This window comes from Streptomyces axinellae, from assembly GCF_039532135.1.
Taxonomy (GTDB): Bacteria; Actinomycetota; Actinomycetes; order Streptomycetales; family Streptomycetaceae; genus Streptomyces; species Streptomyces axinellae.
In genome coordinates this window covers 55,917-493,779 of record NZ_BAAARJ010000002.1, presented here as the reverse complement: position 1 = coordinate 493,779, position 437,863 = coordinate 55,917, and the positions used below count along the sequence as shown (strand labels likewise).

Genomic DNA, 437,863 nt, shown 5'->3' with positions numbered 1-437,863 from the left:
CCTTGCGGTCTCGACGGAGCCTCCGGGACCACCCGCTGGAACAGTTCCCACAACTCATCCGGCACCAGCCGCTCAACGATCGAGACCACAACCGAAAGCCTACCGAGCCAAATGAGATGACGTCTTAACCAGGTTCGTGCTGCACTCGATCGCTGCGGACTGGGCTGAACTTGAGACAGAAGGGCTGCTGTGTCCCGATCCGCTGCGCCGTGTGCGGCGTCCCGTCACGTGTAGCGGTCGAGCTCTGTCAGCTGGAGGGGCCCCTCGCCCCGTGCCCACGTCAACGACCCGGGCGGACTAGTCACATGATCGGCCGGACAAGTCCTAGTCGAGTTCCTGGCCGAGGATCGAGCAGCGTATCCGATGCGGATGACCGCGCTCGGCAGGTCCGGGTCGACGGCGGGCGGGGGCGGCCTTACTGGAGTTCGCTGAAGCGTTCGGTTGCTCGGGTGCGTCCGGCGACGATGATGGTGTCGTCTGCTTCCACGACGGTTTCGGGGGTGGCGTAGGTGAAGCCTTCGCCGGGGCGTTTGATGGCGACGACGGTGATGCCGTAGCGGGAGCGGACGGCGCTGCTGGACAGGGGGAGGCCGATGATGCCGGCGGGCGGGCTGGTTTTGACCATGGCGAAGTCGTCTTCGAATTCGATGTAGTCGAGCATGCGGCCCCGTACAAGGTGAGCGACGCGCTGGCCCATGTCGTGTTCGGGGTAGACGACGTGGTGGACGCCGATTTGGGTGAGGATGCGGCCGTGGGCTTCGCTGGTGGCTTTGGCCCAGACGCTCTCGATGCCGAAGGAGATCAGCAGCGAGGCGGTGAGGATGCTGGCTTCAAGGTCGGTGCCGATGGAGACGACGGCGCGGTCGAACTCGTGGACACCCAGCTGGCGCAGGGCATCCTCCTTGGTGGAGTCGGCCCGCACGGTGTGGGTGAGGGAGCCGGAGAGGGCTTGGACGACTTCGGCGTTCTCGTCGATGCCGAGGACTTCGGTGTCTTCGTCGATGAGTTCCAGGGCCAGGGCGCGGCCGAAGCGGCCCAGGCCGATGACGACGACGGAGCCCTCCGGGCCCGTGTGCCGTTTCTTGGGGGTGGTCTTCCTAGCCAATGACGGGTCGCTCCTCGGGAAGGTCGTACAAGCGGACGCGGCTGCGCAGGGCGAGCGCGGAGGCGACGGTGATGGGGCCGAGCCGGCCGATGAACATCAAAGCGACAAGCAGCATCTGCAAGCCGGGATGCAGGTCGGCGGTGATGCCGGTGGACAGGCCAACGGTGGCGAAGGCGGAGGTGACCTCGAACAGTGACTGGTCCAGGCTGTAGTCGGTGAAGACCATGAAGGCCAGGGTGGAGATGGCGACGGCGGCCACGGACAGCAGCACCACGGTCAGGGCCTGACGCTGAAGGTCACCGTGCAAGCGGCGGTTGAAGAGGTTGACTGCGCCCTCGCCGCGGACCTCGGCGTACATGACGAAGAACAGCACGGCGAAGGTGGTGACCTTGATACCGCCGGCGGTGCCGGCGCTGGCGCCGCCGATGAACATCAGCACGTCCGTGCCCAGCCAGCTTGCGGGGTTCATCTGGGAGGTGTCGATGCTGTTGAACCCGGCGGTGCGCGGCATGACGCCCTGAAAGAACCCGGCCAGCAGTTTCCCGGGCACGTCCAGGGGGCCCAGGGTGGCGGGGTTGGACCATTCGATCGCGGTGATGAAGGCGCTGCCGCCGACCAGGAAGACACCAGAGGCCCACAGCACGATCTTGGTGTGGAGAGACCAGCCGCGCGGCTTGCGGAATCGGCGGCGCAGCTCGAACAGCACGGGGAAGCCCAGCCCACCGGCGATGACCGCCAGCGCGATGGGCACGCAGATCCATGGATCGGTTACGAAGCCCATCAAATTGTCGGAGTACAGGGCGAATCCGGCGTTGTTGAACGCCGAGACGGCGTGGAAAACGCCCAGCCACACCGCCCGCGGCCAGGACTCGTCGTAAGCGGTGGCGAACCGCAGGGCCAGCACCAGCGCGGTGACCGCCTCCAGCAGCAGGCTGGCCTTGACCACACCGGTCACGACCGCGCGGACATCACCCAGCCCTATCGTCTTGGTCTCCGCCGCGGCAGTCAGACGCGCTCTGAGGCCGATGCGGTGGGAGACAAGCAGAACCAGCAGGGAGGCGAAGGTCATGATGCCGAAGCCGCCCACCTGGATGAGCGCCACGATCACCGCCTGTCCGAACCCGCTCCAGTAGCCGGGAGTGTCCACCACGACCAGACCGGTCACACACACCGCGGAGGTCGAGGTGAACAACGCCTCCACAGCATTGGCACCGCCCGGCCCGGCCTTGGCCACCGGCAACATCAGCAGACCGGTCCCGGCCGCGATCGCCATGGCGAAGCCGGCCACGACCACCTGCGCCGGATGCCGAAGACGCGGCCACCGCCGCGTCACCACCACAAGCCCTCCGCTCCGCGGGCAGGCACCACGAATATTCGCACTGGAAGACGATAGACAACACCCACACCGTTCTCGACATCGGACCCTGCCCTCTGCCGTGTCTAGGCTTGCGTCACGCGCCCCCGAAACAGCGCCCGTCCGCCCCCCCTCACCGGTCCCTACCGGGCGCACAGGCGGCCGCGTGAAAGACCCCGACGGCGGCATGCGGCGCATCGAGTACGAGCTGTTCCTGGCCGCCGCGGTTCTGGTCACCGCCGGTGCTCTCAGCGACTCGTTGTGGCTGCCGGGCATCGGGGCATGGGTTCTGATTGCCGCTGGCCTGATCGAAATGATCTACCGGCCGTGACAGACCTCGGTGGCCGGCCCGCGCGACGCCTGCCCCTGGCCGTCATGATGTCGAGCCCCGTCGCCCCTCCTCACCTGCCGAGGGCTTGCGTAGCGCGGGACCGACACCCGGGGGCTCGCCAAGGCCGTCAGGACCGTGTCCTGGCCGGGACCCGCCGCCGCGGGCACGGTGCGGGGGCCGGGGGCGGTACTTGAGCAGGACATCCTTGACCCACCGAGCGACCTGGTCGTGGCTGCGCTTCTGCGGGGGCAGGTACGGCATCGTCTCCACCCGAGAAGCCATGTGGATGCGTGCGATCGCCGCCGCGTCTGCGCGTGCGCGAAACGAATCGGCACGGGACCCGTATTCGGGCGGTCTCTTTCTGCCTGTCGCTCTCCCACTGTGGCTGCTGCGGCCGTTGGCAGTGGCCCCGCCGAGGCCCAGCACGGCACGCCGGGGCCGAGCAGCCCGGATCGGCTGGCGCGGTGGCCACTCTCGCCTGGGGGAGTGCGAGGGAGGCGCGGATGTCTTGGGACGGTGCATCAGATGGTACGAGCGGCGGGACCGCGACAGGCGCTCTGCCCGATCCAGCCCGTGCCGCAGTCGAGGCTTCGTGATCGTCCGTGGGCCGCGCGGCGCGGCGAGAGGCGGACGCCATGCTCTGCCGACTGTGCTTCCGGGGTTGTGATGGTTCACCTGGACGGTCCGCGCCCGAGGGGCGGGCGGGTGATTCCCGGAGTGTGGCGGAGATACCCGTAAGTGACGCGTCAAAGCTGTCTGGGCCGCCGCGTGGGAGGCGTCAAGCGCGGTCAAGTCCAGCCACTGGAACGGTTGGATCGCACTGTCCGATTGCCTTTTCAATCTCTCCTAGGAGCTCGCGATGGCCGACGTGGCCTTCGTCATCGCCATTATCGCGGTGTTCGCGCTGATGGTGCTTGTCGCCAAGGGGGTGGCGAAGCTGTGACCGCCGAGAACATCGTCGGCTTGGTGGTGGCAGTCGCTCTGCTGGGCTATCTGGTCGTCGCCCTCGCCTTCCCGGAGAGGTTCTGAGCGCGCCGATGAGTCCCGTTCTTGCGGATGTGCTCCTGGTGACCGCCCTGATCGGGGCGCTCGCGCTGCTGCACCGTCCCTTCGGTGATTACATGGCCGCCGTCTACTCGTCCAAGAAGCACCTGCGGGCCGAGAAGTGGCTCTACCGATCAGTCGGTGCGAACCCTGATGCGGAGATGCGCTGGCCCGCCTACCTGCGCGGGGTGCTGGCCTTTTCGGCCGTTGGCGTGCTCTTCCTCTACGTGCTGCAGCGGGTGCAGGACAAGCTGCCGCTGTCGCTGGGGTTCAAGCCGATCACGCCGGATCAGGCGTTCAACACTGCCGCGTCCTTCGTCTCCAACACCAACTGGCAGTCGTATTCGGGCGAGGCGGCGATGGGCCACGTCACCCAGACGGCCGGGCTGGCCGTTCAGAACTTCGTCTCGGCTGCCGTCGGGATGGCGGTGGCGGTGGCGCTGGTGCGCGGCTTCGCCCGCTCCCGCACCGGGGACCTGGGCAACTTCTGGGCTGACCTCGTGCGCGGCACCGTCCGCGTCCTGATCCCGGTCGCCGTGGTCGCGGCGGTGCTCCTGGTCGCGGCGGGCGCCGTCCAGAACTTCGGCGACATCCACACACTCACCACTCTCACCGGTGACAAGCAGGCCATCAGCCCCGGCGCAGTCGCCTCGCAGGAGGCCATCAAGGATCTGGGAACCAACGGTGGTGGCTACTTCAACGCCAACTCCGCGCACCCGTTCGAGAACCCCAACGGCTTCACCAACCTGCTGGAGATCTTCCTGCTGCTGGTGATCCCGTTCTCCTTGCCGCGCGCCTTCGGCAAGATGGTCGGGAACGTCAGGCAGGGCTACGCGATCGTGGCGGCGATGGCCTTCATCTGGTGTCTCGGCGTGGTCGCCGTCACCTGGATCGAGTACGCCCACCCGGGCACCGCCTCGCAGATTGCGGGCGGGGCGATGGAGGGCAAGGAGCAGCGGTTCGGCGAGGGCCCGTCGTCGCTGTTCGCGGTTTCCACGACGATGACGTCGACCGGGTCGGTCAACTCCTTCCACGATTCCTTCAGCGGGCTTTCGGGCGGTGTGCTGCTGCTGGGCATGATGCTCGGCGAGATCGCGCCCGGCGGTGTGGGCTCGGGCCTGTACGGCATGCTGATCATGGCGATCATCGCGGTGTTCATCGCGGGTCTGATGGTCGGTCGCACTCCCGAGTACCTGGGTAAGAAGATCGGTACCCGTCAGATCAAGCTGGCGGCCTGCTACATCCTCATCACCCCGGCACTGGTGCTGATCGGCACCGCGGTCGCGATGGCTCTGCCCAACGGCAAGGAGGCCATGACCAACGTCGGGGCACACGGCTTCTCCGAGGTTCTCTACGCCTACACCTCGGCCTCCAACAACAACGGCAGCGCGTTCGCGGGCGTCGGCGCGGACACGGAGTTCTTCAACACGACGCTGGGCCTGAGCATGCTGCTGGGACGGTTCCTGCCCATGGTGTTCGTCCTGGCGCTGGCTGGTTCGCTGGCCGAGCAGGCCCCGGTCCCGGAGTCCGCGGGCACTCTGCGTACTGAGAAACCGCTGTTCACGGGCTTGCTGGTCGGAGTGATCCTGATCGTTGCCGGTCTGACGTTCTTCCCGGCCCTGGCGCTGGGGCCGCTGGCGGAGGGATTGGCGGCATGATCAACAACTCACAGAAGGCCGCCGTGAAGAAGCAGGACTCCACACCCACCGCGACGGGCACCCTCGCGCCCCACCAGGACGCACCTACCGGCCATGAGACCGAGGGACGGGTCAGCGGCGGGCTGTTCGATCCGAAGCAACTGTGGAAGTCGTTGCCGGATGCCTTCGGCAAACTCGACCCGCGGCTGATGATCAAGGCGCCCGTGATGTTCGTGGTGCTGGTCGGCTCGGTGGCCACCACCCTGCTGGCTGTCAAGGACCCGGGTGACTGGTTCGGCTGGGCCATCGCCGCCTGGCTGTGGCTGACCGTCGTCTTCGCGAGTCTGGCGGAGGCGGTGGCCGAGGGGCGCGGCAAGGCCCAGGCGGACACCCTGCGCAAGGCGAAGACCGACACGGTCGCGCGCCGGCTGTCCCAGGACGGCAAGACCGAAGTGGAGGTGCCCGGCACGCAGCTGGCAATCGGGAATCTGGTGGTTTGCGAAGCCGGCGACATCATCCCCGGCGACGGTGACGTCGTCGAAGGGGTCGCGTCGGTGGACGAGTCGGCGATCACGGGCGAGTCGGCCCCGGTCATCCGGGAGTCGGGCGGCGACCGCAGCGCCGTCACCGGCGGGACGAAGGTGCTCTCCGACCGCATCGTCGTCAAGATCACGACGAAGCCGGGTGAGACCTTCATCGACCGGATGATCAACCTGGTCGAGGGCGCCGCACGGCAGAAGACGCCCAACGAGATCGCGCTGAACATCCTGCTCGCCTCCCTGACCATCATCTTCCTGCTCGCTGTCGTCACGCTGAAGCCGTTCGCGATCTACGCCGGGGCCGACCGGCAGACCTCGCTGATCGTGCTCACCGCGCTGCTGGTCTGCCTGATTCCCACGACGATCGGTGCTCTGCTGTCCGCGATCGGCATCGCAGGCATGGACCGGCTGGTCCAGCGCAATGTCCTGGCGATGTCCGGCCGGGCAGTCGAGGCGGCCGGCGACGTCTCGACGCTGCTGCTGGACAAGACCGGCACCATCACGCTCGGAAACCGGCATGCCGCCGAGTTCGTGCCCGTCGGGGGCGTCACCGAGGCTGCGCTGGCCGATGCCGCCCAACTGTCCTCGCTGGCCGACGAGACCCCCGAGGGCCGCTCGATCGTGGTACTGGCCAAGGAGAAGTACGGACTGCGCGAGCGGCACCGGGGCGAGCTGACGCAGGCCGAGTGGGTCGCCTTCACCGCTCAGACCCGAATGAGCGGTGTCGACACCACCGAGCACGGGGCCGGACGCAAGGTCCGCAAAGGCGCGGCCGGTGCGGTCAACGCCTGGGTCACCGAGCGCGGCGGCGAACTCGCCGCGGACGTCCACGAGTTGACCGACGGCATCTCCCATGCGGGCGGCACCCCGCTGGTCGTCGCCGTCGAAGACTCACACGGCGCCCGTGTGCTGGGCATCATCCACCTCAAGGACGTGGTCAAGGAGGGAATGCGGGAGCGGTTCGAGGAACTGCGCCGGATGGGCATCAAGACCATCATGATCACGGGTGACAACCCGCTGACCGCCAAGGCGATCGCGGACGAGGCGGGCGTCGACGACTTCCTGTCCGAGGCGGCCCCCGAGGACAAGATGGCGCTGATCAGACGGGAGCAGGCGGGCGGGAAGCTTGTCGCGATGACCGGCGACGGCACGAACGACGCGCCCGCGCTGGCGCAGGCCGACGTGGGCGTAGCGATGAACACGGGTACGTCGGCCGCCAAGGAGGCCGGCAACATGGTCGACCTCGACTCCAACCCCACCAAGCTCATCGAGATCGTGCAGATCGGCAAGCAGCTGCTGATCACCCGGGGCGCGTTGACGACGTTCTCCATCGCCAACGACATCGCCAAGTATTTCGCGATCATCCCGGCGATGTTCGCCGTGGCCTACCCCTCGCTCGACAAGCTCAACATCATGGGCCTGGCCTCGCCGGAGTCCGCCATTTTGTCCGCGGTCATCTTCAATGCGCTGATCATTGTCGCGCTGGTCCCGCTCGCCCTCAGGGGCGTGCGCTACCGGCCGCTGAGCGCCGACCGGATGCTGCGGCGCAACCTCGGCGTCTACGGCCTGGGCGGACTGATCGTCCCCTTCATCGGCATCAAACTCATCGACCTGCTCATCTCTCTTATCCCCGGGATCGGCTGACTGTCATGAACAACTCCGTCAGGAGCGCCGCGCGGTTGTCGTGGGCCGCCCTGCGCATGCTGCTGGTCCTCACTGTCGTGACCGGCATCCTCTACCCGCTGGCGGTCACGGGCATCGGGCAGCTCGCCTTCCACGACAAGGCCAATGGCTCGATGGTGAAGGCCGACGGCAAGGAGGTCGGCTCGAAGCTGATCGGCCAGAGCTGGAACATCAAAGGCAGTGACAAGCCGGACCCGAAGTGGTTCCAGGGCCGCCCGTCGAACAGCGGCTACGATCCGCTGTCCACAGGCTCCAGCCAGCTCGGTGCCAGCAACCCGACGCTCGTCAAGAACGTCAAGGCGGCCAAGAAGCAGGTAGCCGAATTCAACGACGTACCGCAGTCCGCGGTACCCAAGGACGCGGTCACCGGCTCGGCCTCCGCCATCGACCCGGGTATTTCCCCGGCATACGCAGAAATCCAGGTCAAGCGGGTGGCGAAGGCGAACAGGGTGAGCTTCGAGCAGGTGAAGAAGCTGGTCGACGACCACACCGACGGCCGTACCGCGGGCTTCCTCGGGGAGCCCCAGGTCAACGTCCTCGAAGTCAACCTCGCGCTCAAGGACCTCGCGGCGAAGCGCTGAGGCGTTTTATGCGAACCGTGCGGGAACCGGCGGGCCGGGAGACACCCCTGACCGGTCGGCCCCCGCCGCCTTGAGGCCCGCACAGACCGTTCCCCCGGCGGACGACAGGAAGGACGCGCACCGTCGACCGGGTGCCGATCGTGTACGCCCCTGGCTCGTAACGGCGCTCGTGACCAACGCGCGGGTCCGCCACTACGGGGGGTGACGTACCCCTCCGACGGCACCACCGCGCTCCGGTTCGCCGCCGCGCGTCAGCCGGACATCGTCTCTCTCGACCGGGGCCTTCCGACGTGGACGGTGTCGAGGTCATCACTGGTCCTGCACGGCCGGACCCGCGTACAGGTCCTCGTCTGTCCGCCCGCCGCGCCTCCGAGGGGAAGGCCGCCGCGCTTGACGCGGGCCCCGACGACATCACCCAGCCGTTCAGCATGAACGGAATCCTGGCCCGGTTCGCGTCACCGTCAGCCGCACCCAGAACCTGCCGCCCTCGCAGGGAACGACGCCGGTCACGACGGATGACTACTTCGCCCTCGACCTGGTCGCCAAGAACGCCATGGGCCTCGGACGTCAGGTGCGCCTGATGCCTGCCGAATGGCATCGGTCCGAGATGCTGGTGACCGGCCCCTGAGTCTCGTCATGCAGGAGCAGCTGCTCCAGGAGGTCCGGGGCGCGTTGCCGGAGCAACGAGACCGATTACCTCCGGGTGTATGCGGACACGGTCGGGCACAGACTGGAAGCTGACGCGTCCCACCCCCACTACCTCATGACCGAGCCGGGGCGAGGCTGCCGCTTCGACGGGTGACCCCGCCCGGCCGCAGCCCTGACCACGTACGACAGCAGAGACGAGACGATGGCACGCGGCAAGCTTCGTATCTACCTCGGCGCCGCACCGGGCGTCGGCAAGACGTACGCGATGCTGTCCGAAGCGCACCGCCGCGTGGAGCGCGGCACCGACTGCGTGGTCGCCTTCGTGGCACGTCACGACCGGCCGCGCACCGAGGAACTGCTGCACGGTCTTGAACAGACTCCCCTCAAGGAGCTGGAATACCGAGGCAGCGTCTTCACCGAGATGGACGTGGACGCCGTCCTGGAACGCGCCCCGGCCATCGCCCTGGTCGACGAATTCGCCCACACCAACATCCCGGGCTCGCGAAACACCAAACGGTGGCAGGACATCGAGGAACTGCTCGCGGCGGGCATCGACGTGATCTCCACGATCAACATCCAGCACCTGGAGTCGCTGAGCGACGTGGTGGAGTCGATCACCGGCGTACGGCAGCAGGAGACCATCCCCGACGACGTGGTGCGGCGCGCCGACCAGATCGAACTGGTCGACATGTCGCCCCAGGCGCTACGCCGACGGCTGGCACACGGCAACATCTACAAACCCGACAGGATCGACGCGGCCCTGTCGAACTACTTCCGGCCGGGCAACCTGACCGCCCTGCGCGAGCTGGCACTGCTGTGGGTGGCCGACCGCGTGGACGAATACCTGACCGAATACCGCAGCGAGCACCACGTCGCCAAGATCTGGGGTTCACGCGAGCGGATCGTCGTCGGGCTCACCGGCGGCCCCGAGGGCAGGACGCTCATCCGCCGCGCCGCCCGCCTCGCCGAGAAGGGCGCGGGCGGCGAGGTCCTCGCGGTTCACATCGCCCGCAGCGACGGGCTCGCCCCGGCCTCCCCGGAGGAGCTGGCGGCGCAGCGCACCCTGGTGGAGGAGCTGGGCGGCACCTTCCATCACGTGCTCGGCGACGACATCCCCTCCTCGCTCCTCGACTTCGCACGCGGGGTGAACGCCACCCAGATCATCCTCGGCGTCTCCCGGCGCAAGACATGGCAGTACACCTTCGGGCCCGGCGTGAGCGCCACCGTGGCCCGGGACTCCGGGCCGGACCTGGACGTCCACATCGTCACCCACGACGCGGCGGGCAGGGGCCGCGGGCTACCTGTGGCACGCGGTGTCCGGCTGGGACGGGCGCGGATCATTTCCGGCTGGCTGCTGGGAGTGCCAGGACCCCTTCTCCTGACCCTCCTCCTCACCCACATCCGCACAGGCCCCGGGCTGACCAACGACGTCCTGCTGTTCCTGACACTCACGGTCGGATCCGCGCTGCTCGGCGGCCTGCTACCGGCCCTCGCCTCCGCAACCGCCGGCTCCCTGCTGCTGAACTGGTTCTTCACCCCGCCCGTCCACACCTGGACCATCGCGGACCCCGAGCACATCGTCGCCATCGCCGTCTTCTTCGCGGTCGCGGTCTCGGTGGCCTCCGTGGTCGACCTGGCGGCGCGGCGCACCCACCAGGCAGCCCGGCTGCGCGCCGAGTCGGAAATCCTCTCCTTCCTGACCGGAAGCGTGCTGCGCGGAGACACCAGCCTCGATGCCCTCCTGGAGCGGGTCCGTGAGACCTTCGGCATGGAAGCGGTCGCCGTGCTTGAGCGCGAGAGCGACGTCGCGCCGTGGACCTGCACAGACAGCGTAGGTCCCAGCCCCTCCATCGACCGCCCGGAGGATGCCGATGTCGACATGCCAATGGGCGACCACATGGCTCTCGCGCTCTCCGGCCGGGTCCTGCCCGCCGAGGACCGCCGCGTCCTGGCCGCCTTCGCGGCCCAGGCCGCCGTGGTCCTGGACCGACAGCGCCTGCAGTCCGAGGCCGACGAGATCAAGGAACTGGCCGAGGGCAACCGCATCCGCACCGCCCTGCTGGCCGCTATCAGCCACGACTTGCGTGCGCCCCTGGCGGGAATCAAGGCGTCGGTCTCCAGCCTGCGCTCGGACGACGTGGAATGGTCCGAGGAGGACCGAGTCGAGCTCCTGGCCACGATCGAAGAGGGCGCCGACCGCCTGGACAACCTGGTGGGCAACCTGCTGGACATCTCCCGCCTGCAAACCGGCACGGTCGTCCCGCTGATCCGCGAGGTCAACCTGGAGGAAGTGGTGCCGATGGCGCTGCGCGGCGTACCCGAGGACAGCGTGGAACTGGTACTCCCCGAGAACCTCCCGATGGTCGCCGTCGATCCGGGGCTGCTGGAGCGGACGGTCGCCAACCTCGTCGAGAACGCCGTCAAGTACAGCCCCGCCGGGGAACCAGCGCTGGTATCGGCCAGTGCCCTCGCCGACCGGGTCGAACTCCGGGTGATGGACTGTGGGCCGGGCGTTCCCGACGAGGCCAAGGAGCGCATCTTCGAGCCCTTCCAGAAATACGGGGACACCCCGCGCGGCGCCGGAATGGGCCTCGGCCTCGCGGTCGCCCGCGGCTTCGCCGAGGCCATGGGCGGCACCCTGGAAGCCGAGGACACACCCGGCAGCGGCCTGACCATGGTCCTCACCTTCCCTGCGGCGACCAGCCATGCACCGAGCTAGTGCCGCATCAGGCAACGTTCGCCCTGTTCACGACCTTGCGGAGGCGGTCGTCGGCGGCATGCTGGCTCCGCCAGATGGTGCAGCGGCGGATCATGCTGCACAGGGCGACCTCGACCGTCATGTCGTCCCAGACCCGCGGCCCGGCTTCCTCGATGGTGCGGGCAACGGTGTCGGCCAAGGGCCCGCGCACGGGGTCGCCGCTCATCGGGCGGGACTGCATCTGTACCAGCGTCAAAAGGTGCCTCCGGCAAAGGGTGGCCAGTGTTCTGATCACGAAGGTCTCTAGGCAGCGGCGTCGACGGCAAACCGCTGCGGCGCGGAAGCACGTCGCGCCGCGGAAGCGGGGCGACGACGGCCGCGGGAGGCAGTGCCGCGCTTGGGACGTTCGGCCACCGGCGCGGTGATGACGACCGGGATGCCGGAGGGGGCCTGGGCGCCGGTGATGCGGTGCAGTTCCTGCTCGCCGGAGCGGACCTGGGTGATCTGCGGGCGGATCCCGGCGTCCGACATGAGGCGGATCATGCCGCGGCGCTGATTGGGGGTGACCAGGGTGACGACGCTGCCGGACTCACCGGCACGGGCGGTGCGACCGCCGCGGTGCAGGTAGTCCTTGTGGTCGGTCGGCGGATCCACATTGACGACGAGGTCGAGGTTGTCGACGTGGATACCGCGGGCGGCGACGTTGGTGGCCACGAGCACGGTGACGTGCCCGGTCTTGAACTGCGTCAGGGTGCGGGTGCGCTGGGGCTGGGACTTCCCGCCGTGCAGCGCGGCGGCCCGTACACCGCTGTTGAGCAGGTCCTGGGTCAGCCGGTCGACGGCGTGCTTGGTGTCCAGGAACATGATCACGCGGCCGTCGCGGGCGGCGATCTCGGTGGTGGCCGTGTGCTTGTCGGCGCCGTGGACGTGCAGCACGTGGTGCTCCATCGTCGTGACCGCACCGGCCGAGGGATCCACCGAGTGCACGACCGGGTCCATCAGGTAGCGGCGCACCAGCAGATCCACGTTGCGGTCCAAAGTGGCGGAGAACAGCATGCGCTGCCCCTCGGGGCGCACCTGGTCCAGGAGTGCGGTGACCTGCGGCATGAATCCCATGTCGGCCATCTGGTCGGCCTCGTCCAACACCGTGATGCCCACCTGGTTCAGGCGGCAGTCGCCACGGTCGATGAGGTCCTTGAGCCGCCCCGGGGTCGCCACGACGACCTCGGCCCCACCGCGCAGCGCGCCGGCCTGCCTGCCGATCGACATGCCGCCCACGACCGTGGTCAGTCGAAGCCTGACAGCACGGGCGTACGGAGTGAGTGCGTCGGTCACCTGCTGGGCGAGCTCGCGGGTGGGGACCAGGATCAGCCCCAGCGGCTGGCGGGGCTCGGCGCGCTGCCCGGCAGTCCGGGAGAGAAGGGCGAGGCCGAAGGCGAGGGTCTTGCCGGAGCCGGTGCGCCCGCGGCCGAGGACGTCACGGCCGACCAGGGAGTTCGGCAGCGTCGCGCCCTGAATCGGGAAGGGGGCGGCCACACCCTGCCTGCCGAGCTCGGCCAGCAGCGGCGCGGGCATGCCGAGATCGGCGAAGCCTTCCACGGCGGGCAGAGGCGGGGTGACCGTCTTGGGCAGCGCGAACTCACCCTGCACGGCGGCGGGCCGACGGCCGTAGCCACCGGACCGGGCCGGCCGACCGGACCTGCTCCGGTTTCCGCCACCGGAATTGGCGCCGCCACCGCCATTACGGGTGCGGGCGGATCGGTCGTTTGTACGTGTGCGGTTCATGCGGAACCTTCCTCGATGCGGCGCATATCAAGGAATTCTTCCGGCGATGAGCGGCGCAGAGAATCACAAGAAATGGACCGACAGTGAAAGCGAAAGCGGATCTGGCCGACGGATAATCCAGGCGGGCGCAGGCGCTGAAAATGAGTGACGCGACGAGGAGATCTCACCCGGGGCGTCGACTGTAAATAGTGAGCGGATGCTATCCGAGCCGCCCGCAGGTGGAATCACTGCGGGAAATGCCTGCAACTGGGGCCCGCACCCCGAAGGATGCGGGCCCCAGCTGCAAAGTGCGCGTGAGCGTCAGGCGGGAACGATGTTCTCGGCCGTCGGGCCCTTCTGGCCCTGCGCGATGTCGAAGTTCACCTTCTGGCCTTCGAGCAGCTCGCGGAAGCCCTGGGCGGCGATGTTCGAGTAGTGGGCGAACACGTCAGCGCCGCCACCGTCCTGCTCGATGAAGCCGAAACCCTTTTCCGCGTTGAACCACTTCACGGTGCCAGTAGTCAAGTCAATCTCCTTTGGGGCAGTACAACGGATATCCGCACTGTGCGGACATTGTGTCGCCGCGATGATTACCCCGCCCGGAAATGACCGGTCATACAAAAGTGCCCCTACCGCAGTATGCGGCCAGGAGCACTTGAAGTTTTCGGGAACCACAACTGCAACTGAGACGACAGTAGCACGCCATGGCGGACCGCGGGTACGAACTAATCTCGCTCTACTCACTGCACTAAAAACTCTCCCTGCCCGGATCGTTAAACCCTCACTTCGCGAACACAGACATTGGTTCGCCGGAGCGCAGCGTTTCGGAAGGGTGCAGGATGCCCATTGCCGGGTTAACCATTTCGCCGCCACGCCGGGCGACGCGAAACCAGTGCCACGATGTGGCTCGCGATCTCGTCTCGGATGGGTCGTACGGCCTCGTCTTGTGCGGGCCACCGGAGCACTCTCTGTGCGGCGAGGGTTCGCCCGGCAGCGCGCGAGTGGCTCCTGGGAACGCTGATTTTCCCAGGGGCCACGTTCTTGATCACGCGAGCCCTCATGCAAGCAGCAGGGGTCGCGTTTCCATGTTCGGTCAGGCCGTGCCGGTGCAGGGCACGGGCCGGGCCGCTAGGCGCATCACCCGGTTCGCTGCTGTCTTCTGCAGCAGCCCGTACGCAAGGACAGGCAGGAGCAGGTGCGGCTTGTCGGGCAGTGCGGTGGTCAGTAGGGCGGCGCTGGCGCTGCTGTTGTTCATGCCGCAGGCGAGCGTGAGGGAAGAGGCCACGGGAGCGTCCAGGTGGAGGGCGCGGGCAGCGAGGCGTCCGAGCAGGAACGAGAAGGCGCACACCAGGGTGGGCACCGTGAGGGCCGCGGCGAACAGCAGCGGGCGCGGGTGGGCGAGGAACGAGCCCAGTGCGCCGCTGGCGTTGACGTAGGTCAGCAGCGAACCCACCATCGCGACGTGCACGACAGTCGCCACGAACTGCTCCGCCCACGGGCCCGGCAGCAGCAGTCGGCACAGCAGGCCGGCAGCGCACGGCAGTACGACCGTGGTGAACGCGAACCCGTCGTGCAGGCTCTGTCCGGCCCAGGCCAGCGTGGTGGCGTAGCCGCCGCCGAGCAGTGGGGCGAGGACTGTCACGGTCAGCGGGATGGTGAGCTGGCTGAGCAGAGTGGAGGCCAAGACCAGGCCCACCATGGTCGGTTGGTCTCCCTGCCCTTTACCGGTCCACACGGTGGCGCCGGCTGCGACCGGCATCGCGACGATCAGGATCATCGCGGTGACCAGGCCGCTGCCGCCGTCAGTATCCGGGGAGTGACGCGGCAGGAGCACTACGGGCGGGATGATCAGCAGCGGTGCCGCGAGGTGCAGGGCGAGGCCGGGCAGCAGGATGGCGGGGCGGCGCAGTATCCGCGTCAAGGACCGTGCCGGGACTTGGAGTCCGGCGGAGAAGAGGACCAGGGCCAGCAGCCAGACGGTGGTGTGCACGGGCAGCGCGTGCTGTGGCGCTGTTGGCAGGGTGTGCGGGTGGCGTAGCCAGATCCCGGGGCCCGGCAGGAGGAGCGCGGCGAGGTAGGCGGCAGACACGGCCCACCCGAGGCGCTTGCGCAGCAGGTGGGTGGCCCGCTCGGCAGGGGAGTTCATGAGCGTCATCCTGCGCGTGGCCGGTGTGGTGCGTGGGCCGGGCCGCGCGGCAGTCAGGATGCGTTCAGGTTCCGCCTGGCAGCCTCGGCGCCCATGACATCCGAACTCTCCGAGAGCTCATCCGTCCCCCACGCGAGTGCGGTGGCGCGCGGCCGCCGCCTGCGCTGGAACAAGGTGCCCGAGGTCACCGCCTACTTCTGGATCATCAAGGTGCTGTGCACCACGGTCGGCGAGACCGCTGCCGACCTCCTCAACGAGAAACTGGGACTCGGTCTGAGTGGCGTCTCGCTACTCATGAGCGTGCTGCTCGCACTCGTGCTCGTCGTCCAGTTCCGCACCAGCGCCTACCGTGCGGGGGTCTACTGGTCGGCGGTCGCCCTGATCAGCATCGTCGGCACGCTGGTCAGCGACAACCTCACCGACAACCTCGGGGTGCCGCTGGAGACCAGCACCACGGTGTTCGCCCTGTGCCTGGCCGTCGTCTTCGCCCTCTGGCACCGCAGCGAGCGGACCCTGTCCATCCACAGCATCGACACGGTGCGCCGCGAGGGATTCTATTGGCTTGCGGTGCTGTTCACCTTTGCGCTCGGCACCGCCGCCGGCGACCTGGTCGCCGAGCGGATGGCGGTGGGTTACTGGCTCTCCGCGGTGCTGTTCGCCCTGGCTATCGCCGCCGTCGCCGTCGTGCACTTCGCGCTCGGCCTGAACGCGGTGTGGAGCTTTTGGATCGCCTACGTGCTGACCCGCCCGCTGGGCGCCTCGTTGGGCGACTACCTTTCCCAGCCGGCGGGGGACGGAGGGCTCGGCCTGGGAACGGTGGTGACCAGTGTCCTGTTCCTGGCGGTGATCCTCGCCCTCGTCGTCTTCCTCGCCTTCACCCACAAGGACGTCACCGAGTCGGAGCGGCGCTCCCCCCGGGCCGCGTGAGCGTCCGTCCCTGTGCTCGCACGGTCGGTTCGGGCAGACGGGCAGACGGGCAGACGGTCATGCGGGTGGCAGTCGCACGGTGAACCGGGCTCCGGGCGTGTGCTGTTCGTCGTAGTGCACGTCGCCGCCCACGGAGCGGGCCAGGCGCCGCGCGAGCGGCAGGCCGAGGCCCGCTCCGTCGTGTCCGTCGGTGGGTTCGGCGCGTCGGCCGGGTACGAAGAGGTCCCCGGCGAAGGCGGGCGGGACGCCTGGGCCGTCGTCGGTGACGTCGATGTGCACGCCGTCGGCGTCGTGTCGGGCGTGCACCGACACCTGGGAGCGGGCGTGGCGCATGGAGTTGGCCAGCAGGGGGCTGACGATGCGTTCGAGCAGGGCCGCGCCGATGCCGGCTTGGAGGTGCGGGTCCTGGCTGGTTACGGCGAGTGTCACGTGGTCCGGGAGGTTCAGCTGGTGGACGGTCCGGCGCAGTGTGGGCAGCGTCAGGGCGGTGCCGGGGGCGGCGGGCAGGACCTCGCGGGCGTCCCGCAGCAGGGTGTCGCAGATGGTGTGCATGGACGCGGCCGCTTGTGAGATCACCAGGTGGGTGGCCCGGGTGTCGTGGGCCGTTCGGGGGCGGGTCTGCCACCAGTCGAGTTCGGCGATGATCCGGCTGAGCGGGGTGCGCAGCTCGTGGGAGAGTTCCGCGGTGAGTTGCTGCTCGTGGCGCAGCAGCGCGCGAGTGCGGTCGAGCAGTGCGTCCAACGACGTGCCCAGACGGGCGAGTTCGGCGGGCAGGTGGGCCGATCCGAAGCGCTGCCCGGTGGTGACGGCGCCCCACTGGGTGGCCTGGTCGGTCATGGCGCCGACGGGGCGCAGTGCGCGGTCGACGGCGAGGCGGGTCAGGGCGTAGGTGCAGGCGAGCATGACGGTGTCCAGGGCGAGTGAGCCGTACAGGAGGGTGTCCGCCGAACTCTGGTACGGCGTCAGATCGGCGGCCGTGACGATGCCCGTGCGGCCCGGCAGGCGCAGTGTGCACAGGCGTACCGGGCGCGGTCCGCCGGTGGTGGCACAGCCCGGTCCGCCGTTGGTGGCCAGGGTGCGGGCGGTGTGGCCGAGGGGGTTGTCGGCGGTGGCGTTGGGGGGCTGCTCGATGAGGCGGGTTCCCGCGTAGATCCATACGTTGCTGTCGAGGAGGTCGTCGTGGGCGCCTTCGTGGACCCGTATGGCGGGTCCGCTCGTGTCGACGGTGGTGGCGACGGCGGCGGCGCGGGTGCGCAGGTCGTCGTCGGCCTGGTGCTGGAGGTGCTGTCGGGCCACCATGTTGAACGCGACGGTGAGCACTGTGATCAGGAGGGCGGCGCTGGTGAGTGCCACCAGGGACAGGCGCCCGCGCAGGGTGTGGGGTGCGAGGAGCGGTGGCGCTGTCATGACAGGCGGTGGCCGATCCCGCGGGCCGTCTTGACGGTGCGCGCGCTGCCGGCCTGGCGCAGTTTGCGGCGCAGCCGGGTCAGGTACTGGTCGAGGGTGTTGTCGCTGACCCGGGCGCCGTCCGGCCAGGCGGCCCGGACCAGGTCGCGGCGTGTCACCACGTCCCCCGACGCGGCCATGAGCGCGGCCAGGAGGCGGAACTCCGTGGGTGTCAGGGCGAGTTCGCTGCCCTCGACGGTGCACCGGTGCCGCACCGCGTCCAGCGTCAGATCGCCGGCGGTGACGGCCTGTGCCGGGGTGGCGCGGCGCAGCGCCGCACGCAGCCGGGCGATGAGTTCGGCGAGGTGGAACGGCTTGGGCAGATAGTCGTCGCCGCCCGCCGAGAACCCGGACAGCCGGTCGGGCAGCCGGTGGTGGGCGGTCAGGAAGAGGACGGGGAAGGTGAGTCCGTTCGCCCGCATCGCCTGGCATACGTCGCGGCCGTCCGCGTCGGGCAGCCCGACATCGAGCACGGCGGCGGCGATGTCCGTGGAGGCCAGGCGCAGCGCGGTGGTCCCGTCCGGGGCGGGCAGGGGTTCGAACTCCTCCTCCCGCAGCCCGCGCAGCAGTACGTCGCGAAGCGCGTGATCGTCCTCAACAATCAGGATCTTGTCGGGCATGACCCTCCGCCGGATCGGCTGCCGTGTGCGGCATACGGGGGATGAACTGCTCGGGCAGCCACCAGGATGCGGCGCACAGGCACAGCCCGCTCCAGCCGATGGCGAACAGCCAGCCGCCGAGCACGTCGGTGCACCAGTGCACCGCCAGCTCGGCCCGGGTCAGGCCGACCGCGAGCCCCCACAGCGGGACCACGCCCGTCAGCAGCGCGTGGCCCCGTGGTACTCGGACGCGTAGTGCGACACTGACCACGATCGCGGCCAGGGCGGCCGTGGTGGTGTGCCCGGAAGGGAAGGACCACCCGGAGGCATGCGTCGCCCAGTCGGCATGCGGTGGCCGTGGCCGCTGCACGAGCAGCATCACGCCGTAACGCAGGGCCTGTCCCGCGGCGAGGCAGAACACCCCGAGCGCGACGGCGGCCAGCCGCTGCCGCACCGAGCGCCCGGCAAGAAGGCCCGCCAGGACGACCAGGACGTAGGGGACGACACCGGTCCCGGTCGCGGTCACCCCGCGCGCGAGAGCCACCAGATGGTCGGAGCGGTGGTGCAGGGACCAGGCCAGCACCTGGTCGTCCGGGGACAGAGGAGCGCCGTCGTGGCCGATCACGAGCATGGCCAGAAGGCCGAAGGCGGCCCAGGCGCCGAGCCCGACACTGCCCGCCAGATCCGCGGCGTCCTGCCGCTTCATGACGCCGCAAGCAGGAGCGGGCGCAGCCGGGAGGCGGCAAGGCGCCGCGCCAGCAGCGGACAGCGCCGCAGGACGAGCATGCCCGCCCAGGCGACAGCGGCCCCGACGGCGGCCCCCGCCGCGACATCGTGCGGGTAGTGCGCACCCACCCACACCCGGGACGCCGCCATGACCAGCGCCGCGACGCCGGCGAGGACGCCGAGGCGCCGGGAGACGAACCACAGCGCCACCGCAGCGGCTGCGGCGATGGCCGCGTGATTGCTCGGGAAGGACCAGTCACCTGGCGCCGGACACGCTTCCAGCGTCGCCAGATGCAGGCTCCGGCAGGGCCGGGCCTCACGCACCGCCGACTTCACCAGCAGGTCCACGGCGCAGGCCACGATCACCAGGGCCGGCACGGCCAGCGCCGTCAGTGCGGCCTCGGCGCCCGCCCGGCGCGCCCGCCACCACCCCCAGACCATGAGGACGGCGAACAGCCCGAGCCCGTATGCCGACCAGAGCGTGGCCGCTGTGTCCAGCCAGCCCGGCGCACGCCCGGCAAGATGCACCACATCCCTGTACACGGAGCCGTCGACCGACGCCCCGCCAAAGGCCGCGATCACCCCTGAACCTCCCTCACAGCGGCGGCTTTCGCGGCCCGGCGCGCGCGGTACAGCTCGGCGGCGAGCGGCAGCAGCGATACCACCACGATCAGTGCGACCAGCGGCAGCAGATAGCGGTCCACGTTGGGAACGGACGAGCCGAGGGCATACCCGGCCAATGTCAGTCCCAGCGACCAGCCAAGGCCGCCGACCACCTGCCACAGGGTGAACGTGCGCACCGGTACTCCCAGCGCCCCGGCCATGGGATTGAGGACGGTGCGCACCACCGGCACGAACCGGGCCAGGACCACCGCCTTGCCGTACCCGTAGCGCTGCAGGAGTTCCTCGGCCCGCCGCGCCCCCTCGTGCAGCCGGCGCGAGCGGCTGCGAGCAAGCAGCGCCCCGCCGCCTCTGCGGCCGAGCAGATAGCCGGTCTGCGCGCCGACCAGCGCGCCGGCGGCGGCCGCCAACAGGAGCGGGCCGAGCGGCAGATGGAGCCCGCCCTTGCTGCCGGTGGCGAGCAAGCCAGCCGTGAACAGCAGGGAGTCGCCGGGCAGGAAGACCCCGATCAGCAGGCCGGTCTCCGCAAACAGCACCACCGCCACCCCCACCACGCCGAAGGCGGACAGCAGAGACCGGGCATCCAGCACATTGACAGCGAGCTGCGACGATAGATGGATGGCTGGGGTCATCGCCGTGAGCCCTCGCATTCTGGTCATGATCGGACGAAAGCCGCGCAGCGACATCCGGCGGTCGACTACAATCCTGTAGACGGTCTACTTGACTGTAGACGATAGCGAGGTGGGGAGAGTTCCATGACGGGCACCGACAGCAACGATGAACGCCGCCCGGCGGGCGAACTCGAGGCCGCCGTCATGGCCACCCTGTGGGCAGCCGACGGCCCGCTCACCCCGGGCCAGGTGCAGAGCGACCTCGCGCGCGGGCTCGCGCGGACCACGGTGACGACGATCCTCACCCGGCTGCACGAGAAAGGCGTGGTGAGACGCGACCGCCAAGGGCGCGGCTTCGCGTACTTCCCGGTGCAGGACGCACCGGGGCTGACCGCGCGACGTATGCACACCGAACTCGACCGGGACGATGACCGCGAATCGGTCCTGGCCCGCTTCGTCGCCCAGCTCACGCCGCACGACGAGCAGCTGCTGCGCCAACTCCTCGAAGGCGAGGACTCGTGATCCCGCTCCTTCTGCTCCTGGTGCCGCTCGCGCTGCCGTTCGCGGCCCGGCCGCTGGCCCGGCACGCCGTCCAGCGTCTGGCCCCCGTCCCGGCGCTGTACGTCCTCACCACGAGCGCCCTCGTCCTGGCCGGCACCTCGGTCATCGCGCTGGGCACCCTCGTGCTCACGGGACTGCTGACCCTGCCCGGCCTGGCCGCGCTCGCCGAGCTCATCCACCCCCTGCCCGCGCCCTCGGGACTGCTCGTCCTGCCGGTGTCCGCTGCGGCCCTGGGCGCGCTCGCCGTCAGCACCTGGACACTGACCCGCTGGGCCCTGCGGCAACTGCGCGCCTTCCGTACGGCCACCCGTGAAGCCGACCACCGCCCCACCACCGGCGACCTCTGCGTCATCGAATCCCCCCACCCCGATGCGTACGCCCTGCCCGGCCGCCCGCACCGGATCGTCGTCACCACCGCGATGCTGCGCAGCCTGGACGCCGCCGAGCGCGACGCCCTCCTCGCCCACGAACGCGCCCACAACCAGGGCCGCCACCACTACCTCCTCGCCGCGGCCGAGCTCGCCGCCCACTGCCACCCCGCCCTGCGCACCACCCGCACCGCCATCCGCCTCGCCGTCGAACGTGCCGCCGACGAATCCGCTGCCCGGGCCACCGGGGACCGGCGCCTGACCGCCCGGGCCATCGCCCGCGCCGCCCTGGCCGGACACGCGGCACCCGCCGCCTCCAGTCGCCCGGACTTCGCCCCCGCGGCCACCGCCGGCCCCGTCCCGCAACGGGTCGCCGCCCTCCTCGGCCCCGTCCCGCGCCCACAACGCGCCACGCAGTGGATCGCTGTCCTGCTCGCCTGCTGCGCGGTCCTCTCCGTCACCGCTGGAACAGTCGGCTCGCTCACCTTCCACCATCAGGTCGAGGTTGCTCAGGGCGAAGAGTCGCGCTGAGTGGCGTGAGATACGATCCAGCGCCTTGCGGCGGGCAAGCTCCTCGGACAGGACGGCTCCGGTGCAACCTTCGAGGCCCGGCCCGAGGACAACCTCGGCGACCAGACGCATTTGCGAGAGCACGTCTCAGCGTCTCGTCTGCTGAGCATCTTTCACAGCCCAGGCACGCTCCGATCGCACCTTCGGTGCACGAGCCCGTTAAACGCGCGCCGCAACAACGCATCCCGACGCCTCGGCTTGAGGACCACCTGGGCGCCAGCCAGTTCCTGACGGACGGCGGGCGAGTCGAACTGCTCGCGGCCGTCCGGGTGGGGCACCGGGGCCAGCGTGACGACCTCCTCCAGGCAGCGGCGAATGTGCCCGATGAGGAAGACTCCGATGCGCTCCATTCCGAGCGCGCCGCTCAGGTACGTCCGGCCCTTGCCCTCCTCGCCGATCCGGTGGGCGACGGGCACGCACACCTCAGAGGCATCCGGTCGATGGGTTCCAGGGTGCCAGAGCTAGATCTAGACGGGTCCTGAGTGGTTGGGCACGGGGAGCAGGAGTAGAGAACGCCTGGCCGGATTACACGGTGTGTGTCAGTGATCGCGCTGTGCATTTCTGGTTCAGGCCGTGAGGCCCGTGGAGGTGAGAGCCGCAGCGAGTTCGTGGCGTGCTGGCAGCGGCAGCGCTTGCAGGGGGCGCGGGAGGTTGGGGTCTTCGGCCAGGCCGAGTTGTTCGGCTGCGGCGGACATCACGCGCAGGCTGCCGTACCGGCGGAACAGCTGCCACAGCGGCTCCAGCCTCTCGGACAATGCGGTGGCCTCGGCATCGTTTCCGGCCTGCGCGGCGCGGGTGATGGCAAGGGCAGTGGTGGGGAACAGGCCGCCGACGACCGAGTACCACGCTTCGCAGCCCGCGTTCAGTCCGTTCGCGGCGGCGAAGTCGCCGCTGGCGCCGATGGTGACGGTGTCGGGGATCAGGGCGCGCAGCGCGTCGATACGTGCCTTGGCTTGGGCAGGGTCGTCGGGCACCGGGGGGATCTTGATGGCGGCGACGTTCGGCAACTGGGCGATGCGGCCGTGGAGTTCGTCGGTGAACTTCACGTGCGTGGTGGCGGGGTTGTCGTACACGCACAGCGGGACCGAGAGTTCGCGGGTGACGTCCTCGTACAGGCCGAACACCTCGTCCTCGGTGAGGGCCTGGTAGGTCATCGGGGCAAGGAGCACTGCGGAGGCGCCTGCTTTCTGGGCGTCCTCGGCGAGTTCGAGGACCTGCTTGGTGCGCAGCGCTCCGATGCCGATCATGACCGGCACGCCATCGGCGGCTTCGACGGCGAGGGCGGCCACGCGGGCGCGCTGCTCGCGGGTGAGGTAGGCGTAGCCGCCGGTGGAGCCAAGAGCGCCGATCGATTCTACGCCTGCGGCGGCGAGGCGGGAGACGAGGGTGCTAAACGCCTGCTCGTCGATGCCGCTTTCGGTGGTGGGAGTGAGGGGGAAGGCGCTGAGGCCACGGAACATGTGAGTCTCCAAGTGGGCGGCTGGCAGGCGATGAGCCGGCTGGGGGTGTGTCAGAGGCCGAGGACGAGGCGTGGGCAGGCGGCGCGGGAGACGCAGACCATCATCGTGTCCTGCGCGGCCTGTTCCTCGCTGGTGAGGACGGAGTCGCGGTGGTCGATGAGGCCCTCCAGGACGTCCGTCTCGCAGGTGCCGCAGGTGCCTTCGCGGCAGGAGGTGGGGACCTTCACGCCGGCCTCTTCGACGGCTTCGAGGACCGAGGTGCCCGGCGCCACGGTCACCGTGATGCCCGACTTCGCCAGCTCGACCTCGAACGCTTCGTCCCGGTGCGGGGCTGGCACCTCCTTGGCGGCGAACCGCTCCAAGTGCAGGGAGCCGGCGGGCCAGGCGGCGCACCGTTCCTCGACCGCCTTGAGGAGGCCCTCGGGACCGCAGCAGTACACGAGGGTGCCGGGCCGGGGTGTGCCGAGGAGTGAGTCAAGGTCCAGGATTCCGTGCTCGTCCTGCGGGTGGACACGGATCCGGTCCGGGTAGCGCTTGACGAGTTCCTCTCGGAAGGCCATCGAGGCCCGCGAGCGCCCGCCGTACACCAACTCCCAGTCCGCGCCCTGCCGTTCTGCTTCCTCCAGCATGGGCAGGATCGGTGTGATGCCGATGCCGCCGGCGATGAAGAGGTAGCGCTCGGCAGGCACGAGGCGGAAGTTGTTGCGCGGCCCGCGCGCCCGCACCGTTGCGCCTTCGTGCAACGTGTCGTGAACGTGCCGTGAGCCGCCACGTCCGTCCTGTACGTGCAGTACGCCTATCCGCCACACGTGCAGGTCGTGGGGTGTGGAGCAGAGGGAGTACTGGCGTACGAGGCCGTCGTCGAGGAGCAGGTCCACGTGGGCGCCGGGGGTCCAGGAGGGTAGCGGAGCGCCGTCGACGCGCTGTAGTTCGAGGGCGACGACCGCGTGGGCCTCGTCGGCACGACGGGCCACCACGAGGTCGATTTCGACTTCGGTGTCGGCTGTGGTCATCAGGGTCCTCTCGGGGCTGCGCCGGTCAGGTGGCGCCGCCGTGGTGTCGCAGGGCGTGAGATGCCGGGGCGGGTCAGGACGCGGACACGTGCGGGTTGTGGGCGCATACGGCGGCGGCAACCGCGGCGTCGTCGGCCTGGCCACGTGCTTCGAGGCCCGCAATGACGCCCTCCACGTTCTCCTGCGGCTGGTTCTGGCTGAGCTTGAACTTGGCCTCTATCCGGCTGATGACCAGTTCGACCCCGACGACGGCGCGCAGCTGCCGCTCGATGAACTTCGCCGGGGCCTGGTCGACGGACCAGGGCTCGGCGTAGCCGGTCTCGTGCCGGTCGGTGAGGCGGCGGATCTGCGACTCGGTCCAGACCGGGTCGTCGTGGATCACGAGCTGCCCGTAGACGTGGGCGGTCATGTAGTTCCAGGTGGGAACCACTCGGTGGTGCTCCTGCTTGGTGGCGTACCACGACGGCGTCACGTACGCCTCGGGCCCGCGGACGATCACCAGGGCCTCGCCCTGTGCGGGTTCCTTCCATTGGTCGTTGCCGCGTGCCATGTGGCCGATGAGGGCGCCGTGCTCGCCGGTGTCGGGGGCGTACTCGAAGGGCAGCAGCGTGGACAGGAGTCCCTGTGCGGTGACGGTGACGAGGTCGGAGGCTTGCTGGTTGGTCAGCAGGTCGCGGACGGCGTCCTCGCTGGGCATGAAGTGTTCGGGGACGTACATGGTCAACCTCTCGGCACAAATAGGGAGTAATAGGACCCTCCTGCGGGCATGACGGCAGGAGGGTCCGGCGCGTGTCCGGGTCCTTGCGGTTGCCTTACAGGGGGTTGGTGCGCAGCCAGGTCAGGACCTGCTGGGCGTGTTCGTTCGGCGGGAAGATCGGGTAGAAGGCGTGCTCGATCTCGCCGTCGCGGATGACGAGGGTCAGCCGCTTGAACAGCCTCGTCCCGTCGACCTCGAAGGTGGGAAGGCCGAGGGAGTCGGCCAGTTCGAGGGCCGGGTCGGAGAGCATGTCGAAGGGGAGGGCGAGCCGTTCCACGACTTCGTGCTGGTACTCGGTGTCCTGGCTGGAGAGCCCGTACACGCGGCCGGCGCCCGCTTCGAGGAGATCTTGGAAGTGGTCCCGGAAGCCGCACGATTCGGGGGTGCAGCCGCGGGCTCCGGGGATGGTGTTCCAGCCTTCCGGCAGGTCGGTGCCGGGGCGGCCGGTGAGGGGATAGATGTAGATCACGGTGCGTCGCGGTCCGAGTGCGTCCAGCTCGATCGCCTTGCCCGCGGTGTTGTACAGGGTGACCGAGGGGGCCTTCAGGCCGGGGAGGTGGTCGGCGGCGCCGTCGTCCGCGGGCCTGGGGAGGACGGCGGGGAGTGTCACGTAGTCCTCGCCTCCGTTTCCGGTGTCCGCGGCCGGTACGACTCTGCTGCCGCGGTGAGCGGCTGCGTTCAGGTTGCTGATCAGTGTGGCGCGGCGGGCGGTCAATGCCTCGATGCGCTCGGTGAGTTCGTCGATGGAGTCGCGGTAGCTGGCCAGCGACGCAGGGCAGTCGTCTGCGTGCAGGCTTCCGGCGGCCAGGCACTCGAGGAACGGGCGGGTGCGTTCGACGGGGATTCCCAGCTGGTGGAGGGTTCTGATCTCCTGTACGAGGCGTACGTCGTCCTCGCCGTAGTCGCGGTAGCCGTTGGCGAGGCGTTCGGGTGTGATCAACCCCAGCGATTCGTAGTAGCGCACCGCTTTGGTCGTCACGTCTGCCTGACGTGCAAGTTCACCGATCTTCATGCCGCTCACCTCGCCCTCAACGCTAAACCCTGCCCCTTGGGGCAAGGTCAAGCGTCGTCCCGGTCGGCGAGGACGCGCCGGGCGTCACGGGGCGGGTTGACCGTGAGCAGTGCCGTGATGGCACCGATGATGGCGACGGCGCCGAGGACCTGGAAGGCGAGGGCGTATCCCGAGGCCGGGGAGTCCACCGCATCGACGATCTTGCCGGCCAGGTACGGGCCCACGATGCCGCCGGAACTCATCACAGCCAGGAACACGCCGAGCGTCCCGGCCAGCTGCTCCTTGGGGCAGATTTCGGAGACGGCCGCGTTGAGCAGGGGAAACACCATGGTGCCCAGCCCGTAGCCGACGGAGACGGCGGCGACGACCACACCGGGAATGCCGATCAGCGGCAGGCAGACCATGGACAGGCCGCAGATCAGCAGTCCCGCTCCCGGAATGATGCCCCGGTGGATCCGGGAGCTGACGCCTCTGGTCATCATGCGGTCGCCGAGGTACGACGTCCCGAACAGAGCGACGAGGGCGACCAGGCTCGGGAAGCCGAACATCGTCCCCGCTTCCAGGCGGGAGTAGCCGAGGCCGACTTCGAAGTAGGACGGCAGCCAGGTCAGCACGACGGAGACGAGCGTGTAGAAGGAGAACGCGGCGGCCAGGCCGCCGAGGAAGGTGGGCGTGCGGATGGCGGACCAACTGACTGTGCGCGTGCGGCCGCCCTTCTGCCTCGCGCCCTGGCCGGAGGCGTGTTCGGCGCCGTAGGGTCCGAGAGACCAGGCGGACAGCCACGTCACGACCCAGACCAGGCCGACCACGCACATCGCGAGGAACGCGGACCGCCATCCGTGGGCGGCCACCAGATACGCCAGGACGGGGGCGATGAGGATCTTCGACAGTGCTGCGGCGGACGTGATGAGCGCGCCGGGCAGTGCTCTCTTCTCCACCGGGTGCCAGGAGTAGGCGGCGGTGTGGATCAGGGCGCTCGACGGTCCTTCGAAGAGTCCCAGAAGGAGCCGGCTGGCGACCAGGACGACGAAGCTCGCTGCCACGATCATCGGCAGCAGACACAGCGCCCAGCCGATGGCGAGCGTGCCGAGGGCCCACTTCAGTGGTGCCCATCTGCCGATCGGTCCGGCCAGGAAGCCTCCTGCCGTCATGGCGAAGAAGAAGACGCTTCCGGCGAGGCCGATCTGTGAGGCGCTCAGCCCGAGTTCTTCCCTGAGGGGCTGGGCCGCGATCCCGAGGAGGACCTTGTCACCGTAGTTGATCAAGTACAGCAGCATCAGGACCGAGGTCAGTCCCCATGCCTTGGCACGCGACGGATGTGCCGCTGCCGTCTTGGTAGTTGAAGGTTTTCTGTCTTGAACAGATGGCATTCGGTCACGCCCTTTCTGGGGCGAGGTGAGGCAGGGGCAGTTCCTCTCCGGCCGTGTCGAGGCCGGTATCGCCGCGGAGAGTCCGGGAAACGCCGTGATGTTCTCCGCCCGCAAAGGGGACCTTCTGGCTCGAACCTCGGCGATGGCTGGACGCTAAGCCTTGCCCCCAGGGGCAACGTCAACGGGCGTGCGCGGAATTTACGGGCCGGAAAACGTCTCGTGATCCGTGCCGGAGCCCGTCCAGGGGGCCGGTTCAGGTGGGGAGCAGGTCGGCGGCGCGCTCGGTGACCTCGTGGTGCAGGGCGTCCCGCACGGCCCGCACGGCGGCCTGGGTGACCGCTTCGCGCCGCACCGCGAGCGTGATCGGCAGCCGGATGTCGACCTCGTCGGGCAGCAGCCGTTGAAGCTGTGCCCGGTGGGCGAGGAACGCCGGCAGTACGCCGATGCCGGCGCCCAGGCGGGTCGCTTCGACCTGGGCGAAGACGTTGGTGGAAGTGAAGGCGGGGGTGAGACCCGGCAAGTGACGTCCGATGTCAAGGGCGCCGACCTGGAGCATCGACTCGATGTAGAAAATCAGGGCGTGGTCGCGCAGGTCGGCAAGCGACTCGGGGGCCCCGCACCGGTCGAGGTACTCACGGTCGGCGTACAGCCCGAGCGTGTAGTCGGTGAGGTGCTCGGTCACCAGACGGCTGCCCGTGGGCCTGCCGATGGCCAGGGCGAGATCGAATCCGGACGGGTGCAGGGTCAACTGCCGTGTCGCGGTGATGAGTTCGGCCTGCAGTCCCGGATGGCGGCGACGTACTCGGGTCAGGGCAGGGGTGGCGATCACGGTGCCGAAGCCGTCGGGCGCGCTCACCCGCACGGTCCCGTGCAGTGAGGCCGTGTCCTGGCCGGACACCACGTCGGCGACACGGTCGAGGGCGTCCTCGATCGCGCGGGCGCTCTCCGAGACGGCCTTGCCCGCGTCCGTCAGCACCCAGCCCTCGGTGCCCCGCTCCATCAGCCGCACGCCCAGGCTCTTCTCCAGCGCACTGATCCGGCGGGAGACCGTGGTGTGGTCGACACCGCGTACGTCGGCGGCGGCCACCATGCGTCCGGTGCGGGCCACGGCGAGCAAGTGACGCAGATCGTCGGCACGGAGCTTGCGGGGGTCGACCGTGCCCCGGCCCGCGTCCGGGCGGGGGGGCGGCTGCTCGTCGGCTGCTCCGTTACGGGGTTGCACGCACGCAGCGTATCTGCATTTCTGCACAGCGACTCTGCGTCATTGGCGATTGAACGCACACCCAGGAGGGGGCACAGTCGGAACGCCGCCCAGCGGCCCCACTCCCCCTTCGTTCCTCCCACCGTCGAGAGGTTCTCCATGATTGCCAGTCTGTCCCTGCCACGGATCATGCGCGTCGGACGCGGTGCCGCAGACGAGTTGGGCGACGTCGTCACCGGTTTGGGGCTGAGCCGCCCACTCATCGTGACGGACGCCTTCCTGGTCTCGACCGGTGCGGCGAATCGTTTGACGGCTACGCTGCGGGACGCCGGCCTGCACCCGCAGCTGTTCTCCGACACGGTGCCCGATCCGACCACCGACTCACTCGCCTCCGGATTGAAGACCCTGCACGACCACGAAGCGGACGTCGTGGTCGGATTCGGCGGCGGCAGCCCGATGGACACAGCCAAGGCCCTCGCCCTCCTCGGCGCGCAAGGCGGCCAGATGCGCGACTACAAAGCGCCCCGCACCAACCACGGACCCGCACTCCCAGTGATCGCCGTGCCCACCACCGCAGGCAGTGGATCGGAAGCGACCCAGTTCACGATCATCAGCGACAGCGCGACAGACGAGAAGATGCTCTGCGTAGGTCCCGCGTTCCTTCCCACCGCCGCAGTGGTCGACTTCGAACTGACCATGTCGATGCCTCCCCGGCTGACCGCCGACACCGGCATCGACGCACTCACCCACGCCGTCGAGGCATACGTCAGCAGCAAGGCCAACCCGTTCTCCGACAACCTCGCACTCACCGCGATCACGACCATCGGACGCCGACTCCGCCGCGTCTACGCGGACGGCAGCGACGCCGAGGCCCGCGAGGCGATGATGCTCGCCGCCACCCAGGCCGGAATCGCCTTCTCCAACTCCAGCGTGGCCCTCGTCCACGGCATGAGCCGCCCCATCGGCGCACACTTCCACGTCGCCCACGGCATGTCGAACGCCATGCTGTTCCCCGCGGTAACCGCCTTCTCCATCCACGCCGCCTCCAGCCGGTACGCCGACTGTGCCCGTGCCCTGGGCGCCGCGACCGCCACCGACAGCGACGCCAACGCCGCCGACAAGCTCGCCGACGCACTCCGCACGCTGTGCCGTGACCTGGAAGTCCCCACGCCCCGTGACTACGGCATCAACCGGGACGAGTGGACCCGCCTGACACCTCTCATGGCCGAACAGGCCCTCGGGTCCGGTTCCCCCGCCAACAACCCCGTCGTGCCCACCGCCGACGAGATCCAGACCCTCTACTCCCAGGTCTACGCCTGACACCCGCCCCGCAGGAGGAGCCGCAATGCCCACGACAGCAAACGCCCCCGCGCCCATCGACCACTACATAGCTGGACGTCTCGACAACCGCGGCGCCGAGCACCGCAGCGACGTATACAACCCTGCGACCGGCCAGGTGACGGGCCTCGTCGCACTGGCGACCCCCGAGGACGTGGACACAGCGGTTCGGTCCGCCGCCGAGGCGTTCGAGGCATGGTCCGTCACCCCGCCGCACGTTCGCGCCCGAATCCTGTTCCGGTTCCGGGACTTGGTGGAACGGGAGACGGACCGGCTGGCCGCGATCATCACGGCCGAGCACGGCAAGGTCCTCGACGACGCGAAGGGCGAAATCGTCCGCGGGCTCGAAGCCGTCGAGTTCGCCTGTGGCATCCCCCAGCAGCTCAAGGGCGAGTTCTCTGAGAACGTCGCCCGTGCCGTGGACGCGGTGTCCCTGCGCCAGCCGCTTGGGGTCGTCGCCGGCATCTCGCCGTTCAACTTCCCGGCCATGGTGCCCCTGTGGATGTTCCCCGTGGCGCTCGCCTGCGGGAACACCTTCGTGATGAAGCCGTCGGAGAAGGACCCGACCCTCAGCGTCGAACTCGCCAAGCTCCTCACCGAGGCCGGGCTGCCCAAGGGCGTGTTCAACGTTGTCCACGGCGACAAGACGGCCGTGGACGCCCTCCTTGCACATGACGACGTCGAGGCCGTCAGCTTCGTCGGCTCGACGCCCATCGCCGAGTACGTCCACAAGACCGCTTCCGCTAACGGCAAGCGTGTCCAGGCGCTCGGCGGCGCCAAGAACCACATGGTCGTCATGCCCGATGCTGACCTTGACCAGGCCGTTGCGGCGCTGATGGGTGCTGCCTATGGCTCGGCGGGCGAGCGGTGCATGGCGATCGCGGTTGTCGTGCCTGTCGGAGAGGCCACTGCGAACGCTCTGCGTGAGCGTCTGGTCGCGGCGCTCGCCGAGCTCAGGGTCGGCCCGGGTACCGAGGCTGGAGTCGAAATGGGGCCGTTGGTCACCAAGGCCCACCGCGACAAGGTGGCCGACTACCTCGACGTGGGCACCGGTGAAGGCGCCGAACTGGTTGTCGACGGCCGCAAGATCCCGTTCCCCGGGCACGAGGGAGGCTTCTTCCTCGGAGGTTCCCTGTTCGACCAGGTGACTCCTGAGATGCGGATCTACCGCGAGGAGATCTTTGGCCCGGTGCTGGCCATGGTCCGCGCCCAGTCCTTCGCCGAGGCCCTTCAACTGGTCAACGACCACGAGTTCGGCAACGGCACCGCGATTTTCACCGCCGACGGGCACACGGCCCGCACCTTCCTGGCCAAGGTCAAGGCGGGCATGGTCGGCGTCAACGTGCCGATCCCGGTCCCCATGGCCTTCCATTCCTTCGGCGGCTGGAAGCGGTCCCTGTTCGGTGACCACCACATCCACGGCCCCGAAGGCGTGCGCTTCTACACCCGCTACAAGACCGCCACCACCCGCTGGCCCAACGACAGCCAGGTCCGCGCAGACTTCGCGATGCCAACCCACGGCTGATCCCACCGGCATGACGAGTAGGACCTCCCTGGCCGCATCGACACCACTGCTCGGAGCGCGTCGGCTGCGGAGTTCATCTGTTTGGGTTGCCCGCCGCACCTGACCACCGATGATTCCTCCGACCATGGCAGGCCCGCATCCGAGTCCGGGAGATTGGCCGGGCGAGTATCAGCCGTCGGCCGACGCACGCTCGCTGGAGCTGGGAGGCAGACCTTCACGAGGCCGACGTGTGTGGTGGAGACGGGCACTTCGTCCTGCTGGCCAGCACCATCTTGCGGCGAAGCCATCACCTGCACCCGGACATCGGGCAGCGGCTCAGTGGCTTCGGCCCGGGGGCGGTCGGGTCGGCAACGCCCGGATCGGAAGGTTGGTCTCAGACGGCGCGTGGAGCAACTGCCGGTTCTCAACGGTCAGCTGGTTGACAGCACGGACGAGGTGCTCGACATCCACCCGCAGCTGTGCCACCTCGGTGGTGCCTTTGGCGCGGAGTTCCTTCAGCTTGACGATCTGCTGGCGCAGGCGGATCTCGGACTCGGGCAACTGCCCGCGTTCCCTGACCCGCGCGTAGAAGTCGTTCTTGATGTCCAGGTGGCGCTGGGTGAGCGCGTTGCGGGGCACGCCGGCTTCCTGGGCCAGGGCGACGATCGTCAGCGTGCCGGTGGAATGCTCCGGGTTTCCCTGCAGGATGCGGTCCATGGCCGCGCGGATGCGGTCGCGTTCGTCGGGTGCAGGGCTCATGCGGTGCCGTCCTGGAGGCTGATGCGGGTGCGGCGGTGGCCATCGGCGAGGTCGCGCAGCCGAGTGGCGTTGTGGCGCAGGCGCTCGCCCAGCGGGCCGGGGACGCGGCCTGCCTGCTGGTCCAGTGCGGTGGCGCGGCGGTGGAGGCCGGCGGCGTGAGGCTGGCGTCACCGTCGAACGTGTCCTGACCGACAACGGCTCCTGCTACCGCTCACACGCCTGGCGCGACCTGCTCACCGCGGCCGGGATCGCCCACAAGCGAACCCGGCCCTACCGGCCGCAGACCAACGGGAAGGTCGAACGCTTCAACCGCACCCTGCTGGACGAATGGGCCTACGCCCGCCCCTACCGCTCGGAGACCGAACGCCGCAAGGCGTTTCCCGGCTGGCTGCACACCTACAATCACCACCGCGGACACACCGCGCTGAAAGGCCAACCACCCGCCAGCCGCGTCCCCAACCTCTCAGGGCAATACACCTAGGGCTCTCCATGTAGGCGGGGGCAGGTTCGTGAGCTCGGCCCGCACCAGCGAAGCCGGCCGGTAGGAGAGCGAAGAGGGGGGCCTCCCCATGGCTGTTGGGGAGGACCCCCCCCCACAGCTTCACATTGGCGTATGGACCAGCGGGACGCCATGATTCCTCACTCTGAACTATGGCCGTCTACCTAAACGGGGGTTGGCATGCGCGGGAAGGCTGAACGGGGCAATGGAGTGGCGTCGCATCGCACGTTCGTGACCACGGACCCTCACGCTGCCGTCGATCCTCTACCCATGGGTGCCGCCGCGGTGCGGTGCCCTATCAGTCCTCAATCGTGGTATCCGAGGTAGGCGGCTCCGCCTATGCGAGGGTCTGCCAGGGCTGCGATGCGCTCTCGGTAGTCGTGGCTCAGGGTGGCGAGAGTGGAGACGCGCTCCATCGGGACCCATTCGAGTCCCACTTGATGTTGGTCTTCGATGGAGCCCCCAGTCAGGGCCGTGCTTCCGGTCATCGTGCACAGGAATGTGATCTCGACTCTATGGATGGGCTCCCCGTCTTCGTGGCCGTGGGGCCGCTCTCGCACCCACAGCAAGCGGTGGGCGATCACAGCGAGGCCGATGCCCTCGTGGCAGTGGGATTGGGTAGTTCAGCAGGAAGACCCGAGTCCAGGCTCATGCCTCTCTGGCGCATTGTGCGCTGCTACGGTGCGGGCAGGTGGTTTCCGGGCTTGTCCAGCCACAGATGTTGCCCTTCCGGGGTGACGGTGATGCCCACCCGGTCGCGTCCGGGACGACCGATGCGGTCCCACCGTGTCCAGGCGGTCTCGACCTCGTCCCACAGCTGCCGGGGCCCGTACTGCGCGATGACGTACTGGTGCTGATCGGGCACGTAGTCGGCTGCGGCCCAGGAGGAGCGGTCGTCCGACAGAAGCCACCAGGTGACTTCCCCGCTGTCGTCGTCGGCCTCGACTTCCATGTGCCAGACGCCGTGCACGGCGAGATCGAGGTGGAAGAGGGCATCCGCGTCCCGTGAGATGGCCAGTGGGTTGGTGCGGGTGCTGGCCTCGATGGCGTCGTCCTGGTGGTGGAGCCAGTCGCGCAGGAAGCCGCGTTGTGGTCGCCCGGGGCGTGAGCGCATGAACGCCGGGTGGCCGGTGAACCGGCCGTGGGCCTTGCCGTTGCCCACGTCGAGGACTGCGAAGGAGTGGCCGAAGAACGAGCCGCCCCACGGTGCGACGATTCTGCCGCCGGGAGCCTGCTCTACCCAGGTGTAGGGAATCTCGGGCACGGTGTAGGAAGCGATGATCCGCCCGTACGGGGCGCCCGGGGGCCAGCCGGCTGTGCCGTCCCCGCACACCATCCGTGGCTGGTACCCGGCTGCCCGCACATTGCTTTCGGCCTGCTTGACCAGTTCGGGATCCACATCGACCGCAATGACGTGCTCGTCGCCGAGCCGGTGAGCAAGCCACGCGGTTTGATACCCGGTACCCGCGCCCACATCCAGTACCCGATCCCCCTCGCTGACACGGAGGAGGTCCAGCATCTGCAGCATCATCGACGGCATCGAGCTGGAGGAGGTAGGCAGCCGGAACCCCCCGCTCCCGACTGGGTTCCCGTCGTTGACCTGGGTAGTCAGTGGCCAGTCCTCGTAAACGGCCTGAAGCCACCCGGCAGGATCCGAACGACGCGAGAGAATGCCGTGCGGGGTCTCGAAGATGTCCGGCAGGAACAACTCCCGTGGCACGGCGGCCACGGCGGCTTCCCAGCCAGCCAGAGGAGCGGCCTTCTTCCGCAGGGCCAGCAGCAAGTGTTCGGGGCTGGTCACCGCTCGTCCGGATCCTTGTCCGGCGGGATGGGCCGCTCCCACTTGCCGTCGCTCTCCTTGGGCGGCTGCTTCTGGTCGCCCTCCTGGCCTTCCTTGCCGTCACCGTGTCGGCCCATGGCCATCCCTCCCCCAGTCGTGACCCAACAGAGTTTCTCCTATCCAGAGCGTGATGGAAAGTGGTCGTCTGGAAAAAGGCGTTCGACGCAGTCGGGCAGGAGATTCGACCGGGTGACGGTTCCCGCTGGCGGCCCCTTGATCGCGGTGAGAATCCGCCAGACAGGAGGAGGTCGGTGTGCTCGTCGCCGACCCTCAGCTGGTCCTTTTAGGTGCTCGCGGGCTACACCAAGACGGCCACATTCGAAGGTTCCCATTGCCGTATCGGCCAGAGGTCGAGCGTCTCCGCGATGGGGCGAGGTGGGAATTCGCCCAGAGCAGACAGGCAACGACTGCAAAAGACTGGAACCTCCACCGGGGTCACGTCAACGTACAACGTCCCGGAAAGGCCAGGCCAGATCACCTGATTACGACGCTGTGGCGAGGGTTGTGAACTCACTCCGCAGTCCTACGCGTGAGATGTCGTGCTGGCTGGCCCCAATTTTGGAGGATGTCTACTTGGTTCTGTTGGCCGAACCGCTCGCTTCGTTTCACTCGATTGTTCTGTCCTCGGCGCACTGGGCGCTTGGTTGGGACGGGCGGTGGGTTATTTCGGTACGACCTCAAGTTGGCAGTGTGCCTGGGTCTGTGCGGTCGGACTCTTCTGCGTGGATGTGCTGCAACGAAGCTACTGCGGGGCCGCGCAGTCCTTGTGCGCAAGCGGCACTCTCGAACTCAACGCGCGGCCAGTGGCCTGGGACACATGGATTCCCGAGCAGGGGGCCACGTGACGTCGCGACTCTGGCTCTGCGCCTGTACCAACTGGCACCTCGGGTCATTCCGTGAAACTGCCGGTCTTAGCTGATGCGGCGCAAAATAGATGACGATCGCCGGTTAGCCAAACCGGCGATTATCGCGACCATTGAGGTGTTCGCACTTCGGCTGCGCTTGGCGGTGGAGCCGTGGCGGACGCAGGCAGCTTCGCGTTGGTAAGAGGAGGCCCGAAGCAGCTTCGCTGCGGCGTCTATGCCGTAGGCAGCGTGTGCCGCTGGCAGGCGGCCGTCCTGGCGCAGACCGCGCAAGGTGATGCTGCCGCGCCCTGTCGCTCCTCGCTCCCCAGCAAGGAAACCCTGCCATGTGCCGATCCGTGATAACTCCTGCCCTTTTCCGCTCCGAGATGACAACGGGCCCTGCCCTCGGCATCTGTGAGGTGGCGGCGTGGCGGTAGCGGTGCGGCCCGGGGAAAAGCTGACGGTCGATGATGTGTGTGACGAGCTGGGGATAGCTCGATCCACCTTCTATGACTGGCGACAGAAGGGGCGAGGGCCGCGCTGCATCCGACTTCCCAACGGCAGCCTCCGGGTACGGCGCAGCGACTTCGAAAACTGGCTTAGTGGTTGTGAGGATGCCTCTTGATCGGTGGCACGTTTGACGTACGGATCTACAACATTGAGCGCCGGACGCGAGCGAACGGATACACCTACAAGGTGGCCTGGAAGGTCGGCACGAAAAAGCACAGCAAGACCTACCCGACCAAGGCACTCGCGGATGCCCGACGCTCTGATCTGTTGACCGCAGTCAAGCGCGGCGAGCCCTTCAGCGCCGAGACCGGCATGCCGATCTCATACTCCAGCAAGGCGGCGGATACCAACTGGTATGACCTTGCCGTCGAGTTCGTCGACAAGACATGGCCGCACTTCTCTGCCAACCAGCGGAAGAACGTAGCCAAGGCGATGACCCCCGCCACCATCGCCTTGCTTCGGACGCCCCCGAAGCAGTTTGATCCGGTCAAGGTGCGTACTGCGCTGCGCGAGTGGGCCTTCAACTCAAAGCGCCGGACCAACCCCGAAGAGCCGATACCCGACGAGGTTCGCGTCATCCTCGACTGGGTCCAGCGCAACACGCTGTCGATGGCGGCTTGGGAGCAGTCGGACCGGATCGACACGGTCGTCTCCGCTCTCGGAACCCTGCTGGACGGCACTACGGCAGCAGCCAGCTCCGTGACCCGCAACCGGCGGATCATGAACCTGGCGATGGAATATGCCGTTCGTCACGGCATCCTGCGTGAGAACCCCCTACCGAAGGGGAAGGGCAGCGGAGGCGGCGCACCCAAGGTCGCCCAGGCCATCGACAAGCGCTCGCTGTTGAATCCGCAGCAGGTCACCGTGCTCCTCGACTGGATAGGCAAGCGCCCTCGGCGGGGGCTCATCTACCGGGCCTTCTTCGCCACCCTGTGCTACGAAGGCCCGGTAGACTGGCCTGCGACCGGAGGAAGTCGTCGCGCTGTATGTGAGCGACGCCACGCTCCCCGAAACGGGCTGGGGCGAGTTCATCGTCCATGACGCCCGGCCGGAGGTCGGCAGCCAGTGGACCGATACCGGTAAGCCCCACGACGACCGGGACCTGAAGGGGCGAGCGGAGGGCGACACCCGGACCGTGCCCATCCACCCCGACCTCGTCGCCTTCCTCCGTGTGATCATCGACCGCTACAAGCTCAAGCCGACCGACCTCCTCTTCCCCGGGGAGAACGGCGGCATGCTGGCGGGCTCGGTGTTCCGACGGGTCTGGATGAAGGCCCGAAAGGCTGTTCTCAAGCCGCACGAGTTCCAGTCGCCCGCAGGCAAGCGCGTGTATGACTGCCGCCACACCTGCCTCACGGCGTGGCTCAACAAGGGCATACCCCCGGCCCAGGTCGCCGAGTGGGCAGGTAACAGCGTGCCCGTGCTCCTCGCCATCTACGCGAGGTGCATCGCCGGCCAGCTGGCGAACTACCTGAAGCAGATCGAAGAGATCCGCTACGTCCCCGGAGCGGTGTAGTCGGACACGTTCGAGGGCGGTGCGGACCCCAGGTAGAGGTGGCCCGCACCGCCCTTCGGCGTGGTTCGACAGGGGGCATTCGGGTGCATTTGGGCGGGGGAGGCTGGGGGACGCATGGGGACAGGCACCCGTAGAGGCCCATTTCCAGCCGGTGTCAGCCGGACTCCCGTGCCTTCCGGCGAGGCGGTGCACGCTGGAACTCTGCGAGGGTCAGACGCTGTTTGACCAGGCAAAACGCGACCGACCTGACGTGGTGTCAGTGGTGCCCCCGGCAGGACTCGAACCTGCGGCCAAGCGCTTAGAAGGCGCCTGCTCTATCCACTGAGCTACGGGGGCCGGTCTCCGTCGCGGATGGGCGGGCTCGCTCGTCCCCCGGAGTGACCATGGCGGGGTCAAGGATAGGGGGCCGTGGGGCTCGTCCTGCTCGCTTCACGTCCGCGACGCCATGTGGAGGTTCAGTGAAGCGATCCCGATAATCGCAGGCGGGTGCGATTTCTGCAGCGGTTTTGGCGCTGTGAGGTGTGGGTGTTGCGCAGTCGTTATGGGTGCGGCGGGGTTGCAGGTGGGTCACGGGGGGTGAATGAGGGCATTGCCTGCTGAAAGCGTCCATTTTCGTCAGGATCAACCGTGAATACGCTTCAAAAGCGTCGCAAAATTGGGCATTCTGCACATGTGGCGATCTTGGACGTACGGCCTGAACTGCTCGACGCGCTCACGGCACTGCGTGAGCGGGTTGCCGCCGCGCGCTTTCCGCTGCCGCTGCCCGGCGCCGAACGTGCCCGACGCTCCCGGGCGGAGCTGCTGGCGCAGCTCGACGACTACCTCCTGCCGCGGGTACGGACCCCCGAGGCGCCGCTGCTCGCGGTGATCGGCGGCTCGACGGGCGCGGGCAAGTCGACGCTCGTGAACTCGCTCGTGGGGCGCAGGGTCAGCGAGGCCGGCGTGCTGCGGCCCACGACACGCACCCCGGTGCTCGTCTGCCATCCGGATGACCGGCCCTGGTTCGTGGGCGAGCGCGTGCTGCCTCGCCTGGAGCGCGTGTGGGTGCCTCGTCAGGACACACCCGGCACCCACGACGGAACCGGACTCGGCACTTCCATGGGAGTGGGCGGCAGCTTCGGCCTCGGTGACGAGCCCGCTATGGGGGCCTCGCGGGCGGGCGTCCCGGGAGCGGGCCCGCTGCGGCGGGACGCCGGATACCACCCGCAACCCGAGCACTACCAGCAACCCGAGCATTACCGGCAATCCGAGCATTACTCGCAGCGGGGCACGCATTTCTCCGGCTGTGCCTCCGGATACTCCTCCGCGTATTCCTCAGGGCACTCCTTCGGATACTCCTCCTCCGCGCATCCGGAATCCTCCGCGTATCCGGCCTCCTCCCCGTACTCCTCCGCGCCCTCCCCCTACTCATCCGCGTATCCCTCGCCGTCCCGCCGTCCGGATCCGTATGCGCGTCATCAACCGGATGAAGCGAGTTCAGGGCTCCCCGAGGGCATGCGACAGGATGAAGACGAAAAAGAGGACGGAAGCGTCGCCCTGCGTCTGGAGACGGACGCGGGACTGCCGCGCGGCCTCGCTCTTCTCGACGCGCCCGACATCGACTCCCTCGTCGCGCGCAACCGCGACCTCGCGGCAGAGCTGATCTGTGCCGCCGACATCTGGGTCCTGGTCACCACGGCCGCCCGTTACGGCGACGCCGTGCCCTGGCACCTGCTGCGTACCGCCAAGGAGTACGACGTCACGCTCGCGACCGTGCTGGATCGGGTGCCGCACCAGATGGCGGCCGAGGTTGCCGGCCAGTACGGCGTCCTCCTGGAGCGCGAGGGCCTCGGTCAGGTGCCGCGCTTCACCATTCCGGAGCTGCCCGAATCCGCCGGCGGCTCCGGGCTGCTGCCCGTGTCCGCCGTGTGCGGGCTGCGCGACTGGCTGGAGCGGTGCGCGAGCGACCCCGCCGCACGGGAGGCGGCGGCCGGCAGGACCGCCGCCGGAGCGCTCCGCTCGCTGCGCCCCCGCATCGCCTCCCTGGCCGGCGCGTCGGCCGCACAGTACGCGACGGCGCTGCGGCTCACCCAGCAGGTCGAGACGGCCTACGAGAGCGCCACTTCCCGGCTGCGCGCCCGTATCGTCGCCGGAGAGCTGCTGGCGGGCGACGCGGCAGCACACTGGCGCGGCTTCCCCACCGACAGCGAGGGCGACGAGCTGTTCGACGCCTTCACCGAGGGGCTGACCGCTCTGCTGTCCGGCGCCGTCGCCGCCGCCGATGAACGGATCATCGAGGAACGCCGCACCGGACCCGAGTCGGCGCTGAACCTTCCGCCGGCGGCAGGCGCGAGCGGGGAAGGGGAACGGGGCCGCATCGGCGTACTCGTACGCCGGTGGCGCCGGTGCGTCGAGGAACTCGTCGACGAGGAAGTGTGCGCCGCCGGCCGCGCCGTCTCACCGGATGGTGAGACAGAACATGTCACCGGCCTGCTCGCCGCCGCCCTTCTCGGCGGACGGCGTGTGGTGGGAGCTGAGGCCGCGCTGAGCGAACTGCTCGGTGAGGAGAGCGCCCAGGGGCTGCGTGAGCGCTGCACAGCGCTGCTGAACGGCTGTGTGGAGCGCGTCCTGGACGGCGAACGCGACCGCCGGCTCGCCCCGTTGGACGCGCTGGATGCCGGGCCGGAACCGCAGATGGAGCTGGTGGCCGCGTTCTCCGTGCTGAGCAAGGCGGAGGCGGCCGGTGAATTCCCGCCGACGCGCACGTCGGGCGGCTTGCAAAGCGTGCACAGGGAGAGGTGACCGGGGTGGCTTCCACTGAGTCCGGAGCGGACGGAACGTCCGAGGGGCGGGAGTCCCGCCACGAGCGGGATGCCTCGACACGCGAACCGGGGGGCGGTGCGTATGCGCCGGGCCCGTATGGCGCGTACGCGTGGGGAGGTGCTCCGCACGTACCGGATGGTGCGCCGCGCGTACCGGGCGGGGCGCCGCGTGTACCGGATGGTGCACCAGCGGTTGAGGATGCGCGCGTGCGGGAGGGCGCGCGGGTGCGGGAGGGCGCGTACGCGCCGGATAGGGCGCGCGGGTGGGGGGAAGCGCACCTTCCGGGCGGTGGGTGCGGAACGGGCGGTGAGCGGGAGTCGGGTGGTGCGCGCGCCCCCGAGGACGTACCCGCGCGGGCACGGGTGGACGAGAGCGCGCCGGACCGTGCGGACGCACCGGATGAAGCGCTGGTACGGGGTGGCGGGACCGCACCGGACGACACCGGCGCCCGGCTCGGCCCGTCAGATTCGGGCGACGCGGAAACAGGTGGCGGGCGGACTGAGTGTCCCTCGTGCTCCGGTCGCGTGGAGAGGGCGGAGGGGGCCGAAGGGGCCGAGCGGGCTGAGCGTGTCGAACACGCCGGACACATCGGGTACGTCGGACAGAGTGAACGTATCGAAGAGATCGAGCGGGCCGGACTCGCGGAGGGCATCGGGCGCTCGGAACCTGTCGAACGCTCGGAGCGTGCCGGGCATTCTGGGCGTGCCGAGTTCTCCGAACGGATCGAGCGCCCGGAGAACGCCGAGCGGGACGGGCACGCCGAACCTGTCGCTCCTGCCGGGCGCCTTGCTGGGCAGGGGCGTTCCGAGGATGGCCGGCGCTCGGAGGGTGGCGCGTACGCCGAGCGTGCCGTACCTGTCGAGCGTCGCGAGCCTGAGCGATCCGGACGCTCCGAGCCTGTCGCGCACTCCGGACCCCTCGCGGCCCCCACGCGCGCGGAGCGGCCCGAGTGCCCCGAGCGTGAGCTTCCCGTCAAGGCCGAGCCTTCCGGCCGGGCCGAGATTTCCGACTCGGCTGAGCTTCCCGGCGGGGCCGACCGTTCCGGATGCGGCGAAGCGGAGGTCCAGGAGCCTCGACCGGGCGAGGCTCAGCAGCGGGTGAAGAGCGCGCCAGGGCGCGGAGATGCCCCGAGGGGCGGAGCGGCGGCGGCGCACACCCGAGCCGCGCCCGAACCCGACGTTCCCTGGGGAGACGGACTGATCGCCCGCCGCGCGCCTGCCGAGCGCGTGCGAAATGCCGAGCATCCGGTGCGCGGCGAACATCCGGACCCCGAGCACGCTTACGCCTCCCCAGGAGGGCATGGCGCGCCCTCGATGGGCCGCCCGCACGCGCATGGCCCATCGGAGCACAGAGCGCACCCGCACGAACCGGAGCCGTCCGCGCGTGCTGGGGTGGGCTCGCGCACGAACCAATCGGACGCGCCTGCCTTCACCGCGCCGGTGTCGGCGCCCGGGGCCTCCGTCCCGGCGGAGCCCGCCTCGGCGGTGCCCACCCCGGAAGCGCCCGCTCCGTCAGCGTCCATCCCGGAAGCGGAGGCATCCGCTCCGCCAGCGCCCGCTCCGGCAGCGCCTGCGTCCAGCTCGCGCATCCCGGGGGGCGCGCCCGTCCAGGCCAGGCCGGCTCAGGGCAGCCCGGTCCAGGACCCGTCCGCTTCCGGTGCCCCCGGCCGAGACGTGTCCGCTCCCGGCATGCAGGTGTTGGACTCGCCCAGGGGCGAACCGGTACTGACGGATCCGCTGACCGGATGGTCGTCGAAAACCCGCTCCGGGGAGCGTGTCGAACCCGCGTACGAGGCCCCCTCGACCCCGCTGAGCGGTGGCGGAAACTTGTGGGGCGTGTCCGAGGTTTACGACCAGCGGGCCGACGAACTGGGTGCCGCCGACTGGCTCACCGGGGACAAAGGCAAGGAAACCGACGGGGCTCCGGGGGGCTCCGGAGCCGTTCGGTACGAAAACGGCGCACCGGATGAAGGCACTTACGCGCCGGACGCCGCCGACGAGACGCTGGACCAGCGACTTGGAGCGCTGCGCGAGCTGATCGGCCTCTCCCGTACCAGGCTGGAGGCCGAGACGCTCGCCGAGGCCGGACGCGTGCTCGACGGGGCGACGGCGCGCCGTGGCCTGACCCGCGCGTACACGACCGTCGCGCTCGCGGGGGCGACGGGGAGCGGCAAGTCGTCCCTCTTCAACACGCTGACGGGATCCTGGTTCGCGGAGGTCGGCGTGCGGCGTCCCACCACCGCGGCGCCCGTCGCGTGCACATGGGAGGTGGAAGACGCTGATGGCGCCGACGGTCTGCTCGACCGGCTCGGCCTTCCGCAGCACGCGCGCCACCGCGCGCGGGATGACGCCTTCAGCGGGATGGTGCTGATCGACCTGCCGGACCATGACTCGGTCGCTCCGGGCCACCGTGAACAGGTCGACCGGATGCTGGAACTCGTGGACGCGGTGGTGTGGGTCGTCGATCCCGAGAAGTACGCGGACGCCGTCCTGCACGAGCGCTATTTGCGGCAGTTGGCGGGGCACGCGGAGGTGACGTTCGTCGTGCTCAACCAGACCGACCGGCTCACCCGGGACGCGGTTGACGCGGTTCTGGAGGATCTGCGACGGCTCCTGGACGAGGACGGGATGGCGCTCGGCGAGCACGGTGAGCCGGGGGCGGCCGTGCTGGCCGCCTCCGCGCTCACGGAGGAGGGCGTCGGCCAGTTGCGCGAGGACCTGGGCGAGTTCATCGCCGGCCGCCGGGCCTCCGTACTACGCCTCAGCGCCGACCTGGACGGAGCGATGGAGCGCCTGCGTCCCGTGTACGCGGATCCCGGGCCCGGTGCCATGTACGGGCCGGCGGGGCTGACGGACATCGCCCGTCAGGACTTCGAGGACCGTCTGGCCGTCGCTGTGGGCGCTGCCGCCGCCGGCCACGCCGCCGAACGTGCCTGGTTGCGGCGGGCGCAGGAGGCGTCCGGCACGCCGTGGGTCCGGATGCTGCGCTGGTATGTGAGCCGGGTGACGCCGGAGACGGATGCGCCGTCCCAGGAGACGGCTTCGCGGGCGGGCAGCCTGGAGCCGCGCCCCTGGGAGACCCTGCAACAGCCGCTCGCCGCACGTCCGGTGGTGGCGCAGGCCGTGCGGGACTTGGCGGACGCCGCCGCCAGTGGTCTGCCGGGGCCCTGGGCGCGCACCGTCAGGGACGCGGCCCGGCGCGGCGCGGCAGGACTGCCGGAGGCTCTGGACAAGGTCATCGAGGAAAGCGCCGGGCCTCTCACCACCACCTGGAGAGGCGGCGCCAAGACGGAGCGCGGCGCCCGCGCCGGGGCCGAGCGGCTCGACGGCTCCGGCGAGGCGGCCTCCGGCGACGCGGCGGACGGGGAGGAAAGCGAGAATCCGGCGCCGGAAAACTCGCACTCGGTACACGATGAATCGGCGGGTGCTCGCGCACCGGGGGGCGAACGGGCGAATACCCGGGAGAGCAAGCGGGGGAGGAAGCGGGCCGGTCGTGCCCGGCCGGCGCGCCCTTCCTGGCACATTGCCGCTCTCGCCGGACAGTGGCTGCTGTTCACCCCGCAAGTGGCCGGTGCGCTCTGGCTGCTGACGCTGATGATCACCGGCCGTGCGCTCAACACGATGCTGGTGCCGTTCGCGGTCCTGGTGGCGGGCACCGTGGGCGGGCCGCTGCTCGCGTGGGGGTGCCGGGCGGCGGCTCGCGGACCGGCCAGGACCTATGGGCTGGAAGAGGAGCGCAGGCTGCGCGAGTCGGCTGCGGCCTGCGGCCGGACGCGCGTGCTGGAGCCGGTGGCAGCCGAGCTGATGCGCTATCGCGAGGTGCGTGAGCAGTACGCGATCGCGGCCGGCGCGGTGGGACGGAACGTGCACGGTGCAGCCGGTGTGGTTGGTGCGGCCGGTGCGGCGGGGACGTTCAACGAGCTCGATGTTCGGGACGCTCTGGGCGGGCCGGACATGAGGGGCCCGGCTGACGAAGTGGGCCCGGCAGACGGACTGGACGCGGCAGACCTGCCCGACGCGGCGGACCGGGCGGTTGTGCCGGGCGCGGACAGTGCGGATGGGGCGGAAGGCACGATTCCGGCGGGGGCGGGTCACTCACGCGAGTGACGGAGTTGTCCACAACCGCTGGGTAATCCCCAGATCCGAAGCCGTTCCCCCACGGCTCCGCTGCGGCCCGCATGCTGGGTCACGAAGGCACGGAGCCCAGGGGGTGGTTCGCATGAACGAGACGGAAGTGACAGTCAGCGGGAATGTGGCGACGCAGGTCGACCACTGGACCTCGCCCTCGGGCGTGGCCGTCGCCAGATTCCGGCTCGCCAGCACGGTGCGGCGTTTCGACCGGCGCAAGGGAAGCTGGTCCGACGCCTTCACCAGCTTTTACACGGTCTGGGCGTGGCGTTCGCTGGCCACGAATGTGGCCTCGTCGGTGGCGCGGGGCGAGCCGGTCATCGTGCGCGGCCAGTTGAGGATCATGGAGGACGAGCGTGAGGGACGGCGCTATCTCAACGCCGACTTGTCGGCCTCCACGGTCGGGCACGACCTCTCGCGCGGTACCGCGGCGTTCGTACGGGTCTCACGTGCGAACCCCGAGCTGACCCGGCTCCCTGCCTCTGCCCGGTCCGTGAGCGTCCCCGTGAGTGACTCCGGTGACGGGCCGGTGCCCAGTGAGGCGGACGGACCCGAAGGCCCGGTGCCTCTCGCTGAGGAGTTCGAGCTGGCGGAAACCGTCACGGCGGGAGCCCCACGGGCGGCCCCTCGGACAGCCGGGGAGGGGCGCAGGGGGAGGGGCGGAAAGAAAGGAGGAGCCAAAGCGGAATGAGTTGCTCCAGGTCAGCGGGCCGCGCCGCGATCGTCCCGGTCCGCCGGATTCGGCGATAACGATTCCGAGTCGGTATGAGTGACGGATGAGATTCCAGGGGAAGGGGTTACCTTCGCTCTCTACTATCCGTACGCGTACTGACCGGGGGGTTCAGAGCTTTGCGGCAGATCAGCGGCCACCTGGGGGCCGGGCTGCCAAGAAGGGAAGACCATGACTTCTGTACGCGGGCGGATGACCAGCCGCCTCGCCTCCATCACGGCTGCCACGGGGCTGTGTGCGGCCGGGATGGTGACGGTCGCGGTCCCGGCGGTCGCGGGAAGCGGCTCCGGTGCGGACGCTCCCGAGCAGCGCAGCGGCGCGGTGGCCACACTGAACGGACTCCGGGAGGCCGGCGAGGCGGAGATCCGCCAGGGGGGCGAGACGCAGAAGGTCAGCGCCGGTCTCTTCGAGATGACCGTCGATGGCGGCGGGACCCTCCAGACCTACGGCATCGACGCCCTCAACCCCATTCAGGAGCAGGCGCGTTACGAGGAAGGGGCCTGGAAGTCCTCCTCCCTGTACGGCAATCGCAACGCGGGCAAGATCCGGTGGGTACTTGAGCACTCCTACCCGCGCATGAACGACCTCCTGGCGCTGGCGAAGGCCGCTCACACCAAGCGGCTCACTCCGCAGGCCGCGGCGGCCGGCACGCAGGTGGCGATCTGGCGGTTCGCTGAGAACGGGGCGCACGGTGCGGCAGGTGCCCGGCCCACGGGCAAGGCCGAGCACCTGGGTCGCGGCTCGTCCGGGAAATCCGAGAAGTCCGAAGAGGCCGGGGGATCCGGTGAGGCCGGGAAGTCAGCGAAGGGCCGGCAGGTCGCGGCGGCCGAACGGCCCGAGATCAAAGCCGCCGATCCGGCGGCGGAAAAGCTCGCCAGGCATCTGGTCAAGTCCGCTCGGAAGATGACCGAGCCGAGAGCCTCGCTCACTCTCGACCGGGCCGAGGTCTCCGGCAGGAACGGCGAGCGGGTCGGTCCGGTCACCGTGCGGACCAATGCGCCGACCGTCAGCGTGGCGGCCCAGCCGCGGGCGGCCTCCCAAGGGGTGCGGATCGTCAACGAGCAGGGCAAGCTGGTCGATTCCGCCGTCAACGGGGCGAAGCTGTACTTCGATGTGCCCCGCGGTACCGATCCGGGGACGGCCGGGCTGACCACGCAGGCCGCCACCAAGATCCCGGTCGGCCGCGTCTTCACCGGGACGGGAGAGAAGGGCCGGGGGCAGGCGCAGATCCTGGCCGGTTCGAGCCAGTCCACGGTCTCTGCGACCGCCACGGTCAACTGGGCCAAGGAAGGGCCGATACCGGCGGCGGTCGCGGAGGAGAACTGCGCCGAAGGCGGAGTGGACATAGCCGTCTCCAACGGAGGCGACGCCACCTTCGCGATGAAAGTGGGCGGCCAGAGCGTGGACATAGAGAAGGGGAAGCACGGGAAGCTCACCGTGCCGGTGAAGGAGGACCAGCCCTACCGGATACCGATGCGGGGGCCGAGCGGGTACAAGAAGACGTTCAGCGGGGTCCTCGACTGCGCGACCTCCGCCTCGATGGGTGGCCTCAGCCGGCAGACCACGATGGGGGCGGCCGTGCGGCCCGCCACCGTCGGGGGAGGGGGAGCCGTGCCGCAGGACAGCGGGGACCTCGCCGAGACGGGCGGTGGGGGCAGCGGGCTGATCGCCGTGGTCGCCGTCGGTTTCCTCGCCGCAGGAGCGCTCACCATGATCGCCGTCCGCCGCCGGGCCTGACCGCGACGCTCACGGAGACCGTGCCGGGGACCGCGTGAAGGCGGCGGGCCCGCTCCACGGGCGGTCCCACCAGGCCCCCGCCTGGTCCCGCCTCCGGGAGCCGTGCTCGGCCGGTTTTCCCGGGCCCGTGGGCGGGGCCCGGGTGCGGCCGTCGTCGGGCGGGCGAGGGGATCCCGTTTCCGGGGCGGGCGGCGGGTGCGGCAAGATGGGGTGCGTATGCCCTTACGCGGCACGGCCGTACCTCGACCCGCGCGGCACTGCCGCCTCTTCGACCCCGCGGCGTTGCCGCACGACGACCAGGCGCGGCCTGGCCGCGTAACGAATACCTACAGATTGCCGGACGGTTCCTCTTGGCTGAGTACATCTACACCCTGCGCAAGGCGCGCAAGGCGCACGGCGACAAGGTGATCCTCGACGACGTCACCCTGAGCTTCCTGCCCGGCGCCAAGATCGGTGTCGTCGGTCCCAACGGTGCGGGCAAGTCAACCGTGCTCAAGATCATGGCCGGGCTGGAGCAGCCGTCCAACGGTGACGCTCTGCTCTCGCCCGGATACAGCGTGGGCATCCTGCTCCAGGAGCCGCCGCTGGATGAGTCCAAGACCGTGCTGGAGAACGTCCAGGACGGCGTGGCCGAGACCAAGCAGCAGCTCGACAGGTTCAACGAGATCGCCGAACAGATGGCGACCGAGTACACCGACGAGCTGATGGAGGAGATGGGCAAGCTCCAGGAGAAGCTCGACCACTCCAACGCCTGGGACCTGGACGCACAGCTCGAACAGGCCATGGACGCGCTGGGCTGCCCGCCCGGGGACTGGCCGGTCACCACCCTCTCCGGCGGCGAGAAGCGCCGGGTCGCACTGTGCAAGCTGCTGCTGGAGCAGCCCGACCTCCTGCTGCTGGACGAGCCCACCAACCACCTGGACGCCGAGTCCGTGCAGTGGCTGGAGCAGCACCTGGCGAAGTACCCGGGCACCGTCGTGGCCATCACCCACGACAGGTACTTCCTGGACAACGTGGCCGGCTGGATCATGGAGCTGGACCGTGGCCGCGCCATCGGCTACGAGGGCAACTACTCCACCTACCTGGAGAAGAAGCAGTCCCGGCTCAAGGTCGAGGGCCAGAAGGACGCCAAGCGGCAAAAGCGCCTCAAGGAGGAGCTGGACTGGGTCCGTTCCAACGCCAAGGGGCGGCAGGCCAAGTCCCGGGCGCGACTGACCCGTTACGAGGAGATGGCCGCCGAGGCCGAGAAGACCCGGAAGCTGGACTTCGAGGAGATCCAGATCCCGCCGGGCCCGAGGCTGGGCAATGTCGTCGTCGAGGTCGAGCACCTCAACAAGGCGTTCGGCGACAAGGTCCTGATCGACGACCTGTCCTTCACGCTGCCGCGCAACGGCATCGTGGGCGTGATCGGCCCCAACGGCGCGGGCAAGACCACGCTGTTCAAGATGATCCAGGGCCTGGAGAACCCCGACTCCGGCTCGATCAAGGTCGGCGACACGGTCAAGATCTCCTACGTCGACCAGAGCCGCGAGAACATCGACCCGAAGAAGACGCTGTGGGCCGTGGTCTCCGACGAACTGGACTACATCAACGTCGGTCAGGTCGAGATGCCCTCGCGCGCCTACGTCAGCGCGTTCGGCTTCAAGGGCCCGGACCAGCAGAAGCCCGCCGGGGTCCTCTCCGGCGGTGAGCGCAACCGCCTCAACCTCGCGCTCACCCTCAAGCAGGGCGGCAACCTGCTGCTCCTCGACGAGCCCACCAACGACCTGGACGTGGAGACGCTCTCCTCGCTGGAGAACGCGCTGCTGGACTTCCCCGGCTGCGCCGTCGTCGTCTCCCACGACCGCTGGTTCCTCGACCGCGTGGCCACGCACATCCTGGCCTACGAGGGCGAGAGCAAGTGGTTCTGGTTCGAGGGCAACTTCGAGTCGTACGAGAAGAACAAGATCGAGCGGCTGGGCCCGGACGCCGCGCGCCCGCACCGCGCGACCTACAAGAAGCTCACCCGGAGCTGAGCGCGTGCGCCACAGCTACCAGTGCCCCCTGCGCTGGTCGGACATGGATGCCTTCGGGCACGTCAACAACGTCGTCTACCTCCGCTATCTGGAGGAGGCGCGTATTGACCTCATGAACCGGCCGGCGCGGGGAGCCGACCCGGCGGGCTTCAAGGGCAGCACGGTCGTGGCGCGCCACGAGATCGACTACCTGCGCCCGCTTGTGCACCAGCACGATCCGGTGACGGTGGAGCTGTGGGTGACGAAACTCAACGCCGCCTCGGTCACGTTCTCCTACGAGATCAAGGATGCCGAGCCGGGCACTGGACCGTACGTGCGGGCGAAGACCGTTGTCGTGCCGTACAACCTGGAAGAGGCTCGCCCCCGGCGGCTGTCGCCGGCCGAGCGTGCCTTCCTGGAGGGCTACTTCGATGACAGCCACAGTGGCTAGCCGGCTGATCTTCGCCGACCCCGGGGAGGCGGCGGGACTCGCCGCCTTCCTGGGGCGGCTGGTGCGCTGGGAGAAGAACGCTGCCGTAAGGATCCAGGCGGGCGGCGGCGTGGCGGCGGTGTTCGCCAAGCCCGCGCGCTTCGAGGTGCTGGCCGTACGCATCGGGCGGCTGCTGGAGCCGCTGGAGCTGGATATCACCGTCTCGGCGGGCGAGTTGCTGGAGCGGGTCGAGGAGGAGCGCGAGTCCGTCGGCGTTCCCGCGGCTGTGACGGGACCCTCCTGGGCGGGCCTGCTGCCGCCGCGCGGCGGCTGGCGGGAGTTCGCCAGGGTGCCGGTGGACGCGGTGGGTTCGGTGGCCGCCGCCGCCGTCGGCGAGTTCCGCGAGCGTGTGGAGAAACTGCCCACCGGGCAGCGTGGACGGGAGGCGCTGGACGGGCTCGCCGAGGAGATCTGGTCCCGGCCGCTGGGGGACACCGGGCTGCCGCTGCGCGCCGCGCACGCGGCACACGCACTCGGGTTCCTGCGTGGCAAAGAGCCGGCGGGCCTGCTGGAGTCCGGCGCGTGGCTGCGGCTGCGTACGCCGTACGGGTCGGTGCTGGTGCGGCGCCATGGCGCGGCGGCGGGCGGGCTGAGCGTGACGCCTGTCTGACACTCGCGGCCTGTTGGGCCCGGCCACTACCGGGACGGTGCCGCCCCCGCCCGCCGCGCGGAGGCCGCTGCGGGGGCCGGTTCGTGCGGGGCTCGGGGGTCGGCCGGTCCGCTCAGTCCGCGGAGTTGACCATGGACCCGGCGGCGTAAACGAGGTAGTCCCAGAGTTTGGTTTCCAGCGGCTCCGGCAGCTCCAGGCTGTCCACCGCGTCGCGCATGTGACGCAGCCAGGCGTCGTGCGCTGCCCGATCGACCTTGAAGGGCACGTGCCGCATCCGCAGCCGGGGGTGGCCGCGCGAGTCGCTGTAGGTGCGGGGGCCGCCCCAGTACTGCATCAGGAAGAGCGTCAGCCGTTCCTCAGCAGGACCGAGGTCCTCTTCCGGGTACATCGGCCTCAGCAGGGGGTCTTCGGCAACGCCCTGGTAGAAGCGGCGCACGAGCCGTCGAAAGGTGTCCTCGCCGCCGACCTGCTCGTAGAAGGTCTGCGTCTCCAGGCTGCCGCGCGGAATCTCCATCACTCATCCATGGTCGCAGACAGCCCGGCCGAGGCCCCCGGTCCTACGACTACCCGGGCACCCCCCGCCGGGTTGCGGCCGTCCCCCTGCGCAGCCTCCCCGAGTCCTGTCCCGCAGTCGGACGGCCAGTCGGACGGCCGGTCCTCCTCCAGAGCGGCCATTCGTGGCCATCCGCAGATGTCCGGTCACAGCGCGTACCTGCCTGTCTGGTTTACGCAGCGGCGGGCCCGCGGTCGGCTCCGGGGCGCGGCGGGTCTCGGGCCGAGACCGGTCACGGAGCGGGGCGAGCGACTCGAAACTTGTCTGCCGCTCTCGCGCGAGCGGATGTTTGCCGCCACATTGGAAACATGGCTGGACCAGCGGACCTCGTACGGGAGATCGAGGCCGGAGGCTTTCTGACCGACCCCGAATGGCGTGCGGCCTTCGAGGAGGTGCCCCGCGAGCTGTTCGTGCCGTACTACTACGCCCCGGGGCCCGGCGGCGACTACGAGCGGCTGTGGTGCGACGACCCCGATCCCGGGCGCAGGGCGCGCTGGCGGCAGGGTGTCTACCGCGACCAGCCGCTGGCCACCCGGATCCGGGACGGCAGGCTCGTCTCCTCCAGCAGCCAGCCTTCGCTGATGGCCCGGATGCTGCGGTATTTGGAGGTCGGCGCCGGGATGGACGTGCTGGAGATCGGCACCGGGCCGGGTTACAACGCGGCGCTGCTCAGCCACCGTCTGGGGGATGCGCATGTGACCACCGTCGATCTGGATCCCGACATCACCGAGGCGGCGCGCGGTCACCTGGCGGCGGCGGGATACCGGCCCCGGGTGGTCACCGGGGACGGCGCGCAAGGGTGTCGCGCCCACGCGCCCTACGACCGGATCATCGCCACCTGTACGGTCCCGTCGGTGCCGTCGGCGTGGCTGTCCCAGAGTGCGCCCGGCGCGCTCGTCCTCACCCCGCTGGCGACCGGACTGCTGTCCCTGCGAGTGGAGGGGGACGGCGCGGCCGAGGGCCGTTTCCGGTCCACCCCGGCCTTCTTCGTCCCGCTGCGGGGCGCCCCCGTGCGCGGCGTCACCTCGCACGGTGCTCAGGGCGGCGGCGGGGCGTACGCGTGCCGGATGCCTGGTGGAGTGCCCCGCGACGCCCAGCAGAGCGAGGAGTTCCATTTTCTTCTCGTGCTCTCCGAGGGCCAGTTGGACCCGGCCGATGCGTACACGCTGTGGAGGGAGACCGGCCATCCGGTGCGGGAGCGGTACGGAGTGAGCGTGCGCGCGGGGCGGCAGTGGGCCTGGCTGGATGATCCGGAGGGCCCGCACACCTGGCCCTTGCCCGGCACGCAGGAGACGGGCGGGGGAACCGTGGAGCGGCCCGGCGCGTGAGGGAAGAACGAGAGGCAGTGCGGGATTCCGTTCCCCGGCCCGGCAGGTGTTCGCCCACGCGTCACCCTCCGGGCTGACGGCGCGGCGTCGCGAAGCCGCCCGGCCGGCCGCGCGGCCGACGGGGCGGTGGCCGAAGGCCGGGCGGGCCGGGCGGCACAATGAGGCCGGGGCCGGGCAGGCCGGGCCCGGCGTCTCGTGTTGGTCGCGATCCGAACAAGATCCCGGCCGGGGCGATGTGGCTGTCGGACGCGGCGGCCATACTGCTGGGCCTAGGCACGTTGTCAGGGGCGTCCGGGGGGACGCTCGGGCCGGGAAGCCGGATGCGGGGGCTGGGTGACAGTGAGCGGGACCGAGCACACCTGCGGCGTGCCTGCCAGCGACCGAGGGGGAGGTCTCCAGCAGTGACACAACCGCCGACCGCACCACCGGCACCACCGCCGTCACCCGCGCCCGTCGCGGGCGGCGCCGCCTCGGGCAGCGGCGCTCCGGACCCGCACAACGGCGCCAACGCGGTCTTTCAGCTCACTCCTTCGGGTGGCGGTCGCCGTACTGCCTGGGGCGAGAGCGTGCACCGAATACGGGCCGCCGCCACGACCGAGCCCGGCCGCCTCCGGCTGATCGGCGCCGTGGTCGCCGCGCTCGTCGTGCTGTTCGGCGCCGTGACGGCGTGGCAGGTCTCCGACCGGGTCGAGGCGGCGGACGCCGTTGTGGACCACAGCCAGCCGCTCAGCGCCGACGCGGCGCGCATCTACCGCTCGCTCGCCGACGCGGACACCTCGGCCTCCAGCGGCTTCCTCGCGGGCGGCGACGAGCCCCGCGCGGAGCGCCGCAGGTACGAGCGGGACGTGCGCGAGGCATCCGAGCTGCTGGCCGCCGCGGCTGCCAACTCGGCCGACTCGCCCGGCGCGCAGCGCCAGATTGCGGTCCTCAACCGTGGCGTGCCCGTCTACACGGGCCTGGTCGAGGCCGCACGCGCCAACAACCGGCAGGGACTTCCGCTGGGCGGCGCGTATCTGCGCCACGCCAACGCGAAGATGCGCGGCGAACTCCTCCCGGCCGCACGCAAGCTCTACACGGCCGAGACCCAGCGGCTCGGCGACGACTACCGGGACGCCAAGTCCTGGCCGCTCCTGGCCATCGGCGCCGGAGTCCTCGCGCTGGCCGTGCTCGGCTGGGCGCAGCGGCGCAACTACCGGCGCACCAACCGGGTCTTCAACCAGGGCCTGCTCGGTGCGACGGCCGCCTCCTTGGCGGTGCTGGTGTGGCTGGTGGGCGGGCACGCCATGGCCGCCTCGGGGCTGGGCGAGTCGGACACCAAGGGGGCCAGTTCCCTGGCCGCGCTCAACGAGGCGTGGATCGGCGCCCTCCAGGCACGCGGCGACGAGAACATGACCCTGGTGGCGCGGGGCGGCGGCGCGGCCTACGAGGACAGCTACAAGAAGCAGATGGCGGACGTCGCGGGCGGGGGGAGGGCCGGCGGGAGCGCGGGCGACGGCGGCGAGCTGAACGGCGCGCTGCGGGCCGCGGACGACGACGCGGGCCGCTCCGCCGTCCAGGACGCGAAGGACGCGGTCGTCACGTGGGAAAAGCGGCACGCCGAGGCACGGGCCCGGGACGACGGCGGGGACTACGAGGCCGCGGTGCGCAAGGTGATCGGCGCCGAGCACAGCACCGGTCAGAGCTTCGACGAGGTTGACCGGAGTCTGAGCAAGGCCAGCGCACACGAACAGCGGCAGTTCGAGGAGGCGGCCGACTCCGGCCGGGGCTGGTTCGGCGGGCTCGCGATCGGCGCCATGGTGCTGGCCGTGCTGTCAGCGGCGGCTGGTCTACTCGGCATCGGACGCAGGCTCTCGGAGTACAGGTGAGGGGGGACGCCATGGGATGGCACGGGGGTCACGAGGAGCACCGCGACCGCGAGGACGGCCGGTACCCGCACGGGGGATTCCGGAACGGCTCGGGCCATCAGCAGCGCGACGGCCACCAGGAGCGCCGACGGCACCAGTGGCGTCAGTGGTACCAGGGGCGCGAGGCGCGCCGGGAGCGGGAAGAGCGTGGAGGCGGCGTACGCGGCATCTCCGGGCGCCCCGGCGTGCGGTGGCCGCGCCGTAGGCCGGCCGCGGTGATGGTGAGTGTTCTCGCCGTCGTCGCGGCGGTGCTGGGCTCCACCGTGCTGTCCACGGCCGGAAACGGCCATGGCGCCTCCTCCGGCGGGCGCGCGGAAGCCCGGGGCGGCACGGGGGCGCAAGCCCGCGCGGGCGCGCACGGGCGCGGCGCCGTCCCCGGGGACGCCGCGGCCGGGCGGCCGGAGTCCGCCGCGCGCCCTGGAGCGGCCCCCAAGCCGGAGAAGTGCGCGGACGGGAAGAATCCGGCGGCGAGCCTCCAGCCGTCCGGTGCGGAAGGCGCCGCGGTCAAGCGCATCAAGAAGAAGGGCAAGCTGGTGGTCGGCGTCGATCAGAACAGCTACCTGTGGGGCTATCGCGACCCGGCATCCGGTGACATCGAGGGCTTCGACATCGACCTCGTCAAGGCCATCGCCCGCGACCTGCTGGGCGACGGCGGCGCCGACAAGGTCACCTACAAGACCATCCCGACCGACCAGCGCATCCCCGCCATCCAAAGCGGCGAGGTGGACATGGTCGTCCGCACGATGACCATCGCCTGTGACCGCCTCGACAAGGTCGCCTTCTCCACCGGCTACTTCGAGGCGGGCCAGCAGCTGCTGGCGCCCAAGAAGAACGCGCGGGTCAAGGGATTCGACAAGAGCATGCGCGGCAAACGCGTGTGCTACGCCTCCGGTTCCACCGCCGAGTCGATGATGAAATCCCCCAACTACCGGGCGCTGGGCGCGAAGCCGGTCGTGGTGCCCAACCAGCTCGACTGCCTGGTGCGCCTCCAGCTCGGGGAGGCCGATGCCACGGTCACCGACAGCGCCCTGGGCGCGGGGCAGGCCGCGCAGGACCCCTCCGTCGAACTCATCGGTGAGCCGGAGACGGTGGAGCCGTACGGTGTCGCGATGAACCTCAAGGACAAGGACCTCGTCCGGCGGGTCAACAAGGTGCTGGGGGACTTCCGCAAGAGCGGATGGCGGACCTCCTACGACCGTTGGCTGGCCGACGACATGATGGGTACGGAGGACAAGAAGCCCTCACCGCCGAAGGCGCTCTACCGCGACTGACCCGGTGCCCCGGCACCACTGAGCCGCACGGGGCCATCCGTACGAGAGAAACAGCGAGGTGATTGATGGGGCCCGCGGGACCCACCGGACCGGTGATGAGCCGGGAGGAGGCCGACCGTGCTCTGGGGCGCCTTGACGCCGAGCACGAGGCGGTCGAGTCGTCCCTGCTGGCGCTCCAGGACCACGCGGGGCGCAGGCTGCTCGAAGGCGCCCAGCTCTCCGGCACCACCGAGCGCCGCTGGGCGCGCGCCGAGGCGGCCATCACCCTGCTGTGGAACGGGTTCGAGACCTACTCCCGCACCCTGAAGGCGGCGCGCGAGCTGCGGGAGCGGCGCCGCTGGCCCAGCCGGGACGACCTCGTGGAGCTGACCCGGCTGCTGCGCGGCACGCTCACCGTCTCCGGCGGAGCCCTCGGCCAGGTCGGCACTGCCGGAGCCACCGGCTCCGGTGGCGCGGGGCTGACCGAAGCCCCCAAGCTCGCCGAAGAACTGACCCTCAGTCAACTCGTGGACCGGATGAACGACTGGTACGCGCAGGCCCTGGACGTCGTCGCCGCCGCCGATTCCGTGTGGTCGGCGCTGCCCGCGCGGATCGACCTCCTGGCCGCCGAACTGGGCCGGGTACGCTCCCTGGCGCACTCGGTCGGCGTACGCCCTGGCGAGCATCCGGCAGCCGACGATCTGGAGCGCACCACGGCCGAGCTGACCGCGCTGCGCGCCGAGGTGCTCCGCGACCCGCTCGCCTTCTGGACGCCCACCGGAGGAAGCAGCGCCCCGGGCGGCGGCCGTCCCAACACCACCCGCTATGACGCGGCGGCGCGGGCCCTGGAGGAGGTGCGGCGCGAGATCGACGCCGTGCTCGCGGTGCGCCAGGACGCCGAACAGCGGCTGATGAAGCTGCGCGACGTGCTCTCGCGCGCCGATCGCACCCTGGCCGAGGCCCGCTCGGCGCGCGGTGAGGTGCTGGCGAAGATCGCGGCATCCGAGGTGCCCGCCGTCAGCGGCCCGCCCACCGCGCTCCAGGAGCAGCTCACCACCGCCGCCGAGCACCGCAGGCACGCGCGGTGGCACCGGCTCTCCCCGCTGCTGGAGAGCCTGGAACTGCGCGCCGAGGAGGAGCTGGAGCGCGCCCGCGACCAGCTGTCGGCCGTCACCGCGCCGCTGGCGGTACGTGCCGAACTGCGCGGCCGGCTGGACGCGTACAAGGCGAAGGTCGCGCGGCACGGCATGGCCGAGGACCGCATTCTGATCGAGCGCTACGACGCGGCGCGCCGGATGCTGTGGAGCGCGCCATGCGACCTGCGCGCCGCCGAGGACGCGGTGCTGCGCTACCAGAAGGCCGCACAGGACGTCCTGGTGCCCCGGCAGCACGGGGAAGCGGGCGGAGCGATGAACATGGGGGCAGAGTGAGCGAGCAGACGAGCGCGCTGAACAGACCGTGCCAGCGCCCGCAGTGCGAGGGCACCTACGAGGACATGGGCGGAGGCGAGTTGTACTGCGACACCTGCGGGCTCGCACCCGTGGTGGCGTCCGGCGGGCTGCTCGGCGCCACACCGACCGGCCTGACGAGCGCGGCGCGCGGCAGTCGCTCCTCCGGTTCGGCGCGCTCGGGATCGTCCTCGCGCGCCTCGGCGCGCACCTCCGCACGCTCCCAGTCCTCCCGCCGTTCGGTCTCCGGCAGGCTCTCGCGCTCGCTGTCCGGGCGCGTCTCGACCCGGTCCGTCTCGGTGCGCGCCGGATCCTCCGCGAAGAGTTCCTCGCGCGGCCGGCTGGGCGCCGGGCTCGTGCAGGTGCCCGATGTGGCCAGGCCCGATCCCGCCACGGTCGTGCTGGAGAATCCGGAGGTCCCCGAGCGCAAGCGCTTTTGCAGCAACAGCGACTGCGGGGCCGCGGTCGGCCGCTCGCGCGGCGAGCGGCAGGGGCGCACCGAGGGCTACTGCACCAAGTGCGGCCACCCGTACTCCTTCGTGCCCAAGCTCAGCACCGGCGACATCGTCCACGGCCAGTACGAGGTGGTGGGCTGCCTGGCACACGGCGGGCTGGGCTGGGTCTACCTCGCCATGGACCACGCCGTCTCCGACCGCTGGGTGGTGCTCAAGGGCCTGCTGGACACCGGAGACGAGGACGCCATGGCCGCCGCCATCGCCGAGCGGCGCTTCCTGGCCGAGATCGAGCACTCCAACATCGTGCGGATCTACAACTTCGTCGAGCACCTCGACCAGCGCACCGGCAGCCTCGACGGCTACATCGTCATGGAGTACGTCGGCGGCAAGTCCCTCAAGGAGATCGCCAACGAGCGCCGTACGTCCGACGGCAGGCGGGACCCGCTCCCGGTCGAGCAGGCGTGCGCGTACGGCATCGAGGCGCTGGAGGCGCTCGGGCACCTGCACAGCCGCAATCTGCTGTACTGCGACTTCAAGGTGGACAACGCCATACAGCAGGCCGATCAGCTCAAACTGATCGATATGGGCGCGGTGCGCCGGATGGACGACGACGACAGCGCCATCTACGGCACCGTCGGATACCAGGCGCCGGAAGTCGCCGAGGAGGGCGCCTCGGTCGCCTCCGACCTCTACACGGTGGCCCGCACGCTGGCCGTCCTCACGTTCGACTTCCAGGGCTACACCAACGTCTACGTCGACAGCCTGCCCGAGCCGGAGAACATCGACGTCTTCCAGAAGTACGAGTCCTTCTACCGCTTCCTCGTGCGCGCGACCGACCCGGACCCGCAGCGCCGCTTCTCCTCCGCCGAGGAGATGGCCGCGCAGCTGCTGGGCGTGCTGCGCGAGGTCGTCGCCGTCCAGACGGGCAGGCCGAGGCCCGCCTTGTCCACGCTCTTCGGACCCGAACTGCGCGTCGTGGACACGGCGCTGCTCGCCCAGCTCTCCGGTGACGCCTCGCTGCTGGGCGCCCGGGAGACGGCTGCCGGGCCCGGTCGCCGGGGCAGACGGCGGGCGCCCGCGGGCGCGGCCGGTGTCTCCGGTGCGCCTGGCGTCCCGCGCGTGCCCGGGGGGCCCGCGCCGGTCGCGGTTGCGGCGGCCCCCGCCCAGCTCCCGGGCCAGGCGCCGGTGCCGGGCCAGAGCCCGGTGCCGGGCCGGACCGGGTCCCAGGACCCCGCTCCGCTCCAGGAGTCCGACGGGCTCTCCGCCGTGCCCGCGTCCCCCCACGGGGCCGCGGCGCCCGGGATCTCACTGGTGCCGCTCCAGGCCCGGCTCACGGCGATGGCGCTTCCCGTACCGCGGGTGGACCCCGCCGACCCCAACGCGGGCTTCCTCGCCGGGCTGCTGGCGTCGGCGCCTGCCGAGCTGCTCAGCGCACTGGAGAACGCCCCGGCCGACTCCCTGGAGCTGCGGCTGCGCGAGCTGCGCGCGCGGCTGGAGATGGGCGACCCCGCCGCGCCGACCGGCATCCAGGGCAAGGCCCCGGCGCGGGGCGCGGCCACGGCCGCCGAGGCACTGGATGCCCTGGAGGCCCGGCACGCCGATGACTGGCGAGTGGTGTGGTATCGCGGTCTGTCGTCCCTGGTGAGTGGCGACAAGGAGACCGCAGCACTCTCCTTCGACGCCGTATACGACGCTTTTCCCGGCGAACCGGCGCCCAAGCTGGCGCTCGGCATCTGCGCCGAGGTGCTGGGCCAGCTCGACAACGCCGCCGAGTACTACCGCCTGGTGTGGACGACCGATCCCGCGTATGTGAGCGCGGCCTTCGGGCTGGCGCGGGTGCGGCTCGCGGCGGGCGACCGGCCTGGCGCCGTGGGGGCGCTGGAGTCGGTGCCGGAGGCGTCCATCCACTTCACGGCCGCCCGGGTGGCCGCCGTGCGCGCCAGGCTTCGGCAGCGCTCGCCCCACGAGCCGCTGCTGGCCGACCTGGAAGCCGCCGCGCGCCAGGTGGCGGACCTCCAGCACGTCGGTCTGGACGCGGTGCGCAGGGAAGAGCTGACCACCGAGGTGCTCGGCTGCGCGCTCGATTGGGTGCTGTCCCAACAGGGCCCCGGCGGCGGCGCTCCCGGCGCCGCACCTGGTGCCCCGCCCGGCGCCGCACGGCTGCTGGGCTGCCCTCTCACCGAGGAGGGGCTGCGCTTCGGACTGGAGCGCTCCTACCGGCTGCTCGCCCGCCTCGCGCAGACTGGTACTGAAAGGATCGAACTGGTGGAACGGGCCAACCGCTTCCGCCCCAGGACGTGGGTGTGACGATGCCACAGCTCGACCAACTGTCCGTGTGCCCCAGCTGCGCGGAGCCGCTTGAGGAGGGCGACCGCTTCTGCGGCGCCTGCGGCACCGACCTGGTGGCCGCGGCGGCCCACGGCGCCGGTGCCGCCGGACCGGCCGGCGACGGCGGGACGCCGGACCGCAACGGGGCCGGCCCCGCGGTGGCCCGCGTCGTGGGTTCCGGCGCCGGTGGCTCCGGCGGTTCCGGTGCGGCGGGTTCCGGTTCCGGTACCGCGGGTTCCGGTGCCGCGAGCGCCGGGGCCGTGGGTTCCGGCGACATGAGGGCCGGTGACGCGGGTGCGGGCCCGGGCGCCTGGGGAAGCGTGCCCGCTCCCACGCCCCCGCCACCGGCTGTCCCGGCGCCGACCGGGCCGACACCGGCCGAGCCGGACTACACGCTGCCGCCGCCCGGCGACCCCGGCGCCACCTCGCCCGGCCCCGGCACCCCCGATCCGCGTACCGCCGACCCCCGCACCGCCGTGGACGAGCCGGGCGGCGCCGCGCCCAGCGGAGAGCCGCACAACGGGCAGCCGCCCGGCGGGCTCTCCAGCGGGCCCGAGGCACTCGGCCCCACCTGTGTGGCCTGCGGCACCGGCACCATCGACGACGACGGCTACTGCGAGCACTGCGGCCACAAACAGCCCCGCGAGCGCGACCACATGGAATCGGCGCTGGACACCGTCGCGGCGGCCAGCGACCGGGGGCTGCGCCACCACCGCAACGAGGACTTCTACGCCGTCACCGAGACCGAGACGGCCGAGGGCCGCCCCGCCACGATCGCCGTCATCTGCGACGGCGTGTCCTCCGCCACCCGCCCCGACGAGGCGTCGGCGGCGGCGGCCGAGGCGGCCAGCGTCTCGCTGCGCGCCGCGCTGCCGCGCGGCTGCCACCCGCAGCAGGCGATGCACGACGCGCTGATCGCCGCCGCCGAGGCGGTCAACGCGCTGGCGAAGGACGGCCCTGTGGAGCCTTCCAAGAACGCGCCCGCGTGCACCATCGTCAGCGCGCTGACCGCCGAGGGGATCCTCACCGTCGGCTGGGTCGGCGACAGCAGGGCCTACTGGATCCCCGACGACCGCACGGCGCAGGCCGCCCGGCTGACGGAGGACGACTCGTGGGCCGCGCAGATGGTGGCCGCCGGGCTGATGAACGAGGCCGAGGCGTACGCGGACTCCCGAGCCCACGCCATCACCGGCTGGCTCGGCGCCGACGCCTACGAACTCGACCCGCACACCGCCTCGTTCAAGCCGGACCGGCCGGGTGTGGTCGTGGTCTGCACGGACGGGCTGTGGAACTACGCGGAGTCGGCGGAGGAGATGGCCGCCGCGGTGCCGCCCGATGCCCTGGCGAGGCCGCTGCATTCGGCGCAGCACTTGGTCGGCTACGCGCTGGACGGCGGCGGGCACGACAACGTAACAGTGGCCGTCGTCCCGTTCCCCGCGCAGCGCGGGCGGGCAGGATCGGCCTGATACGGGGGGTGCGACGCGGGGGGCTTCGCGCCGGGGCCGGGTGCAGGGGCCGTCCTGGAGCTGACGGGGGGAAGTACGGCGGCGGCTGCGCGCTTGCCCTCCCTTTTTCCCCTTGCCGTGCCTTTGTCTACTTGTCGCCGTAGAGCATTCTGGAGCGGAACACATGGCCAACTTCAGCAAGTCGAACACGCCGCGCTTCTCGGTGGACGTCTACCAGAACGAGTACCTGCCCGAGGGCGCGCGCGAGGTCAATGCGATCGTCACCGTCACCGCCACGGGCGGCGGCACTCTGGGCGGCCGGCCGCTGCGGATCCCGGACCCGGGGCGGGCCGCGGCGGCCGAGGGGGCGAACGCCGCCGTCGTCATCATGGTCGACTGCTCGGGCTCCATGGACTATCCGCCGGTCAAGATGCGCAACGCGCGGGCGGCCACGGCAGCGGCCATCGACACGCTCAGGGACGGCGTGGCCTTCGCGGTCGTGGCCGGGACCCACCAGGCCAAGGAGGTCTTCCCCGGGGAGGGCGGGCTCGCCACGGCGGACGCCGCCACCCGCGCCGAGGCCAAGGACGCGCTGCGCTCCCTCTCGGCATCCGGCGGCACCGCCATCGGGACGTGGCTGAAACTGGCCGATCAGCTCCTCTCCTCCTCCGACGCCGCCATCCGGCACGGAATCCTGCTCACAGACGGGCGCAACGAGCACGAGAAGCCCGAGGACCTGAGGGCCGCGCTGGACGCCTGCGCGGGGCGGTTCACCTGTGACGCGCGGGGTGTGGGCACCGACTGGGAGGTCAAGGAGGTCACCGGCATCGCCTCGGCGCTGCTCGGCACCGCCGACATCGTGGCCGACCCCGGGGGCCTGGCGGCGGACTTCACGCAGATGATGGAGAACGCCATGGGCAAAGAGGTCGCCGACGTGGCGCTGCGCCTGTGGACCCCGCTGGGCTCCGAGGTCAAGTTCGTCAAGCAGGTCGCCCCCACGGTGGAGGACCTGACCGGGCGGCGCACCCAGTCCGGCCCCCGCGCGGGGGACTACCCGACGGGGTCATGGGGTGACGAGTCGCGCGACTACCACGTATGTGTGGAGGTCCCCGCGGCAGGCGTCGGCCAGGAGATGCTCGCGGCGCGCGCCTCGCTGATTCTCCCCGCTCCGGACGGAGGCACTCCGCAAACCCTCTCGCAGGGACTGATCCGGGCGGTGTGGACCGATGACATGGTCGCCACCACGTCCATCAACCCGCAGGTCGCGCACTACACGGGGCAGGCGGAGCTGGCCCAGGTGATCCAGGCCGGTCTCGATATGCGAAAGTCCGGGGACGAAGCGGGAGCGACCGCCAAACTCGGACGTGCCGTGCAGTTGGCGAGCGCCTCTGGGAACGCGGATACTGCGAAACTGCTTTCGAAGGTGGTGGACGTGGTGGATGCCGCGACGGGTACTGTTCGACTGAAGGCGAAGGTCGCCGAAGCCGATGAGATGACGCTGGAGACGCGGTCCACGAAGACCGTCCGCGTAAAGAAGTAGCGGAAGAAACAGGAGTACGGAGGGGGAGGCACTCACCATGCCGACTTGCCCGAACGGTCACCAGTCGGCGGCCGACGACTGGTGCGAGGTCTGCGGTCACCGCATGACCGGCGCACCCGCCGCGCCCGCTGGTGCCGTACCGCCGCCTCCTCAGCCGCCCGGCGCGCCTGGCGGCTACGGATACCCGGGCCCCGGCCAGGGCGCCCCCGAACAGGGGCCCGGCCAGCAGCAGTCCCAGGCGGAGCTGTGCCCGCAGTGCGGCACGCCCCGGGAGATGCAGGCGCCCTTCTGCGAGGGGTGCCGCTACAACTTCCTGACCCACTCGCCGACCACCTACGCGCCCCCGGCCGGCCAGCATCCGGGCGCGCCCGGCGGCGGTCAGGGCGCCCCCGGCGGCTTCCCCGGCCAGAGCGCGGGCCCCGGCCCTCAAGGTCCGGGTCCCCAGGGTCCGGGTCCCCAAGGCCCAGGCCCGCAGATCCCGGGCCAGGGACAGGGACAGGGACAGGGACAGCACCAGCATCAGCACCAGCCGTCGGTCCCGCACCAGGGCGGGCAGCCGATGCAGCCCTACCCCGGCGCGCCCGCCAACGGACAGGGGGCAGGGCACGGCGGTCCCGGCCAGGACCCGCAGGGCTTCGAGTACGAGCGCTCCCAGCCCTCCGAGCTGCATCGTCCCGCCGAACCGCTCTTCCCGTACAGCGGGGAGCAGCAGTCCGCCCAGTCGAGCGGCGACTGGGTGCTCTCCCCGCCCGGCTCCGTGGAGCAGCAGCAGGCCGCAGCCGCCGCGCCGTCGGCCCCCGCGCCACCTCTCCAGCCACAACAGCCCCAGGCACCCGAGGGTCCGCAGCCCCCGCGTCAGCCCGGTCCGCCGGGCCTGCCCGGCATGGGCGGCCAGGCGGCTCCCGGAGCGCCGGGTGCGCCTGGCGCCCCGCCGCAGCAGGGCGGCCCGGGACAGCCCGCCGAGTTCCCGCAGCAGGGCCAGGGCGGGCGGCAGGAGTACGGACAGCCGGGCGGCGACTACGGCAGGCCGGATGAGTACGGGCAGCAGCAGCCCGACTTCGGCCGTCCCTCCGGTCAGCAGCCGGGCGGTCCCTGGATGGCGGTGATCGCGCCGGACCGCGGGTACTTCACGGCGATGATGGGGCGCAGCGGCCCCGAGGCCGCCGCGCTCAACCTGCCCGCCTACTCACCGGAGCAGCAGCTTCCGCTGACCGGGCCGCAGATCACCATCGGCCGCCGCCGCGCCTCCACGGGCGAGGCCCCCGACATCGACCTGGGCCGGGCCCCGGAGGACCCGGGCGTCTCCCACCAGCACGCCGTCCTGGTCCAGCAGCCCGACGGCACCTGGTCGGTCGTCGATCAGGACTCCACCAACGGCACCACCATCAACGGCGCCGAGGACCCGATCCAGCCCTACGTCCCCGTTCCTCTCAAGGACGGCGACCGGGTGCACGTCGGCGCCTGGACGACGATCACGCTGCACCGTACGTAGCGCGCAGCCGGGCGTGGGCCCTCTCGCCGGCCTGGACGCGGTCCAGGGCCAGCAGGCCCGCGCCCAGGATCGGCGGCGCGTGGACGGTGTGCGGGACGGCCCTGGGGGCGCGCTGCGCCAGCAGCTCCGCAAGTCCGTCATCCAACAGCTCCTGGTCCGCCGTCAGGATGCCGCCGCCCAGGTGGACGGGGGTTTCGGTCTCCAGCAGGTCCAAGCGGTCGAGGGTGACCGCCACGAGGGAGGCGATCTCCTCGGCCTGCCGGTGCACCAGCGCGAGGGCGATGCCGTCGCCGCCCCGCGCCGCCTCGAACAGGAGCGGGGGCAGCTCGTGGCGGCGGGCGCCCGGAATCTCGCGCAGGTGCAGCGCCGCTATGAGCGCCCGCATCGAGGACAGCCCGAAGTGCGCGGGCAGCGCTCGCGCCAGCGCGGTCGGGCCGCCCCGGCCGTCCTCGGCGCGGGCCGCGTGCCACAGCGCCGCGTCGGCCAGGCCCCCGCCGCCGCCCCAGTCCCCGGACAGCCCGCCGACGGCGGGGAAGCGGTGGACACGGCCGTCCCCGGCACTGCCCACGCAGTTGATGCCCGCGCCGCACACGACGGCCACGCCGTGCCGCGGCGAACCGTCGTCGGGCGATCCCGCGCGCAGGATCGCGAAGGTGTCGTTCATCACCTGCGCGGCCTCGCCCCAGCCGCGCGCGGCGACGGCCTCCCGCAACTCCCGCTCCTCGCACGGCAGGTCGGCGTTGGCCAGACAGGCGGCCACCTGTCCGAAGCGGCCGGGCGCGCCCGTCGGCAGCCCGGCGTCGGCGGCGGCCCGCTCCACGGTGGCGCCCAGCGCCGCCATGGCGGCCTCGACGCCCACCGAGGGCGGCTGGAAGCCGCCTCCGCGCGCCGAGCCCAGGACACTCCCGTCGAGGCCGACGACGGCCACGTCGGTCTTGCTGTTGCCCGCGTCGATCGCCAGGCAGGGCGCGCCGGACCGGGCGGGGCGGCTCATGCCCACGCGAGGTGCTCCCGGTTGTGGGCGAGCAGGAGGTCGGTCAGCCGTTCGGCACGGTCGTACTGCCCGATGAGGGGGTGGGCCAGCAGCGCCTTGAAGACCCGGGCCCGGCCGCCGTGCAGCGCGGCCTCCAGCGCGAGCCGCTCGTATGCGGTCACATGCGAGACCAGACCGGCGAACAGCGGATCGAGTTCCGGCGCCGCCAGGGGCACGGGTCCCTGGCCGGAGACCCGCGCGGGTACCTCCACCACCGCGTCGTCCGGGAGGAAGGGCAGCGTCCCGTTGTTGAGCGCGTTCACCACCTGCACGCTCGCCTCCTGCCCGGAGCCGAGCAGCGAGGCCGCCAGGGCGACCGCCGCCTCCGAGTAGAACGCGCCGCCCCGCTCGGCCAGCAGTTCGGGCTTGTGCGCCAGCGCCGGGTCCGCGTACATCTCCAGCAACTGGCGCTCCATGGCGGCCACCTCGGCGGCCCGGGAGGGCTTGGTACGCAGCTCGTCCACGACGGCGTCGTGCGCGTAGTAGTAGCGCAGGTAGTACGAGGGCACCACGCCGAGGCGTTCCAGCACGGCCTCGGGGAGCCGCAGATGTTCGGCTATCCGGTGGCCGTGTTCGGCGAGGAGCCCGGGGAGTATCTGCTCGCCATCCGGTCCGCCGAGGCGTACGCCCAGCTCCCAGGTGAGGTGGTTGAGTCCGTAGTGCTCCAGATGCACGCGTTCGGGCGGCACTTCCAGCAGGTCGGCGAAGGTGCGCTGGAGATGGATGGCCACATTGCACAGCCCCACGGCCTTGTGGCCTGCGGAGAGCAGGGCCCGGGTGACGATGCCGACGGGGTTGGTGAAGTCGATGATCCAGGCATCCGGTGCGACGGTACGCACCCGTTCGGCGATGTCCAGGACGACCGGAACGGTGCGCAGCGCCTTGGCGAGCCCGCCCGCGCCGGTGGTCTCCTGGCCGATGCAGCCGCACTCCAGGGGCCAGGTCTCATCCTGTGCGCGGGCCGCCTGGCCGCCGACGCGCAACTGGATGAGCACCGCGTCCGCGCCTTCGACGCCCGCTTCCAGGTCGGCGGTCGTGGTGACCGTCCCGGGGTGGCCCAGGCGGGAGAAGATGCGGCGGGCCAGGCCGGAGACCCGCTCCGAACGGTCCGTGTCCGGGTCGATCAGCACGAGTTCGGTGACCGGCAGGGTGTCGCGCAGCCGGGCGAAGCCGTCGATGAGTTCGGGGGTGTAGGTCGAGCCGCCACCCACTACGGAAAGTCGCACGATCCCTTGACTCCTGTCCGGGCGGGCCTTCGCCGAAGACCGCTCAGCGCTCGGCCACGGCAGCCGAGTTGATGTCGTTGTGGTCGCGGCCTTCCCGGGGAACGGGCCCGCCCGTGGGCCCCGCACCCTTGGGAACAGCCCCTTTGAACATCCCTTGGAAATCGTCAGGAGGGCCTCCCCTCCGTAGCGGGACGGTAGGACCACACCCGGGCCCCGTCAACGGGCCTTCGTCTCCCGGGGGTTGTGGGGGCGCGGAGTGCGGGAGCGGCGCGCGCGGCGCCGGAGGAGCCCTTTCCGGTACGGGGCCGGGAGCGATCCGGCCGGCGCGCGCGAGCAACCACGCGCCGGGGCGGCGCGAGCGCACGCCGGGGCGGCCCTGTTCCGTCAGGCCCGAAGAGCGGGGCGCCTCCACTGGAGACCCCCGCCAGGGGGCTGCGCTCAGCGCTGTTGGAAGGGGATGCCGTCGCCCTTGTCCAGCGGGACGGCCGGGCGGGTGGCCTGGAGGGCCAGGGCGTGGTCGTCCACGATCTCGATGCCGCGCGCGTCCAGCGCCTTCTTGATGCGCCAGCGCAGTTCCCGCTCGGCGCCCAGGCTCTTGCCGGGCATCGTCTTGGCCGACACCCGCAGCACCATGGAATCCAGCGTCACCTCATCCAGCCCCAGCACCTCGACGGGCTCCCAGAGGACCTCGTCCCACGGGCTCTCCTCGCTCATCTCCTCGCCCGCCGTGACGATCGCGGTCCGTACCTCTTCCAGGTCCTCACCGGAGCGCACCTGGACGTCGAGCATCGCCATGGCCCAGCCCTGGCTGAGGTTGCCGACGCGCTTGATCTCGCCGTTGCGGATGTACCAGATCTCGCCGCCGTCGCCGCGCAGCTGCGTCACCCGCAGCCCGATCTCCATGACGACGCCGGACGCCTCGCCCACATCGACCCGGTCACCCACCCCGTACTGGTCCTCCAGCAGCATGAACATGCCCGCCAGTACGTCGGTCACCAGGTTGCGGGCGCCGAAGCCCAGTGCTACGCCCGCCACACCCGCGCTGGCCAGCAGCGGAGCGAGGTTGATGCCGAGCCCGGAGAGCACGGTCAGCGCGGCGGTGCCCAGGATTACGAACGAGGCGACGCTGCGCAGGATGGAGCCGATGGCCTCGGAGCGCTGCCTTCTGCGCTCGCCGTTCACCAGCAGCCCGCGCAGCGCGTTGCCGCTGTCCACGACCTCGGCCCTGCGGTTCATCCGGGCTATGAGCTTGGTGATGGCGCGCCGGATGACGTAGCGCAGCACCACGGCGACAACGCAGACGAAGACGATCCGCACCCCGGTCGCCAGCCAGTCCGACCAGTTCTCCTGGAACCATCCGGCGGCCTCGTCGGCGGACTTCTGAGCGTCCTGCAAGGAGCGCGGCGCCTGCGGGCCGTCGGGCGAAGGGGAGGCGCTGAGCAGCCAATACACAGGGGTGACCTTCCGTGCGAGTCAGATCCGTGGAGGCGGGCGTCCGGATGCCGCGACCACACTAACGGCGCAGAGCCTTCACATTTGTTGTCACTGAGCAGTATGGGATCAGGTATTCGAGGGGGGAGCCTGTTCCGGCACGGGAAGCAGCGGGTGTGGTCCAAAACACGCTCGACGGGTTGCCCGGTCGTGGTGGCGAAGTGACCAGGGCACGGGACACACTGAGGGGAGATCGTCCCGGCGCGAGCCACGCGCCGCCGACGTACAAGGAGGCACCGTGCCGCATGTCCTGGTCCTCAACGCGTCGTACGAGCCACTGGGCGTCGTACCACTCCGGCGCGCGCTCATCCTCGTCCTCAACGAAAAGGCGGTCAGCCTGGAGGACTCCGGCGCACTGATGCGCAGCGCGACCCACGTCATACCCGCCCCGAGTGTCGTCCGCCTCAAGCGGTTCGTGAGGGTGCCCTTCCGCGGCGCCGTCCCGCTCACGCGCCGCGCGCTGTTCGCCAGGGACGGCGGACGCTGCGCCTACTGCGGTGGCGTCGCAACCAGCGTCGATCATGTCATCCCGCGCAGCAGGGGAGGGGCCCACGCCTGGGAGAACGTCGTGGCGGCCTGCCGCCGCTGCAACCATGTGAAGGCGGACCACCATGTGGCGGAGCTGGGCTGGCGGTTGCGCCATCAACCCGCGCCGCCCTCCGGCCTCGCCTGGCGCATCATCGGCACGGGGCATAGGGACCCGCGCTGGCTGCCCTACCTTCAGCCATACGGCGCGGACGACGACCTCGCCCGGATCGACGGCAGATCCACTGCCTGAGATCCGGGCGTTGTCGTTGTCACGGCGAGCGCCCTTCCCGTGACGCAGCCGCGCCGCAGCCCGAGCGGCGACAGGTCCCGCGAGTGGCGCCGTTCTACGGTGTGCCCCCGGCCCGGCGCGCGTGCCGGGCCCTGCCGCCGTCCACGGCGTAGATCCTGACCGACCACAGCGAGATGCCGTAGCGCGTCGCCCGCTCGTCGCCCTGGACGCGGACGAAGCGGGTGCCGGCGGGGGCGTCCATCCGGACCGACTCCTTGCCGCCCCGGCCCTCGCGCACGGTCGCAGCGGTGCGCCAGCGCCTGCCGTCGGGCGAGACCTGGATCCGGTAGCGGGAGGCGTAGGCGTCCTGCCAGTGCAGCACCACCTGCCCCACCCGCGCCGGGCGCGCCAGCCGTACCTGCACCCACGCGCCGTCCACGGCGGGCGAGGACCAGCGCGTGCCGCGCCTGCCGTCCGTGACGGCGGCGGCTGGGAAGTCCTCCGTCTCGTCCGCCGAGGAGCGCGCCCGCCCCGCCCGCGCGAGGTCCGGGCCCGAGGTGCGGGGGACGGCCCGCACGGTCAAGGTGGCCCGCTCGCCGCCGAAGGAGACCGGCATCCGGTAGGTGCCCGCCTTGACCGAGCTGTCCGCCGTGATCCGCAGCGGCACCTCCACCGTCCCGCCGTGCCGCACGGTCGAGCGCGCCGGAGTGCGGACGGTGAAGCCACTGGGCGCCTGGGCCGTGACCTTGCCGCGCGTGTCCGAGGGCCGGTGTCCGGTCAGTCGCGCGTGCGCCCGTGCGGCGCTCCCGCCGATCACCGCGTCCACAGGGGTGCGGGGCAGCGCCAGCGAGGCACTCGGGAGGTCCGCGTACCAGGGGGTGATCTCGTGGACGACGGGCGGCCCGGTGTCCTCGTCCCACACCAGACGCAGCGCGTCCACCGGGTCCCCGCCGTGCTCCTGCCCCGCCGTCAGCCGGGTCCAGCCGGTCCGCGAGAGGGGTCCGAGGCTGTGCCAGCCCTTGCCCGCAATGTGTGCCCGCACGGTCGCACGGGTGCCCGACCCCGGCCCGGTCAGCACGGTGACGGCACGCAGCGGACGCGCCTCGGGCAGGGTGAGCGTCAACGCCGGGCGCCGCCCCGCCGCCTCCGGGCCGCCGCCCCGCGAGGGGGGTACGAGCATGGGCGGGTCGGCCGGGGCGAAGCGCCCGGCTGCCGGTGCGCCCGCGGCGCGGTAGGCCGTGGCCGGGTCGCCGTCCACGGCGGAGGAAAGCGGGGAGCCGGGATCGGCGTCGGGGACACCGTGGGCGACCGGCTTCCGGCCGGTAGCGCGGTGGGGCGAGGTGGACCGGGACGCTCCCGATGCGTCTGAGGGCCCGGGCCGCCCCGATGCTCCGGACACCCCCGACGGTCCGGACCCTGCCGCCGCTCCGGACCCTGACGCTCCGGAAGTCTCCGGTGCTCCGGATGCCTTGCCGTCTTTCGCGTCCGCCGGATGCCTGGCGTTTTCACCGGAGGTGCGGCCGGAACGGGAGGAAGTGCCCGAGCCCGGGCGGGAGGATCCGTGGGAGCCCGCGGAGGCCGGGGCACCGCCGTCGCTCCGGGGCTGCCGTACGCCCGTCCACGCGTCCGAGAGCCGGAGCGCCTTGTCGGCGAAAGAGGGCAGCACGCCCTTGCCGACCGTGGCCGCGCGCCTGCCCCGCTGCTCACTCTCCGCGCGCAGCCGCCGGACATCCAGCTGGGCCCGCCAGACCTCCGCTCCGTCGCCCCGGGCCTGGGCCAGCACCATGTCCACCGCTCGCTCACCGGCCCCGCCCAGCCGGGAGAGCTGGGCCAGCCATGGCCCGGCCTCCTGGGCGAGCGCGGAGGGCACCCGCGAGGGCGCCGTACGCATCGTGGAGAAGGCAGTACGCAGCCGCGCGCCGGCCCTGGCCAGCTCCTCCCGGTCGCCGCGCTCGTAGGCCCTCCAGAAGGCGGCCACCAGCGGGCGCACATACGCCGACTCCGCGCCGTCGAGCACCGAGGAGGCGTCGTTGGCCGCCAGCGCGTGCACCGCGGCCCGGGTACGCGGGTCGGCGTCCGGCCCGCCCGCCGCCTCCTCGACGGCCGCCCGCCAGGACTCCCGCGGGCGGTATCCGCGCGGATTCCAGGCGTAGTCGGCCGCTGTGAACAGCGGGATGCGGGAGGCCACCGGCTGCTCCATCGCGTTGGTGAGCAGCGCCGCCGATCCGTCCGCGACGGCGGGGTCCCTGCCTTGGTAGGGGCCGAGGAAGACGCGGTCCGGCGCGTAGTCGTTGACCGGATAGTTGTCCAGCGTCACCAGCCGGTGGCGCGGGAACGCCGCCCGGGAGCCCGCCAGTTCACCGCCCGTGATGGTGCGCGGGACGACCCCGACGCCGCTCCAGGCGATCTGGACCCGGTCATCCAGGCGCTCGGCGAGCGCGGCGCGGTAGTCGGTCCTGCCCTTTTGGTAGAACTCCGTCGGCACCACCGACAGCGGCTCCGCGTCCGGATGGCTCCTGGCCAGGTGAGCGGCGGCCTCGTTGGCCAGCTCCGCCTGCGCCCGGGCCGCCGCCTCGGGGCCCGAACCGTAGGTGTCGGCGTCCGCGTCGCAGTGCCACTCGCTGTAGCTGACATCCTCGAACCGCAGCTGGAAGGAGCGCATGCCCAGCGCGCGCATGGCGTCCAGCTTGCGCAGGAGGGCCTTGCGGTCGCCCGCCGAGGAGAAGCACAGGTTCTGCCCGGGGGAGACGGCCCAGCCCAGTACGACGTGGTTGCGTGCGGCGCGCTCGGCCAGCTGCCGGAATGCCGCTCGCTGCCCGGCCGGATACGGGTCGCGCCAGCGGGCGGCCTGGCGGTACGGGTCGTCGCCCGGCGCGTAGAGGTAGTGGTTCTGCTTGGTGCGGCCCAGGAAGTCCAGTAGGGCCAGGCGCTGTTCGCTCGTCCAGGGCTGTCCGTAGAAGCCCTCGGCGGTCCCGCGTACCGGGGTGGCGGGCCAGTCGTGTACGGCGACCCCGGGGAAGCCGTACGCGCCGTCGCGCCGCGTGACGAGCTGCCGGAGGGTCTGGGCCGCGTGGAACAGCCCGTCGCCGCCGGTCCCTTCGAGAGCCACGGTGTCGCGTCCGCCGTAGGTCCCGGCCGCCAGCCGGTAGCCGCCTCGGGGCAGACCGGAGCGCGAGGGAGCGTGCAGGGCACGCAGCGCGCCCTCGGCGGACTCGGCGCCCACCCGTACGACGAGGCTGCCCTCAGGGATCTCCCCCTCCCGTAACTCCGGACGGTGCGCGGCCCCGGAGGCACTGCCGGAGCCGCCATCCGAGCGGCCCGGCCCCGCACGCGTACCGGATGCCCCCGGACGCGCGTCCGGCGTCGGCTCGTGACCCGCCTGCCCGGCACGTGCCTCGCGTACGGCGCGCACCCCGGCGGCGCGCAGGGTCTCGCGGATCACGTCCAGCGCGTACGGGTCGGCGCCCCGGTCGGCGATCAGCGCGGCCTCGGGGTGCGCGGGGACGAACGGGCCCCGCTCGCGCATCGCCCGTGGGCGCGGCCAGACCGGCGGCAGCCCGCCGCGCGCGTGGTCATCCGGAACGTCCGCCGCCGGTCCCTCGGCCACAGGCGGGGGAGTGGCCTGTGCCGAAGGCGCGCCCCCGATCAGCCCGGAGGCCACCGTGGCCGTGAGCGCGGCGGCGCCCACCCGACACCAGCCGCCGGACCTGACCGCATCGACACCTGTAGCCCCGGGCGGCACCTTCCGGCCCCCGCCGCCGCGCGCCGCTCCACCCAACGCTTCCTCCCCGTTGTTCGTCGTAGTTCGTCCGCCCGCGTCCGCTCTGTGCCCGCACAGTGCCCGTACCGCTGTCCGTCTGCTGTCCGTCCGCTGTGCGGCCGGGTTCTCGGCCCGCTTCGCCGGACCGCGCCCCGCCACGGCGAGGCCGTTCGCGTTCCGTGTCCGCGCGGTCACGTTTCCGTCGGCACGGTATGCACGCTGATGCCCCGGAACGCCACGGAGTGCCGCAGGTCTGCCGTAACGAGGGACAGCCCCTCGGCGTGCAATGCGGCGAAATACGGAGGAAAAGCGCAGGAGGGGGAGGGGTGGGAGAGGCTCGGGGCACCAGATGCCTTGAGGGAATACGGGTCACCGGATGCCTGGTGGGAGGCCGGGGTGCCGGGTGCGGGCGGACCGTTCCGCAGGGAGGGGCGTCCCGAAGGGTGGGCCGTAAATCCTGTCGCGAGATGCCCGATTAGTCCCCTGAGTCTCCTTTCCTGAGGCGTGCGGATCGGTAAATCGTCGCGGGAACCGACGTGAGCTGGGACACGTTCCCTCGCTGGATACGTCTGCGCGCCCGCCGACTGGGTAAGGCGAGTCCTGTCCGACCTTTCGTCAACGAACGGAGGCCCACCGTGGCCGCGTCCGCTGAACTCCTGATGTCCGCCCTCTCGCCGCTCCCCCAGCAGAGGGCACTCTCCAAACGAGGGCACGAGCCGGTAGACCTGTCCGGTGTGTCCGACCCCGACTCCGGACTCGACGGCTCGTGCACCTGCTGTGCCGATGCCCCCCTCACCAGCGAGCCCCCACTCGCCGACGCCACCCCGCTGACCAGCGAGCCGCCGCTCGCCGAAGCGCCGCTGACCAGCGAGCCGACCGGCCTCGGTTTCGGCACGGAGCCAGCGGAGATCTGATGAGCCGCCCCCAGGCTCCGCCCGGGGGGACCCCTCTCGCGCGGCTCGCCGCGGCGCACGGGGTCTCGCTCTCCTACGCGCCCGCACCGGGCCACGAGGTCCAGGTGCCGGAGGAAACGGTCGTCTCCGTGCTCGCGGCCCTCGGCGTCGATGCCACCACCCCGGCCGCCGTCCGCGCGGCGCTGGAGCGGCACGAGTGGGACAGCAGCCGACTGCTCCCGCCCACCGTCGTGCTGCGCTCCGGCGCGCACACCGGCTCCGCGTACACCGGCTCCGCACGCTCCGGCTCCGTGCCCGCCGGACCCGCACGTACCGGTTCGGCTCACACCCACCCCGCACATCCGGAGCCGCCGTCACTCAGCGGTACGCGCCGGGAGTTATCCCCCCGGTCACCAGGGCCCGGCGTGGCCCCCGGTCAAGGCGCCGGCACCGGCCGCCCTTCCGGGCGGCCCTCCGTGACGGGCGCGCTCGCCGCGCTCCCCGAAGGCACGGTCCTGCGCGTCGTCACCGACAGTGGCGAGACCCTCGACTGGGGGCCCGGCGTCGCGCTGCCGCCCGGCGTGCACACCCTGTTCGCCCACGCCCCCGACGACCGCGCGGCCCACAGCACGTTCATCGTCGCCCCCGAACTCTTCCCGGCTCCCCGGGTGCGGCCCGGCCGCACCCGGGGAGCCGGGGTGCTGGTCCAGCTCTACTCCCTGCTCTCCTCGCGCTCCTGGGGCATGGGCGACCTCGCCGACCTCAGTGACCTGGCCGGGTGGGCGGGGCGCACGCTGGGCGCCGACTTCATCCAGCTCAACCCGCTGCACAGCGCGGTACCGGCGGCTGCGGGCGCCCGCATGGACCCCTCGCCGTACCGCCCCTCCTCGCGGCGCTTCCCCGACCCCGTCCACCTGCGGATCGAGGAGATCCCCGAGTACGCCTACCTGGACGCGCACGACCGGCAGCGGGCCGCCGCGCTGCTCACGCGTGCCGCGGCGCTGCGGGACGCGGTGCTGCGCAAGGACGCGCACATCGAGCGGGACGCCGTGTGGGGCCTCAAGCGCCAGGCGCTGGAGCTGGTGCGCCGGGTCCCGCTCGGGCCGGGCCGGCGCGCGGCGTACTGCGACTTCCTGGCCGAGCGCGGCCAGGCGCTGGAGGACTACGCGACCTGGTGCGCCTTCGCCGAGCTGCACGGCCCCGACTGGCGCTCCTGGCCCGCCGGGCTCGACGACCCCCGCTCGGCGCGCACCGCCCTCGTCCGCGACGAGCACATGGAGCGCGTCGACTTCCACTGCTGGGCCGCCTGGCTCACCGACGGCCAGCTCGCCGCGGCGCAGCGCGGCGCCCGCGAGGCCGGGATGCCCGTCGGGCTGGTGCACGACCTGGCCGTCGGCGTCCACCCGAGCGGCGCCGACGCCTGGGCGCAGCAGGAGATCCTCGCGCAGGGCATCACCGTCGGCGCGCCCCCCGACGCCTTCAACGCGCGCGGGCAGGACTGGGGGCTGCCGCCCTGGCGGCCGGACGCGCTGGCGGAAACGGGCTACGCGGCCTACCGCGAGGTGCTGTCCGGGCTGCTGCGGCACGCGGGCGCGCTGCGCGTCGATCATGTGATGGGCCACTCGCGGCTGTGGTGGGTCCCCGAGGGCCGTCCGCCCACGGAGGGCACGTATGTGCGGTACGACACCGAGGCCATGCACGGCGTCCTCGCGCTGGAGGCGCACCGGGCGCGCGCCGCGGTCATCGGCGAGGACCTGGGCACGGTCGAGCCGGGAGTCCGCGCGCAGCTGGCCGCCCGCCGGATGCTGGGCACCTCCGTCCTGTGGTTCGAGCGCGACTACGCGGCACGCGTACGGGATTCCGTACCTGATTCCGTACGGGAACGGGACCCCGCACACGAAGGAGATCCCGCACCGGACGCCGGTGCGGGCACGGGCCCGGGCGCGGAGGCGGCGCGCGGGAGGGCGGCGCCGCTGCTGCCGGAGCGCTGGCGCACCGACTGCCTGGCGACGGCGACCACGCACGATCTGCCCAGCACGGCCGCACGCCTGACCGGCGACCATGTCGAACTGCGCGCACGCCTCGGGCTGCTGGCCCGGCCGGTGGCCGGCGAGCGCGCCGCCGACCGGGCCGAACTCGCCGAGTGGCTCTCGCTGTTCGAGTCCCTGGGCCTGCTGCCGGAGGGGAGGGGTGATGAGGAGGGCCAGATCAAGGCGGTCTACCGCTTCCTGGCCAGAACCCCCGCCCGGATGCTCGGAGTCTGGTTGCCGGATGCCGTGGGCGACCGCCGGGCGCAGAACGTACCCGGCACCAGTGACGCGTATCCGAACTGGCGCCTCCCCCTCGCCGACGCGCACGGCCGCCCCGTCTCTCTGGAAGACCTTGTGACCTGCCCCCGCGTCCGCGCGCTCTTCGCCGACCTTCGCGAGGCCCTGGGCTGACCCTGGACCCGTCGGTGAGGTACCTCCAGTGGTATCCGGCCGAGGCGGACGTCTCCAACCGCCCCGGCTGGTACCACCACCCCGGCCAGCAGCCCAAACCGGCGGCCCGGCTGCTCTCGCTCTACGAACAGAGCGTCGGGCGCAACGCCTCGCTCCTGCTGAACGTCCCGCCCGCGCGCGACGGCCGCATCGACGAGGCCGACATCCGCGAACTGACCGCGTTCGGCAAGGCGGTACGCGGCATCTACGGCACCGACCTGAACGCGGCGGAGCCCGGCCCGCGCACCTTCGACCGGGTCGGGCTGGGCGAGGACATCCGCAACGGCCGGCGGGTCGAGAAGTTCACCGTCGAGGCCCGCGCGGGCGGCGAGTGGCGGCGGATCGCCTCCCGTACCACGATCGGCCACCGCCGCATCCCGGCGCTGTCCGAACCGGTGACGGCCGACAAGGTGCGGGTCACGGTGCGGCAGAGCCGGGCCACACCGCATCTGAAGCCCGTCACCCTGCATCTGGCCCGGACGCCTCTTGCGGGCGGCGGCCCGCACCTGGCCGGTGACCAGGGGGGACGGCCGGGCGGCCCGGTGGCGGGGCGATAAGAGCACCCCGGCGCGCGGTCCGTTCACCCGTCCGATATGTTGGCTGTGTGAGCAACAAGGTCAACAAGAACGCCCTGCGCGCCGGAACGGTCACCGCCGGCGCGACGCTGATGATGCTGCTGTCGTCTCCCGCCTTCGCGCTCACCCGCGACGACGGCGACGACCCGGGCCCCGGCCTCAGCATCGCCGAGACCCTCGGGCTGTATGTCGCCGCTCCCATCGTGCTCTTCCTCGTGATCGCCGCACTGGTCACCATCGGCGACAAGAGCGGCAAGAAGAGCGGCAGCCGTACCAGCTGACGGGCGCCGCATTATCGGCGTTCGAACTGCCGTGCTTTAGGACAGGCTTGTCCGCTTTTGGCGACAGCTCTGTTACACACGTTGGCTGCGGGGACTTCGCGGGGAATCGCGGAGAGCATGACGCACAACGCACCGCTCTCGCCCCGTCCCCTCAGTCACCTTCCCGAAGCCCGGCGCAGCGTGATGACCGCTGGCGCCCTGCGCGAGCACGGCATCACCGCCGCCATGGCCGAGGAACGCTGCCGCCCGGGGGGCCCGTGGCGGATGCTGCTCCCCGGCGTGTGCCTGCTCCACACCGGCGAGCCCACCAGCGAGGAACGGCTGCGGGCCGCCCTGCTGTACGCGAGTGACCACCCCGCCGGATCCACCGGCCCCAGCTGTCCGAGCGGACCCAACAGCCCCAGTGCTCCCCGCTGTCCGAGCGGCCCCCCTGGCCCCCGGACCGAAGCGGCCGGCGCGCCACCGGGCCCGGCCGGAGCGCCGGGGCTGACGCACGGGGCGATGATCACCGGGCTGGCGGCGCTCGCACTGCACTGCTTCAGCGCCGTCCCCTCGCTGCTGTCGCTGGAGCGCATCGACGTCCTCATCCCGCGCGGACGCGGGCCGCGCTCGGCCGGGTGCGTGCGCATCGTGCGGACCCGGGCCCTCCCCGAACCCGAAGAGATCACCGGGCTGCCCGTGGCCCCCGTGCCGCGCGCGCTGGCCGACGCCGTCGCCGGGCTGGAGGACGCCACCTTGGTGCGGCGGCTGCTGACCGAGGCGGTGCGCGGCGGGCACTGCGAGCCGCAGCCGGTGCTGCACGAGCTGGCCAGGGCCCGGCTGCTGGGCAGGCCGCACGTGACGGACGCCGTGGACGGGCTGCTCGCCGAGGGCCGCGCGCTGGCCGAGGGAAGCCTGTACGACATGGTCTTCCAGCACGGCCTGCCCGACCCCTGCTGGAACGTCGAGCTGCGGGTGCCGGGCGGCCCCGGACTGGGCACGGTCGATGCCTACTGGCCCGATCACGCGGTGGCGCTGGAGATCGCCGCGCGGCCGGTACCCGGGAGTGGCGAGGAGGTGTGGGGCGCGTACGCGCGCAAGCGCGAGACCCTCGAACGCCTCGGCGTCACCGTCGTGTACGTCACTCCCGCGAAGCTGCGGGACTCCCTCGCCCAGCAGGCCGCCGTGGTCCGCACAGCGCTGATGACATCCGCCGAACGCGAACCGGCCGCCCTGGTCACCGTCCTACCGCGCTGAAGGCCCGTCATCGACGAGCCGGGACACCACACCTACGGCTTGCGCAGCAGCAGTTCGGTGTTGCGGTCCGTCTCGTCGCCCGCCAATCCGGTGCGCGCCCCGGGGGAGTTGAAGGCCAGCTCCCGGTAGAGGGAGGCCAGACCGGTCTGTGACAGGTCGCTGAAGTCCGTGCGGTGCGGGGCCGCCGACTCGATGAGCGTGGTGAACAGCGAGAGCGTGCCGTCCCTGTTGTCGACCAGCTCTACCGCGCGGGCGAGCTGGGGGAAATCGACGTGGGAGGCGGTGCTGATCTCCCAGAAGGAGCCGTGCGCGGTGATGCGGTTGAGGTGGCTGTGCCCGTTGATCCAGGCCACCGCGTGCGGATGGGCCCTCAGCAGCTCCACCAGACGCGTGCCGCCCTCGGGGATCGTGGTGCTGGTGTGGTGGCTGAAGATGAGCGCGTACTCGTCCTTGTGCCGCTTGAGCTGCCGCTCCAGCCAGCGCAGTTGGGCCTCGCCGAGACGGCCCGCGTAGTGGCCGTCGCGCCGGGTCGTATCGAGGCTGAAGCCCCGCACGTTCTCGGAGATCCGGAACGAGAAGTAGAGCCGCTCCTCCTCGGCGTCGGCCTCGGTGTAGCCGTGCCCGGCCGGGCCCTCGCCCCGCGCCCGGGGTGCGGTCAGCGCCCGTACGTACTCGCGGGGGGTGAAAGGGGCGCGGTCCGGATCGGGGGTGACCTCGCGCATGTGGCGGCGCTGGGAGCGCAGCACCTCCTCCCAGTGCAGGCCCTTGGGATCCAGGCCCTTCTCGACCGCCTGCCACAGCCGCGCCCCGGTCTCCCCGGGCAGGCTCATCAGCTTCCGGCCGCCCGTGGCGAAGTCCGCGAGGAAGCCGCGCGAGCGGGCCGAGGCGAAGCAGCCGCCCGGCAGCGCGTCATGGTTGCCGACGGTGGCGTACCACGGCAGCGCGAGCCCGGGGCTGGTCACCTCGCGTATCGCGGCGCGCAGGAAGCCGCGCATACGCGGGAAGCCGAGCGCCTTGTCGCGGTCGCGCACATCCGAGTCGGGCTGCCAGAACGCCGCCAGACCGCTGTCCTGCACGCCTTCGTACAGCCGGGGATCGCCGGTGTTGGGCCGGATCCGGCCGCCGCTCATGACCTTGATGAACCAGTCCAGTTCGGCGTGGGAGTTGTTGTCGGTGTTGTCGCCCGTGGTGACGACGCAGGAGAGCGAGGCGCCGGTCGCGGGCCCGCCCGCCAGCGCGTTGACCCGCTCGACGAGCGAGACCGCCCCGGCGACCGACAACGCCTCCTGCGGACGCCACGCGCTGGTGGTCCGGTCGCGCAGATACTCGTAGCGCAGCGGGTGCTGAACATCCACCAGGTGCATGTCGGTGAACTGCACGAACGCGGCCAGCGGCACTCCGCGCGCCGCGCGACGGGCATCGCCGCGCGCCAGGTCGGATCTGACCACCCGGCGCCAGCCGGGACCGGTCTCCAGCCGCCGGAAGGGGCCCTCGCCGCCTGGCCGGGCCACCCCGGTGAGGGTGGTTCCGGCATGCGGCGCGCCCACCGCCGCCGGGCCGGGGGGCGCGCCGCCGTGGCGGTGGCGCGGCAGAGCGGCGGGGGACGCGGGTGCGGCGGGCGCGCTCGTGGGGGCCGAGGCCGATCCGACCGCGGCGGCGGCGCCCGCCGACCCCGCCAGGGCCAGGACGGCCCGGCGGCGCGGGCCCCGCCGGGGCGCGGGCACGGAAGCCGGAGCGGCGGAAGCCCGAGCGAGGGGAGCGGAACCGGAGGGAGTGCAACCGGAAGGGCTGGAGGCGGACGGGCCGGACGGGTCGGCAGGACCGGAGGGGCCGGACGGGTCGGCAGGACCGGAGGGGCCGGACGGGCCGCGAGGGGGAGTGGAAGCGGGAGTGGGAGGGGACGCGGAAGGGGAGGAAGCGGAGCCGGCGGGCAGAGCGGACTGCGAGTGGCTGCTGCGGGACATACAGTCTCCCGGTACGGGGGGCCGGAGGGGCGGAAACCCCCTCCTCCTGTGTCTTCGGCAGCCCGGATGACCCCCGCTTGAACGGCATGGGAACGCCCGCCACCGGTCGTCACAACCGCGTGGAAGGATGGCGCCAGGACGACATCGCAGAGACGACAAAACCGCCGAGATCCGGCCGGGACCCGGCCGGGCTCCGGCCCGAGTGGGGAGATCACGAAGTGCCTGGCACGAATCTGACGCGCGAAGAGGCCCAGGAGCGGGCCCGGCTGCTGACCGTGGACTCGTACGAGATCGAGCTGGACCTGAGCGGGGCGCAGGACGGGGACGCGACGTTCCGCTCGGTGACCACCGTCCGCTTCTCCGCGGCCGAGGCGGGCGACAGCTTCATCGACCTGGTCGCACCCGCGGTGCGCGAGGTCACGCTGGACGATGAGCCGCGCGACCCGGCCGCCGTCTTCGCCGACTCCCGTATCGCGCTCCAGGGGCTCACCCCCGGCGCGCACCGGCTGCGGGTGGTGGCCGACTGCGCCTACACCAACAGCGGTGAGGGTCTGCACCGCTTCGTGGACCCGGTCGATGACCAGGCGTACCTCTACACCCAGTTCGAGGTGCCCGACGCGCGGCGGGTCTTCGCCAGCTTCGAGCAGCCCGACCTGAAGGCCACCTTCCAGTTCACCGTCACGGCTCCGAAGGGCTGGACGGTGATCTCCAACTCCCCGACCCCCGAGCCGGCCCAGGCCGTGTGGCGGTTCGCACCCACCCCCCGGATCTCCAGCTACATCACGGCGATCATCGCGGGCCCGTACCACTCGGTGCACAGCGCCTGGGAGGGCGAGGGCCGCAGCGTGCCGCTGGGCGTCTACTGCCGCCCCTCCCTCGCGGAACACCTCGACGCGGACGCGATCTTCGAGGTCACCCGGCAGGGCTTCGACTGGTTCCAGGAGAAGTTCGACTACCCCTACCCGTTCGAGAAGTACGACCAGCTCTTCGTGCCCGAGTTCAACGCGGGCGCGATGGAGAACGCCGGCGCGGTCACCATCCGCGACCAGTACGTCTTCCGCTCCAAGGTCACCGACGCGGCCTACGAGGTCCGCGCGACGACGATCCTGCACGAGCTGGCCCACATGTGGTTCGGCGACCTGGTCACCATGGAGTGGTGGAACGACCTGTGGCTGAACGAGTCGTTCGCCACCTACGCCGAGGCCGCCTGCATGGCAGGCGCGCCGGGGACGCGCTGGCCGCACTCCTGGACGACCTTCGCCAACCAGATGAAGACCTGGGCCTACCGCCAGGACCAGCTGCCCTCCACCCACCCGATCATGGCGGACATCAGCGACCTGGACGATGTCCTGGTCAACTTCGACGGAATCACCTACGCCAAGGGCGCCTCCGTCCTCAAGCAGCTGGTCGCCTACGTCGGCGAGGAGGAGTTCTTCCAGGGCGTGCGCACCTACTTCAAGCGCCACGCGTGGGGCAACGCCCGGCTGGCGGACCTGCTCGGCGCGCTGGAGGAGACCTCCGGCCGCGACCTGAAGAGCTGGTCGAAGGCGTGGTTGGAGACCGCCGGCATCAACGTCCTGCGGCCCGAGATCCACACCGCCGAGGACGGCACCCTCACCGCGCTGGCCATCCGCCAGGAGGCCCCCGCACTGCCCGCCGGCGCCAAGGGAGACCCGACCCTGCGCCCGCACCGCCTCGGCGTCGGCTTCTACGACCTGGTGGAGGGCGAACTCGTCCGCACCGACAGCGTCGAGCTGGATGTGACCGGCGAGCTGACCGAGGTGCCGCTGCCCCGGGCCCGCAAGCGCCCCGACGTGCTGCTCCTCAACGACGGCGACCTCTCCTACGCCAAGGTGCGGCTGGACCCGGAGTCGCTGGCGTTCGTTACCCGCCACCTGGGCGACTTCGCCGACTCGCTGCCCCGCGCCCTGTCCTGGGCCTCCGCCTGGGACATGACGCGCGATGGTGAGCTGGCGGCCCGCGACTACCTCGCGCTCGTCCTCTCCGGCGTCGGCAAGGAGAGCGACATCGGCGTCGTCCAGACCCTGCACCGCCAGGTCAAGCTCGCCCTCGACCTGTACACGGCGCCCGCCTGGCGCGAGGAAGGGCTCACCCGCTGGGCCGGAGCCACCGAGGAGCACCTGCGCACCGCGCCCCCCGGCAGCGACCACCAGCTCGCCTGGGCCCGCGCCTTCGCCGCCGTCGCCCGCACCGACACCCAGCTCGACCTGCTCGCCGGGCTGCTCGACGGCAGCGAGACCATCGAGGGCCTGACCGTCGATACGGAGCTGCGCTGGGCCCTCCTCCAGCGGCTGGCCGCCACCGGGCGGGCCGGCGAGGCGGAGATCTCCGCCGAACTGGAGCAGGACCCCACCTCGGCGGGCGAGCGGCACGCGGCGGCGGCCCGCGCCGCCCGCCCCACCCCGGAGGCCAAGGCCGAGGCGTGGCACGCGGTGGTGGAGAGCGACACCCTGCCCAACGCGGTGCAGGAGGCCGTCATCTCCGGTTTCGTCCAGACCGACCAGCGCGCGCTGCTCGCGCCGTACACCGAGCGCTACTTCGCCGCCGTCAAGGACGTGTGGGAGCAGCGCAGCCACGAGATGGGCCAGCAGGTCGTCGTGGGCCTCTACCCCGCGATCCACGCCTCTCAGGAGACGCTGGAGGCCACCGACGCGTGGCTGGCCGCCGCCGAGCCGAGCGCCGCGCTGCGCCGGCTGATGACCGAGTCCCGCGCCGGAGTCGAGCGGGCGCTGTGCGCCCAGGCGGCGGACGAAGCGGCCGGCGCCTCGCGCTGACCCCCGCCACCCGGCACACTCCGGCCCCCGGCACGGAGCCGGGGGCCGGGGTGGGGGAAGACGGCGCGTCAGCGAGGCGGGGTCGTCGGCGCCGGCTCTGCGGAAAGGCGCCGGTTCTGCGGGAAGGCGGCGGGTCTCAGATGCGGGTGGCCGGCCGGGTCACTTGAAGGCGGCCTGGTCGAACGTCACCTTCGCGACGCCGTTCGCCCACAGCTGCTCGACCCGGGAGCGCTCGGCCGAGTTCGGCCGGTCGTTGGTGCAGGAGGTGCCGGGGCCGCCGCCGGACATCAGCTCCGAGCACGGGCCCGAGTAGTGGTCGGGCAGACCGAGCACGTGCCCGGTCTCGTGTGCGACGACGCGGTTCGAGCTGTACTGCTGGTTTTGCGCGTAGTCCAGGAAGACGTAGCCGCTGCCGTGCCCGTCGGTGTAGGCGTAGGAGCCGCGTGAGTCGTTGCCCTCCCGGTAGTCGAACGTCGCTCCGCTGCCCTCGGCGAGCTTCACGTTCTGCACGGCCGAGTTCCACACGGCCGTGCTGTTGGCTATCTGGCTGCGGAAGGTGGGGGCGCCGCCGGCGCTGTATTTGATGGTGACCTGCTGGAGGCCGGGCTTCTCGGCCTGCTTCTTGAGGGTCTCCTTGACGATGAACTCGAAGAACTTCTGGTTGGACTCCTTGCTCTCGCCCGTGAAGCTCCGGGGAGCCTTCGCCGCGCTGGAGTGGGAGGGGGCGGCGCTGTCGTCGGGAGCCGCCGAAGCGGAACCGGTGCCCAGGCTCAGGCTCACCGCCAGGCCCAGACCGAGCGTGGCAGCGAGAGCCGAAGTGCGGTGTCTCATGGGGGTCTCCTCCTATGCCGAGGGCCGGCGCCGCGCTCGGGGGGTGGTGACGTGGGGTGCGCCGCCGGTCCAACCGGACGGATTCCTGCTGCCGGAGAGTCTGTTCGAGGCGGCGGCGGCGCGGAATGATGCCACTCGGCGATAGGGCGGCCCTATCCCCGCCGCCCTCCCCGCCGCCCTTCCCTTCACCCGGGCCGGTACGTGACGGCCGGGCGGCCATCTGGTGAGACGTACGTCACCGCCGTTATGCTCCGGCCTGTGGAGCTCGAAGTAAGGCATCTTCGTGCACTGTGTGCGATCGCCGACGCGGGCAGCGTGCACAAGGCGGCCCGCCAACTGGGCATGGCACAGCCCTCGTTGACCACTCAGCTCAGGCGCATCGAGCAGGCCATCGGCGGCCAGCTCTTCTCCCGCGAGCGCACCGGCAGCAGGCCGACTCCGCTGGGCCGCTCCGTCCTCACCCGCGCCCGCCCCATCGTCGCCCAGATGACCGAACTGGTCACCGAGGCCAAGGACGCGGCAGGCTTCGGCGTACCCGGCGGCACCCCCCGGTTGCGGCTCGGCAGCACCGGCAGCAGGGCCATCCCCGGCTGGTTGCGCCGGCTGAACGCGCGGCTGACCGACACCGACATCACCTTCCAGACGGACGTCTCGGCCAACACCCTGCTGCGCATGGTCGCCGGCAACCAGCTCGACGCGGCCTTCGTGCACGAGGTGGAGGGCGCGCCGCTGCGCGTGCCCGACCGCGTGGAGCTGCGCGTCCTGGTGCGGCGCGAACCCCAGTTCGTCGCGGTGCCCGCCACCCATCCGGCGGCGCGGTCCGGGCGGCCGGTGCGGGTGACCGAGCTGGCCGGGGAGAAGTGGATGGTGGACCCCTCCGTGGACGGCGACTGGGACGGACTGCGGCAGGTGTTCGCCGCGGCGGACGTGGACCCGCGCATCGTCTACGGCGACTATCTGTCCGCCGGCGACCTGGTAGCGGCCGGCGAGGTCGTCACCCCCTGCCAGCCCACCGCCCAGCCCCGCCCCGGCATGGCGATCGTCCCCCTGCGCGACGACCCGCTGGGCGTACGGCTGGTGGTGGGCTTCAGGGTGGGGCGGGGGCTGGGCGAGGAGGGCGACGCGGTCTTCCGTGACCTGCGCGCCGCGTACGAGGAGGTGGCCTGGAACAGCCCCGCCTACGCGAGATGGCTCCGCGACCAGACCCACCCGTCCCTGCCGATAGTGGCCTGACACTCTGTCAGACGTCGGGAACGCCCCGAAAGGGGCGCGGGGAACGGCGCGAGGCACCACAACGCTCCCGCAGGCGACCGTACACCTCAACACATACGGCGCCCCGAATCCCGCGACTCAGGCCGCGCGGTCCACCAACTGCGCGGCCACCGCCCGCGCGAGATCGTCCCGCGACTCGGCGACCAGCCGCCGCAAGGCACCCGCCGCATGAGGATGCGCGGCCAGCCACGCGTCGGCGGCGTCCAGCGTGGCCTGGTCCCGCTGGGAGGCGGGGAAGAGCCCCCGGACGATGGCCATCGCGATCTCGATGGACCGCGAGGCCCACACGGACTCCAGCATCTCGAAGTACCGGGGCGCGTACGGGGCCGTCAGCTCCGCCTGGCCCGGCTGGTCGAAGCCGGAGATCGTGGCCTCGACCAGCGCGTTGGACAGCCGGTCGGACTCGATGACCGACACCCACGCCTGCGCCTTGACCGCCTGCGAGGGCCGCGCGGCCAGGCACCGCACCTGGTGCCGCTTGCCGGAGGCGGTGTCGTCGCGTGCCAGCTCCGCGTTGATCACGCCCTCGTCCGCGGCCCCGGCCGCGGCCAGCGCTTCGAGGAAGGTCCAGCGCAGTTCCTGATCGACGTCCAGCCCGTCGATGCGCGCGCTGCCGGCCAGCAGGCCCTCCAGCAGGCGCAGTTCCTGCTCGGCGGTGGCCGCGTCGGCCACCGAGGACAGGAAGCGGGCCCAGGCGAGCTGGTGGCCGCTGCCGGGTTCGGCGTTCCTGAGCCGGGTGACGGCGCCCTCGGCGAGCAGCCGTGCGCCCTCGGCGCGCCAGTCGGACGCTGTGTACATGTCGAGGGCGAGCTTCGTCTGGCTGTGCAGCATCTGGAGGACGCCGATTTCCGTCTCCTGGCCGGCGAAGCGCAGTACCAGGCCGATGAAGTCCCGTGCGGGCATCAGCCCGTCCCGGGTGAGGTTCCACAGCGCCGACCAGCACACGGCGCGGGCCAGGGGGTCGGTCAGCTCGCCGAGGTGGCCGCGCAGGGTCTCCAGGGACACCTCGTCGAAGCGGATCTTGCAGTAGGTCAGGTCCTCGTCGTTGACGAGCACCAGGTCTGGCCGCTCGGCGCCCGCCAGTTCGGGCACGGCGGTGCGTGCCCCGGCGACGTCGGCCTCGGCGCGGGCGTACCGCTCCAGGCGGCCCCGGGCCGGGTCACACCGGTAGAGGCCGACGGCCACGCGGTGCGGGCGCAGCACCGGGTGGGATTCCGGGGCTTCCTGGAGGACCGCCAGCTCGGTGATCTTGCCGGCCGCGTCGTAGGTGAGCTGCGGGGTCAGGGTGTTGACCCCGGCGGTCTGCAGCCATGCCTCGGACCAGCCGGCCATGTCGCGGCCGGAGGTCTCCGCCAGCACCGACAGCAGGTCCTTCAGGCGTGTGTTGCCCCACGCGTGGCGCTTGAAGTAGCGGCGGGCGCCCTCCAGGAAGGCGTCCTGGCCGACGTAGGCGACCAGCTGTTTGAGGACGGAGGCGCCCTTGGCGTAGGTGATGCCGTCGAAGTTGAGCTTGGCGTCCTCAAGGTCCCCGATGTCGGCGGTGACGGGGTGGGTGGAGGGGAGCTGGTCGGCGCGGTAGGCCCAGGATTTGCGGCGGTTGGCGAAGGTGATCCAGCCGTTGGTGAAGCGGGTGGCGCCCACCAGTGCGAAGGCGCCCATGAAGTCGGCGAAGGACTCCTTGAGCCACAGGTCGTCCCACCACTCCATGGTGACCAGGTCGCCGAACCACATGTGGGCCATCTCGTGCAGGATGACGTTGGCCCGGCCCTCGTAGGACGCCTGGGTGACCTTGCCGCGGAAGACGAACTCCTCCCGGAAGGTGACACAGCCGGGGTTCTCCATGGCGCCGATGTTGTACTCGGGCACGAACGCCTGGTCGTACTTCCCGAAGGGGTACGGGTAGTCGAAGTGGTCGTGGAAGAAGTCCAGGCCCTGTTTGGTGACGGTGAAGATGTCCTCCGGGTCGAAGTGCGGTGCCAGGCCCTTGCGGCACAGCGCGCCGAGCGGAACCTCCAGTTCGCTCCCGTCCTCGAACGTACGGCGGTAGGTGTCGGCGACGTAGTGGTACGGGCCGGCCACGACGGCGGTGATGTAGGTGGAGAGGGGGCGGGTGCGCGCGAAGCGCCACAGCGCGGACGCGCCGTCGTCCAGCGGGGCGGGCTCCCCTTCCTGGACGCCGTTGCTGAGCACGGTCCAGCTCGCGGGCGCGGTCACGGTGACGTCGTAGGGCGCCTTGAGGTCGGGCTGCTCGAAGTTGGCGAAGACGCGGCGGGCGTCGGCCGGTTCGTACTGCGTGTAGAGGTAGACCTCGCCGTCCTCGGGGTCGAGGAAGTGGTGCAGGCCCTCGCCGGTGCGGCTGTAGGCGCACTGCGCGTCGATGGTCAGTTCGTTGGCGGCGCGCAGGCCGGTCAGGGCGATCCGGGCGCCGTCGAAGACCTCTTCGACCCGCAGCTGCTCGCCGTTCAAGGTGACGGAGTGGACGTGCGGCGCGATCAGATCGGCGAACGAGTCGGCCCCCTCCTCGGCGCACGCGAAGCGGATGGTCGTCGTCGAGCGGAAGGTGCGCGGCCCCTCGGCCGGTGGTGGCGCGATGGCCGAGCGCAGGTCCAGCGCGACCTCGTACCCGTGGACGGTCAGCAGTCCGGCCCGCTGCCGGGCCTCGTCACGGGTCAGGTTCTCTCCGGGCACGTCGCTGCTCCCTCTTCTTCCGTCCGTCTCGCGGCCGTCTCGTGAACGACTTCGGTCAGCATCGCATGCGCCCCGCCGGCGCCACACGGGGAATGCGTCCCGGTGCGCGTACGTTGTCCGCGGTCGGCGGCATCGCCCCACAGCCGATGCCCCCCGCATGTTTCAGGCACACCGCACTGCCGAGGAGAACGTATGCCGGAGAAGACGCGCGCCGACTTCTGGTTCGACCCCCGATGCCCCTGGGCCTGGGTGACCTCGCGCTGGATGCTGGAGGTGGAGAAGGTACGGCCGGTGGAGGTCCACTGGCACGTGATGAGCCTGGCCGTACTCAACGAGAACAAGCTCGACAAGCTGTCCGAGGACTACGCCGAGAAGATGAAGCGGTCCTGGGGCCCGGTCCGCGTCTGCATCGCCGCCGAACAGAAGTACGGCAACGAGGTGCTCGGCAAGCTCTACACCGCGCTGGGCACCCGCGCGCACCCGCAGGGCCGCCAGTTCGGCCCCGAACTGTTCGCGGAGGCGCTGGAGGAGGCGGGGCTGCCCGCCTCGCTCGCCGAGGCCGCCGAGAGCGACGAGTACGACGAGGGCGTGCGCGCCTCCCACGAGGAGGGCATCAACTTGGTGGGCCAGGAGGTGGGCACTCCGGTGATCGCGGTGCCCGGCGCGGACGGCGAGCGCATCGCTTTCTTCGGCCCGGTGGTCACCCCGGCCCCCAAGGGCGAGGCGGCGGCCAGGCTGTGGGACGGCACCTTGATGGTGGCCTCGACCCCCGGCTTCTTCGAGATCAAGCGCACCCGCGACGTGGGCCCGGTCTTCGACTAGCGGCTGTCGCCGCCGTCGCGCCCGCCTGCCGCACGTGCGACGGCCGCGGGCCGTGGTGAGCGGAGGGCCCCTTGTCCGTCCCGTCCGGACGAGGGGCCCTCCGCTCTTTCTCCCGTCCGCCCGCGAAGGTTGAGAAGACGATCACGAGGACGGAAGCGCGGTGGCCGCGTACCGAGGTGCGGCGGGGGCCGCTCCGGTTACGGCGCGAGCAGCAGGTTGTTGGCGCGCTTCTTCGCGGAGGTGTACCGGGCGGCAACGTCCTGCCAGTTGACGACCCGCCACATCGCCTCGACGAAGTCCACCTTCTGGTTGCGGTACTGGAGGTAGAAGGCGTGCTCCCAGGCGTCGAAGACGAGGATCGGGACCGAGCCCTGGCCGACGTTGCCCTGGTGGTCGTAGACCTGCTCGACGATCAGCCGTCCGGTGACCGGCTCGTAGGCCAGTACACCCCAGCCCGACCCCTGGGTGGTGGCCGACGCCTTGGACATCTGGGCCTTGAACTTCGCGAAGCTGCCGAAGGACTCGGCGATGGCGTCCGCCAGCTCGCCGGTGCCGTCCTTCTCCAGCGGTTCGCCGCCGCCGTCGCCGGTCATGTTCTGCCAGTAGATGGTGTGCAGGATGTGCCCGGACAGGTGGAAGGCGAGGTTCTTCTCCAGCCCGTTGACGGACCCCCACTGGTCCTTGTCGCGGGCCTCGGCCAGCTGTTCGAGGGTGTCGTTGGCCCCCTTCACATACGCGGCGTGGTGCTTGTCGTGGTGCAGCTCGATGATCTCGCCGCTGATGACCGGCTCCAGGGAGGAGTAGTCGTACGGCAGCTCCGGCAAGGTGTACGTGGACATGTGCTCGCCCTCCACTCGCTAATGCACATTACTTGCAACAAGAAGCTAGCAGCAACAGGGCGTGAAAGAGCGGAGCGGCCCCCTTCTCAGGGGACCACTCCGCTCGGTGCTCTCGCAGGTCAGTCGGTCCGAAGTCCTAGGCCCCATCGGTCCGAAGTCCCGGGCCCCAGAGGCCCCAGAGGATTCGGAGGACGCAGAGGACGCAGATGACGCAGCCTTGAGGGAGCGTCAGGCCGTCGGCCCGGCGGGCGCCGTCGCGTCCTCGGGGATCGGTGCGCGGGGCCGCGTCCGCTGGCGTATGTAGCCGACCAGCGCGAGTACGACGGTCAGCCCCGCCGTGAACCCGAGCTGGGTGCGGGTGTCGCCCTCGCGCAGCATCAGCAGCAAGATCGCCGCGATCCCCAGCAGCGACACGATCGTGAGCCCGGGGAACAGCCACATGCGCACCACCAGCTTCTCCGGCGCCTCACGCTCCAGCTGTTTGCGGGTGAGGTACTGCGAGACCGCGATGAACCCCCACACCACGAGCGTCGCGGCGCCGACCATGTTCAGCAGCCACTGGAAGACCGTCTCCTTCCAGAAGAAGTTGAACAGCACGGCGACGAACCCGAAGAAGGACGAGGCGATCACGGCGAAGAGCGGAACACCCTGCCTGCTCAGCCGGTTGAGGAAGGCCGGGCCCTCGCCGCGCTCGACGAGAGAGTAGGACATCCGCGAGGCCCCGTAGATGTTCGCGTTCATGGCCGAGAGCAGGGCCACCAGCACGACCACGTTCATGACCTGCGCTGCCGCCGGGATGCCGAGGTGGTCCAGGACGGCCGCGTAGGGGCCGGTCAGCACCGACTTGTCGTTCCAGGGGATCAGGGCGACGATCACCAGCATCGAGCCGACGTAGAAGACCGCGATCCGCCACACCGCCGTCCGCACGGCCTTGGCCACACCGGAGACCGGCTTTTCCGACTCGGCCGCCGCGATCGTCACCGTCTCCAGCCCGCCGAAGGCGAACACGGAGGCGAGCAGGCCCACGATCAGCCCGTCGGCCCCGGTGGGGAAGAAGCCGCCGGTGCCCGTCAGGTTCCCGGCGCCCGGCGAGTGGGTGCCCGGCAGGGCCCCGGCTATCGCGAGTATGCCCAGGATCAGGAACGCGGAGATCGCCAGCACCTTCAGCAGGGCGAACCAGAACTCGTACTCACCGAAGTTGCGCACCGCCGCCAGGTTGGTGCCGCAGAAGATGACCATGAACAGCGCGACCCACATCCACTGCGCGGTCCCCGGCAGCCAGCCGGTCATGATCTGCGCCGCCGCGGTCGCCTCCGTGGCGATGGCCACACACAGCAGCGTCCAGTAGATCCAGCCCGCCGTGAAACCCGCCCAAGGACCCAGGGCCCGCTCGGCGTGCACGGAGAAGGAGCCGGAGGCCGGGCGCGCCGCCGACATCTCGCCCAGCATCCGCATCACGAGCATCACCAGCGCACCGGATGCCGCGTAGGCGAGGACGATCGAGGGCCCGGCGGCGGCGATGCCCGCGCCCGAACCGACGAAGAGGCCGGCGCCGATGACGCCGCCCAGCGCGATCATGGACAGGTGGCGCTGCTTGAGCCCGTGCCCGAGGGAGCGCTGGGCGGGGTCGGAGTCGCTGGGTGACGGGGGTGGCGCGTCGGACGTCTCGGTGCTGCGCGTCATCAGTGGCCGTTCCTGGTGTGTGAGGTCTTGGACGGGGACAGAGCGATTGCTGTTCTTGCTGGTCTTGTTGTTCTTGTTGTGTTCTCTTCAGTTTCGGGCGCGCGCCCGGGTACTTCAATAATCGTGCGCGGCGCGACGGCATACGGACACCCCCTTTTTTCCCGCAGCCCCCGCCCCGTGACTGCCCGCCGCCCGGCGCGCACTGTCGCCAAGCTCACGCCCCCTCACGCTCGGCGCACGGCCGGATTCGGCTAGCGTCGAACGGCACGAGAGAAGCCCGCCGGACCAGACGGAGATGCCCAGATGAGTGCCCTCACTTCCGCCGCTGTGACACGCCCCGGAGCAGTGCTCGCGGATCTGCTGCCCGCTTCCAGCGCCGCACGCGCCCGCGTACGGGATGCCGCGCTGGTCGTCGGCGGCGCCGCGCTGACCGGGGTGGCAGCCCAGATAGCGCTGCCGGTTCCCGGCTCGCCCGTGCCGGTCACCGGTCAGACCTTCGCCGCGCTGCTGGTCGGTGCGGGACTCGGCGCCGGGCGCGGCTTCCTCGCGCTGGCCCTCTACGCGCTCGTCGGAATGGCGGGCATGCCGTGGTTCGCCGAGGCGTCCTCGGGCGTAGGGATCCCCTCGCTCGGCTACGTGTTCGGCATGATGCTGGCCTCCGTCGCCGTGGGGAGCCTCGCCCGGCGGGGCGGCGACCGGGGAGCGCTGCGCACGGCGGGGACGATGGCCGTCGGCCTCGCGCTGATCTACGCCGTCGGCGTCCCGTATCTGGCGCTGTCCACCGGCATGTCGGCCGGCGAGGCGATCGCCGCCGGCCTGGTGCCGTTCCTGGTCGGCGACGCCCTCAAGGCCCTGCTGGCGATGGGCGCGCTCCCGACCGCCTGGAAGCTGGCGGGCCGCAAGGGCTGAGTCCCAGCGGCCCCCGGACCAGCGGCCCCCGGATCAGCGGAGGGGCCCGGCGCCCGCACCGGCGCCGGGCCCCTCCGTCGTTCCCGCCGTTCCGCTCCGCCGCTCCCGTCGGGAGGGACCGGCGTCCACGGGCGTCAGGAGGAGGCGGCGTCCACGGGATGCGCGGGATCCGCCGGGTCGGCGGGTGCCGGGACCGGCGCCGCCGCTCCGGGCTCCGTCTTGGCCTCCGCCTTGGGCTCTGTTTCCGGTGCTTCCGGCTTCGACTCCGCCTCCGTCTTGGCCTCCCGCCCGGAGTCGTCCGCCCCACGGCGCCGTACGCGGTCCTTGATCAGCGAGGTGGCCAGCACGAGCGCGGCGACGGCGAGCGACAGGAGCATCTGGATGCGCCCGTCGGAGTCGGTGAACATGTAGCCGATCACGAACACGATCAGGCCGATCGTCGCCCACGTCAGATACGGGTACAGCCACATCTTCACCGTCAGCCGCTCCGGTGCCTCGCGCTCGATCCGGCGCCGCATCCGCAGCTGCGAGGCGCAGATGACCAGCCAGACGAACAGGGCCACGGCGCCCGAGGAGTTGAGCAGGAACTCGAACACCGTGTCTTTGGCGATGTAGTTGAAGAAGACGGCCACGAACCCGAAGGCCACCGAACACCAGATCGCGGCCGTCGGCACGCCCCGCGCGTTGGTGCGTCCGAAGGAGGCCGGGGCGTCGCCGCGCTCCCCCAGCGAGAAGGCCATCCGGGAGGCGGTGTAGAGGCCCGAGTTCAGGCAGGAGAGCACGGCGGTGAGCACCACGATGTCCATGACGGTGCCCGCGTACGGGATGTCCAGCGAGTTGAGCACCGCGACATAGGGACCGTCGGTGGCGACGGCCTTCGAGTTCCACGGCATCAGCGTGACGATCACGAACATCGAGCCGATGTAGAACAGCCCGATCCGCCAGATCACGCTGTTGACGGCCTTGCGGACGGCGGTGACGGGGTTGGGCGACTCGGCGGCGGCCAGCGTGACGATCTCGCTGCCCATGAAGGAGAAGACCACCAGCAGCATCCCGGACAAGATCGCGCCGGGCCCGTGGGGCAGGAAGCCGCCCTGGCCGGTCAGGTTGTCCATGCCCACCGTGTGGTCGGCGGGCGGCAGTCCGGCCACCGCGAGGAGGCCGACGACGATGAAGGCGATGATCGCGACGACCTTGATCCCGGCGAACCAGAACTCGAACTCCCCGTAGGAGCCGACGGAGATCAAGTTGGTGCCGGTCAGCACCAGCATCACCAGCAGCGCCCAGCCCCACTGCGGGATCGCCGGGACCCAGCTCTCCAGGATGACGGCGGCGGCGGTCGCCTCCACGGCGAGCACCACGGCCCAGAAGAACCAGTACAGCCAGCCGATGGAGAACCCGGCCCAGCGGCCGAGCGCCCGGTCGGCGTAGGTCGAGAACGAGCCGGAGGTCGGGTCGGCCGCCGCCATCTCCCCGAGCATCCGCATCACCAGGACGACCAGTAGCCCGGCCAGCGCGTAGGACAGCAGAATGCCGGGCCCGGCGTCGGCGATACCCGCCTTGGAGCCGACGAAGAGGCCGGCGCCGATCACACCCCCGATGGCGATCATGGACAGGTGGCGGTTCTTGAGGCCCGCCTGGAGCCCGTCGCCCCCGGGTGCGCCGCTGCCTTGCGGCGCGCCCGGCCGGCGCTTGCTGGTCTGGGAACTCATGGCCCGGCTCCTAGTGGATTCTTGGAAACGTACGGTTTAACGGTCGTTCACATCCAAGAGCTGCTCCTGCCCCCTATGGAAGAGCCGAATCCGGATTGTTGTCGGTGACATCGCCCAGTGGTCCCATCGTCCGGTGGCACCGTCCCGAAGCCCTGGGCGCCGCCCCCGTCACCAGGGATGTCAGACTCTGGGGCATGCGCGTGTACCTCGGCTCCGATCATGCCGGTTACGAACTGAAGAACCACCTCGTCGCGTGGCTGGAATCGGCGGGCCACGAGCCCGTCGACTGCGGCCCGCACCTCTACGACGCGGACGACGACTACCCACCCTTCTGCCTGCGCGCCGCCGAGCGCACCGTGGCCGACAGCGGCTCCCTCGGCGTCGTCATCGGCGGCTCCGGAAACGGCGAGCAGATGGCGGCCAACAAGGTCGCCGGGGCCCGCTGCGCCCTGGCGTGGAGCGAGGAGACCGCCGCGCTCGCCCGCGAGCACAACGACGCCAACCTCGTCAGCGTCGGCGCGCGGATGCACACCACCGAGGAGGCGGTGCGCTTCGTGGAGACCTTCTTGAACACGCCCTTCTCCGAGGGGGAGCGCCACCAGCGCCGCATCCGGATGCTCGCCGATTACGAGGACACCCGCGAACTGCCGCCCATCCCGGCACACCACCCGCAGCGCTGAGAGGGACCGCGTGCCCGAGGGACACACCATCCACCGGCTCGCCCGTGACTGCGCCGACCGTTTCGCCGGGCGCCCCCTGGACGCCGCCAGCCCGCAGGGCAAGTTCGCCGACGGCTCCGCGCTGGTCCACGGCGCGGAGCTGACGGCCACCGAGGCGCACGGCAAGCACCTCTTCCTCGGCTTCGGCCCGCTCGGCTGGGTCCATGTGCACCTGGGCCTGTACGGCACCTTCCGCTTCGGCGAGGGCACCCCGCCGCCGCCCGTCGGACAGGTGCGGCTGCGGCTCGCCACCCGGCCCGCCGGACTGTCCGGGGAGCCGCTGCACTACGCCGACCTGCGCGGGCCCACCCGCTGTGAACTGCTGGCCGAGCCCGAGAAGCGGGCCATAGACGACCGCCTCGGGCCCGACCCGCTGCGCCCGGCCTCCGACCCCGAGGCCGCCTGGGCCCGCGTCTCCCGCAGCCGTACCAGCGTCGCCGCGCTGCTCATGGACCAGAAAGTCGTCTCCGGCGTCGGCAACGTCTACCGGGCCGAAGTCCTCTTCCGGCACGGCATCGACCCGTACCGGCCAGGCCGCGAACTCCAGCGCTCGGAATGGGACGCGATCTGGTCGGATCTGGTCGCGCTGATGAACGAGGGGGTGCGCAACAACCGCATCGACACCGTGCGCGCCGAGCACACCCCCGAGGCCATGGGCCGCGCCCCGCGCGTGGACGACCACGGCGGCGAGGTCTACGTCTACCGCCGTGCCGGACAGCCCTGCCTGATCTGCGGCAGCCCCGTCAGCAGCGCCGAACTCGCCGCGCGCAACCTCTTCTGGTGCCCGGGCTGCCAGCGCCGCTGATCACCTGGAGACGCGCCTGGACACGGCGGGTGACCCGCCGCCGGCAGCGCCGACCCGGTGCCTCCGGCGCCACACGGGCCCCCGAGGCACCGGCCCGCTCAGAACCCGTGCGGCAGCCAGGGCGCCGTCTCCCCGAAGAACGCCCTCGCCGCCTCCCGCAGCGCCCCCGAATCCGGCCGCGCCTCCGTCACCAGCCCGGAGCGCGCCAGCGCCGCCAGCGACGTGCCGCCCAGATACGCCGCACCCAACTCCCGTACGGACAGCGCCAGATCGGCCGCGTCCCGGGTCGGCGCGCACACCGCGCCCTTCTCGTCGCCGGAGAGCCGCCAGCGCCCCGTGTTCCAGGGGCAGAAGGTGTCCTCGACCTCAAGGACCACATCCACGGGGTGCGCGTACGCACGCGCGGCCAGCGCGGCACCCACCTCCACGGGACGCAGGTACAGCGTGTCCGTCCACCGGGGGGCACACCTGCGCGGGTCGCTCACCCAGTGCAGCCACGGGTCGTCGAGCGGGCGCCCCCCGGCCTCGATGGACGTGGTCAGGTCGATCCCGAACAAGAAACGCCACAGCGCCGCGTGCGCCGCCGGATCCACCGCGTTCAGCTCCCGCAGCAGCACATCGCCGTCGGCGGCGTCGTAGTCGGACCAGCGCGGCTTGACCGCGTAGCGCGCGTACCCCACCGGCTCCTCGCCCCGCAGCGCCACCACACAGCGCAGCGGTGAGGCGCCCTCCCGGCCGCTCTCCGGATCCAGCAGCGGCTGCCGCTCCCAGCCGGGCCGCCGCTCCAGCATCCCCGGCCGTGCGGCCACACAGCGCGCGTAGACGGCCTCGCACTCGCTCTGCAACGAGGAGGGGTCGTTCGACTGGCGCAGCCGCAGCCCGGCGGCCTCCGCCTCCAGTCCGGGCGGCAGTTGCAGCGAGACCCGGCTGCTGTCGATGGTGGCCTCCAGCGCGCGGGCCGCCAGACCGTACCCGAACCGTCCGTAGATCGCCGGTTCGGACGCCGTCAGGACCGCCAGCGGCTCCTCGCCGGCGGCGTGCAGGTCGTCCAACTGGCGCCGCATCAAAGAACGCAGCACGCCCCGGCGCCGGTGCGTGGGGGCCACACTCACCATCGTCACGCCCGCGGTGGGGACCACGGCGCCGCCCGGGACGGCCATCCGGAAGGAGAACGCCCCCGCCGTGCCCACCGGCCGGCCCTCGTCCCAGACCCCGAGTGAACGCTCCGTCTCGGTCAGCGAACGGAACAGCTCCCGCTCCTCGGAAGACTCCTCGCTCCCGAACGCGCTCACCAAAATGTCATACCAGGCGTCCCATTCCGAAGCCTGGAGAACCTGCGGCTCAGTTGTCATACAGCCATGCCTACCAGGCAGTTCGCGTGGATGCGAACGTTTTTGCGGTCATGTGCGCGCAGGTGCACGTGCGTCTGCACGGACGGGTGGGGGCCGGGGACGCACCGGGAATCGACGGGCCGCAGAGCGGGTGGCTAGGCTCCCTGAGCATGGCGGAACGCCGCGCGGGACTCTCACCCTCGACGGCCCGGTCGCACCAGGCGCACAAGGCGCTGCACCGGGTCCGGACGACCCTGCGCAAGTCCGCCGTGGACTACTTCAGAGGCGGCGCCTCGGACTGGGTGGCCCTGGCCGGGCTGATCCTCACCGTCCCCGCCCTCACCTGCGCCACCATCCTGATGCCCCTGTGGTGCGCACCGGAGGCGCTGGTGCTGCCGATCATCGCCGGCGGGCTGCTGCTGCGGCCCGCCAGCCTCCTCGCGCTCTACGCCACGGCAGCGCTCGCGCTCATGGTCGAATCGCTGCTCCTCACGACCGCGACGGAGTTCGCCGACGGCGCTGGTCGCGTCACCCCCGGCACCATCCTGGTCGTCGCGGCTGCCGGGCTCTCCGGGCTGCTGGTCGCCCAGTTCCGCAGCCGGGTGGGAGTGCCCTGGCGGCGCGGCGGGACCATGCTCTTCGACCTGCGCGAACGCATCCGGGTCCAGAGCAAGCTGCCCAAACTGCCCGCCGGATGGCACCGCGAAATGGCGCTGCGGCCCGCCGGAGGGCAGTCCTTCTCCGGAGACTTCGTCGTCGCGGCACGCACCGGACCGGGAGGCCGGACCCTGGAGGTCGTCCTCACCGACGTCTCCGGCAAGGGCATGGACGCCGCCTCCCGCGCACTGCTGCTCTCCGGTGCCTTCGGCGGACTGCTCGGCTCGCTGCCCCCGCACGACTTCCTGCCCGCGGCCAACGGCTATCTGCTGCGCCAGTCCTGGGAGGAGGGCTTCGCCACCTCCGTCCACCTCGTGCTCGACCTCACCAGCGGGGACTACGAACTCCTCTCCGCGGGGCACGTGCCCGCGATGCAGCTCAACGCCGGATCCGGCAAGTGGGAGGAGAAGGCCGGCGAGGGCCCGCTGCTGGGTGTGTACGACGGTGCGGAGTTCGAGCCCGCCAAGGGGACGCTGCGCCACGGCGATGTGCTGATGCTGTTCACCGACGGCCTCGTCGAGACGGCCGACCGCGACCTGACCGAGGGCATCGACCGCCTCACCGGCGAGGCCGACCGCTATGTCGCCTCCAGCTTCCACGGCGCGGCCTGGCACCTGATCGAGTCCGTCGCGCGTGACGTCAACGACGACCGCGCGCTGCTGCTGCTCTGCCGCGCCTGAGCCATGCCCCGCACCACCGCCGCTCCGGCCCGCTGCTCAGGCCCGCCACTCAGGCTGGCCGGAGCCTGGATACGGGGGTTTTCCCCACCCTGGATCCGGTGGCAACCGCCATGGTCCCCGGCCACCCCTGAACCGTACGTTCGAGAGGTCGGAGCGGTGGATCACCAGGGACGGAGACCAGCATGGGCAAGCGCCCGAGGCGCCCGAAGCCCTCGGCGCACGAAGAGGCGTACGCCCGGGGGAGGGGGGCGCGCGGCGCGGTGGAGCTGCGTGCCGTGACCCCAGGGGCGGAGTGTGCACGCCCTGTGCGGCACCGGTCTAGCCCTGCCGCGGGGCACTTTCACCGCCGTCATGGGCCCCTCCGGCTCGGGCAAGACCACCTTCCTCCAGCGCGCCGCCGGCCTCGACCGCCCCAGCTCGGGCACCGTCCACCTGGGCGGCACCGAGATCACCGCCCTCAGCGAGAACCAGCTGACCGCGCCGCGACGCAGCCGCCTCGGCTTCGTCTTCCCGGCGTTCAACCTGCTGCCCTCGCTCACCGTCGAGCAGAATGTCACCCTGCCGCGCCCCACGCTGACGGGGCACGTCACCTCTGCCTGTGACCGCGAGATATCGGTCCGCCGGGAACGGGGCGCCGACACCGGCGCTGTCGCCCGCGCGCTCAGTGTGCTCGGCGAGGTCTCCGACAAGGCGTCCTACGCCGTCGCCGCCCTCCCCACCAGATCCCTCCTGCGCCGCGGCTGTCCGGGCGGCGCCGACAGGGGGGCGGCGGAGGGCCGGTGAGGGGTGGGGGCCGGAAACGACGTGCCCTCCCCGGGGGACCCGGGGAGGGCACGTGAGGCGAACAGTCGCACGCGGGGACGGCGGGCCGACGGCCCCTGGCGGCGCTACCCCTTGCGGTGGGAGACGGGCTGTCGGCCGGGCGACGGCTGCGAGCCATCGCCCTGGACACTCCGCGCCGACTCCCGCTTGCGGGCCATCGCCCCGGCGTCCCGCTTGAAGAACCACTCCATCTTCGGCTCGATCGCGAACCGGAACAGCCTGGTCACCCACGGAGTGCAGAGCGCCGTCATCATCACGGCGGCCAGCACGGTGATGAGCACCCGGCTCAGCGGATGATCGACCCAGGCCATCTCGTACCAGTCGAACTGGCGCGAGCTCTGGATGGCGAAGATGTGCAGCAGATACGCGTAGAGCGTGCCCGCGCCCAGCACCGTGAACCACATGTGCCGACGCGGCACCCACGACAGGAAGCAGGCGGTCATCACCAGACCGCAGCCGAAGATCGCGAGGTACATCACGGCGCCCGCCCAGGAGGGGACACCCAGGTCGGCGGCGGACTTGTCGTGCAGGAACCACGCCTTGGACATCCGGGGGACGGCCCAGTAGGCGAAGACCATCGCGCACAGCGTGATCGGCACCGCGATGTAGCGCATCTCACGGCGCTTGACCAACTGGAAGTGGTGGGGACGGAGCTGAAGCCCGAGGACGAAGAACGGGAGGAACTGCGCGACCCGCATCAAATTCAGATCCCCGCCGATCGACGGGGTCACGCTCGCGCCCACCGCGATCACCAGCGCCACGGGCATCGGCCACCGCAGGCTCTTCCACACCGGAGTGGTCAGCCGCCACAGGAACAGCGCCACCAGGAACCAGAGCGCGAACCCGGGCTCCTGGAAGTGGAACTCGCGGCCGGGGTCGTCGTTGGCCCACCGCATGAAGAACGTGTAGGCGACCTGGATGGCGAGGTAGGGGATCACCACGCCGGTGACCAGGCGCTGGATCTGCTTCGGCTTGCCCTCGAAGCTCCTGGACAGATAGCCGGAGATGATGATGAAGGCCGGCATATGGAACGTGTACATCACGAAGTACAGGGCTTCGGCCGTACGGCTGTCGTCGCGCAGCGGATCCCAGGCGTGACCGATCCCGACAAGCACGATCGTGAGGTACTTGGCGTTGTCGAAGAACGGATCACGCTGCTTGGCTGCTGGTTTCTTCTGCGCCTTCGCAGGCTGCTCCGCGGACGCCGGTGGCGTCTGGGAGGGGGACTCCTGGCGGACGGGGGGGAGCGGCGCCCGCTCATAACCAGCGTGCAACATCTGCCGCACCATAGCGGTTAACCCTCTGGGCCGTAAATTCTCGTCACGGCACTTCTTCCCTCGACTCCGCTTGCTATTCCCCGTGTTCGGGAAGACGCACGGCAAGCCGCGGCAGGAATGTTCGGTTTGATGAGCAATGTCCCACCTAAGTGGGGCATATGGAGTCCGTGTGACACCAGGGGAATGCCCCTTTCGCGGCCCTCTGTGCTCGCTGTGAGGGAGGCCACAATTCCCAGTTGTACACCGGGAATTCACGTGCGCTTCGGCACCGGGTGCCACGAGTAATGCATCACGTGCAGAACCCCTGTACAGCGCATTGATCCGGCCGAATTGAAGGCTGAATTAGGGACGTATACGTCGCACACATACTATCCGCCCGGCGCGGATGCCCCGCCCCGGCTCCCCGGGCCGGGGGCGCGTTCACGCTCCGTCCAGGCGGGGCCCGGAGCCCCGGGGGAGGAGCCACAGAGGTCGCGTCCGCCACAGGATTTACCGGAAGATGAAGCCGATGAGGGGTCACCCGGGTCCTCGTGCACGGGAGTTGGTGGCACGATGGGTGGCCGCGGGGGTGTGGCGGCGTAGGCAGACCCCCAGGCCGGGTGAGGCGTTCCGACCTTGAGGGTGTGAGCAGTTGTGGCCATCTCGCTGTCAGTAGTCCTGATGTTGGGCGTCATCTTGGTCGTCATGATCCGGAGCAAGTCGATCAAGGCGGGCCCAGCGGTCGTCGCCATACTCTTCGGCTTCTTCCTCGCCTCCACGGGCATGGCGCCCTCGATCAACCGGTTCCTCAACTCGATCGCCCACACGATCAATCAGATCAGTTTCTGAGCACATGGCGGTCGGCTTCTGAGCAGATGACGGTCGGCTCCGGCCCGCCCCGCTCAGCCGTCGAAGCCGTCCCTTGTGGACGTCACCGGCTCAACCGGTGACGCCGTAGGCGCGCCGCAGGCCGGACCTCGCAGTCGGTCGATCCGGCGCGACGGCCGACCAGCGCCACGGCCCGGCCGTGGGGACGGAGAAGACCACCGCACGACGAAGGCCCGGCCCCTTCAGGGGCCGGGCCTCTCGCTTGCCGAGCGGGCGACGGGAATCGAACCCGCGTAGCTGGTTTGGAAGACCAGGGCTCTACCATTGAGCTACGCCCGCATGCGCACCGTCTTCGCTCCCCGGGCGCTTGCCGGGGCTGGAAGGGCACGGACTGCATCGTACGGCATGTACTCTACGTGTCGCACCGACGGGGTGTGGCGCAGCTTGGTAGCGCGTCCGCTTTGGGAGCGGAAGGTCGTCGGTTCGAATCCGGCCACCCCGACCACGTACTATGAAAGACGCGCGTGCCTGTGTCGTGTCTGCATGCATACGGGGCGCAGTCAGGAATCAGCAAGACCCCCAATGCCAGCCCCAAGGAGACCGACCGTGAAGAGCGCCGTGGAGACCTTGAACCCGACCAGGGTTCGGCTCACTGTCGAGGTGCCCTTCGAGGAGCTCAAGGACAGCCTCGACGCGGCGTACAAGAAGATCAACCAGCAGGTCACGGTGCCTGGCTTCCGCAAGGGCAAGATCCCTGCCCGGGTGATCGACCAGCGCTTCGGCCGCGGTGCCGTTCTGGAAGAGGCTGTCAACGACGCCTTGCCGAAGCTGTACCAGTCCGCCGTCGAGGAGGGCGAGCTGAATGTGCTCGGCCAGCCCGAGGTGGACATCACGGACCTGAAGGACAACGAGCTGCTGGCCTTCACGGCCGAGGTCGACGTCCGCCCCGAGATCGAGATCCCGGACTACTCGGGCATCGAGGTCGAGGTCGATGCGGCCGAGGTCTCGGACGAGGACATCGACAGCGCCGTCGAGCAGCTGCGTGAGCGCTTCGCCTCGACCTCGGTCGTGGAGCGCGCCGCCGCCGAAGGCGACGTCGTCAAGGTCGATCTTGAGGCCAAGATCGACGGCGAGGTCCTGGAGGACGGCGTCGCCCAGGGTGTGGACTACACCATCGGCTCCGGCGAGCTGCTGGACGGCATCGACGAGGCCGTCACCGGCCTGGAGGCGGGCGGCTCCACCACCTTCACCTCCGAGCTGAAGGGCGGCTCCGGCGCCGGCCAGGAGGCCGAGGTCTCCGTCACGGTCGAGAGCGTCTCCGCGCGCGAACTCCCCGAGCTGGACGACGACTTCGCCCAGCTCGCCAGCGAGTTCGACACGCTGGAGGAGATGCGCGAGGACAGCCGTAAGCGCCTCGCCGACCAGAAGAAGTACGACCAGGCCACCCAGGCCCAGGAGAAGGTGCTGGACGCCCTCCTGGAGCTGACCGAGGTGCCGGTCCCCGAGAAGCTGCTCGCCGACGAGATCGAGAGCCGCAAGCACAACCTGGTCAACCACCAGCTCGGCCAGCTCGGCCTCGACCTCGCCTCGTACCTGAAGATGCAGGACAAGTCCGAGGAAGAGTTCGAGAACGAGCTGAAGGAGCAGGCGGAGAAGGGCATCCGCACCCAGTTCGTCCTGGATGAGCTGGTCAGCAAGGAGAAGCTCAACGTCAGCCAGGAAGAGCTGACCGAGCACCTGATGCGCCGCGCGCAGTCCTCCGGCATGAGCCCCGACCAGTTCGCGCAGGCCGTCGTCGAGGGCGGCCAGGTGCCGATGCTCGTCGGCGAGGTCGCCCGCGGCAAGGCGCTTGCCACCGTCGTGGAGTCCGTCACGGTGAAGGACACCAACGGCGAGGTCGTCGACATGAGCGACGAGGACGAGACCGACGAGGCCGACGAGTCCGGCGAGAGCGAGGCTGCTGCCGAGGCCGAGGCGTCCGAGGGCGCCGCAGAGGCCGCGCAGGACAAGGACGACAAGGGCGAGAAGTCCGGGAGCTGACCCGGCGGCCCGGTCGCCGTACCCCGCCCGAAGGGGCCGTGAGCGCACCCGCGCCCGCGGCCCCTCGCGCGCTCCCGGGGGCGCCCGCGCAGCGACCTGCGCCGCATGCGCAGGGCGCCGGGGCCGCACGCGCTCACAGCCCCATGCTCCATGCGCTCACAGCGAAATGCGCTCTGACCGGGATGGCTGCCGACGACCCGCGCGTTAGGGTCCCCAGTAGACGAAGACCCCAGTGACGGCCAGCTTCGCGCGGTCGTCCGGATACGAGCAGGTGGACACGTGACGCTTCCGATGCCTTCCGCCGCCGCTGAGCCCAACTTCGGTGGTGGCCTCGGCGACCAGGTCTACAACCGGCTGCTCAACGAGCGGATCATCTTCCTCGGCCAGCCGGTGGACGACGAGATCGCCAACAAGATCACCGCACAGCTGCTGCTCCTTGCCGCCGACCCGGACAAGGACATCTTCCTGTACATCAACAGCCCGGGTGGTTCGATCCAGGCGGGCATGGCGATCTACGACACCATGCAGTACATCAAGAACGACGTGGTCACCATCGCCATGGGACTGGCCGCCTCGATGGGGCAGTTCCTGCTGACGGCGGGCACCCCCGGCAAGCGCTTCGCGCTCCCGAACGCCGACATCCTGATCCACCAGCCCTCCGCGGGTCTGGCCGGTTCGGCGTCCGACATCAAGATCCACGCCGAGCAGCTGCTGCGCACCAAGGCGAAGATGGCCGAGCTGTCCGCCGCGCACAGCGGCCAGACGGTCGAGCAGTGGACCCTCGACGCCGACCGCGACCGCTGGTTCTCCGCCGAAGAGGCGCGGGACTACGGCCTGATCGACGAGGTCTACGGCAACGCCGCGCAGCTTCCCGGCGGCGGCGGAACGGGCGCGTGAGCCCCGCCGTACTGCCGCACGGCACACGCCCCTACCGCAGCCAGCTCATCCCCAGGAGAACCTCCCGATGACCTCACTCCACACGGGCCCGCAGGCCGAGTTCACCGGCATCGCGCCCGAGTCCCGCTACGTCATCCCGCGCTTCGTCGAGCGCACCTCGCAGGGCGTGCGCGAGTACGACCCCTACGCGAAGCTCTTCGAGGAGCGCGTGATCTTCCTCGGCGTGCAGATCGACGACGCCTCCGCCAACGACGTCATGGCGCAGCTGCTGTGCCTGGAGTCGATGGACCCGGACCGGGACATCTCGATCTACATCAACTCCCCGGGCGGCTCCTTCACGGCGCTGACCGCGATCTACGACACCATGCAGTTCGTGAAGCCGGACATCCAGACGGTCTGCATGGGCCAGGCGGCCTCCGCGGCGGCCGTGCTGCTCGCCGCCGGCACCCCCGGCAAGCGCATGGCGCTGCCGAACGCCCGCATCCTCATCCACCAGCCCTACAGCGAGACGGGGCGGGGGCAGGTCTCCGACCTGGAGATCGCGGCGAAGGAGATCCAGCGGATGCGCGATCAGCTGGAGGAGATGCTCACCAAGCACTCCACCAAGGAGCGCGAGGTCATCTCCTCCGACATCGAGCGTGACAAGATTCTCACCGCCGAGGAGTCGCTGGAATACGGCCTGGTCGACCAGATCGTCGCCACCCGTAAGTCCTCGGTCGGAGTCTGACCGCAGTCCTGCACAAGTCCCGTATCCCCGGGGACCGACCCGACCGAGTGATTCGGGTCGGTCCAAGGGGGGCCCATTCCGGCGGTCCGGCAAGGTACCGTCGGAGAGCACGTACCTCGGTCCGTACCCACTCGACGGATCCCAGGCGAAGGGGAAGCTCCTCGTGGCACGCATCGGTGATGGCGGCGATCTGCTCAAGTGCTCGTTCTGCGGCAAGAGCCAGAAGCAGGTGAAGAAGCTCATCGCGGGTCCAGGTGTGTACATCTGCGACGAGTGCATCGATCTCTGTAACGAGATCATCGAGGAGGAGCTGGCCGAGTCCTCCGAGGTGCGCTGGGACGAGCTTCCCAAGCCGCGGGAGATCTACGAGTTCCTGGAGGGCTATGTCGTCGGCCAGGAGGCCGCGAAGAAGGCCCTCTCCGTGGCGGTCTACAACCACTACAAGCGCGTGCAGGCCGGTGAGAACGCGCAGGGGCGGGACGACGGCATCGAGCTGTCGAAGTCCAACATCCTGCTCCTCGGCCCCACCGGCTCCGGCAAGACGCTGCTCGCGCAGACCCTCGCCCGGATGCTCAACGTCCCCTTCGCCATCGCTGACGCCACGGCGCTCACCGAGGCGGGCTACGTCGGCGAGGACGTCGAGAACATCCTGCTCAAGCTGATCCAGGCCGCTGACTACGACGTCAAGAAGGCCGAGACCGGGATCATCTACATCGACGAGATCGACAAGGTCGCCCGCAAGAGCGAGAACCCGTCGATCACCCGCGATGTCTCCGGCGAGGGCGTCCAGCAGGCGCTGCTGAAGATCCTGGAGGGCACCACCGCCTCCGTGCCGCCGCAGGGCGGCAGGAAGCACCCGCACCAGGAGTTCATCCAGATCGACACGACGAACGTGCTGTTCATCGTCGGCGGCGCCTTCGCCGGTCTGGAGAAGATCATCGAGTCCCGTGCGGGTGCCAAGGGCATCGGCTTCGGTGCCGACATCCGCTCCAAGCGCGAGATCGAGGCGAGCAACCAGTTCGAGGAGGTCATGCCGGAGGACCTGGTGAAGTTCGGGATGATCCCCGAGTTCATCGGCCGGCTGCCCGTGATCACCTCGGTGCACAACCTCGACCGCGAGGCGCTGCTCCAGATCCTGATGGAGCCCAGGAACGCGCTGGTGAAGCAGTACCAGCGGCTGTTCGAACTCGACGGTGTGGAGCTGGACTTCGACCGTCCCGCGCTGGAGGCCATCGCCGATCAGGCCATTTTGCGCGGCACCGGGGCGCGCGGGCTGCGCGCCATCATGGAGGAGGTCCTCCAGTCGGTGATGTACGAGGTGCCCTCGCGCAAGGACGTGGAGCGCGTCGTGATCACCGAAGAGGTCGTCCACTCCAATGTGAACCCCACGCTGGTGCCGCGGGCCCGGGGCAACGGGGACCAGCAGCGCCACGAGAAGAGCGCCTGACAGACGGCTGACAGCGTGTCAGAGCCCGGCTTCCCTGTGGGGAGCCGGGCTCTGACACGTTCGTCTCCGCGGCGCTGACGCGCCTGCCTCAGCCGCCTGCTTCAGCCGAGCTTGCCTCAGCGGGGGCCCGGCGCTTCGGCACGGGCCCGGCGCCGGGTCACTTGTCGACGACCGCTGCCTGGTAGACCTGGCCGGCCAGGTCGGCGGACTCCTCGGGAGTGGCGCCGCCGCCGGTGGCGTCACCGGCCATCGTCAGGCCGATGGTGCTGGAGTCGCCCCAGGCGCAGAGGGTCTGCGACTTGGTGGCCACCTTGTAGGTCTGGCACTTCATGATGTCGCCGTCGAAGCCGTCGGGGGTGACCTCCTTGGCCCCCCCGTCCTTCTGGCCCATGGCGCCGATGGTCTTGTCCATCTTGCCGAGCATCCAGTCGACGCCCTCTTCCGGGTCGTCCAGTGAGCCCCAAGCGCCGCTGAACTGGAGCTGCTTGGTGCCCGAGGTGTACTTCGCGCCGAGGTGGCCCTCCGCGTCCAGACCCGGGATCTCTTCCTTCTTGCCGCTGGACTTGCCGTCCATCACCTCGGCACCGTCGCCCGTCTCCGGCTTGCCCTGGAGCTTGTACTCGCCGATGGACTGCGGAGCGTCCAGCTTCTTGTCGCCGCCATCGATCACGCCGAACAGGAACAGGCCGCCGATGAGAGCACCGACGACGACCAGGGCGCCCACGACGATGCCGATCGTCTTGCCCTTGCCGCCACCGCCGCCTTGCGGGGGCATCGGCATGCCCGGCTGCTGGGGCTGGCCGTAGGGCCCTGGCTGGCCCGGCATGCCCTGCTGGCCCGGCATGCCCTGCTGGGGCTGGCCCTGCTGGGGGTAGCCGTAGCCCTGCGGGGGCTGCTGGGGCTGGCCCTGCTGCGGGTAGCCGTAGCCCTGCGGGGGCTGGCCCTGCGGCTGCCCCGGCGCGCCACCGTAGGGGCCGGGCTGCCCCGGCTGCTGCGGCTGCTGACCGTAGGGCCCCGGCTGCTGGCCGTAGGGCCCGGGTTGGTTGTGACTCATGGTGGCGCTTCCCCTCCGTGAACATGTACATGAATGCGCCCGCACATCCTGACGGATGGGGGCTTCTCTCCGCTGCACCGGGCGCGGAATCGGCGCCCGCTGGGTACGAGATCGTGAAAAAAGCGAGAGGAGGCGAGGGAGTTGTCCGGTTACGTCCCGATGGGCCGAGGACAAAGACGCGCCCGGTGGAAGTGCCACCGGGCGCTGTCCCGCCTGCCTCACAGCCGGCGTCGCCTGCCTCACATACGCGAGTGCCGGGGCGCGGCGGGAGGCTCCACACGAGGTCCCGGCCGTGGCCCGGCGCCGCGGGTCACTTGATCTCGACGCGGGTGTCCTTGCGGACCTTGGCGGTGGTCTCGCCGGCCTCGGAGACCGGGGTGCCGGTGCCGCTGAGGACGGCGGCCGTGTCGGCGACGACGACGAAGCCGACGGTGCTGTGGTCCCCCCACATGCAGAACGGGATCGTGAAGCCCTTCATCCCGGAGGTGCTGGTCTGGCCGGGGGTGAACTTCACCTTCTGACACTTCATCACCGCGTCGTCACCCAGCCCGGCCGGCTTGACCGTCTCCGGCTCGCCGTCCAGTTCGGCCTTGCCGCCGCCGCTGGTGTCCGGGTCCTCCTTGGCCTCCTTGGCCATCATCAGGAGCGCGCCGTTCACCACGGCCTCGGGGTTGGCGATATCGCCGTAGACCCCGCCGAACTCCAGCTGCTTGACGTCCACTCCGCTGCCCGCGGTCTTGTACTTCGCCGAGACCTGCTTGGGGTTGCGCACGCCGAACTTCTCGAACTTGGAGATGTCGTCGTCGTTGAACGTGTCGCCGCCGGAGCCGCTGGAGGGGACCTTGTCGAACTGCTCGGCGACCGTCTGAGGCGTCGTCAGCTTGTACTTCTTGCCGTCGGACGCGACGCTGCCGCCGCCCCCCTTGCCGTCACCGCCGTCGTCGTTCTTGCCGCCGGTGAACAGCACCACACCGCCGATCACGGCCGCCACCACGACGAGCGCGCCGACGACGAGGCCGATCGTCTTGCCCTTGCCGCCTCCGCCGCCTTGCGGGGGCATCGGCATGCCCGGCTGCTGGGGCTGGCCGTAGGGCCCTGGCTGGCCCGGCATGCCCGGCTGCTGCGGGTAGCCGTAGCCCTGGGGCGGCGGCATGCCCGGCTGCTGGGGCGGCTGGCCGGGCTGCTGCGGGTAGCCGTAACCAGGCTGTCCGGGGGCGCCGCCGTACGGATTGGGGCCGCCCGGCTGCTGCGGGGGCTGTCCGTACGGGCCCGGCTGCCCGTACGGACCGGGCTGCTGCGGCTGTTGGCCGTAGGGACCGGGCTGGTTGTTGCTCATGACGGCGCTTCCCCTCCGTGAACATCTTGTCGAATGCGCATGCTCATCCTGACGGATGACGCGGGGGAGTGCTGCACCGGTCCACAAACCGATTCGAGACCGCGACATTGGCGCCCGTACACTGGCTGCCGTGACCGAGAACACTCAGCCAGGCCCGGAATCGCACGGGCAGCACACAGCGACCCCCGCAGATCTGCCGACCCAGTACGCGCCGGCCGAGGTAGAGGGGAAGCTGTACGAGCGCTGGGTGGAGCGGGGCTATTTCGAGGCGGACCCCAAGAGCGGCAAGCCGCCGTACACGATCGTGATCCCGCCGCCCAACGTCACCGGCTCCCTCCACCTCGGGCACGCCTTCCAGCACACCCTCATGGACGCGCTCACCCGCCGTAAGCGGATGCAGGGCTACGAGGCGCTGTGGCTGCCCGGCATGGACCACGCGGGCATCGCCACCCAGAACAAGGTCGAGCAGCAGCTCGCCGAGGAGGGCAAGTCCCGCCAGGACCTGGGCAGGGAAGCGTTCGTCGAGCGCGTCTGGCGGTGGAAGGAAGAGTACGGCGGCAAGATCCTCGGCCAGATGCGCCGCCTCGGCGACGGCGTCGACTGGTCGCGCGAGCGCTTCACCATGGACGAGGGCCTCTCCCGCGCCGTCCAGACCGTCTTCAAGAAGATGTACGACGACGGGCTGATCTACCGCGCCGAGCGGATCATCAACTGGTGCCCGCGCTGTCTGACCGCGATCTCCGACATCGAGGTCGAATACCAGGAGGACGACGGCGAGCTGGTCCAGCTCAAGTACGGGGAAGGCGACAAGACCGTCGTCGTGGCCACCACCCGGGCCGAGACGATGCTCGGCGACACCGCCGTGGCCGTCCACCCGGACGACCCGCGCTACCAGCACCTGATCGGCGAGCAGATCCGGCTGCCGCTCACCGACCGCACGATTCCCGTCGTCGCGGACAGCCACGTGGACCCCGAGTTCGGCACCGGACAGGTCAAGGTCACCCCGGCCCACGACCCCAACGACTTCGAGATCGGCCGCCGCCACGACCTGCCCATGGTCACGGTCATGGACGAGCGCGGAGTGATCACGGCACCCGGCCCGTTCGAGGGGCTGGACCGCTTCGAGGCGCGCTCCGCGATCGTCGCCGCCCTCCGCGAACAGGGCCGCGTCCTGGAGGAGAAGCGCCCCTACCGGCACAGCGTCGGGCACTGCTCGCGCTGCAAGACGACCATCGAGCCCCGGCTGTCCATGCAGTGGTGGGTCAAGGTCGCCCCGCTCGCCCGGGCCGCCGGTGACGCCGTCCGCGAGGGACGCACGAAGATCCACCCCGCCGACATGTCGTCCCGCTACTTCGACTGGGTCGACAACATGCACGACTGGACGATCTCGCGCCAGCTGTGGTGGGGCCACCGCATCCCGGTCTGGTACGGGCCCGCGGGCGAGGTCGTCTGCGTGGGCCCCGGCGAGGAGCCGCCCGGCGGCGAGGCCGAAGGCTGGCACCAGGACCCGGACGTCCTGGACACCTGGTTCTCCTCCGGCCTGTGGCCCTTCTCCACTCTGGGCTGGCCGGACGAGACGCCGGAGCTGGAGAAGTTCTACGCGACGGACGTGCTGGTCACCGGCTACGACATCATCTTCTTCTGGGTCGCCCGGATGATGATGTTCGGGACATACGTGCGGGACGAGCCGCCCTTCCACACCATCGCGCTGACCGGCCTGGTCCGCGACGAGCACGGCAAGAAGATGTCCAAGTCCTTCGGCAACGTGGTCGATCCGCTGGAGTGGATGGACGCCTACGGCTCCGACGCGCTGCGCTTCACCCTCGCCTCGGGCGCCAACCCCGGTACCGACGTGCCGATCGGCGAGGACTGGGTCAAGGCGTCCCGCAACTTCGCCAACAAGATCTGGAACGCCACCCGGTTCGCGCTGATGAACGGCGCCACCGTGGCGGGCCCGCTGCCGGACGCCGGTGAGCTGGCGGCCACCGACCGCTGGATCCTCTCCCGGCTGAACGAGGTGCTGGCGGAGGCGGACGGCTACTACGACGACTACCAGTTCGCCAAGCTGTCCGACACACTGCGCCACTTCGCGTGGGACGAGGTCTTCGACTGGTACGTCGAGCTGTCCAAGACCACCTTCGCCAAGGGCGGCAGGCCCGCCGAGGTCTCCCGCCGCGTCCTGGGCGAGGTCCTGGACGTGACACTGCGGCTGCTGCACCCGGTCGTCCCGTTCGTCACCGAGACGCTGTGGACGACACTGACGGGCGGCGAGTCCGTCGTCGTCGCCGACTGGCCGAAGGACTCGGGCTTCCGGGACGCGGAGGCCGGACGGGAGATCGCCACCCTCCAGCAGGCGGTCACCGAGGTCCGCCGCTTCCGCGCCGACCAGGGCCTCCAGCCCGGCCAGAAGGTCCCGGCCGAACTCGCCCTGGAGGGCACGCCGTTGGTGGCCCACGAGGACGCCATCCGGCAGCTGCTGCGGCTCCAGCCCGCCGGGGAGGGCTTCCAGGCCACGGCCTCCTTGCCGGTCGCCGGGGCGACCGTCGCGCTCGACCTGTCGGGCGTCATCGACGTCGAGGCCGAGCGCAAGCGCCTCGCCAAGGACCTGGCCGCCGCGGAGAAGGAGCTGGCCCAGACGTCGGGGAAGCTCGGCAACGAGGCGTTCCTGGCCAAGGCGCCGGACCACGTCGTGGACAAGATCCGCACCCGGCGCGGGTCCGCGGAGGCGGACATCGCCCGGCTCAAGGAGCAGCTGGAGCGGCTCGGCTGACGCCTGCGGCCCGGCGGTTTCTGTGTCGCCCTTTTTTGGTGCCGATTAGCTTTTTTTGGTGCCGAGTCGGGGGTGCCCCTGTCGTGCTGTGCGGAGTGCGGATGCTCCCCCGAGCTCTTCGAGCAGGGAGGTGCCCCCAGAGCAGGGGGGACCCCCACCGCGGCGGAGCCGCGTATATGACACGGCCCCGCGCCCCTTCGGGGCGGGGCCGGGGACGGCCGGCCGGAACCCGTCGGCGGATACGTAGACTGGTCGGCGTGAGCGACGAGCCCCAGCCCCACGAACCCGAGCCGGCCCCGTTCGAGGAGATCATCGGGGAGGAGACCGACCGCGACCCCGACCTCGCGGTGATCGAGGCGGGCAGCCGCACCCTGCGGGCCCAGGCGGGCCCGCCCCAGCCGGATGTGGTGCCGGACCGGCCCGAGGACCCCGAGGTGGACGCGGCGCTGCGCGCCGTCGAGGAGGAGCTGGCCACCCGCTGGGGCGAGACCAAGCTGGAGCCCTCGGTCAAGCGGATCGCGGCGCTGGTGGATGTGCTCGGCGACCCGCAGCGCACCTACCCCTCCATCCACATCACCGGCACGAACGGCAAGACCACCACCGCCCGCATGATCGAGGCCCTGCTCGGCGCCTTCGACCTGCGCACCGGCCGCTACAGCTCCCCGCACGTCCAGTCGGTCACCGAGCGCATCAGCATCGACGGGGCGCCCGTCTCCGCCGAGCGGTTCATCGAGACGTACGAGGACATCAAGCCCTACATCGAGCTGGTGGACAGCCGGGAGGACTACCGGCTGTCCTTCTTCGAGGTGCTGACCGGAATGGCGTACGCGGCGTTCGCCGACGCTCCGGTGGACGTGGCGGTCGTCGAGGTCGGCATGGGCGGCACCTGGGACGCGACCAACGTCATCGACGCGAGCGTCGCCGTCGTCACCCCCATCTCCCTCGACCACACCGACCGGCTGGGCGACACCACGGAGAAGATCGCCGTGGAGAAGGCCGGCATCGTCAAGTCCGACGCCACGGTGGTCCTGGCCCAGCAGCCCGTCGAGGCGGCCTCGGTGGTGCTGAAGAAGGCCGTGGAGGTGGACGCGACCGTCGCCCGCGAGGGCATGGAGTTCGGCGTCGTCTCCCGGGAGCGGGCTGTCGGCGGCCAGCAGCTGACCCTGCGCGGCCTCGGCGGGGAGTACGACGGGATCTTCCTGCCGCTGCACGGCGCGCACATGGCGCACAACGCGGCCGTCGCGCTCGCCGCGGTCGAGGCGTTCTTCGGCATCGGCCAGCAACAGGCCCGCACGCTCGATGTGGAGGTGGTGCGCCAGGCGTTCGCCTCGGTCGCCTCGCCCGGCCGCCTCGAAGTGGTGCGTACCAGCCCGCCCGTGGTGCTGGACGCCGCGCACAACCCGGGCGGGGCGCGGGCCACCGCCGAGGCCGTCAGCGAGGCGTTCGGCTTCAGCAGGCTGATCGGCGTCGTGGCGCCCAGCGCCGACAAGGATGTGCGCGGCCTGCTGGAGGCGTTCGAGCCGCTGTTCGCGGAGGTCGTGGTCACCCGCAACGCCGGCCACCGGGCCATGGACGTGGACGAACTGGCCGGTATCGCCGTCGAGGTCTTCGGCGAGGAGCGGGTCCAGGTCGAGCCCCGGCTGGACAGCGCGCTGGAGGAGGCGATCACGCTCGCCGAGGAAGAGGGCGAGTACGCCGGGGCCGGGGTGCTGGTCACCGGCTCGGTCATCACGGTCGGCGAGGCCCGGCTGCTGCTCGGGACCGGGAGGAGGCGCTGATGCGGACCCTGTGCGCTTCGACGCTGATCGGGGAGTTCTTCATCGTGGGCTTCGCCGGATTGGTCGCGATGCAGACGAGTGACCTTTCGGCCGGCACCGTCTGGACGGTCAGCGGTGTCGCGATGGCGCTGTGTGTACTGCTGTGCGGGGTCATCACCCGGCCGGGTGGTGTGCAGCTCGGATGGGTGCTCCAGATCGCCCTGATCGCCAGCGGCTTCGTCGTCCCGACGATGTTCTTCCTCGGCGCCTGTTTCGCCGGGCTGTGGTGGGCCTCCGTCCACTTCGGGCGCAAGATCGACGAGGCCAAGGCACGCTTCGCCGCGCAGGTACCGGCCGAGGGGGCCCCAGAGCCCGACGCTGCGTGAACTGACTGGTCCTCACCCGTGTAGCCTCGTCGCACCGCCGCGCCGCCCGTTACCGGCCATCGAAGCGGGCCGGCGCCGTGGTGCCCTCCCCTGGGGGTATCGCCCAGCGCCAGCTGGGGGACTTCGGCCGGGAGGCGCGCCAGCAGCCCGCACGACAGCCAAGGAGCCCGCACCATGAGCCAGCGCACCCTCGTCCTCCTCAAGCCGGACGCCGTCCGGCGTGGGCTCGTGGGAGAGATCATCGGCCGTATCGAGAGCAAGGCCGGCTGGACGCTCGCCGCCATGGAACTGCGCACGCTGGATCGCGCCACGCTGGAGCAGCACTACGCCGAGCACGAGGGCCGCCCGTTCTACGAGCCGCTGATGGAGTTCATGGCCTCCGGCCCTTCCGTCGCCCTGGTCGTGGAGGGTGAGCGCGTGATCGAGGGGATTCGCGCGCTGGCCGGGCCCACCGATCCGATCGCCGCCGCGCCGGGTTCCGTTCGCGGTGACTTCGGCACCATCGTTCGTGAGAACCTGATTCACGCCTCGGATTCCGAGGAGTCGGCCCAGCGGGAGATGAAGATCTTTTTCCCGGACTTCGCCTGAGACGGAGCGCCGGGAAAGGGGCGTCTCCGGCGTCTGCCGGAGAGGCGCGCTGACAGAATGTCACTCCCCGATAGAGCCGTGGCCAGGCATATGCGTCACGGCTCAGGGGAACCCGTCACTCCGACACGACGTCACCATTACGGGGGACGATCGGTGTTCCGCCGACAATGGCGGAGGAACCGTCTCTACGTGTTCGAGCTAGCGCGTCTACGATGGAACCTACGCGCTCGGGAAGCCGACGCGTACACATCCTTCCTGTACCCACACCTCGCCCCACTTGGAAGGCCAGACGCATCCTATGGGAACCAACATGTCGTTCATCGGCCGTGATATGGCTGTCGACCTCGGGACCGCCAACACGCTGGTGTACGTCAGGGGTCGCGGGATCGTCCTCAACGAGCCGTCCGTCGTCGCGATCAACACCAATACAGGCGGAATCCTCGCGGTCGGCGCCGAGGCGAAGAAGATGATCGGCCGCACCCCTGGCAACATCGTCGCCGTAAGGCCCTTGAAGGACGGCGTGATCGCCGACTTCGAGATTACCGAGCGGATGCTCCGCTATTTCATCCTGAAGATCCACAAGCGCCGTTATCTCGCCAGGCCGCGAGTTGTGGTGTGTGTTCCCTCCGGAATCACGGGAGTCGAGCGCCGCGCCGTCATCGAAGCCTCGACCCAGGCGGGCGCGCGCCAGGTGCACATCATCGAGGAGCCGATGGCCGCCGCGATCGGCTCGGGTCTGCCCGTCCACGAGGCCACCGGCAACATGGTCGTGGACATCGGCGGCGGCACCACCGAGGTCGCGGTCATCTCGCTCGGCGGCATCGTCACCGCGCAGTCCATCCGCGTCGCCGGTGACGAGCTGGACAACGCGATCATCCAGCACATCAAGAAGGAGTACAGCCTCCTGCTGGGCGAGCGCACCGCGGAGAGCATCAAGATCACCATTGGCTCGGCGCACGACCTGGACAAGGACGAGCACACCGAGATCCGCGGCCGTGACCTGGTCAGCGGGTTGCCCAAGACCGTGGTGATCTCGGCGGGCGAGGTCCGCAAGGCCATCGAGGAGCCCGTCAACGCGATTGTCGACGCGGTCAAGACCACCCTCGACAAGTGCCCGCCCGAGCTGTCGGGTGACGTGATGGACCGCGGCATCGTTCTCACCGGCGGCGGCGCCCTGCTGCGCGGCCTGGACGAGCGGCTGCGCCGCGAGACCGGGATGCCCATCCACATCGCCGAGGACCCGCTGGACTCGGTGGCGCTCGGCTCCGGCAAGTGCGTGGAGGAGTTCGAGGCGCTCCAGCAGGTGCTCGACGCCCAGCCGCGCCGCTGAGCGGCAGCACACCTGTCCGCAGCAACAACCGACCGTTTTCCGCGGCGGGTCGTTAAGCGCAGTGGCGGCCCCCGCCACGCACCCCGCGAACGCGGGGCTGCCCCACGAGAAAGGCACGGCCGCCGCACGTGAGGGACACACGAGAAAGCCGGCTGTTGCTCGTCCTGCTGATCGCCATCGCGTTCGCGCTGATCACGGTGGATCTCAGAGGGGGCGAGCAGTCTCCGCTCGACGGTGCGCGGTCGGGGGCCGCCTCCGTCCTTGGTCCGGTCGAGAACGGTGTGGCCTCCGCGGTCGACCCCGTCGGCAACGCGATCAGCGCCGTACGCGACTCCGGCGGCCGGCACGACCGGATCAGCCGGCTGGAGCAGGAGAACGCGGCGCTCAAACAGAAGTTGGGATCCGAGGACCGCAACCGTTCCCGGGCCCACGAACTGGACAAGCTCCTCAAGACCGCCGGAGCCGGCGGCTATGGCGTCAAGGGCGCCCAGGTCGTGGCGATCGGCGCAGCCCAGGGCTTCTCCTGGACCGTCACCATCGACGCCGGGCGGCGAGACGGGCTCCGCCGCGACATGACCGTGCTCAACGGTGACGGGCTCGTCGGCCGCCTCACCACCGTCGGCCCCTCCACCTCCACCGTGCTGCTCGCCAACGACCCCGACTTCACCGTCGGAACCCGGCTGGAGAGGAGCAGCGAACTGGGCTTCGCCACCGGCCGGGGCGGCGGCGCGCTCAACGTCCAACTCCTCAACGGCCGGGCCAAGGTGAACAAGGGCGACCGGCTGGTGACCTTCGGCTCCCGCGAGGACAAGCCCTTCGTCCCCGGCGTGCCGGTCGGCGAGGTCACCAAGGTCAACCGGCACAAGGGCGACCTCACCAGGACCGTCAGCGTCAAGCCCTATGTCGGCTTCACCAAACTGGATGTCGTCGGCGTCGTCGTCCAGCCGCCGCGCAGCGACCCGCGCGATGACGTGCTCAAGTCCAAGAAGCCGGCGAAGCCCAGGCCCGCCCCCACGGTGACCGTGACCTCCACCCCCAGCGGGAACCCGTCCCCCAGGAGCTGACCAGCGTGTACATCAACCGGATGCTGCTCTCGGCCTCGCTCGTGGTCGTCGCCCTCATCCTTCAGGTCACCATCCTCGCGAGACTCCAACTCCCCGGCGCCGTGCCGGATCTGCTCCTGCTGATCGTGCTCGGCCTCGCCCTCGTCTACGGGCACACCGCCGGCGCGCTCGTCGGCTTCGTCGCCGGACTGCTCGCCGACATCGCCCCGCCCGCCGACCACGCGGTGGGCCGCTACGCGCTGGTGCTCTGCCTGATCGGCTACGCCGCCGGGCTGACCAAACCGGAAGGCGGCCAGCATCGTTCGGCCACCGTGCCCATGCTGGTCGTCGCCAGCGCCGCCATCGGCTCCACACTGCTGTACGCGGGCGTGGGCGCGCTGGTGGGGGACACCGCGGCCCGCGGTGCGGGGCTGAGAGGACTGCTGATCACCGCCACCCTCTACGATCTGCTGCTCGCGCCGTTCGTCGTACCGGTGGTCATGTCGCTGGCCCGGCGCTCGGAGAAGGACCGGCTGGCGGCCGAGCCCGGCGGCGGCAGCGCCAGCGGCGGGGACCGGGCCGCCTACGGCTGGCTCACCTCCGGAGCCGGCGTCAGCTCCTCGGCGGGCGGACTCCTCGGCAAGGGCAGGACACCGCGCGGCGGCAAGTCGGCAGGCGTCGGCTCCTCGCGCGGCAGCCTCATGGGCCGCTCGGCGCGGAACAAGGCGGGCAAGATCAAGGGAGTCAAGCGCCTGTGACGAACATCCCTGAGACCGGGCGCTCCTCGCGCGTCAACATCAGGCTGATCGCCATCCAGATCCTGGTGATGTCGCTGCTGCTGACCCTCGGGGGGCGGCTGTGGTACCTCCAGATCCGCAACGGTGACGAGTACGAGAAGGAGGCGGCGGGCAACCACGTCCAGCAGGTCGTCCAGCCCGCTGTGCGCGGCTCCATCGTCGATGCACGCGGCGTGCCCATCGCCGACAACGAGACCCGCCTGGTGGTCTCGGCCTCCCGCACCGAACTGATGAAGATGGACGACGAGGGCAAGGCGGTGCTCACCCGCCTCGCCAAGCTCCTGGGCATGTCGCCCAAGACGGTGCGCGAGAAGGTCAGGCTCTGCGATGCCAAGACGAGCCAGCCTTGCTGGAACGGCTCGCCCTACCAGCCGATCCCGGTCACCGACGACGCCAAACCGCAGCAGGCCCTCCAGATCCGCGAGCGCTCCGAGGAGTACCCCGGCATCACCGCGGAGCCCGCCGCCGTGCGCCACTACCCGGCCCCCTACGGCGCCAACACCTCGCAGGCGCTGGGCTACCTCTCGCCCGTCAGCGACGAGGAGATCAAGCAGGCCAAGGACACCGACTCGCCGTTCCTGCCCGCCGACGAGATCGGCCGCTCCGGCCTGGAGCGCTCCTACGACAGCAAGCTGCGCGGCAGTTCCGGCGTGACGCGCTACGAGGTGGACAACCTGGGCCGGGTGATGGGCCGGGCCAAGAGCGACAAGGCCAAGCCCGGCTCCAGCCTGGTGACCTCCATCGACTCCCGCGTCCAGGCCGTCGCGGAGAAGCAGCTCGACCAGGCGATGAAGAACGCCCGCCACGAGTTCGACAAGAACACCGGGCGCAACTACAAGGCCGACTCCGGGGCCGTCGTCGTCATGGAGAACAAGACCGGCCGGGTCGTGTCCATGGCCTCCAACCCCGAGTACGACCCGAACGCTTGGGTGGGCGGCATCTCGGGCAAGGAGTACGCCAAGCTCACCGGCAAGAAGTCGAACTATCCGCTGCTGAACCGCTCGATCCAGAGCATCTCGGCGCCCGGCTCGATCTTCAAGGTGATCTCCACAACAGCGGCGGTCAAGGCCGGCTACCCCTTCAACGGCAACTACGACTGCGCCTCCTCGTACGAGGTGGGCGGCCAGGTCTTCAAGAACTTCGAGTCCAAGGGCTACGGCAGCATCAACCTCGGCCGCGCGCTGGAGGTCTCCTGCGACACCGTCTTCTACGACCTGGCGTACAAGCAGTGGAAGAAGGACGGCGGCAATCTGCCCAAGAAGGGCGCCAAGGACTGGTTCTACAAGACCGCGCACCAGTTCGGCCTCGGCAAGAAGACCAACGTGGACATCCCCAACGAGGTCGCCGGCCGTGTCCCGGACCGCAAGTGGAAGAAGGAGTACTGGAAGGCGAACAAGGACGCCTGGTGCAAGCAGGGCAAGAATCCCAAGGACTACGCCGGGAAGATCGCCAAGGAGAACTGCGTCTCCGGCATGAAGATGCGCGCCGGTGACAGCGTCAACTACTCCATCGGACAGGGCGACACCCTCGTCACCCCGATACAGATGGCCACGGCCTACAGCGCGCTCGCCAACGGCGGCACCCTCTACGACCCCACCCTCGGCAAGGCGATCGTCAGCCCCGACGGCAAGTCCGTCAAGGAGATCAAGCCCCGCGCGCACGGCAAGCTGCCGCTGGACAAGAGGACCCTCGGCCAGATGGACAAGGCCCTCCAGGGCGTGGCCACCAGGGGTTCGGCGGCCTACCGGTTCGGGCAGGCCGGATGGCCGCAGGACAAGATCAAGCTGCGGGCCAAGACCGGTACGGCAGAGGTCGCCGGCAAGCAGACGACCTCCTGGCTGGCGACCTACACCGACGACTTCACGGTAGTGATGACGATCTCCCAGGGCGGTACGGGCTCCGGTGCGTCCGGGCCCGCGGTACGCGGCATCTACGACGCGCTCTACGGCGTCGGTAAGGGCGGCGGCATCGACAAGAAGAAGGCCCTGCTTCCCGAGCCGGAGAAGAACCTGCCCAAGATCGACAAGGACGGGGCCATCGAGGCCCGCCGCGACAAGCAGGACAAGGCCGGGGACGCGAAGCCCGATGCGGCCGAGTCCGGCGCCCCCGACGGGCAGGCCGCACGCCGCGAGGACGAACAGGGCAGGCCGCAGCAGAACGCGGGCGCACAGGTGCGCGACGCGCGGGAGCAGACCGGAGGTGAGCGCCCGTGAGCACCCGCGGCTTCTCGCTCGACGGCTACGGCCCGCGCCGGCGTTCGGCCTGGAACCAGCTGACCGCGCGGGACTCCCTCGTATGGCGGCTGGATTGGATCATGCTGCTGTCCGGGGTCGCGCTCGCGGTCATCGGCTCGCTGCTGGTCTACTCCGCCACCCGCAACCGCACCGAGCTGAACCAGGGCGACCCGCAGTACTTCCTGGTGCGGCACGTCATCAGCCTGCTCATCGGCGTCGCGCTGATGGGCGGCACCGTATGGCTCGGCCACCGCAGGCTGCGCAGCGCGGTACCGGTGCTCTACGGGGTCACCGTCCTGCTCGCCATCTGCGTCCTCACCCCGCTCGGCGCCACCATCAACGGCTCCCGCGCCTGGCTGAACCTGGGCGGCGGATTCACCGTCCAGCCCGCCGAGTTCATCAAGATCACGGTGATCCTGGGCATGGCCATGATGCTGGCGGCCAAGGTCGATGCGGGCGATCGCGAACACCCCGACCACCGCACCGTGATGCACGCGCTGGGCATGGCGGCGCTGCCCATCGGCGTCATCCTGCTGATGCCCGACCTCGGCTCGGTCATGGTGCTGGTCGTCATCGTGCTCGCCGTCCTGCTGGCCTCCGGCGCCTCCAACCGCTGGATCCTCGGCCTCGGGCTGGCGGGGGTGGGGGGCGCGGTGCTGATCTGGTCACTCGGGGTGCTGGACGAGTACCAGATCAACCGGTTCGCGGCCTTCGCCAACCCGGCGCTCGACCCGGCGGGAGTCGGCTACAACACCAACCAGGCGCGGATCGCCATCGGCTCGGGCGGCCTCACCGGCAAGGGCCTGTTCGAAGGCACGCAGACCACCGGGCAGTTCGTGCCCGAGCAGCAGACGGACTTCGTCTTCACCGTCGCGGGCGAGGAACTGGGCTTCGTCGGCGGCGGGCTCATCCTCCTGCTGCTGGGCATCGTCATCTGGCGGGCCTGCCGCATCGCGCGCGAGTCGAGCGAGCTGTACAGCACGATCGTCGCCGCCGGGGTGATCGCCTGGTTCGCGTTCCAGGCGTTCGAGAACATCGGCATGACCCTGGGGATCATGCCCGTCGCCGGGCTGCCGCTGCCCTTCGTCTCCTACGGCGGCACCTCGATGTTCGCCGTGTGGATCGCCCTGGGACTCCTCCAGTCGATCCGGACCCAGCGGCCCATAGCGGCCTGAGACCCCCGCCGGGCGGGCCGTCGCGCGCGGCTCGCGCGGCGGGGGCCGCCCGCGGGGTACGGGGATCACGCGGGCGACCGGAGCCGGGCCCACCCGTTAGGCTGGACGACTGGCCCTGTCCTCCCCGCGCCCGCCCGGCGCGGGGGGCGTCCCCAACGAAAGCGCGCCCGAGATGCCCGTCGAGTCGGTCTTCCCACAGCTTGAGGCCCTCCTCCCGCACGTCCAGAAGCCGATCCAGTACGTCGGCGGGGAACTGAACTCCACCGTGAAGCCCTGGGACGAGACCGACGTGCGCTGGGCGCTGATGTACCCGGACGCCTACGAGGTCGGCCTGCCCAACCAGGGCGTCATGATCCTCTACGAGGTGCTCAACGAGCGCGAGGGCGTGCTCGCCGAGCGCACCTACAGCGTCTGGCCCGACCTGGAAGCGCTGATGCGCGAGCACCGGGTGCCGCAGTTCACCGTGGACGCCCACCGCCCCGTCGGGGCCTTCGACGTCTTCGGCGTCTCCTTCTCCACGGAACTGGGCTACACCAACCTGCTCACCGCCCTCGAACTGTCCGGCATTCCGCTGGAGTCGAAGGAGCGCACCGAGGACCACCCGATCGTGATGGCCGGCGGCCACGCGGCGTTCAACCCCGAGCCGGTCGCCGACTTCATCGATGTGGCCGTCATCGGCGACGGCGAGCAGGCCGTGCTGGAGGTCACCGAGATCATCCGCGCCTGGAAGGCCGAGGGCCGCCCGGGTGGGCGCGATGAGGTGCTGCTGCGCCTCGCGAAGACCGGCGGCGTGTACGTCCCGCGCTTCTACGACGTCGAATACCTGGCGGACGGCCGCATCTCCCGCGTGGTCCCCAACCGCTCCGGGGTGCCGTGGCGCGTCACCAAGCACACGGTCATGGACCTGGACGAGTGGCCGTACCCCAAGCAGCCGCTGGTGCCGCTCGCCGAGACGGTGCACGAGCGGATGTCCGTGGAGATCTTCCGCGGCTGCACGCGCGGCTGCCGCTTCTGCCAGGCGGGCATGATCACCCGCCCGGTGCGCGAGCGCTCGATCACCGGCATCGGCGACATGGTGGACAAGGGCCTCAAGAGCACCGGCTTCGAGGAAGTCGGCCTGCTCTCCCTCTCCTCCGCCGACCACAGCGAGATCGGCGACATCGCCAAGGGCCTGGCCGACCGCTACGAGGAGGACAAGGTCGGCCTCTCCCTGCCCTCCACCCGCGTGGACGCCTTCAACATCGACCTGGCCAACGAACTGACCCGCAACGGCCGCCGCTCCGGCCTCACCTTCGCCCCCGAGGGCGGCAGCGAGCGCATCCGCAAGGTCATCAACAAGATGGTCTCCGAGGACGACCTGATCCGTACGGTGGCCACCGCGTACGGCAACGGCTGGCGTCAGGTGAAGCTCTACTTCATGTGCGGCCTGCCCACCGAGACCGACGAGGACGTGCTCCAGATCGGCGACATGGCCGTGAACGTCATCGCCAAGGGCCGCGAGGTGGCCAAGACCAACGACATCCGCGCCACCGTCTCCATCGGCGGCTTCGTCCCCAAGCCGCACACCCCCTTCCAGTGGGCGCCGCAGCTGTCCGCCGAGGAGACCGACGCCCGGCTGGCCAAGCTGCGCGAGAAGATCCGCGGGGACAAGAAGTACGGCCGCTCCATCGGCTTCCGCTACCACGACGGCAAGCCCGGCATCGTCGAGGGACTGCTCTCCCGCGGCGACCGACGGGTCGGCGCCGTCATCCGCGAGGTCTACGAGCGCGGCGGTCGCTTCGACGGCTGGCGCGAATACTTCTCCTACGACCTGTGGATGGAGTGCGCGGCCAAGGTCCTGCCCCCGCAGGGCGTCGATGTCGACTGGTACACCACGCGTGAGCGCTCCTACGAGGAGGTCCTCCCCTGGGACCACCTCGACTCCGGCCTCGACAAGGACTGGCTCTGGGAGGACTGGCAGGACGCCCTCGACGAGACCGAGGTCCCCGACTGCCGCTGGGACCCCTGCTTCGACTGCGGCGTGTGCCCCCAGATGGACACGGAGATCCAAATGGGGCCGACGGGGAAGAAGCTGCTGCCGCTGTCGGTCGTGAAGTAGCCGCGCGGCACCCGGCGGCCACCTGCTGGGGGCTCTCCTCCTCCCCTTCCTGTTACGGGATCTCCATGCCCCGGCCCGAACCGGGAGCGTCGGCCGCGGCGTCCCACCAGCCGTGACCGCATACCAGCCACGTCATGGCGCGAAGAGGAGCACGCACACCGGGGGGCCGCCTGCCGGATTCACCGGCGAGAAGCGGAGCGGGCAGGCCGCGGCGGGGGAGGGCTGTCTGACGGCCGCGATCCGGCTGCCCGTCCGCCTGGTGATGTTCGTGGTGGTCCTGCCCGTCCGCATGGTGTGGGACGGGCTGGTGATCGCCGGCCGGGCGCTGCGGCGGACCGCCCTCGCGCCGTTGGGCCGGGGGCTGGGCCTGCTGGGCCGGGTCCTGGTGGTCGTGCCGCTGGTGTGGCTCGGCCGGGGCCTCGGCTGGGCCGGCCGGACACTGGTGGCCGCGCCGCTCGGCCTGCTCTGGCGGAGCGTGCTCGTACCCCTCGGGCGGGGCCTCGGCGCGGTGCTCACCGGGGCGGGCAAGCTCCTCCTTCGGACGGGCAGGGCCCTCCTGTGGGTGGGCAAGGCGCTGTTCGTATGGCCGTGGGCCGCGCTGTGGCGCCATGTGCTGGCCCCGGCCGGGCGGGGACTGGCCGCCGCGCTGGCGCTGCTCGGCCGCGTCCTGCTGATGACCCCGCTGAGCTGGGTCCGCGCCCGGCTTCTGGCCCCCTTGGGGCGGGGGCTCGCGAGGGGGCTGCGCCTGCTGTGGCGGTATCTCCTCCTCGCGCCGTCGGCATGGGTCCACCGCTGGGTGCTGATACCGCTCGGCCGCGCGGTGCGGGCCGTCCTGTGCGGGACCGGGGCCGCCCTCGCCTGGCTGGGCCGCTGCCTGCTGGTCGTACCGGCGCTCGCGCTGTACCGCTGGGTGCTCGCGCCACTGGGGCGGGGAGTGGCCGTGCTCGCGCGCGAGGCCGCCGACGCGGTGGTGGCCGCCTGGCGGGCGGCGGGCCGTGTGTCCCGCTCGCTCTTCGGACTCCTCGGGCGGGTGCTGCGCTTTCTCGGCCGGGTGCTGCGGGCCCTGCTGGTCTCCCCCTTCGTATGGGTGTGGCAGCAGATGGTGGCCCCTGCCGGACGTGCCCTGCGTGACCGCATCTGGCGCCCTTTCGCCGGGGGCCTGCGGGCGGCGGGGCGCTCCGTGCGCTCGGCACTCTCGTCCGCGCGGGCATCGCTTCGCGCCACGCGGGCAGAGATACGGCGTGCCCTCTGGGGATCCCCCCGGCCGGAGGCCGGGGGAGCGCCCCGCGCCCAGGAGCGGGAGAGGCTGCCGGAGGGCCGCCGCGTACCCTAGGCAGAAGGATCATCCGCACAAACACACAGCGTGCCGGGCCGCCGCCCGCCCCCGAGGGCGCGGAGCCGGGCCGCCCGTGCGGACTTCCGTCTTCGTACACGTCCTGTCAGCGAAGGGTGGCCGCCCCGCGTGCCGCCCGGCACCGAGGAGAGAACCACTGGGCAAGCGACAGCCCGAAGGCCCGCCGCCCGCACCCGTCGTGCAGCGCGTCCGTCTGCGCTACACGAAGCGAGGCCGCCTTCGGTTCACCAGCCACCGAGACTTCCAGCGCGCCTTTGAAAGAGCACTGCGCCGGGCCGAGGTGCCCATGGCGTACTCCGCCGGCTTCACCCCGCACCCGCGCGTCTCGTACGCCAACGCGGCGCCCACCGGCACGGCCAGTGAGGCCGAATATCTGGAGATCGCCCTCGCCCGGCACCGCGACCCCGACGAGCTGCGCACGCTGCTCGACGCCTCCATGCCCACCGGGCTCGACATCGTCGATGCCGTAGAGGCGCACGGCTCCGACTTCAGCGACCGCCTCCAGGCGTCCGCGTGGGAACTGCGGCTCGACGGGGTGACCCCCGAGGAGGCCCGCCGCGCCGCCGATGCGTTCCTGGCGGCCGAGTCCGTCGAGGTGCAGCGGCAGACCAAGAAGGGCATCCGCACCTTCGACGCGCGCGCCGCCGTCCTCTCGCTCACCGCGGCGGCGCCACCCGCCGAACCGCTTCCCGGGCCGTCCGCTGTGCCGCCCGGCGACGAGGGCCCGGCGGCCGGGGCCGATAGGTCCGCCGCCCCCGCCTGTGCGATACTGCGGCTGGTAGTACGACACCTGACACCTGCCGTACGACCCGACGACGTCCTGTCCGGTCTCCGCGCTACGGCCGACCTGGCGCCGCCGGTCCCCCCAGGGGTGACCAGGCTGGCGCAGGGGCCGCTCGATGAGGAGACAGGCACGGTGACCGACCCGTTCGCGCCTGACCGCGACGCGTTCCCCGGACCCACGGGACCGGGAGATCTTCCCAGCGTCGCGACGGCTCGGGGCGGCACCGCGTAGGGACCGCCGCCGAACGAAGCACCGCCGCTGTCGCACGCCAGGGAGCCACCCGGGCCGCTGTACGGCAGGCGAGCGCACAGACCACCAGACTTTCGCCGTAGCCGGCCCGGAAGGGTCCGGAACCGGCGAGTGAGACAACAGCTCCCGCGCGGCGCCCGCGCCCCGGACAGCGTTCCGCCCCAGGCGGATCGCCCCGGATCCAACGAGCGCGGCGCCCGGGAGCGTGACGGGAGAACCGCCCGCATGCTCGAACCAACTGAATCCCACGAGCCCGAGGCCGCCGCAGGAGACCCCACTTCCACGGGGTCCGCGCAGAGCACGGGATCCGTGCAAGCCCCAGGGTCCGCAGGCAGCACGCCCAGCGACACCCTGCCGCCCCGCCGCAGGCGCCGCGCGGCCAGCCGCCCGGCAGGACCGCCGGTGGCGCCCGACGCCGACGCGGCCGACGCCGGGGCGCTCTCCGTACGGGATGCCGGGGCACCCGGCGCGAGCGACCACAGCGCTCAGCCCTCCGGCACGGGCACGCAGCCGGTTGACGGCGCCGAGGACGGCGAGGACGCCGAGGACGGGGCGCCCGCCGAGGTGGCCCCCGCACCCGCCGCCCGCACCCGCCGCCGCGCCACCCGCAAGGCGACGGCCCCGGCCGGTTCCCCGCCTCCGGCGGAGCCCGCCGCCGCCCAGGTCACGGAGACCTCCCCGGCCCCGGAGTCCACTCATCAGGACGCGGAATCCGCTGGGGAGGCCGGGACCAATGGGGCCGATGGCGGCCCCGGGACCGGTGACGCCGGCACGGTGACCGCGCCTCCCGCCCGTACGCGCCGCCGCGCCACCCGCGCCGTCTCCGCTCCGGAGGCACAGGAGGGCGAGGGCGCGCAGCCGTCGTCCGGTGCGGAGAGCGACGCCGGTACCGATGGCGCGGCCGGAACCGCAGAGGCCGAGGCAACCGCGCCTCCCGCCCGCGCGCGCCGCCGCTCCACACGTCGGACGGCCGCCGCCGCGACGGATGACACCGCCGCCCCGGCCGACACCGCGGACGCCGCCGAGGCCGCGGGCGGGGACGCGGACGCGGGGGAGACCTCCGCTCCGGGGCGCGCCACCCGCTCGCGCCGTCGGACGGCCGCCGCCGAGGAGCCCGCCGCCGGGACCGGCGAGGCCCAGGAGGGCGAAGCCGCTCCCAAGGCGCGCACCCGGCGCCGGGCGACCCGTTCCGTTTCGGCACCCGAGGTGGCAGAGACGGCGGAGACCGTCGGGGCGGCTGAGGCTGCTGAGACGTCCGAGGCCGCTGAGAGTGGCGAGAAGCCCGCGGCGCAGGCCCGTTCCCGCCGCCGGGGCGCGTCCCAGCCGGAAGTGGTTGAGGCATCTGAGACGTCCGAGGCAGTTGAGACAGCCGAGGCTGCCGAGACATCTGAGACGGCCCAGGCAGGGGCCTCGGGGACGGCCGACCGCGCGGACGAAGGCACCGCCGCCACCGGAAGCGCCGCCTCCGGTGGCCGTGCCCGCCGCCGAGCCTCCCGCGCGGCCTCGGCTCCCGTCGAGGAGACCGCCGCCGAAACGCCCGCCCGCGTCGACCAGGCCGAGCAGTCCGACCAGGCCGCTCCCTCGGAGGCACCCGCCTCCCGTACGCGCCGCCGCAGCACCCGCAAGGGCGCCGGGGCCGCCGAGGCCGGGACCGCTGGTACCGCAGCGAAGGGTGCGCCGCAGGCCGCTGCCGCGAGCGGGAAGACCGCCGAGGGCGCCGCCCAGGCCGAAGCGCCCGGCGAGGAGGCGGCCACCGGTCGCCGCCGCAAGCGCAGCGCGCCGCCGATGGCGATGTTCCAGGCTCCGGTCTTCACCGAGCCCGCCTTCCAGACCCCGCAGAGCGCCGCTGCCGCCGCTGCCGCCGAGGCGGAGCGCCGGGCCGCCGGTACGGACGACGACGAGCAGGTCGAACAGAGCGAGCAGGACGACAAGGCCGCCACGGACGCCGCGCGGGGTGCGGAGAGCGCGGGCGGCTTCGAGGGCGCCGAGGGCGAGAGTGGCGGCGCCTCCCGCCGTCGTCGCCGCAGGCGCGAGACCGCGTCCGACTCCCGCCCCCGGGCCGCCGCCTCCGACAGCTCCTCCGGCGAGGGCGCTGCCCGCGACGAGAGCCGTGACGACGAGGGCCAGGACGACGACCGCGAGGGCGAGGAACACGAGGGCGCCCAGTCCGGTGACCGTCCCGCGCGCCGCCGCCGCCGGGGCGGCCGTCGCCGCCGCCGGGGCGAGAGCGCCGAGAACGGCGAGTCCGAGGAGCAGGGCCCCCACGGCTCCCCCGCCGAGGACGGCGACGAGGGCCAGGACCGCTCCGAGCGTCCCGCCCGCCAGGAGCGCCGCGACCGCGACGAGGCGGCGGAATCCGCTGCCTCCGCTGAATCCGCCGGTGCCGCCGACGCCGAGGAGGGCCCCGAGGCCGACGGCGGGGACGAGGACGAGCACGGCGCGTCCGGCGGCGGCTCCAGCAGCAGCTCGCGCCGCCGCCGCAGGCGCCGTCGCCGCTCCGGTGACGCTGACGGGCAGCCCGCGGCCGAGGGCTCGGGCGGCGACGACCCCGAGCGCACGGTCGTCAAGGTCCGCGAGCCCCGCAAGAAGAAGGACACCGAGTCCACCTCCAGCGACGAGGTGCAGGCCATCAAGGGCTCCACCCGGCTGGAGGCCAAGAAGCAGCGCCGGCGTGAGGGCCGTGAGCAGGGCCGCCGCCGGGTGCCGATCATCACCGAGGCCGAGTTCCTGGCCCGTCGCGAGGCCGTCAAGCGGGAGATGATCGTCCGCCAGAGCGGCGAGCGCACGCAGATCGGCATCCTTGAGGACGACGTGCTGGTCGAGCACTTCGTCAACAAGGAGCAGGCGACGTCGTACGTCGGCAATGTCTACCTGGGCAAGGTGCAGAACGTCCTGCCGTCGATGGAGGCCGCCTTCGTCGATATCGGCAAGGGCCGCAACGCGGTGCTGTACGCGGGCGAGGTCAATTTCGAGGCGCTGGGCATGGCCAACGGGCCGCGCCGCATCGAGACCGCGCTCAAGTCGGGCCAGTCGGTGCTCGTCCAGGTCACCAAGGACCCGATCGGGCACAAGGGCGCGCGGCTGACCAGCCAGGTCTCCCTGCCGGGGCGCTACCTCGTCTACGTGCCCGAGGGCTCGATGACGGGCATCAGCCGCAAGCTCCCGGACACCGAGCGCTCGCGCCTCAAGCAGATCCTCAAGAAGGTCGTCCCCGAGAACGCCGGGGTGATCGTCCGCACGGCCGCCGAGGGCGCCAGCGAGGACGAGCTGCGCCGCGACGTGGAGCGCCTCCAGGCGCAGTGGGAGGACATCCAGAAGAAGTCCGAGAAGGGCGGCAGCGCGCCCACGCTGCTGTACGGCGAGCCGGACATGACCGTCCGCGTCGTGCGCGACATCTTCAACGAGGACTTCTCCAAGGTCATCGTCAGCGGCGACGGCGCCTGGGACACCATCCGGGGCTACGTCGCGCACGTCGCGCCCGACCTCACCGACCGGCTCCAGAAGTGGACCTCGGACGTCGATGTCTTCGCGACGTACCGCATCGACGAGCAGCTGATGAAGGCGCTGGACCGCAAGGTGTGGCTGCCCAGCGGTGGTTCGCTGGTGATCGACAGGACCGAGGCGATGATCGTCGTCGATGTCAACACCGGCAAGTTCACCGGCCAGGGCGGGAACCTGGAGGAGACGGTCACCAGGAACAACCTGGAGGCGGCCGAGGAGATCGTGCGCCAGTTGCGGCTGCGCGACCTCGGCGGCATCATCGTCATCGACTTCATCGACATGGTCCTGGAGTCCAACCGCGACCTGGTGCTGCGCCGCCTGCTGGAGTGCCTGGGCCGCGACCGTACGAAGCACCAGGTGGCAGAGGTCACCTCGCTGGGCCTGGTGCAGATGACCCGCAAGCGGGTCGGGCAGGGGCTGCTGGAGTCCTTCTCCGAGCCCTGCGTGCACTGCAACGGGCGCGGCGTGATCGTCCACATGGAACAGCCCTCCGCGGCCGGTGGCAGCGGCAAGAAGAACAAGAAGAAGGGCAAGGGCGGCGCCCAGCAGACACAGCCCGAGCCCGCGCGTACCGAGCCGGAGGCCGAGCCCTCGCCCGCGACGGCGCCCGCCGCCGTCGCGGTGGAGCCCGCCGACGAGTCGGCCGTGGCCGCTGATGTGGTGGCGCCGGTCGAGTTCGTGCCGGACGAGGACCTGTTCAGCAGCGCGGCCGAAGCGGAGGCCGCCGCCTCGGGACGCGGTCGCGGACGCCGCCGGGGCAGCCGGAAGGCCAGCGCGCCCGCCGGGTCCCCGAAGCCGTCCGGGGAAGAAACGGCCCAGATCGTCGAGCCCAGCGCACCGGAGCGCACGGCACCGGAGCCGACTGCCGAACCGGTGAGCGCCGAGGCCCAGGGCGCTCCGTCGGGTGCGGAAGGTGCTGAGGGGGCCGAGGCTGCGGCGCGGCCCGGCCAGGAGCCTGCCAAGGCGCCCGCCGAGGAGGCCAGGCCCCGGCGCCGGGCCACCCGGAAGGCCACCGCTCCGGCCGGTTCGCCCACCACGGGTGAGGACGCCGCCGCCGTGACGGTCGTCACAGCGGAGGAGACTCCGGCTTCGGCTTCGGCTCCGGCTCCTGCGGAGGAGCCCACCGCCGCGGCGGCCCCCGGGTCAGAGCCGGAAGCCGGGCCCGTCGCCAAGCCGCGCCGGCGCGCGACTCGCAAGGCCACCGCTCCGGCCGGGCCCCCCGCCGGGGCCACCGGCGAGGAGTCCGCAGCGGGCGAAGGCACCGAAGCGCCGCCAGAGGCCGGGGCTCCGGCGAAGAAGGCGGCCAAGGCGACGGCGAAGAAGGCCACCGCGAAGAAGGCGGCGGCCAAGAAGACGACCGCCAAGAAGTCGGCGGCCAAGAAGACCGCGGAGAAGGCCGCCGAGAAGACGGCGGAGAAGCCCGCGGCGAAGAAGGCCGCCACGAAGAAGGCGGCTGCCAAGAAGACCACCGCCAAGAAGGCGGGGGCCTCCAAGGCGGCTGCGTCGAAGTCGGCGTCGAAGAAGACGGCCGCCGCCGAGCAGGAGGGCGCCCCCTCCGTCTCGGCCGCCGCTTCCGAGGACTGACCGGCGGGGAAGACCGGCCGGCAGGGGAGGGCGAGGGCACACGGCTCGCGCCCTCCCGCTGTCTTTCGGCTGCTGTCCACCGTCCGCCCTGGCAGCAGAGCGCTCCGGGGGGATGGGGTACCCTTGACCGTCGGCGTGTCGTCACAGGCGCGTCCGCCCTTGAGCAACTCCCTCCCGGTCCGCCGGGAGAGGCCGCTCAATCCCTCCGGATCAGCTCCGCACCCTCGTGTGCGGCCGGGCGGCTGGCATCAGGGGCTCCGAATCGAGTGAGAGAGAGTTCCGCGTGTACGCGATCGTGCGCACCGGCGGACGCCAGCAGAAGGTTGCTGTTGGCGACGTCATCGAGGTTGACCGCATTTCCGAGAGCAAGGTCGGCGACAGCGTCGAGCTCTCCACCCTGCTCGTCGTCGATGGTGACTCGGTCACCAGCGACCCCTGGGTCCTGGCGGGTGTCAAGGTCCAGGCCGAGGTGGTGGATCACCACAAGGGCGACAAGATCCGGATCCAGAAGTACAAGAACAAGACCGGGTACAAGAAGCGCATCGGCCACCGCCAGCTCCACACCGCGCTGAAGGTCACCGACATCCCCGCCCCGGCCAAGAAGTAAGGACTGAGGAGAGATGGCACACAAAAAGGGCGCATCGTCCACTCGGAACGGTCGCGACTCCAACGCGCAGTACCTCGGCGTGAAGCGCTTCGGCGGTCAGGTCGTCAGCGCGGGCGAGATCCTGGTCCGCCAGCGTGGCACCCACTTCCACCCGGGTGCGGGCGTCGGCCGTGGCGGCGACGACACGCTGTTCGCGCTGGACGCCGGTGCGGTGCAGTTCGGCACCCGCCGTGGCCGCAAGGTCGTGAACATCGTTCCGGCCGCTGAGTAATCAGCTCGGCACGGAACAAGCACCACTCCGAGGGCGGACCTCCGCTTCCCGTACGGCGTACGTACGGGAAGCGGGTCCGCCCTTGGTGCGTTGAACTTCGAAACACAGGCACCACCCCGCTTCATCCCGCTCCACCCTTCACCGAGCACGCCGGGAGGCACCCTCATGACCACCTTCGTGGACCGCGTCGAACTGCATGTCGGCGCGGGTAACGGTGGCCACGGCTGCGCCTCCGTGCACCGGGAGAAGTTCAAGCCGCTGGGCGGGCCCGACGGCGGCAACGGCGGGCGCGGCGGAGATGTCCTCTTCGTCGTCGATCCCGATGTGACGACGCTGCTCGACTACCACCACGCCCCCCGGCGCAAGGCGACCAACGGCAGGCCAGGAGAGGGTGGCCACCGCTCCGGCCAGGAGGGCAAGGACCTGGTCCTGCCGGTGCCCGACGGCACCGTCGTCCTGGACCGGAACGGCGAGGTGCTGGCCGACATGGTCGGCGCGGGCACGACCTTCGTCGCGGGCCAGGGCGGCCGTGGCGGACTCGGCAACGCCGCGCTGGCCTCCGCCCGGCGCAAGGCGCCCGGCTTCGCGCTGCTGGGCGAGCCGGGGCAGGCGCGGGATGTCGTGCTGGAGCTGAAGACCGTCGCGGACGTGGCGCTCGTCGGCTACCCCAGCGCGGGCAAGTCCTCGCTGATCTCGGTGCTCTCGGCGGCCAAGCCGAAGATCGCCGACTACCCCTTCACCACGCTGGTGCCCAACCTCGGCGTCGTCACCGCGGGCTCGACGGTCTTCACGATGGCGGACGTGCCCGGCCTCATCCCGGGCGCCAGCGAGGGCCGGGGGCTGGGGCTGGAGTTCCTGCGGCACGTGGAGCGCTGTTCCGTGCTGGTGCACGTGCTGGACTGCGCCACGCTGGAGACAGAGCGCGATCCCGTCTCCGACCTGGACGTCATCGAGGCCGAGCTGGCGCGCTACGGCGGCCTGGAGGACCGGCCGCGGCTCGTCGTGCTCAACAAGACCGACATCCCCGAGGGCAAGGACCTCGCCGACATCATCCGGCCCGACCTCGAAGAGCGCGGCCTGCCCGTCTTCGAGGTCTCGGCCGTCTCCCGCCAGGGCCTCAAAGACCTGTCGTACGCGCTGGGCAAGCTGGTTGAGGAGGCGCGGGCTGCGCGGCCCGCGCAGGAATCGACCCGTGTGGTGATCCGGCCCAAGGCCGTGGACGACGCCGGTTTCACGGTCACCCGCATGGAGGACGGCCTCTTCCGGGTGCGCGGTGAGAAGCCCGAGCGCTGGGTGCGGCAGACCGACTTCAACAACGACGAGGCCGTCGGCTACCTCGCCGACCGGCTGGCCCGCCTCGGTGTCGAGGAGGAGCTGCTCAAGGCGGGCGCCCGCGAGGGCGACGGCGTCGCCATCGGCGACGAGGAGAACGCCGTCGTCTTCGACTGGGAGCCCACCATGGTCACCGGCGCGGAGATGCTCGGCCGCCGGGGCGAGGACCACCGCATGGACCTGCCGCGTCCTGCCGCCCAGCGCCGCCGCGACCACCAGGCGGAGCGCGACGAGGCGCTGGGCGAGTACGAGGACTTCGACCCCTTCGAGTGAGGACGGGCCCTTTCCAGTGAGGGACGCACTCTTTCGAGCGAGGCTTTCCGGTTCGCGTGAGGCTTTCGGCCGGCTCAGTGCTCGGGCTGGGGTGTGACGCCCTTGCAGCGGGGGGTGTTGTCGTCCGTCCCGGGCACGGCGGCGGACTTCACCGTGCGGAAGCGGGACAGATAGGTGTCGTGGAGGGCCGAGTTGTCGGCCTTCAGCAGGGTCTCGTCGTTCTTGCGCAGGGCCGGCCCCGAATAGTTGTGACTGCCGGTCCACACCACCTTGTTGACAGCGCCCGCGTAACGCCCGGAGATCATCAGGGTCTTGGAGTGGATGACCTCCTGGGAGGTGGCGGGGTCGTTGTCGTCGTCGTAGTGCAGGCAGCGGACGGCGGGGCCGCCCTTCTTGTGCAGGGTTTCCCAGGTGCCGGGGGAGCCGCCGCTGTCCTCGCTGTCGGTCTCGGCGTAGACGATGTCCACCGCGCAGCCCTTCTTCTGGAGCGCGACGAGCTTCTCCGCGATGCCCTGGCGGGTGAGCTTGAACATCGCCAGCCTGACGCTGGTGCGGTGGCTGCCGGAGCTGTCCGACCACCGGCAGGTGACGTTGTCCAGGATGCCGTAGACGGTGTCCGTCCCGTTGCCGCTGCCGGGGCGGGGGAAGAAGTAGCTGGTGTAGGGGGAGGCGGTGGTGCGCGAATAGCGCCAGCTCTGCCACTTCATACCGGCGGCCTTCGTGAAGTAGCCGCTGTATGCCTTGTAGGTGCCCGTCTGGGACACGACCAGCGCGTCGTTCCAGAACTTGGTGTAGCTGCCCGTCGAGAGGTTCGAGGACGTCTGGACCACCACGTTCCGTAAACCGCCGGAGTGGGAGAACAGCCAGTACTTGTTGTGCGCGATCGAGGTGCCGGCCTTCGGATTGCCCAGGCAGGAGCGTCCTTTGGGGCAGAGTCCGACGAAAGAGCCCGCCTTGCGGTCGGTGCCCAGCGCGTCGCGCAAGATGGCGTAGGACGTGCTGGAGGGCATGGAGCTGCGGCTGGACTCGTCGAGCAGGATCTGGACGTTGACCTTGCGGGAGCCGGTGTGCGCGGAGACGAGCGCGCGCGCCACCTCCGCGTCCCAGAAGTGGTAGACGGCGGCCTTGATGGTCGAGCGCGGCGCCGCGGCCTTGATGCGGGCGAGGATGTCGTCGCGGATGGCGCGCTGCTGGGCCGCCGTGCCGTTCGGGGAGTTGAAGACGGGGCCCGTCTTCAACGGGGCGGCCGACGCGGCCGACACGGGCGGCGCGGCTCCCAGATGGAGCCCTGCGGTGAGAAGCAGGGCGAGCGGTGTGGCGGCGGATCTCACGGGCGTTCCTCCAGACAGGCGGTGCGAACCGACTCGCCTGTGAGCGTAGGGACGGGAGAGCTTCCGTCATAGAACGCCTGCCGGACACCCTGGGGCGGGTGGGGCGGGTGGGTCGCATGCATACGGAAGGGCCCCAGGAGGCGATTGCCTCCCGGGGCCCCACACCCCCTTGTGCTCCCGTGCGCCGGGTTGTGCCGCGCGCGCCGCCCCCGGCCCCCGTGACGGTCGGCGTGTCGGCCGGTGTGCCGGGGGACGGCGCGAAAACGCGAAACGCGAAACGCGAAACGGAAAAACGGGAAAAGAGGGACCGCGGAAGAGGGGAGCCGTGACAGTCCCGTATGCCCTATGTGGTGACCGCGTCCTCGGGGTCGGTGGGGGCCGAAGCCTCCATCTCGGCCTCCTCCGCCGCGTCGTCCGCCTCCCGCTGGCCCGGGATCTCGGCCGTACGCCGCGCCACCCGGACGTTGCGGGCCTCGGCCTCGGCCGCCAGTTCCAGCGCCGCGGCGTTGAAACGGGCGAGCGAGGGCGGGTCGGAGGGGCCCAGCAGGTGGATCTTCAGTTCCTTGCGGGCCTGCGCCAGCGTGTCCTTCTCCGGGTGGCGCACCGACTCCAGCAGGCCGGGGACCTGCTCGGCGTCGGGGGTGAGAACCGTACCGGCCCGCACCGTCGGGAAGGTACGCCGGAACTCCTCCTCCTCCAGGCCGCTGGTGTTGGCCACGGCGTAGGGCTTCTCGCTGGTGAGGTAGTCCGAGACGACCGAGGAGACATCCGAGATGAGCAGGTCGGCCTGGTTGAAGCAGGTGAAGATGGCCGGACGCGGGCCGGTGACGATCTGGTGCTCCCACTCGGGGAAGGACGCCCAGAACGCCTCCTCCCACGCCTCGGTCGCCACCTGCACCCGCGCCGCCCGCCCGGGCTCGGGGGTGCCCTGCACCTTCATCCGCTCCAGTTCGTCCGCGCTGGCGCGGAAGGCGGTGGTGGTGATCCGGTCCAGCTCGGCCGTCCGGCGCTCCAGCTCGGCGGCGGTCTCCGGACCGCGCCGCTCGCCGCCGCGTGCCCCGTTCGCTTCCACGATCATGGCTCGAATGCGCTGGTCCGCTTCGCCCGCGCGGGGATCGACGGAGCCGGTCATCGGGTGCGGCTTGTACAGCAGTCGCACCCCGGGGTCGGCCAGCAGCTCCCGGACGATGTTCTCGCCGGCCAGCACCACGGAGGTGTTGCCCGGGTTGCCGTCCCAGCCCTCCCAGGTGGGCGCGTACAGCACGGTGGTGAAGGCGCCCTCGGGGGCCCCCGCGTACGGCTGGATCGGGGTGAGCTGCGGGCGGCCGACCTCGACCACGTCGCGGTCGTCCACCCCGACCTCGGCGAGCTGGTAGCGCTCGCGCGCGGCCTCTCCGGCGACCCACACCTGGTCGTACGCCTTGGCGTAGGGGTTGCAGGAGGAGAGCTTGTCGCTCTCGCCGTGGTTGGTGAAGGTGTGCTTGATCGTGGGGATGCGCAGCACCTGCGAGGTCTTGCCCGAGTTCGCCGGGTGCAGGAGCACCTTGAGCGTGGAGTGCTCCAGGTGCATGAGGTGGGCGACCTTGGGGATGCAGATGATCGGCACATCGGTGGCGTCGATCTTCTGCACCATGAACCGCTCGCGCAGCACGATCAGCGGCTTGCCGTCCAGCTCGGCGAGGGTGGAGAGCCACATGTTCGCCTGGTAGGCGGAGGTGGTGCCGCCGGAGAAGTACATGCCCACGGTGGGGCGGTATTCGGCCAGCCAGGCGTCCAGCCAGGCCAGCGCCTCGCGCTCGCTCGCGGGCCGCTTCTTCGGCAGCAGCCAGGTGCCCAGGTAGATCGCGCTGCCGAAGGAGAGGAGGAAGGTGCAGCTGACGCCGATCAGCCCCCACTCCTGGACCGACGTCCCGGCGCTCAGCACGAGCCCGACGGTGCCCGGCACCGAGAAGCGCAGCAGTCTGCGGCTGGGCTGGCGGGCCAGCAGCCGGGGCGGGGCGGCGGACAGGCCGAGCGCGGAGGCGTCGATGTTGCGGGTGACGACCGGCAGGGTGCGGGCGCGCCGCACCAGCTGGGCCACGGCCTGGCACAGGAAGTGCGCCGCGTAGGAGATGAGCAGCAGCAAGGTGAGCGGGCGTTCGATGTCCGGGGGGACGTCGGGGATGCGCACGAGGCCGATGACGATCAGCATGTCGCGCAGCAGCTGCCGCGTGGTGACGTCGAATCTGACCTTGCCGAGCAGCGCGAGCAGCCCCGGCTGCTGGTGCGTCAGGTACAGGTCGAGGGCGAGTCCCGCGAGGGAGGCGGTGACGAAGACAGGCACGTTCGGCAGCAGCGCACCCGCGAGCTGTGCGGTGTAGAACACCGCCAGCGCGAGGAGCGCCGTGAGCTGTACGGCGCGTCGGGTGGAGAGTCCGGCAGAGGGCACGGGCTGGGCTCCTGGCATGGAGATCGAAGGTTGCTTGCGTACAAGGGATGGCCTGTGGCGGGGCCTGAGTAGACCACTGACCGTATGACGGGCGGCGGTCAAGTGACAATCTTCGACGGGCCGGGATACGCGCTTACGGGGGCAAAGGTAAGCATCCTCACCCGTCCATTGCGCGAAACGGATGAGCGGCGGAACCAGGGCTGCCGTAGATTGCGCACCGGAAAGACCGAGACCGTGGCGGGGTCGGAGAACGGCGGCACACAGCCGCACCCGGGCGCGCCGCGGCGGCGACGGGCACGGGCACGAGGGGTACGTACGGGCGTGACAGGGGACACCGGCGAGACGGCTGCTGCGGAGGACAGGCCCGGGCCCGAGGGCGGCGACGGCGGCGGGCGGGGAGCCGTGGTGCGGGCCCGGCGGATCGTGGTGAAGGTCGGCTCCTCCTCGCTCACCACGGCGGCCGGCGGGCTGGACGCGGACCGGGTGGACGCCCTCGTGGACGTACTGGCCCGGCACGCCGACGCCGCGGGCCGCGAGGTCGTGCTCGTCTCCTCCGGCGCCATCGCCGCGGGTCTGGCCCCGCTGGGGCTGGCCGGGCGGCCCCGTGACCTGGCCCGCCAGCAGGCCGCCGCCAGCGTCGGCCAGGGGCTGCTGGTCGCCCGCTACACCGCGTCCTTCGCGCGCTACGGCCGGCGCGTCGGGCAGGTGCTGCTCACCTCCGACGACACCAGCCGCCGCGCGCACTACCGCAACGCCTACCGCACCCTGGACCAGCTGCTGAGCATGGGTGCCGTGCCCGTCGTCAACGAGAACGACACGGTGGCCACCGACGAGATCCGCTTCGGCGACAACGACCGGCTCGCCGCCCTCGTCGCCCACCTCGTCCGCGCCGACCTGCTCGTGCTCCTCTCCGACGTGGACGGCCTCTACGACGGCAACCCCGCCACCCCCGGCACCAGCAAGATCGCCGAGGTGCGCGACCCCGCCGAGCTGGCCGGCATCGACATCGGCAGCGCGGGCAGCGCGGGCGTCGGCACCGGCGGCATGGTCACCAAGGTGGAGGCGGCCCGCATCGCGGCGGGGGCGGGCGTGCCCGTGGTGCTCACCTCGGCGGTGCACGCCGCCGACGCGCTGGCCGGCCGCTCCACCGGCACCTACTTCCACCCGACGGGGCGGCGCGCGGCCGGGCGGCTGCTGTGGCTGGCCCATGCCTCGGCCCCCGTGGGCGCGCTGACCCTGGACGACGGAGCGGTGCGCGCCGTGGTCGAGCGGCGCACCTCGCTGCTCCCGGCCGGTGTCGCCGGGGTGGAGGGCGATTTCGCGGCGGGTGACCCGGTCGAGCTGCGCGATACGCGGGGCCGCGCCGTGGCCCGGGGGCTGGTCAACTTCGACGCCAAGGAGCTGCCCCGCCTGCTCGGCCGCTCCACACACGAGCTGGCCAGGGAGCTGGGCCCCGCCTACGAGCGCGAGGTCGTGCACCGGGACGACCTGGTGCTGCTACAGCAGTGACCGGTGATGTCGGGTGCTGTCCGGTGTGACGTATGTGACAGCACCGGGCGCCTGTGTCACCTGCGTCACCTATGACACCTGTGATGTCTGTGACACCTGCGGCGCCGTGGCGGGCTGGGCGGCTCGGCGGGATCCGGCTGTGCCGGGATTTCGCGGTGTGTCAGCGGTGTGCCAGAGGTGGGTCGAGCGGCGTGTCAGAGGTGGGCGGAACCGGAAAAAGACCGGCCTTTCCATGGACACCTTCCGGAAAACCGCCACGCGAGTGGACGAGGGCTGGTCAACTTTGACTCAGGGACCGGTTCGTGGAAGCACGTGCACGAGTGTCCGGCACGGCGGAAGCAGCAGCACACCAGCACCACTCCAGGAGGCCACCGGTGAGACGACTGGCCAGCGTCGATATGGCGTCTTCTCCTCAGCCCGAGACGCTTTCCCAACAGTGCGACGCGCCCTCCCCGCAGCCCGGGGACGGGCTCGAAGACAGGCCCGAGTCCAGGCTCTGGCACATCACGCTCAGCGTCGCGGGGGACGAGGCCCCGCTCGCCGACGTGCGACGCGCTCTCGAACAGCTCGCGCACGACCACCCTTTCCTCTTGACCAGCCGGTACGCCAACGACCATGCGGAGATCCGCTATTGGGAGGAGGCGCGCGACCTGCACGACGCCGCCGCCGTCGCCCTGCGGCTGTGGGGCGAGCACCGCGCCTCGGCCAAGCTGCCGCCCTGGGAGATCGTGGGCCTTGAGGTGATCGGCCGCGCGACCTATCACCAGCGCGTCGCCGAGGGCTACGGGCCACCGCCCGCGACCCCGGTGGGCGTACACCCGTTCTGAGCCGGTCCGTTTTCCGAAGGTCCCGTGTCACTGAGCGGCCCCTCGCTCTGAGCGGTCCCGCGCTCTGAGCGGTCCCCGTCGTACGGGGAGGCGCACGGAGACGGGACGGTCCCGGCGCTCCCCGTGGGACCGGACCGCGCCGTGCCCTCCGGCGCGGTTACGATGCGCGGCATGAGCGCATCACACAGCCACGCCCCGGCCCGGGAGCCGTCCGCCGCCGCCCGCCGGGAGCAGGCGCCGGACACTCCCGTCACCGCCACGGCACGCCGTGCGAGGACCGCCGCCGCAGCGCTCGCCCCGGCTCCCCGCACCGTGCGGGACGCGGCGCTGCTGGGCATCGCCGACGCGCTCGTCGCCCGTGCCGGGGAGATCGTCGCGGCCAACGCCGAGGATGTCGCCAAGGCCCGCGCGGAGGGCACCCCCGACTCCGTCGTGGACCGTCTCACGCTCACTCCCGAGCGGGTCGCCGCCATCGCCTCCGACGTGCGCGACGTCGTCGCACTGCCCGACCCGGTCGGCCAGGTGCTGCGCGGCTCGACGCTGCCGAACGGGCTGGAGCTGCGCCAGGTCCGCGTCCCCCTCGGTGTCGTCGGGATCATCTACGAGGCCCGGCCCAACGTGACCGTGGACGCGGCGGCCCTGTGCCTCAAGTCCGGCAACGCCGTCCTGCTGCGCGGCTCGTCCTCCGCGCACGCCTCCAACACCGCCTTGACCGAGGTCCTCCGCGACGCCGTCGCCGCGGCCGGGCTCCCCGCTGACGCCGTCCAGCTGGTGCCCGGCCTCAGCAGGGAGAGCGTGACGGAGCTGATGCGGGCGCGCGGCCTGGTGGACGTGCTGATTCCGCGCGGTGGCGCCTCTCTCATCAAGACCGTGGTCGAACAGTCCACCGTCCCCGTGATCGAGACGGGCACCGGCAACTGCCACGTGTATGTGGACGAGCACGCCGACCTGGAGACCGCGCTCGCCATCGTCGTCAACTCCAAGGCCCAGCGCCCCAGCGTGTGCAACGCCGCCGAGACCGTGCTGGTGCACGCCGGGGTCGCCGAGACCTTCGTCCCGCTCGCGTTCGAAGCCCTCACCCGGGCCGGGGTCACGGTGCACGGCGACGCCGTCTGGCAGGCCGTGGGCGGCGGGTCCGTGGTGCCGGCCACCGAGGAGGACTGGGGCAGCGAGTACCTCTCGTACGACATCGCGGCGGCCGTCGTGCCCTCGCTCGACGCCGCCGTCGAGCACATCCGCACCTGGTCCTCGGGGCACACCGAGGCCATCGTCACCGCCGACACCGCGGCGGCCCGCCGCTTCACCGCGCTGGTGGACTCCGCGGCCGTCATGGTGAACGCCTCGACCCGCTTCACGGACGGCGCGCAGTTCGGTTTCGGCGCCGAGATCGGCATCTCCACGCAGAAGCTCCACGCGCGCGGACCCATGGGTCTGCCGGAGCTGACGTCCACGAAATACGTGGTCACGGGGGACGGCCACATCAGGCATTGAATTCCCGCTCGCCCTGCCCAAATTGACCGCATAGGTCTACGCTGGACAGCGTGCCGGACGACGTGGGGGGTCAGCCGTTCCAGGACGGCGAGGAGCCCGACAGCCGCGACCACGGGCCAGCGGACGACGAGTTCGCCTCCGTGGTGCTCGACGAGGACTTCGTGCGCTCCGCCGAGGTCCACGAACCCACCGCGGCCGAGCGGATACTCGCGGCGGCCCAGTCGCACGCCGAGAGCGAGATCCCCCGCATCCTGGAGGAAGGCTTCGGATACGGGCGCGGCGAGGGCGAGTTCACCCACGACGACCCCGACGGTGACGACAAGGGCCGCTTCGACCGCTCGGACTACGACGCGGACTTCCCCGGCAACGGCCGGTACGCCGACTACCCCGAGGACATCGCCTACGACGACTTCCACCGCCCCGGCGAAGCGGACGCCCCCGGCGGTCCCCGCCGGGCCCCGGGCGTTCCCGGCGGTTCCGGCATTCCCGGCCTCTACCCCGGCCCCGCCCCCGGGCTCTTCCCCCGGCCGGGCATCTCCCCCGGCGAGCCGCACACAGCGGCCTCCGGCGGACTCCCGCCCGAGCTGGACCCGGCCTACGAACACGGAGCCGACTTCGGATACCCCTACGGCGCGCAGAGTGCCACCGGGCGCTTCGGAGGGCCCTACGGCGCGCACGGCGGTGTCCTGCGCCCGTACCGGGGCCACGGGAGCTGGCAGCGCCCCATCGCCTGGGTGCTGGCCGTGGTGATGGGCATCGGCATGATCGCGCTCGCCTTCACCGCGGTCTACCGGGGCGCTTCCGGCCAGCGCCAGGAGCCCACCCCGCCGCCCGCCACCACCGGCGTCGATCCGTCAGTCGTGCCCGGTGCGCTGCCGTCGGTGTCCGCCGACACCGAGGCACCCGTCGCCTCCGCCGAGCCGCCCGAGGGCTGAGCGGGCAGGGGCTGAGCGGTGCCGCCGGAAGGGCGGGACGCAGCGGCCGGAGGGCGGTCGCAGGGCGGGCGGCAGGCAGGCGGAGGAACCGGCCGCGAGGCCGGTCAGGGGGCGGGTCGGGATCCGGCCCATAAGATTCCCGGAAGTTGTCCGGGACCACGCCGTTTACCTTCGTCCGCCCGGTCCTACTCTGTTCTTATGTCCGGGCGAGTGGAACCTCCAGACGGGACGCCCGAGGGCGCTCCCGGAGGCGGCGACGACGAGTACCGATCCCTGGTGTTCGATGAGTCGTTCATCAAGGCTGCGCGGCTCCAGGAGTTCTCCGCGCAAGAGCGCCTGGACGACGAGGAGCACGCCGCCGTGCGCAGCCGCCCCGTCTCCGCCCTGGGCCGCCGCACGGGTCTGGGCTTCTCCCGCCAGGGCCTGGTGCTGGTGCTGCTGATCGTGCTGGCTTTCGGCACCGCGATCTACATGGGGATACGCAACCCGTACCAGACACCTCCGAAGCTGGGTTCCGAGCCGATGCGCAGCGAGATGCTGCCGCTCGCGCCCCGCGGCATGGTCCCCGGCGCCACCGCCGCCGACCTGTTCGAACACAGCCCGGCGGCGCAGTTCCGTGCCGGGGCGGACGGGGTGGTGCTGCCACCCGTGCGGCGCAGCGAGCACTTCTCCGAGAGCCAGGTACTGGCGGCGCTCACCACGGCCAAGGACTACGTGGTGGAAAGCTCGCTGGACCCCAACGTACTCACGGGCGAGGGCGTGCGGCGGGTGCGGCTCCTGCTGAACACCCGCCAGCAGGAACAGTTCGACCACAGTCTCGACAGCCCCCGCAACGACGGTCGGCACGCCGGCACGGCCTGGATGGTGCGCTTCGATCCGGCCAGGACGGCTCTGGCCGACCCCCGGGTGCGGGTCAACGGCACCCTCGCCGTCCACGAGGCGGGCCCCAACGCGCTGGAGGTCGTGGCCGACCATGTGTTCGTCTACGCGGTGCGCCCCGCGGACGCGGGTGAGGGCGAGGACGCCAAGAGGAACGCGTCCCTCTTCTCCGTGCGCCGCGAGATGCGGTTCCACTTCGACGCCGACGACCTGCGCAATCACCAGCTGAGCGTGCGCCAGAGCTCGATGCGGGCCGGGCCCATGAACTGCGCGGACGACCCCTCCGACACGCTGTCGCCGCTGCTGGCCGGCCAGCGGGCCAAGGACGCGGGGCTGGCGGGGACCGACCCCTACGCCCGGGGCCGGTCGACCGCCTCGATGTGCGGGCTGCTGGCGGCTAGCGCTCAGCCGAGCCCGGATCGCCCTTCCCATTAGGGCCGCTGTCCCCGTTGGACCCATGGGCGCCGCCGGATGAGCCGCCCTGGCCGCCGGAGCCCGAGGCACCGCGGCCGGTGAAGGTGTCACGCAGCTTGCCGCCCAGGTCGCCCGCGCCGCCGGCGATGTCCCGCACGAGACCCATGAGCGGGTCCTTGCTGTTCTTCACCGTCTCCGAGTAGTGGGTGGCCGACTGGCGGAAGGAGTCGCGCACGGACGTGTCCTTGTCGTCCTCGCGCTTGTCGTAATGGCCGTCCATTATCCGCTGGTGGTCGCGGCTGGCCTCCCACTTCTTCAGCTCGGCGGCGCGCACGGTGGTGAAGGGGTGGCTGCGCGGCAGCACGTTCATGATCTTCAGCACCGAGTCGCGCAGATCGCCGCCCGACTCGTACTCCTCGGCCTGGGCAAGAAAGGAGTCGACATTCATCTCGTGCAGGTGGTTGCCGCCGGCGAGCTTCATCAGGCCCCGCATCGACGCCTGGAGGTCCTGGCCGACCAGCAGGCCCGCGCGGTCGGCGGACAGCTCGGACTTGCGGAACCACTCGCGCAGCGCCGTCACGATCGCCATGATCGCCACGTTCCCCAGCGGGATCCACGCCACCTTCAGGGCGAGGTTGGTGAGGAAGAGCAGGATCGTGCGGTAGACCGCGTGGCCGGACAGCGCGTGGCCGACCTCGTGACCGACGACAGCCCGCATCTCCTCCTCGTCGAGCAGCTCGACCAGGCCGGTGGTGACCACGATGATCGGCTCGTCCAGGCCGATGCACATCGCGTTGGGCTTCGGGTCCTGGGTGACGTACATCGGCGGGACCTTCTCCAGGTCCAGGATGTAACAGGCGTCCCTCAGCATCGCGTTGAGGTGGGCGAACTGCGCGTCGCTCACCCGTACCGAGTCGGAGAGGAAGAGCAGTCGCAGACTGCGCTCGGGCAACAGCCCGCTCAGTGCCTTGAAAACCGTGTCGAAACCGCTCAGTTTGCGCAGCGCCACGAGCGCCGAGCGGTCGGCGGGGTGTTCGTACGCGCGGGATGAGATGCCCGGGAAGCGCCGCCTGTCGCGGCCGGGCAGGCGCTCCGTGCCGCCTGTGCCGTCTGTCATGGTGTTTCCCCCTCCTCGACTGGACTGTTCACACTAGAGGGTGGGACGCGGAGGAGGTCCTTCCCGTTGCGTCCCGCCGAGATCCGGTCCCGGGCCGGGGCACGCCCGCCGTCCGGCCCGTCAGGACCGTTCGGACCCTCCCGAAGCCGGCCTCCTGCGAAGCGAACGGGCACGGGAGGGGATCAGTTCCAGGCCGGTCGCACGCGCGAAATCAGGCACGGACGTCATGTGCGGGATCAGAAACCAGGCGTGGGCCCCAGAGGCCCGGGTGCGGGCCGGACGGGCGTCCGAGGCGGGCGTGCGGGCGCCGGCCGGGGCGCCCGGGGGCGCCGGGAACTGAGTCGGCGTGAGCCGCCCGAGCGCGCACGCTTACCATGTGCCTGCACAGCCTTGTGCCCGCACAGCCCACTGTCCGCACCTCACGGGATAGGCCGACGATGACTCTGCCCAGCACTGCCCACGATGCCCTGCTGACCCTCGCCTCCGGTGGCGAGCACGGCGAGAGCAGCCGCCACGAGAGCCTCAGCCCGTACCTCACCGGTGGCGGCGCCCTGGTCGCGCTGTTCCTGCTGCTGTGGATCACCACCCGCTTCAACAGGGACCGCTGAGCGGCGCCCGCCGCCGCGCCGTCTGGCATCCGGACAGAGGATAGGGTCGGCCCGCATGGGAGAGAACGGCCAGAGCGCAGCGCCTGGCACCGGTAAGCGGCGGCTCGGCGTGATGGGTGGCACCTTCGACCCCATCCACCACGGCCACCTGGTGGCCGCGAGCGAGGTGGCGGCACGCTTCCACCTCGACGAGGTCGTGTTCGTGCCGGCCGGGCAGCCGTGGCAGAAGAGCCACAAGCGGGTCTCGCCCGCCGAGGACCGCTACTTGATGACGGTCATCGCGACGGCGTCGAATCCGCAGTTCTCCGTCAGCAGGATCGACATCGACCGCGGCGGGAAGACGTACACGATAGACACCCTGCGCGAGCTGGCCGAGGGCAATCCCGATACGGACCTCTTCTTCATCACCGGCGCCGACGCCCTCTCGCAGATCCTCAGCTGGCGCAACACGGAAGAGCTGTTCTCGCTGGCCCACTTCATCGGCGTCACCCGCCCCGGCCACGCGCTGGCCGACCCGGGGCTGCCGAGTGGCGGCGTCTCCCTGGTGGAGGTCCCGGCGCTGGCCATCTCGTCCACCGACTGCCGCGCGCGGGTGGAACGCGGCGACCCGGTCTGGTATTTGGTCCCCGACGGTGTCGTGCGCTACATCAGCAAGCGCGCCCTGTACCGGGAGGACCCGCGAGCGTGAGCGACGGCTACGGATACGACCCGTACGGCAGGCAGCCGCAGCCGGAGATCGTCGGCTATGACGAGTACGGCCGCCCGGTCTACCGCCAGGACCCGCAGCAGCCCGGCGGCCCTCCCCAGGACGGCTCGCAGCAGAGCGAACAGGGCTACGCCTCCCAGGCCCCGTACGGCACCCACGGCTCCTACGCCGCACCTGGCGCGTACGACACCTCCGGCGCGCAGCCCGGCTCGTACGCCGCCTCGGGCGCCTACGACCCGTACGGGCAGGCGGCGGCCCCTCCGGCGGGAGCCGGAACCGCCGCGTCCGGCCGGCAGGGCTACTACGACTACGACCCGTACGACCCCTACGGGCAGCGGATCGACGGGGCCGGCGGACAGGCCGCCACCGGACAGGCCGCGCGTGGACAGCAGGCCGCGACCGGACAGCAGCCGAGGGCCGGGCAGCAGACGCAGGCGGCGGCGCGCACCGCGCAGCAGGGCTGGTTCCCGCAGCAGAGCCCTCCGCCGCAGCAGGAGCAGTACGGACAGCCGCAGACCGGTCCGGTTCCCGGCGCGCGCCAGGAGCCGGACGCCGGTGGCGCGCACGAGCCGCCCCCCGCTTCCCCGTCCGGTCCGACAGCCGGCCCGTCGTCCGGCCACACCGACGGCGCGGGGCAGGACGGCCAGGAGGCCGGATACCGCACCGAGCAGTTCGCGTTCGTGGAGGAGCCGACCGACGACTCCGAGGACGTCATCGACTGGCTGAAGTTCTCCGAGAGCCGCACCGAACGCCGCGAGGAGGCCAAGCGCAAGGGCCGCAACCGCGTCGTCGCGCTCGTCGTCGTGGCCGTCCTCGTCGTGACGGGTGGCCTCGGCTACCTCTGGTACGCGGGCATGCTGCCGGGGCTGGACGGGGCCGGGAAGAAGGGCGCCGCCGCCGCGGGCCAGCAGCGCGACGTGATCGTCGTACACCTGCGCGAGCAGGGGGGTGCCAGCTCGACCGCGCTCCTCGTGGACAACGCGGGCGCGGGCCAGGGCAGCACCGTTCTGCTCCCGAACTCGCTGGCCGTCTCCGCCGAGGACGGCACCACCACCACGCTCGGCAAATCCGTCGAGGACGAGGGCGCCTCGCCCACCCGCGACGCGCTCAACACCCTGCTCGGCTCCGACATCAAGGGCACCTGGCGGCTGGACACGCCGTATCTGGAGAACCTCGTGGAGCTGGTCGGCGGCATCGCCCTGGACACCGACACCTCCGTGCCGGGGGCCAAGAAGGGCGAGAAACCGCAGGTCGAGCGGGGTAGCGCCGTGGACCTGGACGGGCGCGCCGCCGTCGCCTACGCCACCTACCGGGCCCCGGGCGAGCTTCAGACCAAGCAGCTCGCCCGCTTCGGACAGGTGATGCGGGCGGCGCTGAAGAAGCTCTCCAGCGACTCGGGCGCGGCGACCAAGACCGTGGAGTCCCTCGGCCAGATCCCCGATCCCTCGCTCTCCGAGAAGCAGCTCGGCGCCTCGCTGGCCAAGCTCGCCAGCCGGGCCAGGGCCGGCGACTACCGCACGCGGCTGTTGCCCGTGCAGGCCAACGGCACGCTGAGCAGGCAGGCGGGCGACGAGGTCGTCAAGAAGATCCTCGGCGGCACCGTCAAGAACTCCGACCCGCAAGCCGCGCTCCGCGTCAGCCTGAAGAACGCCAGCGGCAAGCGCGGCGTGACCAACGCCGCATCCGCCGCGCTGGTCAACGGCGGCTACGCGGTCGTCAAGTCCGGCTCCGGCGCCGCCCGTGCCCAGTCGGTGGTGGGCTACGCGAAGCCGGAGCACAAGGCCGAGGCCGAGGAGGTCGCCAAGACTTTGGACCTGCCGGCCAGCGCCGTCCGCGAGACCGGCAGCGCCTCGACCGCGGATGTGGCCGTGCTGCTCGGCGCCGACTACAAGGGCTGAGGAGCGGGCCGCGCCGTGGGCCGCTCGGTGGCCGCCCGGGCGGAAGACCCGGGCGGACGAAGAAGAGCGGTTGTGCGGCCGTGAGACCCTGGAACCCGACACGTATACCGCGTCCCGGACGTTCGTCCCGGCTCCGGGGTTCGAGGTTCCGGATTCCGGGCCTCGCACGTTCCGGAGCTTTCCGCGTGTTCCGATCGCGACCATTCCCGACCGAAAGCCTTGCCTGTGACCGCCACGGACCGTTCCCTTGAGCTGATCAGCGTCGCCGCACAGGCGGCGGCCGACAAGCTCGCGCACGACATCGTCGCGTATGACGTCAGCGACGTTCTCGCCATCACCGACGCCTTCCTCCTCGCCTCGGCGCCCAACGACCGGCAGGTCAAGGGCATCGTCGACGAGGTCGAGGAGTCCCTCAACAAGAAGCTGGGGGCCAAGCCCGCCCGTCGCGAGGGCGAGCGCGACGGCCGCTGGGTGCTGCTGGACTACGTGGACATCGTCGTCCACGTCCAGCACAGCGAGGAGCGCGTCTTCTACGCGCTGGAGCGGCTGTGGAAGGACTGCCCCGAGCTGGAGCTGCCCGAGGACGCCAAGGCGACCCGCGGCAAGGCCGCCGAACACGCGGGCGAGGCCGAGCGGGCGGACGAGCTGGACGGAGAGCTGAACTGAACGGGCACTCGGGAGCGGTCAGGGACCGCAAAATCGTGCTGTGGCGGCACGGCCAGACCGCCTGGAACCTGGAGCGCCGGTTCCAGGGCACCACGGACATCGAGCTGACCGACGAGGGCATCGCCCAGGCCCGCCGGTCCGCGCGGCTGCTGGCCGCGCTGCGCCCGGACGCGATCATCGCCTCCGACCTGCGGCGCACAGCGGACACCGCCGCGGAGCTCGCCGCCCTCACCGGCCTTGAGATCACCCACGACGAGGCGCTGCGGGAGACCTACGCGGGCGCCTGGCAGGGCCTGACGCACGAGGAGATCGTCGCGCAGTACGGCGAGCAGTACGCCGCGTGGAAGCGGGGCGAGCCGGTGCGCAGGGGCGGCGGTGAGCTGGAGACCGAGGTCGCCGACCGCGCGGCGCCCGTCGTGGAGAGCAGCGCGGACAAGCTGCCGGACGGCGGCACGCTCGTCGTCGTCAGCCACGGCGGCACCATCCGCACCACCATCGGCCGACTCATCGGCCTGGCTCCGGGCACCTGGGAGTCCCTGGGCGGGCTGTCCAACTGCTGTTGGTCCGTGCTGGGCGAGACCCTGCGGGGCTGGCGCCTGCTGGAGCACAACGCGGGCAGCCTCCCGGAGCCGGTGCTCGGCGACGACGACTGAGCCGGGGGCGGGGCGGGGCGTCGGAGTGACGTGGCCGGGCTCCGTGAGAGCGGGCTACCGGGGGCGGATTTCTCATTAGGCCAGGCCACCGGTTAAGCTTCTTCTCGTTCGCGGCGCTCCGGCGCCGGAGCCTCGGGGCTATAGCTCAGTTGGTAGAGCGCTTGCATGGCATGCAAGAGGTCAGGAGTTCGATTCTCCTTAGCTCCACAGAATCGAGAGGCGGGCTTACTCACAGATTGCGTGAGTACAGCCCGCCTCCGGTGTTTTCAGGGTCGTTTTCGCGCGGCTTCGCCGTTGCGTCGTTACGCCGTCGTACATCGCCAACCCTCCGTTCAGCACGCCCAGTTGGTTCAACCAGGGCCTGTCTGCGTGTCCTCGTGTGCGCGCCGCTCGCAGTGTGGTCGCTGTCGGGCACGCGCTTGCTCTGGCGGTTCGGCCAGGGCCTGTTCGCGGTCAGGACCTGCGCAAACACCATGACCGGGAGGATTGCGGCGGGTGCCGGGCGGGCCGGGAGCGCCGGCGGGTCCGGAGTGCGGGGATTGCGCGTGGATCGCTGACCGGGGCTTAGTCGCGAGCCGGGAACGTGGCAGAATCGTGACGGCTGGGAGGGGGGAAGCCAAGGGGAGGACGAGTGCGATGTCGGCGACGGGCCTCAACGTCGACCGGGAGGACGACCAGGGGCTCGCGTGGTCCGCACCCTGCCAAGAGCACTCGCCGAGTACGCCCGGCCCCCTTCAGTGCCCGTCCTGCGGTTCGCCGAACGTCGCCCAAGTGCTTGGCGACAATGGAGGAGTGTCCTACGTGTGCACGGCTTGTGGCCACATCTGGAGCTGAGTGAGCGATGGGCGCCCACAGCAGGAAGTGCGACTGGTGCGGCAGCGGCACCCCGATCGTGCGTGACATGGAACCGGTCAACAACGCCTACCAGTACTGGTGCGAGGACTGCGCGCGGGCGCTGATCATAAAGGGCGACCCGATCGAGACCTACCGCGAGTTGGACGGCGAGCCCATCTACGGGCGGCTGCTGGACGCCCACTGCACCCTGAAACGCTTCTACTCCTTCGCCACGGCCTGACGGCGGTTGGCGCAACCGCGGCCGGTGCATCCCCTTCCGTCAACTCCCTCGCATTCCTCACACTCCTCACGCTCCGTCAACGCGAAAGCGACGGGCGGGCCTTGACTCCGCGAGCGGCCACCTCACGTCATCCGGCGGCCTGTTCCGCCCCGACGACCGGGGCGCGAGGAGTGGGCGAGGCACGGGGAGTGTGCCGATACCGGCCCCGCTCGGAGGGCGTCGGCTTGCGCAGTGCGCGCACGGCCACCACGGCGGTCAGCACCAAGAAGCCCACACCCGCCAGCGGATAGAGCGCGGACGACAGCATCTCGCCGCCGCTCTGGTGGAGTTCGGGCGGCGGGTCGGAGGCGGGGTCGCGCGGCACCAGCCACAGCGCGTACGAGCTGAACACCGCGGTCGCCGCGAGGGCGCCCGCCAGCCAGCGCCAGCTCGCCCGGCGCTGCGCCTCGGCCCCGAGCAGCAGCACCACCGGCACGCACCACACCCAGTGATGGGACCAGGAGATCGGGCTGATCAGCAGCGCGGTGACGGCGCAGGCGAGCACTGACCAGGCGCGGGCGTGCGGCAGTCCGCGCCGCCCCGCCAAGGCGGCGGCCACGGCCGCGCCCAGTCCGAGTACGACCGTCACCAGGGCCGGCACCGCCCAGAGCCAGCCCGGCTCCCCGGTGTGCAGCAGACGCGCGGCGACCCCGCTGAGGGCCTGGTTGTCGGTGATCTCCGTGCGTCCCACGCGCCCCGACTCGAAGACCGCCCCGCCCCAGAACCGCCACGAGTCGTGAGGCAGCACCAGGGCCGAGAGGAGCACCGTCCCCAGAAAGGCGGCCGTCGCCACGGCCGCCTGGCGCAGCCAGGGGTTCCAGAAGTCGGCCGCCCGCCCGCTGCGGCGCAGCAGCCGCCAGCCCTGGACGGTTCCGCACAGGGCCAGGAAGACGGCGAACAGCGCGGGCGTGAGCTTGACCCCGGCAGCGATGCCGATCCCCACGCCCGCCCACCGGTGGCCGGTGCGCCGCGAGAGGTCCCACAGCACCAGCGCGGCCAGCGACAGATTGATCTGCCCGTAACGCAGCGTCGTCCACACCGGCTCGCACCACACGGCCACGGACGCGATCAGCAGTGTCGCGGCGGGCCGGGAGGCGCGCAGCGGGCGCCCGAGCAGCCGCAGGGACAGATGGACGAGCACGACGAGCAGACCGAGGTTCAAGAACGTCGCGAGGCCCCGCATGTCGGCCACGTCCAGCAGCGTCAGCGGGATGAAGAGCAGGGCGGCGAAGGGCGGATAGGTCGTCGGCAGCTGGGCGTAGGTGGCGCGCATCGCGTAGAGGTCGGAGCCGTTGCGCACGGTCCAGCCCTCGGCGCGGTAGACCATCAAGTCGATCATGGAGACGTCGGCGGTGCGCTGCGCGGCCCAGAAGGCGGCGAAGGACACCAGAAACGGGGCCAGGGCCAGGCTCACCGGCCGTCGCAGCACGTATGCCTTGACCGCCAGGGGTCCTTTGCGCTCGCCGGCGGCCTGCTGCAACGTGCTCACGGGTACGGCTCCAAGGTGCGAGGGGGCCCGTGGGGGCGTGGGGGGAGGGCGTGCGTCGCGGCTCGACAGTACCGGCCCGCTCCGGCCTGGGGCGGGTCGCCCTGGGCGTGGGCGCGGAGGCGTCGAGGGGGCGGAAAGGGATTTGGCGGAGGACGGCAGGGGGCGTGTAAGGTTGGCAAAGCCGCCGCGGGGAAGCCCTCGGCGGACCGGATGCGGGGCTATAGCTCAGTTGGTAGAGCGCTTGCATGGCATGCAAGAGGTCAGGAGTTCGATTCTCCTTAGCTCCACGGAACCGAGGGGCGAGCTGTACTCACGGAGGGCGTGAGTGGGCTCGCTTCCTTTGTTTTTGCGCGGCTTCGCCGCGCGTTGCGGGGGCGTTGCCACCGGCACCCCCATCCGTGGGGTGCCGCCATATCTATGGGTGCCGCTATCCGTTCCGGGGAGTCAGCACCTGCACTCCCGTGCCTGCGCCAGGACCTGTCGCTCGCGTTCGTGCCCAAGGGTGGCGCCGCTCGGGCGGTGGGGTCGGCGGGTGGGGGCGGGGCTCCAGGTCAGGGGGCGTGGGGGCTGCGGTACCCTGGCTGCATGCGTGCCGTACGCCTTCTGCTTAGCGAGCCGCGCTGAACCACTGCCGGACCCCTCGCCGGGGCCGGAATCGGCGCGGCTTCCCCTCCTGTGCGAGGGGTTTTTTCGTTTCCGGACCGCCGCTGAGCAGAGACGACCGATGGAGCTTTGAGGACGATGAGCGAGATCACTTCCGCCGCCGAGAGTGCGGCCCCTTATCGCTACACGGCGGCGCTGGCCGCCGACATCGAGGCACGCTGGCAGGACTTCTGGGAGGAGCACGGGACCTATGAGGCCCCGAACCCGGGTGAGGGCGACCTGGGCGGCGACCCGGCGCAGGTCGCCAAGCCCAAGAAGTTCATCATGGACATGTTCCCGTACCCCTCCGGTGCGGGCCTGCACGTCGGGCACCCGCTGGGTTACATAGCCACCGACGTCTACGCCCGGTACGAGCGCATGACCGGGCACAATGTCCTGCACACGCTGGGCTTCGACGCCTTCGGGCTGCCCGCCGAGCAGTACGCGGTGCAGACCGGCACGCACCCGCGCGCCTCCACCGTGACCAACATGGGCCAGATGACGGCGCAGCTGCGCAGGCTGGGCCTGGGGCACGACCAGCGCAGGACGTTCGCGACGATCGACCCCGAGTACTACCGCTGGACCCAGTGGATCTTCGTGCAGATCTTCAACTCCTGGTACGACACCGAGGCGGACCGGGCCCGGCCGATCGCGGAACTCGTCGAGCAGTTCGAGTCCGGCGCCCGTGAGACCCCCGGGGGCCGGGGGCCGTGGAGCGGGCTGAGCGAGCGCGAGCGGGCCGACCTGCTGGGCGAGTACCGACTGGCCTACGCCTCGGACGCGCCCGTCAACTGGAGCCCCGGGCTGGGCACCGTGCTGGCCAACGAGGAGGTCACCGCCGACGGCCGCTCCGAGCGCGGCAACTTCCCCGTCTTCAAGGCCAAGCTGCGCCAGTGGAACATGCGCATCACCGCCTACGCCGACCGCCTGCAGAACGACCTGGACGGGCTGGACTGGCCCGAGGCCATCAAGCTGCAACAGCGCAACTGGATCGGGCGCAGCGAGGGCGCCAGGATCGCGTTCCCCGTCGGCGACGAGCGCATCGACGTCTTCACCACCCGCCAGGACACGCTGTTCGGCGCCACCTACATGGTGCTGGCCCCCGAACACCCGCTGGTGGAAAAGGTCGCACCGGATGCCTGGCCGGAAGGCACACACGAGGTGTGGACCGGAGGCTACGCGACCCCCGCCGAGGCTGTCGCCGCCTACCGGGCGCAGGCCGAGGCCAAGTCCGATGTGGAGCGCCAGGCCGAGGCGAAGGACAAGACGGGCGTCTTCACCGGCGCCTACGCCCTCAACCCTGTCAGCGAGGAGCGCGTTCCGGTCTTCATCGCCGACTACGTGCTGATGGGCTACGGCACCGGCGCGATCATGGCGGTGCCGGCGCACGACTCCCGGGACTTCGCGTTCGCGCGCGCCTTCGAGCTGCCCATGCGGTGCGTGGTCGAGCCCTCGGACGGCCGCGGACTGGACCCCTCCGCCTGGGAGGACGCCTTCAGCTCGTACGACGCCAAGATCGTCAACTCCACGGATCACGGCTTCTCCCTGGACGGCCTGGGCGTCGTCGAGGCGAAGGAGCGGATGACCGGCTGGCTGGAGGAGCGCGGCCTGGGCGAGGGCACCGTCAACTACCGGCTGCGTGACTGGCTGTTCAGCCGCCAGCGCTACTGGGGCGAGCCGTTCCCGATCGTCTACGACGAGGACGGCATCGCGCACGCGCTGCCCGAGTCGATGCTGCCCCTGGAACTGCCGGAGGTCGAGGACTACTCCCCGCGCACCTTCGACCCGGATGACGCCGACACCTCCCCCGAGACCCCGCTGTCCCGGAACGAGGAGTGGACACACGTCACGCTGGACCTGGGGGATGGCAAGGGCCCGCGGCGCTTCCGCCGGGAGACCAACACCATGCCCAACTGGGCGGGTTCTTGCTGGTACGAGCTGCGTTACCTGGACCCGAAGAACGACGAGAAGCTGGTCGACCCCGAGATCGAGCGCTACTGGATGGGACCGCGCCCCGGCCGGCCCGCCGGCGGTGTGGACCTGTACGTGGGCGGCTCCGAGCACGCCGTGCTGCACCTGCTGTACGCGCGTTTCTGGTCCAAGGTGCTGTACGACCTGGGTCATATCTCCTCGGCGGAACCATTCCACAAGCTGTACAACCAGGGCATGATCCAGGCGTTCGTCTACCGCGACCGGCGAGGCATCGCGGTGCCGGCCGCCGAAGTGGAAGAGCGCGACGGCGCCTACTACCACCAGGGCGAAAAGGTCAGCCGCGTACTCGGGAAGATGGGCAAGTCCCTGAAGAACGCGGTCACTCCGGACGAGATATGCGCGGACTTCGGCGCCGACACGCTGCGGCTGTACGAGATGGCGATGGGACCGCTGGATGTCTCACGGCCATGGGACACCAGGGCCGTCGTCGGTCAGTTCCGGCTGCTGCAACGGCTGTGGCGCAACGTCGTGGACGAGGCGAGCGGCGCGGTCACCGTGGTGGACACAGAGGCGGACGAGGCGACACTGCGGGCTCTGCACAAGGCCGTTGACGGTGTTTCCCAGGACATGGCGGCGCTGCGCTTCAACACCGCCATCGCCAAGATCACCGAGCTGAACAACCACGTCACCAAGCTGTCCGAGGTGCCGCGCTCCGTGGCCGAGACGATGGTGCGGCTGATCGCCCCGCTGGCCCCGCACATCGCCGAGGAGCTGTGGCGCAAGCTGGGCCACCAGGACACCGTGGTCTACCAGGACTTCCCGGTCGCCGACCCCGCGTACCTGGTGGACGAGACCGTGACCTGCGTCGTCCAGATCAAGGGCAAGGTCAAGGCCCGGCTGGAGGTCCCGCCGTCCACCTCGGAGGGGGACTTGGAGGCCATGGCGCTGGCGGAGCCCGTCATCGTCGCCGCACTGGACGGGGCCGGCATTCGCAAGGTGATCGTCCGGGCGCCGAAGCTGGTCAACATCGTTCCTGCGTGAGGCTCGTTCCTGCACGGGTGAGGCTCGTTCCTGCACGGGTGAGGCTCGTTCCTGCACGGGTGGGGCTCATTCCTGCGCGTTTGTGTGCGGTGTTCGCCCCGGGGCGGGGCCCGTCCTCGGTCGGGCGGCCCGCGCCGGGGCCGTCCGGCACGGTGCGGGGCTCCCCCTACGGGGCTTTTGCGGGGACGCTCCGGGGCCCGGTGGAACCCGCTGTCCTTCCCGCCCGTTTACGCTGAACTGGAGACGGTGCGGCGATCGGATGGAGGAGCGACCCGTGGACGTGGGACTGGTCATCGGCCTGGTGCTCTTCCTGGTTTTCGTGACACTCGGAGTGATCGTCACGGTGCGTGCCACGCGGGCCGTGAAGCGCGGGGTCGAACGGACGGGCGCGCAGGTCAGGCGCACGGTCGAGGAGACGACCCTCAAAGCGCGCGCGATGCAGCCCGGCCCCGTGGGTGAAGTCGCGCGCGTCCGCATGGAGTTGCGTTCCTCCGTGGACAGCACCCGCGCGGCCCTGGAAGCCGGAGCCCGGGACGACCCGGCGCTGACGGAAGCCATCTCCTTGCTGGACCAGCTCCACGAGCACGCCAGACAGCTCGACGGCGAGCTGCGCCGACTCATGGAGGGCGAGCCGGACCGCGCGCGTATCGCGGCGAGACTGCCGGATGCGCGGGAGCGGATGAAGCACATCAGGGAGTCGGCCGACTCCTTGCGCTTCGCCGCCCAGGACCGGGCACGGCAGTTCGACTCCGAAGGGCTGGACGACCTGCGGAGCAGGATCGACATCGAGACAGGAGCCCTGCGCCACTGGACTCCCACACCCGGCCGCAGCCCGCACGACCCCTCGGCGGACCCCGCGCCGAGCCAGGATTCGTCACCGGATGCCGCCCGAAGGCCGGGCGGGCAGCACGGGCGCTCCACGGCAGCCGGTGAGCAAGGGCCCGGAGCCCGGGATGCCGGGGAAGCCGGGGAAGGGCGCCACTCCGAGGCCCGGCCGGCCGAGCTGGGGCCGGCCGGACAGGCGCTGGATCCCTCCCTCACCGACCCGACGACGGGGCGGAAGCGTGCGGAGCCCGGCTTCGAGAAGCGCCGCCCGCGGAGCGCCTCCTGAACGCTCCCGACCCCGCGCCCGATAACCTCCGTTCCATGCACGGCCCCGTCGCGATCCTCACCGACTCCACGGCCTATCTGCCTCCCGCCGCCCTGCGGCGGCACCGGATCGAGGCCGTCCCGCTGACCGTCGTACTCGGCGACCGCGCGCTGGAGGAGGGCACGGAGATCTCCGCCCGCTCTCTGGAGACCGCACTGCGCGAGCGCCGCCCCGTCACCACCTCGCGGCCCAGCCCCGAGGTGTTCGCCCGGGCCTACCGGGCCGCTGCCGAGGCAGGAGCCATCGGGATCGTCTCCCTCCACCTGTCGGCGGAGTTCTCCGGCACGTATGACGCCGCGCTGCTGGCCGCCAAGGAGGCGCCCGTGCCGGTGCGGGTGGTCGATACGGGGGTCGTCGCCATGGCCCTCGGCTTCTGCGCCCTGGCGGCGGCGGAGTGCGCCGGGGCGGGCGGAACCCTGGACGAGGCGGTGGCCGCGGCCGAGAAGCGCGCGGAGGGCACCTCTGCGGTCTTCTACGTGGACACGCTGGACTATCTGCGCCGGGGCGGCAGGATCGGCGCGGCCCAGGCGCTGCTGGGCTCGGCGCTCGCCGTCAAGCCCCTGCTCGAACTGGCGGACGGCCGCATCGGCATGCTGGAGAAGGTGCGGACGGCGTCCAGGGCCATCGCCCGGCTTGAGGAGATCGTGGTGGAGCGGGCCGGTGACGCGCCCGTGGACATCGCCGTACACCATCTCGCCAGCCCCGAGCGGGCCGAGCAGCTCGCGGAGCGCCTCCGCGAACGGGTACCTGGCCTGCGAGAACTCCATGTGAGTGAGGTGGGGGCCGTGATCGGCGCCCACACCGGGCCCGGGTTGCTGGGAGCCGTGCTCTCACTCAGATGAGTGAGCGAGTTATCCACAACTCGCGGGTTTTCCACGGGAATTGAGCAAGATCACTGCGGTTGGCCGGAGATGCCTACCGTCGGTTGGCATGAGCGCACGAGCAGGAACGAAGACAGCCACGGGCCCGCACGCGGACGCAGACGGCGGGGCGGTGACCCGCCGCCCAGCCCGGCGCCGCCCGCCCAGGGGCCCGCGTGGAAATCCGGCCACGGGCCCGGGGCGGCCCGGCGGATCCCGGCTGCGGCGAGCCCGCAGGCCCCCGGGCTCCCGGGCGGCAGCGGCCCGCGCGGAAGCTCTTCTCGCCGCGTCGGCGGATCCGGGCCCACCCTCCTCTTCCTCCCCCGCTGCCTCTTCTGCGGCTTCGGGCGGCGAGCCCTCTGGGCCCGCAGATGGCGGCTCTCTTCCTGCCTTGGCGGGGGAGGAGCTGCCCTCCGGGGCGCGGGAGGGGATTCCCGCCCCGCCGCGGGAGGGCGAGTTTCTTGCCACGCCACGGGAGGAGCTTTCTGCCACGCCACAGGGCGGCGGGCTTCCCGCCCTGCCACGGGAGGAGGCCATCGCGGCAGCTCGTGAGGCCGTGCTCCTCGGCAAGGAGCGCAGGCACCGGCAGCGGGCGGCGAGTGGGGGCGCGGGACAGGATCCGGGTCGCTTCGCGAGTGGGCCGGACGAAGAACATGGGCCGGGCCCGGGCGCAGCCGGCGGTGATGTCCGGCGTGCCGTCGGGGAGTGGCCGGAGGGCACGGAGCCGCCGCGACGCCCGGCATGGGTGGAAGCCGGAGGCGGGGAGCTGTGGCAAGGAGATGAGGGCAGCGGCCCCGGCCCTGTGGGCGAAGGCTTCTTCAGGGAGGGGCGGGCCGAAGACCGGATCACGGAGGACGCCGACGAGGAGCGGCTCTCGCTGCGGGAGCGGGCGGGGCTCGCCCTGGGGGAGCGGCTGCCGGTGTGGCTGCGCTCGCGGTGCGGGGTGGAGCCGAAGACGCTGGTGGCCGTTTCGCTGGTGCTGCTGGTCGCCGTCGGGTTCGCCGTCCACCACTTCTGGACGGGACGGCCGCAGCCCGTGGCCGCGCCTGCCGAGCAGCGGTCCAGGGGCGGGCCCGCTCCGTCCCCCGGCTTCCCCTCCTCGGCCGCGTCGCCCGTGGCGGGCGCCCCGCCGGGTGCGGCCGGGGCGGCGGCCTCGGGCAAGCGACTGGTGGTCGATGTCTCGGGGAAGGTCCGGGATCCCGGGGTGCACCGTCTCCCCGCCGGGTCGCGGGTCGCCGACGCTCTGGAGGCGGCCGGAGGGCTGCGCCCCGGCGCCGACACGAGCGGCCTCAACCGCGCCCGGCTGTTGATCGACGGCGAGCAGATCGTCGTCGCCGCGCCGGGCAAGGGGGGCGGAGGGTCACAGCCCGGGGCCGCGGGGCCCGCTGGGGCGCCGGGTGCGGGATCCAGCGGCGGTGCTGCTTCCGGAGGCTCGGCGACAGGGGCGAGCGGCGCTCCGATCAGCCTCAGTTCGGCGACCCCGGAGCAACTGGAGACCCTGCCGGGCGTGGGCCCCGTGCTGGCGCAGCACATCATCGACTACCGCACGGAGCACGGCGGCTTCAGCTCCATCGACCAGCTACAGGAGGTAAACGGCATCGGGGACAAGCGGTTCGCGGACATCAAGCCCCAGGTGACGCCATGAACCCGGGGACGGAGGAGGCCACGCGGGCCGGTTCTGCTCCTGCCCGGTCCCTTCCTCGGGGCCGCCCCCCGCTGGGAGACGCCCAGCCCCGTCAGGAAGCGCCGCCCGACCTGCGACTGCTCGCGCCGGCTCTGGCGGCCTGGGCGGCGGCGTCCCTCGCACTCGGGGCGTCTGCTGCGGTGGCGGCCATCGGCGTCACCGTGTGCGGCCTTGCCGGACTCGTGCTGTTCGCCGCCGGAACCAGGAGAAGGCGTGGGCGGCGTGGACGGCGTGGACAAGGCCCGCGCCTGACATCTGGGGAGAACGGGGTTTCTCCGGCACCGAGCGGAGCCGCAGCGCACCGGGCAGGACTGCTCGGTATCGCCGTCACGCTGCTGTGCGCGGCTGCGGCGGGTACGAGCGCCGCCTTGCACACGGCGGACGTCCGCCGGGGCCCGTTGCCGGACCTGGCCGAGGGCTACGCACACACTCGGGCCGAGGTCACCGTGACCGGCGACCCCCGCGCGACCCGTCCCCGGGTGAGGGGCGCGCGGGCTTCGGCCGGGGTGATCGTGATCCCGGCGGAGGTGGTGCGCCTCCCCGCCCCAGCTGCCGAGAACGCGTCCGGCAACGCGAGCGCGCCAGATGCCGCGAACGCGCCAGGCACTGCGAAGAGCAGAGGCGCTGACGCAGCCGGGCAGGGATCGTGGGCCCGGCTGCGGACGCCGGTACTGCTCATGGTCGTCCTGAGCAGCGGCCCGGACGACGACGGGTCCGGGGCCCGGGACGCCGGGGCGGGCCGGGCTGCCTTACGGGAGCGGGCGGCGTGGCTGCGGCTGTTGCCCTCCACCGGGCTCCGGGTGACCGCGCGCCTGGCGCCTCCGGACGACGACCGGCCGGGCGGCAAGGACATCGCGGCCGTGCTGCGGATCGACGCCGGGACACCGCACGTAGTGCGGGAGCCGACGATGGCGCAGCGCCTCGCGGGCGATCTGCGCTCCGGCCTGCGCAAGGCGGCCGGAGGACTGAGCGCGGACGCCAGGGGCCTGTTGCCCGGGTTGGTGGTCGGGGACACCTCGCGGCTGCGGCCGGAGCTGGAAGATGCCTTCAGGGCAACGGACATGACGCACCTGACAGCTGTCAGCGGGGCCAATCTTTCGATTCTTCTCGTGCTGCTCATCGGCCCGCCGGGGCTGGCGCACAGAGCGGAGCGCGGCGGGCTGGCGCCGAGGCTGGGGCTGTCGCTGCGGGGCACGGCCGTGGTGGGGGCACTGCTGACGCTGGCCTTCGTGGTGGTGTGCCGTCCGGAACCGAGCGTGCTGCGGGCCGCCGCGTGCGGGCTGATCACGATCGCGGCGATCGGCACGGGACGGCGCCGGTCGCTGCTGCCCGCACTGGCGGCGGCCGTGCTGCTGCTCGTGTTCTACGACCCGTGGCTGGCGAGGGACTTCGGATTCTTGCTCTCCGTGCTCGCGACAGCTTCACTGCTGCTGCTGGCCCCGCACTGGTGCGAGGCGCTGCGGCGGCGGGGCTGGCCCCCGCGTATCGCCGAGGCCGTCTCGGCAGCGGCGGCGGCTCAGGCGGCGTGTGCCCCGGTGGTCGCGGTGCTGGCCGCGCATGTGAGCCTCGTGGCGGTGCCCTGCAATCTGCTGGCGGAGTTCGCGGTGGCGCCCGCCACGGTACTGGGCTTCGCCGCGCTGGCCGCGGCCCCCGTGGCGATGCCGGTGGCGAAGGGGCTGGCCTGGCTGGCGAGTTGGCCCGTGGAGGCGATCGCGGGCATCGCGCGAACCGGCGCGGAGCTGCCGGGCGCCGAGATCGGCTGGCCGGGGTCGTGGGCCGGAGCGCTGGGACTGGCGGCCGCGCTGAGCGGGCTCATGCTGGTGGCGGCGTGGCTACGGCTTCCGCACCGGCCGTGGCTGTGTGCGGGGTGCGCGCTGGTGCTGCTGGTGGCGGTGACGCGGCCGGTGCCGCTGGTACGGCCGTTCACGGGCTGGCCGCCGACGGGCTGGCGCATGGTGGCCTGCGATGTGGGCCAGGGCGACGCGCTCGCGTTGGCGGTGGACGGGGAGCGCGGCGGCTCCGGCGGGGCAGTGGTCGTGGACGCGGGGCCCGACCCCACAGCCGTGGACCGGTGTCTGCGGGACCTGGGCGTGACCAGCATCCCCCTGGTGGTGCTGACGCACTTTCACGCCGACCACGTGACCGGACTTCCAGGGCTGTTGCGGGGCCGGAGCGTGGGGGCGATCCAGACGACGGGGCGGGCGGAGCCCGCCGGGCAGGCCGAGTTCGTCCGCAGAGTGGCGCGGCAGGCGAAAGTGCCGGTGGTGTCGGCGGTCGCGGGAGAGCGGCGGCGGACTGGCGACCTGTCGTGGGAGGTGCTGTGGCCGCCGCCGGAGACAGGTTCGGGGACGGACCCCAGCAGCCCCCTCGGCGCCGGAGCTGTCGGGGAAGGAGAGGAGGGCGGAGGTGCCAATGACGCCAGCGTCACGCTGCTGGTGCGCACCCGCGGCCTCACGCTTCTTCTCCCCGGAGACCTCGAACCGGCGGCACAGCAGGGTCTGTTGGCGCTCCACCCCGATCTTCCGCGGGCCGATGTGCTCAAGGTCGCCCACCACGGCTCACGGTTCCAGGACTCCGCCTTGCTCGGAAGGCTGCGTCCACGTGTGGCCCTCGTATCAGCGGGGCGCGACAACCCGTACGGTCATCCGGCACCCGAGACGCTGCGGAAGCTGTCCGAAGCGGGCACGCTCGTGGCACGTACCGACCGGCACGGAGCGCTGGCACTGACCAGACGCCCGGACGGGACACCCGCTGTGGCAACCCAGCGGGGCGCCCTCGGCCGGACGGGAAACATGGAGGGCGAGCCGCGCGCACCCCTCGGTCGCGGGCCGGCAGAAGGCGCGGGGCAGGCAGGGCGGGTCAGTCGCGTTCCAGCCAGCCCTCGTGGGCGGAGGCGAGAGAGTCGAGCAGAGCGCGGTCATGAGCGGCGTGCGGGTCTTCGAGGACCACCAGCCACTGGGCGTCCTCGGCGTCGTCCTCGCCCGCGAGGGCATCACGGACGAGTTGGGGCTCTTCTGCCAGGCCGAGCCGAAGCTCCAGCTCCGCCGCGACCTCCTCGGCCGCGTCCCTGTCGGGCAGCACCAGCACGTGTCGTACGTCGCTCACCACGGCATTCTCTCAGCCGAGCCGAGCCGAGCCGGGCCGAATCGGTCCGCTCGGCTCGATCAGCTCCATCGGCTCGTGGCGAACGCTGCTCAGGGCGCTCAGGGCGCTCAGGGCGCTCAGGGCGCTCAGGGCGTGCGGGGCGGGGCGGGGTGTCGGTGGGACGTGGGATGCTGGGAGGCGATGGCTGGGACGCGTAAGAAGACCACGGATGATCCGCTCGCCCCCCTGACTCTGGCGGTGGGGCAGGAGGAGTTGCTCATCGAGCGTGCCGTGCGGGCGGTGATCGATGCGGCGCGTGCGGCCGACGCCGATACCGACGTCAGGGACCTGGCCTCGGGTGAGCTTCAGCCGGGCACTCTCGCGGAGTTGACGAGTCCCTCGCTCTTCGCCGAGCGGAAGGTGGTCGTGGTCCGTGCGGCGCAGGATCTCGGGGCCGACACGGTCAAGGACGTCAAGGCGTATCTGACCGCCCCGGCCGAGGAGATCACGCTCGTTCTGGTGCACGCGGGCGGTGCCAAGGGCAAGGCCCTGCTGGACGCGGCCCGTAAGGCGGGCGCGCGCGAGGTGGAGTGCCCGAAGATGACGAAGCCGGCGGATCGGCTGGCGTTCGTGCGGGGGGAGTTCCGGGGGCTCGGCCGTTCCGCGTCCGCGGAGGCGTGCCAGGCGCTGGTGGACGCCATCGGAAGCGACCTGCGCGAGCTGGCGTCGGCGTGCAGGCAGCTGACCGCCGATGTCGAGGGCACGATCGACGAAGCCGTGGTCGGGCGCTATTACACGGGCCGGGCGGAGGCATCGAGCTTCACCGTCGCCGACCGGGCGGTCGAGGGGCGGGCGGCGGAGGCGCTGGAGACGCTGCGCTGGGCTGTCGCGACAGGGGTGGCCCCCGTACTGATCACCAGCGCGCTGGCCCAGGGCGTCCGCGCCATCGGCAAGCTCGCCGGTGCTCCCCGTGGAGCGCGTCCGGGAGATCTGGCCCGGGAGCTGGGGATGCCGCCGTGGAAGATCGACCGCGTGCGCCAGCAGATGCGGGGCTGGACCCCCGATGGGGTCTCGGCCGCACTGCGCGCGGTGGCCGAGGCCGACGCGGCGGTGAAAGGCGCGGGCAGCGACCCCGAGTACGCGCTGGAGAAGGCTGTGGTCACCATCGCTGGAGTCGCCCGCTCCCGCTCCCGCTGACCGCCGTTCCGCCGTTCCGCCACTTCGTCGTTCTCCGGGCTCCCATGTGCGAGTGAGCCCTGTTGGGGACTTTCATCGCCAGTGCGCCAGTGCGCCAGTGCGCCAGTGCGCCAGTGCGCCAGTGCGCCAGTGCGCCAGTGCGCGGGTGCCCTACCCCGGTGTGTGCGTGCGCCGCTGGGAGGCTGGGCATGAGTGTGACTTCGGTGTCAGCGCCCCTGCCGGCCCGCGACGAACCATGACGAAGGCCCCGTCTCCGCCCTGGGGAAGGGGGAGGCGGGGCCTCGTGTGGTGCTCGTGCGCCGCACCCGCGTGGCGAACGCAGGCCGCGTGCGGCGCGCTGTCTCAAGCGGTGGCTCTGACGGAGGCGGAAGAGAGAGGGCCCGCCGGTGCGCCCGAGCCGAACGAAACGGTGGGGTCAGCCCTTGAGGGAGGCCACGTGCTTGGCCAGCGCCGCCTTCTTGTTGGCGGCGTTGTTCTTGTGCAGAACGCCCTTGCTGGTGGCCTTGTCGAGCTTCTTGGCGGCGATGCGCTGCGCCTCGGCGGCCTTGACGGCGTCACCGGCGGCCACGGCCTCGCGGGTACGGCGGATGGCCGTCTTCAGCTCGGACTTGACGGCCTTGTTGCGCTGCCGTGCCTTCTCGTTGGTCTTGATCCGCTTGATCTGGGACTTGATGTTCGCCACGAATGAGCCTTTGCGGTTCGGATGTACTTCGGAGTCCGTCTCGGTGCCCGAAGGCACACTCAGCGTCCTAGGACCTCAGCGCCCTCGGACACAGTCGGGTGCCATAAGGCACAGTCGCCCAGGCTACCAGCCGGGCCTCGGGCCCTCCCAATCCGGTCGCCTCCCCGCGCTCATGGGACCATGGGGGCGAACGGAACGACCCGAAGCCCTCGCCGCCAGACCCGACAGGCCAGACCCGACAGGACACTGCGTGCCCGCGACCCCAACGAACGCGCCGGAGCCGAGCCGTACCGACCCGGCGCAGATCCGTAACTTCTGCATCATCGCGCACATCGACCACGGAAAGTCCACGCTGGCCGACCGGATGCTTCAGCTCACCGGCGTCGTGGACAAGCGGCAGATGCGCGCGCAGTACCTCGACCGCATGGACATCGAGCGCGAGCGGGGCATCACGATCAAGTCCCAGGCCGTGCGGATGCCCTGGGCGCCCAGCGACGACGCGGGTACCCCGTACATCCTCAACATGATCGACACCCCCGGGCACGTCGACTTCACCTACGAGGTGTCGCGCTCGCTGGCGGCATGCGAGGGCTGCATCCTGCTGGTGGACGCCGCGCAGGGCATCGAGGCGCAGACGCTCGCCAACCTGTACCTGGCGATGGAGCACGATCTCACGATCATCCCCGTGCTCAACAAGATCGATCTCCCGGCCGCGCAGCCCGAGAAGTTCGCCGCTGAGCTGGCGCACCTCATCGGCTGTGAGCCGGAGGACGTGCTGAAGGTCTCCGCGAAGACCGGCGAGGGCGTCGAGCTGCTGCTGGACGAGGTGGTGCGCCAGGTCACAGCGCCGGTCGGCGACGCGGCAGCCCCGGCGCGCGCGATGATCTTCGACTCGGTCTACGACGCCTACCGCGGTGTGGTCACGTACGTGAAGGTCGTGGACGGGCAGCTCAGCAGGCGTGAGCGCATCCGCATGATGTCCACCGGCGCGACCCACGAACTGCTGGAGATCGGCACCAACTCCCCGGAGATGACGCCCGCCGACGGGCTCGGCGTCGGGGAGGTCGGCTATCTGATCACGGGTGTGAAGGACGTGCGCCAGTCCAAGGTGGGCGACACGGTCACCCTGCTGGCCAAGGGCGCCGAGAAAGCGCTGCCCGGGTACAAGGATCCGAAGCCGATGGTCTTCTCGGGGCTGTATCCGCTGGATGGCTCCGACTATCCGGAGCTGCGGGACGCGCTGGACAAGCTGCTGCTCAACGATGCCGCGCTGACGTACGAGCCCGAGACCTCGGCGGCGCTCGGCTTCGGCTTCCGGGTGGGCTTCCTCGGCCTGCTGCATCTGGAGGTGATCAGGGAGCGGCTGGAGCGTGAGTTCGGGCTCGACCTGATCGCCACCGCGCCCAACGTGATCTACCGCGTGGACATGGAGGACGGCACCGAGCATGTGGTGACCAACCCCAGTGAGTTCCCCACGGGGAAGATCGACACCGTGCACGAGCCGGTGGTGCGCGCGACGCTGATCGCGCCCAGCGAGTTCATCGGCGCGATCATGGAGCTGTGCCAGTCGCGGCGCGGAAACCTCCAGGGCATGGACTACCTGTCCGAGGACCGGGTCGAGCTGCGCTACACGCTGCCGCTCGCGGAGATCGTCTTCGACTTCTTCGACGCGCTGAAGTCCAAGACCCGGGGCTACGCCTCGCTGGACTACGAGCCCACGGGCGAGCAGGTCGCCGACCTGGTCAAGGTGGACATCCTGCTCCAGGGCGACAAGGTGGACGCGTTCTCCGCGATCGTGCACAAGGAGAAGGCGTACGCCTACGGCACGCGCATGGCCAACAAGCTGCGCGAGCTGATTCCCCGGCAGCAGTTCGAGGTGCCCATCCAGGCCGCCATCGGCGCCCGCGTCATCGCCCGCGAGACCATCCGCGCCATCCGCAAGGACGTGCTCGCCAAGTGCTACGGCGGCGACATCTCGCGTAAGCGCAAGCTGCTGGAGAAGCAGAAGGAAGGCAAGAAGCGGATGAAGGTCGTGGGGCGTGTGGAGGTGCCGCAGGAGGCGTTCATCGCCGCGCTGTCCTCCGACGACAGCGGCGGCGGCGGCGAGGCCAAGGCCAAGAAGTAGCCGGCCCCTGCTGCGGCCTTCCTTCCCGCCTGCCCGCTTCCTCGCTTCCTCGCCTTCCTGTCCTCCCGGCTCTGCCTGCCCGCGCTCTCCCCGCCTCCTCCTCCCGCGCCCTCGCGGAGGCCGGCCCCGCGCCATCCGGTCCGGGGCGCCGGCCGGCGCCGGCGGCGTGCTCGCGCAGGGCTCCGGTGTGCTCCGGCGGTGCTCCGGCGGGCCTGCGGGAGGCGTCCGGCGACGCGACGGGAGTCCCCTTCAGCAGCCCCCTTACGTAAGGGGGCTGCTGCCTTTAGTCTGATCACTGCTCAGTAGTTACTCGTGAGTCATATAAGCGTGAGCGAGTCACTCGGCGTCACTGGCCGAGGCGATCGGCGCGAGACGGAGCGAGTCAGCGTGCGCGAGCCGACCACAGCAGGACGCGGGCCCCGGAGGATGTTGTGAGCGACACACAGTCCCTGATCGAGAACCGGCCGCCTTCCGTGGCAACGCTCTTCCTGGAGCGCGTGGAAGCCACGCCCGACGCGGAGGCGTACCGGTACCCGGTGATCCGCGCTGCCGGCGAGGGGCATGACGGGCACGAGGGGCATGAGGGGCCGGACGAGTGGCGCTCGTACAGCTGGCGCGAGGCGGCCGAGCGGGTCTTCTCCCTCGCCGCCGGGCTGATGGCGCTGGGCGTGGTCCCGGAGGAGCGGGTCGCCATCGCGTCCAGTACCCGGATCGAGTGGATCCTCGCCGACCTGGGCATCCTGTGCGCGGGTGCGGCCACCACCACCGTCTACCCCAGCACCAACGCCGAGGAAACGGCCTTCATCCTCGCCGACTCCGAGAGCACCGTTCTGATCGCCGAGGACGCCTCCCAGCTCGCGAAGGTGCGGGAGCGCCGCACCGAGCTGCCCAAGCTGGCGCACGTGGTGCTCATCGACGGCGAACCGGCCTCCGACGGGACGGGAACCGACGGTGCCGAGGAGGGCTGGGTGCTCTCCTTCGCCGACCTGGAGCGGCGCGGCGCCGCCTACCGCGAGAAGCACCCGGACGCGATCAAGGAGGTGGTGGGCGGGCTGCGCCCCGACCAGCTGGCTACGCTCATCTACACCTCGGGTACGACCGGCCGGCCCAAGGGCGTCCGGCTGGCGCAGGACTCCTGGTCGTACATGGCCAAGACGGTCCGGCAGTCGGGACTGCTGGTCGCTGAGGACGTGCAGTACCTCTGGCTGCCGCTCGCGCACGTCTTCGGCAAGATGCTGATCTCCGCGCAGATCGATGCGGGGCACGTCGTCGCCGTCGATGGCCGGGTGGACAAGATCATCGAGAATCTGCCGGTCGTCCAGCCGACGAAGATGTGCGCCGTGCCGCGGATCTTCGAAAAGGTCTACAACGGCGTGGCGCAGAAGGCGCGGGCCGGTGGCAGCGCCAAGTACAAGATCTTCCAGTGGTCCGCCGAGGTCGCGCGCGAGTACGCGCGCACCAGCCAGGACAACCAGCGCCGCACCGGCATCCCCTCGGTCCCGGCCGGGCTGAAGGTCAAGCACGCCATCGCCGACCGCCTCGTCTACAGCAAGCTGCGGGAAGCCTTCGGCGGCCGGATGACCGGCTGCGTCTCCGGCTCCGCCGCGCTCGCCCCCGACCTGGGCTACTTCTTCGCGGGCGCGGGCATCCCGGTGCTGGAGGGCTACGGGCTCACCGAGTCGTCCGCCGCCAGCTTCTGCAACCGCGCGGACAACTACCGCACCGGCACGGTCGGCAAGCCGTTCGCCGGCACCGAGGTGCGCATCGCCGACGACGGCGAGGTCCTGCTGCGCGGCCCCGGCATCATGCTGGGCTACCACGGGCTCCCGGAGATGACCGCCGAAGTCCTGGAGGAGGACGGCTGGTTCCACACCGGCGACATCGGCGAGCTGTCCGACGACGGCTACTTGAAGATCACCGACCGCAAGAAGGACCTGATCAAGACATCGGGCGGGAAGTACATTTCCCCGGCCGAGGCGGAGGGCCAGTTCAAGGCCGTCTGCCCGTACGTCTCCAACATCCTGGTGCACGGCGCCGGCCGGAACTTCTGCAGCGCGCTCATCGCGCTGGACGAGCCCGCGATCATGGCCTGGGCCGAGCAGCAGGAGACGCTCAAGGGCAAGCCGTACGAGAGCGTCGTGGCCTCCGAGGAGGTGCGCGTGCTCCTGGACGGCTACATCGAGGAGCTGAACAGCGGCCTTCAGCGCTGGCAGACCATCAAGAAGTTCCGGGTGCTGCCGCGCGACCTGGACATCGAACACGGCGAGCTGACCCCCAGCCTCAAGCTGAAGCGCCCCGTGGTGGAGCGGGAATTCGGTGACCTGATCGAGGAGATGTACGAAGGGGCCCGCGAACGCTGACCCGGACGCCGGTTCCGCATTCCGGAGCCGGGGTCATGCGGCGAACGGCTCAGCGCTCAGCGTTCGGTACTCAGCGCTCGGCACGGCGCAGGCGCAGCTCTTCCAGCGACTCGGCCAGCTCGGCCACATGCCGCGCGAGCTGCTCGGTGTCGGCGCCGGAGGACAGTTCGCTCTCCACCACCTGTAGGCGCTGCGCGAAGTCGTCGAGCCGGTACTGCTCGTGATCCAGCAGGTCCTGCAACTGCCGGTTCTTGCGGTGCAGATCGAGGAAGACGGCCACTTTGGTGCGCAGCACCCACGGGTCGAACGGCTTGGTGAGGTAGTCGACGGCGCCGGTCGCATAGCCCCGGAACGCGTACCCGGCGTCGGTCGCCGTCTCCGCTCCGGTCAGGAAGATGATCGGGATGTCCTTGGTCTGGTCGAGCCGCTTGATGTGGGAGGCGGTCTCGAAGCCGTCCATGCCCGGCATCATGACATCGAGCAGCACCAGCGCGAAGTCCTGCCGCAGCAGCGCCTTCATGGCCTCCTCACCCGAGACGGCGCGCACGAGGGGCACCTGGAGCGCGGAGAGGACGGCCTCCAGCGCGACGAGATTGTCCTCCATGTCGTCCACGAGGAGGATACTGGCTTCGTGTTCTCCGGCGCCGCGCGCCGTGGTACGGATGGTCATTGCGGCCTCGTAGACGATTGCGGATCGAGCAGGGCGAGCACGGTACTCAGCAACAGATCGATGTCAACAGGCTTGGGAACATACGCGGATGCGCCCGCGGCCAAGGACCGCCGGTCATCGCCCGGCATGGCCTGCGCGGTGAGTGCGATGACGGGCAGTGCCACGAAGCGGGGGTCGGCCCGCAGCGTGCGGATGGCCTCGTATCCGTCCATTTCCGGCATCATGATGTCCATCAGCACCAGATCCGCCGCCGGCCCCTGGTCGAGGCGGGTCAGCCCCTCGCGGCCGTTCTCCGCGTAGCGCACCGACATGCCCGCGTGGCCCAGGACGTGGGTGAGGGCGAAGACGTTGCGGATGTCGTCGTCCACGATCAGCACCCGGGTGTTCGGGAGCACTTCCGCTGCCCGGCCGCGCCGCCAGCGAGTGAGGCCGGGCTTCGCCGCGCCCTGCTGGCGCGTCGTGCCGGTGACGTCCGCGGCGCTCCCCGGCCCGGAATCCCCGACGGTCCGGGCGGCGGTCCCTTCGGCCCCTGCCGTCACCGCTGCCCCAGCTGTCCCCGCGGCCCCGGCTTTCTCCGCGGCCCCGGCTTTCTCCGCGGCCCCGGTGGCTCCGCCCGCGTCCTGGACGGTGTTCCGGGTGGCGGCGGCTTCGGGGCGCCGGCGCGGTGCGGCCGAGACCGCTCCTGGCGGCTGCTCGGCCAGGCCGGTGGGGATTGTGAGGGTGAAGTGACTGCCCTTGCCCGGCTCGCTCTCGACCGTGACGCGCCCGCCGAGCAGGACGGCGATCTCCTGGCTGATGGACAGGCCCAACCCGGTGCCGCCGTAGGTGCGGTGCGTGGAGCGGGCACCCTGCTGGAACGCCTCGAAGACCCGCGCCAGGCACTCGGGCGCGATGCCGATCCCGGTGTCCGACACGGTCATCTCGATTTTCTCCCGGTCGCCGGGAGCCGGTCCCACGCGCAGCTCGACGCGGCCCTCCGAGGTGAACTTGAAGGCGTTGGAGAGCAGATTGCGCAGCACCTGCTGGATCCGGCGCTCGTCGGTGAACAGTTCGCGCGGGGTGCCGTCGGTGACCTGCACGGTGAAGCCCAGACCCCGGTCGAGCGCGAGCGGGCGGAAGGTGTCGTGCACATAGGTGAGCAGCTTGAGCAGCGTGACGCGCTGGGGGCGAACGTCCATCCGGCCCGCCTCGACGGTGGACAGGTCGAGCACGTCGTTGATGAGCTGGAGCAGATCGGTGCCCGAGCGGTGGATGGTCTGCGCGAAGCGGACCTCCTCCGGCGAGAGATTCCCCGCCTCGTTTCCGGCCAGCAACTGGGCCAGCACCAGCAGGGAGTTGAGCGGGGTGCGCAGCTCGTGCGACATGTTCGCGAGGAACTGCGTCTTGTACTCGGACGAGGCCGCCAGCAGCGCCGCCTTCTCCGACAGCTCGGTGTTGGCGCGGATGGTGTGCAGGGCGACGCCCATGGTGTGCATGAACTGGTCGAAGAAGGCGAGGTGGATATCGCTGAACGGGGTGAAGGAGGCCAGCTCCAGCACCCCGAGCACCCGGTCCTCGTAGAGCACCGGCAAGATCACCACGCATCCGGGCGGTGCCGAGCCCAGCCCCGAGGCGATGGGCAGATAGCCGCGCGGCACCTCGCTCAGCAGCAGTCGCCGCTTCTGCGCGGCCACCTGTGCCACCAGGCCCTGGGCCGGGGTACCCGGAAGGAGCGAACCCCGGCTCTCCTGCGCCGAGGTGCCGAAGCCCGCCATGTAGACGAGGCCCGAAGCATCCTGCGCGGGGGCCGGTGCCCCGCCGGGTACGCGGGTCAGGAACAGTGCGCCGTACTGCGCGCCGACCAGCGGCGGCAGTTCGCGCATGATCAGCTCGGCGACCTCCCTGATGTCGCGGTGCCCCTGCATCAGCGCGGCCAGCCGGGTCAGGTTGGATTCCAGCCACTCCTTGGCGCGGGTCGTCTCGCGCAGATCGGACACCATCCGGTTGACGGCCTCGGCCGCGGCGCGCCAGCTCCCGGAGAGACCGCTGAGCGAGGTGTGCGGCGGCGGAGGCCCGCCGCCGGCCGGCGGCCCGGCGTCCTCGTCGGTGCCCGCCCTGGTCACCTCGCTGGTGAACAGGGCGAGTTGGCCCGTGACCCGGTTGACGGTGCGGCCGAGCCGCCGCAGCTCGCCCCGTATCGGGCGGTGCCCGTCGTACTGCTCCATACGCTTGGACAGATCGCCCTCCGCCACCGCGGTGAGCACCCGGGTGGCCTCGGCCACCGGATGGGTGAGGGCGTCCAGCAGGGTGTTGGCCGCGACTACGGTGTCCGTCCACGCGCCCGTACCCGGACTGGCGCTCAGGCGCTCGTCGATGCGTCCATGGCGGATCACCTCGCGCTGGACGCGCACGAGTTCGGAGCCGAGGTGCTCCACCCGCGCCGCGAGCCCGTTGACGGCATCGGCCAGCGCCTGGCGGTCCTCCTCGCCCAGCCCGGCCAGCGACTCGGCGCTCAGCGCCACGCGGGCACCGAAGTCCCCCTCGCACAGCGCGGTCAGTGCGCTCAGCGCACCCACTGCCGGGCGCGGACCGGTGGCGGCTGCGGAAGAGGTCCAGGGCCTTGCGAAATCGGAAGACATGGCTCAATTCCCACCACTTCCGTGACTCGGTGCATATGAGCGGGCCCAGTCTGTCACTCTTGCCCTACTGTGCTGAGCGCATTCGACGGAACTGCCGGGTCCCCGCCGGGACGAGGGGATGTGCCGGGCCGGACCCGGAAGCCGGCCGGGGAAGCTGCGCGAAACTGGGGGATGGTGCGATGAGGCGCGCTAAGTACGCGGGAGTCGCCGGCTCACCCGGGCCCACGGCGCCGGGGGAGCGGGCCAGGGCGGGAGCGGCGGGGGAGAGCGCCGTCGCCGTCCCGGGGCCGCGTGAAATCTCACGGAAAGTAGGAACCGAACTGCCCGGCAACGCACTGGCCGCAGGCGCGGCGCGCAGCTTCATGCGGGCGGCGCTCGACGAGTGGGGAGCGCGGGGCCCGCTGACAGATGACGCGGTGTTGCTGGTCAGCGAGTTGGTGACCAACGCGGTCGTGCACGCGGGCACCTCCGTGGAGTTGGAGTGCCGATACGCCTCCGGAATCGTCTACGCCGAGATCACCGACCGCCATCCCGCCCGCGCCGTCACCTCGCGTGACGAGGCGGGCCATGGGCACGGTCTGCGGCTGGTCAGCGCGCTGGCCAAGGAGTGGGGCATCAGCTACCGCAGGGACCGCAAGGCCGTGTGGTTCCAGCTCGGCCCGGCCGAAGAGGCGGACGGCTTCGACGGACTCGCCGGTCCCACCGGGGCCGACGAGCCCCCCGCTGCCCCGCACCGGTACCACCATCACGCCCCTCCCCACGCTCCTCACGACGGCCCGCGCCTGCGCACGGCCGAGGGGACGTACGGAGAAACGGCCGGGGAGACGTACGCGGACTCGTTCGGGGAGGCGCACCAGGGCGCGTTCGGGTATCCCGCCGACGCCACCGCGCGCACCGCACACGCGCCGCGCGCCCGGATCGGCGCACGGGCGCACCCCGAGTGGACGAGCAACGGCGCGCTGGCCTTCCTCGCCGAGGCGTCCGACCTCCTCGCCGGTCACACCGACGAGGACAAAGTGGCCTCGCTCGCCGGACAGTTGATGGTGCCCCGCCTCGCCGACTGGTGCGCAGTCTGGCTGGAGGACAGCGAACGCGCGCGACTGCCGAGGCTGGCCCGCGTCTGGCACGCGCAGGAGAGCCGCATGGAGGGGCTCCGGGAGGAACTGGGGAAGGAGCCGCCCGCCCTGGTGCCCCGCGCGCTGCCCGGCCAGGCCGTCCCCTGGCGCTGGCCCGAGGGGGCGGGCGCCGAGGGCGGCTCGGGCGCCTCGGCGATGTGCCGCCTGGTGGTGGGCGGACGGGCCGTGGGGACCCTGGTGATCGGGCGTGCGGAGCTGTCGCGCATTCCGGATGAGGTCATGGGCCTGGTGGAGGACTTCGCGCGGCGGGTGGCGCTCGCCATCCTCTCCGCGCGCCGCTACACCCTCCAGGCCACCATCAGCCAGGTCCTCCAGCGCGGGCTGCTGCCCAGCGAGGAGATGTGTGTGCCCGGTCTGGAGACGGCGCTGGTCTACGAACCGGCGGGCGAAGGCGCCTGGGCGGGCGGTGACTTCTACGACCTGCTGCGCCTGGATGAGGACCGCTGGCGCTTCGCGCTCGGCGACGTGTGCGGCAACGGGCCCGAGGCGGCCGTCGTCACCGGCCTCGCCCGCCCCGTGCTGCGGCTGCTCGCCCGCGAGGGCTACTCCGTGCCCGAGACCCTGGACCGGCTCAACCGCGAGATCGGCGAACAGGCCAGGTTCCTCAGCCTGATCTACGGCGAACTCTCCTTCCGGGAGGGCGCCGTGGACTGCACCGTCGCCTGCGCCGGGCATCCGCTGCCGCTGGTGCGGGACGCCGCGGGCACCGTACGGGTGGCGGCGCTGCCGCAGCTTCTCCTGGGCGTGCTGCGGGAGGTGACCTACGACAGCCAGACCTTCACGCTCCACCCCGGGGACACGCTGCTGTGCGTCACCGACGGAGTGACCGAACGCCGGTCGGGGCGGCGGTTGTTCGACGACGGTGACGGGCTGGCCACGGTCCTCGCGGGCTGCGAACACCTGGACGCCACGGACACCGCCGAACGCGTACGCCGCGCCGTACACGGCTTCGCCCCCGGCCCGCCGACCGACGACCTGGCCATGCTGGTGCTGCGGGCGCCGCCGCACGGAGCACAGGAGGAGCCGGCCGGCCGCTGAGACCGGGGAGTCGGAGGGGGAGGAGCGGGCCGGGTGACGGGGCAACGGGAGACGGGTGAGGTGGAGGGGGCCGGGAGAGGGTGACGGGCCGTCAGTCCACCAGGTCGCGCACCACCGCGTCGGCCAGCAGCCGCCCGCGCAGCGTCAGGACCGCCCGGCCCTCCTCGTAGTGCCCCGGCTCCAGCAGGCCGTCGTCGCGCGCCTGACGAGCCGCCCGCGCACCCTCCGGCGCGAGGAGGGAGAGCGGACAGCCGCGGGCGAGCCGCAGCTCCAGCAGGATCCGCTCGACGCGCCGGTCCTCCGGCGAGAGCAGCTCGCGCCCCGCCCCCGGTGAGCGGCCCTCCGCGAGGGCCTGCGCGTAGGCGGCCGGATGCTTCACGTTCCACCAGCGCACCCCGCCCACATGGCTGTGCGCGCCGGGTCCCGCACCCCACCAGTCGGCGCCCGTCCAGTACAGCTCGTTGTGCCGGCAGCGGGCCGACTCGTCGCCTGGCGTCGCCCAGTTGGAGACCTCGTACCACTCCATCCCGGCCGCCGAGAGCCGCTCCTCGGCCATCAGGTAGCGGTCCGCGTGCGCGTCGTCGTCCGTCATCGGCACCTCGCCGCGCCGGATGCGCCGGGCGAGCTGGGTGCCCTCCTCGACGATCAGCGCGTACGCCGAGAGGTGATCGGGCCCCGCGCCGAGGGCGGCGTCCAGCGAGGCGCTCCAGTCCTCGTCGGACTCGCCGGGGGTGCCGTAGATCAGGTCGAGGTTGACGTGCCGGAAACCGGCGGCGCGGGCCTCCGCGACGCACGCCTCCGGGCGGCCGGGGGTGTGCGTGCGGTCCAGGATCTTCAGCACGTGGGGGCGCGCGCTCTGCATGCCGAACGAGATCCGGTTGAAACCGGCCTCGCGCAACTCGGCCAGGTAGGCCGGATCCACCGACTCCGGATTCGCCTCGGTGGTGACCTCGGCGTTCTCGGCGAGCCCGAACTCCTCCCGGACCGCCCTCAGCATCCGCCCCAGGTCGGCCGGGGGCAGCAGGGTCGGCGTTCCGCCGCCGACGAAGACCGTCTCGACCCGGCGCGGGTCGTCGCCCAGCACCTTGCGGGCCAGGCGGATCTCCTCGGTGAGGGTGGCCGCGTAGCTCTCCCGGGAGGCGGGCACGCCGTCCTTGCCGCTGCGCAGCTCGGTGGCCGTGTAGGTGTTGAAGTCGCAGTAGCCGCAGCGGGTGGCGCAGAACGGAACGTGCAGGTAGAAGCCGAGGGGGCGCGACGTGCGCTCTTCCCGCGCGGAGGGCGGCAGAGAGCCGTCCTCGGGCACGGGTTCGCCGTCGGGGAGTGCGGAGGGCATGGGTCCATTGTCCCCCGCCGCGGAATTTCCGGATCGGCCCGGCCGGTGCGCCCCCGGCCCGGCCGTCACTCTTTCGTGCCCGGCTGTCAGCCCTCCGGCGCCGTCACGAAGTCGATCAGCTCTTCCACCCGTCCCAGGAGCGCCGGCTCCAGGTCCTTGTAGGTACGGACGGAGCCGAGGATGCGCTGCCAGGCGGCGCCCGTGTTGGGGGCCCAGCCCAGGCCCTCGCACACCCCGCGCTTCCAGTCGGTGCCGCGCGGCACCCGGGGCCACCCCGCGATGCCGACCGAGGAGGGTTTCACGGCCTCCCAGATGTCGATGTACGGATGGCCCACGACCAGCACGTTTCCCGCACCGCCCGCACCGCCCGCACCGCCCGCACCGCCCCCGGTGACCTCTGCCGCGATACGGGACTCCTTGGAGCCGGGCACGAGGTGGTCGACCAGCACGCCCAGCCGGGCATCGGGGCCCGGGGAGAACGCCTCGACGATGGCGGGCAGGTCATCGACGCCCTCCAGGTACTCGACGACGACGCCCTCGATGCGCAGGTCGTCCCCCCACACCTTCTCGACCAGCTCGGCGTCGTGCCGGCCCTCGACGTAGATGCGGCCAGCGCGGGCCACCCGGGCGCGGGCGCCGGGCACGGCAAGCGAACCGGAGGCCGTCAGGCGCGGGCCCGAGGGCGCCGTTGCGGCGCCGGCCGGGCCCGGGCGGATCAGGGTCACGGTCCGGCCCTCCAGCAGGAAGCCGCGCGGTGCCATGGGGAAGACGCGGTGCTTGCCGAAGCGGTCCTCCAGCGTGACGGTCGGGCCCTCGGCGGTCTTCTCGCACCGGATGACCGCACCGCAGAATCCGGTCGTGACCTCCTCCACCACCAGATCCCGGTCGGCGGGCACCTCGGGCACCGGCTGCTTCCGCTTCCACGGAGGGGTGAGGTCGGGGCTGTCGTAGCGGCTGCGCATGGGCACATTCTGCTACGCGGCCCGTGCGGCGGCACGGAGTGCGCCCGTGCTGAGCCGAGCCCGCGAGCCATCCGGCCCCCGGCCGGAACGGGCGGGTATCCGGTGCGAGGCTCGAACCGGCGGGCATCCGGTGCGGAACCCGGACCCGGCAAGTATCCGGTCCTGGCCCGAACGGCGCGCGTCCGGTTCAGGAGGCGAACCGGCGTACCAGCGCCTCGCGTTGCGCGCGGACGAACGCGGCGTCCACCAGCGCGCCGTGCCCGGGCACATACACCGCGTCCTCGCCGCCCAGCGTCAGCAGCCGCTCCAGTGCCTCCGGCCAGCGGGCCGGGTGCGCGTCCGGGCCCGCCTGCGGCTCGCCGGACTCCTCCACCAGGTCGCCGCAGAAGACGACATCGGGCGAGCCGGGCACCAGCACCGCGAGGTCGTGTCCGGAGTGTGCGGGGCCGAGGTTGGCGAGGACCGCCTCCCGCCCGCCCAGGGGGAGCGTCAGCTCGCCGCAGACCGGATGGTGCGGCGGCACCAGGATGTCGGCCGCCTCCGCCGCCTCGTCCTCCAGGAGACCGTGCGCGACGGCCTCGTCGCGCAGCGACTCGGCCTGCCTGCCGAGGAGTTCGGCGACGCCGACGGCCCCGTACACCTGCGCGCCGGAGAAGACGGCCGTGCCGAAGACGTGGTCGAAGTGCGGGTGGGTCAGCGCCACCCGGGTCACCGGGGCGCCCAGCCGGGCACGTACGTCGGCCCGGATCCGGGCACCCTCGCGCAGCGAGGAGCCGGTGTCGATGACCAGCACCTCCTCCGTGCCGCCGACCGCGCCCACCGTCGCGTCCCACTGCGGCAGCCTGCGGCGGATCACCCCCGGTGCGATCCGCTCCCAGTCCGTGTCGCGCGTGGACGGATTCCGCCCTGCGTCTTCCCGATCCGGCTCCATACGACGACGCTAACGGCACGGGGCGGGCAGTGCTTGTCCACTGCCTGCCTCCAGGCCCCGCGCGATACGGTCGAGCCCGCTCGATCAGGCGGCCCTTGCCCTGGCCGTGGCGACCGGCCGTACACTGGCACAGGGAGCCTGGCACTCCCGATCGGAGAGTGCCAGGGAAGGTATCCAGGACCGCGGCCGGACGGGAGGTGTGCGCCATGCTCAGCGAGCGCCGTCTTGAGGTGCTCCGCGCCATCGTCCAGGACTATGTCGGCACGGAGGAGCCCGTGGGCTCCAAGGCACTCACCGAGCGGCACAACCTCCAGGTGTCCCCGGCCACTGTCCGCAACGACATGGCCGCGCTGGAGGACGAGGGTTTCATCGCCCAGCCGCACACCAGCGCGGGCCGTATCCCCACCGACAAGGGGTACCGCCTCTTCGTCGACAAGCTCGCCGGCGTCAAGCCCCTGTCCTCGCCGGAGCGGCGCGCCATCCAGAACTTCCTCGACGGCGCCGTCGATCTCGACGACGTCGTGGGGCGCACCGTCCGGCTGCTCGCGCAGCTCACCCGGCAGGTCGCCGTCGTGCAGTACCCCTCGCTGACCCGTTCGACGGTGCGGCATGTGGAACTGCTGGCGCTGGCCCCGGCGCGGCTGATGCTGGTGCTGATCACCGACACCGGCCGCGTCGAGCAGCGCCTGATCGACTGCCCGGCGCCGATCGGCGAGACGGTCCTCGCCGACCTGCGGGCGCGGCTCAACAGCCGTGTGGTGGGCGAGCGTTTCACCGAGGTCCCCTCCCTGGTGCAGGATCTTCCCGAGTCGTTCGACGCCGATGACCGGGGCACGATCTCGGCCGTGCTGGCGACGCTGCTGGAGACCCTGGTCGAGGAGACCGAGGAGCGGCTGATGATCGGCGGCACCGCCAATCTCACCCGCTTCGGACACGACTTCCCGCTGACCATCCGCCCCGTCCTGGAGGCGCTGGAGGAGCAGGTCGTCTTGCTGAAGCTGCTCGGGGAAGCCAAGGACCCGGGTATGACGGTACGAATCGGGCATGAGAATCAGCACGAGGGACTGAGTTCCACATCGGTCGTCTCGGTCGGCTACGGTTCGGGCGACGAAGCAGTCGCCAAGCTCGGCGTGGTCGGCCCGACCCGCATGGACTACCCCGGAACGATGGGAGCTGTACGCGCAGTGGCACGGTACGTCGGACAGATCCTCGCGGAGTCGTAAGTGGCGACGGATTATTACGCGGTCCTCGGCGTGCAGCGCGACGCCTCGCAGGACGAAATCAAGAAGGCGTTCCGCAGGCTCGCCCGCGAGCTGCACCCGGACGTCAACCCGGACCCGAAGACCCAGGAGCGGTTCAAGGAGATCAACACCGCTTACGAGGTGCTCTCCGACCCGCAGAAGAAGCAGGTCTACGACCTCGGCGGGGACCCGAACTCCAGCGGTGGCGGGGCGGGCGGCTTCGGCGCCGGCAACTTCGGCAACTTCAGCGACATCATGGACGCCTTCTTCGGCACCGCCTCGCAGCGCGGCCCGCGCTCGCGCACGCGCCGGGGCCAGGACGCCATGATCCGGCTGGACATCGACCTGGACGAGGCGGCGTTCGGTACCACCAAGGACATCCAGGTGGACACCGCCGTCGTCTGCGGCACGTGCAGCGGCGAGGGCGCCGCGCCGGGCACCTCGGCCCAGACCTGTGACATGTGCCGCGGCCGTGGCGAGGTCTCCCAGGTCACCCGCTCCTTCCTGGGCCAGGTCATGACCTCGCGGCCCTGCCCGCAGTGCCAGGGCTTCGGCACGGTCGTGCCCACCCCCTGCCCGGAGTGCGCGGGCGACGGCCGGGTGCGCTCGCGGCGCAGCCTGACCGTGAAGATCCCCGCGGGCGTTGACAACGGCACCCGCATCCAGCTCGGAGGCGAGGGCGAGGTCGGCCCGGGCGGCGGCCCGGCGGGCGATCTGTACGTGGAGATCCACGAGGCCCCGCACCCGACTTTCCAGCGGCGCGGCGACGACCTGCACTGCACGGTCACCATCCCCATGACGGCGGCGGCCCTCGGCACGAAGGTGCCGCTGGAGACGCTGGACGGCATGGAGGAGATCGACATCCGCCCCGGCACCCAGTCCGGCCAGTCGGTCCCGTTGCACGAGCGCGGCATCACGCATCTGCGCGGCGGCGGCCGTGGCCAGCTGATCGTCCACGTCGAGGTCACCACCCCCACCAAGCTGGAGCCGGAGCAGGAGGAACTGCTCCGCCGCCTGTCCCAGCTGCGCGGCGAGGAGCGGCCCACCGGCCAGTTCCAGCCGGGCCAGCAGGGGCTGTTCTCCCGCCTGAAGGACGCCTTCAACGGGCGTTGACCGGATGGTTGTCCGGCCGGGGGTCCGGGGGTTGTCCCCCGGGGGTGGGGTAACGGGCGTTGACCGGCTGGTTGTTCGCGGCCGGGGGGCCGGGGGTTGTCCCTGGGAAGATGGGTAACGCGCTTCGCGGTACCGGGTATTGGGGCCGCGGTGTCCGGAGTCGAGGCCGCAGGGCCCCGCGTTGAAGTCGCGGGGCACCGGCGTTGTCGGGGTCCCGCTGGGCGCCCTTCGGGCAGGTGGGGGGCGCCGCGAGCGTTGGTGACACGGAGTGCAGGGTTCGTAGGGGAGCGTGACAGGATAAGGGCCATGTCCACCGCGCTGCCTACGCTCTCCGAGCTGACCGAACACCCCGTCATCCAGGCACCGATGGCCGGTGGCGTCTCCCGTCCCGAGCTGGCCGCCGCCGTCAGCGAGGCGGGCGGGCTGGGCTTTCTCGCCGCCGGGTACAAAACGCCCGACGCGATGTACGAGGAGATCAGACAGCTGCGCCGCCTCACCCGGCGGGCCTTCGGCGTCAACCTCTTCATGCCCCAGTCGCGCACGGCCGATCCGGCGGCGGTCGCGGTCTACCGCGAGCAGCTGGCGGGCGAGGCCACCTGGTACGAGACCGAACTGGGTGACACCGAGGGCGGCTCGGACGACGCGTACGACGGGAAGCTGGCGATCCTCTACGAAGATCCCGTCCCCGTCGTCTCCTTCCACTTCGGCTGCCCCGCGCGCGGTGTGCTGGAGCGCTTCGCGAAGCTGGGCACGTACACCATGGTCACCGCGACCACCGTCGCCGAGGCGCAGACCGCGCAGTGGGCCGGCGCGCAGGCCGTGTGCCTTCAGGGCATCGAGGCGGGCGGCCACCAGGGCACCCACCGGGACGACCCGCAGGCGGACGCCTCGGTGGGCGGCGTCGGGCTGCTCTCGCTGGTGACGCAGGTCAAGGAGTCGGTACAGCTGCCGATCGTCGCCGCAGGCGGGCTGATGCGCGGCGGCCAGATCGCCGCGGTGCTGGCGGCCGGGGCGAGCGCGGCCCAGCTGGGGACGGCCTTCCTGGTCACCGCCGAATCCGGCGCCAACCCGCTGCACAAACAGGCCATGACCAACCCGCTGTTCACCCGCACCGAGCTGACCCGCGCCTTCTCGGGACGCCCGGCACGCGGACTGGTGAACCGTTTCATGCGCGAGCACGGACCATACGCCCCGGCCGCCTACCCCCAGATCCACTATCTGACCGCCGGGCTGCGCAAGGCGGCGGCCAAGGCGGGCGACCCGCAGGCGATGGCCCTGTGGGCGGGCCAAGGACACCGGCTGGCACGGGAGTTGCCCGCGGCGCAGCTTGTCGAGGTGCTCGCGGCCGAATTGTCCGTGGTTCGCGAGGGAATGTCCTCGCGCGGTGGAGAGGGGCACGCATGACCGCGCCGGTCTTTCTCGCCGACCGCGCACTGCTGCGCACCGGAACCGTCGTACTAGGCGGCCCCGAGGGGCGCCACGCCGTCTCGGTGCGGCGGCTGCGCCCCGGCGAGGAGGTCGTCCTCACGGACGGCGAGGGCGTCGGCGCTTACGGCAGTGTGATCGCCGCCGAGGGCAAGGACCGGCTGGAGGTCGAGGTCACCGAGGTGCGCGAGGAGCCGGCGCCGCGTCCCCGGCTCACCGTCGTCCAGGCACTGCCCAAGGGTGACCGGGGCGAACTGGCCGTCGAGACCATGACCGAGACCGGTGTCGACGCGATCGTGCCGTGGGCCGCCTCGCGCGCCGTCACCCGGTGGAAGGGCGAGCGCGCGGCGAAGTCGCTCGCCAAATGGCGGGCCACCGCGCGGGAGGCGGGCAAGCAGGCGCGGCGGCTGCGCTTTCCCGAGGTCGGGGACCTCGCCGCCACGAAGGATGTCGCCTCGCTGCTCGCGGATGCGGACTTCGCCGGGGTGCTCCACGAGGAGGGCGCGGCGCCGCTGGCCACCGCGGTGCTGCCGGAGGCCGGGCACATCGTGCTGGTCGTCGGGCCCGAAGGCGGCGTATCGCCCGAGGAGTTGGAGCTGTTCGCAGGGGCAGGGGCCGGTGCGCTCCGGCTCGGCCCGAGCGTACTGCGCACCTCGACGGCGGGGACGGCGGCGGCGGCCGTACTGCTGGCGCGGACCGGCCGCTGGTCCTGAGCGGTCCTCACGGGGACGGGGCGGCCTCCCGGGGACGCCGGATACGGGGGCGGCCTCCCGGGACGCCGGACCGTACCGCCTCCGCCCCCGTCCTCGGGGCTGTCGATCCGGGCCCCACCTGCCGGTGCGGCCCGCCTGCGCACGAGGTCGTGCGCGGGGACCGGTAGCATCCCGTCCATGGCTGGAGAACCCCAGGCGGACTGCCTGTTCTGCAAGATCGTGGCGGGCGAGGTCCCGGCGACGGTGATCCGGGAGACCGAGACGACCGTCGCCTTCCGGGACATCAACCCGCAGGCCCCCACCCACGTTCTGGTGATCCCCAAGGCGCACTACCCGGACGCGGCCACCCTCGCCGCCGCCGCGCCGCAGCTGATGGCGGACGTGGTGCGGGAGACGGGAGAGGTCGCGGCGCAGGAGAACATCGTCCCCGGCGACGGTGGTCCCAGGACGGGATACCGCGTGGTCTTCAACACCGGCTCCGGCGCCGGCCAGACCGTCTTCCACACGCACGCGCACGTCCTCGGCGGGCGCGGCCTCGAATGGCCCCCCGGGTAACCGGCGTTGTCCACCCGGGAACTGGTGGTGCTGGGCACCGCCAGCCAGGTGCCCACCCGGCAGCGTAATCACAACGGGTACGTCCTGCTGTGGGACGGGGAGGGCATCCTCTTCGATCCCGGCGAGGGCAGCCAGCGGCAGATGGCACACACCTCCGTGGCCGCGCACGACCTCACCCGGATCTGTGTGACGCACTTCCACGGCGACCACTGCCTCGGCCTGCCCGGCGTCATCCAGCACCTGAGCCTCGACCGGGTGCCGCACACCGTCACAGCCCACTACCCCGCATCCGGCCGGACCTCCTTCGCGCGGATGCGGCACGCCACGCCGTTCCACGAGACGGCCGACCTGCGCGAGGCGCCCGTACACCGTGCGGGCGTGCTCGCGGGCGGCCCCGGGGATCCGGACGGCAGCGCGCCGCCCTTCACCCTGGAGGCCGTCGCGCTCTCGCACCGTATCGAGACGTTCGGATACCGGCTGACCGAGCCCGACGGGCGCCGGATGCTGCCCGCCCTGCTCGCGGAGCGCGGGATCGCGGGGCCGGATGTGGGCCGCCTCCAGCGGGAGGGAGAGCTGGGCGGCGTACGGCTGGCGGACGTCAGCGAACCGCGCCCGGGGCAGCGCTTCGCCTTCGTCATGGACACCCGGCTGTGCGACGGGGTGTACGAGCTGGCCGAGGGCAGCGACCTGCTCGTGATCGAGTCCACGTTCCTGCACGCCGAGGCCGAACTCGCCGAGAACTACGGGCATCTCACGGCCTACCAGGCGGGGCGCGTCGCCGCCGAGTGCGGGGTGCGGCACCTGGTGCTGACCCACTTCTCCCAGCGCTACGACGATGCCTCCGCTTTTGGTACCGAGGCCCGCGCGGCGGGGTATGAGGGCGAGCTGACGGTCGCGGAGGACCTCACCCGGATCCCGGTGCCCAAGCGGCGGTGACTCCGCCGCCCCCTTGCCGGAGAGGTCTCGGCCTGCCGAGGCGGTCTCTGTCGGGGCGGTGCCGGCGTACCGGAGCGGTGGCGGCGGGCCGCGCCACGGTCAGCCCATGACCTCGATGAAGCGCTCCAGGCCGATGTTGCCGCCCGAGATGATGACGCCCACGCGCTCGGGCGGGTTCTCCACCCGCCCCGCCAGCAGGGCGGCCAGCCCCGTCGCGCCACTCGGCTCGATCAGCATCTTCAGCCGCTCGAAGGCGAAGCGCATGGCCGAGCGGATCTCGTCGTCGCTGACCAGCGCCACACTCTCCATCAGCCGCCGATTGACGGAGAAGGTCAGTTCGCCCGGGGTGGGGGCCGCCTGGCCGTCGGCGAGGCCGCGCGGCACCTCGATCCGCACCCGGTGCCCTGCGGCCAGCGAGCGGGCCGTGTCATCGCCGTCCTCCGGTTCGACCCCGATCATCCGGATGCCGGGCCGCAGCGCGGTCGCCGCCGTCGCCGCGCCCGCCATGAGCCCGCCGCCGCCCAGCGGCACCACCATCGCGTCCAGGTCGGGGACGTCCTCCAGCAGTTCCAGCGCCGTCGTGCCCTGGCCCGCCATCACGGGCGGGTGCTCGTAGGGCGGGATGAGCGCCCGGCCCTCCTCCTCGGCGACCTTCGCCCCGATCGCGGCCCGGTCCTGGGTGTAGCGGTCGTAGGTGATGACCCGGGCGCCGTATCCTTCCGTCGCCGCGCGCTTGACCGCCGGGGTGTCCTCGGGCATGACGATCACCGCGCTGGTGCCCAGCTCGCGGGCGGCGAGCGCCACGGCCTGCGCGTGGTTGCCGGACGAGTAGGCCGCCACGCCGCGGGCCAGCTGCTCGGGGGAGAGCTGGGCCAAAGAGTTGTAGGCGCCGCGGAACTTGAAGGCGCCTATCCGCTGGAAGTTCTCACATTTGAGGAAGACCTCACTGCCCACGAGCCCGTCGAGGGTGCGGGAGCGCACGACCGGGGTGCGGTGCGCGACGCCTTCGAGGCGCGCCGCCGCGGCGCGTACGTCCTCCAGCGTGATCACGGGAGCGGCGGTCTCAGCGGTCCCGGCGTTTTCAGCGGTCGCGGCGTTTGCAGCAGTCCCGTCATTTTCGGTGGTCGCAGCGGTCTCGGCAGGGGAACCAGCGGTGCTGGCGGAGTCGTTGGCCATGGCGCGAACGTATCCCATGGGCCTGCGCCGGACCCCGGGATACCCCCCGGTCAACGGCCGGTCACGGCCCTAGAAGCCGAGCCGGCGCAGCTGCTTGGGATCGCGCTGCCAGTCCTTGGCGACCTTCACATGCAGATCGAGGTAGACCGGGGTGCCCAGCAGCGCCTCGATGTGCTTGCGCGAAGCGCTGCCGACCTCCTTGAGCCGCCTGCCCTTGGGCCCGATCACGATGCCCTTCTGGCTCGGCCGTTCGATGAAGATGTTGGCGTGCACATCCAGCAGCGGCCGGTCGGCGGGGCGGTCCTCGCGCGGCAGCATCTCCTCGACCACGACCGCGATCGAGTGCGGCAGCTCGTCCCGTACACCCTCCAGCGCCGCCTCGCGGATCAGCTCGGCGACCATGACCTGCTCGGGCTCGTCCGTCAGATCCCCGTCCGGGTACAGCGGCGGGCCCTCGGGCAGCAGCGGCACCAGCAGGTCGCCCAGCAGCCCCACCTGGGAGCCCTCGGTGGCCGACACCGGGATGATCTCGGCCCACTCGATGCCCAGTTCCTTGCCGAGCCGGTCCACTGCCATCAACTGCGCGGCCAGCACATCACCTGGCACCAGGTCGGACTTGGTGATGACGGCGACCTTGGGCGTGCGCTTCTTCAGCCCGGCCAGCTCGGCCGCGATGAAGCGGTCACCCGGGCCGAGCTTCTGGTCGGCGGGCAGGCAGAAGCCGACGATATCGACCTCGGACCAGGTGGTGCGCACCACGTCGTTGAGACGCTCGCCCAGCAGCGTGCGCGGCTTGTGCAGCCCGGGGGTGTCCACGAGGACGAGCTGCGCCTCGGGACGGTGCACGATGCCGCGCACCGTGTGCCGGGTGGTCTGCGGCCGGTTGGAGGTGATCGCGACCTTCGTGCCCACCAGCGCGTTGGTCAGCGTCGACTTGCCCGCGTTGGGGCGGCCGACGAAGCAGGCGAAGCCCGACCGGTGCGGGGCGTCGCCCGGTGCGCGGTCTTCGGTGTCGCCGGCGGGGGCGGAGGATGCGTTCATGCCCCCCATTGTCCCTGATCCGGGGGGCGCCCCGGCCCGGCGGTAGGAGGCCGGTGGCCTACGCCCGGCGGCCGGGCCCCGGTCAGCCCGCCGTCACCGTCGAGCGGTGCGCTCCGTCCGGCCCGGCAAGCAGCACGGGGGTGGCGGGGCCGCCCAGGTCGCGCACCGTGGCCAGGTCCTCATCCGGCACCCGCCCGGCCTCCGAGACCACCGCGGCGGCCTCCAGCGACTTCGCCCCCGACGCCACCGCCATCGCCACGGCGGTGCGCAGCGCGGACAACTGGAGCGAGGGCAGCGCGACCGAACCCGCCACATACGTACGCCCCGTCTCGTCGCGCACGGCGGCGCCCTCGGGGACCGCGTTGCGGGCGCGGGCGCTGCGCGCCAGCGTGAGGATCTTGCGGTCTTCCGGGTCCAGGTCCAGGCCGTCGCTGCTCTGCTCACTCATGACGGTGAGCATATGCGGTGCCCTCCGGGCCCCCTCGTCCCGGCATCCCGCGGCCGGCCTCACCCGGGGCCGGTGCCGGAGGCCGTCGGGGAGGGAGTCTTCCTCGCCGTCACCCGCTGGAGGCGCTTGAGCGCCGTCCTGGCCGCGTCCTCCGTCAGCGCGGCGTCGCCGCTGCCAGGGGAGAGCACGGCGGTTCCGGTGGTGTTCTGCCCGGCGCGGGCCAGTACGAGGTCCAGCGTGACCTGTGAGCCGTCGGCCGGGCCGCCCGCTGCCTTGCCGCGCAGCCTGGCGCCGGGGCTGTCCTCGCCCAGGTAGGCGCCCTTCAGGGGCGAGACCGCGAAGTCGATGACGACCGACTTGTTCCTGGTGCGGAACTTGGGGCAACTATCCCGCACGCTCTCGAAGGTGCTCACGGTGCGGATCGCGTCGGTGCCGTCGTAGGAGGCGACCGCGCTGGAGAGATAGGGGCCGCGCCCGCGACCGCCCGCGCGGTAGTCGCGTGCCGCGTCCGTCCTGGCCTCGTGGCCGCTCAGGTGTCCGACGAGTGTGTCGAACAGCTTCTCGCAGTTGCGGTCCCGGGTGCTGAGGTCCCTCGGAACGTCACCGGTCAAGGTGGTGACGTTCCGGCCGATGGTCCGCCACCCGCCGGGCAGGCTGCCCGGGGCGAGCAGCGCGTTGGTGACCTGCCGTTCGTCGAGCACCCCCGCGCCACCGGAGGGCGGGCCGGAAGAGGCGGAGGGGGAGCCGGACGGCGGCGGGTGCGAGGCCGAGGGGGAGCTGGGGGAGGCCGAACCCCGGCCCCCGCCCGGCCCTCCGCCATCGCCGCACCCCGCGAGGAACAACAGCGCGGCGAGGGCCGGCGCGGTGGCGGCACAGGGGCGGCGGGCGTGGCGCATGGCGGGCCTTTCGACGGCGGGCTTCCCGTCTCCGAGGCTTCGACACCCGGCACCGCCGTCTCGACGCCCGAACAGGTGACGGAAGAACCGGCGCCGCTCAGCCGCGGTCGAGCAACAGCCGCTCCGCACGCGGAAGTTTGGCCACGACCAGGTCGTAGGAATCCTCGACCATCTCGCGTACCGTCCGCTCCGACAGGCTGCCATCGAGCGTGACGGTGTTCCAGTGCCGCTTGTTGAGGTGCCAGCCCGCACGGATGGCGGGGTGGGCCTCACGCAGCCGTACCGCGATCTCCGGCTCGCACTTCAGGCTCACCCGCAGCGGGGCCGCGTCCAGCGAGCTGAGCGCGAAGATCTTCTCCTTGACCTTGAACGTGGACAGCTCCGGGTTCCCCGGAAACGGAAAGTCCTCCCAGGCCCCGTTCTGTTCGAGACAGACCGCTCTCAGCTCCTCGGGTGTCATGGAGCCAGCGTAGGCCGCCCGAACAGCGCGGGCCAGGCGGATCGGAGCAGGCCGGAGAGCCGAGGAGGCAGCCGGGCCGGAACAGGACCCGCGGCCCTACCCCTCGCGGGTGGCCGTGCTCTCCACCCCGTCCGTCATGACCGGCTCGCGTACCGGCTCGACGAGCACCGTGATGATCTTGTTGCGTCGCCCGGCCGGGGACTCCGCGGTCAGCCGCAGGCCCGTCAGCGTCGGGTCGGAGCGGTCCTCGGAGACATCGACCGTGGTCGTCGCGCCCGCGATGGGCACACGGCCCAGCGACTTGGCGAGCAGCCCGCCGACCGTCTCGACGTCCTCGTCGTCCAGCTCCAGCCCGAACAGCTCGCCCAGGTCGCCGATGTCCAGCCGGGCCGTGACGCGGTAGCTGCCCTCGCCCAGGTCCTCGACGGGCGGCAGCTCGCGGTCGTACTCGTCGGTGATCTCACCGACGATCTCCTCCAGGATGTCCTCGATGGTGACGATGCCGGCCGTGCCGCCGTACTCGTCGATCACCACGGCGACATGGATGCGGTCCTGCTGCATCTCGCGCAGCAGATCCCCCGCGTTCTTCGTGTCGGGCACGAAGGTCGCGGGGCGCATGGCGGTCGAGACCAGCTCGCCCTCCGCGTCCCGGTTGATGTGCACCTTGCGCGCCAGATCCTTGAGGTAGACGATCCCGACCACGTCGTCCTCGCTCTCCCCGACCACCGGGATGCGCGAGAAGCCCGAGCGCAGCGCCAGCGTCAGCGCCTGCCGGATGGTCTTGAACCGCTCGATGGTGATCAGATCCGTACGCGGGACCATCACCTCGCGCACCAGCCTGTCGCCGAGCTGGAAGACGGAGTGCACCATCTTCCGCTCCTCGGCCTCGATGAGCGACTCCCGCTCCGCGAGGTCCACCATGGCGCGCAGCTCCGCCTCGCTCGCGAACGGGCCCTTGCGGAAGCCCTTGCCGGGAGTGAGCGCGTTGCCGAGGAGGATGAGCAACTGCGGGACGGGCCCCAGGATGCGGGCCAGCGGCACCAGCACGTAGGCGGCGGCAGTGGCCGTGTTGAGCGGGTGCTGGCGGCCGATGGTGCGCGGCGAGACACCGATGGCGACATAGCTGACGAAGACCATCACCCCTATGGCGATGACCAGCGCCTCCCAACTCGCTTCCACGGTGCGCAGGCAGTAGTACGTCACCAGCGCGCCCGCCGCCACCTCACAGGCCACCCGCAGGAGCAGCGCGAGGTTGAGGTAGCGCGTCGGATCGGCGGCGACGGCCGCGAGCTTGGCACTGCCCTTACGGCCCTGACGGACCGCCTCCTCGGCGCGGTAGCTCGTCGTACGCGCCAGCCCCGCCTCGGCACAGGCCGCGAGCCAGGCCACGATCACCAGCAGGACGGCCGCCGCGACCAGTTGTGTGGTCACGAGGTCGTCGTGGGGGCCGGGGAAGGCCCGGTCAGGCCGTGCTCGCCGCGCCAGCCGTCCACGATGGCGGCCTGGAGGCCGAACATCTCGGCCTTCTCGCGGGCCTCCTCATGGTCGTAGCCCAGCAGGTGCAGCACACCGTGGACGGTGAGCAGCTGAAGCTCCTCGTCCATGGAGTGCCGCGTCGGCGCCTCGGCGCCCTGCTTCTCGGCGACGTCCGGACACAGCACGATGTCCCCGAGGAGGCCCTGGGGGGGCTCCTCCTCGTCCCGGGTGGGCGGGCGCAGCTCGTCCATCGGGAAGGACATCACGTCCGTGGGCCCCGGCAGATCCATCCACTGGAGGTGCAGCCGCTCCATCGTGTCGGTGTCCACGATGATCACCGACAGCTCGGAGAGCGGATGGATGCGCATCCGGGCCAGGGCGTAGCGGGCGATGTCGAGCAGCGCCCGCTCATCGACCTGGCGGCCGGATTCGTTGTTGACGTCGATCGACATGGCGCGGGTCGGTTACTTCCTCTTGCTGTGGCCCCGCTGCGGCGGCCCGCCGTTGCCGTTGCCCGCCGCGGGGGCGGAGTCGCGGGCCGTCTCGCGGGCTGAATCGCGGGGGGAGGTGCGGGCGGTCTCCTGGGCGCTGTCATAGCGGTCGTAGGCATCGACGATACGGCCCACGAGCTTGTGGCGGACCACGTCCGTGCTGGTGAGCTGCGAGAAGTGCACATCCTCGACGCCCTCCAGGATCTCCTGGACCTGGCGCAGCCCGCTCTTCGTGCCGCCCGGAAGATCGACCTGGGTGACATCGCCCGTGATCACGATCTTGGAATCGAAGCCGAGGCGGGTGAGGAACATCTTCATCTGCTCGGGGCTGGTGTTCTGCGCCTCGTCCAGGATGATGAACGCGTCATTGAGGGTGTTGTGCGTCAGCAGATAGTCACTCGTGACGTACAGCGAATCCTCGGCCGCGACCTGGATGCAGACGGCTTCCTCGCGCCCGGCGGGTTCGATGCTGTGGATGAAGCGCATCGGACGGCCGCCGCCGCCCGCCGAGTGGTACTTCTGACGCTTCCGTGCCAGCCGGAACGGTTCGACGCCTTCCGGGAGCCGGATATCGATGACGTGGGCGTCATGGCGGTAAGTGACGTCCCTCCCGTTTGCCTTCCCGGGGGTCCGGCCCGCCGCGGCCCGGCGACGAGCGTAGGCGACGCCTCCCAGCGACTGCACCAGGCCGATGACGTCGTCCCGCAGCAGCACGGATGTCGTCGTGTACTGGATCCGGCACGTCCGGTCGTCCTGGACCACCGACCCGCCGTCCGAGTCGAGCAGGCCCTGAAGCACCGCAAGCCGGACGTCGGCGGAATTCCGCTGGTAGGACTCGGGAACGAACTGCGAGACCGAATGGGTCCCCAACAGGTCCAGACGGCGCAGGGCACCGGTGACCGGGTTCTCCAGAGTGACGACGTCACCGGGCTCCCGGACGCGATTCGGCGTGTAGTCGACACGGTCCTTGTGCCGCAGCTGGATGCCGGGCAGCGCGGCCTCCAGAGCCTCGGCCAGCTCAGGATCCGCGGTGGAGAAGCTCGGGGTGGTCGAACCGGTCAGGCATCCGTCGCCGAGCAGCAGCCCCAAGGCGTAGGGGTCCATCGGAACCGGCTGCTCGGGGAAGGAGACAGGGGCGGTGAGGAGCGGCAGCTCGTAGCGGCGGGCGTGGGCGGCGCGTAGTTCGCCGATCATTTCCCGGGTCTCCAGCACCCGCCACGGCTTGTCACGCCGACGGTCGGAGGCCGTACGAACCGTCCACAGGTGTTCACCGCAGCACAGTGTCCACGACCCGTCCTGTGCCGTGACGCGGTAGATGTCCTTCTCGCCCTGTGGGTAGACGCCGAGGACCGGAGTGGGCTCGCCATTGGAACCAACGACCAGGTCACCGACGCTCAAGTCGCCGATGGCGCGCCAGCCGTCCGGGGTGAGCACGTTGGTGAACACGGGCTGCGCCCGTCCCCGCATGTATGCCAGCGGTGCGACCTCGATCGTCCCGGCCGCCATCAGGCGGGGGATGGAGTCGGGGTCGAGCATGTCGTGCAGCGCGTCGTAGAGCGGGCGCAGATAGGGGTCGATCTTCTCGTAGAGCGTGCCCGGCAGGAAGCCGAGGCGCTCGCCGGCCTCGACGGCGGGGCGGGTCAGGATGATGCGTGTGACCTGCTTGGCCTGGAGCGCCTGCACGGCCTTTGCCATGGCCAGGTACGTCTTGCCGGTGCCGGCGGGGCCGATGCCGAAGACGACCGTGTGTTTGTCGATCGCGTCCACATAGCGCTTCTGGTTGAGCGTCTTGGGACGGATCGTGCGGCCCCGGTTGGAGAGGATGTTCTGGGTGAGCACCTCGGCGGGCGTCTCGTCGGCGGCGCCCGTGCCGTTCTCCTGGGCGCGCAGCATGGAGATGGAGCGCTCCACCGCGTCCTCCGTCATCGGCTGGCCGGTGCGCAGCACCAGCATCATCTCGTCGAAAAGGCGCTGGACCAGGGCTACCTCCGCGGCATCGCCGGTGGCGCTGATCTCGTTTCCGCGGACGTGGATGTCCGTCCGGGGAAACGCGTTCTCGATCACGCGCAGCAGGGAGTCTCCTGAGCCCAGCACCGTCACCATCGGGTGCTTGGCAGGCACGGTGAAGCGGGCGGTTTCCTGCCCGGATCCGGCCTGTGATGGGGTTGTCCGCGTCATGGGCGGCCACTGGGGCCTGCTCATCTCCCTCTCTGCGCCGCTGGTTCTACCTGGTCCCAGAGTACGACGCCCCGGTGACAGCGCCTCCCGCTTTTCCGCCGGGTCCGCCCGGGCACCCGCCCGTTCCGCCGAGCGCCGTCCCGCGCCGCCGCGCGAGCCCGCCCCGCGAGCCCCGGCGGAGCCGTCAGCCCGCGGGCGGGCGGAAGCCGAGGGTGGGTACGGCTCTGCGCGGCGGGGCCGAGGGGGCGCAGGCGGTCAGGATGCGGTCCAGGAAGGCGTAGCGCCCGCCACACCCCTGGCTCTCCTCCTCCCGGTGCGTGCGCCACCACGCGGCGATTTCGGGCCAGCCCGGTGCCGAGAGCGAGCCGCCGAACTCCTGCACGGACAGTGCGGCGGTCAGTCCGGCGAAGGCCAGCCGTTCGGCCAGCGGCCAGCCCGCCAGGCTGCCGGTCACGAAACCGGCCACGAAGACATCGCCCGCGCCCGTCGTATCCAGCGCGTCCACCACGATCCCCGGCACGGAGGCGGTCTCACCGGTGCGCCCGTCCACCGCGTACGCCCCCTCCGCGCCCATCGTGACGACGGCCAGCGGAACGGAGGAGGTCAGCGCGTGCGCGGCGGCGCGCGGGCAGTCCGTGCCGGTGTAGCGCATGGCCTCGGCGGCGTTCGGCAGGAACGCCTCGCAGTCGGGCAGTTCGGCCAGCGCCGCCAGGTCCCAGCGCCCTGTCTCGTCCCAGCCGACGTCGGCGAAGATGCGGCTGCCGCGCCGGGCCGCTGTCGCGATCCACTCCTGGGGCCGGCCGGGGACCAGTGAGGCGACACACGCGCCGGCCGGGGGCGGGCACTCCGGTGCGTCCGGGTCGTAGGCGGTCGCGGCGCTCTTGGGCGGCGCCTCGTGGCCGTGCGAGATCATCGTGCGTTCGCCCTCGTAGGCCATGGAGACCGTCACGGGCGAGTGCCAGCCGGGGACCGTGTGCGAGAGCGACAGGTCGATGCCCTCGCCGTGTTCCAGCACCTCGCGGCAGTAGTCGCCGTACATGTCGTCACCGAACGCGGCGGCCAGTGAGGTGTGCAGGCCGAGGCGGGCCAGCGCGGTGGCCATGTTCGCGATGCCGCCGGGGCTGGAGCCCATGCCGCGTGCCCAGGACTCGGTGCCGCGCACCGGGGCCGAGTCGAGCCCGGTGAAGATGATGTCGAGGAAGACGGTCCCGGTCAGGTACACATCGCAGTCGGGGCCGTCCGCCGGGCGCACCGGGGCGAGCGGGTCGAACAGCGGGGCGGGCCGCCCGCCGTGCCCGTGCGGGGACGCCGGGTACGCCGGGGGCGCAGCGCCCGAGGACCCATGCGGGGGCTGTCCGTGCTGGCTGTGCTGTTCGCGCTGTCCGTGCTGGATGCCTCGTCCGTGGGAGGAGAAGCGCCCGTGGGCGGAGGAGTCGTGCCCGTGCGAAGGAGTCTGTCCGTGCGCGGGGACCTCGCCGGATCCGGCGGTCCTACGCGTGCTCACCGTGCTCACCGTGCCTTCCCCGTCACCTGCCGCCTGCCCGTCGCCGCCCCCGGCCGTCGTGCCGCCGGACGGCCGCCGTCGAACGGCATCGCCGCCGGACGGCCACACTGCTGTGCCGCCACGCCGCGATACCACCGCGCCGCCGCAACCCTGGGGGTGCGGTGCCACCGACCATAGTCGCTACCGTTCGGGGACCGGATCGCCCTGTGCGGTACGTTCCGGCCCATGAGGCTGACGATTCTCGGCGGGGGCGGCTTCCGCGTCCCCCTGGTCCACCGCGCGCTGCTCGACGACGCGCGGCGGCGGCCCGCGGACGCCCCCGGCCGCTGCACCGAACTCGTGCTCTACGACACCGACCGTGACCGGCTCGCCGTCATCGCCTCCGTACTGGCCGCGCAGGCCGAGGACGTGCCCGGCGCGCCCGCCGTGCGGCTCGCCGAGGACCTGGACGAGGCGCTGCGCGGCACCGACTTCGTCTTCTCGGCGATCCGCGTGGGCGGCACGGCGGGACGGGTCGCGGACGAGCGGATCCCGCTGGCGGAGGGCGTGCTGGGACAGGAGACGGTCGGCGCCGGCGGCGTGCTGTACGCGCTGCGCACGGTGCCGGTCGCGGTCCGCATCGCCGAACGGGTGCGCGCCGTGGCACCGGATGCCTGGGTCATCAACTTCACCAACCCGGCCGGAATGGTCACCGAGGCCATGGCGCGGGTGCTGGGGGAGCGGGTCATCGGGATCTGCGACTCACCCCTCGGTCTGGTGCGCAGGGCGGCGCGGGCCGCCGGCGCCGACCCGGACACCGTCGAGTTCGACTACACGGGGCTCAACCACCTGGGCTGGCTGCGCTCGTTCCGGGAGCCCGGCGGCGCCGATCTGCTGCCCGGCCTGCTGGCCGATCCCGTGGCCCTCGACTCCTTCGAGGAGGGCAAGCTCTTCGGCGCCGAGTGGCTCCAGGCGCTGGGCGCGCTGCCGAACGAATACCTGCACTACTACTACTTCCGGCGCGAGACCCTCGACTCCGTCCGTACGGCGGCCGAGACCCGGGGCGAGTTCCTCGACCAGCAGCAGGGCGGGTTCTTCGCCCGCGCCGCCCGCGTCGTCCGCGACGCCCAAGAGCCGGCCGCTTCGTACGCGCTGTGGGAGCGCACCCGGCGCGAGCGCGAGGAGACCTACATGGCCGAGAGCCGCGAGGCGACCGGCGGGTGGCAGCGCGACAGCTGCGACCTGGACGGCGGCGGCTACGACCAGGTGGCGCTCGCGCTGATGCGTGCCATCGCGCGCGGGGAGCGTGCCCGGCTGGTGCTGAACGTGCCCAACGGCCGTACGGTTCCCGAGCTGTCGCCGGACGCGATCGTGGAGACCGTGTGCGAGGTGGACGGCGAGGGGGCGCGCCCGCTGGCCGCCGCGCCGCTGGGAGAGGCCGAGTTGGGCCTGGTGCTCCAGCTCAAGGCGGTCGAGCTGGCCGCCGTCGAGGCGGCGACGAGCGGTTCGCGCCGCGCAGCGCTGCGGGCCCTGGCCCTGCACCCGTTGGTCGATTCACCGGCCGTGGCCGCCCGCATCCTGGAGCGCGCGGGGCACTGAGGGAGCGCGTGGGGCACTGAGGCCGCCGGGGGGCGCGGCGGCGGAGGGCCGGACGCTGAATTTTACGGACTGTTGAATCTTCGCGCGTAGAGGGGGACTTGAGCGCGCTGTTACGGTCCCCGGGTTCTCCGCCCCTGTCACCCGCTTCCGGCGCCCGCCGACGAGGAGTCGCGCATGTCCCGCCCGCTCAGAACCGTTCTGCCCCTGGTGGCCGCAGCCGCCCTCGCCGGTACCGCGCTGTTCGGCGCCGGCCAGGCCACCGCCGAGCACTCGGTGCCCGCCAGTGACAAGGAGATCCCCAACCTCGATCAGGTGAAGACGAAGATCGAGGCGTACTACGGGGACATCGAGACCGGGGACGGCGAGCACTACGCCTCCCCGCGCGGCAACTACGCCGCGCAGGTGCGCGGCATCGCCGCGGACGCGCGCAAGGACCTCCAGCGCGACCTGGGCGAGTACGAGCGCCCCGCCGCTCACCCGAAGGACCGCGCCGCGCACGGCAAGGCGGGGAAGAACAAGCCCGCCATCGTCCTGGACGTGGACGACACCACGCTGCTCACCTACAACTTCGAGCGGCGCGTGGGCTACCACTTCACCCAGCAGGCGCAGGACACCTACCTGCGCACCACCGACATGGATCCGGTCTTCGGCATGCGCGCGCTGGTGAACTGGGCACACAAGAAGGGCGTGACGGTCTTCTTCCTGACCGGCCGCAAGGAGTACCAGCGCGACTGGAGCGTGCGGAACCTCAAGAAGGCGGGCTACCGCAACCCGGTGGACAAGGCGCACTTCTTCCTCAAGGACGAGAAGAACCCGCCCCCGTACCTGGAGTGCGGCAGCGAGTGCACCACCGTGGAGTACAAGTCGGGCACCCGCGCGCACATCGAGAAGCAGGGCTACGACATCCTCGCCAACTTCGGCGACCAGTACAGCGACCTGAAGGGCGGCCACGCCGCCAGGAAGGTCAAGCTGCCGAACCCCATGTACTACCTGCCCTGACCCCGGGCCTGCCCTGCCCTGCCCCGCCCTGCCCTGCCCCCTGCCCCCGGCCCCGGGGAGGACAGGGCGGGGCGGGACGAGACCGGTGCGTGGGCGGGCCCGTGGTCAGGCGCCTTCCTTCAGGACCCTTCTGACCAGCTCCCGCTGGGAGTCGGTCAGCTTGGGGTCGGCGCAGTGGGCGGTGCTGTCATCGACCTTGATCTCGTAGTGGAACCCGTCGGGCACGCCCGTCGGCGGCTCGCCCAGGCCCTGGAGGAGCGCGTCGCGCGCCAGCTCCGCGATCTCGGGGGCGTCGGACAGCCCGGCGGTGTCGAGGGTGGCTCGGCGGGTGAGCCCGCCGAAGCCACCCGTACGGATAACGGTGATACGCATACGGCCATCCTGGCTGCCATCCGGCCCCGCGTTAAGTGACCGGACGGGCCGCCCTTACTTCCCGGCCGCCTCCTGGGGCGCGACGCCCACCTCGGACCAGCACTTGAGGACGGCCTCGCGCTCCGCGCTGCCGTCGCCGTAGCGGCTGCCGGCCGCCTTGGCGGTGGCGGCGGCGAAGGCCGCGAAATCGCAGGTCGGCGACAGTCCGCCCGAGGTGAGGGTGTCGTACCAGATCTGCCCGGCGCGCTCCCAGGCGTGCCCGCCCAGCTCCTTGGCGAGCTGGTAGAAGGCGTGGTTGGGGATGCCGGAGTTGATGTGCACGCCGCCGTTGTCGGTGCCGGTGTCCACGTAGTCCGCCATCGTGGCCGGCTGCGGGTCCTTGCCGAGCACGTCGTCGTCGTAGGCGGTGCCCGGCGCCTTCATGGAGCGCAGCGCCTCGCCCTCGACCTGGTCGGTGAACAGCCCGACGCCGATCAGCCAGTCGGCCTGGTCGGCGGTCTGGCCCAGGCTGTGCTGCTTGATGAGGGAGCCGAAGACATCGGAGACCGACTCGTTGAGCGCGCCCGACTGGCCGAAATACTCCAGGTTGGCGGTGTACTGCGTGACCCCGTGCGTCAGTTCGTGGCCGATCACGTCCACGGGCAGGGTGAAGTCGCGGAACACCTCGCCGTCGCCGTCCCCGAACACCATCTGCTCGCCGTCCCAGAAGGCGTTGCCGTACTCCTCGCCGTAGTGGACCGAGGCGTTCAGCGGCAGCCCGGAGCCGTCGATCGAGTAGCGGCCGTAGGCGGACAGATACAGCTCGAAGGTGGCGCCCAGCCCGGCGTAGGCGCGGTTGACCGAGGCGTCCTTCGAGGGCTGGTCGCCCTCCTCCCTGACCTTCTCGCCGGGCAGGGTCTCCTTTTTTTTCGCGTCGTAGATGGTGCGCTGCGGCTTCTGGTCCGCGGTGTCGGCGGGGGGCCGGGCGGGGGCCAGTGCCGCATGGCGGATCGTGATGACCCGGCGGCGGGTGCGCTGGGAGGCGTCCCGCTCCAGGGTGCGGCGGGCGCGCCCGGAGAGGGCCTCGCTCTCGCCCCGGGAGAGCCGGTCGAGGAGGTGCGGGGGAACGATCGTGCAGAAGACGGGGTGGGACTGATGCGAGTGCGCGGGATGTGCGTCCATAAGACGCAATGTGGCACTACGTCATCGTCCTGTCACTGGGAGCTGCCGGAATTCGCGCAAAACGCTGTTGAACGGCTCTTCCCCTGCGCGGTTGCCGGCGATGCGCTATCCCGCATAGTGATACGCCCCAGTCGCTCCCCGTGGCCTCGGTTAGGGTGGTCGGCATCATGCGTTTCGGGATGCTTCTTCTTAGCTGCCGCGGCGAGGGTCTGTAGCCACCGCAAGGCCGACCCCCTCCCCGCGGAGTTCGGTGCTGTCCGGTCGGTCCCCGAAACCCGTTCGCCCCTCGTCCGAGCGACTCCCCGGCCCTGAGCCTCATCACCTCGCCGGGACGCGGACGAGCTGTGCGATCCCTCACAGGAGCCTCACGCGTTATGACTTCCCACGCCCCCATCGGCCGAGCCACCCCGAGCGCCCCCGGCGTCGTGCACCAGCGCCCCTCGGGGATGCCCGCCCACAAGTACGGGCAGTACGAGGCGGTCGACATCCCCGACCGCACCTGGCCCGGCAACCGCATCACGAAGGCCCCCCGCTGGCTCTCGACCGACCTGCGCGACGGCAACCAGGCCCTGATCGACCCGATGTCCCCGGCCCGCAAGCGCGAGATGTTCGACCTGCTGGTGCGCATGGGCTACAAGGAGATCGAGGTCGGCTTCCCCTCCTCGGGCCGGACCGACTTCGATTTCGTCCGCTCGATCATCGAGGAGGACGCGATCCCGGAGGACGTGACGATCTCCGTCCTCACCCAGGCACGCGAGGAGCTGATCGAGCGCACCGTGGAGTCACTGGTCGGCGCGCACCGGGCCACCGTCCACCTGTACAACGCCACCGCGCCGGTCTTCCGCGAGGTGGTCTTCCGCGGCACCCGCGAGCAGGTCAGGCAGATCGCCGTGGACGGCACCCGCCAGGTGATGGAGTACGCCGAGAAGCTGCTGGACGACCGGACCGTCTTCGGCTATCAGTACAGCCCCGAGATCTTCACCGACACCGAGCTGGACTTCGCGCTGGAGGTCTGCGAGGGCGTCATGGACGTCTGGCAGCCGGAGGACGGCCGCGAGATCATCCTCAACCTGCCGGCCACGGTCGAGCGCTCCACCCCCAGCACCCACGCCGACCGCTTCGAGTGGATGGGCCGCCACCTGTCCCGGCGCGAACACGTATGCCTGTCCGTACACCCCCACAACGACCGGGGTACCGCGGTGGCGGCGGCCGAGCTGGCCGTGATGGCGGGTGCCGACCGCGTCGAGGGCTGCCTGTTCGGGCAGGGCGAGCGCACCGGGAACGTCGATCTGGTCACCCTGGGGATGAACCTGTTCAGCCAGGGCGTGGACCCGATGATCGACTTCTCGGACATCGACGAGATCCGCCGCACCGCCGAGTACTGCAACCAGATGGAGATCCACCCCCGCCACCCCTACGCGGGAGACCTGGTCTACACCGCCTTCTCCGGCTCCCACCAGGACGCCATCAAGAAGGGCTTCGAGGCGATGGAGGTCCGCGCCGCCGAAGCGGGCAAGACGGTGGACGAGATCGAGTGGGCCGTGCCGTACCTGCCCATCGACCCCAAGGACGTGGGCCGCTCCTACGAGGCCGTCATCCGCGTCAACTCCCAGTCCGGCAAGGGCGGTATCGCCTACGTGCTCAAGGGCGAGCACAGCCTGGACCTGCCCCGCCGGATGCAGGTGGAGTTCTCGAAGATCATCCAGGCGAAGACCGACTCCGACGGCGGCGAGGTCACCCCCGCCGACATCTGGTCGGTCTTCCAGGACGAGTACCTGCCCGCCGAGGGCGGCGGCTGGGGCCGCATCACCCTCAAGGGCGCGCAGACCTCGACCACCAGCGAAGGCCAGGACGCACTGACCGTAGAGGCCGTCGTGGACGGCGAGCCCACGGAGCTGAGCGGCACCGGCAACGGCCCGCTGGCCGCGTTCTTCGACGCGCTGCACGCCATCGACGTGGACGTACGGCTCCTGGACTACGTGGAGCACACGCTGAGCGAGGGCGCGGGCGCACAGGCCGCCGCGTACATCGAGTGCGCCGTGGACGGCAAGGTGCTGTGGGGCGTCGGCATCGACGGGAACATCGTCCGGGCCTCGATCAAGGCCGCCGTCTCCGCGGTGAACCGCGCACACCGCCGCTGATTGTCGCTTTCGCCCTGGGGGTGCCGGGCCCTGGGGGCCCGGCACCTGTCGGCCCCGGTTCTCATCCGGTGCCGCCCCCCCGGGGGCCTCGGCCTTGCCGATAGCCCGGGCCTCGGCCCTGGTGCCGGGTGGGGGTGCCCCTGTGCGTGTGCGGAGTGCGGGTTCTCCCCCAAGCTCTTCGAGCAGGGAGGTGCCCCCAGGCTGGGCGCTCCCCCAAGTTCTCGGCTTCTCCCCCAGCCTTCGGCCGGGAGGTGCCCCCAGAACAGGGGGGACCCCCACCGCGGCGGAGCCGCATGAAGGCGCAGCCTCCGCGCCCCTTTGGGGCGGCGGCACCTGACTCAGCAGCCTCTCAAGTCCCTTCGTGACGGCCGACGTCAATCGGCGTTTCCGACCCTCTCGTGCCCGCTGACCAGCATCACGTGCCCCCGGCGCGCGCCACGGGGGCAACAACGGCGCATTCGGGGTGCTGACGGGGCGGCGTCGCTGTGGTTAATATCACGTCACCCGGCGACGTTGCCGAATCGTGATGGAGGTGCGAGGTCATGCGCCAACGACCCTTCCGTGTACGTCTCGCAGGGGTCCGCACGAGCTGGCGCACCCTGGATGACGGTGACTTCTTCTGCCCCGAGTGCGGCGGCGACCGCCGCTACCGCAGGCGGGCCGGACGCCGCCGCTTCGTCCTCCTGGGGATTCCGCTGGTGCCGCGCGGCCCGGCCGGGCCCGTCGTCGAATGCGTCGCCTGCCGCACGCACTTCGCCGCCGACGTGCTCGACCACCCCACCACCACCCGGCTGTCGGCCATGCTCCGTGAGGCCGTGCACAGCGTGGCGGTCGCCGTGCTGGCGGCGGGCGGCGCCGACGCGCGGCCGGTGCGCGAGGCCGCCGTCGAGACGATGCGCGCCGCCGGTTTCCCCGGCTGCACCGAGGAGGAGCTGACCGCGCTGCTCGCCGCGCTCGCCGCCGAGAACAGAAGCCGCAAGGGCCATGGGCACGTCTCGCTGGAGATAGAGCTGCACGAGGTGCTGGCCCCGCTCGCCCCGCACCTGGCGGTTCCCGGGCGGGAGAGTCTGCTGCTCCAGGGCGCGCGCATCGCGCTGGCCGACGGGCTGTACTGCTCGGCCGAGCGCGAGGTGCTGGCCACCGTAGGGCGGGCGCTGGAGATCGGCGGCGAGGATGTGGACCGGCTGCTGGCGGAGGCCCGCACCCCGTCTTGAGCGGTTCAACGGGAGGGCTGTGTACGGGTATTGACTCTGCTGCCGCCCGCTGCTGCCATCCGGTCAAGACGAGCCCGGACGACCTGGACGACGCGGACGACCTGGATGACGCGGACGAGCCGAGTGGTGCGATCAGTGCGGCCGAAGGGGCCGGTGTGGACGGTGTGGCTGACGTGAGCGGTCCCGAAGTGCCCCGCTTTCCCGGCGGGTTCCTGTGGGGCGTCTCCACCTCGGCGTTCCAGATCGAGGGAGCCGTGGACGAGGACGGGCGCGGGCCCTCCGCGTGGGACGCCTTCACCGCGCGCCCCGGCTCCGTCAAGGACGGCAGCGACGCGGCCGTCGCCGCCGGGCACTACCACCGCTGGCCCGAGGACCTCGCCCTCCTGCGGGAGCTGGGGGCCGGCGCCTACCGCTTCTCGGTGTCCTGGCCACGGGTGCTGCCGAGCGGAAGCGGCGCCGTCAACGGTCCGGGGCTGGACTTCTACGACCGGCTCGTGGACGCGCTGTGCGAGGCCGGGATCCAGCCGGTGCCCACGCTCTTCCACTGGGACACCCCGCAGGCCCTCGAAGAGCGCGGCGGCTGGCTGGAGCGCGATACGGCACGGCTGTTCGCGGACTACGCCGACACCGTCGCGGCCCGCCTCGGTGACCGGATCACCCACTGGGTCACGCTCAACGAACCGGCCGAAGTCACCCTGCTCGGCTACGGGCTGGGACAGCACGCCCCCGGCAGGCGGCTCCTGTTCGACGCGCTGCCCGCGGCCCACCATCAACTCCTCGGCCACGGCCTGGCCGTCCGCGCGCTGCGTGCGCGCGGCGCCCGTTCGATCGGCGTCGCCAACTCGCACGGACCGGTGTGGCCCCTCTCGGACGGCGAGACGGACCGGGAGGCCGCCGAGCTGTACGACCTGCTGACCAACCGGATGTTCGCCGACCCGCTGCTGCTGGGCCGCTACCCCGACGAGGGCCTGGCGGCGCTGTTGCCGGGCCCCGTCGCCGACGATCTGAAGGCCATCGGTGAGCCGCTGGACTGGTACGGCGTCAACTACTACCAGCCCACCCTCGTCGGCGCCCCCGCACCCGAGAGCCAGGCGGGCGAGTTCGCGGGCATCGGCCTGCCCGGCGAACTGCCCTTCGGCATACGGGAGATACCGGGCAAGGAGCGAACCGGATCCGGTTGGGCCGTCGTACCCGAAGGGCTGCCGGAGACGCTGCGCACCTTCTGCGCGCGCTACGGAGACCGGCTGCCGCCCGTGATGATCACCGAGAACGGCTGCGCCTATCCGGACCCCGTGCACGACCGGGAGCGTGTCGCCTTCCTCCGCGCGCACCTGCGCGCGCTGCACGAGGCCGTAGCCGAAGGGATCGACGTACGCGGCTACTTCGTCTGGTCCCTGCTGGACAACTTCGAGTGGGCGGAGGGCTACCGGCCGCGCTTCGGGCTCGTCCACGTCGATTACCAGACACTCGAACGCACCCCGAAGGACTCTTTCCGCTGGCTGCGCGCCGTACTGCGGGAACAGCGCGGTTCCAGCCGGTGACGCCGCCGGGGCCCCGGCGGCGCCAACTGCCCGGCCGCGGACGAGCGTGGCGCCCCGAAGCTCTACTCTTGGGCTTTCCACACAAAGGAATTGACGACCGGTTACGGGACGGGGTGCGCGGGTGGGAGCGGGGGAGGCGAACGGCGGAGAGCTGATCGGCAAGGTCTTCGGGGAGCGCTACCGGGTGACCTCGGTGATCGGCCGCGGCGGCATGGGCGTGGTGGCCCGCGCGGTGGACGAACTGCTCGGCCGCCAGGTCGCCGTCAAGATCCTGCGCGCGTTCACCGACACCTCCGCCGCCGAACTGGGCGACCTGCGCGAACGGATGCGGCGGGAGGCACAGGCCGCCGCCCGCATCCGGCACGGCGGCGTGGTCACGGTGCACGATGTGACCGAGGACCAGGGCCTGCCGGTCATCGTCATGGAACTGGTCGACGGCCCCTCCCTGGACGAGGTGCTGCGCGAGCGCGGCACGCTGGAGCCGAGGGAAGCCGCCGCCATCGGCGCCAAGCTGATGGACGCGCTCGACGCCGCACACCGGGCCGGGGTGCTCCACCGGGACGTCAAACCCGGGAACGTCCTGCTGGAGCGCGGCGGCGCGGAGCGTGGTGGTGCGAAGCGCGCTGAACCGTCGCAGGGTGGACCGGAGCGCGGTGGCCCCTCGTACGGCGGCGGCCGGGTCGTTCTCACGGACTTCGGCATCGCGACCATGGGCGCCCCCGGCGAGGACCCGGCCACCAGGCTGACCCGCAGCGGCGATCTCGTCGGCTCCCTCGACTTCCTGCCGCCCGAGCGGGCACAGGGCGCCGAGCCGGGACCCGCCTCCGACATCTGGTCGCTCGGCATGACGCTGTACGCGGCAGTGGAGGGCACCTGGCCCTTCCGCCGCACCTCCGTGTGGTCCACGCTGGCGGCGATCGTCACCGAGCCGCTGCCCGAACCCGTGCGCGCGGGCCCGCTCGCGCCGGTGCTGCACGCGCTGATGGCGAAGGAGCCGGACAGCCGCCCCGACGCCGGACAAGCCCGCGAGATGCTGGAACGCGTCGCCGCGGGCGGGACGGTGCGGCTTCTGCGGCCTGGGGGCGGAGGAGGGCTCGCCTCTTCGGCTGTGCCTGAGCCCGGTGCCGGGTCGGGACCTGCTCCTGATTCCGCGGCTGAGCCTGGTGCCGGGCCGGGGCCTGACTCCGCCCCTGCGTCTGACTCCGCCCCTGTGTCTGGCGCCGATTCTGCGCCTGCACCCGTGCCGGCGCCTGGCACCCCGGGTCTCCCGGACGGGGGTCTTGCGCGCACCCCGACCGCTCCCGGCGGCCCGGCCGCTCCGGGGGAACCAGTTGGTCCGGCCTTCGGGGCGGCGGCCCCCGGCTTCGGTCCGCCGCCCCCGCCCTCCGCCCAGCAGGCCGTCGGGCCGCAGGCGGACGGGGCGTACGCCCCGCGCCCGTACTTCGGCGGACCGCACGCGGGGGTTGGTCCGCCAGGAGTCGGCCCCGGTTCCACTCCCGGCCCCGGTTCCACTCCCGGTCCCAGTTCCGCTTCCGGCCCCAGTTCCGCTTCCGGGTCCGGTTCTGCCTCCCGCGGTGGTTCCGGTCCGGAGCGCGGGCGGCGGCGCGGCCGGGTCCTCGTCGCGTCGGCCGTGGCGGCCGTCCTGCTCGTGGGCGGCGGCGTCACCTACGCCCTGACCAGCACGAACAGGGGAACGCAGAACGATACGCACGCGGCGCCCGCCAAGACCGGCCGTTCAGCGGACATCGCCGAACCGGGCGACGGCGAGGCCCTCAAGAAGAGCCCGAGCGCCGCGCCGTCCCACCGCGCCCACAAGAAGCCCGACCCCTCGCCCTCAAAACGGCCGGGCCAGGAGGGGGACGAGCGGGCCAAGGACGACAAGTCCGGCCCCAAGCCCGACTCCAAGGCCGACCCGGGCGACAAGGACGACGGCACCGGCTCGCACGCGACGATCGACCCGACGCCCAAGCCCCGTTCCACCTCCAAGAGCTGCGGTGGCTGGAGCCACCAGGACCCGAGGCCGGGCACCTACGGCTACATGTCGGGCAGCTACCACATCATGAACGGGCCGTACCAGGACTGCCAGGTCATCGCCCTGGCCAAGTCCGGCACAAAGCTCTGGTACCACTGCTCCGTCGTCAACGCCTGGGGACACAACTGGACCTATGTGCGTATCGCGGGCACCAACACCATGGGCTGGATGTCCAACGACAACCTCACCCGCCAGAGCGGGCCCTCCACCCGTTGCTGATGCCTGTCCGGCGGCTGGGGAGGGGGTGCCCCTGGCGGCTGGGGAGGGGGTGCCCCTGCCTGTGCTTCGCAGGACGCGGCGACGTGCCCCCCGGCGCCATCGCGCCGCGCATACCGCAGGATTGAGGCGTGCAGACGCTGCTCCGGGATCCCGTTCACGCCGTCGTGACGTGCTTCTTGCGGCCACGGCCGCGCACCGCGCCGATGGCCGGGCGCGATGTCCTGCTCGCCCTCGCCGTGTGCGCCGTACAGACCGTGCTGGTGCTGCTGGAGACGCCCTCCGGGGGCCGTATGCCCACCCCGCTGGGCTGGGTGCTGCTCACGGCCTCGGGCGCGCTGCTCGTCTTCCGGCGGCCGGCGCCGTGGCCGACCGCCGTGGGCATCGTGCTGTGCGTCGGCCCGTACCACGCACAGGACTTCGCACACACGGCCGCCGTGCCCGGCGCCCTGATCGCGCTGTACTCCATGGCGACAGCGGGGCCGCCGCTGCGCTCCCTCGCCACGCTGGGGGCCATCGTCGGCGTCATGGCGACCGTCACGGGCACCAGCGGGTCCACCGGACAGCTCACCGAGATGCTCCGCAGCTCCGGATGGCTGGTCGTCTGCGTCCTGTTCGGCGAGACGGTGCGCATCCACCGCAACTATCTCGGCGCCGTCCTCGAACGGGCGGAGCGCGCCGAGCGGACCCGGGAGGAGGAGGCCGCGCGCCGGGTCGCGCAAGAACGCCTGCGCATCGCCCGTGACCTGCACGATCTGCTCGCCCACAGCATCACTCTCATCGGTGTGCAGACCTCCGTGGCCGCGCACGTCCTCGTCGCCGACCCCGAACGGCTCGACCGGGCGGCCGTCGCCAAGGCGCTCGACGGGATCGCCGACACCTGCCGCGACGCGCGGGCCGAACTGCGCACCACGCTGGAGGTGCTGCGCGCCGACGACCCGGACGGAATCGGTCCGCTGCCGGGCCTGTCCGGGCTGCCCGACCTCGCCCGCGCGGCCAGCGGCGCCGGAGCGCGCGTCGAACTGGCCGTCCGGGACACGGCGCTGGCCCTGCGCCCGCCACCGGCCGTGGGCGCCGCCGCCTACCGCATCGTGCAGGAGGCGCTCACCAACGCCGTACGGCACGCGGGGAGGTCGGTCGCCGTCCGGGCCGTGGTGGAGGGGGCGGAGGGCGCCTTGCGGGTGAGCGTCGTGGACGACGGCGGCGAAGCACCGCGCCCGTCCCTGCCCCCGGCCTCCCTCGCCCCGTCATCTCCGTCCCCGCCCCCCTCCACGGCTTCGGCCGCCACCTCGCCCTCCACGCCCACGTCCGCTTCTGCTTCCGCTTCTGCCTCCGCTTCCGTCTCCGGCGGGTTCGGTATCGCGGGCATGCGGGAGCGGGCCCGCAGTGTGGGCGGAACGCTGGAGGCGGGGCCCCGCCCCTACGGCGACGGTTTCGCCGTCACCGCCCGCCTCCCGGTGTGAGACCCGTTCGCCCGCCAACCCCCTGCCCCTGTGTCCCTGCGTACTGCCTGCGTACCGCTTCCCTCGGCCGACCCCTCCCGGAGATGCCCATGACCACCGCCTCGCCCATCCGGATCGTCCTCGCGGACGACCAGACGCTGGTACGCGCCGCGTTCGCCATGCTGATCGCCTCGGCGGGGGACATGTCCGTCGTCGGCGAGGCCGCCACCGGGCGCGAGGCCGTCGCCCAGGCGCGAGAGACGGGGGCCGATCTCGTCGTGATGGACATCCGGATGCCCGACCTCGACGGCATCGAGGCCACCCGCCTCATCGCCGCCGACGAGGAGCTGAGCGGAGTGAAGGTCCTCGTGCTGACCACCTACGACACGGACGAGCACGTGGTCGAGGCGCTGCGGGCGGGAGCCTCCGGCTTCCTGGTGAAGGACACCAGACCCGCGGAACTCCTCGACGCCATCCGCGTCGTCGCCGCCGGGGAGGCGCTGCTCTCGCCGGGCCCGACAGCCCGGCTCATAGCCCGCGTCCTGCGCGCCCCGGCCCCGGAGAGCCAAGGGGAGCACGGCTTCGTGGCGGCGGGGGCGCTGGAGGCGCTGTCCGCGCGCGAGCGGCAGGTGCTCGCGCTCGTCGGGCGCGGCTTGAACAACTCCGAGATCGCCGAGGCTCTGGACCTCTCCCCGCTCACGGCCAAGACCCACGTCAGCCGCATCATGGGCAAACTCGCCGTGCACGGCCGTGCGCAACTGGTGATAGCCGCCTACGAATCCGGCCTGGTCACCCCGGGCAGCCCCGCCTGACACCGGCATACGCGACAATGGCCCGATGCGCTGTCCCCCTTGTCCCCCTGACAAACTTGTCCCCCTGACAAAACGGTGATCGCGTGAGCCTGTACCGCGACGACGGCATCGTGCTCCGCACCCAGAAGCTGGGCGAGGCCGACCGCATCATCACGCTGCTCACCCGGGGCCATGGGCGGGTGCGGGCCGTGGCACGGGGGGTGCGGCGGACGAAGTCGAAGTTCGGGGCGCGGCTGGAGCCCTTCAGCCATGTTGACGTGCAGTTCTTCGCGCGGGGCAGCGATCTGGTGGGGCGGGGCCTGCCGCTGTGCACGCAGACGGAGACGATCGCGGCGTACGGCCAGGGCATCGTCTCCGACTACGACCGCTACACCGCCGGTACGGCCATGCTGGAGACCGCCGAGCGGTTCACCGACCATGAGGGCGAGCCGAACGTGCAGCAGTATCTGCTGCTGGTCGGCGGGCTGCGCACGCTCGCGGCCGGGGAGCACGGCCCGGGGCTCGTACTCGACGCGTTCTTGCTGCGCTCCCTGGCGATGGGCGGCTACGCCCCCAGCTTCGCGGACTGTGCCAGGTGCGGGCTGCCGGGGCCCAACCGTTTCTTCTCCGTCGCCTCGGGTGGCGTGGTGTGCGGGGACTGCCGGGTGCCGGGCAGCGTCGTGCCCTCGCCGGAGGCGCTGCGGCTGCTGGGCGCCTTGCTGACGGGGGACTGGGAGACGGCGGACGCCACCGAGCGGCGGCACTGCCGCGAGGGCGCGGGGCTGGTCTCGGCGTATCTGCACTGGCATCTGGAGCGGGGGCTGCGCTCCCTGCGGTACGTCCGGCAGGTGCCGAACGGTTAGGCTCGATCGGGTCCTGTCCCGTCCGTCCCGCTGGAGATGACTACCGATGGCACGCCGCGGAATGCTGTCCTGGGCGCAGCAGCGCGAGTACGCGAGGCCCGAGCGGCACCCTTCGGGTGCCCGGCCTCCCAAGATCCCCGGCGAGCTGGTCCCGGGCCATGTGGCGGTCGTCATGGATGGGAACGGACGCTGGGCCAAGCAGCGGGGGCTGCCCCGTACCGAGGGCCACAAGGTGGGCGAGGGCGTCGTCATGGACGTGCTCAAGGGCTGCCTGGAGATGGGCGTCAAGAACCTGTCCCTGTACGCCTTCTCCACCGAGAACTGGAAGCGTTCACCCGAAGAGGTCCGCTTCCTGATGAACTTCAACCGCGAGGTGATCCGCCGCCGCCGGGACGAGATGGACGAGCTGGGCATCCGCATCCGCTGGGTGGGCCGGATGCCCAAGCTGTGGAAGTCGGTCGTCCAGGAACTCCAGGTCGCCCAGGAGCAGACGCGGAACAACGACGCGATGACGCTCTACTTCTGCGTCAACTACGGTGGCCGGGCCGAGATCGCGGACGCGGCGCGCGGCATCGCCGAGGACGTCAGGGCCGGCCGGCTGGATCCGGCCAAGGTCACGGAGAAGACCGTCGCGAAGTACATGTACTACCCCGACATGCCGGACGTGGACCTCTTCCTGCGCCCCTCGGGCGAGCAGCGCACCTCCAACTACCTGATCTGGCAGAGCGCCTACGCCGAGATGGTCTACCAGGACGTGCTGTGGCCGGACTTCGACCGCCGGAACCTGTGGGCGGCCTGCCTGGAATACGCCCAGCGCGACCGCCGCTTCGGCGGCGCCCTGCCGGTGGAGGAGCCGACGGGGGAGCCCGGCGCCGGGGAGACTTCCTAGCCTCTGCCCGTCGGGCCCCTGGGCCCGGCGGGCCTCAGCCCGCCAGGTTCCAGGAGACGGTGCCGGTCGCGCTCGTGATGACGGCGAGCACGATGAGGTCGGCGGCTCCCAGGGCCGTGCCCAGCCGGGCGCGGCCCTTTCGCGTGGTGCCCTTGCTGAGGGCGAGCCCGCCCAGGACCAGGGCGCAGGGGCCCAGGAAGATGTTGAAGACCAGCAGTCCGACCAGGCCCATGACGAACGAGGCCACGGCCATGTCGTCGGCGGTGTCGGCGTCCCCGCCGCGAGTGCGGCCCTTGCGCCGGGGGCGCGCGACGGCCGTGGCCGACCCGTTCTCGGTGTGCTCGGCGCTCGCGGTGTGCTCGGCGCTCGCGGTGTGCTCGGCGCTCGCGGTGGTTTCGGGGGTGCTCAGTGTGGTGCCCATGGTCAGCTCCTCTGCCGGTGGCGGCGGTTGTGCTCGCGGACGGTGAAGATGAGCAGCCAGGCGGCGATGACCGCAGCCGCCGAAAGGGTCACGGCGGGCGGCAGGTGGGCCGGCGGGCCCACGAGGACGCCCAGCAGGAGGAACGCGGCGACGAGGAAGATCATCTGCCTCTCACTCCCAACGTGGTGCGGGTCGTCGTCAACTCATTCAGTGAACAGTTGGGATGACACTTGTTCACTGAGTTGAGAGTACCCCATTGCCACCTCCGGCACACAACTGTTTACTGAACCCCATGAGCACCACCGCCTCGCACCCTTCGCAGCGAGACCTCCAGAAGGCCAGGACCCGCCGTGCGCTGCTGGACGCCGGGCTGGACCTGCTGGAGCACCAGAGCCTGAGCAGCCTCGGCCTGCGCGAGATCACCCGCGTCGTGGGCGTCTCACCCGCCGCGTTCTACCGGCACTTCCGGGACGTGAGCGACCTGGGCGTCACACTCGTCGAGGAGTCCCTCGGCAGCCTGCACCCGGTCATCCGCGCGGGGCTGACCGAGCACAGCCAGGACCGGGACCGCATCGACCACGCGGTCGAGGCCATAGCCGCCTACGTCCGCGCACACCCCGGGCACGTCCGCTTCGTGGCCCGCGAACGGCACGGCGGGGTGGCCGCCGTGCGGACGGCCATCGGCGCCCAACTCGACCGCTTCGCGCGGGAGGTCGCCCAGGTCCTGGCCCAGGACGAGGTCTCGCGGGACTGGAGCGAGGACGATGTGCGGATGCTCGGCGAGACCTACGTGGACACCATGGTGATGACGGCCTCCGCCTTCTTGGAGGCCGCCCAGGGAGAGGGCCCGGACGAGGCCACCGTGGCGCACACCGCCCGCCGCAGACTGCGGCTGATCAGCGTCGGCCGCCGCCACTGGACCTCCGAACCGGACCCCGGCCCCTGAGCCGCCCGGGCCCGGGTAACGCCCGCCCCTTGACGCGGACTCCAGGGCGCCTCGAAGAGGCGCGGGGAACCGCGCGACCGGCCTGGGGCACCCCCCGCTCGAAGAGCTTGTCCGTAGGGCGCCGGTGAGGAAACAGATGCGCCAGGCCGGTCAGCCGACGGGGCCGTCAGGAGGGCGTACGCGACCGCTCCGACGAGCCCCGGAACCGAACCGGGTGCATGTAATGTCCCTTTGGGGTACGTACGAGGTGTCGATTCGCAGGGGGGCGGACGTGGAGACCGACATCGTCCAGGCAGTCGATCAGATGGGCCCGTATGTGGCCGCCGCGCTCGCCGCCTACGGCGCCAACGTCCTGTCCCGGGCAGAGGATGCCGCCGCCGACGCGACGGTGAACGCTGGACGGCAAATCCTGCTCAGGGTCTGGGACCGGGTCTCTCCGACGCGCCGCGCCATGCTGCAGCAGGCCGTCGAGGATGCGGTGACGCCCGGGCCTGTCGCCGACGACGGAGCGGCGGCCCTGCGTGGGCAGCTCAGGCGCGCGATGAGCGAAGATCCGCAACTCGTCGAGGAGTTGCGGCATGTGCTCGTGGGCGCCCCACGAACCGTTACCGCGTCCGGGGAGCGGTCGGTGGCCGTCGGCGGCGACAACAGCGGCGTCATCAACACAGGTGACGGAGTCGGCATCACGGCCCACGGCGGCCATACGCCGGACCCGACCTCGTCATGACCGCCCCGGGCGCACACCACGCCTCCGGGGCCCGGTCCATCGCGGCCGACGCGCTATCGGGGTTCGCCAACACCGGTGACCATGTCAGCGTCACCGTGCTGACACAGCAGGACCTCCACAGCGCGAAAGAGGTCAGCGCGCCTCCGCATTCCGGGAACCTGCCGTACGCGTCGGGTCGGGTGTTCGTCGGCCGGGACGCCCAACTGGCAACGCTGTGCGAGCTGTTCAGGCCGCATCAGGGTGTGGAGCAGACCCGCTCCCACGTGGTGCACGGCATGGGCGGTATCGGCAAGAGCACCCTGGCCGTCCATTACGCGCACCGCAACCGGGAGCACTACAGCCTGATCTGGTGGATCAACGCGGACTCCCCGGCGCAGATCGACGTCTCCCTGGCCGCCCTCGCCGCGTATCTGCACCCCCAGTGGGCGGCCGGTGTCGGTGTGAAGGCGCGAGCGGCCTGGGCAAGTGTCTGGCTGCAGTGGCACCCGGGATGGTTGCTGATCTTCGACAACGTGGACGAACCACGCGACGCCGAACCGTATCTGGGCGGGCTGACCGGCGGCCACCACCTGATCACCAGCCGCCGCGCACACGGCTGGTCCAGCGCCCGGGCCGTCGGCCTGGACGTCTTCGACGACACCTCGGCGGCCGACTTCCTCTACGAACTTGCCTGCGGCGAGCCCCCCGACCGCCGCGGTCCGCAGTACGCCGACGCCCGCGCGCTGGCCACCGCGCTGGGCAACCTGCCACTCGCCCTTCACCAGGCCGGCGCCTACGTGCGGCAGACCGGGACGACCCTGGTCTCCTTCTACAACGACCTGGGGCTGATGCTGGACGAGGCCGCTTCTGGCATCGACCCCGAGCGCACCATCGCGCGGGTGTGGAACGTGACCTTAGCCGCCGTCGAGGAGCAGAGCCACGCGGCGATCACTCTGTTGTACGCCCTGGCCTGGCTGTCCCCCGACGATTGTCCGCGCGGACTGCTCGCCACGCTGTTCCCCGACGGGCGCACGCTGAACAAGGCCCTGGGCGTGCTCGCGACCTACAACCTCGTCCACCTGACCGGTCCTTCGGTGCGCATCCACCGCCTCCTGCAGCTCACCCTGCGCCGCACTCCGGATCCCACCGGGCTGTCGCTGACGGCCCCGCCCGCCGCGCGGGGGCGCGCCGAGGCAACCCGCGTCCTGCGCCACGCCCTGTACCCCGAGGGTGCGGCGAGACCGGCACCGGAGGCCACGTGGGAGCTGTGCCTGCCCCACCTCCTGGTGCTGGTCTCCACGGCGCCGGACGACTACGACGACGCTCCCGCCCTGCCGTTGTACCTCGACGCCGCCGAACGCCTCCACGAACTGCGCCTGGATGACAAGGCGCTGCCGCTGTGGGAGGGGATCATGCGCGTGTACGAGCGCACGTTCCCGCCCGAAACGCCCGAAGTGCTCCACGCGCGGCACCGCATGGCGGGGGCCCTCGCGGAAAGCGGGGAGTCTCATCGGGCCTCGGGGCTCCTGGACGGGGTCGTGGCCGACCGCGCGGAACTGCTGGGAGCCGACCACCCCGACACCCTGGAGAGCCTCCACGATCTGGGCGCCTGTCGCGTTGAGGAGGGTGACATACGGTCCGGCGAGGCGGTGCTCGCTCGCGCGGCCCAGGCCCGTGAGCGTGTCCTGGGGCGAGGCCATCCCCAGACGCTCAAGAGCCGTGGCTACCTCGCCGCCTGCTACGCAGCACAGCGACGGCCCGACGAGGCGGTGACCCTCCTGGAGCAGGTGGCCGCCGAATCGGCACACGTACTGGGCCCCGATCACCTCGACACGCTGGAATACCGCGTTCTGCTCGCCGCGAGTCTCATGGTCACCTCGCGCCTCGACGAGGCCGTGCGCCTCCATGAGGCCGTCACAGCGGACTGCGAGCGTGTGCTGGGCGGCGACGACCCGCACACGCTGAGCGCCCGCACCGACCTGAGCTGGTACTACAGCATGACGGGGCGGACGCAGGAGGCGATCGCACTCCAGGAGCGGGTGGTCCATGACTACGAGCGGGTCTTCGGCACCGTCCACCCCGACACCGTGACCGCCCGGGTGAAGTGGGCCGACAGATACCGGCACGGAGGGCAGAAGGAGGCCGCAGCCGCCCTCCTTGAGGTGGCGGTCGCCGACTGCGCGCGGCACCTGGGCGCCGATCACAGCCACACGCTCAGGGCCCGGGCGACGCTCGCCGACTGCTACAAGGAGACCGAACGGGTGGCCGACGCGCTCGTGTTGGGGGAAGAGCTGGTCGCCGACTACGCGCGCGTCTTCGGCGCCGACCACCACGAAAGCCTGGAAGCCCGCAGCCGCCTTGCGGACATCTACATGCACGCCGACCGCTTGGAAGAGGCGATCAGCCTCCACGAGCAGGTCCTCGCGGACTTCTCGCGCGCACTGGGTGTTGACAACTTTTTCACCGTGACAGCAAGGCTCACTCTCGCCATGGACTACTTCCAGGCGGAGCGGTTCGCCGACGTCGTAGGCATCGGAGAATCGGTGACCGCCGCACTCGGCGGCGGCGCCCACCTGCTCACCCCATATCTCAGCTACATGCTCACCGCCTCGTACGCGGCGCTGGGGAACATGGATGAGGCCATTGCCCAGGGTGTGCAGGCATTGGCGTACTTCGAGCACATCCAGGGGCCCGATCACCCCGACATGTTGCTCCTCCGCCGGTTCCTCAGCGACTGCTACTGGGCGGCGGGGCAACAGGAGAAAGCCATCGAGCTGGAGGAGCAGCTGCTCGTCGACAGCGAGAGGGTTCTGGGCCCTGACCATCCCGACACCGTGCAGGTCCGGGAAGACCTGCGAGAGCGAGGAGCCTGAGCGCGAGCCCGTCGGGGCTTTCCTTCGGCGGCAGCCCCCGCTCAGCACACAAGGATGCCCGTGCACAACCAGGGTGGCCGCACACAACAACGCGTAGCGCCCAGCGGAGCGCTACGCGCAGTCCCCGCAAGTGCCGAAGATCTCCAGCGTGTGGCCCACGTTCACGAAGCCGTGCTCGGCGGCGACCGCCGCGGCCCACTTCTCGACGGCCGGGCCCTCGACCTCGACGGCCTTGCCGCAGGCCCTGCACACCAGGTGATGGTGGTGGTCGTCACTGTTGCAGCGGCGGTAGACGGACTCGCCCTCGTCCGTGCGCAGCACGTCCACCTCGCCGGCGTCGGCGAGTGACTGGAGCGTGCGGTAGACCGTGGTCAGTCCGACCGAGTCGCCGCGGTGCTTGAGCATGTCGTGCAGCTCCTGCGCGCTGCGGAACTCCTCGACCTCGGCGAGTGCCGCCGAGACCGCGGCGCGCTGTCGGGTCGACCGGCCGCGTACAGGGGGACCTGCGGTGGTCACGCTCGGGCTCCTTACGTTCGTCTGCTCCGGGGAGTTGAAGCGTTCGCGACGGCCATTGTGCCAGGCGCAACCCCGGAGCGGTCATTACACCCTGGTGGGGCGGTCCATTCCGGCCTCGTCCCCCTCCGCTACCAGAGTGCCCTCTCGGCCCCCTCCGGCGACAGCCTTCGCTCTGCGCCGGGCCAGCGGAGCCGCCAGCGCGGTGGTGAGGATGAACAGGCCGATGGCCAGGACGACGATGCTGGCGCCGGGCGGGACGTCGGCGAAGTACGAGGTCGTGGTGCCGGAGAGGGTCACGATCACGCCGAAGACCACCGAGAGCGCGAGTGTCGCGGCGAAGCCCCGGGTGGCCTGCTGGGCGGCGGCGACGGGGATCACCATCAGTGCGCTGACCAGCAACAGCCCCACCACCCGCATCGCGACGGTGACGGTCACCGCGGCGGTCACCGCCAGCAGCAGGTTCAGCAGCCGCACCGGCAGCCCCGTCACCCGGGCGAACTCCTCGTCCTGGCATACCGCGAACAGCTGGCGCCGCAGCCCCAGCGAGACGGCGAGCACGAACACGGACAGGCACACGATCGCCACGATGTCCGACTGGGAGACCGTGGTGATGGAGCCGAACAGATAGGTCGTGAGGTTGGCGTTGGAGCCGTTCGGCGACAGGTTGATGATCATGACGCCGCCCGCCATGCCGCCGTAGAACAGCATGGACAGCGCGATGTCCCCGCGCGCCTTGCCGTACCAGCGGATCAGCTCCATCGCGATGGCGCCCAGCGAGGAGACGAGCACCGCCATCCACACCGGGTTCGTGCTCAGCAGGAAGCCCAGCGCGACGCCGGTGAGCGCGACGTGCCCGATGCCGTCGCCCATGATCGCCTGGCGGCGCTGCACCAGGTAGATCCCGACGGCGGGCGCGGCGATCCCCACCAGCAGCGCGGCCAGCAGGGCGCGCTGCATGAAGGCGAACCCCAGCATCTCGGTCATGTCAGCGTTCCCGTCTCGATCTTGGGTGCCGTCGGCGCGCCCTGTTCGCCGGCCGCGTCGTGCGGGTGGCAGGCCAGGTCGTGCAGTTGGTCAGGGTTGTCCACCCGCTCCACGCGGCCGTCCCGCAGCACCACGGCGCGGTCGATCAGCGGGGCCAGCGGGCCGAGTTCGTGCAGGACGAGCAGCACCGAGCTGCCCTGGGTGACCTGGTCGCGCAGGGTGCCGGCCAGCACCTCCTGGCTGGCCAGGTCCACGCCCGCCAGCGGCTCGTCCATGATCAGCAGCTCCGGCTCACCGGCCAGCGCGCGGGCGATCAGCACCCGCTGGTGCTGGCCCCCCGACAGCGCGTCAACGGGGTCGCGCGCGCGGTCCGCCAGGCCCACCAGCTCCAGCGCCCGGTGGACGGCGGCCTTGTCCGCACGCCCCAGCGGCCGGAACCGGCGCCGTGCGAGCCGCCCGGCGGAGACGACCTCGCGCACCGTCGCGGGCACCCCGGACGCCGCCGTGGAGCGCTGCGGGACGTAGCCGACGCGCCGCCAGTCGCGGAAGCGGCCGAACGGGGTGCCGAACAGCTCCAGTTCGCCGCCGCTCAGCGGCACCTGGCCGAGGACGGCCCGGATCGTCGTGGACTTGCCCGAGCCGTTGGCCCCCAGCAGCGCCACGGTCTCGCCCCGCCCCACGGTCAGATCGACCCCGCGCAGCACGGGCCGTGCGCCGAGCGAGGCGGTGGCGCCGCGCAGCGTGACGGCGGGCACGGACGGCTCCGCGAGGGCGGAGGGGGCCGCGGCGGGGGAGACGGGGCCCGTGGCGGGTGGGCCGGCTATGGGAGGTTCGGAGCCCGCGTCGGGGCCGTCGGCCGGCTGTGCCTGTCGCTTCTTCAACGCGGACGTCCTCACTGCGCGCCGAGCGCGGTCTTGAGCGCGGTCAGGTTCTGGTGCATCACGGAGAAGTAGTCCTGCTTCTCGGGGTCCTTCACGCTCTCCAGCGGGCTGAGCACGGCGGTCTTGAGCCGCAGATCGTCGGCCAGGGTGCGGGCCGTCTTGTCGCTGGCGTTGTCCTCGAAGAAGACGGTGCCGACGCCGTCCTTCTTCGCGACCTCGTGCAGCTGCTTCATCCGGGCCGCGCTGGGCTCGGACTCCGGGTCGATGCCGGAGACGGCCTCCTCGTGCAGCCCGTAGCGCTCGGCGAGGTAGCCGAAGGCGGCGTGGGTGGTGACGAACGTATCGGTCTTCTTCGCCTTCAGGCCGTCCCTGAACTCCTTGTCCAGGGCGTGCAGCCGGGCGACGACGGCTTCGGTGTTCTTCTTGTACTCGGCCTTGTGGTCCGGGTCGGCCTTCTGGAGGTGTTTGCCGACACCCTCGGCGATCTGTGCGTAGCGCACCGGGTCGAGCCACACGTGGGGGTCTCCGGCGGCGTCGTCACCGTGATCGTGCCCCTCGTGGCCGCTGTCGCCCCCGTCCTCTCCGTGTCCGCCGTGCCCGCCGTGGTCCTTCTCCCCGTGCACGTCGGTGCCGTGCTTCTCCAGTGTGGTGAAGGACGTGGCCTCCGCGACGTTGCCGATCTCGGACTGCTGGACCGCCTCGTCCACCGCGGGCTGGAGCCCCTTGAGGTAGACGATCATGTCGGCCTCGCTCAGCTGCCCCGTCTGCTTCGGGCTCAGCTCCAGGTCGTGCGGCTCCGTGCCGGGCTTCGTCAGGTTCTGCACCTGTACGTGGTCGCCGCCGATGCGCTGGGCCAGATACGCCATCGGATAGAAGGACGCGGCCACGCTGACCTTGCCGCCACCGGCCCCCGAGTCGTCGCCGCAGGCGGCCAGGGAGAGGGAGCCGACGCCGAGGGCGGCGACGGCGGCGCTGGTACGTATGAGCCGACGAGGGCAGGGACCGATGTTCATGACACTCATTTTCACTGTTGATGGAAACGATTGTCAACTAAAGCTTCGCGTTCTGTGACTATCCCCGTCCCGGCCGGGGGGCCCGGTCACGCAGCGGAACCGATTTGCTGCGCCCCCCTGAGCGCCGCGTGCTGTTGTCTCCCGGGGGCAACCCCCGGACCCCCGGCCGGGGGTCCGGTCACGCAGCGGAACCGATTTGCTGCGCCCCCCTGAGCGCCAAGTAATCTGGGGTATTCCGTCTCGTCGTCAATGAAGAGAGCACCGTGGCCGCCGACAAGATCGACACAATCGTCAGCCTCAGCAAGCGCCGTGGCTTCGTCTACCCGTGCAGTGAGATCTACGGGGGTCAGCGGGCCGCCTGGGATTACGGGCCGCTTGGTGTGGAGCTGAAGGAGAACATCAAGCGCCAGTGGTGGCGCTCCATGGTCACCTCGCGCGACGACGTGGTCGGACTGGATTCGTCGGTGATCCTGGCCCCCGAGGTCTGGGAGGCGTCGGGCCATGTCTCCACCTTCACCGATCCGCTCACCGAGTGCACCTCATGCCACAAGCGCTTCCGTGCGGACCACCTGATCGAGGCGTACGAGGCCAAGCACGGCCGTGAGCCGGAGAACGGCCTCGCGGACCTCAACTGTCCGCACTGCGGCAACAAGGGCGGCTTCACCGAGCCCAAGCAGTTCTCCGGTCTGCTCTCCACCCACCTCGGCCCGACTGCCGACTCGGGTTCGGTCACCTACCTGCGCCCCGAGACGGCCCAGGGCATCTTCACCAACTTCGCGAACGTCCAGCAGACTTCGCGCAAGAAGCCGCCGTTCGGCATCGCGCAGACGGGCAAGTCGTTCCGCAACGAGATCACGCCGGGCAACTTCATCTTCCGCACCCGCGAGTTCGAGCAGATGGAGATGGAGTTCTTCGTCAAGCCGGGCGAGGACGAGGAGTGGCAGCAGTACTGGATGGACCAGCGCTGGGCCTGGTACCGCGATCTGGGTATCCGCGAGGAGAACATCCGCTGGTACGAGCACCCGAAGGAGAAGCTCTCCCACTACTCCAAGCGCACCGCCGACATCGAGTACCGCTTCCAGTTCGGCGGCAGCGAGTTCGGCGAGCTGGAGGGCATCGCCAACCGCACGGACTTCGACCTCAGCGCGCACGCGAAGGCGTCGGGCCAGGACCTGTCGTACTTCGACCAGGAGGCCGGCGAGCGCTGGACCCCGTATGTGATCGAGCCGGCGGCCGGTGTGAACCGGGCGATGCTCGCGTTCATGATCGACGCCTACGTCGAGGACGAGGCGCCGAACGCCAAGGGCAAGCTGGAGAAGCGCACGGTCATGCGCCTGGACCCGCGGCTGTCGCCGGTCAAGGCCGCCGTCCTGCCGCTGTCGCGCAACGAGAACCTGTCGCCCAAGGCGCGTGGCCTCGCCGAGACGCTGCGCAAGCACTGGAACATCGAGTTCGACGACGCGGGCGCCATCGGCCGCCGCTACCGCCGCCAGGACGAGATCGGCACGCCGTTCTGCGTCACCGTCGACTTCGACACCCTCGACGACAACGCCGTCACGGTGCGCGAGCGCGACACGATGAAGCAGGAGCGCGTCTCCCTCGACCAGATCGAGGGCTACCTCGCGAGCCGTCTCCTCGGCTGCTGAGCCTCCTCGCGGCTGCTGAGCCTCCACTGCCCGGCATGTGAACAGCGCGCCAAGGCCCGGCTCCCCCCGGTGAATCCGGGGGGAGCCGGGCCTTGGCGCGGGTCGGGTCGAGGCCCCGGCCGGGGCTCAGTCCGCCGTGCGGCGCAGCAGCAGGCAGAGGAAGCCGAAGCTGTCGCGGTACGCGGTCAGCCATTCGTCGCGGTGCCGGGCAGCCGCCTCCAGCGCGGGTCCGCTGTCCGGGTCCGCGGGGTGGTCCAGCGCCCAGCGGGAGAGGGAGCCGGTCCAGCACCATTCGTAGTCGTCCAGCTCGTGGCGGGTGCTCAGGTGCGCGTACACCGGGGTCCAGCCCTCGGCCGTGACGTGGGCGACGGTGCGCGGCAGGTCCTCGTACTCGCCCAGCAACTCCCGTGCGGCGGCGCTGGGTTCGCTTCGCCAGTAGGCGTCGCCGACCAGCACGGTGCCGCCCGGTGCGAGGTGGCGGTGTGCGGCCCGGAGGGTGGGCAGCAGCCCGCCGAAGGCGTGCGTGGCGCCCACGCTCAGTACGAGGTCGAAGGGGCGGGCGGCGCTGAAGTCGCCGGCCTGGGCGCGGTGCAGCGTCAGCCGGTCCGCGACCCCTGTCTCCTCGGCGAGCCGCTGGGCGCGCTCCAGCGCGGGGGCGGAGATGTCCACGCCCTCGGCGGTCACGTCCGGGTGTGCCCCAAGTGTCCGCAGCAGCCAGGCCGCTTCGCCGCAGCCCAGATCGAGCACCCGCTCGTCACCGCGCCGCACCGCGCGCGCCAGCAGCCGGTGGACGGAGGTGTCGTCGAGCGGGGCGGCGATGGGGTGGTCGGCGTGGGCGAGGAGGGAGATGCGCTGTCTGTCCATGCGCGGCAGCCTCGCAGGGGCGGGGCCGGGTGGCACCCAGATTTTCCGCACCACGGGCTTCCGGATCACGGGGCTTCCGCACCACGAGGCTTCCGGATCACGGGGCTTCCGCACCACGAGGCTTCGGGATCTCGGGGCTTGCGGACCACGGGGCTTCCGGGCCATCAGCGGGCGGGCTGCCCGCTTCAGCGCTTCAGCTGGCGGGCCGCCGCCCGGAGGACGGCGTCGAGGAGGCCGGGGAAGAGCGCGTCGAGGTCGGCGCGGCGCAGGCAGTTGATCTTCGCCGTGCCCCGGTAGCACTGGTTGATCACTCCGGCCTCGCGCAGCACCCGGTAGTGGTGGGTGGCCGTCGAGGGGGAGACGGGCAGCTCGACATCGGAGCAGGCCGCGCCCTGGCCCGCGCCCTCCCCGAAGGCGTCCAGGGAGTGCGCGATGCGCAGCCGTACCGGGTCGGCGAGGGCGTGCAGAACCGTCTCCAGGCGGATCTCGGCCCGGTCGGGGTGGGGAAGCTCGCGTCCAGTGGTCGTCGTCGGCACGCGTTCCATCGTACGGCAGGTACTACGGCATCCATCAAAATTTGACAGGTATCGTAGTACGGCGGTTACCGTACTAGCCGACGTACCAACGGATTGGAGAGCGCCGTGAGCGCACTGTTCGAGCCCCTCACGCTGCGGTCGGTGACCGTGCCCAACCGCGTCTGGATGGCGCCGATGTGCCAGTACTCCGCCGCCGCGGAGGGCCCCGACCAGGGCGCTCCCACCGACTGGCACCTGGCCCACCTGGGCTCCCGCGCCTCCGGCGGCGTCGGCCTCGCGCTGGTGGAGGCGACCGCCGTGAGCGCGGACGGCCGCATCAGCCCCTACGACCTGGGGCTGTGGAACGACCGTCAGCAGGAGGCGTTCGCCCGCCTCACCCGCTTCCTGGCCGGTCAGGGCACAGTCCCCGGTATCCAGATCGCGCACGCGGGCCGCAAGGCATCGACCGAGCGCACCTGGGTGGATCGGGGCGCCCCGCTCGCGCCGGGCCAGGGCTACGGCTGGCAGCCGGTCGGCCCCAGCCCGGTCGCCTTCGACGAGAAGCACACCGCGCCCGACGAGTTGACGGTTGATCAGATCCGGGACCTGGTGAGCCGGTTCGCGGACTCCGCGCGCCGCGCGCACGAGGCCGGCTTCCAGGTGGTCGAGGTGCACGGCGCACACGGCTACCTGATCAACGAGTTCCTCTCGCCCTTCAGCAACCACCGCACCGACGCCTACGGCGGCTCCTTCGAGGGCCGCACCCGCTTCGCGCTGGAGGTCGTCGAGGCGGTACGGAACGTGTGGCCCGAGGAACTGCCGCTCTTCTTCCGTATCTCGGCCACCGAATGGCTCACCGAGAACCCCGAGGACAGCCGGGAGGGCTGGACCGCCGAGGACACCGTGCGCTTCGCCAAGGAACTGCACGCGCGCGGCGTCGATCTGCTCGACACCTCCACCGGCGGCAACGCCCCCGGCGCGACGATCCCCGTGGAGCCCGGCTACCAGGTGCCGTTCGCCGAGCGCGTCAAGAAGGAGACCGGCATGCCGGTCGGCGCCGTCGGCCTGATCACCGAGCCCGAGCAGGCCGAGGCGATCGTCGGTTCGGGCCGGGCCGACGCGGTCCTCCTCGGCCGCGAGCTGCTGCGCAGGCCGTACTGGGCGAACGAGGCCGCCGCCGCGCTGCGCGCCACCACCGCCGCCCGCTGGCCGCAGCAGTACCACCGGGCGGTCTGAGCGGTCCGAACGGGCTCAGCGGCCCGAGTGCCGTGGGGGCCGGTCCGGCCGAGGGCCGACCGGCCCCCACGCACATGAGACGCACGTCACACGCGGGAGCCGCGCGCTCCTGTCACATTTCCGCCCGGTCGTGGTGTCAGAAGTGGTGTAACCGCCAACACGGCAACGCCACGGCAGAGGAGTCACCATGGACGCGCGTCTGAATATGCTGAACAGCCCGATGGCGGGCCCGTTCCTGAAGCACTTCATCGCGGCGAGCAAAGTCGTCTCGGACTCGGCACTGCCCACCGAGACGCAGGAGTTGGTGAAGATCCGCGCCAGCCAGATCAACGGCTGCGCCGCCTGCACCGACATGCACACCAAGGAGGCCGCGCACGCCGGGGAGACCCCGATCCGCCTCCACCTGGTCGCGGTGTGGCGCGAGGCCACGGTCTTCACCGAGGCCGAGCGCGCCGCGTTGGAACTGACCGAACAGGGGACCCGCCTCGCGGACGCGGCGGGCGGCGTCACGGACGAGGCGTGGGCGAACGCCGCCAAGCACTACGACGAGGAACAGCTTGCCGCGCTGGTCGCCCTCATCGCCGTCATCAACGCCTTCAACCGACTGAACGTCATCGTCCGGCAGCCGGGCGGGGACTACCGCCCCGGCCAGTTCGCCTAGCGGCGGGCCCCGGGGGTCGTGGGTCGCCCGGCCCACGGCGGCCCGGCCCACGGCGGCCCGGCCCACGATCGTCCGGCTCACGGTCGGCCCGCGTCACGGGGGCGGGCCGACCCTGAGCCGCGTACCGCGTATCCCTACCGGCCCGCTGTGAGCCCTTCGGTGAACGCCCGCCACGCGGTGGCCCCGAAGTACGCGGCCCCGCGGGCGGGTTCCTCTTCCTCGGGGAGGTCGGCGATCAGTTCCTGGATGAAGGTGCGGGTCTGTTCCGTGGTGAGCGCGGCGGAGCGCAGGGCGTCGAAGGCGTGCGCACAGGGGCTCGTCAGGTGTTCGTCCTCCAGCACGACGCTCTCCTGATGCGTGTCCTGGACAACGGCGGAGGGCGCCCATTCCCCGTCGAACGAGAGCATGACGAATGGCGGGGAACCGGTCGCGCAAGCCCACTCGTCGAGCGGCAGCACTTGCAGGGTGATCAAGGGCTGCTGGTGGAACCACAGCAGGTCGAGCAGCTGGGCGCGACGGGTCTTCGGCGGCAGCCCGCGCGAGGTCAAGGCGGGCTCCCGGATGACGGCTGCGAGCCGGGCGCCGGATTCGAGGAACCGCTTGCGCCGCTCCTGCCGGATCGCGGCCGAGCGTTCAATCTCCTCCTCGGTGTTCGGGATCGCGTTCGCGGCAGCGAGGGCCCTGGTGTACTCGGCGGTCTGGAGCAGACCGGGCACGAGTGTCGTCTGCCAGGTCCGGATGAAGGTGGCGTCCGATTCCAGCGCCAGATAGTCGCCCAGCTTGGCCGGTACGGGCACCGGCTGGTTGACCCACCAACCGCGCTTTGTCGCATTGCGTGCGAGTCGTTCGAGCCGGCGGCGTGCCGGCGGGTCATCGATGCCGTAGAGGTCCAGCAGGTAGCGGACTTCTGCCACTCGGGCGCTGTTCGCCCCCGTCTCGATGCGGCTTGTCTTCGCCGTCGAGCAGCCCAGCGCGTCGGCCGCGTGCTCCTGGTCGAGCCGCGCGGCCAGCCGGTATCGCCGGAGGGCGGCACCGAGCCGCCGTCCGCGCACTGAGTGATCATCAATCGGCCTGCCCCCGCCCCCGGGAGGACACATGTCCGGGCGTACGAACACGACCAGGTTCCGCATCAGCAAGGAATCCGTGCCCCAGGCGCGGGCACACGTCGAAGAGCTGCTCAGAGTGTGGAAGCTCGGGCGTCTCGCCGAGGTGGCGGCGCTCGTCACGAGTGAGCTGGCGACCGACGCGGTGCTGCACACGCCGGGGATCGGCGACCACTTCGAGCTCACGGCGCGCCGCTTGACGGCACCTTCGTGCTGGAGGTCTCCGACTCCTGCCAGCCGGAGATGCCCGACTCCGCGAGCCGGGCCCGGACGACACCTCCGGGCGGGGCCTGCTGCTGGTGGACGCCCTCGCCGACGACTGGGGCGTACGGCAGCGCGCGGGCGCGGGCAAAACGGTCTGGGCGCACCTGGGTACGTAGCGGCTGCGTAGCTCGGGCGGGCCCGTGTCGGGCGGACGTGTCCGGAAGTGCGCCTTACCGAAGGGGCGTTGCCCGGTCACAATGGGCGCGCCAACCACTGGCCCGCTCCCCGCAGGAGGCGCTATGCGCGCCGCTCGTGCCGTACGTGCCGTCCTGACCCTCCTGCTGGTGGCGGTCGCCGCCCCGGCGACCGGGGCATCCGCGTCAGCGGCCCGGCCCGCGGAGAGGGCCGCGCCCCCGTCGGCCTCCGCCGGAACGGCGATCCGCGGGGGCGACCTGCTCTACAGCAGCGCCGGTACGCGCTGCGCCGTCGGCTTCAACGCGACGAACGGCAGTTCCTTCTACGGGCTCGTACCGGGCCGCTGCGGCAGCGCGGGTACGCAGTGGTTCGCGGACGCGCAGCTGCGGACCCCCGTGGGGCAGACCTCGGGTACGCACTTCCCGGGTCAGAGCTACTCGGTCATCCGCTATACCAATCCGAGCCTGACCTACCCCAGTGAGGTCGCCACGGGCAGCGGCGCGGCCCGCGTCGAGCGGGCCGTCGCGCCGCGGGTCGGGATGCGGGTCTGCCGGGCGGGCCCGGTCAGCGGCTGGCAGTGCGGCAGCATCCAGCAGGTGAACGTGTCCATCAGCTATCCCGAGGGCGTCGTCAACGGCCTCTTCCAGGCGAACATGTGCGCGGAGCCCGGCGATACAGGGGCGCCCGCGGTGTTCGGCGACGCCGCCGTCGGCATCCTCGTCGCCGCCTCGGGCGACTGCTCGACGGGCGGCGCGACCTACTACCAGCCTGTCGTGGGCCCGCTGTCCGAACTGGGGCTCAGGGTCGGTTACTAGTGCCCCTCCCGGCAAGCTTTGCCCTGTCGCGTCGTCCGGTACGCACTCCCCCGAGCTCTACGAGCAGGGGGCGCCCCCAGCGGCGTTGGCCGAAAGCCCTGGTAGCTCCTTCCCCAAGCTCTCAACTCCTCCCCCGGCCTTCGGCCGGGAGGGACCCCCAGAGCGGGGGAGACCCAATCCAGGACTTCCGGCCGCCTTGTGATCGCACGCTGCCCCACGCTCGGCTCCGCTCGCGCGGGCGGTGCCCCCACGACGACGCTCCTCGACGGGCAAACATCGCCGGTCACGGCACCAGCGCCGCCGCACCGGCCCGGCGTTCAGCCTGCCAGCCGCCGCAGCCACTCGCGCAGCAGAGCCGTCTCCGCGTCTCCCAGGGGTACCCCGGTGCCCGCGGCCGGTCGGCCGGCGGTGAGCGCGGATTGCAGTGCGGCGTCGAGGGCGAGTGCGCGCGAGGCCAGGTCGGACCCGGGTGAGGCGGGCGGGTCCGTGGTGACGGAGGCGATGACGGTGTCCCGCAGCCGTGCCGAAACGGCCATGTCCCGCTCCGGGGACTCTTCGCCGATCAGCGCCAGCGTGACTCCCGTTGTCGCCGCGTGGATGACGCGGGTCGCCTGCTCCACCGGAACCCGGAGGCGCCCGGCCTCGGCTGCCCGGTGCAGCAGTCTCACCAGCAGGGCGTGTGCCTCGTCCGCGGCCGGGGGGCGCCGCCCGGGCCGCGCGGTGCCGTACATGAGGATGTAGAACGCGGGGTGCTGCACTCCGAAGTCGACGTGCAGGTCCCAGCCGCGGTAGAGGTCGGCCACCGGGTCGTCGGGGGTCAGCGCCAGCGCCTCCCGTTTCTCGGCCAGGTACGTCTCGAATCCGCAGGCGGCCAGCTCGGCCAGGAGTCCGTCCTTGTCGCCGAACATCCGGTAGAGCGTGGGGGCCGTGATGCCTGCGGCTGCGGCGACAGCGCGGGTGGAGACCGCTTCACTGCCGCCCTCCTCCAGAAGCTTTGCGGCCACGTGCAGTACCTGGCGTCGCACGGCGCGTCGTTCCTCGTCCATGGAACAACGATATCCCATTTTGCGTATCACTGGCTTATCAGTGCTACGCTCAAAAGTGGAACGATGATTCATGCTGGTCGTGGCCGGTGCATGCCCGTGAGATCCGGGGTGCGCCACCCCGCCCTCGGCCTCCGGGCCCCGCGGCGGGCGGGCTCATCGTCCGCCGGCACACCACCGATCACGTCACCGAGCACCTGACGCGAATGCGTCACCGAAACGCGTCACCGAAACGCGTCACTGACTTCGTCACTGAAACGCCGCCCTCGCGGCAGGAGCGGCAGGAGAGGAACACCCGTGTCCGATATCTCGATCGTCATCGCGTCGCATTCCGGCTACGGCCACACCGCGCAGATCGCCACGGCCGTGGCCGACGGCGCGGGCTCCGTCGCCGGGACGGACGTCCACCGCGTGGACGTCGGCTCCCTCGGCGACGCCGACTGGGAACTGATGGACGCCGCCGACGCCATCATCTTCGGCACCCCCACCTACATGGGCTCCGCGTCCGGGGCCTTCCACGCCTTCGCCGAGGCCAGCAGCAAGCGGTGGATGACCCAAGCCTGGAGCGACAAGCTCGCGGCGGGATTCACCAACTCCGGCTCCATGAGCGGCGACAAGATGCACACCCTCCAGTACCTGGCGCTGCTGGCGGCCCAGCACGGGATGCTCTGGGTGAGCCTGGGCCTCCTGCCGGGCTGGAACACCACCACCTCCAGCCCCCAGGACGACAACCGCCTCGGCTTCTACCTCGGCGCCGGCGCGCAGAGCTTCAACGACACCCCCGACGTCCATGACGCGGACCTGAACACCGCCCGCCACCTCGGCCGGCGCGTCGCCGAGCACACCCGCGTCCACCGCGCCGGACTGACCGCCGCGGCGCACTGACACAGCGGGCGGCCGGACACCGCCCTCCGGTTTCTTGGAGAGGAGAGCGTCATGCAGCACCGGACACTGGGCAGCCAGGGCCTTGAGGTCTCGGCGATCGGCTACGGCGCGATGGGCCTGACGATGGCCTACGGACCCACCGACGAGGAGGCCGGCGTCGCCGCCCTCCGCCGCGCACACGACCTGGGCGTCACCTTCTTCGACACCGCCGAGATGTATGGCCGGGGTACCGGATCCAACGAGATCCTGGTCGGCAAGGCGGTCAGGGACTTCCGTGACGAGGTGGTCCTGGCCACCAAGTTCGGCGTCGATATGTCCGTTTCCCCGGAACGGATCGGCAGTGCTTTCGACAGCCGGCCCGACACCATCCGCAAGGTCGCCGACAACAGCCTGCGCTACCTCGGTGTGGATCACGTCGACGTCTTCTACCAGCACCGTGTCGATCCCGAGGTGCCTGTCGAGGAGGTCGCGGGCACCGTCAGGGAGCTGATCGAGGCGGGCAAGGTGAAGTACTTCGGCCTCAGCGAGGCCGGACCCGAGACGATCCGCAGGGCGCACGCGGTGCAGCCGGTCTCCGTTCTGCAGACCGAGTACTCCCTGTTCGAGCGGGACGTCGAGCAGCTCTTCCCCACCCTGGACGAACTCGGCATCGGCTTCGTCGCCTACTCCCCCCTCGGCCGCGGGTTCATCACCGGCACCGCCGAACCGGCCGACCAGTACGAAGCCACCGACATACGCAGCGTCGATCCGCGCTGGCAGCCGGGCAACTTCGAGAAGAACGTCGAAGCCGTCCGCCGGCTCGCCGAGCTGGCGGCGGCCAAGAAGGCCACCGTCTCGCAGCTGGCGCTGGCCTGGCTCCTGACCCGGGGCGCGCACGTCGTGCCCATCCCCGGTACCCGCAGCTCACAGCGCATCCAGGAAAACGCCGCCGCCGCCGACCTCACCCTCACCGACACCGATCTCAAGGCCATCGGCGAGATCCTGCCGCAGGGCGGCTTCGGCGCCCGCTACGCCGAGGGGCACGTGCCCACCTGGATCTGATGATCCCCGGGGGCGGCTCCCACTCGGGCCGCCCCCGGGGAGGTCGGCGCGCGGCGGTACCGCCGTCCTCCCCGTGCGGGAGCAGACGGCCCTCGTGCCGGGGCCCTGAAGGGCGGCCACAGGATGGGGGACAATGGGGTGTCCGCCCGCGTCACGGTCCGCCCCGCCCCGGCCCACCGCCTCGGCCCGGCTCCGGCCGCCCGCCCGGTCCGTAGCCGTCTCCCTGCCCGTATCCGCACCCGCTGTCCGCAGCCGAATCCGCTTCCGCATCCGTACGACCCGCGAGGATCTCCGTTCCATGACCCAGCCGCTGCACATCGGAACGCACGCCGTCCAGCCGCCCGTGGTGCTGGCACCGATGGCCGGGATCACCAATGCGCCGTTCCGGACGCTGTGCCGGGAGTTCTCCGGCGGCCGGGGGCTCTTCGTCAGCGAGATGATCACCACCCGCGCGCTGGTGGAGCGCAACGAGAAGACGATGCAGCTCGTGCACTTCGACGAGACGGAGAAGCCCCGCTCCATCCAGCTGTACGGCGTCGATCCGGTCACTGTCGGCAAGGCGGTCCGGATGATCGCCGACGAGGACATGGCCGACCACATCGACCTCAACTTCGGCTGCCCCGTCCCCAAGGTGACCCGTAAGGGCGGCGGCTCCGCGCTGCCCTACAAGCGCCCCCTGCTGCGCGGCATCCTGCACGAGGCCGTGAGCAACGCGGGCGATCTGCCGGTGACGATGAAGATGCGCAAGGGCATCGACGATGACCACCTCACCTACCTCGACGCGGGGCGCATTGCCGTCGAGGAGGGCGTCACCGCCATCGCCCTGCACGGCCGCACCGCGGCCCAGCACTACGGGGGCACCGCCGACTGGGAGGCCATCGCGCGCCTCAAGGAGGCCGTGCCCGAAATTCCGGTGCTCGGCAACGGTGACATCTGGTCGGCGCCGGACGCCGTCCGGATGATGCGCGAAACCGGCTGCGACGGCGTCGTGGTCGGCCGCGGCTGCCTCGGGCGGCCCTGGCTGTTCGGCGACCTGGTGGCCGCGCTCTCCGGCCAGGAGCAGAGCGCGGACGCGTACGCGCGCCCCTCGCTGCGCGAGGTCGCCGACATCATGGTGCGCCACGCCCGCCTGCTGGGGGAGTGGCTGGGCGACGAGCCGCGGGGCGTGATCGACTTCCGCAAGCATGTCGCCTGGTACACCAAGGGTTTCTCGGTCGGCTCCGAGATGCGCAAGCGGCTGGCCGTCGCCGCCTCCCTGGAGGAACTGCGCGCCCTGCTCGACGACCTCGACCTCGACCAGCCCTGGCCCGCTGCCGCCGCCGACGGGCCGCGGGGCCGCACCGGTTCGCGCAACCGCGTGGTGCTGCCCGACGGCTGGCTCGACGACCCGTTCGAGTGCGACGGTGGTGTGGGCGCGGACGCCGAACTGGACACCTCCGGCGGTTGACGGCACCCGGGCGGCCCCGTCGGTCCCGGCGGCCTCCGGACCGCCCGCTCCGGAGCCGGCCCGTCAGCGCGTCACCTCTTCGAACGGTCGCCCCCTCAGCCGGTTAGTCTTCAATCCGTCACCCCCTCAGCCGGTTACCCCTTCAGCTGGTGACCTCTTCAACCCGGCACCCCCTTCAGCCGGGCCAGCAACTCCGCCTCGCGCTCCGGTGTGAGCCCCAGCCGCGGGCGGTCGGGCCGCTGCGGTGCCTCGCCGCCGAGCGAGCACAGCCACTCCCAGGTCGCGGCAGCGGTGTCGGCGAAGGGGCGGCAGCGCAGCCCGGCTTCGAGTGCCTTCGTGACGTCGCTGAGGTGGAGGGTGTCGTACAGATCGCCGCCCGGTGGCGCCCACACCGGCAGCTGCGTCCAGGGCTCGACCCCGGCCCCGGTGAGGAAGTCCGGGTCCGCCCAGCGCAGTTCGGCCCCGGATCCGGTGACGCGGACCAGCGTCTCCAGCAGCTCTTCCACGGTGGTGTGGCCGGGCGGGCTGACCAGCCCGTACGGCCCGCCGCGCCCGGCCTCCAGCGCGTCGAGGGTCCAGGCGGCCAGATCGCGGACATCGATGTACTGCAACCCCAGATCGCGCGGTCCGGGCGCCAGCATCTCGCCTCCCCGCGCGGCCCGGCCCAGCCACCAGGGCAGCCGGCCGACGTTCTCCCACGGGCCGAGGATGAGCCCCGCGCGGACCAGCAGGGCGCGGTCGCCGAAGGCGTCCAGCGCGGCGAGTTCGCCGCCGCGCTTGGCGCGTTCGTAGCCCACCTCCGGGCCGTCGTCCGGGGAGGCGTCCACCACGGGCCGGTCCTCGCCCCGGCCGGGCGCGGCGGGGTAGGCGTAGACCGAGCCGCTGGAGATGTAGGCGTAGCGCGCCGTCCGGCCGACCAGCAGCCGCGCGCTGTCGCGGACCACGGAGGGCGCACCGCTCCAGGTGTCCACCACGGCGTCCCAGGGGGCCGGGCCGGGGCCGGCGAGGGCGCGCAGCCCGTTCTCGGCCGTGCGGTCGCCGTGCAGTACGCCGACGCCCGGCGGTGGGGCGTGGCGGCCACGGTGGAAGACCGTCACCTGCCAGCCGCGCTCCAGTCCGGCCGCCACGACGGCGCGCCCCACGAACTCTGTTCCGCCCAGCACCAGAAGTCTCATGCCGTGACTCTGCCTCCTGCGCGCCGCGGGCGGAACGGGCGCACGCTCACAGCGGAACCGGCGCCGTGTCTCCGGTGCGCCTCCCGCCCGTCCGGATCCGACCAAGGCGTCCGCATGTTGAGACGGACACCCGTTTGGCCGCGTGATTCGCGCCACCCTGATAAAGGGTCCGCTCAATTGAGCGCTCAATTGTGAGCTGTAGATCTCCAAGGAGCGGCCCGGCGTTTTACCGAGCCTTGGTTAGGGGCCCGTAGTCAACTCTCGCTCCGTGTGCGGAAAGTGAACAATGTCCGTACGCAGCGTCAGCCTCGGTTCAGCTTCTGAATGGTGCACGCAATCAGCCTCGAAGGGTCGGCACTTTCGATCTCTCGGCACATGGGTGGTTACAGCCGTTCGACGTGCCGCTGGACGTACTCCTGAGCCTTCGATCTGGGTACGCTCCCCGCCGTCAGGGCAACCGACCAGGAGGAGCCGAGTCCGGTGCCGGTTCACATGGAAAACGCTGAGCGAAAGTTCGTCTACGACTTCAGCGAGGGCAACAAGGACCTCAAGGACCTCCTCGGCGGGAAGGGGGCCAACCTCGCCGAGATGACCAACCTCGGGCTCCCCGTCCCTCCCGGATTCACCATCACCACCGAAGCGTGCAAGGTCTACCTCGCCTCCGGAGAGGCCCCCGCCGACCTGCGCGACGAGGTCAGTGCGCACCTCGAAGCGCTGGAGACCCGGATGGGCAAAACCCTCGGGCAGTCCGACGACCCGCTGCTGGTGTCCGTGCGCTCCGGCGCGAAGTTCTCCATGCCGGGCATGATGGACACCGTCTTGAACATCGGGCTCTCCGACGAATCCGTGCAGGGCCTCGCCAAACAGGCCGGCGACGAGCGTTTCGCCTGGGACTCCTACCGCCGCCTCATCCAGATGTTCGGCGACACCGTCCTGGGCATCGACGGCGAACTGTTCGCCGATGCGCTGGAGGAGGCCAAGCGGGCAAAGGGCGCCGCCACCGACGTCGATCTGTGCGCCGAGGATCTGCGGGTGCTCGTCGAGCAGTTCAAGGACATCGTGCGCGGCGAGACCGGGCGGGACTTCCCCCAGGACCCGCGCGAGCAGATGGACCTCGCCGTGCGCGCGGTCTTCGACTCGTGGAACGGCGAGCGCGCCAAGCTCTACCGGCGCCAGGAGCGCATCCCGCACGACCTGGGCACCGCCGTCAACATCTGCTCCATGGTCTTCGGCAACCTCGGCCCCGACTCGGGCACCGGCGTCGCCTTCACCCGCGACCCCGCCAGCGGCCAGCAGGGCGTCTACGGCGACTACTTGCAAAACGCCCAGGGCGAGGACGTGGTCGCCGGCATCCGCAACACCGTGCCGCTCGCCGACCTCGAAGCGCTCGACAAGACCTCCTACGACCAGCTCATGCAGATCATGGAGACCCTGGAGACCCACTACCGGGACCTGTGCGACATCGAGTTCACCATCGAGCGCGGCAAGCTGTGGATGCTCCAGACCCGCGTCGGCAAGCGCACGGCCGCCGCCGCCTTCCGCATCGCCACCCAACTCGTGGACCAGGGCCTCATCGACGAGGCCGAAGCCCTCCAGCGGGTGACCGGCGCCCAGCTCGCCCAGCTCATGTTCCCCCGCTTCGACGGGAACGACGCGGCGACCGGCATCCAGCGCATCGGATGGGGCATCGCCGCCTCGCCCGGCGCCGCCGTCGGCAAGGCCGTCTTCGACTCCTACACCGCCATCAAATGGTCCCGCTCCGGCGAGAAGGTCATCCTCATCCGGCGCGAGACCAACCCCGACGACCTGGACGGCATGCTCGCCGCCGAAGGCATCCTCACCTCGCGCGGCGGCAAGACCTCGCACGCCGCCGTCGTCGCCCGCGGCATGGGCAAGACCTGTGTGTGCGGTGCCGAGGAGCTGGAGGTCGACACCAAGCGCCGCTGCCTGAGCGCGCCCGGCGGCGTGGTCGTCGAGGAGGGCGACACCGTCTCCATCGACGGCTCCACCGGAAAGGTCTACCTCGGCGAGGTGCCCGTCGTCCCCTCACCGGTCGTCGAATACTTCGAGGGCCGCACCCACGCCGGCGCCGACGACGCCGATGAACTGGTCAAGGCCGTGCACCGGATGATGGCCTACGCCGACCGGATGCGGCGGCTGCGCGTGCGGGCCAACGCCGACAATGCCGAGGACGCGGCGCGCGCCCGCCGCTTCGGCGCCCAGGGCATCGGACTGTGCCGCACCGAGCACATGTTCCTCGGCGAGCGCCGCGAACTGGTCGAGCGGCTCATCCTCGCCGACGCGGAGGACGAGCGGAAGACCGCTCTTGAGGCGCTTCTCCCGCTCCAGAAGGGCGACTTCGTCGAGCTGTTCGAGGCGATGGACGGGCTGCCGGTGACGGTGCGGCTGCTGGACCCGCCGCTGCACGAGTTCCTGCCCGACATCACCGAACTGTCCGTACGCGTCGCGCTCGCCGAATCGCGCAAGGACGCCAACGAGAACGACCTGCGCCTCCTCCAGGCCGTCCACCGGCTGCACGAACAGAACCCCATGCTGGGCCTGCGCGGGGTACGCCTCGGCCTGGTCATCCCCGGCCTCTTCACCATGCAGGTACGCGCCATCGCCGAGGCGGCGGCCGACCGGCTGGCCGCCAAGGGCGACCCCCGCGCGGAGATCATGATTCCGCTCGTGGGCACCGTCCAGGAGCTGGAACTGGTCCGCGAGGAGGCCGAAGAGGTCATCGCCGCCGTCGAACGGGAACACGGCACCGAGCTGAAACTGAGCCTCGGCACGATGATCGAACTGCCCCGCGCCGCGCTGACCGCCGGACAGATCGCCGAGTGCGCCGACTTCTTCTCCTTCGGCACCAACGACCTGACCCAGACCGTGTGGGGCTTCTCCCGCGACGACGTGGAGGCCAGCTTCTTCACCGCCTACCTGGAGAAGGGCATCTTCGGCGTATCGCCCTTCGAGACCATCGACAAGGACGGCGTCGGCGCCCTGGTCCGCGACGCGGCGGCAGCCGGCCGGGCCACCCGGCCCGACCTCAAGCTCGGCGTGTGCGGCGAACACGGCGGCGACCCCGAATCCGTCCACTTCTTCCACGAGGCCGGCCTCGACTACGTCTCCTGCTCGCCCTTCCGCATCCCGGTCGCCCGCCTGGAGGCAGGCCGCGCCGCCGCCTCCCAGGAGACCACCGGCTGACCGAAGACCCTGCGGCCGGCGCCCCCGGCCGCAGGGCACACCCCTTCCGGGCCCCGACCGCCCCCACCCTCACCGGCGGCCGGTGCCCGGGACCGAGAGGAGGCGGCACCCGTGCGGGGGTGCCGCCTCCTCCACTGCGGGGACGCGTCGGTGTACGGGGCCGCCCTTCGCCGCCCGGCGGCGGCCCCCGGGCGGCAACCGGCGGCGGGCCGGGCTCACACCTGGTGGTAGCGGCGTTCCGGGCGGCCGGTGGTGCCGTAGCGGAGGGTTACGGTCGCTGTGCCGGTGGCGACGAAGTGTTCCAGGTAGCGGCGGGCGCTCACGCGGGAGAGGCCGCTGCGCTCCGCGCACTCGGAGGCCGAGAGGCCCGCCTGCGGCGGGACGGCTTCGAGGGTGCGGCGTACCAGGGCGCAGGTCTGTTCCGTGAGGCCCTTGGGGAGGGTCTGGGGGCGGGTGGCCAGGTCCGCCTCCGGCCGGGCGGGGGCCTGCCGGGCCGCGCCCGGTTCCTCGGGGCCGGGGGAGAAGACGCGGTCCAGCTCGTCCTGGCCGGGGGCGGTCAGCTGGTCGAACTCGCGCCGCTCGGCCGCGTACCGCTCCAGCCGCCGGCTCAGCAGCCGGCCCTCGAACGGCTTGACGACGTACTGGACGGCGCCGCCGTGCCGCGCGGCGCGCACGCTGGCCGTGTCCCGCGCCGCCGTGATCACCAGGACGTCGGGGCCGCCGCCCGGCGCCCCGTCGCCCCGAAGCTCCCGCAGTACCTCCAGGCCGCTGAGGTCCGGCAGGTACAGGTCGAGCAGGACCAGGTCCGGCGTCAGCTCCCGCACCCGCGCCAGCGCCTCGGCGCCGCTGTGCGCGACCCCGGCGACCTCGAAGCCGGGTACCCGGGAGACCAGCGTGCTGTGGAGTCGGGCCACCATGAAGTCGTCGTCCACGACCAGTACGCGGATCATGCGGACGCTCCGTAGCGGACGCCGGTCAGCTGTTCGGAGGCCGCCCACAGCCGTTCGGCCGCCGCGTCGCTGCGGGTCCACGGCGCCCGCCACGCGGGGGCGGGGCCGCCGCGCCAGGCCAGGATCCGGGGACCGGTGAAGGAGTCCGGGGCGACCTCGGGCGCCGTCGCGGCGTACAGCGTCGGCAAGGCGCCCCCCTCGGCGGACTGGGCCACCATCCGGTTGCCCGCGCGCACCACCCGCTCGGCGGCCTTTCTGCCCTCCATCCGGACACCCTCCGTCTGGAGATTGGTGGACGCGTATCCGGGGTGCGCCGCCGCCGCGACCAGCGGGGTGTCGGCCATCCGGTGCGCCAGTTCGCGGGTGAAGAGCAAGTTGGCCGTCTTGGAGCGGGCGTAGGCGATCCAGCGCCGGTAGGCGCCCTCGCTGTTCAGGTCGGCGATGTCGATGTTGGCCAGGACGTGGAGCCCGCTGGAGACCGTCACCACGCGGGGGGCCGGGGCCGCGAGCAGCCGCTCCAGCAGCAGGCCCGTGAGCGCGAAGTGCCCCAGGTGGTTGACGCCGAACTGGGACTCGAAGCCGTCCGCCGTCCTGCGGAAGGGCAGCGCCATCACGCCCGCGTTGTTGACCAGCAGATCCAGCCGTCCCTCCGGCAGCTCCTTGACGAAGCCGCTCACCGAGGCCAGGTCGCCCAGGTCCAGCCGGCGCAGTTCGGTGCGCTCCTCGGCCTCCGGCAGCTCGCGCACCAGCCGCTCCCGCGCCCGGGCACCGCGCTCCTCGCTGCGGCACGCCAGCACGACGCGCGCCCCGCGCCGGGCCAGCTCCCGGGCCGTCACGTACCCGATCCCGCTGTTGGCGCCGGTCACGACCGCGGTGCGTCCGCTCTGGTCGGGGATGTTCCGCGCTGTCCAGGCCATCGCTCCGCCCTGCTCCTCGCCTCGGTGCCGCTGTACGGCCATCCTGCTGTGCAGGCTAGCCACCCGCCCGGTGGCGGTCGAGGCCGGCCGCTCGGGCGGGGGGCCGAGCCGGAGGTGGCGGCTCTAGGCTGCCCCCATGACCGCGACCCATGAAGCCGCCGCCGAGACCTCCACGCCCCGGGTACTGCTCCTGCACGGCCCCAACCTCAACCTGCTGGGCGAGCGGGACGCCGCCACGTACGGCAGCACCACACTCCGGGACGTCGAGGAGCGCACCACGGCGCTCGGCAGGGAACTGGGCGCCGAGGTGCGCTGTGCGCAGAGCAACAGCGAGGGCACCCTCATCGACCTGATCCACGGCACCCGGGCCGGTGACAGCGGCATCGTCTTCAACCCCGGCGCTTACGCGCACTACAGCTACGCGCTGCGCGACGCGATCGAGGCCGTGGCGGGGCTGGGGATCCCGTGTGTCGAGGTGCACATCTCCAATGTGCACGCCCGCGAGCCCTTCCGGCACACCTCGGTCACCGCGCCCGTGTGCCAGGGCATGGTCTCCGGGCACGGCGTCTTCGGCTACGAGCTGGCGCTCCGCTCCGTGCTGCACCGTGTCGCGGAGTGGTCGCTCCGGTGAATGGGCGGCACGAGCGGCGCGGCCGGCCGGCCGCGCCGCCGCGGGGGGCGTTCACTCCGTGTCGGTGCCCGTCACGGCCGTCAGCAGGAACACCGAGTCCTCCAGCGCGAGCACCCCGTGCCGAAGCTGCGGGATGCGCTGGATCTGGCCGGTGCCGATGTCCTGGTCCGCCGTCCCCTCGGTGAGCCGCACCCGCCCTTGGAGGACGTGGATGCTGGCCGCGGGGGGAGTGTTGTGCTCTTCCAGGGACGAACCGGACCTCAGCGCGATCACCGATTGCCGCAGGGGCCCGTCGTGCAGGAAGAGGTACGCGCTGATGCCGTGCGGGTTCTTCTTCGCCAGCGTCAGGTGCTCGGCCGCCAGTGCGCTCACATCATCCATGCCTCCATCCTCTCCCGCACCACACATGACGCAAGTGGGCGACCGGGTGTATGGGGCGACCGTGTGCGGCCCCGGTCGCGAACCGCGTACCGGCCCAGCCGCGCAGCCCGCGCCCTCCGAGGTCAGCTGTCTTCGGAGAACGGGCCCGGCGAACGACCGGATACGGGGGACGGAACTCCGCTGTCGGCCGTAGAAGTGCTCCCGGAAATGAGGCAGCCCATTCTCATGGTTCATGGGAGAACCGTCGTCTCCTCTGCTTACGCTCAACACCGGTTCCCTTCGTACAGATTCGTTGTACGAGTTCAGCACCGGTCAGCCTTGGGCCGGTTGGGGGAGAGACACCGTCATGCCGCCGAAGAAGCGCCCCAAGGACGACATCCTGGATACCAAAGGAGCGTTGTCCGTCGCTGTGGAGAACATGCCGGAGGTGGACAAGTACCCGTTGTGGGCCGAGGAGTTCATCGACCGCGAACAAGAGGCCATCGTCATCTCTTCGTACGAGACCAGGTGATCCCCGGCCTCTTGCAGACCGGGGACCACGCTCAGGCCGTCTTCACCTCGCGGGTGCCGCGGTTCCACGAGGAGGAGATCGCACAAAAAGTGGCCGCTCGGATGGAACGGCAGCACATCCTGCACCGTAAGGCTCCGCCGACCAGCAGTTTCGTTCTTTCCGAGGGGCTGGTACGCACTCGGCTCGGAGGGCGTGAGGTCTGGCGCGAGCAGCTGCGGCACCTGCTCCGGCGCACAGACATCCCGGGGCTCACCATCCAGATCATGCCTTTCGATCGGCCGACCCATGGAAGCCTCACCGGCCCGTTCGTTCTGAGGACCACCGGACCCGTGGATCTGGCGTGGTTCAAGTCCAGTTACAGCGGCGAAGAGGGCGGCAATTGCCTCGAAGTCGCTTATGACTGGTACAAGTCGAGCTGAAGCGGCGAAGAGGGCGGGGGATGCGTGGAGGTCGCCACCTGCCCGAACGCTCAGGTTCACATTCGGGACTCCAAAGACCCCAGCGGTCCGACCCTCGCGCTCTCCCCCGCCACCTGGGCGCGGTTCACCGCGTACGCCGCGCACCGTCCGTAGGGTTCCTGCGCGGAAGGCGACGGCACCCGGCGGCACCTCTCTCCTTTTCCGTCACCCCCTTGGGGGGTGACGGATTCGCACCACCCTCCCGTGCCCCCGGACCACGAACGTGATCACGCGCGCGCTCACCCGCCGAACTGCGCCAGCACGCCCATGAGTTCGCGTACGCGGGGGTGGACCGGGCCCAGGGTGCGGCGATAGCCCTCGATCGCGTCGCGCAACAGCGGCAGTGCCTCCGCGGTGCGGCCCTGGTTGGCCTTCATCGCCGCCAGGTCCGTCTGCACGCCGAGGGTCGCGACATGCCGGGGCCCGTGGACCCGCCGGTAGCCGTCCAGGACCTGGGCGATCTGTGCCTCGGCCTCGGCGGTGCGGCCGAGGGAGTTGAGCACGACGGCGTGGTTGTGCCGGGAGCGCCAGGTGTCGGGGTGGTCGGGGCCCTGCCGGCGTGAGCGTTCCGCGACCAGTTCCCGGTACATCGTCAGTGCCTCGGCATGTCTGCCCTGGTGGATGAGTACGGCGGCGAGATTGTGCCGCACGTTCAAGGACAGTTCACCGGCCGCGTCGGCCGCGTCGGCCAGGATCTGCTGGTACATGCGCTCGGCCTCGGCGAGCCGCTCGGGGGTGCCGCGTAACGCTCCCGCCAGGACGTTCCTGCTCTTCAGGGTGTCCGGGTGGGTGGCGCCGAAGGCGCGGACGCGGCGGGCTGCGGTGTCGCGCATCAGCCCCTCCGCCTCCTCATGGCGGCCGAGGTCGAGCAGGGTCCGTGCCAGGTTCGAGGCGATCTGGAGCGTCTGGGCGTCGTCCGGGCCGCGCAGCCGCTCCCAGCCGGAGAGCGCCTCGCGCAGCCGGGGTTCGGCGGGTGCGGGGTTGCCGCTGTCCTGGAGGAGCCGGGTGAGGTCGTTCAACGCCAGCAGCCGGTTTTCCTGGTCGTCGGCGCGGGCGGCGACCAGCCAGTCCAGCAGCTCGATCGCGTCGTCGAGCCGGTCGGGAAGCTCGCCCAGGGTCACCGCGTACACGTGCAGCGCGTGCAGCGTCTCCGGATGGTGCAGGCCGAGAGTCTTGCGCTTGGACTCGAAGTCGAGCCCCTGGTAGCTCTCGGGGTTCAGCCTCAGCTTCACATTGACGCGCGTCGCCTCACCCGGCCGCTCGGTCACCTCGACTTCCGCGCTGCCGAAGTCGGCCTCGTAGTGCTCGGTCGTGTCGTGCTCGGTCGTGTTCGACGTCCGCGTCTTCGCCGTCGTGTTCTTCTTCTTACGGAACACCTTGCCGCCGCCCCTCGCAGCCGTACCCCGCCCGCCGTGGAACCGGTCGCCGTGGAACCGGCCGTCCTTCATTGTCGGGTACGGCTCACTGCCCGGAACAGAGATGCGCGGCCCACAAAGTCGGGGTTCTGGCGAAGCGCTCGCGGCAGTGGCGCACGGCGTGGTGCAGCGCGGTCGCGACATCCTCCCCGGCGGCGAGGCGCTCGTGCAGTTCGACGGCGACCAGCCGCGCGACCCGGTCGTTGACCCGCCACAGGGTGCCGACGACCTGCGGGTACCCGGCGAGCTGGAAGGCCGATACCAGATGCAGGCTCTCGTCCGGGATCTGCTGGGTACCCAGTGAGGTCTCGCACGCGGACAGTACGGCGAGCCGGGCGCCGGTCAGGTCGAGGGCGGAGACGTCGAGGATGGACAGGGGGCCGTCGTGCAGCAGCAGATGACCGGCCGAGGGGTCCTCGGGGTCGCTCGCCGCGTGGCACGCGAAGTGCGCCGAGGTGTGTGACTGCAGTGCGTTCCGCACCGAATCGACCGTCGCCGCCGCTCCGTTCAGCCGCGTGGCCGGGGCCAGTTCCGCGATCGTGGCGGCCTCCCGTGCCACGCCGCGCAGCGCCGTCGCGCCGGGTGCGTCCTGGACCGCCACGATCACCAGGCCGTCCGCCGGGCGATCCGCCGGGCCGCTCGCCGGGCTGCCCACCGGTCGGCCGTCGCCGGCCCGCTCCTGGCGGATTCTGGCGTGCCGCAGCGCCCGCAACGTCGGCGTGTAGCACGAGATCACGCGGTCCAGGACCGTCGCCGTGCCCGGAAAGCGGCCGGCCGCGTGGACCGGGAGCAGCGCCAGGCGCCCCACCGGCGACCACCACACCCGCGGCCAGCCACCGGAGCCCGATCCCCCAGCGGGCACAGCGGGCGCGGAGGTGTGGCCGAGGTGTCGCAGTACGGGTTCGGCGATGGCGTCCCACAGCCACCCCAGCACCTGGGTGACGGCGGACTGCGCTGCGGCCTCGCCCTGCCCCGGCCGGGTCGAGGCGTCCAGCGCGGCGCCGAACGCGGCGGACCGCTCGGCCACGGACTCCGGTGTCACCTCCGGCAGTCCGACCGTGGTGACGCCCGAGGGCCGGACGATCAGGGCGTCGCTGCGCAGCCGGCTCACGTTGATCAGCACCACCGGCCCCCGCGCCGCGCACGCGGCCAGGTCGGCGAAGTCCGGCGGGGCGAGGAAGTCCGCGAACCCCGGTATCGCGCGCGCCTCCTCCAGCAGGTGCCGCAGCAGGATGTCCGTGTCGTAGCGCTGGTCGGCCGCCGCGCCCCTCGGCTGCCGCGCGGACGGGGGCAGCCGCTCGAACGCGTCCTTGAGCCGTTCGGCGAGCCCCGGCGCCACGGCGCGCAGCCGGGAGAGGTCGCTGCGGCTTTGCAGCACCTGGCCGCCGAGCACGCCACGGCCGAGTTCGAGCAGCCGTACCGCCGTCTCGGGGTCCCCGGCCCACAGGGCGCCCGCGGCGGCGTCGGCGGCGAGGCCGTCGAGTTCGGCCAGCACGCGCTGCTGGTCGGCGCGGGCCAGCCGGCGCGGCACGAGCAGCGGCAGCAGGCCGACCGCGAACGCGTAGGCGTCGCGGGCCGGGTGCCACTGCCCGGCCCGCGCATGGGTGTCCGCCCACGCGCGGGCGGCTCGGATCCGCACCAGGGGCCGCGCGGCCTCGTTCTGAGCCGCCTCCCGGTAGGCGTGGCCCGCCGAGGCGAGAACCCCGGGGTCCGCGGTGCCGGACGTGTGCTGGGACTCGTACTGGGCGTACAGCGCGTCCCCGTAGTTGATCTGGACCTCGCCGCGCCGGGCCGAGTCGTGCGCCGTCGCCCGGACGGCGCTGCCGAGAGCGGTCACGGCACGGCGGATCGCCGCCGGATCGCCGCCGAGCTGGTGGGCGGCCAGCCAGGTACGGCCCAGATTGCCCAGCGCCACCGCGTGGTTCTGGTCCTCATACGGCGTCGAGTCGACGACTTCGCCGAACGCGGCGGTGGCCGCCGCGAGGTCGGCGCGGCCCGCGCGGTCCGCCAGCCCCCTGTGCAAGAAGCGCGTGTGGTGGATCAGCCCCAGCAGCAGCGGGATGGTGGCCCGATGGCTGCCCTTGCCGCGCGCGGCGGTGCCGATCGCCACGGCGTCGTCCAGCAGGGCGGTCTCACCGGTCTGTTCGACGAGTTCGTGCACGGCGATCAGGTAGTTCTCGCAGCGGTTGCCCCACGAGCGGGTGTCGGTCCCGGTCGCCGCGAGCACTTCGCGCAGCAGGGCCACGCCCTCCCGCAGCGCCCCGATGTCGTTGGTGTGCGCGCCGCGCTCCCGCAGTGCGGCGGCGAGGCCGGTCTTGCGCTCCAGCAGGATGTCCGAGGGATCGGGCGTGCCCGCCACCGCCGTCCGCAGATACCGGATGGCGCGCTCCCGTACGGACTCGTCCCCGGTGCGTTCCGCCGAGAGCTGGAGCACGTTGCCCAACTCGCAGATCCGCAGGGCGTAGTTCGGGTCATCGGGCGGTGTGGCCCGGACGCTGCGCGTCAGGACGGCGGCCGAGTCGCGGAGCGCGGCGAAATCGTCGGTCAGGGTGTACCGCAGGGACAGGGCGCGGCCCCGTACGAACTGCGCGGCCGGCTCGCCCGGCAGCCGGGACATCGACTCGATCGCGTCGTCGAGGAAGGCGGGGTCGGCGTGGTGCTCGGCCAGCAGGATGAGCGTGTCCGCCCGCATCATCGTCACCAGGAACCGGTCCTCCTCCGCCAGCTCCGGCAGCGCCTCGCCGAGCCGGGCCAGCGCCTCGTGCAGCGCGGAGACATCGCCGAACCACTGGAAGTGGTCCAGCAGCAGTGCGCTCAGGTTGGCCATGAGCGGGTGCCGGATGGGGTGGTGCGGCGTGTACCCGAGGGCGGCGCGCAGCTGTGCGATGCCCTCCAGCAGGTCGGCGGGCTCACCCGTGTACCGGTGGCGGTCGCGCAGCCCCATGGCCAGGTCGCTCATCGCGTTCACCGAACCTTCGGCGGCCAGGCCGCGGTTCCGCTCGATGTCGGCATCGAAGGGTGTCCAGGTCACGTCACGAGACTATCCCCGCGCGCGTGAACGCCGGTCAACTACCGGTATCGGGCGGGCATTTGGCGGCTGCCGGGGATGCGAGGGACCCGGGCCCCGGCGGCGACGGGCCCGGGTCGGCGGCGACGGTCCCGCGCCGGACGGTGACGGACCCGCTCCGGTCCCGATGGCCCCGCGCCGGGCAGTGGCGACCCCGCGCCGCACGGTGCCGCACGGCGCCGGACCGGACCCGCGCCGCCCATCGGGCAGACTGCCGGGGTGACGTACGAAGAGCGGCCCTCCAGGGTGCCGGGAGCCGTGGTGTGGTGCCGGGGCGCGGCGCCGCCCGGCACCCGCGGGCGGGTCCTGCCGGACGGCTGCATGGATCTGCTGCTGTGGGACGGGGAACTGGTCGTCGCCGGCCCCGACACCCACGCCTTCGAGAGCGTGGAACGCCTCGGCGAGCCGGTGACGGGGCTGCGCCTGCCCCCGGGCGCCGGTCCGCGCGTCTTCGGCGTACGGGCCCACGAACTGCGCGACCAGCGCGTGCCGTTGGCCGCCGTGTGGTCCGGGCGCGAGGTGCGGGAGCTGTCAGCCCGGGTAGCGGGCGCCGCCGACCCGGCGACCGCGCTGGAGGCGGTGGCCCGCCGCCGCCTGCGCGCCTACGAGCGCGCGGCGCCCGACCCCCGGGAGGCCGCGCTCACGGACGCGGTCGTGGCGGCGCTGCGCCACGGCATGAGCGTGGCCCAGGTCGCGGCGCGCGTGGGGCTGAGCGAGCGCCAGTTGCACCGGCGCTGTCTGGACGCGTTCGGATACGGCGCGAAGACGCTGGCCCGGATCCTGCGCCTGCGGACCGCCCTGCGCCTGGCCACCGCCGGTACCCCGCTGGCCACCACCGCGCTGCGCGCCGGCTACGCCGACCAGGCCCACTTCGCCCGCGAGGTCAAATCCCTGGCGGGGGTACCGGTGACGGAGCTGACGCGTCCCCCCGCCCCCCGCCCGGAGCGGTGAGAGCGGGGCCGGCGGCGAACTCGGGCGGGTACGGCTCCGCGTTCGGGCGGGGAGGGGGGACGACTGCGGCTGCGGGCTCAGGAGCGGGGTGCGAACAGATCGACGCCGTTGCCGTCCGGATCGTGGACCACCGCGTAACGCTGGCCCCAGTCCGCGTCCCAGGGCGCCATCGCGCCCTCGTACCCGGCGCCGGTCAGCTCGCCGTAGAGCTTGTCCACCTCGGCGGGGGAGTCGCACAGGAAGGCCAGGCTGATCCGGCCGGCCGCGCGCGGCGGAGGCGTCCAGTCCGGGGTGAAGGAGCGCACGGTCTCCTCGGTGTCCCAGGCGATCCGCGTGCCGCCGGGGGTGGTGGCCTCGACATGGGGCAGTTCCTCGGCCCCGGCGGGAATGTCCAGGCCCAGGCGCCGGTAGAAGGCGAGGCTCGCGGCCAGGTCCGAGGTGAGGAGGCCGATGAGGTCGAATCGCGGTGTCATACCGACATCGTGGCCGTCCCCGGCGCCGTGGTCTTGAACGAATCGGACGCCGCGCGCGCACCGCCCCCGCCGCAGGCGGATACGGACACGGACAGACACGGGCCCGGGCACAGACGGGCGCGGTCCGGGGCATGGATCCGCGGGGGTCCGGACGCGGATACGCGCGGATACGGTGCGCCCATGGCCGAGATTGTGACCGTCTTGACGACCACCGACTCCGAGGAGGACGCCCGCGAGCTGGCCGCGGGCGCCGTCGAACGCCGCCTGGCGGCCTGCGCACAGCTCAACGGGCCCGTCACCTCGGTCTACCGCTGGGAGGGCGAGATCCGGACCGACCCGGAGTGGCAGGTGCTGCTGAAGACGAGCGCCGCCCGCTACCCGGCTCTGGAGTCGTACCTGCGCGAGGCGCACGGCTACGACGTCCCCGAGATCATCGCCACGCCCGTCACCCAGGGCAGCGCCGACTACCTCGCGTGGGTGGTGGCCGAGACCGGAGCGGGGGCCGGAGAGACCCCGACCGAGGCCCCGGACTGAGGCCCCGGGCGGAGGGCCGGGCGTCCGGAAAGAGGGCGGCGGCGTCACCCCGGGCGCCCCCTGCGGTTACGGTCGGCGTATGCACGGCACGTACGGCACCCCCGCACCGGACGCCGCGGACAGCGCGCCCGGACCCTGCTACGCGCCCTCCGACACCGAGCGCTGGGTGCCCGAGCCGGACAAGCGTCCCGGCCGTACGGCCTTCCAGCGCGACCGCGCCCGCGTGCTGCACTCGGCGGCGCTGCGCCGCCTCGCCGGCAAGACGCAGGTCGTCGCGCCCGGCTCCAGCAGCTCCGCCTGGGACGCCACCCCGCGCACCCGGCTGACCCACTCCCTCGAATGCGCCCAGGTCGGGCGCGAGCTGGGCGCGGCCCTGGGCTGTGACCCCGACCTGGTGGAGGCGGCCTGCCTGGCGCACGACCTGGGGCACCCGCCGTTCGGGCACAACGGGGAGGCCGCGCTCAGCGAGATCGCCGCCCCGGCCGGCGGCTTCGAGGGGAACGCGCAGTCGCTGCGGCTGCTGACCCGGCTGGAGCCCAAGCGCTTCTCGGCCGAGCCCGGCGGCCAGGCCCACGTCGGGCTCAACCTGACGCGGGCCGCGCTGGACGCCGCCACCAAGTACCCCTGGCGGCGCGGCGAGCGGCCCGGCGAGCCCGGCTCGCCCAAGTTCGGCGTCTACGAGGAGGACCTGCCGGTCTTCCGCTGGCTGCGCACGGGAGCCCCCGAGGGGCGGCGCTGCTTCGAGGCGCAGGTCATGGACTGGTCCGACGATGTGGCCTACTCCGTGCACGATGTCGAGGACGGCATACGCGCCGGACACCTCGACCCCCGGCTGCTGCTGTCCGCACCCGAGCGGAGCGACGTGTTCGACGTCGCCGCGGCCCGCTACGCGCCGGGCGCCGGGGAGGGCGAGCTGTCGGCCGCGCTCGACCGGCTGCTGGAGCAGGACTGGTGGCCGCACTTCCACGACGGCTCGGCGCTGGCCCAGGCCCGGCTCAAGGACGCCACCAGCCAGCTCATCGGCCGCTTCTGCCTGGCCGCCGAGGCCGCCACGCGCGCCGCGTACGGGGCCGGACGGCTCACCCGGTACGCGGCGGAGCTGGTCGTGCCCGAGGACGTCCGCCTGGAGTGCGCCGTCCTCAAGGCGGTGGCCGACCGGTATGTGATGCAGCGGCCCGACCTGGAGCGGCTGCGGGCCGAGCAGCGGATCGTCATCGAGGAGCTGGCCGAGGCCCTGCTCGCCCGGGCACCCGAGGGCCTCGACCCGCAGTTCGCGGCGCTCTATTCGGAGGCCACGGCAGCGGCGGACGCCTCTGGGACCCCGGCGGCCTCGGAGGCCGCCGAAGCCGGGTCCGGGGCCCGGACGGAGGACGCGGCGCGGCTGCGGGTGGTCGTCGATCAGATCTCGTCGCTGACCGATGTCTCGGCCCGCTCCTTGCACAGGGCGCTGACAGTCCTGTGAGCACCGCGTCCGCCGCCGATCCGGCCGGCCACCCCGCCGCCGCCCGTCCCGGGACGGAACCTGCCGTGGCACCCGCGCGTCCCTTCCCCTCTCTTCCTCCCTCTTCCCGCGCCCCTACCGATGCGGGACGCTCACCTGTGGACGACGGGGGAGAGCCGCACGGGCCTCATGGACTGATGGACTCATGGACCGCACGGACGCACCACCAGCACAGCCGAACAGCACAGCCCACCGGGGGCAGCGTCATCGAGGAGGCTTCAAGTGGTCGACGCACACCGTACGTTCGTCATCGTCGGAGGGGGGCTGGCCGGGGCGAAAGCCGCCGAAACCCTGCGCGCGGAGGGTTTCACCGGCCGCGTCATCCTGATCGGTGACGAGCGCGACCATCCCTATGAGCGCCCCCCGCTCTCCAAGGGCTATCTCACCGGTTCGGACGAGCGCGACAGCGTTTTCGTGCACGAGCCCGCCTGGTACGCGGGCGCCGACATCGAGCTGCACCTGGGACAGCCGGCGGTGCGGCTCGACCGGGAGAACAAGGCCGTCAGCCTGGGCGACGGCACCCGCGTCCACTACGACAAGCTGCTGCTGGTCACCGGGGCCGAGCCGCGGCGGCTGGAGGTGCCCGGCACGGACCTGGCCGGGGTCCACCACCTGCGCCGGCTCGCGCACGCCGACCGGCTGCGCGGCGTGCTCTCGGCGCTCGGCCAGGAGAACGGCCATCTGGTGATCGCGGGTGCCGGCTGGATCGGGCTGGAGGTGGCGGCTGCCGCGCGCTCCTACGGCGCCGAGGTCACCGTCGTCGCGCCCTCGCCCACCCCGCTCCACAGCGTCCTCGGGCCCGAGCTGGGCGCCCTCTTCGCTGACCTGCACCGCGAGCACGGCGTCCGCTTCCACTTCGGGGCCCGGCTCACCGAGATCGTCGGGGAGGACGGGCTCGTCCACCACGTGCGCACGGACGACGGCGACGAGCACCCGGCCCACGACGTGCTGGCCGCCATCGGCGCCGCACCCCGCACCGCGCTGGCCGAGGCGGCGGGGCTGGAGCTGGCGCCGGGCCCGTCCGGCGGCATCGCCGTGGACGCCGCGCTGCGCACCTCCGACCCCGACATCTACGCGGCCGGGGACGCCGCCGCCGTGCGCCACCCGCTGCTGGGCGAGCGGCTGCGCGTGGAGCACTGGGCCAACGCGCTCAACGGCGGCCCGGCCGCGGCCCGCTCCATGCTGGACCAGGAGGTGTCCTACGACCGGCTGCCGTACTTCTTCTCCGACCAGTACGACCTGGGCATGGAGTACTCGGGCTACGCGCCGCCCGGCTCCTACGACCAGGTGGTGTGCCGGGGCGATGTGGGCAAGCGCGAGTTCGTGGCCTTCTGGCTCCGCGACAACCAGGTGCTCGCCGGGATGAACGCCAACATCTGGGATGTGACCGGCCCCATCCAGGACCTCATCCGCTCCGGCGCGAAGGTCGATCCGCACACGCTGGCCGATCCGGGTGTGCCGCTCGCGTCATTGGGCACCCCGGACGGTGCGGGAGCGGCGGATGCTCCGGGTGCAGCTGGAACAGCATGAGTGACCGCCGGTCCCGTGTGAGGCCCATGTGGCGGCGCCCGGCGGCGCCCGCATAGGCAACCTGTGAGGCCCCCATAGGGCAACATGGGACAAACGGGATAAATTGCTCAGGTGCCGCCCGCGTCCGCGCACGCGGGCGGCGAGCTGAACACGCCGCGAGCGGCGAACGGCGAGCGAAGGACGAGTGAGCGATGGCGAAGCAGACGGTGGCCGAGCAGTTCGTCGACACACTGGTGCGCTCCGGGGTCGAGCGCCTGTACGGGGTGGTGGGCGACAGTCTGAACCCCGTCGTCGATGCCATCCGGCGCAACGCGGCCATCGACTGGGTCCAGGTCCGGCACGAGGAGGCCGCGGCCTTCGCCGCCGGCGCCGAGGCCCAGCTCACCGGCAAGCTCGCCGCCTGCGCCGGCTCCTGCGGCCCCGGCAACCTGCACCTGATCAACGGGCTGTTCGACGCACACCGCTCCATGGCCCCCGTGCTGGCGCTGGCCTCGCACATCCCCAGCAGCGAGATCGGCACCAGCTTCTTCCAGGAGACCCACCCGGACCGGCTGTTCACCGAGTGCAGCCACTACAGCGAGCTGATCTCCACCGAGCAGCAGATGCCCCGGGTCCTCCAGACGGCCATTCAGCACGCGGTCGGCCGGCGGGGCGTCAGCGTCGTCGCCCTCCCCGGTGACATGGCCGCCCGGCCCGCGCCCGACAGCCCCGAACACGCGCTGGTCGCCTCCCGCCCCCGGGTCCGCCCAGCGGACGCGGAGGTGGACGCGCTGGTGCGGATGATCGACGCGTCGGAGAAGGTCACCCTCTTCTGCGGCGCGGGCACGGCCGGGGCGCACGAGGAGGTCATGGAGTTCGCCGAGCGCCTCAAGTCCCCGGTGGGCCACGCGCTGCGCGGCAAGGAATGGATCCAGTACGACAACCCGTACGACGTGGGCATGAGCGGGCTGCTGGGCTACGGCGCCGCCTACGAGGCCACCCACGAGTGCGACCTGCTGATCCTGCTGGGCACCGACTTCCCGTACAACGCCTTCCTGCCCAAGGACTGCAAGATCGTCCAGGTCGATGTGCGCTCCGAGCACCTCGGCCGCCGCACTCAGCTCGACCTCGCGGTCTGGGGTGACGTCCGCGAGACGCTGCGCTGCCTGACCCCACGGGTGCGGCCCAAGACGAGCCGCGCCTTCCTCGACCGGATGCTCAAGAAGCACGCCGACGCGCTGGAAGGCGTCGTCAGCGCCTACACCCGCAAGGTCGAGAAGCACACGCCCATCCACCCCGAGTACGTCGCCTCCATCCTGGACGAGGAGGCATCCGCCGATGCCGTCTTCACCGTGGACACCGGCATGTGCAACGTGTGGGCGGCCCGCTACCTGACGCCCAACGGGCGCCGCCGGGTGATCGGCTCCTTCAGCCACGGCTCCATGGCCAACGCCATGCCGCAGGCCATCGGCGCCCAGCTCACCGACCGGGACCGGCAGGTCATCTCCATGTCGGGCGACGGCGGCTTCGCCATGCTGATGGGCGAGTTCCTCACACTCGTGCAGTACGACCTGCCGGTCAAGGTCGTGCTGTTCAACAACTCCTCGCTCGGCATGGTCGAGCTGGAGATGATGGTGGACGGCATGCCCGCCTATGGGACGAACAACCGCAATCCGGACTTCGCGGCGCTGGCCCAGGCGGCAGGGGCGCACGCGGTGCGCGTCGAGAAGCCGAAGCACCTGCGCGGCGCTCTTCGGGATGTGCTGGCGCACAAGGGGCCCGCGCTGCTCGATGTGGTGACGGATCCCCACGCGCTCTCCCTGCCGCCGAAGATCACCCGCGAGCAGGTGAGCGGGTTCGCCCTGTCGGCGGGGAAGACGGTGCTGGCGGGGGGCGTGGGGCGGATGGTGCAGATGGCTCGGTCGAACCTTCGGAATGTGCCTCGGCCCTAGTGCGGACGGCCTTGGGGGGCTGGGAAGGGGGTGCCGCTTTGTGTGCGTTGCGGGGTGCGGGTGCGCTGTGGCTGGTCGCGCAGTTCCCCGCGCCCCTTTCGGGGCTCCGTTCCTCGCGCTCCTTTCGGGGCTGGTCCCCTCGGGAGTGGGGGGTCGGGTGGGCGCCGTAGACTTTGTTCGTGGCTGGCAGGATCAATGACGAGGACGTGAAGGCGGTCAGGGACGCGGTCCCGATCGACTCCGTCGTGTCCGAATACCTCCAGCTGCGCAACGCGGGGGGCGGCAATCTCAAGGGTCTGTGTCCCTTTCATGATGAGAAGTCCCCCTCTTTCCATGTCAGCCCCAGCAAGGGGTTTTTCCACTGCTTCGGCTGCCAGGAAGGCGGCGACACGCTCGACTTCGTGATGAAGGTCGATCACCTGTCCTTCTCCGAGTCCGTCGAGCGGCTCGCCGCCCGCGCCGGGATCACCCTGCGCTACGAGGAGGGCGGATACGGGCGCGCCTCCCAGCAGGGGGAGCGCACCCGGCTGGTGGAGGCACACAAGGTCGCGGCCCGGTTCTACACCGAGCAGCTCGACGGGCCCGAGGCCGAGATCGGGCGGCGGTTCCTGGCCGAGCGGGGGTTCGACCAGGCGGCGGCCCAGCACTTCGGCGTCGGGTACGCGCCCGCCGGGTGGGACCACCTGGTGCGCTATCTGCGCGGGCAGGGCTTCAGCGACAAGGAGCTGACGCTCTCGGGTCTGGCCCAGGAGGCGCGCAACGGCCGGCCCATCGACCGCTTCCGGGGCCGGCTGATGTGGCCCATCCGGGACATCACCGGGGACGTCGTCGGCTTCGGCGCCCGCAAGCTGCGCGAGGACGACCAGGGGCCGAAGTACCTGAACACCCCCGAGACGCCCATCTACCGCAAGTCCCAGGTGCTGTACGGCATCGACCTGGCCAAGCGCGAGATCGCCAAGGCCAACCGCGCCGTCGTGGTCGAGGGCTACACCGATGTGATGGCCTGTCACCTCGCGGGGGTGCCCCTCGCCATCGCCACCTGCGGGACCGCCTTCGGCGGCGAGCATGTGAAGATCCTGCGCCGGGTGCTGATGGACAACAGCCAGTCGGAGGTGGTCTTCACCTTCGACGGGGACGCGGCCGGGCAGAAGGCCGCGCTGCGCGCCTTCGAGGACGACCAGAAGTTCGCCGCGCGCACCTCCATCGCCGTCACCCCCGGCGGCATGGACCCCTGTGACCTGCGCCTCGCCCAGGGCGACGAGGCCGTGGGCAAGGTCATCGAGAGCCGCGCGCCGCTCTTCCGGTTCGCGATGCGCTCGATCGTGGACCGGCACAACCTCGATACGGCGGGCGGCCGTTCGGCCGCGCTGGAGGAGGCGGCGCCCGTCATCGCCCAGATCAAGGACGGCGGCGTCCAGCACGAGAGCGCTGTCGAGCTGGCCGGGCTGCTGGGCATCGTGGACGAGCAGTTCGTGGTGCGCCGCGTCGCGCAGCTCGCCCGCTGGGCGCGCGAGCGCGGCGGCTCGCCCGCACGGGGGGAGCGCGGGCCGCGCACGCCCGAGGGGGGGCCACGGTCGGCCCACTCGGGCCAGGCGCCGGTGACGCCGCGCGGACCCGATCTGAACCTGCGCAGCCCCGCGCACCGCGTCGAGCGGGAACTGCTGAAGCTGGCGCTTCAGCGGCCGGAACTGGTCTCGCCCGCCTTCGACGCGTACGGGGCCGATGAGTTCACCGCCCCGCCGTACGCCGTCGTGCGCCAGGCCGTCGAGGCCGCGGGCGGCGCCGAGGCGGGTGCGGGTGACAGCGGCTATCTCGCCCGGGTGCGCGAGGCGGCACCGGATGACGGGGTGCGCTCCCTGGTCACCGAACTGGCCGTCGAGCCGCTGCGCAGCGCCCGCAACCGGGAGCCCGACGCGGCGTACGCGGGCGAGCAGTTGGTCGCGGTGCGCCGGGCCGCCGTCAACGCCCGCATCTCCGATCTGGAGGGGGCAGCGCGGCGGCTGGAGGCCCGTCAGGACATCGAGCAGTCCTCCGCCGTACGGCAGCAGATCTGGACGCTCCAGCAGTACGGCATCGCGCTGCGCGAGCGCGGCGCGGCGGCCCTTTGACGCGGGCCCGGGGGCCGTAGCGGGCGGGTGGCGTGGCTCAGGGGCGGGGGGTGCCGCCGGTGTCGGTGGCCGCGAAGTCGGGGATGTCGGCGGTGAGCAAGCCCTCGGCGGCGCCTTCGAGGAGCGTGGCCGTCTCGACGGACCGGGGCAGCATGGTCTTCTCGTAGGCGCGCAGTGCGTCCTCGACGGTGGCGGCGTGCGCGAGGGCGAGGGCGAGTTCGGCGGCGTCGAGCATGGCGAGGTTGACCCCGACGCCGAGCGGGGGCATGAGGTGGGCGGCGTCGCCGAGCAGGGTCACCGTCGAGCTGGGCTCCCAGGTGTGCGGGACGGGGAGGGCGAAGAGCGGGCGGTCGGTGTAGCGGCCGTCGTTGTCGGCGACCATCTGGCGCATGCGTGGCGACCAGTGCGCGTAGTCCGCCAGCAGCCGGGCGCGGATGCCGTCGGTGTGATCGGGGTTCTCGGTGCTCAGGCCGCTCGCGGTGATCCAGTCGGCGGGGGCCCGGCGGATGAGGTGGACGCGGATGTGGTTCCCGCTGTCGCGCTGGGCGAACAGGCCGCGCTCGCCGTCCGCTGCGGCGGCGCCGCCCTGACCGACGAGTTCGGCGATGCCGGGGTGCCGGTTCTCGACGTCGGAGAACCGGGCCTCCAAGAAGGTGATTCCGGTGTACTCGGGGACGGCGGGGGAGACGGCCGGGCGCACCCGGGAGAAGGCGCCGTCGGCGCCGATGACCAGATCGGCCTCGGCGCTCGTGCCGTCGGCGAAGTGCAGCCGGCGTGGCCCGCTGTCCGGTCCGCCGACGGTCTTGAGGGCCTGGCCCCACTGCACGGTGCCCGGCTGGAGGGAGTCGAGCAGCAGGTCGCGCAGCTGACCGCGGTCGATCTCCGGCTTGAAGAGGTCATCGGGCTCCGGGACCGTGCGGGCCAGCACCGTGCCGTCGGGGCTCAGTTGGCGCATCTCCTGCCCTTCGGGGCGGGCCAGCTGGAAGAACGCGTCGAGCAACCCGGCCTCGCGCAGGGCGAGTTGGCCGTTGTCGGCGTGAAGGTCGAGGGTGCCGCCCTGGTTGCGCGCGTCGGGCCCGGCCTCGCGCTCGTGGACGGTGACGGCGATGCCGTGCCGCTGGAGGACGCGGGCGCAGGTCAGCCCGCCGGGGCCGGCGCCTATGACGCTGATGCGGGCGCGGCCGGGTGCTGGGGAGTTCATGGGTTTCCTCTCGTCGGCTCAGCCGGTCCCGGCTCAGCGTCTGGGCTGGGCTGCTGGGCTGGGCTGGGCTGGGTGCCTGGGCTGGGCTGGGTGCCTGGGCTCGGCGCCTGGGCGCGGTTCGGTGGCCCGGGGTGTCCAGAAAAGCAGAGTCGATAAAAAAGTGCAACGAGTCAACTTATTCATGGAGGCAACTTTCGGGTACGCTCGCCCCATGACCGAGCCCCCCGTCGGCCGCCGCGAGCGCAAGAAGGCGGCCACCCGGCAAGCGATCGCCGACGCCGCGCTGCGGCTCTTCCTGGCGCGCGGCTACGACCAGGTGAGCGTCCGCGACATCGCCGAGGCCGCCGACGTGTCGACCACTACCGTCTTCAAGCACTTCAGCGGCAAAGAGGCGCTGGTCTTCGACCGCGACGAGGACCGCGAGTCCCGGCTGATCGCCGCGGTGCGGCAGCGGGCCGCCGGGCAGGGCATTCCCGACGCGCTCCGGGAGCACGTCCTGGAGACCTGGCTGCCGATCGCCGCGCACCCCCAATGGGCCGACTTCGCCGCCCTGATGGAGTCCACGCCGGCGCTTCGCGCGTACGCCGAACGCATGTGGACCCGGCACACCGACGCCCTGGCCGCCGCCATCGCCGAGGAGAGCGGCGCCCGGCGCGACGATCCCGCCTGTGTGGCCCTCGCCCGGTTCGTACTGGAGGTCCCGGCCCTCACGCAGGGCAGTCGGGACCGCCGGGCGGCCGTCGAGGCCGTCTTCGACCTCCTCACCCACGGCTGGCAAGACCCCGCGGGCACCTCCGGCGCCACGGGCCCCACGGATCCCACTGGGCCCGGGAGTTCGTAATGAGGCGTACGCGGTAAGTCACGTTCGGCGTAAAAACTGCCCGCACGACCCTCGTGGCGGCAGTGTGTCGTACCCCACACTGGTGGGCGGTGCCTGAGTCCCCGGCGCGGGGCGGTACCGGCCAGGAGGGGCCGGATTCCCCCGCGGATCCGCACACGACGAACGGGATGGAGCGCGGTCGGGCCGCGGCCGTCCCTGTTTCGCACGCCGCCCCGAACCGGCAGCGATCACACTGGAGGTCGCCCCAGTGCAGACCCGGACCCTGACAACGGCGGGCCCCGCCGCCCCGACAGCCCCAGCCGTGACCCCGCACGCCGCCCCGACCGCTCCTCCCGCGCACTCGGGGCAGCCCCTCGCCGGGCCCTTCGCACCCGAGCCGCTCGCCCCCGGGCCACCCCCGCACCCCGCCCCGCCTCCCTCTCCCGCGCCGGTCGCCGGAACGGTGCCCGAGCACGCGGCCCCCGCCGAGCCGGACTGGGAGGCCCCCGCGCCCCCGCCGCCGCGGGAGTTGCCCGGCAGCGGCCCCTCGGCCGACCTGTTCCGGCAGTATCTGCGCGAGATCGGGCGCATTCCGCTGCTGACGGCGGCCGAGGAGGTCGAGCTGGCCCGCCGCGTGGAGGCCGGGCTGTTCGCGGAGGAGAAGCTCACCCACGCGCCCCGCCTGGAGGGGCGGCTGGCGCTGGACCTCGACCAGCTCGTGGTACGGGGGCGGATGGCCAAGCGCCGTCTCATCGAGGCGAATCTGCGGCTGGTCGTCTCGGTGGCCAAGCGCTATGTGGGCCGCGGCCTGACCATGCTCGACCTCGTGCAGGAGGGCAACCTCGGGCTGATCCGCGCCGTGGAGAAGTTCGACTACGCGCGCGGCTACAAGTTCTCCACCTACGCGACGTGGTGGATCCGGCAGGCCATGTCCCGCGCCCTGGCCGACCAGGCGCGCACCATACGGGTGCCCGTGCACGTCGTCGAACTCATCAACCGTGTGGTGCGGGTGCAGCGCCGGATGCTCCAAGAGCGCGGCTACGAACCCTCGCCCGAAGAGGTCGCCGCCCACCTCGACCTGACGGGGGAGCGGGTCAGCGAGGTGCTGCGGCTGGCCCAGGAGCCGGTCTCGCTGCACGCACCGGTCGGCGAGGAGGACGACGTCAACCTCGGCGACCTCATCGAGGACGGGGACGCGCCCTCACCGGTCGAGTCGGCGGCGTTCTTGCTGCTGCGCGAACATCTGGAGGCCGTGCTCTCCACGCTGGGGGAGCGTGAACGCAAGGTCGTCCAGCTGCGCTACGGGCTCATCGACGGCCGCCCGCGCACCCTGGAGGAGATCGGCCGGCTCTTCGGTGTCACGCGCGAGCGGATACGGCAGATCGAGTCCAAGACCCTCAACAAGCTGCGCGACCACGCGTTCGCCGACCAGCTGCGGGGCTACCTGGACTGACCTCGCGCGCTCGGGCGCCGCCGTGGCGGAGTGAGCCGGCCACGGCGGCGCGCGTGTTGTGTGCGCGGGGTGCGCGCGGTGGGGGAGGGGCGTGAGGCGCTCTTGTCACGCCGTTCGCGCCCTCTCCATAATCACGGCAGCACTCGCGGGCCATGCCACCTCTGACAGCGCGCACCGGAGGGTGTACGTATGCCGTCGCCTGTCATGGACTCGTCACATGTGTCAACCCCCCACGAGAGGAAGTCCGTTGAAGAACACGGTCAAGCACCTCAAGAGAGCCACCGCCCTCAGCGCCGTGGCGCTCGCCGCCTTCAGCCTCAGCCCGTCGGCCGCCTCGGCGGCCCCGGACGACAAGCCCGGTGCGGCGCCGGGCTCGAAGGTCGTCGGCGGAACCCCGGCCGAACAGGGCGAGTTCCCCTTCATGGTCCGGCTGTCCATGGGCTGCGGCGGCTCGCTGCTGACCCAGGACATCGTGCTGACCGCGGCCCACTGCGTGGACGGCAGCGGCAAGGACACCAGCATCACCGCCACCGCGGGCGTCGTCGATCTGGAGGACCCGGCAGCCGTCAAGGTCAACTCCACCGAGATCCTCCAGGCGCCCGGCTACAACGGCACCGGCAAGGACTGGGCCCTGATCAAGCTGGCCAAGCCCATAGACCAGCCCACCCTTCCCATAGCCGGCGACGACTCGCTCAACAGCGGCGACTTCACCATCGCCGGCTGGGGCGCCGACAAGGAGGGCGGCGACCAGCAGCGCTACCTCCTCAAGGCCCAGGTGCCGTTCGTGGACGACGCCACCTGCAAGAGCGCCTACCCCGACCTGGTCGAGGGCGAGGAACTGTGCGCCGGCAAGCTCGACACCGGCGGCGTGGACACCTGCCAGGGCGACTCGGGCGGACCGATGTTCCGCAAGGACGACAGCGGCAACCTCGTCCAGGTCGGCATCGTCAGCTGGGGCGACGGCTGCGCGAGGCCGGGCAAGCCCGGCGTCTACACGGAGGTCAGCACCTTCGCCTCCGACATCAAGGCGGCGGCCGACAAGCTCGGCGGCTGAATCCCTTCCGCCGCGCGGCTCTTTCCTGGTGCTGTGCAGGGGGTGTCCCTGCCTGTGCTTTGCGGGGTGCGGCTGGGCTTCGGGCTGGTCGTGCAGTTCCCCGCGCCCCTTCGGGGCTCGCACTGTGACCGGCCGGCGTGCGCGCCGGCCGGTCACGTCAGTCCACTTCCGCCACCGCCTCCGCGAACTGCGCCTTGTACAGGCCCGCGTACGCGCCGTCCGCCGCCAACAGGGCCTCATGGGTGCCCTGTTCGACGATCGAGCCGTTCTCCATCACCAGGATCACATCCGCGTCCCGGATGGTGGACAGCCGGTGGGCGATCACGAAGCTGGTGCGCTCGGAGGCCAGCCGCTCCATCGCGCGCTGGATGAGGACCTCGGTGCGGGTGTCCACCGAACTGGTCGCCTCGTCCAGCACCAGGATCACCGGGTCCGACAAGAAGGCGCGGGCGATCGTGATGAGCTGCTTCTCGCCCGCGCTCACCCCGGTGCCCTCATCGTCGAGCACCGTGTCGTAGCCGTCGGGGAGCGTGCGGATGAACCGGTCGGCGTGCGCGGCGCGCGCGGCCTCCTCCACCTGCTCACGCGTGGCCCCCTGCGCCCCATAGGCGATGTTCTCGGCGATGGTGCCGCCGAACAGCCAGGTGTCCTGGAGCACCATGCCGATGCCCTCCCGCAGCTCCTCGCGGTCCATGGCGGCGATGTCCGTGCCATCCAGCAGAATGCGGCCCTCGCGGACCTCGTAGAAGCGCAGCAGCAGATTGACCAGGGTGGTCTTGCCCGCGCCCGTCGGGCCCACGATGGCCACCGTCTGACCGGGCTCCACCGCCAGCGACAGGTCCTCGATCAGCGGCTTGTCCTCGGCGTAGCGGAACGAGACGTTCTTCAGCTCCACCCGGCCCCGCGACTCGGCCGGCCGCTCGGCGCGCGCCTTGTCCGGTTCGGGGGACTGCTCCTCCGCGTCGAGGATGTCGAAGACCCGCTCGGCCGAGGCCACCCCCGACTGTATGAGGTTCGCCATCGACGCGACCTGGGTGAGCGGCTGGCTGAACTGCCGCGAATACTGCATGAACGCCTGCACGTCACCGATCGACAGCGCGCCCGAGGCCACCCGCAGCCCGCCGATCACGGCCACCAGAACGTAGTTGAGGTTGGCCACGAACATCATCGCCGGCTGCATGATCCCGCTGATGAACTGCGCCTTGAACCCGGCCTTGTAGAGCGCCTCGTTCTGCTCGGCGAACACCTCGGCGGACTCGCGCTGCCGCCCGAAGACCTTCACCAGGGAGTGCCCGGTGTACATCTCCTCCACATGCGCGTTCAGCTTGCCCGTGGACTTCCACTGCTGCACGAACTGGGGCTGCGCCCGCTTGCCCACCCGCGTGGCGACCAGCGCCGAGAGCGGCACGGTCACGAGCGCGACCAGCGCCAGCAGCGGCGAGATCCAGAACATCACGACCAGCACACCGACGATGGTCAGCAGCGAGTTGACGAGCTGGCCCAGGGTCTGCTGAAGCGTCTGCCCCAGGTTGTCGATGTCGTTGGTGACCCGCGAGAGCACCTCGCCGCGCGACTGCTTGTCCAGGTAGGACAGCGGCAGCTTCGACAGCTTCGCCTCGACCTGCTCGCGCAGCTGGAAGACGGTGTTGCTGATCGCGCGGGCCGAGATCCGCCCCGCCCACAGCATCAGCAGCCCGGCGGCCCCGTACACGGCGGTCACCAGCAGCAGCACCTCGCCGACCGCGCCGAAGTCGATGCCGTGGCCCGGAGTGAAATCCATGCCGGAGAGCATGTCGGCCATGCCGCCCTGCCCGTCATGGCGCAGCCCCTCCAGAGCCTGCTCCTTGCTGAGGCCCGCCGGCAGCTTCTGCCCGATGAACCCCCCGAAGATCAAGTCGGTCGCGTGGCCGAGGATCTTCGGCCCGAGCACGCTCAGGCCGACGCTGACGACCAGGACCAGCAGCATCACCACCAGCCAGGCACGCTCCGGCCTGAACTGCGCCAGCAGCCGCTTCCCCGACCCCTTGAAGTCCATGGACCGCTGATGCGGCGCCCCCGCCATACCCCCTGGCCCGCTCATGCTGTACCCATTTCCTTCGCTTCTCCGCCCGCACAAGTCAGAGGTGCGGCTGTCGCCTTCGCCCGCCGCCGGGTGGTTGTGCGTGCGTCGCGCTGTGTTTGTTGGTTCGCTTCTCCGCCCGCACAAGTCAGAGGCGCGGCTGTCGCCTTCGCCCACCGCCGGGTGGTTGTGCGTGCGTCGCGCTGTGTTTGTTGGTTCGCTTCTCCGCCCGCACAAGTCAGAGGTGCGGCTATCGCCTTCGCCCACCGCCGGGTGGTTGTGCGTGCGTCGCGCTGTGTTTGTTGGTTCGCTTCTCCGCCCGCACAAGTCAGAGGCGCGGCTATCGCCTTCGCCCGCCGCCGGGTGGTTGTGCGTGCGTCGCTCATGCGGCCTCACTTTCGGTCAGCTGAGAGAGCACGATCTCCCGGTAGGTCTCGTTCTCCTCCATCAGTTCGTGGTGTCTGCCGACGCCCGCGACGCGGCCCTCGTCCAGGACGAGGATGCGGTCCGCGTCCCGGATGGTGGACACGCGCTGGGCGACGATGACGACCGTCGCCTCCGCCGTCTCCCGGGCGAGCGCCCTGCGCAACGCCGCGTCCGTCGCGTAGTCCAGCGCGGAGAAGGAGTCGTCGAACAGATAGATCTCGGGCCGGTGCACCAGCACCCGCGCTATCGCCAGCCGCTGGCGCTGGCCGCCGGAGACGTTGCTGCCGCCCTGGGCGATCTCCGCTTCCAGTCCGCCGTCCATCCGCTCGACGAAGTCCTTGGCCTGGGCGACCTCCAGGGCCTGCCACAGTTCCTCGTCGCTCGCCTCGGGACGGCCGTAGCGCAGGTTGGAGGCGATGGTGCCGGAGAAGAGGTACGGGCGCTGCGGCACGAGTCCGACCGTGCTCGCGAGCAGATCGGGGTCGAGGGTGCGCACGTCCTCGCCGTCCACCAGGACCTCGCCGGCCGTGGCGTCGAACAGCCGGGGCACCAGGCCCAGCAGCGTGGACTTGCCGCTGCCGGTCGAGCCGATGACGGCCGTGGTCTCGCCCGGCCGGGCCAGCAGGCCTATGTCGTGGAGCACCGGCGCCTCGGCCCCCGGGTAGCCGAACCCGGCCCCGCGCAGCTCCAGCTGCCCGTGCCGGCGCAGCGAGCGCACCGGGTCGGCGGGCGGTACGACACTCGATTCGGTGTCCAGCACCTCCTGGATGCGCTCGGCGCAGACCTCGGCGCGGGGCACCATCATGAACATGAAGGTGGCCATCATCACGGACATCACGATCTGCATCAGATACGCGAGGAACGCGGTGAGGGCGCCGATCTCGATGGCGCCGCTGTCGATCCGGTGCGCGCCGAACCAGACCACGGCGACGCTGGATATGTTCACGGCCGTCATCACGACCGGGAACATCAGCGCCATCAGCTGGCCCGTGCGCAGCTGCACCTGGGTCAGGTCGGTGTTGGCCCGGTGGAAGCGCTTGCGCTCGTAGTCGTCCTTGACGAAGGCGCGGATGACCCGGACGCCGGTGATCTGCTCGCGCAGCACCCGGTTCACGTTGTCCAGCCGCTCCTGCATGGTGCGAAAGAGCGGGCGCATACGGTGGACGATCAGCCCGACCGCGATGCCCAGCACCGGCACGACGCCCAGCAGCACGGCCGAGAGCGGCACGTCCTGGCCGAGCGCCATGAAGATGCCGCCGAAGCACATGATCGGCGCCATGACCATCAGCGTGAAGGCCATCAGTGTCACCATCTGCACCTGGAGCACGTCGTTGGTGGTGCGGGTGATCAGCGAAGGGGCGCCGAACTGGCCGACCTCGCGGGCGGAGAACGCCTGCACGCGGTCGAAGACGTGCGCGCGGACATCTCGGCCCAGGGCCGCGGCGGTACGCGCTCCCAGGTACACCGCGGCGATGTTGCAGACGACCTGCACCACGGAGACGGCCAGCATCAGGCTGCCGTAGCGCAGGATGTAGCCCGTATCGCCCTTCACGACACCGTGATCGATGATGTCGGCGTTGAGCGTGGGCAGGTAGAGCGTCGCGCAGGTCTGTATGAGCTGCATCAGGACGAGAAGCGCGATCGGCTGCTTATAAGGGCGCAGCCGGGCGCGGAGAAGGCGGATCAGCACACGGAGTTCCTCGGTGACTCGTTAGCTCGATGGCTCGATGGCTCGATGGGGGGTGACGGCAGAAGTGGAAGAGCGTACAAGCGTGTGGTCGTAATCGGGCCTTATTTTTTATTCTTTCCGGTGCTTCCACGGCCAAGTCCCGGCAAAAGGTACGGCTATCGCTGCGAGCTGAACCGGGCCCGGGGGCTCCACCGGCCCCCGGGCCCGAACGCGCGGTGACGTGAGGTACTCCCCGCGGCGGCTACGCCGGCAGCGCCCCCGGATACATCTCCTCGCGTACCGTCACATACTGCTGCCGCACGGCCTGGCCCATCGACAGTTCCTCCTCGCCCGCCTCGAAGACCTGGCAGGAGGCGGCCGGCCACTGGGGGGGCCGGGGCGAGCCGGACAGCGCCCAGGCGGCCTGGCGTGCCGCGCCGATCGCCGCGTAGGGGGCCGGCTCGGGCACCACGACCTGGGCACCCAGCAGCCCGGGCGCGGCGGCCCGGACGGCGCCCAGTTCCGCGGCCTGGCCCAGCAGGAAGACCCGCCGGACGGCCACGCCGCGCCTGCGCAGCACCTCCAGCCCGTCGGCCAGTCCGCACAGCATGCCTTCGACGGCGGCCCGCGCCAGGAACTCCGGCTGCATGCTCTCGCGCCGCAGGCCGTGCAACGAGCCCGCTGTGTGCGGGAGTTCGGGGGTCTGCTCGCCCTCCAGATAGGGGAGCATCACCAGCCCGGAGGAGCCGGGCGTCGAGCGCATGGCCAGCTCGGACAGTCCCGCCAGATCGGTGCTCAGCATCCCGGCGGCGCCGCGCAGCACCCGGGTCGCGTTGAGGGTGCGCACCACGGGCAGGTGCATGCCCGTCGCGTCGGCGTAGGAGGTGATGATGCCGGACGGATCGACCAGCGCCTCGTGGTGCACCGCGCACACCGAGCCGGTGGCGCCCAGCGAGATGACCGCGTCACCGATGCCGACGCCCAGTCCGAAGGCCGCCGCCATCGTCTGGCCCGTCCCGGCCGAGATCAGCAGCCCTTCCGGCGTCTGGCCGGCCGGCTGCGCGGGGCCGATGACCTCGGGCAGTCCGACCTGGTGGCCGAGCGCCAGTTCGACGAGGTCGGCGCGGTAGGTCTCGGTGGCGGCCGACCAGTATCCGGTGCCCGACGCGTCACCGCGGTCGGTCACCCGGCGTGCGGGGCGGCCCAGCAGCTGCCACACCAGCCAGTCGTGCGGCTGCATGATCTCGGCCACGCGCTGTGCGGCCTCCGGATGCTCGCGGGCGAGCCAGCGCAGCTTGGCCACCGGGTGCGCCGCCTGCGGCACGGCGCCCACGGCCTGTGCCCACGCCTCCCGGCCGCCGAAGGACTCCACCAGGTCGGCGGCGGCGGTCTGCACCCGCCGGTCGTTGCCCAGCAGCGCGGGCCCCACCGGATTGCCGCCGCCGTCCAGCGCGACCAGGCCCTGCTGCTGGGCGGCGACGCCGATGGCCTGGACGTCGGCGAGCTGTCCCGTGCTGGCGGCCTTGCCGAGGGAGATCAGCCAGGACTGGGGGTCGTCGCGCTCTCCCGCGTGCTCGGCGTGGCCGTGCCTGATGACACCGCCCGTGTCCGCGTCGCAGACGACGATGTTCGTGTACTCGGCTGAGCTGTCCAATCCGGCGACTATCCCCATGGCCGGAATGATGCCTCATACCTTCCCGTACCGGGGCCGGACCCCCGTTTCGACGGCGGCCGGCCCGAACGCGGGTACGGATAACGCAGGTACGGATGGCACAGGTACGGATACAGCCGCGGGTACGGTCCACAGCCTCGGCCTCGGCCTCCGACACGGCCCACGGCCAGGGCCACCGACGCGGCCAGGGAGGTCCGCGCGGCCGTACCGCAGGCAGCCCGGCCATGTACGTACACCGCCCGGCCACTGGTAGTGGTACTGGTACCGGTGCGGGCACGTCAGGAGAGAGAGGGACAGTTGCGCACCACCGGCATGGACGACCAGGCAGATCGGGACACCCCGGGCGGACGGCCGCCCAATCCGCTGACCCGGTGCACCCTGGAGGACCTGCGCCGCCGCACGAGCGCCAAATGGCGCGCCTACGATCCGGACGTGCTGCCGCTGTGGGTGGCCGAGATGGACGTGCCGGTAGCCGAACCGGTGGCCGAAGCGGTCCAGGAGGCGCTGCGGCGCGGGGACACCGGATACCCGGCGGGCCCGGACGAGTACGCCGACGCTCTCGACGGATTCGCCCGGCGGCGCTGGGACTGGGAGTTTCCGGCATCCCGTACGGCGCTCGTGCCCGATGTGATGCTCGGCGTCGTCGAGATGCTCAAGCTGGTCACCTCGCCCGGCGACGCGGTGGTGGTCAACGCCCCCGTCTACACGCCCTTCTACCAGTTCGTGACGCACATGGACCGGCGAGTGGTCGAAGCCCCGCTGGACGCCGCCGGACGGCTGGATCCGGCCACTTTGGAGAGCGCCTTCACCCGCGCCACCGGGGGCGGACGCCGCGCCGCCTACCTGCTGTGCAGCCCGCACAACCCGACCGGCACCGTGCACACCGCCGACGAGCTGGCGCAGGTGGCGGCGCTGGCCGGCGCCTTCGGGGTGCGGGTGGTCGCCGACGAGATCCACGCGCCGCTGGTGCTGCCCGGAGCGCGGCACGTGCCGTATCTCTCGGTGCCGGGCGGCGAGACGGGCTTCTCGCTGATGTCGGCCTCCAAGGCGTGGAACCTCGCCGGGCTGAAAGCCGCGCTGGCCGTCGCGGGCAGCGGCGCCGCGGAGGAGCTGGCCGCCCTGCCCGAGGAGGTCAGCCACGGCCCCAGCCACGTGGGCATCATCGCCCACGCGGCGGCGCTGCGGCACGCCACCGGCTGGCTCGACAGTCTGCTGGCAGGTCTGGCGGACAACCGGGCCCTGCTGGCGGAACTGCTCGCACGGCACCTGCCCGAGGTGCGCTGCATCCCGGGCGAGGGCACCTTCTTGGCCTGGCTCGACTGCCGTGGCCTGGGCCTGGGGGACGACCCGGCGGCGGCCTTCCTGGAGCGGGGGCGCGTGGCGCTCAACTCCGGGCCCGCGTTCGGCACGGGAGGCGCGGGCCATGCCCGGCTGAACCTCGCCACTTCGCCGGAGATCCTGCGGGAGGCGGTGCGGCGGATGGCCTCCGCCGTGTGAGGAACGCGAGGGGCCCGCGACCGGCAGGCGGTCGCGGGCCCCTTCGGCGCGGTCGGCTTCAGCAGACCTTCGAGTTCAGCAGACTTTCGAGGAGTACGCGTAGTTCTGGTTGCTGTCACCCGGCGCACGGATGACGCCACGCGCCGCGGTGCAGTGGCGCACGGTGTCCGCGGGGTAGGACCAGAACTCCTGCTGGTGGGTCTTGCTCCAGCTGCGGAGCCCGACCAGCTCGTTCGTACGGAAGTCGTGGACGGCGATGTTGGTGGAGTAGTCGCGGTGCTTGTCGCGGAAGCTCTTCCACACCCACAGGTAGCCGTAGTTGCGGTGGCAGTTCTTCGAGTAGAACTGCTTGACCGAGCCGATGATCTGGCCGTTGCGCTTGATGTGGCCGGTCTTGCCGATCTGGTAGGCGTCGTTGCAGACGCCTGCGGCCTGCGCCGCACGGCTGGACGGGTTGCCGTCGGGCGTCGCCTGGGAGTGCATCAGCTGGCGGTGCCCGGCAGGCGCCGGGGCCTCGCCCGCGCTGGCGGCGCCGGCCGGCAGCAGGGCCAGCGCGCAAGCGGCGGCCACGAGGCCGCCCTTCGATGACACAGGGGTGCGCATGGATCTTCTCCTTGAGGAAGAACTGGGTTTCCGGACATAAAGGTCAGACCGGAACATCACAGTAAGATCAGGCGTCACCGTCGATGAGCATTGACGCGGCTCCGGCGGGTCGCGCCGGGCGCCGTACAGGGGGTTGCCGCAAAGGACCCCGTGCGGAGGTGTCGTACGGAGGTGTCGTACGGGGCCCGTGGGCAGCGAAAGGGCCGGGCGCCACCAAAGTGGTGCCCGGCCCCCGGTGTTGCCGGTGGTGGGTCCGGCCGCGCCGGATGCCGCTCAGCGCTGCCGGACGCCGCTCAGCAGCGCTTCTGCGAGAACGCCTGGAGTGCCTGCGGTGCACCGGCCGGACGCAGGGTGCCGACACCGGAGGTGCAGTGATCGACGGTGTTCGCCTGCTCGGACCAGAACTCCTGCTTCGTGGTGGCCTTCCACGCCGTCTTACCGACGGTCTTGTCGCCGGTGTAGTCGTAGACGCCGGTGGTCACGTCGTAGGGCTTGGCGGTCTTGCGGAAGCTCTCCCACACCCATACGTAGCCGTAGTTCGTCTTGCACTTCTTCGAGTAGAACTGCTTGACCGAGGCGATCGTCGTGCCGTTCCGCTTGATCAGGCCCGTGGTGCCGATGGCCACCGCGTCGTCACACACGCCGGCCGCCTTGGCCACCTTGCTGGCCGGGTTCCCCTCGGGGGAGGGGGCGGTGGTGCGGGTGAGGGTCTTGCTGGACGGTCCGGTGGCCGGACCGCTGCCCGCGTAGGCCGCACCGGCCGGGGCGAGCACCAGTGCACAGGTGGCGGCGACGAGCGCGCCCTTCGCGTACCGAGTCGAACGCATAAGGATATTTCCCCCTCTTTCACCATGAAAATTGACATCCGAGGCATGTGGTCGATGCGCCGGATACCCAGTAAGACACCTTGAGTCGGGGAGGGGTTGTACGCGTTCGCCGTGCTTCTGTGCGAGTCCGTCCCGGGGCGCCCGCGGGGCGGGCCGCCGTGCGTCCGCTCCGGGCTCGCGGACGCGGCAGAGCCGTGCGGTGTGCTCAACGCGACCTGCCTGGTGGCGAGTTCGGGGGATCGCGCACCGTGGGGAGGGCTGGCGGAGTGAAGAGGGCCCGCACTCCGGTCGCGCGCCACGACACGTGCCAGGTGTGCGGCCGGTCGCGCTCGGCCCGGCCCGGCCCGGCCCGGTCCGGTGCCGGGTGGGGCGCCGCGTGGGGCGCCGCGTGGGACGGCGGCCCGCACGTGGTGGGGATGCGGGCCCGGGAGGGCCTTCCCGTCGCGGTCGCTCCCCCTCCCCGGCCGGGGCCGGCCCCGGGGGCCGGCCGCCCGCGCGCCCCGGGCATACGCCCCCGCGCTCTCCGCGCTCGCTCCGTCTCCGCCCGGCCCCGGCTTCGGCCCTGGCTCGTCCCGGCCGCTCCCCTCCCCTCCCCACGCCCGGCCCGCCCCCTGCCCCGCCTCCTGCCCGTCCCTCGCGCGGGTGTCGCCAGCGGGGCCGCTCACGTGTATCCGTATAAGGATTGCCAGTAGCTAAGGTGACTATCGGGACAAATTATGCTTTTCCGGCGAGTGAGAGCGGCGTGACGACATGGGACCTGGCCTCGCACGGGGTGGGTGGCGTCTGGCAGGGCAGATGCTGCTGTTCCAGGTCGTGGTCCTCGTGATCGTCGTCGGCATCGGCGCGGCGGTGAGCATCACCTCCACGATCCGGGCCGCCAACGCCGACAGCCGCGACAAGGTGCTGGCCATCAGCCGTACGCTCGCCCGGTCACCCGGGGCGATCAGCGCCGTCCAGTCCGCCGATCCCACCCGCGCCCTGCAACCGGCCGCCATGAGGGTGCAGGAGGACACCAGGACCACCTCCGTGGTGTTCATGAGCCCCGCCGGGATCCGCTTCACCCACCCGAACCGCGCCGAGATCGGGCGTCGCTTCCGCGGCACCATCGGCCCGGCCCAGCACGGAAAGCAGCTGACCGAGATCTACCGGGGCACGCTGGGCAAGTCCGTGCGCGCCGTGGTGCCGATCAAGGACCACGGCCGGGTGGTGGGCCTCGTCTCGGTCGGCATCCTGCTGGACCGGGTGAGCGCTGAGACCACGAGCCAGATCCCCATGCTGGCCGGGCTCGCGGTGCTGGCGCTGGTCGTCGGCACCATCGGGTCGGTACTGCTGGCGCGCCGCGTGCGCCGCCAGACGCTGGGCCTGGACCCGGCCGAGATCGCCCGCCAGTACCAGCACCACGCCGCGGTGCTGCACGCGGTACGCGAGGGCGTGCTGATCGTGGACGGCGAGCGGCGGCTGACGCTGGCCAACGACGAGGCGCGGCGGCTGCTGGGGCTGACGGAGGACGTCGAGGGCCGCCACGTGGACCAGCTCGGACTGCCCTCGCGTACGGCGGCGCTGCTGACCTCGGGGCGGGAGGCCACCGACGAGATGCTGATGGTCGGGGACCGCCTGCTGGCCGTGAACCAGCGCCGCACCGACGACCACGGGGCCGACGGCAGCACGGTGGCGACCCTGCGCGACTCCACCGAGCTACAGGCCCTCACCGGCAAGGCCGAGACCGCCCGCAAGCACCTGAAACTGCTCTACGACGCCGCCGCCGACATCGCCACGACACTGGATGTGACCCGCACGGCGGAGGAGCTGGTGCGGGTGGTGGTCCCACGGCTCGCCGACTTCGCCAGCGTCGATCTGGTGGAGCCGGTGCTGCGGGGAGAGGAGCCGGTCGCCGTCCACGGGCTGGTCCCGGTGCGCCGGGCAGCGGTGCACGGCGTCCGCGACGACCACCCGCTCTTCCCGGCCGGCACCCGGCTCCACCTGCCGCCGACCACGCCGGAGGCCGGGGTGCACGGCGACGGGCACGGCGTGCTCATGGCAGACCTGCGCGACGCCTCGGGTGCGTGGGCGGCGGTCGGCGAGGAGCAGGCGCGCCGCGTCATCGACTACGGGATCCATTCCCTGGTCCTCGTCCCGCTGCGCGCCCGCGGAGTGCTGCTGGGCATGGTCAACTTCTGGCGGGGTCCCGGCTCGGAACCCTTCGGGCAGGAGGACCTCTTCCTCGCCCAGGAGGTCGTCGCGCTGGCCGCGCTCGGCGTGGACAACGCCCGCCGCTTCGCCGGGGAGCACGCCACCGCCGTGACACTCCAGGAGAACCTGCTCCCCCGCGCCGAGATCACCCACCCCGCGCTGGAGGTGGCGCACCGCTACCTGCCGGCCCAGGCCCTGATCGGGGGCGACTGGTTCGACGTGATCCCGCTGACCGGCTTCCGCGTCGCGCTGGTGGTGGGCGATGTCGTGGGGCACGGCCTCCAGGCCACCGCCACCATGGGCCGCCTGCGCACCGCCATCCACACCCTCTCGGCACTGGATCTGCCGCCCGACGAACTCCTCGCCCGGATGGACGAGCTGGTCACCCGCGCCGACCAGGAGGAGACCTCGCAGGGCCGGACCCCCGTCTCGGGAGCCACCTGCCTGTACGCGATCTACGACCCGATCGGCGGGTTCTGCACCATGGCCCGCGCCGGACAGCCGCCGCCCGCGCTGATCACTCCGGACGGGGCGGTGGAATTCGTGGACCTGCCCCCCGGCCCGCCCCTCGGCATGGGGGCGAATGTGCGCTTCGAGGCGGCGGGACGGCAGCTGCCCGAGGGCAGCCGGCTGGTCCTCTACACCGACGGTCTCATCGAGGAGCGCGGCCGGGACATCGACGTCGGCCTCGACCTCCTGCGCCGGGCACTCGTGGGCAGCGGCCCCACCCCCGAGGAGACGTGTACGCAGGTCCTGGAGACCGTGCTGCCCAGCCGTCCGGCTGACGACGTGGCCCTGCTGGTGGCGCGCACCCGGCTCTTCCACGCCGACCAGGTCGCGCAGTGGGACGTGGAGCCCGACCCGGCGGCGGTGGAGCAGGTGCGCGCCGCCGCCAGTGAGCAGCTGGCCGCGTGGGGTCTGGAGGAGGCGGGGTTCACCGCCGAACTGCTGCTCAGCGAGCTGGTCACCAACGCCATCCGCTACGGCGCGCCGCCCATCCGGGTCCGGCTCATCCGCAATCACAGCCTCTTCTGCGAGGTCTCCGACGCCAGCAGCACCTCGCCCCATCTGCGGTACGCGGCCGAGATGGACGAGGGCGGGCGCGGCATCTTCCTGGTCGCGCAGATGGCCGAGCGGTGGGGGACGCGCCACACGGCCACCGGGAAGATCATCTGGGCGGAGCTGGCCCTCGCCTAGCCCGTGGACCGTGTGCGTGGCCGCCGACCGGGGCGGATGCGGTACCGCGGACCGGGGCGGATGCGGTACCGCCGGCCGGGGCGGGCGTGGTGCCGCGGGCCGGGGCGGGCGTGGTGCCGCGTGCGGCGGCGCGGAAGGCCAGCGGGGTGCGGCCGTCCCGGGCGCGGAAGAACTTGCTGAAGTCGCCCGGGTCCCCGAAGCCCAGCCGGCGGGCGATCTCCGAGGCCGGCGCCTCCGTGTGGACCAGCAGCCGCCGGGCCTCCAGGAGGATCCGGTCGTCCAGGAAGGTCTTGGCGCTGCGGCCGGTGGCCGCCCGGGTGGCACGGGTGAGGGTGCGCGGACTGTAGCCGAGCGCGGCGGCGTAGTCGGCGACCCGGTGGGTGCGGGCGAAGTCCCGCTCGACGGCGGCCTCGAAGCGCCGGAAGGGGCCCTCCGGCCGCGCGCTCGGCGGGGCGGCGGGGCGCGCGTGCGCGAGCCGCATCAGCAGCACGGACAGCAGCATCCGCAGGGCCTCGATGTGGGCGTCCAGGGGGATGGCGGCCAGGTCGGCGTATTCGTGGGTGAGGTGGCGCAGGGCGATGCCGACGGCCTCGGCGTGCGGGCCGCTCGGCACCAGCGGGTCGCGTTCGTAGGGCGGTTCGGCGGGGACGAACCCGGGCTGCCAGATCACCAGCACACAGTCCGCCGGGGGCTCGTCGCCCGCGGCCCCGCTGCCGCGCGCGTACTGGTGCACCTGGCCGGGGCGGATCCACAGCCAGCCGCCCGGCTCGATGACGTGGTCCGAGAAGTCCACGGTGTGCGGCAGCGCGGTGCCCTCCGGTGGTACGTGGATCAGGTGGTGGAAGCCGGGGCGCTGGGGTGCGGCCAGGTCGAGGGACCGCCGCCGGCCCCGGGCCCGCAGCTCGGCGGTGTCCAGTACGTCCATGCCGATGGGGGCGGAGAGCGAGGGCCGGTAGGCGACATCGGTGATCCCCGTCAGCGCCCCGGCCGGTGCCCGCCCGCCCCGCGCCGCCCGGGGCCGTCGCCCGGGGGTCAGCGCGGGCACGGGGGCGCTCCGGTGCCGCCGCCCCCGGTGTGTCCGATTTTCCCCATCATGAGTCCCGAGCGTACCGCTGCCGGGCGCCGGACGGCTCCTAGCGTCGGACGGGACGCACACACAGACAGACGGACGAACTGGCAGATGGACGAACTGGCAGACGGACGGAGTGGAGGGGAGCGGGATGCGATTGATCGTGGGGGTGACCGGGGCGACCGGAGCGGTTTTCGGCGTGCGGCTGCTGGAGCGGCTCGCCGAACTCCCGGACGTCGAGACGCACTTGGTGCTGAGCCGCTGGGCACGTACCACCATCGAACTGGAGACCGGGCGCTCGGCGCGGGAGGTCGCCGCGCTGGCCGACGTGCACTACGGCCCCGAGGACCAGGGGGCGGCCGTCTCCTCCGGTTCCTTCCGCACTGACGGCATGGTCATCGCCCCCTGCTCCATGAAGACGCTTGCCGGTATCCGGGCGGGGTACGCGGACGGTCTGGTGGCGCGCGCCGCCGATGTGGTGCTCAAGAAACATCGCCGCCTGGTGCTGATGCCCAGGGAGACTCCGCTCAGTGAGATCCATCTGGAGAACATGCTCACGCTGGCCCGGATGGGCGTGCGCATCGTGCCGCCGATGCCCGCCTTCTACAACCATCCGGCCACCGTTGACGACATCGTCGACCACCTCGTGGCCCGCGTCCTCGACCAGTTCGAGCTGCCCGCCCCGACGGCCAGGCGCTGGCCCGGCCTGCGCTCCGCCCGCCGTGCCGCTCCCACCGCGCTCCGCCCCGATGCCTCGCCGCGCCCCGCCGCGCCCCGCCCCGACGACGGCGCCGCCGCGCCCCTGACCGAACGAGAAGGAGTCCGCCATGGCTCATGACGATCTGCGTACGTTTCTGGACACTCTGGAGGAGGAGGGACAGCTTCTCCGCATCGGTGAAGAGGTGCTTCCCGAACCGGACCTGGCCGCCGCCGCCAACGCCGCGGGGCGGATCGGCGAGGGCGCGCCGGCGCTCTACTTCGACCGCGTCAAGGGTTTTGACGACGCCCGGATCGCGCTGAACGTGCACGGCTCCTGGCGCAATCACGCCCTGGCGCTCGGTCTGCCCAAGGAGACCTCGACCAAGGAGCAGGTGGAGGAGTTCGCCCGCCGCTGGGACGCCTTCCCGGTGACGCCCGAGCGGCGCGCGGACGCGCCCTGGCGGGAGAACACCGTGACCGGCGACGACGTCGATCTCTTCCGCATCCTCCCGCTCTTCCGGCTCAACGACGGCGACGGCGGCTTCTACCTGGACAAGGCCGCCGTCGTCTCCCGCGACCCCGACGACCCGGAGCACTTCGGCAAGCAGAACCTGGGCACCTACCGGCTGGAGGTGACCGGTCCCGACCGGCTGGCCATCCAGCCGGTGCCGATGCACGACATCGCCCAGCACCTGCGCAAGGCCGAGGAACGGGACGAGGACCTGCCGGTCGCCATCACGCTCGGCAACGACCCGGTGATCCCGATCGTCTCGGGCATGCCGATGGCCTACGACCAGTCCGAGTACGAGATGGCGGGAGCGCTGCGCGGCGCACCGTTGCCGATCGCCACGGCGCCGCACACCGGTATCGATGTGCCGTGGGGTGCCGAAGTGGTCATCGAGGGCGTCATCGAGTCGCGGGTGCGTCAGATCGAGGGCCCCTTCGGGGAGTTCACCGGGCACTACTCGGGCGGCCGGCGGATGCCGGTGGTCCGAATCGAGCGTGTCTCCTACCGGACCCGGCCCGTCTTCGAGTCCCTCTACATCGGCATGCCCTGGACCGAGTGCGACTACCTGGTGGGCCCCAACACCTGCGTTCCGCTGCTCAAGCAGCTCCGGGCCGAGTTCCCCGAGGTGCAGGCGGTCAACGCGATGTACACGCACGGACTCCTGGTGATCATCTCCACCAGGAAGCGGTACGGCGGCTTCGCCAAGGCGGTCGCGATGCGGGCCATGACCACGCCGCACGGCCTCGGTTACGTCTCCCAGGTCATCGTGGTGGACGAGGACGTGGACCCCTTCGACCTGCCGCAGGTGCTGTGGGCCCAGTCGGCCAAGGTCAATCCCCGGGACGATGTGGTCGTCATCCCCAACCTCTCGGTTCTCGAACTGGCTCCCGCCGCGAGCCCGGCGGGCATCACCAGCAAGATGATCATTGACGCGACCACGCCGGTACACCCCGACGACCGCGGCAACTTCAGCACTCCCGCCAAGGACCTGCCGGAGACCGCCGAGTGGACCAGCCGTCTCCGGTCGCTGCTGGCCGCCCGCTGAACCGGGCCCCCGAATCCCGAGCAGCAGACCCGAACCCCCGAGAAACAGAGGTGTCCCATGAGCCATGAGATCTGTCCCCGCTGCGCGTTCGAGCAACTCGGCACCCTGGCGGCCTCTCCCGTGCCGGATGTCTGGGAGGTGCTCCAGTGCCGGCAGTGCCTCTACACGTTCCGCACCACCGAACCGGCCCGGCGCACGCGGCGGGAGCACTACCCCGAGACCTTCCGGATGACCCCGGAGGAGATCGCCGGGGCCGTCGAGGTCCCGGCGGTCCCGCCACTCGTCACCGGTTGAACCGGTGACGAGTGAAACGGCACCCCGCCGGACCCGGTGATCAGCCGGGAGGAGCAGCCCACGGGTGTCCGTGAGGTGTCCGTGGGCAGTCAGGTCGTTCAGATGTGAACCGGTCGGTGATCTCGGCCGTATTGGAGGGCGTTCCAAGTACGGGGTTGGATCGGACCATTGCGGGCTCGGGCCTTCCCCGTACCCCCGGAACGATGAGCGGTACGAATCCCCGTATCCCACGCACCCCACACGTGAGGTGACCATGCTCCGACCTGACAGAGAACACTCTTCCTCCACCAGACGCCTGCGCCTGCCCCGGCGCGGGATCGCCGCCCTGCTCGGCGCGCTGTGCGCCGCGGCCCTGGCCGCCGCACTGCTCACGGCCAACAACTCGGGCGTGGACAAGCAGACGGCGACCGCCGCGGCCGACACGCCGACGAACGGCAAGAAGAAGGTGGGCTACTTCACCGAATGGGGTGTCTACCAGCGCAATTACCACGTCAAGAACATCGAGACCTCGGGCGCGGCTGACAAGCTCACGCACATCAACTACGCCTTCGGCAACGTCAAGGACGGCAAGTGCGCCGTCGGCGACAGCTATGCCGATTACGAGAAGACCTACACCGCCGACCAGAGCGTGGACGGCCAGGCGGACACCTGGGACCAGCCGGTTCGCGGCAACTTCAACCAGCTGATGAAGCTGAAGAAGAAGCACCCCAACTTGAAGGTGCTGTGGTCCTTCGGCGGCTGGTCCTGGTCCCAGGGCTTCGCCGAGGCGGCCAAGAACCCGGAGGCGTTCGCCGACTCCTGCGCGAGCCTGCTCAACGACCCGCGCTGGAAGGGCCTGTTCGATGGCATCGACATCGACTGGGAGTACCCGAACGCGTGCGGTCTGGGCTGTGACACCAGCGGCAAGGACGCCTTCGCGAACCTGCTGAAGGCGCTGCGCGGCAAGTTCCAGGACAAGCTGGTCACCGCCGCGGTCACCGCCGACGGCACCAAGGGCGGGAAGATGGAGGCCACCGACTACAAGGCGGCCTCGGAGTACGTGGACTGGTTCCTGCCGATGACGTACGACTACTTCGGCGCCTTCGACGCCCAGGGTCCCACGGCGCCGCACTCGCCGCTGGAGACCTACGAGGGCACGCCGAAGAAATTGTTCGACATGAAGTCCACCATCGCCAGCTACATCTTCAGAGGCGTCCCCGCCGAGAAGCTCCTGTACGGGATCGGCTTCTACGGCCGGGGCTGGACCGGAGTGACGCAGGACGCGCCCGGCGGCACGGCGACGGGTCCGGCACCGGGCAAGTACGAGCAGGGCATCGAGGACTACAAGGTCCTCAAGGACCGCTGCCCGCCCACCGGCAAGGTCGGTGGCACCGCTTACGCGCACTGCGGCAACGAGTGGTGGAGCTACGACACTCCGGAGACGATCGGCGCCAAGGCCGACTGGGCCGAGACGAACAAGCTCGGCGGTGCCTTCGTCTGGGAGCTGAGCGGCGACACCGAGAACAGCGAGCTGCTCAACGCCGTCAAGTAAGCCGGTAGACCGGTAGACCGTCCTGTCGGGCACGCCCGGCAGGACGGCCGAAGCGGCAGAGCGGAAGCTCAGCGCGGCACCTCGCGTGCGAGGCCCCGCGGTTACTCCCCGAACCGGGAGAAACCGCGGGGCCTCATCCGTTCCAGAACCGTCCCGGCGAGGGTGATGCCCCGTCACCGGGCCTGTCGGCGCCGCTACTTGGCTTCGACGCGGCCGACCGCGCCGGGGCCTGACGTCAGTTCCTCGCACGCCGCCTGCCAGGCGGACTCCCCGGGGTACAGCTCGGAGCGCAGGTAGGCCCAGGTGAGCCGCTGGACGGCGGCCACGCGCTCGGGGCTCTCGTCCGTGGTCTCGGCGACGTCGTACCCGGAGACCCCGCCGAGCCCGTGCTCCGCGCCGAACAGCGTGAGCAGGGTCTTGGGCGCGGGGGCGAGATGGTACGGGTCGGCGTGCCAGTCCGGGCCCATGACCGTCAGGTGGGCGGAGGCGTCCTTGTCGCCCGCGACCACGAGCGCGGGCGTCGTCATCCCGGAGAAGTCCGTGGACGAGAAGAAGGCGAAGTTCTCGGCCGTGGAAGCGGTGAGGGCATCACCCCCTCGGCCGGGTGCGGCGAGCAGCACACCCGCCGTGATCCTGGGCTCGGCAAGGTTCACCTCCGTGCCGTCCTGCGGATCGGTGAGCCGGGTGCCCAGCAGCAGGCTCGCGGTGTGCCCGCCCATCGAGTGTCCGGCGACGGCGACCTTGCCCGGGTCCAGCCGCCCGGCGAGCTGCGGGACGGCGGCCTCGATGGCGTCGAGCCCGTCGAGGACGCGCGTCATGTCCTCGGCCCGCGAGCGGAAGTGCAGCGGAGCGCCGGGGGTGTCGGGAGCCAGGTTCAGCGTTCTGGAGCTGAGGTGGGTGGGCTGGATGACGGCGAAGCCGTGTGCCGCCCAGTAGTTGGCGAGGGGCGCGTAGCCGTTCAGCGAGGAGAGGTGGTTCGAGGGGCCCTGCCCGTGCGAGAGGAGGATGACCGGCAGCTTGTCCCCGATCGTGGGTGCGGAGACCCGCAGTTGGAGGTCCACGGCGCGGCCGGGGGCCGCCAGCACCACGGGGCTGATGGAGAGCACGGGGGAGGGCGGGCCGGGGGTGCCGGCTGCTGCGGTCGCTGCACTCATGAGGTGGGTGTCCCTTCGGAGGCGCCTGGCGGGGGCATGGGTGGTCGGGGGCGTTCGTCTTCCGTCACACGTGAAGCGGAACGTCGTTCCGAAAAATATACGGAGCGACGTTCCGATTCGTCAATGCGCCGCTGACGGGCGCCCCGGGCGGCTCCTCGCCCTCCCCGGCGGGCCTTCGCGGGCAGGCCCTAGGCGCGCCGGGTGTCGTATTCCGCGCGGGCCGCGTCGATGTGCGGCAGGTGCGCGATGCTCCACTCCAGCAGCGGCGCGGTGGCGTCCCGGAGCGTCGCGCCCATCGGGGTGAGTTCGTAACTGACGTGCGGCGGCATGACGTTGTGCACGGTGCGGCTCAGGATTCCGTCGCGCTCCAGGCCGCGCAGGGTCACGGTGAGCATGCGCTGGCTGATCCCGTCGATGGACCGTTTGAGCTGCGTGAAGCGGAGCGGCCCGTCCTTGAGGGTGCGGACGACCAGAAGCGACCACTTGTCCCCGACGATGTCGAGCACTTCACGGGTCCGGCACGCGTCCTGCGGCTGTGCGTCCTGCGCCTGTGCGGACTCCGGCCCGCTGTTCTTCGCGATCACGGTTACCTCCGGAGAACCGGGGCACTGAAATGTGCCTTATTGCCCTGTGTGTAGCGGTGGATCACCATGGTGGTGGTTCTCAAAGAGTACCGAGGCGCGAAGGGGAACCGTCTGTGACCTGCGCGTCCCACCCGCAAGAGGAAGACCGGACCACCATGGCGACATTTCTGCTGGTACACGGCGCTTGGCACAGCGGGCGGTGCTGGGAGCGGGTGATTCCGCTGCTGGAGCGCGCCGGGCACCGCGTGCTCGCCCCGTCGCTGACCGGCTACGGCGACAAGGCGCACCTGCTCGGGCCCGAGGTGGGGCTCGACACCCATGTCGCCGACATCGCCGGGCTGATCGGCGATGAGGACCTCGCCGACGTGGTGCTCGTGGGCCACAGCTACGCGGGGCTGGTCATCTCGTCCGTGGCCAACCAGGTGCCGGAGCGGATCGCGCACCTGGTGTACCTCGACGCGATGGTCCCCGAGGACGGCGAAACCGCGGCCGACGTCCAGCCCGCCACCCGGAACCTGATCGACCTCGCCGAGAAGTCCGACAGCGGCTGGCGGATTCCGCCGTTGCCCGAACAGCCCTACCCCTTCGGCCTGTTCGGGGTCACAGACCCCGAAGATGTCGCGTGGCTGCGCTCGATGCTCTCGGACCAGCCGGTGGGCTGCCTCCAGCAGCCCGTCCGGCTGGACAACCCGGCCGTGCACGCGATCTCGCGCACCCACATCCACTGCGTCGGCGCGAAACCGGCCGGCATCCCCCGGCGCCCCGTACCCCCGGTGCAGCCCAACGGCTCTCCCGCGCAGGTGTGGGAGCTGCCGACCGGCCACGACTGCATGATCACCATGCCGTCCGAACTCACCGGACTACTGCTCAAGCTCGATCCGTCACGGCACTGGCACCGGCTGGCGCCGCCGCCTCCTCGCCGGTGCGGAGCCCGGCCTGCCGCGCCGCGGCGCCGTAGCGGCTCAAGTGCTGTAGCGGCTCACGCCGGGTCCTTGCCGTTCTCCCGGCCAGGAAGCGGCGCCCCCTGAAGAAACGCCCGGTAGGCGTCTGCCGCGTCCTCCTCGACGGTCGGCGGTTCTGGCCCGTACCGGGTGTCGCTGCGGTCGCGTTTCGGCCCGGAGATCCAGAAATCCTCATGGGTGTCGATGTCGCGGAAGTTCGCGTCGGACAGGCCGAGCCCCGTGGCCCGGCGCAGCGTCCGCCCCTGGAAGTAGGCCGTTCTCCAGGTCTTGGAGAAGTCCACCCACCCGATCCACGAGGGTCCGCGATCGGTGTCGTAGCCCGTTTTGAGCTGTACGAACATGATTCGGCGAGGCATGGCCTCAGCCTGTCCGCTCCCGGCACCTCGGCAAACCCCCTCGGCAGACCACTGGGGAGGGGCGCGGAGCGGTCATGGCGTGGCTCCTCAAGTGCGGCGGTTCGGCGAGGGGCCGGGGTCCGGGCGGCGGGCGCCGGGAGGTTTCCCGGCCTGCGTCCGCGCCTACGTCCGCGTCCGCGCCTGCGTCCGCGCCTACGTTCGCGCCCGCGCCTACGTCCGCGCCTACGTTCGCGTCCGCGCCTACGTCCGCGCCTACGTCCGCGTCCGCGCCTACGTCCGCGTCCGCGCCTGCTCCTTGTGTGCGAGGAGCAGGACTTCCTGGAACTGCCGCCGGTCGGTGGGCTTGGGCTCGATCACCGTACGGGCCGACTCCACCAGCCCCTGATCGCGCAGGAGGCCGGCGAGGTGGTCGGGGGACCAGCGGTAGGCCGTCGTCACCGCGTGGTCGTAGCTCTGCGTCTCGATGTGCGGGCCGTCGGTGGCGGGGAATTCGATCAGCAGGTGTCCGCCGGGAGCCAGGACCCGGGCGATCTCGGCCAGGAGGGGCGGCAGGTCCCGCGGCGGGGTGTGGATGACGGACCACCGCGAGAGCACCCCGCCGAGCGCGCCGTCCTCGATGTCCAGCGCGGCCATCGAACCGACCTCGAACCGCAGCCCGGAGCCGGCCTCGCGAGCGAGTTCGATCATCACCGGGGAGGCGTCCACGCCGAAGGCATCCAGCCCCAACTCGTGGAGACGGGCGGTCAGGTGACCCGGCCCGCACCCGAGGTCCGCGACCGCACCGCCGCCGCTCGTACCGCTCGTACGCACCAGCTCCGCGAAGGCGCTCAGCAGCGCGCGCTCCAGCGGGCGGTCGCTCAGGGAGTCGTGGAACATCTGCGCGTAGGTGGGCGCGATGGCGTCGTATGCCTCGCGGGTGGCGTGCAAGGTGTCGAGTTCGCTCACCCGTGGACCCTAACGGGAGGAGCGCGTCCGCGTATCGGCTGCGTGCGTTCCCGTCTCAGCTCACTCCATTGTTGGAGTAGCACAATTTCTCCCCTCCGGGTCGGTCGCTTCCTTCCCTGGTGTCCGTTCTGGGTGCTGGCATGATCCCCAGGAGGCAATTCAGGCGCTGTGTAATACCTATACAAATGGAGGAGTTCCTGTGACCCGTAATGGTCGTGGAGTGCTGGTGACGGGCCTCGGTGCGATGACGCCGCTGGGAGCCGATGCGCCGTCGTCGTGGTCGGGCCTGCTGGACGGCAAGTCCGGGGTGCGTTCGCTGGAGGAGGAGTGGGCCGCTGACCTGCCCGTGCACGTCGCGGCCGGGCTCACGGTGGACCCCGCCTCCCTGCTGCCGAGGCCCGAGGCCCGCAAGCTGGACCGGGGCGAGCAGATCGCCCTCCTCAGCGCGCGCGAAGCCTGGCAGGACGCCGGTGCTCCGCAGGCCGAGCCGGAGCGGATCGCCGTCGTCATCGGTACGGGGACCGGTGGCGTCCTCACCACGCTGGGTCAGGACGACCTCTTCGAACGCGCCGGGATCCGGCGGCTGTCGCCGTTCGCGGTCCCCATGCTGATGCCGAACGGGCCTGCCGCCTGGGTGAGTATGGACCTGGGCGCGAAGGGCGGCGCCAGGACCCCGGTGAGCGCCTGTGCGTCCGGGGCGGAGGCCCTCGCCCTGGCGCAGGATCTGATCCGCGCCGGGCGGGCGGACGTGGTCGTCGCGGGCGGCGTGGAGGCATGCCTGCACCCCTTCACCCTCGCGGCGTTCGCCCAGATGAAGGCACTCTCCACGCAGTCCACCGACCCGGAGGCCGTCTCCCGCCCGTTCGACGTCAAGCGGTCCGGGTTCGTGATGGGCGAGGGCGCGGGAATGATGGTGCTCGAACGCGCCGAGTTCGCCCGGGCCCGTGGCGCACGCACCCACGGCGCGCTGGCCGGCAGTGCCGTGAGTTCGAGCGCGGACCACATCACGGCATCCGACGCGGACGGCCAGACCTACGCCATGCGACTGGCGCTGCGCGACGCGGCACTGGACCCGTCGGACATCGGGGTCGTGCACGCCCACGCCACCTCGACGGAGTCCGGTGACCTGGCGGAGGCCGAGGCGATCGGCCGGGCGGTCGGCAGCCACGCCGCGGTGACGGCGACGAAGTCGATGACAGGTCACATGATCGGCGCCTCCGGAACGATCGGCGCCATGGCCGCCTTGCTCGCGCTCAGGGACGGCGCCGTGCCGGTCACCCGCAACCTTGACGAACTCGACCCGCGCGTGGAAGTGGACGTGGTGCGCGGTGAGCGGCGCACCGGCCGGTGGTCCGCCGCGCTGGCCAACTCGTTCGGGTTCGGCGGACACAACGTCAGCCTCGTCTTCACCACGTGACGGCGAGCCCCAGGGCAGCCCTGGGAGACGAGCACCCATGACGATGAGCCGCCCGACGACGAACCCCTGACTGTCTCGCCGGACGGCACGCCGGACTGTCACGCCGGATGCACGGCTCGTCGTCCCTCGCGTCCGTAGCCGTCCGTAGCCGTCGCTGGAACGGGTGATCCCGCCGGCCCGGCCGCTTCCCGCAACTGCCGACGGACATCGGTCCATTGGCAGCTCGGCCCTGACGCCGTGAGGGATACGGATGAGGACAGAATCCGGCCAGGGCGAAGAAGCCGGTCGAAGGCCATCAGCACGCGATTGCCGTGCCACAGGGCCACCAGCGCGACGGGCAGCGGTGCGCGGCTGGACGGCTTGTCCTCCGCTTCTCGGATGAAGGAGACCAGGGCGTTGCCGCAGTCGTCGGTGACAAGCGGGGGAGTGTGCGGAGCAGTCACCCCGACAGGATGCCTGCCCCCGGACGTTGTGATCGCGGCGCCGGTGGCAGGCTCCCACTGAGCATAGGCAGGGGCTACAGCGAGTACAGGGCGCGCGGGCAGCCGACCGTGATCGGCCGCCGTCCGCCGCACCGGACGATCAGCGCCACCGAACGCGCGGGCCAGGAGGGGAAGCACCGTGCCCTGTCGCTGTGCTCTCCGGGCTCGCCGCCTTCCGCGAAAGAATGAACAAGGGAAGGAAAGAGCTGCGATGACCCTCAACCGTGACGTCGTCTCCGCCGGGCAGCGGGCCCGCGAGGAGGATCTCGTACAGCGCGTGCTGCGCTCGTTCGACACCTGCGAGGACACCCGCCTCGGCGAGATCATGCGCTCGCTCGTCACCCACCTGCACGCCGTGGTGCGCGAGGTGCGGCTCACCGAGGCCGAGTGGAACAAGGCCATCGAATTCCTCACCGCCGTCGGCCACATCACCGACGGCAGGCGACAGGAGTTCATCCTCCTGTCCGACGTGCTGGGCGCCTCGACGCAGACCATCACGGTCAACGACGAGGCGCACGGGGCCGCCACGGAAGCCACCGTCCTCGGCCCGTTCTTCACCGAGGGCTCGCCACGCATCGACCACGGCGGCGACATCTCCAACGGCGCAGAAGGGCAACCGTGCTGGGTCGAGGGCACCGTCCGTGACACCGACGGCAGACCCGTGCCCGGTGCGCGCATCGAGGTGTGGGAGGCCGACGACGACGGCTTCTACGACGTGCAGTACGGCGACGGCCGCACCGCCGCGCGGGCCCACCTCTTCACCGGCGACGACGGCGGCTATCGCTTCTGGGCGCTCACCCCCACGCCGTATCCGATCCCGCACGACGGCCCCGTCGGGCAGCTGCTCCAGGCGGCCGGCCGCTCCCCGGTGCGCGCCCCGCATCTGCACTTCATGGTGACCGCCCCGGGCGCGCGCCGACTGGTGACGCACATCTTCGTAAGCGGAGACGAACACCTGGGCGCGGACAGTGTCTTCGGGGTGAAGGAGTCCCTGGTCAAGGACTTCGTGCGGCGCCCAGCGGGCACACCGGCCCCGGACGGCCGCCTGTTGGAACGCGACTGGGCGCGAGTCAGGTTCGACATCGTCCTGGCCCGCGAAGAGGCGTTGTGAGCGCCACCGTCCACGCGGCCGTTCGGACGCCGTTCGGACGCCGCACGGACGCCGCACGGACGCCGTACGGACGGCCCAGCGGCGGGTCGCGGAAGGCGAGGGGAGTGACGATCAGCTCCCGGATACGTGAGCCTTCCCCGGCACGGGCAGGGCCGCCGGCCGTACGGGCCGGGCTGCCTGCGGCACGGGCCGGGCTGCCGGACGCCTGCGGGGAAGGCGTACCGGTATCGGTCGGGGAGTGTGCGCTCACGCTTCCACCACCTGCAATCCCTTGTCGATGAGTTCCGCCAGCCGCGCGAGCTGCGCCGGCTCGGGGTCGAGAAGCGGGGCCCGGACACCGCCGACGTTCAGCCCGCGCAGTGTCACACCGGCCTTGACCAGCGACACCGCGAATCCCGGGGTTTCGTCGCGGAGCGCGACCAGCGGTTCGAAGAACTCCGTGAGCAGGGTGCTCACCAGGGTCTCGTCGCCTTGCGCGAGGGCGCGGTGGTAGGCGGTGGCGACCTCCGGGACGAAGGCGAACGCGGCCGAGGAGTACAACTCGACGCCGATGCGCCGGTAGTCGGGCATGCTCACCTCGGCGGTCGGCAGGCCGTTGAAGAGGAGGAAGTCCTCGCCCCCGGGCAGCGCGCGCACCGACTGGACGATGCGCGCCATCTCTTCCCGATCGCCGACACCGTCCTTGATCCCCACCACGTTGGGCAGCGCGGCGGCCTCGGCGGCGGTCTGCTCCGTCAGCCGCGCCGCACCGCGCTGGTAGAGGACGACAGGCACGTCCGCGGCCCCGGAGACCGCGCGGACGTAGCGCGCCTGGAGTTCATCACGCTGCTGTTCGGCAACGATTCCCTACGTGCCGGCCACGCCGAGAAACAAGCCCGCTGGCAAGCCCTGTTCACACCGCTGATCGAGCCGCGACTGCCCGACTCCGACCGCCGCGCCCTGCGAGCCCGCGCGAGCGCAGCCGCAGCGATCACCTGCCTGCAGGCAGCCAACGAGGAATGGGTACGCCTGGGCGGACAGGTGGACCTGTTCGACCTCTACGACACCGCCATACAGGCCATCCGCCGCCCCACCTGAAACCGGCCGCATCCAGCTCCACCACCCTCGTCGGCGTGGGAACCAGGGCCCGAGCCGCCTCACCGCGCCCAGCAGGACCGAACGATCCGGCCGCCGTGAGCCGCGCAGTCAGAGGTCAGCCCCGGGCGGGTAGCCACAGCGGCCGTCGGCATCGAGCGTGGACACCTCGCCGTCGATGTCCACCGTGTGGGTGCCGTAAAAGTGGACGTTGGCGTGGTGGCTGGGCCAGATGTGTGCCGGCAGGTCGTCCTCGCGAGGGGTCGCCCGGCCCGGCGCGGCGCGGTGACCGCGAGGCCGTAGTCACTCGGTGGTCCAGATGACGATCGCGTCGGTGGCCACCCAGGAAGACCGGGCGTGCGGGAGCGAGGGGCAACGCGGAGAGTCGTTTACGAGAAGTGGATGACGACCGGGTGCGAAGAGGCCACCATTCCTGCGGCGTGCCGCCCCGCACGGTGGTTCCGGTCAGTTGGTGGCCGTCAGTGCCTCGCGTGCGGTGGTGAGGATCTCCTCGGAGAGCGGCGAGCCTTTGGTGGCCCGGGACAGGACGAGTGCGCCGAGCATGGTGCACAGCCGGGTGAGGCCGTCCTGGTCCTTGATGTCGAGCCAGTCGGCGAAGTCGCCCACTCCCTGGGTGTAGACCCGGCGGGCCTCGCTTTCTCCGCCGTCGCGGGCCATGTCGGTGGCGAGTGCGGCGACGGGGCACCCCTCTGCCGCGCTGTCGCGGTGCTCGGCGGAGAGGTAGGTGTCGATCAGTGCCCGCTGGGCGGCGTCGCGCTGCCCGGCGTACTGGTCGAGCCCGTCCTTGTGGTGCTGGGCGAGTTCGCCGAACGCGCGGGCGGTGGCTTCGTCGATGAGTGCCTCCTTGGAGGCGAACTGCTTGTAGAAGCCGCCGTGGGTCATACCGGCGGCCTTCATGATGTCGGCGACGCTGACGTGGGTCCCCTGTTCCCGGAACAGGCGGGACGCGGTTTCAATGACCCGCCGGCGGTTCTCCTCCGCCTGCGCCTGCGATACGCGGCCCATCGGCCACCTCCCCATTTGGATGTCGACTGGCATCTATCTTAGACCAGTGTTTAGATTGTGTCCGTAATCTAATTTGGGTCGCTTGACGGCGGCCGTGGCATGGGGAGTGGGCATGGAACTGAAGGACGCGGTAGCAGTGGTCACCGGCGGCAACCGGGGGCTCGGACGGCATCTGGCGGCCCAGCTCGTGGAACGCGGGGCCAAGGTGTACGCGGCGGCCCGTCGCCCCGAAGGGATGGACCTTCCGGGTGTCATCCCGTTGCGGCTCGACGTGACGGACGCGGAGTCGGTCCGGGCGGCGGCCCGCACCGCTTCCGACACGACGCTGCTGGTCAACAACGCGGGCATCTCCACCGGGACGCCCCTGATGACGGGCAGCCCGGACGCGGCGCGCTTGGAGATGGAGGTGAACTTCTTCGGCCCGCTCGCCGTGACGCGGGCTTTCGCCCCGGTCATCGAGTCCCACGGCGGCGGCGCTGTGCTCAACGTGCTGTCGGTCCTGTCCTGGCTGCACCCGGCCGACCTCGGCGCCTACGCCGCGGCGAAGGCCGCGGCATGGGCGCTGACCGGAGCGACCCGGGAGGAACTGGCGCCCCGCGGCATCACTGTCACGGCGCTGCACGTCGGATACATGGACACCGACATGGCCGTCGGCGTTCCCGCCGATCAGAAGGCCGACCCCGCCGAGGTCGCTGCCCAGGCATTGTCCGGCGTCGAGCGGGGACTGCCCGAGGTCCTCGCCGACGAGACCACCCGGCACGTGAAGCGGAGCCTGGCCACTTCGCCGAACGCGGCGTGAGGCGTGCCCGCCGCATCGGCGTGAGGGGTCATGAACCAGCGGTGAATACCAGAAAGTATCTCGTACCGGAGAGTCCGAGCGGGCGGAGATCCCGTCCCTGTGCGGACGAGTCAGGGAGACGGCGATGAAGACCTACTTGATCGAGAAGTACGGTGACCAGTCGGCGGTGCGCCCCGCCGAGATGCCCGATCCGGAGCCGGGCGCCGACGACGTGCTGGTCAAGATCCATGCGGCGAGCGTCAACCCGCTGGACTTCAGGATCCGCGACGGTGCCTTCAAGCAGATCCTGCCGTACCGGCTCCCTCTCGTGCTGGGCAACGACCTCGCCGGAGTGGTGGTCCGGGCCGGCTCGGCCGTCACCCGGTTCGGGGTGGGTGACGAGGTCTACGCCCGGCCCGGCAAGGACCGCATCGGCACCTTCGCCGAACTCATCGCCGTCCACCAGAACGACCTGGCCCACAAGCCGACCGCCCTCACCATGGCGGAGGCCGCCTCCCTTCCCCTGGTGGCCCTCACCTCATGGCAGGCGCTGGTCGAGAGGGCACAGGTCCAGCCGGGCCAGAAAGTCCTGATCCACGCGGGCTCCGGCGGAGTGGGCACCATCGCCCTCCAACTGGCCAGACACTTGGGCGCACACGTGGCCACCACCGCGAGCGCGGCCAACGCCGCCCTGGTCAAGGAACTCGGCGCAGACGTCGTCATCGACTACCGCGCCCAGGACTTCGAGGAGCTCCTGGACGGCTACGACCTCGTCCTGGACACCCTCGGCGGCAAGACCCTGGAGAAGTCGCTGCGGGTCCTCAAACCAGGCGGGAAGGTCATCAGCATCGCCGGGCCGCCCGACGCGGACTTCGCCCGCGAGCTCGGCGCGAACCCGGTCCTGCGGCAGGCGATGAACATGCTGAGCTTCAAGACCCGACGCCACGCCAAACGCCGGGGCGTGACCTACTCCTTCCTGTTCATGAAGGCCGACGGCGACCAGCTGTGCGAACTCGCCCGGCTCATCGACGCCGGAGAGGTCCGCCCCGTCGTCGACCGTGTCTTCCCCTTCGAGCAGACCCGCGAGGCCATGGAGTATGCCGAGAAGGCCCGCGCCAAGGCCGGCAAGGTCGTCATTGAGCTCGTGTCCTCGTGAAGTTGCAGGTCATGGCTCTGGTGTGAGCGGGTGACCGCGTTCTCGCCGAGGTCGGTGGCGTGATCGTCTGGTTGCGGGTGGCCTTGCGGCCGGTGAGGACCACGGGGCGCTCGTCGGGGTGGTCTCCAGGCCGACGAAGCCGAGGTCGGCAGGGCACCGAGGCCGGACTCCCTCAGCTGCTCGGTGATCTTGTTGTGGCGGGCCGTGGTGATCTCGCTGGACCGTCCGGGAGGGGCCGCGAGATCCCGATCAGGTTGCCCTTGGCGTCGGTCAGCGCGAGAAACAGCAGGCCGTGGGCCTTGTGCTTGCCGGAGAAGTTGTGCCACCCCTCGGCGTTACGCATGATTTCCGCCCGGTGGAGGGTTCCTCGCCGCGGGGAGGGCGCGGAAGGTGAAACCCTGTTCGTTGTCGGTGGTGTGGGCCGGCAGGGCGCGGCCCTGGCCGGCGTACTGCCGGCCTTCGTGCCAGAGGGTGTCGCGGATGCGGGCCGAGAGGTCGCCGCCGAAGACGCCTGCGGAGATTTCCAACAGCCGGCGGGTGAGGAAGCCGCGCAGACCGACAGGGCAGTTGGTGAGGACAATGACGGTCATCAGAGCTCGTCCCCGTAGTCCTCGGGTCCGTCGCTGCCGGAGGCGATTTGGTGGGTTCAGTGAGGCATCTGCAAGGAGTACTGTCGAACGCTTATACACAACCCGCCCAACCGTCAACTCTCTTCCTCTGTACGCGATTTCGCAATTCTGCCGTACAGGTCGTCTCAAGTCTCATCAAGAAAGCAGCCAAGGAGCATTGATGCCCAGGAGGAGCGTGGCTGTGATCCCGCGCGACGCTGCTTGGTTCAAGTCGAGCTACGGCAACGACCAGGGCGGAGCCTGCGTTGAGGGAGCACCTCTCGACGGCGGCATCATGGCCGTGCGGGACTCGAAGCAGCCGGAGGGGCCCGCGTTTGCCTTCCGGGCCGGTGCCTGGGCGGCCTTCGTGACCTCCGTGAAGAGCGGAGCCCTCGGATAGGGGCAGTGCTCCGGGGCGAGAGTGCCGCTCTCGCCCAGGGCGTCCCGGCGGAGGCCGGTCGGGCGAGGAAGGGGATGGCGTCGGCCGGGCTATTCGGACCTTGCCTCGGCCTCGCTTCCGGTGAACGTCCCAAGGACCAGTGGCAGCGGCCACGGTGTCATGGGCCGACCACCTCGGCACGCGTCCCCGCGCCGACAGGGTGGGACGCAAAGAGGTCAGCGGCTACGGCTGCGCGACCGCTGCGCATTGCCGGTATTGGCACCGTTTCCGTTCCTGTTGGCAAGGGTTGAACTCGATGACTGCCCGTTCGCAGGAAGCGTCGTATTGCGGATACTTGCGGCCGTAGTTCCGTTCAGTCCGAGCGCGGACCCCTCCTCGTAGGCGTGCCTCCGAGCCAGCCCCTTGAGGTCCCCCAGGCGTATGGTCGCCGGGCCGCGCTCCAATCCAGTGGCAGCCATCAGACGGTCCACCAAATCATTCATCTCGGCCCTTGCAGGCTCCCCGTCCCACATATTCCATTCCCCTCGCATCTCCCTTTCCTTCCATCGCTCGTACGCTTGAATTTCCAGCGGGAGCATGCTGCCCCGTGATGCAGCCATGGTCTGCCACGTCCTCATGTCGGATTCCTGGACCGAAGGTCACTTCAGACTCTTCGCACTCTGCTGCAACGCACCCCACCGCCGAGTGGTTCAAAGGGAGCGCTCCTTGAGCAGCTCGGGTCGCAGCAGGTTTCGGAGATCCACAGCGGGACGGTGTGCTTACCGCCGCTGACACTGAGCCGTTTCCAACTTCAGTTGGGCAGGTCAGGTGCAGGGTGAGGACGGCTTGGACGATGCTGTGGGTTCCCGCGGCCCTGATGTCGTGGACCGCGCCGGGCAGCGCCGGCGAGGCCCGTAGCAGCCGCCCCGCCGGATCGGCGATCACCTGCACGTTCATGCCGTGCTTCTTGTGCTTCCCGGAGTAGAAGGGCCGGTCGGCAGCGATCCTGTCGATCGGCGGCAGCGTGCCGTCAAGGATCACGAACGCCTTGGTGGAGGCGGTCCTCACCGCCTCGGCGAGGATCGGTGACAGTGCTGCCAGGACCTCGACGGCCTCGGCGATGTACCGGAAGGCGATGGTGGGGTGCCCACACCGAACCCGGCGGCGAGCTGAGCGTAGGTATGGCCGCACCGCAGATGGGCCACCACGAGCAGCGCCTGCCATCAGGCGGTCAGCCGACGCCATCGAGTCCCGCGTTCAAGACGGCGTGCGGCCAGTTCACGGGCGAGGAAGCGCAGGGTGGAGGTGGACAGATCGGCGCCGGCTGGGTAGACAAACACGCGGAAGCTCCTGGCAGGACGGCTTGGACTCGACACCCACCCGTCTACCAGGAGCTTCTCCACGTCCGCACACCACCCATGCCCCCAACACCCGTATCCGGCAGACAGGTTGGAAAACCCTCACGGCCTGGTCACCGCCGAGTTCGACCTCGGCCCCCTCAGTCGCTCCTGCTCGGCGCCTGGCACGCCTCCCCGTGGTGTCCGGACGCGCGCCTGAGCGAGGTCCGCCGCGTCAGCACACCGTTCGCCGGCCATGCCCTCGGCGCCCTGTGTTCGGACACGAACATGTTCGCCTCCGGGGCATGTCACCCTGGCCGTGCTCGCCAACGCCCTTCTCGCCGCCATGGCCCTCGCTGCGGGAACAGAGAAGGGGTCTGCAGAAAAACTCTTCCAGCTCCCTTGCATCGCTTACCGTGGCGGAAATCCGGTGCCTCCTGGCAACTCGCACTTCCCCATTGGCACACCTTCAGCACACCGACCACGCGATGAGCCGGCCTTGGCGACGCCGGCACTTGGCCGTCGCCCGCCGCTGCCACCACCGCCGCCGCACCCCGTCACGAATTCACAGTGCCTCTCAGCACGTCAGGCGAATACACCCACAGACGCACTTCTGACCAGCGGAAATAGCGAACTGCTACTGGACTGGTGGCATCTGGACCTCGACTACCCCCGGCTGGGTAGGAGCATGTACATCGACGAGAAGTCCAGTGCCGACCCGGTCCGCAACGTACTGCGTGCTGCGACGGAGTCGGTGTGGAGGAACGGCAGCGGCCGGAAGACGGAGTCGCAGATGTCCTGCGTAAAAGACCGTCATCCCGGCGAGATCGACCCTGCTTTCGAGCCAAGTTGGAAAGTCTCATTGTCGCCGTTGCGGCCCGTACGAGTGTGGCCATTAATGCCATATTGACGAACGGCCCATCGAATATTAGCGTCACATTCGGCAGACATTTTCGCCTACGTTTCCGAGCGGGCGAAAAATCCATGTCGCAAATTGAGCGCCCCTGACGCGAGTCAGGTGCGCACCAAAGTGGCACTTGATTGGAGTTCGGAATGACCAGTCTCAGTATTGATGAATTGACTTACGCTTGGGCTGAAAAGCAAAAGGCGTGGCTCGGGGGCGGAGGCAGGGTACTCTGGATTGCCACAACGAAGGAGAACTGGGACTTATCGAAGAGTGAGTACCTCAAGAAGTGGAAGAAGGTTCAAGAGGGCCCGGGTGTACAGGTCAACTATCGGCCCGTTTCGGAGCATCTGCAGCCCATCAAAGAGTTCGGGGGGTCGAGGCGTATCGATGCTCGACACAGCAGCGTCTCCGTGAAGGAGACGATAGAATTCTCCAAGGAAGTCACGGAGTCCGTGGAAGTCACCATTACTGGAGGCTTCAAACTCGGCTACGAAGTAAGCGGGACACTCGAACTTCCTTTTGTCGCGAGTGGCGGGTTCAAACAGAGCGGTGAAATTAATTTCAGCGCAGGGCGGAAGACGTTCGGTTCGAGTAAAAGGGATTACAAGTACAGTCTTCCCGTCGAGGTCCCTCCTGGGCACTATGCTGACGTCACCATGCATGTGGACATGAAGAACTACGAGGTCCCCTTCACGGCCACTATTCCGCTGCACGGTGGGGTTGCTGTGCAGTTCGAGAGGAATATTTCCATTGACAACGAGGATCCTCATCACCGACTGTGGTGGATCCCGATTGACAAACTCGTGAGAGACCTCCAGCAATTCAATTACACGCCCAGTGTGGTAGCACAGACGGGAGCTACTGACATCTCAGGGTATAAGATCGTGCCCAATGGTGTTATTGCCAGCACGGAAGGTGTTCTGACCGCTGCCTTCGGAGCAAGCAGCGAGACTACCGTTCGCGAATACGACGCCAGTGGACACCTGGTTGGGCCACCTGCCACCTACGCCGATTCCGCAGAACACACCATCGGCGTCGAATAGATTCTGACACCGACGGCAGTTTTCTAGCTCCGCCAGCATGCCGGTTACGCGGGGCTGCACCGAGAATCCATTCCAAAAAGGAAATCAGTGCAGCCCCGCTTCGGACACGGGCAATGCTGGCAACTGACTCGGAGCGTTCGGCATGTTGGGTCGGCGCGAGTCGGCAGGACGGCGGTCTCGGTCACCTTGCAACCGGCTGGGCGCCCTCTCACCTCCGGGGCGCGGGCCGCGGTTGGTTGACCAGATGTCCGGTCCGGGATCACGCAGCCTTCTCCTCTTCGGGCCCGGAGCCTTGGGGCTCGTTGTCCGGTGAGGTCGCCCAGGGCCAGGCCGCGAGCTGGATCGTGACGGGCTGGTCGTCGTGGCGGCCGTTGCGGCACTCATCACCGGCTTTGCCGAGGGCGTTGTTCATGCGGGTGAGGAACCGGTCGTACTGCTCGTGCCGAACCACGGACGAGCCTGCGTCCTCGTATGCGTCGATGCGGGCGAACGCCAGGGCCGCGATCTCGCAGGGCAGGTGCTGGTGCTCGCTCCAGCAGGGCGGGATGACCTGGTGCGGCTGCCATGCGTAGGTGCGGTTCAACCAGCGGCACACGGAGTCGAGCCGCACCGGCATCGGTTCGAGCAGCTCGGCGGGCAGGGCTCCGATGCCCCACGGAGACGGACCGTCCACCGCGGATTCCTCGGCGCTCCGCGCAGCGACGTAGTTCGCGATCAGCGACGGCATTTCGGGGAAAGCCGCGTACCGGGCGAACGGGTTCGTGGTCACGCGGAAGCCCCTTTCCTGCTTGCCCAGGTGGCGGCGTGCGCCTGGGACTGACGCCTCTTCGCGGTAGCCCTCTCCCGGCGCTCCTGCTCGTTGGCCGCTCTGAGGTCCTGGATGTGGGCCTGGATTTCGGGCCAGGAGTCGCAGGACCACATCCCGTCCAGACGAGTAAGAACGGGTGGAAGGCTGTCCGCGAGTACGAGCGCCTGACCGTCATCGAGCCCGCGGATCTCATACCCGCGCAGGACCGGCTCCAGTTCCCTGTGGGTCGCCGTGGAGTGCCCACCGCAGCGGTCGCCGCCGGTGGTGGTCTTGGTCTTCCGCACGCGCTTGACCTGGCCACACAGGTCGGACATGTCCTTGAGGAAGGCGGGGTCCTTGGCACCGCCGAAGACGATGATGCGGTTGGTGAAGGACGCCGGCTCGTTCGCGGTGTCCTCGCCGAAGCGGGCACGGGCCGAGGCCCAGCCCTGGAGGCCGTAGATCACGGTGATGCCGCGTCCGCGGCCATCGGCGACCCGTTTCCGCAGTGACGGAATGGGGGCGACGTTCGGGGCTTCGTCCAACGCCGCGAGAAGCGGTGGGTCGAGCCGTCCCGCAGGAGAGGTGAGGGCGTGTGTTTCGGCGACGTCCAGGAGGTCTTCGGTCACGGCCGTGGTCAGCGGTGATACCGGGTTCACCTCGGAGTCCTTCAGCCACTGCGGAGCGTCGGCCGTCGCCGCGGACTCGCCGCGGACTCGTCGCGCTGCGCGATGAAGCGCTGACGCGCGCAGGGGTCGGACTTCATCTGGCGGGCCAGGACCTGGACTCGCTTGACCGGGTGCTCTTCGACGTTGCCGAAGGCGTCGAGGAGTTCGCCCCAGCGCTCCTGCGCGACGACCTGATCGCCGACCTCTGTGCCGCCGAGCCCGGGGGAGGCGATCTCCAGGGTGCCGGTGACACCCCCGGCCTCCGGTTGGAGCACGTTGACGGCCTTCTGTCCGCGGACCGTGACCGGCATCCATGCCATGCCCGCGATGCCCTCCGGCTCCACCAGGGCCGCATCCGACGGGGTGCCGTCGCGACGCACGCCGGTCTCGAAGGCAGGGGAGACCCGCACTCCACCGGTACGGCGGAGTGCCTTGCGGCGGTAGCGGTCGATCCGCCACCAGCGGTACAGCGTGCGCCGCTGGGAGGTGCCCTTGGGCCGGTACGGGGCGTAGACGATGACCAGGCATGGCGATGATCTGCGGTTTCCAGCAGCTCAGCGGTTTGATCCGCACCCGGGCCCCTGTATGGGGAGCCTCGATGACCTGGCCGTCGCCGATGTACATGCCGACGTGTTCGGGACCAGCCCTGCCGGGGACGCTGAACAGCGGGTCTCCGGGCGTCAGTTGCGAATCGCTCTTGACGGCGGTCCCGGCCCGGACTTGGTCGTAGGTGACTCGGGGCAGGTTCACACCCGCTGCGGCCCAGGCCATTTTGGTGAGCGACGAGCAGTCGCAGCCGCCCGCCCCGGTGTACGGCTTCACGCAACTGCCGCCCCACCGGCACCAGGTACCCAACGCTGCTTTCGCGGCGGAGAACGCGCGGGCGGCGCCTTTGCCTGCTGGAGCGTCCGGACGGACGGCCTCCGCCCATTTCGAGGCGAGCGCACGGATTCTCCGCACGTAGTCGCGGGTCTCGCGATACGGGGGGACGCCCGCGTACTTGATCACTGCACCGCTGCCCGCGTTGTACGCCGCGAGCATGGTGTCTGTCGGGTCGCCCGGCACGTCCTTGACCCCTTCGGCCAAGGAGCAGTCGTACGCGGCCTGCGCAGCGACGGCATCGGCGGGGTCGCGGACGTCCTTGACCCCGTCTCCGTCAGCGTCCTTGCCATGCTGAGACCAGGTCGCCGGCAGGAACTGCCGCGATACCGAGCGCCCCGACCGGTGACGTCGCGCAGGGGTTGAACTTGCTCTCGGTGTAGAACTGAGCAGCCAGCAGCGAGGCCGTGACCTGCGGACACTCGCCTGCGTGCTTGTTGACGAGTTCGCGGACCCAGCCGGGAACGGGTGCGTCCGCCCTGATGCCGCCGCCGGGACCGGTCTCTTGCGCGGAGGCGTTGTCGGCCCCGCCGAACGTGGTCGGCAGGGCGCCGCCCGAAACGACGGTGGCCGTGAAGAGCGCGAGGCCAGCTTGCACACCTTTGTTCATCGTGGCTCCGTCACGCCAAGGGCAAGTCGGTGACCCGCCGGCCCTTGGAGGTGTGCTCCAGCCGCAAGGCGAGCTGTTCGCTGCTGTGCCGCGGCCGGCCGTTCTTCGGGGTCGTCGTGAGCGTGTAGGCGACTCGAACGAGGGCCGACGACTTGTCCGCCGCGGGTGCGCCGTCAGGAGCCACAGCGGAGGCGATCTTGACCGTCTGGCGCCCTTGTCCGGCGCGAAGCACTGCCCGGGTGCGTCCTGACCCGGCCGCTTCTGGCCCAGGACATCCACCAGTTCACCCGCCGCGAACTTGGCGGCCCGCGCACCGGCGTCCGCGTACGAACGGTCCTTGCCGTCGCGGGCATCGTGCTGCGCGTACGCCTTGGTGAAGGCTCGGGCAGTCCGCTCAACCCCCGAGGCCACACCGCGCCTTGACGCCGAAGCTGACTCGCTCGCGCTCGCCGCGGCCGTTTTCTCGGCGCTCGACGAGACCGAACGGCGCTTTGCGTCCTGGGACTTCGGCTGGCCTTCATGCGGGCTGGAACAGCCCGTCGCCAAGCTCAGGGCAGGCGCGATTCCGAAAATACGGAATCAGTGAAGAAGCCAAGAAGCGCCGTGGCGTTGGCCATGCCTAGACCCTGACAGAGGTTCGCGGACAACTCGAATCAGCAGAAAGGTGGAACCTAATTCCTGGAATTAGGTTCCACCTTTCTGGGGGTCTTGTCCGTGAACCTCGAATAAGTCAGCAGCTGTGAGCCGGACTTGGTCACGCCGAGCCCTTCCCCGGGCTCAATTCGCCGCCATCGGCATATCGCTTTCTCCTGGCGCATAGCGCGGCCCACGACGACAGCCGTCACGACCCGAGGTAACCCGCGCTATTAAAGATATCCAGCTGTGACGGATAGCGCCTTTGCGTCACGTTTTTCCATTCCAGTAGAACCTGCCGCCGGCGCTTTCCGCCAGTCGAGCCGCGGCCGCAGAGCCCTGCTCGACCGATTCCCACCTCTCGGGCCGTTCTGCTCGTGCACTTGCGCTGCATGCAGCCTCATCACCGAGCCCTCAACCTGTGAGGATCGGCGCTGGAGGCCGAGTGCTGTGCCGGATCAGCGAGCGCTCTCAGTGTTGCCGCTCCAATGCGAGGAGGGCCGCGGCGATAGACGTCATTCGATTCGGGCTGCACGGCATCGGCGGAAGATCCGCCACTACTTCAAGCGGGCCGCGCCGCGCTCGACCTGTGCCCGCGCCGTTGGCGGTTTTGCCGGGTCAGGGGGAGTTCGCGGCCCGGCGGACGTCTGGGGGTCTCGTCACCCACGGGCCGGCTCGCATGGAGCGCGATCGGCGAGGGCCGGGGCGCCCCGGCGTTCGCAGACCCGGATGGTCCGATGGGTGCGGGCGGCGGCTGTCGGGTGGTGGGCGCGGCAGGGCGGTGCGGGCGAGATTCGCGGCAGCCGACCAGCGGGGTCGGTCGCCACCTGCACGTTCACCCCGTGCCGATGATGCTCACGGGAGTATTCGGCCCGGCTGTCGCGGACGGTCGAGGTGCGGGTCTGATGCGTAGGTGAGGACTGCGGTCAGGTGACGGCTTCGGCTCCTGGTCGATGCGCCAAGGGCCGAAGCCGTACGGAGCGGGGTGGCCTCAGGCGTCTTGAGCGGGTACGCCCAGGCGTCCGTCGAGTGGAATCACTTGCCGCGTGTCGGCGGGCGCCCGTTGCTGGGGTTGCTTTTGTGGGCGGTGACAGCTGGTGGCTGTATTGGGCGCCGGTTCCCGTCTGTGCTCCGAGAGCCGGATGGCTGGGTCCCTTGAACGGCCTGAGCGATGCTCCGGAAATCGGGCGGGGAGGACCGTGTGTTTCCCTGTGTGGATTCCTGGACCGGGGCGCGCGTTGAGGATTGGTCGAGTGTAGCCAGAGTATTCAACCTGTCCTCTAGTATTTTTTGCTGTTCCAGCTTGGTGATGACGTAGGCTTGACCATGTATCAACATGTCGTCAAAGTCTTCCTGCCTGTGGAACTGCCGGGCAGTACTTCTTGACGTTTTGTACCTGCTGAGCAGTGTCGCGGATGCGCGCTGGCCTACCTGTTCATGATTACTGAACTGTGTCACGCCCATAGTGGTAGCCCGGGCAGCAAGCTCGGCATCTCGCTTCTCGACCGCTTTCATCCCGTTTTCCACTTGCTTTACGTCCAGCTGAGCCGATGCCAGGTCGCGATATAGATCATCTACCAGCCGCTCCGCTTGCTCGCGTTGCTCCCAACTCGCAGCATGCTGCGCCCTCAACTTCTCGAGATCTCCTGTTTCCGGCGGCCGTGTCATCTGTCGCGTGCTCCTTCCGGGGTCCGGTGCGCTTCCTCGGCAGGTGAAAACGGGCAGACGGGGTCGGCGGTTCAACCGGGGCCCAGGGTTCGTATCGGCCTCGACTCGAACGTTTGTCGTAACGGCATGGTCTGCGAACTCTCGTGGGCACTTCAGCAGGTGTTTCACGGTTGATAGAGATCTTTGACGGCGCACGATCTCAGCGATCCGGGCCGCCATCGAAAACTGGTCGGGTCGGCCGGAGGCGGCCAGGCGGGGATCCATCGCCTGTGCCAGAACCCGGAGTTGTGTCGCGTCGAGCTTGCGGCGGACGTCGCCGGGCCCTCGGAGGTCAGCGCTTGCTGATCGCCCCGAGTCGATGCCCGCCGCCGGCGGTTCGCCGACGTTCAAGTCGCCCTGAACCGCCGGGACACTTTCCGGTCACCGAACCTCTTTCATCCTGTGCTGTAGGGGTGAAGTGGGTTGGTCAGCGGGGGCGGTGACATGGCAGAGCCCCTCGTCGTCGGCGTGGTGATCTCACCCATCACACCGGCAACCGAGGGGCTCCATCGGGTTCCGTATCCTTCCATGCTCGACGTCCCGCACGAGCTGGTCGAGCATGTCTCCTGGCTCATCTACGCCCGAAGGCGTGAACTGAACTCGACGTGGCGCACGCTCTGTTGCTTCCACCAGGCCCTCCTCGCCCTGGCACACCTGCGCAAGAACGAGACGTTCGCCCAGCTCGCGCCGGGTTCGGATCTCCGAGGCGACAGCATGGCGGTACGTGGACGAGACCATCGACGTCCCGGCCAGCTGGGAGTCCGGACTGCGCGAAGCCCAGGCCGGCCTGGGCGAGGGCGACTTCGTCATCGTCGACGGCCCGCTCATCCCGATCGACCACCTTGCCACCGATGAGCCGTACTACTCACAAAAACACCGGAAGCACGGCATGAACGTGCAGGTCATCGCACTACCGGACGAGACGCCCCTGTGGCTCTCACGGGCGACGCCGGGCCGCACGCACGACCTGACCGCGGCCCGCGCCCACGGGACCACCGAAGCCCGCCTCACCCGCCAGACCCCCGTGCTCGCCGACCGCGCCTACCAAGGCGCCGACAACACACTCCGCACGCCGTACCACCGGCATCACGAACTCCCGGAGCACCACCAGCAGTTCAACCGCGACCAAGCTCGCGTGCGCGCCCCTCGAGAACGTGCCTTCGCCCCGCTCAAGTCCTGGCGCCTCCTACGCGGAGCATGCTGCTCCCCCCGCCGCATCGGCCGTGCCGTCACCGCCGTCCACACTCTCCTGACCTGCAGCTATTCAGGATGAAAGAGGTTCCATGAGGCTCCATACGCCGCGAGAAGCGAGGTGCTGTATCGCGGCCCCGAGCCAAGGAGCGGCCGAGCCGGAGAGAAACAGCGGGGCGCACACGCTGTAGGACAGGACCACCCCAGAAGGCCGCCGCTCAGCATGGGTCAGCAGAGTGTGAGCGAAGGGCAGCCAGTTCGAACCTGGCGGCTGGAGGCGCAGGCCGATGGAGGTCAGGACGACGCGGGCAGGCATGTGGTCACGCCAGCGCTCCTGGGTTGTTCCTTTCCCGGTCGAGCGCGAGCACGCCCGCCTCGGGTGTGAAGCCGAGGCGGGCTACTCGGACTTGGACCGTGTCCTACGTGGTCAGTTGGCGGAACCGCTTGTAACAGCAGAGAGCGGATGCCAGTCCGAGAAAGGCCAGGTAGGGGAATCGCCGAGGGAAGCCCGAAAGGGGCCACGGGATGATCTTGAAGGGGCGGTGCGCGTGGCCGCAGGCCGGCGCAGACTGGTGCCGTGGAGCAGGACGGCCGAGACGCCCGGAACCCGTTGATCGGGAAGCCCGATCCTGATGAGTGTCCCGACTCGTGCACCGCGCGCGACCACGGGCATTGCTGGGCCTGCGGGGCGCGCACCAACGACCCCAGCCCTCCGTACGGTCTGTGCGCTGCGTGTCTGCGCCATGAGAGCCGGCCCTACGACTGAGTCAGCTCCAGGGCGGACGGCGTGAGCACGGTCACTCGCGGCGCTGGGCTGCCGGGGGTCGCTCGCGGCGACGTGGCCGCGAAGGGGGCCCGGAGTCCGGGCAAGTAACTCGCCGGTCCCTGTACGCCTGGGCCCGGCAGGCCGGACCGCAGTACAGGCGCCGCCGTGTCGCCCCCTTGGGGAGCACGGCGCCGCAGACGTAGCAGTACCGGCGGCGGGCCATACCTCCAGGATGGCGCTCAGTGCGGGGTGTCGGCCACGAGGGCGTTGACGCGGTTCTCGTACTCGCGGCGGGCTTTGCGCTGTGCCGGGATCGCCGGGGCGCCCTGGATGCCGTCGAGGGGACGGCAGTGGTCGAGGAGCCGGCGGTGGACGGCCGGGATGGCGCTGACGCGCAGGGTGTAGCCCTGGCCGCGTCGTACGGTCGCGCCCTGGTCGAGCGCGGCCCGCTCGGCGGGCTCCAGCTCGGTGGTGCGGAGGAAGTCGGCGACCTTGCCCGGCATGTCGAGGGTGACCGGCAGTTCCGGGGCCGGGGTGCCCTCGTGGTCGGCTGTGGTGTGCTCGGGCAGGAGGTCGGCGATGGCGGTGCGGATGGCCCCGCGGCTGACAGCGTGGTCGCGGGCGAGGGCGGCGATGAAGCGGCCCTCCAGGTATGCGGTGCGCACGGCGTCGGTCTTGTCGGACGGGACGGCAGGGCGGCGCCCGCCCTTGCTGCCCTTCGCCTCGGCGGCCCGCAGCCCGTCGTAGGTCAGCTCCCGCTGGAGGCCGAGCACCGATCGCTGCGAGCATCCCGTGACCTGGGGATTCAGCGGTCAAACTTCGCTGGCAATCGGTCAGGGTCCGCTGTCACAGGTCAGTAGTAGATGGGGAAGCTCGCGGCCACAAAGTGCTAGAAAAAAGACCGCCTACGGGAGTAACCACAGGCCGCCGTCACCCGCCGGCCCTCGCTCCGGCGTCCACGATCGGGGACTCGATTCCACGAGAGCCCTGGTCGAGACTGGGCCCGTCGGGCGCCGACACCGCCTGCCGGCGAGTCGAGACGTCCGGGCGTGCCCACGGCACCGTCGTCTCGGACGGCAAAGCATCCCGGAAGGGCCTCATGACTATGTGTGCAGAAAACACGGCCGCACGGAGAATCATGTCTGTAACCCAAGAAGGTGCTGGAGTACTGACCGCAGCCGCGGAAGAACCCCTGGATCCCTGGCTTTTGGGCCTCTTCAGCCTGTCAGGTGTCCAGGCGGCATCGCGCACACTGCTGGAATTCGTTGAGGCTGAGGTTCCGCGGAGGAGCCCGTTCACGCCTCCCAAGGCCGTAAGCCTGGAACTGTCAGGCGATGAGGGTGCGAAGTTGGATGATGTTCTCGCTGAGGTGTGTGACACGTTTGTGCGGCATGCCGTAGATACGCGGCATCCTCTTTCGATGGCGCATATGGTCCCGCCGCCGCTCGGCATATCTGTGCTTGCGGACCTGCTGATCGGTGCCACGAATCAGTGCGCTTTCATCTACGAGGAAGCACCGCTTGCCGCCACGCTGGAAAGGCAGGTCGTGGACTGGCTTTGTGCCCGTGTCGGGTACGGGGCCGGTGCGGGTGGCATGCTCACCTCTGGTGGCACGATGAGCAACCTCCTTGCGGTGCACCTGGCTCGCGAGCGGGCCCTGCAAGAGGGCCGGGATCTGACGGCGCTGCGTATCGTGGCCAGTGACCAGGTCCATGTGTCGCTGGACAAGGCCGCTTCGCTGGCCGGACTGGGCCACGATGCGATCGTCCGGGTGCCTACGGACGTGACCGGCCGGCTGCGTGACGGCGCGGTCTGCAGGCTGGCCGACGAACTGGCGAGTAAGGATCTGCATCCGTTCCTGTTTATCTGCACTGCGGGTACCGCGAACGCCGGTGTGGTTGAGCCGCTGCCTGAGTTCTTGGCCTCGGCCCGCAGCCACGGGGCGTGGTGTCACATGGACGCGGCCCTGGGAGGCATGCTGACACTGACCGATCCGGTTGCCACGTCTGACTGGTACCAGGCAGACTCCGTTTCCTGGGACCCGCACAAAACGCTGTACGCGTCGTATGCGGTGGGTTCCCTGCTGCTGCGAAATGATCACGAATCCGACAGGCTGCGTTTCCATGCCGAGTACGCGCTCAAGCGAGACTCGGATCAAGACGCCGGTGACCGGCGGCTCGAAGGCTCGCGTCGGCTCGAAGCCCTGAAGCTGTGGATGTGCATCCGGCATCTCGGGACTGCTGGATATACGCAGATCCTGCGCCGGGCGCGTGAGCGCACCACGTCCTTTGCCGAACGCATCCACAAGGCCCCCGGACTGGAGCTGGTCACGGAGCCGGACACCACCGTCGTGTGTTTCCGGCTCGTTCAGCCAGGTCTCTCACAGAGGGACGTGGATCTTCTGCACGAGCGGGTGCAGCAGGCTCTGTTCCACTCCGGACGGCTCCTGCTGTCCACGACCCGGGTGGGCGGCAGCACCGTATTGCGCGCCGTACTGCTCAACCCATTGGTAGGGCTCGAGGACCTGGACGAGGCACTGCAGCACGTCACACAGGAAACGGCCCGTCAGGCCGCCTTGCTCTGACGGTACTGGTTTAGACCGTGTCCTACATGGTCGGTTGGCGGAACCGCTTGTAAAGAAGAAAGAAGGCTGCCGGAAGGTCCTACGGCACCGGGCAGAGCCGGTGCCGTCGGCTGACTGAGCCGGGTCAGCACGGCTCATCCTGAGGCATCGGGCGGAATCTTGACCCAGAGTGTATGTATCGACGGACACTGCCCTTCACTCTGTGTGCTACTCCCGCAAGCCTGGCCCTCCGGTCAAACTCTCACCGTTCTTCAAGCTCGCCAGGTGTGGAACCGTCGCCCTGCAGGGCGAGTACTTTCGCGAGCAGACGGTTGAGTTCAGCCCTCTCACTCTGGGTCAGCGATGCCGTCATGGTGTCTTCCACCTGGCGTTGCACGGGGAGTGCTTCGTCCAGGGTGCTACGGCCTTCTGGGGTGATGTGTACAAGCTTGCGGCGCCTGTTGGTGGGGTCGAACGGCCGCATGGATGAGGGAATCCAGACCACCACGTCGGCCCGACCATAGCGGCCCTTGTCGTCCGGGACCACGGGCTGCCGCAGCTCCTTGTAGGCGCGGGCGTAGGGGGCGAGCGGGCTGTCGCGCACCAGCTCGTCCTCGAAGGAGAGCACGACCTTGGTCGGGATGCGGGTGGCGTCAGCGGTGGGGGGTGTCCCGTGCCCCTTCGCGCGGTCGGCGGGGAAGGGTGCTGCCCCTTCTTGGCGCCCATGGTGATGACGAGCCGGGCGGCGATCTCGCGCAGGCTCAGTTCCTGGTCCCGCAGGTGCAGCGCCATGCCGAGCATCTCGTCGTCGGTGACGCTCGCGCCGCCGATCCCCTTCCCCCGCAGACGAGCCGACTCGTGCCCCTCCAGCGTCCGGTCGCGGATGTACTCGCGCTCCATGCCCGACATCGCGGCGTGCACGGTGAAGACGACGCCGCCCGGGTCATGGCTGCCCTGGAGGTCGCCGGTGAGGAACTGCAGGTCGATGCTGCCCGCGCGCAGGGGCTGGGGGATGCGTCAGCCGGCGAGATTCTCCTCGACCCACTGGCGGAGGTCGGTCACAGGGATCGCGTGGCGTGCGTTGTAGGTGTCGTCCTTCGCCCACGCGACGCCGCGGCCCTGCGCGAAGACCGCCCGGTACTTCCGCGTCATGTTGTCCGGGTCGGCGGCCAGCTCGTCGAGCAGCGACGGAACCGTCCACACCACACGGCGGAACGGACGCTCCAGCACGGTCTCGAGCGTCTCGGCCAGCTCGCCGTAGGTGATGGTGTCACCGGCGAGGTAGACGATCTCGTCGCGGATGCGAGGTTCGGCGAAGAGGATGTCCGCGGTCAGGACGCCGATGTCTTCGGGCGTCGTCACGGTGACCGCCGTCTCGAGACTTCCCAGCGCGTTGACGGTGTCGTTGGGCAGGTCCACCATGCCCGAACCGGGCTCGAAGAGGTAGTTCATGAACATGCCGGTGGAGATGATGACCCACTCGGTCTGGTCCTGGGACCGCAGCAGGTCACGGACGTCCAGCTGGGAGTCGAAGATGTCCTGCGGGCTTCCTCGGCCGATGACGTCGAAGTCGACGCCGAACTGCCACGGGAAGTACCGCGGGACCCCCGCCTGGAGGGCGGCTTGGGCGACCTTCATCGGGGTCTGGAGGCCGGCGGTGATGCCCGTGCACCCGATGACCGTGTCGTAGTCGGCGAAGATGGAGGCGAACTCGTCGACGGTGTTCTTCACGAGGTCCCCTTCGACGATCTTCACGCCCAGGTTCTTGATCTCAGCGATGTCGCGCTGCTTGTCGGGTGCCGTGGACGCGAGGGCGCCGGCCCGCAGGAGCACGCTGACGGACGAGCCCTCCACGTCCTTCGCTCGTCGGACGACGTTGCGGATGACGGGCATGCCGAGCTCCCCGGCTCCGATGACGAGGATGTCCCGGGAGGTGGGGATCGAGCTGTCGTTGGTCATCTGAAGGCCCCTCTCGTGTTCGTCTTTCCCCAGTGTGTTCTTGGTCGCCGGGGTCTCGAGAGTCACCGTAGACTTTGACATCAGTGTCAAGGTCAAGTCGTCGGCTGACGAGGAGGAGCGAGTGATGAAGATCAGTGAGGCCGCCCAGAAGGTGGGAGCCCCGGCTCGGATGCTCCGCTACTACGAGCAGCAGGGGCTCATCGAGTCGTCGCGGTCGACCAACGGTTACCGCGACTACTCAGAGGGCCAGGTCGAGCATGCACGTCACGTCCGGGCGCTCGTCGAGGCTGGTCTGTCGACGAGGATGATCAAGATCGTGCTGGACATCGAGGCTCCCTCGACCCAGGACGCAGCAGGCGCGTGCACCCAGACCCTGGCAGAGGAGCTCGCTCGCGAGCTGCGCGTCGTCGAGGACAGGATCGTGTGCCTGGAGAAGAGCCGAGACGCGGTGATCGACTACCTCCGGCGAACGGGCCACGCAGACCTGCTGACCCCAGCGTGACAACCCCCGGGACCCGAGGAAGGCAGCCATGGTGGCAGGCGCCTCGGCGAGGAACCTGCGGTCGTCTTCCTCGTCGAGCCTGCCCAGGCAGGCCACCAGCAGATCGGCCTTGGAGAAACTGCTCTTGGATCACGACGTGACGCAGTGGACAGAGCTGCCCTTGTGGCGCACTCATGCGGGCGTGTGGCGGATCGACTCGACACGTGCACAGGCGGCAGGGCTCACGTGCCGTCCGTTGGCGGACAGTCGCAGATACCTGGGAGTGGCTGCGAAAGGGCGGGGCGCCGGTGGAAGACCCGCGATGGGCCGAGCACGGCATCTCTGCCGAGAAAGAGGCCGGCATCCTCGCCGCGCTCGGCCGACAGGACGGTCAGGCTTCGACGGCAAGAGGGCTTACCGCCCCGAGCCGCCGGGCCGGAGACAACGCGGAGAACTCCTCAATGCGTTCTGCCAACTCGGCCGCAGCCGTAGATCCCCTGAAAGGCGGGGCGGCCAGTTCGATCCGGGCGGCGGTCAGCCTCTCCAGCAAGCCCGCCCCACACCGTTCGGGTGACACCTGGAGAACGGGAGTAAGCACCTCCCCCTCGTTAGAGCTCGTAACACGACCACGATCCGGGCTTCTTGAGGCGTGTCCACGCACACGCGGGTCGTTGGCGTTGCGCGCCCCGAAGACGCGATGTCTTCGGGGCGCGCGGCAGGGGTTCGGGTTCAGGCGTTGTAGCCGCCGTGGGCGTCCAGCACCGCGCCCGTGACGTACGACGCGGCGGGGCTCGCCAGGAAGGCGATCGCCGCGGCGATTTCGTCGGGGTGCCCCATGCGTTGCAGGGACAGCGAGCTGAGCAGGGCCTTGAGGGTGTCGGGGTCCGGCGGTTGCATGCCGCTGTCCATCAGCCCGGCTTCCACGACGTTGGCCGTGATGTCGCGGGGCCCGAGGTCACGTGCGACCCCCATGGTGTACCTCTCGATGCCTGACTTGGTCGCCGAGTAGTCGGCAACGCCCGGGACGCCGACCCTGGAGCCCAGTCCGGAACTTACCGTGATGATGCGGCCGCCCGTGCGCAGCACTCGGGAGGCGGCCCGGATGACGGCGATCACGCCAAGGTAGTTGGTGGCGTGCATCCGGTCCAGTACGGCGGTGTCGGCGTTCGGGTCGTCCACCGTGCGGCCCTGCTCCACCGAGATCGCCGCGTTGTTGACGAGGATGTCCAGGCCGCCGAAGTGCGCGACCACGTCGTCGATCAGCGCCGGCGCCCGGCTCGTGTCCGCCTGGTCGGACTTGAAGGCGACGGCCTTGGCTCCCTTGCCGTGCACCTCGTCGATGACGGCCTGCGCCTGCTTCTCGGAGCTGACGTAGGTGAAGGCGACGTCGGCGCCCTGCTCGGCCAGCAGTCGTACGGTCGCGGCTCCCAGTCCGCGCGATCCCCCGGTGACCAGGGCGACCTTGCCCGTGAGTGGCTTGCTCATTCTTCTCACCTCGTTGGTTGATCCCTTCCGGCAGTCGCAACGTTAATTGTTACGACAGTTGGTCGCAACCTTCATTGTTACGACTGCTGTAGGGTGAAGCGTTGTGGTCGAGAGGAGGAGTCCATGAGCGCCAACAGCAAGCTGACCATCGCCGCCCACGCGCTGGCCTGGATCGGCCTCTACCAGCGCCAGGGCCATGAGGTCGCCACCTCCGAGCAGATCGCGACCAGCGCGAACACCAACCCCGTGGTGATCAGACGGCTGCTCGGCGAGCTGCGCAGGGCCGGGCTCGTGGAGTCCCGGCGGGGCGTGGGTGCGGGCTGGTCGCTGGCACGCGAGCTGGAGTCGATGACCCTGCTCGACGTGTACGAGGCAGTGGAGCCCGGCCCGCTGTTCGCAATGCACCGCGCCACCCCGGACCAGGGATGCGTGGTGGGCCACGGCATCCAGCCGGCCATGCAGAGCGTCTACGAGGCCGTCGAGGAGACCGTGAGACACGAGCTGGCCCGCGTCACGCTCGCGAACGTACTCCGGGACGTACTCGCGGCACCTCGCTAGCCTCTCCGTTACGCCCTGACATCATCAAGATCCCCATCTAAGCCCAGGCCGGCGAACAGCCTGGCAACCAGCCACGCCGAAGACCGTCGCAGTATCAGACCGTGTCCTACGGGCTCGTAGCTTGATCTCGTTACGGTGCCCTGCTTCGGCGTGACCGATGTGACGATTCCGCCGTTCGGGAGGATGTGAGCACCCGGCCGTGGATCGTGGACGACGACTCGTGGGCGCTGATCGAGCCGCTGCTGCCGCCCTGGCCGGAGAAGTCGCCGGGCCCACGAACAGTGGCGGACCGGCTGTGTCTGCGGGGCATCCTGTACGTCCCGCACAACGACATAGCCTGGCAACTCCTGCCGCTGGAGCTGGGGTTCGGTTCCGGGCAGACCTGTTGGCGGCGCCTGGAGCGGTGGCAGCAGGCCGGGGTCTTCGACCAACTGCACCGCATCCCGCTCGCCGAGCTGAACGCGACCGGCGAACTCGACTGGTCCCGCGCGCGCGTGGACGGCTCCCGCATCCGCGCAAAAGGGGGCGCCGACACTGGTCCGTCGCCAGTCGACCGACGGAAGACAGGTAGCAAGCACCACCTGCTCTGCGACGGACGCGGCACCCCGCTCAAGGTCATCACCACCGCGGCCAACGTCAACGACGTTACCCAGACCCTCGCCCTGGTCGACGGCATCCCGCCCGTGGCCGGACAGCGCGGGCGCCCGCGCTGTCCGGCCCGACTCGCTCCTCAGTGACAAGAGCCACGACTCCCACCCCAACTGCCGAGAGCTGCGCAAGCGGCGGATCTTGCCGGTCATCTCCCGCAAGGGCGCCCCGAGCATCAAGGGCTCGGGCAAGCTCCGCTACGTTGTCGAGCAGACTTTCGCCCTGCTCCACCACCAGTTCAAACGCCTTGCCGTCCGTGGGGAACGCCGAACCGAACTCCACAACGCCTTCGTCTCGTTGGCCTGTAGCCTCATCTGCTGGAGACGCCTCAAGAAGGCCCGCCCCTGATCGTGTTACGAGCTCTTCAGGATCCCCCGACGCAGTGGTCGATCAGGTTCAGCACCCTCTGGACATCCACCAGATCCGGGATTACGTAATGGGCACCGGCGGAGGGAAGTTGCTCGGCCGAAGTGGTCCCGGACGTGAGTACGTCCTGAGCGGTGGCGCATCCGGCGTCGGGGTTACCAGCCCGCATCTGTGCGGTGGCGGCTCGGGAGAGGAACTGCGCGGTGGTACGGGTCTCTCCTCGGCTCAGGACGTCTTGTGCTGCGGCGAAGGCGGTAGCGGCGCGGGCGGGGTGTCCGAGGTCGAGGTAGCAGCTGCCGGTCTGTCCGAGGATCTCGCCTGGGTTGATCCAGTACAGCCAGTGAGGGTCGTCCTCTCCTTTGCCGCGGGCGCAGAGGGTCTCGGCCTCGGCGAGTGCTGCTCGTGCGTGGCGCTCTTCGCGAAGCCGGGCGTGGCCCCGGGCCTGGCGGGTGAGGAGCATGGCGTTCAGAGCGGGTGCATCGTGGTGGGCGATGGCCTGGCGGGCGGAGCGGGCGGCGCTGATGGCGTCGCGCGGGTCGCCCACGGAGTAGCCGTGGATCGTGAGGAAGCCGAGAGCGGCTGCGCGCAGGCGGGGAGTCGCCGGAGGCGTGCGCGGCGCGCAGTGCGCCGAGGAAGATTTCCTGTGCGTTGTCGTGGTCGCCGCCGTCGAAGGTGTACCAGCCGGTCTGGGCGGCTGTGTCGGCTGTGTCGGCTGTGACGGCGGCAAGGCGGCGTCCGCGGGTCTCGGTGTAGGTGCCGTGCTTGAGCAGATGCAGAAGCATCCGCAGGTGGGTTCTCGCGGTGTGGGCGAGGCTCCCGCTGCCGCCGGTGGCGGCAGTGTGGCGGAGTACGTCGGTGGTTTTCTGGAGGGAGTCAACCAGGTCGTCGGTGACTGATGTTGTGCCGGAGGTGGCGGCCATGGCCTCTTCGGGAGCAACGGCGGATTGCAGGATGTACTGGGTGAGAGTGGCGCCGCTCAGAGTGGTGAGCACGCTGCGTCGCTTCATGGCGGAACCTCCGATTGCCACTTCGAGTGACGCCACCATAGGGTCCGCCGTCCATGGCAATACGGCCTCCGAGCCCCGGTTCCGGCCAGTGCTGTGCCCGTTGTTGTTGAGGGGGGTCAGCAGCAGGGGTTGCAGGTCGGAGGGCAGGCCCAGGCCGTTGAGCAAGTCGAGAAGGGGGTCAGGGCTGCCGAGCTGCTTCTCGCCGCGTTCCAGTTCGGAAATGAAGGACTGGCGAAGCGGTGTCAGCTTGTGCACGGCCATTTGCGACAAGCCGGACCGCTTGTACACCAGCCGAAGTACCTCCCCGAACTCCCAGCCGGCCAGCGCCCGTTGAACGGCTTCGTTACGCCATGCACGGTCGGGTACTCCCGGCGCGGTCTCAGCTTTCGAGTACAGGGCGCATAGGGCTTCGGGGTTGTACTGGCTCAGTTCGGCAGCGCACCGCTCGCAAGTGCGGCTTGGCGTTCTCATGGCGGCCCCAGCGGACATCCCCGGTTGCAATCCCCAACGCTCCCTACTTCAGGCGGGTTTCGATATCGCAGCAGCGATATCGCTACAGCGGTCGGACCGGCCTTCCGCCGGTTCCACGCTCGTGCTCACCGCAGGCAACCACTCAGTCGGCCTGACTGGCTGCACCGTCTAGTGGATGGGGGAGGTATGCACGCTGGTACATGCCGGGGGCTGGCTTTTGCCCGCCCGGTTGCCCAGTTCGGCTCATGGCGCGCTTGCTTCGTCGTGCCTACTCCGGCTGAGCGCGTCCGGCAGCTCCCCTCCAATGGCCGACGAGCGTCCGGCAGGGCCGTGTGGGCTGGAGCACCGGCGCCGTATGAACGTTCACCGTCCCCCTGCGGAATCCGGCTCGGGTTCGCGCTCCGGCGGTCTCCTCCCGCCCCCGCCGTCGCATTCCGCGCATTGGAGAAGCTATGTGTGTTCACAAACCGCCCTGCCCCACCGCCGATGCGCCCGACCGGGAGGCAGCCGCACCGGTGACCGTGTGCTCGTAACGCGTAGGCGGGCGAACTGCCGAAGGTGGCCGGCGTGGACACGTCGGTGGCTGGGGAGTTCGGTCGCGGGGTCTCTGGTTCGCGGCGGCCGGTCGATTCGGTGATCAGCTCCAAACGCGACAGGAGCGGGGCTAGCAGAGCTCCCAGAGTCTCTGTGCCGCGTTACCGTGTAGAAGCTCGGGTCTGCCGACACATCGTCGCCGATAGCAGTTCTTGATCAACTTCGTAGTCGTCCGAGGGTCTCCCTGGTGAAGCGCCGGCGCTGCTGGAGCGACTGCCGCCGTGCCCGATGTGCGCGGGTGGATTGAGCGGGTTGACGACGCTTCGCCTTGGCCGCTGCAAGTCGGCGCACGTCGTCGGATCAGCTTTCCTCTTCCCCTGGCCAGCGGCGAAGCGGAACGCGTGCGGCGCAGAGGTGGGGCGCTTGCGTTTCGGGCGAGCATCGGGCGAGCTGACGATCTTGACGGGGGTGAAGAGGCCATGGCCGGTAGTCGGCTTCTTCATCACCGCAGGTCAGCGCCTCTTCTGGTGGTGGGGCGGGTGGGACTCGAACCCACGGCCGACGGATTATGAGTCCGCTGCTCTAACCGGCTGAGCTACCGCCCCGTAACGGCGCACCGCGTACATCTGTGCGCGCCGTCTGCCGCAGCATAGCTGCTCATAAGATCTGCCGCCCGCGGCGGGGGAGATCTACGCAGGTGAGGACCACAGGAGAGGGGTGATCGGTTCCCGATCCCGGTCAACTGCCGTATTGGACAAGGGGGAACGTGTCAGGGGAGCGGTCGCGCATGGAAAAAGGGCCCCCGAAGGGGCCCTTTCGGGTGGTGCTCCCGCGACTGGACTCGAACCAGTAACCTGCCGGTTAACAGCCGGCTGCTCTGCCGATTGAGCTACACGGGACCGCTTCGCCGGTCGCGCTCCCCGTGGGGGGCGCTCCCTTGCGGCGAGGAATACATTAGCGCATGCCAGGGGGTGCTCCGAAATCGGTATTGCCGTCGCCTCGGTGCGGTACCCGCACAGGCGGCGGCGAACGCCGAGAGGCACCGAGACAGGCACCAGATGCCGAAAGAAGGGGCTAACCATGCGCTACCGGCTCACGTTCGTATCCGGACTGGCTGTCGGCTACGTGCTCGGCACCCGTGCGGGGCGCGAGCGCTACGAGCAGATCAGGAAGGGCGTCCGGAGGATGGCCGAGAACCCGGCGGTACGCAACGTGGGCGAGGCGGCTGCGCTCAGTAGCCGGGAGGCGGCCTCCAAGGCGGCCGACGCGGTCGAGGACCGGCTCCCCTCCTCCGTCAGCGACCGCGTCCGCTCAGTTCGGGAACGCCGTGAGCATCAGGACGGCGACTACCGTGCCCGCTCCGGCGGCGACTGGGGCGCGGAGGGCCGCTGAGCTTTGTGAGGGAGGCCACGCTGAGTCTCTATGAGAGGTGCCGCTGAGCCCCTTGCGCGGAGGGCCCGCTGAGCCCTCGTTCCGGGGTACCGGCACGGTCCAGGGCGGCCTCAGCGGCAGGCCGACGGCGGGCGCCGGGCCCGGGTCCTCGCGGCCCGGGCCCGGCTCGGGCCGGGTGACGGAGCCCCCGGCCTCCCGGCCCCCGGTCCTCGGTCTCCCGGCCTTGTGGGTCAGCTCGGCAGTTTCGCGCGCCCGTTTCGGGGGCCGGTGGCCTCAAGGAGGGGGGCGAAGAGGTCGCCGTCGGCTTCGATGCGGCGCGTGAGGTCCGAGGTGAGGAAGACGAGGTCGTCCGGGGTGCGGGCGGCGTCCAGTTCGTCCCAGGTCAGGGGGGTCGAGACGGTGGGGCGGGGCTTGGCGCGCAGGGTGTAGGGCGCCGCGGTGGTCTTCGCGGCGTTGTTCTGGGACCAGTCCACGAAGACCTTGCCGCCGCGCAGGTCCTTGGCCATCTTGCTGACGGCGTGCTCGGGCAGGTCCGCCTCCGCTTCGCGGGCCAGCTGTTTCGCGTACGCGGAGACCTTGTCCGAGTCCGTCGGTTCGATGGGTGCGAGCAGGTGCAGGCCCTTGGAGCCGGAGGTCTTCGGCAGCAGCGTGATGCCGTCTTGTGCGGCGCGCTCGCGCAGCCATCGCGCGAGCATCCGGCAGTCCAGAATGTCGGCGCCCTCGCCGGGGTCGAGGTCGAAGACGAGGCAGTCGGCCTCCGCCTGGTGACCGACCTGCCACTGGGGCGTGTGCAGTTCCAGGGCCGCGAGGTTGGCCGCCCAGATGAGGGTGGCCTCGTCCTGGATGAAGACCTGGTGCAGGGGGGTCTTGCTGACGACGGTGATCTCGTGCGTGGTCACCCAGTCGGGCGTGCCGCGCGGCACGTGCTTGGTGAAGAACTTCTCGCCCTCCACGCCGTCCGGATACCGGAGGAAGGAGAGGGGGCGTCCGTCGAGGTGGGGGAGGATGACGTCGGCGACGGAGGCGTAATAGTGGATGGCCTCGCCCTTGGTGAAGCCCGTCGCCGGATAGAGCACCTTGTCGAGGTTGCTGAGGGCCAGACGGTGGCCCCCGATCTCCGTATGCGGCATACCCTGAGAGTCCCATAGAAGGGACAAAGTATGCGTTCCATCTGGAAAGGGTCCATCTCTTTCGGGCTGGTGACGATCCCGATCAAGGTGGTGTCCGCCACCGAGAACCACAGCGTCTCCTTCCACCAGGTGCACACGCCCGACGGGGGCCGGATCCGCTACCGCAAGGTGTGCGAACTGGACGAGGAAGAGGTGCCGCGCGAGGAGATCGGCAGGGGTTTCGAGACGGAGGACAAGCAGACCATCCTGCTGACCGACGACGACCTGACGGCTTTGCCCCTGCCCACGGCCAAAACCGTGGAGATCCTCGGTTTCGTGCCGGCCGAGGCGATCGACCCGATCCAGCTGGACCGCTCGTACTACCTCGCCGCCGACGGCAAACGCGCGGACAAGCCGTACGTGCTGCTGCGCGAGGCCCTCACCAGATCGGGCAAGGTGGCCGTCGCCAAGCTGGCGCTGCGGGCCCGCGAGAGCCTGGGGATGCTGCGCGTGTACGAGGACGCGCTGGCGCTGCACACCATGCTGTGGCCGGATGAGATCCGCTCGGTGAGCGGCGTCGCGCCGGAGAGCGAGGTCGCCGTGCGCGACGCCGAACTGGATCTGGCGGACACCTTGATGGAGACCCTGGGAGAGCTGGACTGGGGCGAGCTGCACGACGAGTACCGCGAGGCACTGGAACAGCTCGTCGAGGCGAAGGCCCAGGGCGTGGAGCCCCGCCCGGAGGAGCTGCGCAGGGCGGAGAGCGGCTCGGGCAAGCTCGTGGACCTGATGTCGGTCCTGGAGCGCAGCGTGCAGGAGGCCAAGGGCGGGCGGGAGGAGGGCGGCGAGGCGACCGTGCATGAGCTGTCCGAGCGTCGCGCGGGCGGGTCGGGCAGGTCCGGGGGCAGGGCAGGGGCCGAGAGCGCCGCGAAGAAGTCCTCGTCCAAGACGGCTTCGTCCCGGTCGGCCTCGTCCAAGAGCGCCGCCAAGGACGCCGGATCGAAGAGGACCGCCGCGAAGAAGTCCTCGTCCAAGGCGACGGCCGCCAAGAGCGCCTCGAAACCCGCCGCCAAGAAGGCCGCGGCCAAGGCGGCCACTCCGAAGAAGACCCCGGCCAAGAAGACCGCGGCCAAGAAGACGGCGGCCAAGAAGACGGCGTCGAAGGCGAGCGCGGCGAAGAAGACCTCCAGGCCGCGCAAGACCGCTTAGCTTGCGCCCGGACCGTTTGGGCCCGGGCGAGGCGCTGAGGGTGCGTGGGGGCCGCTCAGGTGTGCTGTCCGGGACGGTGACCGCGCGGGAGGAAGAGGACCGAGTTCACGTAGCGGCGATGCGGCGCCAGCGAGCGGCGCAGCAGCCCGTGTTCGGCCACATGCGCGGTACGCCGCTGATGTGCCGTCAGGTCGAATGCGGACAGTGGTACCCAGTCGCGTGCCGGGAGCACCCAGCCGGTGTAGCCGAGCGAGGACAGCAGTGTGAGCACTGGCGCCAGGGGCTGGATGCGCAGCTCCAACTCGATGAAGAGCGCCGGATACTCGCGCTTTACGGTGGCCTCCGCGCCGTGCAGGACGCCGAGTTCGCCGCCGTCCACATCGATCTTGATCAGGGTGACGTCGGTCAGCCCCAGCTCGTCCAGGGGCAGGCAGGGCACATCCAGGGCCGTGTGGTGCACTTCCCGGCGTACCAGCGAGGACACTCCCCGGTCGCCGCGCCCGTCCCGGGGCAGCCACAGCGTGGCCGTTCCCGAGTGGCCGCCGGCGGCTGCCTGGAGCACCTCCGTGTTGGGCGGTGCGGTACGGCGCAGCCTGCGGGCGAGGTGCGGGACGGGCTCGACTGTGATCACGCGCGCGGCGCGGCGCGCCATCCGCCGGGTCCAGGGCCCGTACCAGCCGCCGATGTCGAGCGCCGTACCGCCGCGGGGGCAGAAGTCGGCCAGGCGCCGCAGTTCGGGCTCGAAGCGGGGGTAGAGCAGGTCCGTCGCCAGGGTCAGCAGCGTTGCCGGCAGGTGGGGGCCGAGTCGGGAGGCGAGGGTCACGACGGGGGATCCTCCAGCTCCTGGTGGCCTTGGTGGGGCTCGTGATTCCGGTGGTCTCGGCGGTCTTTGTGATCCTGGTAGGTCTTGTGACTCTGGTGGTCCAGGCGGTCTTGAAGGGCAGCATCCGGGGCGGCCGGGGGGTGAGTGTCGCCGGGGCGTTGAAGCAGGCGGCGGTGTTCGTCCTCGGTGACCGGTTCGCCCGAGGACGGCAGCAGCTGGGGAATGCCGTCCACGATGGGATAGCGGCGCCGCAGCCGGGGGTTGTAGAGAGCTTCCCCGGGCTGGAGCAGGGTGAGTGGGCCCTTGTCCAGGGGACAGGCGAGGATCTTGAGCAGGGGATCGTCGGCGGAGAAGCGGGGCATGGTCACTGCCTTTCTGGCGCGGGGCCGGGGGCGGGCGGTGGAAGCGTCGCCGACAGCGGGGGCCCGGCGGGCGGGAAACCGGCTACCGGATGCTCGGAGATTTCGGCTTCGCCGCGGGTCTCCGGTGTCCCGGCATCCGGTTCGTGTGTTCCGGCATCCGGTTCGTGCCGGGGGAGCGATACCAGGACGGCGATGGCGAGCGCGGCGCCGCCCAGCCGGAGGGTGAGCCGGAGCGGTTCGGCGGGCAGCGGCTCGGCGAAGGCGACGGTGCCGCTGACCGTGGCGTAGAGGAAGTTGACCGTCGTGCACACCGGGACGATCAGTGAGGCGCGGCAGCGCTGGAGCGCGGTCTGGGAGAGGACGAGTCCGGTCGCGCCTGTGAACATCAGGAGGTACGGATAGGGCGAGGCCAGCACGGCCACGGCGGTGCCGGTCACGTCGTCGGCGTCGAGCAGCCCGGCCACGCCCTTGATCGCGAGCGAGCTGACGCCGTACAGGAAGCCGACGGCGACCCCGTAGGGTACGCCCGCCGTCGGCAGCCGGTGGCGCCGCCTGGAGCGGCGCTCGGCGGACAGGAAGAGCGCCAGTCCCAGGGCGAGCGAGGGCAGGCAGAGGGCGAGCAGCACGGGCGCCGGCGCGGTCTGGCTGAGGGTCTCCGTGCTGTCGTGCAGCGAGGCGGTGATCAGGAGAAGGGCGGCGAGGATCCCCGCCAGCCCCCACCGTTCACGGCGGCCTGCGCGCTCGCCCAGGAAGAGCGCCGACAGCAGCACGAGCATGGCCAGGCCCGTGACGAACAGCCCCTGGGCCGCGACGAGGGGGAGCGTGCGGTAGACGGCGAGCTGTGCGGCGAAGCCGAGCAGCAGCGAGGCGGCGCCCAGGACCCACAGCGGGCTGCGCAGCAGGTGGAGCAGGAGCTGGGCGGGGCGGCCCGCCGAGAGCGGCGGCAGGGCGGACAGCGCCCGCTTCTCGATGACGAAGCCCGCGCTGAAGAGCAGGTTGGCCACCAGCGCCGCCGCGACTCCCGCGAACATCAGCGGCCGTCCTCCGGTGGTCTGCGCGCCGGCCGCGGCGGAGTGCGCGCCGTGCGCGGTGGCTCGTACGGCGCTCGTGAGGGCCCGCGCGCCGTCCGCTGAGGCTCGCGCCCCATGCGTGAGGGCTCGTGTACCGCTTGTGCGTGCACCAGCAGGATCGAGGCGAGGGAGGGCACATGGCAGGCGGCCCGGTCCAGTGGCCGCAGGGGGCGCGGGACATCGTGATACGGCGCTCCGGTGATGCGCAGGACCCGGAAGCCGGCCGCCGGGAGCAGTGAGCGCAGGGCGCGCGCGGTGAACAGCCGCAGGTGGCCGACCACCTGGGAGCCGGGACGGCCGTGAATCCCGCGCAGCGACACCTCCGAGAAGACCGGCTGGGTGCCGAACAGCAGCAGCGCGCGGTTGTACCAGGCGGCCAGGTTCGGGGTGGAGAGCAGCAGATGGCCGCCGGGACGGAGTATCCGGTGCAGCTCGTCCAGAGCGGCATCCGGATCGACGAGATGCTCGATCACCTCCGAGAAGAGCGCGGCGTCCGCCGATCCGGTCGCGAACGGCAGGCCGGGAGGGGAGAGTTCGCCCCGTACGGCGGTCAGATGGGCGGAGGCGCGGCGCAGCGCGTCCTGGGACCAGTCGACTCCGATGAGACGGTGCCGGGCCAGCGCGCCGGAGGCGGTGGCCGCCGCCGTACCGTCGCCGCAGCCGATGTCCACGATGGTCGAGGGTGTCTCGCCCAGGGCCAGCGCCAGGATGGCCGCCTGGCGCCGTGAGCGCTCGGGTCCCGAGGCGACGGGGGTGGCCGGGTCCTCGTAGAGCTGCTGGAGGCTGCTGGGCGGCTCGGTGGCCGTACGGCTCATGCGGGGTCACCCTCCTGCTCGTGCGGGCCGTTCCCGGTCGGCTCGGGTGTCCCGTACGGGCCGTTCCCGGTGGGTTGCCGCGCCTCTGGCGGCCGGTGCGCGGGCGCGTACGAGGTGGCGGCCAGTGCGTCGGCGAAGAGTGCGCCGAGGCGTGCGCCTGCCTGGTCGTCCAGCCGGGCGTGCGACCAGCGCAGCGCCAACTGGAGCCGCCCGCCGGTCGAGACGGTCGTCACCGACAGGCCGCGCGGCATCTTGGCGGGTGCGGAGAACCACACGGCCTCGGCGCGCCCCGCGTCCCCGAAGTCGAGTGGGTAGGGAACGCGGCCGATGTTGGACAGCAGCGTGCTCGACGCCCACGGCCCGGCGGCCCGGCGCAGCGCCCTGATGCCCGCAGCGCGGACGCCCACGGGCAGCACGGGGGCCGTCAGCAGGCCGCCGCTGAAGCCCAGTTGGGGCCGGTCCGCCGCTTTGAGCGCGCGCGTACGGACGGCGGTCGCGCGCAGCATCCGGTCGATCGCCCGCCTGCTGACCGGATGCAGCGTGATTTCCTGTCCGCCGTCCGGATGCTGCTCGGTCTCCCGTCGGCCGGGCACCTGGCGGCCGAGGGTGCCGGGGCCGGTGAGCGCCTCGTACAGTTCGCGCTCCTCCGGGCCGAAGGCGACCTCGACCAGCCGGGTGCCGTTGCCGATGGGCATGTCCGCCGTACGCGGCCGGTCGTCCACCGGCATGGTGACGCGCACCGGCCGCCGGGGCGCCTCGTGGGCCCTGTTCCAGCGCGCGACCATCAGCCAGGTCGCCACCAGGAGCTGGTCGTTGACGGTGTATGGGGCCGGCTGGCCCGGCGTACGCGGGGGGCGCGCGGGCACCGGCAGGTCGGCGATCAGCATGCCGTTGCCGGGGACGTCCGGATGAAGCGTGTCGGCGGCCACGCGTGCCGGGCGCGTCCGGACCGGTGGCGATCCCTCCGGCTGCCGCTGACCGCCACCTGGGCGTCCGGCCGCACGCGTGCCCGGTGCCGGGGCCCGCACGGGCGGCGGGGCCGGGGAGTTGTCGGCGCCTCCGTACAGCTCGGCAGCCGTGGCCACCACCCGCAGACAGGCGGGGCCGTCGAGCGCGGTGTGGTTGATGGTGACCAGGAGCACCCAGCGGCCCTGGTGCTCGATCACCTCGACACGGAACGGCGGTGAGGCATCCAGCGGCGGGCAGTCCAGCAGGGCCCGCCGCCTGGCCTCCTCCAGGGTGCCGCCGGGACAGGTGACCGGATCCCGGTCCGGCGCACCGGTCAGCACCCACTCGTAGCGCGACCGCCACCACCGCGAGGGCGCCTGCCGCATCAGGACGCGCGGGTGCCGCCGCATCGCCTCGCCGAACGCGGCCCGCAGCCGGCCGGTGTCGGGCCGGGTGGGCAGATGGATCTCGACATGCACGGTCTCTGGCTCGTCCTCGTCCAGACAGTGCCGCGTGATCTCGTCCACGAGCGGAAACGGGATGCGATGCTCCGGTTCCCGCGAACCGGAGCCCGCGGACGCGGTACCCGCCCGGCCTGTCGCGTGCCCCGCGCCTTTGTGCGGTGCTGTCATGGGGTGCGCTCCTCCCCTCGGTCCTGACGGTGGCCGTGGCGCCTGCTCAGGGGCGGCGTGGCGCCCTCGGGGGAGGGGCCCGCCGGAGGCGGGGACGCGCCCGGCGGTACAGGCGGCAGCGGCGCCGTGGGGGCCTCGGGCGGATACGCGGGACGCTGCGGCTGCCCGGACTCCGGAGGGCCGGAAGCGGGCCGCACAGGACTGAACCAGGGCCCCGGAGGGCCGGATTCAGTTCCTGGCGGGCCGGACTCCGGCGGGTGGGGCCCGGATACCGGTGCGGCGGGTGCGCCCGCGGGCTCAGGGTCCGGCGCGGGTCCGCGTCCGCGGCCCGGCCACCGCGCGGGCGGCGTGACCAGTGCCGCGGCCAGCGCCAGCAGGGCGAGGGCCTGCGCCACATGGCTGAAGGCGCCCTGGCCCTGGCCGGGGGCGGATCCCGCGCCGACGGCGGCCAGCACCCCCGCTGCCGCCATGCCGGCCAGCGCCAGCGGCACCAGCACCCACGGCCTGAACCGGGCGAGCACCGCCAGCGCGGGCACGATCAGCGCGTACGGTCCGGCCACCAGTGCGGTCACCAGGGTGAGCGCGACGGTGCCCAGCACCCAGCCGGGCGGCGGTATCTCCTCCCGGTCACCCGGCGGGGAGCCACGGCGCGGCCGGATGAAGGCCAGTCCGAGCAGCGCGGCGATGCCGAGGCCACCGGCGACGAGCCCCGCCTTGTACCAGGTGGCGGGCTCGTACTCCAGCTTGACCGTGCCCTTTTCACCTTCCGGGACGAGGAAGCCCTGCTGCCAGCCGTCGAGCCGTAGCGGGGCTAGTTCCTTGCCGTTGAGAGTGGCGCGCCAGCCTTCGTTGGCGTTCTCGTGCGTCTGGAGGTACGCGGCGGGCCCGCCCCCGACCTCGACGGTGCGCGAGTCGCCCGCCCAGTCGCGGGCGAGGCTGTGCCGGTCGCGCGCCGCCTTGCCCGGGGCGGCGGCCTCTCTCCCGGACGAGGCCGCGGTCTCCTCGCCGGACGAGGCGGGGGCGGCACTGCCCTCGTCCCCGCTGCCCAGCGTCACATCGGTGAGCGCCAGCGGGCCGATGTCGCCCGCTTCCACGGTGTGGGGGCCGGCATCCAGTTCGAGGCTGCCGTCCTCGGCCTCGCCCGCGCACAGTTCGACGTCGATGGGGCGGCGTTCGGTCAGGTCGCGGACCTCGCCTGCCGCCCTGGTGGCGTGGAGGGTGCCGTCCACGGCCAGCATCGGGCCCTTGCCGCAGGGCAGTTCGAAGGTCTGCTCGGGGCCGGGGGCGGGGACGCGGTACTCGTCCAGGGCAGGCAGGTAGACCTCGTTGAGGCCGACGGGCAGCTGGAGTTCCCGGCCGGCGACGGGGTTGTGCACCGTCATCGGCTTCGTACGGGTCACCGTGATGGTGATCTCGTCCGTGGTGATCGGCTCGAAACGGGCCTGCCCGTTCTTGTCCACACCGGCGGATGCCGCACCATCCGGTGAGCTGATGCGGATCTCCTGCGCCGCGGCGGAGATGCCGCCCGCCGGGGCCAGCACGATTTCCCCGATCCTCTTCTTCTTCGGCCAGCTCAACCGGATGGTCGGCTTGTCCCCGGCGATCCAGGCCGTCGAGAGATTGCCGTCCACCAGATTGCGTGCGCTCAGCGAAGTGCCGGTCTTGGCCGTGGAGTCGGCCGAGGCGGTGATCCTGTCGCGGGATCCGGGCGCCGCCTCGTCCAGCAGCCGGTCCAGTTCGGCGCCCGGCACGGGCAGTGCGCGGGCGCGTACGTCGTAGCCGCCGCTGTCGGCGGTGGTGAACTCGCGGTGCAGGCCCACCTCGGCGGAGACCGGCGAGAGGCCGCCGGGATCGCTGCCCCGGTGCAGGGAGAACAGTTCGCTGCCGGCGCCGGTTCGCTCGGCATCCGGTGGGAGCTTCAGCAGCCTGGTCACCTGGAGGTGCGGAACGCTGATCTCGGAGAATCCGGCACCCGAAAGCCCGGCGCGCGGGGTCTGCGCCTCGGTGATGGTCAGCTTCAGCCAGTGCGCGGCTCCCTCGGGCGCCTTGACCTGCTGTCTCGTACCATCCGGCTGGAGAAAACCGGAGGCGCTGCCGCGGTCCGTCTCGACCTTCACCCGGGTCGGTGCGGCGCGGGTGGCGTCCCCCGGCAGGGGCGTCAGCTCGATCGAGGAGGGGAGGCTGACGGTGCCCTTGAAGTCGGCCTTGATCCACTGCCCTTCCGGGTCGCCCGCCGAGCCCTCGGCCCACGCGGTGTCCGGATTCCCGTCGAAGGCGCCCACGGGCTCGAACTGCGGCAGGTGGAAGAGCCAGTTGCCGCTGCTGGACGCCGTCACGGAGCGGGCGCCGCGCAGTACCGATGTGGTCTGGTGGCCCGCTCCCGTGGTCGGCAGGATCTGCTTCGGCTGCTCGCCGGGGTTCTGGACGCTGCCCGGATGGTTCTTCTCGTTCGCCGTGTAGGTGTACGAGGTGTTGGTGTTGACCAGGCCGAAGCGGGTGTCGGCGCGGCGCAGCCCGTCGCCGGAGACCTGGAGGCGCGGGGTGCCGACGCCTGGGTGGTGGTCCCCGGTCAGCACGGCGGGCCGGTCCTTGACCCGGGCGTCCCCCGCGAGCGGGAGCAGCGCCTCGGGGCCGCCGCTGACCTGTGCGGTGCCCGAGACGGGCTTGAGGGCGACGGCCTTGGGGCGTGCGGTGCCGCTCGGCTCGTAGATCTCCACGGCCCGCTGGCGCGGGTAGAAACCGGCGACCTGGAGCGGGGTGCCCTCGGGGATGCGGCCTCCGGTCAGCTGGGGGCCGAAGGACTTCACTTTTCGGTAACCGGATGCTTCAAGAGTTCGCTTCACGGTCTGCGGCGGTACGTAGCCGAGTTGGTCCGGGTCCAGATCGTTGCGTACGACGACGTCGTAGAGCCCGGCGCGGGCCAGGAAGTCCGCGAGCCCCGGGACCCGGCCGCCGCTCATGAGCGCCTGTTCGACCGCGTCGGTGGCCCTGCGGTTGCCGGGCGTACCGAAGGGCACGTAATCGCGCTGCGCCCAGGGGGACTTGGCGAGTACGTCGAGCGGCTGGTCGATGGGCGAGCCCCAGGTGTAGAGGCCGTGCGCGGTGGCCGGGGTGACATAGGCACGGGTGTGCGGGGAGTGCTCCCGCAGCCAGTCGGCCGTCTGTTCCCAGTGCCGGGGCAGTTTCCTGAACGCGCCGGGCTGGAGGATGTCACCGTTCGCATAGGGCAGGCACAACCCCGGCAGCACGGCCAGCGCGGCGGCCCACGGCAGCAGCGCGCGCCCCGGCAGCGGTCGCGTGCCGCGTGTGCTGACGGCCACACCGGTCAGCTGGGCCAGTCCGAAGGCGAGGGCGAGGGCGAGGCCGGGCTGGAACTTGTAGATGTTCCGGAAGGGGCGCAGCCAGCCGTCCAGCCAGCCCTGCACGGGACCGGCGAACGGGGCGCCCAGCGAGCCCGCGTACCCGGCGAGCATCACCCCGCTGACGGTGAGGACCGTCAGCACCAGCCAGCGCCGCTCCGGCAGGTCGCGGCGCGCGAGCCCGGCCAGCCCCAGCGCGGCGGCGAAGGCGCCGCTCAGGATGGCCGGCCGGCTTGCCGCGACCGTCCATCCGGCGGGCAGCCAGGGCTCGCCGAAGTGGAGGTAGCCGGTCCAGTTTCCGGCGCCGCGCAGCATCTCGGTCGCGGACATGGTGTCGGTGGTCGTCAGCGCGCTTTCCACGTACGGCATGAAGTCCTCGCCGTACGCGCCCAGAAGCAGCAGCGGGACGTACCACCAGAGGGTCGCCAGCAGCACTCCCGGCAGCCACCAGGCGAGCAGGGTGCGGCGACGGCGGCCGGTACGGGTGAGCACGTACAGCAGGGCGGGCAACAGCGCCGCCAGCGTGGAGGCGGCGTTGACCCCGCCCATGAACGGGATGAGCAGCGCCGAGCGGGCCGCCGCCACCCGGGGCGTGGCCGTGGCCCGGCCGGCCAGGGTGAGCGGCAGCAGCACCCAGGGCAGCACGGCACCCGGCAGGGCCGCGGCCGAGGTGGAGCCGATGACGGCGCTCCAGGCGGGCCACAGCGCGTAGCAGGCGGCGGCCGGCAGCCGGGTGTTCCGGGTGCCGGGGCCGAGCCGTTCGGCCAGCCGCAGCGCCCCCCAGAACGCGGCGGCCACGATCAGCGACATCCACAGGCGTTCGGCCGCCCAGGCCGGTATGTGGAGCAGGTCGGTCAGCCCGTAGTAGGGCAGCGCGGGGAACAGATAGCCGGCGTACTGGTCCGCGATCCCGCCGAACCCGCCCCGGTCGTGCCACAGCTGCCCCAGATCGCCCAGGAACTGCCAGGGGTCGGCGGCGACCCCGAGCTTGGTCTCGAACGTCATCTTCCCCGGCGACGTGGCCAGGAAGGCCACGAAGACGACCGCCCAGAATCCGAACAACGGGCGGCGCCCCCACGGCCGTTCCGCCGGAGGGACGGGCCCCGGGGCCGGCGCCGGAGCCTGGGGTGGTGCCTGGACGGTCGTGGTCATGAGGGACACCGCCGGAGGATGAGGAGGAGGTTCCAGGTGGCGAACTCGCGCAATCCGGGCACGCGGGTGACGGCGCCCGCGAGGAACGGCCAGTAGCGGGAGCGGGCCGAGACGAGCTCCACATCGTGCCGGGCGCGCACCTGGCGCAGGGTGGTGCCGATGTGCACGGCGAACAGGTTCTCGCCCAGCGTGTGCTTGGCCGCGCGCCCCGTACGCCGCTGATAGCGGGCACGGGCCCGGGCGGCGCCCACGTAGTGCCAGGGCCCCGTCTCGTGGCCGCCCCAGGGCGAATACCAGTTGGTGAACGCGACGTAGATCAGCCCGCCGGGGCGGGTGACGCGGATCATCTCCGACAAGAACGTCTGCGGATCGGCCACGTGCTCCAGCACGTTGGAGGAAAAGCAGACATCCGCCGTGCCGTCGGCCAGCGGCAGCAGATAGCCGTCGGCGAGAACGGCACCCTCCGGAGGCCGCCCCTGCGCGTACAGCTCGCGCGGATCGGGCTCGAACAGATAGGCGTGCGCCCCCCGGCGGCGGAACTCCTCGGTGAAGTGCCCGCTGCCGCCGCCGACATCCACGACCGTGCTGCCCTTGACCGGAACATACCGCTCCACCTGCTCCGCCGAGTCGCGCGCCAACAGGCCGTAGCAGTACGCGGGGTCGCTCCGCTCCCGCAGGAAGGCGCGGAAGAGGGCGACCGATCTTCGCAGGGAAGGATCCCGCACGGCCCTACCACCGCCCGGCGGGGGCCGGCCGCGCGGCGGCAGGGGACACGGCGGGCAGCTGCCGGGACGCCGTGGACCGCGCGTACGCCTCGGCGGCCACGGAACGGAAGCCGCGCACCGTGTCCGCCCATCGGAAGCGGGCGGCCCGGCGCCGGCCCGCGCCGCCGAGCGCCAGACGGCGCTCGGCGCAGAGCGCCAGCGCGCACCAGTGGGCCGCGAACGCGCTCTCGCCGCGCGCCAGCACCCCGGTGACGCCGTCCTCGACGGAGTCGCGCAGCCCGGGAATGTCGAAGCCGATCGCGGGCGTGCCGCGCGCCGCCGCCTCCGTCACGACCAGCCCCCACCCCTCCACCAGGGAGGGGTGCAGCAGCAGCCAGGAGCGGCACAGCAGCCGGTGCTTCTCGCCCTCGCCGATGTGGCCCGTGAAGGTGACCGAGGGGCCCGCCACGGCCTCCAGAGCGCGCCGTTCGGGCCCGTCGCCCACGATGACCAGCCGGCCGCCGGTGACCGGCCTGACCCGCTCCCACAGGCGCAGCAGCAGATCGATGCGCTTGTACTCCACCAGCCGTCCCATCGCCAGGAACAGCGGCTCGGGCGACCTGGCCACCGGCGGCCCGGGCTCCTCGACGCCGTTGTGGACGACACGGATCTCCTCGGCGGGCACGCCCAGCGCGCCGAGCGCCCGCGCCGTCGAACCGGATACCGCCACTTTGAGGTTGGCGCGGTGGTTGTGGGCCAGCGCCCAGTGTTCGAGCCGGCGCCCCAGGCGCGCGGCGGGGTCCGGATAGCGCATCCGCCACAGGTCGGTGTGCACATGGTTGACGAAGCACAGGGTGGGCCCCCGGTGCCACAGCGGCGCCAGGTACGGCATGCCGTTGCAGACCTCCACCAGCAGGTCGCAGGCGCCGACCTGGCGGGCGAGGGCGCGGCGGGCCCGCAGGAAGTGCGCGGCGTCCCCGCCGGCCGACACGACCCGGTAGCCGCGGCGGGCGGTGGGGCCGCCGCACAGGAGGGTGACCTGATGGCCGTAGGAGGTGAGCCCTTCGGCTATCCGGTCGATCAGCAGCTCGGAGCCGCCGGCCGCCGGATTGCCGAGATCACGCCGCGCGAGGAACACGATGCGGCGCGGGGACCCTGGATCGGTGACGCGCTGCCCGCCGGAGGCGGTGCCGTGGCCGGCGCCCTGCCCGGTGGGGGAGGCGGGAGCGAGGGTGGCGCGCGTGCCGTGTGGGGGGACCAGGGAGGGTCGTACGTGCTGGGGCATAGGTGCTCCAACTCGTCTCAGGGTGCGGTACGGGCCGGCCTTGTGGGTACTGCCGAGTGGTGCGGGTCGTGCGAGGCGGTACTGGACGTACGGGGTGTGCGGGGGCGTACGCGGCGCACGAGGCAGAGCGGGGTGTACGAGGTGGTGCGGGGTGTACGAGGTGGTGCGGAGGCGGCGCGGATCCGTGCGAACGCGGCGTGGGGCCGTGCGTTCAGGGTGTGCGGGGGCAGTCCGCTGAGGGTGCCGGGCCGTGCGGGGGCGGTATGCGTCGGATGGCTCAGTGTTCGCCGCCGCGTTCACGGGTGGCTACTCACCGGGGTGACAATTTTGGCCCCGCATGCGGCTGACGCCTCATCACTTCGCGCTCCACGAGGTGTTCACGCACGCGTGGGACGCAATGGCCGTGCGTGCCGGGCATCCGCCCGCGCGCACGTGCCCCGGGCACACTCTCCGCCGCCGGGAACGGCAAGGCATCCGGTGGGCTCGGGCCGGGCCGCGGGCTCCGCTCAGGCTCCGACCGGATGCCTTGACATTCCCGGCGGCGTCCGGCGGAGGCGGCGCCCCCTGATGACCAGTACGGCTCCCGCCACGCCGCACACCGCGCCCGCCGAGACCGCGCCGAGGGGCGCGACGGTGCCCACCATCCGCAGCCGGGCGTTGTCGTCCTCGGCGAAATCCACGGCATCCTGCCGCGTCTTCTTGGTGAAGGCCAGCTTCCGGCTCTCCAGCAGCGTCACCTTGTCACTCTTGCCGCCGGGCGCGCGCAGCGTCATCCGGGGTCCGGTGGCGGCGTACAGGATGCGGCCGGTGCGCTCGTCCACGATGAAGTCCAGGCCCGAATTCGCGTACCACTCCTCGGCGTTGACCTGCGCGCTCTTCGGCCTGTCCACCAGGGCCCCCGGCACCTGACGAGTCCCCGCGCGGGTCGGCCCGACCGTGCCGGTGAAGCGCAGCCCCTCGTATCCGCGCACCTTCGCCCTGCCCTTGTAGTGCAGCGGAACGGCGCCGCCCAGCGTGCTGTCCCACCAGGTGTAGTCGCGCTTCGCCACGCCGAAGGGCCACTTCAGATACGCCTCGCCGCTGAAGTGCGCCGGCTTGGAGCCGCAGCAGGCGACCGGCTTGTTGGTCCTGCGGTCGGTCACCCAGCGCTCCGTCGTCCACTGGAAGGACTTGCGGGGATCATCCAGTTCGGCGGTCCTGGGGTTGTCGATGGTCTGGGAGACGTTCCACACGGCCCGCCCGGTCTTCTCGCTCGCCGCGACGTCCCCCAGCACCCGCCGGGTGACGGTGAGTTCCTGGCCGCTCCTGGTCTTCAGCTTCTGCTGGTCGAAGTACTTCCCCTGGCCCTTGAACACCGAGGTCACGTTCACATCGGTGGGAGTGCGCTCGGCGTGTGGTCCGACGTACCAGGTGAGCATCGGCGCGAGCACGAGCAGGAAGACGCCCAGACCCAGCAAGGCCAGGGCGGGCGGCGAGGCAGTACGGCGCATGGTGGGCACTCCGGAGTGGTCTTGACCTGCGCGCCAGGCGACCCTGCGGCAGGTACGGCGCTGCGACGGGGAAGTGCACGTGCGAGGAAGGGCCGAGGGAGGCCGGTGAAGTGTTGGGGCGTGACACGGAAGCTCGGCTGGAGGTCCGTATGGGCCGGAAACCGTAGGCCGTCCCTTGACACGGCGTCAATGCTTCCCGACACTCAGCAACTCAAGAGGGGTTGGGCTCCGGGGGCGGGGCCGTCGTACCGAGCCGTCGCGTGTGCTCACGGCTCTCACAGGCACCGCGGCACCGACGAAGAGAGGTTCGCCTCCGCCATGCACAGATTCCTCGCCGCCGCGCTCACCAGTGCGGTCGCCGCCGGTCTCGCCGTGGGTGCGGGCTTCGGCATAGTCGCCGCACTCGACGCCACCCCCGACCAGCCCAACGTGCCGCTCGTGCACTTCCACTCCTCCCCGCAGGAGATCCCCGGCCTCGGCTCCTCGGCGCTGCCCTCGGCCTCCCCGAACGACTCCACCGCAACCGGCGACGCGGGCTCCGACACCGACACCGACCCGGGCGCGGGCTCCGACCCGGGCTCCGACTCCGGCGCCGGACCCGCCGCCTCCTCCGCCCCGGCCTCGGCGCCGGGAGACTGACTCGTGAGAGCCGCGCCCGCGCGCTCGGCCTGGCAGGACGTACCGCCGCCCCGCGTACGGAAGTTCGCCGAGCGGGCGATGGCCGAGGTGCCCGTGCTCGCCCAGGACATCCTCGACGCCATCCGGCGCGAGTATCCGGCCCTGTCCCTCGTCCTGGACGAGTCCGGCGAGCCCATGGCGCTGATCGGTATCCGGCGCGCCCTGGAACACTTCGTCGACCACCTGGCCACGGGCCTGGAGAGCCCGCACGTGCCTCCGCGGGTCTTCCAGGAGTTCGGCCGGGGCGAGGTCCTCCAGGGCCGCACCCTCGACTCCCTCCAGGCCGTCTACCGGCTCGGCATCCGGCTGGCCTGGCGCCGGCTCGCCGAGATCGGCACACACCTGGAGATCCCGCCGCCCGCCATGTACGAACTGGCCGAATCCGGCTTCCAGTACCTGGACGGGCTGGTCGCCGAGTCGGTACGCGGCTACGCGGAGGCCGCCGCACGTCAGGCGGGCGAGCGGCTGCGCCTCCAGCGCCGGCTGTTGGACCTGCTGCTGTCCGAACACCCTCAACACCGCGGCTCCGGCGAACCCGCCGACCTGCTCGCCGACCGTGCGGCGCGGATCGGCTGGCGGGTGCCGCGCACCGTGGCCGTCGCCGTGCTGGTGCGCCCCGCGCGCTCGGCGGTGCCGCCCGCGGTGGGGGAGGAGGTGCTGCTCGACATGGACTGCGAGCAGCCCCGCATGGTCGTCCCCGAGCCCGAGGCACCCGGCAGACCCGAGCTGCTGCGCAGGGCGGTGGCCGGATGGGCGGGGGCGCTCGGGCCGCCGGTGCCGCTCGCCGATGCCGTGAAGTCGCTGCGCTGGGCCCAATCGGCCGTCGGGCTGATGGAGCGCGGCCTGCTGCCCCACGGGGAACTGCTCCACTGCACCGACCACACCGAGGCGCTCGTCCTGCTGCCGCCCGAGGAACTGATCGCCGGGCTCACCCGTCGCAGGCTCGCGCCCCTGGACGAGTGCGGGCCCACCCACAGCCGCCGCCTGGCGGAGACCCTGCTGGCCTGGCTGGAGACCCGTGGCGGCGCCCCGGAGGTGGCCGGCCGTCTCGGCGTGCACCCGCAGACGGTGCGCTACCGGCTGCGGCAGATACGCGAACTGTGGGGGGACGACATCGACGATCCGGACAGCCGCTTCGAGCTGGAACTCGTGCTGCGCTCGATGCGGCTGCGCGGGGAGCTGGAAGCCCGGTGACCGGAGCCCGGATGCCGGCGCCGGGAGGCTGGGGGAGGGGACCGTAGGCGGGCGGGTACGAGTGGCGTCCGGCGGTCCGGGATGAGCGGCGTCCGGCGCAGGTGCCACTCGCAGCATTCGGTCGTTATTCCGTGTGTTCGCCGAGCATGCGCTGGAGCAGGTCTCGCAGCAAGGTCCGTTCGACGGGCGTCAGCTCGGCCAGCGGCTCGTCCGCGAAATCCAGCCCGCCGCGCAGCTGCGCGGCGGTGGCGCGGCCCTCCTCGGTGGCGGCGGCGACCTTGACTCTCCGGTCGGCCGGGTCGGCTCTTCGCTCGACCAGGCCCCGCGACTCCAGCCGGTCGACTATGCCCGTCACATTCGACGGCTCGCACTTGAGCTGCCGCGCCACCTGCCGCATCGGAGTGGGCTCACGCGCCAGCAGCGCGAGCACGCGGGCCTGCGCGCCGGTCAGCGAGTGCTCGGCAGCGGCCAGTTCGTATTCCGCGTGATAGCGCGCGACCACTGTGCCGAACAGCTCAAGGACCTCACGCGTGAGGGTGTCGGGGGGACGGATTCCGGCTGCCATGCGAGCAGCGTACCGCAATGCTTGACAACACGAAATATCCATGTGCATCGTTGTTTCATTAGATGCAATATCGAGGAGGATCAACTATGTCGCTGCCGACCACTGGGCGCGAATGGCACCTGACCGAACGCCCGGAGGGCTGGCCCGACCCGGAGAAGAACTTCGCCCTGCGTGAGGCCCCCGTCACCGAGCCGGGTGAGGGGGAGGTGCTCGTGAAGAACCTGTACCTCTCGGTGGACCCGTACATGCGCGGCAGGATGAGCGCGGCGAAGTCCTACGCCGAGCCGTACAAGCTGAACAAGCCGATGCTGGGCGCCGCTGTGGGCCGTGTGCTGGCCTCCGGCGCCGAGGGGTTCTCGGAGGGGGATCACGTCCTCCACTTTTTCGGCTGGCGCGAGTACGCGACCTTCGACGCGCGCAGCGCCGTCAAGGTCGATCCCGAGGCGGCCCCGCTCACCACCTACCTCGGCGTCCTGGGCATGCCCGGCCTCACCGCCTACGCGGGCCTGCTGCGGGTCGCCGGTTTCAAGGAGGGCGACGCGGTCTTCGTCTCCGGGGCGGCCGGTGCGGTGGGCAGCGAGGTCGGCCAGATCGCCAGGCTCAAGGGCGCCTCCCGGGTGGTCGGTTCGGCGGGCTCCGACGAGAAGGTCAAGCTCCTCACCGAGGAGTACGGCTTCGATGCGGCGTTCAACTACAAGAACGGCCCCGTCAAGGACCAGCTCAAGGAGGCCGCCCCGGACGGCATCGACGTCTACTTCGACAACGTGGGCGGAGAGCACCTGGAGGCCGCCATCTCGGCCATGAACCTCCACGGCCGGATCGCGGTGTGCGGAATGATCTCCCAGTACAACGCCACCGAGCCCACCCCCGCCCCGCGCAACCTGGCCCAGATCATCGCCAAGCGCTTCCGGGTGGAGGGCTTCCTCGTGGGCGACCACTACGACCTCCAGCCGCAGTTCGTGGAAGAGGTCTCGGCCTGGGTGCGCTCGGGCGAGCTGAAGTACAACGAGACGAAGGCCGAGGGAATCGAGAACACGCTCGATGCGTTCCTCGGCATGCTGCGGGGCGAGAACACCGGCAAGATGCTGGTCGCCCTTCCGGACTGACCCGGCCGCAGCGCGCAGCCGGCTCGTGGAGAAGAGGCGCCCGGACATGAACTGCCGTCGGCCTCCCCTGAGCCGCCACATACGCTTGTCACCGCACCAGCGGGGAATCCGGGCGCGAGTTCCCCCGGCCGTGCCACCAACAGGAGGGTTCACATGGCAATCCAGCCCATTGACGTCAAGTACACCGCCGTCGCCACCGCGGAAAACGGCCGTGACGGTCGCGTCGCCAGCGACGACGGCCAGCTCGATGTCGTCGTCAATCCGCCCAAGTCGATGGGCGGCAGCGGCGCCGGCACCAACCCGGAGCAGCTCTTCGCGGCCGGGTACAGCGCCTGCTTCCAGGGCGCGCTCGGCGTGGTCGCCCGCAAGGAGGGCGCGGACATCTCCGGCTCGACGGTCACCGCCGAGGTCGGCATCGGAAGCACCCCGGAGGGCGGCTTCGGCCTCACCGTCGCCCTGAAGGCCCAGATTCCGAACGTCGATGCGGCTACGGCCAAGGACCTGCTGGAGAAGGCCCACCAGGTCTGCCCGTACTCCAACGCCACCCGCGGCAACATCGAGGTCACGCTCGACGTCGTCTGATCCGCGTCCTTCGGGGTGCCGCCGCGTGGACGGCGCCCCGAAGGACCGGCCGCCTCCCACCACCACCCGGCGGCACCCCTAGGCGCCGCCCACAGTGGGCGCGGCCCGCGCCGAGTGCCTATCCCGCGGGGCGCTGGGCGACGATCTGCCGGTAGGCCATCTCCGCGAGGCTGCGCTGACCTTCCTTGCTGGGATGGAACCAGTCCCAGTTGCTCAACTCGGCCGCGGTGAAGCGGTAGCGGAAGACCGCACCGTTGTCGTAGCGGCAGCGCAGGTCCTTGGCGCACTCCTCTTTCAGCACGGAGTTGTAGTCCACCACCCTGTCGTAGACCTGCTGGCGGCGCTCTTGTGCCGCCTGGTTCATCGACTGCGGGTCCTTGAGCATCGACTGGCAGATCCCCAGCCCCCAGATGCGCTCCCCGATCGGGTTCTTCCTGCCCTGCTGCCACAGCCGCCGCAGATCCGGGACGCTGGAGACGTAGACCTGGGTCTTGGGCGACTCGGCGCGCAGGACGCGCAGCCCCTCGCGGATGTCGGCGCGGAAGTCCTTGACGGACGTCATCTGCTCCGCGCTGGGGCGGCACGCGTCATTGGCGCCGCTCATCACCGTCACCATCCCGGGACGGACGCGGCTCGCCTTGCGCATCTGGGCGGGCAGGTCGGCGGCGACGGCGCCGCTGACCGCGTAGTTCCAGCTCTTGCCCCGGGGGTCGGACAGCAGTCGGCCGGCGAGGCTGTTGACCTCGTCATCGCTTCCGGTGGCCCAGGAGACCTTCGTGCAGTCCGCCAGCAGCGAGCAGGCGTCGAAGCCACGCGTGATGGAGTCACCGACCGCAGCGATGGAGGAGGGAGTGCGGTCCCAGACGCGTTCCGGCTTCGGATGGGGGCGCGAGGAGGGTTTGGCGCGCTGTGCGTCCTCCGGGCCGCCCCCGCCGGGGGAGCCGACGGTGAGGGCCAGTACGAGCCCGGTCACGAGCACGGCGGCGAACGCGAAGATCGTGACCGTCCGGAGGCGTATTCGGCCGGGTGGATGGGGACGCTTGGGGCGATCGCTCCCCGCGTCGTGGCTTTCCGTCATTCGACCCCCTGATTCGCCGTTCCTGGGCCGACGGTAGGTGACCCGCCGTGCGTCGCCTCGCGATAGCCTGCGCCTGGTCGGTGATGCGTGGCATGCGACAGCTGGTAAATATTACCTCGCGTCACATCCTGTCCCTTTCGGGGAGAATTGCGCGCAGTGGTGTTTACTATTCGTAACCTCGGGAGCTGGTAGGGAAGTGACCGGTGGTGCAAAATGTCAGGCGCTGATCCGGCGCGTGACCGGAAGGTGATCGAGGCGGCCCGCACGGCGGCGCTCGAACCGCACTGGAGGTCCCGGTGACGACACGTGGAGTTCTGTACGTCCACTCGGCGCCCCGCGCGCTGTGCCCGCACGTCGAATGGGCCGTCGCGGGCGTGCTGGGCGCCCGCGTCAACCTGGACTGGATCAGACAGCCCGCCTCACCCGGCACCTGGCGCGCGGAATTCTCCTGGCAGGGCGATCCCGGCACGGCCTCCAAACTCGCCTCCGCGCTGCGCGGCTGGCACCTGCTGCGCTTCGAGGTGACGGCAGAGCCCTGCCCCACCGCCGAGGGCGAGCGCTACAGCTCCACACCGGAGCTGGGCATCTTCCACGCGGTCACCGGCATGCACGGCGACATCCTCATCCCCGAGGACCGGCTGCGGGCCGCGCTCGCCCGCGCGGGGCGCGGGGAGAGCGAACTGGCGGCGGAGATCTCCAAGCTGCTGGGCAAGCCCTGGGACGACGAACTGGAGCCCTTCCGCTACGCGGGAGAGGGCGCGCCCGTGCGGTGGCTCCACCAAGTGGTCTGAGGCGCGCGCCGCGCTTGCCCTGGAGCGCGCTCGAACGCATACCGTTCCGGCATGTCTGACACCACCTCAGTGGCCGTGCTCGGCACCGGCACCATGGGCGCCGCCATGGCCCGCAACCTCTCCGCCGCCGGGTTCGACGTCCGCGCCTGGAACCGCACCCGGGCCAAAGCGGAGCCGCTCGCGGCAGACGGCGTACGGATCGCCGACGACGCCGCCGAGGCCGTGCGGGGCGCCGCCGTCGTCCTCACCGTCCTCTACGACAGCCCCTCCGTCCTGGCGGCCATGCACGCGGCGGCCTCCGGGCTCGTCGAGGGGGCCGTATGGGCACAGGCGAGCACCGTCGGGCCCGAGGGGCTTCCGCCCCTTGAGGAGTTCGCCGGCCGGCATGGGCTGCGCTTCTTGGACACGCCCGTGCTGGGCACCAAAGAGCCCGCCGAGCAGGGCAAGTTGACCGTCCTGGTCGCGGGGCCCCAAGAGGCGGCCGATGCCGCCGCCGGGGTCTTCGGCGCCATCGGGGCCAAGACCCTGCGGGTGGCAACCGAGCCCGGCGGCGCCAGCCGCCTGAAGCTGGTGCTCAACAACTGGGTGCTCACCGTCATCAACGGCGCCGCCGAGACGCTCGCGCTGGCCGAGGGGCTGGGCGTGGACCCCCGCGACTTCCTCGGCGCCGTCGCGGGCGGCCCCCTCGATCTGCCCTATCTCCAGGCCAAGGCGCAGATGCTGCTGAACGGCTCCTACGAGGCGAGCTTCGCCCTCTCGGGTGCGCGCAAGGACGCCGAGCTGATCTCGCTGGCCGCCAGAACCGCCGGTGTCCAGCTCGACCTGACCCCGGCCGCCGCCGAACGGATGCGCCGCGCCGAGGCCCAGGGACACGGACGGGACGACGCCATCGCCTCCTACTTCGCCAGCTTCGAAAGCTCCGACTACGGAGCGGGCGACGCCCGGGGCTCCGCGTAGCCCCGCACCCGGGAGCCGCGCACCGGTAACGCGTACAGGTAAGGGGCGGCCTCCAGAGAGACCGCCCCTTACCTGTGAAGCATCCGGTGCGACATGGCCCCGGGTGAGACCGGGCGCGCGTCGAGCCGGCTCGGCGCGCGGAGCGCGCCAGGACTCAGACCGTGCGGAACGCCAGGACGACGTTGTGCCCGCCGAAGCCGAACGAGTTGTTCAGCCCCGCGATGGTGCCCTCGGCGGGCAGGTCGCGTGCCTTGTCGCGAACGATGTCGGCGTCCGCTTCCGGGTCGAGATTCTCGATGTTGATCGTCGGCGGGGCCGTGCGGTGACGCAGGGCCAGCAGCGTGGCCACCGTCTCGACGCCACCGGCGCCGCCCAGCAGATGGCCGGTCATCGACTTGGTCGCCGAAATCGCCATGTGGTCCACATCGTCGCCGAAAACCTTGCGCAGCGCCTTCAGCTCCGCCAGGTCGCCCTGCGGGGTCGAGGTCGCGTGCGCGTTGATGTGCATCACCTCGGCCGGGTCCAGCCCGGTCCTGGTCGTGAGGTTCTGGAGCGCCTGCGCGATGCCGTTGCCCGAGGGCTCCGGCTGCACGATGTCGTGGCTGTCGGCGGAGATGCCCTGGCCGATGGCCTCGGCGTAGATCCGCGCGCCGCGCGCCCTGGCGTGCTCGGCGGACTCCAGGACGATCACACCCGCGCCCTCACCCATCACGAACCCGTTGCGGGCCGTGTCGAAGGGGCGGGAGGCGCCTTGCGGGTCGTCGTTGTTCTTCGACATCGCCATCATGTTGCCGAAGGCGGCGACCGGCAGCGGGTGGATGGCCGCCTCGGTGCCGCCGGCGACGACGACCTCGGCGCGCCCGGTACGGATCATCTCGATCCCGTAGCCCACGGCCTCCGAGCCCGAGGCGCAGGCGCTGACCGGAGTGTGCACCCCGGCACGCGCGTTGACCTCCAGGCCGACGTTGGCCGAGGGGCTGTTCGGCATCAGCATCGGCACGGTGTGCGGGGAGACGCGGCGCACGCCCTTCTCGCGCAGGATGTCGTACTGGTCGAGCAGCGTGGTCACCCCGCCGATGCCCGATGCCACCACGGTGCCCAGCCGGTCGGGGTCGACGGAGGAGTCCTCGCCCGCGCGGGCGGTGAAGCCCGCGTCGGCCCAAGCCTCACGGGCCGCGATCAGCGCGAACTGCGCCGAGCGGTCCAGCTTCCTGGCCTGGGCGCGCGGAATGCTCTCGCTCGGCTCGACGGCGATTCTCGCGGCGATCCGGACCGGCATGTCGGCCGCCCACTCCTCTTCGAGGAGACGGACGCCGGAGCGCCCGGCGACGAGACCTTCCCAGGTCGATGCGCTGTCGCCACCCAGCGGTGTGGTTGCGCCGATACCGGTGACGACCACGGAGTGAGGGGTCGCGTTCACTGGAATTCTGTCTCCACTGGTAGGGGATGATCCCGTTTGGGCCACCCTTGGCCGGGTGGCGACAAACGCTTCAGGGGGTGTCTCAGCTCTGGTGGTTGAGGATGTAGTCGGTCGCGTCGCCGACGGTCTTGAGGTTCTTGACGTCGTCGTCCGGGATCTTCACGTTGAACTTTTCCTCGGCGGCGACGACCACCTCGACCATGGAAAGCGAGTCCACGTCCAGGTCGTCCGTGAAGGACTTCTCCAGCTTCACGTCCTCCGTGGGGATCCCGGCGATCTCGTTGACGATCTCGGCGAGGCCCGAGACGATTTCTTCCTGCGTGGCGGCCATTGCGGCGCTCCTTCGTATTCGCGGTGAGTCCGCAGCGCCCGACCTCTTTGTGCGGGGCTGCTCGGATCTTGACTAGGGGAGAGTAACGACAGTCGCGGCGTAGGCGAGACCCGCCCCGAAGCCGATGAGGAGCGCGGTGTCGCCGCTCTTCGCCTGCCCTGTGGCCAGCAGCCGCTCCATCGCCAGGGGGATGGAGGCGGCCGAGGTGTTGCCGGTGGTCTCCACGTCACGGGCCACGGTGACGTGCTCCGGCAGTTTGAGGGTCTTCACCATCGAGTCGATGATTCGCATGTTGGCCTGGTGCGGAATGAAGACGTCCAGGTCGTCCGCCGCTATGCCGGCCGCGTCCAGGGCCTGCTGAGCGACCTTCGCCATCTCGAAGACGGCCCACCGGAAGACCGTCTGGCCCTCCTGGCGCAGCGCCGGGAACTTCAGCCCGCCGCTCGCGTCGAGCGGGAGCTGCGAGACGTCGTCCACGCGCAGGTCGTCCCAGGCCACGGTCTGGGAGATGACGTCCCGCTTGTCGCCCTCCGAGCCCCAGATGGCCGGGCCGATGGCCGGCTCGTCGGAGGGACCGACGATCACGGCGCCGGCGCCGTCGCCGAACAGGAAGGCGGTGGACCGGTCCGTCAGGTCCGTCAGGTCCGAGAGCCGCTCGGCGCCCACGACCAGGACGTAGTCGGCGCTGCCCTCGACGACCAGGCTCTTGGCGAGCGTGAGGCCGTAACCGAAGCCCGCGCAGCCTGCGTTGATGTCGAAGGCCGCGGCCTTTCCGGCACCCATCCGGTCGGCGATCTCGGTGGCGACGGCGGGGGTCTGCTTGAAGTGCGAGACGGTCGAGATGATGACCGCGCCCACCTCGCCGGGGGTGATCCCGGCGTCCGCGACGGCCTTGCCCGCGGCCTCCAGCGTCATCTCCGCGACGGTCTCCTCCGGGCCTGCCCAATGGCGGGTGGCGATACCCGAACGCGAGCGGATCCACTCGTCGGAGGAGTCGATGTGCTTGAGAATCTCCTCGTTCGGTACGACGCGGGTCGGGCGGTATCCGCCGACGCCGAGAATGCGCGCGTACGGGGAGCCCTGCGCGGGCTTGATCTTCGCGGTCATGCTTCTCGGGCTCCTTGGAGTCAGGCGGACAGGTGCTCGGCGACGAGCGCCCTGGCGGGGTCGAGGTCGTCGGGCGACTTCAGCGCCAGATTGCGCAGCTGCGGCTGCGCGCGCTTGGCCAGGCCGGTGAGGGTGCCGCCGGGGCACAGTTCGATCAAGGTGGTGGCGCCCAGTTCCCCGAAGGTGTCCATGCACAGGTCCCAGCGCACCGGCGCCGAGATCTGGTGGACGAGACGGCGCACGACCTCCTGGCCCGAGTCCACGACCTGGCCGTCGAGGTTGGAGACGTAGCGCACCGCCGGATCGCCGGGCTCGATGTCCGCCACGGCCGCCTCCATGGCGGGTACGGCGGATGCCATGTGCGTGGTGTGGAAGGCGCCCGCGACCTTCAGCGCGATGACCCTGGCCTTCTCTGGCCGGTCCGCGGAGAGTGCGGCGAGCTGCTCGGTGGTGCCGGCCGCGACGATCTGGCCGGCGCCGTTCATGTTGGCCGGGGTCAGGCCGAGCTTGTCCAGGTGTGCCGTGACGGTCTCCTGGTCGCCGCCGAGCACGGCGGACATGCCGGTCTCGCTGATGGCCGCGGCCTCGGCCATCGCCAGGGCGCGGGCCCGCACGATCCGCATGGCCTCCAGCGGGGTCAGCACCCCGGCCAGCGCGGCGGCGGCCAGCTCGCCGACGCTGTGGCCCGCGACCGCGCCGACCGCGCCGAAGGAGCCGGGCGAGTCCTGTTCCGGCCGGTTGTCCAGCAGTTCGTAGGCGGACAGCAGGCTCGCCGCGACCAGCAGTGGCTGGGCGACGGCCGTGTCACGGATGGCCTCGGCGTCGGCCTCGGTGCCGTAATGCACCAGGTCGAGATCGATGGCGGCCGACCACTGGGCGACCCGGTCGAAGACGCCGGGAAGTTCGAGCCAGGGGGTCAGCAGGCCAGGCTTCTGGGCGCCTTGGCCGGGAGCGACGAGTACGAGCACTCTCTCACTCTCTCTTGTGGGCAGTGGTCCCCGCCGGTGGGGACCGAGACGAAGAACGGTGAGGGGAATTGTGGACCCTCGACAAAAGACGCGGGCCAGCTTACGGCTGGTCCCCGGAGTCGGCGAGACGCCCCAGGATCAGCGCGATACGCAGGGTGAAGGCGGAGCGCACATCCGACGGCGACCAGCCGGTGACGTCCGTCACACGTCGCAGCCGGTAGCGCACGGTGTTGGGGTGTACGAACAGCATCCGCGCGGCGCCCTCCAGGCTACTCGCCTGCTCCAGGTAGACGCCCAACGTCTCCAGCAGCGCGGAGCCGGCCTCCTCCAGCGGTCTGTAGATCTCCTCCACCAACAGTTCTTTGGCGGCGGGGTCGCCCGCCATCGCGCGCTCCGGAAGCAGATCGTCCGCCAGCACCGGACGCGGGGCGTCCGGCCAGGCGGCGCACGCCTTCAGCCCGGCCGTCGCCGCCTGCGCCGAGCGGGTCGCCGCCAGCAGATCGCCCACCACGGGCCCCGCCACCACCGGCCCGGCCGCGAACGGGCCGATCAGGGACTTCGCCGCCTTCAGCGGGTCGTCGGAGCCGCCGGCGATCACCACCAGACGGGTGCCCAGTACCCCCGTGAGGACCTGGAGCTTGGCGTGCCGCGATGCGCGGCGGATGGCCTCCACCGTCAGCTCGCTGTCCCCGTCCGGCGCGGTGCCCAGGACTACGGCGACGTGTTCGGGAGCGTTCCAGCCCAGCGCCGCTGCCCGGGAGACCGCGCCCTCGTCGGCCTCGCCCGAGAGGACCGCGTTGACCACCAGCGACTCCAGGCGGGCGTCCCACGCGCCGCGCGCCTCGGCCGCCTGCGCGTAGACCTGGGCCGTCGCGAAGGCGATTTCCCGCGCGTACACCAGCAGCGCCTCGCGCAGCACGGACTCGTCGCCGGGCGCCGCCACCTCGTCGATGGCCGTCTCGACGACCTCGATGGTGGTGCGCACCATCTCCACGGTCTGCCGCAGGGTGATGGCCCGGGTCAGTTCGCGGGGCGCCGTACCGAACACGTCCGTGCTGATCGCCTGCGGCGTCTCGGGGTGCCGGAACCACTCGGTGAAGGCCGCGATGCCCGCCTGCGCGACCAGGCCGATCCAGGAGCGGTTCTCCGGCGGCATGGCGCGATACCAGGGCAGTTGATCGTCCATGCGCGCGATGGCGGCGGCGGCGAGCTTGCCCGAGGACTGTTCGAGTCTGCGCAAGGTGGCCAGGTGCGGGTGCTGGGGCGGGACTGTGGGTTCGGGCACGGGACAAGCCTGCCTTATCGGAAGGAGTGCCAGGGCGCGGGGGCTGGCGGGGGCCGGCCGGGAGTACCGCCAGCCCTGTCCGGCGGCGGAGGGCGCGGGTCCGCCGGGGCTACGGTGGTTGTATGACGCAGGTGCGGAGGGCCGCCGAGCGGTACCGGGGCGGTGATCGGGAGGCCGGGATCGACACCCGGCACGCCTTTTCCTTCTCCGGTTTCTACGACCCGGAGAATGTGAACTTCGGACTGCTGGTGGCGTGCAACGAAGAACGCCTCGCCCCCGGCGCCGGGTTCCCGCTTCACCCGCACCGGGACGTCGAGATCGTGACCTGGGTGATCGAGGGCGAGCTGGAACACCGGGATTCGGCGGGACACTCCACCCTGGTACGCCCCGGTGACGTACAGCGGCTCGGCGCCGGCAGCGGGCTGCGGCACACCGAGCGCAACGCGGGAGCGGGGCCGCTGCGCTTCGTCCAGATGTGGCTGGTGCCCGGGGCCTTCGGCACCGAACCCGAGTACGAGATCGTCCGGGGCATCGCCGACGGCACACCCTTCGCGCTGCCCCGCACCGAGGCGGTGTTGCATGTGCGGCGCCTGGCGGACGGGGAACGCACGGCGGTGCCGGACGCGGCCTTCGTGTACGTCCATGTCGTGCGCGGCGAGGCGCTGTTGGGCGAGCAGGACCTGCGCGAGGGCGACGCCGCGCGGATCGGTGACGCGGAGGGCCTGGAGCTGCGGGCGCTGGGCCGCGCGGAACTGCTGCTGTGGGAGATGCACGCGGAGCCGGCGTACGGGTGAGCGCGCGGGGATAACGCGCGCCCCCGGCGGAGGCATCGGCGCGCGTTGTTCTCGCCGCCCGCGTCCGGGGTCGGCGTGCCCGCGTCCGGGGGGCTACCCGCGTGATTCGGCCAGTTCGGCCAGGACCGCGTCCGTGAACGGCGTCCACACCTCTGCCGCCCAGGGGCCGAAGTCCCGGTCGGTCAGCGCCACGCCCGCGGCGCCCGCTTCGGGATCCACCCACAAGAAGGTGCCCGACTGGCCGAAGTGCCCGAAGGTGCGCGGCGAGGACGTGTCACCCGTCCAGTGCGGGGATTTGGTGCCGCGGATCTCGAAGCCGAGCCCCCAGTCGTTCGGCTTCTGGCGTCCGTATCCGGGCAGTACCCCGTTCAGGCCGGGGTGGACGACCGAGGTCGCCTCCTGGACGGTCGTACGGTCCAGGAGCGTCGGGGCCTGTAGCTCGGCGGCGAAGCGGATCAGGTCCGCCACGGTGGAGACGGCGTCCTTGGCTGCGGAGCCGGGAAGTTCGGTCGAGGCCATGCCCAGTGGCTGGAGGACCGCCTCGTGCAGATACCGCGGGAAGGGGATCTCCGTCGCCTTCGCCAGGTGGTCGGCGAGCGTCTCGAAGCCCGTGTTGGAGTAGATCCGGCGGGTGCCCGGCTCAGCCATCGTGCGCTGTTCGTCGAAGGCCAGGCCCGAGGTGTGCGCCAGCAGATGCCGCACCGTCGAGCCCTCCGGTCCGGCAGGCTCTCCCAGCTCGACGGCGCCCTCCTCCACGGCCACGAGCGCCGCGTAGGCGGACAGCAGCTTGGTGACGGAGGCGAGCGCGAACCGCTGTCCGGTGGGCCCGTGCGTGCCGGCGAGGGTGCCGTCCGCACGTACGACGGCAGCGGCGGCGGTCGGCGCCGGCCAGGTCTCGATCATCCGCAGGCTCTCCATGGGCCCGAGCCTAACGCCCAGGAATTGCCGTCGTTTTTACCGTTGCTTTGAGCGCACTCCAACTTTGTACCGTTCACTTATGACCGTGATGGATTCCGGAACGGACACGGAGACCCGAGACACCCGCGAGCCCCGAGAGAGCGGAGGGACCCGTACGGCGCGGACCCGGCGCGGAGCGGGTGAGGCCGCAGGCCCGCGCCCCGAAGGGCAGGACAGATACACCATCGGCGAGGTGGCCGCGATCACCGGCCTGAGCGCCCACACGCTGCGCTGGTACGAGCGGATCGGCTTGATGCCGCACGTGGACCGGACCCACACGGGACAGCGCCGCTTCACCAACCCCGACCTGGACTGGCTGGATCTGGTGGGCAAGCTGCGGCTGACAGGTATGTCCGTCGCCGGGATGGTCCGCTACGCGGAACTGGTGCGCGAGGGCGCGGAGACCTTCGGCCAGCGCAGGGCTCTGCTGGAGACCACCAGAGAGGATGTGCTGCGCCGCATCGACGAATTGCACGACACCCTCGCGGTCCTCAATCGCAAGATCGACATCTACTCGCAGCCCGCTCGCCCTCACACCACCGCGAAGGTGTAGAGCGCGAAGGCCGTGGCCAAGGCGCCCGCCAGGACCCGGAGGCCACGCCCCGCGCCCTTCCACGGCACCTCGAAGCACCGCGTCACCCACCCCGTCGCCACCAGAACGAGGGCGAACAGCGGCAGCCAGGCCAGCCGGGCCGCCGGCCAGCCCGGCGAATCGGGCACCGTTGTCAGCCCGCCGACCGGGCCCCATGGAATGCTCGGCACCGCCGTCGCCAGCATGGCCGTCTGGTGCCAGCACAAGACCGTCATGGCCGAGAGGTTGACGACCACGACCGGCGCCCACAGGGCCGGCCGCCGCAGCGCCGAGGCGAGCCGTCCGCGCAGCAGGATCGCGGCGCCGCACTGGAGGGAGGCGAGGGCGAGCACCAGCAGCGACGGAGGGTGCGAGTTGGTGCGCGTCTCGCCCGGAACGCCCACCATCGACACCGGATAGTGGAAGAAGACCAGCAGCACGGCGAACAGCGCTCCGCCCCCCGCGAGCAGCACGGCACCGCCTCGTGCACGCAGCCTGTCCTCCCCCCAGCAGACGCCCAGCTGGTAGGCGAACAGCCATCCGGGCAGCAGGTTGAGCAGACCGGTCCAAGGCGGCACCGCGTCGGCGAGCGGCCCGTAGCGCAGGAAGTCCACGACCGCCACCGAGCCCAGCAGCGGAGCGGCGGACCATGCTCCGCACCGCTCGCAGGCCCGCAGGCAGTACGGCGTCAGCGCCGTGATGCCCGCGTAGACGCCGACGAACCACAGCGGCTGTACGACCAGGACGGCCGCCGTACGCAGCGTCGCCCCCGGCACCCCGAAGAACGAGAGCGCCGGCAGGAGGGCCGCCCACACGGCGGTGACCCCCAGCACGGGGCGGCCCAGGCGCAGTAGCCGCCCGCGCAGCCAGACCGCCGCCGAGCCGCCGCGTGCGCGGTGGCGCCGGTAGGAGAGCGCTGAGGCGTAGCCGCCCACCAGGAAGAAGACGCCCAGGAGTTGGAGGACCCAGCTCAGCGGGGCCAGCTCGCCGAAGGTCGCCAGCGGACTGGCATTGTGCAGCGCCCCCGACGCGTTCAGGGGGAGGCCGCCGAGCATCCAGTGGCCCAGTACGACGCCGAGCAGCGCCAGCGCGCGCAGCCCGTCGATGGCCCGGTCACGGTGTGCGGGGGTGCGCTCGTCGACGGCGCGCACGGCGCGCACGGCCCGCGCCCGCACCTTGCCCGCGGGGACGCGCTGGTGCGCGGCTTCTGCGACAGGCAGAGCGGGTGGGCCGGGTGCGGTGGGTGTGGCGATGGGCGAGGGGTCGCTGTCGGCGGGGGGCAGTGAACCCTCGTGTGCCTCAGCCGGCCTCGGAACGGGCATCGGAGCGGGTCTTGGAACGGGCATCGGAGCACTCCTTCGAAGCGGCCGAACAGTGGACGGAGCCGTACGAACGCAGCGCGACGGCGGAGAAGTTGGCCAGCGAGTCGGTGCCGGGCTTGAGATAGCCCGCATGCCCGTCCGCCCGGCCGGAGGAGACCACCCGGGCGCCGAAGTCCGCACCGGCCGGATCGGCGCCGTGTCCCAGTCCCAGGACGCTGACGTTCGGAATCTCGCCGATCCAGTCCTTCTCGGAGTGCGCCGCCCACACCGGCACCCGGGTGCGCAGGGCGGACGCCGAACCGGCCCGCATGCCGGGGGAGCCGAAGACGAGCATGTCCCGGGCGTCCCGGCGATCCAGCGAGGAGGCGGCCTCACCGCAGACGACCGAGCCGTAGCTGTGGCACAGCAGGGCCGGCGCGGGCGCGCCCGTCCGGGCCAGGCCGTGCAAGAAGCGCTCCAGGCGGGGCGCGCCCGCTTCGGCCAGGCGTCCGGTGGCCGCGTCAGGGCCGAGGCCGACCGGAGTGGTGTAGCCGACCCAGGCGATCACGGCCGTCCGGGTCGCGGGGGCGCGCCGCGTCATCTCGGCCCGCAGCGACGTGGCCATGCCCGCCGGCTTGCCGTAGTGGTTCTTCCCGCCCGCGTCGAAGGTGCCCAGGTCGATGTCCGAACCGGGGACGATGACGGCGGTGCGGTCGGCGTGCGGGAGATCTCCGTAGACCTCGGCGACCTGGCCCCTGCCGCGCGGGTCGAACGCGAGTATCCGGTGGCGTGGCGCGAGCAGGCTGGAGTAGCGGTCGGCCTTCGCGCGCGCCAGCCGGTGGTCCTGAGCCGTCAGCTCCGGATCGGCCGCACGCGAGAGTTCGGATTCCCGCGCGTTCTTGAGGGCGAGCTTGTTGGCCCGGTAGCGGACGCGTACCGGGGCGCCGTCGAGGTTGCCGACGGTGAGCGGGTGGCGCCGGGCCAGCGTGCGCACCTGGGCGGCGTCCAGTCCGGCGAAGAAGGCGGCCACTCGTTCGGGGCCGGCCGTAGCGGGGTCGGGCAGCGCGCGCCCCAGGGAGTCGTCGGTGCGCCACGCGGCGGCACCCGGCGCCGGCCCCGTCACGGGGGTCTGCTCGGCGCCCAGGGCCAGGCCCGTCGTCCCCGCGACGGTGGCGGCGGCGAGCGAGGCGGCGATCAGAGCGCGCTTGAGGCGGCGCTTCATGACGGTCTCCCTCCTTCTGCCGCCTCCCGGAAGGTCCGGAAGGGGCGACGGAGGAAGCGTGCGGCGCCGCAGGCTTCGTGGGCGTCACCCCACGGAGCGAACGCCGGAGCGGTACCGGAGTAGGGGGAGGACGAGGCGAACCGGGCCCGCGCGACCGGCCGGTCCGGCCGGTCGGCCCCGGCGGCTGGTCACCGGCCGGGCCGGTCCTCGGCCGGGCCGGCGCGCGCCGTGCCTACTGGTCGCCGGGCGCGATCAGCCCCGACTCGTAGGCGAAGATGACCGCCTGGGCACGATCCCGCAGCCCGAGTTTGGTGAAGATCCGGCTCACATGGGACTTCACGGTCTGTTCGGCGAGCAGGAGCGACCCGGCGATCTCCCCGTTCGACTGGCCCCGGGCCACCAGCTCCAGCACCTCGGTCTCCCGTTCGGTCAGCCCCTTCAGCCGCAGCGCGGGATCCGAGGCACGGCTCCTGCGGGTGCGGGGGCGCGGCCGGCGGGCGAACTCCGCGATCAGCCGCCGGGTCACCGAGGGCGCCAGCAGCGCCTCACCCGCCGCGACCACGCGCACCGCGGCGATCAGGTCGGCGGGCGGCGCGTCCTTGAGCAGGAAGCCGCTCGCGCCCACTCGCAGCGCCTCGTAGACGTAGTCGTCCACATCGAACGTCGTCAGCATCAGCACTCTGGGCGTGTGCGTGACCCCGAGTGACGGCTCCAGCAGCTGCTGGGCAGCCTCCAGCCCGTTCAGCACGGGCATCCGGACGTCCATCAGCACGACGTCCGGATGAGCGGCGCGGCACAGCTCGATGCCCCGCGCACCATCCGGTGCCTCGCCGACCACGTCGATGTCGCTCTGCGCCGCGAGCAGCGCCGCGAAGCCCGCGCGCACCATCGCCTGATCGTCGACGATGACCACGCGGGTCACCGGGGAGGAAGCGCCGGGTGTTCCGGTGCCGCTCATGCCGTAGGGGTGTCCTTTCCGTCTCCGTGCGGGTGTTCACGCCGCGTGCCGTCCTCATGCGGTGGCGGGGCGGCCTCCCGCCGCTCCTCCGGGGGCCTCTCCCGCCGCTTCCCCGGGGGCTCGTCCACATCCCCACTCCCACTCCCGCCCGCGCTCCGGTCCCTGTCCCCGTCCTCGTTCCCGTCCGCGTCGGTCCGGGGCCGTCCACCGGTCTTCTCGGGGCGGCCGTCCAGGGGCAGTCTCGCGGCGACCCGGAAGCCGCCGTCGGGCAGCGGGCCGATGTCGAGGCTGCCGCCGACCAGCCGTACCCGCTCCCGCATTCCCACCAGTCCGTGCCCGGTGCCCGTGGTCTCCAACGGCGCGCCTTCCGGTGCGGGCGAGGCCGCGTTGACGACCAGCACGGTCAGGTCCGCCCCGTCCGCCGTGACCGAGACGCGGGTGACGGCGCCGGGGGCGTGCCGTACGACGTTCGCGAGCGCCTCCTGCACGATCCGGTAGGCCGAGAGCGTCACGGCCTGCGCCGGCCGGGCCGCCACGCTCTCGCCCGAGCCCGGTGCGGTATCCGGTACATCGACACTCAGTTCGGCCGGTACCCCGGCGCGCACCGTCGCCTCGACGAGCTGTTCCAAGCGCTCCAGGCCCGGTTGCGGGGCGCGCTCGCCCTGGGCCCCCTCGCTCCTCAGCACGCCGAGCAGGCGCCGCATCTCGGCCAGCGACTCGCGGGCCGTCGCGGCGATGGTGCCGAACTCCTCGCGTGCGGCCTCGGGCAGACCGCCGAGCCGGTAGGGCGCGCTGTCGGCCTGCACGGTGATGACCGACATATGGTGCGCGACCACATCGTGCAACTCCCTGGCGATGCGCGCCCGCTCCTCCAGGAGGGTGCGCTGGGCGCGCTCCGCCTCGTTGATGGTCTCCTGCTCGGCCAGCCGCCGCTGGGCCTCGGCCCGCTCCCGCAGCGTGGCACCGAGCAGCAGCATCGCGCCGCTGAGTACGATGAGCAGCACGTTCGTGCCCTCGCTGCGCCCGGGGGAGACAAAGCCGAGGGCCAGCGAGACGACCACTGTGACGATCCAGACACCCAGCAGCGTGCGGCGGCTCTCCCGCAGCGCCAGCGCCAGACACAGCACCAGATAGCCCACGATGACCGGCGCCGGCCACGGCCACGGGCGCAGCGCGTCGTGGTCGGTCCCCAGCAGTGCCAGGGCCCCTGTGGTGTTGGCGGTGAAGATGATCCACCAGGCCGGCAGTGGCCGCGTCACCGCCAGCAGCAGCGGCGCGGTCTGCCCCACTCCGAGCGCGGCCGACAGCGCACCGTTCAGCTCGTAGTCGCTGGTCAGGACCTGCGTGGTGACGGGGAGCAGGACGATGACGAAGCCGAACGCCAGCACATAGGGCATGCCGCGCACCCACCGCGCCCTCACATGCCCCAACAGAGGCTCGCGGGAGGGTGCCGGGGTCAGCAGAGCGGCCCCCAGGGCCCGCAGCCCGCTCGCGGCTTCCGCGGGCATGCGAACGCGCGGCATGCGCCGGAAGCCGCGGGTGCGCGGGGTGCGCCGGGACTCGTGCCCGGGGTCCCGCCCGGCGCGGCCGGGCGGGGGAGGTGGGGTCGATGACATCGCGTGGCCAGCGTACGGAGTGGCGAGGTCCCCCGCGTCCTACCGGAGTAGCTGTCCGCCCCCTACCCCGGTACCTGCCCCTGGCAGGGTGCGGTACGGAGCAGGAGGAGGCGGGAAGCGCGCGGCGTCGGACTTCGGCGCCGGATACCGGTGCCGGTTTCAGGGTCGGAGCCCGGTATCGGGCTTCGGCGGCGGAGTGTGGTGTTCGGAGTCGGTGTGTGCGGATCCGGTGCTCAGGAACCTTCGGTTCCGGTGTCGGGAACCGGTCAGAGCTCGGCGAGCAGTTCGGCCTTCTTGGCGGTGAACTCGTCGTCCGTCAGCAGGCCGGCTTCGTGCAGCTTGCCCAGGTGCCGTATGCGTTCGGCGACGTCGGCGGGGTCGGAGCGGTGGTGCTGCTGGCTGGAGGCGGCGGACGGGACGCTTTCCGGCGCCGGAACGGGATCGGCCGCGCGTACCGCCGCCAGTACCGAGGCGGCGAAGGGCAGCGACTCGTAGACCGAGCCGTATCCCAGGCCGAACACCACCGAGGCCGGGTCCTGGTCCGCCTCGGCCAGCACCTCGGCCCCGCGCGGGCGCAGTCGCAAATGGCCGCTGAGGCCCTCCGGGGAGCGCCACTCGACGCCCTCCAGTTCGCCGACCGGAAAGAACTGGTCGCCGGCCTTCCACTTCGCGGTGGAGGCCCCCGTCCAGAACCAGCGGAAGGTGACGGTCCTGCCGTCGAAGGACGCCTTGCCGTCGTACGCCTTGAAGCTCTGCGGGGGCGACGGCACGGCCACCAGGTAGTGCTCGGCGGGTTTTCGCCGGTGCTCGGGCAGAAGAGCCCGCAGCTGCGTCGCGTAGTAGTCCGCGAGCGTCTCCCGCTCGGCGGGCAGCACCAGTCGGTAGGGGTCGCTGCCGTCCTTGAGCTGGCCCGCAGCCGCCTCCAGCAGCGGGTCGGCGCCTTCGCGCGGCAGGGCACGCAGCACCACGGTGCCACGCCTGCCGCCCGGGACCAGCTCGACAGCGCTCAGCGCCTCGTACGGGACGCGTCGCTCTCCGAGAACGTGGAAGAGCTTCGGTGTGCGGATCCCCCGTTCGAAGCGGATGAGCACGGAGTCTGAATCGAACTCCCAGGTGGAGTGAATTCCAGCCAGTACATCACCCATGCGGGCCATCGTAAGCGCCGGTTGCCCGCACGTCCCCCCTCTGCCGTGCTACGCGCGTAATCAGCTGCGAGAGCGGCGCTGGAGAGCACGCGTGCCCGGCCGGAGACCGGGCACGCGGGGGAGCCAGGAGGACGGGTGCCCGGGTGGCTCAGGGGACGGAGGAGCACTCCGGGTCGGAGGAGTCGCAGCCGGCGTCCGCGTACGAGCCGGTGCCGACGGCGGCGAAGTTGGCGAGGCTCTGGGTGTGCGGGGCGAAGTAGCCGGTATGGCCGACGGCACCGGCGGCCGAGAGGTGCCGGGCTCCGAAACCGGCGGACACCGGGTCGGCGCCATGGCCGAGGCCGCCTACGTGCATGTGGGGAACGTCCGCGATCCAGTCGTCCCGGTCACGCATCGCCCAGATGCGGGCGCTCGTACCCAGCTGCGCCGCGTTGTCGGCGCGCATACCGGGGCTGCCGGAGACGGCGATGTCGGTGACATCACCCGGCATCAGGTGGGCCGCCACCCCGCAGACCACGGAGCCGTAGCTGTGACAGAAGAGCGAGACCTTCGGGGAGGCGGCCTCGCGCGGGGCCCCTCCCGAGGCGGCCCCGGAACCTGCCCGGGAGGTGGCGGGCAGTGCCCGGACGAAGTCGTTGAGCCGCTTGGCCCCGTCCTGCGCCGGACCGCCGGACGCCGCGTCCACGCCGAGCCCCGCGGGCGCCGTGTAGTCGGCCCAGGCGACCGTCGCCGTGCGCACATAGGGCGCTGTGGCGTGCTGCTGGCGCTGGAGCGACTTGGCCATTCCGACCGGCGCCGAGTACGGCATCGAGGACTTCTCGAAGGTCACCAGCTCGGTATCGACACCGGGCACCACCACCGAGACGCGCTGGGCCCGCTCCAGGTCCCCGAACACCTCGGCCGCACGCCCGCGCCCCGTGGGGTCGAAGGCGAGGATCTGCCGCCCGGGGCGCAGCATCGACTCGAAGCGGTGCATCCGGTTCTCCGCGTCCTGGCGTCCCTCGTCGGTCAGCCGCTGGTCGGTCATCCGGTCGCGCTCGGTGTCGCGGGCCTTGAGGAGGGCGGAGTGGTTGGCCCGGTAGCGCAGCTGTACGGGCGCCCCGCCGAGGTTGCCGACGACCAGGGGGTAGCGCCGGGCGAGCGTGCGCTGCTGCGCGGAGTCCAGCGTCTTGAAGTAGCGCGCGATGCGGCCGGCGGACGCGTCCGGATCGGGGAGCGGATGCCCGGCGAAAGAGCCCTTCTCCCAGGCCATCAGCGCGGCGGCGCGCGGCCCCGAGGCGAGGTCGTGTTTGCGGAGCGCCGTCCATCCGGTCGTCGCCAGCAGCACGAAGACCACGGCCAGGGCGAGCAGCGCACGCCAGGCCGTGGTGCCGGGGACTCCCGTCGAGGGGAAGCCGCTGCCGGAAAAGGGGTTGCCCAGGGCGGAAAAATAAGTCACTGGGGCGCCACTTTAGGAGATGCCGGCCGTCATCCAGGCATTGACGGAATGCCCGTGAGTCATCTCACGTTTCACATGGGATGCTCGGCCGAAGCGGAGCGCGCAGGTGGCGGTCCGTCTCTCCGCGCGGCCCTCCCGCCCCTCTGCCGGTCTTGGCTCCGGTCGGCTCTAACGGTCTTGGCGCCAGTCGGCACTGAGCGCCGGGCCGAGCTGTTCGACGTGCTCCCGGGTCACCCTCCGGGCCTCCTCCAGCGAGACTCCGTCGCGCAGCCCCCAGTGGCGTCCGGCCGAGAGCATCACCCCCGTGAAGGCGGCGACCAGCACCCGGGGGCGGGGGTCGCGCTCTGGATCCAGCCCGGTGCGCCGCGCGATCTCCTGGACGAGCTTCTGCTCGACGAGCAGCGAGTGGCGCAGGTGTGCGGCCAGCAGCGCGGGTGTGACCTCGATGACCTGGCACATCCGCAGGTACAGCTCAAGCGGGGTGATCGCCTCGATGGCCTCGCCCACGTCCTCCCAGGTCTCATCCAGAGTGCGGCGCAGGCACTCCAGGGGGGCCTCGGAGAGGGGCCGGGCGCACACGCCTTCGAAGAATCGCCGCACCGTCATGTCCTGGACGAAGAGCGCGACTTCTTCCTTGTTGGCGAAGTAGCGGAAGAACGTGCGCTGGGAGACCTCGACCGCCTCGGCGATCTGGTCGACGGTCGTAGTGTCATATCCCTGCGTGACGAACAACTGATGGGCGGCCAGCACCAGGGCGTCCCTGGTGCGCTGCTTCTTCCGTTCGCGCAGGCCGGTCACGTGCTGATTCCTTCTCCGGGGGCTCGGCTTCTCAGATCCGCGGTGCTCGGGTCTTCGCTCTTCGGAGCGCTGCCCTCGGCTTCTCTCATCGAGTTGACGAGTCTCTCATCGAGCTGCCGGGCTGACATTTACCGGCGAATAATCCTGTTTGTCAATTGTCAGCGGCTGTCATTATCCTCGCGCCATGAGCACCCAGACCAGCACCGTCGCGCACGACGCGCCGGATCCAGCGAAGCCCGGGGAGGGCGGCGCGGACTCTCCCAAGGGGCTGCGCGGACACCCGTGGCTGACCCTCGTCACCGTCGCCTTCGGCGTCGCGATGGTGGCCCTCGACGGCACGATCGTCGCCATCGCGAACCCCGCGATCCAAAAGGACCTCGGCGCGTCACTCGCCGACGTGCAGTGGATAACCAACGGCTATCTGCTGGCACTTGCCGTCTCCTTGATCACTGCGGGCAAGCTCGGTGACCGCTTCGGTCACCGGCAGACCTTCCTCGTCGGTGTGGTCGGCTTCGCCGCCGCCTCGGCGGCGATCGGTGTCGCGGGCAGCGTCTCGCTCGTCATCGCCTTCCGCGTCCTCCAGGGCATATGCGGGGCGCTGCTGATGCCGGCCGCGCTCGGCCTGCTGCGCGCCTCCTTCCCCGCCGAGCGGCTGAACGCCGCGATCGGCATCTGGGGCGCCGTCATCGGTGCCTCCACAGCCGCCGGACCGATCGTCGGCGGGCTGCTCGTCGAGCACGTCAGCTGGGAGTCGGTCTTCTTCATCAACGTGCCCGTCGGCGCGCTCGCCCTGGTCATGGGCCTGGTACTGCTGCTCGACCGGCGCGCGGAGAACGCGCCGCGCTCGTTCGACGTCCTGGGCATCGTGCTGCTGTCCGTGGCGATGTTCTGCCTCGTGTGGGCGATCATCAAGGCGCCCGACTGGCACTGGGGCGACCCCAAGACCCTGACGTTCCTCGCCGTCGCGGTGCTCTCCTTCGCGGGCTTCGGCTTCTGGGAGGGCAAGGCCAAGGAACCGCTCCTTCCACTGAGCATGTTCCGCTCGGTACCGCTGACCGCGGGCACCGTCTTGATGGTGCTGATGGCCTTCGGCTTCATGGGCGGCATCTTCTTCGTCACCTTCTACCTGCAGAACGTCAACGGGCTCTCGCCCGTTGACAGCGGCCTGCGGCTGCTGCCGCTCACCGCGATGATGATCGTCGCCTCGCCGCTGGCGGGCACGGTCATCACCAAGTTCGGCCCCCGGATCCCGCTGGTCTCCGCCATGGTGCTGGCGGCCGTCGCGATGTTCGGCCTCTCCACGCTGGACGCCGACAGCGGTATCGGCATCACCTCGCTGTGGTTCGGCATCCTCGGCCTGGGGCTCGCTCCCGTGATGGTCGGCGCCACCGAAGTCATCGTCGGCAACGCTCCGTTGGAACACGCCGGTGTCGCGGGCGGCCTTCAGCAGGCGGCCATGCAGGTCGGGGGCAGCCTCGGTACGGCCGTGCTGGGTGCCGTGATGGCTTCCCGCGTCGGCAGCGAACTGCCGAAGAAGTGGGCCGAGGCCAAGCTGCCCCCGCTGCCCGGCAAGCAGGAGGCGGCTCTGCGGGAGGCCGCCGAGGTCGGCGTCGCGCCCCCGGCTCCCAAGGGCACCCCCGCCCAGGCGGCCGAGGCGATGAAGCACGTGGTGCACGACTCGTTCATCTCGGGCATGGGCCTGGCCTTCATCTGCGCCGGCATCGTGGCGGTCCTCGCCGCGGGCGTCGCGGTCTTCACCAGCCGCGGCACCAACGACGCGGGACCGTCCGTGCACATCTGACGCGAAGCGGTCGCGCGTTTCCGGCGCGAAGCGGTCGCGGTTCCGACGTGAAGCGGTCGCGCGCCTCTGACGCGAAATGGTCGCGCGTACCGCGTTCCTGGCACGCGGCCTGACGCATACGCGGTGGGGTTGTGTGCCTTTGACGGAAAACGACCGCGTACGGGGAACGGCCTGGGCTGGAGCGGCCCGGTACACCTGGACGGTGGATAACTCGCGGGTTGTGGACAACTCCGCCACCTGTCCCGGTGAACCGGGCCGTTTGCTCTTGGCCCGCCTCTCGTGGCGCCGACATGCTGATCACACGCCGGGCGACAACGGACCCGGCACGAGCGGGGGAGTGATCAGCCATGACAGGCATGTCCGGACGAGGTCCGAAGAAGGCGGCCGGAGCGGTAGCGGCAATGGCGCTGGCGGTGCTCGCGGCGCTGACAGCGCAGCCGGCCGGAGCCGCCCAGAGCGCGGCGACAGCCGAGCGGAGTGCGGTGGGGGCCCGGCAGAGCGCCGCGCAAGCACAGCGCAGCCCTGCGGCGGCCCAGCACAGCGCGGCGCGGCGAGCGGCGTCCCCACGGCTGGGAAAGTGCGGATCGGGCGAGCTGTGCCTGTGGCCGCGCGCCGACTTCCGCGGCAAGCCCCGCGCCTTCGAGCTGAGCGGTATCGACATCGAGAGCTGTGTGCGCCTGCCGGCCGGTGTCTCGGCCATTTCATCGGCGAACCGCACGGGCCGGCCCGTGACGCTCTATCAGAGTGAGGAGTGCGCGGAGACCGCGGAGTTCGCCACCCACCCCGCGGGCTCGTGGACACCCCAACTGCCCTACAAGGCACGCGCCTTCAAGGTGTGGGAGCACTGAGATGGCAGCCCGGTACCCGCTGCGCACAAAAGCGGCCGGGGGCGGTCTCGTGGACCGCCCCCGGCCGGGGGACCGTGGCGCGGGCCGCGAAGACCCCCGCCAGAGCGTCAGGCTCTCAGGCGTCGCCGCCCGCGGCGCCGGGGTGGGCCGCCGAGGCATCCAGGAGCTGGTAGCGGTCGATGGCCTGCTTCAGCGCCGAGCGGTCCACCTTCCCCTCCTTGGCCAGTTCGGTCAGCACACCCAGCACGATGGACTGCGCGTCGATGTGGAAGAAGCGACGGGCCGCACCACGGGTGTCGGCGAAGCCGAACCCGTCGGCCCCCAGCGACTGGTAGATGCCCGGCACCCAGCGCGCGATCTGGTCGGGAACCGACCGCATCCAGTCCGAGACCGCCAGCTTCGGGCCCTGCGCGTTTTGGAGCTTGCGCGTGACATAGGGGACGCGCTGCTCCTCCTCGGGGTGCAGCAGGTTGTGCTCCTCCACCTCCACGGCCTCCCGGCGCAGCTCGTTCCAGGAGGTCGCCGACCAGACGTCGGCCCGCACGTCCCACTCCTCGGCGAGGATCTGCTGGGCCTCCAGCGCCCAGGCCATCGCCACTCCGGAGGCGAGGATCTGAGCGGAGTGGGTCCCCTGCTCGCCGGCGCGGTAGCGGTAGAGCCCCTTGAGGATGCCGTCCGCGTCCACGTTCTCCGGCTCGGCCGGCTGCCGGATCGGCTCGTTGTAGACGGTGAGGTAGTAGAAGATGTCCTCGCCCTGCGGGTGTTCGGCGCTGGAGCCGTACATCCTGCGGAGCCCGTCCTGGACGATGTGCGCGATCTCGAAGCCGTAGGCCGGGTCGTAGGCGACGGCTGCCGGGTTCGTGGAGGCCAGCAAATGCGAGTGGCCGTCGGCGTGCTGAAGGCCCTCGCCCGTGAGGGTGGTGCGTCCGGCGGTGGCGCCGAGCACGAAACCGCGCGACATCTGGTCGGCCATCTGCCAGAACTGGTCGCCGGTGCGCTGGAATCCGAACATCGAGTAGAAGACATAGATCGGGATCAGCGGCTCGCCGTGTGTGGCGTAGGCGGATCCCGCCGCGATGGCCGCGGCAGTACAGCCGGCCTCGGAGATGCCGTCGTGCAGCATCTGACCGGTGGGCGACTCCTTGTAGGCCAGCAGCAGTTCACGGTCCACGGACTCGTAGAGCTGGCCCAGCGGGTTGTAGATCTTGGCGGACGGGAAGAAGGAGTCCATTCCGAAGGTGCGGTACTCATCAGGGGCGATCGGCACGAAGCGCTTGCCGATCTCCTTGTCCCGCATCAGGTCCTTCAAGAGGCGCACGAAGGCCATGGTGGTGGCGATCTGCTGCTGGCCCGAGCCCTTCTTCAAGGCGGCGTACGCCTTGTCGTCCGGGAGGCTCAGGGGTTTGGCGCGGTTGATCCGGGTGGGCACGTAGCCGCCGCATTCCTTGCGCCGGTCGTGCATGTACTGGATCTCTTCGGAGTCGCGCCCCGGGTGGTAATAGGGCGGCAGGCCCGACTCCAGATCGCTGTCGGGGATCGGCAGGTGCAGCCGGTCGCGGAAGCCCTTCAGGTCTTCGACAGTCAGCTTCTTCATCTGGTGAGTGGCGTTGCGCCCCTCGAAGTTGGGGCCCAGCGTCCACCCCTTGATGGTCTGCGCCAGGATGACGGTCGGCTGGCCCTTGTGTTCGGCGGCGGCCTTGTACGCGGCATAGACCTTGCGGTGGTCGTGGCCGCCCCGGCCGAGGTGCAGGAGCTGATCGTCCGTCATGCCCTCGACCATCTGCCGCAGCCGCTGGTCGCCGCCGAAGAAGTGCTCGCGGATGTAGCCGCCGCTCTCGGTGGCATAGGTCTGGAACTGGCCGTCGGGCGTGGTGTTCAGCTTGTTGACCAGCACGCCGTCCCGGTCCTGGGCCAGCAGCGGGTCCCAGGAGCGGTCCCAGACCAGCTTGATCACGTTCCAGCCGGCGCCGCGGAAGTAGGACTCCAGCTCCTGGATGACCTTGCCGTTACCGCGTACCGGGCCGTCGAGGCGCTGGAGGTTGCAGTTGATGACGAAGGTGAGGTTGTCCAGTCCCTCGCGGGCGGCCAGGGAGAGCTGTCCGAGGGATTCGGGCTCGTCCATCTCGCCGTCACCGAGGAAGGCCCACACTCGCGACTTGGAGGTGTCGGCGATGCCCCGGGCCTCCATGTAGCGGTTCATCCGCGCCTGGTGGATCGCACCGATCGGGCCGAGCCCCATGGAGACGGTGGGGAATTCCCAGAAGTCCGGCATCAGCCGGGGGTGAGGGTAGCTGGACAGGCCGTGCGGGGCCTTGCTCTTCTCCTGACGGAAGCCATCCAGCTGGGCTTCGCTGAGCCGGTCGAGCAGGAACGCGCGGGCGTAGATGCCGGGGGAGGCGTGGCCCTGGAAGAAGATCTGGTCCCCGCCGTGGCCGTCGTCCTTGCCGCGGAAGAAGTGGTTGAAGCCCACGTCGTAGAGGGAGGCCGAGGAGGCGAAGGTGGCGATGTGGCCGCCGACCCCGATGCCGGGGCGCTGGGCGCGCGAGACCATGACGGCCGCGTTCCAGCGGGTCGCGTTGAGGACCTTGCGCTCGATCTCCTCGTTGCCGGGGAAGAACGGCTCGTCCTTGGTCGCGATGGTGTTGACGTAATCCGTGCTGCGCATCTCCGGGACGGCGACGCGCTTCTCGCGGGCGCGCTCGATGAGCCGGAGCATGAGGTAGCGGGCGCGTTCCCGTCCGCGCTCGTCGACGGCGGCGTCGAGAGAGTCGAGCCATTCCTGGGTCTCTTCAGGATCGAAGTCCGGGACCTGGCTGGGAAGGCCGCCAATGATGATCGGATTGCGATCGGATCCGGAAGCCACGCTGTTCCTTCGCTGTATCGGTCGTGTCGTGCTCTGCGAACTGGGTGGCAGCGCACGCCGTGGACTGGTGCTCTGTGGGGTGTCGCGCCGCCTCCATCGTGTACCGCAGCCGCGATTACGTCATCTCTACCGAGAGGTAACCCAGCGCGTTTCAAGGCGGGCCGAAGGCTGGGTGCGAAACAGGCACGGGGAAGGCGGTCAAACCGCCATGTTACGCCCAGTAGTGGTGGTGGCCGGGGTGGGGGCAAACATTCGTTCGGCTCGTCGCGGCACCCTCTCGCCTCCCCGATCACAGCTTGGGCAAACCTGACAGATCCTGGCGACCTCAATGTGGTGCGAATCACTCTCGATCAGGCATTGTGGGATGACACGTCAACGTTTGGGCGGGATCGACGGCCGGGTACTTGCGTGATCCGGCCCGTCCGTGTGGACTACGGCCCATGCCTCGCGTACGCACGGGGCGCAAGCCATATTCAGATACATGATCAGGAGGCAATCCGTGAGCGCGACCGCGGACCACGCGGAGGAGCGGACCAACCCCGCCGCAAGGCTGGGTTTCCAGCCCGGGCAGGTGGTCCAGGAGATCGGCTACGACGACGACGTCGACCAGGAGCTCCGCGAGTCCATTGAGGAAATCACCGGCCAGGAGCTCGTTGACGAGGATTACGGAGACGTGGCCGATGCCGTGGTGCTGTGGTTCCGTGATGAGGACGGCGACCTGACGGACGCGCTGGTGGACGCGACCACGATGATCGACGAAGGCGCCCCCGTCTGGCTGCTGACCCCGAAGACGGGCCGTACCGGCTACGTCGAGCCCAGCGAGATCGGTGAGGCGTCCCAGACCGCGGGGCTCTCCCAGACAAAGAGCTTCAACGCCGCGAAGGACTGGACCGGCAGCCGCCTCGTCACCCCGAAGGGTGCGCCGAACAAGCGCTGAACTCGCGGCCAGTCCGCTATATGCCTATTAGCCATCTCTGTACCGTTTCCGGCCGCTTGCGGCGGTCAGGTCCGGTTTCCCGGTGTGCGTTTCCCGAGCCCCTGACCGGCCCACTGCCGCCAGGGGCTCGGTGCATAGGGTGGGGCAGGCACCTGTCCCGCTCTGCGAAGGGAACACCGACATGGCGATCGACGCCGGCACCAAGGCCCCGGACATCCAGCTCAAGGACCAGCACGGCCAGACCGTGCGGCTCTCGGACTTCCAGGGCAGCAAGAACGTCGTTCTGCTCTTCTACCCTTTCGCCTTCACCGGCGTGTGCACCGGTGAGCTGTGCGCGCTGCGGGACGAACTGCCGAAGTTCGTCAATGACGACGTGCAGTTGCTGGCCGTCTCCAACGATTCGCCGTTCGCGCTGCGCGTATTCGCCGAGAAGGAAGGGCTGGAATATCCGCTCCTGTCCGACTTCTGGCCGCATGGTGAGGCATCGAGGGCCTTCGGCGTCTTCGACGAGGAGAAGGGCTGCGCCGTACGCGGGACCTTCATCATCGACAAGGAGGGCGTCGTGCGCTGGACCGTCGTCAACGGGCTCCCGGACGCGCGTGACCTCGACGAGTACGTAACCGCCCTCGAAAGCCTCTGAATCGGCCCTTCCGGTACCGGCGCGCGCTGGATGCCGCGGGCCCGCGAACCAAAAGGCGGAATCCCGGTCCGTAAGAGGGCTGTATCCGGGGGAACCGCTCACTAGGATCGAATCGTTGATCTGACGGCATCCAAATACGGGGGGCACGCAGTGCTCCTTACGAACAATTTTTCAGGAGGACTCGTGGGAGTCAGCCTCAACAAGGGCGGCAATGTCTCGCTGACCAAGGAGGCCCCGAATCTGACCGCGGTGGTGGTCGGTCTGGGCTGGGACGCACGCACGACCACCGGCAGCGACTTCGACCTCGACGCGAGCGCCCTGCTGACGAACACGGCGGGCAAGGTCGCCAACGACCAGAACTTCGTGTTCTTCAACAACCTCAAGAGCCCCGACGGCTCCGTGGAGCACACCGGTGACAACCTCACCGGTGAGGGCGAGGGCGACGACGAGGTGATCAAGGTCAACCTCGCCGGGGTGCCCGCCGATGTGGACAAGATCGTCTTCCCGGTCTCGATCTACGAGGCCGAGAGCCGTCAGCAGAGCTTCGGCCAGGTGCGGAACGCCTACATCCGCGTTGTCAACCAGGCCGACAACAACGAGCTGGCGCGCTACGACCTGAGCGAGGACGCCTCCACGGAGACCGCCATGGTCTTCGGGGAGCTGTACCGCCACGGCGCCGAGTGGAAGTTCCGTGCCATCGGCCAGGGCTACGCCTCGGGCCTGCGCGGCATTGCGCAGGACTTCGGCGTCAACGTCTGACCGACCCGTTCGGACAGACACCGGCAGCCACGGGCGCCGCAGACTTCCGTAACCGGGAGGTGTGCGGCGCTCGGTGGTGCGGACACACTGGACGCCTCACACACCGGGGAGAGGACCAGAACATGAGCGTGACGCTCGCCAAAGGGGGGAACGTCTCCCTCTCGAAGGCCGCACCCAACCTGACGCAGGTCCAGATCGGCCTGGGATGGAAGGCCCGTTCTACCACGGGCGCCGACTTCGACCTCGACGCGAGCGCGCTGCTGTGCTCGGGCGGGCGCGTACTCGGCGACGAGTACTTCATCTTCTACAACAACCTCAAGAGCCCCGAGGGCTCTGTGGAGCACACCGGAGACGAGCTGATCGGCGGCTCCGGCGGGGATGACGAGACGGTGCTGGTGGACCTCTCCCTGGTCCCCGCCCAGGTCGACAAGGTCGTCTTCCCGGTCTCGATCTACGACGCGGAAACGCGGCACCAGACCTTCGGACAGGTCACCGACGCCTATATCCGGGTGATCAACCAGGCCGACGGTGTCGAGCTGGCGCGCTACGACCTCACGGAGGACGCTTCCTCGGAAACCGCGATGATCTTCGGAGAGCTGTACCGCTACAACGGAGAGTGGAAGTTCCGTGCGGTCGGACAGGGGTACGCATCGGGGCTGAGAGGCATCGCCCTAGACTTCGGCGTCAATGTCGCCTAGGCGCCTCCAACGTCGTAGACGACACGATCAGACCCTTCGAACCATTTGTAGACCGGATACCGGATTGGGAAGCCCGTGCTCCTGAAAACCTTTGGCTGGTCCTTCGGCGTCACCGTCGTCGGGCTCGCCGCAGCGGCGTTCTTCTGGGGGTGGGAGGCGTTCGCGCTCGTGGCGATACTGTCCATCCTGGAGATCTCGTTGTCCTTCGACAACGCGGTCGTCAACGCCGGCGTACTGAAGAAGATGAACGCCTTCTGGCAGAAGATCTTCCTCACCATCGGCGTTCTGATCGCGGTATTCGGCATGCGCCTGGTCTTCCCGGTGGTCATTGTGGCCATCAGCGCGAAGGTCGGGCCGATCGAAGCCGTCGAGGTCGCCCTGGATGATCCGAACCGGTATCAGCAACTGGTCACCGACGCGCACCCCGCCATCGCGGCCTTCGGCGGGATGTTCCTGCTGATGATCTTCCTCGACTTCATCTTCGACGAGCGGGAACACAAGTGGGTGGGCTGGCTGGAGCGCCCGCTCTCCCGCCTCGGCAAGGTAAACGGCCTCTCGGTCTGCATCGCGCTGATCGTGCTGCTGGTCTCCGCGATGACTCTCGCCACCGCCGCCCACCAGCACGGCGGCATGCACGCGGACAAATCCGGCACGGTGATGCTCGCCGGTATCGCCGGACTGATCACGTATCTGCTCGTCGGCGGGCTTTCCGGCCACTTTGAGGACAAACTCGAAGAGGAGGAGGAACGCGAACAGGAAGCCGAGGAGTCGGCCAAGCGGGAGGGCAAACAGCTCTCGGCCGTGGGGCTCGCCGGCAAGGCCGCGTTCTTCATGTTCCTCTACCTCGAAGTCCTCGACGCCTCCTTCTCCTTCGACGGGGTCATCGGCGCCTTCGCCATCACCAACCACATCTTCTGGATGGCGCTCGGCCTGGGCATCGGCGCGATGTACGTCCGTTCGCTCACGGTCTACCTCGTGCGCCAGGGCACTCTGGACGACTACGTCTACCTGGAGCACGGCGCCCACTACGCCATCGGTGCCCTCGCGGTGATCCTGCTCGTCACCGTCAAGTACGAGATCAACGAGGTCATCACGGGCCTGGTGGGTGTGGTGCTCATCGCGGCCTCCTTCTGGTCCTCGGTGCGGCGCAACCGCCTCATCGAAGCCGAGGGAGGGTCCGGCGACGACAGCGGCGGCGAGTCCAAGGAATCAGAGGTCACCTCGCGCGTGTGACCCTCTCCTGAATGAGGAACGCTCCTTGCGGGGCGGCTTCGAGACGGTGCGAGCCCCGGCTTCGTCCCGTTCCGGAGCCGCCCCGCCGCTTGGATCGCGTAGATATCGCGTAGATGGAGCGTGCACGAAGCGCTGAGGTGCACCGAGCAGTGAGTGGGGGTACGGGATGGTCTCCCTGTGGGAGAACTGGCGGCGCGGCGTGGGGATGTCCCGCCGCGGACCCAAATTCGACACCGTCGGCGGCCCTTCGACGTACGCGGTGGAGCTGACCAAACGGAACGCCGAACTGTCGCTGACCAAACAGGGGGCCGACAGCGGGAGCATGCGGGTCAACCTCTCCTGGCGGATGCGCACCTCCGACCTGGACGGCAGACCACGCCGCAGCGGCTCACTGCGCCACCCGCTCCAGATGCTCAAGCCCGACGTGGTCCAGGCCCACACCCAGGGCGTCGTCAACGTGGACCTCGATCTGGCGTGCATGTACGAACTGGTGGACGGCAGCAAGGGCGTTGTCCAGCCGCTCGGGAACTTCATGGGCGACATGAACGCGCCGCCCTATGTGAAGCTCAGCGGCGATGACAGGTTCGGCTCGCCCTCCGGAGAGACGATCTACATCAATCTCGACCACAAGGACGAGATCCGACGGCTCCTCTTCTTCGTCTACATCTACGACGGCACCCCCGCCTTCGACCGCACCCACGCGATCCTCACCCTCTTCCCCAGCAACGGCCCCCGGGTCGAGGTCGGCATCGACGAGCGGGCCCCGCAGGCGCGCTCGTGCGCCGTGGTGCTGATGGAGAACGTCAAGGGCGAACTGAGGGTGCGCCGCGAGGTCCGCTACGTCTACGGCTTCCAGGCGGAATTGGACCGCCTCTACGGCTGGGGCCTCCAGTGGGGCCGCGGATACAAGTCCAACAAGGTCTGACCGGCCGGGCCCCTGACGACTTACGGCCCTCTGACGGCGTACGGCCGCCTCCGGGAGGCCCCGCGACAACGACGGGCCCCGGCCGCATCTGCGGCCGGGGCCCGTTCGCCGTTCGTCGCGTGCTGCCGCTGCTACCGGTGGAGGAACTGCGGCCCCTGGGGCGGCAGCGTGAACGCCGGGTCCGGCTGAGGGTAGCCATAGGCCGGCTGCGGATATCCGTAGGCCGGCTGGATGGCGGGCGGCTGCTGCGGCGGCTGGGGGTAGCCGTATCCGGACGGCTGCTGCGGGTACGGGCCAGAGGCGGGACCGGTGAACTGCGGTGCCCGCTGGTCCGGCGGCACGAACGGCGGCGGCCCCGGCAGGGTGGCTGCCGCGACCCCGGCCGGGTCCGGCTGGGGCTGCGGCGCCGGGTCGGGACCCGGGGTGGGCCCAGGTCCCGGCGCGGGCGCGGGGCCGGGCTCCGGGCCCGGGGGCGCCGGTTCGGGCCCGGGCCCGGGCGGCGTGCCCGGCGGGCCGGGAGGCGGTCCGGGCTCCGGCTGGGGCGTGGGACTCGGATGCGGGTCCGGCACCGGGGTGGGGTCGGGGAAACCGGGCTCCGGGGGCGGCTGCGGGACGGTGCCGGCGGGCGGCACCAGACGGAAGTCGTCCGCGCCCGTCGTGTCGGGGGCGGGGGCGTGCGCCACGGTCGCGTCCGCGTCCACTTCGGCACCCGTGCCTGCGCCCGTGCCCGCGCTCGGCCCCGTGTTCGGATTCGGGCTCGCGTCCGGGTCGGCGGCGGGGGCGGTCCCAGCGGCGGGGCCGGTGCGGTGCGGGGGCGTCTCCTGGCCGGGCTCGCCCTCGTCCACGGAGATCCCGTACTCGGTCGCCAGCCCGATCAGGCCGGTTTCGTAGCCCTGTCCCAGCGCGCGGAACTTCCAGCCGTCGCCCCGCCGGTACAACTCGCCGCAGACCATCGCGGTCTCCGAGCCCGTCTCCGGCTCGATGTCGAAGCCGGCCAGCAGCGTTCCGTTCCCGCCGCCGTCCGCTGCGCCATCCGGGTTACCGGCCCCGGCGCCCGAGCCCTGGGCGGCGTCCGTGCCCTGGGCGGCGTCCGTGCCACCGGATGCCGGTGCCGCTCCGTCGGCGCCGGTGGACGTGCCGGCATCGTGCAGCAGCAGGCGTAGTTCCCGTACGGCGGTGAACGTACCGCCATCGGCTGACGCGGCCAGCACGATGCGGTCCACCGACGGATCCAGTGCCGAGAGATCTGCCTCGATCGTGTCGCGCAGGCCGTCGGACCCGTGCTTCTTGGCGAGGTGGCGGACCAGCCCCGAGGGGTGGCGCGGCTGGTTGTAGAAGATGAAATCCTCGTCGGACCTGACCTGGCCGTCCGTGCCGAGCAGCAGCGCCGAGGCATCGACATCCGGCACACCAGCACCAGGCGTCCAGCAGAGGACGGCACGGACCGCCGTGGCCTCCAGCTGGATGTTCGATCCCTTCGTCATCGCGTGCGTCATGTACTCATCCTGCCCTTCACGCGCGGGACTCGACAACGCGGGAACACGCCGGAGCCCTGCCGCGGAACGCCGCCGGGCCCGGCCGGGACCGCGGCCGGGGTGCGGACCGGGAGGTGTACATACAGGGAGAGTGATGTGTGTCCCGCCCATTTGGGGAACTCTTGACCTGTGCTCGTACGTACGATGAGCGGCTGTGCGGGGGACGCACAGGAGCTACGTCGAGACGGGGACCTTCATGCGGCATTTCAGGCATCTGACGCCTGAGCACCGGAGCGCGCTCTTCCATCGGGAGCCCGCCGGGTTCACGGCCCGGTCGCCCGCGAGAACGCTCGCCGTCGCCCTCGGCGCCACCCTCTACAGCCCCGCGACCAGGCCGGGACTGGCCGAGGACGTGCTCAAGCAGTCAGGGTGCGGCGTGGCCTCGATGGTGCTGTGCCTGGAGGACTCGATATCCGATGCCGAGGTCCCCGAGGCCGAGGACAACCTCGTCCACCAGCTCATCCGCCTGGACGGACTGCTGGATGAGGCCGAGCGGGACGAGCGGCTGCCGCTGCTGTTCGTGCGGGTGCGCGCCGCACCGCAGATTCCCGCGCTCGTCCGCAGGCTGGGCCCCGCCGCACGGACGCTGTCCGGATTCGTACTGCCGAAGTTCACCGAGGAGAACGGAACGCCCTTCCTGGAGGCGCTCTCCGAGGCAGAGGCGTCGTGCGGGCGGCGGCTGTTCGCGATGCCGGTGCTGGAGTCGCCCGAACTGCTGCACGTCGAGACGCGCACCGAGACCCTCTCCGGCATCGTCAGGGCGGTCGAGAAGTACCGCGACCGGGTCCTCGCGCTGCGCCTGGGTGTCACCGACTTCTGCTCCGCCTACGGGCTGCGCCGCACACCGGAGATGACGGCGTACGACGTGCAGATCGTCGCCTCCGTCATCGGGGATGTGGTGAACGTCCTGGGCAGGGCGGATGGCACCGGATTCACCGTGACCGGACCTGTGTGGGAGTATTTCCGGCCACAGGAACGGATGTTCAAACCACAGCTGCGGCAGAGTCCCTTCCTGAGCGGGCGCGCCGAGAGCGTGCGCGCGGCGCTCATCGAGCACGACATGGACGGGCTGCTCCGGGAGATCGAGCTGGACCGGGCCAACGGACTGCTGGGCAAGACCTGCATCCACCCCTCCCACGTCGCCCCGGTGCACGCGCTCTCGGTCGTCAGCCACGAGGAGTTCTGCGACGCGACCGACGTGCTGCGTCCCGAGCGCGGCGGAGGCGGAGTGTTGCGCTCCGCGTATACGAACAAGATGAACGAGGTGAAGCCGCACCGCGCATGGGCCGAACGCACGCTGCTGCGCGGCGAGGTCTTCGGCGTGGCCCGCGAGGGTGTGAGCTTTGTGGAACTGCTGGCGGCGGGAGTCAAGTGAGCGCGGACGTAAGGGGAAACAGCGGCGGCCAACCGGATGTGGATGCAGACGTGGGTGCTGAAGGGGCGGATGTGGCCGGTGCTGTGGATGCTGTGAGTGCTGGAGGAGCTGACGTGGCCGGTGGCGCGGGGGCTGTGAGCGGCGAAGGGGCTGAGACGGCTGGTGGCGCGGGCGTGATGGGTGGGGGCCCGGTGTGGGCCGGGGAGTGGGTGGCCGAGCGGCTCGGGGTGGGGCTGGAGGGCGAGGGGCTGCGGGATCTGCTCGGCCTGGCGCTGCGCCGCAACCCGAAGCGGGCCCACCTTCTGGTCTCCCGGGTTCTGGGCAAGCACGTGCCGGAGCGCCCTCGCTGGATCCTCGGCGCGGGGGCCCGCCTGGGGGAACGGGTGCGCGAACTGCTGGGCGGTCCCGAGGCGGCCCGCTGCGTGGTGCTGGGCTTCGCCGAGACCGCCACCGGACTGGGACACAGCGTGGCCGACGGTATCGGCGACATCCCCGTCCTGCACTCCACCCGGCGCCGGGTGCCGGGCGTCGAGCCGGCGGGCGGTTTCGAGGAGGAACACAGCCACGCCACCTCGCATCTGCTGCTGCCCGAGGATCCCGGACTGCTGGGCGGGGAGGGCCCGTTGGTGCTGGTCGACGACGAGCTGTCCACCGGCAGGACCGTGCGCAACACCATCGCCGCGCTGCACGCGCACCGGCCCCGCGACCGCTACGTCGTCGCGGCACTGGTCGATACCCGCGCCCCGGCCGATGCGGCCTCCCTGGAGAAGTTCGCGGCCGACCTCGGTACCCGGATCCAGGTGGTCGCCCTCGCCACCGGCCGGGTACGGCTTCCGGAGGGTGTGCTGGAGCGGGGCCGGGAACTGGTCGCCTCGTACGGTGACGGCCCGGCCGCCGCCACTCAGCAGGGCACCACCGGGGCTGCCGGGGCTCCTGCTCCCGTACGCCGGGTGGACCTCGGCTGGCCCGAGGGGCTTCCCGACGGGGGACGGCACGGCTTCGGCCCCCGGGAGCGGCACCGGCTGGAGGAGGCGCTCCCCGGCATGGCCGCGCGCGTGCTGGCCGGGCTGGCGTCGGCGGGGCTGGACCTGTCGGGCCCCGGTGACACCCGCCCCGGCGCCCCCGCATCCGCGCGTGGCGCCTCCGCTCCCGCCGCATCCGCCCGTGGCACCGACCGTGGAGTCCCGTCGGCGCGCGCCGAGCCTTCGCCGCCCCGCGTGCTCGTCCTCGGCAACGAGGAGCTGATGTACGCGCCCCTGCGGCTCGCCGCCGAGCTGGAACGGCGCGTCCAGGGGGCCGCCGGGATCCGCTTCTCGACCACCACCCGCTCGCCCGTCCTCGCCGTCGATGCGCCCGGCTACGCGATACGCAGCGCCCTGTGCTTCCCCGCACACGACAGGCCCCGCTCTTCGGCGAACGCGGTCGCGGACACGATTGCGGATGCGGACACGAACGCGGTCGCGGACACCGACAAGGTTGCGGTCGCGGACGACGACCCCGGCGTGCGCTACGCCTACAACGTGGCGGGGCAGGGCTTCGATGCCGTGGTGGCCGTCGTGGACAGCGAGGGCGACACTCCCGAACTGCATGCTCCCGGCGGCCTGTTGGACCAGTTGACCGCATGTGCCCCGCATGTGCTGCTGACCGTGGTCCCCGCCTACGCGCCAGGCGCCCCCTCAGCCCGTCCCCTGGCCGAACCTCTGCGCGGGCCCGCCTTCTCCTCGTACGCGCCCGAGGACGTCGCCTGGCTGCTGCGGGACCTGTCCGGCGTCGAGCTGGAGGCGCCCACCGAGGAGCGCGAGGAGGCCATTCAAAGCGGCGGCGCCCACTACGCGGAGTCGCTGCCCGTGGAGTACCAGCCCTCCGTGGAATACCAACGCCTCTTCCACAGCGCGCTGGAGGGCTCGGCCGAGCGCATCGCGTGCGCCGTAGGGGCCGTGACGGAGACGGTGCTCGCCGAGCGCGGCCCCCGCCCCGTGCTGGTATCGCTCGCGCGTGCGGGCACGCCCGTCGGGATCCTGATGCGCCGCTGGGCCCAGCGCGCGCACGGGCTCGACCTGCCCCACTACGCCGTCTCGATCGTGCGCGGACGCGGCATCGACACCAACGCGCTGCGCTATCTCGCGGCCCATCACGACCCCGCCGACGTGGTGTTCGTCGATGGCTGGACCGGCAAGGGCGCCATCACGAGGGAGCTGGCCGAGGCACTCGCCGCGTACCCGGAATTCAACCCGGAGCTGGCCGTGCTGGCCGACCCGGGCTCCTGCGTGCGCACCTACGGCACGCGCGAGGACTTCCTCATCCCCTCCGCCTGCCTCAACTCCACCGTCTCCGGACTCATATCGCGCACCGTCCTGCGCCCCGGCCTGATCGGACCGGACGACTTCCACGGCGCCAAGTTCTACCGCGAGCTGGCCGGCAGCGACCTGTCCCTGCGCTTTTTGGAGGCCGTCACCGCCCGCTTCGACGCCGTACGGGAGCGTGCCGCACAGGATGCCGCGGCCCTCGCCGACGCGGACCGGACGCCCACCTGGGAGGGCTGGCGCGCGGTCGAACGCATCAGTGAGTCCTTCGGCATCGGGGACGCGAACCTGATCAAACCCGGCGTCGGGGAGACGACCCGGGTGCTGCTGCGGCGCGTTCCGTGGCGAGTGCTGGCCCGGCGCGGTGCGGGGGCCGATCTCGATCACGTACGGCTGCTGGCCGGGCAGCGCGGGGTGCCCGTCGAGGAGACCGACGACCTGCCCTACACCTGCGTCGGCCTCATCCACCCCCGCTACACGCGCGGCGCCACCGGCGCCGACGGGAAGGCGGCCCGGTGACCCGCCACGACGAGGAACGCGACGCGCGCCCGGGCCCGGACCCGAGCCCGCCCCCGTATGCGCTTCCGCTGATCGCCAGCGACCTGGACCGAACGCTCATCTATTCCGCCCCCGCGCTGGACTTGACGATGCCCGACGCCGAGGCGCCCCGGCTGCTGTGCGTCGAGATGTACGAGCACAAGCCGCTCTCCTTCATGACCGAGCGGGCCGCCGCGCTGCTGGCCGAACTCGCCCGCCGCACCCTCTTCGTGCCCGCCACCACCCGCACCCCCGAGCAGTACCGCCGAGTCAGCCTGCCGGGCCCTGCCCCCCGCTACGCGGTCTGCGCGAACGGCGGGCATCTGCTGGTCGAGGGCGAGAGCGACCCGGACTGGCGGGCCGTGGTCCGCGAACGGCTGACCGAGTGCGCGCCGCTCGCTGACGTACGCGCCCACATGCTGCGGCACGCGCGGGACACCTGGCTGCGCAAGGAGCGGGTCGCTGACGAACTGTTCGTCTACCTCGTCGTCGACCGCACGCTGCTGCCCGGCACCTGGGTCAAGGAGCTGGCCGACTGGGCGGGCCCGCGCGGCTGGAACGTCTCCCTCCAGGGCCGCAAGATCTACGCCGTCCCGCGTCCGCTCACCAAGAGCGCGGCCGTCGCCGAGGTGGCGCGCCGTACCGGGCATACCCGCACCTTCGCGGCCGGCGACTCCCTCCTGGACGCCGACCTGCTGCACTCCGCCGACCAGGGCTGGCGCCCTGGCCACGGCGAACTGGCCGACAGCGGCTGGGACCCCCGGCACGTGCGGGCGCTGGAGGAGCGGGGGGTCATGGCGGGGGAGACCCTCGTGAGCGCGATGCTCGCGGCGCTCCCGCAGCCTCAACACCCCCATCAGCACCATCAGTCCAACCAGCCCCCTCAGCCCGGCGAGCCCCGCCCCGGTCCGGCGTCCTCCCCGCCGTCCCCGCCGTCGTCCTCCTTCCCGTCCTCCCCGTCCTCGTCGCCCCCCTCCCTGTCCCCGCCTCCGTAGAGCGAGGCTCTGCGCCGCAGTTCGTGGGTGCGTGCGACGGAGGTGGCGTGCTTTTCGCGTTCGGCCTGGTCGGGGTGGCGGTGTTGCCAGTACGGGTTGTCGTGCGGCAGCGCGCTGCCCACGCGCCCGTACATGCCGAAAACCAGGAGCAGCAGCCCGACGACAAAGCTGAACAGCACGTTCTGGAGACCGAAGGCCAGCAGGTTGAACCGCGTGGCCAGCAGCGCCAGATTGACGAACCCGCTCAGGACGAACAGGCCGCCCAGCGTGATGTTGAGGCTGGAGGCGAAGTTGCCGCCGCGCACCATCCCGTAGAAGAGCAGCAGCCCCACCACGATGGACAGGACGCTCAGCGCGCCATTGGTGTTCAGCCCGGCAACCCGGTCGCCCCCCGTGTCGAAGAAGCCGATCCGGTCCACCAGCCCCAGGGCGCCGAAAACGGCCAGCCCCGCACCCATCAGCCCCGCGCCGACGCGGTAGATCCGGCTGAGCCTGTGATGGGCCGGCATGTGCTCGTTGAGGAGCTGTTGCTTCGGTGGTTTTCGCTGGTGAGAGTGGTGACTGGCGTGTGACCGGTGGCTCACGGCCATGCTCTGGCCTCCTCGCGAACGGTTCTGGAGGCGCCCCTGGTTCCCGCTCTCCAGCATCCGCCCGCGAGCCCGGTGCCTCAACCGGAACCCCCTCGGAAGCTCCCGGACTCCTTCGGGGCCCCTTCAGAACGCGTCGTTCGGGATCCCTTTCGGAACGCCTCCTTCGGAACCTCTTGGAACACTTCGTCACGACACGTCACACAGGGCCGCGGTCCGGGGCCGGGTAGCAGGCGTGTGTGTGGAGATGGTGACAGTCAGTGTCCGCCGGCCCGCTCGTGGCGGATCTGCTCCACCACCTGCTGCACCGACTCCTTCACGGCGTCCAGCTCGGTCAGCAGATGCCAGTAGTCCGGGTGACGCCCGGTGAGCGAGGCGACAGCACGGTCCACCCGCTCGACCGCGCTGTCCAGGGGCCGCGCGTGCCGGGGATCGGGTGTGCTGCGCCCGGCCATCGCCAGGCGCTGCGCGTCGCGGATCGCGAAGCGCGTGCGCTCGACCTCCGTGCTGTGGTCGAAGGAGACCTCGTTGAGCCGCTGAAGCCGCTCGCCCGCGGCCTTGACCGCCTCGTCCGTGGTGTTGAGCAGGGCTCTCACGGTCGAGAGCAGCGCCGTGGCATCCGCCCAGCGCTGCTCCTCGCGCGCCTTACGGGCCTCGCGCAGCTTCTCGTCGGCCTGCCGCGCCGAGCGCTCCGCCTGCTGCGGCACCTGCTGGAGGTCTTGCCAGCAGGCCGCGCTGAAGCGCCGCCGCAGCTCACTGAGCACCGGCTCGACCTGCCCCGCCCTGGTCTGGAGCGCTTGGGTACGGGTCCGCAGGGAGGAAAGGCGCTTGTCGATGTCGGCGGCCTTCTCCGGCAGCCGCTCGGCCTCGCCGCGAATCGACTCGGCCTCGCGGACGACCCTGTCGGCGCGCTGCACCGTCTCCTGGACACCGTGCGCGCCCGCGCCCTCGTTGAGCTTGGTCAGCTCGGGGGAGAGGCGGGCCAGCCGGGCGGCCAGCTCGTCGGCCTTGAGACCCTTGCCACGGACCGCGTCCAGCGCGTTGCTGGCCGCGAGGAGCCCCTGACGGGCCCGCTCCACGGCGGGTGCGAGCCGCGCGAGCTGGTTCTCCGCCTGCGTCAGCACCGGGCCCAGGCTCTCGGCGAACCGGTTCAGCTCGGCCTTGACGCGCTCCAGATCCTGCCGCGCCTTGTCCAGCTCGGCGCGGGCGCGGGCGGCGGCGCCCGCGTCCAGATCGTCGCGGTCCAGATCGTGGGAGTCGACGGCGATGATGTAGTCGTGGCTGACGCGGTCGATGCGCGTGCCGAAGTCCGCGAAGTCGGTGACCGCTTTCCGGGCGGTCGGGGAGTTGTCGACGGCGCTTATCGTCTCGATGGAGATGCGCAGGTCACGCTGGGCGGTGTCCAGGTCGTAGAAGGCGGCGGCTGCGGCGTCCTTCGCGGCTTGCGCGTCGGCCCGCAGGCTCTCCGCGCGGCCACTGCCCCAGCCCCAGCGGCGAGTACCGCCGCCGTTCATCGCCGCCACGAAACCCTCTCCCCGTATGCGCCCGCCGATACTCGACCGTTGGCCATTGTCCCACCTGAGCACAACGAACACACCGGCCGGTTCGTTCGCGACCGCCTGCCGGAAGCCCTTCGACTCGTCCGCGGGAGTCCACCAGCCATCCCGGGGGGAGCCCACCGGCTCACCCGCCCCCACGAGCCCTCACGCCGCCCTCTGAGGAGCCGCCACTGGCTTGCGCCGCCGGCAGCCGGGCAGGGTACGCTGTCCTCTCACCACTTCAGGGCGCATAGCTCAGCGGTAGAGCGCTTGCCTTACAAGCAAGATGTCACTGGTTCGATCCCAGTTGTGCCCACCTCGCATCTGACTCCTGACAGCGGTACCGAGGGCCCCCGATGACCATCGGGGGCCCTCGGCCGTGTTCCGGGTGGCGGTCGGGGGCGCGTGCCTTCCGGGGTGGGCGGTCGTTACCGGGGCTGAAGGCCCGGCCATCGGAATGCCGGGCACTCGGTACCACGAAGGAGAACCTCATGCGCCGATTCCTCGCCACCGCCGCCGTCGTCGCGGCCCTGGTCGTCGCCCTCGGGCCCGCCGTCACGGCACAGGCCGCCGGTCCCGGGCCCAAGGGCGGCTCGGGGAAGGGCGGAGCCGCCAAGGGCCTGCTGCAGGCGCTGAAGGGCGTGCCGCCGATCCTCGGCAAGAACGGCGTCGACAACCGCTGACGTACGGCACCGCGCGCCGCATACGGTGCGGACACCTCGGCCGGGACGGGCCTCGCAGCCGTCCCGGCCTTGTCGTGCGATCGGCCGCACCCGCTCACCGGAAGGCGTGAACGGGCCCTCGCCGAAGGGAGGTTGAGGATGGCGGCGGACAGGCATGAGCGGCATGACCGGATCGCGAACGCACATCCGAACGCCTCGCCCGACGCGCACCGCACGCATCGCACGCGGCGTGGGACTGCCCCTCCTGGCCCTGACGGCACTGGCCGCCGCCCCGCAGGGAGTCGTCCCGCAGGGGGCCGCCGCGCCCCGGACCCCAGGGGCCGCCGCGGCCCGTCGTATCCCGGCCGTCCAGCCGTATCTGTCCATGGGGTGGGGCGATCCGCCCGAGCCCGGCGCGCTGTTGCGCGCGACCGGCGCGGACGGCTTCAGCTTCGCGTTCGTGCTGAGCGCGGGCGGGTGTGAGCCCCGTTGGGACGGCAGCCGTCCGCTGAAGGGCGGTCCGGACGAGCGGGCCGTGCGCGCGGTCCGGACGGCGGGCGGCACGGCCGTGGTCTCCTTCGGCGGCGGTACCGGCCGCAAACTGGAGCAGGACTGTCCCACCGAAGAGGCACTCGCCGGGGCCTACCAGAAGGTGATCACCGCCTACGGGCTGCGCGCGATCGACATCGACATCGAACTGGGCGCCTACCACAGCGCCGAGGCCCGCCGGAAGACCGTGGGCGCGCTGAAGCGGGTCAGGGCCGCGAACCCCGGGCTGACGGTCCATGTCACGCTGCCCAGCACGCGGAGCGGACCGGACGCCGCACTGATCGGGCACGCCGCGCGGGCCGGTCTCGCACCGGACGCCTGGACGGTGATGCCGTTCGCCTTCGGGAAGGGCACCGGTCCCCGCGCCGAGGACATGGGCCGCACTACCGTGCGCGCAGCCGAGGGCCTCAAGTCGAGCCTTCGGAAGGCGTACGGCTACAGCGCGGCCGAGGCGTACGCGCACAGCGGGATCTCCACCATGAACGGGGTCACCGGGCACGGCGAGGTCATCACCCCGGCTCACTTCCGCACCATCGCGCGCTACGCCCGCGGCCACCGGCTGGCCCGTCTCGCCTTCTGGTCGGTCAACCGCGACCGCCCCTGCGGACAGCTCCCGTACCCGGCGGCGGACCGGTGCTCCGGGGTCGCGCAGAAGCCCTGGGAGTTCAGCCGCGCGCTGACAGCGGGGCGCTGACGGCACGGCGTCGGCGGATGTGCGCTGACGGCGACGGATTCAGGGCGTGGGCCGCAGGTTCGAGTCGACGCCCTGGCTATGCCGTGGGTGTCTCCGTCGGCGCCGCCGACGTGGGCGTGGGCGAGGCGGGCGCGGGCAGCAGCCCACCCTCGCCGGCCGGCGCCCGCATGGACGGCAGCAGGGGAAAGCCGAGGCCGGCAGGCGTGGAGGCCGGGCCCGCCAGCGCCTGGAGGGGGGAAAGAGGCGGGAGGCCCGGCGGCGCCAGAGCGGGCGCTGCCAGAGCCGGGACCGCGAAAGCCGGGGTGGTCGGAGCCGGGGCCGGGGCGTCCGGGGGAAGCGGGTCCCCGGCGGCGGTGGACTGCTCGTCCACCGGCTCCCGCTCGGGGTCGCGCCGTATCAGGAAGGCCGCGAGGCCCCCGGCCGCGAACAGTGCGAAGACCGAGACGACGGTGCCCAGCCAGCTCGCACCGAGCCACTGGCCGCCGAGGCAGCCGAGCCCCACGCTGTACGCGGCCCAGGCCAGGCCCGCCAGGGCCGACCAGGGCACGAAGTCGCGGGCGCTGCGGTGTGCGGCGCCCGCCGTCAGGCTGACGACGGAGCGGCCGGCAGGGGCGAACCGCGCGAGGACGACGAGCGCGCCACCGCCACGGGTGAGGGCCTGCCCCAGCTTTTCCTGCGCCCTGACCAGCCGCCGGGACCGGGCGATGGCACGGTCGAAGCGGGCGCCGCCGCGCCAGGCCAGGCGCCAGGCGACCAGGTCGCCCAGGACGGAGGCGACGGCCGCGCACAGCACCAGCAGGGCGATCTCCGCGTAATGCTCGCCGCCGGTCGCGTGGCGGGCGGCGGCGCTGGGCAGGTCGGCCGCGTCGGCGGCGGTGGTTCCGGCGGCGGCGGTGGCCGCCGCGATCACGAGCACGCCGCTCGGCAGGAGGGGGACGAAGACATCGAGCAGCACGGATGCCGCGATGACGGCGTAGATCCACGGGGATCCGGTCACCGTCCCCAGGATTTCCGGCACTGCGATCCCCGTTTCTCCCCTGCCCGACTCTCAGTTGCACTGATGGTTACCGCCGTACAGCGTACGCCGGGTCCCCCGCTCAGGGGCGCCGGGGCCACGTGGTGACGCTCTCACCGGCCTTCGGGTTACGGATGCACCGGATCGGACCACAGGCGCATCTTGAATCACTGGAGGCCAGCACGATGAGGGCAGCACCGCGCAGGGGGGCCACGGCGGGAATTGTCGCTGTGACAATGGCGACAACGCTACTCGCCGGCAGCGGCGCGAGCACGGCGAGTGACACACATGGAGCGGACGAGCGATTCGACTCCACGCTGGTCCGCTACGACCGGTTCGCACCCCCCACCGCCTTCCTCCGCCGCGACGCGGTCACCTACAACACCCGCAAGGTACCCGCGGGCGCTGACATCCGCGTCGCCCGGCGGACGACCCGGGAGGCGACCACCGTGCGCATCGCCGTAAGGGGTCTGCTCGCGCACCGTAGGTACGGCACACATGTGCACACCAAGCCCTGCGGGCCCCGCCCCGACGACTCGGGACCGCACTACCAGCACATCAAGGACCCGGTGCAGCCCTCGACCGACCCGCGCTACGCCAACCCGCGCAACGAGGTGTGGCTCGACTTCACCACCGACGGCAAGGGCGCGGGTGCGGCGGTCGCCCGCCACGCGTGGCACTTCCGCCCGGGCGAGGCCAGGTCGATCGTGCTGCACGAGACCGCCACCCACACCGAGCCGGGCCACGCGGGCCAGGCCGGGGCCCGGCTCGCCTGCGTCACGGTGCCGTTGAGCGCTGGGGTCCGGGGGCGCTGAGCCGGCTGCTGAGCACCCGCTCCAGGCCGGCGCGGGGCGTCCCGTCGGGCGCCGAGGTCGCGGGGCGCGCCTGGTCGAGGGTGTAGTCGGCGGCACGGCCGTGCAGGGTCAGCGTCATGATCTGGTTGCCGAACCACGGGCCTGCGGTGCGACGCCAGGTGAGCTGCGGCTCCTCCGCACGGCCGTGCCGGGCCAGCGCCCGCCCCAGCCACCGGCCGGGGCGGCTCCAGCCGAAGCGGAAGCCCGAGCGCATGATCGCCGGAATGCTGTTGTGCATCGGCGAGCAGGTGAGCTGGACGACGCGGGAGACGGGGCCGCCCCCGGCGACTTTGAGATCGTCGAACTCGGGCTCGGTCACATACGCGTGGTGCACGTCTCCCGACAGGACGCTGACCGAGGCCGGCGCCTCCTGGTCGGTGGCCACCTGTTCGATCAGCTCGGTGAGCGCCTGGAAGGAGCGGGGGAAGGCCGCCCAGTGCTCCAGGTCGGCGCGTTGGCGCAGCTTCTCGCTGAACCGTATCCAGCGCGCGCCGCGGGCGCCGGCGCACAGCGCGCTGTTCCACGCCTCCACCCCGTGCACGGCCGGTGGCAGCAGCCAGGGCAGCGAGGAGCCGATGACCAGGTGGTCCACGGCGCCGGGGCCGTCGTCGAGCGCCTGCTCGTGCAGCCAGTCCATTTCCTCGTCGTCGACCATCCGGCGCTTGTCCTCGGCCAGCACCCGCCCGGCGCGGGTGTCCACCATCAGCAGCCGGACCCGGCCGAAGTCCCTGCGATAGCTCCAGCGGGCCGCCGTGGGGTCGCGGTCGGCGCGCTCGGCGAACTCCCGCAGCGGCCCGGCGCCGTCCCCGCCGCCTTGCCCCGCGGCGCGCACCGTGGCGTACAGCGGGTCCTCGGCCAGTTCGGCGGGGGAGAGGTTGCCCAGGTGCTGGTGGACCCAGTACGAGGTCAGACCGCCCACGACCCGCTCGCGCCACCAGGTGGTGCCGCGCACCTCGCGCTGCCACGTCTCGCTGGTGTTCCAGTCGTCGATCACATCGTGATCGTCGAAGATCATGCAGCTGGGGACGGTGGACAGCAGCCAGCGCACCTCCGGGTCCAGCCACGACTCGTAGTACAGCTCGGTGTACTCCTCGAAGTCCGCCACCTGGTCCCACGGGGGTTTCGACAGGTCGCGGCGGCGGCCGAGTCTCTCCCGGACCCGCTCGGAGGTGGCGTCCGCGTAGACCTGGTCGCCCAGCAGCAGCAGGATGTCCGGCCGCTCGCCGCCCGCGAGGGCCTGCTGGGCGAGCGCGTCCAGCGCGTCGGGGCCCACCGGATCGTGGCGCGCGTCGGCGGGACGGGCGGCCCAGCGGCAGGAGCCGAAGGCCATCCGGAAGGGCTGCGTCCGGCTCGGCGGGTCCTCGGGCGGCGGCAGCGTACGGATCACACTGCGCGGGTGCGGCGAGCCGGGCAGCGGCCACACCTGCTCGCCGTCGAGGGTCACGCTGTAGGGGGTCTCGGTGCCGGGCTCCAGGCCGACCACCGTGATCAGCGCGTAGTGGTGCCCCGCGACCTGCCAGGTGCGGGCCGAGCCGCCCGCTGTGGTGCCCTCGCAGTGGACCTCGGCCTCACAGGGGGCTGCCGCCTCCACCCAGACGGTGGCGGTGTCCTGGTCCACATAGCGCAGGAGCGGGCCCAGTCGGAGGCCGGTCATGCGGTTCTCCCTCGTCCTTGTCGCGCCGTACGGTGCGGATCCTGCACCCGCACCGTACGGAACGAGGGAGCGTCTCTACCAGTTTCCGGACGGTCCGCTCTCGGTCAGCAGGTGCCCAGTGTCTTCTTCAGTGCCTCCTTCTCCGGGGCGTCGGCCGTCAGCTTGTACTCGTGCTTGACCCAGATCCACATGCGCACGTACTCGCAGTGGAAGCTCTTCTTGGGGGGCAGCCACTTGGCGGGGTCCTTGTCGCCCTTGGCCTGGTTCACGTTGTCGGTCACCGCCAGGAGCTGGGCGATGTCCAGGTCGTTGGCCAGCTTCTGGCGCTTGTCCTGGGTCCAGCCGGAGGCACCGGAGCGCCACGCCTCGGCGAGCGGGACCATGTGGTCGATGTCCACGTCGGAGGGCTTGGTCCAGGACTCGTCGTCGTAGGGGCTCTTCCAGGTGCCCTTGGTCGGGTAGCAGTCGCTGCCGGTCACGACACCCTCGCCGTCCCGTTTGAGCACGGCCTCGCGGGTGTTGCACCCGTTGCCCTGGTCGATCCAGTGGGGGAATTTCGTACGCGAGTAGCCGTCGAGCGAGCCCTCGGCCTTCTCGGTGATGTCACCGAGCATCGTGGTGGCTTCCTGTGCGCTGGGCGGCGCCGGGGGCGCGGCCTGCGCGGTGCCGCTGCCCAGGGTGAAGGCGATCAGCAGACCCGACAGAGCGGTGGCGGACGCGGCGAGCGGTGCCGGCCGACGGCATCGACGCGCGTAGAGGCGGCGGGGGGCTATCCGTTGCCCATGCGGCATGCGAACTCCCAAAGGGTGGGGGGACGTTGAGCGCTGACAGCGTGACCGTCGTGAGCACGTCACTTCAAGAGCCTGCCCATGATCCGGGGCCGGTCCACACGCGATACACCCACTCGGCCCTCGGGAGACGGGAGTTGGGCACCCGTTGCCCGCGATGTTCCGTTCCGCGCCTCCGGGTGTTTTCCCGTATGCCGGTCGGCGGACCGCTTTGTGACCGGCCGGTGCCCACATCGGCGCAGCGCCGACCGCGACCCCGCTCACGACTCCCCTCGCGGGCCGGAGCGCGGGGGGCCGAGGGAGATGCGGGGGCGCGGGGGAGGAACGGGCGGGGCGCAGGTGCGGGGCGGGAGGCCGCCCGGGGCTCGGGGCTGTGCGGGGGCGGTTCAGGCCGTACGGGAGGCCGCTCAGGGCTGGGCGGGAGGCCGCCGGGGGCTGTGCGGGCCGTGCGGGGGCTGGTCGCGTCCGGAGAGCCGTATCGCGTAGAGTCGGGCGCGTCAGAAGGGGAGTAGCTCTTCGCCGGACCGTCGACATACTGGCCCGCCTCGGTGGGCCCGGCGCCCGGAGCGAGGTGCCGCGCGGGTGATTCGCCGCCCGCCGTGTACCGCGCCAGCGAGACCTTCGGCCGCAGTGTCCTGGCCCGCACGCGTGTGCGGGCGCTTACGACGCTGCCGTGCCGAAGAGTGCTCAGCGCGTCGGTGCGGCAGCCCAACCGGAGGAATCCCCTGTGATCAGCCTCACCGTTCTCGGCGTGGTCTTCGGCGTCGTCTTCCTCGCCGAACTGCCGGACAAGACGGCGCTGGCCGGACTGATGCTCGGCACCCGCTACCGCGCTTCCTATGTCTTCGCGGGCGTCGCCGCCGCCTTCCTCGTTCACGTGGTGCTCGCCGTCGCGGCGGGCAGCGTCCTCACCCTGCTGCCGCACCGGCTGGTGCAGGGCATCGTGGGTGTGCTCTTCCTGGCCGGCGCGGCCCTGCTGCTGTTCAAGAAGGCCGACGAGGAGGAGGGCGAGGCGCGCAAGCCCGCCGACCAGTCGTTCTGGAAGGTCGCGGGCAGCGGGTTCATGCTGATCCTCGTCGCGGAGTTCGGCGACCTGACCCAGATCATGACCGCGAACCTCGCGGCCCGCTACGACGACCCCCTCTCGGTGGGACTCGGCGCGGTCCTCGCCCTGTGGGCGGTGGCCGGGCTCGGCATCGTGGGCGGCCGTACGCTCATGAAGTACATTCCGCTCCGCCTCATCACCCGCGTCGCCGCGCTCTTGATGCTGGCCCTGGCCGCCTTCAGCCTCTTCGAGGCACTCGCGCCGTAGCCCGGGGCGCGGTACGGGCCCGCACCGCGGCGCGGAGGCGCGGACGGCGCGGCAGTGCGGCCGTGCGGAGTACGCGGCGGTGCGGGGGCGCGAAGGGTGCTGCGCCGGGCACTAATGGGGGCGCTCGGCGGGCGCCCGGCGCCCGGAGGCATCACCGTGGGGATATGAGCGGGCAGCACAGGGTGCCGGACACGAAGGGGGCGCCGGACACCCACGGGGTGCCCGACACGCGCCGCGGGATCCTTCTGCCGATGGGCGCCCTCTTGATGGGCCTGCTCCTCGCCGCGCTCGACCAGACCATCGTGGCGACCGCGCTGCCGACCATCGTCAGCGACCTCGGCGGGCTGGGTCACCTGTCCTGGGTGGTCACCGCCTACCTGCTGGCGGTGACGGCGGCGACACCGCTGTGGGGCAAGCTCGGCGACCAGTACGGGCGCAAACGGCTGTTCCAGACGGCCATCGTGATCTTCCTGGTGGGCTCGGCGCTGTGCGGCATGGCACGGGACATGCCGCAGCTCATCGGCTTCCGCGCGCTTCAGGGCCTGGGCGGCGGCGGGCTGATGACGCTGTCCATGGCGATCGTCGGCGACCTCGTACCGCCCCGTGAGAGGGGCCGCTACCAGGGGCTGTTCGGCGCGGTCTTCGGGACGACCAGCGTGCTCGGCCCGCTGCTGGGCGGCTTCTTCACCGAGCAGCTCAGCTGGCGCTGGGTCTTCTACATCAACCTGCCCATCGGCGCCCTCGCCCTGATCGTGATCGCGCTGGCCCTGCACATTCCCGTTCACGCGCACCGGCACAAGATTGACTACCTCGGCACGTTCCTGATCGCTTCTGTCGCCACCTGCGTGGTGTTGGTCACCTCGCTGGGCGGCACCACATGGCCCTGGCAGTCGGCCGAAGTCTACGGACTGGGCGCGCTGGCAGTCGTCCTGTTGGTGTGCTTCGTCACCGTGGAGCGCAGGGCGCAGGAACCAGTCCTTCCACCCAGCTTGTTCACCGCCCGCAACTTCACCCTGTGCGCGGCCATCAGCTTCGTCATCGGTTTCGCGATGTTCGGCGGCATGACCTACCTGCCGACGTTCCTCCAAGTCGTGCACGGGATCTCGCCGACGATGTCAGGCGTGCACATGCTGCCCATGGTGGTGGGGGTGGTGTTCTCCGCGACCCTCTCCGGCCAGCTCATCACCCACACCGGGCACTGGAAGATCTTCCCCGTGCTGGGCACGGCCCTCACCACGCTCGGGCTGCTCCTGCTGCACCGGATGGCCCCTGGCAGCTCGCAGTGGGAGATGGGCGCCTACTTCGCGGTGTTCGGCCTCGGCATCGGGTCGGTGCTCCAGGTGCTGGTACTGGTCGCGCAGAACGCCGTGCACTACCGGGACCTCGGGGTCGCCACCTCCGGCGTCACCTTCTTCCGCTCCGTCGGCGCCTCGGTCGGCGTCGCCGTCTTCGGCGCGGTCTACGCCACGCGCCTGGGTGGCAAACTCGCCGACGCGGTGCGCGGGCAACGCCTGCCCCGCGGCGTGTCCGCGGCCTCCCTCGAACGCGATCCGCACTCGGTGAGCAGGCTGTCCCCCGCCACGCGGCGCGGCGTCCTGGAGGCGTACTCCTCCTCGATCACCGACGTCTTCCTCTACGCCGCCCCGCTCGCGTTCGTCGCGTTCATCCTGACCTGGCTGCTGCGCGAGCAGAAGCTGCGGCGCAGTGTGCAAGTGCCTGACGAGAGCGAGACGCTGGGCCCCGGCCCCGTCGAACGCTCCTCGGCGGACGAGGTCTCCCGCGCTCTCTCCCGGCTCAGCACCCACGAGGGACGGCGCGACCTGTACGCGCGGATCGCGGACACGGCCGGTCTGGACCTGACCCCCGCCGCCACCTGGATGATGCTGTGCGTGCACACCGAGGGCCCCATCGAGCCCGCGCGGCTCGCGGACTCGGGGACGATCCCGCGGCGCGTGATCGCCGAAGGCGCGCGGCAGTTGGAGGAGCAGGGCCTCGCGATCCGGGAGGGGCTGAGCCTGCTGGCCACCGCGCGCGGCGAACAGGCGGCACGTGCCCTCTCGGATGCCCGCCAGGAACTGCTGACCGATCTGCTGGGCGACTGGTGGACCCCGGAGCGCCCCACGGAACTGGCCGAACTGGTGCGGCAGTTGAACGAGGAGTCCGGCCCGGCCGAACCGCCCCGCGCGGCCTGAAGCCTCGCCGGCCAGGGGAGCCGGTCCGGTTGGCCCGCGCGCTTCCCTTCGCTTCCCGCCGCTTGCCTCTGGAGCCTTCTGCGTCCTTTTGAGTCCTTCTGCATCCTTCTGCGTTTGTCTGGCCCTCTCTGCAGCCCTCCGCCGTCTGGCAACGGCTCCTTACGGACGGGGAGGTCGGTCAGCGCGCGGCCGGGCGCGGTCCGGGGCCCCGCCCACCCGGCAGACCCTGGCTTCCGTCGGAAAACGCCGCCTCTGGCCGCTTTTCCGGCGTGCTTGACCATGACCGACCTCGACCGCGTATGGTCCAGCACTGGACAGTTGCTGGCGATTCGGGCACGCCGTGGTGACCGGATGGTGGGGCGAGGTGCCCAGGGGAGGGGATCGGGATGACGGCGGACGAACGCTGTCCGGAGTGCGGGGAGAGCGCGCATACGTGCGCGCACGGCGCGGAGCACGGTCACGAGCCGGAGGACCCGCTGCACATACGCCCCTATGTACGACTCGCGGAGGCGGCGCGGGGCGACCGGGGCGAGCCGGAGCCGGAGGGTGCCGTCTCCTCCCGCGACGGAGCATCCGGTGGGGCTCATTTTCCCGGAGCATCCGGTGCGCCTGTTTCCGTTGCGGCCGGGCCGGCCGGGGCGTCTTCGGAGGGTGCGCATGTGCCGCTGCCCGACTTGTCGCCGTTCGCACGGCACGGCACGGACGAGACCGCCGAACTGCCCACCGTCTCCCGGGTGTCCGGGCCGAAGCGGCGCATCTTCTTCGCCCGTCCACGCCGCTCCGGGCAGGCCGGGGACGCCGTGGAAGCCGGGGAAACGGGGCGTTCCAGGGATACCGGTCGCACCGCGAACGCCGCCGGACCGTTCGGGGAGGCCGGACCGTTCGCCGACGCCGGACCGTCCGCCGGGCCGCTCGGGGAGGCCGGACCGGCCGGGAAGACCGGAGCATCCAGTGCCGCCGGTCCGTCCGCCGGGACCACTGCATCCGAGAGCCCGGACTCCGTATCCGGCCCGGGGCCCCTCCTGCCGCAGGCCGTCGTCTCGCACCGGCGGGAGCGCGAGCGGCGCCGCCCGAGCACCGGTGTGCTGGCGGCCACCGGAGTGGCAGCCGTGCTGGGCGCGGGTGCTGACCACGCAGGTCATCACGGGCGGCAAGGGCAGCGGAGAGGGCAGCGCCGAACGCGTTTTGCGGAACACGCCGACCAGCGCCCCCACCGACGATGTGCCGCCCCCCTCACCCGGCCCGTCCCGCGACAAGAGCGCGGCGCCGACCGCACGGCCCTCCGCCGTGCCCTCCCGTCCGAGCGCCTCGGGCACACCGCGCGCCGCCCGGGACGGTGACGGGCACGCCCAGGCCCCCTCCCGTCGCCCGGAGACCGCCTCCGCCCGCCCCGGGGAGGGCACGGAGGCCCGGCGTCCCTGGCACCCGCGTCCCGTCCGGCCGGACCGTCCCTCGGGAGTCACGCTGCGCCCCGGCGACTCGGGACCCGCGGTCGCCGAGTTGCAGCGGCGGCTGAAGGAGGCCGGGTTCTACGACCAGGACGCCCAGGAGAACGGCGTCTACTCCTCCGACGTCCAAGAGGGCGTCTTCCGCTACCAGGCGCGCTACAGCCTCTTCGACGATGTGCCCGGCGACTACGGCCCCGCGACCCGGCGCCACCTGGAGGCCAGAACCCGGGGGTGACGCGGGCTGTCGCCCGACCGCCGGACTTTGTACGATGGAGGAACAAATGGTCCCGCCCGTGCCCCTCCCCTGACGGAAGGGGCGTCCCTGACCGGCGGGCGGGCCATCTGTTCTCCTCCGGACGCATTTCCCCCGGTTCTCCGTCCCCCCGTCGCCGACCAGCAGGGAGCCCCCGCATGCCCACCCCGTCGATCACCGTCCGCGGGCTGTTGCTCGACATGGACGGCACGCTGGTCAACTCCGACGCCGTGGTCGCGCGCGTCTGGCGCGGCTGGGCGACGGAGCAGGGGCTGGATCCGGAGGAGGTGCTGCGCGTCGCACACGGCCGCCAGGGCCACCTGACGATGGCCACGGTGCTCCCCGGGCGCCCCGTGGAGCAGAACCTGGCGGACAACCGCGCGCTCCTGGCCAAGGAGACCGCCGACCTCGACGGCATCGTTCCGGTTCCCGGCGCCCCCGCTTTCCTCGCCGCTGTCGAACCGCTCCCGCACGCGCTGGTGACCTCGGCCGACCGGGGCCTTTCCACCGCACGCATGGGCGCGGCCCGCCTCCGGATGCCGCAGATCCGCATCACATCCGAGGACGTCAGCGCCAGCAAGCCGGACCCGGAGGGCTTCCTCAAGGGCGCGGCGGAACTGGGCTTCGCGCCCGCCGAATGCGCCGTCTTCGAGGACTCGGGCGCAGGCATAGCCGCCGGACTGGCGGCGGGGATGCCGGTCGTCGGCATCGGCCCGCGCGCTGCCGCGCACAGCCCGACCGCACACGTTCCCGACCTGGAGGCGGTCCGTGTCGAGCCGCTCCAGGACGGCCGGATACGCCTCAGCTTCCACGGTTGAGCGGGGCGCGGGATACCTGCGCCCCGTTCCGGGAGGGGCGGGGCGGGCGTTCGGTACGGATGCCCGGATGCCGGGAGTCCGGATACCTGCGTGCCCGGGTTCGCGCCGCTCGGGCGGCGCCGTCAGGCGGTGCCGGTGTGCTCGGGTGGTCCGCTCGGATGGTTGCCCGGGTGCGCTACTTGGGCGGCGCCTGCTGGACGACCTCGAAGGACCAGGACTCCGAGCCGGTGGCGGCCGGCTTGGGGCGTTCCTTCGCTTCATCCGGTGAGCCGGTCTGGTGGGCCTGCTTCATGGAGCCGTTCATCCACCCCTGGAACGCCTCCTCGTCCCGCCAGCGCGTGTAGACGAGATAGCGGTCGGTACCCTCCAGAGGGCGCAGGAGTTCGAACCACTCGAACCCGTCGGCGCTCTCCACAAAGCCCTTGCGCGCGGCGAAGCGCTGCTCCAGGACCTCGCGCTGCTCTTCGGGCACGGTCAACACGTTGATCTTCACGATGCTCATGCGCCCCATCCTCCCCCAGCCGGTCAACCGCGCCCCAGTCGGCCAGCCGCGTCCCAGCCTGTGAAGCCCGTCCCAGCCGGTGCAGCACGCCTCACTGGTAAAGAGTGTGCTCATTCCCCAAAGACGCGGACACCCCTTACAAAAAGGCTGGTCTGGGTCTCGCCAAGCGTGGCGTCCGAGCTGTCAGGTAGCGAGTAGGTTTCTTGCGTCTTACTTCCCGGGTTGGTGACCCGGAACAGGCGGGGATCTGCGGACAGGACGGAGACGGCGGGGCGTGGCGGCGGAATCGGCGGCGGAGAGGCCGGACAGGGGCGGGCAGTACCGGCGGCTTGCCCGGCAGATGGGCGCACATCTGGGCTCGCGCTCAGGGATGGCCCTGGCCGGTCTGTGGCTGCTCGCGCTCGCGCTGGCGGCCCGGCAGGCGACGGTAGTGCTGCGCTTGCCGCAGGAGGACCGGCTCGTCGATCTGTTCGCCTGGATCGGGGACAACGGGGTCCTGCGGGTGCACGGTTCGCTCTACGACGGCGAAACCCCCTTCACCGGGACGCCGTTCGCGGGGCTGGTGCTCAAGCCACTGGTGCACTCCGCCGAGCGCGGCCTCGGCGTGGCCTGGACGTTCGGCACGATGCTCCTGGTGGCCGCCGTCGGCGTGGTGGCGGCCCGTGCGCTGCCCGAGCCCGTCTCCCGCCGTACGGCGCTCTTCGCGGTGCCGGCGGCGCTGAGCCTGCTGGTGATCTCGGTGCCGGTGCGCAACACCTTCCACCTGGGGCAGACCAGCATCCTGCCGGTGCTGCTCGTGCTGACCGGCTGGCTGCTCAAGGGCGAGCGGAGACAGGCCGGCGGCGTTCTCATCGGTGTGGCCGGCGCCCTCCAGCCCGCCACCTTGCTGTTCGTTCCGCTGCTGTGGCTGACTGGCAGACGGCCCGCCGCCCTGGCCGGCGGGGGCACGTTCCTCGTCTGCACGCTGGCCACTTGGGCGGCCATGCCCGGCGACTCGTGGATGTACTGGATACATCACCTCGCCGGGGCGGGGCTGGGCGATCCGGCCGATGCCACGGCCAACCAGTCGCTGCACGGCGCCCTGTTGCGTGCCGGTCTGCGCGGTCCGGGCGAGGTGGTGCTGCTGCTCGCGCTGGTGGTGGCCGTCGGCTGGCTGGCTCTGCGGCGGGCGGTGCGCTACGCGCGCGACGGGCAGCCGCTGCTGGCCGCGGCCATAGCCGGGTGCGCCGCCGTCGCCGTCTCGCCCACGGCCTGGCAGCACCAGCAGCTGTGGGTGCTGCTGGCGGTCGTGGGCCGGGTGGGCAGGCGCAGCGGGGACCGTCTGATGTGGCCGGTCTTCGTGGTCATGGTGATGACCTTGGACGGCTCGGCGCTGGTGCCCAAGGTCGCGGCCTTCGAAGTGCTGGGCGGCAACGCGGTGCTGCTGGCCGCCCTGCTGGCCGCCTGCGCCATGCCTTTCCTCACACGTGCCTCCCCGGTGTGGGACAGCCCGGTGCCCTCCGGTCCCCTCAGCCGCCCCAACCTGATGCTGGAGCTGCTGCTGATCCGCGTCGGATACTGGGCGTATTCGTACGTACGCGGTCACGCGCCCGACTCCCGTTCGCTGGCGGAGGGGCACGGGGAGCAGATCCTGCGCCTGGAGTCCTTCCTCCACATCGACGTGGAGCACAGTCTCAACCAGCTGGCGGTGCGCACCGGATGGCTGCGGGATGTCGCGGACTTCTACTACACGACGTTCCACTTCCTGGTGCCCATCGCGCTGCTGGCCTGGCTGTACGCGCGCAAGGCACCCCGGTACCGCGCGGCGCGCACCGCCTTGAGCTTCGCCACGCTGCTGGGCCTGGTCGGCTTCTGGCTCTATCCGCTGGCGCCGCCACGGCTGATGCCCGGCCTGGGCTACATCGACACGGCGCACGGCCCGCAGGACCTGTCCAACCCGGACTTCGGCGCGCTGACGCAGCTGTCCAACCAGTACGCGGCGATGCCCTCGCTGCATGTGGGCTGGTCGCTGTGGTGCGCGGTGGTCGTCTTCACGATGACGAAGAACTGGTGGCTCAGAGCGCTGGGTGCGCTGTATCCGGCCATGACGACGTTCGTGGTGATGGCCACCGCCAACCACTATCTGCTGGATGCGGTCGGCGGTGTCCTGGTCGTCATGGCCGGCTTCCTCGGCCAACGTCTGCTCGCCAGAACGCGGAACGGCCGGAACGGGACGGACGAGGTGAACGAGGCAGAGGCGGCGGGGGAGGCGGAGCCGTCCCGTGCCGATGGCCCGGCGGCGGGCGCGGAGGCCGGCACGCCGGCGGATCCGGTGGCGGATTTGGAGGCTGACGCGGTGACGGGTTCGGAGGCTGACGCGGTGACGGGTTCGGCGAAGGGCGGGGTCAGCCGTGCAGCTTCAGACCCTTCGTCGTCCGGTCCACCGCGTTCCGGGGACCGTAGACCGCCAGCCCGGCGAGGGTGAGCTTGTCGGCCTCCATGGCGCGCACGACCGCACGGTTGTCCGCGTCGTGGCCGGTTGCGAACATCTCATCGGTGTAGAGGGCGGTGGCCAGGCCGCGGGAGAGGGCGCGGCCGTGCACCGTGGCCAGCTGTTCGGCGTCGGCGGCGAAGCACAGTACGGGCTCGCGGAACAGGGGCAGGTACTGGTTGCCGGAGCCGTCCTCGTAGGGCTCGCCCATGATCTCGTCGCCGGCGGTCGCGACGCCGCTGGAGAGGAACGCGGTCACGTTGAGCTTCTGCCAGTCCGCCAGGTCGGCGCGGACGATCACGGCGATCTTTGTATCGAAACGCATGCGGCGAGTCTGCTCCGTGCCAGGTCAGCGGTCTTGAACGCTGGTGCGGCCCGCCTCCGGGCCGGTGCGGGGCGCCGTCCGGGAGGCTGCGGACCGCCGGTCGGCGTGGTGGCAGACTGGACGGTATGCCGGAAGCGGAGTGGACACGCGCCACAGTCGGCGGACAGGGCGGCGAGGCCGCTGACGGGTCCGCTGACGGATCCGCCGATGGGGACTGGGTGCGCTACTGGCGCGATCCGGACCGGCCGATGGAGGCCATGCGTGCGCATTTCACCGGGCACGTCTTCCACCGGCACAGCCACGACGCCTACTCCTTCGCGGTCACCGAGACCGGCGCGCAGCGCTTCCGCTGCCGTGGCGGGGATCACACCAGCGCCGAGGGCATGGTGATGGCCTTCAACCCGGACGACCCGCACGACGGGGAGTCCGCCGTGGCCGACGGTTTCACCTACCGCATCGTGCATCTGGGCCCCGGACTCGTCCGCTCCGTACTCACCGACGCGGCGGGCCGGGATGCCCCGATGCCGCTGTTCCCGCACCCGGTGCGGGTGGACCCGGTGCTGCGGAACGCGCTGCTGCGGCTCCACGCGGCGCTTGTGGGGGGTGCGGCGGCGGGGGCACTGGCGCGTGATGAGTGGCTGACGGAAACGGTTTTGGCCATGGTGCGGCGCGGGGCCCGCACTCCGGTGCGCCCCGCCGCGGCGCGCGCGGGGTCCGCTTCGGTGCGCCGGGCCCGTGAACTGCTGGAGGCCGACTGGGCGGTGGAGATTCCGGCCGACCGGCTCGCCGAGGCCGCCGGATGCAGCCGCTTCGCCCTCTACCGTGCCTTCCGCGCCGAGGTGGGCATGCCGCCCAGCGATTTCCAGCGTCAGCTGCGGCTGCGCGCCGCCCGGCGGATGATCGCGGCGGGCGGTACACCAGCGGAGGCCGCGGCGGTGTGCGGGTTCGCCGACCAGAGCCACATGCACCGGTGGTTCGTGCGTTCCTACGGCATCACTCCGGGCGCCTACGCGCGTGCCTGACCTCCTGCTGTCGCTGCCTTGACGTACTCGCAGCTCCGGCGTCAGGCGTAGCTGACGCGCAGTTCCTTGATGCCGTTGATCCAGGCGGAGCGGAGTCTGCGCGGGGGCGGGCCTGCGAGCGCGATGCCCGGCACGAGGTCGGCTATGGCGTTGAAGATGAGGTTGATCTCCAGGACGGCGAGGTTCTTGCCGAGGCAGAAGTGGGGTCCGCCGCCGCCGAAGCCCAGGTGGGGGTTGGGGTCGCGGGTGATGTCGAAGGAGTCCGGCTCCTCGAAGACCTCGGGGTCGTTGTTGGCGGAGGAGTAGAAGATCCCGACGCGCTCTCCGGCGGAGATCTTCTGTCCGCCCAGTTCGGTGTCCTGGGTGGCGGTGCGCTGGAAGGAGACGACGGGGGTGGCCCACCGTACGATTTCCTCTGCCGCGGTGCCGGGCCGCTCGCGCCGGAAGAGTTCCCACTGGTCGGGGTGTGTGAGGAAGGCGTGCATGCCGTGGCTGATGGCGTTGCGGGTGGTCTCGTTGCCCGCGACGGCCATGAGGATCACGAAGAAGCCGAACTCGTCGGAGTTGAGGTTTCCTTCGCCCTCGGCCGCGACGAGCTGGCTGACGATGTCCTTGGCGGGGCATTCCTTGCGGGTTTCGGCCATGGTCATCGCGTAGGAGATCAGTTCGGCGGCCGACTGGACGCCGACCTCCTCGGTGATCGCGTACTCGGGGTCGTCGTAGGCGACCATCTTGTTCGACCAGTCGAAGATGCGGGAGCGGTCCTCCTGGGGGACGCCGATCAGTTCGGCGATGGCCTGGAGGGGGAGTTCGACGGCGATGTCGGTGACGAAGTCCCCGCTGCCCCGCTCCTTCGCGCCCTCGACGATCCTCGCCGCACGCCGGCGCAGCGTCTCCTCCAGGGCGCGGATGGCCCGTGGAGTGAAGCCGCGCTGCACGATCTGGCGGACCCGGGTGTGTTCCGGCGGATCCATGTTCAGCATGATCAGCTTCTGCACGTCTATCTGGTCGCGGCTCATGTGCTCGTTGAAGCGGATGATGGCGGTGTTCACGTTGGAGGAGTAGATCTCCGGGTGGATGGAGACCTCCCTCACGTCGGCGTGCCGTGTGACCACCCAGTAGCCGTCGTCCGCGAAACCGGCCAGGCCGCGCGGCTGCCTGTTCCACCACACCGGGGCCGTCTCCCGCATGAGGGCGAACTCCGGTACGGGTACGCGCTGTTCGTAGACATCCGGGTCGGTGAAGTCGAACCCTTCGGGCAGCGCGGGGCAGGAGGACATCGGCAGCTCCACTCCAGGTCTGACGGCCCATCAGAATTGCCCTGAAGGTAGTAACGGGTTCTACAAGTGGCAAGGGTCACGTAGGCGGTTCTTGTGCGCGGAAGACGCGTCGGACTCGTGCACGCCCCCTTGCGCGGCGGGCGCGGGGCTCATAAGACTGTTTCAAGAACTAGAACGCGTACTAGTTGGGCTGGAGAGGACGACTCATGGCCGCCGAACCCGTCATCGTCGAAGCGGTACGCACCCCCATCGGCAAGCGCGCAGGCGCGCTCGCGAATCTGCACCCCGCCTACCTGCTGGGGGAGACCTACCGCGAACTCCTCGGCCGCACCGGCATCCACGCCGACTGCGTCGAGCAGATCGTCGGCGGCACCGTCACCCACGCGGGTGAACAGTCCATGAACCCCGCCCGCAACGCCTGGCTTGCCGTCGGGCTCCCCTACGAGACGGCCGCGACCACCGTCGACTGCCAGTGCGGCTCCTCCCAGCAGGCCAACCACATGGTCGCCAACATGGTCGCCGCCGGGGTCATCGACATCGGCATCGGCTGCGGAGTCGAGGCCATGTCACGCGTGCCGCTGGGCAGCGGCTCCAAGCACGGCCCCGGCAAGCCCTGGCCCGATGAGTGGAACGTCGATCTGCCCAACCAGTTCGAGGCCGCCGAGCGCATCGCGCGCGCTCGCGGACTCACCCGTGAGCGCGTCGACTCCCTCGGCCTCCTGTCCCAGGAGCGGGCCGCCACCGCCTGGGCCGAAGAGCGCTACAAACGCGAGACGTTCGCCGTGCAGGTCCCCACCACGGAGGAGGAGCAGGCCGCGGGCCAGGGCATGTGGCGCTATGTGGACCGCGACGAGGGGCTGCGCGATACGACCATGGAGGGGCTGGCCGGGCTCAAACCCGTCATGCCGGCGGCCGTGCACACCGCGGGCAACTCCTCACAGATCTCCGACGGCGCCGCCGCCGTCATGTGGGCTTCCAAGCGCATGGCCAGGGCGCTCAAGCTGCGGCCCCGCGCCAGGATCGTCGCGCAGGCACTGGTCGGCGCCGACCCGCACTTCCACCTGGACGGGCCGATCGACGCCACCCGCGCGGTGCTCGGCAAGGCCGGGATGTCGCTCAAGGACATCGACCTTGTGGAGGTCAACGAGGCGTTCGCCTCCGTCGTGCTCTCCTGGGCGCAGGTCTTCGAGCAGGACCTGGCGAAGGTGAACGTGAACGGCGGGGCCATCGCCCTCGGCCACCCCGTCGGCGCCACCGGCGCCCGCCTGATCACCACGGCACTGCACGAACTGGAGCGGCGCGACAAGGAGTTCGCCCTCGTCACGATGTGCGCGGGCGGTGCACTGTCCACGGCCACGATCATGCAGCGGTTGTGAGCCCGGCCGGGGCGTGCCTCTAACAGGTGAGTCCGTGGCCGGGCCGGGTGTGGAGTTCGCGGGCGAAACCGACGTACAGCGTCACACGGTGCCGCATCTGGTCCGGGTTGGCGCCACCGCACTCGTTGGGCCCGTTCAGCGACCGGATCGTCTCCCCGAAGCCGTAGCCGCGCACCATCGCCCGGTGGCCGGTCATCCTGCCGGGGCCTTTTTGCGTGTTCCAGTACCACAGCGCGGTGGCCCAGGCGACCTTCGGGTCCTCTTCGACGAGCGAGGGGTTGCCCAGCAGGTCCAGGTCGAGGGCATCGCCTGCCGCTTTGTAGTTGAAGTTCCAGCTCAGCATGATCGCGCCACGCCCGTAGTAGGCGCCCTCCCCGGCCGGGCAGCCGTACGGCTTGGTCTCGTCACAGGTGTCGGCCGGGGGCACCTGGGTGGTGACGTAGCGCAGTGCGCCCGTTTCGTGGCTGACGTTCGCGAGAAACGCGGCGGCTTCCCGTGCCCGCATCGCACGCGGCCCGGTGTGGGCGAACCGGGGGTATTCCTTTGTCGCCTCGACGAGCCCTTCGTAGGTGAAGAACGGGTCCCGGTCGGGGAACATCCGCTCGAACTGCCGCTCACTCACCACGAACCGCTCGCCCTCGCCGCGTCCTTGCTCGGCGGTGGCACTCCCGGCGCCGACCAGCAGTCCGGTCAGCGTGGCCAGCACGACCAGAATCAGCCCCGGCATACGTCTTCTGCGCATGTGCATCCTCCAGAACGCGTCGACCGACACGACCGACACCCGGCGCGGAGAGGATACGACCCCGGGAGGGTATTGGTACAGACCATTAGTTGGGTTGGGTGCGAGCCTGCAACGGGGCCTGCCCCCACCCCGTTTCGGCCATGCCCAATGGAAGCCGGACGCGGAATGCCACCTGGGGGGGGGAGGGGGCGGCGCCACGCAACCGGCGTGCCAATGGGTGGTGACCGTCCGACCAGCCAGCGGGCCGATTGATTGTCGCCCACGAACGGGGGCGAACAGCCGACGAACGGTCGAGCCTTGGACCCTCTGCGGGGCCCTGAAGCGCCGTTCGCCGACCCCGTAATACAGCCGCCGACACAGCCGGCTCGGACGACCCGGCCGACGCCGCCGACACAACCAGGTTTGCCAACACAGCCAACCCGGGCGGGCGTTCCGACGGTGGGCCGGTCATGGACGGAGGTCCAGATACCGCAGTACCGCCAGCACCCGACGGCTGTACCCGGCCGAGGCGGACACGCCCAGCTTCGTGAAGACGGCATTCACATACTTCTCGACTGTGCTGAGCGACAGATGCAGCTTTCCGGCGATGGCCGCATTGGTGTGGCCCTCGGCCATGGCAGCCACCACCTCGTGCTCGCGCGGCGACAGCCGCTCCGACAACAGGCGCCGCACCACCTCCGGATCCAACGCGGTACGACCCGACCCCACGCGCTCCAGAGCATCGAGGAACTCCTCGACCTGCGCGACCCGGTCCTTCAGCAGATAGCCCACGCCACCTTCGGGCGAGGAGAGCAACTCGGCTGCGTAACGGCGCTCCACGTACTGCGACAGCACGAGAACGCCCGTATGCGGCCAGCGCGCCCGGATCTTCAACGCGGCCCGCACCCCCTCGTCCGTATGGGTCGGCGGCATCCGCACATCAACCACCGCCACTTGCGGCGGATCCTGCTCCATGGCCGTGAGAAGCGCTTCCGCGTCCCCCACCGACGCCGTCACTTCGTGTCCCTCGTCTGCCAAGAGCATCGCGAGCCCCTCCCGCAGCAGCGTCGAATCGTCGGCCACCATCACGCGCACGGCAGCTCCGCGGTGATCACCGTGGGCCCGCCCCGCGGAGAGACAACTGTGAACCGGCCATCCAGCGCCGCCACCCGCTGCGCCAGCCCCAACAGCCCACTGCCCGCCGCGTCAGCACCTCCGCACCCGTCGTCCCTGACCACCACCCTCAGACTCCCGGGACCGGGCGCGGCGAACCCGGCAACGGGAACGGCGCCGGCCCCACTGCGAACCCCCGCCGCGGCACACATTCCGGCCCCAGCACAGGCGTTGGCTCCGGCCCGGGCCCTGGCTGCGGCATGGACCCCGGACCCCAACGGAGCCTCCGCGTGCAGAGCTGAGCTACTTCCTTCCTGGAGGGCGTCGGCAACTCCGTACGCGGTCACCTCCACCTCGACGCGGGTCGCCCCCGCGTGCTTGACCGCGTTGGTCACCGCCTCCGCCGCCACGAAATACGCCACCGCGCGCACCGTCGGCGGCGGCTCCTCCCACAACTCCACGATCGGCACGACCAGCACACCTCCTCCTGCCTCTGCGCGTTCCGCCACCGTCTCCAGCGCGGCCCGCAGCCCTCCCTCGTCCAGCATCGCCGGATACACCCGCCACGCCACCTCTCGCAGTTCCTCCAGCACCAGTTGAGACTCCTCGTGAGCTTGCCGAAGCAGCGTCTCTGACTTCTCCGACTGCGCCGCCGCGCGCCGAGCGCGGCCCAATATCAGTGCGAGCGCCACCAGCCGCTGCTGTACCCCGTCGTGCAAATCCCGTTCTATGCGGCGTCGTTCCACGTGCACCGCCTCCACCACCCCCGCCCGGGTCGCGGCCAGCTCCCCGATCCGCCGCTCCAGCGCCTCCCGCCCGTCCGGCCCCAGAAACCGCCGCGCCAGCGCCGTCTCCCACACAGCCACCCCGTACACGCCCTGCACCGCGAGAAACAGCAGGAACACCCCGCCGCAGGCGGACAGCAGCACATCGCCGGGATTCTCCAGCCGCGCCAGTACGAACCAGCCCCACACAAAAAACGTCCCGGACACCATGCCCAGCGCGACCACCACCAGCACAGCGGCACCCAGCAGACCCGGCCCGGTGCGCAGCGCCAGGTACACCATCACACGGCTTGTACGCCTTGGTACCGAGCCAAGCTCGACGTCGTAGCAACGCGCGATACGGCGCCGTTCCATCTCCGCCAGCCGGGGCGCGGACGCTCGTGCGCGCGGCCACGCGGCGGCCAGGAGAAGGTATCCGCACGCTCCCAGCGCGGTCACGAAACCCAGGAGCAGGCCGAGGGAGGTGCGCGGCCAGCGCGCACTCCGCCACTGCCCCGGCGGCCGGCAGGCACGCCGCCGGCGACCTGGCGAACAGCGGGCATACGACCAGCGGACGCGCCGCGGGCAGGCCAATAGCCGACGGGCCGGTGACCAGCCGCTAGACGGCCGACCACCTCCCGGCAGGCCGAACCGCGACCACAGTCGCTGAGACATATGCATGAACGAGAACGTTAGCCGCCGCCCGTGCCGAGGCGTACTGCGGAAAACCGCATGGTTTACGGGGGCTGCCTGGATTACCTGGGCGGCGCGAGCGCTCGTACCTTTTAGGCATGATCGCTCTCGCATCCGCGTCCTCCACCGCGTTGTCCTCCGGCGAGCCCCGCCTCAGCGGCGTCGCCGGCTGGGCCGCCGGGCTCATGGAATCGCTCGGCGCCCTCGGCGCCGGTCTCGCCATAGCCCTGGAAAACCTCTTTCCGCCGCTGCCCAGCGAAGTCATCCTGCCGTTGGCCGGGTTCACCGCCAGCAAGGGCAGTCTCAGCCTCGTCGCCGTCCTCATCTGGACCACCACAGGTTCCCTCGTCGGCGCGCTCGCCCTCTATGCCGTCGGCGGGCTCCTCGGCCGTGACCGCACCGTCGCGCTCGCCAACCGCATACCGCTGGTGAAGGCTTCCGACATCGAGAAGACGGAGCGGTGGTTTGCCAAGCACGGCACCAAGGCCGTCTTCTTCGGCCGGATGATCCCCATCTTCCGCAGCATGATCTCCGTCCCCGCCGGCGGCGAACGCATGCCGCTTCCCGCCTTCGTCGGCCTGACGACCCTCGGCAGCCTGATATGGAACTCCCTGTTCGTTCTCGCCGGATACGCGCTGGGCGAGCGCTGGCAAGAGGTCACAGACCTTGTGTCCCTCTACTCCAAGGGGGTTCTTGCCTTCGTGGCGCTCGCGCTTGTGCTCTTCCTCGCCTACCGCCTCACCCGCGGCACCGGCGCCCGCAGGTCGGGGAAGCCGAGAAGGTAGCGAAGGGGCAGCTGCCGGAGAGCGGGCCCGCTACGGCGACCGGGCCGAGTTGGCTCATACCTGTTGGGCATCTGCGATCTGGGGCGAGCTGTCATCTGTGACGGCTGTCGCAGCGCTCGCTCCGTTCAACAGGGTCCGGGCGGCGGCGCGTGCCTGACGGGCGGGGGCGGGGGAGGCGGTGATCGAGGCGGTGCTCATGGCGCCGTCGAGCAGAAGGACCAACTGTGCGGCCAGGCCCTCCGGTTCGGCGGCCCCGGTCTCATGCGTGAGGGTGCGCAAATACTGGTGCACGGCCGCTTTGTGGTCGCGTACAGCATCGGCCACTCCTTGCGACCCGGAGCCCAGCTCGCCGAAAGCGTTTATGAACGCGCAGCCGTGGAAGTTCGGCCCGTCGAACCAGTCGTAGAGCCAGTCGAAGACCGCCAGCAGCCGCTCCTCGGAGCCCGTATGGCGCGCCACATGCTCCTCCAGCGCGGTGCGCGCCCAGCGGTCACGTCGCCTCAAATACGCCTCGACCAGCGCCCCTTTGGACGGAAAGCACTGGTAGATCCGCTTGAGCGGGACACCGGAGGCATCTCGGATGCGGTCCATCCCCACGGCCTGCACACCATGTTGGTAGAAGAGCGCGTCGGCGGCGCTCAACACCTTTGTCTCGACCGTCATTTCGGCGTCCATCGTTCCCCGATCTCCCCAACCCTTGAGAACCAACGTTCTCTACGATACGCTCGACCTGGTCGAGAGAACGCTCGTTCTCTGTGGCCACAACGGGGATCGAACGGGGGACTGAGCATGGCCAAGCACGGAGCATCGCGCTGGACACGCTCGGGCGAACCGACGAAGACCGGGCCGCTTGCGGCCCCGGTCTTCGTCGGCGCATCGCACCGGACCGGGCCGCCCACACTGCCGGTTCGACGCCTGTCCGGGCGTCGGTGGATATCCGCAGCCGCCTGAGATCGACACCGGCCGAGTGAGCCGTTCGCGGGGCCTGTCCACAGCTGACCGCTGAATCAGCGCCCTGTCATCAGCGTCGCTCACCGTCGACTGCCGCCTCGCCTCGAGACTCATCCCCCTCCAAGTGGGGGGCCGCTTCCTAGATGCCGCCTCCCTCTCACACGCTGCCGCTCCCGGGCTCCTGCCGTCCGGCAGCGGCTCCGCCCCGATCGACGGGCCCGCCCATCACGGGCTCGGAGGCGGATATGGCGTCCACAGCGGGAGAGTCATCGAAGGCCGGCGAGACAACAACGGCCGGTCCCGGATCGAAAACTGGCTCGGCGTCGAAGGCAGTGCGGCGGGTAGCCCGGCGCAGTGCTCGCAGGACGGTGCCCCCCAGCGAAACCGTGAGAACGATGGTGAGCAGCGCGCGGGGGACATCCCACCCGAGCGAGGTGGCAAGGACGTAGGCGGCAAAGCGGGGAAGGTTCTCGCGCAGCGAGTCACCCGGCACAAACGAGATACCAGACCCCAAACCCCCTATGTACGGCCACCCTTGAAGGTTCATGATCGCCCCGTAGAGCAGGGAGGAGACAGCGCCGTAGGCGGCCAGCAGAAGGAGTTCGCGACGCCCGCGCAAGGTTGCGGGCGCGGGCAGCAGGCCGGCCCCCATGGACACCCAGCCCATGGTCAGCATCTGGAACGGCATCCAGGGGCCGACCCCACCAGTGAGAAGGGCCCCGGCGAACATCGACAGCGCGCCGAGCACGAACCCGAAGCCGGGCCCCAGCACCCGGCCTGACAGCACCATCAGAAAGAACATCGGCTCCAGCCCGGCGGTACCCGCCCCCAGGGGGCGCAGGGCGGCGCCGGCCGCGGCCAGGACGCCCAGCGTCGCGACGGCTTTGGCATCCAGTCCGGTGTCCGAAACGGTCGCCACGGCGACTGCCAGCAGAAGGGGGAGAAGTGCGGCGAAGAGCCAGGGGGCGTCCTGGGAATGGGCCAAGCCAGAGGTCTCGTCGGCCAGCAGCGGCCAGGCGAACGCGACGATTCCCGCCGCGCTGGTGAGTGCCAGCGCAGTGATGGACCGGGGCCCCAGACGGACGGCCCTGACAGCAGAGGAAGGGGATGAAGCGGAGCTGGAGGAGGTCATAGTGCCTCCCTCACCTGGCTGACGGTCAGCCAGGGCTGCGGGGCGAGAATCTTGGAGACCTGTGGGGAGTAGGCAGGGGAGGAGGTGATGACCTCTTCGGTGGGGCCGTCCGCAACGGGCTCGCCCTGGGCGAGGATCACCACGCGGTGTGCGATCTCCGCGACGAGTTCGACGTCGTGGGTGGCCAGGACGACGGCATGGCCTTCGGCAGCGAGTTCGCGGAGCAGCGCGATCAGCCGTGCTTTGGCCCCATAGTCCAGTCCTCGGGTGGGCTCGTCCAGAAGCAGGAGCGGTGGCCGGGCGGTAAGGATGATCGACAGCGCGAGGGTCAGACGTTGGCCCTCGGACAGATCACGGGGGTGAGTGGTGTCGGGGATATCCGGAAGCAGACGTGAGACCAGCGCGCGGCAAGTCCCCGGAGCGGCGCCCGCGTCCGCGTCGGCGGACTGGCACTCGCGGGCCACTGTGTCGGCGTAGAGCAGGTCGCGCGGCTCTTGCGGCACGAGACCGGCGTACCGCAGAAGTTCGGCGGGCCGGGTGCGGTGGGGAGCGTTTCCGCCGACGGTGACGTGGCCGGAGGTGGGCCGGTGCATCCCTACCAGGGTGTTCAGCAGGGTGGATTTGCCCGCTCCATTGCGGCCCATGAGTGCAACTGTCTCGCCGGCGCTGAGCGTGAGCGTCACCTCGCGGAGGGCGGTGATGCGGTCGCGTACCAGAGTGAGCCGTGACACCTCGGCGAGCACCGCACCCTTTGGGCCACCCGGTGTGGAGGTCCGGTGAGTGGTCTCAGGGACAGAGGCGGAGGCAGGGACAGGTCCGGGGGCGGGGAGGGTCGCGCCGGGGTGTGCGCTGGGCTTGCTGGGGGGCTTGGGCGTACGGGTTGCCAGGTGTTCCCTGAGAGTGGCAGCTCGTCGCCGGGCATCCCGTACGGACAGCGGCAGCGGGTCCCAGCCGGCGAGTTGCCCCAGCTCGACCACGGGTGGCCGCACAGGTGAGACGGCCAGCAGCGCCGCGGGTTCACCGAGCCGGGCGGAGGGGGGCGGGGTCGGGGAGGGGGAGGGGGAGCCCCCCGGGGAAGGCAGCAGAAGGACCTGGTCCGCGTACTGCACCACGCGCTCCAGCCGGTGTTCGGCCATCAGAACGGTGGTGCCCAGGTCGTGGACGAGCCGTTGCAGGACGGCCAGTACCTCTTCGGCGGCGGGTGGGTCCAGTGCCGAGGTCGGCTCGTCCAGGACGAGGACCTTGGGGTGCGGGGTGAGTACGGAGCCGATGGCGACGCGCTGTTGCTGGCCGCCGGAGAGGGTGGCGATGGGCCGGTCGCGCAGTTCGTTGAGGCCGAGGAGGTCGAGGGTTTCCTCGACGCGGCGGCGCATTGTCGCGGGTGGGAGGCCCAGTGATTCCATGCCGTAGGCCAGTTCGTCCTCGACGGTGTCGGTGACGAAGTGGGCGAGGGGGTCTTGGCCCACGGTGCCGACGAGGTCGGCGAGTTCGCGGGGTTTGTGGGTGCGGGTGTCACGTCCGGCGACGGTCACCCTGCCGTGCAGGGTGCCGCCTGTGAAGTGGGGGACGAGCCCTGAAACGGTCCCCAGCAATGTGGATTTCCCGGCTCCGCTGGGGCCGATCAGCAGGCACAGTTCCCCTTCGGGGATGTGCGCGTCGACGAGTGGGAGGGCAGGAGCGAGAGGCGGCGGGGCCGCCGGGTTCGTGGGGCCCGCCGGGGGAGGCGGGGCTGCTGCCGGGTTCGGCTGCCCGGCCGGGGTGCGTGGGGTGGTGCGGGGGCCGGGGGTGGTGTCCTCGTAGGTGACCGTGACGTGGTCGAAGGTGATCACTGTGAGGGCTCCTCGTCGTGCTGTCGGCCTCGGAGTGCTTCCGGCCCCCGGTGAGGGGCGGATACCCGGCCGCGGGGAGCGGATCTCCGTGCCGGGGTGTCCGTGTGGTGCTCCGTTCGGCCGGGTCCCGGCTGTGCGGAGGGGGCGGACTGTGGGGGTTGGCCGGCCAGTTCGCCCCGGGGCCGGGATGACGGGCCTGGTGTGGGTGCGGGTGTACCGGCGCCCGGAGGCGGGGGAGCGGGGGCTGCCAGGGCGGGGATGAGGCCGAGGAGCAGGGCCGCCGCCGGCCACAGGGGGAAGGCCGGGGCGCTGAGCGGTACCGCCGGGGGGTGGAGGGCGTCCGGGTAGGCGCCGGCCGCCGTGATCATGAGTATGGCGACGGCGGCGCCCGAGGCCGAGACGAGCCAGGCGCGCACGCCCCAGCGGTCGGGGCGGTATCGCGTACGGGTCGCCCTTCTGCCGCCGAGCCACAGTCCGGCGAGGGCCAGTGCGAGCCCTGTGGACAGAACGGGCAGTCCGAAGCCGGCACCTTCGGCGGCCAGCAGCCCGTAGGTTCCCGCGCATACGCCCAGTAGTCCGCCGAGGGTCAAGGCGGTGGTCGTATGCCGGATGGCGGGCGGCACGTGTGCTGTGCGCCCGTAACCGCGGGCGTCCATGGCCGCCGCGAGCGCGACCGAACGCTCCAACGCGCCCTCAAGTACGGGGAGTCCGACTTGCAGTACCCCGCGCAGACCGCGATCCCCGCGCCCCCGGAGCCGCCGTGCGGCGCGCAGCCGGCGGACATCCGCGACCAGGTTCGGCGCGAACGTCATGGCCACCACCACTGCCACTCCCGCCTCGTAGAGCGCGCCGGGGAGGGACTTGAGCAGGCGCGCCGGATTGGCCAGTGCGTTGGCCGCGCCGACACAGATGAGGAGCGTGGCCAGCTTGAGTCCGTCGTACAGGGCGAAGACCATGCCCTCGACCGTGACCCGTCCCCCGATCCGTACACCCTGTGCCCACCGGGGCAGCGGTACCTCGGGCAGGTCGGCGATCACATGGCTGCCGGGGATGGGGGAGCCGAGGAAGAAGGCGAAGACGAGGCGGATGACCAGGACGAGAACGCCCAGCTTCAGGAACGCCGTGTAGGAGCGTCCCCAGGGGGCGTCGGTACGCCGGACTGCGACGACATAGCCCGCCACCACGATCAGCAGGGCGAGGAGGAGGGGGTTGGTGGTGCGGGATGCGGCGGTGGCCAGCCCGAGTGCCCAGAGCCACCACGCGCCCGAATGGAGAGCGGTGCTCCGCGTCGAGAGTGGTGCCCTTTTCGAGAGCAGTGCTCTTATCGAGAGCAGCGTTCTTTCTGTGAGCGGTGCTCTTTCCGAGAGCGGTGCTCCTTCTGTCGCCGAGAGCAGTGTTCTTTCTGTGAGCGGTGCTCTCGTTGTGGAACGCGCCGGCCGGCCCGCTCGCACGACTGTGAGCGGGGCTCTCGTTTTGGAGCGGGCGCGCATGTCAGCGCCTTCGGCGGCGGGCCTGCCAGAGGGCTGCGGCGCCGAGTACGGCCACGGCGGCGATGCCGCCGGTCACGCCGAGGCCGGTGGACAGCGGGTCGCCGTCACTCTTGTCACCCGCGTCTCCCTTTCCACTGGTACCCCCGTCTTGTCCCTGGTCGCCGTCGCCCCCCTTGCCGCCGCCGGTCGTGTTCCCCGCGCCGTTCCGCTTCCCCCCGGACTCCCCGCTCCTGGCCTGCTCGCCGCAGCCCTGGGTGGGGTAGCGGGTGATGGCGCAGAGGAAAGAGCCGGAGTTGTACCGGAGCGGGGCCGCTACGGCGGCGAGGGCGTCGGCGGCGGACGCGGAGTCGTCTACGCGGGCGCACTCGGTGCGGGGCCCGGGCGGAGGCTTCGGCTCGCCTTCGGGGGCGTCGGCGCGGGTACCGAAGTCGATACGGATGGCGACGCGTTTGCTGCCGGACTTCTCGGGGGTGTGGGCGCAGGCGGCGGCGAAGTCCGTGGTGCCGCGCGGTTGTTCGGCGTCCCGCGAGTCGCCGCTCAGGGCGAAGCGGAAGCCGAGGGTTTCACCGTCGTCGGGACGCAGAACGGCCGGGCCCTGGGTCGCGTACGCCCAGGAGCCGCGCTCTGTCCGCTGCCAGAAGGACCAGTAGCGGTAGCCGCTCCGTGCCACCGCCGTCCGCGTGGCGACCGTCCGCGCGGTAACCGGTCGGGCGGCCACTGGTCGTGCCTTGACCGATCGGGCGGCCATCGTCCGCGCAGTGCTCGATCGGGCGGTGGCCGACGACGCGGTGGCCGACTGTGCCGCGGCCGATGGCGCGAGGGGGGTCGATTGCGCCGGGGCGGTCGATTGCGCCAGGGCGGTCGGTTGCGCCAGGGCGGGGGAGAGGGGCAGGAACAGGGTGAGGGCGAGGGCGGCGAGGGACAGCGTCGTCGCGCGGCGGGTTGTTCTCACAGCTGCTGCCTCTTGCGGCGACCGCTCAGCAGGATGCCGAAGCCCGCGCCGACGGCGAGGCCGACGATGATGAACGCCCAGACGGGGATGGTGGTCCCGTCGTCCTTGCTCGCGTCGTCAGAGCTGTCGGACTGGTGGGAGGCGGGCATCTGGGCGGGCGCCGGGCCCGTCTTGTTGAGACGGGTGAGGAGGTTGGTGCTGCCGAGCTTGGTGGGGTCGCCGCCGGTAGCACGCGAGGCCAGCATGAGGGAGCTGATGGCGGCGGGGTCGTTCTCGGCCTTGTCCCATTTGCCGAGGTTCTCCGAGAGCCACTTCAACGAGGCGCCGGCCTCGGTGCGGTGGCCTCCGGCGGCCAGTGCGATGACGGCGTCTGCGGTGTTCGCGTAGTCGGGCTGCTGCTTCTTGGAGCCCGGGAGCGGGGCGGTGAGGTGGCCGCCGTTCTTCTTGAGCGTGGAGGCCAGGTACGCGGCCCCGGCGCCCGCCGCCTGCCCGGGGTCGCCCGTCGCGCTCCCCTTGCCGTCGCCTTTCTCGCTGTCGTCGCCCTTGGTGTCCGTCTTGCTGTCGGCTCCCTTGGCGGTCCCCTTCTCGTCGGAGTCCTCGTCGGCCGTCGCGCACTTCAGGGGAGTTACGGGTGCGCTCTTGTGGTTCTTGTCCAGCGGCTCGACCAGGATGCCTTCGCCCAGGCCGGCGAGCGAGGCGGCGGCGGTGGCGTCGTCGTTGGGGGCGAGCCGGTCCTTTTTGTCCGGCTGGTAGGCGAAGGCGCCCTGTGCGCCCGGCGCGTCCTCGATCCCCTTCGTCCCGCAGGTGAGCTGGAAGGACAGCAGCGCGTCGAACGGGGTTCCGCCGCCGGTGGTGACCCGCTTCGGGTTCTCGCCGGCCGCGTGCAGCGCTCCGATGGCGAGGGAGGTGGAGTTGGCGTCCGAGGGGCTGCCGGGCGCGTAGCCCCATCCGCCGTCCTTGCCCTGGGCCGACTTCAGCCAGTCCACGGCCTTGCCGACCTCCGCGCCGCGCCCGCCCACCGCGGCCAGCGCCTGTACGGCGAGCGTGGTGGCGTTGATGTCCGAGGGCGTCTTCTTCGCGTCGCACGGGTCCCCGGCATCGGGACGGTAGGCGGTGAAGGAGCCGTCCTCGCACTGCTGACCGGTCAGCCAGTCCACCGCCTTCTTCGCCGGAACGGCCCCGGCGCCATCCAGTGCCAGCAGCGCCATCGACTGCCGCCACACGCCGTCGTACTTCGGATCCGCCTCGCCGTAGAGCCCGTTCGGCAATTTGCCTGCTTTGCCTGCCTTGTCCGCCTTGGTGGAGGTGACGGAGGTTGCGGAAGTCGCAGCGGAGGCGGTGGCTGTGGACGGCTGTGCGGATGCCACGGGTGCGGCTGTCGCACAGAGCACGGTGGCGGCGGCAAGGGCCGTGGCGCAGTGGCGGCGGCGCGGTGACATGCGGGTGCCTTTCGGTGACGTGAGCGGGCCGCAGCCGTGCACGGCCACCCCGTCGCGCGGGCTTCCGGAACTCCGGAATTCCACGCTACGGCGCACCGGGCTCGGCTCCGTAGACCTCGACGGTGCCGGTGATCCGGCCCGCCGCGCTGTCGCCGTACGTGCGTATGTGTGCGGGCGCACGCATACGTGACGCACGCATACGTGACGCACGCATACGTGACGCACGCATACGTGACGCACTGTGTACGTGACGCACTGTGTACGCGGCGTGTGGGTCGCGTACGCGGTGCGGCTGTACGGCGGCGATGCGGCGGGACGGCCACAGGAGCCCGCCTCGGTCCGGGTGCTCCGGCTCGCGGATGCCGCGCCGCTGTCCGTACGACGGGTACGGGCGGTCGGCGGTGGTCGGCGGTCCGCTCACGGTTGCGGGTCAGCGCCGGATTCGCACCGGCTTCCCCCGGTTGGAGGCGTTGTTTGTCTGTCCGCCACTGTAGCCCGAACGTGCGGACGGGCCCGGCGGCGGCCTCTCCCTCCCGCCCGCCTCCGGCTCACCTGTGTTCCCCGCTTCTCTCCCGTTCCCCGTCTCCCTCCCGTTCTCCCGCCTCCCTCCCGTTCCGCGTCCTCAGCCCGTCGCGCGGTAGGTGAGGGGTTCGGTGCCGGGGACGGGTTCGGCGTGGCCGAGCTTGACCAGGCGGCGCAGGTGCGCCTCTGCTTCGGAGACGGCGATGTTGCGCGACCCGTAGGGGATCTGTTCCCAGGGGCGGTTCCACTGCATCGTCTCGGCCAGCTGCCAGGGGGTGAGCGGGCGTTGTGAGAGCAGTGCTCTCAGGTCGGAGAGGCGCTCTGCGTGGTGAGCGATCAGCTGTTCCACCCGCCCCGCCGCGTCGGTGAACGGGTACTGATGCGCGGGCAGCACCTCGGCGGGCCGCAGCCGGGCGACCCGTTCGAGGGAGTCGAGGTAGTCGCCGAGCGGATCGGTGATCTGGTCGCTGTCGGGGTCCTCGTACAGGCCGATGTGCGGGGTGATCGTCGGCAACAGGTGGTCGCCGGAGAACAGCCGCCCGCTTCCGGCCAGTTCGCTTCCGCTTCCGGCCTCGCGCCCGCTCCCGGCCAGTTCGCTCCCGGCCTCGCTCCTGCCCCCGGCCTCGCTCCAGCCCCCGGCCTCGGCTCTGACCCCGGCTTGGGCTTCGGCCGTTCCCTGCGCCCCGGCTTCCGTCTGTGCCCGGGCCCGGTTCCGGCCGCCCCGCCCCGGGTGCCGCTCCTCCAGGTGCAGGCACACGTGGCCCGGCGTGTGGCCCGGTGTCCAGATCGCGCGCAGTCGCCGTCCGGGCAGGGGCAGCAGTGCGTTGGGCTCGATGTCGCGGTCCGGCAGCGCGGCGCGCGCGCCGGGGAGTGAGCGGGTGCGCCCCTCCGCCAGTGCGGTGCGCAGCGGCGCCGTATGGGTATCGGGTGCCCCGGCGGCGGCCAGTTTCCCGGCGAGGTAGCTCAGCCACCGGCCGGGGTCCGAGTCGCGGGTGCGGCGCACGATCGCGGCGTCGGCGGCGTGCATGGCGATCCACGCCCCCGACTCCTCGCGTACGCGCGCCGAGAGGCCGTGGTGGTCGGGGTGGTGGTGGGTGATGAGTACGCCGTGCAGTTCCGTGACGGAGGTGCCGCACGCGGCGAGGCCGGCGGCGAGTGTGTCCCAGGAGTCGGGGTCGTCCCAGCCGGTGTCGATCAGGACGGGGCCCGCGTCGGTCTCGGCGACGTGGACGAGGGTGTGGCCCAGTGGGTTGTCCGGTATGGGGACGGGGATGCTCCAGATCCCGCCGCCGTGGTCGGTGACCTGCGGTGCGTTCGTCATCTGTGGAGGCTCCCCCGGTTGGTGCGCGTGGCCTGCCGACGGCGGCGTCGGCAGAGGCATTGTTCCCTAGAACTAGAACTGGTACTAGTTCTGATGCACTGTCAGGAAAGTGTCGGGCGTCACAGAACCGCGACGTTGCCCGACTCCGGAGAGCCCCGCGCAGCGGGAGCGGGAGAGGTAGGCAGGGTCATGACGGACCACGCGGAGCGCATGGACAACACAGGTCGCATGGATGACACGGGCCGCACAGACAGCACCAGCACCACAGACAACGCAAGCCGCACGGGCAGCACAGACCCCACAGCCAACGCGGCCCCCACAGCCCGCGCAGACCGCACAGCCACCGACACCGGCCGCACAGCTGACGCGGACCGCACCCCCGGCGCCGGCCCCCCGGCGGCCCCGAAGGCCCCCGACACCCCGGGCGCCACGAGCTCCAGGGACGACCCCGCCGGACCCGCCCCTTCCGCTCACCCCGACTCCTCCCCCGCTCACCCCGACTCCTCCCCCGCTCACCCCGACTCCTCCCCTGCGTTTACCGAACACCACCAGCTCTACATCGGCGGCACGCTGCGCGACCCCGCGGGCGAGGACACCATCGAGGTGGTCTCGCCGCACAGCGAACAACCCATCGGGCGCGTTCCGCACGCCTCCCGCGAGGATGTGGACCGCGCTGTGCGCGCCGCGCGCGACGCCTTCGACTCCGGGGTGTGGTCCGGGTGCGGCCTCCAGGAGCGGATCGAGGTCGTCACCCGTATCAAGGACGCGTTCGCGGTGCGCAGTGAGGAGTTCGCCCGGCTCATCAGTGCGCAGAACGGCACGCCCTGCACCTCCGGCGTCATGGTCCAGTCCCTGGCGGCGATGATGGTGTGGGACTCGGCGCTGAAGGTCGCCGCCGACTTCCCCTACGAGGAGCGCAGGGCCGGCGCTCTCGGCCCGCTGCTGGTGCGGCGGGAGCCGGTGGGGGTGGTGGCGGGCGTGGTGCCGTGGAACGTCCCGCAGTTCACAGCGGCGGCGAAGCTCGCGCCCGCGCTGCTGACCGGATGCTCGGCCATTTTGAAGGTGTCGCCCGAAACCCCGCTGGACGCCTACCTCCTGGCCGAGATCGCCACCGAGGCCGGACTGCCGGAGGGAGTGCTCTCGATCCTGCCCGCCGACCGCGAAGTGAGCGAGTACCTCGTCGGGCATCCGGGCATCGACAAGGTTTCCTTCACCGGCTCCGTGGCGGCGGGCAAGCGTGTGATGGAGGTCGCAGCACGGCAGTTGACGCGTGTGACGCTGGAGCTGGGCGGCAAGTCGGCCGCCGTCATCCTGCCGGACGCCGACCTGGACGCGGCTGTCGCGGGCATCACCCCGTTCGCGTGGATGATCAACGGACAGGCGTGCGTGGCACAGACCCGCATCCTCGCCCCGCGCTCGCGCTACGACGAGATCGCCGAGCGCTTCAAGGCCGCCGCCGACGCGCTCACCGTCGGCGACCCGCTCGACCCGGCAACCAAGATCGGCCCCCTCGTCGCCGACCGGCAGCGCCGCCGCTCCCTCGACTACATCGCGCTCGGCCAGGAGGAAGGTGCCAAGATCCTTGCGGGCGGCGGCAAACCGGACTCGATGCCCACCGGATGGTATGTGGAACCCACCCTTTTCGGTGATGTCGACAACTCCATGCGCGTGGCCCGCGAAGAGATCTTCGGCCCCGTCATCTGCCTCCTGCCCTACGAGGACGAGGCGGAGGCCGTGCGGATCGCCAACGACTCCGACTACGGCCTCTCCGGCAGCGTGTGGACGGCGGACACCGAACGCGGTATAGACATCGCCCGCCGGGTGCGCACCGGCACCTACTCCGTCAACACTTTCAGCCTCGACATGCTCGGCCCCTTCGGAGGCTACAAGAATTCAGGAATCGGCAGGGAGTTCGGGCCCGAGGGCTACGGCGAGTATCTGGAGCACAAGATGATCCACCTCCCGGCCGACGCGTGAAGGCCGCCATGGGCGAGCGTGACCGCGAACGAGCATCAGAACGCGAACGCGAACGCGAACGCGAACGCGAACGCGAACGCGAACGCGAACGCGAACGCGAACGCGAACGCGAACGCGAACGCGAACGCGAACGCGAACGCGAACGTGGACGTGAACGTGGACGTGGACGTGGACGTGAAAGCGAGGGCGAACACGAACACGACCCTGGCCGGGGCCGGCAACCTGACCCGGACCGCTGGCACGTCGAGGTGGACCGTGACGTCTGCATCGGGTCGGGCCTGTGTGCGGCGGCGGCGCCGGACGACTTCCGCCTGGACGGTGCCCGCCAGTCCCGCCCCGTGAACCCTGACCGTGCCCCCTCCGAGGGGGTGCTCGCCGCCGCCGAGGGGTGCCCCGTCGAAGCCATCGCGATCGCCCTCGCGGAGACGGGCGAGCAGGTCTTCCCGCCCGAGGACTGAGTCCGGGGGCTGAGTCCGAGGACTGAGGCCCGAGGGCCCGGCCCGGAAAAGGGGGCTCCGGAGGACGTTTGGGCGGGCAGCGGCCCGGAATGTGATTGCCCGCGCGGAAGGAGGCGGGTAGGAACGGGTGTATGACTGCCCTTGGTGCTGTGTTCCGACCCCAGTTGGCGCCCGAACGGCTGCGGGGCTTCGCCCGCGCCGCCGACCGGTCCGGCCTGGACGAACTGTGGCTGTGGGAGGACTGCTTCCTGGAGAGCGGCATCGCCACCGCCTCGGCCGCCCTCGCATGGACCGAACGGCTGCGGGTCGGCATCGGCCTGCTGCCCGTCCCGCTGCGCAACGTCGCGCTGACGGCGATGGAGACCGCCACCCTCCGCCGCCTCTTTCCCGGCCGCTTCGCCGTGGGCCTCGGCCACGGGATCCAGGACTGGATGGGACAGGCCGGCGCCCGCGCGGAGTCCCCCGTGACGCTGCTGCGCGAACACCTGAACGCGATGCGGGCGCTGCTGCGCGGCGAACGCGTGTCCGTGGACGGGCGGTACGTGAAACTCGACGCCGTCGCCCTGGACTGGCCGCCCGAGGCCGGCGGGTCCGAGGCCGAGGGCGCCTGCGCGGGCGCCGCGGTGCTGGCCGGTGCGCGTGGACCGCGCTCACTGCGGCTGAGCGGCGAGGCCGCCGACGGCACCGTGCTGGACGCGAGCAGCACTCTCGAAGACGTACGCGCCGCGCGGCGGCTCATCGACGAGGGGCGCGCGGCGGCCGGACGTACCGGACACCACACCGTCGTGGTCTATCTCCACGCCGCCACCGGCGCGGATGCCGGTCACCGGCTGCGCGCCGAACTCGAACGCGAGGGCCTCGCCACCGCGCACGCCCACCGGCCCGACCTCGGACTCGGCGTCGCCGGAGACGCCGCCACCGTCGCCAAGGCCGTCCAGCGGGTGGCCGAAGCGGGCGCGGACACGGTCGTTCTCCAGCCGACGGCGGACGAGCCCGACCCGGAGAACTTCGTACGCTTCGCAGCCGACCAGGTCCGCCCGCTGGTGCCCTGACGAGGGCTTTGTGGGGGTGGGGGCGTGCGGGTGTGCGGGGGCGCCGGGCGCGGTACACGGAAGCCGGGCCGGGCCCTAGCGGGCGGCGACTCCGCCGTCGAGCGCGAGCGTGGCGAACGTCGCCAGCCAGTGATCGGTGGTGAAGTCGCCCGAGGCGGTCACCGGCAGCGCCGCATCGAGGTTCGCCTCGGCCGATGCGGTGAGGACCGGGATGCGCGGGTCGTCCGGCGGTAGGGCGCCCGCCAGGTCGCGCAGCGCGGCGGCCCGGCTGAGGCAGAGCCCGAAGAGGTGCCCGATCTGCGGGTCCGCCGGGTCCGAGATGCGGGGCGGCGGCATGAACCCGTCGCACTCGGTTCCGGGCTCCGTCCTGCCCCCGTTCCCGTTCCTGCTCCCGCTCCCGGGGCCGCCCTCAGCGTGGTGTGCGCCGGTGGCCTTGTCCAGTTCGGGCAGGAACCGGGTCAGCCACTCCGCGAACTCCGGCTCCGAGAGCACCCGTCGCACCACATCCGCCTCGCACAGCACAGGAGACAAGAAGTCCTGCCCCGAGGGCTCCCAGCGCACGGCGGCACCATGATCCGGCACGTACCACTCCCGGACCTTCGCCCGCACAGGCTCCAACAGCCGCTCCTGCCCCGCACGTTCGGCGCTGTCGAGGATGAGCCCCAGCGAGAACGCGCTGTTGGCGTGTGTGCCGTGCCGTACGGGATAGGTCGCCTTCGGCAGCCAGCCGAGCACGAGATCCGCGACCGTCGCCGCCGCGGGGGCGAGCGCTTCGCGCCAACGCCGCGCCACTGCGGGGAGAGCAGTGCTCTCGTCCTGGAGCGGGTACCGGGCCTTGGGGGGGTGCTCCGAACCCGGAGCACTGCTCTCGCCGTTCGGAGCGGTGCTCTCACTGCTCAGAGCAGTGCTCTCGCTTGTGAGCGCCAGGAGCCAGGCCCAGCCGTAGGGCCGTTCGAAGGAGGGGCGGTCGCGGAGGTAGGCGGCCTCTTGTGCCAGAGCCCCGGCGGTCAGGTGGGCCTCCAGGGTGCGGATGGCGGTCTCCCGCCACCCCGGAGCCTGGGCAGGGGACGAAGCCGAAGCCGACTGCGCGGCGTCCGCTCCAGGGCCCGGCGGCGGGTGCGGCAAGCGCAGCAGCCGGATCAGGAGCCAGTGCATGTGCACGGAGGAGTGCCAGTCGTAGGCGCCGTAGAACGCGGGGTGGTAGGTGCGGGGCGGCACCAACTCGGTGGGGTCGGCGATGAGGTGAGCGGGCGCGTTGGGGTACTCGCGGGTGACGTTGGTGAGGGCGAGTTCCGCGAAGAGGGGAGCGCGCGCCGCGAGGGCAGCGGCGCTCGCATCATCGCGCACGCCGTTTCCACGCGAGACCCCCGGCGTCCCCGGCACTCCCGGCACTCCTGACACCCTTCGCGCTCCCGACGCCCCCGGCACCTCGCGCCCGGTACGGGACGCACCCGTGCCCGCGCGTTCAGCGGCGGCGCCGCCCGCCCCGTGGTCGTTCTCTCCCGGCGATGACGTGGCGCTCAATGCGTCGCCCCTCCCGTTTCGTGGATGTCCTCATCCGTGCGGGCCGCAGCGGTGAGCAGCGCGGCGATGCCGGTGGCGGCGTCGCGCGAGGAGAGCGAGGGCTGGGCGGTGCGCAGGGCCGCGACCTGCCGCGGGGTGTACGGCACATGGACGAAGCCGCCCCGTACGCCCGGGTGTTCGGTGGCCAGCAGGTGGGCGAGGCCGTAGAAGACGTGGTTGCACACGAAGGTGCCCGCCGTCTGGGAGACCGACGCCGGTACCCCGGCCCCGCGCGCCGCCGCCACGCACGCCTTGATCGGGAGCGAGGAGAAATAGGCGGCCGGGCCGTCGGCGATGACGGGCTCGTCCACGGGCTGCGCCCCGGCGTTGTCCGGGATGCGGGCGTCGTCCACGTTGATCGCGACGCGCTCGACGGTGAGGTCCGGGCGTCCGCCCGCCTGGCCGAGGCAGAGGACCAGGTCAGGAGCGTTCGAGGCGAGTGCGTCGCGCAACTCCGTGAGCGCCGTGCCGAAGACACAGCTCAGCTCGACGGCGGTGATGTCGAGCCCGGCCGGTGGTTCGGCCGCCAGCAGGGCGGCGACCTCCCAGGACGGGTTGGACGACTGGTCCTCGAACGGTTCGAAGCCGGTGACCAGTACCTTCAGCGGCCCCGAGGGGGTTGTGCCGGTTGTTGAGGACATGTTGCGTTCTTCCCTTCCCTTACTCCGCCGTCCGGCGCCGCGCCATCCCGTCCCACCCCGCGGCCCACCTCTTCGCGTCCCGTTCCCGCGTCCGCTTTCGCGTGCCCGTCGAGAGAGCTAGAAAGCGAAGAAGTAGATGATGGCGATGTTGCAGCCGAGCAGGGCCACGGCTGAGGGGGCCTGCGCCTTGATCGGCCCGTACTGGTCCTTGAGTTCGAGCAGCGCTGCCGGTACGAGGTTGAAGTTCGCGGCCATCGGTGTGCAGAGCGTGCCGCAGAAGCCGGCGAGCATGCCGACGGCCAGGACGCACGCCGCGTTGCCGTTCATCTGTTCCACGAGGACGGGCCAGCCGACGGCGGCGGTCATGACGGGGAACGCCGCGAAGGCGTTGCCCATGATCACGGTGAAGACGAACATGCCCGCGCAGTACAGCGCCACGGCGGCCAGCAGTTGGCCGTCGGGCAGGATCGATTCGGTGATCTTGCGTACCTGGGTACCGACGCCGGCGGCCTGGAATATGGCGCCGAGTACGGCCAGCAGCTGCGGCAGCAGCAGGGCCCAGCCCATGGACTCCAGCAGGCCGCGCCCCGCGTGCAGCGGCACGCTGACCCGCCGTTCGCGCAGCACCCACATGCCCACGCCCAGCGCGACCACCGCGCCGAGGCCGAGCCCGAGGATGGTCTCGCTGCCCTCCTCCAGCACCGGGGTGCCGCCGATCTTCCACTTGGCGACGAGCACGGCGCACACCATCGCCACCAGCGGAATGGTCAGCGCCGGGATGAACAGCTTGCCGCCGAAGCGCGCGGCCAACTGCACGCGCTGCTTCTCGGTGGTGGTCTCCGGCTTGCCCTTTCCGGTGAGGTTGAAGCCGCCGACGCAGATGAGAACGAGGACGGCCACGCCCAGCGGCTCGGCCGGCGCGGCCTTCTCATTGACCCAGGTGCTGTAGAAGAAGCAGGCGCCCAGCAGCCCCCAGAAGACGGCGGTGCCGTGCCGTTTGGGGTTGGTGCGGTCGGTGAACATCTGCGCCGCCATGATGAGGAAGACGGCGCCGACGAGCCAGAAGAACCACTCGGACTTGATCACTTCGCCGCCCCGCCTTCCGTACCGGCCCCGCCCCGCGCGTCCTCGCGCGCGACGGTCATCTCCGCGTTCGCCGTCACCAGTTCCCGCTCCAGCTTCCGGTCGAGCCGCAGCAGCCGCCCGCCGTGGATGAAGAAGGCGCACACGGCGCTGGGTATCGCCCACAGCGCCAGGTGCAGCGGCTCCAGGTGGGTGTCGTAGGTGCTGTTGACCAGGCCGGTGATCAGCAGGATGGAGCCGATCGCGAGGAAGCAGTCCTCGCCGAAGAACAGCCCGACGGTGTCGGTGCCCGCCGCGTGCGAACGCACCTTCTCGCGGACCTTGTCCGGCAGCGGGCGCCCGCCGTTGGACCGCTCGGCGGCGGCCTCCGCCATCGGCGCGATCATCGGGCGGACGCTCTGCGCCGGGCCGCCGATGGTCTGGAGGCCGACGGCCGCCGTCAGCTGCCGCAGCAGCAGGTAGAGGGTGAGGAAGCGGCCGGTGGTCAGCTTGGTGCCGAGCTTCCCGATGAGGGTGCGGGCCTGCTGCTGGAGTCCGTTGCGTTCCAGGAGCCCGATGACCGGAAGGGTGATGGCGAAGATCGTCACCGAACGGCTGGTGGCGAAGCTCTCCCCGAAGGTCCGCAGGATCTCGACGGGGGAGAGCTTGCCCAGCAGTCCGGTGACGATCCCCGCCACCCCGACCACGAGCAGGGGATTGCGGCGCGTCGCGAATCCGAGGATCACCACGAGGACGCCGAGCAGAACGATCATGTCGTCTCCGCCTTCTGTGCCTGGGAAAGGGGAGCGTCAGGGATGTCCGGTCGGCCCAGGCCCGAGGCGGGTCCTGAACCTGGGAAACCCGGGGCTTCGGGTGGTCCCGCCGCGGTTCCGCTGCGGTCTCACCGGCCCCGGTGAGTGACTCGGCTCCCGTGAAGCGAATTCCACCGGAGATTAGAGGATCGTTCAACGATACGACAAGGGCGTGGGCCCACCTTTTCCGGCGACCGGACGCGGCCCGTCCACGGCTCCCGGTCCGCCGGCCGTCCCAACGCCCTGGATCAGGGCAGGAAAAACCCCCGGCCGGGGAACCCCGGTCGAGGGGGCGGCAGGATCCGGGCTCCCGCCCGGTTCCTGGCCGCAGTCAGAGGATCACTGTGGCCGGACGGTCAGCCCTTGAGTGCGCCGACTTGCTCCAGCACTCCGCGCTCGTCCATGTTCCACCAGCTCTCCGCGAGCCGCCCGCCTTCGCAGCGGAAGGTGATCTGGCCCGTCCCGGAAATCTCCTTGCCGGTGGCCTCCACTCCCGCGAACGTGCCGACGTGCCGGCCCTTGACGGACAGCCGTACGCACACCATCTCGCCCTCGGCCACCATGCTCTCGACGGTGAGTTCGGGCCGGAGCGCCGCCGTGATCTCCTTGGTCTCGGCCTTGGCCTGTGCCAGTCCGAGATCGTAGGACGACATGGCCGGGCTGTGCTCCCGGTAGTCGCACGTGCACATGCCGTCCATTCCGTCGATGTTCCGCGGATTGATGACGTCCTCGAAGTAGCTGCGAACCACGATCTTGTTGAGCTGCTCGTCCCGCATGACGTCGAGGTCCGTGAACGAGGGTTCCCCTTCGCAGAGGTCCAGCATCTCGCGGAAGATCCCTTCGGTCTCCGGAAGGTGTGAATTCTGCATTGCCTCCTCGTGTGAGGGGAATTCCACGATCTCCACCACGTGTGTGGAGTCGGCGCGGTCCCGCCCCACAACTGAATGAGTGGCTGTCCGCTTGCCCTGCGTCGCTTCGACCCAGGCGTCCATCAGCCTATTCAGCTCATCCATTCTTCTTGTTCTGCACTCGATGACCTGTATGAATGTCACGATGCCTCCCTCTCCGCAACCCGTGCCGGAAATCCGCGCCGAGGAGCTGCTCGGAGAATTCGCGGGCCGAGAATCGGATCCGGAATTGCGGAGCGGTACCGGGTGTAAAGAGCGGAAATCGGTGCGTTCAGCCGTGGGTGCTCGGACTGTCCGGGGTGTGCTGGGTGCTCGGGTCCTGGCGCCCGTCCCGGGGCGCGGACGCGGCGTGTGTCGCCGGGAGGGCGCGGACCTGCCGGTCGTAGTCGTCCAGCAGGTCGCTCAGCTGCTGGAGCGATTCAGGGGGTATTTCCGGCGGCGCGGACTTGGTGACATAGCGTACTGCCGCCATCAGAGCCGCCAGTTCGTACACCTGGAACGTCCCCCGGAGTACCGTCGCACGCACGCGTTCCAGTTCCATGTCAGACCTGCGACCGTACGTGGTCGACGATCTGCTCCAGTTCGGCGGCGAACTGGCCGTAATCCTCCTGCATTCCGTTGAGGTAGGCACTCCACCCCAAGCTTGCCTTTGCGTAGTGAACGGCTTCCTGGACTTCGTCGTCCGTCGCGCCGAACAACTTTGCCGCCTCGGTGTGGAAGAGGCTGCAATAGTGGCACTTCGTCTCGGCGTGCAGGCCGACGCCGATGAGTTCCTTGTACATGTTGGGGATCAGCGTTTCGCCGAGTTCGATCCTCTTGAAGATCTCCCACTCAGGTGCGAGCAGCTCGGTCGGAATCTGCTGGAAGAAGTGCGGTACGAGGCCCAGGGTCTGCCTGATGTCGGCCTCGATCTCCTCGCGACTCACAGTGGTGGCTTCGCGGTTCACGGTGGCGGTCATACGGCTCCCTCCAACCGGAGGCGCCCGCGGGGCCCGACCCGGGGCCCGTTCGTACTGTTCACGAGCTGGGAGGCGCCGAGTCTCCGACGGCACTCGCGGGCCTCACATTTCCACTGAAACACGTCACGGCCCCGCTGTCATCCGTGCTCCCGCGGCCCCCGCAGCTCTCACATCCCCCGCGTCCCACGGTCCCTGGCCCGGTCCGTGGCGCATCCTGCCCCGGCCGTTCCCGGCCCGGTCTCCTGCGCGGGCCCCGATCCTCCCGGCGCCGGTCCCGCTCAGTCGGCCGCCCGCTCCGGGTACGCCTCGATCAGCTGGCGGCGGGAGTCCTCCAGGTAGAAGTCCAGCAGCCGCTCGGCCTCGTGCGCGTCGCCCCGCTCCAGGGTGTGGACGATCTGCTGGTTGCGTGCGAGGTAGGGCTCGTGGAAGCGGCGGGGGTCGTCCATGATGTGGAAGGCCAGCCGCAGCTCGGCGAGCACGCCGCGCATCAGGTCGTCGGTGCGGGCGCTGCCGGCCAGCCCGGCCAGGGCCTGGTGGAAGTGGATGTTCGCGGTGGAGCAGTCCTGCCACCGGCCGTCGGCAGCCGCCTTCTCCCCGGCGGTGACGGCCGCACGCACCTCCTCCACGCGGTAGGGCGGGGCCCCCAGGCCGCGTAGTGCGGCGCACTCCACCAGCCGCCTTACGCGGTAGATGTCCGCGATGTCCGCAGAGGTGAGCACCCGGACGAACGTCCCGCGATTCAGCCGGTGCACGAGCAGGCGCTCGTGGGTGAGCAGCCGGAACGCCTCCCGCAGGGTGTTGCGGGAGACTCCCAGTGCCCCGCGGATCCGCTCTTCCGACAGTCGGGTGCCGGGCGGGAAGGAGCCCTGCGCGATGCGCTCGCGCAAGATGGCCGCCACGCGCTCGGCCGTGCTCGTGCGTCCGAGGAGGGCGCGGTCGGCGGCCAGTTCGGACAGCACGAGGGATGTGTCGGCGGTCATCGGTGATCTCCCTCCGGATGCGTGCGGCCCAGTCAAGCCGAGAATCCGGTGAAAGGAAATCGCGTACCAGGCCCTCTTGCCGGATTGTTGAACAATCCCGTACGTTGCTGGCGATGGACCAGATGATCGACCTCAACGCCGACCTCGGTGAAGGCTTCGGCCGCTGGCAGCTCACCGACGACGAGGCGCTGCTCGCCTCCGTCAGCAGCGCCAACATCGCCTGCGGTTTCCACGCGGGAGACCCGGCCACCATGCGCCGGGTGTGCGCGCTGGCCGCCGAGCGCGGCGTACGCATCGGCGCGCAGGTCTCCTACCGTGATCTGGCGGGCTTCGGCCGCCGGTCCATGGACGTGCCCGCCGCCGAACTGGCCGCCGAAGTGGCCTACCAGATCGGTGCGCTGGAGATCTTCGCCCGCGCGGCGGGTTCCGCCGTCGCCTACGTCAAGCCGCACGGTGCGCTCTACAACCGCACCGTGCGTGACGAGGAGCAGGCCGCCGCCGTCGTGGAGGGCGTACGCCTCGCCGGTTCCGGCGTGGGGGCCGGGTCCGCGCCCGGGTCCGGGTCAAAGGGGCCGCTGCCGGTGCTCGGGCTGCCGGGCTCCCGGCTGCTGGCCGCCGCCGCCGAGGCCGGGCTGCCCACCGTCGAGGAGGCGTTCGCCGACCGCGCGTACCGCCCCGACGGGACTTTGGTACCGCGCTCCGAAGCGGGTGCTGTGGTGACCGATCCCGAGCAGGTGATCAAGCGCTCGGTGCGGCTCGCCAGGGACGGCGAGGTCGTCGCCACCGACGGCAGGGCCCTCACCATGCGGGCCCGTTCGTTGTGCGTGCACGGCGACACCCCCGACGCCGCCCGCCTTGCCCGCCGCGTACGCGAGGAACTGACCTCCGCCGGCGTCAGGATCCGGGCCTTCGCGTGACCGGTGCCGTGAACGAGACCGCCACGGGCGCGGAACCCGAAGCCGAAGCCGAAGCCGAAGCCGCAGCTCCGGACGGAAGCCCGCGCCCTTCCCGGCCCGTCCCCGCCCCCCGCCCCGTACCCGCCCCTCGCTCCGCCGCCGTCCCCGCACGACAGGGGCCGGAGCGCGGACGGCTTCAGGTGCGTCCCGTGGGGCGGCGGGGGCTGCTGGTGGAGCTGGCTTCCGCCGAGGCCACCGAGGCGTTCCACGCCGAACTGCTGCGGCGCAGGGCAGCGGGGGAGCTGCCGGGCGTGACGGAGATCGTGCCGGGTGCGGCCACCGTGCTGCTCGACGGGTTCGCCACACCCGGGGCGGCCCGGCGGCTGGCGGCCGAACTGCCCGGCTGGCGGATCCCGCCGCTCGCCTCGGGAGACGGCTCCGTGCTGGAGATCCCGGTCCGCTACGACGGGCCCGACATCCCCGATGTCGCGGCGCTGTGGGGGGTCGCGGAGGACGAGGTCGCCGGGATTCACGCGGCCACCGAATTCCGCGTCGCCTTCTGCGGGTTCGCACCAGGCTTCGGCTACCTGACAGGGCTGGGCGAACACCGCCACGTACCACGCAGGTCCGACCCGCGTACCAAGGTGCCCGCGGGGGCGGTAGGGCTCGCGGGCGCGTACACCGGGGTCTACCCGCGCTCCTCGCCCGGCGGCTGGCAGCTCATCGGGACGGCCCCCGAGACCGTGCTGTGGGACACCTCGCGCACGCCCGCCGCGCTCCTGGCACCCGGCACCCGCGTTCGCTTCGTCCCGATGAGCCCGCCCGACCCCGAAGGGGCACCTTCGTGAACGCCACCGGATTCGTGAACGCCACCGGATTCGTGACCGCCGAGGAGTTCGTGACCGACGAGTCCGTGAGCGCCGACGGATTCGAGACCGAACGGGCCGGAGCGCTCACGACGGTCCAGGACCTGGGCCGCGCCGGTTACGCGCACCTGGGCGTGCCCCGTTCCGGAGCGCTGGACCTGGCCGCGCACCGCCTCGCCAACCGCCTGCTGGGAAACGAGGAGAGCGCCGCCACGTTGGAGACGACCCTCACCGGGTGCGCGGTGCGCGTGCTGGGGCGCGCGGCGACGGCCGTGGTGACGGGGGCGCCCTGCCCGGTCACCGTGGACGGCCGTCCCGCCGCGTGGGGGCAGCCGGTGCCGGTACCCGCCGGCGCGGTGCTGGAGGTGGGCCCCGCCGCGCACGGCGTCCGCTCGTACGTCGGCTTCGCCGGGGGAGTGGCCGCCGAACCCGAGCTGGGCAGCCGGGCGACCGACCTGCTGTCCGGGCTGGGCCCCGCGCCGCTGCGCGAAGGCGACCGCCTGGCCCTCGGCGCGGACCCGGCGGTACGCGCCCTTCCTGCCGCGGGGCGCTGCTCCGACGTGGCGCACTGGGAGGCGCCGCCGCGCGAGTTGGTGCTGCCTGTCGTCGTCGGACCGCGGGACGACTGGTTCACCGGAGAGGCGCTGCGCACGCTCGTGACCGGGGCCTACCGGGTGTCCGCCGCCAGCAACCGGATCGGCCTGCGCTTGGAGGGCCCGGCGCTGACGCGGGCCCGCGAGGGGGAACTGGCCAGTGAGGGGATGCCGTTGGGAGCCGTGCAGGTGCCGCCCGAAGGGCGCCCCGTCGTCTTCCTCGCCGACCATCCGACGACCGGCGGCTACCCCGTCATCGGCGTCGTCCCGGCTCCGGCGCTGAGCGCCGCGGCGCAGGCGCCGCCGGGCACTCCGGTCCGCTTCACCCCCGCCCGCGCCGACCGCCGGGCGGAGCGGTGACGTCGATCAGCTGGCACACCGTCTCGATGTCGATCTTCACCTGGGCGATCGAGGCGCGGCCGGAGAGCCAGGTGATCAGCGCCGAGTGCCAGGTGTGCTCGATGACGCGGACGGCGGAGAGCTGTTCGGGCGTGGGGGGCGACTCCAGGCCCATCGCGTCGAGGATGATCGCGGTGGTCAGCCGGGAGACCGTATCGACATCGGGGCTGACAGATCGATCGGCGAACGTCAGCGCGCGCACCATCGCGTCGGCCAGATGAGGCTCGCGCTGCATGGCGCGGAACGCCCGCATCAGGGTCTCGGCGACGCGCGCCGCGGCGTCCTCTTTCTGGGGCGGGCGCTTGTGCAGGGTCTCGTGCATGTGCCGCAACTGGTCCTGCATGGTGGCGACCAGCAGATGGATCTTGGACGGGAAGTAGCGGTAGAGCGTGCCGAGCGCCACCTGGGAGATCTCGGCGACCTCCCGCATCTGCACCGCGTCGAAGCCGCCGCGCCGGGCCAGTTGGGCGCTGGCATGCAGGATCCGCCGCCGCCGCGCCTCCTGGCGCTCGGTCAACGGCGGCCCCGCCGAAGCGGAATCCGCCGGGCCGGACGGGGCGGTGGTGGGGCCCGGGGCAGCGGGGGCGGAGGGGCCGGAGGGCGCGGCGGATGCGCGGGACCGCTCGGGGGGCTGTGGTGGCTTCGGCGTAGGCGTCATAGGTGTGATCGATCCCCGTTCCTGATGGTGCGAGCCCTGATGGTGCGAGCCCTGGTGGTGCTGGCGATGGTGCGAGCCCTGGCGGTGCGAGCCCTGCGGAAGAGCCGTGCATTCTCGCAGGGCCCGCAGGGGTGGTGCGAATCACCTGCGTCGGCGCCTCCGTCGAAGTGACCGGCCGGTAAATTCTGAGTCCGCGGGACGAGATGCGCCTGGGGCCGCCTCGTCCCGGACAATCCTGAAACTTGTTCTAGGTTAGCGCGAGCGGCTACGCTCCGGCGGGACGCAGTGACGAAGGGGGCCGCGAGTGACCGCAGAGGCCGTAACCGACCGCCCGCTGCGCATCGCGCTGCTGACCTACAAGGGCAACCCCTACTGCGGCGGTCAGGGCGTCTACGTACGCCACCTCTCCCGCGAACTGGCCCGCCTGGGCCACACCGTCGAGGTCATCGGCGCCCAGCCCTACCCGGTGCTCGACACCCCAGGCACCGACACCGGCCCCCTCGGCGCCGGCCCCGCAGAAGCACCGGTCGCCCCCGGCGCACCAGGCCGGCTCACCCTCACCGAGCTGCCCAGCCTCGACCTGTACCGGCAGCCCGACCCCTTCCGCACCCCCGCGCGCGGCGAGTACCGCGACTGGGTGGACGCGCTGGAGGTCGGCACGATGTGGACCGGGGGCTTCCCCGAACCGCTGACCTTCTCCCTGCGGGCCCGCCGCCATCTGGCCGCCCGGCGCGGCGAGTTCGACGTCATCCACGACAACCAGACCCTCGGCTACGGCCTCCTGGGCGGCCCCCGGGCACTGGGGGCGCCGCTGGTGACGACCATCCACCACCCCATCACCGTGGACCGGCGCCTGGAGTTGGCGGCGGCCGACAGCCGGCGGCGGCGCCTCTCGGTGCGCCGCTGGTACGGGTTCACGCGCATGCAGCGCCGCGTCGCCCGCAGGCTGCCCTCCGTGCTGACCGTCTCCGGCTCCTCGCGGCAGGAGATCGCCGAGGACCTGGGCGTGCGCGAGGACCGCATCCACGTGGTGCCCATCGGCGCGGACACCCGGCTCTTCTCACCCGACCCCGCGGTGCCCGAGGTGCCGGGCCGCATCGTGACGACCTCCAGCGCCGATGTGCCCCTCAAGGGCCTGGTGTACCTGGTCGAGGCGCTGGCGAAGGTCCGCACCGAGCAGCCCGGAGCACACCTCGTCGTCGTCGGCAAGCGCCCCGAGGAGGGCCCGGTGGCCGCCGCGATCGACAGCCACGGGCTGGGCGGCGCCGTCGAGTTCGTCAAGGGCATAAGCGACGCCGAGCTGGCCGCTCTGGTGCGCGGGGCGCAGATCGCCTGTGTGCCGTCCCTGTACGAGGGCTTCTCGCTGCCCGCCGCCGAGGCCATGGCCACCGGCACCCCGCTGCTGGCCACGACCGGCGGCGCCATCCCCGAGGTCGCCGGGCGCGACGGGGAGACCTGCCTCGCGGTGCCGCCGGGCGACGCGGGGGCGCTGGCCGCCGGGCTGCTGCGGCTGCTGGGCGACGAGCCGTTGCGGGCCCGGCTGGGGGCTGCGGGGCGCGAGCGGGTGCTCTCCCGGTTCACCTGGGAGCGGGCGGCGCTCGGCACGGTCGAGCGGTACCGCTCCGCGATGGGCGCGGTGCGTGATGCCGTCCCCGCCCTTGAGGGGCTGCCTCACTCGGTGCTGGGACCACCCGCCGCGGCGCCCCCCGCCGCGGCCCCGGCGCCCGCCGCTGCCGAGCGCCGGTGACCCAGCCGCCCGCCTCCCCCGCCCCCCGCCCTCAGAACAAGAATGTGGAAGGCTGACCTTCAGTGCTGACCGTGGACTTCTCCCGTTTCCCGCTGGCCCCAGGCGATCGCGTGCTCGACCTGGGATGCGGGGCGGGACGTCACGCTTTCGAGTGTTACCGGCGCGGAGCGCGCGTGGTCGCACTGGACCGGAACGCCGAGGAGATCCGCGAGGTCGCCACCTGGTTCGCCGCCATGGCGGAGGAGGGGGAGGCGCCGGCGGGAGCGACGGCGACCGCCATGGAGGGTGACGCGCTCGCCCTCCCGTTCCCCGACGAGAGCTTCGATGTCGTCATCATCTCCGAGGTCATGGAGCACATCCCCGACGACAAGGGTGTGCTCGCCGAGATGGTCCGCGTCCTCAAACCCGGCGGCCGTATCGCCGTGACCGTCCCGCGCTACGGCCCCGAGAAGGTCTGCTGGGCACTCAGCGACGCCTACCACGAGGTCGAGGGCGGCCACATCCGCATCTACCGCGCCACCGAACTCCTCGCCAGAATGCGCGAGGCCGGGCTGCGCCCCTACGGCTCCCACCACGCGCACGGGCTGCACTCGCCCTACTGGTGGCTCAAATGCGCGTTCGGCGTGGACCGCGACGGTGATCAGGCCCCGCTGCCGGTGCGCGCCTACCACAAGCTGCTGGTGTGGGACATCATGAAGCGCCCGCTGGCCACCCGCCTCGCCGAGCGCGCGCTCGACCCGGTGATCGGCAAGAGCTTCGTGGCCTACGCGACCAAGCCGCACCTGCCCGCCGCAGCCGCCGCGGGCACCACAGCCCCCACCGCCTCCGCAGCCGCCACCGCCACCCCGGCCGTCAAGTGACCAGCCCGGAGCGGACGGAGCGGCTGGTACTGCCCGGCGTGCTGACCGCCGGGCAGGCCGAGCTGACGGTGGCCGGGATCGCCGCCGTCCAACGCGGCGACGGGGCCATACCGTGGTTCCGCGGCCACCATCTCGACCCCTGGGACCACGTCGAGGCCGCCATGGCGCTGGACGCGGCCGGCGAGCACGACCGCGCCGGGGCCGCCTACCGCTGGCTGGCCCGCCATCAACTGCCGGACGGCTCCTGGTACGCGGCCTACGCCGACGGGGACGCCGCCGCCCCCACCGACCGGGCGCGCGAGACCAACTTCTGCGCGTATGTGGCCGTCGGGGTGTGGCACCACTACCTGTCCACGGGCGACGACGCGTTCCTCGACCGCATGTGGCCGGTGGTGGTGGCCGCCGTCGAGTTCGTGCTGCGCCTCCAGCAGCCCGGCGGGCAGGTCGGCTGGAAGCAGGAGCCCGACGGCACCCCGGTCACCGACGCGCTGCTGACCGGCTCCTCCTCCGTCTACCAGGCGCTGCGCTGCGCGCTGGCGATGGCCGAGCACCGGGAGGAGCCGCAGCCCGACTGGGAGCTGGCCGTCGGCTGGCTCGGCCACGCCCTGCGCCGCCACCCCGAACGGTTCCTCGACAAGAGCCGCTATTCCATGGACTGGTACTACCCGGTGCTCGGCGGCGCGCTGCGGGGCGCCGCCGCCAAGGAGCGCATCGAGGCCGGCTGGGACCGGTTCGTGGTGCCCGGCCTGGGCGTGCGCTGCGTGGTGCCCAACCCGTGGGTCACCGGCGGCGAGAGCGCCGAACTCGCTCTCGCCCTGTGGGCGATGGGGGAGTCGGACCGCGCGCTGGACATCCTCAAATGGATCCAGCACCTGCGCGCCGAGGACGGCATGTACTGGACCGGCTACGTCTTCGAGGACGACGCGATCTGGCCGCGCGAGCGGACCGCCTGGACGGCCGGCTCGCTGCTGCTGGCGGTCGCCGCGCTGGGCGGCGACGACGCGACGGCCCAGGTCTTCCAGGGGGAAGAGCTGCCCCTTGGGCTGGACCCGGACTGCTGTGAGCCGGGGGTCATCTAGCTGGGGGACATCCAGCCGGGGGGCATCCCGTGTCCGTTGCGGGTTCGTCCCGCTTCCGGCAATCGCGGACGGGCGAAGCGACACCGTCTGTGCGGGGGCCCGCACAGACGGGCAGGGGCGGCCCCTCAAGTGTTGAGGTCTGCCAGCACGCGCAGCGTGCGGGGTTCCGGCGCGGTCACCAGCAGATCGGTCACGGGCCCCGCCCGCCACAGCGCGAGCCGTTCCGCGATCCGCTCCCGGGGTCCCACGAGCGAGATCTCGTCCGCGAACGCGTCCGGCACGGCCCGCACCGCGTCCTCCTTGCGCCCCTCGGCGAACAGCGCCTGGATGCGCGCGGCTTCCTCCGCGTACCCCATGCGGGCCATCAGGTCGGCGTGGAAGTTGTGGCGGGCCGCGCCCATGCCGCCGATGTAGAAGCCGAGCATCATCTTCACCGGCAACAGCCCCTCGGCGACGTCGTCGCACACCCGTGCCTGTGCCATCGGCGCGACGAGGAAGCCGGGCGGGGCCTGGGCGAGCGCGGCCTCGTGGGCGGAGACCCGCGAGGGCGACCAGTACAGCGGCAGCCACCCGTCCGCGATCCGGGCCGTCTGGGCTACGTTCTTGGGGCCCTCGGCGCCGAGCAGCACCGGCAGGTCGCCGCGCAGCGGGTGGGTGACCGGTTTGAGCGGCTTGCCCAGCCCCATGCCGTCCGTGCCGGTGTACGGGTGCGCGTGATAGCGCCCCGCCAGCCGCACCGGCCCCTCGCGGCGCAGGACTTGGCGTACGACGTCCACGTACTCGCGGGTCAGGGTCAGCGGGGAGGAGGGGAAGGGGCGTCCGTACCAGCCCTCTACGACCTGCGGGCCGGAGAGGCCGAGGCCGAGCAGCATCCGGCCGCCGGACAGGTGGTCCAGGGTCAGCGCGTGCATCGCGGTGGCGGTGGGCGTGCGCGCGGCCATCTGCGCGACGGCGGTGCCCAGGCGGATGCGGGTGGTGTGCGCGGCGATCCAGGTGAGGGCGGTGAACGCGTCCGAGCCCCAGGACTCGGCGGTCCACACCGAGTGGTAGCCCAAGTCCTCGGCCTGACGGGCGAGTTCGAGATGCCGGGGGTCGGGGCCCCGGCCCCAGTATCCGAGCGCCAGACCGAGCCGCATCGGCCCGCCTCCTCCCAGTGTTCGGCTGCCGTCCCCGGGGCAGGCCCCTGGCGGGGCGTCAATTGACAGGGCGTCAGTTGACGGGTGTCGCGCCGCAGCGTACGGCAACGGCCTCCCGCCCGGAAGGGCGAGAGGCCGTGTGTGCTGCGCGGGTGGCCGGTGCCGGGCTCAGCCGCGCTGGATGTTCGAGGTGTCCTGGAGGACGCCGCGGCGCCCGTCCTGGGTCTGCGCGATCAGGGCTTGGCCGCGCTGCTCCACCGCGAGGTACCAGGTGCCCGGCGCCAGTTCGGCGATGGGCTGCGGGGAGCCGTCCTCGGCGAAGAGCGGGCGGGCCATCGGGACGGCGAACCAGAACGGCTGGAAGTTCGGGTCGGGAGCGCCGCCGGCGGTCGGACCGGGCTGGCCCGGCTGCGGCCCGCCGGGCTGCGGCTGACCCGGACCCGGCTGGCCCGGCTGCTGGCCGTACGGCTGGCCCGGCTGGCCGCCGTAGGGGCCCGGCTGCGGGCCGCCCGGGTAGCCGTAGCCGCCCGGCTGCTGCTGCCCGTACGGGCCAGGACGCGGGCCGGCGGCGGGCGCCAGCGGCAGCTTCAGGAAGGGGATCATCGGAGTGAGGAGGGCCGCGGCGGCGGCGATCAGCACACCGAAGAGGGCGAGGATCGCGCCGGCACCCACGCTGGTCCGGTCCGAGGAGGACCCCAGCACCCAGAACCAGCCCCACACCGAGAACACCGTCAGGCTGATGCCGAACTGCGACAGGTCGAGGGAGCCGAACTTACGGTTTTCCGGCAGGAAACGACCACCGACGAGCGCTGCGGCACCGAGGATGCCGGGGAGGAACACCGTGGCCAGGATCAGCGGAAGCTTGTCCGTGTCCCAGGCGTTCGGCATGTCGATCTTGTCGCAGTACGAGCCTTCACAATCGGCGGAGAAGTACTCGAGGAACGAGGCGATGAACAGCAGCACCGCTGCTCCTATCACCGCGCCGTCGCCTCGCGTGAGCGAGCGGATGTTCACGTGGGGTCCTTAATCGGTCTCGTCATGGTTGGGTCTGCCGGGGGTGAGCACCCCATCGTACGGATGACACTACTGGCCGCTCTTGTGGGTTCGCTTCCCGGCGAGGAAAGAAGTGATCCCGTCGGCGACCCCCTGCGCGGCCTTTTTGCGCCACTTCGCCGAGGTGAGCAGTGCGGCGTCGTGCGGATCCCGCATGTTGCCGCATTCGAGGAAGACTTTGGGGACTTTGCTGAGGTTGAGACCGCCCAGATCACCACGGGTGTCCAAACCGTTGCCGTCGCCCAGGTAGTTGGCCGGTTGCTCCCCGGTGACCTCGCGGAACGTGTCCCGTACCGCCGTGCCCAGCCGCCGCGACGGGCCGGCGATCCGGCGGGTGTCGGCTTCGCCCTTGTGTACGGATGCGGGAAGAATCACATGGAATCCCCGGCTGCCGCTGGGCGCCCCGTCGGCGTGGAGCGAAATAGCCGCGTCCGCTTGTGCGCGGTTTCCGGCATTCGCGCGTTCATCCACACACGGCCCGTACGGATCCTCACCGTCGTGGGTGAACTCGACCTTCGCGCCGCGCTCTTGGAGCGCCGTGCGGACCCGGCGCGCGAGATCGAGGGTGAAGTCTGCCTCCGCGTAACCGGAATTGGTCGCGGTGCCCGTGGTGTCGCATTCCTTCTTCGCGGTGCCGATATCCACGAGGCGGGAAATCTCGCCCGGCTGGTCGCGATTGTGGGGATTATGGCCGGGGTCGACCATGATGGTCCGCCCGCGCAGTGCCGGCTTCGCGGACTTCCCGCCGCCCCCGTCCCCCTTGCCGCCCTTGTTCCCGTCCCCCTTGCCCGCCTCGCTCTTGCCGTCTCCGCCGCTCCGGCCGGACCCGGCATGCTTGTCCGAAGCCGCCGAGGGGGAGGGTGCGCCCTTGTCGCCGCCGTCATCGCCGCCGGGGAGGAGCGAACACCCGGCCGCGCCCATGCATACGAGACATGTGAACGCTGCCGCCGACAGGGCCGGCCGCCGCTTCGGCGGCCGTGGCCGCCGCCTCCCGAAACGCTGATTCGACACGGGCGTAGATGCTAGGTCCTCCGGCGCCGAACGCCGAACGCGAGGTGTGGCAGCCGTCTTGACCGTCTGGTCCGTCCCATTCGTCTCATCTGCCCCGGTCGTCACGGTTTTCACAGCCGCCGCAGTACCCGCAGCGAAGCGGTGGCCGACTCGGGGGCGTACGCGCCCGAGGCCAGCGCCCGCTGGTGAATGTGGTGCGGGGCCTGGCCGCCGTCCGCCGGATCGGGGAAGACGTCGTGGATCGCCAGCAGTCCGCCGGGCGCCAGGTGCGGCGTCCAGCCCTCGTAGTCCGCCCTCGCGTGCTCCTCGGTGTGCCCGCCGTCGATGAACACCAGCCCGAGCGGGCTGCCCCATACCGCCGCGACCTGCGGGGAGCGCCCCACCAGGGCCACCACATGCTCCTCGAGGCCCGCGCCGTGCAGCGTGCGGCGGAACGCCGGCAGCGTGTCCATCCGGCCCACCACCGGATCCACCACCTCCGGATCGTGGTACTCCCAGCCGGGCTGCTGCTCCTCGCTGCCGCGGTGGTGATCGACCGTGAGGGCCGGCACACCCGCCGCGCGCGCGGCGTCGGCCAGCAGGAGAGTGGAGCGCCCGCAGTAGGTGCCCACCTCCAGCAGGGGCAGTCCGAGCCGGGCGGCCTCGGCGGCTGCGGCGTACAGCGCGAGCCCTTCGTCCAGCGGCATGAACCCCTTCGCGGCCTCGAAGGCGGCGAGCGTACGGGGTTCGGGCCGGGCGGCGGCGGCCTGGCTCGTTGCCTGGCTCATCCGGTCCCCCTCTCGTTTCGGCGTCTCGTCCCTCTCGTCCCCACGCCCGCCATGCTGCCTTACCGTCCGGCCGCCGGACCCGGGCAGGTACCCTCTCCGAACTGCCGATCTTGGGGGACAGGGGGAACGCACTGTGACGGGCGGGGGCGAAACGGCGGAGAACGGGGACGACTCGGGCACGCAGGATGCCGAGGGCGCACCGGGCCGGCTCTCGCGGTTCCCCCGGCTCTCGCGGCTCTCGCGGCGCCGTAAGGGGGCCGCGGCGCTGCTCTGCCTCGTCGTGCTGGGGGCAGCGAGCCTGGGCACCTGGGCCACCGGCACCTGGCCCTTCGACAAGGAGAGCTACTGCTGGGGCGCCTGGCGGGAGGACAGCGGCCCGGTCGCGCTGAGCGACCGGGTGATGGGTGACGGGTACGAACGCGTCGGTGAGGAAACGGCCGCGCCCGCTCCCTCGCCCGCGCGGGCGACGTGCTCGGTCCGGGTCGTCGAGAGCACCGGCCAGGGCACTTCGTCCGTGCCCGCCGAGGTCTCGCGGATCACGGCGGAGGTCGGCCCCGTGCCGCGCGGGGCGGCCGAACGCCGCTCCTGGCTGGCCGACTTCTTCGACGCGAAGGCCGCGCCCCTGCCCGAGGGACTGCCCGGGTTCGCCGGGGGCGGGGGCGGCGCCCTCGTCCTGCCGAAGGCGTGCGACCGGAACGGCCGGCCGACCGCCGTGACCGTACGCGGACTGCGGGGCACGACCTCCGTGGTCGGCAGCGAACCCGACGTGGCACAGCTCCTGCTGGCCGTCGCCAACACCGCCGCCGGGAAGGCGGGCTGTGCGGGCGGCCGGCCGATGCGCATCACGGCGCCCGTCGCGGACTCCGACACGCACGACCTGTCCGGTGCGGGCAAGAGCACTTGTCGCATACCCGGCTTCGACTTCACCGAGCGCGAGAACGACCGCTACCGGGCGCACGTCGGCGCCGTCGAGGACGGCGTCCAGACCTGTTCGGTGGATGACGAGACCGACGTGAGCGCGCCCGGATTCGCGGGCCAGTTCGTCATGGCGCGGCAGCCGCGCCTCGTCGCGTTGCTCACCGGTTCAACCGGTGACGGTTCGGCGGGTGACCGCCCGCCCGGGAAGGGCTGGCGCGGCAAGGGGAAGATCACCGGACGCGGGGGGATCCTGCGTGCGGAGTGCGGCGGTGCGCCCACCGTCTTCTACATGAACCTGGGCGACGGACTACGCGGCATCGCCCGCCCGGGCACCCGCGAGATCTTCGCCCGCGCGGCCAACTCCGTGGCCGGACGCCTCGGCTGCGAGGCGGTGGCACCCCGCTCATGAACGGCTCGCCCAGGCGCAGGCGGAGGGAAGACATGCCGGATGGCATACCGGACCGGACCGGCCCCGGGGCGCGGCTGCGCCGCCTGGCGCGGGGCAGGCCCGGCACCGCCGTCGCGGGCGCGCTCGTCGGGGCGCTGCTCGGCACCGGCGTCATGGCCTGGCGCAGCGGCGAACTGCCGCTCGTCCCCCACGACGTGTGCTGGGGCGCGCTGTCCTCCGACGACCTGGACGGGCTCTTCTCCGACGAGGGCGATATCCGGGCCCGGGAGACGCCGCTGGACCACGCGCTGGGCACCGGCCCGGCCGGCGCCACCCAGTGCGGTATCCAGCAGTGGCAGGACGACGAGCTGAAGTCGGAGGTCACCGCGGAGGTCAAGGAGCTGGACAAGTACCGGGGCAAGGACGGCCGCGAGTGGCCCGAGGAGTTCCTGTCCTCCCGCATGGTCCCGCTGGACGGCCCGGACGGCGAGGTCACCGGCATGGTGTCCCCGTCCCGGGCCTGGGTGGCGCTCCCGGCGACCTGCCGGGGCGGCAAGGACGATCCGCCCACGATCGTCTCGCTCGTCTCCGGCCGGTCCGACACCCGCGAACAGGATCAGAGCGAGGCGCGCACCTACCGGGCCGCGCTCGCCCGTGCCGTGGTGCACCTGGCCAACGGCGTCATGGACGAGTACGGCTGCTCCGGGCGCTACGCCGACCCGGACCCGGACAAGCTCGCCCCGTTGGCGCCGCTCAAGGCGCAGAAGTACGCCGAGGACCTGTGCGGTCTCAAGGGCGTACGGCTGCCCGAGTGGGCGCGCCCCTCGGAGGAGGGCTCCCGGGGGATGCGCGCCACCTCGACCCGTGCGGGCTTCGTCCACTCCTGCGAGGTGGGCCGGCACATGGAGACGGACGGGCTGCGGTTGACGACCATCGAGGATCCCCGGCTGGCCCAGGCCGTCGCGCCGCTGGCCTACTCCGGCACTCCGCGTTTCGAGGGAGACGGCGAGGGCAGCGTCGTCGGTGATCTCGCCGTCTACCGGCTCAGCTGCCAGACGGGCCAGGTCGTCTTCACCGTGCGGGACCTTGACCGCTTGTACGAACGCTCCGTGGTCGCGGCCGTATTGCCTTCGTACGTACGGGCCCAGGCCAAGCGCATCGGCTGCGGCGAGGTACGCGTCGAGCCGGGCGAATGACCGGGGAGTATCCCAGAGGAAAGAGCGCCATGAACGACATGCCGAACCACATGCCGGAGAAAACAGGGACCGGCGAAGCCGCCGGGCCGAAGCGCCCGGGACGCCTGCGACGCTTGGCCCGCGGCCGGGGCGGCACCGCCGTCGTCGGCGTGCTCGTCGGGGCGCTGCTCGGTACCGGCGTCATGGCCTGGCGCGCCAACGAACTGCCCTTCGTGGAGCGGGACGTGTGCTGGGGCTCCCTCTCGTCCGAGGTCGCGGGCGCGCTGTTCAACGACACGGATGTCCGCAGCCGGGAGCTGCCGCTGCGCCGGGCGACCGTGGACCCGATGCACACGGAGTGCAGCATCCAGGGCTTCGGCTCCGATGAACTGGAGTCCGAGGTCACGGCTTCGGTACGGACGCTGGGCGCGCTGAAGGGCGCGCCCGCCTGGGACTGGACGCGGCAGTACCTCTCCTCCCGTATGACACCGCTCGGCGGCGGCATCACCGGCATGGCGTCATCCCAGCGTGCCTGGGTGGCGCTGCCCACCAGTTGCGAGGAGAAGCACTACGAGCCGGGCGAGAAGCCGCCGCTGCGGGTGGTGTCCCTGGCCGCGGACGGCAGCGACCCCGACTACGTGAACGAGGTGGACGCGCGGCGGGGTCTGGACGCCATGTCCCGCGCGGTCGTGCGGCTGGCCAACGGGGTCATGGCCAGGTACGGCTGCGAGAGCCGGTACCCCGACCCGCCGAAGCTCCCCGGCCCGCCGGAGGGGAAGAGCGTGCGGGCCGTGGACAACGACAAGCTGTGCGGCCTCCCGGGCGTGCGGCTGCCCCGGTGGGCCCGCGGCAAGGACGCCTCGGCCGTGCGCACCACGCCGGGCACCCGGCCGGACGAGGTACCGGGCGGCATCCGCTCGTGCGACGTGGGGCGGCCCTACGGGATGGACCGGATACGGCTGACGACCGTGGCGGAACCGCGCCTCGCGCGGGTCGTCGCACGCGGGCTCGGACAGCGCGCCGACCGCCTCGGCGGCGACGGCGAAGGCGCCCACGCCGCCGGACTGAGCCTCTATACCGCGGACTGCCGAGGGGGCCGGGCCACGTTCGTGGCGTGGGAGAAGGACCCGGACGAGGAGCAGGGTGACGCCCCGGCCGGCCGCCGGTCGCTGGGCCTCGCGCTGCTCCCTTCCTACGTCAAGGCGGAAGCCGGGCGCATCGGCTGCGGCGAGGTACGGGTGGAGGGCGCGGAGCGGCTGTCCGGCGGCCGGTCGTAAACCGGCCGTTCTGATCGCGGTGCGGCGGAACCCGGGATGCCACCGGCATATCCGGGGACGATCCCGCGGGCGAGTTCTCCCATGGTCGCGGCTCCTTGGTCCAGCCCCATTTCAAAGATTTATACGACTGAGCGATTTATTTAGCGAAAGTATCCGGACTGTGGGCAAAAGGTGACCTCTTGTGAGTGTGGTCAGCTCGGACAGACGATCAGCCCGCAAACCGCCATGTGTCCCACTTCCGGGAGCCGTTCATGTCCGATCAGCAGCTCAGCCTCAGTCCCGATGTCGCCCGGCAGCTCGCGACCACCACCAAGACCCGCCCGCAGATGCGGGGCATCACCCCCCGCTACCTGCTGCGCGTCCTGCCCTGGGTGGACGTCGCCGCCGGGGTCTACCGCGTCAACCGCCGCCGCTCCTTCGTGCTCGGCGACGACCGGATCAGCAGCTACACACAGGACGGCGAAACCCGCGTCCTCGCCGAGGACTTGCGCGAGGTCCCGTACCTGGCCGAGGCCGACGGCGCGCTCCTCTCCGAACTGGCGGAAGGCTTCGAGGAGGTGGCCTTCGACGCGGGGCAGGAACTGACCGCCGAGGGCGCCGCGGCCGAGAAGCTCTGGGTACTGGTGCACGGGCGCGCCGAGAAACGTGCCACCGGCAAATACGACGAGGACACCCTGATCGAGGTCATCGGCGAGGGCCAGTTCTTCGACCTGGACGCGTGGAGCGGGTCCGGGCCGATGCCGTACCGGGTCAAGGCCATCACCGCGGGCTCGGCGCTGTGCCTGGACCGCGCCGCGCTGGCCCGGGTCGCCGGCCGGGACGAGTCGCTCAACGCCCGGCTCCAGGCGTACGCCGCCGCCGAACGCCCCACCCCCGGCGCCGAGGTGCCGGTCGATCTCACCGCCGGGCACACGGGCGAGCCGGAACTGCCGGGCACCTACGTCGAATACGAGGACGCGCCCCGCGAGTACCACATGACGCTCGCGCAGACCATGCTGCGCATCCACACCCGGGTCTCCGACCTCTACAACGAGCCCATGGACCAGACCCGCACCCAGGCCGACCTCACCGTCCAGGCGCTGCGCGAGCGCCAGGAGTGGTCGGTGCTCAACCACCGCGAGTTCGGCCTCTTCCACAACGTCGCGCCGGGCCAGCGCGTGCAGACCCTCACCGGGCCGCCTACCCCCGACGACCTGGACGAACTGCTCTCCCGTGTGTGGAAGCAGCCCGGCTACTTCGTCGCCCACCCCCGGGCCATCGCCGCGTTCGGCCGGGAGTGTACGCGCCGGGGCGTGCCCCCGGTGATCGACACCAGCTTCGGCAGCCCCCTGCTGACCTGGCGCGGCGTGCCCCTGCTGCCCTCCGACAAGGTGCGGCTCAACGGCCCGGAGGGTGCGGGTACTTCGGAGATCCTGCTCATCCGGACCGGCGAGGCGGAACGCGGCGTCGTCGGGCTGCGGCCCTCCGGCGTCCCCGACGAGATCGAACCCGGCCTGTCCATGCGGAACATGGGCATGGACAACAGGGGCATCACCTCGTACCTGATGACGGCCTACTTCAACGCCGCGGTCCTGGTCGAGGACGCCATCGCGGTGCTGCAGAACGTCGAGGTGGGCACCTACCATGACTACTCCTGAACCGTCCCCCCTCGCCCCGCCCGGTCCACCCGTCGCGGCCCCGGCTGCCTCACTCGGTGCGGGCCCGGCCGCCCCACCCGTCGCGGACCCGGCTGCCCCACTCGGTGCGGGCTCGCCCTCCCCGCCCGGCGCGGCTCCGACCGTCCCACCCGGTGCGGCCCCGACCGCCGCCCCCGTTGCGGGCCAGCCCGTTCCGCCGGGCGCCACTCCGCCCGGCACGGGCGCCGCGGGTGCGTTCAGTCCGGAGCGGGCCCGCGCGGAGGTCCCCGCCCTGCACCGGACCGTCAACGGCCACCCGCTGGTCTGGCTGGACAACGGCGCCACCACCCACAAGCCGCACCAGATGATCGAGGCCCTCAGCACGTACTACTCCGCCGCCAACTCCAACATCCACCGTGGCGCGCACACCATGGCGCGCGAGGCGACGGAGGCGTACGAGTCGGGACGGGCGGCGGTCGCCGACTTCCTCGGGGCCGCCTCGCCGGAGGAGATCGTCTTCGTGCGCGGCACCACGGAGGCGACCAACCTGGTGGCGCACACCTGGGGGCGTGATCACCTCGGCCCGGGGGACGACATCCTGGTGCCCGTCCTGGAGCACCACTCGGACCTCGTCCCCTGGCAGCAGCTCGCGGCCGAGCGCGGCGCCCGCGTGGTCCCGGTGCCCCTCACCCCCGAGGGCACCATCGACCAGGGCGCCTACGCGGACCTGCTGTCGTACCGCACCCAACTGGTCGTGCTCAGCCACGCGTCCAACGTGCTCGGCACCATCCCGCCGGTCCGTGAGATGACCGCCCTGGCACACCGCTACGACGCCGCCGTGCTCGTCGACGGCGCCCAGGCGGTGGCCCACCTCCCCGTGGACGTCCAGGAACTCGACGCCGACTTCTACGCCTTCTCCGGCCACAAGATCTTCGGCCCCACGGGCATCGGCGCGCTCTACGCCAAGTCCGCGCTGCTGGCGGAGATGCGCCCCTGGCAGGGCGGCGGCAACATGATCGAGTCCGTGGAGTTCGGCCGTACGGCCTTCGCGTCCGCGCCGCACCGGTTCGAGGCGGGCACCGGCCATATCGCGGGCGTGATCGGACTCCATGCCGCGCTCGACTGGCTCTCGGGCTTCGGCCGGGAGGCCGTGGCCGCGTACGAGACGGCGCTGACGGCCTACGCCCAGGACGCGCTCCAGGCCGTGCCCGGCCTCGAACTCCTGGGCCCGGCCACGCGAAAGGTCGGCGCCTTGACCTTCACCCTCGCGGGCCACACTCCCGAGGAGGCCGCCCGGTGGCTGGACGACGGGGGCATCGCCGTGCGCGCGGGGCACCACTGCGCCCAGCCGGCGCTGCGCCACTACGGCCTGGACAGCGCGGTCCGCGCCTCCCTGGCCCTCTACAACACCCGGGAGGACGTCGACCGGTTGACGGAATCCTTGCTGCGCCTTTGTGAGGCGGGCGGGGGAGGGTCAGGGGGCGGGGCGTAGGTCCGGCCGGGTCCGCCGTCTCGCGGCGGACCCGGCCGGGAACGCGCTCGGCGGGCGGGGGCCGCGCACGCCTTCCGTCGTAATGGAACGTGTTCTACTGTGCCCCGCATGGGCATCGGGATCACGCAGGAGCAGCGGGAGTTGGCCGCGTCCGTGCGCGGGTGGGCTGCGCGGGCCGTACCGCCCGAGGAGCGGCGCAAGCTGCTGGAGGCGCCGGGCGACTCCTCGCCGCCCGGCTTCTGGGCGAGCCTGGTGCGGCAGGGACTGTGCGGGCTGCACCTGCCGGAGGCGGCGGGCGGCGGGGGCGGCTCGCTGCTGGATCTGGCCGTCGTATTGGAGGAGACCGGTGCGGCGGTGCTGCCGGGGCCGCTGGTGCCACACGTGCTGGCGGCGGAGCTGCTGCGCGCGGGCGGCGCCTCGCACGAACTCGTCTCCGCGCTGGCGGCGGGCGAGCGCATCGGCGCCGTCGCGCTCGGCAGCGGCTCGCTGACCGCCGTCCGCGACGGTGACAGCTACGTACTGGACGGCGCCGCCCCGCCCGTCCCGTCCGGGGCGCAGGCCGGCCTGCTGGTGCTGCCCGCCGGGACCGCGACGGGCACCGTATGGCTGGCCGCCGACGCCACCGCACTTCAGGTGCGCGCCCGGCGGAGCGCCGACCTGCTGCGGCCCACGGCCCAGGTGTGCGCCGAGGGCGCGGCCGTGCCCGCCGCGCGGGCCCTGGACGTGGACAGCGGGCTCGTGGGCGACCTCGCCCGCACCTTGTACGCGGCCGAGGCGTGCGGCGTGGCGGCCTGGGCGCTGGACACGGCGGTCGAACACGCCAAAACGCGCGAGCAGTTCGGCCGCCCCATCGGCCAGTTCCAGGCCGTCAAACACCTGTGCGCCGACATGCTCCTGCGGTTGGAACAGGCCCGCGCCCTCACCTGGGACGCGGCCCGCGCGGCACGGAAGGGCGGCGCTCCAGAAGACGGCGGCGCTCGGGGAGACGGCGGCGCTCCAGAAGACGGCGGCGCTCAAGGAGACGTCGGCGCTCCGCGAGACGGCGGCGTTCCGGGCGGCGGCGCGCGCGGGCTGACGGCGGCGCTCGCCGCGTCCGCCGCGCTGGAGGCCGCCTACACCTGCGCCAAGGACTGCGTGCAGATCCTCGGCGGCATCGGCTTCACCTGGGAGCACGACGCGCACCTGTACCTGCGCCGGGCCCTCGTCACCCGGCAACTGCTCGGGACCGGCACCGCGCACCGGCTGCGCGCCGCGCGGCTCGCCGCCGACGGCGCGCGCCGCGAACTGGTGACCCGGCTCCCGCCGGAGGCCGAGCCCTACCGCGCGCGCGCGCGCGAGGCCGCCGCCACCGCGCGCGGCCTGGGCCCGGCCGCCGCGCGCCGCGTCCTGGCGCCCACCGGGTACGCGGCCCCGCACCTGCCCGAGCCGTACGGCCTCGGGGCGGGCCCCGTACAGCAGTTGGCCGTACAGCGGGAACTGGCGGACGCGGGGGTGGAGGTGAGCGACCTGGGCATCGCCACCTGGGTGGTGCCCTCGCTGATCGCCTACGGCACCCAGGAACAGCGCGACCGCCATCTGCCGGCCACGCTGCGCGGCGAGGTGCTGTGGTGCCAGCTGTTCTCCGAGCCGGGCGCGGGCTCCGACCTCGCGGCACTGCGTACCCGCGCCGTGCGCACCGGGGACGGCGGCTGGCGGGTGGACGGGCAGAAGGTGTGGACCTCGGCGGCGCGGTGGTCGCACTGGGGCATCCTGCTGGCCCGCACCGACCCGGCGGCACCCAAGCACGAGGGGCTGACCTTCTTCCTCGTGGACATGAAGAACACGCCCGGCATCGACGTGCGCCCCCTCAAGGAGATCACCGGCGATTCCCTCTTCAACGAGGTCTACTTCGACGGCGCACGCCTGCCCGCCGACGCGGTGGTCGGCGAGGTCGGCGACGGCTGGCGCGTCGCCCGCCACACGCTGGGCAACGAACGCGTCCACATGGCCGACCAGCTCACCTTCAGCACCGGCCTGGAGGCCCTCATCGGCAGGCTGAGGGCGGCGGACGCGGCGGAATCGGGGGACGGGGCGGAACCGGTGGGCGCGCCCGCCCCGGTGGACGCCACCGTACGGGAGCGGATCGGGGCGCTGGCCGCCGAGTCGCACGCCCTCGCCGGCATCGGCTTGCGCACCACCCTCCAGCAGGTCGAGGGCCTCGACCCGGGCGCGGGAGCCAGCGTACGAAAGCTGCTCCAGACCCCGCACCAGCAGCGCGTGGCCGAGATGGCGCTCGAACTCCTGGGCACGGGCGGTGCGTTGTGCGAGGGGGAGGGGGAGCGGGCCGTGCACGGCTTCTTGATGTCGCGCTGCCTGACCATCGCGGGCGGCACCACCCAGGTCCAGCTCAACGTGGTGGCCGAACGGCTGCTCGGCCTGCCCCGCGACCCCGAGCCCCGCCCCCTCATCGACTGACCCCGCTTCCCAGGAGGCCCGCAATGACAGACAAGGAAGACGCAACAGCCACAACGGGCAAGGCATACATCGTCGGCGTCGGGATGACGAAGTTCGAGAAGCCCCAGTCGCGCCAGTGGCAGTACTGGGACATGGCGCGCGAGGCGGGCGGCGCGGCGCTGGCGGACGCCGGGATCTCCTACGACCTGGTCGAGCAGGCCCCCGTCGGCTACTGCTACCAGGCATCCACCGCCGCCCAGCGGGCCGTCTACGAACTGGGCCTGACCGGCATCCCCGTCTACAACGTCAACAACAACTGCGCCACCGGCTCCACCGCGCTGATGATGGCCCGTCAGTTCGTGGCCTCGGGCCTCAACGACTGTGTGCTGGCGCTCGGCTTCGAGAAGATGAACAAGGGCGCGCTGGGCGCGGGTGCGGGTGGCGCCGACTTCTCCTTATCACCGGTCGCACGCCACTACGGGGTGATGGCCGAGCGGCACGGCTTCGAGATGACGCCGCCCACCGCGCAGATCTTCGGCAACGCGGCGCGCGAGCACATGGAGCGCTACGGCACCACGGCGGCGCAACTGGCCGCCGTGGCCGAGAAGAACCACCGCCACTCGGCAGCCAACCCCCGCGCGCAGTTCCAGGACGTCTGCACACGCGAGGAGATCCTCGCCGCCAGGACCATCCACGACCCCCTCACCAAGCTCCAGTGCTCCCCGACCTCCGACGGCGCGGCGGCGGCCGTCATCGTCTCCGAGCGCTTCGTACGCGAACACGGCCTGGCGGGCCGAGCCGTGGAGATCGCGGCCCAGGCCATGACGACCGACACGGCCGAGTCCTTCGCCTCCGGATCCTGCATCGATGTCGTAGGACAGCCGATGTCCCGCGCGGCGGCGCGGCAGGTCTACGAGGAGAGCGGCCTGGGCATCGAGGACATCGACGTGATCGAGCTGCACGACTGCTTCTCCGTCAACGAACTCCTCACCTACGAGGCGCTCGGCATGTGCCCCGAGGGCAAGTCCGGCCCCCTGGTGGAATCCGGCGTCACCACCTATGGGGGTGACTGGGTGGTGAACCCGTCCGGGGGGCTCATCTCCAAGGGCCACCCCCTGGGCGCGACGGGCCTCGCCCAGTGCGCGGAACTGACCTGGCAGCTGCGCGGCGAGGCGGGCCCCCGCCAGGTCCCCGGAGCCCGCACGGCCCTGGCCCACAACATCGGCCTCGGCGGCGCGGCGGTGGTGACCCTGCTGCGACGACACTGAGCACTTGGCCTCGGACTTCGGTCCACGGTGGATACGAGTCCTGTCGGCCCGGGCGGCTCGGGCGCGAGCGCGCATCGGATCCGGCGCTCGCCTCGACCGCCACCCGCACCAGGAACTCCGCGCGCGCGAACGCCGACGCCGGGCGAGCACCGGGGAAGAGGCTCGCTCGGCGTCGGCGTGCTTCGGTCCCGCACCAAGGGTGCCGCCCCGTGGCAGCACCCAAGGTGCCGCCACCCCGAGAGCCGGCGGCGGCACCCCCGCGAGGGGCTACGCGCAGGGCTTGTAGAAGGACTTCCAGCCGTTGGTGGGCATGGAGGGCGGGTCGGAGAGGGCGCCGGCCTCGCCGTACTTCTCGAAGTCCTCGTACGTGAAGTCGCCCGGACCGCTGTCCTTCGTGGACAGGCGCACGTCCCGGTCCAGCTGCCCGTCGCCGCCGTTGTTGAGGATCGCGAGGTCCGGGTACTCGTCCTTGTTGAAGTCGGCGATCCGGAGCTGCTTGGCCTCGCCCATGTCGCCGACATCGGAGTGCCGGGCGTTGTCGGAGGCCAGGTCCGTGCGGTTGACCGGACCGGGGCGGTATTCCGCGAGGCGCGCGTTGTTGGGGTCGTCCCCGCCGGCCGGCTCGACGATGTTGACGACCATGTCCAGGGTGCCGTCGTTCTGGAAGTCGGCGACGGCGGCGGTGGCGACCTCGCCCTTCTTCGCGCCGAGCAGGTCCTTGACGGCGACCTTCTTGCCGAAGGAGCCGTCCTTGGCGCCCCACTGGATGGTCATCTTGGTGCCGTTGTGACCGGGGTTGCTGATCAGGTCCATGTTGCCGTCGCCGTCCAGATCGCCGACCAGGGTGGTCGCGTCGGTCAGGCAAGTGCCCCCGGCCTTGGCGGCCTTCGCGAGCTGGGCCGCCTTGGTGGTGTGGGAGGCGGACTGGGCGGTGCTGTCCGAGGAGGACGTGACGGCTGCCCCGGCCTGGTAACCAGCGACGGTCAGACCCAGGGTGATGGCCGTGAGAGAGGACGCGATCAAGCGTGAGCGGCGGGTGCGCAGCATGGTGCGGGTTCCTTTCGGTCGGGACTGCGAGGTGAGATGACCGCGCGGGCCCGGGAGTTCACGGCCCGTTCACCGTGTTACCGAACGGTGACACTCGGATACGCGACCCGCTCGCGAACGAGAGGCCCCAGATCCGGGCCCGGACATCGGGGACGCGGCGGCGCGGCCGGGCAAGAACCCGAGCAAAAACCCCGGGGCCCCGCCACGGACACGGTGCGACGATGGACGCCATGGCGCAGACTTCCGCCGAAACCGGGACGGGAACCGGGGCCGGCATACCCAGCACGCCCGATGCTCCGCCGAAGCGCCGCCCCCGCCTGTGGGCGGTCGTACTCGCCGCGTGCGCCGGGCAGTTCCTTGTCGTCCTCGACGTCTCCGTCGTCAACGTCGCCCTGCCCTCCATGCGCGAGACCCTCGCCCTCTCCCAGGCCGGGCTCCAATGGGTCGTCAACGCCTACACCCTCACCTTCGCGGGGCTGATGCTGCTGGGCGGCAGGGCCGCCGACCTGTTCGGGCGCAAGGCGGTGTTCCTGACAGGGCTGGCCCTGTTCACCGCCGCCAGCCTCGCCGGGGGCCTGGCCCAGCAGCCCTGGCACCTGCTGGCCGCACGCGCCGTCCAGGGCATGGGGGCCGCGATCCTGGCGCCCGCGACGCTGACCCTGCTGACGACCTCGGTACCCGAGGGCCCGGCCCGGACGAGGGCGGTCGCGACCTGGTCGGCGGTCGGCGCCGGGGGCGGCGCGGCGGGCGGACTGGTGGGCGGAGTGCTCACCGACGCGCTGTCGTGGCGCTGGGTGCTGCTGATCAACGTCCCCGTGGGGGTGGTCGTCCTGGTGGCGGCTGCCGTGTGGCTGACCGAGAGCCGCGAGGGAGCCGTACGACGCCTGGACGTACCGGGCGCACTGCTGGCCACCCTCGGCCTGGGCGCCGTCGTCTACGGGATCGTGCGCACCGACGCGGCGGGCTGGACGGCGCCGGGCGCGCTGCTCCCGCTGTTCGCCGGACTGGCGATGCTCGGGCTGTTCGTCGCGGTGGAGGCCAGGGCGCCCGAGCCGCTGGTGCCGCTGCGGCTCTTCCGCAGCCGCGCCGTCTGCTCGGCGAACGCGGCGATCTTCATCAACGGCCTGGCGATGTTCGCCATGTGGTACTTCCTCTCCCTCTACACCCAGAACGTCCTCCACTACACCCCGCTCCAGGCGGGCTTCGCGATGATCCCGCACTCGCTGAGCATCGTGCTGGGCTCCAAGTCGGCCCCGTACCTGATGGCGCGGATCGGCGATCGCGCGCTCGCCGTCACCGGCACCTCGATGGCCGCGCTCGGCTACGTATGGCAGGGCTCCGTGCACGCGGACGGCGGCTACGCGGCGGTCATCCTGGGCCCCGGGCTGCTGATGGCGCTGGGCGCCGGACTGGCCGCCACGCCCCTGGCGACCATCGCGACCGCCACCAAGGACCCGGGCGAGGCGGGCCTCCTCTCCGGACTCTTCGGCACCGGCCGCACGATGGGCGGAGCGCTGGGCCTGGCCGTCCTCTCGACGGTGGCCGCCGCCCGCACCGACGGCCACGAAACCCCGCCGGCCCTCGCCGACGGCTACCGCGCGGCCTTCTCCACGGGCGCCGGAGTGCTCGCGGCCTGCGCGCTGTTCATGCTGCTCGCCCTGCCCCGGCCGAGGCGGGAGACCACCGACAAGCCCTTGCCGGACCAGCCCGGCACCCCCACGGCCCCCGCCCCGCACCCCCAGGACACCCCGGACTGACCGCCGCCCGGACGGCGAACGGCCCCCGCTCGCACGGGAGACGATCGACACTCAGGAGCGCGAGCCCTCGGTCATGCCGAAGCCCAGCCTCTGAGGACCTTGGCTCCCCCCGCGCGGCAGCGGCCCCGGTCAGCGCCCCCTTGCCGGGCTGCCGCCGCTCTGTGCCTGAACCCCGGTACGGGGTCGTGGTGGTGAGGGGGGCGCCGCGTGCGGCTGTCGCTGGTCCGTTGGGCTGTAGGGGGGCGGTGAGAGAGGGGGCGTCGGGCCTTGGGGGAAAGCGGCGTGGGGCGGGCGCGTCGCCCGGGCGGCCTGCGTGACTTCCGGTACCGCCGAGACCAGCGGCTGCTGCGGTGGCGGCCCGTCATACGAGGGCGGCCGGGTGGAGGAGGCGGGTTCGCCCTCGCTCGGCGCGGGGCCCGGGTGCGAGGGGTCCGGGACGCGTCGGTGGTACTGAGATATCGAAAACGGCGGTGGGTAGGGCGCTTCCTTCTTCCAGGTGGTCTCCAGTCGGCTGAACATTTCATCCCGCTTGGCTTCGTACTCCGACAGCCGACTGTTGAGCACCTCCCTCACCAAGCGCTGCGGAATTCTGGGAATGCGTATCTTCGCGATCTTCCTTATGGTGCTCACGCGGCTCATGAATTTCTGCCACACTTTCGATTCTTTCACCTTCGCCCGGGCGTTCATGTACCCCTGAAAGATCCATTTGCGATAATCTTCGGAAGTGCGGACATAGTTTTCCCTGGACTCTTCCCTCTCGAAGGCCAGTAGTTCTTCCCTCTCGACGGCCAGTTGGTGCAGCCGGAACCAAATGGCGTCTCGCTTGTCCATGACGGACTTCAGTTGTTTGTCCACCCATTCCTCGACCTCTTCCCTGTCCATGGGCGGGTTCAGCTTTTTGTCCGCCCATGCCTTGATTTCGCCGGCCATGTGTGCTCCTAACAGGCTTTTCGCTGAGTTCTTGTGTCTTCCCGGAGGGGGCCAGGATGCCGAGCCCTCTCGGAGGCTTTTCCCTGCATGTTCATGGAACAGGAGTGATACGAGTTCACCATGAAGTGGGGAGGGCGTGGTAGGGGCCGGTCCCGTGCGGGGCGTGCGCGGCGGGGCCGGGGTGCTGCGCGGCGGAGAGGATACGGCGGTCCGTCGCCCGTGCCTGACGGGGCGTCAACTCTTCCCATGTGCGGAGGCGTGCGTTATACAGGTAGCCGATCGGCTAGAACGCGTTCTCATTCCCCGGTCCGCCGCGACGGCAGGCCCCGGGCGCGCGCCTGACCGGTCGGGAGCGACCCCGGTCCGGCCGACTGGTGCGGACGGCCGGGCCGGGGTCTTCACCGCCCGCCGCCGGGTCCGCGTCCTGCCGCCGTGCCCCCCCGCAGCCCCAATCCCCGACCCCCGACCTCCAACCCCCAACCCCTAGCCCCTAGCCCCGACCTCCAACCCCTAGCCCCGACCCCCAACCCCTAGCCCCGACCCCCGACCAGCAACGAGGACCCGAGGACCCGAGGAGCCCAGTACCGATGCCCATCGACGTCGCCAAGGCGCTCGCCGCCGAGCCCCGCAGCACCGAGATCTCCTGGGACCACAAGGACGTTCAGCTCTACCACCTGGGCCTGGGGGCGGGGGTGCCCGCGACCGATCGTGCCGAGCTGCGCTACACGCTGGAGAGCACGCTGCACGTGCTGCCCAGTTTCGCGACCGTCGCGGGTGCCGGCATGGGGGTCGTCGGCGGGCTCTCGGCGCTCGGCATCGAGGTCGATCTGGCGGCCGTGCTGCACGGCACCCAGTCGGTGGAGAGCCACCGTGTCCTCCCCGTCAGCGGGCGGGCCACCGCCACCTCACGGGTCGCCGACGTCTACGACAAGGGCAAGGCCGCCATTCTTCTCCTGCGTACCGATGTCGCCGACGAGGAGGGCCCGCTGTGGACCAGCGAGGCCCAGATCTTCGTACGCGGTGAGGGCGGCTTCGGTGGCAAGCGCGGGCCCTCGGTCCGTCGCGAAGCCCCGGACGCGAGCCCGGACTTCGTGGTCGAGCGGCCGGTGCGGGAGGAGCAGGCGCTGCTCTACCGGCTCTCCGGCGACTGGAACCCGCTCCACGCCGACCCCGACTTCGCCCGGCTCGCCGGGTTCGAACGGCCCATCCTCCACGGGCTGTGCTCGTACGGAATGGCCCTCAAGGCGGTGGTGGACCACGGCCTGGAGGGGGACGTCTCGCGCGTCGCCTCCTACGGGGCACGGTTCGCCGGGGTGATGTACCCCGGCGAGACGTTGCGCGTGCGGGGCTGGCGGCTGGGCGGGGGCCGCCTCCAGCTGACGGCCACCGCCGTCGAACGGGAGGACGCGCCGGTACTCGCGGACGGCCTCGTCACGCACACCTGACGGCGACGAGACGCCGGGGGCGCATCCAGCCAGGCGGAGCACCTGCCCACCACCTCGGAAAGGGAGTCAACCATGCGCGCAGCCGTATTGCAGGAGACCGGGCAGGACAAGCTGGAAGTGCTGGAGGACATCGAGCCGGCCGGGTTCGGCCCCGGCAAGGTGCGCGTCCGCGTCCGGGCCACCGGACTGTGCCATTCCGACCTGTCGGCGATGAGCGGCGTCCTCCCGCAGCCCGCCCCCTTCGTCCCCGGACACGAGGGCGCCGGCGAGGTGCTGGAGGTGGGCGAGGGGGTCGGCAACGTCAAGGCCGGGGACCGGGTGCTGGTGTGCTGGCTCCCGGCGTGCAACAACTGCCCCGCGTGCCGCCGCGGCCAAAGCCACCTGTGCCTGGCCGGGTTCATGAACGCGGGCACCCCCAACTTCCGCCGGGCCACGGGCGGCACGGACGTGTTCGGCTTCGCCGGGACCGGCACCTTCGCCGAGGAGACCGTCATCGACGCGCCGTGCGCGACGCCGATCCCCGACGACGTGCCCTTCGAGATCGCCGCGCTCATCGGCTGCGGCGTCACCACCGGATTGGGCGCCGCCTTCAACACGGCACAGGTCGCCCCGGGTTCGTCGGTGGCCGTCATCGGCTGCGGCGGGGTCGGCATCAGCAGCATCCAGGGCGCGCGGGCGTGCGGCGCGGCGCGGATCGTGGCCGTCGATCCGGTGGCCGCCCGCCGCGAGGCGGCGCTCCGCTTCGGCGCCACCGAGGCCGTCGCGCCGGAGGAACTCGCTGCCGCCAAGGGACGGCTGACCGGCGACGAGGGCTTCGACTACGTCTTCGAGGTCGTCGGCAAGTCCGCGACGGCCCGCGCCGCCTACGAGGCGACCCGGCGCGGCGGCACCCTGTGCGTGGTCGGCGCGGGGGCGATGGACGACCAGCTCCAGTTCAACATGTTCGAGCTGTTCTTCGACGAGAAGCGCATCCTGCCCTCCCTCTACGGCGGCGGCGACGTCCTGCGCTCCTACGACCGCGCGATCGCGCTGTGGCGCGCGGGACGTATCGACCTGGAGGGGCTGATCACCCACCGGGTGCGGCTGAGCGAGATCAACGAGGCGATCGGCCAGATGCGTTCGGGAGAGGCGCTCCGCACCAGCATCTCCCTCTGACGGCCCGGAGGCCCGGACGGCCCCTGCGAACGAACGAGACGGCTCCCGCGAACGAACGAGACGGCTCCCGCGAACGAACGAGAGGACAGACATGTCTGAGCAGGGACAGCGGCCCCTCCGGGGGAAGACCGCACTCGTCACCGGAGCGGGGCGGGGCCTGGGGCGGGCCGAGGCGCTGGAGCTGGCCGGGCTCGGCGCCCGCGTCGTCGTGAACGACTTCGGGCAGCCGGGGCGGGACGGCAGCGGGGAGACATCGGCCGACCCCGCCGAGCAGGTCGCGGCGGAGATCCGGGCAGCCGGCGGTGAGGCCGTCGCACACCACGGTGACGTGGCCGACTCGGCGCAGGCGGGCGAGCTGGTGGGGCTCGCGCTGGCCACCTACGGTTCGCTGGAGATCGTGGTCAACAACGCGGGCATCCTGCGCGACCGCATGGTCTTCTCGATGAGCGAGGAGGAGTGGGACTCCGTCATCCGCGTCCACCTCAAGGGCCACTTCAACACCACCCACTTCGCCGCCGCGCACTGGCGGGAGCGGTCGAAGGCGGCGGGCGCCCCGGTCTACGGGCGGATCATCAACACCTCCTCCGAGGCGTTCCTCGCCGGATCGCCGGGCCAGCCCAACTACGCGGCGGCCAAGGGCGGCATCGTCGGGCTGACGACCTCGACGGCGGGCGCGCTCGCGAAGTACGGGGTGACGGCCAACGCCATCTGCCCCCGGGCGCGCACCCGCATGACCGAGGATGTCTTCGAGGGTTTCGGGGTACCGGCCGACGGCGTCGATCCGCTGGCTCCCGGACACGTCTCCCCGCTGGTCGGCTATCTCGCCTCGCCCGCCGCCGGGAAGGTCAACGGGCAGGTGCTGGTGGTGCACGGCGGGATGGTGGTGCTGCTGGAGCGGCCCAAGGTGGCCGCCAAGTTCGACACCGCCAAGGAGGTGTTCACCTTCGGGGAGCTGGATGAGCGGCTGACCCCGTACTTCGCGGACCGCTCCCCGCAGGAGAGCTTCGCGGCGGCGGAGGTCCTCGGTCTCAAGAAGGGGTGAGGGGGCGCCGGACGGGTCGGACGGGGTCCAACGGCCCTGGCACGGGCGGCCTGTCCGTCCCGTCCCCCTCCCGAACGCGCGACCGCCCCCGGGTGTGTGGCCGGCTCGTGGGAGCGGCGGCCCTACGCGCGGGGGCGGTGTGCCGGACCGGTCGAAGTGCCGGGTCCGGGCGGTCTGTTGAGCTGGTGCGCCGTGTGCCGGGGCGCGGTCTACTGGGCCGGACGGCGGTGGCGGCCCTGGGAGGGTACGGTCTGCCGCTGCTCTTCGGCCGCGGCTGCCGCACCCCGGTGCTTCCCCCGGTGGTCTCCCTCGCCGGCCGTCTGCTGGGCGCTGGGCGCGTCGGTCTGGGTGTCGGGCATCGTGAACGTCACTCCGTCAATCTCTTGCTGCCGTCGTACCCGGCGGAGTTTATCGACCATGCCCGACCGGCCCCATGCCGTTTTGTGGCCGGATCACGCCATTCCGCTGGTCAGCGGTGACTGTTGGAGGGGTACCGGTTTCGAGACCGGACCCGCCAGAGCCCCGAACGGGGCGGCACCGCCTGCGGAAACGCCCCTCCGGGGCGCGGAATCCCACCGTCCGGAGGGCTGTGCTCCGTGACCGTGATGTTGCAGACCCGTGACGTCGCCGGACGGGGGCTGCGGGGGCCGGGGAGGCCGCTGGGACGGAGCCGGCGGTGGCACGGCGGGCGTCCCGGGCATTCCCGGCCCGGCCGGGCCGCCGGGGCCGGACGGCGCCGGGCGGGGCGACGGTACCGGGCCGGACGGCGGCGACATCGGGGGCGCGGCGGGCCGGCCCGCCGACCGCTGCGGCTGCCCGGAGCCTGGCTGAACCGGCAGCCGGGGAGCGGGAGTTGGCCCCGGCCCGCCAACGGCCCCGGCCCCGCCCACCGGCCCATGCCCTGGCCCTGGCCCTGGCCCCCGCCCCGGTCCGGGCCCCGGCCCCCGCCCCGGTCCTGATCCCGGGCCCGGGCCCGGGCCCGGCGGGTCTCCGTCGGACGGACCCGCGTCCCCCTCGTCACCGGCCGGTCCCGACCGGCGCTCACCGTCCGGGTCGGGCGCGTTGGCCAGCGGGGTGTGCATCGTGGCCACGCCGCAGGGGTCGTGCGCCGTGGCGTACGGGACGCACAGGTCACCGGCCGCCGTCCACAGGCCCTTGCCGGTCAGCCAGCCGGGCGGGCTCGCGATGTGCCGCAACTCCTTGAGCCCCGGGCGCCATACGGCCAGCCAGGTGCCGCCGCCCGCGTCCACGCGCAGCGCCACGGCGCAGCGTTCGGGCAGCAGCGTCTGTCTGGGCTGCACGGCGATCGGTGTCAGCCGCGTACCGGCCGGGTGCAGCACTTCGGGGAAGCGGACGGGGCGGTGGCTGCCCACCACGCCCCAGCCCAGCCGGTCCTCGCCGGGCGCGTCCGAGCGGACGAGCAGCAGTCCGCTGTCCGGATCGGCCAGCAGCAGCCGGTCGTTGCTCTCCTCGGCGATCTGGAGCAGCGGGGAGACCTCGCCGCCCCTGCCGAGATCGACGGCCACCGTCTTGACCGTCGCCCTGCCGGACCCGGCGCCCCCCGCGGCCCCCGCGCCTCCCGTGCTCCCCGGCCGGTCACCGGGCATCTCGCGGTCCACGGCCAGCAGCCGGCCCTCAGGATCCAGCCAGGCGCCGCCCGAGCAGCGGCCCTCCACCCGCGCGACGCGCTCCGGCCTCCCGGAGATGCCGCCCGCCACCCGCCAGACGGTGGTGGAACGTTCGTCCTCGGCGAGGGCCAGCGCGTACGCGCGGACTCCGCAGGGGGCGGGCGGCAGCAGGGTGAGGCGGCTCGTGTGGACGCTGCCGAGCCGGAGTTCTCCGGTGTCGGGGCCCGAGGGGTAGAGCAGCGACACGCAGTGCGCCCCGCCCACGCGGCGGGCGATGAGGACCCGTCCGTCGGCGAGCGGCAGCACCTGGCTGTCGGGTTCCTCGGGCTGCTCCACGGGCAGCGGCACCGCGTAGGGCTCGGGCCCCCCGAGCGTCCAGCGCTCCACGAACCAGAGCCCCGGACCACGGGAGCCGAGCCGGGCGGCATACGAGCCGTCCGCCGCGACCGTGAAGCTGTCATTCATGACGCGCGTGACACTCACAGCCATGCTTCGGTCACCTCCAGTGACGAAGCTAGGCGTCGTACTCCCAGTCGAACAGCGCGAGTTGCGGCGCTTCACACGTAAGGGTGACGGCCCCCGGGGTTCGCCTGAGACGGCGTACGGGACTGTGCTGCGGCCGTATCCCGTGGTGGAGACCACAGGGGCCGGGCTTGCCGTCCCGGGCCGAGTGGGCTTGAGTAAGGGTCGCCTAAGCGACGCCGGGTCCGTTCCGGCGCTCCCGATGATCACGGAGTGTCACATGTCCCTCTGCCCGAGCCGTGGCAGCCGGCGCACCGCCGCCGCTGTCGCCCTCCCCCTCGCAGCCGCCCTGGCCCTCACCGCCTGCGGCTCCTCCGGCGGGGACAGCGGGGACGGCGGGGCCGCGGGCGGCAAGGGCAAGTCCAAGGAGAAGGTCGCACAAGGCGGCGAGGACTTCGCCGGTGCGGCGAAGAAGACGGCCGCCTTCGGCACCGACGCCAAGCCGGGCACCTTCCCCCGCCGGATCGAGCACGCCATGGGCACGACGGAGATCAAGAAGCAGCCCAAGCGCGTGGTGGTGCTGGATGTCGGCGAGTTCGACAACGCCGTCTCGCTGGGCTTCAAGCCCGTCGGCCTCGCGCCGGCCGAAGGCGGCAAGCCCGTCCCCGGCTACCTCAAGAAGGCCGCAGGGCACCCGAAGAACGTCGGCACCATCAACAACCTCAACCTGGAGGCCATCGCCGCGCTGAAGCCCGACCTGATCCTGGGCAGCCAGCTGCGCGCGGCCGACAAGTACAAGCAGCTCTCCGCCATCGCCCCCACCGTCTTCTCCATCCGCCCCGGCTTCACCTGGAAGGAGAACTACCTCCTCAACGCGGCGGCGCTCGACCGCACCGCGCAGGCCGAGGCGAAGCTGGCCGCCTACGAGGAGAAGGCGGAAAAGCTCGGCGAGGACCTGGGAGAGAAGAAGCCCAGCGTCACGATGGTCCGCTTCATGCCGGGCATGATCCGCCTCTACGCCAAGGCGTCTTTCATCGGCACCATCCTCCAGGACGTCGGAGTGCCCCGCCCCAAGAACCAGCAGGTCAACGACCTGGCCACCGAGATCAGCCCGGAGCGCGTGGACGAGGCCGACGCCGACTGGATCTTCACCGGCGCCTACGGCGACCCCAAGAAGACCGACCGCTCCAAGGCGCGCGACAGCGCGCTGTGGAAGAAGCTCGGCGCCGTCAAGAAGGGGCGGTCCAAGGACGTCAGCGACGAGACCTGGTACCTGGGGCTGGGCGTCACCGCGGCCGACAAGGTCCTGGACGACCTGCGCGGATACCTGGCGCCCCACGCCGCCAAGGGCTGAGTGCCGCCGCCCGCCACGGCCCCGGCGCGGCCGCCCGCCGGGGCGCCTCCGCGGGCGGCGACCGGGCCGGGAGGGCGCCCGGTCGGGGCAGGTAGCCTTGCCCCCGTGCCCGCACACCCCGCACTCTCCGAAGTCATCGCAGCGCTCGACGCCCTGTGGCCGCGCGAGCGTGCCGAGCAGTGGGACGCCGTCGGCACCGTGTGCGGCGACGTCCCCAACCCGGAAGCCCGCGTCAGCCGGGTCCTGTTCGCCGTCGATCCCGTGTGGGAGGTCGCCGAAGAGGCGGTCAGCACCGGGGCCCAGCTGCTGGTCACCCACCACCCGCTGTATCTGCGCGGTACGACCACCGTGGCCGCCGACACCTTCAAGGGCCGGGTCGTCCACACCCTGATCGGCAACGGCGTCGCGCTGCACGTCGCCCACACCAACGCCGACACCGCCGACCCCGGCGTCTCCGACGCCCTGGCCGGAGCACTCGGGCTGCGGGTGCTGCGCCCGCTGGTGCCGGACACGACCGACCCGCACGGGCGGCGCGGCCTCGGCCGGATCTGCGAGCTGGACCGGCCGCTGCCGCTGGCCGAGTTCGCCGAACTGGCAGCCGCCCGGCTGCCGGTCACCGCACAGGGCGTCCGCGCGGCGGGCGACCCCGGCCGGCTCGTCCGCACCGTCGCCGTGTGCGGCGGCTCGGGCGACAGCCTCTTCGACGCCGTACGCGCCTCGGGGGCCGATGCCTACCTGACCGCCGACCTGCGCCACCACCCCGCCTCCGAGGCCCGCGAGCAGTCCCCGCTGGCGCTCGTGGACGCGGCGCACTTCGCCACCGAGTGGCCCTGGTGCGAACAGGCCGCCGCCCAGCTCGACGCGATCGCCGAGCGCGAGGGCTGGGACCTGCGCACCGCGGTCTCGCGCACC

General features: G+C 71.3%; 353 protein-coding genes, 8 tRNA genes and 17 pseudogenes (1 of these 378 running past the window's edge). 202 read left to right on the top strand and 176 right to left on the bottom strand.

Annotated elements, in window-relative coordinates; genetic code table 11:
• Positions 1 to 415: 415 nt before the first annotated feature.
• Together ABD339_RS04505 and ABD339_RS04500 are read right to left on the bottom strand one after the other, a co-directional pair.
• Positions 416 to 1,105: a potassium channel family protein gene (locus tag ABD339_RS04505; protein WP_344562286.1), complete on the bottom strand. Its 690-nt coding sequence runs from the start codon at positions 1,103 to 1,105 to the stop codon at positions 416 to 418.
• A complete protein-coding gene (locus ABD339_RS04500; RefSeq protein ID WP_344562367.1) occupies positions 1,098 to 2,438 on the bottom strand; it encodes a TrkH family potassium uptake protein in 1,341 nt (446 codons plus the stop codon). Before ABD339_RS04500 ends, ABD339_RS04505 begins: the two co-directional genes overlap by 8 nt.
• A 187-nt stretch (positions 2,439 to 2,625) precedes the next feature.
• On the opposite strand from ABD339_RS04500, the gene ABD339_RS04495 reads away from it, so the two are divergent.
• The 6 genes from ABD339_RS04495 (at position 2,626) to ABD339_RS04470 (ending at position 11,641) form a co-directional block, all read left to right on the top strand.
• The gene (locus tag ABD339_RS04495) at positions 2,626 to 2,790 is read left to right on the top strand and encodes a hypothetical protein (protein ID WP_344562284.1); all 165 of its coding nucleotides are present in this window, start codon (positions 2,626 to 2,628) and stop codon (positions 2,788 to 2,790) included.
• Positions 2,791 to 3,729: 939 nt separating this feature from the next.
• Positions 3,730 to 3,819 carry a K(+)-transporting ATPase subunit F gene (gene kdpF / locus ABD339_RS04490; protein ID WP_344562282.1) on the top strand — a complete coding sequence of 30 codons (90 nt, stop codon included), beginning with the start codon at positions 3,730 to 3,732 and terminating at the stop codon, positions 3,817 to 3,819.
• 8 nt (positions 3,820 to 3,827) lie between these two features.
• Positions 3,828 to 5,492: a potassium-transporting ATPase subunit KdpA gene (kdpA, locus tag ABD339_RS04485; protein WP_344562280.1), complete on the top strand. Its 1,665-nt coding sequence runs from the start codon at positions 3,828 to 3,830 to the stop codon at positions 5,490 to 5,492.
• A complete protein-coding gene (kdpB, locus tag ABD339_RS04480) occupies positions 5,489 to 7,654 on the top strand; it encodes a potassium-transporting ATPase subunit KdpB (RefSeq protein ID WP_344562278.1) in 2,166 nt (721 codons plus the stop codon). Before kdpA ends, kdpB begins: the two co-directional genes overlap by 4 nt.
• Positions 7,655 to 7,659: 5 nt before the next feature.
• Positions 7,660 to 8,274 (top strand): potassium-transporting ATPase subunit KdpC, encoded by a 615-nt coding sequence (kdpC, locus tag ABD339_RS04475; RefSeq protein ID WP_344562276.1) that lies wholly within the window; start codon positions 7,660 to 7,662, stop codon positions 8,272 to 8,274.
• Positions 8,275 to 9,124: 850 nt separating this feature from the next.
• A complete protein-coding gene (locus tag ABD339_RS04470; RefSeq protein WP_344562274.1) occupies positions 9,125 to 11,641 on the top strand; it encodes a sensor histidine kinase in 2,517 nt (838 codons plus the stop codon).
• 7 nt (positions 11,642 to 11,648) lie between these two features.
• Here the strand turns inward: ABD339_RS04470 and ABD339_RS04465 are convergent, their stop codons facing one another.
• From ABD339_RS04465 to ABD339_RS04450, 4 genes are all read right to left on the bottom strand, one after another.
• A complete protein-coding gene (locus tag ABD339_RS04465; protein WP_344562273.1) occupies positions 11,649 to 11,861 on the bottom strand; it encodes a hypothetical protein in 213 nt (70 codons plus the stop codon).
• 62 nt (positions 11,862 to 11,923) lie between these two features.
• Positions 11,924 to 13,405: a DEAD/DEAH box helicase gene (locus tag ABD339_RS04460; RefSeq protein WP_344562272.1), complete on the bottom strand. Its 1,482-nt coding sequence runs from the start codon at positions 13,403 to 13,405 to the stop codon at positions 11,924 to 11,926.
• Positions 13,406 to 13,705: 300 nt separating this feature from the next.
• Complete coding sequence (locus ABD339_RS04455; RefSeq protein WP_344562270.1) at positions 13,706 to 13,909, bottom strand: cold-shock protein; 204 nt, start codon at positions 13,907 to 13,909, stop codon at positions 13,706 to 13,708.
• 568 nt (positions 13,910 to 14,477) lie between these two features.
• Positions 14,478 to 15,530, bottom strand: coding sequence for a bile acid:sodium symporter family protein (locus ABD339_RS04450; protein ID WP_344562268.1), 1,053 nt, complete (start codon positions 15,528 to 15,530; stop codon positions 14,478 to 14,480).
• Between the two features lie 93 nt (positions 15,531 to 15,623).
• On the opposite strand from ABD339_RS04450, the gene ABD339_RS04445 reads away from it, so the two are divergent.
• The gene (locus tag ABD339_RS04445; protein ID WP_344562266.1) at positions 15,624 to 16,457 is read left to right on the top strand and encodes a COG4705 family protein; all 834 of its coding nucleotides are present in this window, start codon (positions 15,624 to 15,626) and stop codon (positions 16,455 to 16,457) included.
• Between the two features lie 57 nt (positions 16,458 to 16,514).
• Here the strand turns inward: ABD339_RS04445 and ABD339_RS04440 are convergent, their stop codons facing one another.
• The 5 genes from ABD339_RS04440 to ABD339_RS04420 are packed head-to-tail and all read right to left on the bottom strand — an operon-like array spanning position 16,515 to position 20,481.
• Complete coding sequence (locus ABD339_RS04440; RefSeq protein WP_344562264.1) at positions 16,515 to 17,864, bottom strand: sensor histidine kinase; 1,350 nt, start codon at positions 17,862 to 17,864, stop codon at positions 16,515 to 16,517.
• Positions 17,861 to 18,523, bottom strand: coding sequence for a response regulator transcription factor (locus ABD339_RS04435; RefSeq protein ID WP_344562262.1), 663 nt, complete (start codon positions 18,521 to 18,523; stop codon positions 17,861 to 17,863). Before ABD339_RS04435 ends, ABD339_RS04440 begins: the two co-directional genes overlap by 4 nt.
• Positions 18,498 to 19,208, bottom strand: a complete 711-nt coding sequence (locus tag ABD339_RS04430) for a phosphatase PAP2 family protein (RefSeq protein WP_344562260.1) — start codon at positions 19,206 to 19,208, stop codon at positions 18,498 to 18,500. The genes ABD339_RS04435 and ABD339_RS04430 overlap by 26 nt, the downstream gene beginning before the upstream one ends.
• A complete protein-coding gene (locus tag ABD339_RS04425) occupies positions 19,205 to 19,810 on the bottom strand; it encodes a phosphatase PAP2 family protein (protein WP_344562258.1) in 606 nt (201 codons plus the stop codon). The genes ABD339_RS04430 and ABD339_RS04425 overlap by 4 nt, the downstream gene beginning before the upstream one ends.
• Positions 19,807 to 20,481, bottom strand: a complete 675-nt coding sequence (locus ABD339_RS04420) for a DedA family protein (RefSeq protein ID WP_344562365.1) — start codon at positions 20,479 to 20,481, stop codon at positions 19,807 to 19,809. Before ABD339_RS04420 ends, ABD339_RS04425 begins: the two co-directional genes overlap by 4 nt.
• A gap of 123 nt (positions 20,482 to 20,604) precedes the next feature.
• Between ABD339_RS04420 and ABD339_RS04415 the strand changes: the two genes are divergently transcribed.
• Both ABD339_RS04415 and ABD339_RS04410 read left to right on the top strand, forming a co-directional pair.
• Positions 20,605 to 20,982 carry a BlaI/MecI/CopY family transcriptional regulator gene (locus ABD339_RS04415; protein WP_344562256.1) on the top strand — a complete coding sequence of 126 codons (378 nt, stop codon included), beginning with the start codon at positions 20,605 to 20,607 and terminating at the stop codon, positions 20,980 to 20,982.
• Positions 20,979 to 21,920: a M56 family metallopeptidase gene (locus ABD339_RS04410; protein WP_344562254.1), complete on the top strand. Its 942-nt coding sequence runs from the start codon at positions 20,979 to 20,981 to the stop codon at positions 21,918 to 21,920. Before ABD339_RS04415 ends, ABD339_RS04410 begins: the two co-directional genes overlap by 4 nt.
• 152 nt (positions 21,921 to 22,072) lie before the next feature.
• Here ABD339_RS04410 and ABD339_RS04405 read toward each other — a convergent pair whose 3' ends face one another.
• The 7 genes from ABD339_RS04405 to ABD339_RS04375 form a co-directional block, all read right to left on the bottom strand.
• Positions 22,073 to 22,375 (bottom strand): acyl-CoA dehydrogenase family protein, encoded by a 303-nt coding sequence (locus tag ABD339_RS04405; RefSeq protein WP_344562252.1) that lies wholly within the window; start codon positions 22,373 to 22,375, stop codon positions 22,073 to 22,075.
• Between the two features lie 150 nt (positions 22,376 to 22,525).
• Positions 22,526 to 23,419, bottom strand: coding sequence for a dihydrodipicolinate synthase family protein (locus tag ABD339_RS04400; RefSeq protein WP_344562250.1), 894 nt, complete (start codon positions 23,417 to 23,419; stop codon positions 22,526 to 22,528).
• 50 nt (positions 23,420 to 23,469) lie between these two features.
• Entirely contained in the window at positions 23,470 to 24,432 is a 963-nt protein-coding gene (locus ABD339_RS04395) for a PDR/VanB family oxidoreductase (RefSeq protein WP_344562249.1), read from the bottom strand.
• A 73-nt stretch (positions 24,433 to 24,505) separates the two neighbouring features.
• Positions 24,506 to 25,150, bottom strand: a complete 645-nt coding sequence (locus tag ABD339_RS04390; protein ID WP_344562248.1) for an FMN-binding negative transcriptional regulator — start codon at positions 25,148 to 25,150, stop codon at positions 24,506 to 24,508.
• Positions 25,151 to 25,244: 94 nt separating this feature from the next.
• Positions 25,245 to 26,201: a MerR family transcriptional regulator gene (locus tag ABD339_RS04385; RefSeq protein WP_344562247.1), complete on the bottom strand. Its 957-nt coding sequence runs from the start codon at positions 26,199 to 26,201 to the stop codon at positions 25,245 to 25,247.
• A gap of 47 nt (positions 26,202 to 26,248) precedes the next feature.
• Positions 26,249 to 27,478 (bottom strand): MFS transporter, encoded by a 1,230-nt coding sequence (locus ABD339_RS04380; protein WP_344562245.1) that lies wholly within the window; start codon positions 27,476 to 27,478, stop codon positions 26,249 to 26,251.
• Between the two features lie 346 nt (positions 27,479 to 27,824).
• Complete coding sequence (locus ABD339_RS04375) at positions 27,825 to 28,793, bottom strand: LysR family transcriptional regulator (protein WP_344562243.1); 969 nt, start codon at positions 28,791 to 28,793, stop codon at positions 27,825 to 27,827.
• A gap of 138 nt (positions 28,794 to 28,931) precedes the next feature.
• Here ABD339_RS04375 and ABD339_RS04370 point away from each other — a divergent pair, with 138 nt between their 5' ends.
• The gene (locus ABD339_RS04370) at positions 28,932 to 30,092 is read left to right on the top strand and encodes an iron-containing alcohol dehydrogenase (RefSeq protein WP_344562241.1); all 1,161 of its coding nucleotides are present in this window, start codon (positions 28,932 to 28,934) and stop codon (positions 30,090 to 30,092) included.
• Between the two features lie 25 nt (positions 30,093 to 30,117).
• The gene (locus ABD339_RS04365) at positions 30,118 to 31,635 is read left to right on the top strand and encodes a CoA-acylating methylmalonate-semialdehyde dehydrogenase (protein WP_344562239.1); all 1,518 of its coding nucleotides are present in this window, start codon (positions 30,118 to 30,120) and stop codon (positions 31,633 to 31,635) included.
• A 315-nt stretch (positions 31,636 to 31,950) separates the two neighbouring features.
• Here the strand turns inward: ABD339_RS04365 and ABD339_RS04360 are convergent, their stop codons facing one another.
• Complete coding sequence (locus ABD339_RS04360) at positions 31,951 to 32,373, bottom strand: hypothetical protein (RefSeq protein WP_344562237.1); 423 nt, start codon at positions 32,371 to 32,373, stop codon at positions 31,951 to 31,953.
• Positions 32,374 to 32,530: 157 nt separating this feature from the next.
• Between ABD339_RS04360 and ABD339_RS04355 the strand changes: the two are divergent.
• Positions 32,531 to 32,854, top strand: a pseudogene (locus ABD339_RS04355) (integrase core domain-containing protein); the annotation flags it as partial.
• Between the two features lie 323 nt (positions 32,855 to 33,177).
• On the opposite strand, the gene ABD339_RS04350 reads toward ABD339_RS04355, so the two are convergent.
• Together ABD339_RS04350 and ABD339_RS04345 are read right to left on the bottom strand one after the other, a co-directional pair.
• Positions 33,178 to 33,360, bottom strand: a complete 183-nt coding sequence (locus ABD339_RS04350; RefSeq protein ID WP_344562235.1) for a hypothetical protein — start codon at positions 33,358 to 33,360, stop codon at positions 33,178 to 33,180.
• A gap of 188 nt (positions 33,361 to 33,548) precedes the next feature.
• Positions 33,549 to 34,673 carry a methyltransferase domain-containing protein gene (locus ABD339_RS04345; RefSeq protein WP_344562234.1) on the bottom strand — a complete coding sequence of 375 codons (1,125 nt, stop codon included), beginning with the start codon at positions 34,671 to 34,673 and terminating at the stop codon, positions 33,549 to 33,551.
• A 1,311-nt stretch (positions 34,674 to 35,984) separates the two neighbouring features.
• Here ABD339_RS04345 and ABD339_RS04340 point away from each other — a divergent pair.
• From ABD339_RS04340 to ABD339_RS04330, 3 genes are read left to right on the top strand one after another with little or no spacing between them, the layout of a single operon-like run.
• The gene (locus ABD339_RS04340) at positions 35,985 to 36,182 is read left to right on the top strand and encodes a helix-turn-helix transcriptional regulator (protein ID WP_344562233.1); all 198 of its coding nucleotides are present in this window, start codon (positions 35,985 to 35,987) and stop codon (positions 36,180 to 36,182) included.
• Complete coding sequence (locus tag ABD339_RS04335; protein ID WP_344562232.1) at positions 36,179 to 37,108, top strand: hypothetical protein; 930 nt, start codon at positions 36,179 to 36,181, stop codon at positions 37,106 to 37,108. The genes ABD339_RS04340 and ABD339_RS04335 overlap by 4 nt, the downstream gene beginning before the upstream one ends.
• Complete coding sequence (locus ABD339_RS04330) at positions 37,056 to 37,583, top strand: hypothetical protein (RefSeq protein WP_344562231.1); 528 nt, start codon at positions 37,056 to 37,058, stop codon at positions 37,581 to 37,583. The genes ABD339_RS04335 and ABD339_RS04330 overlap by 53 nt, the downstream gene beginning before the upstream one ends.
• 260 nt (positions 37,584 to 37,843) lie before the next feature.
• Here ABD339_RS04330 and ABD339_RS04325 read toward each other — a convergent pair.
• Positions 37,844 to 37,919, bottom strand: a tRNA-Arg gene (locus ABD339_RS04325).
• Between the two features lie 345 nt (positions 37,920 to 38,264).
• On the opposite strand from ABD339_RS04325, the gene ABD339_RS04320 reads away from it, so the two are divergent.
• Complete coding sequence (locus ABD339_RS04320) at positions 38,265 to 40,364, top strand: GTPase domain-containing protein (RefSeq protein WP_344562363.1); 2,100 nt, start codon at positions 38,265 to 38,267, stop codon at positions 40,362 to 40,364.
• Between the two features lie 482 nt (positions 40,365 to 40,846).
• Here ABD339_RS04320 and ABD339_RS04315 read toward each other — a convergent pair whose 3' ends face one another.
• Positions 40,847 to 41,662 (bottom strand): hypothetical protein, encoded by an 816-nt coding sequence (locus ABD339_RS04315; RefSeq protein ID WP_344562230.1) that lies wholly within the window; start codon positions 41,660 to 41,662, stop codon positions 40,847 to 40,849.
• A gap of 411 nt (positions 41,663 to 42,073) precedes the next feature.
• On the opposite strand from ABD339_RS04315, the gene ABD339_RS04310 reads away from it, so the two are divergent.
• The 6 genes from ABD339_RS04310 to ABD339_RS04285 all read left to right on the top strand — a co-directional run bounded on the left by ABD339_RS04310 (position 42,074) and on the right by ABD339_RS04285 (position 50,073).
• Positions 42,074 to 44,491: a GTPase gene (locus ABD339_RS04310; protein WP_344562228.1), complete on the top strand. Its 2,418-nt coding sequence runs from the start codon at positions 42,074 to 42,076 to the stop codon at positions 44,489 to 44,491.
• A 112-nt stretch (positions 44,492 to 44,603) separates the two neighbouring features.
• Positions 44,604 to 45,203 (top strand): single-stranded DNA-binding protein, encoded by a 600-nt coding sequence (locus tag ABD339_RS04305; protein ID WP_344562226.1) that lies wholly within the window; start codon positions 44,604 to 44,606, stop codon positions 45,201 to 45,203.
• Between the two features lie 210 nt (positions 45,204 to 45,413).
• Positions 45,414 to 46,979, top strand: coding sequence for a thioester domain-containing protein (locus ABD339_RS04300; protein ID WP_344562224.1), 1,566 nt, complete (start codon positions 45,414 to 45,416; stop codon positions 46,977 to 46,979).
• A gap of 350 nt (positions 46,980 to 47,329) precedes the next feature.
• Positions 47,330 to 48,994, top strand: coding sequence for an energy-dependent translational throttle protein EttA (ettA, locus tag ABD339_RS04295; protein ID WP_344562222.1), 1,665 nt, complete (start codon positions 47,330 to 47,332; stop codon positions 48,992 to 48,994).
• Between the two features lie 4 nt (positions 48,995 to 48,998).
• Positions 48,999 to 49,424 (top strand): acyl-CoA thioesterase, encoded by a 426-nt coding sequence (locus ABD339_RS04290; protein WP_344562220.1) that lies wholly within the window; start codon positions 48,999 to 49,001, stop codon positions 49,422 to 49,424.
• Entirely contained in the window at positions 49,405 to 50,073 is a 669-nt protein-coding gene (locus ABD339_RS04285; RefSeq protein ID WP_344562218.1) for a DUF8185 domain-containing protein, read from the top strand. Before ABD339_RS04290 ends, ABD339_RS04285 begins: the two co-directional genes overlap by 20 nt.
• Positions 50,074 to 50,185: 112 nt before the next feature.
• Here ABD339_RS04285 and ABD339_RS04280 read toward each other — a convergent pair whose 3' ends face one another.
• Positions 50,186 to 50,590: a globin gene (locus ABD339_RS04280; RefSeq protein WP_344562215.1), complete on the bottom strand. Its 405-nt coding sequence runs from the start codon at positions 50,588 to 50,590 to the stop codon at positions 50,186 to 50,188.
• Positions 50,591 to 50,934: 344 nt separating this feature from the next.
• Here ABD339_RS04280 and ABD339_RS04275 point away from each other — a divergent pair, with 344 nt between their 5' ends.
• The 8 genes from ABD339_RS04275 to ABD339_RS04240 all read left to right on the top strand — a co-directional run bounded on the left by ABD339_RS04275 (position 50,935) and on the right by ABD339_RS04240 (position 63,816).
• Positions 50,935 to 51,954, top strand: a complete 1,020-nt coding sequence (locus ABD339_RS04275) for a methyltransferase domain-containing protein (RefSeq protein ID WP_344562213.1) — start codon at positions 50,935 to 50,937, stop codon at positions 51,952 to 51,954.
• Positions 51,955 to 52,355: 401 nt separating this feature from the next.
• Positions 52,356 to 53,819, top strand: coding sequence for a hypothetical protein (locus ABD339_RS04270; RefSeq protein ID WP_344562211.1), 1,464 nt, complete (start codon positions 52,356 to 52,358; stop codon positions 53,817 to 53,819).
• Between the two features lie 257 nt (positions 53,820 to 54,076).
• Positions 54,077 to 55,129, top strand: a complete 1,053-nt coding sequence (locus tag ABD339_RS04265; RefSeq protein ID WP_344562361.1) for a glutamate ABC transporter substrate-binding protein — start codon at positions 54,077 to 54,079, stop codon at positions 55,127 to 55,129.
• A gap of 65 nt (positions 55,130 to 55,194) precedes the next feature.
• Positions 55,195 to 56,538 (top strand): coiled-coil domain-containing protein, encoded by a 1,344-nt coding sequence (locus ABD339_RS04260; RefSeq protein ID WP_344562209.1) that lies wholly within the window; start codon positions 55,195 to 55,197, stop codon positions 56,536 to 56,538.
• Between the two features lie 17 nt (positions 56,539 to 56,555).
• A complete protein-coding gene (locus tag ABD339_RS04255; RefSeq protein ID WP_425575882.1) occupies positions 56,556 to 59,318 on the top strand; it encodes a serine/threonine-protein kinase in 2,763 nt (920 codons plus the stop codon).
• A gap of 2 nt (positions 59,319 to 59,320) precedes the next feature.
• Positions 59,321 to 60,805 (top strand): PP2C family protein-serine/threonine phosphatase, encoded by a 1,485-nt coding sequence (locus ABD339_RS04250; RefSeq protein WP_344562359.1) that lies wholly within the window; start codon positions 59,321 to 59,323, stop codon positions 60,803 to 60,805.
• Between the two features lie 163 nt (positions 60,806 to 60,968).
• Positions 60,969 to 62,324, top strand: coding sequence for a vWA domain-containing protein (locus ABD339_RS04245; protein WP_344562205.1), 1,356 nt, complete (start codon positions 60,969 to 60,971; stop codon positions 62,322 to 62,324).
• Positions 62,325 to 62,361: 37 nt separating this feature from the next.
• A complete protein-coding gene (locus ABD339_RS04240) occupies positions 62,362 to 63,816 on the top strand; it encodes an FHA domain-containing protein (RefSeq protein WP_344562203.1) in 1,455 nt (484 codons plus the stop codon).
• Here the strand turns inward: ABD339_RS04240 and ABD339_RS04235 are convergent.
• The 3 genes from ABD339_RS04235 to ABD339_RS04225 all read right to left on the bottom strand — a co-directional run bounded on the left by ABD339_RS04235 (position 63,797) and on the right by ABD339_RS04225 (position 67,527).
• Positions 63,797 to 64,810 carry an N-acetylglucosamine kinase gene (locus ABD339_RS04235; RefSeq protein WP_344562201.1) on the bottom strand — a complete coding sequence of 338 codons (1,014 nt, stop codon included), beginning with the start codon at positions 64,808 to 64,810 and terminating at the stop codon, positions 63,797 to 63,799. The genes ABD339_RS04240 and ABD339_RS04235 overlap by 20 nt on opposite strands.
• Complete coding sequence (locus ABD339_RS04230; RefSeq protein ID WP_344562199.1) at positions 64,807 to 66,075, bottom strand: 6-phospho-beta-glucosidase; 1,269 nt, start codon at positions 66,073 to 66,075, stop codon at positions 64,807 to 64,809. The genes ABD339_RS04235 and ABD339_RS04230 overlap by 4 nt, the downstream gene beginning before the upstream one ends.
• Positions 66,076 to 66,513: 438 nt before the next feature.
• Positions 66,514 to 67,527, bottom strand: a complete 1,014-nt coding sequence (locus ABD339_RS04225) for a mechanosensitive ion channel family protein (protein ID WP_344562197.1) — start codon at positions 67,525 to 67,527, stop codon at positions 66,514 to 66,516.
• Positions 67,528 to 67,804: 277 nt separating this feature from the next.
• Between ABD339_RS04225 and ABD339_RS04220 the strand changes: the two genes are divergently transcribed.
• Complete coding sequence (locus tag ABD339_RS04220; protein WP_344562195.1) at positions 67,805 to 68,344, top strand: HNH endonuclease; 540 nt, start codon at positions 67,805 to 67,807, stop codon at positions 68,342 to 68,344.
• Between the two features lie 94 nt (positions 68,345 to 68,438).
• On the opposite strand, the gene ABD339_RS04215 is transcribed toward ABD339_RS04220, so the two are convergent.
• Complete coding sequence (locus ABD339_RS04215; RefSeq protein WP_425575881.1) at positions 68,439 to 72,011, bottom strand: beta-N-acetylglucosaminidase domain-containing protein; 3,573 nt, start codon at positions 72,009 to 72,011, stop codon at positions 68,439 to 68,441.
• Positions 72,012 to 72,718: 707 nt separating this feature from the next.
• Here ABD339_RS04215 and ABD339_RS04210 point away from each other — a divergent pair.
• The 5 genes and pseudogenes from ABD339_RS04210 (at position 72,719) to ABD339_RS04190 (ending at position 77,548) form a co-directional block, all read left to right on the top strand.
• Complete coding sequence (locus ABD339_RS04210) at positions 72,719 to 72,997, top strand: hypothetical protein (protein ID WP_344562193.1); 279 nt, start codon at positions 72,719 to 72,721, stop codon at positions 72,995 to 72,997.
• Positions 72,997 to 75,417, top strand: coding sequence for a 4-alpha-glucanotransferase (gene malQ, locus ABD339_RS04205; protein ID WP_344562191.1), 2,421 nt, complete (start codon positions 72,997 to 72,999; stop codon positions 75,415 to 75,417). Before ABD339_RS04210 ends, malQ begins: the two co-directional genes overlap by 1 nt.
• 2 nt (positions 75,418 to 75,419) lie before the next feature.
• Positions 75,420 to 76,013 (top strand): annotated as a pseudogene (locus ABD339_RS04200) (hypothetical protein); the annotation flags it as partial.
• Between the two features lie 47 nt (positions 76,014 to 76,060).
• Positions 76,061 to 76,312 (top strand): hypothetical protein, encoded by a 252-nt coding sequence (locus ABD339_RS04195; RefSeq protein ID WP_344562189.1) that lies wholly within the window; start codon positions 76,061 to 76,063, stop codon positions 76,310 to 76,312.
• A gap of 117 nt (positions 76,313 to 76,429) precedes the next feature.
• Positions 76,430 to 77,548 carry a hypothetical protein gene (locus ABD339_RS04190; protein WP_344562187.1) on the top strand — a complete coding sequence of 373 codons (1,119 nt, stop codon included), beginning with the start codon at positions 76,430 to 76,432 and terminating at the stop codon, positions 77,546 to 77,548.
• Between the two features lie 32 nt (positions 77,549 to 77,580).
• On the opposite strand, the gene ABD339_RS04185 is transcribed toward ABD339_RS04190, so the two are convergent.
• Positions 77,581 to 79,272 (bottom strand): TIGR03767 family metallophosphoesterase, encoded by a 1,692-nt coding sequence (locus ABD339_RS04185; protein ID WP_344562185.1) that lies wholly within the window; start codon positions 79,270 to 79,272, stop codon positions 77,581 to 77,583.
• A gap of 458 nt (positions 79,273 to 79,730) precedes the next feature.
• On the opposite strand from ABD339_RS04185, the gene pepN (ABD339_RS04180) reads away from it, so the two are divergent.
• Complete coding sequence (gene pepN / locus ABD339_RS04180; RefSeq protein ID WP_344562183.1) at positions 79,731 to 82,307, top strand: aminopeptidase N; 2,577 nt, start codon at positions 79,731 to 79,733, stop codon at positions 82,305 to 82,307.
• A 159-nt stretch (positions 82,308 to 82,466) separates the two neighbouring features.
• Here the strand turns inward: pepN (ABD339_RS04180) and snpA are convergent, their stop codons facing one another.
• On the bottom strand, positions 82,467 to 83,138 hold the full coding sequence (gene snpA, locus ABD339_RS04175; RefSeq protein ID WP_344562181.1) for a snapalysin: 672 nt from the start codon (positions 83,136 to 83,138) through the stop codon (positions 82,467 to 82,469).
• A gap of 246 nt (positions 83,139 to 83,384) precedes the next feature.
• Here snpA and ABD339_RS04170 point away from each other — a divergent pair, with 246 nt between their 5' ends.
• A complete protein-coding gene (locus tag ABD339_RS04170; protein WP_344562179.1) occupies positions 83,385 to 84,371 on the top strand; it encodes a LysR family transcriptional regulator in 987 nt (328 codons plus the stop codon).
• Between the two features lie 117 nt (positions 84,372 to 84,488).
• On the opposite strand, the gene pepN (ABD339_RS04165) is transcribed toward ABD339_RS04170, so the two are convergent.
• On the bottom strand, positions 84,489 to 87,098 hold the full coding sequence (pepN, locus tag ABD339_RS04165; RefSeq protein ID WP_344562177.1) for an aminopeptidase N: 2,610 nt from the start codon (positions 87,096 to 87,098) through the stop codon (positions 84,489 to 84,491).
• Positions 87,099 to 87,290: 192 nt separating this feature from the next.
• Here pepN (ABD339_RS04165) and ABD339_RS04160 point away from each other — a divergent pair, with 192 nt between their 5' ends.
• Complete coding sequence (locus ABD339_RS04160; protein ID WP_344562175.1) at positions 87,291 to 87,920, top strand: DsbA family oxidoreductase; 630 nt, start codon at positions 87,291 to 87,293, stop codon at positions 87,918 to 87,920.
• A 197-nt stretch (positions 87,921 to 88,117) separates the two neighbouring features.
• On the opposite strand, the gene ABD339_RS04155 is transcribed toward ABD339_RS04160, so the two are convergent.
• The gene (locus tag ABD339_RS04155; protein WP_344562173.1) at positions 88,118 to 88,759 is read right to left on the bottom strand and encodes a superoxide dismutase; all 642 of its coding nucleotides are present in this window, start codon (positions 88,757 to 88,759) and stop codon (positions 88,118 to 88,120) included.
• Between the two features lie 228 nt (positions 88,760 to 88,987).
• Entirely contained in the window at positions 88,988 to 90,442 is a 1,455-nt protein-coding gene (locus tag ABD339_RS04150; RefSeq protein WP_344562171.1) for an amino acid permease, read from the bottom strand.
• A 303-nt stretch (positions 90,443 to 90,745) separates the two neighbouring features.
• On the opposite strand from ABD339_RS04150, the gene ABD339_RS04145 reads away from it, so the two are divergent.
• Positions 90,746 to 91,351 (top strand): biotin transporter BioY, encoded by a 606-nt coding sequence (locus ABD339_RS04145; protein ID WP_344562170.1) that lies wholly within the window; start codon positions 90,746 to 90,748, stop codon positions 91,349 to 91,351.
• A 134-nt stretch (positions 91,352 to 91,485) separates the two neighbouring features.
• Here the strand turns inward: ABD339_RS04145 and ABD339_RS04140 are convergent, their stop codons facing one another.
• Complete coding sequence (locus ABD339_RS04140) at positions 91,486 to 93,063, bottom strand: amino acid permease (RefSeq protein WP_344562169.1); 1,578 nt, start codon at positions 93,061 to 93,063, stop codon at positions 91,486 to 91,488.
• A gap of 194 nt (positions 93,064 to 93,257) precedes the next feature.
• Between ABD339_RS04140 and ABD339_RS04135 the strand changes: the two genes are divergently transcribed.
• Entirely contained in the window at positions 93,258 to 93,743 is a 486-nt protein-coding gene (locus ABD339_RS04135) for a ribose-5-phosphate isomerase (protein WP_344562167.1), read from the top strand.
• Positions 93,744 to 93,753: 10 nt separating this feature from the next.
• Positions 93,754 to 94,587 carry an Fpg/Nei family DNA glycosylase gene (locus ABD339_RS04130; protein ID WP_344562165.1) on the top strand — a complete coding sequence of 278 codons (834 nt, stop codon included), beginning with the start codon at positions 93,754 to 93,756 and terminating at the stop codon, positions 94,585 to 94,587.
• Positions 94,588 to 94,685: 98 nt separating this feature from the next.
• On the opposite strand, the gene ABD339_RS04125 is transcribed toward ABD339_RS04130, so the two are convergent.
• The gene (locus tag ABD339_RS04125; RefSeq protein WP_344562163.1) at positions 94,686 to 95,939 is read right to left on the bottom strand and encodes a GNAT family N-acetyltransferase; all 1,254 of its coding nucleotides are present in this window, start codon (positions 95,937 to 95,939) and stop codon (positions 94,686 to 94,688) included.
• Between the two features lie 149 nt (positions 95,940 to 96,088).
• On the opposite strand from ABD339_RS04125, the gene ABD339_RS04120 reads away from it, so the two are divergent.
• Together ABD339_RS04120 and ABD339_RS04115 are read left to right on the top strand one after the other, a co-directional pair.
• Positions 96,089 to 97,255 (top strand): SpoIIE family protein phosphatase, encoded by a 1,167-nt coding sequence (locus ABD339_RS04120; RefSeq protein WP_344562161.1) that lies wholly within the window; start codon positions 96,089 to 96,091, stop codon positions 97,253 to 97,255.
• A gap of 291 nt (positions 97,256 to 97,546) precedes the next feature.
• Positions 97,547 to 97,948, top strand: a pseudogene (locus ABD339_RS04115) (ATP-binding cassette domain-containing protein); the annotation flags it as partial.
• A 194-nt stretch (positions 97,949 to 98,142) separates the two neighbouring features.
• On the opposite strand, the gene ABD339_RS04110 reads toward ABD339_RS04115, so the two are convergent.
• Positions 98,143 to 99,366: an acyltransferase family protein gene (locus tag ABD339_RS04110; RefSeq protein ID WP_344562159.1), complete on the bottom strand. Its 1,224-nt coding sequence runs from the start codon at positions 99,364 to 99,366 to the stop codon at positions 98,143 to 98,145.
• A 621-nt stretch (positions 99,367 to 99,987) separates the two neighbouring features.
• Here ABD339_RS04110 and ABD339_RS04105 point away from each other — a divergent pair.
• On the top strand, positions 99,988 to 100,182 hold the full coding sequence (locus ABD339_RS04105) for a hypothetical protein (RefSeq protein WP_344562157.1): 195 nt from the start codon (positions 99,988 to 99,990) through the stop codon (positions 100,180 to 100,182).
• A 247-nt stretch (positions 100,183 to 100,429) separates the two neighbouring features.
• On the opposite strand, the gene ABD339_RS04100 is transcribed toward ABD339_RS04105, so the two are convergent.
• A tRNA-Gly gene (locus ABD339_RS04100) sits at positions 100,430 to 100,500 on the bottom strand.
• Between the two features lie 89 nt (positions 100,501 to 100,589).
• On the opposite strand from ABD339_RS04100, the gene ABD339_RS04095 reads away from it, so the two are divergent.
• The 5 genes from ABD339_RS04095 (at position 100,590) to clpX (ending at position 105,272) form a co-directional block, all read left to right on the top strand.
• Positions 100,590 to 100,666: transfer RNA gene (locus tag ABD339_RS04095), tRNA-Pro, on the top strand.
• A gap of 101 nt (positions 100,667 to 100,767) precedes the next feature.
• Entirely contained in the window at positions 100,768 to 102,201 is a 1,434-nt protein-coding gene (gene tig, locus ABD339_RS04090; protein ID WP_344562154.1) for a trigger factor, read from the top strand.
• A 291-nt stretch (positions 102,202 to 102,492) separates the two neighbouring features.
• The gene (locus ABD339_RS04085) at positions 102,493 to 103,098 is read left to right on the top strand and encodes an ATP-dependent Clp protease proteolytic subunit (RefSeq protein WP_344562356.1); all 606 of its coding nucleotides are present in this window, start codon (positions 102,493 to 102,495) and stop codon (positions 103,096 to 103,098) included.
• Between the two features lie 67 nt (positions 103,099 to 103,165).
• Positions 103,166 to 103,825 (top strand): ATP-dependent Clp protease proteolytic subunit, encoded by a 660-nt coding sequence (locus ABD339_RS04080; protein WP_344562152.1) that lies wholly within the window; start codon positions 103,166 to 103,168, stop codon positions 103,823 to 103,825.
• A gap of 163 nt (positions 103,826 to 103,988) precedes the next feature.
• Positions 103,989 to 105,272 carry an ATP-dependent Clp protease ATP-binding subunit ClpX gene (gene clpX / locus ABD339_RS04075; RefSeq protein ID WP_344562150.1) on the top strand — a complete coding sequence of 428 codons (1,284 nt, stop codon included), beginning with the start codon at positions 103,989 to 103,991 and terminating at the stop codon, positions 105,270 to 105,272.
• A gap of 157 nt (positions 105,273 to 105,429) precedes the next feature.
• Here the strand turns inward: clpX and ABD339_RS04070 are convergent, their stop codons facing one another.
• On the bottom strand, positions 105,430 to 106,326 hold the full coding sequence (locus ABD339_RS04070) for a hypothetical protein (RefSeq protein ID WP_344562148.1): 897 nt from the start codon (positions 106,324 to 106,326) through the stop codon (positions 105,430 to 105,432).
• A 310-nt stretch (positions 106,327 to 106,636) separates the two neighbouring features.
• Complete coding sequence (locus ABD339_RS04065; RefSeq protein ID WP_344562146.1) at positions 106,637 to 107,662, bottom strand: hypothetical protein; 1,026 nt, start codon at positions 107,660 to 107,662, stop codon at positions 106,637 to 106,639.
• A 130-nt stretch (positions 107,663 to 107,792) separates the two neighbouring features.
• On the opposite strand from ABD339_RS04065, the gene ABD339_RS04060 reads away from it, so the two are divergent.
• The 16 genes from ABD339_RS04060 to obgE all read left to right on the top strand — a co-directional run bounded on the left by ABD339_RS04060 (position 107,793) and on the right by obgE (position 131,795).
• A complete protein-coding gene (locus ABD339_RS04060) occupies positions 107,793 to 110,432 on the top strand; it encodes a valine--tRNA ligase (protein ID WP_344562145.1) in 2,640 nt (879 codons plus the stop codon).
• A 257-nt stretch (positions 110,433 to 110,689) separates the two neighbouring features.
• A complete protein-coding gene (folC, locus tag ABD339_RS04055) occupies positions 110,690 to 112,210 on the top strand; it encodes a bifunctional tetrahydrofolate synthase/dihydrofolate synthase (RefSeq protein WP_344562143.1) in 1,521 nt (506 codons plus the stop codon).
• Positions 112,210 to 112,575, top strand: coding sequence for a DUF4233 domain-containing protein (locus ABD339_RS04050; RefSeq protein ID WP_344562142.1), 366 nt, complete (start codon positions 112,210 to 112,212; stop codon positions 112,573 to 112,575). Before folC ends, ABD339_RS04050 begins: the two co-directional genes overlap by 1 nt.
• 174 nt (positions 112,576 to 112,749) lie before the next feature.
• Positions 112,750 to 113,163, top strand: coding sequence for a nucleoside-diphosphate kinase (gene ndk / locus ABD339_RS04045; protein WP_344562140.1), 414 nt, complete (start codon positions 112,750 to 112,752; stop codon positions 113,161 to 113,163).
• Positions 113,164 to 113,473: 310 nt separating this feature from the next.
• Complete coding sequence (locus tag ABD339_RS04040; protein ID WP_099886493.1) at positions 113,474 to 114,493, top strand: rod shape-determining protein; 1,020 nt, start codon at positions 113,474 to 113,476, stop codon at positions 114,491 to 114,493.
• Between the two features lie 128 nt (positions 114,494 to 114,621).
• Complete coding sequence (mreC, locus tag ABD339_RS04035; protein ID WP_344562138.1) at positions 114,622 to 115,557, top strand: rod shape-determining protein MreC; 936 nt, start codon at positions 114,622 to 114,624, stop codon at positions 115,555 to 115,557.
• 5 nt (positions 115,558 to 115,562) lie between these two features.
• Entirely contained in the window at positions 115,563 to 116,294 is a 732-nt protein-coding gene (mreD, locus tag ABD339_RS04030) for a rod shape-determining protein MreD (protein ID WP_344562136.1), read from the top strand.
• Positions 116,291 to 118,546 carry a penicillin-binding protein 2 gene (gene mrdA, locus ABD339_RS04025; protein WP_344562134.1) on the top strand — a complete coding sequence of 752 codons (2,256 nt, stop codon included), beginning with the start codon at positions 116,291 to 116,293 and terminating at the stop codon, positions 118,544 to 118,546. The genes mreD and mrdA overlap by 4 nt, the downstream gene beginning before the upstream one ends.
• Complete coding sequence (rodA, locus tag ABD339_RS04020; protein WP_344562132.1) at positions 118,543 to 119,742, top strand: rod shape-determining protein RodA; 1,200 nt, start codon at positions 118,543 to 118,545, stop codon at positions 119,740 to 119,742. Before mrdA ends, rodA begins: the two co-directional genes overlap by 4 nt.
• A 172-nt stretch (positions 119,743 to 119,914) precedes the next feature.
• A complete protein-coding gene (locus tag ABD339_RS04015) occupies positions 119,915 to 121,840 on the top strand; it encodes a TIGR03960 family B12-binding radical SAM protein (protein WP_344562130.1) in 1,926 nt (641 codons plus the stop codon).
• A 112-nt stretch (positions 121,841 to 121,952) separates the two neighbouring features.
• On the top strand, positions 121,953 to 123,173 hold the full coding sequence (locus ABD339_RS04010) for a hypothetical protein (RefSeq protein ID WP_344562128.1): 1,221 nt from the start codon (positions 121,953 to 121,955) through the stop codon (positions 123,171 to 123,173).
• Between the two features lie 199 nt (positions 123,174 to 123,372).
• Complete coding sequence (locus ABD339_RS04005; RefSeq protein ID WP_344562126.1) at positions 123,373 to 124,209, top strand: TIGR03936 family radical SAM-associated protein; 837 nt, start codon at positions 123,373 to 123,375, stop codon at positions 124,207 to 124,209.
• Positions 124,210 to 124,629: 420 nt separating this feature from the next.
• On the top strand, positions 124,630 to 129,312 hold the full coding sequence (locus tag ABD339_RS04000; protein ID WP_425575875.1) for an Rne/Rng family ribonuclease: 4,683 nt from the start codon (positions 124,630 to 124,632) through the stop codon (positions 129,310 to 129,312).
• A 283-nt stretch (positions 129,313 to 129,595) separates the two neighbouring features.
• Positions 129,596 to 129,919 (top strand): 50S ribosomal protein L21, encoded by a 324-nt coding sequence (gene rplU / locus ABD339_RS03995; RefSeq protein WP_344562122.1) that lies wholly within the window; start codon positions 129,596 to 129,598, stop codon positions 129,917 to 129,919.
• Positions 129,920 to 129,932: 13 nt separating this feature from the next.
• Positions 129,933 to 130,190 (top strand): 50S ribosomal protein L27, encoded by a 258-nt coding sequence (gene rpmA / locus ABD339_RS03990; RefSeq protein WP_344562120.1) that lies wholly within the window; start codon positions 129,933 to 129,935, stop codon positions 130,188 to 130,190.
• A 165-nt stretch (positions 130,191 to 130,355) separates the two neighbouring features.
• Positions 130,356 to 131,795, top strand: coding sequence for a GTPase ObgE (gene obgE, locus ABD339_RS03985; RefSeq protein ID WP_344562118.1), 1,440 nt, complete (start codon positions 130,356 to 130,358; stop codon positions 131,793 to 131,795).
• A 74-nt stretch (positions 131,796 to 131,869) separates the two neighbouring features.
• On the opposite strand, the gene ABD339_RS03980 is transcribed toward obgE, so the two are convergent.
• Positions 131,870 to 133,126 (bottom strand): phospholipase D-like domain-containing protein, encoded by a 1,257-nt coding sequence (locus ABD339_RS03980; protein WP_344562117.1) that lies wholly within the window; start codon positions 133,124 to 133,126, stop codon positions 131,870 to 131,872.
• A gap of 343 nt (positions 133,127 to 133,469) precedes the next feature.
• Complete coding sequence (locus tag ABD339_RS03975; protein WP_344562115.1) at positions 133,470 to 135,554, bottom strand: hypothetical protein; 2,085 nt, start codon at positions 135,552 to 135,554, stop codon at positions 133,470 to 133,472.
• 402 nt (positions 135,555 to 135,956) lie between these two features.
• Between ABD339_RS03975 and proB the strand changes: the two genes are divergently transcribed.
• From proB to ABD339_RS03950, 5 genes are all read left to right on the top strand, one after another.
• A complete protein-coding gene (gene proB / locus ABD339_RS03970; RefSeq protein ID WP_344562355.1) occupies positions 135,957 to 137,063 on the top strand; it encodes a glutamate 5-kinase in 1,107 nt (368 codons plus the stop codon).
• 374 nt (positions 137,064 to 137,437) lie between these two features.
• Positions 137,438 to 137,890 carry a hypothetical protein gene (locus ABD339_RS03965; protein WP_344562113.1) on the top strand — a complete coding sequence of 151 codons (453 nt, stop codon included), beginning with the start codon at positions 137,438 to 137,440 and terminating at the stop codon, positions 137,888 to 137,890.
• Between the two features lie 171 nt (positions 137,891 to 138,061).
• Entirely contained in the window at positions 138,062 to 139,381 is a 1,320-nt protein-coding gene (locus tag ABD339_RS03960; RefSeq protein ID WP_344562111.1) for a glutamate-5-semialdehyde dehydrogenase, read from the top strand.
• A gap of 50 nt (positions 139,382 to 139,431) precedes the next feature.
• Entirely contained in the window at positions 139,432 to 140,316 is an 885-nt protein-coding gene (locus ABD339_RS33695) for an SCO2584 family spore wall biosynthesis protein (RefSeq protein WP_425575874.1), read from the top strand.
• A 198-nt stretch (positions 140,317 to 140,514) separates the two neighbouring features.
• Positions 140,515 to 141,630, top strand: coding sequence for an SCO2583 family membrane protein (locus ABD339_RS03950; protein WP_344562109.1), 1,116 nt, complete (start codon positions 140,515 to 140,517; stop codon positions 141,628 to 141,630).
• Here the strand turns inward: ABD339_RS03950 and ABD339_RS03945 are convergent.
• The gene (locus ABD339_RS03945) at positions 141,593 to 142,726 is read right to left on the bottom strand and encodes a M48 family metallopeptidase (protein WP_344562107.1); all 1,134 of its coding nucleotides are present in this window, start codon (positions 142,724 to 142,726) and stop codon (positions 141,593 to 141,595) included. The two genes, ABD339_RS03950 and ABD339_RS03945, sit on opposite strands and share 38 nt — an antisense overlap.
• 437 nt (positions 142,727 to 143,163) lie before the next feature.
• Here ABD339_RS03945 and ABD339_RS03940 point away from each other — a divergent pair, with 437 nt between their 5' ends.
• From ABD339_RS03940 to ABD339_RS03905, 8 genes are all read left to right on the top strand, one after another.
• Positions 143,164 to 143,334, top strand: a complete 171-nt coding sequence (locus tag ABD339_RS03940; RefSeq protein WP_344562105.1) for a hypothetical protein — start codon at positions 143,164 to 143,166, stop codon at positions 143,332 to 143,334.
• Between the two features lie 55 nt (positions 143,335 to 143,389).
• Positions 143,390 to 144,022: a nicotinate-nucleotide adenylyltransferase gene (nadD, locus tag ABD339_RS03935; RefSeq protein WP_344562103.1), complete on the top strand. Its 633-nt coding sequence runs from the start codon at positions 143,390 to 143,392 to the stop codon at positions 144,020 to 144,022.
• Complete coding sequence (locus tag ABD339_RS03930; RefSeq protein WP_344562102.1) at positions 144,019 to 145,938, top strand: LCP family protein; 1,920 nt, start codon at positions 144,019 to 144,021, stop codon at positions 145,936 to 145,938. Before nadD ends, ABD339_RS03930 begins: the two co-directional genes overlap by 4 nt.
• 225 nt (positions 145,939 to 146,163) lie before the next feature.
• Positions 146,164 to 146,604 (top strand): ribosome silencing factor, encoded by a 441-nt coding sequence (gene rsfS / locus ABD339_RS03925; protein ID WP_344562100.1) that lies wholly within the window; start codon positions 146,164 to 146,166, stop codon positions 146,602 to 146,604.
• Complete coding sequence (locus ABD339_RS03920) at positions 146,601 to 147,257, top strand: histidine phosphatase family protein (RefSeq protein WP_344562354.1); 657 nt, start codon at positions 146,601 to 146,603, stop codon at positions 147,255 to 147,257. Before rsfS ends, ABD339_RS03920 begins: the two co-directional genes overlap by 4 nt.
• A 134-nt stretch (positions 147,258 to 147,391) precedes the next feature.
• Positions 147,392 to 147,464: transfer RNA gene (locus ABD339_RS03915), tRNA-Ala, on the top strand.
• 429 nt (positions 147,465 to 147,893) lie between these two features.
• Complete coding sequence (locus ABD339_RS03910; protein WP_344562353.1) at positions 147,894 to 148,091, top strand: hypothetical protein; 198 nt, start codon at positions 147,894 to 147,896, stop codon at positions 148,089 to 148,091.
• Positions 148,092 to 148,098: 7 nt separating this feature from the next.
• Complete coding sequence (locus ABD339_RS03905) at positions 148,099 to 148,332, top strand: hypothetical protein (RefSeq protein ID WP_344562098.1); 234 nt, start codon at positions 148,099 to 148,101, stop codon at positions 148,330 to 148,332.
• Between the two features lie 127 nt (positions 148,333 to 148,459).
• Here ABD339_RS03905 and ABD339_RS03900 read toward each other — a convergent pair whose 3' ends face one another.
• A complete protein-coding gene (locus ABD339_RS03900) occupies positions 148,460 to 149,860 on the bottom strand; it encodes a glycosyltransferase 87 family protein (RefSeq protein WP_344562094.1) in 1,401 nt (466 codons plus the stop codon).
• 214 nt (positions 149,861 to 150,074) lie between these two features.
• Between ABD339_RS03900 and ABD339_RS03895 the strand changes: the two genes are divergently transcribed.
• The 6 genes and pseudogenes from ABD339_RS03895 to ABD339_RS03870 form a co-directional block, all read left to right on the top strand.
• Positions 150,075 to 150,147: transfer RNA gene (locus ABD339_RS03895), tRNA-Ala, on the top strand.
• Positions 150,148 to 150,601: 454 nt separating this feature from the next.
• The gene (leuS, locus tag ABD339_RS03890) at positions 150,602 to 153,475 is read left to right on the top strand and encodes a leucine--tRNA ligase (protein WP_344562092.1); all 2,874 of its coding nucleotides are present in this window, start codon (positions 150,602 to 150,604) and stop codon (positions 153,473 to 153,475) included.
• A 274-nt stretch (positions 153,476 to 153,749) separates the two neighbouring features.
• Positions 153,750 to 154,586, top strand: a complete 837-nt coding sequence (locus ABD339_RS03885) for a hypothetical protein (protein ID WP_344562090.1) — start codon at positions 153,750 to 153,752, stop codon at positions 154,584 to 154,586.
• A 35-nt stretch (positions 154,587 to 154,621) separates the two neighbouring features.
• Entirely contained in the window at positions 154,622 to 155,467 is an 846-nt protein-coding gene (locus tag ABD339_RS03880) for a DegV family protein (protein WP_344562088.1), read from the top strand.
• A 763-nt stretch (positions 155,468 to 156,230) separates the two neighbouring features.
• A complete protein-coding gene (locus tag ABD339_RS03875) occupies positions 156,231 to 157,130 on the top strand; it encodes a ComEA family DNA-binding protein (RefSeq protein ID WP_344562086.1) in 900 nt (299 codons plus the stop codon).
• A gap of 131 nt (positions 157,131 to 157,261) precedes the next feature.
• Positions 157,262 to 159,922, top strand: a pseudogene (locus ABD339_RS03870) (ComEC/Rec2 family competence protein); the annotation flags it as partial.
• A gap of 106 nt (positions 159,923 to 160,028) precedes the next feature.
• Here ABD339_RS03870 and ABD339_RS03865 read toward each other — a convergent pair.
• Positions 160,029 to 160,274 (bottom strand): hypothetical protein, encoded by a 246-nt coding sequence (locus ABD339_RS03865; protein WP_344562351.1) that lies wholly within the window; start codon positions 160,272 to 160,274, stop codon positions 160,029 to 160,031.
• 180 nt (positions 160,275 to 160,454) lie between these two features.
• On the opposite strand from ABD339_RS03865, the gene holA reads away from it, so the two are divergent.
• Positions 160,455 to 161,450, top strand: a complete 996-nt coding sequence (holA, locus tag ABD339_RS03860) for a DNA polymerase III subunit delta (RefSeq protein WP_344562084.1) — start codon at positions 160,455 to 160,457, stop codon at positions 161,448 to 161,450.
• Between the two features lie 415 nt (positions 161,451 to 161,865).
• Here the strand turns inward: holA and rpsT are convergent, their stop codons facing one another.
• A complete protein-coding gene (gene rpsT / locus ABD339_RS03855; protein ID WP_344562082.1) occupies positions 161,866 to 162,132 on the bottom strand; it encodes a 30S ribosomal protein S20 in 267 nt (88 codons plus the stop codon).
• A gap of 250 nt (positions 162,133 to 162,382) precedes the next feature.
• Between rpsT and lepA the strand changes: the two genes are divergently transcribed.
• Both lepA and ABD339_RS03845 read left to right on the top strand, forming a co-directional pair.
• A complete protein-coding gene (gene lepA / locus ABD339_RS03850; protein ID WP_344562081.1) occupies positions 162,383 to 164,257 on the top strand; it encodes a translation elongation factor 4 in 1,875 nt (624 codons plus the stop codon).
• A 431-nt stretch (positions 164,258 to 164,688) separates the two neighbouring features.
• Complete coding sequence (locus ABD339_RS03845; protein ID WP_344562080.1) at positions 164,689 to 166,617, top strand: AMP-dependent synthetase/ligase; 1,929 nt, start codon at positions 164,689 to 164,691, stop codon at positions 166,615 to 166,617.
• 70 nt (positions 166,618 to 166,687) lie between these two features.
• Here ABD339_RS03845 and ABD339_RS03840 read toward each other — a convergent pair whose 3' ends face one another.
• Positions 166,688 to 167,287 (bottom strand): response regulator, encoded by a 600-nt coding sequence (locus tag ABD339_RS03840; protein WP_344562078.1) that lies wholly within the window; start codon positions 167,285 to 167,287, stop codon positions 166,688 to 166,690.
• Entirely contained in the window at positions 167,284 to 169,905 is a 2,622-nt protein-coding gene (locus ABD339_RS03835; RefSeq protein ID WP_344562076.1) for a hybrid sensor histidine kinase/response regulator, read from the bottom strand. The genes ABD339_RS03840 and ABD339_RS03835 overlap by 4 nt, the downstream gene beginning before the upstream one ends.
• Before the next feature lie 179 nt (positions 169,906 to 170,084).
• Here ABD339_RS03835 and ABD339_RS03830 point away from each other — a divergent pair, with 179 nt between their 5' ends.
• Positions 170,085 to 172,079, top strand: a complete 1,995-nt coding sequence (locus ABD339_RS03830) for a SpoIIE family protein phosphatase (RefSeq protein ID WP_344562074.1) — start codon at positions 170,085 to 170,087, stop codon at positions 172,077 to 172,079.
• A gap of 91 nt (positions 172,080 to 172,170) precedes the next feature.
• Here ABD339_RS03830 and hemW read toward each other — a convergent pair whose 3' ends face one another.
• The 3 genes from hemW to ABD339_RS03815 form a co-directional block, all read right to left on the bottom strand.
• Positions 172,171 to 173,412, bottom strand: a complete 1,242-nt coding sequence (gene hemW, locus ABD339_RS03825) for a radical SAM family heme chaperone HemW (protein WP_344562072.1) — start codon at positions 173,410 to 173,412, stop codon at positions 172,171 to 172,173.
• A gap of 86 nt (positions 173,413 to 173,498) precedes the next feature.
• Positions 173,499 to 174,374, bottom strand: coding sequence for a DUF3097 domain-containing protein (locus ABD339_RS03820; RefSeq protein ID WP_344562070.1), 876 nt, complete (start codon positions 174,372 to 174,374; stop codon positions 173,499 to 173,501).
• Between the two features lie 187 nt (positions 174,375 to 174,561).
• A complete protein-coding gene (locus ABD339_RS03815) occupies positions 174,562 to 175,305 on the bottom strand; it encodes an MBL fold metallo-hydrolase (RefSeq protein ID WP_344562068.1) in 744 nt (247 codons plus the stop codon).
• 206 nt (positions 175,306 to 175,511) lie between these two features.
• On the opposite strand from ABD339_RS03815, the gene hrcA reads away from it, so the two are divergent.
• The 6 genes from hrcA to ABD339_RS03785 all read left to right on the top strand — a co-directional run bounded on the left by hrcA (position 175,512) and on the right by ABD339_RS03785 (position 181,288).
• A complete protein-coding gene (hrcA, locus tag ABD339_RS03810; RefSeq protein ID WP_344562066.1) occupies positions 175,512 to 176,528 on the top strand; it encodes a heat-inducible transcriptional repressor HrcA in 1,017 nt (338 codons plus the stop codon).
• Positions 176,529 to 177,659, top strand: coding sequence for a molecular chaperone DnaJ (gene dnaJ, locus ABD339_RS03805; RefSeq protein WP_344562064.1), 1,131 nt, complete (start codon positions 176,529 to 176,531; stop codon positions 177,657 to 177,659). It begins immediately after the preceding gene.
• 306 nt (positions 177,660 to 177,965) lie between these two features.
• Complete coding sequence (locus ABD339_RS03800; protein WP_344562062.1) at positions 177,966 to 179,063, top strand: nitronate monooxygenase; 1,098 nt, start codon at positions 177,966 to 177,968, stop codon at positions 179,061 to 179,063.
• Positions 179,060 to 179,797: a 16S rRNA (uracil(1498)-N(3))-methyltransferase gene (locus tag ABD339_RS03795; protein ID WP_344562060.1), complete on the top strand. Its 738-nt coding sequence runs from the start codon at positions 179,060 to 179,062 to the stop codon at positions 179,795 to 179,797. The genes ABD339_RS03800 and ABD339_RS03795 overlap by 4 nt, the downstream gene beginning before the upstream one ends.
• 177 nt (positions 179,798 to 179,974) lie before the next feature.
• A complete protein-coding gene (locus tag ABD339_RS03790; protein ID WP_344562058.1) occupies positions 179,975 to 180,352 on the top strand; it encodes a histidine triad nucleotide-binding protein in 378 nt (125 codons plus the stop codon).
• 6 nt (positions 180,353 to 180,358) lie between these two features.
• Positions 180,359 to 181,288, top strand: a complete 930-nt coding sequence (locus ABD339_RS03785; protein WP_344562057.1) for a ribonuclease Z — start codon at positions 180,359 to 180,361, stop codon at positions 181,286 to 181,288.
• 99 nt (positions 181,289 to 181,387) lie between these two features.
• Here ABD339_RS03785 and ABD339_RS03780 read toward each other — a convergent pair whose 3' ends face one another.
• From ABD339_RS03780 to ABD339_RS03740, 9 genes are all read right to left on the bottom strand, one after another.
• Entirely contained in the window at positions 181,388 to 182,464 is a 1,077-nt protein-coding gene (locus tag ABD339_RS03780; protein WP_344562055.1) for a pyridoxal-phosphate dependent enzyme, read from the bottom strand.
• 69 nt (positions 182,465 to 182,533) lie between these two features.
• Positions 182,534 to 183,505 (bottom strand): GTPase Era, encoded by a 972-nt coding sequence (era, locus tag ABD339_RS03775; protein WP_344562053.1) that lies wholly within the window; start codon positions 183,503 to 183,505, stop codon positions 182,534 to 182,536.
• Positions 183,506 to 183,587: 82 nt separating this feature from the next.
• Entirely contained in the window at positions 183,588 to 183,965 is a 378-nt protein-coding gene (locus ABD339_RS03770) for a cytidine deaminase (protein ID WP_425575873.1), read from the bottom strand.
• Positions 183,966 to 184,012: 47 nt separating this feature from the next.
• Entirely contained in the window at positions 184,013 to 184,849 is an 837-nt protein-coding gene (locus ABD339_RS03765; protein WP_344562050.1) for a hypothetical protein, read from the bottom strand.
• Between the two features lie 97 nt (positions 184,850 to 184,946).
• Positions 184,947 to 185,309, bottom strand: coding sequence for an MmcQ/YjbR family DNA-binding protein (locus tag ABD339_RS03760; protein WP_344562049.1), 363 nt, complete (start codon positions 185,307 to 185,309; stop codon positions 184,947 to 184,949).
• 96 nt (positions 185,310 to 185,405) lie between these two features.
• Complete coding sequence (locus ABD339_RS03755) at positions 185,406 to 186,740, bottom strand: hemolysin family protein (RefSeq protein ID WP_344562047.1); 1,335 nt, start codon at positions 186,738 to 186,740, stop codon at positions 185,406 to 185,408.
• On the bottom strand, positions 186,737 to 187,237 hold the full coding sequence (gene ybeY, locus ABD339_RS03750; protein ID WP_344562045.1) for an rRNA maturation RNase YbeY: 501 nt from the start codon (positions 187,235 to 187,237) through the stop codon (positions 186,737 to 186,739). The genes ABD339_RS03755 and ybeY overlap by 4 nt, the downstream gene beginning before the upstream one ends.
• 12 nt (positions 187,238 to 187,249) lie before the next feature.
• A complete protein-coding gene (locus tag ABD339_RS03745) occupies positions 187,250 to 189,379 on the bottom strand; it encodes a PhoH family protein (RefSeq protein ID WP_425575880.1) in 2,130 nt (709 codons plus the stop codon).
• A 259-nt stretch (positions 189,380 to 189,638) separates the two neighbouring features.
• Positions 189,639 to 190,727 carry a carbohydrate kinase family protein gene (locus ABD339_RS03740; protein ID WP_344562349.1) on the bottom strand — a complete coding sequence of 363 codons (1,089 nt, stop codon included), beginning with the start codon at positions 190,725 to 190,727 and terminating at the stop codon, positions 189,639 to 189,641.
• A gap of 456 nt (positions 190,728 to 191,183) precedes the next feature.
• Between ABD339_RS03740 and ABD339_RS03735 the strand changes: the two genes are divergently transcribed.
• Both ABD339_RS03735 and ABD339_RS03730 read left to right on the top strand, forming a co-directional pair.
• Complete coding sequence (locus ABD339_RS03735; RefSeq protein ID WP_344562041.1) at positions 191,184 to 192,536, top strand: family 4 glycosyl hydrolase; 1,353 nt, start codon at positions 191,184 to 191,186, stop codon at positions 192,534 to 192,536.
• A 174-nt stretch (positions 192,537 to 192,710) separates the two neighbouring features.
• Entirely contained in the window at positions 192,711 to 193,535 is an 825-nt protein-coding gene (locus ABD339_RS03730) for an HAD family acid phosphatase (protein ID WP_344562039.1), read from the top strand.
• A gap of 105 nt (positions 193,536 to 193,640) precedes the next feature.
• Here ABD339_RS03730 and ABD339_RS03725 read toward each other — a convergent pair whose 3' ends face one another.
• Positions 193,641 to 193,907 (bottom strand): protealysin inhibitor emfourin, encoded by a 267-nt coding sequence (locus ABD339_RS03725; RefSeq protein ID WP_344562037.1) that lies wholly within the window; start codon positions 193,905 to 193,907, stop codon positions 193,641 to 193,643.
• A gap of 54 nt (positions 193,908 to 193,961) precedes the next feature.
• Positions 193,962 to 195,068: a M4 family metallopeptidase gene (locus tag ABD339_RS03720; RefSeq protein ID WP_344562035.1), complete on the bottom strand. Its 1,107-nt coding sequence runs from the start codon at positions 195,066 to 195,068 to the stop codon at positions 193,962 to 193,964.
• A gap of 374 nt (positions 195,069 to 195,442) precedes the next feature.
• On the opposite strand from ABD339_RS03720, the gene leuA reads away from it, so the two are divergent.
• The 8 genes from leuA to ABD339_RS03680 all read left to right on the top strand — a co-directional run bounded on the left by leuA (position 195,443) and on the right by ABD339_RS03680 (position 206,197).
• Complete coding sequence (gene leuA / locus ABD339_RS03715) at positions 195,443 to 197,209, top strand: 2-isopropylmalate synthase (RefSeq protein WP_344562031.1); 1,767 nt, start codon at positions 195,443 to 195,445, stop codon at positions 197,207 to 197,209.
• Positions 197,210 to 197,751: 542 nt separating this feature from the next.
• Complete coding sequence (locus ABD339_RS03710; RefSeq protein WP_344562029.1) at positions 197,752 to 198,423, top strand: TerB family tellurite resistance protein; 672 nt, start codon at positions 197,752 to 197,754, stop codon at positions 198,421 to 198,423.
• Positions 198,424 to 198,611: 188 nt separating this feature from the next.
• Complete coding sequence (locus tag ABD339_RS03705) at positions 198,612 to 199,964, top strand: GH1 family beta-glucosidase (RefSeq protein ID WP_425575879.1); 1,353 nt, start codon at positions 198,612 to 198,614, stop codon at positions 199,962 to 199,964.
• 121 nt (positions 199,965 to 200,085) lie between these two features.
• Positions 200,086 to 202,215 carry a serine/threonine protein kinase gene (locus ABD339_RS03700; RefSeq protein ID WP_344562027.1) on the top strand — a complete coding sequence of 710 codons (2,130 nt, stop codon included), beginning with the start codon at positions 200,086 to 200,088 and terminating at the stop codon, positions 202,213 to 202,215.
• A 128-nt stretch (positions 202,216 to 202,343) separates the two neighbouring features.
• Positions 202,344 to 203,675 (top strand): sensor histidine kinase, encoded by a 1,332-nt coding sequence (locus ABD339_RS03695; protein ID WP_425575872.1) that lies wholly within the window; start codon positions 202,344 to 202,346, stop codon positions 203,673 to 203,675.
• 83 nt (positions 203,676 to 203,758) lie between these two features.
• The gene (locus ABD339_RS03690; protein ID WP_425575871.1) at positions 203,759 to 204,466 is read left to right on the top strand and encodes a response regulator; all 708 of its coding nucleotides are present in this window, start codon (positions 203,759 to 203,761) and stop codon (positions 204,464 to 204,466) included.
• 83 nt (positions 204,467 to 204,549) lie between these two features.
• Positions 204,550 to 205,308, top strand: a complete 759-nt coding sequence (gene recO / locus ABD339_RS03685; RefSeq protein WP_344562023.1) for a DNA repair protein RecO — start codon at positions 204,550 to 204,552, stop codon at positions 205,306 to 205,308.
• Between the two features lie 46 nt (positions 205,309 to 205,354).
• Positions 205,355 to 206,197 carry an isoprenyl transferase gene (locus ABD339_RS03680; RefSeq protein WP_344562021.1) on the top strand — a complete coding sequence of 281 codons (843 nt, stop codon included), beginning with the start codon at positions 205,355 to 205,357 and terminating at the stop codon, positions 206,195 to 206,197.
• 34 nt (positions 206,198 to 206,231) lie between these two features.
• On the opposite strand, the gene ABD339_RS03675 is transcribed toward ABD339_RS03680, so the two are convergent.
• Positions 206,232 to 206,618: a DUF4190 domain-containing protein gene (locus tag ABD339_RS03675; RefSeq protein ID WP_425575870.1), complete on the bottom strand. Its 387-nt coding sequence runs from the start codon at positions 206,616 to 206,618 to the stop codon at positions 206,232 to 206,234.
• 2 nt (positions 206,619 to 206,620) lie between these two features.
• Positions 206,621 to 206,782 carry a hypothetical protein gene (locus ABD339_RS03670; protein ID WP_344562020.1) on the bottom strand — a complete coding sequence of 54 codons (162 nt, stop codon included), beginning with the start codon at positions 206,780 to 206,782 and terminating at the stop codon, positions 206,621 to 206,623.
• A 128-nt stretch (positions 206,783 to 206,910) separates the two neighbouring features.
• Between ABD339_RS03670 and ABD339_RS03665 the strand changes: the two genes are divergently transcribed.
• The 3 genes from ABD339_RS03665 (at position 206,911) to ABD339_RS03655 (ending at position 211,143) form a co-directional block, all read left to right on the top strand.
• A complete protein-coding gene (locus ABD339_RS03665) occupies positions 206,911 to 207,564 on the top strand; it encodes a TetR family transcriptional regulator (protein WP_344562018.1) in 654 nt (217 codons plus the stop codon).
• Between the two features lie 271 nt (positions 207,565 to 207,835).
• Entirely contained in the window at positions 207,836 to 208,291 is a 456-nt protein-coding gene (locus tag ABD339_RS03660; protein WP_344562016.1) for a hypothetical protein, read from the top strand.
• On the top strand, positions 208,288 to 211,143 hold the full coding sequence (locus tag ABD339_RS03655) for a tetratricopeptide repeat protein (RefSeq protein ID WP_344562014.1): 2,856 nt from the start codon (positions 208,288 to 208,290) through the stop codon (positions 211,141 to 211,143). Before ABD339_RS03660 ends, ABD339_RS03655 begins: the two co-directional genes overlap by 4 nt.
• A gap of 111 nt (positions 211,144 to 211,254) precedes the next feature.
• Here the strand turns inward: ABD339_RS03655 and ABD339_RS03650 are convergent, their stop codons facing one another.
• The 4 genes from ABD339_RS03650 to ABD339_RS03635 form a co-directional block, all read right to left on the bottom strand.
• Positions 211,255 to 211,659, bottom strand: coding sequence for a Fur family transcriptional regulator (locus tag ABD339_RS03650; protein ID WP_326690472.1), 405 nt, complete (start codon positions 211,657 to 211,659; stop codon positions 211,255 to 211,257).
• A gap of 84 nt (positions 211,660 to 211,743) precedes the next feature.
• A complete protein-coding gene (locus ABD339_RS03645; RefSeq protein WP_344562010.1) occupies positions 211,744 to 212,643 on the bottom strand; it encodes a metal ABC transporter permease in 900 nt (299 codons plus the stop codon).
• Positions 212,640 to 213,398 (bottom strand): metal ABC transporter ATP-binding protein, encoded by a 759-nt coding sequence (locus ABD339_RS03640; protein WP_344562342.1) that lies wholly within the window; start codon positions 213,396 to 213,398, stop codon positions 212,640 to 212,642. Before ABD339_RS03640 ends, ABD339_RS03645 begins: the two co-directional genes overlap by 4 nt.
• Before the next feature lie 137 nt (positions 213,399 to 213,535).
• Positions 213,536 to 214,537 (bottom strand): metal ABC transporter substrate-binding protein, encoded by a 1,002-nt coding sequence (locus tag ABD339_RS03635; protein ID WP_344562008.1) that lies wholly within the window; start codon positions 214,535 to 214,537, stop codon positions 213,536 to 213,538.
• Positions 214,538 to 214,800: 263 nt separating this feature from the next.
• Between ABD339_RS03635 and ABD339_RS03630 the strand changes: the two genes are divergently transcribed.
• Positions 214,801 to 216,183, top strand: a complete 1,383-nt coding sequence (locus ABD339_RS03630; RefSeq protein ID WP_344562006.1) for a glycine--tRNA ligase — start codon at positions 214,801 to 214,803, stop codon at positions 216,181 to 216,183.
• Positions 216,184 to 216,309: 126 nt separating this feature from the next.
• Here ABD339_RS03630 and ABD339_RS03625 read toward each other — a convergent pair whose 3' ends face one another.
• Both ABD339_RS03625 and ABD339_RS03620 read right to left on the bottom strand, forming a co-directional pair.
• A complete protein-coding gene (locus ABD339_RS03625; protein ID WP_344562004.1) occupies positions 216,310 to 217,047 on the bottom strand; it encodes an SAM-dependent methyltransferase in 738 nt (245 codons plus the stop codon).
• 185 nt (positions 217,048 to 217,232) lie between these two features.
• Positions 217,233 to 217,592, bottom strand: a complete 360-nt coding sequence (locus ABD339_RS03620; RefSeq protein ID WP_344562002.1) for an ArsR/SmtB family transcription factor — start codon at positions 217,590 to 217,592, stop codon at positions 217,233 to 217,235.
• Positions 217,593 to 217,688: 96 nt separating this feature from the next.
• Here ABD339_RS03620 and ABD339_RS03615 point away from each other — a divergent pair, with 96 nt between their 5' ends.
• The gene (locus tag ABD339_RS03615) at positions 217,689 to 218,798 is read left to right on the top strand and encodes an NADH:flavin oxidoreductase/NADH oxidase (RefSeq protein ID WP_344562001.1); all 1,110 of its coding nucleotides are present in this window, start codon (positions 217,689 to 217,691) and stop codon (positions 218,796 to 218,798) included.
• Positions 218,799 to 218,985: 187 nt separating this feature from the next.
• A complete protein-coding gene (locus ABD339_RS03610) occupies positions 218,986 to 219,459 on the top strand; it encodes a carboxymuconolactone decarboxylase family protein (RefSeq protein WP_344562000.1) in 474 nt (157 codons plus the stop codon).
• Between the two features lie 134 nt (positions 219,460 to 219,593).
• Here ABD339_RS03610 and ABD339_RS03605 read toward each other — a convergent pair whose 3' ends face one another.
• On the bottom strand, positions 219,594 to 220,511 hold the full coding sequence (locus ABD339_RS03605; RefSeq protein ID WP_344561999.1) for a helix-turn-helix domain-containing protein: 918 nt from the start codon (positions 220,509 to 220,511) through the stop codon (positions 219,594 to 219,596).
• 233 nt (positions 220,512 to 220,744) lie between these two features.
• Complete coding sequence (locus ABD339_RS03600; RefSeq protein WP_344561998.1) at positions 220,745 to 220,930, bottom strand: hypothetical protein; 186 nt, start codon at positions 220,928 to 220,930, stop codon at positions 220,745 to 220,747.
• A 135-nt stretch (positions 220,931 to 221,065) separates the two neighbouring features.
• Here ABD339_RS03600 and ABD339_RS03595 point away from each other — a divergent pair, with 135 nt between their 5' ends.
• Positions 221,066 to 221,776: a S1 family peptidase gene (locus ABD339_RS03595; protein WP_344561997.1), complete on the top strand. Its 711-nt coding sequence runs from the start codon at positions 221,066 to 221,068 to the stop codon at positions 221,774 to 221,776.
• 317 nt (positions 221,777 to 222,093) lie between these two features.
• Here ABD339_RS03595 and ABD339_RS03590 read toward each other — a convergent pair whose 3' ends face one another.
• A complete protein-coding gene (locus ABD339_RS03590; RefSeq protein ID WP_344561996.1) occupies positions 222,094 to 222,822 on the bottom strand; it encodes a TetR/AcrR family transcriptional regulator in 729 nt (242 codons plus the stop codon).
• 294 nt (positions 222,823 to 223,116) lie between these two features.
• Between ABD339_RS03590 and ABD339_RS03585 the strand changes: the two genes are divergently transcribed.
• From ABD339_RS03585 to dusB, 3 genes are all read left to right on the top strand, one after another.
• Positions 223,117 to 223,704: a flavodoxin family protein gene (locus ABD339_RS03585; protein ID WP_344561995.1), complete on the top strand. Its 588-nt coding sequence runs from the start codon at positions 223,117 to 223,119 to the stop codon at positions 223,702 to 223,704.
• A gap of 51 nt (positions 223,705 to 223,755) precedes the next feature.
• A complete protein-coding gene (locus ABD339_RS03580; RefSeq protein ID WP_344561994.1) occupies positions 223,756 to 224,745 on the top strand; it encodes an aldo/keto reductase in 990 nt (329 codons plus the stop codon).
• A gap of 298 nt (positions 224,746 to 225,043) precedes the next feature.
• Positions 225,044 to 226,192: a tRNA dihydrouridine synthase DusB gene (dusB, locus tag ABD339_RS03575; protein ID WP_344561991.1), complete on the top strand. Its 1,149-nt coding sequence runs from the start codon at positions 225,044 to 225,046 to the stop codon at positions 226,190 to 226,192.
• Positions 226,193 to 226,350: 158 nt separating this feature from the next.
• On the opposite strand, the gene ABD339_RS03570 is transcribed toward dusB, so the two are convergent.
• Entirely contained in the window at positions 226,351 to 227,367 is a 1,017-nt protein-coding gene (locus ABD339_RS03570) for an NAD-dependent epimerase/dehydratase family protein (protein ID WP_344561989.1), read from the bottom strand.
• Positions 227,368 to 227,859: 492 nt separating this feature from the next.
• On the opposite strand from ABD339_RS03570, the gene ppdK reads away from it, so the two are divergent.
• On the top strand, positions 227,860 to 230,571 hold the full coding sequence (ppdK, locus tag ABD339_RS03565; protein WP_344561987.1) for a pyruvate, phosphate dikinase: 2,712 nt from the start codon (positions 227,860 to 227,862) through the stop codon (positions 230,569 to 230,571).
• Between the two features lie 215 nt (positions 230,572 to 230,786).
• On the opposite strand, the gene ABD339_RS03560 is transcribed toward ppdK, so the two are convergent.
• Both ABD339_RS03560 and ABD339_RS03555 read right to left on the bottom strand, forming a co-directional pair.
• A complete protein-coding gene (locus tag ABD339_RS03560; RefSeq protein WP_344561985.1) occupies positions 230,787 to 231,521 on the bottom strand; it encodes a response regulator in 735 nt (244 codons plus the stop codon).
• Positions 231,518 to 232,438: an oxidoreductase gene (locus ABD339_RS03555; RefSeq protein ID WP_344562340.1), complete on the bottom strand. Its 921-nt coding sequence runs from the start codon at positions 232,436 to 232,438 to the stop codon at positions 231,518 to 231,520. The genes ABD339_RS03560 and ABD339_RS03555 overlap by 4 nt, the downstream gene beginning before the upstream one ends.
• A gap of 136 nt (positions 232,439 to 232,574) precedes the next feature.
• Here ABD339_RS03555 and aroQ point away from each other — a divergent pair, with 136 nt between their 5' ends.
• Positions 232,575 to 233,069 (top strand): type II 3-dehydroquinate dehydratase, encoded by a 495-nt coding sequence (gene aroQ, locus ABD339_RS03550; protein WP_344561983.1) that lies wholly within the window; start codon positions 232,575 to 232,577, stop codon positions 233,067 to 233,069.
• Positions 233,070 to 233,120: 51 nt separating this feature from the next.
• On the opposite strand, the gene ABD339_RS03545 is transcribed toward aroQ, so the two are convergent.
• Complete coding sequence (locus ABD339_RS03545) at positions 233,121 to 233,450, bottom strand: cupin domain-containing protein (RefSeq protein WP_344561981.1); 330 nt, start codon at positions 233,448 to 233,450, stop codon at positions 233,121 to 233,123.
• A 346-nt stretch (positions 233,451 to 233,796) separates the two neighbouring features.
• Here ABD339_RS03545 and ABD339_RS03540 point away from each other — a divergent pair, with 346 nt between their 5' ends.
• Entirely contained in the window at positions 233,797 to 233,961 is a 165-nt protein-coding gene (locus ABD339_RS03540; RefSeq protein ID WP_344561979.1) for a hypothetical protein, read from the top strand.
• A pseudogene (locus ABD339_RS33690) lies at positions 233,895 to 234,533 on the top strand (Scr1 family TA system antitoxin-like transcriptional regulator). Before ABD339_RS03540 ends, ABD339_RS33690 begins: the two are co-directional and overlap by 67 nt.
• 125 nt (positions 234,534 to 234,658) lie before the next feature.
• Here ABD339_RS33690 and ABD339_RS03525 read toward each other — a convergent pair.
• Positions 234,659 to 235,867: a tetratricopeptide repeat protein gene (locus ABD339_RS03525; RefSeq protein WP_344561977.1), complete on the bottom strand. Its 1,209-nt coding sequence runs from the start codon at positions 235,865 to 235,867 to the stop codon at positions 234,659 to 234,661.
• Positions 235,868 to 235,880: 13 nt separating this feature from the next.
• Complete coding sequence (locus ABD339_RS03520; RefSeq protein ID WP_344561975.1) at positions 235,881 to 238,865, bottom strand: CHAT domain-containing protein; 2,985 nt, start codon at positions 238,863 to 238,865, stop codon at positions 235,881 to 235,883.
• A gap of 255 nt (positions 238,866 to 239,120) precedes the next feature.
• Here ABD339_RS03520 and ABD339_RS03515 point away from each other — a divergent pair, with 255 nt between their 5' ends.
• A complete protein-coding gene (locus ABD339_RS03515) occupies positions 239,121 to 239,852 on the top strand; it encodes a helix-turn-helix domain-containing protein (RefSeq protein WP_344561973.1) in 732 nt (243 codons plus the stop codon).
• A 77-nt stretch (positions 239,853 to 239,929) separates the two neighbouring features.
• On the opposite strand, the gene ABD339_RS03510 is transcribed toward ABD339_RS03515, so the two are convergent.
• Positions 239,930 to 240,325 (bottom strand): VOC family protein, encoded by a 396-nt coding sequence (locus tag ABD339_RS03510; protein WP_344561971.1) that lies wholly within the window; start codon positions 240,323 to 240,325, stop codon positions 239,930 to 239,932.
• 180 nt (positions 240,326 to 240,505) lie between these two features.
• Between ABD339_RS03510 and cutA the strand changes: the two genes are divergently transcribed.
• The 5 genes from cutA to dnaG all read left to right on the top strand — a co-directional run bounded on the left by cutA (position 240,506) and on the right by dnaG (position 247,929).
• A complete protein-coding gene (gene cutA, locus ABD339_RS03505; RefSeq protein ID WP_344561970.1) occupies positions 240,506 to 240,859 on the top strand; it encodes a divalent-cation tolerance protein CutA in 354 nt (117 codons plus the stop codon).
• 79 nt (positions 240,860 to 240,938) lie between these two features.
• Complete coding sequence (locus ABD339_RS03500; protein ID WP_344561968.1) at positions 240,939 to 242,321, top strand: deoxyguanosinetriphosphate triphosphohydrolase; 1,383 nt, start codon at positions 240,939 to 240,941, stop codon at positions 242,319 to 242,321.
• 261 nt (positions 242,322 to 242,582) lie between these two features.
• Complete coding sequence (locus tag ABD339_RS03495) at positions 242,583 to 243,890, top strand: NAD(P)/FAD-dependent oxidoreductase (RefSeq protein WP_344561966.1); 1,308 nt, start codon at positions 242,583 to 242,585, stop codon at positions 243,888 to 243,890.
• Between the two features lie 191 nt (positions 243,891 to 244,081).
• Positions 244,082 to 245,821 carry a pyruvate dehydrogenase gene (locus tag ABD339_RS03490; protein WP_344561964.1) on the top strand — a complete coding sequence of 580 codons (1,740 nt, stop codon included), beginning with the start codon at positions 244,082 to 244,084 and terminating at the stop codon, positions 245,819 to 245,821.
• Positions 245,822 to 246,000: 179 nt separating this feature from the next.
• Positions 246,001 to 247,929, top strand: a complete 1,929-nt coding sequence (gene dnaG, locus ABD339_RS03485) for a DNA primase (protein ID WP_344561962.1) — start codon at positions 246,001 to 246,003, stop codon at positions 247,927 to 247,929.
• A 37-nt stretch (positions 247,930 to 247,966) separates the two neighbouring features.
• On the opposite strand, the gene ABD339_RS03480 is transcribed toward dnaG, so the two are convergent.
• Positions 247,967 to 249,130, bottom strand: coding sequence for an FAD-dependent oxidoreductase (locus tag ABD339_RS03480; protein ID WP_344561960.1), 1,164 nt, complete (start codon positions 249,128 to 249,130; stop codon positions 247,967 to 247,969).
• A gap of 211 nt (positions 249,131 to 249,341) precedes the next feature.
• Between ABD339_RS03480 and ABD339_RS03475 the strand changes: the two genes are divergently transcribed.
• The 3 genes from ABD339_RS03475 to ABD339_RS03465 all read left to right on the top strand — a co-directional run bounded on the left by ABD339_RS03475 (position 249,342) and on the right by ABD339_RS03465 (position 252,457).
• A complete protein-coding gene (locus ABD339_RS03475) occupies positions 249,342 to 249,971 on the top strand; it encodes a TetR/AcrR family transcriptional regulator (RefSeq protein WP_344561959.1) in 630 nt (209 codons plus the stop codon).
• A 226-nt stretch (positions 249,972 to 250,197) separates the two neighbouring features.
• On the top strand, positions 250,198 to 251,403 hold the full coding sequence (locus ABD339_RS03470; RefSeq protein WP_344562338.1) for an RNA polymerase sigma factor: 1,206 nt from the start codon (positions 250,198 to 250,200) through the stop codon (positions 251,401 to 251,403).
• Between the two features lie 247 nt (positions 251,404 to 251,650).
• Positions 251,651 to 252,457: a S1 family peptidase gene (locus ABD339_RS03465; protein ID WP_344561958.1), complete on the top strand. Its 807-nt coding sequence runs from the start codon at positions 251,651 to 251,653 to the stop codon at positions 252,455 to 252,457.
• Positions 252,458 to 252,614: 157 nt separating this feature from the next.
• Here the strand turns inward: ABD339_RS03465 and ABD339_RS03460 are convergent, their stop codons facing one another.
• The 3 genes from ABD339_RS03460 to ABD339_RS03450 all read right to left on the bottom strand — a co-directional run bounded on the left by ABD339_RS03460 (position 252,615) and on the right by ABD339_RS03450 (position 258,283).
• On the bottom strand, positions 252,615 to 254,537 hold the full coding sequence (locus tag ABD339_RS03460) for an ABC transporter ATP-binding protein (protein WP_344561957.1): 1,923 nt from the start codon (positions 254,535 to 254,537) through the stop codon (positions 252,615 to 252,617).
• Between the two features lie 361 nt (positions 254,538 to 254,898).
• The gene (locus tag ABD339_RS03455) at positions 254,899 to 256,632 is read right to left on the bottom strand and encodes an ABC transporter ATP-binding protein (RefSeq protein WP_344561955.1); all 1,734 of its coding nucleotides are present in this window, start codon (positions 256,630 to 256,632) and stop codon (positions 254,899 to 254,901) included.
• A gap of 241 nt (positions 256,633 to 256,873) precedes the next feature.
• Positions 256,874 to 258,283, bottom strand: coding sequence for an FGGY family carbohydrate kinase (locus ABD339_RS03450; RefSeq protein WP_344561953.1), 1,410 nt, complete (start codon positions 258,281 to 258,283; stop codon positions 256,874 to 256,876).
• 312 nt (positions 258,284 to 258,595) lie between these two features.
• On the opposite strand from ABD339_RS03450, the gene ABD339_RS03445 reads away from it, so the two are divergent.
• A complete protein-coding gene (locus ABD339_RS03445; RefSeq protein WP_344562335.1) occupies positions 258,596 to 259,780 on the top strand; it encodes a MalY/PatB family protein in 1,185 nt (394 codons plus the stop codon).
• A 75-nt stretch (positions 259,781 to 259,855) separates the two neighbouring features.
• Here the strand turns inward: ABD339_RS03445 and ABD339_RS03440 are convergent, their stop codons facing one another.
• Entirely contained in the window at positions 259,856 to 260,383 is a 528-nt protein-coding gene (locus tag ABD339_RS03440; protein WP_344561952.1) for a hypothetical protein, read from the bottom strand.
• A 293-nt stretch (positions 260,384 to 260,676) separates the two neighbouring features.
• Entirely contained in the window at positions 260,677 to 261,210 is a 534-nt protein-coding gene (locus ABD339_RS03435; RefSeq protein ID WP_344561950.1) for a hypothetical protein, read from the bottom strand.
• Between the two features lie 795 nt (positions 261,211 to 262,005).
• On the opposite strand from ABD339_RS03435, the gene ABD339_RS03430 reads away from it, so the two are divergent.
• Positions 262,006 to 264,597, top strand: a complete 2,592-nt coding sequence (locus ABD339_RS03430) for a SpoIIE family protein phosphatase (RefSeq protein ID WP_344561948.1) — start codon at positions 262,006 to 262,008, stop codon at positions 264,595 to 264,597.
• On the opposite strand, the gene ABD339_RS03425 is transcribed toward ABD339_RS03430, so the two are convergent.
• A complete protein-coding gene (locus ABD339_RS03425) occupies positions 264,569 to 265,642 on the bottom strand; it encodes a helix-turn-helix domain-containing protein (RefSeq protein ID WP_344561946.1) in 1,074 nt (357 codons plus the stop codon). The genes ABD339_RS03430 and ABD339_RS03425 overlap by 29 nt on opposite strands.
• A gap of 175 nt (positions 265,643 to 265,817) precedes the next feature.
• On the opposite strand from ABD339_RS03425, the gene ABD339_RS03420 reads away from it, so the two are divergent.
• From ABD339_RS03420 to ABD339_RS03405, 4 genes are all read left to right on the top strand, one after another.
• Positions 265,818 to 266,504 carry a non-oxidative hydroxyarylic acid decarboxylases subunit B gene (locus ABD339_RS03420; RefSeq protein WP_344561944.1) on the top strand — a complete coding sequence of 229 codons (687 nt, stop codon included), beginning with the start codon at positions 265,818 to 265,820 and terminating at the stop codon, positions 266,502 to 266,504.
• A complete protein-coding gene (locus ABD339_RS03415) occupies positions 266,494 to 267,918 on the top strand; it encodes a non-oxidative hydroxyarylic acid decarboxylases subunit C (RefSeq protein WP_344561942.1) in 1,425 nt (474 codons plus the stop codon). The genes ABD339_RS03420 and ABD339_RS03415 overlap by 11 nt, the downstream gene beginning before the upstream one ends.
• Positions 267,919 to 267,975: 57 nt before the next feature.
• Positions 267,976 to 268,212 carry a non-oxidative hydroxyarylic acid decarboxylases subunit D gene (locus tag ABD339_RS03410; protein WP_344561940.1) on the top strand — a complete coding sequence of 79 codons (237 nt, stop codon included), beginning with the start codon at positions 267,976 to 267,978 and terminating at the stop codon, positions 268,210 to 268,212.
• 253 nt (positions 268,213 to 268,465) lie between these two features.
• Entirely contained in the window at positions 268,466 to 269,743 is a 1,278-nt protein-coding gene (locus tag ABD339_RS03405; protein ID WP_344561939.1) for a glycoside hydrolase family 18 protein, read from the top strand.
• 194 nt (positions 269,744 to 269,937) lie between these two features.
• Here ABD339_RS03405 and ABD339_RS03400 read toward each other — a convergent pair whose 3' ends face one another.
• Complete coding sequence (locus ABD339_RS03400; RefSeq protein WP_344561938.1) at positions 269,938 to 270,897, bottom strand: alpha/beta hydrolase family protein; 960 nt, start codon at positions 270,895 to 270,897, stop codon at positions 269,938 to 269,940.
• Positions 270,898 to 271,085: 188 nt separating this feature from the next.
• Positions 271,086 to 271,478, bottom strand: coding sequence for a winged helix-turn-helix transcriptional regulator (locus tag ABD339_RS03395; RefSeq protein WP_344562333.1), 393 nt, complete (start codon positions 271,476 to 271,478; stop codon positions 271,086 to 271,088).
• Between the two features lie 158 nt (positions 271,479 to 271,636).
• Between ABD339_RS03395 and ABD339_RS03390 the strand changes: the two are divergent.
• Positions 271,637 to 272,356: pseudogene (locus tag ABD339_RS03390) on the top strand (alpha/beta fold hydrolase); the annotation flags it as partial.
• A 104-nt stretch (positions 272,357 to 272,460) separates the two neighbouring features.
• Here ABD339_RS03390 and ABD339_RS03385 read toward each other — a convergent pair.
• Together ABD339_RS03385 and ABD339_RS03380 are read right to left on the bottom strand one after the other, a co-directional pair.
• Positions 272,461 to 272,799, bottom strand: a complete 339-nt coding sequence (locus ABD339_RS03385) for a hypothetical protein (protein WP_344561936.1) — start codon at positions 272,797 to 272,799, stop codon at positions 272,461 to 272,463.
• A 270-nt stretch (positions 272,800 to 273,069) separates the two neighbouring features.
• Positions 273,070 to 273,744 (bottom strand): class I SAM-dependent DNA methyltransferase, encoded by a 675-nt coding sequence (locus ABD339_RS03380; protein WP_344561934.1) that lies wholly within the window; start codon positions 273,742 to 273,744, stop codon positions 273,070 to 273,072.
• A gap of 199 nt (positions 273,745 to 273,943) precedes the next feature.
• On the opposite strand from ABD339_RS03380, the gene ABD339_RS03375 reads away from it, so the two are divergent.
• Positions 273,944 to 275,161, top strand: coding sequence for a beta-ketoacyl-[acyl-carrier-protein] synthase family protein (locus ABD339_RS03375; protein WP_344561933.1), 1,218 nt, complete (start codon positions 273,944 to 273,946; stop codon positions 275,159 to 275,161).
• A 98-nt stretch (positions 275,162 to 275,259) separates the two neighbouring features.
• Here the strand turns inward: ABD339_RS03375 and ABD339_RS03370 are convergent, their stop codons facing one another.
• Positions 275,260 to 275,604 (bottom strand): hypothetical protein, encoded by a 345-nt coding sequence (locus tag ABD339_RS03370; protein ID WP_344561931.1) that lies wholly within the window; start codon positions 275,602 to 275,604, stop codon positions 275,260 to 275,262.
• Between the two features lie 250 nt (positions 275,605 to 275,854).
• Between ABD339_RS03370 and ABD339_RS03365 the strand changes: the two genes are divergently transcribed.
• Positions 275,855 to 276,754 carry a dioxygenase family protein gene (locus ABD339_RS03365; protein ID WP_344561928.1) on the top strand — a complete coding sequence of 300 codons (900 nt, stop codon included), beginning with the start codon at positions 275,855 to 275,857 and terminating at the stop codon, positions 276,752 to 276,754.
• A 246-nt stretch (positions 276,755 to 277,000) separates the two neighbouring features.
• Here the strand turns inward: ABD339_RS03365 and ABD339_RS03360 are convergent, their stop codons facing one another.
• Both ABD339_RS03360 and ABD339_RS03355 read right to left on the bottom strand, forming a co-directional pair.
• Positions 277,001 to 277,597: a dihydrodipicolinate synthase family protein gene (locus tag ABD339_RS03360; RefSeq protein ID WP_344562331.1), complete on the bottom strand. Its 597-nt coding sequence runs from the start codon at positions 277,595 to 277,597 to the stop codon at positions 277,001 to 277,003.
• Between the two features lie 696 nt (positions 277,598 to 278,293).
• Positions 278,294 to 278,854 (bottom strand): TetR/AcrR family transcriptional regulator, encoded by a 561-nt coding sequence (locus ABD339_RS03355; RefSeq protein WP_344561926.1) that lies wholly within the window; start codon positions 278,852 to 278,854, stop codon positions 278,294 to 278,296.
• 112 nt (positions 278,855 to 278,966) lie between these two features.
• On the opposite strand from ABD339_RS03355, the gene ABD339_RS03350 reads away from it, so the two are divergent.
• Both ABD339_RS03350 and ABD339_RS03345 read left to right on the top strand, forming a co-directional pair.
• Positions 278,967 to 279,653: an SDR family oxidoreductase gene (locus ABD339_RS03350; RefSeq protein ID WP_344561924.1), complete on the top strand. Its 687-nt coding sequence runs from the start codon at positions 278,967 to 278,969 to the stop codon at positions 279,651 to 279,653.
• Positions 279,654 to 279,777: 124 nt separating this feature from the next.
• Positions 279,778 to 280,788, top strand: coding sequence for an NADP-dependent oxidoreductase (locus tag ABD339_RS03345; protein ID WP_344561922.1), 1,011 nt, complete (start codon positions 279,778 to 279,780; stop codon positions 280,786 to 280,788).
• Between the two features lie 172 nt (positions 280,789 to 280,960).
• On the opposite strand, the gene ABD339_RS03340 is transcribed toward ABD339_RS03345, so the two are convergent.
• Positions 280,961 to 281,131, bottom strand: a complete 171-nt coding sequence (locus tag ABD339_RS03340; protein WP_344561920.1) for a hypothetical protein — start codon at positions 281,129 to 281,131, stop codon at positions 280,961 to 280,963.
• Positions 281,132 to 281,147: 16 nt separating this feature from the next.
• A pseudogene (cas2e, locus tag ABD339_RS03335) lies at positions 281,148 to 281,378 on the bottom strand (type I-E CRISPR-associated endoribonuclease Cas2e); the annotation flags it as partial.
• Positions 281,379 to 281,577: 199 nt separating this feature from the next.
• Between cas2e and ABD339_RS03330 the strand changes: the two are divergent.
• Positions 281,578 to 281,796, top strand: coding sequence for a DUF397 domain-containing protein (locus ABD339_RS03330; protein WP_344561918.1), 219 nt, complete (start codon positions 281,578 to 281,580; stop codon positions 281,794 to 281,796).
• Positions 281,797 to 282,632: 836 nt separating this feature from the next.
• Here the strand turns inward: ABD339_RS03330 and ABD339_RS03325 are convergent.
• Positions 282,633 to 283,115, bottom strand: a pseudogene (locus ABD339_RS03325) (transposase family protein); the annotation flags it as partial.
• Between the two features lie 1,050 nt (positions 283,116 to 284,165).
• Here ABD339_RS03325 and ABD339_RS03320 point away from each other — a divergent pair.
• Positions 284,166 to 285,062: an ETX/MTX2 family pore-forming toxin gene (locus ABD339_RS03320; RefSeq protein ID WP_344561916.1), complete on the top strand. Its 897-nt coding sequence runs from the start codon at positions 284,166 to 284,168 to the stop codon at positions 285,060 to 285,062.
• Positions 285,063 to 285,321: 259 nt separating this feature from the next.
• Here the strand turns inward: ABD339_RS03320 and ABD339_RS03315 are convergent, their stop codons facing one another.
• The 7 genes and pseudogenes from ABD339_RS03315 to ABD339_RS03285 form a co-directional block, all read right to left on the bottom strand.
• Entirely contained in the window at positions 285,322 to 285,831 is a 510-nt protein-coding gene (locus tag ABD339_RS03315; protein WP_344561914.1) for a hypothetical protein, read from the bottom strand.
• The gene (locus ABD339_RS03310) at positions 285,828 to 286,508 is read right to left on the bottom strand and encodes a type IV secretory system conjugative DNA transfer family protein (RefSeq protein WP_344562329.1); all 681 of its coding nucleotides are present in this window, start codon (positions 286,506 to 286,508) and stop codon (positions 285,828 to 285,830) included. The genes ABD339_RS03315 and ABD339_RS03310 overlap by 4 nt, the downstream gene beginning before the upstream one ends.
• Before the next feature lie 11 nt (positions 286,509 to 286,519).
• Positions 286,520 to 286,927: a hypothetical protein gene (locus ABD339_RS03305; RefSeq protein ID WP_344562375.1), complete on the bottom strand. Its 408-nt coding sequence runs from the start codon at positions 286,925 to 286,927 to the stop codon at positions 286,520 to 286,522.
• 190 nt (positions 286,928 to 287,117) lie between these two features.
• A pseudogene (locus ABD339_RS03300) lies at positions 287,118 to 287,558 on the bottom strand (C40 family peptidase); the annotation flags it as partial.
• Positions 287,559 to 287,673: 115 nt separating this feature from the next.
• On the bottom strand, positions 287,674 to 288,006 hold the full coding sequence (locus ABD339_RS03295; protein WP_344561912.1) for a transglycosylase SLT domain-containing protein: 333 nt from the start codon (positions 288,004 to 288,006) through the stop codon (positions 287,674 to 287,676).
• Between the two features lie 10 nt (positions 288,007 to 288,016).
• Entirely contained in the window at positions 288,017 to 288,238 is a 222-nt protein-coding gene (locus ABD339_RS03290; RefSeq protein WP_344561910.1) for a hypothetical protein, read from the bottom strand.
• An 872-nt stretch (positions 288,239 to 289,110) separates the two neighbouring features.
• Positions 289,111 to 289,526: pseudogene (locus ABD339_RS03285) on the bottom strand (transposase family protein); the annotation flags it as partial.
• Positions 289,527 to 290,814: 1,288 nt separating this feature from the next.
• Here ABD339_RS03285 and ABD339_RS03280 point away from each other — a divergent pair.
• Positions 290,815 to 291,619: pseudogene (locus ABD339_RS03280) on the top strand (transposase family protein).
• A 337-nt stretch (positions 291,620 to 291,956) separates the two neighbouring features.
• Here the strand turns inward: ABD339_RS03280 and ABD339_RS33685 are convergent.
• A pseudogene (locus tag ABD339_RS33685) lies at positions 291,957 to 292,052 on the bottom strand (IS5/IS1182 family transposase); the annotation flags it as partial.
• A gap of 490 nt (positions 292,053 to 292,542) precedes the next feature.
• Complete coding sequence (locus ABD339_RS03275; RefSeq protein WP_344561908.1) at positions 292,543 to 293,076, bottom strand: resolvase; 534 nt, start codon at positions 293,074 to 293,076, stop codon at positions 292,543 to 292,545.
• A 365-nt stretch (positions 293,077 to 293,441) separates the two neighbouring features.
• Between ABD339_RS03275 and ABD339_RS03270 the strand changes: the two genes are divergently transcribed.
• Positions 293,442 to 294,887 (top strand): pyridoxal phosphate-dependent decarboxylase family protein, encoded by a 1,446-nt coding sequence (locus tag ABD339_RS03270; protein ID WP_344561906.1) that lies wholly within the window; start codon positions 293,442 to 293,444, stop codon positions 294,885 to 294,887.
• A gap of 241 nt (positions 294,888 to 295,128) precedes the next feature.
• Here the strand turns inward: ABD339_RS03270 and ABD339_RS03265 are convergent, their stop codons facing one another.
• The 3 genes and pseudogenes from ABD339_RS03265 to ABD339_RS03255 form a co-directional block, all read right to left on the bottom strand.
• A complete protein-coding gene (locus ABD339_RS03265) occupies positions 295,129 to 295,494 on the bottom strand; it encodes a MarR family winged helix-turn-helix transcriptional regulator (protein WP_344561904.1) in 366 nt (121 codons plus the stop codon).
• A 218-nt stretch (positions 295,495 to 295,712) separates the two neighbouring features.
• Positions 295,713 to 295,868: pseudogene (locus ABD339_RS34025) on the bottom strand (recombinase family protein); the annotation flags it as partial.
• A 15-nt stretch (positions 295,869 to 295,883) separates the two neighbouring features.
• Positions 295,884 to 296,825: an aromatic alcohol reductase gene (locus ABD339_RS03255; RefSeq protein WP_344561902.1), complete on the bottom strand. Its 942-nt coding sequence runs from the start codon at positions 296,823 to 296,825 to the stop codon at positions 295,884 to 295,886.
• A 124-nt stretch (positions 296,826 to 296,949) separates the two neighbouring features.
• Here ABD339_RS03255 and ABD339_RS03250 point away from each other — a divergent pair, with 124 nt between their 5' ends.
• Entirely contained in the window at positions 296,950 to 297,327 is a 378-nt protein-coding gene (locus tag ABD339_RS03250) for a MerR family transcriptional regulator (RefSeq protein ID WP_344561900.1), read from the top strand.
• A 118-nt stretch (positions 297,328 to 297,445) separates the two neighbouring features.
• Positions 297,446 to 297,686, top strand: a pseudogene (locus ABD339_RS03245) (hypothetical protein); the annotation flags it as partial.
• A gap of 349 nt (positions 297,687 to 298,035) precedes the next feature.
• Here the strand turns inward: ABD339_RS03245 and ABD339_RS03240 are convergent.
• Entirely contained in the window at positions 298,036 to 298,791 is a 756-nt protein-coding gene (locus tag ABD339_RS03240) for an SDR family NAD(P)-dependent oxidoreductase (RefSeq protein ID WP_344561899.1), read from the bottom strand.
• Between the two features lie 123 nt (positions 298,792 to 298,914).
• Between ABD339_RS03240 and ABD339_RS03235 the strand changes: the two genes are divergently transcribed.
• Complete coding sequence (locus ABD339_RS03235; protein WP_344561898.1) at positions 298,915 to 299,349, top strand: Rrf2 family transcriptional regulator; 435 nt, start codon at positions 298,915 to 298,917, stop codon at positions 299,347 to 299,349.
• A 203-nt stretch (positions 299,350 to 299,552) separates the two neighbouring features.
• Positions 299,553 to 300,345 (top strand): IS5 family transposase gene (locus ABD339_RS03230; RefSeq protein WP_425575878.1). Its coding sequence is split into 2 segments (ribosomal slippage): positions 299,553 to 300,056 and positions 300,058 to 300,345, totalling 792 coding nucleotides; the frame shifts between segments, so codons are not numbered across the junction.
• 16 nt (positions 300,346 to 300,361) lie between these two features.
• Here the strand turns inward: ABD339_RS03230 and ABD339_RS03225 are convergent.
• The 4 genes and pseudogenes from ABD339_RS03225 to ABD339_RS03205 all read right to left on the bottom strand — a co-directional run bounded on the left by ABD339_RS03225 (position 300,362) and on the right by ABD339_RS03205 (position 303,274).
• Positions 300,362 to 300,907 carry an NsdA family TPR-like regulatory protein gene (locus ABD339_RS03225; RefSeq protein ID WP_344562373.1) on the bottom strand — a complete coding sequence of 182 codons (546 nt, stop codon included), beginning with the start codon at positions 300,905 to 300,907 and terminating at the stop codon, positions 300,362 to 300,364.
• A gap of 112 nt (positions 300,908 to 301,019) precedes the next feature.
• Positions 301,020 to 301,841: pseudogene (locus tag ABD339_RS34020) on the bottom strand (helix-turn-helix domain-containing protein); the annotation flags it as partial.
• A 1,062-nt stretch (positions 301,842 to 302,903) separates the two neighbouring features.
• Positions 302,904 to 302,980: transfer RNA gene (locus ABD339_RS03210), tRNA-Ile, on the bottom strand.
• 221 nt (positions 302,981 to 303,201) lie between these two features.
• A tRNA-Asn gene (locus ABD339_RS03205) sits at positions 303,202 to 303,274 on the bottom strand.
• A 181-nt stretch (positions 303,275 to 303,455) separates the two neighbouring features.
• Here ABD339_RS03205 and ABD339_RS03200 point away from each other — a divergent pair.
• Positions 303,456 to 303,767: a YtxH domain-containing protein gene (locus ABD339_RS03200; RefSeq protein ID WP_344561896.1), complete on the top strand. Its 312-nt coding sequence runs from the start codon at positions 303,456 to 303,458 to the stop codon at positions 303,765 to 303,767.
• A gap of 230 nt (positions 303,768 to 303,997) precedes the next feature.
• Here the strand turns inward: ABD339_RS03200 and ligD are convergent, their stop codons facing one another.
• The gene (ligD, locus tag ABD339_RS03195; protein ID WP_344561894.1) at positions 303,998 to 304,897 is read right to left on the bottom strand and encodes a non-homologous end-joining DNA ligase; all 900 of its coding nucleotides are present in this window, start codon (positions 304,895 to 304,897) and stop codon (positions 303,998 to 304,000) included.
• A gap of 30 nt (positions 304,898 to 304,927) precedes the next feature.
• Between ligD and ku the strand changes: the two genes are divergently transcribed.
• Positions 304,928 to 306,085, top strand: coding sequence for a non-homologous end joining protein Ku (ku, locus tag ABD339_RS03190; protein ID WP_344561893.1), 1,158 nt, complete (start codon positions 304,928 to 304,930; stop codon positions 306,083 to 306,085).
• A 55-nt stretch (positions 306,086 to 306,140) separates the two neighbouring features.
• On the opposite strand, the gene ABD339_RS03185 is transcribed toward ku, so the two are convergent.
• From ABD339_RS03185 to pgfA, 9 genes and pseudogenes are all read right to left on the bottom strand, one after another.
• Positions 306,141 to 306,908, bottom strand: coding sequence for an FkbM family methyltransferase (locus ABD339_RS03185; protein ID WP_344561891.1), 768 nt, complete (start codon positions 306,906 to 306,908; stop codon positions 306,141 to 306,143).
• A 155-nt stretch (positions 306,909 to 307,063) separates the two neighbouring features.
• Positions 307,064 to 307,270: pseudogene (locus ABD339_RS03180) on the bottom strand (Trm112 family protein); the annotation flags it as partial.
• Between the two features lie 2 nt (positions 307,271 to 307,272).
• Complete coding sequence (locus ABD339_RS03175; protein WP_344561889.1) at positions 307,273 to 308,301, bottom strand: DMT family transporter; 1,029 nt, start codon at positions 308,299 to 308,301, stop codon at positions 307,273 to 307,275.
• Between the two features lie 137 nt (positions 308,302 to 308,438).
• Positions 308,439 to 309,155, bottom strand: a pseudogene (locus ABD339_RS03170) (class I SAM-dependent methyltransferase); the annotation flags it as partial.
• The gene (locus ABD339_RS03165) at positions 309,152 to 310,735 is read right to left on the bottom strand and encodes a condensation protein (protein WP_344561887.1); all 1,584 of its coding nucleotides are present in this window, start codon (positions 310,733 to 310,735) and stop codon (positions 309,152 to 309,154) included. The gene ABD339_RS03165 and the pseudogene ABD339_RS03170, both read right to left, overlap by 4 nt.
• Positions 310,732 to 315,246: an alpha-(1->3)-arabinofuranosyltransferase domain-containing protein gene (locus ABD339_RS03160; protein ID WP_344561886.1), complete on the bottom strand. Its 4,515-nt coding sequence runs from the start codon at positions 315,244 to 315,246 to the stop codon at positions 310,732 to 310,734. Before ABD339_RS03160 ends, ABD339_RS03165 begins: the two co-directional genes overlap by 4 nt.
• Positions 315,243 to 315,971: a class I SAM-dependent methyltransferase gene (locus tag ABD339_RS03155; RefSeq protein WP_344561884.1), complete on the bottom strand. Its 729-nt coding sequence runs from the start codon at positions 315,969 to 315,971 to the stop codon at positions 315,243 to 315,245. Before ABD339_RS03155 ends, ABD339_RS03160 begins: the two co-directional genes overlap by 4 nt.
• A 4-nt stretch (positions 315,972 to 315,975) precedes the next feature.
• Positions 315,976 to 317,235 carry a glycosyltransferase family 4 protein gene (locus tag ABD339_RS03150; protein ID WP_344561882.1) on the bottom strand — a complete coding sequence of 420 codons (1,260 nt, stop codon included), beginning with the start codon at positions 317,233 to 317,235 and terminating at the stop codon, positions 315,976 to 315,978.
• Positions 317,236 to 317,741: 506 nt separating this feature from the next.
• Entirely contained in the window at positions 317,742 to 318,725 is a 984-nt protein-coding gene (gene pgfA / locus ABD339_RS03145; protein WP_344561880.1) for a cell envelope lipid trafficking protein PgfA, read from the bottom strand.
• 318 nt (positions 318,726 to 319,043) lie between these two features.
• Between pgfA and ABD339_RS03140 the strand changes: the two genes are divergently transcribed.
• Together ABD339_RS03140 and ABD339_RS03135 are read left to right on the top strand one after the other, a co-directional pair.
• A complete protein-coding gene (locus ABD339_RS03140) occupies positions 319,044 to 319,364 on the top strand; it encodes a hypothetical protein (protein WP_344562369.1) in 321 nt (106 codons plus the stop codon).
• Positions 319,365 to 319,367: 3 nt separating this feature from the next.
• The gene (locus tag ABD339_RS03135; protein WP_344561878.1) at positions 319,368 to 320,597 is read left to right on the top strand and encodes a PucR-like N-terminal domain-containing protein; all 1,230 of its coding nucleotides are present in this window, start codon (positions 319,368 to 319,370) and stop codon (positions 320,595 to 320,597) included.
• A gap of 124 nt (positions 320,598 to 320,721) precedes the next feature.
• On the opposite strand, the gene ABD339_RS03130 is transcribed toward ABD339_RS03135, so the two are convergent.
• The gene (locus ABD339_RS03130) at positions 320,722 to 321,162 is read right to left on the bottom strand and encodes a MarR family winged helix-turn-helix transcriptional regulator (RefSeq protein ID WP_344561876.1); all 441 of its coding nucleotides are present in this window, start codon (positions 321,160 to 321,162) and stop codon (positions 320,722 to 320,724) included.
• A gap of 86 nt (positions 321,163 to 321,248) precedes the next feature.
• Between ABD339_RS03130 and ABD339_RS03125 the strand changes: the two genes are divergently transcribed.
• Positions 321,249 to 322,268: an NADP-dependent oxidoreductase gene (locus ABD339_RS03125; RefSeq protein WP_344561872.1), complete on the top strand. Its 1,020-nt coding sequence runs from the start codon at positions 321,249 to 321,251 to the stop codon at positions 322,266 to 322,268.
• A 153-nt stretch (positions 322,269 to 322,421) separates the two neighbouring features.
• Complete coding sequence (locus ABD339_RS03120) at positions 322,422 to 322,850, top strand: organic hydroperoxide resistance protein (protein WP_344561870.1); 429 nt, start codon at positions 322,422 to 322,424, stop codon at positions 322,848 to 322,850.
• Positions 322,851 to 322,968: 118 nt separating this feature from the next.
• Here the strand turns inward: ABD339_RS03120 and ABD339_RS03115 are convergent, their stop codons facing one another.
• Complete coding sequence (locus ABD339_RS03115) at positions 322,969 to 323,928, bottom strand: SGNH/GDSL hydrolase family protein (RefSeq protein ID WP_344561868.1); 960 nt, start codon at positions 323,926 to 323,928, stop codon at positions 322,969 to 322,971.
• Positions 323,929 to 324,224: 296 nt separating this feature from the next.
• Between ABD339_RS03115 and ABD339_RS03110 the strand changes: the two genes are divergently transcribed.
• Positions 324,225 to 324,719, top strand: a complete 495-nt coding sequence (locus ABD339_RS03110; RefSeq protein WP_326690588.1) for a DUF3145 domain-containing protein — start codon at positions 324,225 to 324,227, stop codon at positions 324,717 to 324,719.
• A 51-nt stretch (positions 324,720 to 324,770) separates the two neighbouring features.
• Entirely contained in the window at positions 324,771 to 325,676 is a 906-nt protein-coding gene (locus ABD339_RS03105; protein ID WP_344561865.1) for an NAD(P)-dependent oxidoreductase, read from the top strand.
• 154 nt (positions 325,677 to 325,830) lie between these two features.
• Here ABD339_RS03105 and ABD339_RS03100 read toward each other — a convergent pair whose 3' ends face one another.
• From ABD339_RS03100 to ABD339_RS03080, 5 genes are all read right to left on the bottom strand, one after another.
• Complete coding sequence (locus ABD339_RS03100; protein ID WP_344561863.1) at positions 325,831 to 327,096, bottom strand: beta-ketoacyl-[acyl-carrier-protein] synthase family protein; 1,266 nt, start codon at positions 327,094 to 327,096, stop codon at positions 325,831 to 325,833.
• 82 nt (positions 327,097 to 327,178) lie between these two features.
• Complete coding sequence (locus ABD339_RS03095; protein WP_344561861.1) at positions 327,179 to 327,427, bottom strand: acyl carrier protein; 249 nt, start codon at positions 327,425 to 327,427, stop codon at positions 327,179 to 327,181.
• A gap of 72 nt (positions 327,428 to 327,499) precedes the next feature.
• Positions 327,500 to 328,534, bottom strand: a complete 1,035-nt coding sequence (locus tag ABD339_RS03090) for a ketoacyl-ACP synthase III (RefSeq protein ID WP_344561859.1) — start codon at positions 328,532 to 328,534, stop codon at positions 327,500 to 327,502.
• Between the two features lie 20 nt (positions 328,535 to 328,554).
• On the bottom strand, positions 328,555 to 329,502 hold the full coding sequence (locus tag ABD339_RS03085; protein ID WP_344561857.1) for an ACP S-malonyltransferase: 948 nt from the start codon (positions 329,500 to 329,502) through the stop codon (positions 328,555 to 328,557).
• Positions 329,503 to 329,602: 100 nt separating this feature from the next.
• Positions 329,603 to 330,805, bottom strand: coding sequence for a PucR family transcriptional regulator (locus tag ABD339_RS03080; protein ID WP_344562327.1), 1,203 nt, complete (start codon positions 330,803 to 330,805; stop codon positions 329,603 to 329,605).
• Between the two features lie 104 nt (positions 330,806 to 330,909).
• Between ABD339_RS03080 and ABD339_RS03075 the strand changes: the two genes are divergently transcribed.
• Positions 330,910 to 331,581 carry a pirin family protein gene (locus ABD339_RS03075; protein ID WP_344561856.1) on the top strand — a complete coding sequence of 224 codons (672 nt, stop codon included), beginning with the start codon at positions 330,910 to 330,912 and terminating at the stop codon, positions 331,579 to 331,581.
• A gap of 93 nt (positions 331,582 to 331,674) precedes the next feature.
• Here ABD339_RS03075 and ABD339_RS03070 read toward each other — a convergent pair whose 3' ends face one another.
• The gene (locus ABD339_RS03070; RefSeq protein WP_344561854.1) at positions 331,675 to 332,499 is read right to left on the bottom strand and encodes a serine hydrolase domain-containing protein; all 825 of its coding nucleotides are present in this window, start codon (positions 332,497 to 332,499) and stop codon (positions 331,675 to 331,677) included.
• Positions 332,500 to 332,578: 79 nt separating this feature from the next.
• Between ABD339_RS03070 and ABD339_RS03065 the strand changes: the two genes are divergently transcribed.
• Entirely contained in the window at positions 332,579 to 333,091 is a 513-nt protein-coding gene (locus tag ABD339_RS03065; RefSeq protein WP_344561852.1) for a MerR family transcriptional regulator, read from the top strand.
• Here ABD339_RS03065 and ABD339_RS03060 read toward each other — a convergent pair.
• The 7 genes from ABD339_RS03060 to ABD339_RS03030 form a co-directional block, all read right to left on the bottom strand.
• Positions 333,070 to 334,431, bottom strand: coding sequence for an acyltransferase family protein (locus ABD339_RS03060; RefSeq protein WP_425575869.1), 1,362 nt, complete (start codon positions 334,429 to 334,431; stop codon positions 333,070 to 333,072). The two genes, ABD339_RS03065 and ABD339_RS03060, sit on opposite strands and share 22 nt — an antisense overlap.
• A complete protein-coding gene (locus ABD339_RS03055) occupies positions 334,409 to 335,632 on the bottom strand; it encodes an alpha/beta hydrolase (RefSeq protein WP_344561851.1) in 1,224 nt (407 codons plus the stop codon). The genes ABD339_RS03060 and ABD339_RS03055 overlap by 23 nt, the downstream gene beginning before the upstream one ends.
• 232 nt (positions 335,633 to 335,864) lie before the next feature.
• Positions 335,865 to 336,590 carry a response regulator gene (locus ABD339_RS03050; protein WP_344561850.1) on the bottom strand — a complete coding sequence of 242 codons (726 nt, stop codon included), beginning with the start codon at positions 336,588 to 336,590 and terminating at the stop codon, positions 335,865 to 335,867.
• The gene (locus ABD339_RS03045; protein ID WP_344561848.1) at positions 336,587 to 338,098 is read right to left on the bottom strand and encodes a sensor histidine kinase; all 1,512 of its coding nucleotides are present in this window, start codon (positions 338,096 to 338,098) and stop codon (positions 336,587 to 336,589) included. Before ABD339_RS03045 ends, ABD339_RS03050 begins: the two co-directional genes overlap by 4 nt.
• Positions 338,099 to 338,472: 374 nt before the next feature.
• Positions 338,473 to 339,351 (bottom strand): DUF4429 domain-containing protein, encoded by an 879-nt coding sequence (locus ABD339_RS03040; protein ID WP_344561847.1) that lies wholly within the window; start codon positions 339,349 to 339,351, stop codon positions 338,473 to 338,475.
• 148 nt (positions 339,352 to 339,499) lie between these two features.
• Positions 339,500 to 340,789: an alpha/beta hydrolase gene (locus ABD339_RS03035; RefSeq protein WP_344561845.1), complete on the bottom strand. Its 1,290-nt coding sequence runs from the start codon at positions 340,787 to 340,789 to the stop codon at positions 339,500 to 339,502.
• A gap of 168 nt (positions 340,790 to 340,957) precedes the next feature.
• Positions 340,958 to 341,587 (bottom strand): TetR family transcriptional regulator, encoded by a 630-nt coding sequence (locus ABD339_RS03030; protein ID WP_344561843.1) that lies wholly within the window; start codon positions 341,585 to 341,587, stop codon positions 340,958 to 340,960.
• A 184-nt stretch (positions 341,588 to 341,771) separates the two neighbouring features.
• Between ABD339_RS03030 and ABD339_RS03025 the strand changes: the two genes are divergently transcribed.
• Positions 341,772 to 343,388 carry an MFS transporter gene (locus ABD339_RS03025; protein ID WP_344561841.1) on the top strand — a complete coding sequence of 539 codons (1,617 nt, stop codon included), beginning with the start codon at positions 341,772 to 341,774 and terminating at the stop codon, positions 343,386 to 343,388.
• A gap of 347 nt (positions 343,389 to 343,735) precedes the next feature.
• On the top strand, positions 343,736 to 344,236 hold the full coding sequence (locus ABD339_RS03020) for a peptidase inhibitor family I36 protein (protein WP_344561839.1): 501 nt from the start codon (positions 343,736 to 343,738) through the stop codon (positions 344,234 to 344,236).
• Between the two features lie 115 nt (positions 344,237 to 344,351).
• Here the strand turns inward: ABD339_RS03020 and aceE are convergent, their stop codons facing one another.
• Positions 344,352 to 347,099 (bottom strand): pyruvate dehydrogenase (acetyl-transferring), homodimeric type, encoded by a 2,748-nt coding sequence (gene aceE / locus ABD339_RS03015; RefSeq protein ID WP_344561837.1) that lies wholly within the window; start codon positions 347,097 to 347,099, stop codon positions 344,352 to 344,354.
• 499 nt (positions 347,100 to 347,598) lie between these two features.
• On the opposite strand from aceE, the gene ABD339_RS03010 reads away from it, so the two are divergent.
• The 6 genes from ABD339_RS03010 (at position 347,599) to ABD339_RS02985 (ending at position 352,291) form a co-directional block, all read left to right on the top strand.
• Positions 347,599 to 348,036, top strand: a complete 438-nt coding sequence (locus tag ABD339_RS03010; protein WP_326690604.1) for a DUF3052 domain-containing protein — start codon at positions 347,599 to 347,601, stop codon at positions 348,034 to 348,036.
• Between the two features lie 181 nt (positions 348,037 to 348,217).
• Entirely contained in the window at positions 348,218 to 348,676 is a 459-nt protein-coding gene (locus tag ABD339_RS03005; protein WP_344561832.1) for a peroxiredoxin, read from the top strand.
• Between the two features lie 183 nt (positions 348,677 to 348,859).
• A complete protein-coding gene (locus ABD339_RS03000; protein ID WP_344561830.1) occupies positions 348,860 to 349,435 on the top strand; it encodes a TerD family protein in 576 nt (191 codons plus the stop codon).
• 122 nt (positions 349,436 to 349,557) lie between these two features.
• On the top strand, positions 349,558 to 350,133 hold the full coding sequence (locus ABD339_RS02995) for a TerD family protein (protein WP_344561828.1): 576 nt from the start codon (positions 349,558 to 349,560) through the stop codon (positions 350,131 to 350,133).
• Positions 350,134 to 350,208: 75 nt separating this feature from the next.
• Positions 350,209 to 351,366: a DUF475 domain-containing protein gene (locus ABD339_RS02990; protein WP_344561826.1), complete on the top strand. Its 1,158-nt coding sequence runs from the start codon at positions 350,209 to 350,211 to the stop codon at positions 351,364 to 351,366.
• Positions 351,367 to 351,532: 166 nt separating this feature from the next.
• Positions 351,533 to 352,291: a TerD family protein gene (locus ABD339_RS02985; protein WP_344561824.1), complete on the top strand. Its 759-nt coding sequence runs from the start codon at positions 351,533 to 351,535 to the stop codon at positions 352,289 to 352,291.
• A 131-nt stretch (positions 352,292 to 352,422) separates the two neighbouring features.
• Here the strand turns inward: ABD339_RS02985 and ABD339_RS02980 are convergent, their stop codons facing one another.
• The gene (locus ABD339_RS02980; protein WP_344561822.1) at positions 352,423 to 353,787 is read right to left on the bottom strand and encodes a TerD family protein; all 1,365 of its coding nucleotides are present in this window, start codon (positions 353,785 to 353,787) and stop codon (positions 352,423 to 352,425) included.
• A 235-nt stretch (positions 353,788 to 354,022) separates the two neighbouring features.
• On the opposite strand from ABD339_RS02980, the gene ABD339_RS02975 reads away from it, so the two are divergent.
• From ABD339_RS02975 to ABD339_RS02965, 3 genes are all read left to right on the top strand, one after another.
• Positions 354,023 to 355,201 carry an HpcH/HpaI aldolase/citrate lyase family protein gene (locus tag ABD339_RS02975; protein ID WP_344561820.1) on the top strand — a complete coding sequence of 393 codons (1,179 nt, stop codon included), beginning with the start codon at positions 354,023 to 354,025 and terminating at the stop codon, positions 355,199 to 355,201.
• A gap of 176 nt (positions 355,202 to 355,377) precedes the next feature.
• Positions 355,378 to 358,023: a phosphoribosyltransferase gene (locus ABD339_RS02970; protein ID WP_344562323.1), complete on the top strand. Its 2,646-nt coding sequence runs from the start codon at positions 355,378 to 355,380 to the stop codon at positions 358,021 to 358,023.
• A 128-nt stretch (positions 358,024 to 358,151) separates the two neighbouring features.
• Complete coding sequence (locus ABD339_RS02965; protein ID WP_344562321.1) at positions 358,152 to 359,036, top strand: HAD family hydrolase; 885 nt, start codon at positions 358,152 to 358,154, stop codon at positions 359,034 to 359,036.
• Here ABD339_RS02965 and ABD339_RS02960 read toward each other — a convergent pair.
• Positions 358,925 to 359,626 carry a DUF4383 domain-containing protein gene (locus tag ABD339_RS02960; RefSeq protein ID WP_425575868.1) on the bottom strand — a complete coding sequence of 234 codons (702 nt, stop codon included), beginning with the start codon at positions 359,624 to 359,626 and terminating at the stop codon, positions 358,925 to 358,927. The genes ABD339_RS02965 and ABD339_RS02960 overlap by 112 nt on opposite strands.
• A 254-nt stretch (positions 359,627 to 359,880) precedes the next feature.
• A complete protein-coding gene (locus ABD339_RS02955; RefSeq protein WP_425575867.1) occupies positions 359,881 to 361,146 on the bottom strand; it encodes a coiled-coil domain-containing protein in 1,266 nt (421 codons plus the stop codon).
• A 259-nt stretch (positions 361,147 to 361,405) separates the two neighbouring features.
• Here ABD339_RS02955 and ABD339_RS02950 point away from each other — a divergent pair.
• The 3 genes from ABD339_RS02950 (at position 361,406) to ABD339_RS02940 (ending at position 363,066) form a co-directional block, all read left to right on the top strand.
• Positions 361,406 to 361,477: transfer RNA gene (locus ABD339_RS02950), tRNA-Val, on the top strand.
• A 175-nt stretch (positions 361,478 to 361,652) separates the two neighbouring features.
• Positions 361,653 to 361,844 (top strand): hypothetical protein, encoded by a 192-nt coding sequence (locus tag ABD339_RS02945; protein WP_344561818.1) that lies wholly within the window; start codon positions 361,653 to 361,655, stop codon positions 361,842 to 361,844.
• A gap of 229 nt (positions 361,845 to 362,073) precedes the next feature.
• Positions 362,074 to 363,066, top strand: a complete 993-nt coding sequence (locus ABD339_RS02940; protein ID WP_344561816.1) for a chitinase — start codon at positions 362,074 to 362,076, stop codon at positions 363,064 to 363,066.
• A 76-nt stretch (positions 363,067 to 363,142) separates the two neighbouring features.
• Here the strand turns inward: ABD339_RS02940 and ABD339_RS02935 are convergent, their stop codons facing one another.
• On the bottom strand, positions 363,143 to 364,084 hold the full coding sequence (locus tag ABD339_RS02935; protein WP_425575866.1) for a DedA family protein: 942 nt from the start codon (positions 364,082 to 364,084) through the stop codon (positions 363,143 to 363,145).
• 233 nt (positions 364,085 to 364,317) lie between these two features.
• Between ABD339_RS02935 and ABD339_RS02930 the strand changes: the two genes are divergently transcribed.
• On the top strand, positions 364,318 to 364,896 hold the full coding sequence (locus ABD339_RS02930; protein WP_344561815.1) for a superoxide dismutase family protein: 579 nt from the start codon (positions 364,318 to 364,320) through the stop codon (positions 364,894 to 364,896).
• Here ABD339_RS02930 and ABD339_RS02925 read toward each other — a convergent pair.
• Together ABD339_RS02925 and ABD339_RS02920 are read right to left on the bottom strand one after the other, a co-directional pair.
• Positions 364,859 to 366,589: an alkaline phosphatase D family protein gene (locus tag ABD339_RS02925; RefSeq protein WP_344561813.1), complete on the bottom strand. Its 1,731-nt coding sequence runs from the start codon at positions 366,587 to 366,589 to the stop codon at positions 364,859 to 364,861. The two genes, ABD339_RS02930 and ABD339_RS02925, sit on opposite strands and share 38 nt — an antisense overlap.
• A gap of 104 nt (positions 366,590 to 366,693) precedes the next feature.
• Complete coding sequence (locus ABD339_RS02920) at positions 366,694 to 367,380, bottom strand: HNH endonuclease family protein (protein WP_344561811.1); 687 nt, start codon at positions 367,378 to 367,380, stop codon at positions 366,694 to 366,696.
• Positions 367,381 to 368,104: 724 nt separating this feature from the next.
• On the opposite strand from ABD339_RS02920, the gene ABD339_RS02915 reads away from it, so the two are divergent.
• From ABD339_RS02915 to ABD339_RS02900, 4 genes are all read left to right on the top strand, one after another.
• Positions 368,105 to 368,689, top strand: a complete 585-nt coding sequence (locus ABD339_RS02915; RefSeq protein WP_344562315.1) for a TMEM165/GDT1 family protein — start codon at positions 368,105 to 368,107, stop codon at positions 368,687 to 368,689.
• 164 nt (positions 368,690 to 368,853) lie between these two features.
• Positions 368,854 to 370,881 (top strand): DHA2 family efflux MFS transporter permease subunit, encoded by a 2,028-nt coding sequence (locus ABD339_RS02910; RefSeq protein ID WP_425575865.1) that lies wholly within the window; start codon positions 368,854 to 368,856, stop codon positions 370,879 to 370,881.
• 1,122 nt (positions 370,882 to 372,003) lie between these two features.
• Positions 372,004 to 372,564, top strand: a complete 561-nt coding sequence (locus ABD339_RS02905) for a peptidoglycan-binding protein (protein ID WP_344561809.1) — start codon at positions 372,004 to 372,006, stop codon at positions 372,562 to 372,564.
• 176 nt (positions 372,565 to 372,740) lie between these two features.
• A complete protein-coding gene (locus ABD339_RS02900) occupies positions 372,741 to 373,400 on the top strand; it encodes an HAD-IA family hydrolase (protein WP_344561807.1) in 660 nt (219 codons plus the stop codon).
• A 175-nt stretch (positions 373,401 to 373,575) separates the two neighbouring features.
• On the opposite strand, the gene ABD339_RS02895 is transcribed toward ABD339_RS02900, so the two are convergent.
• Positions 373,576 to 373,902 carry an antibiotic biosynthesis monooxygenase family protein gene (locus ABD339_RS02895; protein ID WP_344561805.1) on the bottom strand — a complete coding sequence of 109 codons (327 nt, stop codon included), beginning with the start codon at positions 373,900 to 373,902 and terminating at the stop codon, positions 373,576 to 373,578.
• A gap of 274 nt (positions 373,903 to 374,176) precedes the next feature.
• Between ABD339_RS02895 and ABD339_RS02890 the strand changes: the two genes are divergently transcribed.
• Complete coding sequence (locus ABD339_RS02890; protein ID WP_425575864.1) at positions 374,177 to 376,366, top strand: bifunctional glycosyltransferase 87/phosphatase PAP2 family protein; 2,190 nt, start codon at positions 374,177 to 374,179, stop codon at positions 376,364 to 376,366.
• On the opposite strand, the gene ABD339_RS02885 is transcribed toward ABD339_RS02890, so the two are convergent.
• Positions 376,287 to 376,697, bottom strand: a complete 411-nt coding sequence (locus ABD339_RS02885) for a DUF2000 family protein (protein ID WP_344561803.1) — start codon at positions 376,695 to 376,697, stop codon at positions 376,287 to 376,289. The two genes, ABD339_RS02890 and ABD339_RS02885, sit on opposite strands and share 80 nt — an antisense overlap.
• Positions 376,698 to 376,945: 248 nt before the next feature.
• Between ABD339_RS02885 and ABD339_RS02880 the strand changes: the two genes are divergently transcribed.
• Positions 376,946 to 377,719, top strand: a complete 774-nt coding sequence (locus ABD339_RS02880) for an AraC family transcriptional regulator (protein WP_344562309.1) — start codon at positions 376,946 to 376,948, stop codon at positions 377,717 to 377,719.
• 41 nt (positions 377,720 to 377,760) lie between these two features.
• Here ABD339_RS02880 and ABD339_RS02875 read toward each other — a convergent pair whose 3' ends face one another.
• Positions 377,761 to 378,999, bottom strand: coding sequence for a cytochrome P450 (locus ABD339_RS02875; RefSeq protein ID WP_344561800.1), 1,239 nt, complete (start codon positions 378,997 to 378,999; stop codon positions 377,761 to 377,763).
• A 206-nt stretch (positions 379,000 to 379,205) separates the two neighbouring features.
• Between ABD339_RS02875 and ABD339_RS02870 the strand changes: the two genes are divergently transcribed.
• Positions 379,206 to 380,375 carry a steroid 3-ketoacyl-CoA thiolase gene (locus ABD339_RS02870; RefSeq protein WP_344561798.1) on the top strand — a complete coding sequence of 390 codons (1,170 nt, stop codon included), beginning with the start codon at positions 379,206 to 379,208 and terminating at the stop codon, positions 380,373 to 380,375.
• 19 nt (positions 380,376 to 380,394) lie between these two features.
• On the opposite strand, the gene ABD339_RS02865 is transcribed toward ABD339_RS02870, so the two are convergent.
• From ABD339_RS02865 to ABD339_RS02855, 3 genes are all read right to left on the bottom strand, one after another.
• Entirely contained in the window at positions 380,395 to 381,117 is a 723-nt protein-coding gene (locus ABD339_RS02865) for a chitinase (protein ID WP_344561797.1), read from the bottom strand.
• Positions 381,118 to 381,564: 447 nt separating this feature from the next.
• A complete protein-coding gene (locus ABD339_RS02860; RefSeq protein WP_344562307.1) occupies positions 381,565 to 382,182 on the bottom strand; it encodes a response regulator transcription factor in 618 nt (205 codons plus the stop codon).
• A complete protein-coding gene (locus ABD339_RS02855) occupies positions 382,182 to 383,276 on the bottom strand; it encodes a sensor histidine kinase (RefSeq protein ID WP_344561796.1) in 1,095 nt (364 codons plus the stop codon). The genes ABD339_RS02860 and ABD339_RS02855 overlap by 1 nt, the downstream gene beginning before the upstream one ends.
• A 488-nt stretch (positions 383,277 to 383,764) precedes the next feature.
• Here ABD339_RS02855 and ABD339_RS02850 point away from each other — a divergent pair, with 488 nt between their 5' ends.
• Positions 383,765 to 384,451: a DedA family protein gene (locus tag ABD339_RS02850; RefSeq protein ID WP_425575863.1), complete on the top strand. Its 687-nt coding sequence runs from the start codon at positions 383,765 to 383,767 to the stop codon at positions 384,449 to 384,451.
• Positions 384,452 to 384,505: 54 nt separating this feature from the next.
• Here ABD339_RS02850 and ABD339_RS02845 read toward each other — a convergent pair whose 3' ends face one another.
• From ABD339_RS02845 to ABD339_RS02815, 7 genes are all read right to left on the bottom strand, one after another.
• A complete protein-coding gene (locus tag ABD339_RS02845; protein WP_425575862.1) occupies positions 384,506 to 385,114 on the bottom strand; it encodes a TetR/AcrR family transcriptional regulator in 609 nt (202 codons plus the stop codon).
• Positions 385,115 to 385,559: 445 nt separating this feature from the next.
• A complete protein-coding gene (locus ABD339_RS02840; RefSeq protein WP_344561792.1) occupies positions 385,560 to 386,534 on the bottom strand; it encodes an ECF transporter S component in 975 nt (324 codons plus the stop codon).
• Positions 386,531 to 388,183: an ABC transporter ATP-binding protein gene (locus tag ABD339_RS02835; RefSeq protein WP_425575877.1), complete on the bottom strand. Its 1,653-nt coding sequence runs from the start codon at positions 388,181 to 388,183 to the stop codon at positions 386,531 to 386,533. The genes ABD339_RS02840 and ABD339_RS02835 overlap by 4 nt, the downstream gene beginning before the upstream one ends.
• 176 nt (positions 388,184 to 388,359) lie before the next feature.
• Positions 388,360 to 389,853 (bottom strand): CbiQ family ECF transporter T component, encoded by a 1,494-nt coding sequence (locus ABD339_RS02830; protein ID WP_344561788.1) that lies wholly within the window; start codon positions 389,851 to 389,853, stop codon positions 388,360 to 388,362.
• 1 nt (position 389,854) lies between these two features.
• Positions 389,855 to 390,571 (bottom strand): SCO2322 family protein, encoded by a 717-nt coding sequence (locus ABD339_RS02825; RefSeq protein ID WP_344561786.1) that lies wholly within the window; start codon positions 390,569 to 390,571, stop codon positions 389,855 to 389,857.
• 230 nt (positions 390,572 to 390,801) lie between these two features.
• Positions 390,802 to 392,244: an SCO2321 family membrane protein gene (locus tag ABD339_RS02820; protein WP_344561784.1), complete on the bottom strand. Its 1,443-nt coding sequence runs from the start codon at positions 392,242 to 392,244 to the stop codon at positions 390,802 to 390,804.
• A 622-nt stretch (positions 392,245 to 392,866) separates the two neighbouring features.
• The gene (locus ABD339_RS02815) at positions 392,867 to 394,087 is read right to left on the bottom strand and encodes an MBL fold metallo-hydrolase (protein WP_344561782.1); all 1,221 of its coding nucleotides are present in this window, start codon (positions 394,085 to 394,087) and stop codon (positions 392,867 to 392,869) included.
• Between the two features lie 189 nt (positions 394,088 to 394,276).
• Here ABD339_RS02815 and ABD339_RS02810 point away from each other — a divergent pair, with 189 nt between their 5' ends.
• Complete coding sequence (locus tag ABD339_RS02810) at positions 394,277 to 396,064, top strand: aldehyde dehydrogenase (RefSeq protein WP_344561780.1); 1,788 nt, start codon at positions 394,277 to 394,279, stop codon at positions 396,062 to 396,064.
• A gap of 35 nt (positions 396,065 to 396,099) precedes the next feature.
• On the opposite strand, the gene ABD339_RS02805 is transcribed toward ABD339_RS02810, so the two are convergent.
• Positions 396,100 to 396,306 (bottom strand): hypothetical protein, encoded by a 207-nt coding sequence (locus ABD339_RS02805; protein WP_344561778.1) that lies wholly within the window; start codon positions 396,304 to 396,306, stop codon positions 396,100 to 396,102.
• A 6-nt stretch (positions 396,307 to 396,312) separates the two neighbouring features.
• On the opposite strand from ABD339_RS02805, the gene ABD339_RS02800 reads away from it, so the two are divergent.
• Entirely contained in the window at positions 396,313 to 396,522 is a 210-nt protein-coding gene (locus tag ABD339_RS02800) for a ferredoxin (RefSeq protein WP_344561777.1), read from the top strand.
• Between the two features lie 131 nt (positions 396,523 to 396,653).
• Positions 396,654 to 397,574, top strand: a complete 921-nt coding sequence (locus ABD339_RS02795; protein WP_344561775.1) for an LLM class flavin-dependent oxidoreductase — start codon at positions 396,654 to 396,656, stop codon at positions 397,572 to 397,574.
• 75 nt (positions 397,575 to 397,649) lie between these two features.
• Here the strand turns inward: ABD339_RS02795 and ABD339_RS02790 are convergent, their stop codons facing one another.
• The 8 genes from ABD339_RS02790 to ABD339_RS02755 all read right to left on the bottom strand — a co-directional run bounded on the left by ABD339_RS02790 (position 397,650) and on the right by ABD339_RS02755 (position 404,499).
• Positions 397,650 to 398,921 (bottom strand): DUF2891 domain-containing protein, encoded by a 1,272-nt coding sequence (locus tag ABD339_RS02790; protein ID WP_344561773.1) that lies wholly within the window; start codon positions 398,919 to 398,921, stop codon positions 397,650 to 397,652.
• 173 nt (positions 398,922 to 399,094) lie between these two features.
• Positions 399,095 to 399,778 carry a pyroglutamyl-peptidase I gene (gene pcp, locus ABD339_RS02785; RefSeq protein ID WP_344561771.1) on the bottom strand — a complete coding sequence of 228 codons (684 nt, stop codon included), beginning with the start codon at positions 399,776 to 399,778 and terminating at the stop codon, positions 399,095 to 399,097.
• Positions 399,779 to 399,895: 117 nt separating this feature from the next.
• Complete coding sequence (locus tag ABD339_RS02780; protein ID WP_344561769.1) at positions 399,896 to 400,864, bottom strand: DUF979 domain-containing protein; 969 nt, start codon at positions 400,862 to 400,864, stop codon at positions 399,896 to 399,898.
• Positions 400,861 to 401,613, bottom strand: coding sequence for a DUF969 domain-containing protein (locus tag ABD339_RS02775; RefSeq protein WP_344561767.1), 753 nt, complete (start codon positions 401,611 to 401,613; stop codon positions 400,861 to 400,863). Before ABD339_RS02775 ends, ABD339_RS02780 begins: the two co-directional genes overlap by 4 nt.
• Positions 401,614 to 402,008: 395 nt before the next feature.
• Entirely contained in the window at positions 402,009 to 402,704 is a 696-nt protein-coding gene (locus ABD339_RS02770) for an ester cyclase (RefSeq protein ID WP_344561762.1), read from the bottom strand.
• A gap of 127 nt (positions 402,705 to 402,831) precedes the next feature.
• Entirely contained in the window at positions 402,832 to 403,086 is a 255-nt protein-coding gene (locus ABD339_RS02765; RefSeq protein ID WP_344561760.1) for a hypothetical protein, read from the bottom strand.
• Positions 403,087 to 403,102: 16 nt separating this feature from the next.
• Positions 403,103 to 403,519, bottom strand: a complete 417-nt coding sequence (locus ABD339_RS02760; protein ID WP_344561758.1) for a carboxymuconolactone decarboxylase family protein — start codon at positions 403,517 to 403,519, stop codon at positions 403,103 to 403,105.
• A gap of 278 nt (positions 403,520 to 403,797) precedes the next feature.
• A complete protein-coding gene (locus ABD339_RS02755) occupies positions 403,798 to 404,499 on the bottom strand; it encodes a GntR family transcriptional regulator (RefSeq protein WP_344561756.1) in 702 nt (233 codons plus the stop codon).
• Positions 404,500 to 404,621: 122 nt separating this feature from the next.
• Here ABD339_RS02755 and ABD339_RS02750 point away from each other — a divergent pair, with 122 nt between their 5' ends.
• From ABD339_RS02750 to ABD339_RS02740, 3 genes are all read left to right on the top strand, one after another.
• Positions 404,622 to 405,416, top strand: a complete 795-nt coding sequence (locus tag ABD339_RS02750) for a LamB/YcsF family protein (RefSeq protein ID WP_344562303.1) — start codon at positions 404,622 to 404,624, stop codon at positions 405,414 to 405,416.
• Positions 405,417 to 405,604: 188 nt separating this feature from the next.
• Entirely contained in the window at positions 405,605 to 406,243 is a 639-nt protein-coding gene (locus ABD339_RS02745; protein WP_425575861.1) for a 5-oxoprolinase subunit B family protein, read from the top strand.
• Between the two features lie 50 nt (positions 406,244 to 406,293).
• Complete coding sequence (locus ABD339_RS02740; RefSeq protein ID WP_425575876.1) at positions 406,294 to 407,214, top strand: 5-oxoprolinase subunit C family protein; 921 nt, start codon at positions 406,294 to 406,296, stop codon at positions 407,212 to 407,214.
• Here the strand turns inward: ABD339_RS02740 and ABD339_RS02735 are convergent.
• Positions 407,177 to 407,911, bottom strand: a complete 735-nt coding sequence (locus tag ABD339_RS02735; protein WP_344561754.1) for a TetR family transcriptional regulator — start codon at positions 407,909 to 407,911, stop codon at positions 407,177 to 407,179. The genes ABD339_RS02740 and ABD339_RS02735 overlap by 38 nt on opposite strands.
• 304 nt (positions 407,912 to 408,215) lie before the next feature.
• Here ABD339_RS02735 and ABD339_RS02730 point away from each other — a divergent pair, with 304 nt between their 5' ends.
• The 3 genes from ABD339_RS02730 (at position 408,216) to ABD339_RS02720 (ending at position 411,597) form a co-directional block, all read left to right on the top strand.
• Entirely contained in the window at positions 408,216 to 409,658 is a 1,443-nt protein-coding gene (locus ABD339_RS02730; protein ID WP_344561752.1) for a glycosyltransferase family 4 protein, read from the top strand.
• A 62-nt stretch (positions 409,659 to 409,720) separates the two neighbouring features.
• Positions 409,721 to 410,518: a class I SAM-dependent methyltransferase gene (locus ABD339_RS02725; RefSeq protein ID WP_344561750.1), complete on the top strand. Its 798-nt coding sequence runs from the start codon at positions 409,721 to 409,723 to the stop codon at positions 410,516 to 410,518.
• Positions 410,515 to 411,597 carry a prenyltransferase/squalene oxidase repeat-containing protein gene (locus ABD339_RS02720; protein WP_344561748.1) on the top strand — a complete coding sequence of 361 codons (1,083 nt, stop codon included), beginning with the start codon at positions 410,515 to 410,517 and terminating at the stop codon, positions 411,595 to 411,597. The genes ABD339_RS02725 and ABD339_RS02720 overlap by 4 nt, the downstream gene beginning before the upstream one ends.
• Positions 411,598 to 411,722: 125 nt before the next feature.
• On the opposite strand, the gene ABD339_RS02715 is transcribed toward ABD339_RS02720, so the two are convergent.
• The 4 genes from ABD339_RS02715 to ABD339_RS02700 all read right to left on the bottom strand — a co-directional run bounded on the left by ABD339_RS02715 (position 411,723) and on the right by ABD339_RS02700 (position 415,564).
• On the bottom strand, positions 411,723 to 412,733 hold the full coding sequence (locus ABD339_RS02715; RefSeq protein WP_344561746.1) for an LLM class F420-dependent oxidoreductase: 1,011 nt from the start codon (positions 412,731 to 412,733) through the stop codon (positions 411,723 to 411,725).
• A gap of 168 nt (positions 412,734 to 412,901) precedes the next feature.
• Positions 412,902 to 413,747 (bottom strand): hypothetical protein, encoded by an 846-nt coding sequence (locus ABD339_RS02710; protein WP_344561745.1) that lies wholly within the window; start codon positions 413,745 to 413,747, stop codon positions 412,902 to 412,904.
• A gap of 69 nt (positions 413,748 to 413,816) precedes the next feature.
• Positions 413,817 to 414,707 carry an N-acetylmuramoyl-L-alanine amidase gene (locus ABD339_RS02705; RefSeq protein WP_344561744.1) on the bottom strand — a complete coding sequence of 297 codons (891 nt, stop codon included), beginning with the start codon at positions 414,705 to 414,707 and terminating at the stop codon, positions 413,817 to 413,819.
• A gap of 200 nt (positions 414,708 to 414,907) precedes the next feature.
• Positions 414,908 to 415,564 (bottom strand): class I SAM-dependent methyltransferase, encoded by a 657-nt coding sequence (locus tag ABD339_RS02700; protein ID WP_344561743.1) that lies wholly within the window; start codon positions 415,562 to 415,564, stop codon positions 414,908 to 414,910.
• A 133-nt stretch (positions 415,565 to 415,697) separates the two neighbouring features.
• Here ABD339_RS02700 and ABD339_RS02695 point away from each other — a divergent pair, with 133 nt between their 5' ends.
• The 7 genes from ABD339_RS02695 (at position 415,698) to ABD339_RS02665 (ending at position 426,131) form a co-directional block, all read left to right on the top strand.
• Positions 415,698 to 416,891 carry a hypothetical protein gene (locus ABD339_RS02695; RefSeq protein ID WP_344561742.1) on the top strand — a complete coding sequence of 398 codons (1,194 nt, stop codon included), beginning with the start codon at positions 415,698 to 415,700 and terminating at the stop codon, positions 416,889 to 416,891.
• A gap of 32 nt (positions 416,892 to 416,923) precedes the next feature.
• Positions 416,924 to 418,066 (top strand): hypothetical protein, encoded by a 1,143-nt coding sequence (locus ABD339_RS02690; protein ID WP_344561740.1) that lies wholly within the window; start codon positions 416,924 to 416,926, stop codon positions 418,064 to 418,066.
• 29 nt (positions 418,067 to 418,095) lie between these two features.
• The gene (locus ABD339_RS02685; RefSeq protein ID WP_344561738.1) at positions 418,096 to 419,322 is read left to right on the top strand and encodes a hypothetical protein; all 1,227 of its coding nucleotides are present in this window, start codon (positions 418,096 to 418,098) and stop codon (positions 419,320 to 419,322) included.
• A gap of 251 nt (positions 419,323 to 419,573) precedes the next feature.
• Positions 419,574 to 420,959: a family 2B encapsulin nanocompartment shell protein gene (locus ABD339_RS02680; RefSeq protein ID WP_344561736.1), complete on the top strand. Its 1,386-nt coding sequence runs from the start codon at positions 419,574 to 419,576 to the stop codon at positions 420,957 to 420,959.
• Complete coding sequence (locus ABD339_RS02675) at positions 420,946 to 422,430, top strand: SufS family cysteine desulfurase (protein WP_344561734.1); 1,485 nt, start codon at positions 420,946 to 420,948, stop codon at positions 422,428 to 422,430. The genes ABD339_RS02680 and ABD339_RS02675 overlap by 14 nt, the downstream gene beginning before the upstream one ends.
• Before the next feature lie 108 nt (positions 422,431 to 422,538).
• Positions 422,539 to 424,884 carry an acyl-CoA dehydrogenase family protein gene (locus ABD339_RS02670; protein ID WP_344561732.1) on the top strand — a complete coding sequence of 782 codons (2,346 nt, stop codon included), beginning with the start codon at positions 422,539 to 422,541 and terminating at the stop codon, positions 424,882 to 424,884.
• A gap of 23 nt (positions 424,885 to 424,907) precedes the next feature.
• The gene (locus ABD339_RS02665; protein WP_344561730.1) at positions 424,908 to 426,131 is read left to right on the top strand and encodes a lipid-transfer protein; all 1,224 of its coding nucleotides are present in this window, start codon (positions 424,908 to 424,910) and stop codon (positions 426,129 to 426,131) included.
• 267 nt (positions 426,132 to 426,398) lie between these two features.
• Here the strand turns inward: ABD339_RS02665 and ABD339_RS02660 are convergent, their stop codons facing one another.
• The gene (locus ABD339_RS02660) at positions 426,399 to 427,178 is read right to left on the bottom strand and encodes an FG-GAP repeat domain-containing protein (protein WP_344561728.1); all 780 of its coding nucleotides are present in this window, start codon (positions 427,176 to 427,178) and stop codon (positions 426,399 to 426,401) included.
• Positions 427,179 to 427,408: 230 nt separating this feature from the next.
• Here ABD339_RS02660 and ABD339_RS02655 point away from each other — a divergent pair, with 230 nt between their 5' ends.
• On the top strand, positions 427,409 to 428,935 hold the full coding sequence (locus ABD339_RS02655) for an MFS transporter (protein WP_344561726.1): 1,527 nt from the start codon (positions 427,409 to 427,411) through the stop codon (positions 428,933 to 428,935).
• Positions 428,936 to 429,064: 129 nt separating this feature from the next.
• Here ABD339_RS02655 and ABD339_RS02650 read toward each other — a convergent pair whose 3' ends face one another.
• Positions 429,065 to 429,865, bottom strand: coding sequence for a hypothetical protein (locus ABD339_RS02650; RefSeq protein ID WP_344561724.1), 801 nt, complete (start codon positions 429,863 to 429,865; stop codon positions 429,065 to 429,067).
• 587 nt (positions 429,866 to 430,452) lie between these two features.
• Between ABD339_RS02650 and ABD339_RS02645 the strand changes: the two genes are divergently transcribed.
• The 3 genes from ABD339_RS02645 to ABD339_RS02635 all read left to right on the top strand — a co-directional run bounded on the left by ABD339_RS02645 (position 430,453) and on the right by ABD339_RS02635 (position 433,507).
• A complete protein-coding gene (locus ABD339_RS02645) occupies positions 430,453 to 431,310 on the top strand; it encodes a MaoC/PaaZ C-terminal domain-containing protein (protein ID WP_344561722.1) in 858 nt (285 codons plus the stop codon).
• A gap of 72 nt (positions 431,311 to 431,382) precedes the next feature.
• The gene (locus ABD339_RS02640) at positions 431,383 to 432,465 is read left to right on the top strand and encodes a Zn-dependent alcohol dehydrogenase (protein WP_344561721.1); all 1,083 of its coding nucleotides are present in this window, start codon (positions 431,383 to 431,385) and stop codon (positions 432,463 to 432,465) included.
• Between the two features lie 91 nt (positions 432,466 to 432,556).
• The gene (locus ABD339_RS02635; protein ID WP_344561719.1) at positions 432,557 to 433,507 is read left to right on the top strand and encodes a 3-oxoacyl-ACP reductase; all 951 of its coding nucleotides are present in this window, start codon (positions 432,557 to 432,559) and stop codon (positions 433,505 to 433,507) included.
• A 209-nt stretch (positions 433,508 to 433,716) separates the two neighbouring features.
• On the opposite strand, the gene ABD339_RS02630 is transcribed toward ABD339_RS02635, so the two are convergent.
• Together ABD339_RS02630 and ABD339_RS02625 are read right to left on the bottom strand one after the other, a co-directional pair.
• Positions 433,717 to 433,866: a hypothetical protein gene (locus tag ABD339_RS02630; RefSeq protein ID WP_344561717.1), complete on the bottom strand. Its 150-nt coding sequence runs from the start codon at positions 433,864 to 433,866 to the stop codon at positions 433,717 to 433,719.
• A 93-nt stretch (positions 433,867 to 433,959) separates the two neighbouring features.
• Positions 433,960 to 435,624 carry a hypothetical protein gene (locus ABD339_RS02625; RefSeq protein ID WP_344561716.1) on the bottom strand — a complete coding sequence of 555 codons (1,665 nt, stop codon included), beginning with the start codon at positions 435,622 to 435,624 and terminating at the stop codon, positions 433,960 to 433,962.
• Between the two features lie 253 nt (positions 435,625 to 435,877).
• Between ABD339_RS02625 and ABD339_RS02620 the strand changes: the two genes are divergently transcribed.
• A complete protein-coding gene (locus ABD339_RS02620; protein WP_344561714.1) occupies positions 435,878 to 436,951 on the top strand; it encodes an ABC transporter substrate-binding protein in 1,074 nt (357 codons plus the stop codon).
• A 105-nt stretch (positions 436,952 to 437,056) separates the two neighbouring features.
• On the top strand, positions 437,057 to 437,863 hold the 5' portion of the coding sequence (locus tag ABD339_RS02615; protein WP_344561712.1) for a Nif3-like dinuclear metal center hexameric protein. The gene runs 105 nt beyond the window's last position; only the first 807 of its 912 coding nucleotides appear in the window; it begins with the start codon at positions 437,057 to 437,059; its stop codon lies beyond the right edge, outside the window.

Bases quoted from the DNA above. Each gene is read 5' to 3' on its own strand.
- kdpA (WP_344562280.1), top strand. From the start codon at position 3,828: ATGAGTCCCGTTCTTGCGGATGTGCTCCTGGTGACCGCCCTGATCGGG.
- kdpB (WP_344562278.1), top strand. From the start codon at position 5,489: ATGATCAACAACTCACAGAAGGCCGCCGTGAAGAAGCAGGACTCCACA.
- kdpC (WP_344562276.1), top strand. From the start codon at position 7,660: ATGAACAACTCCGTCAGGAGCGCCGCGCGGTTGTCGTGGGCCGCCCTG.
- ABD339_RS04470 (WP_344562274.1), top strand. From the start codon at position 9,125: ATGGCACGCGGCAAGCTTCGTATCTACCTCGGCGCCGCACCGGGCGTC.
- ABD339_RS04465 (WP_344562273.1), bottom strand. From the start codon at position 11,861: ATGCAGTCCCGCCCGATGAGCGGCGACCCCGTGCGCGGGCCCTTGGCC.
- ABD339_RS04460 (WP_344562272.1), bottom strand. From the start codon at position 13,405: ATGAACCGCACACGTACAAACGACCGATCCGCCCGCACCCGTAATGGC.
- ABD339_RS04450 (WP_344562268.1), bottom strand. From the start codon at position 15,530: ATGAACTCCCCTGCCGAGCGGGCCACCCACCTGCTGCGCAAGCGCCTC.
- ABD339_RS04445 (WP_344562266.1), top strand. From the start codon at position 15,624: ATGACATCCGAACTCTCCGAGAGCTCATCCGTCCCCCACGCGAGTGCG.
- ABD339_RS04440 (WP_344562264.1), bottom strand. From the start codon at position 17,864: ATGACAGCGCCACCGCTCCTCGCACCCCACACCCTGCGCGGGCGCCTG.
- ABD339_RS04435 (WP_344562262.1), bottom strand. From the start codon at position 18,523: ATGCCCGACAAGATCCTGATTGTTGAGGACGATCACGCGCTTCGCGAC.
- ABD339_RS04430 (WP_344562260.1), bottom strand. From the start codon at position 19,208: ATGAAGCGGCAGGACGCCGCGGATCTGGCGGGCAGTGTCGGGCTCGGC.
- ABD339_RS04420 (WP_344562365.1), bottom strand. From the start codon at position 20,481: ATGACCCCAGCCATCCATCTATCGTCGCAGCTCGCTGTCAATGTGCTG.
- ABD339_RS04415 (WP_344562256.1), top strand. From the start codon at position 20,605: ATGACGGGCACCGACAGCAACGATGAACGCCGCCCGGCGGGCGAACTC.
- ABD339_RS04400 (WP_344562250.1), bottom strand. From the start codon at position 23,419: ATGTTCCGTGGCCTCAGCGCCTTCCCCCTCACTCCCACCACCGAAAGC.
- ABD339_RS04395 (WP_344562249.1), bottom strand. From the start codon at position 24,432: ATGACCACAGCCGACACCGAAGTCGAAATCGACCTCGTGGTGGCCCGT.
- ABD339_RS04390 (WP_344562248.1), bottom strand. From the start codon at position 25,150: ATGTACGTCCCCGAACACTTCATGCCCAGCGAGGACGCCGTCCGCGAC.
- ABD339_RS04385 (WP_344562247.1), bottom strand. From the start codon at position 26,201: ATGAAGATCGGTGAACTTGCACGTCAGGCAGACGTGACGACCAAAGCG.
- ABD339_RS04380 (WP_344562245.1), bottom strand. From the start codon at position 27,478: ATGCTGCTGTACTTGATCAACTACGGTGACAAGGTCCTCCTCGGGATC.
- ABD339_RS04370 (WP_344562241.1), top strand. From the start codon at position 28,932: ATGATTGCCAGTCTGTCCCTGCCACGGATCATGCGCGTCGGACGCGGT.
- ABD339_RS04365 (WP_344562239.1), top strand. From the start codon at position 30,118: ATGCCCACGACAGCAAACGCCCCCGCGCCCATCGACCACTACATAGCT.
- ABD339_RS04360 (WP_344562237.1), bottom strand. From the start codon at position 32,373: ATGAGCCCTGCACCCGACGAACGCGACCGCATCCGCGCGGCCATGGAC.
- ABD339_RS04350 (WP_344562235.1), bottom strand. From the start codon at position 33,360: ATGACCGGAAGCACGGCCCTGACTGGGGGCTCCATCGAAGACCAACAT.
- ABD339_RS04310 (WP_344562228.1), top strand. From the start codon at position 42,074: ATGCAGGTGTTGGACTCGCCCAGGGGCGAACCGGTACTGACGGATCCG.
- ABD339_RS04305 (WP_344562226.1), top strand. From the start codon at position 44,604: ATGAACGAGACGGAAGTGACAGTCAGCGGGAATGTGGCGACGCAGGTC.
- ABD339_RS04300 (WP_344562224.1), top strand. From the start codon at position 45,414: ATGACTTCTGTACGCGGGCGGATGACCAGCCGCCTCGCCTCCATCACG.
- ABD339_RS04285 (WP_344562218.1), top strand. From the start codon at position 49,405: ATGACAGCCACAGTGGCTAGCCGGCTGATCTTCGCCGACCCCGGGGAG.
- ABD339_RS04275 (WP_344562213.1), top strand. From the start codon at position 50,935: ATGGCTGGACCAGCGGACCTCGTACGGGAGATCGAGGCCGGAGGCTTT.
- ABD339_RS04265 (WP_344562361.1), top strand. From the start codon at position 54,077: ATGGTGAGTGTTCTCGCCGTCGTCGCGGCGGTGCTGGGCTCCACCGTG.
- ABD339_RS04260 (WP_344562209.1), top strand. From the start codon at position 55,195: ATGGGGCCCGCGGGACCCACCGGACCGGTGATGAGCCGGGAGGAGGCC.
- ABD339_RS04250 (WP_344562359.1), top strand. From the start codon at position 59,321: ATGCCACAGCTCGACCAACTGTCCGTGTGCCCCAGCTGCGCGGAGCCG.
- ABD339_RS04245 (WP_344562205.1), top strand. From the start codon at position 60,969: ATGGCCAACTTCAGCAAGTCGAACACGCCGCGCTTCTCGGTGGACGTC.
- ABD339_RS04240 (WP_344562203.1), top strand. From the start codon at position 62,362: ATGCCGACTTGCCCGAACGGTCACCAGTCGGCGGCCGACGACTGGTGC.
- ABD339_RS04235 (WP_344562201.1), bottom strand. From the start codon at position 64,810: ATGAGCCGCCCCGCCCGGTCCGGCGCGCCCTGCCTGGCGATCGACGCG.
- malQ (WP_344562191.1), top strand. From the start codon at position 72,997: ATGAGCCGCCCCCAGGCTCCGCCCGGGGGGACCCCTCTCGCGCGGCTC.
- ABD339_RS04190 (WP_344562187.1), top strand. From the start codon at position 76,430: ATGACGCACAACGCACCGCTCTCGCCCCGTCCCCTCAGTCACCTTCCC.
- snpA (WP_344562181.1), bottom strand. From the start codon at position 83,138: ATGAGACACCGCACTTCGGCTCTCGCTGCCACGCTCGGTCTGGGCCTG.
- ABD339_RS04170 (WP_344562179.1), top strand. From the start codon at position 83,385: ATGCTCCGGCCTGTGGAGCTCGAAGTAAGGCATCTTCGTGCACTGTGT.
- ABD339_RS04160 (WP_344562175.1), top strand. From the start codon at position 87,291: ATGCCGGAGAAGACGCGCGCCGACTTCTGGTTCGACCCCCGATGCCCC.
- ABD339_RS04155 (WP_344562173.1), bottom strand. From the start codon at position 88,759: ATGTCCACGTACACCTTGCCGGAGCTGCCGTACGACTACTCCTCCCTG.
- ABD339_RS04150 (WP_344562171.1), bottom strand. From the start codon at position 90,442: ATGACGCGCAGCACCGAGACGTCCGACGCGCCACCCCCGTCACCCAGC.
- ABD339_RS04145 (WP_344562170.1), top strand. From the start codon at position 90,746: ATGAGTGCCCTCACTTCCGCCGCTGTGACACGCCCCGGAGCAGTGCTC.
- ABD339_RS04140 (WP_344562169.1), bottom strand. From the start codon at position 93,063: ATGAGTTCCCAGACCAGCAAGCGCCGGCCGGGCGCGCCGCAAGGCAGC.
- ABD339_RS04135 (WP_344562167.1), top strand. From the start codon at position 93,258: ATGCGCGTGTACCTCGGCTCCGATCATGCCGGTTACGAACTGAAGAAC.
- ABD339_RS04125 (WP_344562163.1), bottom strand. From the start codon at position 95,939: ATGACAACTGAGCCGCAGGTTCTCCAGGCTTCGGAATGGGACGCCTGG.
- ABD339_RS04120 (WP_344562161.1), top strand. From the start codon at position 96,089: ATGGCGGAACGCCGCGCGGGACTCTCACCCTCGACGGCCCGGTCGCAC.
- ABD339_RS04110 (WP_344562159.1), bottom strand. From the start codon at position 99,366: ATGGTGCGGCAGATGTTGCACGCTGGTTATGAGCGGGCGCCGCTCCCC.
- ABD339_RS04085 (WP_344562356.1), top strand. From the start codon at position 102,493: ATGCCTTCCGCCGCCGCTGAGCCCAACTTCGGTGGTGGCCTCGGCGAC.
- ABD339_RS04080 (WP_344562152.1), top strand. From the start codon at position 103,166: ATGACCTCACTCCACACGGGCCCGCAGGCCGAGTTCACCGGCATCGCG.
- ABD339_RS04070 (WP_344562148.1), bottom strand. From the start codon at position 106,326: ATGAGTCACAACCAACCCGGGCCCTACGGCCAGCAGCCGGGGCCCTAC.
- ABD339_RS04065 (WP_344562146.1), bottom strand. From the start codon at position 107,662: ATGAGCAACAACCAGCCCGGTCCCTACGGCCAACAGCCGCAGCAGCCC.
- ABD339_RS04050 (WP_344562142.1), top strand. From the start codon at position 112,210: ATGCGGACCCTGTGCGCTTCGACGCTGATCGGGGAGTTCTTCATCGTG.
- ndk (WP_344562140.1), top strand. From the start codon at position 112,750: ATGAGCCAGCGCACCCTCGTCCTCCTCAAGCCGGACGCCGTCCGGCGT.
- ABD339_RS04040 (WP_099886493.1), top strand. From the start codon at position 113,474: ATGTCGTTCATCGGCCGTGATATGGCTGTCGACCTCGGGACCGCCAAC.
- ABD339_RS04015 (WP_344562130.1), top strand. From the start codon at position 119,915: ATGCCCGTCGAGTCGGTCTTCCCACAGCTTGAGGCCCTCCTCCCGCAC.
- rpmA (WP_344562120.1), top strand. From the start codon at position 129,933: ATGGCACACAAAAAGGGCGCATCGTCCACTCGGAACGGTCGCGACTCC.
- obgE (WP_344562118.1), top strand. From the start codon at position 130,356: ATGACCACCTTCGTGGACCGCGTCGAACTGCATGTCGGCGCGGGTAAC.
- ABD339_RS03960 (WP_344562111.1), top strand. From the start codon at position 138,062: ATGAGCGCATCACACAGCCACGCCCCGGCCCGGGAGCCGTCCGCCGCC.
- ABD339_RS03950 (WP_344562109.1), top strand. From the start codon at position 140,515: ATGTCCGGGCGAGTGGAACCTCCAGACGGGACGCCCGAGGGCGCTCCC.
- ABD339_RS03945 (WP_344562107.1), bottom strand. From the start codon at position 142,726: ATGACAGACGGCACAGGCGGCACGGAGCGCCTGCCCGGCCGCGACAGG.
- ABD339_RS03940 (WP_344562105.1), top strand. From the start codon at position 143,164: ATGACTCTGCCCAGCACTGCCCACGATGCCCTGCTGACCCTCGCCTCC.
- nadD (WP_344562103.1), top strand. From the start codon at position 143,390: ATGGGAGAGAACGGCCAGAGCGCAGCGCCTGGCACCGGTAAGCGGCGG.
- ABD339_RS03910 (WP_344562353.1), top strand. From the start codon at position 147,894: ATGTCGGCGACGGGCCTCAACGTCGACCGGGAGGACGACCAGGGGCTC.
- ABD339_RS03905 (WP_344562098.1), top strand. From the start codon at position 148,099: ATGGGCGCCCACAGCAGGAAGTGCGACTGGTGCGGCAGCGGCACCCCG.
- leuS (WP_344562092.1), top strand. From the start codon at position 150,602: ATGAGCGAGATCACTTCCGCCGCCGAGAGTGCGGCCCCTTATCGCTAC.
- ABD339_RS03880 (WP_344562088.1), top strand. From the start codon at position 154,622: ATGCACGGCCCCGTCGCGATCCTCACCGACTCCACGGCCTATCTGCCT.
- holA (WP_344562084.1), top strand. From the start codon at position 160,455: ATGGCTGGGACGCGTAAGAAGACCACGGATGATCCGCTCGCCCCCCTG.
- ABD339_RS03840 (WP_344562078.1), bottom strand. From the start codon at position 167,287: ATGACCATCCGTACCACGGCGCGCGGCGCCGGAGAACACGAAGCCAGT.
- ABD339_RS03835 (WP_344562076.1), bottom strand. From the start codon at position 169,905: ATGTCTTCCGATTTCGCAAGGCCCTGGACCTCTTCCGCAGCCGCCACC.
- ABD339_RS03830 (WP_344562074.1), top strand. From the start codon at position 170,085: ATGAGGCGCGCTAAGTACGCGGGAGTCGCCGGCTCACCCGGGCCCACG.
- hemW (WP_344562072.1), bottom strand. From the start codon at position 173,412: ATGCCCTCCGCACTCCCCGACGGCGAACCCGTGCCCGAGGACGGCTCT.
- ABD339_RS03820 (WP_344562070.1), bottom strand. From the start codon at position 174,374: ATGCGCAGCCGCTACGACAGCCCCGACCTCACCCCTCCGTGGAAGCGG.
- ABD339_RS03815 (WP_344562068.1), bottom strand. From the start codon at position 175,305: ATGGAGCCGGATCGGGAAGACGCAGGGCGGAATCCGTCCACGCGCGAC.
- hrcA (WP_344562066.1), top strand. From the start codon at position 175,512: ATGCTCAGCGAGCGCCGTCTTGAGGTGCTCCGCGCCATCGTCCAGGAC.
- ABD339_RS03800 (WP_344562062.1), top strand. From the start codon at position 177,966: ATGTCCACCGCGCTGCCTACGCTCTCCGAGCTGACCGAACACCCCGTC.
- ABD339_RS03795 (WP_344562060.1), top strand. From the start codon at position 179,060: ATGACCGCGCCGGTCTTTCTCGCCGACCGCGCACTGCTGCGCACCGGA.
- ABD339_RS03790 (WP_344562058.1), top strand. From the start codon at position 179,975: ATGGCTGGAGAACCCCAGGCGGACTGCCTGTTCTGCAAGATCGTGGCG.
- ABD339_RS03780 (WP_344562055.1), bottom strand. From the start codon at position 182,464: ATGGCCAACGACTCCGCCAGCACCGCTGGTTCCCCTGCCGAGACCGCT.
- era (WP_344562053.1), bottom strand. From the start codon at position 183,505: ATGAACGCATCCTCCGCCCCCGCCGGCGACACCGAAGACCGCGCACCG.
- ABD339_RS03770 (WP_425575873.1), bottom strand. From the start codon at position 183,965: ATGCTCACCGTCATGAGTGAGCAGAGCAGCGACGGCCTGGACCTGGAC.
- ABD339_RS03765 (WP_344562050.1), bottom strand. From the start codon at position 184,849: ATGCGCCACGCCCGCCGCCCCTGTGCCGCCACCGCGCCGGCCCTCGCC.
- ABD339_RS03760 (WP_344562049.1), bottom strand. From the start codon at position 185,309: ATGACACCCGAGGAGCTGAGAGCGGTCTGTCTCGAACAGAACGGGGCC.
- ybeY (WP_344562045.1), bottom strand. From the start codon at position 187,237: ATGTCGATCGACGTCAACAACGAATCCGGCCGCCAGGTCGATGAGCGG.
- ABD339_RS03745 (WP_425575880.1), bottom strand. From the start codon at position 189,379: ATGGTGACGGTGCTGGGCTCAGGAGACTCCCTGCTGCGCGTGATCGAG.
- ABD339_RS03735 (WP_344562041.1), top strand. From the start codon at position 191,184: ATGAGGCTGACGATTCTCGGCGGGGGCGGCTTCCGCGTCCCCCTGGTC.
- ABD339_RS03730 (WP_344562039.1), top strand. From the start codon at position 192,711: ATGTCCCGCCCGCTCAGAACCGTTCTGCCCCTGGTGGCCGCAGCCGCC.
- ABD339_RS03725 (WP_344562037.1), bottom strand. From the start codon at position 193,907: ATGCGTATCACCGTTATCCGTACGGGTGGCTTCGGCGGGCTCACCCGC.
- ABD339_RS03720 (WP_344562035.1), bottom strand. From the start codon at position 195,068: ATGGACGCACATCCCGCGCACTCGCATCAGTCCCACCCCGTCTTCTGC.
- leuA (WP_344562031.1), top strand. From the start codon at position 195,443: ATGACTTCCCACGCCCCCATCGGCCGAGCCACCCCGAGCGCCCCCGGC.
- ABD339_RS03710 (WP_344562029.1), top strand. From the start codon at position 197,752: ATGCGCCAACGACCCTTCCGTGTACGTCTCGCAGGGGTCCGCACGAGC.
- ABD339_RS03690 (WP_425575871.1), top strand. From the start codon at position 203,759: ATGCCCATGACCACCGCCTCGCCCATCCGGATCGTCCTCGCGGACGAC.
- ABD339_RS03680 (WP_344562021.1), top strand. From the start codon at position 205,355: ATGGCACGCCGCGGAATGCTGTCCTGGGCGCAGCAGCGCGAGTACGCG.
- ABD339_RS03675 (WP_425575870.1), bottom strand. From the start codon at position 206,618: ATGGGCACCACACTGAGCACCCCCGAAACCACCGCGAGCGCCGAGCAC.
- ABD339_RS03670 (WP_344562020.1), bottom strand. From the start codon at position 206,782: ATGATCTTCCTCGTCGCCGCGTTCCTCCTGCTGGGCGTCCTCGTGGGC.
- ABD339_RS03665 (WP_344562018.1), top strand. From the start codon at position 206,911: ATGAGCACCACCGCCTCGCACCCTTCGCAGCGAGACCTCCAGAAGGCC.
- ABD339_RS03655 (WP_344562014.1), top strand. From the start codon at position 208,288: ATGACCGCCCCGGGCGCACACCACGCCTCCGGGGCCCGGTCCATCGCG.
- ABD339_RS03645 (WP_344562010.1), bottom strand. From the start codon at position 212,643: ATGACCGAGATGCTGGGGTTCGCCTTCATGCAGCGCGCCCTGCTGGCC.
- ABD339_RS03635 (WP_344562008.1), bottom strand. From the start codon at position 214,537: ATGAACATCGGTCCCTGCCCTCGTCGGCTCATACGTACCAGCGCCGCC.
- ABD339_RS03625 (WP_344562004.1), bottom strand. From the start codon at position 217,047: ATGGACAGACAGCGCATCTCCCTCCTCGCCCACGCCGACCACCCCATC.
- ABD339_RS03620 (WP_344562002.1), bottom strand. From the start codon at position 217,592: ATGGAACGCGTGCCGACGACGACCACTGGACGCGAGCTTCCCCACCCC.
- ABD339_RS03610 (WP_344562000.1), top strand. From the start codon at position 218,986: ATGGACGCGCGTCTGAATATGCTGAACAGCCCGATGGCGGGCCCGTTC.
- ABD339_RS03595 (WP_344561997.1), top strand. From the start codon at position 221,066: ATGCGCGCCGCTCGTGCCGTACGTGCCGTCCTGACCCTCCTGCTGGTG.
- ABD339_RS03590 (WP_344561996.1), bottom strand. From the start codon at position 222,822: ATGGACGAGGAACGACGCGCCGTGCGACGCCAGGTACTGCACGTGGCC.
- ABD339_RS03580 (WP_344561994.1), top strand. From the start codon at position 223,756: ATGCAGCACCGGACACTGGGCAGCCAGGGCCTTGAGGTCTCGGCGATC.
- dusB (WP_344561991.1), top strand. From the start codon at position 225,044: ATGACCCAGCCGCTGCACATCGGAACGCACGCCGTCCAGCCGCCCGTG.
- ABD339_RS03570 (WP_344561989.1), bottom strand. From the start codon at position 227,367: ATGAGACTTCTGGTGCTGGGCGGAACAGAGTTCGTGGGGCGCGCCGTC.
- ppdK (WP_344561987.1), top strand. From the start codon at position 227,860: ATGGAAAACGCTGAGCGAAAGTTCGTCTACGACTTCAGCGAGGGCAAC.
- ABD339_RS03560 (WP_344561985.1), bottom strand. From the start codon at position 231,521: ATGATCCGCGTACTGGTCGTGGACGACGACTTCATGGTGGCCCGACTC.
- ABD339_RS03555 (WP_344562340.1), bottom strand. From the start codon at position 232,438: ATGGCCTGGACAGCGCGGAACATCCCCGACCAGAGCGGACGCACCGCG.
- aroQ (WP_344561983.1), top strand. From the start codon at position 232,575: ATGACCGCGACCCATGAAGCCGCCGCCGAGACCTCCACGCCCCGGGTA.
- ABD339_RS03545 (WP_344561981.1), bottom strand. From the start codon at position 233,450: ATGGATGATGTGAGCGCACTGGCGGCCGAGCACCTGACGCTGGCGAAG.
- ABD339_RS03540 (WP_344561979.1), top strand. From the start codon at position 233,797: ATGCCGCCGAAGAAGCGCCCCAAGGACGACATCCTGGATACCAAAGGA.
- ABD339_RS03525 (WP_344561977.1), bottom strand. From the start codon at position 235,867: ATGAAGGACGGCCGGTTCCACGGCGACCGGTTCCACGGCGGGCGGGGT.
- ABD339_RS03510 (WP_344561971.1), bottom strand. From the start codon at position 240,325: ATGACACCGCGATTCGACCTCATCGGCCTCCTCACCTCGGACCTGGCC.
- cutA (WP_344561970.1), top strand. From the start codon at position 240,506: ATGGCCGAGATTGTGACCGTCTTGACGACCACCGACTCCGAGGAGGAC.
- ABD339_RS03500 (WP_344561968.1), top strand. From the start codon at position 240,939: ATGCACGGCACGTACGGCACCCCCGCACCGGACGCCGCGGACAGCGCG.
- ABD339_RS03490 (WP_344561964.1), top strand. From the start codon at position 244,082: ATGGCGAAGCAGACGGTGGCCGAGCAGTTCGTCGACACACTGGTGCGC.
- ABD339_RS03480 (WP_344561960.1), bottom strand. From the start codon at position 249,130: ATGAACTCCCCAGCACCCGGCCGCGCCCGCATCAGCGTCATAGGCGCC.
- ABD339_RS03475 (WP_344561959.1), top strand. From the start codon at position 249,342: ATGACCGAGCCCCCCGTCGGCCGCCGCGAGCGCAAGAAGGCGGCCACC.
- ABD339_RS03460 (WP_344561957.1), bottom strand. From the start codon at position 254,537: ATGAGCGGGCCAGGGGGTATGGCGGGGGCGCCGCATCAGCGGTCCATG.
- ABD339_RS03450 (WP_344561953.1), bottom strand. From the start codon at position 258,283: ATGGGGATAGTCGCCGGATTGGACAGCTCAGCCGAGTACACGAACATC.
- ABD339_RS03445 (WP_344562335.1), top strand. From the start codon at position 258,596: ATGGACGACCAGGCAGATCGGGACACCCCGGGCGGACGGCCGCCCAAT.
- ABD339_RS03440 (WP_344561952.1), bottom strand. From the start codon at position 260,383: ATGCGCACCCCTGTGTCATCGAAGGGCGGCCTCGTGGCCGCCGCTTGC.
- ABD339_RS03435 (WP_344561950.1), bottom strand. From the start codon at position 261,210: ATGCGTTCGACTCGGTACGCGAAGGGCGCGCTCGTCGCCGCCACCTGT.
- ABD339_RS03430 (WP_344561948.1), top strand. From the start codon at position 262,006: ATGCTGCTGTTCCAGGTCGTGGTCCTCGTGATCGTCGTCGGCATCGGC.
- ABD339_RS03420 (WP_344561944.1), top strand. From the start codon at position 265,818: ATGCGATTGATCGTGGGGGTGACCGGGGCGACCGGAGCGGTTTTCGGC.
- ABD339_RS03415 (WP_344561942.1), top strand. From the start codon at position 266,494: ATGGCTCATGACGATCTGCGTACGTTTCTGGACACTCTGGAGGAGGAG.
- ABD339_RS03410 (WP_344561940.1), top strand. From the start codon at position 267,976: ATGAGCCATGAGATCTGTCCCCGCTGCGCGTTCGAGCAACTCGGCACC.
- ABD339_RS03405 (WP_344561939.1), top strand. From the start codon at position 268,466: ATGCTCCGACCTGACAGAGAACACTCTTCCTCCACCAGACGCCTGCGC.
- ABD339_RS03400 (WP_344561938.1), bottom strand. From the start codon at position 270,897: ATGAGTGCAGCGACCGCAGCAGCCGGCACCCCCGGCCCGCCCTCCCCC.
- ABD339_RS03385 (WP_344561936.1), bottom strand. From the start codon at position 272,799: ATGCCTCGCCGAATCATGTTCGTACAGCTCAAAACGGGCTACGACACC.
- ABD339_RS03365 (WP_344561928.1), top strand. From the start codon at position 275,855: ATGACCCTCAACCGTGACGTCGTCTCCGCCGGGCAGCGGGCCCGCGAG.
- ABD339_RS03355 (WP_344561926.1), bottom strand. From the start codon at position 278,854: ATGGGCCGCGTATCGCAGGCGCAGGCGGAGGAGAACCGCCGGCGGGTC.
- ABD339_RS03350 (WP_344561924.1), top strand. From the start codon at position 278,967: ATGGAACTGAAGGACGCGGTAGCAGTGGTCACCGGCGGCAACCGGGGG.
- ABD339_RS03345 (WP_344561922.1), top strand. From the start codon at position 279,778: ATGAAGACCTACTTGATCGAGAAGTACGGTGACCAGTCGGCGGTGCGC.
- ABD339_RS03340 (WP_344561920.1), bottom strand. From the start codon at position 281,131: ATGCGTAACGCCGAGGGGTGGCACAACTTCTCCGGCAAGCACAAGGCC.
- ABD339_RS03330 (WP_344561918.1), top strand. From the start codon at position 281,578: ATGCCCAGGAGGAGCGTGGCTGTGATCCCGCGCGACGCTGCTTGGTTC.
- ABD339_RS03320 (WP_344561916.1), top strand. From the start codon at position 284,166: ATGACCAGTCTCAGTATTGATGAATTGACTTACGCTTGGGCTGAAAAG.
- ABD339_RS03295 (WP_344561912.1), bottom strand. From the start codon at position 288,006: ATGAACAAAGGTGTGCAAGCTGGCCTCGCGCTCTTCACGGCCACCGTC.
- ABD339_RS03270 (WP_344561906.1), top strand. From the start codon at position 293,442: ATGTCTGTAACCCAAGAAGGTGCTGGAGTACTGACCGCAGCCGCGGAA.
- ABD339_RS03255 (WP_344561902.1), bottom strand. From the start codon at position 296,825: ATGACCAACGACAGCTCGATCCCCACCTCCCGGGACATCCTCGTCATC.
- ABD339_RS03250 (WP_344561900.1), top strand. From the start codon at position 296,950: ATGAAGATCAGTGAGGCCGCCCAGAAGGTGGGAGCCCCGGCTCGGATG.
- ABD339_RS03240 (WP_344561899.1), bottom strand. From the start codon at position 298,791: ATGAGCAAGCCACTCACGGGCAAGGTCGCCCTGGTCACCGGGGGATCG.
- ABD339_RS03235 (WP_344561898.1), top strand. From the start codon at position 298,915: ATGAGCGCCAACAGCAAGCTGACCATCGCCGCCCACGCGCTGGCCTGG.
- ABD339_RS03200 (WP_344561896.1), top strand. From the start codon at position 303,456: ATGCGCTACCGGCTCACGTTCGTATCCGGACTGGCTGTCGGCTACGTG.
- ligD (WP_344561894.1), bottom strand. From the start codon at position 304,897: ATGCCGCATACGGAGATCGGGGGCCACCGTCTGGCCCTCAGCAACCTC.
- ku (WP_344561893.1), top strand. From the start codon at position 304,928: ATGCGTTCCATCTGGAAAGGGTCCATCTCTTTCGGGCTGGTGACGATC.
- ABD339_RS03175 (WP_344561889.1), bottom strand. From the start codon at position 308,301: ATGTTCGCGGGAGTCGCGGCGGCGCTGGTGGCCAACCTGCTCTTCAGC.
- ABD339_RS03165 (WP_344561887.1), bottom strand. From the start codon at position 310,735: ATGACAGCACCGCACAAAGGCGCGGGGCACGCGACAGGCCGGGCGGGT.
- ABD339_RS03160 (WP_344561886.1), bottom strand. From the start codon at position 315,246: ATGACCACGACCGTCCAGGCACCACCCCAGGCTCCGGCGCCGGCCCCG.
- ABD339_RS03150 (WP_344561882.1), bottom strand. From the start codon at position 317,235: ATGCCCCAGCACGTACGACCCTCCCTGGTCCCCCCACACGGCACGCGC.
- pgfA (WP_344561880.1), bottom strand. From the start codon at position 318,725: ATGCGCCGTACTGCCTCGCCGCCCGCCCTGGCCTTGCTGGGTCTGGGC.
- ABD339_RS03140 (WP_344562369.1), top strand. From the start codon at position 319,044: ATGCACAGATTCCTCGCCGCCGCGCTCACCAGTGCGGTCGCCGCCGGT.
- ABD339_RS03130 (WP_344561876.1), bottom strand. From the start codon at position 321,162: ATGGCAGCCGGAATCCGTCCCCCCGACACCCTCACGCGTGAGGTCCTT.
- ABD339_RS03125 (WP_344561872.1), top strand. From the start codon at position 321,249: ATGTCGCTGCCGACCACTGGGCGCGAATGGCACCTGACCGAACGCCCG.
- ABD339_RS03120 (WP_344561870.1), top strand. From the start codon at position 322,422: ATGGCAATCCAGCCCATTGACGTCAAGTACACCGCCGTCGCCACCGCG.
- ABD339_RS03115 (WP_344561868.1), bottom strand. From the start codon at position 323,928: ATGACGGAAAGCCACGACGCGGGGAGCGATCGCCCCAAGCGTCCCCAT.
- ABD339_RS03105 (WP_344561865.1), top strand. From the start codon at position 324,771: ATGTCTGACACCACCTCAGTGGCCGTGCTCGGCACCGGCACCATGGGC.
- ABD339_RS03095 (WP_344561861.1), bottom strand. From the start codon at position 327,427: ATGGCCGCCACGCAGGAAGAAATCGTCTCGGGCCTCGCCGAGATCGTC.
- ABD339_RS03090 (WP_344561859.1), bottom strand. From the start codon at position 328,534: ATGACCGCGAAGATCAAGCCCGCGCAGGGCTCCCCGTACGCGCGCATT.
- ABD339_RS03075 (WP_344561856.1), top strand. From the start codon at position 330,910: ATGACGCAGGTGCGGAGGGCCGCCGAGCGGTACCGGGGCGGTGATCGG.
- ABD339_RS03070 (WP_344561854.1), bottom strand. From the start codon at position 332,499: ATGGAGAGCCTGCGGATGATCGAGACCTGGCCGGCGCCGACCGCCGCC.
- ABD339_RS03065 (WP_344561852.1), top strand. From the start codon at position 332,579: ATGACCGTGATGGATTCCGGAACGGACACGGAGACCCGAGACACCCGC.
- ABD339_RS03060 (WP_425575869.1), bottom strand. From the start codon at position 334,431: ATGCCCGTTCCGAGGCCGGCTGAGGCACACGAGGGTTCACTGCCCCCC.
- ABD339_RS03055 (WP_344561851.1), bottom strand. From the start codon at position 335,632: ATGAAGCGCCGCCTCAAGCGCGCTCTGATCGCCGCCTCGCTCGCCGCC.
- ABD339_RS03050 (WP_344561850.1), bottom strand. From the start codon at position 336,590: ATGAGCGGCACCGGAACACCCGGCGCTTCCTCCCCGGTGACCCGCGTG.
- ABD339_RS03045 (WP_344561848.1), bottom strand. From the start codon at position 338,098: ATGCCCGCGGAAGCCGCGAGCGGGCTGCGGGCCCTGGGGGCCGCTCTG.
- ABD339_RS03040 (WP_344561847.1), bottom strand. From the start codon at position 339,351: ATGGGTGATGTACTGGCTGGAATTCACTCCACCTGGGAGTTCGATTCA.
- ABD339_RS03025 (WP_344561841.1), top strand. From the start codon at position 341,772: ATGAGCACCCAGACCAGCACCGTCGCGCACGACGCGCCGGATCCAGCG.
- ABD339_RS03020 (WP_344561839.1), top strand. From the start codon at position 343,736: ATGACAGGCATGTCCGGACGAGGTCCGAAGAAGGCGGCCGGAGCGGTA.
- ABD339_RS03005 (WP_344561832.1), top strand. From the start codon at position 348,218: ATGGCGATCGACGCCGGCACCAAGGCCCCGGACATCCAGCTCAAGGAC.
- ABD339_RS02995 (WP_344561828.1), top strand. From the start codon at position 349,558: ATGAGCGTGACGCTCGCCAAAGGGGGGAACGTCTCCCTCTCGAAGGCC.
- ABD339_RS02985 (WP_344561824.1), top strand. From the start codon at position 351,533: ATGGTCTCCCTGTGGGAGAACTGGCGGCGCGGCGTGGGGATGTCCCGC.
- ABD339_RS02980 (WP_344561822.1), bottom strand. From the start codon at position 353,787: ATGACGCACGCGATGACGAAGGGATCGAACATCCAGCTGGAGGCCACG.
- ABD339_RS02975 (WP_344561820.1), top strand. From the start codon at position 354,023: ATGCGGCATTTCAGGCATCTGACGCCTGAGCACCGGAGCGCGCTCTTC.
- ABD339_RS02970 (WP_344562323.1), top strand. From the start codon at position 355,378: ATGGGTGGGGGCCCGGTGTGGGCCGGGGAGTGGGTGGCCGAGCGGCTC.
- ABD339_RS02965 (WP_344562321.1), top strand. From the start codon at position 358,152: ATGCCCGACGCCGAGGCGCCCCGGCTGCTGTGCGTCGAGATGTACGAG.
- ABD339_RS02960 (WP_425575868.1), bottom strand. From the start codon at position 359,626: ATGGCCGTGAGCCACCGGTCACACGCCAGTCACCACTCTCACCAGCGA.
- ABD339_RS02945 (WP_344561818.1), top strand. From the start codon at position 361,653: ATGCGCCGATTCCTCGCCACCGCCGCCGTCGTCGCGGCCCTGGTCGTC.
- ABD339_RS02930 (WP_344561815.1), top strand. From the start codon at position 364,318: ATGGCGACAACGCTACTCGCCGGCAGCGGCGCGAGCACGGCGAGTGAC.
- ABD339_RS02925 (WP_344561813.1), bottom strand. From the start codon at position 366,589: ATGACCGGCCTCCGACTGGGCCCGCTCCTGCGCTATGTGGACCAGGAC.
- ABD339_RS02920 (WP_344561811.1), bottom strand. From the start codon at position 367,380: ATGCCGCATGGGCAACGGATAGCCCCCCGCCGCCTCTACGCGCGTCGA.
- ABD339_RS02910 (WP_425575865.1), top strand. From the start codon at position 368,854: ATGAGCGGGCAGCACAGGGTGCCGGACACGAAGGGGGCGCCGGACACC.
- ABD339_RS02900 (WP_344561807.1), top strand. From the start codon at position 372,741: ATGCCCACCCCGTCGATCACCGTCCGCGGGCTGTTGCTCGACATGGAC.
- ABD339_RS02895 (WP_344561805.1), bottom strand. From the start codon at position 373,902: ATGAGCATCGTGAAGATCAACGTGTTGACCGTGCCCGAAGAGCAGCGC.
- ABD339_RS02885 (WP_344561803.1), bottom strand. From the start codon at position 376,697: ATGCGTTTCGATACAAAGATCGCCGTGATCGTCCGCGCCGACCTGGCG.
- ABD339_RS02880 (WP_344562309.1), top strand. From the start codon at position 376,946: ATGGAGGCCATGCGTGCGCATTTCACCGGGCACGTCTTCCACCGGCAC.
- ABD339_RS02875 (WP_344561800.1), bottom strand. From the start codon at position 378,999: ATGTCCTCCTGCCCCGCGCTGCCCGAAGGGTTCGACTTCACCGACCCG.
- ABD339_RS02870 (WP_344561798.1), top strand. From the start codon at position 379,206: ATGGCCGCCGAACCCGTCATCGTCGAAGCGGTACGCACCCCCATCGGC.
- ABD339_RS02865 (WP_344561797.1), bottom strand. From the start codon at position 381,117: ATGCGCAGAAGACGTATGCCGGGGCTGATTCTGGTCGTGCTGGCCACG.
- ABD339_RS02860 (WP_344562307.1), bottom strand. From the start codon at position 382,182: ATGGTGGCCGACGATTCGACGCTGCTGCGGGAGGGGCTCGCGATGCTC.
- ABD339_RS02855 (WP_344561796.1), bottom strand. From the start codon at position 383,276: ATGGTGTACCTGGCGCTGCGCACCGGGCCGGGTCTGCTGGGTGCCGCT.
- ABD339_RS02850 (WP_425575863.1), top strand. From the start codon at position 383,765: ATGATCGCTCTCGCATCCGCGTCCTCCACCGCGTTGTCCTCCGGCGAG.
- ABD339_RS02845 (WP_425575862.1), bottom strand. From the start codon at position 385,114: ATGACGGTCGAGACAAAGGTGTTGAGCGCCGCCGACGCGCTCTTCTAC.
- ABD339_RS02840 (WP_344561792.1), bottom strand. From the start codon at position 386,534: ATGACCTCCTCCAGCTCCGCTTCATCCCCTTCCTCTGCTGTCAGGGCC.
- ABD339_RS02830 (WP_344561788.1), bottom strand. From the start codon at position 389,853: ATGCGCGCCCGCTCCAAAACGAGAGCCCCGCTCACAGTCGTGCGAGCG.
- ABD339_RS02820 (WP_344561784.1), bottom strand. From the start codon at position 392,244: ATGTCACCGCGCCGCCGCCACTGCGCCACGGCCCTTGCCGCCGCCACC.
- ABD339_RS02815 (WP_344561782.1), bottom strand. From the start codon at position 394,087: ATGACGAACGCACCGCAGGTCACCGACCACGGCGGCGGGATCTGGAGC.
- ABD339_RS02810 (WP_344561780.1), top strand. From the start codon at position 394,277: ATGACGGACCACGCGGAGCGCATGGACAACACAGGTCGCATGGATGAC.
- ABD339_RS02795 (WP_344561775.1), top strand. From the start codon at position 396,654: ATGACTGCCCTTGGTGCTGTGTTCCGACCCCAGTTGGCGCCCGAACGG.
- pcp (WP_344561771.1), bottom strand. From the start codon at position 399,778: ATGTCCTCAACAACCGGCACAACCCCCTCGGGGCCGCTGAAGGTACTG.
- ABD339_RS02775 (WP_344561767.1), bottom strand. From the start codon at position 401,613: ATGATCGTTCTGCTCGGCGTCCTCGTGGTGATCCTCGGATTCGCGACG.
- ABD339_RS02760 (WP_344561758.1), bottom strand. From the start codon at position 403,519: ATGACCGCCACCGTGAACCGCGAAGCCACCACTGTGAGTCGCGAGGAG.
- ABD339_RS02755 (WP_344561756.1), bottom strand. From the start codon at position 404,499: ATGACCGCCGACACATCCCTCGTGCTGTCCGAACTGGCCGCCGACCGC.
- ABD339_RS02750 (WP_344562303.1), top strand. From the start codon at position 404,622: ATGATCGACCTCAACGCCGACCTCGGTGAAGGCTTCGGCCGCTGGCAG.
- ABD339_RS02735 (WP_344561754.1), bottom strand. From the start codon at position 407,911: ATGACGCCTACGCCGAAGCCACCACAGCCCCCCGAGCGGTCCCGCGCA.
- ABD339_RS02715 (WP_344561746.1), bottom strand. From the start codon at position 412,733: ATGCGGCTCGGTCTGGCGCTCGGATACTGGGGCCGGGGCCCCGACCCC.
- ABD339_RS02705 (WP_344561744.1), bottom strand. From the start codon at position 414,707: ATGGGCGCGGCCGGGTGTTCGCTCCTCCCCGGCGGCGATGACGGCGGC.
- ABD339_RS02700 (WP_344561743.1), bottom strand. From the start codon at position 415,564: ATGAGCCAGGCAACGAGCCAGGCCGCCGCCGCCCGGCCCGAACCCCGT.
- ABD339_RS02690 (WP_344561740.1), top strand. From the start codon at position 416,924: ATGCCGGATGGCATACCGGACCGGACCGGCCCCGGGGCGCGGCTGCGC.
- ABD339_RS02685 (WP_344561738.1), top strand. From the start codon at position 418,096: ATGAACGACATGCCGAACCACATGCCGGAGAAAACAGGGACCGGCGAA.
- ABD339_RS02680 (WP_344561736.1), top strand. From the start codon at position 419,574: ATGTCCGATCAGCAGCTCAGCCTCAGTCCCGATGTCGCCCGGCAGCTC.
- ABD339_RS02675 (WP_344561734.1), top strand. From the start codon at position 420,946: ATGACTACTCCTGAACCGTCCCCCCTCGCCCCGCCCGGTCCACCCGTC.
- ABD339_RS02670 (WP_344561732.1), top strand. From the start codon at position 422,539: ATGGGCATCGGGATCACGCAGGAGCAGCGGGAGTTGGCCGCGTCCGTG.
- ABD339_RS02665 (WP_344561730.1), top strand. From the start codon at position 424,908: ATGACAGACAAGGAAGACGCAACAGCCACAACGGGCAAGGCATACATC.
- ABD339_RS02660 (WP_344561728.1), bottom strand. From the start codon at position 427,178: ATGCTGCGCACCCGCCGCTCACGCTTGATCGCGTCCTCTCTCACGGCC.
- ABD339_RS02655 (WP_344561726.1), top strand. From the start codon at position 427,409: ATGGCGCAGACTTCCGCCGAAACCGGGACGGGAACCGGGGCCGGCATA.
- ABD339_RS02650 (WP_344561724.1), bottom strand. From the start codon at position 429,865: ATGGCCGGCGAAATCAAGGCATGGGCGGACAAAAAGCTGAACCCGCCC.
- ABD339_RS02645 (WP_344561722.1), top strand. From the start codon at position 430,453: ATGCCCATCGACGTCGCCAAGGCGCTCGCCGCCGAGCCCCGCAGCACC.
- ABD339_RS02640 (WP_344561721.1), top strand. From the start codon at position 431,383: ATGCGCGCAGCCGTATTGCAGGAGACCGGGCAGGACAAGCTGGAAGTG.
- ABD339_RS02635 (WP_344561719.1), top strand. From the start codon at position 432,557: ATGTCTGAGCAGGGACAGCGGCCCCTCCGGGGGAAGACCGCACTCGTC.
- ABD339_RS02630 (WP_344561717.1), bottom strand. From the start codon at position 433,866: ATGCCCGACACCCAGACCGACGCGCCCAGCGCCCAGCAGACGGCCGGC.
- ABD339_RS02625 (WP_344561716.1), bottom strand. From the start codon at position 435,624: ATGGCTGTGAGTGTCACGCGCGTCATGAATGACAGCTTCACGGTCGCG.
- ABD339_RS02620 (WP_344561714.1), top strand. From the start codon at position 435,878: ATGTCCCTCTGCCCGAGCCGTGGCAGCCGGCGCACCGCCGCCGCTGTC.